This is a genomic window from Glaciimonas sp. OK215 (genome assembly GCF_057787885.1).
Genome location: NZ_CM173544.1, coordinates 4,710,765 through 5,172,137 on the forward strand (window position 1 = coordinate 4,710,765; position 461,373 = coordinate 5,172,137).

General features: G+C 55.9%; 388 protein-coding genes, 5 tRNA genes, 1 other RNA gene and 2 pseudogenes (2 of these 396 running past the window's edge). 153 read left to right on the plus strand and 243 right to left on the minus strand.

The features are described from left to right. The 8 genes from AC3CHX_RS21825 to dusA all read right to left on the minus strand — a co-directional run. On the minus strand, window positions 1-1,795 hold the 5' portion of the coding sequence (locus AC3CHX_RS21825) for an ABC transporter ATP-binding protein (protein ID WP_488630078.1). The gene continues 68 nt to the left of window position 1, outside the view; the window shows 1,795 of its 1,863 coding nt (coding positions 1-1,795); it begins with the start codon at window positions 1,793-1,795; the stop codon falls past the left edge of the window. A gap of 255 nt (window positions 1,796-2,050) precedes the next feature. Then, the gene (gene maiA / locus AC3CHX_RS21830; RefSeq protein WP_488630079.1) at window positions 2,051-2,713 is read right to left on the minus strand and encodes a maleylacetoacetate isomerase; all 663 of its coding nucleotides are present in this window, start codon (window positions 2,711-2,713) and stop codon (window positions 2,051-2,053) included. Between the two features lie 120 nt (window positions 2,714-2,833). Continuing rightward, window positions 2,834-3,526 carry a fumarylacetoacetate hydrolase family protein gene (locus AC3CHX_RS21835; protein ID WP_488630080.1) on the minus strand — a complete coding sequence of 231 codons (693 nt, stop codon included), beginning with the start codon at window positions 3,524-3,526 and terminating at the stop codon, window positions 2,834-2,836. Window positions 3,527-3,643: 117 nt separating this feature from the next. After that, window positions 3,644-4,810, minus strand: a complete 1,167-nt coding sequence (locus AC3CHX_RS21840; RefSeq protein ID WP_488630081.1) for a pyridoxal phosphate-dependent aminotransferase — start codon at window positions 4,808-4,810, stop codon at window positions 3,644-3,646. A 208-nt stretch (window positions 4,811-5,018) separates the two neighbouring features. Beyond that, a complete protein-coding gene (gene nusB / locus AC3CHX_RS21845; RefSeq protein WP_488630082.1) occupies window positions 5,019-5,501 on the minus strand; it encodes a transcription antitermination factor NusB in 483 nt (160 codons plus the stop codon). Window positions 5,502-5,625: 124 nt separating this feature from the next. Then, window positions 5,626-6,114 carry a 6,7-dimethyl-8-ribityllumazine synthase gene (gene ribH, locus AC3CHX_RS21850; protein WP_488630083.1) on the minus strand — a complete coding sequence of 163 codons (489 nt, stop codon included), beginning with the start codon at window positions 6,112-6,114 and terminating at the stop codon, window positions 5,626-5,628. Window positions 6,115-6,181: 67 nt separating this feature from the next. Then, on the minus strand, window positions 6,182-7,294 hold the full coding sequence (ribBA, locus tag AC3CHX_RS21855) for a bifunctional 3,4-dihydroxy-2-butanone-4-phosphate synthase/GTP cyclohydrolase II (protein ID WP_488630084.1): 1,113 nt from the start codon (window positions 7,292-7,294) through the stop codon (window positions 6,182-6,184). Window positions 7,295-7,548: 254 nt separating this feature from the next. Next, on the minus strand, window positions 7,549-8,574 hold the full coding sequence (gene dusA, locus AC3CHX_RS21860; RefSeq protein WP_488630085.1) for a tRNA dihydrouridine(20/20a) synthase DusA: 1,026 nt from the start codon (window positions 8,572-8,574) through the stop codon (window positions 7,549-7,551). A gap of 71 nt (window positions 8,575-8,645) precedes the next feature. On the opposite strand from dusA, the gene AC3CHX_RS21865 reads away from it, so the two are divergent. Continuing rightward, entirely contained in the window at window positions 8,646-8,945 is a 300-nt protein-coding gene (locus AC3CHX_RS21865) for a hypothetical protein (RefSeq protein WP_488630086.1), read from the plus strand. Window positions 8,946-9,064: 119 nt separating this feature from the next. Further along, window positions 9,065-9,490, plus strand: coding sequence for a tyrosine-type recombinase/integrase (locus AC3CHX_RS21870; RefSeq protein WP_488630087.1), 426 nt, complete (start codon window positions 9,065-9,067; stop codon window positions 9,488-9,490). Window positions 9,491-9,838: 348 nt separating this feature from the next. On the opposite strand, the gene AC3CHX_RS21875 is transcribed toward AC3CHX_RS21870, so the two are convergent. The 18 genes from AC3CHX_RS21875 to AC3CHX_RS21960 all read right to left on the minus strand — a co-directional run bounded on the left by AC3CHX_RS21875 (window position 9,839) and on the right by AC3CHX_RS21960 (window position 27,897). Next, window positions 9,839-11,089: an IS256 family transposase gene (locus AC3CHX_RS21875; RefSeq protein ID WP_488629134.1), complete on the minus strand. Its 1,251-nt coding sequence runs from the start codon at window positions 11,087-11,089 to the stop codon at window positions 9,839-9,841. A 140-nt stretch (window positions 11,090-11,229) separates the two neighbouring features. Next, window positions 11,230-11,559 (minus strand): DUF971 domain-containing protein, encoded by a 330-nt coding sequence (locus tag AC3CHX_RS21880; RefSeq protein WP_488630088.1) that lies wholly within the window; start codon window positions 11,557-11,559, stop codon window positions 11,230-11,232. After that, a complete protein-coding gene (locus tag AC3CHX_RS21885; RefSeq protein ID WP_488630089.1) occupies window positions 11,543-12,508 on the minus strand; it encodes a HEAT repeat domain-containing protein in 966 nt (321 codons plus the stop codon). The genes AC3CHX_RS21880 and AC3CHX_RS21885 overlap by 17 nt, the downstream gene beginning before the upstream one ends. 31 nt (window positions 12,509-12,539) lie before the next feature. Further along, window positions 12,540-13,403 (minus strand): ABC transporter ATP-binding protein, encoded by an 864-nt coding sequence (locus AC3CHX_RS21890; protein WP_488630090.1) that lies wholly within the window; start codon window positions 13,401-13,403, stop codon window positions 12,540-12,542. Next, the gene (locus AC3CHX_RS21895) at window positions 13,400-14,248 is read right to left on the minus strand and encodes an ABC transporter permease (protein ID WP_488630091.1); all 849 of its coding nucleotides are present in this window, start codon (window positions 14,246-14,248) and stop codon (window positions 13,400-13,402) included. Before AC3CHX_RS21895 ends, AC3CHX_RS21890 begins: the two co-directional genes overlap by 4 nt. Window positions 14,249-14,269: 21 nt before the next feature. Beyond that, window positions 14,270-15,670 carry an ABC transporter substrate-binding protein gene (locus tag AC3CHX_RS21900; protein ID WP_488630092.1) on the minus strand — a complete coding sequence of 467 codons (1,401 nt, stop codon included), beginning with the start codon at window positions 15,668-15,670 and terminating at the stop codon, window positions 14,270-14,272. Between the two features lie 36 nt (window positions 15,671-15,706). After that, a complete protein-coding gene (locus AC3CHX_RS21905; protein ID WP_488630093.1) occupies window positions 15,707-15,940 on the minus strand; it encodes a 4Fe-4S dicluster domain-containing protein in 234 nt (77 codons plus the stop codon). Window positions 15,941-15,949: 9 nt separating this feature from the next. Beyond that, window positions 15,950-17,707, minus strand: a complete 1,758-nt coding sequence (locus AC3CHX_RS21910) for a fumarate reductase/succinate dehydrogenase flavoprotein subunit (protein WP_488630094.1) — start codon at window positions 17,705-17,707, stop codon at window positions 15,950-15,952. Between the two features lie 36 nt (window positions 17,708-17,743). Then, complete coding sequence (locus AC3CHX_RS21915; protein WP_488630095.1) at window positions 17,744-18,523, minus strand: GntR family transcriptional regulator; 780 nt, start codon at window positions 18,521-18,523, stop codon at window positions 17,744-17,746. A 371-nt stretch (window positions 18,524-18,894) separates the two neighbouring features. Then, window positions 18,895-19,872, minus strand: a complete 978-nt coding sequence (cysK, locus tag AC3CHX_RS21920) for a cysteine synthase A (RefSeq protein ID WP_488630096.1) — start codon at window positions 19,870-19,872, stop codon at window positions 18,895-18,897. A 183-nt stretch (window positions 19,873-20,055) separates the two neighbouring features. Continuing rightward, a complete protein-coding gene (locus AC3CHX_RS21925; protein ID WP_488630097.1) occupies window positions 20,056-21,009 on the minus strand; it encodes an EAL domain-containing protein in 954 nt (317 codons plus the stop codon). A 24-nt stretch (window positions 21,010-21,033) separates the two neighbouring features. After that, window positions 21,034-21,249 carry a TOBE domain-containing protein gene (locus tag AC3CHX_RS21930; RefSeq protein ID WP_488630098.1) on the minus strand — a complete coding sequence of 72 codons (216 nt, stop codon included), beginning with the start codon at window positions 21,247-21,249 and terminating at the stop codon, window positions 21,034-21,036. A gap of 67 nt (window positions 21,250-21,316) precedes the next feature. Further along, window positions 21,317-21,532 (minus strand): TOBE domain-containing protein, encoded by a 216-nt coding sequence (locus AC3CHX_RS21935; protein ID WP_488630099.1) that lies wholly within the window; start codon window positions 21,530-21,532, stop codon window positions 21,317-21,319. Window positions 21,533-21,751: 219 nt separating this feature from the next. After that, complete coding sequence (locus AC3CHX_RS21940) at window positions 21,752-22,768, minus strand: sulfate ABC transporter substrate-binding protein (RefSeq protein WP_488630100.1); 1,017 nt, start codon at window positions 22,766-22,768, stop codon at window positions 21,752-21,754. Between the two features lie 95 nt (window positions 22,769-22,863). After that, a complete protein-coding gene (locus tag AC3CHX_RS21945) occupies window positions 22,864-23,277 on the minus strand; it encodes an ExbD/TolR family protein (RefSeq protein WP_488630101.1) in 414 nt (137 codons plus the stop codon). Continuing rightward, the gene (locus AC3CHX_RS21950; protein ID WP_488630102.1) at window positions 23,277-23,999 is read right to left on the minus strand and encodes a MotA/TolQ/ExbB proton channel family protein; all 723 of its coding nucleotides are present in this window, start codon (window positions 23,997-23,999) and stop codon (window positions 23,277-23,279) included. The genes AC3CHX_RS21945 and AC3CHX_RS21950 overlap by 1 nt, the downstream gene beginning before the upstream one ends. A 16-nt stretch (window positions 24,000-24,015) precedes the next feature. Beyond that, entirely contained in the window at window positions 24,016-24,792 is a 777-nt protein-coding gene (locus tag AC3CHX_RS21955) for an energy transducer TonB (protein WP_488630103.1), read from the minus strand. A 276-nt stretch (window positions 24,793-25,068) separates the two neighbouring features. After that, a complete protein-coding gene (locus tag AC3CHX_RS21960; RefSeq protein ID WP_488630104.1) occupies window positions 25,069-27,897 on the minus strand; it encodes a TonB-dependent receptor in 2,829 nt (942 codons plus the stop codon). Window positions 27,898-28,293: 396 nt separating this feature from the next. Between AC3CHX_RS21960 and AC3CHX_RS21965 the strand changes: the two genes are divergently transcribed. Both AC3CHX_RS21965 and AC3CHX_RS21970 read left to right on the plus strand, forming a co-directional pair. Further along, complete coding sequence (locus tag AC3CHX_RS21965) at window positions 28,294-28,551, plus strand: BrnT family toxin (RefSeq protein WP_488630105.1); 258 nt, start codon at window positions 28,294-28,296, stop codon at window positions 28,549-28,551. Then, window positions 28,511-28,795 (plus strand): BrnA antitoxin family protein, encoded by a 285-nt coding sequence (locus tag AC3CHX_RS21970; protein ID WP_488630106.1) that lies wholly within the window; start codon window positions 28,511-28,513, stop codon window positions 28,793-28,795. The genes AC3CHX_RS21965 and AC3CHX_RS21970 overlap by 41 nt, the downstream gene beginning before the upstream one ends. 915 nt (window positions 28,796-29,710) lie before the next feature. On the opposite strand, the gene AC3CHX_RS21975 is transcribed toward AC3CHX_RS21970, so the two are convergent. The 3 genes from AC3CHX_RS21975 to AC3CHX_RS21985 are packed head-to-tail and all read right to left on the minus strand — an operon-like array spanning window position 29,711 to window position 33,162. Then, complete coding sequence (locus tag AC3CHX_RS21975) at window positions 29,711-31,879, minus strand: protein-disulfide reductase DsbD family protein (protein ID WP_488630107.1); 2,169 nt, start codon at window positions 31,877-31,879, stop codon at window positions 29,711-29,713. Window positions 31,880-31,892: 13 nt separating this feature from the next. Continuing rightward, on the minus strand, window positions 31,893-32,651 hold the full coding sequence (locus AC3CHX_RS21980) for a cytochrome b/b6 domain-containing protein (RefSeq protein ID WP_488630108.1): 759 nt from the start codon (window positions 32,649-32,651) through the stop codon (window positions 31,893-31,895). Window positions 32,652-32,694: 43 nt separating this feature from the next. Further along, the gene (locus AC3CHX_RS21985; RefSeq protein ID WP_488630109.1) at window positions 32,695-33,162 is read right to left on the minus strand and encodes a rhodanese-like domain-containing protein; all 468 of its coding nucleotides are present in this window, start codon (window positions 33,160-33,162) and stop codon (window positions 32,695-32,697) included. A 632-nt stretch (window positions 33,163-33,794) separates the two neighbouring features. Between AC3CHX_RS21985 and AC3CHX_RS21990 the strand changes: the two genes are divergently transcribed. From AC3CHX_RS21990 to groL, 10 genes are all read left to right on the plus strand, one after another. Continuing rightward, a complete protein-coding gene (locus AC3CHX_RS21990; protein ID WP_488630110.1) occupies window positions 33,795-36,119 on the plus strand; it encodes a DUF1549 and DUF1553 domain-containing protein in 2,325 nt (774 codons plus the stop codon). Window positions 36,120-36,150: 31 nt separating this feature from the next. After that, complete coding sequence (locus AC3CHX_RS21995) at window positions 36,151-37,596, plus strand: DUF1501 domain-containing protein (RefSeq protein WP_488630111.1); 1,446 nt, start codon at window positions 36,151-36,153, stop codon at window positions 37,594-37,596. Between the two features lie 81 nt (window positions 37,597-37,677). Beyond that, a complete protein-coding gene (locus AC3CHX_RS22000; protein WP_488630112.1) occupies window positions 37,678-38,106 on the plus strand; it encodes a CHRD domain-containing protein in 429 nt (142 codons plus the stop codon). Window positions 38,107-38,180: 74 nt separating this feature from the next. Continuing rightward, window positions 38,181-38,561: a hypothetical protein gene (locus AC3CHX_RS22005; RefSeq protein WP_488630113.1), complete on the plus strand. Its 381-nt coding sequence runs from the start codon at window positions 38,181-38,183 to the stop codon at window positions 38,559-38,561. A gap of 5 nt (window positions 38,562-38,566) precedes the next feature. Next, window positions 38,567-39,301 carry a c-type cytochrome gene (locus tag AC3CHX_RS22010; protein ID WP_488630114.1) on the plus strand — a complete coding sequence of 245 codons (735 nt, stop codon included), beginning with the start codon at window positions 38,567-38,569 and terminating at the stop codon, window positions 39,299-39,301. Window positions 39,302-39,357: 56 nt separating this feature from the next. Beyond that, window positions 39,358-39,960, plus strand: a complete 603-nt coding sequence (locus tag AC3CHX_RS22015) for a peroxiredoxin (protein ID WP_488630115.1) — start codon at window positions 39,358-39,360, stop codon at window positions 39,958-39,960. Between the two features lie 48 nt (window positions 39,961-40,008). Then, window positions 40,009-40,899: a dienelactone hydrolase family protein gene (locus tag AC3CHX_RS22020; protein WP_488630116.1), complete on the plus strand. Its 891-nt coding sequence runs from the start codon at window positions 40,009-40,011 to the stop codon at window positions 40,897-40,899. A gap of 62 nt (window positions 40,900-40,961) precedes the next feature. Continuing rightward, window positions 40,962-41,438, plus strand: coding sequence for a c-type cytochrome (locus AC3CHX_RS22025; protein ID WP_488630117.1), 477 nt, complete (start codon window positions 40,962-40,964; stop codon window positions 41,436-41,438). 1,008 nt (window positions 41,439-42,446) lie between these two features. Then, a complete protein-coding gene (locus AC3CHX_RS22030) occupies window positions 42,447-43,931 on the plus strand; it encodes a DegQ family serine endoprotease (protein ID WP_488630118.1) in 1,485 nt (494 codons plus the stop codon). A gap of 35 nt (window positions 43,932-43,966) precedes the next feature. Continuing rightward, window positions 43,967-45,589 (plus strand): chaperonin GroEL, encoded by a 1,623-nt coding sequence (gene groL, locus AC3CHX_RS22035; RefSeq protein WP_488630119.1) that lies wholly within the window; start codon window positions 43,967-43,969, stop codon window positions 45,587-45,589. A 53-nt stretch (window positions 45,590-45,642) separates the two neighbouring features. Here groL and ccmI read toward each other — a convergent pair whose 3' ends face one another. Genes ccmI through ccmC form a run of 7 tightly spaced genes read right to left on the minus strand, consistent with a single transcriptional unit; the run spans window position 45,643 to window position 50,968 of the window. Then, window positions 45,643-46,506, minus strand: a complete 864-nt coding sequence (gene ccmI / locus AC3CHX_RS22040) for a c-type cytochrome biogenesis protein CcmI (RefSeq protein ID WP_488630120.1) — start codon at window positions 46,504-46,506, stop codon at window positions 45,643-45,645. Further along, on the minus strand, window positions 46,503-46,985 hold the full coding sequence (locus AC3CHX_RS22045; protein ID WP_488630121.1) for a cytochrome c-type biogenesis protein: 483 nt from the start codon (window positions 46,983-46,985) through the stop codon (window positions 46,503-46,505). The genes ccmI and AC3CHX_RS22045 overlap by 4 nt, the downstream gene beginning before the upstream one ends. Continuing rightward, complete coding sequence (locus AC3CHX_RS22050) at window positions 46,978-47,505, minus strand: DsbE family thiol:disulfide interchange protein (RefSeq protein WP_488630122.1); 528 nt, start codon at window positions 47,503-47,505, stop codon at window positions 46,978-46,980. Before AC3CHX_RS22050 ends, AC3CHX_RS22045 begins: the two co-directional genes overlap by 8 nt. A 7-nt stretch (window positions 47,506-47,512) precedes the next feature. Further along, the gene (locus AC3CHX_RS22055) at window positions 47,513-49,522 is read right to left on the minus strand and encodes a heme lyase CcmF/NrfE family subunit (RefSeq protein WP_488630123.1); all 2,010 of its coding nucleotides are present in this window, start codon (window positions 49,520-49,522) and stop codon (window positions 47,513-47,515) included. Beyond that, complete coding sequence (gene ccmE / locus AC3CHX_RS22060; protein ID WP_488630124.1) at window positions 49,519-49,989, minus strand: cytochrome c maturation protein CcmE; 471 nt, start codon at window positions 49,987-49,989, stop codon at window positions 49,519-49,521. Before ccmE ends, AC3CHX_RS22055 begins: the two co-directional genes overlap by 4 nt. Further along, window positions 49,986-50,189, minus strand: coding sequence for a heme exporter protein CcmD (gene ccmD / locus AC3CHX_RS22065; RefSeq protein WP_488630125.1), 204 nt, complete (start codon window positions 50,187-50,189; stop codon window positions 49,986-49,988). Before ccmD ends, ccmE begins: the two co-directional genes overlap by 4 nt. Next, window positions 50,186-50,968, minus strand: a complete 783-nt coding sequence (gene ccmC / locus AC3CHX_RS22070; protein ID WP_488644900.1) for a heme ABC transporter permease CcmC — start codon at window positions 50,966-50,968, stop codon at window positions 50,186-50,188. Before ccmC ends, ccmD begins: the two co-directional genes overlap by 4 nt. 200 nt (window positions 50,969-51,168) lie before the next feature. Between ccmC and AC3CHX_RS22075 the strand changes: the two genes are divergently transcribed. Next, window positions 51,169-51,630, plus strand: coding sequence for a hypothetical protein (locus AC3CHX_RS22075; protein ID WP_488630126.1), 462 nt, complete (start codon window positions 51,169-51,171; stop codon window positions 51,628-51,630). 182 nt (window positions 51,631-51,812) lie between these two features. Here the strand turns inward: AC3CHX_RS22075 and ccmB are convergent, their stop codons facing one another. The 21 genes and pseudogenes from ccmB to gspG all read right to left on the minus strand — a co-directional run bounded on the left by ccmB (window position 51,813) and on the right by gspG (window position 75,561). Further along, complete coding sequence (ccmB, locus tag AC3CHX_RS22080) at window positions 51,813-52,481, minus strand: heme exporter protein CcmB (protein ID WP_488630127.1); 669 nt, start codon at window positions 52,479-52,481, stop codon at window positions 51,813-51,815. After that, window positions 52,475-53,110: a cytochrome c biogenesis heme-transporting ATPase CcmA gene (gene ccmA / locus AC3CHX_RS22085; RefSeq protein WP_488630128.1), complete on the minus strand. Its 636-nt coding sequence runs from the start codon at window positions 53,108-53,110 to the stop codon at window positions 52,475-52,477. The genes ccmB and ccmA overlap by 7 nt, the downstream gene beginning before the upstream one ends. A 34-nt stretch (window positions 53,111-53,144) precedes the next feature. Next, entirely contained in the window at window positions 53,145-54,251 is a 1,107-nt protein-coding gene (locus AC3CHX_RS22090; RefSeq protein ID WP_488630129.1) for a sigma-54 interaction domain-containing protein, read from the minus strand. 326 nt (window positions 54,252-54,577) lie between these two features. Next, on the minus strand, window positions 54,578-55,066 hold the full coding sequence (locus AC3CHX_RS22095; RefSeq protein ID WP_488630130.1) for a TolC family protein: 489 nt from the start codon (window positions 55,064-55,066) through the stop codon (window positions 54,578-54,580). A gap of 184 nt (window positions 55,067-55,250) precedes the next feature. Next, window positions 55,251-55,505: pseudogene (locus AC3CHX_RS22100) on the minus strand (efflux RND transporter permease subunit); the annotation flags it as partial. 333 nt (window positions 55,506-55,838) lie between these two features. Next, entirely contained in the window at window positions 55,839-56,771 is a 933-nt protein-coding gene (locus AC3CHX_RS22105; protein ID WP_488630131.1) for a hypothetical protein, read from the minus strand. 1,066 nt (window positions 56,772-57,837) lie between these two features. After that, entirely contained in the window at window positions 57,838-58,764 is a 927-nt protein-coding gene (locus AC3CHX_RS22110) for an alpha-amylase family protein (protein ID WP_488630132.1), read from the minus strand. A gap of 47 nt (window positions 58,765-58,811) precedes the next feature. Further along, window positions 58,812-61,295 (minus strand): NfrA family protein, encoded by a 2,484-nt coding sequence (locus tag AC3CHX_RS22115; RefSeq protein ID WP_488630133.1) that lies wholly within the window; start codon window positions 61,293-61,295, stop codon window positions 58,812-58,814. Next, entirely contained in the window at window positions 61,292-63,418 is a 2,127-nt protein-coding gene (locus tag AC3CHX_RS22120; RefSeq protein WP_488630134.1) for a glycosyl transferase family protein, read from the minus strand. The genes AC3CHX_RS22115 and AC3CHX_RS22120 overlap by 4 nt, the downstream gene beginning before the upstream one ends. A gap of 48 nt (window positions 63,419-63,466) precedes the next feature. After that, complete coding sequence (gene wecB, locus AC3CHX_RS22125; RefSeq protein ID WP_488630135.1) at window positions 63,467-64,657, minus strand: non-hydrolyzing UDP-N-acetylglucosamine 2-epimerase; 1,191 nt, start codon at window positions 64,655-64,657, stop codon at window positions 63,467-63,469. A gap of 326 nt (window positions 64,658-64,983) precedes the next feature. Next, entirely contained in the window at window positions 64,984-65,580 is a 597-nt protein-coding gene (locus AC3CHX_RS22130) for a type II secretion system protein N (protein WP_488630136.1), read from the minus strand. Window positions 65,581-65,638: 58 nt separating this feature from the next. Next, entirely contained in the window at window positions 65,639-66,859 is a 1,221-nt protein-coding gene (gene gspF, locus AC3CHX_RS22135) for a type II secretion system inner membrane protein GspF (RefSeq protein WP_488630137.1), read from the minus strand. A 12-nt stretch (window positions 66,860-66,871) separates the two neighbouring features. Next, a complete protein-coding gene (gspE, locus tag AC3CHX_RS22140; RefSeq protein WP_488630138.1) occupies window positions 66,872-68,323 on the minus strand; it encodes a type II secretion system ATPase GspE in 1,452 nt (483 codons plus the stop codon). Then, a complete protein-coding gene (gspD, locus tag AC3CHX_RS22145) occupies window positions 68,320-70,605 on the minus strand; it encodes a type II secretion system secretin GspD (RefSeq protein WP_488630139.1) in 2,286 nt (761 codons plus the stop codon). Before gspD ends, gspE begins: the two co-directional genes overlap by 4 nt. A gap of 131 nt (window positions 70,606-70,736) precedes the next feature. Then, the gene (locus AC3CHX_RS22150) at window positions 70,737-71,267 is read right to left on the minus strand and encodes a type II secretion system protein M (RefSeq protein WP_488630140.1); all 531 of its coding nucleotides are present in this window, start codon (window positions 71,265-71,267) and stop codon (window positions 70,737-70,739) included. Continuing rightward, window positions 71,264-72,541 carry a type II secretion system protein GspL gene (gene gspL, locus AC3CHX_RS22155; protein WP_488630141.1) on the minus strand — a complete coding sequence of 426 codons (1,278 nt, stop codon included), beginning with the start codon at window positions 72,539-72,541 and terminating at the stop codon, window positions 71,264-71,266. Before gspL ends, AC3CHX_RS22150 begins: the two co-directional genes overlap by 4 nt. Before the next feature lie 18 nt (window positions 72,542-72,559). Next, entirely contained in the window at window positions 72,560-73,507 is a 948-nt protein-coding gene (gene gspK / locus AC3CHX_RS22160; RefSeq protein WP_488630142.1) for a type II secretion system minor pseudopilin GspK, read from the minus strand. Between the two features lie 35 nt (window positions 73,508-73,542). Then, a complete protein-coding gene (locus tag AC3CHX_RS22165; RefSeq protein WP_488630143.1) occupies window positions 73,543-74,214 on the minus strand; it encodes a PulJ/GspJ family protein in 672 nt (223 codons plus the stop codon). After that, entirely contained in the window at window positions 74,204-74,596 is a 393-nt protein-coding gene (gene gspI, locus AC3CHX_RS22170; protein WP_488630144.1) for a type II secretion system minor pseudopilin GspI, read from the minus strand. The genes AC3CHX_RS22165 and gspI overlap by 11 nt, the downstream gene beginning before the upstream one ends. After that, on the minus strand, window positions 74,597-75,097 hold the full coding sequence (locus AC3CHX_RS22175) for a GspH/FimT family pseudopilin (protein WP_488630145.1): 501 nt from the start codon (window positions 75,095-75,097) through the stop codon (window positions 74,597-74,599). Next, the gene (gene gspG / locus AC3CHX_RS22180; RefSeq protein ID WP_488630146.1) at window positions 75,097-75,561 is read right to left on the minus strand and encodes a type II secretion system major pseudopilin GspG; all 465 of its coding nucleotides are present in this window, start codon (window positions 75,559-75,561) and stop codon (window positions 75,097-75,099) included. Before gspG ends, AC3CHX_RS22175 begins: the two co-directional genes overlap by 1 nt. Window positions 75,562-76,234: 673 nt before the next feature. Here gspG and AC3CHX_RS22185 point away from each other — a divergent pair. Then, window positions 76,235-76,498, plus strand: coding sequence for a hypothetical protein (locus AC3CHX_RS22185; protein WP_488630147.1), 264 nt, complete (start codon window positions 76,235-76,237; stop codon window positions 76,496-76,498). Continuing rightward, entirely contained in the window at window positions 76,495-78,147 is a 1,653-nt protein-coding gene (locus tag AC3CHX_RS22190) for a DUF2334 domain-containing protein (RefSeq protein WP_488630148.1), read from the plus strand. Before AC3CHX_RS22185 ends, AC3CHX_RS22190 begins: the two co-directional genes overlap by 4 nt. Before the next feature lie 57 nt (window positions 78,148-78,204). Here AC3CHX_RS22190 and AC3CHX_RS22195 read toward each other — a convergent pair whose 3' ends face one another. Further along, the gene (locus AC3CHX_RS22195; RefSeq protein WP_488630149.1) at window positions 78,205-78,387 is read right to left on the minus strand and encodes a hypothetical protein; all 183 of its coding nucleotides are present in this window, start codon (window positions 78,385-78,387) and stop codon (window positions 78,205-78,207) included. Window positions 78,388-78,776: 389 nt separating this feature from the next. Here AC3CHX_RS22195 and AC3CHX_RS22200 point away from each other — a divergent pair, with 389 nt between their 5' ends. After that, window positions 78,777-80,000: a collagen-like triple helix repeat-containing protein gene (locus AC3CHX_RS22200; protein ID WP_488630150.1), complete on the plus strand. Its 1,224-nt coding sequence runs from the start codon at window positions 78,777-78,779 to the stop codon at window positions 79,998-80,000. Window positions 80,001-80,112: 112 nt separating this feature from the next. On the opposite strand, the gene AC3CHX_RS22205 is transcribed toward AC3CHX_RS22200, so the two are convergent. The 4 genes from AC3CHX_RS22205 to AC3CHX_RS22220 all read right to left on the minus strand — a co-directional run bounded on the left by AC3CHX_RS22205 (window position 80,113) and on the right by AC3CHX_RS22220 (window position 83,559). Beyond that, window positions 80,113-80,697, minus strand: coding sequence for a GNAT family N-acetyltransferase (locus tag AC3CHX_RS22205; RefSeq protein ID WP_488630151.1), 585 nt, complete (start codon window positions 80,695-80,697; stop codon window positions 80,113-80,115). A 185-nt stretch (window positions 80,698-80,882) separates the two neighbouring features. Continuing rightward, window positions 80,883-82,043 carry an FAD-dependent oxidoreductase gene (locus AC3CHX_RS22210; protein ID WP_488630152.1) on the minus strand — a complete coding sequence of 387 codons (1,161 nt, stop codon included), beginning with the start codon at window positions 82,041-82,043 and terminating at the stop codon, window positions 80,883-80,885. A 40-nt stretch (window positions 82,044-82,083) separates the two neighbouring features. Continuing rightward, window positions 82,084-82,254: a rubredoxin gene (locus AC3CHX_RS22215; protein ID WP_488630153.1), complete on the minus strand. Its 171-nt coding sequence runs from the start codon at window positions 82,252-82,254 to the stop codon at window positions 82,084-82,086. A gap of 237 nt (window positions 82,255-82,491) precedes the next feature. After that, on the minus strand, window positions 82,492-83,559 hold the full coding sequence (locus AC3CHX_RS22220; protein ID WP_488630154.1) for a Rieske 2Fe-2S domain-containing protein: 1,068 nt from the start codon (window positions 83,557-83,559) through the stop codon (window positions 82,492-82,494). Between the two features lie 486 nt (window positions 83,560-84,045). Between AC3CHX_RS22220 and AC3CHX_RS22225 the strand changes: the two genes are divergently transcribed. From AC3CHX_RS22225 to AC3CHX_RS22240, 4 genes are all read left to right on the plus strand, one after another. Then, on the plus strand, window positions 84,046-84,474 hold the full coding sequence (locus AC3CHX_RS22225; RefSeq protein WP_488630155.1) for a TOBE domain-containing protein: 429 nt from the start codon (window positions 84,046-84,048) through the stop codon (window positions 84,472-84,474). Between the two features lie 254 nt (window positions 84,475-84,728). Beyond that, window positions 84,729-86,375 (plus strand): PAS domain-containing sensor histidine kinase, encoded by a 1,647-nt coding sequence (locus tag AC3CHX_RS22230; RefSeq protein WP_488630156.1) that lies wholly within the window; start codon window positions 84,729-84,731, stop codon window positions 86,373-86,375. Next, the gene (locus AC3CHX_RS22235; RefSeq protein ID WP_488630157.1) at window positions 86,368-87,009 is read left to right on the plus strand and encodes a response regulator; all 642 of its coding nucleotides are present in this window, start codon (window positions 86,368-86,370) and stop codon (window positions 87,007-87,009) included. The genes AC3CHX_RS22230 and AC3CHX_RS22235 overlap by 8 nt, the downstream gene beginning before the upstream one ends. A 45-nt stretch (window positions 87,010-87,054) precedes the next feature. Further along, window positions 87,055-87,429 (plus strand): nucleotide pyrophosphohydrolase, encoded by a 375-nt coding sequence (locus AC3CHX_RS22240; protein ID WP_488630158.1) that lies wholly within the window; start codon window positions 87,055-87,057, stop codon window positions 87,427-87,429. 76 nt (window positions 87,430-87,505) lie between these two features. Here the strand turns inward: AC3CHX_RS22240 and AC3CHX_RS22245 are convergent, their stop codons facing one another. From AC3CHX_RS22245 to uraH, 10 genes are all read right to left on the minus strand, one after another. Next, complete coding sequence (locus AC3CHX_RS22245; RefSeq protein WP_488630159.1) at window positions 87,506-87,931, minus strand: hypothetical protein; 426 nt, start codon at window positions 87,929-87,931, stop codon at window positions 87,506-87,508. 442 nt (window positions 87,932-88,373) lie between these two features. Then, window positions 88,374-90,209, minus strand: coding sequence for a translational GTPase TypA (typA, locus tag AC3CHX_RS22250; protein WP_488630160.1), 1,836 nt, complete (start codon window positions 90,207-90,209; stop codon window positions 88,374-88,376). 254 nt (window positions 90,210-90,463) lie between these two features. Beyond that, a complete protein-coding gene (truB, locus tag AC3CHX_RS22255) occupies window positions 90,464-91,432 on the minus strand; it encodes a tRNA pseudouridine(55) synthase TruB (protein WP_488630161.1) in 969 nt (322 codons plus the stop codon). 141 nt (window positions 91,433-91,573) lie between these two features. Continuing rightward, window positions 91,574-91,963, minus strand: a complete 390-nt coding sequence (gene rbfA, locus AC3CHX_RS22260; protein ID WP_488630162.1) for a 30S ribosome-binding factor RbfA — start codon at window positions 91,961-91,963, stop codon at window positions 91,574-91,576. Between the two features lie 136 nt (window positions 91,964-92,099). Continuing rightward, window positions 92,100-94,967, minus strand: coding sequence for a translation initiation factor IF-2 (gene infB, locus AC3CHX_RS22265; RefSeq protein WP_488630163.1), 2,868 nt, complete (start codon window positions 94,965-94,967; stop codon window positions 92,100-92,102). A gap of 50 nt (window positions 94,968-95,017) precedes the next feature. After that, window positions 95,018-96,577: a transcription termination factor NusA gene (gene nusA, locus AC3CHX_RS22270; RefSeq protein WP_488630164.1), complete on the minus strand. Its 1,560-nt coding sequence runs from the start codon at window positions 96,575-96,577 to the stop codon at window positions 95,018-95,020. Further along, entirely contained in the window at window positions 96,574-97,062 is a 489-nt protein-coding gene (gene rimP, locus AC3CHX_RS22275) for a ribosome maturation factor RimP (protein WP_488630165.1), read from the minus strand. Before rimP ends, nusA begins: the two co-directional genes overlap by 4 nt. A 329-nt stretch (window positions 97,063-97,391) precedes the next feature. After that, the gene (gene rluB / locus AC3CHX_RS22280) at window positions 97,392-99,374 is read right to left on the minus strand and encodes a 23S rRNA pseudouridine(2605) synthase RluB (RefSeq protein ID WP_488630166.1); all 1,983 of its coding nucleotides are present in this window, start codon (window positions 99,372-99,374) and stop codon (window positions 97,392-97,394) included. Window positions 99,375-99,384: 10 nt separating this feature from the next. Next, window positions 99,385-100,338: an SMC-Scp complex subunit ScpB gene (gene scpB / locus AC3CHX_RS22285; protein WP_488630167.1), complete on the minus strand. Its 954-nt coding sequence runs from the start codon at window positions 100,336-100,338 to the stop codon at window positions 99,385-99,387. Between the two features lie 455 nt (window positions 100,339-100,793). Then, the gene (uraH, locus tag AC3CHX_RS22290; protein WP_488630168.1) at window positions 100,794-101,147 is read right to left on the minus strand and encodes a hydroxyisourate hydrolase; all 354 of its coding nucleotides are present in this window, start codon (window positions 101,145-101,147) and stop codon (window positions 100,794-100,796) included. Window positions 101,148-101,405: 258 nt separating this feature from the next. Between uraH and puuE the strand changes: the two genes are divergently transcribed. The 4 genes from puuE (at window position 101,406) to AC3CHX_RS22310 (ending at window position 104,379) form a co-directional block, all read left to right on the plus strand. Further along, window positions 101,406-102,359, plus strand: a complete 954-nt coding sequence (gene puuE, locus AC3CHX_RS22295) for an allantoinase PuuE (RefSeq protein WP_488630169.1) — start codon at window positions 101,406-101,408, stop codon at window positions 102,357-102,359. A gap of 195 nt (window positions 102,360-102,554) precedes the next feature. Then, a complete protein-coding gene (locus AC3CHX_RS22300) occupies window positions 102,555-103,316 on the plus strand; it encodes an outer envelope protein (RefSeq protein WP_488644901.1) in 762 nt (253 codons plus the stop codon). 89 nt (window positions 103,317-103,405) lie between these two features. Next, entirely contained in the window at window positions 103,406-104,167 is a 762-nt protein-coding gene (locus tag AC3CHX_RS22305; RefSeq protein WP_488630170.1) for a class II aldolase/adducin family protein, read from the plus strand. A 29-nt stretch (window positions 104,168-104,196) separates the two neighbouring features. Continuing rightward, entirely contained in the window at window positions 104,197-104,379 is a 183-nt protein-coding gene (locus tag AC3CHX_RS22310) for a 4-oxalocrotonate tautomerase (protein WP_488630171.1), read from the plus strand. A 90-nt stretch (window positions 104,380-104,469) separates the two neighbouring features. Here AC3CHX_RS22310 and AC3CHX_RS22315 read toward each other — a convergent pair whose 3' ends face one another. Beyond that, window positions 104,470-106,095: an HAL/PAL/TAL family ammonia-lyase gene (locus AC3CHX_RS22315; protein WP_488630172.1), complete on the minus strand. Its 1,626-nt coding sequence runs from the start codon at window positions 106,093-106,095 to the stop codon at window positions 104,470-104,472. 120 nt (window positions 106,096-106,215) lie between these two features. Next, a complete protein-coding gene (locus AC3CHX_RS22320; protein ID WP_488630173.1) occupies window positions 106,216-107,505 on the minus strand; it encodes a urate hydroxylase PuuD in 1,290 nt (429 codons plus the stop codon). Between the two features lie 478 nt (window positions 107,506-107,983). On the opposite strand from AC3CHX_RS22320, the gene AC3CHX_RS22325 reads away from it, so the two are divergent. The 4 genes from AC3CHX_RS22325 (at window position 107,984) to AC3CHX_RS22340 (ending at window position 113,892) form a co-directional block, all read left to right on the plus strand. Next, window positions 107,984-108,922 carry a LysR substrate-binding domain-containing protein gene (locus tag AC3CHX_RS22325; protein ID WP_488630174.1) on the plus strand — a complete coding sequence of 313 codons (939 nt, stop codon included), beginning with the start codon at window positions 107,984-107,986 and terminating at the stop codon, window positions 108,920-108,922. 299 nt (window positions 108,923-109,221) lie between these two features. Further along, window positions 109,222-110,622, plus strand: a complete 1,401-nt coding sequence (locus tag AC3CHX_RS22330; RefSeq protein WP_488630175.1) for a nucleobase:cation symporter-2 family protein — start codon at window positions 109,222-109,224, stop codon at window positions 110,620-110,622. A 73-nt stretch (window positions 110,623-110,695) separates the two neighbouring features. Beyond that, a complete protein-coding gene (locus tag AC3CHX_RS22335) occupies window positions 110,696-112,456 on the plus strand; it encodes an allantoate amidohydrolase (protein ID WP_488630176.1) in 1,761 nt (586 codons plus the stop codon). Between the two features lie 68 nt (window positions 112,457-112,524). Then, complete coding sequence (locus tag AC3CHX_RS22340; protein WP_488630177.1) at window positions 112,525-113,892, plus strand: 8-oxoguanine deaminase; 1,368 nt, start codon at window positions 112,525-112,527, stop codon at window positions 113,890-113,892. Here AC3CHX_RS22340 and AC3CHX_RS22345 read toward each other — a convergent pair. Together AC3CHX_RS22345 and AC3CHX_RS22350 are read right to left on the minus strand one after the other, a co-directional pair. Then, entirely contained in the window at window positions 113,882-114,304 is a 423-nt protein-coding gene (locus AC3CHX_RS22345; protein ID WP_488630178.1) for a type II toxin-antitoxin system VapC family toxin, read from the minus strand. The genes AC3CHX_RS22340 and AC3CHX_RS22345 overlap by 11 nt on opposite strands. Continuing rightward, window positions 114,304-114,552, minus strand: coding sequence for an AbrB/MazE/SpoVT family DNA-binding domain-containing protein (locus AC3CHX_RS22350; RefSeq protein ID WP_488630179.1), 249 nt, complete (start codon window positions 114,550-114,552; stop codon window positions 114,304-114,306). The genes AC3CHX_RS22345 and AC3CHX_RS22350 overlap by 1 nt, the downstream gene beginning before the upstream one ends. 189 nt (window positions 114,553-114,741) lie before the next feature. Between AC3CHX_RS22350 and AC3CHX_RS22355 the strand changes: the two genes are divergently transcribed. Genes AC3CHX_RS22355 through AC3CHX_RS22365 form a run of 3 tightly spaced genes read left to right on the plus strand, consistent with a single transcriptional unit; the run spans window position 114,742 to window position 120,511 of the window. Beyond that, the gene (locus tag AC3CHX_RS22355) at window positions 114,742-116,178 is read left to right on the plus strand and encodes a Wadjet anti-phage system protein JetA family protein (protein ID WP_488630180.1); all 1,437 of its coding nucleotides are present in this window, start codon (window positions 114,742-114,744) and stop codon (window positions 116,176-116,178) included. Further along, window positions 116,175-116,894 (plus strand): DUF4194 domain-containing protein, encoded by a 720-nt coding sequence (locus AC3CHX_RS22360; protein WP_488630181.1) that lies wholly within the window; start codon window positions 116,175-116,177, stop codon window positions 116,892-116,894. The genes AC3CHX_RS22355 and AC3CHX_RS22360 overlap by 4 nt, the downstream gene beginning before the upstream one ends. Continuing rightward, window positions 116,891-120,511: an ATP-binding protein gene (locus tag AC3CHX_RS22365; protein ID WP_488630182.1), complete on the plus strand. Its 3,621-nt coding sequence runs from the start codon at window positions 116,891-116,893 to the stop codon at window positions 120,509-120,511. Before AC3CHX_RS22360 ends, AC3CHX_RS22365 begins: the two co-directional genes overlap by 4 nt. A 159-nt stretch (window positions 120,512-120,670) precedes the next feature. Here the strand turns inward: AC3CHX_RS22365 and AC3CHX_RS22370 are convergent, their stop codons facing one another. The 6 genes from AC3CHX_RS22370 to gcl all read right to left on the minus strand — a co-directional run bounded on the left by AC3CHX_RS22370 (window position 120,671) and on the right by gcl (window position 127,997). After that, window positions 120,671-121,276 carry an amino acid synthesis family protein gene (locus AC3CHX_RS22370; protein ID WP_488630183.1) on the minus strand — a complete coding sequence of 202 codons (606 nt, stop codon included), beginning with the start codon at window positions 121,274-121,276 and terminating at the stop codon, window positions 120,671-120,673. Window positions 121,277-121,331: 55 nt separating this feature from the next. Beyond that, window positions 121,332-122,753 (minus strand): pyruvate kinase, encoded by a 1,422-nt coding sequence (gene pyk, locus AC3CHX_RS22375; protein WP_488630184.1) that lies wholly within the window; start codon window positions 122,751-122,753, stop codon window positions 121,332-121,334. A gap of 281 nt (window positions 122,754-123,034) precedes the next feature. After that, window positions 123,035-124,324, minus strand: coding sequence for a glycerate kinase type-2 family protein (locus AC3CHX_RS22380; RefSeq protein WP_488630185.1), 1,290 nt, complete (start codon window positions 124,322-124,324; stop codon window positions 123,035-123,037). A 128-nt stretch (window positions 124,325-124,452) separates the two neighbouring features. Continuing rightward, a complete protein-coding gene (gene glxR, locus AC3CHX_RS22385) occupies window positions 124,453-125,340 on the minus strand; it encodes a 2-hydroxy-3-oxopropionate reductase (RefSeq protein WP_488630186.1) in 888 nt (295 codons plus the stop codon). 74 nt (window positions 125,341-125,414) lie between these two features. Beyond that, window positions 125,415-126,194: a hydroxypyruvate isomerase gene (gene hyi, locus AC3CHX_RS22390; RefSeq protein WP_488630187.1), complete on the minus strand. Its 780-nt coding sequence runs from the start codon at window positions 126,192-126,194 to the stop codon at window positions 125,415-125,417. A 27-nt stretch (window positions 126,195-126,221) separates the two neighbouring features. Then, complete coding sequence (gene gcl, locus AC3CHX_RS22395) at window positions 126,222-127,997, minus strand: glyoxylate carboligase (RefSeq protein ID WP_488630188.1); 1,776 nt, start codon at window positions 127,995-127,997, stop codon at window positions 126,222-126,224. Between the two features lie 195 nt (window positions 127,998-128,192). Between gcl and AC3CHX_RS22400 the strand changes: the two genes are divergently transcribed. The 4 genes from AC3CHX_RS22400 (at window position 128,193) to AC3CHX_RS22415 (ending at window position 130,476) form a co-directional block, all read left to right on the plus strand. Continuing rightward, window positions 128,193-129,104 carry a LysR family transcriptional regulator gene (locus tag AC3CHX_RS22400; RefSeq protein WP_488630189.1) on the plus strand — a complete coding sequence of 304 codons (912 nt, stop codon included), beginning with the start codon at window positions 128,193-128,195 and terminating at the stop codon, window positions 129,102-129,104. A gap of 193 nt (window positions 129,105-129,297) precedes the next feature. After that, entirely contained in the window at window positions 129,298-129,816 is a 519-nt protein-coding gene (locus AC3CHX_RS22405) for a glycine zipper 2TM domain-containing protein (protein ID WP_488630190.1), read from the plus strand. A gap of 119 nt (window positions 129,817-129,935) precedes the next feature. Beyond that, window positions 129,936-130,088: a DUF3309 domain-containing protein gene (locus AC3CHX_RS22410; protein ID WP_488630191.1), complete on the plus strand. Its 153-nt coding sequence runs from the start codon at window positions 129,936-129,938 to the stop codon at window positions 130,086-130,088. Window positions 130,089-130,152: 64 nt separating this feature from the next. Beyond that, window positions 130,153-130,476: a hypothetical protein gene (locus AC3CHX_RS22415; protein ID WP_488630192.1), complete on the plus strand. Its 324-nt coding sequence runs from the start codon at window positions 130,153-130,155 to the stop codon at window positions 130,474-130,476. A gap of 730 nt (window positions 130,477-131,206) precedes the next feature. Here the strand turns inward: AC3CHX_RS22415 and AC3CHX_RS22420 are convergent. Beyond that, window positions 131,207-131,971, minus strand: coding sequence for a fimbrial biogenesis chaperone (locus AC3CHX_RS22420; protein ID WP_488630193.1), 765 nt, complete (start codon window positions 131,969-131,971; stop codon window positions 131,207-131,209). 337 nt (window positions 131,972-132,308) lie between these two features. Between AC3CHX_RS22420 and AC3CHX_RS22425 the strand changes: the two genes are divergently transcribed. Beyond that, window positions 132,309-133,343: a cyclic di-GMP-binding domain-containing protein, MshE-related gene (locus AC3CHX_RS22425; protein WP_488630194.1), complete on the plus strand. Its 1,035-nt coding sequence runs from the start codon at window positions 132,309-132,311 to the stop codon at window positions 133,341-133,343. Here the strand turns inward: AC3CHX_RS22425 and AC3CHX_RS22430 are convergent, their stop codons facing one another. The 10 genes from AC3CHX_RS22430 to apbC form a co-directional block, all read right to left on the minus strand. Next, window positions 133,344-133,898, minus strand: coding sequence for a Csu type fimbrial protein (locus AC3CHX_RS22430; protein ID WP_488630195.1), 555 nt, complete (start codon window positions 133,896-133,898; stop codon window positions 133,344-133,346). Beyond that, the gene (locus AC3CHX_RS22435; RefSeq protein ID WP_488630196.1) at window positions 133,898-136,261 is read right to left on the minus strand and encodes a fimbria/pilus outer membrane usher protein; all 2,364 of its coding nucleotides are present in this window, start codon (window positions 136,259-136,261) and stop codon (window positions 133,898-133,900) included. Before AC3CHX_RS22435 ends, AC3CHX_RS22430 begins: the two co-directional genes overlap by 1 nt. Further along, window positions 136,239-136,988, minus strand: a complete 750-nt coding sequence (locus tag AC3CHX_RS22440; RefSeq protein ID WP_488630197.1) for a fimbrial biogenesis chaperone — start codon at window positions 136,986-136,988, stop codon at window positions 136,239-136,241. Before AC3CHX_RS22440 ends, AC3CHX_RS22435 begins: the two co-directional genes overlap by 23 nt. Window positions 136,989-137,063: 75 nt before the next feature. After that, window positions 137,064-137,606 carry a Csu type fimbrial protein gene (locus tag AC3CHX_RS22445; RefSeq protein WP_488630198.1) on the minus strand — a complete coding sequence of 181 codons (543 nt, stop codon included), beginning with the start codon at window positions 137,604-137,606 and terminating at the stop codon, window positions 137,064-137,066. A 372-nt stretch (window positions 137,607-137,978) separates the two neighbouring features. Then, window positions 137,979-138,054: transfer RNA gene (locus tag AC3CHX_RS22450), tRNA-Glu, on the minus strand. Window positions 138,055-138,171: 117 nt separating this feature from the next. Continuing rightward, window positions 138,172-138,247: transfer RNA gene (locus AC3CHX_RS22455), tRNA-Glu, on the minus strand. Window positions 138,248-138,322: 75 nt separating this feature from the next. Next, window positions 138,323-138,398, minus strand: a tRNA-Ala gene (locus tag AC3CHX_RS22460). Between the two features lie 63 nt (window positions 138,399-138,461). Then, window positions 138,462-139,898 (minus strand): glutamate--tRNA ligase, encoded by a 1,437-nt coding sequence (gltX, locus tag AC3CHX_RS22465; protein ID WP_488630199.1) that lies wholly within the window; start codon window positions 139,896-139,898, stop codon window positions 138,462-138,464. A 136-nt stretch (window positions 139,899-140,034) separates the two neighbouring features. Next, window positions 140,035-140,442, minus strand: a complete 408-nt coding sequence (locus AC3CHX_RS22470; protein ID WP_488630200.1) for a DUF4399 domain-containing protein — start codon at window positions 140,440-140,442, stop codon at window positions 140,035-140,037. Window positions 140,443-140,495: 53 nt separating this feature from the next. Then, window positions 140,496-141,578, minus strand: a complete 1,083-nt coding sequence (gene apbC / locus AC3CHX_RS22475) for an iron-sulfur cluster carrier protein ApbC (RefSeq protein WP_488630201.1) — start codon at window positions 141,576-141,578, stop codon at window positions 140,496-140,498. A 209-nt stretch (window positions 141,579-141,787) separates the two neighbouring features. Between apbC and metG the strand changes: the two genes are divergently transcribed. The 6 genes from metG (at window position 141,788) to AC3CHX_RS22505 (ending at window position 149,950) form a co-directional block, all read left to right on the plus strand. After that, on the plus strand, window positions 141,788-143,887 hold the full coding sequence (gene metG / locus AC3CHX_RS22480; RefSeq protein ID WP_488630202.1) for a methionine--tRNA ligase: 2,100 nt from the start codon (window positions 141,788-141,790) through the stop codon (window positions 143,885-143,887). 149 nt (window positions 143,888-144,036) lie between these two features. Beyond that, on the plus strand, window positions 144,037-144,246 hold the full coding sequence (locus AC3CHX_RS22485) for a DUF3460 family protein (protein WP_488630203.1): 210 nt from the start codon (window positions 144,037-144,039) through the stop codon (window positions 144,244-144,246). A 49-nt stretch (window positions 144,247-144,295) separates the two neighbouring features. Next, complete coding sequence (locus AC3CHX_RS22490; RefSeq protein ID WP_488630204.1) at window positions 144,296-145,147, plus strand: segregation and condensation protein A; 852 nt, start codon at window positions 144,296-144,298, stop codon at window positions 145,145-145,147. A gap of 73 nt (window positions 145,148-145,220) precedes the next feature. Further along, on the plus strand, window positions 145,221-146,060 hold the full coding sequence (gene panC, locus AC3CHX_RS22495; protein WP_488630205.1) for a pantoate--beta-alanine ligase: 840 nt from the start codon (window positions 145,221-145,223) through the stop codon (window positions 146,058-146,060). A gap of 79 nt (window positions 146,061-146,139) precedes the next feature. Continuing rightward, on the plus strand, window positions 146,140-147,576 hold the full coding sequence (locus tag AC3CHX_RS22500) for a DUF945 family protein (RefSeq protein WP_488630206.1): 1,437 nt from the start codon (window positions 146,140-146,142) through the stop codon (window positions 147,574-147,576). A gap of 166 nt (window positions 147,577-147,742) precedes the next feature. Next, window positions 147,743-149,950 carry a mechanosensitive ion channel family protein gene (locus AC3CHX_RS22505; protein ID WP_488630207.1) on the plus strand — a complete coding sequence of 736 codons (2,208 nt, stop codon included), beginning with the start codon at window positions 147,743-147,745 and terminating at the stop codon, window positions 149,948-149,950. On the opposite strand, the gene AC3CHX_RS22510 is transcribed toward AC3CHX_RS22505, so the two are convergent. The 3 genes from AC3CHX_RS22510 to AC3CHX_RS22520 form a co-directional block, all read right to left on the minus strand. Next, window positions 149,940-150,155 (minus strand): hypothetical protein, encoded by a 216-nt coding sequence (locus AC3CHX_RS22510; RefSeq protein WP_488630208.1) that lies wholly within the window; start codon window positions 150,153-150,155, stop codon window positions 149,940-149,942. The two genes, AC3CHX_RS22505 and AC3CHX_RS22510, sit on opposite strands and share 11 nt — an antisense overlap. Window positions 150,156-150,326: 171 nt before the next feature. Then, window positions 150,327-150,983: a class I SAM-dependent methyltransferase gene (locus tag AC3CHX_RS22515; protein WP_488630209.1), complete on the minus strand. Its 657-nt coding sequence runs from the start codon at window positions 150,981-150,983 to the stop codon at window positions 150,327-150,329. Next, window positions 150,976-152,313 carry a chloride channel protein gene (locus AC3CHX_RS22520; RefSeq protein ID WP_488630210.1) on the minus strand — a complete coding sequence of 446 codons (1,338 nt, stop codon included), beginning with the start codon at window positions 152,311-152,313 and terminating at the stop codon, window positions 150,976-150,978. The genes AC3CHX_RS22515 and AC3CHX_RS22520 overlap by 8 nt, the downstream gene beginning before the upstream one ends. 293 nt (window positions 152,314-152,606) lie before the next feature. On the opposite strand from AC3CHX_RS22520, the gene AC3CHX_RS22525 reads away from it, so the two are divergent. The 3 genes from AC3CHX_RS22525 to AC3CHX_RS22535 all read left to right on the plus strand — a co-directional run bounded on the left by AC3CHX_RS22525 (window position 152,607) and on the right by AC3CHX_RS22535 (window position 155,156). Next, window positions 152,607-154,202, plus strand: coding sequence for an MFS transporter (locus AC3CHX_RS22525; RefSeq protein WP_488630211.1), 1,596 nt, complete (start codon window positions 152,607-152,609; stop codon window positions 154,200-154,202). Window positions 154,203-154,512: 310 nt separating this feature from the next. Next, window positions 154,513-154,635 carry a hypothetical protein gene (locus tag AC3CHX_RS22530; RefSeq protein WP_488630212.1) on the plus strand — a complete coding sequence of 41 codons (123 nt, stop codon included), beginning with the start codon at window positions 154,513-154,515 and terminating at the stop codon, window positions 154,633-154,635. 62 nt (window positions 154,636-154,697) lie between these two features. Next, entirely contained in the window at window positions 154,698-155,156 is a 459-nt protein-coding gene (locus tag AC3CHX_RS22535; protein ID WP_488630213.1) for a hypothetical protein, read from the plus strand. Between the two features lie 88 nt (window positions 155,157-155,244). Here AC3CHX_RS22535 and AC3CHX_RS22540 read toward each other — a convergent pair whose 3' ends face one another. Continuing rightward, window positions 155,245-156,186, minus strand: coding sequence for a CysB family HTH-type transcriptional regulator (locus tag AC3CHX_RS22540; RefSeq protein ID WP_488630214.1), 942 nt, complete (start codon window positions 156,184-156,186; stop codon window positions 155,245-155,247). Window positions 156,187-156,346: 160 nt separating this feature from the next. On the opposite strand from AC3CHX_RS22540, the gene AC3CHX_RS22545 reads away from it, so the two are divergent. From AC3CHX_RS22545 to cobA, 7 genes are all read left to right on the plus strand, one after another. Continuing rightward, the gene (locus AC3CHX_RS22545; RefSeq protein WP_488630215.1) at window positions 156,347-157,120 is read left to right on the plus strand and encodes a sulfite exporter TauE/SafE family protein; all 774 of its coding nucleotides are present in this window, start codon (window positions 156,347-156,349) and stop codon (window positions 157,118-157,120) included. 49 nt (window positions 157,121-157,169) lie between these two features. Beyond that, window positions 157,170-158,864 carry a nitrite/sulfite reductase gene (locus tag AC3CHX_RS22550; protein WP_488630216.1) on the plus strand — a complete coding sequence of 565 codons (1,695 nt, stop codon included), beginning with the start codon at window positions 157,170-157,172 and terminating at the stop codon, window positions 158,862-158,864. Then, window positions 158,857-159,381: a DUF934 domain-containing protein gene (locus AC3CHX_RS22555; RefSeq protein ID WP_488630217.1), complete on the plus strand. Its 525-nt coding sequence runs from the start codon at window positions 158,857-158,859 to the stop codon at window positions 159,379-159,381. The genes AC3CHX_RS22550 and AC3CHX_RS22555 overlap by 8 nt, the downstream gene beginning before the upstream one ends. Window positions 159,382-159,384: 3 nt before the next feature. Next, window positions 159,385-160,116, plus strand: a complete 732-nt coding sequence (locus AC3CHX_RS22560; protein ID WP_488630218.1) for a phosphoadenylyl-sulfate reductase — start codon at window positions 159,385-159,387, stop codon at window positions 160,114-160,116. Window positions 160,117-160,184: 68 nt separating this feature from the next. Beyond that, complete coding sequence (cysD, locus tag AC3CHX_RS22565; protein WP_488630219.1) at window positions 160,185-161,120, plus strand: sulfate adenylyltransferase subunit CysD; 936 nt, start codon at window positions 160,185-160,187, stop codon at window positions 161,118-161,120. Then, the gene (locus AC3CHX_RS22570) at window positions 161,120-162,442 is read left to right on the plus strand and encodes a sulfate adenylyltransferase subunit 1 (RefSeq protein WP_488630220.1); all 1,323 of its coding nucleotides are present in this window, start codon (window positions 161,120-161,122) and stop codon (window positions 162,440-162,442) included. The genes cysD and AC3CHX_RS22570 overlap by 1 nt, the downstream gene beginning before the upstream one ends. A 14-nt stretch (window positions 162,443-162,456) precedes the next feature. Then, window positions 162,457-163,239 (plus strand): uroporphyrinogen-III C-methyltransferase, encoded by a 783-nt coding sequence (cobA, locus tag AC3CHX_RS22575; protein ID WP_488630221.1) that lies wholly within the window; start codon window positions 162,457-162,459, stop codon window positions 163,237-163,239. Between the two features lie 50 nt (window positions 163,240-163,289). Here the strand turns inward: cobA and AC3CHX_RS22580 are convergent, their stop codons facing one another. The 3 genes from AC3CHX_RS22580 to lptF are packed head-to-tail and all read right to left on the minus strand — an operon-like array spanning window position 163,290 to window position 165,929. Beyond that, on the minus strand, window positions 163,290-163,658 hold the full coding sequence (locus AC3CHX_RS22580) for a sirohydrochlorin chelatase (protein WP_488630222.1): 369 nt from the start codon (window positions 163,656-163,658) through the stop codon (window positions 163,290-163,292). A 10-nt stretch (window positions 163,659-163,668) separates the two neighbouring features. Then, a complete protein-coding gene (gene lptG / locus AC3CHX_RS22585) occupies window positions 163,669-164,799 on the minus strand; it encodes an LPS export ABC transporter permease LptG (protein ID WP_488630223.1) in 1,131 nt (376 codons plus the stop codon). Then, window positions 164,796-165,929 (minus strand): LPS export ABC transporter permease LptF, encoded by a 1,134-nt coding sequence (gene lptF, locus AC3CHX_RS22590; protein ID WP_488630224.1) that lies wholly within the window; start codon window positions 165,927-165,929, stop codon window positions 164,796-164,798. Before lptF ends, lptG begins: the two co-directional genes overlap by 4 nt. 37 nt (window positions 165,930-165,966) lie before the next feature. On the opposite strand from lptF, the gene AC3CHX_RS22595 reads away from it, so the two are divergent. Beyond that, window positions 165,967-167,478, plus strand: coding sequence for a leucyl aminopeptidase (locus tag AC3CHX_RS22595; RefSeq protein WP_488630225.1), 1,512 nt, complete (start codon window positions 165,967-165,969; stop codon window positions 167,476-167,478). A 2-nt stretch (window positions 167,479-167,480) separates the two neighbouring features. Here AC3CHX_RS22595 and AC3CHX_RS22600 read toward each other — a convergent pair whose 3' ends face one another. Next, window positions 167,481-167,711 carry a hypothetical protein gene (locus AC3CHX_RS22600; RefSeq protein WP_488630226.1) on the minus strand — a complete coding sequence of 77 codons (231 nt, stop codon included), beginning with the start codon at window positions 167,709-167,711 and terminating at the stop codon, window positions 167,481-167,483. A gap of 100 nt (window positions 167,712-167,811) precedes the next feature. On the opposite strand from AC3CHX_RS22600, the gene AC3CHX_RS22605 reads away from it, so the two are divergent. Beyond that, complete coding sequence (locus AC3CHX_RS22605; protein ID WP_488630227.1) at window positions 167,812-176,724, plus strand: glycoside hydrolase family 94 protein; 8,913 nt, start codon at window positions 167,812-167,814, stop codon at window positions 176,722-176,724. Window positions 176,725-176,844: 120 nt separating this feature from the next. Here AC3CHX_RS22605 and AC3CHX_RS22610 read toward each other — a convergent pair whose 3' ends face one another. Continuing rightward, window positions 176,845-178,143, minus strand: coding sequence for a solute carrier family 23 protein (locus AC3CHX_RS22610; RefSeq protein WP_488630228.1), 1,299 nt, complete (start codon window positions 178,141-178,143; stop codon window positions 176,845-176,847). A 382-nt stretch (window positions 178,144-178,525) separates the two neighbouring features. Between AC3CHX_RS22610 and AC3CHX_RS22615 the strand changes: the two genes are divergently transcribed. Further along, a complete protein-coding gene (locus AC3CHX_RS22615; protein WP_488630229.1) occupies window positions 178,526-179,788 on the plus strand; it encodes a dicarboxylate/amino acid:cation symporter in 1,263 nt (420 codons plus the stop codon). A gap of 128 nt (window positions 179,789-179,916) precedes the next feature. On the opposite strand, the gene AC3CHX_RS22620 is transcribed toward AC3CHX_RS22615, so the two are convergent. Further along, window positions 179,917-180,378 carry a DUF1269 domain-containing protein gene (locus AC3CHX_RS22620; protein ID WP_488630230.1) on the minus strand — a complete coding sequence of 154 codons (462 nt, stop codon included), beginning with the start codon at window positions 180,376-180,378 and terminating at the stop codon, window positions 179,917-179,919. Between the two features lie 295 nt (window positions 180,379-180,673). Here AC3CHX_RS22620 and AC3CHX_RS22625 point away from each other — a divergent pair, with 295 nt between their 5' ends. Then, the gene (locus AC3CHX_RS22625) at window positions 180,674-180,976 is read left to right on the plus strand and encodes an antibiotic biosynthesis monooxygenase family protein (RefSeq protein ID WP_488630231.1); all 303 of its coding nucleotides are present in this window, start codon (window positions 180,674-180,676) and stop codon (window positions 180,974-180,976) included. 196 nt (window positions 180,977-181,172) lie between these two features. Here the strand turns inward: AC3CHX_RS22625 and AC3CHX_RS22630 are convergent, their stop codons facing one another. Then, on the minus strand, window positions 181,173-181,403 hold the full coding sequence (locus AC3CHX_RS22630) for a DUF3563 family protein (RefSeq protein WP_488630232.1): 231 nt from the start codon (window positions 181,401-181,403) through the stop codon (window positions 181,173-181,175). A gap of 254 nt (window positions 181,404-181,657) precedes the next feature. Between AC3CHX_RS22630 and sbcB the strand changes: the two genes are divergently transcribed. Beyond that, the gene (sbcB, locus tag AC3CHX_RS22635; RefSeq protein ID WP_488630233.1) at window positions 181,658-183,091 is read left to right on the plus strand and encodes an exodeoxyribonuclease I; all 1,434 of its coding nucleotides are present in this window, start codon (window positions 181,658-181,660) and stop codon (window positions 183,089-183,091) included. 10 nt (window positions 183,092-183,101) lie between these two features. Here sbcB and AC3CHX_RS22640 read toward each other — a convergent pair whose 3' ends face one another. Further along, complete coding sequence (locus tag AC3CHX_RS22640) at window positions 183,102-185,621, minus strand: acyl-CoA dehydrogenase (protein WP_488630234.1); 2,520 nt, start codon at window positions 185,619-185,621, stop codon at window positions 183,102-183,104. Window positions 185,622-186,134: 513 nt separating this feature from the next. On the opposite strand from AC3CHX_RS22640, the gene AC3CHX_RS22645 reads away from it, so the two are divergent. From AC3CHX_RS22645 to AC3CHX_RS22665, 5 genes are all read left to right on the plus strand, one after another. After that, a complete protein-coding gene (locus tag AC3CHX_RS22645) occupies window positions 186,135-187,253 on the plus strand; it encodes an SDR family oxidoreductase (protein WP_488630235.1) in 1,119 nt (372 codons plus the stop codon). 150 nt (window positions 187,254-187,403) lie between these two features. Next, on the plus strand, window positions 187,404-187,787 hold the full coding sequence (locus AC3CHX_RS22650) for an MAPEG family protein (RefSeq protein WP_488630236.1): 384 nt from the start codon (window positions 187,404-187,406) through the stop codon (window positions 187,785-187,787). 157 nt (window positions 187,788-187,944) lie between these two features. Then, window positions 187,945-188,163, plus strand: a complete 219-nt coding sequence (locus tag AC3CHX_RS22655) for a hypothetical protein (RefSeq protein WP_488630237.1) — start codon at window positions 187,945-187,947, stop codon at window positions 188,161-188,163. A 38-nt stretch (window positions 188,164-188,201) separates the two neighbouring features. Beyond that, window positions 188,202-188,432, plus strand: a complete 231-nt coding sequence (locus AC3CHX_RS22660; protein ID WP_488630238.1) for an RNA-binding S4 domain-containing protein — start codon at window positions 188,202-188,204, stop codon at window positions 188,430-188,432. A gap of 33 nt (window positions 188,433-188,465) precedes the next feature. Beyond that, window positions 188,466-189,083, plus strand: a complete 618-nt coding sequence (locus tag AC3CHX_RS22665) for a DUF924 family protein (RefSeq protein ID WP_488630239.1) — start codon at window positions 188,466-188,468, stop codon at window positions 189,081-189,083. A gap of 19 nt (window positions 189,084-189,102) precedes the next feature. Here AC3CHX_RS22665 and AC3CHX_RS22670 read toward each other — a convergent pair whose 3' ends face one another. Next, entirely contained in the window at window positions 189,103-191,367 is a 2,265-nt protein-coding gene (locus AC3CHX_RS22670; RefSeq protein WP_488630240.1) for a heavy metal translocating P-type ATPase, read from the minus strand. Window positions 191,368-191,489: 122 nt separating this feature from the next. Between AC3CHX_RS22670 and cadR the strand changes: the two genes are divergently transcribed. Further along, entirely contained in the window at window positions 191,490-191,945 is a 456-nt protein-coding gene (gene cadR / locus AC3CHX_RS22675) for a Cd(II)/Pb(II)-responsive transcriptional regulator (RefSeq protein ID WP_488630241.1), read from the plus strand. A 45-nt stretch (window positions 191,946-191,990) separates the two neighbouring features. On the opposite strand, the gene AC3CHX_RS22680 is transcribed toward cadR, so the two are convergent. The 4 genes from AC3CHX_RS22680 to AC3CHX_RS22695 all read right to left on the minus strand — a co-directional run bounded on the left by AC3CHX_RS22680 (window position 191,991) and on the right by AC3CHX_RS22695 (window position 194,776). Further along, window positions 191,991-192,893: a metal ABC transporter substrate-binding protein gene (locus tag AC3CHX_RS22680; RefSeq protein ID WP_488630242.1), complete on the minus strand. Its 903-nt coding sequence runs from the start codon at window positions 192,891-192,893 to the stop codon at window positions 191,991-191,993. A gap of 97 nt (window positions 192,894-192,990) precedes the next feature. Beyond that, complete coding sequence (locus AC3CHX_RS22685; protein WP_488630243.1) at window positions 192,991-193,896, minus strand: metal ABC transporter permease; 906 nt, start codon at window positions 193,894-193,896, stop codon at window positions 192,991-192,993. Beyond that, window positions 193,893-194,636, minus strand: a complete 744-nt coding sequence (locus AC3CHX_RS22690) for a metal ABC transporter ATP-binding protein (RefSeq protein WP_488630244.1) — start codon at window positions 194,634-194,636, stop codon at window positions 193,893-193,895. The genes AC3CHX_RS22685 and AC3CHX_RS22690 overlap by 4 nt, the downstream gene beginning before the upstream one ends. Beyond that, window positions 194,633-194,776 carry a hypothetical protein gene (locus AC3CHX_RS22695; RefSeq protein WP_488630245.1) on the minus strand — a complete coding sequence of 48 codons (144 nt, stop codon included), beginning with the start codon at window positions 194,774-194,776 and terminating at the stop codon, window positions 194,633-194,635. The genes AC3CHX_RS22690 and AC3CHX_RS22695 overlap by 4 nt, the downstream gene beginning before the upstream one ends. Before the next feature lie 544 nt (window positions 194,777-195,320). Here AC3CHX_RS22695 and adh point away from each other — a divergent pair. Further along, on the plus strand, window positions 195,321-196,841 hold the full coding sequence (gene adh, locus AC3CHX_RS22700) for an aldehyde dehydrogenase (RefSeq protein ID WP_488630246.1): 1,521 nt from the start codon (window positions 195,321-195,323) through the stop codon (window positions 196,839-196,841). Between the two features lie 105 nt (window positions 196,842-196,946). Beyond that, window positions 196,947-197,345, plus strand: coding sequence for a DUF779 domain-containing protein (locus AC3CHX_RS22705; RefSeq protein ID WP_488630247.1), 399 nt, complete (start codon window positions 196,947-196,949; stop codon window positions 197,343-197,345). A gap of 110 nt (window positions 197,346-197,455) precedes the next feature. Here AC3CHX_RS22705 and AC3CHX_RS22710 read toward each other — a convergent pair whose 3' ends face one another. Beyond that, a complete protein-coding gene (locus AC3CHX_RS22710) occupies window positions 197,456-199,474 on the minus strand; it encodes a sigma-54-dependent Fis family transcriptional regulator (protein ID WP_488630248.1) in 2,019 nt (672 codons plus the stop codon). 482 nt (window positions 199,475-199,956) lie between these two features. Between AC3CHX_RS22710 and AC3CHX_RS22715 the strand changes: the two genes are divergently transcribed. The 8 genes from AC3CHX_RS22715 (at window position 199,957) to AC3CHX_RS22750 (ending at window position 207,711) form a co-directional block, all read left to right on the plus strand. Beyond that, complete coding sequence (locus AC3CHX_RS22715) at window positions 199,957-202,047, plus strand: 3-hydroxyacyl-CoA dehydrogenase NAD-binding domain-containing protein (RefSeq protein WP_488630249.1); 2,091 nt, start codon at window positions 199,957-199,959, stop codon at window positions 202,045-202,047. A gap of 439 nt (window positions 202,048-202,486) precedes the next feature. Then, complete coding sequence (locus AC3CHX_RS22720) at window positions 202,487-202,687, plus strand: hypothetical protein (protein WP_488630250.1); 201 nt, start codon at window positions 202,487-202,489, stop codon at window positions 202,685-202,687. A 182-nt stretch (window positions 202,688-202,869) separates the two neighbouring features. Further along, the gene (locus tag AC3CHX_RS22725; protein WP_488630251.1) at window positions 202,870-203,121 is read left to right on the plus strand and encodes a GlsB/YeaQ/YmgE family stress response membrane protein; all 252 of its coding nucleotides are present in this window, start codon (window positions 202,870-202,872) and stop codon (window positions 203,119-203,121) included. A 221-nt stretch (window positions 203,122-203,342) separates the two neighbouring features. Then, window positions 203,343-203,549, plus strand: a complete 207-nt coding sequence (locus tag AC3CHX_RS22730) for a hypothetical protein (protein ID WP_488630252.1) — start codon at window positions 203,343-203,345, stop codon at window positions 203,547-203,549. A 683-nt stretch (window positions 203,550-204,232) separates the two neighbouring features. After that, on the plus strand, window positions 204,233-205,105 hold the full coding sequence (locus tag AC3CHX_RS22735) for a hypothetical protein (RefSeq protein ID WP_488630253.1): 873 nt from the start codon (window positions 204,233-204,235) through the stop codon (window positions 205,103-205,105). 84 nt (window positions 205,106-205,189) lie between these two features. Continuing rightward, window positions 205,190-205,999: a histidine kinase gene (locus AC3CHX_RS22740; protein ID WP_488630254.1), complete on the plus strand. Its 810-nt coding sequence runs from the start codon at window positions 205,190-205,192 to the stop codon at window positions 205,997-205,999. A 53-nt stretch (window positions 206,000-206,052) separates the two neighbouring features. Then, window positions 206,053-206,325, plus strand: coding sequence for a transposase (locus AC3CHX_RS22745; RefSeq protein ID WP_488630255.1), 273 nt, complete (start codon window positions 206,053-206,055; stop codon window positions 206,323-206,325). A gap of 348 nt (window positions 206,326-206,673) precedes the next feature. Continuing rightward, entirely contained in the window at window positions 206,674-207,711 is a 1,038-nt protein-coding gene (locus AC3CHX_RS22750) for a GlxA family transcriptional regulator (RefSeq protein ID WP_488630256.1), read from the plus strand. A gap of 111 nt (window positions 207,712-207,822) precedes the next feature. On the opposite strand, the gene AC3CHX_RS22755 is transcribed toward AC3CHX_RS22750, so the two are convergent. The 7 genes from AC3CHX_RS22755 to AC3CHX_RS22785 form a co-directional block, all read right to left on the minus strand. Then, the gene (locus tag AC3CHX_RS22755; protein ID WP_488630257.1) at window positions 207,823-208,566 is read right to left on the minus strand and encodes a transporter; all 744 of its coding nucleotides are present in this window, start codon (window positions 208,564-208,566) and stop codon (window positions 207,823-207,825) included. 574 nt (window positions 208,567-209,140) lie between these two features. Then, window positions 209,141-210,142 carry a class 1 fructose-bisphosphatase gene (locus AC3CHX_RS22760; protein WP_488630258.1) on the minus strand — a complete coding sequence of 334 codons (1,002 nt, stop codon included), beginning with the start codon at window positions 210,140-210,142 and terminating at the stop codon, window positions 209,141-209,143. A 19-nt stretch (window positions 210,143-210,161) separates the two neighbouring features. Beyond that, window positions 210,162-212,870, minus strand: coding sequence for an aminopeptidase N (pepN, locus tag AC3CHX_RS22765; RefSeq protein WP_488630259.1), 2,709 nt, complete (start codon window positions 212,868-212,870; stop codon window positions 210,162-210,164). Between the two features lie 201 nt (window positions 212,871-213,071). Next, complete coding sequence (locus tag AC3CHX_RS22770) at window positions 213,072-213,251, minus strand: hypothetical protein (RefSeq protein WP_488630260.1); 180 nt, start codon at window positions 213,249-213,251, stop codon at window positions 213,072-213,074. A 28-nt stretch (window positions 213,252-213,279) separates the two neighbouring features. Beyond that, window positions 213,280-214,254, minus strand: coding sequence for a quinone oxidoreductase family protein (locus tag AC3CHX_RS22775; protein WP_488644902.1), 975 nt, complete (start codon window positions 214,252-214,254; stop codon window positions 213,280-213,282). Between the two features lie 36 nt (window positions 214,255-214,290). Further along, window positions 214,291-215,070 carry an SDR family oxidoreductase gene (locus tag AC3CHX_RS22780; RefSeq protein WP_488630261.1) on the minus strand — a complete coding sequence of 260 codons (780 nt, stop codon included), beginning with the start codon at window positions 215,068-215,070 and terminating at the stop codon, window positions 214,291-214,293. A gap of 6 nt (window positions 215,071-215,076) precedes the next feature. After that, a complete protein-coding gene (locus AC3CHX_RS22785; protein WP_488630262.1) occupies window positions 215,077-215,988 on the minus strand; it encodes a DMT family transporter in 912 nt (303 codons plus the stop codon). Between the two features lie 316 nt (window positions 215,989-216,304). Between AC3CHX_RS22785 and AC3CHX_RS22790 the strand changes: the two genes are divergently transcribed. From AC3CHX_RS22790 to AC3CHX_RS22830, 9 genes are all read left to right on the plus strand, one after another. Continuing rightward, window positions 216,305-217,036, plus strand: coding sequence for a YebC/PmpR family DNA-binding transcriptional regulator (locus AC3CHX_RS22790; protein WP_488630263.1), 732 nt, complete (start codon window positions 216,305-216,307; stop codon window positions 217,034-217,036). Between the two features lie 38 nt (window positions 217,037-217,074). Next, entirely contained in the window at window positions 217,075-218,349 is a 1,275-nt protein-coding gene (gene purD, locus AC3CHX_RS22795; protein WP_488630264.1) for a phosphoribosylamine--glycine ligase, read from the plus strand. 314 nt (window positions 218,350-218,663) lie between these two features. Next, the gene (hemF, locus tag AC3CHX_RS22800; RefSeq protein WP_488630265.1) at window positions 218,664-219,599 is read left to right on the plus strand and encodes an oxygen-dependent coproporphyrinogen oxidase; all 936 of its coding nucleotides are present in this window, start codon (window positions 218,664-218,666) and stop codon (window positions 219,597-219,599) included. A 1-nt stretch (window position 219,600) separates the two neighbouring features. After that, the gene (locus tag AC3CHX_RS22805) at window positions 219,601-220,269 is read left to right on the plus strand and encodes a nicotinate-nucleotide adenylyltransferase (RefSeq protein ID WP_488630266.1); all 669 of its coding nucleotides are present in this window, start codon (window positions 219,601-219,603) and stop codon (window positions 220,267-220,269) included. After that, entirely contained in the window at window positions 220,270-220,926 is a 657-nt protein-coding gene (gene rsfS / locus AC3CHX_RS22810) for a ribosome silencing factor (RefSeq protein ID WP_488630267.1), read from the plus strand. 12 nt (window positions 220,927-220,938) lie between these two features. After that, entirely contained in the window at window positions 220,939-221,409 is a 471-nt protein-coding gene (gene rlmH / locus AC3CHX_RS22815) for a 23S rRNA (pseudouridine(1915)-N(3))-methyltransferase RlmH (RefSeq protein WP_488630268.1), read from the plus strand. 112 nt (window positions 221,410-221,521) lie between these two features. Continuing rightward, a complete protein-coding gene (locus AC3CHX_RS22820; RefSeq protein ID WP_488644903.1) occupies window positions 221,522-222,142 on the plus strand; it encodes a Maf family protein in 621 nt (206 codons plus the stop codon). Continuing rightward, window positions 222,139-223,617 (plus strand): ribonuclease G, encoded by a 1,479-nt coding sequence (gene rng, locus AC3CHX_RS22825; RefSeq protein ID WP_488630269.1) that lies wholly within the window; start codon window positions 222,139-222,141, stop codon window positions 223,615-223,617. Before AC3CHX_RS22820 ends, rng begins: the two co-directional genes overlap by 4 nt. 217 nt (window positions 223,618-223,834) lie before the next feature. Next, window positions 223,835-224,080, plus strand: a complete 246-nt coding sequence (locus AC3CHX_RS22830; protein WP_488630270.1) for a hypothetical protein — start codon at window positions 223,835-223,837, stop codon at window positions 224,078-224,080. Window positions 224,081-224,287: 207 nt separating this feature from the next. Here AC3CHX_RS22830 and AC3CHX_RS22835 read toward each other — a convergent pair whose 3' ends face one another. Then, on the minus strand, window positions 224,288-225,631 hold the full coding sequence (locus AC3CHX_RS22835) for an IS4 family transposase (protein WP_488630271.1): 1,344 nt from the start codon (window positions 225,629-225,631) through the stop codon (window positions 224,288-224,290). Window positions 225,632-225,840: 209 nt separating this feature from the next. On the opposite strand from AC3CHX_RS22835, the pseudogene AC3CHX_RS22840 reads away from it, so the two are divergent. Then, window positions 225,841-225,951 (plus strand): annotated as a pseudogene (locus AC3CHX_RS22840) (helix-turn-helix domain-containing protein); the annotation flags it as partial. 6 nt (window positions 225,952-225,957) lie between these two features. Here the strand turns inward: AC3CHX_RS22840 and AC3CHX_RS22845 are convergent. The 9 genes from AC3CHX_RS22845 to AC3CHX_RS22885 form a co-directional block, all read right to left on the minus strand. Further along, on the minus strand, window positions 225,958-227,307 hold the full coding sequence (locus AC3CHX_RS22845; RefSeq protein WP_488644904.1) for an IS4 family transposase: 1,350 nt from the start codon (window positions 227,305-227,307) through the stop codon (window positions 225,958-225,960). A 199-nt stretch (window positions 227,308-227,506) separates the two neighbouring features. Then, on the minus strand, window positions 227,507-228,451 hold the full coding sequence (locus AC3CHX_RS22850; protein WP_488630272.1) for a hypothetical protein: 945 nt from the start codon (window positions 228,449-228,451) through the stop codon (window positions 227,507-227,509). Window positions 228,452-228,938: 487 nt separating this feature from the next. Further along, window positions 228,939-232,532 (minus strand): NACHT domain-containing protein, encoded by a 3,594-nt coding sequence (locus AC3CHX_RS22855; protein ID WP_488630273.1) that lies wholly within the window; start codon window positions 232,530-232,532, stop codon window positions 228,939-228,941. Window positions 232,533-232,795: 263 nt separating this feature from the next. Beyond that, window positions 232,796-233,425 carry a hypothetical protein gene (locus AC3CHX_RS22860; protein ID WP_488630274.1) on the minus strand — a complete coding sequence of 210 codons (630 nt, stop codon included), beginning with the start codon at window positions 233,423-233,425 and terminating at the stop codon, window positions 232,796-232,798. Between the two features lie 172 nt (window positions 233,426-233,597). Next, window positions 233,598-233,906, minus strand: a complete 309-nt coding sequence (locus AC3CHX_RS22865; RefSeq protein ID WP_488630275.1) for a hypothetical protein — start codon at window positions 233,904-233,906, stop codon at window positions 233,598-233,600. A 285-nt stretch (window positions 233,907-234,191) separates the two neighbouring features. Further along, a complete protein-coding gene (locus AC3CHX_RS22870) occupies window positions 234,192-234,782 on the minus strand; it encodes a hypothetical protein (RefSeq protein WP_488630276.1) in 591 nt (196 codons plus the stop codon). A gap of 236 nt (window positions 234,783-235,018) precedes the next feature. Continuing rightward, window positions 235,019-235,996 (minus strand): site-specific integrase, encoded by a 978-nt coding sequence (locus AC3CHX_RS22875; protein WP_488630277.1) that lies wholly within the window; start codon window positions 235,994-235,996, stop codon window positions 235,019-235,021. Between the two features lie 319 nt (window positions 235,997-236,315). Further along, entirely contained in the window at window positions 236,316-237,341 is a 1,026-nt protein-coding gene (locus AC3CHX_RS22880) for an IS110 family RNA-guided transposase (RefSeq protein ID WP_488630278.1), read from the minus strand. Between the two features lie 526 nt (window positions 237,342-237,867). Further along, complete coding sequence (locus AC3CHX_RS22885) at window positions 237,868-239,145, minus strand: tyrosine-type recombinase/integrase (protein ID WP_488630279.1); 1,278 nt, start codon at window positions 239,143-239,145, stop codon at window positions 237,868-237,870. 199 nt (window positions 239,146-239,344) lie between these two features. On the opposite strand from AC3CHX_RS22885, the gene AC3CHX_RS22890 reads away from it, so the two are divergent. Further along, window positions 239,345-240,322 (plus strand): glycosyltransferase family 8 protein, encoded by a 978-nt coding sequence (locus AC3CHX_RS22890; RefSeq protein ID WP_488630280.1) that lies wholly within the window; start codon window positions 239,345-239,347, stop codon window positions 240,320-240,322. A gap of 74 nt (window positions 240,323-240,396) precedes the next feature. After that, window positions 240,397-241,443: a glycosyltransferase family 9 protein gene (locus AC3CHX_RS22895; RefSeq protein WP_488630281.1), complete on the plus strand. Its 1,047-nt coding sequence runs from the start codon at window positions 240,397-240,399 to the stop codon at window positions 241,441-241,443. A 24-nt stretch (window positions 241,444-241,467) separates the two neighbouring features. Here AC3CHX_RS22895 and AC3CHX_RS22900 read toward each other — a convergent pair whose 3' ends face one another. The 5 genes from AC3CHX_RS22900 to dnaE all read right to left on the minus strand — a co-directional run bounded on the left by AC3CHX_RS22900 (window position 241,468) and on the right by dnaE (window position 250,258). Then, complete coding sequence (locus AC3CHX_RS22900) at window positions 241,468-242,421, minus strand: glycosyltransferase family 8 protein (protein WP_488630282.1); 954 nt, start codon at window positions 242,419-242,421, stop codon at window positions 241,468-241,470. A gap of 13 nt (window positions 242,422-242,434) precedes the next feature. Then, window positions 242,435-243,556: a glycosyltransferase family 9 protein gene (locus tag AC3CHX_RS22905; RefSeq protein ID WP_488644905.1), complete on the minus strand. Its 1,122-nt coding sequence runs from the start codon at window positions 243,554-243,556 to the stop codon at window positions 242,435-242,437. 72 nt (window positions 243,557-243,628) lie between these two features. After that, window positions 243,629-245,386, minus strand: coding sequence for a lipid A export permease/ATP-binding protein MsbA (gene msbA, locus AC3CHX_RS22910; RefSeq protein WP_488630283.1), 1,758 nt, complete (start codon window positions 245,384-245,386; stop codon window positions 243,629-243,631). Next, entirely contained in the window at window positions 245,383-246,630 is a 1,248-nt protein-coding gene (locus tag AC3CHX_RS22915) for an O-antigen ligase family protein (protein WP_488630284.1), read from the minus strand. The genes msbA and AC3CHX_RS22915 overlap by 4 nt, the downstream gene beginning before the upstream one ends. A 160-nt stretch (window positions 246,631-246,790) precedes the next feature. Further along, complete coding sequence (gene dnaE, locus AC3CHX_RS22920; protein WP_488630285.1) at window positions 246,791-250,258, minus strand: DNA polymerase III subunit alpha; 3,468 nt, start codon at window positions 250,256-250,258, stop codon at window positions 246,791-246,793. 118 nt (window positions 250,259-250,376) lie between these two features. Between dnaE and AC3CHX_RS22925 the strand changes: the two genes are divergently transcribed. The 3 genes from AC3CHX_RS22925 to gluQRS are packed head-to-tail and all read left to right on the plus strand — an operon-like array spanning window position 250,377 to window position 253,155. After that, window positions 250,377-251,267 carry a sulfurtransferase gene (locus tag AC3CHX_RS22925; RefSeq protein ID WP_488630286.1) on the plus strand — a complete coding sequence of 297 codons (891 nt, stop codon included), beginning with the start codon at window positions 250,377-250,379 and terminating at the stop codon, window positions 251,265-251,267. 31 nt (window positions 251,268-251,298) lie between these two features. Beyond that, window positions 251,299-252,219, plus strand: a complete 921-nt coding sequence (locus tag AC3CHX_RS22930) for a LysR family transcriptional regulator (RefSeq protein ID WP_488630287.1) — start codon at window positions 251,299-251,301, stop codon at window positions 252,217-252,219. Window positions 252,220-252,264: 45 nt separating this feature from the next. Then, window positions 252,265-253,155 carry a tRNA glutamyl-Q(34) synthetase GluQRS gene (gene gluQRS / locus AC3CHX_RS22935; protein ID WP_488630288.1) on the plus strand — a complete coding sequence of 297 codons (891 nt, stop codon included), beginning with the start codon at window positions 252,265-252,267 and terminating at the stop codon, window positions 253,153-253,155. 123 nt (window positions 253,156-253,278) lie between these two features. Here the strand turns inward: gluQRS and AC3CHX_RS22940 are convergent, their stop codons facing one another. The 4 genes from AC3CHX_RS22940 to AC3CHX_RS22955 all read right to left on the minus strand — a co-directional run bounded on the left by AC3CHX_RS22940 (window position 253,279) and on the right by AC3CHX_RS22955 (window position 257,059). Further along, complete coding sequence (locus tag AC3CHX_RS22940) at window positions 253,279-254,781, minus strand: DEAD/DEAH box helicase (RefSeq protein ID WP_488630289.1); 1,503 nt, start codon at window positions 254,779-254,781, stop codon at window positions 253,279-253,281. 269 nt (window positions 254,782-255,050) lie between these two features. After that, a complete protein-coding gene (tsaD, locus tag AC3CHX_RS22945) occupies window positions 255,051-256,076 on the minus strand; it encodes a tRNA (adenosine(37)-N6)-threonylcarbamoyltransferase complex transferase subunit TsaD (RefSeq protein WP_488630290.1) in 1,026 nt (341 codons plus the stop codon). Window positions 256,077-256,186: 110 nt separating this feature from the next. After that, a complete protein-coding gene (locus AC3CHX_RS22950) occupies window positions 256,187-256,378 on the minus strand; it encodes a zf-HC2 domain-containing protein (RefSeq protein WP_488630291.1) in 192 nt (63 codons plus the stop codon). A 111-nt stretch (window positions 256,379-256,489) separates the two neighbouring features. Beyond that, complete coding sequence (locus tag AC3CHX_RS22955; protein ID WP_488630292.1) at window positions 256,490-257,059, minus strand: sigma-70 family RNA polymerase sigma factor; 570 nt, start codon at window positions 257,057-257,059, stop codon at window positions 256,490-256,492. A gap of 179 nt (window positions 257,060-257,238) precedes the next feature. On the opposite strand from AC3CHX_RS22955, the gene ybiB reads away from it, so the two are divergent. The 7 genes from ybiB to dnaG all read left to right on the plus strand — a co-directional run bounded on the left by ybiB (window position 257,239) and on the right by dnaG (window position 264,974). Next, window positions 257,239-258,255, plus strand: a complete 1,017-nt coding sequence (gene ybiB / locus AC3CHX_RS22960; protein WP_488630293.1) for a DNA-binding protein YbiB — start codon at window positions 257,239-257,241, stop codon at window positions 258,253-258,255. A 206-nt stretch (window positions 258,256-258,461) separates the two neighbouring features. After that, a complete protein-coding gene (locus tag AC3CHX_RS22965; protein ID WP_488630294.1) occupies window positions 258,462-259,673 on the plus strand; it encodes a cation:proton antiporter in 1,212 nt (403 codons plus the stop codon). A 40-nt stretch (window positions 259,674-259,713) separates the two neighbouring features. Continuing rightward, complete coding sequence (locus AC3CHX_RS22970; RefSeq protein ID WP_488630295.1) at window positions 259,714-260,901, plus strand: YbdK family carboxylate-amine ligase; 1,188 nt, start codon at window positions 259,714-259,716, stop codon at window positions 260,899-260,901. Between the two features lie 45 nt (window positions 260,902-260,946). Beyond that, on the plus strand, window positions 260,947-262,143 hold the full coding sequence (locus tag AC3CHX_RS22975; protein WP_488630296.1) for a BaiN/RdsA family NAD(P)/FAD-dependent oxidoreductase: 1,197 nt from the start codon (window positions 260,947-260,949) through the stop codon (window positions 262,141-262,143). Between the two features lie 222 nt (window positions 262,144-262,365). Then, window positions 262,366-262,578: a 30S ribosomal protein S21 gene (gene rpsU, locus AC3CHX_RS22980; protein ID WP_005665410.1), complete on the plus strand. Its 213-nt coding sequence runs from the start codon at window positions 262,366-262,368 to the stop codon at window positions 262,576-262,578. Window positions 262,579-262,682: 104 nt separating this feature from the next. Further along, window positions 262,683-263,138 (plus strand): GatB/YqeY domain-containing protein, encoded by a 456-nt coding sequence (locus AC3CHX_RS22985; protein ID WP_488630297.1) that lies wholly within the window; start codon window positions 262,683-262,685, stop codon window positions 263,136-263,138. A 39-nt stretch (window positions 263,139-263,177) separates the two neighbouring features. Next, window positions 263,178-264,974, plus strand: a complete 1,797-nt coding sequence (dnaG, locus tag AC3CHX_RS22990) for a DNA primase (protein WP_488630298.1) — start codon at window positions 263,178-263,180, stop codon at window positions 264,972-264,974. Window positions 264,975-265,234: 260 nt separating this feature from the next. Here dnaG and AC3CHX_RS22995 read toward each other — a convergent pair whose 3' ends face one another. Further along, the gene (locus AC3CHX_RS22995) at window positions 265,235-265,741 is read right to left on the minus strand and encodes a hypothetical protein (protein WP_488644973.1); all 507 of its coding nucleotides are present in this window, start codon (window positions 265,739-265,741) and stop codon (window positions 265,235-265,237) included. Between AC3CHX_RS22995 and rpoD the strand changes: the two genes are divergently transcribed. Next, a complete protein-coding gene (gene rpoD / locus AC3CHX_RS23000; protein ID WP_488630299.1) occupies window positions 265,662-267,905 on the plus strand; it encodes an RNA polymerase sigma factor RpoD in 2,244 nt (747 codons plus the stop codon). The two genes, AC3CHX_RS22995 and rpoD, sit on opposite strands and share 80 nt — an antisense overlap. Before the next feature lie 152 nt (window positions 267,906-268,057). Beyond that, window positions 268,058-268,136 (plus strand) — tRNA-Ile (locus AC3CHX_RS23005). A 379-nt stretch (window positions 268,137-268,515) separates the two neighbouring features. Here AC3CHX_RS23005 and AC3CHX_RS23010 read toward each other — a convergent pair. Continuing rightward, entirely contained in the window at window positions 268,516-268,764 is a 249-nt protein-coding gene (locus tag AC3CHX_RS23010; RefSeq protein ID WP_488630300.1) for a hypothetical protein, read from the minus strand. Between the two features lie 68 nt (window positions 268,765-268,832). After that, window positions 268,833-269,111, minus strand: coding sequence for a hypothetical protein (locus tag AC3CHX_RS23015; RefSeq protein WP_488630301.1), 279 nt, complete (start codon window positions 269,109-269,111; stop codon window positions 268,833-268,835). Window positions 269,112-269,850: 739 nt separating this feature from the next. Between AC3CHX_RS23015 and AC3CHX_RS23020 the strand changes: the two genes are divergently transcribed. Genes AC3CHX_RS23020 through AC3CHX_RS23030 form a run of 3 tightly spaced genes read left to right on the plus strand, consistent with a single transcriptional unit; the run spans window position 269,851 to window position 272,939 of the window. After that, on the plus strand, window positions 269,851-271,191 hold the full coding sequence (locus AC3CHX_RS23020) for a 3-dehydroquinate synthase II domain-containing protein (protein WP_488630302.1): 1,341 nt from the start codon (window positions 269,851-269,853) through the stop codon (window positions 271,189-271,191). Further along, entirely contained in the window at window positions 271,151-272,056 is a 906-nt protein-coding gene (locus AC3CHX_RS23025; RefSeq protein ID WP_488630303.1) for a class I fructose-bisphosphate aldolase, read from the plus strand. The genes AC3CHX_RS23020 and AC3CHX_RS23025 overlap by 41 nt, the downstream gene beginning before the upstream one ends. A 1-nt stretch (window position 272,057) precedes the next feature. Next, a complete protein-coding gene (locus AC3CHX_RS23030) occupies window positions 272,058-272,939 on the plus strand; it encodes an NAD-dependent epimerase/dehydratase family protein (RefSeq protein ID WP_488630304.1) in 882 nt (293 codons plus the stop codon). Here the strand turns inward: AC3CHX_RS23030 and AC3CHX_RS23035 are convergent. The 16 genes from AC3CHX_RS23035 to gshA form a co-directional block, all read right to left on the minus strand. Continuing rightward, window positions 272,914-274,695, minus strand: coding sequence for a cache domain-containing protein (locus AC3CHX_RS23035; protein WP_488630305.1), 1,782 nt, complete (start codon window positions 274,693-274,695; stop codon window positions 272,914-272,916). The genes AC3CHX_RS23030 and AC3CHX_RS23035 overlap by 26 nt on opposite strands. A gap of 165 nt (window positions 274,696-274,860) precedes the next feature. Next, window positions 274,861-275,523 carry a response regulator transcription factor gene (locus AC3CHX_RS23040; protein ID WP_488630306.1) on the minus strand — a complete coding sequence of 221 codons (663 nt, stop codon included), beginning with the start codon at window positions 275,521-275,523 and terminating at the stop codon, window positions 274,861-274,863. 173 nt (window positions 275,524-275,696) lie between these two features. Then, window positions 275,697-277,133 (minus strand): efflux transporter outer membrane subunit, encoded by a 1,437-nt coding sequence (locus AC3CHX_RS23045; RefSeq protein ID WP_488630307.1) that lies wholly within the window; start codon window positions 277,131-277,133, stop codon window positions 275,697-275,699. After that, window positions 277,130-280,318 carry an efflux RND transporter permease subunit gene (locus AC3CHX_RS23050; protein ID WP_488630308.1) on the minus strand — a complete coding sequence of 1,063 codons (3,189 nt, stop codon included), beginning with the start codon at window positions 280,316-280,318 and terminating at the stop codon, window positions 277,130-277,132. Before AC3CHX_RS23050 ends, AC3CHX_RS23045 begins: the two co-directional genes overlap by 4 nt. Next, the gene (locus tag AC3CHX_RS23055; RefSeq protein WP_488630309.1) at window positions 280,315-281,535 is read right to left on the minus strand and encodes an efflux RND transporter periplasmic adaptor subunit; all 1,221 of its coding nucleotides are present in this window, start codon (window positions 281,533-281,535) and stop codon (window positions 280,315-280,317) included. Before AC3CHX_RS23055 ends, AC3CHX_RS23050 begins: the two co-directional genes overlap by 4 nt. 102 nt (window positions 281,536-281,637) lie before the next feature. Then, on the minus strand, window positions 281,638-283,983 hold the full coding sequence (gene xdhB / locus AC3CHX_RS23060) for a xanthine dehydrogenase molybdopterin binding subunit (RefSeq protein ID WP_488630310.1): 2,346 nt from the start codon (window positions 283,981-283,983) through the stop codon (window positions 281,638-281,640). 278 nt (window positions 283,984-284,261) lie between these two features. Continuing rightward, window positions 284,262-285,053 carry an aldolase gene (locus tag AC3CHX_RS23065; protein WP_488630311.1) on the minus strand — a complete coding sequence of 264 codons (792 nt, stop codon included), beginning with the start codon at window positions 285,051-285,053 and terminating at the stop codon, window positions 284,262-284,264. Between the two features lie 11 nt (window positions 285,054-285,064). Next, entirely contained in the window at window positions 285,065-285,781 is a 717-nt protein-coding gene (locus AC3CHX_RS23070; RefSeq protein WP_488630312.1) for an iron-containing redox enzyme family protein, read from the minus strand. Beyond that, complete coding sequence (locus AC3CHX_RS23075; RefSeq protein ID WP_488630313.1) at window positions 285,765-286,625, minus strand: pyridoxal-phosphate dependent enzyme; 861 nt, start codon at window positions 286,623-286,625, stop codon at window positions 285,765-285,767. Before AC3CHX_RS23075 ends, AC3CHX_RS23070 begins: the two co-directional genes overlap by 17 nt. Continuing rightward, window positions 286,622-287,914 carry a phenylacetate--CoA ligase family protein gene (locus AC3CHX_RS23080; RefSeq protein WP_488630314.1) on the minus strand — a complete coding sequence of 431 codons (1,293 nt, stop codon included), beginning with the start codon at window positions 287,912-287,914 and terminating at the stop codon, window positions 286,622-286,624. The genes AC3CHX_RS23075 and AC3CHX_RS23080 overlap by 4 nt, the downstream gene beginning before the upstream one ends. A gap of 88 nt (window positions 287,915-288,002) precedes the next feature. After that, window positions 288,003-289,199 (minus strand): MFS transporter, encoded by a 1,197-nt coding sequence (locus AC3CHX_RS23085; RefSeq protein ID WP_488630315.1) that lies wholly within the window; start codon window positions 289,197-289,199, stop codon window positions 288,003-288,005. Between the two features lie 74 nt (window positions 289,200-289,273). Further along, complete coding sequence (locus AC3CHX_RS23090) at window positions 289,274-291,001, minus strand: class I adenylate-forming enzyme family protein (protein WP_488630316.1); 1,728 nt, start codon at window positions 290,999-291,001, stop codon at window positions 289,274-289,276. Further along, window positions 290,988-291,152, minus strand: a complete 165-nt coding sequence (locus tag AC3CHX_RS23095; RefSeq protein WP_488630317.1) for a hypothetical protein — start codon at window positions 291,150-291,152, stop codon at window positions 290,988-290,990. The genes AC3CHX_RS23090 and AC3CHX_RS23095 overlap by 14 nt, the downstream gene beginning before the upstream one ends. A gap of 186 nt (window positions 291,153-291,338) precedes the next feature. After that, window positions 291,339-291,764 (minus strand): organic hydroperoxide resistance protein, encoded by a 426-nt coding sequence (locus AC3CHX_RS23100; protein WP_488630318.1) that lies wholly within the window; start codon window positions 291,762-291,764, stop codon window positions 291,339-291,341. A 212-nt stretch (window positions 291,765-291,976) separates the two neighbouring features. Next, window positions 291,977-292,468 (minus strand): MarR family winged helix-turn-helix transcriptional regulator, encoded by a 492-nt coding sequence (locus AC3CHX_RS23105; RefSeq protein ID WP_488630319.1) that lies wholly within the window; start codon window positions 292,466-292,468, stop codon window positions 291,977-291,979. A gap of 127 nt (window positions 292,469-292,595) precedes the next feature. Continuing rightward, window positions 292,596-294,182 (minus strand): glutamate--cysteine ligase, encoded by a 1,587-nt coding sequence (gshA, locus tag AC3CHX_RS23110; protein ID WP_488630320.1) that lies wholly within the window; start codon window positions 294,180-294,182, stop codon window positions 292,596-292,598. Window positions 294,183-294,579: 397 nt separating this feature from the next. Here gshA and folD (AC3CHX_RS23115) point away from each other — a divergent pair, with 397 nt between their 5' ends. The 6 genes from folD (AC3CHX_RS23115) (at window position 294,580) to AC3CHX_RS23140 (ending at window position 300,588) form a co-directional block, all read left to right on the plus strand. After that, window positions 294,580-295,425 (plus strand): bifunctional methylenetetrahydrofolate dehydrogenase/methenyltetrahydrofolate cyclohydrolase FolD, encoded by an 846-nt coding sequence (folD, locus tag AC3CHX_RS23115; protein WP_488630321.1) that lies wholly within the window; start codon window positions 294,580-294,582, stop codon window positions 295,423-295,425. A 4-nt stretch (window positions 295,426-295,429) separates the two neighbouring features. Next, on the plus strand, window positions 295,430-297,517 hold the full coding sequence (locus AC3CHX_RS23120) for a M3 family metallopeptidase (RefSeq protein WP_488630322.1): 2,088 nt from the start codon (window positions 295,430-295,432) through the stop codon (window positions 297,515-297,517). An 87-nt stretch (window positions 297,518-297,604) separates the two neighbouring features. Next, window positions 297,605-298,237, plus strand: coding sequence for a glutaredoxin family protein (locus tag AC3CHX_RS23125; RefSeq protein ID WP_488630323.1), 633 nt, complete (start codon window positions 297,605-297,607; stop codon window positions 298,235-298,237). A gap of 10 nt (window positions 298,238-298,247) precedes the next feature. Further along, window positions 298,248-298,673 carry a DNA polymerase III subunit chi gene (locus AC3CHX_RS23130; RefSeq protein WP_488630324.1) on the plus strand — a complete coding sequence of 142 codons (426 nt, stop codon included), beginning with the start codon at window positions 298,248-298,250 and terminating at the stop codon, window positions 298,671-298,673. A 28-nt stretch (window positions 298,674-298,701) separates the two neighbouring features. Further along, on the plus strand, window positions 298,702-299,121 hold the full coding sequence (locus AC3CHX_RS23135) for a DUF2486 family protein (RefSeq protein WP_488630325.1): 420 nt from the start codon (window positions 298,702-298,704) through the stop codon (window positions 299,119-299,121). A gap of 150 nt (window positions 299,122-299,271) precedes the next feature. Next, window positions 299,272-300,588, plus strand: a complete 1,317-nt coding sequence (locus AC3CHX_RS23140) for a D-amino acid dehydrogenase (protein ID WP_488630326.1) — start codon at window positions 299,272-299,274, stop codon at window positions 300,586-300,588. A 198-nt stretch (window positions 300,589-300,786) separates the two neighbouring features. Here the strand turns inward: AC3CHX_RS23140 and AC3CHX_RS23145 are convergent, their stop codons facing one another. Then, a complete protein-coding gene (locus AC3CHX_RS23145; protein WP_488630327.1) occupies window positions 300,787-301,296 on the minus strand; it encodes an Lrp/AsnC family transcriptional regulator in 510 nt (169 codons plus the stop codon). Window positions 301,297-301,484: 188 nt separating this feature from the next. Here AC3CHX_RS23145 and AC3CHX_RS23150 point away from each other — a divergent pair, with 188 nt between their 5' ends. The 3 genes from AC3CHX_RS23150 to AC3CHX_RS23160 all read left to right on the plus strand — a co-directional run bounded on the left by AC3CHX_RS23150 (window position 301,485) and on the right by AC3CHX_RS23160 (window position 305,279). Further along, window positions 301,485-302,630 carry a branched-chain amino acid ABC transporter substrate-binding protein gene (locus AC3CHX_RS23150; protein ID WP_488630328.1) on the plus strand — a complete coding sequence of 382 codons (1,146 nt, stop codon included), beginning with the start codon at window positions 301,485-301,487 and terminating at the stop codon, window positions 302,628-302,630. A 93-nt stretch (window positions 302,631-302,723) separates the two neighbouring features. Continuing rightward, a complete protein-coding gene (locus AC3CHX_RS23155; RefSeq protein WP_488630329.1) occupies window positions 302,724-303,869 on the plus strand; it encodes a branched-chain amino acid ABC transporter substrate-binding protein in 1,146 nt (381 codons plus the stop codon). 264 nt (window positions 303,870-304,133) lie between these two features. Further along, window positions 304,134-305,279 (plus strand): branched-chain amino acid ABC transporter substrate-binding protein, encoded by a 1,146-nt coding sequence (locus AC3CHX_RS23160; protein ID WP_488630330.1) that lies wholly within the window; start codon window positions 304,134-304,136, stop codon window positions 305,277-305,279. 157 nt (window positions 305,280-305,436) lie between these two features. On the opposite strand, the gene AC3CHX_RS23165 is transcribed toward AC3CHX_RS23160, so the two are convergent. Further along, entirely contained in the window at window positions 305,437-305,745 is a 309-nt protein-coding gene (locus AC3CHX_RS23165) for a c-type cytochrome (RefSeq protein WP_488630331.1), read from the minus strand. 582 nt (window positions 305,746-306,327) lie between these two features. Here AC3CHX_RS23165 and AC3CHX_RS23170 point away from each other — a divergent pair. From AC3CHX_RS23170 to AC3CHX_RS23185, 4 genes are all read left to right on the plus strand, one after another. Next, complete coding sequence (locus AC3CHX_RS23170; RefSeq protein ID WP_488630332.1) at window positions 306,328-306,567, plus strand: TIGR04438 family Trp-rich protein; 240 nt, start codon at window positions 306,328-306,330, stop codon at window positions 306,565-306,567. 127 nt (window positions 306,568-306,694) lie between these two features. Then, window positions 306,695-307,591, plus strand: a complete 897-nt coding sequence (locus AC3CHX_RS23175; RefSeq protein ID WP_488630333.1) for a LysR family transcriptional regulator — start codon at window positions 306,695-306,697, stop codon at window positions 307,589-307,591. Continuing rightward, window positions 307,592-308,398 carry a prolipoprotein diacylglyceryl transferase gene (gene lgt / locus AC3CHX_RS23180; protein ID WP_488630334.1) on the plus strand — a complete coding sequence of 269 codons (807 nt, stop codon included), beginning with the start codon at window positions 307,592-307,594 and terminating at the stop codon, window positions 308,396-308,398. A 103-nt stretch (window positions 308,399-308,501) separates the two neighbouring features. Then, on the plus strand, window positions 308,502-308,933 hold the full coding sequence (locus tag AC3CHX_RS23185) for a DUF4019 domain-containing protein (protein ID WP_488630335.1): 432 nt from the start codon (window positions 308,502-308,504) through the stop codon (window positions 308,931-308,933). Between the two features lie 89 nt (window positions 308,934-309,022). Here the strand turns inward: AC3CHX_RS23185 and AC3CHX_RS23190 are convergent, their stop codons facing one another. The 10 genes from AC3CHX_RS23190 to AC3CHX_RS23235 form a co-directional block, all read right to left on the minus strand. After that, the gene (locus AC3CHX_RS23190; RefSeq protein WP_488630336.1) at window positions 309,023-309,484 is read right to left on the minus strand and encodes an EVE domain-containing protein; all 462 of its coding nucleotides are present in this window, start codon (window positions 309,482-309,484) and stop codon (window positions 309,023-309,025) included. Between the two features lie 156 nt (window positions 309,485-309,640). Next, window positions 309,641-309,820: non-coding RNA, 6S RNA (gene ssrS / locus AC3CHX_RS23195), on the minus strand. Between the two features lie 46 nt (window positions 309,821-309,866). Beyond that, window positions 309,867-310,178, minus strand: coding sequence for a cell division protein ZapA (locus AC3CHX_RS23200; protein ID WP_488630337.1), 312 nt, complete (start codon window positions 310,176-310,178; stop codon window positions 309,867-309,869). Then, the gene (locus tag AC3CHX_RS23205; RefSeq protein ID WP_488630338.1) at window positions 310,175-310,402 is read right to left on the minus strand and encodes a DUF904 domain-containing protein; all 228 of its coding nucleotides are present in this window, start codon (window positions 310,400-310,402) and stop codon (window positions 310,175-310,177) included. The genes AC3CHX_RS23200 and AC3CHX_RS23205 overlap by 4 nt, the downstream gene beginning before the upstream one ends. A gap of 90 nt (window positions 310,403-310,492) precedes the next feature. Then, complete coding sequence (locus tag AC3CHX_RS23210) at window positions 310,493-311,002, minus strand: FUSC family protein (protein WP_488630339.1); 510 nt, start codon at window positions 311,000-311,002, stop codon at window positions 310,493-310,495. Between the two features lie 185 nt (window positions 311,003-311,187). After that, window positions 311,188-311,412: a formate dehydrogenase subunit delta gene (locus AC3CHX_RS23215; protein ID WP_488630340.1), complete on the minus strand. Its 225-nt coding sequence runs from the start codon at window positions 311,410-311,412 to the stop codon at window positions 311,188-311,190. A 107-nt stretch (window positions 311,413-311,519) separates the two neighbouring features. Next, window positions 311,520-312,341, minus strand: coding sequence for a formate dehydrogenase accessory sulfurtransferase FdhD (fdhD, locus tag AC3CHX_RS23220; protein WP_488630341.1), 822 nt, complete (start codon window positions 312,339-312,341; stop codon window positions 311,520-311,522). 20 nt (window positions 312,342-312,361) lie between these two features. Further along, complete coding sequence (gene fdhF, locus AC3CHX_RS23225; protein ID WP_488630342.1) at window positions 312,362-315,214, minus strand: formate dehydrogenase subunit alpha; 2,853 nt, start codon at window positions 315,212-315,214, stop codon at window positions 312,362-312,364. Next, a complete protein-coding gene (locus tag AC3CHX_RS23230) occupies window positions 315,211-316,767 on the minus strand; it encodes a formate dehydrogenase beta subunit (protein WP_488630343.1) in 1,557 nt (518 codons plus the stop codon). The genes fdhF and AC3CHX_RS23230 overlap by 4 nt, the downstream gene beginning before the upstream one ends. A gap of 20 nt (window positions 316,768-316,787) precedes the next feature. Further along, window positions 316,788-317,243, minus strand: coding sequence for a formate dehydrogenase subunit gamma (locus tag AC3CHX_RS23235; protein WP_488644906.1), 456 nt, complete (start codon window positions 317,241-317,243; stop codon window positions 316,788-316,790). A 391-nt stretch (window positions 317,244-317,634) separates the two neighbouring features. Between AC3CHX_RS23235 and AC3CHX_RS23240 the strand changes: the two genes are divergently transcribed. Further along, window positions 317,635-318,711 (plus strand): substrate-binding domain-containing protein, encoded by a 1,077-nt coding sequence (locus tag AC3CHX_RS23240; RefSeq protein WP_488630344.1) that lies wholly within the window; start codon window positions 317,635-317,637, stop codon window positions 318,709-318,711. Window positions 318,712-318,729: 18 nt separating this feature from the next. Here AC3CHX_RS23240 and AC3CHX_RS23245 read toward each other — a convergent pair whose 3' ends face one another. Then, complete coding sequence (locus AC3CHX_RS23245) at window positions 318,730-320,085, minus strand: CynX/NimT family MFS transporter (protein ID WP_488630345.1); 1,356 nt, start codon at window positions 320,083-320,085, stop codon at window positions 318,730-318,732. 256 nt (window positions 320,086-320,341) lie between these two features. On the opposite strand from AC3CHX_RS23245, the gene AC3CHX_RS23250 reads away from it, so the two are divergent. The 4 genes from AC3CHX_RS23250 to AC3CHX_RS23265 all read left to right on the plus strand — a co-directional run bounded on the left by AC3CHX_RS23250 (window position 320,342) and on the right by AC3CHX_RS23265 (window position 323,461). Continuing rightward, window positions 320,342-321,142 carry a basic amino acid ABC transporter substrate-binding protein gene (locus AC3CHX_RS23250; RefSeq protein ID WP_488630346.1) on the plus strand — a complete coding sequence of 267 codons (801 nt, stop codon included), beginning with the start codon at window positions 320,342-320,344 and terminating at the stop codon, window positions 321,140-321,142. Window positions 321,143-321,277: 135 nt separating this feature from the next. Beyond that, window positions 321,278-321,712: a putative quinol monooxygenase gene (locus AC3CHX_RS23255; RefSeq protein ID WP_488630347.1), complete on the plus strand. Its 435-nt coding sequence runs from the start codon at window positions 321,278-321,280 to the stop codon at window positions 321,710-321,712. Between the two features lie 44 nt (window positions 321,713-321,756). Then, window positions 321,757-322,560 (plus strand): basic amino acid ABC transporter substrate-binding protein, encoded by an 804-nt coding sequence (locus AC3CHX_RS23260; RefSeq protein ID WP_488630348.1) that lies wholly within the window; start codon window positions 321,757-321,759, stop codon window positions 322,558-322,560. A gap of 157 nt (window positions 322,561-322,717) precedes the next feature. Next, window positions 322,718-323,461: an amino acid ABC transporter permease gene (locus AC3CHX_RS23265; protein ID WP_488630349.1), complete on the plus strand. Its 744-nt coding sequence runs from the start codon at window positions 322,718-322,720 to the stop codon at window positions 323,459-323,461. Window positions 323,462-323,528: 67 nt separating this feature from the next. Here the strand turns inward: AC3CHX_RS23265 and AC3CHX_RS23270 are convergent, their stop codons facing one another. Continuing rightward, the gene (locus AC3CHX_RS23270) at window positions 323,529-326,945 is read right to left on the minus strand and encodes a UvrD-helicase domain-containing protein (protein WP_488630350.1); all 3,417 of its coding nucleotides are present in this window, start codon (window positions 326,943-326,945) and stop codon (window positions 323,529-323,531) included. Next, complete coding sequence (locus AC3CHX_RS23275) at window positions 326,945-329,677, minus strand: PD-(D/E)XK nuclease family protein (protein WP_488630351.1); 2,733 nt, start codon at window positions 329,675-329,677, stop codon at window positions 326,945-326,947. The genes AC3CHX_RS23270 and AC3CHX_RS23275 overlap by 1 nt, the downstream gene beginning before the upstream one ends. Window positions 329,678-330,010: 333 nt before the next feature. Here AC3CHX_RS23275 and trxA point away from each other — a divergent pair, with 333 nt between their 5' ends. The 9 genes from trxA to AC3CHX_RS23320 all read left to right on the plus strand — a co-directional run bounded on the left by trxA (window position 330,011) and on the right by AC3CHX_RS23320 (window position 341,344). After that, a complete protein-coding gene (trxA, locus tag AC3CHX_RS23280) occupies window positions 330,011-330,337 on the plus strand; it encodes a thioredoxin TrxA (RefSeq protein WP_108440852.1) in 327 nt (108 codons plus the stop codon). A 149-nt stretch (window positions 330,338-330,486) separates the two neighbouring features. Next, window positions 330,487-331,749 carry a transcription termination factor Rho gene (rho, locus tag AC3CHX_RS23285; RefSeq protein ID WP_108440853.1) on the plus strand — a complete coding sequence of 421 codons (1,263 nt, stop codon included), beginning with the start codon at window positions 330,487-330,489 and terminating at the stop codon, window positions 331,747-331,749. 316 nt (window positions 331,750-332,065) lie between these two features. Next, entirely contained in the window at window positions 332,066-332,509 is a 444-nt protein-coding gene (locus tag AC3CHX_RS23290) for a response regulator (RefSeq protein ID WP_488630352.1), read from the plus strand. A gap of 35 nt (window positions 332,510-332,544) precedes the next feature. Continuing rightward, entirely contained in the window at window positions 332,545-335,649 is a 3,105-nt protein-coding gene (locus tag AC3CHX_RS23295) for an autotransporter family protein (RefSeq protein WP_488630353.1), read from the plus strand. Between the two features lie 350 nt (window positions 335,650-335,999). Beyond that, window positions 336,000-337,298, plus strand: coding sequence for a tricarballylate/proton symporter TcuC (gene tcuC / locus AC3CHX_RS23300; protein ID WP_488630354.1), 1,299 nt, complete (start codon window positions 336,000-336,002; stop codon window positions 337,296-337,298). 200 nt (window positions 337,299-337,498) lie between these two features. After that, window positions 337,499-337,768: a type B 50S ribosomal protein L31 gene (locus tag AC3CHX_RS23305; RefSeq protein WP_488630355.1), complete on the plus strand. Its 270-nt coding sequence runs from the start codon at window positions 337,499-337,501 to the stop codon at window positions 337,766-337,768. Between the two features lie 225 nt (window positions 337,769-337,993). Further along, the gene (locus AC3CHX_RS23310) at window positions 337,994-339,748 is read left to right on the plus strand and encodes an ArnT family glycosyltransferase (protein WP_488630356.1); all 1,755 of its coding nucleotides are present in this window, start codon (window positions 337,994-337,996) and stop codon (window positions 339,746-339,748) included. Window positions 339,749-339,777: 29 nt separating this feature from the next. Further along, a complete protein-coding gene (locus AC3CHX_RS23315; RefSeq protein ID WP_488644907.1) occupies window positions 339,778-341,205 on the plus strand; it encodes an MATE family efflux transporter in 1,428 nt (475 codons plus the stop codon). Window positions 341,206-341,259: 54 nt separating this feature from the next. Beyond that, window positions 341,260-341,344, plus strand: a tRNA-Leu gene (locus AC3CHX_RS23320). A gap of 88 nt (window positions 341,345-341,432) precedes the next feature. On the opposite strand, the gene AC3CHX_RS23325 is transcribed toward AC3CHX_RS23320, so the two are convergent. Next, window positions 341,433-342,299: a TorF family putative porin gene (locus tag AC3CHX_RS23325; protein ID WP_488630357.1), complete on the minus strand. Its 867-nt coding sequence runs from the start codon at window positions 342,297-342,299 to the stop codon at window positions 341,433-341,435. A gap of 59 nt (window positions 342,300-342,358) precedes the next feature. Beyond that, window positions 342,359-343,492 (minus strand): aminomethyl transferase family protein, encoded by a 1,134-nt coding sequence (locus AC3CHX_RS23330; RefSeq protein ID WP_488630358.1) that lies wholly within the window; start codon window positions 343,490-343,492, stop codon window positions 342,359-342,361. A gap of 379 nt (window positions 343,493-343,871) precedes the next feature. Between AC3CHX_RS23330 and AC3CHX_RS23335 the strand changes: the two genes are divergently transcribed. Next, window positions 343,872-345,545, plus strand: coding sequence for an APC family permease (locus AC3CHX_RS23335; protein ID WP_488644908.1), 1,674 nt, complete (start codon window positions 343,872-343,874; stop codon window positions 345,543-345,545). Window positions 345,546-345,570: 25 nt separating this feature from the next. Here AC3CHX_RS23335 and sugE read toward each other — a convergent pair whose 3' ends face one another. The 15 genes from sugE to AC3CHX_RS23410 all read right to left on the minus strand — a co-directional run bounded on the left by sugE (window position 345,571) and on the right by AC3CHX_RS23410 (window position 364,774). Continuing rightward, on the minus strand, window positions 345,571-345,888 hold the full coding sequence (gene sugE, locus AC3CHX_RS23340) for a quaternary ammonium compound efflux SMR transporter SugE (protein WP_488630359.1): 318 nt from the start codon (window positions 345,886-345,888) through the stop codon (window positions 345,571-345,573). Window positions 345,889-345,934: 46 nt separating this feature from the next. Beyond that, the gene (locus AC3CHX_RS23345; protein WP_488630360.1) at window positions 345,935-346,459 is read right to left on the minus strand and encodes a dihydroneopterin aldolase; all 525 of its coding nucleotides are present in this window, start codon (window positions 346,457-346,459) and stop codon (window positions 345,935-345,937) included. 10 nt (window positions 346,460-346,469) lie between these two features. Then, window positions 346,470-347,375: a formyltetrahydrofolate deformylase gene (gene purU / locus AC3CHX_RS23350; RefSeq protein WP_488630361.1), complete on the minus strand. Its 906-nt coding sequence runs from the start codon at window positions 347,373-347,375 to the stop codon at window positions 346,470-346,472. 62 nt (window positions 347,376-347,437) lie between these two features. After that, complete coding sequence (folD, locus tag AC3CHX_RS23355) at window positions 347,438-348,385, minus strand: bifunctional methylenetetrahydrofolate dehydrogenase/methenyltetrahydrofolate cyclohydrolase FolD (RefSeq protein WP_488630362.1); 948 nt, start codon at window positions 348,383-348,385, stop codon at window positions 347,438-347,440. A 102-nt stretch (window positions 348,386-348,487) separates the two neighbouring features. Further along, a complete protein-coding gene (locus AC3CHX_RS23360) occupies window positions 348,488-349,450 on the minus strand; it encodes an electron transfer flavoprotein subunit alpha/FixB family protein (RefSeq protein ID WP_488630363.1) in 963 nt (320 codons plus the stop codon). A 2-nt stretch (window positions 349,451-349,452) separates the two neighbouring features. After that, entirely contained in the window at window positions 349,453-350,247 is a 795-nt protein-coding gene (locus AC3CHX_RS23365) for an electron transfer flavoprotein subunit beta/FixA family protein (RefSeq protein WP_488630364.1), read from the minus strand. A 15-nt stretch (window positions 350,248-350,262) separates the two neighbouring features. Continuing rightward, the gene (locus tag AC3CHX_RS23370) at window positions 350,263-351,660 is read right to left on the minus strand and encodes a HEAT repeat domain-containing protein (protein WP_488630365.1); all 1,398 of its coding nucleotides are present in this window, start codon (window positions 351,658-351,660) and stop codon (window positions 350,263-350,265) included. A 1-nt stretch (window position 351,661) separates the two neighbouring features. Continuing rightward, window positions 351,662-353,788, minus strand: coding sequence for a (Fe-S)-binding protein (locus AC3CHX_RS23375; RefSeq protein ID WP_488630366.1), 2,127 nt, complete (start codon window positions 353,786-353,788; stop codon window positions 351,662-351,664). Window positions 353,789-354,035: 247 nt separating this feature from the next. Beyond that, window positions 354,036-356,228, minus strand: a complete 2,193-nt coding sequence (locus tag AC3CHX_RS23380) for an oxidoreductase (protein ID WP_488630367.1) — start codon at window positions 356,226-356,228, stop codon at window positions 354,036-354,038. A gap of 207 nt (window positions 356,229-356,435) precedes the next feature. Then, complete coding sequence (locus AC3CHX_RS23385) at window positions 356,436-358,631, minus strand: oxidoreductase (RefSeq protein WP_488630368.1); 2,196 nt, start codon at window positions 358,629-358,631, stop codon at window positions 356,436-356,438. 297 nt (window positions 358,632-358,928) lie between these two features. Then, the gene (locus tag AC3CHX_RS23390) at window positions 358,929-359,813 is read right to left on the minus strand and encodes a phosphoribulokinase (protein WP_488630369.1); all 885 of its coding nucleotides are present in this window, start codon (window positions 359,811-359,813) and stop codon (window positions 358,929-358,931) included. An 84-nt stretch (window positions 359,814-359,897) separates the two neighbouring features. Then, window positions 359,898-360,617, minus strand: a complete 720-nt coding sequence (locus tag AC3CHX_RS23395) for an FAD-binding oxidoreductase (RefSeq protein ID WP_488630370.1) — start codon at window positions 360,615-360,617, stop codon at window positions 359,898-359,900. A 41-nt stretch (window positions 360,618-360,658) separates the two neighbouring features. Next, window positions 360,659-361,351, minus strand: coding sequence for a M24 family metallopeptidase (locus tag AC3CHX_RS23400; RefSeq protein WP_488630371.1), 693 nt, complete (start codon window positions 361,349-361,351; stop codon window positions 360,659-360,661). Between the two features lie 87 nt (window positions 361,352-361,438). Continuing rightward, the gene (locus AC3CHX_RS23405; protein WP_488644909.1) at window positions 361,439-363,112 is read right to left on the minus strand and encodes an APC family permease; all 1,674 of its coding nucleotides are present in this window, start codon (window positions 363,110-363,112) and stop codon (window positions 361,439-361,441) included. Window positions 363,113-363,340: 228 nt separating this feature from the next. Next, window positions 363,341-364,774, minus strand: coding sequence for a PAS domain-containing protein (locus AC3CHX_RS23410; RefSeq protein ID WP_488630372.1), 1,434 nt, complete (start codon window positions 364,772-364,774; stop codon window positions 363,341-363,343). A gap of 24 nt (window positions 364,775-364,798) precedes the next feature. Between AC3CHX_RS23410 and AC3CHX_RS23415 the strand changes: the two genes are divergently transcribed. From AC3CHX_RS23415 to AC3CHX_RS23425, 3 genes are all read left to right on the plus strand, one after another. After that, complete coding sequence (locus AC3CHX_RS23415; protein ID WP_488630373.1) at window positions 364,799-366,682, plus strand: histidine kinase; 1,884 nt, start codon at window positions 364,799-364,801, stop codon at window positions 366,680-366,682. A gap of 23 nt (window positions 366,683-366,705) precedes the next feature. After that, the gene (gene narL / locus AC3CHX_RS23420) at window positions 366,706-367,356 is read left to right on the plus strand and encodes a two-component system response regulator NarL (protein WP_488630374.1); all 651 of its coding nucleotides are present in this window, start codon (window positions 366,706-366,708) and stop codon (window positions 367,354-367,356) included. Between the two features lie 723 nt (window positions 367,357-368,079). Next, window positions 368,080-369,033 carry a 5'-nucleotidase gene (locus AC3CHX_RS23425; RefSeq protein ID WP_488630375.1) on the plus strand — a complete coding sequence of 318 codons (954 nt, stop codon included), beginning with the start codon at window positions 368,080-368,082 and terminating at the stop codon, window positions 369,031-369,033. A 15-nt stretch (window positions 369,034-369,048) separates the two neighbouring features. Here AC3CHX_RS23425 and AC3CHX_RS23430 read toward each other — a convergent pair whose 3' ends face one another. Continuing rightward, complete coding sequence (locus AC3CHX_RS23430) at window positions 369,049-370,701, minus strand: 3-(methylthio)propionyl-CoA ligase (RefSeq protein WP_488630376.1); 1,653 nt, start codon at window positions 370,699-370,701, stop codon at window positions 369,049-369,051. Between the two features lie 195 nt (window positions 370,702-370,896). Then, window positions 370,897-373,209, minus strand: a complete 2,313-nt coding sequence (locus AC3CHX_RS23435; protein ID WP_488630377.1) for an NADP-dependent malic enzyme — start codon at window positions 373,207-373,209, stop codon at window positions 370,897-370,899. Between the two features lie 264 nt (window positions 373,210-373,473). Here AC3CHX_RS23435 and AC3CHX_RS23440 point away from each other — a divergent pair, with 264 nt between their 5' ends. From AC3CHX_RS23440 to AC3CHX_RS23450, 3 genes are all read left to right on the plus strand, one after another. Beyond that, window positions 373,474-373,962, plus strand: coding sequence for a rubrerythrin family protein (locus AC3CHX_RS23440; protein WP_488630378.1), 489 nt, complete (start codon window positions 373,474-373,476; stop codon window positions 373,960-373,962). 147 nt (window positions 373,963-374,109) lie between these two features. Next, on the plus strand, window positions 374,110-374,274 hold the full coding sequence (locus AC3CHX_RS23445) for a rubredoxin (protein ID WP_488630379.1): 165 nt from the start codon (window positions 374,110-374,112) through the stop codon (window positions 374,272-374,274). 165 nt (window positions 374,275-374,439) lie between these two features. Continuing rightward, entirely contained in the window at window positions 374,440-375,621 is a 1,182-nt protein-coding gene (locus AC3CHX_RS23450) for an FAD-dependent oxidoreductase (RefSeq protein WP_488630380.1), read from the plus strand. 793 nt (window positions 375,622-376,414) lie between these two features. Here AC3CHX_RS23450 and recQ read toward each other — a convergent pair. From recQ to AC3CHX_RS23485, 7 genes are all read right to left on the minus strand, one after another. Beyond that, window positions 376,415-378,235: a DNA helicase RecQ gene (gene recQ / locus AC3CHX_RS23455; protein WP_488630381.1), complete on the minus strand. Its 1,821-nt coding sequence runs from the start codon at window positions 378,233-378,235 to the stop codon at window positions 376,415-376,417. A 44-nt stretch (window positions 378,236-378,279) separates the two neighbouring features. Continuing rightward, complete coding sequence (locus AC3CHX_RS23460) at window positions 378,280-379,152, minus strand: undecaprenyl-diphosphate phosphatase (RefSeq protein WP_488630382.1); 873 nt, start codon at window positions 379,150-379,152, stop codon at window positions 378,280-378,282. Between the two features lie 114 nt (window positions 379,153-379,266). Then, window positions 379,267-380,112 carry an undecaprenyl-diphosphate phosphatase gene (locus AC3CHX_RS23465; protein WP_488630383.1) on the minus strand — a complete coding sequence of 282 codons (846 nt, stop codon included), beginning with the start codon at window positions 380,110-380,112 and terminating at the stop codon, window positions 379,267-379,269. Window positions 380,113-380,209: 97 nt separating this feature from the next. Then, complete coding sequence (locus tag AC3CHX_RS23470; RefSeq protein WP_488630384.1) at window positions 380,210-380,761, minus strand: DUF1439 domain-containing protein; 552 nt, start codon at window positions 380,759-380,761, stop codon at window positions 380,210-380,212. A gap of 34 nt (window positions 380,762-380,795) precedes the next feature. After that, the gene (locus AC3CHX_RS23475) at window positions 380,796-381,065 is read right to left on the minus strand and encodes a YkgJ family cysteine cluster protein (protein ID WP_488630385.1); all 270 of its coding nucleotides are present in this window, start codon (window positions 381,063-381,065) and stop codon (window positions 380,796-380,798) included. 150 nt (window positions 381,066-381,215) lie between these two features. Further along, window positions 381,216-382,304, minus strand: a complete 1,089-nt coding sequence (locus AC3CHX_RS23480) for a Gfo/Idh/MocA family protein (protein WP_488630386.1) — start codon at window positions 382,302-382,304, stop codon at window positions 381,216-381,218. Beyond that, window positions 382,301-383,110 carry a ThuA domain-containing protein gene (locus AC3CHX_RS23485; protein WP_488630387.1) on the minus strand — a complete coding sequence of 270 codons (810 nt, stop codon included), beginning with the start codon at window positions 383,108-383,110 and terminating at the stop codon, window positions 382,301-382,303. The genes AC3CHX_RS23480 and AC3CHX_RS23485 overlap by 4 nt, the downstream gene beginning before the upstream one ends. 154 nt (window positions 383,111-383,264) lie before the next feature. On the opposite strand from AC3CHX_RS23485, the gene AC3CHX_RS23490 reads away from it, so the two are divergent. From AC3CHX_RS23490 to AC3CHX_RS23500, 3 genes are all read left to right on the plus strand, one after another. Continuing rightward, window positions 383,265-384,254 (plus strand): helix-turn-helix transcriptional regulator, encoded by a 990-nt coding sequence (locus tag AC3CHX_RS23490; protein ID WP_488630388.1) that lies wholly within the window; start codon window positions 383,265-383,267, stop codon window positions 384,252-384,254. 194 nt (window positions 384,255-384,448) lie between these two features. Then, the gene (locus AC3CHX_RS23495) at window positions 384,449-385,465 is read left to right on the plus strand and encodes a substrate-binding domain-containing protein (RefSeq protein WP_488630389.1); all 1,017 of its coding nucleotides are present in this window, start codon (window positions 384,449-384,451) and stop codon (window positions 385,463-385,465) included. A 155-nt stretch (window positions 385,466-385,620) separates the two neighbouring features. Continuing rightward, entirely contained in the window at window positions 385,621-386,523 is a 903-nt protein-coding gene (locus tag AC3CHX_RS23500) for an aldo/keto reductase (protein ID WP_488630390.1), read from the plus strand. A 57-nt stretch (window positions 386,524-386,580) separates the two neighbouring features. Here the strand turns inward: AC3CHX_RS23500 and AC3CHX_RS23505 are convergent, their stop codons facing one another. The 7 genes from AC3CHX_RS23505 to AC3CHX_RS23535 form a co-directional block, all read right to left on the minus strand. Continuing rightward, entirely contained in the window at window positions 386,581-389,031 is a 2,451-nt protein-coding gene (locus AC3CHX_RS23505) for a glycogen/starch/alpha-glucan phosphorylase (protein WP_488630391.1), read from the minus strand. Between the two features lie 63 nt (window positions 389,032-389,094). Continuing rightward, the gene (gene glgA, locus AC3CHX_RS23510) at window positions 389,095-390,552 is read right to left on the minus strand and encodes a glycogen synthase GlgA (RefSeq protein WP_488644910.1); all 1,458 of its coding nucleotides are present in this window, start codon (window positions 390,550-390,552) and stop codon (window positions 389,095-389,097) included. Window positions 390,553-390,625: 73 nt separating this feature from the next. After that, window positions 390,626-391,897 (minus strand): glucose-1-phosphate adenylyltransferase, encoded by a 1,272-nt coding sequence (gene glgC / locus AC3CHX_RS23515; RefSeq protein WP_488630392.1) that lies wholly within the window; start codon window positions 391,895-391,897, stop codon window positions 390,626-390,628. 42 nt (window positions 391,898-391,939) lie between these two features. Next, complete coding sequence (locus tag AC3CHX_RS23520; protein ID WP_488630393.1) at window positions 391,940-393,571, minus strand: alpha-D-glucose phosphate-specific phosphoglucomutase; 1,632 nt, start codon at window positions 393,569-393,571, stop codon at window positions 391,940-391,942. A 24-nt stretch (window positions 393,572-393,595) separates the two neighbouring features. Next, on the minus strand, window positions 393,596-395,686 hold the full coding sequence (gene glgX, locus AC3CHX_RS23525; RefSeq protein WP_488630394.1) for a glycogen debranching protein GlgX: 2,091 nt from the start codon (window positions 395,684-395,686) through the stop codon (window positions 393,596-393,598). 4 nt (window positions 395,687-395,690) lie between these two features. Further along, window positions 395,691-397,862 (minus strand): 1,4-alpha-glucan branching protein GlgB, encoded by a 2,172-nt coding sequence (glgB, locus tag AC3CHX_RS23530; protein WP_488630395.1) that lies wholly within the window; start codon window positions 397,860-397,862, stop codon window positions 395,691-395,693. A 42-nt stretch (window positions 397,863-397,904) separates the two neighbouring features. Beyond that, window positions 397,905-399,533, minus strand: a complete 1,629-nt coding sequence (locus tag AC3CHX_RS23535) for an alpha-glucosidase (RefSeq protein WP_488630396.1) — start codon at window positions 399,531-399,533, stop codon at window positions 397,905-397,907. Between the two features lie 190 nt (window positions 399,534-399,723). Here AC3CHX_RS23535 and AC3CHX_RS23540 point away from each other — a divergent pair, with 190 nt between their 5' ends. Next, window positions 399,724-400,623: a helix-turn-helix domain-containing protein gene (locus AC3CHX_RS23540; protein WP_488630397.1), complete on the plus strand. Its 900-nt coding sequence runs from the start codon at window positions 399,724-399,726 to the stop codon at window positions 400,621-400,623. Window positions 400,624-400,634: 11 nt separating this feature from the next. Here AC3CHX_RS23540 and AC3CHX_RS23545 read toward each other — a convergent pair whose 3' ends face one another. The 9 genes from AC3CHX_RS23545 to AC3CHX_RS23585 all read right to left on the minus strand — a co-directional run bounded on the left by AC3CHX_RS23545 (window position 400,635) and on the right by AC3CHX_RS23585 (window position 410,342). Then, window positions 400,635-401,153: a DUF1993 domain-containing protein gene (locus AC3CHX_RS23545; protein WP_488630398.1), complete on the minus strand. Its 519-nt coding sequence runs from the start codon at window positions 401,151-401,153 to the stop codon at window positions 400,635-400,637. A gap of 9 nt (window positions 401,154-401,162) precedes the next feature. Next, window positions 401,163-402,200, minus strand: coding sequence for a glucokinase (locus AC3CHX_RS23550; RefSeq protein WP_488630399.1), 1,038 nt, complete (start codon window positions 402,198-402,200; stop codon window positions 401,163-401,165). 179 nt (window positions 402,201-402,379) lie between these two features. Next, window positions 402,380-403,624, minus strand: coding sequence for a carbohydrate porin (locus AC3CHX_RS23555; RefSeq protein ID WP_488630400.1), 1,245 nt, complete (start codon window positions 403,622-403,624; stop codon window positions 402,380-402,382). Window positions 403,625-403,711: 87 nt separating this feature from the next. Continuing rightward, on the minus strand, window positions 403,712-404,842 hold the full coding sequence (locus tag AC3CHX_RS23560; RefSeq protein ID WP_488630401.1) for an ABC transporter ATP-binding protein: 1,131 nt from the start codon (window positions 404,840-404,842) through the stop codon (window positions 403,712-403,714). Window positions 404,843-404,941: 99 nt separating this feature from the next. Further along, a complete protein-coding gene (locus AC3CHX_RS23565) occupies window positions 404,942-406,612 on the minus strand; it encodes an alpha-glucosidase (RefSeq protein ID WP_488644911.1) in 1,671 nt (556 codons plus the stop codon). Between the two features lie 87 nt (window positions 406,613-406,699). Next, window positions 406,700-407,539, minus strand: coding sequence for a carbohydrate ABC transporter permease (locus AC3CHX_RS23570; RefSeq protein WP_488630402.1), 840 nt, complete (start codon window positions 407,537-407,539; stop codon window positions 406,700-406,702). 39 nt (window positions 407,540-407,578) lie between these two features. Next, window positions 407,579-408,544 (minus strand): carbohydrate ABC transporter permease, encoded by a 966-nt coding sequence (locus AC3CHX_RS23575; protein WP_488630403.1) that lies wholly within the window; start codon window positions 408,542-408,544, stop codon window positions 407,579-407,581. 197 nt (window positions 408,545-408,741) lie between these two features. Beyond that, window positions 408,742-410,034, minus strand: a complete 1,293-nt coding sequence (locus AC3CHX_RS23580) for an ABC transporter substrate-binding protein (RefSeq protein WP_488630404.1) — start codon at window positions 410,032-410,034, stop codon at window positions 408,742-408,744. Beyond that, window positions 410,031-410,342 (minus strand): hypothetical protein, encoded by a 312-nt coding sequence (locus tag AC3CHX_RS23585; RefSeq protein WP_488630405.1) that lies wholly within the window; start codon window positions 410,340-410,342, stop codon window positions 410,031-410,033. Before AC3CHX_RS23585 ends, AC3CHX_RS23580 begins: the two co-directional genes overlap by 4 nt. Window positions 410,343-410,364: 22 nt before the next feature. Here AC3CHX_RS23585 and AC3CHX_RS23590 point away from each other — a divergent pair, with 22 nt between their 5' ends. The 9 genes from AC3CHX_RS23590 to AC3CHX_RS23630 all read left to right on the plus strand — a co-directional run bounded on the left by AC3CHX_RS23590 (window position 410,365) and on the right by AC3CHX_RS23630 (window position 422,214). Continuing rightward, a complete protein-coding gene (locus tag AC3CHX_RS23590; RefSeq protein WP_488630406.1) occupies window positions 410,365-411,378 on the plus strand; it encodes a substrate-binding domain-containing protein in 1,014 nt (337 codons plus the stop codon). 131 nt (window positions 411,379-411,509) lie between these two features. Then, a complete protein-coding gene (locus tag AC3CHX_RS23595; RefSeq protein ID WP_488630407.1) occupies window positions 411,510-411,773 on the plus strand; it encodes a hypothetical protein in 264 nt (87 codons plus the stop codon). Window positions 411,774-412,504: 731 nt separating this feature from the next. Further along, entirely contained in the window at window positions 412,505-414,559 is a 2,055-nt protein-coding gene (locus AC3CHX_RS23600; RefSeq protein ID WP_488630408.1) for a TonB-dependent copper receptor, read from the plus strand. Between the two features lie 119 nt (window positions 414,560-414,678). Then, window positions 414,679-415,341 carry a TetR/AcrR family transcriptional regulator gene (locus AC3CHX_RS23605; protein WP_488630409.1) on the plus strand — a complete coding sequence of 221 codons (663 nt, stop codon included), beginning with the start codon at window positions 414,679-414,681 and terminating at the stop codon, window positions 415,339-415,341. Further along, window positions 415,335-416,477 (plus strand): efflux RND transporter periplasmic adaptor subunit, encoded by a 1,143-nt coding sequence (locus AC3CHX_RS23610; protein ID WP_488630410.1) that lies wholly within the window; start codon window positions 415,335-415,337, stop codon window positions 416,475-416,477. Before AC3CHX_RS23605 ends, AC3CHX_RS23610 begins: the two co-directional genes overlap by 7 nt. An 11-nt stretch (window positions 416,478-416,488) precedes the next feature. Further along, window positions 416,489-419,692: an efflux RND transporter permease subunit gene (locus AC3CHX_RS23615; RefSeq protein ID WP_488630411.1), complete on the plus strand. Its 3,204-nt coding sequence runs from the start codon at window positions 416,489-416,491 to the stop codon at window positions 419,690-419,692. Between the two features lie 133 nt (window positions 419,693-419,825). Then, window positions 419,826-420,491: a protein-L-isoaspartate O-methyltransferase family protein gene (locus tag AC3CHX_RS23620; protein WP_488630412.1), complete on the plus strand. Its 666-nt coding sequence runs from the start codon at window positions 419,826-419,828 to the stop codon at window positions 420,489-420,491. 27 nt (window positions 420,492-420,518) lie between these two features. After that, complete coding sequence (locus AC3CHX_RS23625) at window positions 420,519-420,842, plus strand: rhodanese-like domain-containing protein (protein ID WP_488630413.1); 324 nt, start codon at window positions 420,519-420,521, stop codon at window positions 420,840-420,842. Between the two features lie 61 nt (window positions 420,843-420,903). Further along, a complete protein-coding gene (locus AC3CHX_RS23630) occupies window positions 420,904-422,214 on the plus strand; it encodes a TolC family outer membrane protein (protein ID WP_488630414.1) in 1,311 nt (436 codons plus the stop codon). Between the two features lie 5 nt (window positions 422,215-422,219). On the opposite strand, the gene AC3CHX_RS23635 is transcribed toward AC3CHX_RS23630, so the two are convergent. Continuing rightward, window positions 422,220-422,855 (minus strand): TetR family transcriptional regulator, encoded by a 636-nt coding sequence (locus tag AC3CHX_RS23635; RefSeq protein WP_488630415.1) that lies wholly within the window; start codon window positions 422,853-422,855, stop codon window positions 422,220-422,222. Window positions 422,856-423,125: 270 nt separating this feature from the next. On the opposite strand from AC3CHX_RS23635, the gene AC3CHX_RS23640 reads away from it, so the two are divergent. The 3 genes from AC3CHX_RS23640 to AC3CHX_RS23650 are packed head-to-tail and all read left to right on the plus strand — an operon-like array spanning window position 423,126 to window position 429,005. Continuing rightward, complete coding sequence (locus AC3CHX_RS23640) at window positions 423,126-424,388, plus strand: efflux RND transporter periplasmic adaptor subunit (protein WP_488630416.1); 1,263 nt, start codon at window positions 423,126-423,128, stop codon at window positions 424,386-424,388. An 11-nt stretch (window positions 424,389-424,399) separates the two neighbouring features. Further along, window positions 424,400-427,552, plus strand: a complete 3,153-nt coding sequence (locus AC3CHX_RS23645; protein WP_488630417.1) for an efflux RND transporter permease subunit — start codon at window positions 424,400-424,402, stop codon at window positions 427,550-427,552. Continuing rightward, window positions 427,545-429,005: an efflux transporter outer membrane subunit gene (locus AC3CHX_RS23650; RefSeq protein ID WP_488630418.1), complete on the plus strand. Its 1,461-nt coding sequence runs from the start codon at window positions 427,545-427,547 to the stop codon at window positions 429,003-429,005. The genes AC3CHX_RS23645 and AC3CHX_RS23650 overlap by 8 nt, the downstream gene beginning before the upstream one ends. Before the next feature lie 132 nt (window positions 429,006-429,137). Here the strand turns inward: AC3CHX_RS23650 and AC3CHX_RS23655 are convergent, their stop codons facing one another. From AC3CHX_RS23655 to rfbB, 27 genes are all read right to left on the minus strand, one after another. Then, window positions 429,138-429,899 carry a YdcF family protein gene (locus AC3CHX_RS23655; protein WP_488630419.1) on the minus strand — a complete coding sequence of 254 codons (762 nt, stop codon included), beginning with the start codon at window positions 429,897-429,899 and terminating at the stop codon, window positions 429,138-429,140. 2 nt (window positions 429,900-429,901) lie between these two features. Next, a complete protein-coding gene (gene waaA / locus AC3CHX_RS23660) occupies window positions 429,902-431,188 on the minus strand; it encodes a lipid IV(A) 3-deoxy-D-manno-octulosonic acid transferase (RefSeq protein WP_488630420.1) in 1,287 nt (428 codons plus the stop codon). Continuing rightward, window positions 431,188-432,057: a Kdo hydroxylase KdoO gene (gene kdoO, locus AC3CHX_RS23665; RefSeq protein WP_488630421.1), complete on the minus strand. Its 870-nt coding sequence runs from the start codon at window positions 432,055-432,057 to the stop codon at window positions 431,188-431,190. The genes waaA and kdoO overlap by 1 nt, the downstream gene beginning before the upstream one ends. Window positions 432,058-432,131: 74 nt before the next feature. Further along, window positions 432,132-433,118 (minus strand): lipopolysaccharide heptosyltransferase I, encoded by a 987-nt coding sequence (waaC, locus tag AC3CHX_RS23670; protein ID WP_488630422.1) that lies wholly within the window; start codon window positions 433,116-433,118, stop codon window positions 432,132-432,134. A 22-nt stretch (window positions 433,119-433,140) separates the two neighbouring features. Next, window positions 433,141-434,529, minus strand: coding sequence for a phosphomannomutase/phosphoglucomutase (locus AC3CHX_RS23675; protein ID WP_488630423.1), 1,389 nt, complete (start codon window positions 434,527-434,529; stop codon window positions 433,141-433,143). Window positions 434,530-434,764: 235 nt separating this feature from the next. Further along, the gene (locus AC3CHX_RS23680) at window positions 434,765-435,085 is read right to left on the minus strand and encodes an H-NS histone family protein (protein WP_488630424.1); all 321 of its coding nucleotides are present in this window, start codon (window positions 435,083-435,085) and stop codon (window positions 434,765-434,767) included. Between the two features lie 75 nt (window positions 435,086-435,160). Next, window positions 435,161-437,104 carry a polysaccharide biosynthesis protein gene (locus tag AC3CHX_RS23685; protein ID WP_488630425.1) on the minus strand — a complete coding sequence of 648 codons (1,944 nt, stop codon included), beginning with the start codon at window positions 437,102-437,104 and terminating at the stop codon, window positions 435,161-435,163. 79 nt (window positions 437,105-437,183) lie between these two features. Continuing rightward, entirely contained in the window at window positions 437,184-437,744 is a 561-nt protein-coding gene (locus AC3CHX_RS23690; protein ID WP_488644912.1) for a sugar transferase, read from the minus strand. 14 nt (window positions 437,745-437,758) lie between these two features. Next, window positions 437,759-438,703: a UDP-glucose 4-epimerase family protein gene (locus AC3CHX_RS23695; RefSeq protein WP_488630426.1), complete on the minus strand. Its 945-nt coding sequence runs from the start codon at window positions 438,701-438,703 to the stop codon at window positions 437,759-437,761. Window positions 438,704-438,707: 4 nt separating this feature from the next. After that, on the minus strand, window positions 438,708-439,496 hold the full coding sequence (locus tag AC3CHX_RS23700; RefSeq protein ID WP_488630427.1) for a glycosyltransferase: 789 nt from the start codon (window positions 439,494-439,496) through the stop codon (window positions 438,708-438,710). Between the two features lie 396 nt (window positions 439,497-439,892). Beyond that, entirely contained in the window at window positions 439,893-442,214 is a 2,322-nt protein-coding gene (locus AC3CHX_RS23705) for a glycosyltransferase (protein WP_488630428.1), read from the minus strand. A 24-nt stretch (window positions 442,215-442,238) separates the two neighbouring features. Further along, complete coding sequence (locus tag AC3CHX_RS23710; protein ID WP_488630429.1) at window positions 442,239-443,414, minus strand: acyltransferase family protein; 1,176 nt, start codon at window positions 443,412-443,414, stop codon at window positions 442,239-442,241. Beyond that, a complete protein-coding gene (locus tag AC3CHX_RS23715; RefSeq protein ID WP_488630430.1) occupies window positions 443,411-443,929 on the minus strand; it encodes a hypothetical protein in 519 nt (172 codons plus the stop codon). Before AC3CHX_RS23715 ends, AC3CHX_RS23710 begins: the two co-directional genes overlap by 4 nt. Window positions 443,930-444,135: 206 nt before the next feature. After that, window positions 444,136-446,064, minus strand: coding sequence for a glycosyltransferase family 2 protein (locus AC3CHX_RS23720; protein WP_488630431.1), 1,929 nt, complete (start codon window positions 446,062-446,064; stop codon window positions 444,136-444,138). 108 nt (window positions 446,065-446,172) lie between these two features. Further along, the gene (locus AC3CHX_RS23725) at window positions 446,173-447,102 is read right to left on the minus strand and encodes an NAD-dependent epimerase/dehydratase family protein (RefSeq protein ID WP_488630432.1); all 930 of its coding nucleotides are present in this window, start codon (window positions 447,100-447,102) and stop codon (window positions 446,173-446,175) included. 69 nt (window positions 447,103-447,171) lie between these two features. Beyond that, window positions 447,172-448,620 carry a glycosyltransferase family 4 protein gene (locus AC3CHX_RS23730; RefSeq protein ID WP_488630433.1) on the minus strand — a complete coding sequence of 483 codons (1,449 nt, stop codon included), beginning with the start codon at window positions 448,618-448,620 and terminating at the stop codon, window positions 447,172-447,174. Further along, on the minus strand, window positions 448,614-449,414 hold the full coding sequence (locus tag AC3CHX_RS23735) for a glycosyltransferase family 2 protein (protein ID WP_488630434.1): 801 nt from the start codon (window positions 449,412-449,414) through the stop codon (window positions 448,614-448,616). The genes AC3CHX_RS23730 and AC3CHX_RS23735 overlap by 7 nt, the downstream gene beginning before the upstream one ends. Beyond that, window positions 449,407-450,474, minus strand: coding sequence for a glycosyltransferase family 2 protein (locus AC3CHX_RS23740; RefSeq protein ID WP_488630435.1), 1,068 nt, complete (start codon window positions 450,472-450,474; stop codon window positions 449,407-449,409). The genes AC3CHX_RS23735 and AC3CHX_RS23740 overlap by 8 nt, the downstream gene beginning before the upstream one ends. Beyond that, on the minus strand, window positions 450,471-451,127 hold the full coding sequence (locus AC3CHX_RS23745; protein ID WP_488630436.1) for an LbetaH domain-containing protein: 657 nt from the start codon (window positions 451,125-451,127) through the stop codon (window positions 450,471-450,473). Before AC3CHX_RS23745 ends, AC3CHX_RS23740 begins: the two co-directional genes overlap by 4 nt. Window positions 451,128-451,135: 8 nt before the next feature. Next, window positions 451,136-452,254 (minus strand): DegT/DnrJ/EryC1/StrS family aminotransferase, encoded by a 1,119-nt coding sequence (locus AC3CHX_RS23750; RefSeq protein WP_488630437.1) that lies wholly within the window; start codon window positions 452,252-452,254, stop codon window positions 451,136-451,138. Between the two features lie 30 nt (window positions 452,255-452,284). After that, a complete protein-coding gene (locus AC3CHX_RS23755) occupies window positions 452,285-453,445 on the minus strand; it encodes a glycosyltransferase family 4 protein (RefSeq protein ID WP_488630438.1) in 1,161 nt (386 codons plus the stop codon). Next, window positions 453,408-454,817, minus strand: coding sequence for an ABC transporter ATP-binding protein (locus AC3CHX_RS23760; protein ID WP_488630439.1), 1,410 nt, complete (start codon window positions 454,815-454,817; stop codon window positions 453,408-453,410). The genes AC3CHX_RS23755 and AC3CHX_RS23760 overlap by 38 nt, the downstream gene beginning before the upstream one ends. After that, window positions 454,807-455,649, minus strand: coding sequence for an ABC transporter permease (locus tag AC3CHX_RS23765; protein WP_488644913.1), 843 nt, complete (start codon window positions 455,647-455,649; stop codon window positions 454,807-454,809). The genes AC3CHX_RS23760 and AC3CHX_RS23765 overlap by 11 nt, the downstream gene beginning before the upstream one ends. 45 nt (window positions 455,650-455,694) lie before the next feature. Continuing rightward, window positions 455,695-456,606: a dTDP-4-dehydrorhamnose reductase gene (rfbD, locus tag AC3CHX_RS23770; protein WP_488630440.1), complete on the minus strand. Its 912-nt coding sequence runs from the start codon at window positions 456,604-456,606 to the stop codon at window positions 455,695-455,697. Beyond that, window positions 456,603-457,148: a dTDP-4-dehydrorhamnose 3,5-epimerase gene (rfbC, locus tag AC3CHX_RS23775; protein ID WP_488630441.1), complete on the minus strand. Its 546-nt coding sequence runs from the start codon at window positions 457,146-457,148 to the stop codon at window positions 456,603-456,605. Before rfbC ends, rfbD begins: the two co-directional genes overlap by 4 nt. Window positions 457,149-457,150: 2 nt before the next feature. Further along, window positions 457,151-458,038 carry a glucose-1-phosphate thymidylyltransferase RfbA gene (gene rfbA, locus AC3CHX_RS23780; RefSeq protein ID WP_488630442.1) on the minus strand — a complete coding sequence of 296 codons (888 nt, stop codon included), beginning with the start codon at window positions 458,036-458,038 and terminating at the stop codon, window positions 457,151-457,153. Next, window positions 458,035-459,117 carry a dTDP-glucose 4,6-dehydratase gene (rfbB, locus tag AC3CHX_RS23785; RefSeq protein ID WP_488630443.1) on the minus strand — a complete coding sequence of 361 codons (1,083 nt, stop codon included), beginning with the start codon at window positions 459,115-459,117 and terminating at the stop codon, window positions 458,035-458,037. Before rfbB ends, rfbA begins: the two co-directional genes overlap by 4 nt. Window positions 459,118-459,510: 393 nt before the next feature. Here rfbB and AC3CHX_RS23790 point away from each other — a divergent pair, with 393 nt between their 5' ends. Then, on the plus strand, window positions 459,511-460,347 hold the full coding sequence (locus AC3CHX_RS23790; RefSeq protein WP_488630444.1) for a symmetrical bis(5'-nucleosyl)-tetraphosphatase: 837 nt from the start codon (window positions 459,511-459,513) through the stop codon (window positions 460,345-460,347). Here the strand turns inward: AC3CHX_RS23790 and AC3CHX_RS23795 are convergent. Next, window positions 460,344-461,141, minus strand: coding sequence for a lysophospholipid acyltransferase family protein (locus AC3CHX_RS23795; protein WP_488630445.1), 798 nt, complete (start codon window positions 461,139-461,141; stop codon window positions 460,344-460,346). The genes AC3CHX_RS23790 and AC3CHX_RS23795 overlap by 4 nt on opposite strands. Continuing rightward, on the minus strand, window positions 461,138-461,373 hold the end of the coding sequence (locus tag AC3CHX_RS23800) for a dihydroorotase (RefSeq protein WP_488630446.1). Its footprint extends 1,066 nt past the window's final position; only the last 236 of its 1,302 coding nucleotides appear in the window; its start codon lies beyond the right edge, outside the window; the stop codon is at window positions 461,138-461,140. Before AC3CHX_RS23800 ends, AC3CHX_RS23795 begins: the two co-directional genes overlap by 4 nt.

The following is a 461,373-nucleotide window of genomic DNA, read 5'->3' on the forward strand; positions in this document are numbered from 1 at the left end:
GCGCCCACAAGCGCGCATACAGTCCTCCGCCAGCCAGCAGTTCGCGATGGCTTCCCTCTTCCACGATGCGGCCCTTATCCAGCACAATCAGGCGATCCATCGCCGCGATGGTTGACAGACGGTGTGCAATCGCGACCACCGTCTTGCCTTCCATCAGTCGATACAGGCTGGCCTGGATCGCCGCCTCTACTTCCGAATCAAGCGCACTGGTGGCTTCGTCGAGCAACAAAATCGGCGCATCCTTCAACATCACCCGGGCAATCGCAATCCGCTGACGCTGACCACCTGACAGTTTGACGCCGCGCTCGCCGACATGAGCGTCGTAGCCGATACGGCCTTTGGCATCCTCCAAGGTCTGAATGAAGTCATGTGCCTCGGCCCGCTTGGCGGCAGCGATCATGTCCGCATCTGTTGCATCGGGACGGCCATACAGAATATTGTCGCGCACTGACCGGTGCAACAACGAAGTATCCTGGGTGACCATACCTACCTGCCCCCGCAAACTGTCTTGCGTAACGTGGTGAATATCGATACCGTCGATCAGCACCCGTCCCTGCTCGACATCATAAAAACGCAAGAGCAGATTGACGATGGTGGACTTGCCCGAACCAGAGCGTCCGACCAGACCGATCTTCTCGCCGGGACGAATATGCAGCGAGAGTTGTTCGATCACCGGTCGCGGTCCGCCGTACGAAAAGCAGACCTGCTCGAAGCGCACTTCACCATGCTGTACATGGAGCGTCGTAGCGTCGGGAAGATCGTTGACCGCATGCGCGCGCGACAAGGTATTGATCCCGTCCTGGACCGTCCCGACTTGCTCGAATAGCGACGCCATTTCCCACATCACCCAATGTGAAATGCCACTCAGGCGCAACGCCATTGCGGTGGCAGCGGCGACAGCTCCGATTCCAACCTGACCTTGCGTCCACAACCACAGGACCACGCCGGCTGTGCTCAGAATCAACAACATGCTAAGGATATGGTTGACGATCTCGAAACCGCTCACCAGGCGCATTTGCCGGTGCACCGTTTGCAAGAATTCCTGCATCGCTGAACGCGCATAGCCGGCCTCGCGACCAGCATGGGAAAACAATTTTACGGTCGCAATATTGGTGTAGGCATCCGTGATACGACCGGTCATCAGCGAACGTGCATCGGCTTGCGATTGGGCCACGCGACTCAGGCGCGGCACAAAATAGCGCAACGCAAATCCGTATAACACGACCCAGCCCAGAAACGGCAACAACATCCACAGATCAAAGCTGCCAACCACCGCCACCAGCGTGACGAAGTAGATCATGACGAATACCAGGATGTCGCCCAGAATCATGCAGATGTCGCGCACTGCCAGAGCAGTTTGCATGACCTTGGCGGCGACCCGTCCAGCAAATTCGTCCTGGTAAAAACCCATGCTCTGGTTCAGCATCAGGCGGTGGAAATTCCAGCGCAGCAGCATCGGGAAGTTACCCGCCAGCGCCTGCTGTTTGAACAGTGTCTGCAGGGCCACCACGATCGGACTGGCCAGCAGCACCGCCGCCAGCAGAAACAGATTACCGCGTTCCTGGGTCCACAACAGCGTTGGCTGGACGTGGCTCAGCCAGTCGACTATCTTTCCCATCATCGCAAACAATACCGCCTCGAATGCGCCGATAGTGGCGGTCAGCAAAGTCATGGCGATGATATAGCGGCGCAAGCCTTTGGTACAAGCCCAGACGAACGCCACAAAGCCGCGTGGCGGGGTCGCCACGACCGCATCGGGATAGGGATGCAACAGCTTTTCAAACAGGCCAAACATGCAGATGCTCCAGAAGACAATCTGTGGAAATAGCGCCTCTCAGACCAGACGGTATGTTGCGTTCAATGGAAAATCACAGCGAACAGAAATACCATCAGGACTTACGCAAAATTGTCCCAGCAACGAGTTTGTCAAAACCTGCCGACGAAGACAGTGCGAAGTACGGCTAGGAGGCGTAACGCTGCTGGGGCGGTTTTGCGTAAGTCCTGGCAAGCAAGCAGCGTCGTCGCACACCAACGTCAGAACTGGTAAAGATCAGGTCTCGGCATCCGGCTGGTTTTCTGGTGCTGCCGTGACGAAAGCATCAAGTTGCAGGCAATTGTCAACAATCCGCGTCAAGGTCGGCATCGCAGACAGATCGCACTTCTGCCGCTGCGCATTAAACCATTGCGGGACCAGACAGCAATCGGCCAGCGTCGGCGTATCGCCAAAGCAAAACTTGCCAACCCGCGGATCAGCGGCAAGTGTGGCTTCGAGCGCGGTCAGCCCCATCTCGCACCAGTGGCGATACCACTGGTTCTTGGCGTCTTCCCCAACCTTCAAATCTCGTACCAGATAACGCAGCACCCGCAGGTTGTTGATCGGATGAATATCACAGGCAATCGACAACGCAATACTGCGTACAAAAGCGCGATCCAGTGGGGTTTTGGGTAATAACGCCACATGCGGGTAGGCCTCGTCCAGATATTCGATAATCGCCAGGGACTGGCCGAGGATCGCCCGGCCTGTCGCCGTATCATCGTCCACCAGCGTCGGTACCAGACCATTCGCATTCAGCTGGCGATACATCGGGCTCAACTGTTCGCCACCGTGTTTCAACAGATGCACGGGAACGATATCGTAAGGCAGCTCTTTCAGGTTGAGCGCGATACGCACCCGATAGGCGGCAGAACTGCGAAAGTAGCTGTAGAGTTTCATCCATTTTCCTGTGGGCTGATGACCAAAGTCATAGCTCGGCCAAGTGCTGAATGTCTGGCCGGGCGAGTTACCGAATACACTTCACCGAATTGATTCGTGGAGCAGGTTTTTGGAGCTTGCCTAAACCAGTCGCACCCGCAAATCACCTACACCATCAACACTACCTTCGAGCAAGTCGCCGCGGACTACCGCCGCGACACCCGCCGGTGTACCGGTAAAAATCAGGTCGCCGGCGCGTAGTTCGTAATAACCCGACAATTGCTCTATGGTTTCCGCAATACTCCAGATCAACTGGTTGATGTCGCCTTGCTGACGGGTCTGGCCATTGACGTTGAGCCGGATCGCACCATGCGCAATCGGACCGGTAACGCTGAACGGACGAATAGCTGAAATAGGTGCGGAGTCATCAAAGCCCTTGCTGGTACACCACGGACGACCGAGCTTTTTAGCCTCTGCCTGCAAATCACGGCGCGTCATGTCAAGGCCAACGGCGTAACCATAAATATGTTTTACCGCTTCAGCAGCGGGGATATTTTTACCGCCACTCCCCAGTGCCACTACCAATTCGATTTCATGGTGCAGGTCTCTGGTGATCGATGGGTAAGGCATTTCGCCGATACTGCCATGCGCTACCGGCAATATCGCATCCGCTGGTTTCATGAAAAAGAATGGCGCCTCGCGGCCGCTGTTTCCCATCTCCTTTGCATGCTCCACATAATTCCGTCCGACACAATAAATGCGATGTACCGGAAACAATTGACTGCTGCCTTCAATCGGCACGACCGCTTGTTGCGGTGGAAAAACGAATTGCATGGCGTGCTCCTTTAATTTCGTTAGTGCTGCCGCCAACCTGTCGGAGGCGCGAATATTTGCAACAGAATATCAGCCCTTGTGCTCAAACCTTAAAGCCAAGCCGGCAAGATCAGGCTATTACTTACCGAAAAATTTTGCCAGGCGACGAATCGCTTCCTGCAAGTTTTCCATCGATGTTGCATACGATAGACGGATATAGTTTGGTGCGGTGTAAGGACCAAAGTCCAGTCCGGAGACCACGCTAACACCGGCCTCGTTGAGAATTTCTTTGGTCAGCCGATCTGCGTCATCGCTCAAATCACTACAATCGGCATACACATAAAATGCGCCGTCCGGAATCACTGGCACCTTGAACCCAAGCGCAATCAATGCCGGCACCAGGTAATCGCGACGCCGTCTGAACTCGGTCTTGCGCGCTTCATAAATCGCGATCGATTCCGGTGCAAAGCAGGCGAGGGCCGCATGCTGGGCTATCGAAGAGGCGCAGATAAACAGGTTCTGCGCCAGCTTCTCGACTTGCGGCACCAGTACTTCCGGCAACACCAGCCAGCCCAGACGCCAGCCGGTCATGTTGAAATATTTGGAAAAGCTGTTGATGACAATCACGTCGTCGCCGAGCGATAAAGCGGAAAACGGCGCAGCATCGTAGCTCAGGCCTTGATAGATTTCATCGACAATGGTAAAGCCATTGCGGGCGCGTACAGTGGCCACGATCTTCTCCAGCTCGGTTGCCAGAATCGAGGTGCCGGTCGGATTCGACGGCGATGCCAGCAATACCCCGCGCGTAGCTTCGCCCCAGTGTTCACGCACCGCGGCGTCGGATAGCTGAAAGCGTTCCTCCGGGCCGCTGGGAATCATTTTTGCCGAACCATCGAACGCCGCAACAAAATGACGATTGCACGGATACGACGGATCGGGCATCAATACTTCAGTTCCCGTCTCGACCAATGCTGCGCAGGCCAGCAGCAACGCTGCCGATGCACCGGCTGTCACGACTATCCGCGACGCTGGAATATCCAGTCCATACACTTGCCGGTAATGCGCGGAAATTGCCGCCCGCAACGCTGGCAGGCCGGTGGCCGAGGTATATTTCATTTTACCGGCCTGCATCGCTGCGGTAGCTGCTGCAACCACCAGCGGCGGCGCGGTAAAGTCGGGCTCACCGATTCCCATATGAATAATGTGGCGACCTTGGTGTTCCAGCGCGGCGGCCATTTTTGCCAATTCCATGACGTGGAAAGGCGCGATATTGTCGAGGCGGGAAGCCAGATTGGAGAGGTTCATTGAGACGTCTTTGAATACAAAAACCAGAATGGGGGTCAGCAGCCTGTCGGACTTACTTTATCAACCAAGCCTGCGATGCATTTATCATCCGTGCGCAGGTTAGGCTGCGCTGCCGAAATCCAATGCGATCCGGCGTGGATGCGGCTGACTGCCGGGCCTCGCTCGTCAACCCAAGCTGCCGGCCACGTATCGTCGGTCCTGAATAGAATTAAGAACGACGACCAGCGTTGACTTCGGTCGCGCGTACTTTCGCCGCGAACTTGTCGAGTACACCGTTGACGTATTTATGGCCATCGATACCGCCAAACGACTTGGTCAGTTCAACCGCTTCATTGATCACCACCTTGTACGGAATCTCCAGGTGATTTTGCAATTCAAACGCACCAATCAACAGCGCTGCGTGCTCGACTGGCGACAGTTCGGTAATTTTGCGATCGATCAACGGCGCCAAATCCGCACGCAAAGTTGCCACATCCTTGATCGCACCGTATAGCACCGCATTGAAATGCTCAGCGTCGGCTTTATCAAATCCGTGTGCTTCACGGATATTGGCGTGGATCGCATACACATCCTCGTTATTCAGCAACCATTGATACAGTCCCTGCAACGCGAATTCACGCGCCCGATGACGAGGCGTACGGCTCTTGCTTGGATTGGCGTGCTTAGGATGCTCTTGGGATTTGTTGGTCATAAATTTTCCGACTTGATTACCAGCCTCGTGGCTGGCGGTACACCATTTAAATACGAACGCGTTGCGTAACTTACTACTTATTTTTAATTCACTGCCGGTACTTCATTGATACTTGCCTCACACTTCACTCTTCATCGCTGGTCGATTCGGCCAACTCTTCCAGAGCAATCGTCAAATTCGCCATCTCGACCGCCACACGTGCGGCGTCAATACCCTTTTCAGCCATCCGTACTTCGGCTTGCTCGTCGTTTTCGGTGGTCAGTACGGCATTCGCGATCGGGATACCAAACTCAAGACCGACCCGGCTGATACCGGCGCCGGATTCGTTCGAGACCAATTCGAAGTGATACGTCTCGCCGCGAATCACTGCGCCGAGTGCGACCAAGGCATCGAACTGCAGGGTTTCAGCCATCTTTTGCAAGGCCAGCGGAATTTCCAGTGCACCCGGCACGCTGACGTGCAAGATGTCGTCGTCTAAGACGCCCAAATGTTTCAATTCCCCCAGACAAGCGGATAGCAATCCGTGGCAGACATCTTCATTAAAACGCGCTTGCACAATACCGATACGCAAACCGGCTCCATCCAGATTGGTTTCGTAGGTTCCGACTGTCATGGTTATCCCTTATGCGCACTGCGCTCAATTACATCAACTGAATACAACGATTGAATACCGGAAATCATCAGCTATTCGGCTTGTTTTGATAACCGGTCACCTCAAGCTCAAAACCCGCCATCGACGGCATTTTTCTAGGGCTGGCCAGCAACTTCATTTTGCCGACGCCAAGATCTTTCAGGATTTGCGCACCAATACCGTAAGTGCGCAAATCGAGTCGCGGTACCGGTGCTTTGCCATCGACAGCATTCGCATCAAGTGCCGCAAACTTGGAAAATATCTGTTCCGACGATTGCTCGCAATTCAGGAGCACCACAACACCGCATGGCGAGGCTGCAATCGCTTCCAGCGCTGACGCCATATTCCAGGAATGATTGGTGGCCTGGGTTTCCAGCAAATCCAGTATGGAGACCGGTTGATGCACCCGCACCAGCGTCTCCACGTCTGGAGTCGGCACGCCATGCAACAAGGCCAAATGCGCGCCACCGCTTGGGGTGTCGCGATAGGCGATGGTCTTGAATTTCCCCTGTACAGTATGCGTGGTGCGCTCAGCCAACCGTTCAATCACACTTTCATGCGCACTGCGATAGTGAATCAGATCAGCAATCGTACCGACTTTAAGGCCGTGCTCCTTGGCGAACTCCAGCAGGTCCGGCAAGCGCGCCATGGTGCCATCTTCCTTCAGAATTTCACAGATCACCGAGGCCGGCGTCAATCCCGCCATATGCGTCAGATCGCAACCCGCTTCGGTATGGCCGGCACGCATCAGCACGCCGCCCTTCTTGGCCTTGACCGGGAAAATATGCCCAGGCTGGACGATGTCGCTGGCTTTGGCATTTTTTGCCACGGCGGCCTGAATCGTGCGGGCGCGGTCAGCAGCGGAAATGCCTGTCGTCACGCCTTCTGCGGCTTCGATCGAGACGGTGAAGTTGGTGCCATAGGCCGTACCGTTGCGGCTGGTCATCATTCCCAGATCCAGCTGCGTGCAACGCTCTTCCGTCAAAGTCAGGCAAATCAGTCCACGCGCATATTTCGCCATGAAATTGATCGCTTCCGGCGTCACAAAATCCGCAGCGAGTACCAGGTCGCCTTCGTTTTCCCGATCTTCTTCATCCACCAGAATCACCATGCGGCCAGCGCGTAGTTCGGCAATAATTTCTTCTGTTGTTGCAATTGACATGTTTTCGCCCTGAAATAAGCCTGTGTTGAAACCGGATTTAATCTGCCTTAGCTCGCTATTTTAATGGATTTAACGCGCCTGGAATGTCCCATGAATACTGGCACAAACGCATCATTTTGTTGATTACCGGCTGTTTGAACGGTACCGCGAAGGCCGCACTGCCCGAATCAGCGATCCCTCCCATAGGTCTGCCGACTATACCTGTACGAACAGAACGGTTGCACGCTAACACTGGTGATCACGAATTCCGTGATTCAGGCCGCTAACGGCTGCATCCGTCTCATAGCCTCCAGCAACAATGCGGGGTCGCCAGAGGCCAGTTTTTTTGAATCGGATAACACCTGCCGGAAGCCCCGCGCACCCGGCAAGCCGGCCATCAGACCCAGCATATGGCGCGTGATGCTGTTCAAGCGCAAACCATTTCCATCGCGACCGTACAATTCCAGCTGCCGGCGAATGTACGGCATCATGATTTCCAGCACTTCAGCGCGCGACTTCGGCGCTGCTTGAGTATCCGCATAATAACGGGCGTCGAAATCGGCCATCAGATACGGATTGTGATATGCCTCGCGCCCAAGCATGACGCCATCCACGTGTTCCAGGTGGAGGTCGATTTCAGCAGTAGTTTTGATGGCACCGTTAATGATGATTTCCAGCGCAGGGAAATCACGTTTCAACTGGTACGCAAAATCATATTTCAATGGCGGAATCTCGCGGTTTTCCTTGGGGCTCAGGCCTTTCAGAATCGCATTCCGTGCGTGCACAATAAAAGTCTGGCAACCTGCTTCTGCTATCGTGCCAACAAAATCGCGAACGAAATCGTAGGACTCGACCTGATCGATCCCAATCCGGTGCTTGACCGTGACATCAATGCCAACTGCATCGCGCATCGCCTTGACGCCGTCGGCGACCAGGGTCGACTCAGCCATCAGACAAGCGCCGAAAGCACCCTTTTGTACCCGTTCGGATGGACAACCGCAATTCAAATTGATCTCGTCGTAACCCCATTGCTCCCCGAGCTTGGCACTTTTCGCCAGATCGGCAGGCTCACTTCCACCCAATTGCAAAGCCACCGGATGTTCTTCATCATTGAAATCCAGGTGACGCGGCACATCACCATGCAGCAACGCCCCGGTCGTCACCATTTCGGTGTAAAGCCAGGTATGACGAGTGATTTGGCGATGGAACACACGACAATGCCTGTCGGTCCAGTCCATCATGGGGGCAACGGATATTCTTCTGCTAGGCTTTATGGGGATTTTCCCTATGGTGGCACTCATTCTTGCAATCTCTAATCTTAATCAAAATTATGCTAGTTACGCGTTCATTACGGAAAAATTACGGAGAGCGCGTGGCATCTATCAGACAAAGAAATGGGTCGTGGGTTGCTGATATTCGTCGCAAAGGCCATAAGTCTATCAGTAAATCATTCCGAACAAAGGGGATGGCTCAAGAGTGGGCGCGGTCGGTAGAGGGTCAGATCGACACAATGCGGTTCAACGATACACGAGGACTAACTAATATAACGCTGACTGATTTGATAGGCCGCTATACGGACGAGATAGGTGGCATCAAGGCGTTCGGCAAGAACAAGGCCGATGTATTGCGTAAGTGGGGCTATCACATGGCAAATTGGCAATATCAGAGCTGACTGAAGACGTGCTGATTAAGCACGTCCGGGAGCGCGCCAAAACTATATCAGGCGTCACCATTGCGATAGAGCTTACCTATCTTGGCGGCATATTGCGAACGGCTAAAGAGTGATGGAGAATGCCGGTTGACGTTTCTATAACATCATCCGCACGATCCAGTTTGCGGTATCTAGGGCTGTCGGCAAAAAGTAAAGAACGTGACCGCAGGCCAACGCAAAAAGAGATTGATGAGATTTTCCTGTATTTTGCGATTAGACCACGGCAGCGGGTCCCGATGGGAGACTTGATCCTGTTTGCAGTTGAAACGGCAATGCGTCTGGGCGAGATTGTCCGGCTGAAATGGGCCGACATAAATCACCTAGACAGGACGATCATCATTCGGGACAGAAAGCACCCGACAGAAAAAGAGGGGAATGATCAAGAGGTGCCGCTCCTAGGTGCGGCATACGAAATCAAGCGGGCCGTGAGCGGCTGCTGGCATCGGACCACCGGCGCCGCGCTTGCAACCGTTCGACTCGTCGTCAGCAAGGGGGCAAAATCTTGAGTAAGTTTCAGGGGGTCTCATATCACCCCGAAAACCCCACCAAGCCGTTGATTTTGGGGAGGAGCTAGTCGCGTTGGCAGAGGCGATGCGACCCCTCGACATCCAAATCCCGTAGGTCTTCATGGATCTGTTTCAAGGTACGCCGCTCCTTGCGCGCCTTTGCCACCGCAGCATAGAGTCATCACGGGAATTCAATACGATGCTCCAGCGTCACCATCTACGCCAGTACACATACGCAATCCTATCAAGATTTTAGATAGCAGAGGATAGGCCCGACGAGAGCCCATCCCAGCCGGAATTTTATAAGCGGACGAGGGTGTGCGGGATTTTGTGTAAACGGAATTTCGTTTAATTCGGCGTCATCCGTTCTTCAAACTGAATTGTGAAGCGGTTGAGTGCTCCTTTCCAGTCCCGCAAGGGCATCGTCCACTTCTTGCTGATGTTGTTGAGTGCCAGATAAAACAGCTTGCTGACAGCCTCATCAGTTGGGAATGAACTGCGGGTTTTGATGACTTTCCGCAGGCTCATATTAATGGATTCAATGGCGTTGGTGGTGTAAATGACCTTGCGGATTTCCGGCGGGTAGTCGAAGAACGGCGTGATCCGAGCCCAATTTCGCCGCCAGGACAGGCTGATCGACTGGTAGTCCTTGTCCCACTTTGACTCAAATTCGGTGAGCATGAGTTCGGCTTCATCGACGGTCGCCGCACTGTAGATTCGCTTCAGATCGGTAGCCACTTCCTTCTGCACTTTCCAGGGAACGAAGTTCAGGCTGTTTCGCACCATGTGAACGATGCATAGCTGAACAGCGGCTTTCGGATAGACCGCCTCGATGGCGTCAGGGAAGCCTTTCAACCCATCGACGCAGGCAATGAAGATGTCTTGCACGCCACGGTTCTTCAGCTCGGTCACCACTTGCAACCAGAATTTGGCACCCTCGGTCTGAGCGATCCACAGGCCCAGCACTTCCTTGTGGCCCTCCATGTTCACGCCGATGGCCAGGTAGACGGCCTTGTTTCGGACAGCCCCTGTGTCGCGCACTTTGACGTGGATGCAGTCGAGATACAGAATCGGATACAAGGCATCGAGCGGCCGGGCCTGCCAGACCTTCACATCCTCGCTCACAGCGTCTGTGACGGACGATATCAGGCTTGGCGATACTTCGGCACCATAAATCTCTTCAAGGTGGCTCTGGATCTCCCTGACCGTCAGGCCACGGGCATACAGGGAGATGATCTTGTCGTCGAAGCCGGTCCAGCGGGTCTGATGCTTGCTGACGATTTGCGGTTCAAACGCGCCTTGACGATCGCGGGGAATATCGAGCGGGAGTGCGCCGAAATCGCCTTTGAGCGTCTTACTGCTGTGGCCGTTGCGAGTGTTGGCCGTGTCGTTGATCACCGCGTCGCTTTTGCCGTGACCGAGATGGTCCGTCATCTCGACCTCCAGCGCACGCTCGACCAACATCTTGGTCAATTGCTTGAGCAAGCCATTTTCGCCAATCAGGTCTTCAGGTTTTTTGTAGTTGGCAAGCAGGCTGTCCGCCAGCTTGACCAGTTCAGGATCGGGCTTGGCCCGTTTGCTGCGTTTTACGTAGGTCATTTTTTCCTCTATGGTGGCAGTGTCCTGCCAAATGACCGTTTACACAAAACTAAATACACCCTCAAGCGGACTGAAGGAGGCACGTAAAATCGGCCAGAAAACCTGCTTCGACAACGCTATCCACATCGAACTACCTGCTTTCACCTCCGTCGGAAAGCCTGGTGCAAGTCGCGCAGATACGGCCACGGGTAAATGCCCCGGTCATGCCCATCGCTAAAAATCAGTTGCACGCCGTATACACCTACCGGACGTATATCGGTAATCCGACATTGCACCGATAGCGCTTCCCTGCCCTCCCCTTGCCGATGCAAGGCCTTGCAATCGGCACACCGGCAGTTACCACGCAAAAATGCATGCGTGAACTGCTGTTGTTTACCATCGCTCCAGAGAATATCCAGGACGCCGGTACCGGCGTGATTGGAAAGCGTTTCGACGTGCATCGCGAGCCCGTCTTCAATCGTTTGCGGCATGGATCTGGGCGATAGCCAGTCGTGCCGACTTGCGCACATCAGGGTCAGGATCGTTCTGGATTTGCTCCAGCGCCGGCAAGGCTTCAGAAACACCGATGTCGCCGAGTGCCAGTGCAGCTTCCTTGCGCAAGTTGCTGATTTGATGCGCCAGCGCGGCAATCAGCACCGGCAGTGCAGCGGACTGGCGCAGGCGACCTAGCGCGCGCGCCGCACGCAGGCGCACCTGCCAGTAGCTGTCCTGCATGGCAGCGATCAGATTGCCCAGGGCATCGTGCAACTGCAATTTCCCGATGGTCGTTGCTGCCTCTTCGCGCACCTGCCAGGCGACGTCGGCCAGGCCGAGCAACAATGCCGGCAACACGGCATCATCCGCCGCAAAGCCGAGCGCGCCGATGGCCGCGCGGCGTACTTCCGAGTCAGGATCGCTGGTGGCCAATGCAGTCAATGCCGTTAATGCCCGTGGTTCTTTTAGATAGCCTAGTACGGTGACGGCCTCGCGGCGTACGGCCGCATCGAGATCGTTGAGTGCGGCCAGCGCCGGGGTGAGGCTCTCCGCTACGCGCAGTTCGCGCAGCGCGCGCAGCAACGCAACGCGCACAAACGGTTGCGGATGATTCAGGTGCGGCAGCAGAAGGCGTGCCGACTCTTTCCGTTTCAAATCATGCAGACTGTGGGCTGCAGCATCCCGAACCGATGCGTCTGGATCGTCCAGAACAGCGATCAGGCCGGTGATGCCGGCCTCGCTTTCGAACGCTTCCAGCGCCTTCGCCGCTTCCGCACGGACTGCGGCAACCGGGTCGCGCAAGGCGCCTATCATCAGTGGCACATGTTCATCACCTTCGCAATCGGCAAGATCGAGCAGCGCAATGCGGCGCACTTCGCCATCGTCTGCACGCAAGCGGATCCGGATTTCCTGTAGTTCCGGGTTTTCTTCAAAAATGCTTGTCACTGTTGTTCCTCACCGTCTTGATTGTATTTATTCAAATAGCGAATTGCATGCGGCTCGCCGGGATAGCACCCAGCGGGCTCAGGCGTTGCAGCGGCAAGCCCTTACCCTCTGAATGCAATAGCTGCAAGCAATGGCGCTTGAGTTGGGTAAAGCGATCGGAGGTAACCAGTTCCGCCTGGCGCGGACGGTCGAAGTCAAGCACGATTTCTTCGATAATGCGCCCAGGACGCGGGCTCATCACCAGAATCCGGTCCGCCAGGAACAGCGCCTCGTCGATGTCATGCGTGATAAATACGACGGTGGTCTTGATCCGTTCCCACACCTCCAGCAACAGCTGCTGCATCATCAGGCGCGTTTGTGCATCGAGGGCGCCAAACGGCTCGTCCATCAGCATCACGCGCGGATGGTTAATCAGTACCCGGGCGATTTCCACCCGCTGTTGCATGCCGCCGGACAACTGTGACGGATAATGTTGCGCAAAGTCGGCCAAACCTACCAGCTTCAGCAAATCGCGCGCCCGGGCGTGCCTTTCGGCGCGCGCTATCCCTTTCATCTTCAGGCCGAAGGAAACGTTGTCCAGCACCCGTTTCCACGGGAACAATGTGTGATGCTGGAATACCAGTCCACGCTCCGGGTGCGGGCCATGCACCGCCTGAGCGTCGACTTCGATACTGCCGCGACTGGCCTGCAAGTGACCGGCCAAGGCCCCAAGCAGCGTCGATTTTCCGCATCCGGATGGGCCCAGCAGGCAAACGAATTCCCCGGGCTCGACCGCCATCGATACATCCTGTAATGCGTCAAATGCCTGCTTGCCCTGCCCCAGGCGGATGGTCAAACGATCGATATCGATGCGCCCTTGCGTGGCTAAAACGGTGGCGGGATGCTGATTCATCATTTCTTCCTTTCGGAACCGTACCACGGCATCAGTGCATTGCCGAGCTTCTTGACCAGCATGCTGCTGCCCATGCCGAACACACCGATGAGCAGCATGCCAACCACGATGTCGGCGTAATTCTGGATCGTGTATGACATCCAGGTGTAATAACCGATGCCGAACTGCCCCGAAATCATTTCCGCCGTCACCAGGCAGAACCAGGCCGTTCCCATGCCGATTGACAAGCCGGTAAAGATACAGGGCGCAGCCGCCGGCAAAATCACTTCGGCAAACACAGCAAGCCTGCCGCTGCCGAGGCTGCGGGCCGAAGCGATCAGCCGGGCATCGACCGCTTCGACACCGTGGATCGTATTGAGCAGGATGGGAAACAACGCTCCGGTAAACGTAATGAAGATCATCGACATCTCAGACGATGGAAACATCAATATCGCCAATGGAATCCAGGCTACCGCCGGAATCGGACGCAAGACTTCCAGCGGCGGCAACAAGATGTCCTCTGCCACGCGCGATCGGCCGATGACCAGGCCAAGTGCGACGCCCACCAGCGCCGCCACCAGAAACCCGCTGAATACGCGTGTCACGCTCGCCGTCAGGTGTCCAAGTATTTTCGGCCCATGCATCAGCGACCAGCCCGCGCGCAGCACTTCGCTTGGCGCAGGCACGTTCTGAAACGTGACTAGGCCCAGATTCAGATGCGTCGAAGCAGCCCATTGCCAGGCCAGAATGCAGATTGCCAGCGATGCCACACGCAGTAGCACGCGACCGATATCAAGCCTGCCGGACGCGACCCGGTCTGGCGCAACCCGGTCGGAGGTGACAGGGAGAGTGGAAATAATGCTGGTCATGATTGCGCTCCATGCATGGCGTTAGCTGGAAAACGCGGCTTTGACCGCGGCAAAATCGCGCACCTTGCCGCCATTCGCGCGCGCCCACGCTTGTGCAGCGTCTTTCAGCAGGAATGCGCTGACGCTGCTCTTGTTGTCGACGAACCATGCGTCCGCAGCCAGCAGCTTGATGCCGCTGTTGCGGTCCTGTACATAGACCACGCGGATTTTCTTGCCGGCTTTTTCCAGCGCCGCCTGATCGGCAAATGCCGATTCCGGCGCGGCATAGTGACGCACCAGCGCTTCCCCCCCGACCCAGACCTGCGCCACCCGTTTTGCATCGGTGATCGGCTTGCCGGTATGGGCATCCTTGGCGACCAAAGGCAGTTGGGCGTAATTCTTCAAGTGGGCATCGTAATCGAGCCCGGCTTGCTTGAACGCAGTTCGGATATACCGGTCGTCGATGAAGCCGTTGACGTCGAGATCGGTTTCAGTGCGCTTCATCAGGCGCAAGGTGTCGATAGAGGTCTTCACTGCCTGCCGATACTCGGGCTTCCAGGTAAAATCGCGGGTCTGCAAACCCAGCGGGCCGTGGAACAGGTACACGACTTCGGCCTCGATGCCGGTGACCTTGGCGATGAGTTCGCTGTACTTCTCCGGCTCCGCTGCGATCAGGCGATTGGCTTCGATGGCAGCGCGCAGGTAAGCCGTCACGATTTCAGGGTATTTTTTTGCATAATCGGCATCCACCAAACTGCCGTGCAAAGTCGGCGCGTTAGCTTGCGAACCGTCATAAATCTTGCGCGCAAAACCGCGATACGGGAACAACTCGGCAAACGGCACAAAATCTGCATGGGCATCGATCTTGTTGGCCTGCAGCGCGGAACCTGCGATCTCCGGCGCCTGCGTGACGATGATCACATCCTTTTCCGGGTCCCAGCCCTGTTTCGCCACGGCACGCAGCAGCATGCCGTGTGAGGTCGACGCAAACGGCACGGAAATCGTCTTGCCTTTCAGCTCGGCCAGCGACTGCACGGTTGACGCCTTGGGTACCACTATGCCATTGCCGCTACCGGTGGTACTGCCGGACAACACGGTGATGAAAAGGCTACGCTTTCCCGCTTTTTGAAACGCTGCGCCGTTGAACGAACCGGGGAAATCAGCCATCGATCCGATATCGAGTTTGCCGGCGACCATTTCGTTGGTCAGCGGCGCGCCGGAGGTGAAATTCTTCCATTGGATATCGTATTGCGCGTCCTTGTACTTGCCATCATGCGGCAGGTACTTTTCCAGCAGTTTCAGTTCGCGGATCAACAAGCCGCCGGTGGCGCAGTTGATGGTGGTGTCCTGCGTGCCGATGGCAACGCGAATAGTCTCGGCATGCACGGCGCCGATGACAAGCGTGCTTAACAACAGGCCGCATAGTTTTCCTTGAAAATGCATTCTCGTTCCCAAAAAAGTTTTTAATTGAACCGGTATTCAACGCAAGAGATAAGGAATATCGACCGTCACCGCACCGGTCGGACAGTCCTTTTCGCACGGCATGCAATACCAGCATTCATCGAATTTCATGAAAGCCTTGCCCTTGATCATGTCGATCGCCAGCACGTCGAGCGGACAGACATCGACGCACACGGTGCAACCCTTGTGGGCGATACATAATTCTTCATCGACCCGCACGGGAACGCTGGTCGGGGTAAATGCGATAGGCATGATTTTTCCTTAGGCGGCCAAGACGGCCGCGTCCTGATTGATATCCTGATTACCATCCTTGCGGATGCGCATCCGCTCGTAGGCGGTTTTTTCCTGCTCGTCGAGGCTCACGATGTACGGCGCGATCGGACGCTTGAAACAGTGCATTTCGCCGTCGATTTTTTTCACCTGTACATGGACGAACCAGTCCTGATCGTTACGTTCCGGATAGTCGACCCGGTTGTGGTACAGACCCCAGCGGCTCTCGGTGCGATACAGCGACGCGCGGGCCGCCATCTCTGCGCAATCGCGGATAGCATGCACTTCCAGCGCCCGCATCAGTTCATGGGGATTGCGTGCCGACAACTGGTTCAGATCGGCGCGTATGGCTTCGAACCGGCTCAGGCCGATTTCCATCTTGCGTGTGACCTTCGGCGGTTGCAGATAATCGTTGACCATACGGCGCAATTTGTATTCGACCTGCGCCGGTGGCAAACCGTCTGCACGCGATAGCGGCGCCCAGACGCGTATCCGCTCCTGCTCGACCTGCGCTTGATCGACCTCGGCCAGTACCGTTTCGGCACAATGCCGCGCGGCGCTTTCCCCGGCGATCTTGCCGTAGACGAATGCACCCAGCATGTAGTTATGCGGCACGCAAGCCAGATCGCCGGCCGCGTACAAGCCGGGTACGGTCGTTTCCGCGTGCTCGTCGACCCAGACCCCGGACGCCGAGTGACCGCTACACAGGCCGATTTCCGAAATATGCATTTCCACCATTTGCTCACGGTAATCGGTGCCGCGCCCGGCGTGAAAGCGGCCACGGCTGGGGCGCTCGTTGGTATGCAGGATGGTCTCGATGGTGCTGATGGTTTCTCCGGCCAGATGATTCAGTTTCAGGAACACCGGGCCGTCGCCGCCTTCCAGTTCGCGGTAGAACTCCATCATCATCTGCCCGCTCCAGTAGTCGCATTCGATGAAGCGCTCGCCCTTGCCGTTGGTGGTATAGCCGCCGAACGGGCCGGTCACATACGCACAGGCCGGGCCGTTATAATCCTTGATCAGCGGATTGATCTGAAAACATTCGATGCCGCTCAGTTCCGCACCGGCGTGATACGCCATACTGTAGCCGTCGCCGGCATTGGTCGGGTTTTCATAGGTGCCGAACAAGTAGCCGGAAGACGGCAGGCCGAGCCGTCCAGCCGCACCCGTCGACAGGATTACCGTCTTGGCGCGAATCACATGAAAGTCGCCGCTGCGGCAATCGAATGCCATCGCGCCGGCGATGCTGCCATCGGCAGCGAGCAGCAAACGCGTGGCCACCAGCCGGTTGGTGATCTCGACCCGGGTGCGCTTGAGGCGTCGGTACAGCACCTTCTTGATATCGTGCCCCTCCGGCATCGGCAGGACATAAGTACCCATGTGATGCACCTTGCGCATCGCATAGTCGCCGGTTTCATCTTTCTCGAATTTGACGCCCCAGCGATCCAGCTCCTCGATCATGGGAAAGCTGTTGCGGGCATAGGCCATCACGGTTTTCTGGTTGACGATGCCGTCGTTGGCGATGGTGATTTCCTTGACGTACTGTTCCGGCGTCGCATGGCCCGGCACTACGGCATTGTTCAAGCCGTCCATGCCCATCGAAATTGCACCGCTGCGTTTGACGTTGGCTTTTTCCAGCAGCAGCACGCGCAGCTGCGGATTGGCCTCCTTGGCCTTGACGGCCGCCATCGGCCCGGCAGTACCGCCGCCGATCACCAGTACGTCAACAGTTTGAATATGCGTTTCCATGCACTTTCCTTTTAAATGGTTGACCCGTTGCCCGGATTATTTGTGCGTTTGCTGCAACGGCGCAGCGCCGTCCGCAGCGCGCCGCGCAATCTGCAATCGATACTGAAAGGCGTCGCCGCGGAAATACAAATATTCAAAATCCAGGGGTTCGCCGGTGGCGGTATGGGTCAGTCGTTCCATGCGCAGCAGCGCTGTGCCCTCCTCAATGCGCAACGGGCGCGCCAGTGTGGCGTCGGCCAGCATCGCGTCAATCTGCAAATCGGCATGCCCAAGCGCGATGCCGAAATCGTTTTCCAGCACCAGGAAAATGTCGCGCGTAGCAAGATCGACCTTACGCAGGCGTTCGCCGATCACCTCCGGCAGATAGGTCACTTCCAGCGACAGCGGTGCGCGATTCAGATGCCGCACCCGCTTGATTTCAGCTACCGGGGCGCCGACCGCCAGCTTCAGCTTCTGCGCCACTTTCGCCGCTGCCGCTACCGTCTTATGGCTGGTCACCTGGTTATAGATTTCATACCCCATGCGCGACATGGCTTCGGCAAAACCTTCCAGTTGCGTCAGCTCCTGAAATGCCTTGGTCTTGGCCACGAACGTGCCCTTACCGGGAATCTTGAAGATCATTCCCTCCTTTTGCAGATCGCTCAGTGCCTGACGCACCGTAATGCGACTGACACCGAACAGCGCGCTCATCTCGCTTTCGGACGGCAGCTGTGCGTGTGCCTGGTAGGTGCCATCCAGAATGCGCTCGCGCAATGTCTCTTTGACTTGCGTATATAGCGGTACCGGAGACAAGCTCAGCGCTCGGAAATTGTTCATCGATGCATCCTTTTCGCCAACCTGTCATAACAAGTATTGATAGATGTGCCAATCGTATCGGCGGCAGACGCAGCCGGGAACGAATAAATTCATGATTGCTTATGCGGAAAATGGAGAAGCCGCAACGCAGGCTTATCTGAACTGGGAATTTGATTTGGCTGAGGATGTGCGCGAAGAGCGGCACGCCCCGGTGGTACAACCGGGGCGCGATGCGATGGTGGATCATCGACAGAATGCGGGGATAGCATCGAAGCACTTCATCGGCGCCCCACGCGCGACGGCGGCTCGGGCCCGCCTGGTTCAGTGGAACGCTGCTGTGCTTCGCACCAGCGCCGGCGCACGCAGCTCAACTGAGCCGAGTGTGGTCTGGCTCATGCAGGCAACCCGGCAGCGTCGAACACGCCTTCGAACAGCACCGAACTCAAATAGCGCTCGCCGGAATCGGGCAGCACGACCACGATCGTCTTGCCCGCGTTCTCGGTGCGCTTGGCCCAGCGCACCGCGACAGCCACCGCCGCACCGGAAGAAATGCCTGACAGGATCCCCTCCTCGCGCGTCAGACGGCGTGCGTACTCGACCGCTTCCTCGTCGCTGACGGTATCTATCGCATCGACCAGACTCAAGTCCAGCACCTGTGGCACAAAGCCCGCGCCGATGCCTTGTATCTTGTGCGGCCCCGGCTTGATCGCCTGGCCGGCGCGGGTTTGCGTCAAGACAGGGCTGGAGACAGGCTCGACCGCCACCGACATCACGTTGGCGCCCTTGGTTTTCTTGAAAAAACGCGACACGCCAGTGATGGTGCCGCCGGTGCCAACGCCGGAGACGAAAATGTCTACCTGGCCGTCGGTGTCCTGCCAGATTTCCGGGCCGGTGGTCGCCTCGTGGATCGCCGGGTTCGCCGGATTCTTGAACTGCTGGAGCAAAACATATTTTTCGGGATCGGACGCGGCGATTTCTTCCGCCTTGGCGATCGCGCCACCCATGCCTTTTGGGCCTTCGGTCAGCACCAGTTTCGCGCCATAGGCGAGCAAGAGTTTGCGCCGCTCGATACTCATCGTCTCCGGCATGGTCAGCGTCAATGGAATGCCGCGCGCGGCGGCCACGAACGCCAATGCAATGCCGGTGTTGCCACTGGTCGGCTCGACCAGTTCCCTGCCCGGCCCGAGCAGCCCGCGCTTTTCCGCATCCCAGATGAGTGCCGCACCGATGCGGCACTTGACCGAATACGCCGGATTGCGACCTTCGATCTTGGCGTACACCGTGGCGGCCGCGCCGTCGGTGACGCGATTGAGCCGCACCAACGGCGTGCGTCCGATGGACAGCGAATTATCTGTAAACCAGCCAGACATGAGACCTCCCTATTTTTGTTTTCAATACGATACGGTTGCGCGACAATCATACCTGCACTCACGGCACGCCGCGATAGCGCCAGCCGTCGGTGCTGGCGCGCTGCTGCTTTTCGTTAAGTTCGGGTCGCAGTACAAATGGTGGCCCGCCCCGCACTTAGCCATTTCTTCTTCCAGTTCGCGAAGTCAGACGGCTCCATTATCCAGGGCGGGCGATGCTGGCACCGCGACCGATTGTGGGAAAGACGAAAATGCGTGCAATGACGCTTGCGGCAAATCCCAGAAGAAGCCTTGCGCATAAATCCTGGCGCCATTTGCGGCAAAGACCTGGTGCGCCAGCTTCTGCACATTCTCAACGTCGCGCGGCTTTTCCAGACGCTTGAAAATCACCTGGATAGCGCGCTCATGCGTGATATCCAGCAAGCGCCTGGTCTCGAGGTCATCGGTCAGACCCCGCGCATCGATCTTGAGTACGTCAGGCCGCACCCGCTCCAGCAGGCTGCGTGCTTCGACCACATCATTGGCATTAACCGCCAGACGAAAATGATTGCGTCGATAGTTATCCAGCACGTAATTCAACAACCAGCCCTGGGTTGCGCTGATGGTTGGCAACTGCAGCACGATGTGCTCATGCGGCAGCCCCAGTAATTTCAAAATGCGCCGAAACGCCATGCCGTGATTGCTATCCACTGCGGCCAGCAGGCGGGCATGCACGCTCAGATACAGATCCGTAGCCAGCGCCGCCGCCTGACGGTAAAAATTAATCGAATGCAACATCCGGCACAGGCGATCGAGTTCGATCGACTCGTCATCGCTGGCCGCATGGTCGAGCAGCTTCCACAAATACAGCCCATTGTCATGCGCCGAATAGCTATGCGCAAAACCTTCATAGCCGACGATTCTGCCGGCACGCTTGTCAGTGACTGCTGCGGCTGCATGGAAAGCAACATCGCTCTCCACCGCAAGCTGGCGTACCGGCTGAAAAACACTGGTCAGCGTAGTATTGAAATAGCGTCCCTGCGCGCGGCCGGCGGCGTCCAGCCAGACACGATTCTGATCGTTCGCCGTTGACGTCAGTTGCGTACCCGACGCTTTGTCATGCAAGCGCGCCAGATATTGCTCAAGAGCGGGGAATGACATGGGCTGCCTATACTCGAATGTAGATTAAATCTTGGCGATCGAGACTTCCGTCGCCTTGACCAGGGCCACCACTTCCGTGCCGATAATCAACCCCAGATCCTTGACCGAACGCGTAGTAATCACTGAAGTCACTATGCCCGCCGGCGTTTCGACATCGACTTCCGAGACCACGCTACCTTCGACAATGGCTTTGATACGACCCTTGAACTGGTTACGAACGTTGATGGCTTGAATCGACATGATGTTTCCTTTAGATGAAATAAAAATGATTGTTTCTGCACGCTTCTGCAGAAAGTGAAACCTGAAATTACAGCTTGCCTATCGAAACCTCGGTAGCCTTGATCAGCGCCACCACTTCCGAACCGATTTCCAGACCCAGGTCTTTCACCGAGCGGGTAGTGATGACGGACGATACGATGCCTATCGGCGTTTCGATATCGAGGCCGGACAGCACCTCATCTTCGACAATACCGATGACTTTTCCTCTGAACTGGTTACGGACATTGATTGCCTGAATACTCATTGCTTTTCCTTGACGGGTTTTGTTTTGGAGAAGTCAGATTAATCAGACTGAGAAGAAAAAAGAACGAATTCTTTCTTCTCTCGTTATGCGGAAAACAGATAATAATTGGCAAGCCCAATGAATAAAGGCCTGCGATTTCCTATCCAAAGTGGAATAAGAGATACAGAATCACGGCCCAGGAAGCGACCGGCACCCCGGTCAAGTCAAGAAAAGCGTGGATTATTTCTCGCCCGGCTTATAAATTTTGTCGAACACGCCGCCATCAGCAAAGTGTGTATTCTGCGCGTTTTTCCACCCGCCAAAAGTATCGTCTATCGTGAACAGGCTCAGCTTCGGAAACTTGGATGCGTACTTGGCCGCGACTTTCGGATCGGTAGGACGATAGTAATTACGCGCCGCGATTTCCTGGCCTTCCGGCGTGTACAGATACTCCAGATAGGCTTGCGCGATCTTGCGCGTCCCACGCTTGTCGACTACCTTATCGACCACCGCGACCGGCGGCTCGGCGAGAATACTGATCGATGGGAATACGGTATCGAACTTGTCCCGGCCGAACTCCGCTTCCACCAGATACGCCTCGTTTTCCCATGACAGCAGGACGTCGCCTACGCCGCGCTCGGCAAAGGTGACGGTCGCACCGCGCGCGCCGGAATCAAGCACCGGCACATTCTTGTAGAGACTCGTGATGAATGCCCGCGCCTTGGCATCGTCGTTGTTATTCTTTTTCAGCGCATAGCCGTACGCGGCCAGATAAGCCCAACGCGCACCCCCGGACGTTTTAGGGTTGGCGACCACCACGGAAACGCCTGGCTTGACCAGGTCATTCCAATCCTTGATGCCCTTGGGATTGCCCTTGCGCACCAGCAGGACGATGGTCGAGGTGTAAGGCGTGCTGTTATGCGGCAGACGCTTTTGCCAGTCGGCCGGCAGCAGCTTGGCTTTGTCGGCAATCGCATCGATGTCGTAAGCCAGCGCCAGTGTCACCACGTCGGCGTCCAGACCGTCGATCACTGCACGCCCCTGCGCGCCGGAACCACCGTGCGATGCCTTGATCGTCAGGTTATCGCCGGTCTTTGCTTTCCAGTATTTGGCGAAGGCGGCGTTGTAGTCCTGATAAAGCTCCCGGGTAGGATCGTAGGAGACATTGAGCAGCGAAAAATCTGCCGCGTGAACGATTTGCACACCCTGCGCGACCAGCGCAATGGCGATAACTGAACGAATGAGTTTCTTCAACATGTGCTATTTCCCTTTTTTATATAGTTTTGTTTTCAGGCTGGTCGAGGCCAGCTTGTTTCAATCAAATCAAATTTGCGCCAAAGGCAGCGCCGTACTCATCCCCCTCCCGGCTGGGTCAGCACCGATAACTTGCTGACGCCGGATCGTTGAATATTCGCGATGACCTTCGCAACGGCGCGGTAGGGAACCCCCTCATCGGCTTGCAAACTCAAGGCCAGATCCGGATTGCGGCCGACCAAACCTTTCAGCTCGGGTTCAAGCGTTGCCAAAGCGACTTCGCGTTTGTCAATGAACACCTTGCTGTTCGCGTCGACACTCACAGTCACTGTTTTTACTTCCGACGGCGGCGCAGTCGTTGCCGTCTTTGGCAGGTTGATGCGCACCGCATTGTTGAGTAAGGGCGCCGTAATGATGAAGGTCACCAGCAACACCAGCATCACGTCCACCAGCGGCGTGATGTTGATTTCACTTACCACGTCGCTGCTATCTTTACCGGTTGAGAAGGCCATTATGCAAATGCTCCCTGTGTGTTGGCAGTGTCGACTTCTTTTCTCTGCGCAATTTTCGGACTGTTTTTCGTCACCCGGAAGCCATTTTTCTGCGCCAGGTTGACGAAGTCGGTTGCATAGTTATCGAGCTCGGCGGCCTTGACCTTGAGGCGGCGCACATAGAAGTTGTATGCCAACACTGCGGGAACCGCGACGGCAATACCAACGCCGGTTGCAATCAGCGCTTCACCTATCGGGCCGGCGACAACATCGATACTTGCAGAAGCGCTTTTGCCAATCGCACTGAGCGCATGGATGATGCCAAACACCGTCCCGAACAGACCCACGAATGGCGCGGTGCTGCCGATCGATGCCAGTACGGCCAGGCCGCTTTCCAGTGACTGGTATTCCTTCTGGATTTGCTGACGCAGATGGCGCTCCAGCAGTTCTTGCCTATCCCAGCTGTGTTCAAGATCGCTGCTTGCGCCACTTCCGTCGCTGACATGCAAGGCATCGAATCCTACGTTAGCGAGTCGTGATTTCGGGCTGGCATCACTTGCCAGCGCGGCGGCCGCATCAAGACTGCTGGCACTCCAGAACTGCTTGGTGAAGCGCCGGTCGCGCTTCGCGAGCTTCCAATGCTGCACGCCTTTCCCAATGATAAGCACCCAGGTAATGATGGAGAACAGCACCAATGCATACAGTGCGCCTTGGACAATAAATTTCAAGTAGAAGTCAGTCATGGATATCGCTCATTAATTAAGAAAGTTTGAAATTGAGTGGCACTTTTACCCATCCGTCGATGGGTGTTTCTCCGCGCCTGGCCGGTTCAAATGCCCAGGCGGTTACCGCTTTGATGGCGGCTTCGTCGAGGATTTTATGGCCGCTCGATTTGGCGACGCTGACATCGTCCGGTTGCCCGCTCGCAAGGACATGTACCTTGAGCAAGACTTGCCCCTCCAGGCCTTTGTCCTGAGCCGACTGCGGATAGGCTGGTGCGGGATTGCGCAGATAGCCGGCGTAACCGCGCGGTTCGGTCACCCGTTCTACCGGAGCGGCAACCGGTGCCGGGGCCGGCGTGGGGGCCGTTGCGACCTGCACGGTATCTGCCGTTGGCGCTGTCGTGTCGACTGGCGTCGCACTCCGTACAATTGGCACCGGCGGCGCTGGTTTAACGGGCGCAGCAACCGGTTTCGCAATTTGCGGCAGAGGTTTGGGTTGAATCACCGGCGGCGGCGGGGGCGGAGGCGCCATGTCGATGGTGAGCGGCGGCGCCTTTGGCAGCGCCACCGGCTCGATCGGCGCGCGTCGGTTGACTGCAGCGATGATGGCTGCATGCAACACCACGGTGAGTCCGATCAAAGCGAATAATCCAATCCTGTTGCGCGAGCCGATGACATCGTTTCTTGTGCGAATCGAGGCAATGGCTACCGGCTGTTTTACAGGGGCAACAACATGAAGTGCAGGACGGGAGCTGCGGCGTACCGCCGCGCGCCGCGGGGAAATACTGATGCTCTCAAAAGTCATTGTGGTCATGATGACGCCTTTTCAAAATTGCCTACAGCGTTGTGTAGCAGAAAGCGTGCCTGTTGTTTCTCCAGCTGGTTTACCTAGGGAAAAGCGCCGATAGCAAAGTCAGCCCATCAACGCAAACCCGAAAACCCTTCAATAATCTGCTGCAAAATCACCAGAGCGCTAGCGCGTGCATGTTGGATATGGAACAGGGATAAAACCGTGGCAAGCGCCGGGAAACTGAAGCGTTGACTTTGGATGACGGACCCGGGCGTTCCCCGAGTCCGCTTTCGTAGGGTGTTACAGCTTTCCGGTCAACATGACACCAAACCAGCGCGGATTGGCTGGCGTATAGCTATTCCAGGTCTGGAGTAACGGTGTTTTATTGGCGAACAGGTTCTTCACCAAAAGGCTCAAGTCATAGGATTGCTTGTGGTTACCGAGTCCGATGGCAAAGTCGGTGATGCTATTGGCAGGAATCCAGGCGTATTGCGAAAGCGAGACGTCGGAGTTATACCTGCTCGTGAAGGCGGTATTAAAGCTGGTATGGAACACCTTGTCGTCCAACACAGGCACCCGGTAGTCGACACCGATATTAAACGTAATCTTCGCGGCGCCCGGCAGCGTCTGACCCGAAACATCCTGGTAGGGTGCCGCACCGGCGTAGCCGTTCTCCAAAGGCTGCGCCGAGTTGGAAAAGCGCTTGTAGCGCGCGTCGTTATACGCACCGGCAAAGCGGATTGTGGTGTTTCTGATGCCGGAGTAAGTCCCGTCGACTTCCAGCCCCTTTGCCTGCACCTTCGGCACATTGCCGGTGGCCGTAGTGTAATAGTTGGTGCCGTCATTGTTGAGGCCGGTGGTATACACATCGAGCACCCTGACGGCCTGCTGATAGTTCGAGATGTTCATCAGGAACAGATCGGCGTTCAGGATCAGCGTTTTGTCGAACAGCGCGGATTTGAAGCCCACTTCGTAGGCCATGGTCTTTTCTGATTTGACGGGATTCGACACGCCGTTGGTGAATTGCGAAATGCCTGCTTTCTCGCCATATTGGAATGACACGTAAGTGGTCAGATTGTCGTTGATTTTATACGACGGACTGAGGTTGAACGTAGGCAGGTTGGCGCTATACGGTTGGGAGCTGGCTGTATTGAACAATACACCGACTTGGGCTGCGCGAATCGACTTGGCATCTGCGACCTGCTGTCGCTGCGCAGCAGTGAGGCTGTTGTAGGCGGCGCCGGGCACGCCGGTAATCCCGGTCCCGAAGTACTGGTGCGCCACCGTATCGGCAAGGCGCAATTGCGCCGCAGAATTGCCGGCGACCAGCAAGCCGGCATTGTTCGAGGCGAAGCCGCCCAACTGCACGCCATTCACCGACACAGGATTCAGCGCAGCGCCATAACCGTTATCCGTGATGGAACTGCTGCCGCTGTTTTCCCTGTCCTCATGCGTGAGACGGGCGCCGGTAGTCAGCGTCAGCTTCTCCGATAAATGCCAGTTGGCCTGTCCGAAGATTGCGTCGCTACTATTCCTGATGTTTTGCACGCCCGCCGGCGAGTTGTACAACATCGACAATCGATCCAGTGAATTCAGCATCAGCGATTGCCCGGCAGCGTTCGCATTCAACCTGTTGTATTGCGCAGTACTGGCGAACCATGCACCGGCATCGCTTCCCCATACCTTTTGGTAATTGGCGTCGTTGCTGTTCTTCATGAAGTACAAGCCGGTCTGATAATCGACGATGCCCCCCGGTTCCGAAGTCAGCCGCAGCTCCTGGCTAAGCTGCTTGTAATTGATAAAGAAACCGCCGGAATTGGGGTTGATGTCGAACGGCGTGCCTTCGTCGTTAACCGCATTGAAATGATAAGTCCTGTACGCGGAAATCGAGGTAAGCGTATGGCTCCCGAGATTCCAGTTCAACTCCGCAGAGGCGCCGCGGCTGCCGGTGACTTGCGGAAGTCCGACGTTGTAATCGACGGCGTTCTGACCCGATCCATTGAGGTAATTGGCAAGATAGCTGTAATTCCCGTCCCGTGTGAACCAACTCCGGGCCAGCCGTGTGGAAGCGTCGGTGCCTAGGTTATTGACGCTACCGTTCGAAAAGACAGAAGGCGTTTGCGTGTAAATCGTCCGGCTATTTGCAGTCTCGCCGGCATTCGGTTGGACATCGACAGCAACGCGGGCGCTGAAATCCCGGGTCGGCGTCAGCAGGAACTGGACGCGTCCCGAGACGCGGTCGGTGTTCGTGAAGGTCTGGTCGTGGTTGTACAGGTTGGTCATGTCCCCGTAGCCCTTGTCCGCGGTGAATACGCCACGCCACGCAAGCAGGTCGTCGACGACCGGGCCGCCCGCTGCCAGGGTGCCGATCACGGTACTCCTTTGACCGAAGGTGAGGGAGTAGTCGGCGCTCGGTGTGAAAGAGGGACGATTGGTGGTGATGTTGACCACGCCCAGACTCGCGTTCTTCCCACCCAGGCTACCTTGCGGGCCGCGCGCGACCTGCACTGTATCCACGTCGGTGAAGTCGTAGCTGGACGTTAGCGCGTTGTAGGCAAAACTTACGCCATCGACGATAGTGCCAACGCTGGGATCTTGCGCTTCGGTCGTGCCTATTTTGCCAATGCCGCGAATCGAAAGACTGCTGCTGCGTTGATTGCCCTGATTCCACACAACATTCGCGGCACGCTTGGTAATTGCAGAGACGTCGGTCGCCCCCAGCCGGGCGAGCTCCGAGCCGGTGACTACCGAAACCGACGCCGGTACGTCCTTCAGGACTTCAAGGGCTGCGCGTTTGCGGCCCTTCACGGTCACCGCGCCTAGTGCTTGCGGTTCTTCCAGCTCGGAAGCTGCCTTCTGGGTAGTGTCCTTGGTGCCGGCGTCGCCGGTCTTTGCCTGCGCGCCATCGGTTGCGGCGCTGGCGGCATTTTGTGTCGCGATGACCTGCTTGAGTTGCGCGATTTCGGCCTGCAACTCGGCGATGGTCGGTTCGGCTGCATGTAATGAACCTGAAGCGACCATGGCCATGCCGGCGATGACTGAGGCTATTGGGTGCAGGCGGAACGGCGCCTTCCCGTATCGAAGTCGCTGGCTTGTATTCTGGCGCGCAGGTGCTGGCTTGATGGTCATTGCAAAACTCTCCTAAAGGTGCGGTATAAAACCCTTGTCCAACGCAAATTGCATACCACCTGAAAATAGAGAGGCGAATGACACGCTCACGCCAATCAGGAGTCGCCGCCGGGCCCTGCGTCAGAGCGGAACAGGCAAGAAAACGGAGAGCGCAACGAACTGCGATAGCGCGCAGTCCAGAGCGGTGACAGCTGTTGAGAACGCAACTTTTAAAAATTATCTTTTTTGCCGATGTGCTGCAGAACCAACAGCGTGGCCGCTACGGACGGGGATGCAAGGACGGAAAGGCATCTACTGCGGGCAAAACGATTTCCTGCGTCAGCCCTGTAGATACTGGGATGCAATCCCAGCTTCCAGCACTTGATCATATTATTAATCGTGCGTACAATAAATCGAATGGAGATCACATTCGACACAGTAAAGCGCAACAAAACGCTCAAGGAGCGCGGCCTTGATTTCGCTGACTGTGGCACTGTCTTTTCCGGTAGAACATTGCGCCAAGACTACAATGAGCCGCGATTCCAGACAGTTGGTTATCTGAATAACCGAATGATTGTAATCGCATGGACACCACGCGGCGAAGGTCGCCGCATCATTTCGATGAGGAAAGCAAATGACCGCGAAAAAGCAATCTTTGAAAAAACCCTGGGTTGATCCTGATGACGTACCGGAACTTGATGAAACATTTCTTCAAGAAGCTGACCTCTATCAAGGCGAGAAACTCGTGCGTCGTGGCCGTCCAGTGGCCGAAATTACCAAAGAGCGCGTGACGATCCGAATGACTCCGGCTACTGTCGATCGATTTCGTGCCACTGGCAAAGGCTGGCAAACGCGCATGGATGCGGCGCTTGCCGACTGGCTCAAAGAGCATTCGCCGGAAGAGCTGGTATCACATTAAGCCAGCCGTTACACGAAAAGTCGTTAAAGAGCAGTTCGGTCGTCGCGTATCTAAAACGGTAGCTACTCCGTGGAAGCTAGTCGGGGGTGGCCCGACAGCCAGTCACTTTTCTTGCTTCGCCGGAAGCAGTTCGGTCGTCGCGTATCTAATACGGGTGCTACTCCGTGGAAGCTAGTCGGGGGTGGCCCGACAGCCAGTCACTTTTCTTGCTTCGCCAAGAAAAGTAACCAAAAGAAGGCGACCGCAAAGCCGTTGCCTTCCCTTCGGTCAGGTTCCCAAATGGGTCGTCTGCCAGTCGGGTGGGGAAACAAACTCGCTGCGCTCAGACAAGTTTCCCCACAATTCCCGACTGACAGCCGCCCCATTTGGCAACGTCTCAATGCGGAATTCAAAAGCAACGTCAAAAGCCACAGCCTCTGCGGTGAATCAGGGATTGTGTTTGCAAGCAGCGCAGCGTGCCGAAGTACTGCACCCCACTTAACCCACCACGGAGCGCCGAGGGGTTGCTGTTGCTGTTGATGTTGCTGTTGATCTTCCGCATTGAGACGCTGCCAAATGAGACGACTGGCATTCGGATAAGAGGGGAAACTTGTCTGAGCGCAGCGAGTTTGTTTTCCCTCCCGAATGACAGTTGGCTCATTTGGGGACCCTCCCAACGGGAGGGCAGTGGCTTTGCGTCGTCTTTCTTTGCTTACTTTCTTTGGCGCAGCAAAGAAAGTGAGCGGCTGCCGGGCCGCCCCCGGCTTGTTTCCACGGAGTAGCTACCGTTTCAATTAACGACGGCCGAAAGGCGCTTAGAAAAAAAGTTTAAGCGATCTCATAACGAATAATCGCATGGAGAAAATGAATGTTTCTTCCGCGCGATTTGCTGCTTCCAACCGAGTACTTCGCCGGGATGCAATCCCAGCCCACTCATCAAGGATTAACCCGCCGCGAAGATGGCGAAGAATTCACTACGGCCAGAACAATTTCCGGCGTCAGCAACTGCGGCAACACGACCGGACTGGCATCGACGCCATGGGGATAGAACACATACAGGGGCACGCCGCTGCGCCCGAACTCGGCAAGTTGCCGGGTGATCTGTTGATCCTGATTGGTCCAGTCGCCTTTCAGATAGGTGATACCCGCTTTCCTGAATGCCTTGACCACGGAACTTTTGCTCAGGGCAACCCGTTCGTTCACCAGGCAGGTAATGCACCATGCGGCGGTCAGGTTCACGAATACCGGCTCGCCTCTGGTACGCAAAGCCTGCAGGCGTTCTGCCGTATAAGGCAGCGAGATTTTTTCTGCAGATGCCGCATCCGTCATCCGGGTGGTGCCTGCGGAGTCAGCCTTGACCCCGAGATAACCGCCCGCCAGCGCCCCCGCCACGGCCAGAACGGCGACACCGGCGCCGCTGCGGCTGGCCAGCGTGCTGCCGTTACGCGTAGTCTCAAACAGCCAGGCTGCAAAAGCGATGACTACCATGCCGCCCAGCGCAATCGCAATCGCGTTGGACCCGGCCTGTTGTGCCAGCACCCAGACCAGCCAGACGGCAGCGGCATACATCGGAAATGCCAGAACTTCCTTGACCCGCTCCATCCAGCGACCGGGCCGGGGCAGGCAACGCTGCAACAGCGGCCAGTTGCTCAGGAGCAGATAAGGCAAAGCCAGCCCGAAGCCCAGGCTCAGGAACACCGCCATCAGTTCAGCCGGCGGTTGCGTCAGCGCGTAGCCGAGAGCACCACCCATGAACGGCGCGGTACAGGGCGTGGCAACGATGGTGGCCAGCACGCCGGTAAAAAAACTGCCCGAATATCCGGAACGTGCGGCCAGCTGAGAGCCGATTCCTGCGACCGAGCCGCCGACTGAAAATACGCCGGACAAGCTGAGGCCGACGGCGAACATCAGATAAGCCGCCGCCAGCACAAACGGCGGCGACTGGAACTGAAAGCCCCAGCCTATCTGTGCGCCACCCGCCTTCAGCACGATCAGAACCGCGCCCAACAGCGCAAAACTGGCGAGCACGCCCAAGGTATACACCAGCCCATGCAAACGGGCCTGAAGCCGCGTTTGATGCGCATGATTGAGCAAGGACAGCGCCTTGATGGAGAGCACTGGAAACACGCAGGGCATCAGGTTCAGGATCAGCCCGCCCAGCAAAGCCAGCAGTAGCGCGGACGCAAGTCCCAGGTCCGGCGCATTGGCCGCCACGGTAGCGGCGTTGCCGACCGCAGCAGTGTCCAGCGCGGTATCGACGATATAGCCGCGTGCTACGGCGCCATCAGGGGTATGTTCCGTCACCGCAAGCACGCCGGTCAGACGCTCGCCGGGCACCGCCGGCGTCTCTCCGGGTTGAAGCCGGAGCACGACGGCATCGCCATCGATCTGGCGCGGCTGGGGCGCGCCATAAGAAATTTTTCCAGGCTGGTCAGCGTAGAACCAGACATCCGTGACATGCGTCGATTGCAGTTCGGCATCCGCAATCCTTAACGACAATCCGTTCTTTGCCGACTGGGCATGCACGGGCCATGGGCTCGCCAGCGGCAAGGCGGCAAGGGCCTTGTCGATCAGCGGATTGGCGTGCCCTGCTGCCCTGCCGCCGGCGACAATCGGCAATACCAGGCGCAATGCGACCTGCTGCGGGATGCAGAGGTCCTGGCAGACCAGCCAGTTGACCCTGGCCCTGACCGGAAACGTGTCGCCGGCCTTGGCGTCCTTGGGTACGGTAACCGGCGACAGCAGCGTGACTGCGTTTTCATACCCGTAATTGGTGACGGATCCCACCGAGAAGCGACTCGGCACGGGCCACTGGATATCACCCGCACTGGCGCCTTGCGGGAGATCCCACGCAATCCTGGTCCGCATTCCGGAATCGCCGGGGTTGATCCAGTAAGTATGCCAGTGAGGTGCAATGCGTTGCTGCAGCCCCAGCAAAATTTGCTCGCCGGGATGTACCGCGTCGACCGAAGCAATGAGCTGCGCCCGCACTTGTTCGGTGGCCGCCTGGTCCTGCTGCGCATGCGCAGCAGGACCAGGCAGGGATAAACACAGGGCAGCCAGGGTGCCGCAGGCGCCCCGGCTCGAAATCAACTTTAAATCCATATAAGGTACTTGGTCACCAGGCCGGCGCGGCGCTGGCAGGATGGGGAGCAGGAAGCTCCTTGCGGATGCTGGCGCCGCTGGCGACATACACCACGGCCAGTGCGATGAGTATCGATGCAATCAACGCCACCACGCCGCCCTTGGCTGCGGATTTGCCGGACGGGACGTCCTTCCAGCCGGTCACCATCGGTTTGACCAGGTTATCTTTCTTGAAGCGGACATAAAAAACAATCGCTACGATATGCAGCGCCATCAGACCCAGCAACACATTGGCGAGCAGTTGATGGTATCCGGTCAGGCGGTTGGACAGCGCTTTATCCACCAGCGTAAACAGCGGTCCGGTAAAGTCGATATCGTCATTCGAAAACACGCCGGTGCCGGCCTGCAGCGCCAGCAGGCCGAGCAGCGCAAAAACAGAAAGCGCCCCCAGGGGATTGTGGCCGACACCCTGCCACTGGCCCTTGAGGTAAGCCTGAATCCGCGCCGGCGAAGGCGCGAAATGCAGGAAACGCGCATGGGTCGAGCCGATCACGCCCCAGGCCAGACGGAAAGCCACCAGACCGATAATTGCGAGGCCTGCCTTGCCGTGCACACCCATCCAGCTGCCGCCGATCTCACCCGTCACGACGGCGGTCAGCACAGCTACGACCAGCGACCAGTGAAAAATGCGGAGTGGAAGATCCCACAGGCGGATGCGGATTAACGCCGGGCGTGCATGCGAACTTGCCGCACTTTGTTCGCTGGCTCTCTCAATGAGCAATTCGGATTGCATGACTTGTTCCTTCTGACTAAGACGGTGATCGCAGACAGGCTGATTATTTAGCGGCCGTCTTTGGCGCCGGCGCGCTGACTTTGATGATTTCCTTGCCGCCTTGCGCTTCATAGTCTTCCGAGCCCGCCGCACCGGCTACCTTGAAGCCTTTGCCGGCCAGCAAGTCACCTGCGTCGCCGGCGCGATGGGCGTGATTGGACACGGTAATAATGGCGCGATCCTTTGGAATGTAGGCCAGTCTGTTGACGAGATCCTTGTTCTGGATGTTCAGGTAGACCGGGAAACTGCCCTTCGCCGTCAGCTCATCGGGACGCCGCACGTCGATGACGAGCAATTTCTCGGGCTTGGCCAGCAAGGCATCGATTTCAGCGCTGGTAAGTCTTTTCGTCTTGTGCGTCCAGACATCCGCCGCGGGCGCGCCGGCGCCAGCTGCAGTTGCGCCCTGTTGGGCAAACGCCATTGAGGTTGCCAGACCAAACACGACTACCAACAGACTTTTCAGATTTTTCATAGCTAGCTTTCTTTCGTTTTGATGTATGCGATTCCAGGAAATACAAAGACACCGGCAGGCCGGCGCAATGCATGAACTCCGGTATGAGCAACCATCGTGCCAATCGAAACTGACTGGCCGCCGGCCCAGTACGCCAGGTTTTCTCCGGCGCGATTTGCTGCTGAAAATCAAACGACAATGTTGAAGTATCACCAGGCGACGCTCCTGAACTGTTGCGCCGCCAACAACCGGATGAAGTGCTGGCTTGCGGGTGCGCATTGTTTCGCATCTGTAGCGTTAGAAACACTTCTGACTGCAAGCTGCTACCAAATCAACAGATCGCGCCGGGGCCACGCTGCCTGCCGCGCGACGCAGCAAGCCCATCGTCTCGCGCAATAAAAAAATAACGCTTTTAATCAATAGGTTGAAGTTTGCATTCGCGCATTTTGATGCGCGTGTTGACGCTGGCGCGATAGTTGCTAACAAGTCGGAATATCAGCTTTGTCGTCCTGTTGACCCATGCAACTTGAATCGGACATTTGCTATGTCATGCACATAGAGAATGGCCCGCCATGCCGCGTTGGGGTGAACGCGTTTTGTTATTTTTGGAGGAAACCAGTGAAGAAGACTTTTTATGTTTCGGGGGTAAGACGATGAATAAGAAGGCATTGTATCTCGCCGTTTTGATGACCTTTTCGGTGACGGTCTCCGCTGTAGCAGAAGATGCAAAACCGGTCGCCGGCCAGGCTAAAGCGGCACCGTCCGCGCCGGCCAAGTCTTGGGCATATCAGCCGGTGCAACGCCCTGCCGAACCGTCGGTCAAACAGAAAAAATGGGTGCGCACACCGATTGACGCCTTCATCCTGGCGAAGCTGGAAGCCAAGGGACTGAAACCCTCGCCCGATGCCGACCGCGGCACCTATCTGCGCCGCGCCACGCTGGACGCCTGGGGTATTCTTCCCACGCCGGAGGAAGTCAAGGCCTTCGAGAGCGATCGTTCGGCGGATGCGTATGAAAAGGTGGTCGACCGCCTGCTGTCCTCGCCTCATTTCGGCGAACGGCAAGCGCGCCGCTGGCTCGACCTGGCCCGCTACGCGGACAGCGCCGGCTTCCAGGGCGATCAGACGCGCCCGAACAATTGGCGCTACCGCGATTACGTGATCAACGCGTTCAATCAGGATAAGCCCTTCAACCGTTTCGTCCAGGAGCAACTGGCAGGCGATGAATTATGGCCGGACAGCCAGGAGGCGAAGATCGCTACCGGCTTTTTGGCGGGCTATCCCGATAACAGCAATTCGCGCGACCTGGTTCAAAGAAAATATCAGATCGCGACCGACATGACAGATCTCGTCGGCGAGACCTTTCTGGCCGCCACGATCGGTTGCGCCAGATGCCACAACCACAAGGCTGACAAGGTCAGCCAGAACGAGTATTTCCAGCTCCAGGCCTTCTTTGCCAATACCAGCGTCGACGAAAAAGCGCCGCTGGCGAAGGGAACGGAGTCAGCGTGGGATCTTGAATACCAAAAGCAGCAGGCCGGCTACCGCGACGCCACCAAGGACATCCGGGCCAAGCAAAAGGCGATTCTCGACACTGTCAGGGAGGCGGGTATGAAATACCACAAAGAACGCTACCTGACGGACAGCAGGGAATCCATTTTCAAGCCGGAGAGCGAGTGGAATGCGCTGGATCGCTGGGTCAATTTCCGCCTCAAGACCGTCACCTCCGACGCCGATATCGCCGGCTACCTGAAGCTGACGGCAGAAGACAAGGACAGTGCCGATTACCAGCCGGACAATGTCCCGAAGTATAAGGAGTATCAAAAGCTGACTGCCGAACTGAAGAAGTTCGACAAGCTCAAGCCCGAAAAAGGTTCGAACACGATCACTGCCGCGACCGAACTGGGGCATGCCGATTCGCCGCCGACCCAGGTCCGTTTTGGCGGCGTCCACGAACGTCCTCTGGACGAAGTGCAGCCGGGGATCCCGGCGCTTTGGGCCGGCGACCAGAAGGTCAAGATCGTGCCGACCGCCACCTCATCCGGGCGGCGTACCGCCTTGGCAAACTGGATTACCAGCCCGGGCAACCCTCTGACGGCACGGGTTTTCGCGAACCGTGTATGGAGTCAATACTTCGCAACCGGCATCGTCAGCACGGTAGCCGATTTTGGACGGGCCGGACAAAAGCCGACCCATCCGGAACTGCTGGACTATCTGGCCGACAGTTTTGTCAAGGACGGCTGGAGCGTCAAGAAACTGCACCGCCAGATCCTGCTGTCGAGCGTCTATCGCCAGGCGTCGGAGGAACGTGCGGATGTGCTGAAAGCGGATCCGGACAACAAGCTGTTGGCGGTATTCCCGCGCAAGCGCCTGGAAGCCGAAGAAATTCGCGACTCGCTGCTGTATGCCTCCGGCCAGATCGAAGACAAGGTCGGCGGCCCAGCCGTGTTCCCGCCGGTGCCGTCGAATCTGGGCGCCGGCAATCTGTGGCAAGTGTCGAAGGATCCGCACGACTTTAACCGGCGCAGCATCTATACCTTCGTCCGGCGCAGCGTTCCCTACCCGCTGACGCAAACCTTCGATCCGGCCGACCCGTCGCACCCGCACCACAAACGCGACGTGACCACCACTCCGCTGCAGGCGCTCACGCTCTTCAACAGCGATGTCGTGTTCAGCTGGTCGCAGGCGCTGGCCGGCAGAGTCATTCGCGAAGCCGGTAAAGACGAAACGGCGCAACTCAACAAGCTCTACGAGGTGTTGTTTTCTCGCGAGCCAAACAAGGCCGAGAAAGTCGCACTGAAGGCGTTCCTGAACAGCGAGGAAAAGGTGATTCAACAAAACGTATCGACCGGCAAGTTCGCGGTTGCGGTGCCAACCGGTTTGAAAGATACATCGCAGGTCAATCCGGTACGGGCTGCGGCTTTTGTCGACCTGGTACACACGGTCGCCAATTCAAACGATTTTGCTTACCGCTTCTAACTAACAACATTTGAGAAAAGGAAACAGAATCATGAGTACTAAATCGCGTCGAGATTTTTTGGTCAAGTCAGGATTGGGCCTGGGCGGTGCGGCACTCTCCGGCCTGATCCCCGGAGTGGGTTTCTTCTCGGCTGCACGTGCGGCCGACCTGATTGACCCGCTGGCACCCAAGCAGCCGAATTTCCCGGCAAAAGTCAAATCGGTCATCTGGCTGCACATGAACGGCGCACCCAGCACACTGGACCTGTTCGATTACAAGCCCGAGCTGGTCAGACTGGCTGGCCAGGATGTGCCGGCATCTTTCCTCAAGGGAATCAAAACCAGTACCCAGGGCGGCGTCGGCAAGCTGTTCGCATCGAAGCGCACCTGGAAACAGTACGGAGAGAGCGGGGCCTGGTTCTCCGACCTGGTCCCGAATATTGCGCAGCATGCCGACAAGATCACCTTCATCAAGTCCAGCGTGACCATCGGCGCCACCCACGATATTTCGATCCTCAAGCTGAACACCGGCGACCTGAACCCCGGGCGTCCATCGCTCGGCGCGTGGGTGAGCTATGCGCTGGGTTCAGCCAACCAGGATCTGCCGCCCTACATCGTGCTGTATAACGGCAAGACCGAACCGAGCGCCGGTTCGGTGAACTGGAACTCCGGCTTCCTGCCGGCGGTGTACCAGGGCACCGCCTTCCGTCCGGGCCCTTCCCCGATCCTTTACCTGGACCGTCCGGAATTGACGGCGGCGACGCAGCAGCGCGCGTCGCTGGATCTGTTGAAGCGCCTCAATGCACAGGGTGCCGGGCGCTATCCGTCGGACACGGAACTCAAGGCGCGGGTCCGGTCCTACGAACTGGCGGACCGCATGCAGGTCGCTGCACCGGAAGCGGTTGACCTCTCCAAGGAAACCGATGCCACCAAGGAACTGTACGGCCTCAACGACGAGACCAGCGCAGGTTACGGTACAACGTTGCTGCGCGCCCGCCGTCTGGTAGAGCGCGGTGTGCGCTTTATTCAAGTCGTCTCCGGCGCCCCCGACGGCCAGACCGAAATCACCAGTTGGGATGCCCACAGCGATCTCGAAAAGAACCACGGTGTGAACGCCAAAATGGTTGACAAGCCGATCGCCGGCCTGCTGGCCGACCTGAAGTCGCGCGGACTGCTGGACTCGACCCTGGTGGTGTGGACCTCGGAATTCTCCCGTACCTCCTACGGCCAGAGCGGCAATGGACGCGACCACAATCCCTGGGGCTACACGCAATGGATGGCGGGTGGCGGCCTCAAGGCCGGCTTCACCTACGGCGCGACCGATGATATCGGCCTGCAAGTCGCTGACAAAGACACGGCGGTGGATACCTACGATATCCACGCGACCGTGCTCCAGCTGCTAGGCCTGGATCACCTGAAAACCACCTTCCTGAACAATGGCCGCTCGGAGCGTCCGACAGTGGTCTACGGCAAGGTCATCAAGGAGATTCTCGCCTAGTGGAACAGTCCGGAAGGTGCGCCTTCCGGGCTTTATTCAAGCACCCTGTTTTTTTACTTACGCCTTAAGGGAAACAATCCAATGAAATCAATATTTTTGAAGACACGTGCATCCCATCTCGCGATCGCCACTCTCCTCGTATTGAGCGCGGGACTCGCGACTGCCACCGAAACGAAAGTGCGCTTGAGCGGCGCGGAGGAAACGCCGGCCGTGACGACATCGGCCAGCGGCAATGGCACGATCACGGTGGGCGCAGACCGGACCGTCAGCGGCAGCGTCACCACCAAAGGCATCGCCGGCACGGCAGCGCACATTCATCTGGCCGCAGCCGGCCAGAAGGGTCCGCCGGTCATCGCTCTGGCGAAAGCATCCGATGATGTATGGTCCGTCCCGGCCGGCTCGACGCTGACGGAGGAGCAGTATGCGAGCTACCAGGCCGGCAACCTGTACATCAATGTCCACAGCGCCGAGAACAAGGGTGGAGAGATCCGCGGACAGCTAAAGCCATAAGCGCAACATTCCGCTATCGGAAAAAATGGGGCGGCAGCGCTGCCCCGTTTAACCCTGCAAAGAATCACATGTATATGCGCAAACTTTTCATTTTCTTTGGCTTTTTTTTGGTACTGACAGCCGGCGCCAACTCTGCCGAAACCGGCTTAAGTACCGATTTGATGCAATCAATAGAAGACACCAATAAAAGCCTGGCTTCCAACGTCGCTATCAAGAATGCCAAAGCCGCCACCGCCGACGCCAAAGAGCTTACGGAGATGTTCGCACAGGTCGAAACTTTCTTTGTTCAGAAAGGCGACGCCAAAGATGCCGTGGATCTTGCGAAAAAAAGCAAGGATTTAACGATAGCGATTGTCGATTCCGTTGCACAAAACAATTTTGATGCGGCCACCGATTCGGCCACCAACCTTGCGCGGACGTGCAGAACCTGCCACACGTTCTACAAGAAGGAATAAACCTGATGGCTGGTTTGTTTCGGTTCGATTTCCGTAGCGCGTTTTTTACATCGTCAAAGGCGTGTTTTCTTGCTTTCCTCATGTCGAGTCCGATCACGCTTCCCGTCCTTGCCGCCTCGGCCAAGACAGCGATCGATAACAAGAAGGCGGTTTTACCACCAATCATCAAGGGAGATGCGGCTGCGGGCAAATTCAAATCGGAGGATGGGCGATGCCTGGAGTGCCACAACAGCGATGGACAAGGACAAGGCCAGGGCTTCAGCAACGGCCCGGAGGGCAAGTTTGCCAAACTCGCCGGGCAATATCCTGAATACATCGTCAAACAGGTCAGGGATTTTCGAAGCGGCGGGCGCCGGCACGACTTTATGTCGATGATCGCAAAGAGCGTAGACGATGCCGATCTGGCGGATATCGCCGCTTATTTCGCCGGCCAAAAGAAAATGCAAGGTGACGGCACGGGAGATAACCCGGTTGGAAAACAACTGTTTGTCAACGGCGATGCGGCCAGAAATATTCTGCCCTGCATCAGTTGCCACGGTAAAGGCGGCAAGGGCATATCTTCCGGAAACGCCAGCTATCCGGTCATCGGTGGACAGGGGCGGCTCTACCTGGAGAAGCAGCTCCTTGATTGGAGGAACGGTGAGCGCCACAACGATGCCGGCGGTGTGATGAACATCACTACCAAATCACTGACCGATGCCGAAGTCCAGGCGTTAGCGAATTATATTTCCGGGCTTTAGCGGAACTCGCAGCACATATGCAAGATAAAACAAACCACCCATTTAGGAGTACGCGCATGAAACGTTTTCTACTCACCTGCCTCTTGTCGAGCGCAATCACCCTGCCCGCCATCGCCGCCCTGAAAGATGGCGAAACGGCGCCCGACTTCAAGGCACAAGCCTCGCTCGCCGGCAAGGCATTTACCTTTTCCCTGAAAGACACGCTGAAGAAGGGCCCGGTGGTTGTGTATTTCTATCCGTCGGCCTACACCGGCGGCTGCAATGCCCAAGCGCACACCTTCGCGGTCAACTATGAAAAATTCGCTGCCGCGGGCGCGTCGATTATCGGCGTTTCCCTCGACAGCATCGCCCGGCTCAACGACTTCTCGGCCGACCCGGCCTATTGCGCCGGAAAAATTGCGGTCGCCTCGGATGTCGGCGGCAAGATCGCCAGGTCCTTCGATCTGTCAGTGAAGGAGGCGGCAGCAGGCAGGAAAGATACGCGCGGCGTCGAAATCGATCACGGGTTTGCCGAGCGCACGACATACATTGTCACGCCCGACGGCAAAATCGCCGCCACCCTGGGTGGCCTGACACCGGTCGAGAATGTTGAAAAGGCGCTGGAAACAGTCCAAAAGCTCGCGGCCCTGACTCCCGGCTTTGCCGACCGGGCCAAATAAGTCGTCCGCTGAAACAGTAACCACCCCCAACGAGAGGAGATTTTCCCCATGACGCGCAAAACCGCCAAGGATTTCCATCCTGAAGTCCTGAAACTTTTCGACAAGTATGTGCACGGCCAGCTGACCCGGCGCGGCTTTCTGCAATCCGCCGGCAAGTTTGCCGTCGGTGTCGTCACTGCCGAAGGGTTGCTCGATGCACTCAGCCCGCGCTTCGCCGAAGCACAGCAGGTACCCGCCAATGACCCGCGCATCAAGACGCGTTACGTGGAGCACCCATCGCCCGAAGGCTATGGCAAGCTGAGGGGCTATCTCGCGCAACCTGCGGTGGTCAAAGGCAAGCTGCCCACGGTGCTGGTAGTCCATGAGAATCGCGGTCTCAACCCGCACATCGAAGACATCGCCCGCCGTCTGGCGCTCGATAATTTCATCGCCTTCGCGCCGGATGCCCTGTTCCCGCTGGGCGGCTATCCCGGTAATGAGGACCAGGCCAGGGAACTCTTCCCTAAGCTCGACCAGGCCAAGACCCGTGAGGATTTTGTGGTCGCCGCCTATGTGTTGAAGGATCTGCCTGACAGCAACGGTAAATTGGGGGTAGTAGGCTTTTGCTATGGCGGAGGAATCGCCAATTACCTCGCCACCCGGCTACCCGATCTGGCCGCGGCGGTACCCTTCTACGGCGCCAACCCGCCATTGGACGAGGTGGCGAAGATCAAAGCCTCCTTGCTGATTCACCACGCTGGAAAAGATGAACGTCTGCTGGCAGCCTGGCCGAAGTACGACGAGGCATTGAAGACAGCGGGCATCAGGCACACGGGCTACATCTACCCGGGCGCGGAACACGGTTTCAACAACGACACCACGCCGCGTTTCGACGAAGCGTCAGCGAAACTGGCCTGGCAGCGCACTGTCGATTTTTTCAACAAGAACCTGCGCGCCTGAGCCGCTATTTGCCATCCCGGGCCTTGCATTGCGCAAGGTCTCAATCAACCTAAGGAAAGCCGATGAACAAGCGTTTCAAAACCATCCTTGCTCCCGCCCTGGCGGTTGCCATCCTCGCCTCCTCCGGCGTCCTGGCCCAGCAGGCCGCAAAGCCGGAAGCACTGATCAAAGTGCGCCAGTCCAGCTTCCAGGTGGTGGCCTGGAATTCCGGCCGCATCAAAGCCGCGCTTGACGGTCAGTACAACAAGGATGAGGTGATCAAGGCCGCCAACACCATCGCCGCCGTCGCCAACTCCGGCCTGGGCGCGCTGTTCGCGCCGGGCACCGAGCAAGGCAAGGGCTGGCATGAGACCTCGGCCAAAGCGGAACTGTTCAAGGATCCCAAGCATTTCGCCGAACTCGGCGCCAACTTCGGCAAGGAAGCCACTGCGCTCGCGACGATCGCCGCCAACGGCGATGCCGCTGCGGTCAAGGAGCAGTACGGAAAGCTCACGCGTACCTGCAAGGCTTGCCATGACGATTTCAAGAGCAAGGATTAAACCATTTGTCCTCGAATAGGCAACTTATGTTTTTTCGGTGGGATTTGGGGGATTTGGTTCGGTCGTCGTTAATTGAAACAGTTGCTACTCCGTGGATACAAGCCGGGGGTGGCCCGGCAGCCAGTCACTTTTCTTGCTTCGCCAAGAAAAGTAACCAAAAGAAGGCGACCGCAAAGCCACTGCCCTCCCTTCGGTCGGGGCCCCAAATGAGCCGACTGGCATTCGGGAGGGGAAACAAACTCGCTGCGCTCAGACAAGTTTCCCCTCTTTATCCGAATGCCAGTCGTCTCATTTGGCAGCGTCTCAATGCGGAAGATCAAAAGCAACGTCAACAGCAACAGCAACCCCTCGGCGCTTCGTGGTGGGTTAAGCGGGGCGCAGTAATTCGGCACGCTGCGCTGCCTACAAACACAGTCCCCGATTCACTGCAGAGGCTGTGGCTTTTGACGTTGCTTTTGAATTCCGCATTGAGACGTTGCCAAATGGGGCGGCTGTCAGTCGGGAATTGTGGGGAAACTTGTCTGAGCGCAGCGAGTTTGTTTCCCCACCCGACTGACAGCCGCCCCATTTGGGAACCCGCCAACGGCGGGCAACGGCTTTGCGTCGCCTTTCTTTGCTTACTTTCTTTGGCGAAGCAAAGAAAGTGAGCGGCTGCCGGGCCGCCCCCGGCTTGCTTCCACGGAGTAGCAACCGTATTAGATACGCGACGACCGAACTGCTTCCGGCGAAGCAAGAAAAGTGACTGGCTGTCGGGCCACCCCCGACTAGCTTCCACGGAGTAGCTACCGTTTTAGATACGCGACGACCGAACTCTTAAGAAACACATGACAAGCTACTGATCTTCAACGACTTTTTAGGCGATATCAAATATGAACAACTTATGTTTCTTCGGCGCGATTTGCGCCAACCCGCCGGTTTTTTCATCCATTTCGTGGACCAAGCCGTTGCCTTTCATGTCGCGGGTTTGCTGTACTGCTTTGCGACTAACTAAGCAAAAGAGATGAAATCATGAGCAAAGCTGCTTTTCTTCCCGTCAAAACACTTCTATCCACTCTACTGATGAGCGCATGCGCCGGTATTGTTGCGCCTACGATATTCGATGCCAACCCGCATGCGTTGGCCGCGTCATTCACGCCAGTGGCCTTGCCTGATTTTGCCAATTTAGTGGAAAAAGTCGGTCCGGCAGTCGTCAATATTCGCACCACCGCGCTAACCGCTCAGTCTGAAAATGACGCGCAAGATGAGCAGATGCAAGAATTTTTCCGCCGGTTTTTCGGTGCGCCGGTTCCACGTCAAAAACCTGCCCCCGCTCCGAAAGGCAAAAAAGATCCTGACGCTGCGGAGGAAGAAGTCCCGCGTGGCGTCGGATCGGGCTTCATCGTTTCGCAAGACGGTTACGTGATCACGAATGCGCATGTGGTGGCCGATGCAGCGGAAGTCTATGTGAAGCTGACGGATGGCCGCGAATTCAAGGCAAAGGTCATTGGCCTCGATGCGCGAGTCGATGTCGCAGTGCTGAAAATCGACGGCAAGGGCCTCCCTGCCGTCACCATAGGCCAATCGGCCAAAGCCAGGGTAGGTGAATGGGTTATCGCGATCGGTTCGCCATTCGACCTGGACAATACGGTCACTTCAGGAATCATTTCGGCGAAGGCACGAGACACCGGCGATTTCCTGCCCTTGATTCAGACCGACGTGGCGGTGAATCCCGGCAACTCCGGCGGACCGCTGATCAATATGCGTGGCGAGGTGGTCGGTATCAACTCACAGATTTATAGCAAGTCAGGCGGCTTCATGGGCATATCGTTTGCGGTCCCGATTGATGAGGCAATGGCGATCGCCGATCAATTGAAGGCCACCGGCCATGTGACACGCGGGCGTCTTGGTGTGTATCTTGGCGACGTCAGCAAAGATATTGCCGAATCGCTGGGATTGCCGGCAACCAAGGGAGGCCTGGTTGGCCGCGTTGAAAAGGACAGCCCTGCCGACAAGGCCGGTCTGGTTGGCGGGGACATCATTCTCAAGTTCAATGGCGTCGTAGTCGACAAGAGCGCCGACCTGAGACGCCTTGCGGCATCCACCAAACCGGGGACCAAGGTCAATCTAAGCGTTTGGCGAAAAGGGGTAGTTCGGGAAATCGCCGTTACCCTGGCAGAAATGGAGCCAGAAAAAATTGCCGGCAATGCCGTTAAAAAAGAGGAGCCGGTTCAAAAAGAAAATGCATTCGGCATCGCTGCATACGACCTCACCGATGCGCAAAAAAAGGAACTTCGGATTTCCTCCGGTGTAGTGATTGAAAGCGTTGATGGCGTCTCTGCACGCTCCGGACTGCTCGCGGGGGATATTATTTTAACGGTCAACAACACAGACGTTAAAGACGCCGCGCAGTTGTCCGTACTGGCGGCAAAAAGCGATACAAAAAAACCAGTGGTCTTATTGGTTCGTCGTGGCGAAAATTCGCAGTTTGTTGCGCTACGCCCCAGGGCCAAGTGACCAGCGTCGAATCTCATTTTTAAGGAAATCAGGAAATGGCAGCTAAAAATGTCGTGCCCGGCGATATCGCCCGTATCAAGCTGGTTGAAGGCGTCAACATTCTTGCCAACGCGGTCAAAGTCACCCTTGGCCCCAAAGGCCGCAACGTGGTGCTGGAACGCAGTGTCGGTTCACCCACGGTCACCAAGGACGGCGTTTCGGTCGCGCAAGAAATCGAACTGCAGGACAAGCTGCAGAATATCGGCGCTCAGTTAATCAAGGAGGTCGCCTCCAGGACCAGCGACGATGCCGGCGACGGCACCACCACCGCAACGGTGCTGGCCCAGGCGATTGTGCGTGAGGGCTTCAAATTTGTCGCGGCAGGTTTTAACCCGACCGATCTGAAACGCGGCATCGATAAAGCAGTGATTGCGATCGTCGATGAAGTGAAGAAAATAGCGAAACCAACCACCACCAGCAAGGAAATCGCGCAAGTCGGTGCGATCTCGGCAAACGCCGACACCGATATCGGCGCCATTATTGCCGAAGCAATCGATAGAGTCGGAAAGGAAGGCGTGATTACGGTTGAAGACGGCAAGTCGCTGCACAACGAATTGGAAATCGTGGAAGGCTTGCAATTCGACCGAGGTTATCTATCGCCCTATTTCATCAATAATCCAGGCCGGCAGGTGGTCGAGCTGGGACAGCCGTTCATCCTCCTGTTCGACAAGAAAATCTCCAACATCCGCGATCTGCTGCCGGTGCTGGAACAGGTTGCCGAAGCCGGGCGTCCGCTGCTGATCATCGCCGAGGATGTCGAGGGTGAAGCACTGGCGATCCTGGTCGTCAACAAGCTTCGCGGTGTCCTGAATACGGCAGCCGTCAAGGCGCCCGGTTTTGGCGATCGGCGCCGTGCCATTCTGGAGGATATTGCGGTCCTGACCGGCGGCCAGGTCATTGCCGAAGAAATTGGGTTGACGCTGGACAAGGTCACGCTGCAGGACCTCGGTCAAGCCAAACGTGTCGAAATCGGCAAAGAAAACACGATAGTCATCGATGGCGCCGGCGATACTATAAAAATCGCGGCCCGGGTCAAGCAGATCCGGGGCCAGATTAACGAGGCAAGCAGCGATTACGACCGCGAGAAACTGCAAGAGCGGGTCGCCAAGCTGGCCGGCGGCGTGGCGGTGATCAAGGTTGGCGCAGCAACCGAAGTCGTGCTGAAAGAAAAGAAAGCCCGTGTCGAAGATGCCTTGCATGCGACGCGCGCGGCAGTCGAAGAAGGCATCGTCCCCGGCGGCGGTGTCGCGTTCTTGCGCGCGAAACAGGCAATCAAGGACCTCAAGGGTGATAACCCCGACCAGGATGCCGGCATCCGGATCGTGCTGCGTGCCGTGGAGGAACCGCTGCGCCAAATCGTGGTGAACGCGGGCGATGAGCCATCTGTCGTGATCAACCGAGTGCTCGAGGGAAGCGGCAATTTCGGCTACAACGCGGCCGACGGCACCTATGGCGACCTGGTTGAGCTAGGCGTACTGGACCCGGCGAAAGTGACTCGCACGGCATTGCAAAACGCCGCTTCGGTTGCGGGATTGTTGCTGACCACGGATGCCACGATCTATGAATTGCCTGTAGAAAAAGCAGCGGCCGACGATCACCAGCATCCGGACCACCACTAATCTTTGGCTGGCGCTGCGGTGTTGCACCGCAGCGCGTAACGCTGATGTTTTTTTCACTGCTGAGCAGCGGCAAGCGATTCCGCTTTGGAAATGCCGGCGGCTATGGAACGCGCCATATCGGATTCGTCAGGCACGAGAGCCAGGATCTGCTTCCATGGTTTGATTGCCTTGGCATACTCCTTCCGCTCGAAAGCAGCGCTTCCCGACAAGGCCAGCGCCTGGATATTTTTCGGATCGATTTCCAGCGCGCGATTGATCAGTTTTTCCGGCTCTCCCGACAAATTCTGATTCAAGCTCATCGCCAGGGTGACGGCATAATCGGCCAGCAAGTCGGCATTGTCAGGCGTGAGTTGAATCAAATGCCGGTAGGCATCCACCGCCAGGTCGAAGCGCCGCATTGTTTCGTAGGACCGCGCCAGCATTCGCCAGCCGTCGGTATCGTTCGGATTCGCCTTCAATTTCGCCGCCAGTCCGTTTACCATGCCTTCGATCTGTTGCGCGCTAACCGCATTTTGTGCCCCGGCTGCGGCGATCTGTGCGGGGGCCAGCGCGGCAGGTGTTCCGAGAAGGAAATACAAAGTCCCGGCGACGATCGGCACTGCAAGCCCCAATACGAGCACCGGCCAGCGTCGAAGAGGGATTGCCTGCGGCGATGGCTTCGACGCTGTCGAATTTACCTCCTGGGCGACCCTGCGCTCCAATTCCTGACGCGCGCTTCGGTGCCCGGTCGCATCAATTGTGCCGTCTTGCAAATCTGCGTCGAGTTCACGCATTTGATCCCGTAACACTTCCAGATTCAGCGCATCTCGTGCGCTTCGGTCGCTTTGCGCCGGCGGCTTGCTGTGCAGCAAACCGGACAGAACAAAAAACAGCGCCAGCGCCAGCATCACGGCGGCAATCATTAAAAAAGCGGTCATGGCAATTCTTTCGAGGCCAGCAACGCGGCGGCCCGCGCAATGACAGCCGCTGGCAAGGACGCGACTGGCGCGCGCGTCTGGCGCAGTTTTATAATCAGGAAAATCAAACCAAACACCAATAGCAGGAATGGACCGAACCAAAGGAGCCATGTCGTCTGTTTAAGCGGCGGGCGATACAGCACAAAATCACCGTAACGCTGCACCATGAATGCGATCACATCCTTATCGGACACTCCCTGCGCCAATTGTTCGCGCACCTGATTTTTCAGATCGATCGCCAATTGCGCCTGAGAATCCGCGATCGTCTGATTTTGACAGACCAGGCAACGCAGCTCTTGGGCCAAACGCGTCACGTGGTGTTCCAGCGCAGGGCCCGTCACCATCGGCGCCGCCTGCCCGGCATGCACGTTGCCCGCCAGCAGCAGCAAGACTGCAGTTAGCGAACACAGTAGCGAGGATGGAAAAGTCAATTTAGGCACGGTTCAATTCTTGTATCAAAGGGAGTAATTTATCCTTGATGACCCCTGGAGTAACCGGCCCGATATGCTTCATGCGGATCACCCCACGCTTATCGATCACAAAGGTTTCAGGCACGCCATACACGCCATAATCGATCCCTACCTTGCCATCGGCGTCGAAGGCGGACAGTCGATAGGGATTGCCAAACCGGCTCAGCCATTTATTCCCCTCCTCACGCGCATCGGTATAGTCCAGGCCGACTATCGGCACCACTGCCTTCCGGGAAAAATCCAGCAGGGCCGGAAGCTCGGCGCGGCACGGCGCGCACCAGGAAGCCCATACATTGAGTAACCAGACCTTGCCACGCATGTCTTGCGGGCTGAAGTTCTTTTGGCTGTCTTCCAACTGCGTCAAGGTAAATGCCGGCGCCGGCTTGCCGATAAACGGCGAAGGTATCTCTTGCGGTTTCAGGCGCAAGCCGATTCCCAAAAAAATCACCAGAACAAAGAAGATGCCGAGCGGAATAAGAAAACGTTTCATGTTGATCTCAGATAGCGTTATTAACAGGGGTATTGATCGATTGCCGTGCGCCGGCAGTGCCCGCTCGCGCCGCCACCCGCTTGTGTGAGCCCATGCGGTAACGCCGGTCGGACGCCGCCAGAAATCCACCCATGGCGATAATCAGACACCCGGCCCAGATCCAGCTCACAAACGGCTTGTGCTGCACACGCACCACCCATGCGCCATCCTTGGTGACTTCCCCCAGGGACACATACAAATCGCGGGTAAAGCCACGATCGATCGCGGCCTCGGTCATCGGCATTTGCTGCACGGTAAAGTAGCGCTTTTCGGGATGCATGGTCGCAACGGCGGTATTCTTGCTGCTCACTTCAAACGTGCCGCGGGCGGCAATATAGTTCGGCCCGTCAATCTTTATCAACTCGGTGAACGTGAACTGGTAAGCACCGGCACTTGTACTGTCGCCAACGTGCATGCTGACATCGTTCGAGGTCTCCCATCCTTTGACCAGCGTCACGCCGACCACGAAAATGCCGATCCCGGCATGCGCTACGATCATGCCCCAGTAGCTGCGCGGCTGGCTGGCAATGCGCTTGCGGATGGAGGTCCCGGCGGGTGCATGCAGCAGGCGTTGCACCAGATGGGAAATGGTCGCCAGCAAAATCCAGACGGATAAGGTCAATCCCAGCGCCACCATAGGCGTGAACTTCAGGATCAGCATGGCGGCGGCGCCAAATACCAGCGCCGCTACCGCAAGCCACTGCAGTTTGCGCGCGACGTCTTTGACGGCTGCCTGCTTCCAGGACACGAACGGTCCGATGGCGATCAACAGCAGCACGGGGATCATCAAAGGGATGAAGACCGCCTCGAAATACGGTGGACCAACCGATATTTTTCCAAGGTTCAGGGCGTCGAGCAACAAGGGATACAGCGTTCCCAGCAGGACGGTAGCGGCGGCGACCAATAGCAAAACATTGTTGATCAACAGCATGGACTCGCGCGAGAACAAGCTGAATGTTCCGCCGAGCCCGACCTTGGGCGCACGCCATGCATACAAGGTCAACGACCCGCCGATGACGATGGCGAGAAATATCAATATGAACAGACCGCGGCGCGGATCGGTGGCAAACGCATGCACCGAGGTCAGGACGCCGGAGCGCACCAGGAAAGTGCCCAGCAAGGAAAGCGAAAAGGCAACGATCGCCAGCAGCACCGTCCAGTTCTTGAAGCTGCCGCGCTTTTCCGTCACCGCCAGCGAGTGAATCAGGGCAGTGCCGACCAGCCACGGCATGAAGGACGCATTTTCCACCGCATCCCAAAACCACCATCCGCCCCAGCCCAGCTCATAGTAGGCCCAGAAGCTGCCGAGAAAAATCCCCAACGTCAAAAACGTCCACGCAACCAGCGTCCATGGACGTGACCAGCGCGCCCACGCAGCATCGAGCTGGCCACTCATCAACGCCGCGATCGCAAAGGAAAACGCCACGGAAAATCCGACGTACCCCATGTACAGCAGCGGCGGATGCACGATCATGCCGACATCCTGCAATAGCGGATTCAGATCGCGGCCGTCGGCTAATCCTGGAAGCGTGCGATCGAATGGATTCGAAGTGAATAGCATGAAACATAGGAAACCGACGCTGATCGATCCCATCACGCCTAACACGCGCGCCACCGTTTCATCCGGTAGTTGGCGGCTAAATAGCGCGACAGCAAAGGTCCAAAGCGCCAGCATCAAAGTCCATAGCAATAGCGATCCCTCGTGGCCGCCCCAGGTAGCGGCGATGCGGTAATACAGCGGCAACGCCGAATTTGAATTAGCGGCAACATACGACACCGAAAAATCGTTATTGATGAACGACGTGACCAATCCGGCGAATGCCAGGGCGATGAACAGGCATTGCCCGGCGGCGGCCGGACGCGCTACTGTCATCCAGCGCACATTATTTTTCCATGCCCCCGCCAGCGGCAGAATGCTTTGGACGCATGCCAGGCACAAGGCCAGCATGACCGCGAGATTACTTAGTTCAGGAATCACTCTTTATCCTTTGTCCTCACCGCATTGCCGATTTTCTGATTCATCTGTCGTCCTTTTTTTAACGCATACGCGGCATCGGGCGGCATGTAATTTTCATCGTGCTTGGCCAGCACTTGTTCCGCCGCAAACACATTGTCCGGACCTAACTTTCCCTGGGCGACAACACCTTTGCCCTCTTTGAACAAATCAGGCAGCATGCCGCGGTAATTGACGCGCACGCGCTGTACGGTGTCCGTCACAATAAAGCTGACCGTGACACCGTCCGCCTGGCGTTGCAAACTGCCGTCCTCCACCATGCCGCCTACGCGAAAGCTGCGATTGTGCGGCGCTTCACCTGACAGAATTTGTGTCGGCGTAAAAAAGAACACCAGATTCTTTTGAAACGCGGACAGCACGAGGAACGCTCCGACGCCTAACACAGCTAATCCCGTAGCGACCAGAATGAAGCGCTTATGGCGGGCTCTCATATGGAAGCCCCGTTGCCAACTCCGGTATTTTTTTTGCGTACGGTTTTTTCCAGGGAAAGCGCAGCCAACATGGACTTTCTACGCCAGGTCAATGCAAGCAGTTCACCCGCAATCAATCCCAGCACGACCGATACCGATCCCCATACATAGAGCGCATATCCACCCATCGAAAAAAAATCGTTCCAGCTATGCCAGATCATGACTTAATCTCCTGCAGACCCTTCACCCATGCGGTCTGACGCTCCCGTTCCAGCACGATACAACGCAGCCGGAGCAAGGCCGCTGCAATCGCATACGCCCACATGCCTAGCGTCGTGACCAGCATGCCGAGCAGCATGGCCATCGCCATGCTCGGGGCGCTGCTAAAACTAATGGAAGAACCCTGATGCAAGGTGTTCCACCACTGCACCGAAAAATAAATGACCGGCAGGTTCACGACGCCAACTATAGCCAGCACAGCCCCGGCCTTATCCGCACGACGCGGATCATCGATCGCGGATTGCAAGGCCATGAATCCGACGTAGAAAAAAAGCAGTATCAGTTCCGATGTCAGGCGCGCATCCCAGACCCACCACGCGCCCCAGGTTGGGCGCCCCCACAGCGCGCCGGTCCAGAGCGCCAAAAAGGTGAACAGCGCGCCGGTCGGCGCCAGCGCGCGTGCCATCATCGACGACAGGCGTGTGTTAAAAATCAATCCAAGCCCCGCCCAAAAAACCATTGCCAGGTAGATCAACATCGATAGCCAGGCCGCGGGAACATGGACAAACATAATCCGGTACGCATCGCCTTGCTGACTATCCGTAGGCGCAACAAAAAAGCCGATATATAAACCGATCGCCGACAAAATAAGCGCAACCGCGCCGAACCAGGGGATCAGCTTTCCAGCAATCGGGTAGACATGTTGCGGCGACGCATATTTAAACCAATTGATCTGCCCGATTGGACGCGGTTCAACAATGACTGGGGTTGTGTTCGTGATCGGCACAGCATGTTTCCTTCCGTAATGACGTCTCTCATGTGTTTCTTACTAGTTCGGTCGTCGTTAATTGAAACGGTTGCTACTCCGTGGAAGCAGGCCGGGGGCGGCCCGGCAGCCGCTCACTTTCTTTGCTTCGCCAAAGAAAGTAAGCAAAGAAAGGCGACGCAAAGCCACTGCCCTCCCGTTGGGAGGGTCCCCAAATGAGCCAACTGGCATTCGGGAGGGAAAACAAACTCGCTGCGCTCAGACAAGTTTTCCCTCTTTATCCGAATGCCAGTTGGCTCATTTGGCAGCGTCTCAATGCGGAAGATCAAAAGCAACGTCAACAACAACGTCAACAACAACGTCAACAACAACCCCTCGACGCTCCGTGGTGGATTAAGCGGGGCGCAGTAATTCGGCCCGCTGCGCTGCCTATAAACACAGTCTCCGATTCACCGCAGAGGCTGTGGGTTTTGACGTTGCTTTTGAATTCCGCATTGAGACGTTGCCAAATGGGGCGGCTGTCAGTCGGGAATTGTGGGGAAACTTGTTTGAGCGCAGCGAGTTTGTTTCCCCACCCGACTGACAGACGACACATTTGGGAACCTGACCGAAGGGAAGGCAACGGCTTTGCGGTCGCCTTCTTTTGGTTACTTTTCTTGGCGAAGCAAGAAAAGTGACTGGCTGTCGGGCCACCCCCGACCAGCATCCACGGAGTGGCAACCGTTTCAATTAACGACGACCGAACCGAATCCCACAAATTGCACCGAAAAAACATAAGTCGCCTATCGCTGATATCGCTTAAAAAATCCATTTAAAATCAGCCAATTAAAAGTGTTTCTCAAGAGCCCACTCGCGAACTCTATTCAATCGCTATGCGCAACGCCACCGCCGTCGCCCAAGGCGCGAGCGCTGCCACAGCAGCCAGCAATCCACCCAACAGCAAAAGATGCGCACCACCTCCCAATCCACTTGCCTGCGCCCCTACCGCACCGGCACCAAAAATCAACACCGGGATGTACAGCGGAAGAACCAATAGCGATACCAGTACACCGCCACCGCGCGCACCTAGTGTCAGGGCAGCACCGATGGCGCCGAACAGACTCAGGATCGGCGTACCGATCAGCAGACTCAGCAGCAGTACAACAATCGAGGCACCAGGCAAGGCAAATTGCACCGCCAGCAACGGCGCGAGAATCACCAATGGCAATCCGGACACCAGCCAGTGCGCGATCACCTTGCCAATCACCATCACCGTCAGCGGCTCCGGCGAGAGCAGCAATTGTTCTAACGTACCGTCGGCAAAGTCGAGCGCAAACAATCGCCCCAGCGACAGCATTGACGCCAACAATGCTGCAACCCATAAAATTCCCGGCGCCATGCTGCGTAGCAGCGTCTGCTCCGGCCCCACGCCCAAAGGAAATAACGTCGTGACGATGATAAAAAAAAACAGCGTCGTCAGCACATCGGAACGACGCCTGAATGCCAGCAACAGATCGCGCCGGATCACCTCCGCGAGTAGCTTCAGCATGGCACTGTCTGGCTCAATTCAAGCTGGTGCAAGCGCTGTGCTTTCAACGTCAGTGTCTGATGCGTCGTGTACACAACGATGCCACCTTGCGCCAGGTGCTGATTCAATATTTCGCACAAGGTGTGGATGGCGTGTTGGTCCAGCGCAGTAAACGGTTCGTCCAGGATCAAGAGTTTTGGTATCGCCGGTATCCAAAGACGGGCCAAAGCGACACGCTTGCGCTGACCTTGAGATAGCGCCCTGACAGGCAAGTGCGCTACGTTCGCCAATCCGACTTGATCCAATGCATGACAGGCATCTTCCCGGCTGCATTTTTTGCCAAATAGCCTGGTGCCGATTGACACGTTCTCCCATGCAGTCAAATCGTCTTTTACGCCGCTTGCATGGCCACAATAAATCAGATCCCGGTGAAAATCCTCGCGCAGAGCGCGAATGTTGCGGCCGTTCCAACGCACCTCTCCGGCCGATGGAGAGGCTAATCCACACAGTAACCGTAACAGGCTGGTTTTCCCGCTACCATTGGCGCCTGCCAGCCACATGGCTTCACCTTCTTTAATCTCAAAATCGATATCGCAAAATATTTGCCGATCGCCGCGCGCACATGCGAGCTGATAAGCCTGTAAAGTCATTTTTTCCCCTGGCCCAAATTTCGAGCAAATCCGATCAATGCGGCGCCCAGTTATTCCCCGATGCCTCGGCGGCGTCCACCGGCAAGGCACCCGGGTGTTCGCCAATCAGTCCGAATCGTTTCAGCTGCGTGCGCAGTATATTTCGGCTAATACCCAATATCTTGGCGCTATGCACCTGGTTGTGACTGCACCGTGCGAACACGGTGCGAACCAACGACTCCTCCACCGAATCGAACAGCCCCGGATCGTCCGCATCGATCAATTCACCGAACAGCCCTTCGAGACGCCGGTACAGGTTTTCCATTACCTGCTCCGTGGAGATAACGCGATTGCGGTGCAATGCGCCGACCAGTTTCAAATCGTCGGCGCGAATCTGTTTATCCCGGCAAACGATCAATGCGTAGTGAATGACGTTTTCCAGTTCGCGGATATTGCCGGGCCATTCGTAGCCAAGCAATGCGGATTGCGCATCCGCTGCCAAGCCGATGTTTTCCATATTCATCTTGGCGCTGTAGATGCCAATGAAGTGCTGCGCCAGAGGCAAAATATCACCCGGCCGATCGCACAGCGGCGGCAACTGGATGGTCGCGACACTCAGGCGATAGTAAAGATCCGAGCGGAAGCGGTCCGCTAGAATCGCCTTGGGTAAATCGACGTTGGTGGCGGCCACCAGCCGCACATCCAGTGCAATCGGCCGACGCGAACCCAGGCGCACGACTTGCCGCTCTTGCAGTACACGCAGCAACTTAACCTGCAAAGCCTGCGACAAATCGCCGATTTCATCGAGAAACAAGGTGCCGCCGTTGGCCGTTTCAAACCAGCCGGCGCGCGCTTGCGTCGCGCCGGTGAAGGCACCCGTTTCATGGCCGAACAATTCGGCATCGATCAGCGTCTCGCTGAATGCGCCGCAATTGACTGCGATAAAAGGCCCCGTGCGCCCGCTCTGTGCATGGACGTGGCGTGCGATCAATTCCTTGCCGGTACCGGTTTCTCCGACAATCAATGTAGTCGCATCGCTGCGCGCGATACGTTCGACTTGTTGCAGCAATTCGGAAGAACGCGGATCATGGAAAAGCAGCGCCTTGGCGCGTATCGACAACGCCATGTTGCCCAAATCCGGGAAAGTGAGAAGTTTGTTCATAGGGCAATCAAGTAAAAATTCAGCTTCCCTCCACAGTCAGGGAGGGTATTTTTGTCAGCCCTCAAAGGGCCGATATTTTGAAGCGTCTGAAGGCACTAGCCGCTACATCGCAAGCTTGAATTGGTTGTATTGCCCATCTGTTTTCCCCTGATTTCGGATGCATGGTGACCTGATTTATATTTATGTGAACTAATTTAACGTTTAGAGTAACCTTCCCAAATCGTGCTTGAAACGAATGTTTTCAGGCATTTATATGCAATTTCCGGATATGGGTTGAATGCAACACCGAATTTGCGACTCTGACTCTGCATGTTCCGCATAAACAATCACTGCTGGGGGATTTTCCAACCTCCGCCCAGCGCTTTGATTAACCCGGCGCTCGCAGTCAGCCGTCGTCCCAATACCGTCAGGGCATTGCGTTCAATGCTCAGGGCCGTGGTTTGAACTGTCACCACGCTGAGATAATCGACGGTGCCGGCTTGATAGCGATTGAAGACTTGTTGTTCGGATTCGCGCGCAGAGCGCACCGCCGCATCCAGTACTTCGGCCTCTTGCGCCAACCAGGTCAGGGTCGCCAGATTGTCTTCCACGTCCTGCAAGCTGGTGAGCACCGTTTGCCGGCAGCCTGCCACTGTCGCGTCATAGGCGGCAAGCGCGCTGTCCGTTTGGGCGCGTCGCAACCCGCCATCAAACAGCGATGCTGCAAGCGTTGGTCCCAGCGACCATACGCGATTTGGCGATGGCTGGTAGCGATATTGTCGGCACCGGTTCCGGTGCCGCGCTTGAGGGATGTATTCAGATTCAAGTCCGGCCACAAGCTGGTGCGCGCACTGTCGGTCAGCGCCAACGCCTGACGGTAGCGGGCTTCGCTGAGCTTGATATTTTGATTGGCTTGCGCGACCTCGCTCAGCCGTGCGCTCAGGCGCTCATCATCGTAGAGCCGCCACCATTGTCCCTGCTTGATCGGCGCAGCGGCATCCGCAAATTTCCATGCGGGAAAATGATGGAAAACTCACTGCCGCATACCAGTAGCGCCAGCAATGCGCCGACGCCGGCCGAAGGCAGGGTCGAGAGAATGGTCAATGGATGGATGGTGCTTTCGTACAGGATGCCCAGCACGATATACACGCTCAGCAAGGCCGCCAGGATCAGCCACGGTTGACTGGCCAGAGAATCCTTGAACGCCTGTGCCGAGCCGGCAAAACGGCCGGTGACCGAATCGGGCGGATTGAAGCCGGCGAAAGCCTTGTCGAGTTAGGGTTGTCGGCAAAAAGTAAAAAACGTGAATTCGCGATCGCGGAGAGATGCGGTAGGGTCCAGGATTGTGATTCCTGTTGTCGTGGGTTCGAGCCCCGTCAGCCACCCAAACGAATTCAAGGCTTTTGCTGATAGTAATTATTAATATTTGGAAGATAGATGAAAGGGACTCCGTGAAAACGGCGTCCCTTTTTTCATTCTACAAGCCTGCTGCCCGAAACAATCCAGAGCTGCGATGCCGCTCTGTCGAATGAAAGATTGCGCCGCCCGACCGGTCGTGGCGGCGCTCTCCAACTCCATAATCAATTGCTTAACGGAGCGAATTTGCTATCAACCGCCCAGGATTTTATTCAACGTTGACCACAGCGGTTGAGTAGATGGAATACCTTGCTCACGGAAATACCACCAGAAATAACCGCCAATGAAGTTGGGTACGGCTGGCTGGTAGCCGTAATAGCGTTGCATATAGGTGATATCCGCAAGCGTGGTTGTGCTGGAAGAATTGGCTGTGCCGGTTTCACCGAATCCGATCTTACTGTTTGGAAAAAGTTGATGCAATTTAGTGAATTGCGCGTTCCAGTCTTGCACGATGCCGTCGCAGTCGCTTTCGTAGTAGGACAAGAAGACGTAGTTCAAGCCGGTCAGCATACGGGCTGGAACATGTGCATTTACCCAATTCCATATATTTTCTTGTGGACTGGCTTCGCAGCCCACGTTCATGTAGAGGGTAAGAGCAGTTTGCTTGCCTTGGCTGACGGCGTAATCGTAAGCTTCGGTCACCTTAGTGGCTACATCGGTTGGGTTACCAGCCCATTCGCCGTTTACTTCGTTACCTATCTCCCAAATGTCCACTACATCGGACAAAGCAGCCATATATGTTTGGGTTCTGGCGAGATACGAAGCAGCGGTGTACTGAGTCATATCGCTGGAATCAACCAGTTCGCCCATCACATTCGCTACTCCGTGAATAGCTACCAACGCAGGCCGATAATAAGAGGCAGATTCGCCAGAATCGAAAACTACACGTGCCGTTGTCTTTTGATGCAGGCTCTTAAGCGCTGAGGTGATGTTGCTGAGGCCGGATATATCGTCAATCGTCACGCCCCACATTTGCCCTGGAGCAACCGGCGTCGAGGTGGTCGTCGTTGTGGTGGTGGTGGGTGCTGGTGCCGTTCTCCAGAAACTTCGTGCGCTAGCCTGACCCTGTAAAGCCACACAGAACATGGCTCCTAAAATTACGATGACAGCTTTCAATTTATACATTAAGATTCCATAAGTTTAAGAAAAAATTCATTATTTACAACCTTTTACCGCTGCGTCCAATGTAAGTCGTTCCCACTAAGCGTCCGGGCTCATATCCGCGGCGGTGCCATGTTGGAACGCCGGTAACTGCTGAAGCCTCGCGCAAGACGGAAACGGCCACGCGCGCGCAACCGAATATGCCGAATACAGGTTATCGTGAACCACCGCAGCTTCATTCAATTTCGAATGGACAGCATCGTTCATCCAGAGGCGACTGGCGTCCTGGCGAAGGGGAAAACGTGGGGAGCGGCTTACACGGCTGCGGGCGATAAATCAGAATTTATCGCCAAGCTCGAATCGACCTTTAATCTGGTCGACCCAGTAGCGTGTTTCCACCCTGCTTGATGCCTGGCCGACGACCAAGCTGAGCGCGGACGCGTACGATTTTGCCGCGCATGCAAACCCAAGCGCGACCCAGAAGTACTATGACCGGCGGAAACAGAAGCGCGCTAGCGCCACCCTCGTGGCAACAGCCAGACTATGGGCGGCATGGGCTTCAGGCTACACAGCGTAAATGTGGGATTATTTTATTCGTCGCCTCCTTTCCTCTGTTGTGGTATTTAGCTTGAATTGTTTTCACCGAAATTGCATCGTTTACCAAGGTAAAACAGCCCGCTATTCCCTGAAGTTTTCATGGAATAGCGGGCTGGTGCAGCTCGGATGGGTTTCCGTGGAAATCTTTGGCTTGAGATGCAGAAATGCGGCTAGGGCAAACGTACCGGAAGAAAACCTTACTCTTCGATGCAACCCTTCCGCCACCGCTTGCCTGGCTGGAATCAGTCCAGTAACCAGCGTCCGCGGATAGGCCTTGGGGACAATAGAGGGCTTCTTATTGCTTTCCATCGGCCAAGTATACAGAACAACGCCATCTTACGAATTTATTCTCCCTATCGTTCAGAATGGATCAATGTATCGATTCACCGGAAATTGCAAATAACTCTACGAATCCAGTTGAGAACGCGCACCAAGCTGCGTGGGGGCGGCACCGAAGGGAGGCCCTTTTGCTCAGACCGCTATGCGAGGCAGCCTACTTTTCTGCAGCCCTCTCTGAACCGACAAGCTGATTCACCAAGTCGCGGTTGACATAATGCGGGCCATCGAACAAGTAGACGAAAAAACCGGCATAAGCGGCAAGTTGTGGCCCGATTTCCTCTGCTGTTGCAGGGCGGAATCCACCCCCTTGCCGGGGACGAAACGCTTCGGCAATGATGCGTACCCGCTGCTGTCCAAAGCGAGCCGCCAACACGTCTGCATAATGCCGCGCTACGCTTGCCTCGCGCGCGTGGATTCCGACACCATCCTGAAAGAAGATGCCGACGTCTGACGGCAGCCACGAAGCAAGCCATTGCGCCAGCGTGTCTGCACCTACATTGGCGCTGTCGTACACGCTGATCCATAGTGGCCGAGGCAAAGCCGCCAGCAGCGGACCAAGGCGGGCGGCACCGGACCAGCTCGAATCGATTTCGACTGGAAAGAACCAACCTGTGACATGCAGCGGCGTGGGCAGCTTGGCGAGCTTGCGCGACTCTTCAATCAGCGCGACGGCATTTGCACGGGCGGTCGTTTCGTCGAATCGGCCTGCTAGCCCGACAATCACGTTTTTCGCCCAGGGCTCCGCCGCAATCCGTTGCCAATCAGGCAGTTGCGAAGCGGTGGGCTCGTCGGCGCCTGGCAGATAGCTGACACCATCCACGGCGGTCCATTGAATTAACAGTTCATGCGCCCCGAGCCTGTCCCAGTTCCCCTCGGGATGCAACGTTTGGGCATCGATCTGCCAGACGATTCCTTGCACCTGCCTCGTCGGATCGAAAGAATGCTTGAGGACGACGCTCTGCGACGGGCTCTGGCAGCCGCACAGCGATGCCAGGGTCAGCACGCTTAACATGCGGCGCAGATTGAACCGGCGCCAGGTGGCCCTCGAATATACTCTGCGAGCGGCGATGCGCCTCTTCATGGATCGGCTCCTCCTTCACTAAGACGGCAGGTCGTCGGCGCACCGTCTCAATACGAGGCGCTGAGCCGGATGAACCAGCCTTCGGCCCGCTTGTCGCCGGCAATGCGCCAGCGGTACTGCAGCGACAGGTCGGCATAGGAGCGCGGCGCGTTATAGTAATCCTGCCGGAACCAGTAACGCATATTGGTTCCGACGCCGCTTCCGAATGCCTGTTTGTCGTGGTTGATGAGGGTTGAATCATAGTCTGCGCCCAACACGGCGTGCGGGAACAGGACCAGGGTCGACTCGCTTGCGCCCAGTCGATAGGTCCGCCCCAATTGCCCTTCAAACGTTGCATAGCTTTGCGGATGCTGGAAGTAATGTCCGGCTTCGGCATACACGTGCCCGCTAAGCCAGCTGGTTTGCTCCGCGCGCAAATCCAGTCCGGCATCCGACGAGAAGCCGGCCCGGGCAAGCCAGTCGCCAGTGGCTGCGCTCCCAATTGCTACCAGGCGTTCGAGCGCAAGGATTGCGTTGACCTCGCTGAATGGTTTCACGCGTGCGCCGAGCGCCCCTTGGGTCGACGCAGATCCGGTCGGGACGCCTGATCCGCCGGATACGGTTTCATCAATCCGGCCATAGATTTCCAGCAACTTCCCATTCTGCAATCCATATGGACGCCAGTATGCTTCAGCATCTGCGACCGTGCCATTAATCGTGCCGCCATTCGGCACCCCGACCCCTGCTGCAGCGATACCTCTCTGACTCAGCGCTGCACGCACCCCCCAACTGCGCGAAAGTTCGGCGGCCTCCCGTCGCGTGTCATAGAGCTGCTGTGCATCAAGCGCTATGCGACCTGCCTGAGCCGCATCGACGGTCTGGTCGAAGTACCCTATTGCCTGTTCGTTACGGCCCTGGCGCGCTGCGGCGTAGGCAGCGTCGTGGCGGGCGGCATCGGTGAGCGCGCCCTGTGCATCCGCACGGACGAACAGATCAAGCGCAGCCTGGTTATCTCCGGCCTGAAGGGCGAGATAGGCCAGATCAAGCTCGGATCCGTTCTCTGGCGAGTGGGCCACCTCGGCAAGACGCTGGCGTGCCTCCTGTTTCCGGCCAAGCCCGACAAGTGCCGCAATCTCGATCCGAGGCGTCTTGTCCGGGGCGCTCAGCACGGCAGCATAGTCAGCCTTGGCAGCCGCCGGGTTTCCACGGCGTTTTCGTATGTCGGCGCGCGCCAGCAGCATGCCGGCATCATCTCCGAAGTCGGCCAAGGCGGCGCTTGCAGCCTGTTCTGCCTCGGGCAGCAATCCCTGTGCGCTCAGCGCCTGCACGTACAAACGACGATAACCGCGGTCGAGAGGGGATAATCGGACCGCTTCGCCGGCCTTGCTGCTCGCCAGCGCATAGTTCTTCTCGGAGAACGCGCGATACGCTTGATCTGCAAGCTGGAATCCGGGATCTGCGGACGCCGAGCCGGGCTTGATGTCGCACGCCGAGGCCAAGTCAGCTCCTGTTGTGCAGCTGACAAGCGGGAAACTGAACGCCAGGGCGGCACGGTTTGGGTCGGATCGGGAATGCATGCTTGTCGCAAGCGCATGCCGGGCTGCCGCTTCCTTGTCCATGCCGCCTTGCAGGGGTTCGAGCAAACGCAGTGCCCGCTGCGCATCGCCATTGGCCAGCGCAGCATCGGCAGCCACCAGCCGAATGCCACGCTGCGCAGCCGGGTTGGCAATCGACAGAGCGCGATCGAAATCTGCTTGCGCAGACTGGATTGCGCCACGTTGCTGGCGTATGGCGCCTCGCAGCAAAAGTGCTTCGCTCGATGGCGTTCCTGATTCGATCATGTCGGAGGCGGCCTGCTCTGCTTCCGCCAGCTTCCCGTCCGCGACCAGCGCATTGATCAGGGCGATACGAAATGCCGGCACGGTGGGCAGATAATCCGCAGCCTTACGCGCCTGTTCAACAGCCTGCGCAGCGTCGTGTCGGTCCAGGGCCCGGTAAGAAGCTGCAGAAGCGCTGAAGGCAAGCTGCGCCTGCACCGACTTTTGCGCCGCCAGCAGATCGCTTTGCCGGCCGAATTTGCGCTCGGCTTCGGCGCCCACTCGCTGCGCATCGTCGAGCTTGCCGTCGGCAACCAGGGTATTCATCTGCAGCAGCCAGTAAGCACGGTTGTCCGGAGCGAGGCCGGTCGCAAGCTGCGCCGCCTGCGTTGCAGCAGCATAGTCATGCTTTTCATAGGCCTTGTAAGCCTCGCTGGCTGCCGCATGGGCAGCCGTTTGGGCAGCTGTGCCGGATGACGAGCGACGCGCCAGCTCCGCCTTCTTCAGCAGGTCGCGAAGACGCGCGACATCCGGCCGCAAGCGGATCGCCTGGCGCGCCTTTGCTGCCGCGATATCATATTTTCCTTGTGCAAAAGCCTTGTAGGCCTCATCCGCAATCCGATATGCCGGGCCGCTAAGCGGCCGTTCTGCGGCACTGGCAACCGTGACCGCAAGCAAGCTAACGGCAACAAGACTGCTGCCCAGGAAATGCAGCGAAACCGGGTATTTTCTCATGTGACTCCCAATGATAATCTGAGCAGAACCAATTGCTGCTGAACCGTTTCTTCGATGACGTCGCGCGACACCAGCTCGCAACTGACGAGATAGTCGCCGATACGTCCATGTTGCTGAACGACATACTGCTGCATCGCCTGCTCCAGCGTTTCCCGCCTGATTGTTCCATTCTGGATCAGCAGCTCACCGAGAAGGGAAACACCTTTCCGTTCTTTTTTGATGGCTTTTGCATGCATTTCGGCATAGGCCAGGCGTAATCCGGACAATACTTCGCTGTCCCGCGCGATATGCTGCACAGGCCGTGCGCCAAAGGCTGACGCAAGCTCCCTGAGTGCATCTTCGGCAAGCGGCTTGCCGACTGCTACGATCGGCCTGCCATTGGCGTCCTGTCCGATCGGCAATGTGCTCAATCTTATGCACATATCAAGCGTTACCGCAGCGGGCAGGAAGGCCGCGATCCTGATTTCGGCGCGTGACAGATTGGACTGGAACGCGATTGCTTCTGCAAGCGTATCTTCGTCAATATAGCCGCGGGACACCAATATGTGCCCCAGGGGAAGGTGTCTCTCCATGTGTTCCTGCACCGCCTTTTCCATGTCAGCCGACGTTATCGCCTGCCAGGAGACCAGCAGTTCACCGAGGCGCAGGCGCGCGCGCTCGAGTTGGTCGTCGGAAGGGAAATCGTGCATGGTCTTGTCCCATACCAGGCGTTTCCCGAACAGCAGGTGCTCCAGGAACAACTTCCAGGCCCGAGCCACCGCCATGAAGTTAATAAAATTGCCAACCACCATGCGCGGCGCGGACAGCAATCCGTGTACCGGTCCGTATATGCGGCCGACAAAATAGGCCCGTTGCGAGGTACGCAAGGTCAGTGCGGTCAGGTTGGCGTAGAGCACGTAATGGAGCCATTTCTGCGACTCCAGCAGCGACCCGGAGCCGGGCTTCCAGAGTCCGAAATAGCCGGCGATCCAGAAAGCCAGGAACTGCAACAGCAGCAGATAGGCAGGAACGCTGATGAGGGCCGTGACAATGCCTTTGCGGTCCCGAAACAGTAGGTATTTGTTTGAAAACGAGCCACTCCAGCCGATTTGCGCCCATCCTTGCAGGCTGATGCCTAATACCCATCGCGCTTTTTGCCGGTAGGCTGTCTTGAAGCGGTCCGGAAAATACTCGCGCACACATAGCGGCATCTCGAGCGTGACCCGGCGTTCTTGTCCGAAACCGAACCATGTTTTACGATTGATTGAAAACTGGACAGGAAAGCGGGCAAATATGGATTTCATCCCGATGCTCGCCAGACGCGCGCCAATGTCATAGTCTTCCGTCAGGGTGTCGGTGTTGAAAGGCTGGTCCTGATTCTCGTTGGACAGCGCCTGCAGGGCGCGCCGCGAAAAACAGGTCCCGACTCCGGCCGACGGCACCATGCCGCTGATGCTCTCTCTGACAACGATGTCCTTGGCATGGGACTCCGCGAACTCATCCATATAGGTTCCTGCCACGAACTCGGACCATTTGCGTTCGAGCGACATGACGGGAAGCTGGATCATGTCCTTGCGCGGCAACAGATAATTGAAGAACTTGAGTTCAAGGGGATGCAGCACGTCTTCGCTGTCGTGCAGAATCACGCCGGCAAACAAATAAGCACGTTGCTTCTCATACAGGAAAATCGCCTTGATGATCCAGTTCAGGCAGTCCGCCTTGCAGGTAGGGCCCGCATGGGGCACTTCGACTCGGTGCAACTGCTTGTAGCGGCGACGCATCCGCTCGACTTCTGCTATCGTGCGCGCATCGTTGACATAGGTTCCGACGAAAATCACATAGTTGCGGTAGTTCAGAACCGTCACCATGTTCTCGATCATTTGGGCGATCACATCGAACTCGAGCCACGCAGGCACCATGATCGCAAGCGGCTGCTCGGCACGTTGCTCCAGCTGCAGCTGCGCGACCGGCCGGTAGGTCCGCTTTCTCGTCAGCCCGCGGTAGGCCTGACGGATCCAGTACCACGCGTCGACAAACAGATCGTCAGCCGCCGATACCAGAAACAATACCGCCACAACGCCGGTGGTCAATTCCAGCAGCGTATAGTAATCGGCAAGAAAATGTGGCCAGTAGTAGGTGGTCATGTTGGCGGGAAAATCCTCGTTAGGAAACTGCGAATATTTCCGGTAAAGCTAGATAACCACGGAATGTGCTTGGTCATCTACCGTGACCTGATGCGACGCTTCCGGCGTCCCGGTGAATTCCAATACGGTCCGGTTGAGCAAGGCCGCCACGATTCGCTCTGACGCATAGCCGTCTCCATAGGGATTGTGGCGTTGGGAAAATGAACTCCATGCAGCCTCGTCGTCATACAGCCGGTGGACAGCCGCAACGATGCGTCCCACGTCGGTGCCCACCAGTTCGACTGTACCTGCGAGAACCGCCTCCGGCCTTTCGGTGACGTCGCGCATCACCAGAACCGGCTTGCCCAGGGACGGGGCCTCTTCCTGGACGCCGCCGGAGTCAGTCAGAATGACATATGCGTGCTGCATCAAGCGCACGAACGAGAGGTAATCCAGCGGAGCGATCAGATGTACGTTGCGCAGGTGAGACAGCGCAGCCAATACCGGTTGTTGCACGTTGGGATTGAGATGCACCGGATAGACGATTTCGATGTCGGCACGCGCAGACAGCTCGGTCAGCGCCGCGCAGATATTCTGGAAGCCGGATCCAAAATTTTCCCTCCGGTGTCCGGTAACCAGCAGAATCTTGCGGCCCGATTGAAGGGCCGGGAATTGTGCATCGAGCTTGCTGCCCAATTGTTCGTCAAGCAAAATGCGCGAACTGGAAGCCATCAAGGCATCGATCACCGTGTTCCCGGTGACATACACCTTCCCTGCCAGATTTTCCTTGCACAGGTTTTGTTTCGATCCTTCAGTGGGCGCAAACAGCAAGTCGCTTACGACGTCGACCATCCTGCGGTTCATTTCTTCAGGCCAGGGCTGTTTCAAATTGCCGGTGCGTAATCCCGCCTCGACATGCGCAACCGGAATCCCGCGATGGAACGCGGCAACGGCGCCCACCATTGCCGTCGTCGTATCTCCATGTACCAGCACGCGATCCGGTCTTACATGCGCGAGCAAGGGATCGAGCGCTGCGAAAATACGGGAACTCAAGCCATTCAGCGTCTGGTCCGGCGCCATCAGGTCCAGATCGAAATCGGTTTCCAACTCGAAGATGTCCAATACCTGGCGCAGCATGCTGCGGTGTTGCCCGGTGGTACAGACGATGGATTCGATCCCTGCTTCCAATGCGAGGCTCTTGACTACCGGCGCCATCTTGATGGCTTCTGGGCGCGTGCCGAATATGGTGAGAACTTTCATAAGTTCCGTTACTACCTGAGTATGAATTCAGAGGTGCAATGACACCATTGCCGCGAAAATGACTGTAACGTTTTGTATCGAATTAGGTTGTAGTGTATAGGAAGGATTTAATTTTTACCAACGGAATTCTTGTCGAAAGCATTGCATATAAAAATGTGTCGCATGGTGTATTAAATAGGCCCAACGCTTTAGTCGTTTCCTTTACTAAGCGACAAGATTAGGGCGTGGTTCAAAGATGGCCTGTTTTGGGTAAAGCAAGCGATAGCGGCTTGCCGCCCGGCATCGGTGGCAGACACAAGATTGCTTTCAATGCGCTTAAGAAACGACTAGGGGTTGGCAGCACCATGACGTCTACCGGGTCGTGTCGCTGGCGCCGCAGGTTGAGTTGCAGGTGCAGTCGCTGGAGTCGCTGGAGTCGCTGCTGGAGTCGCTGGCGGAGTCGCTAGCGGAGCCGCTGGCGTCGCTGGTGGAGTCGCCGGAGTCGCAAGTGAGGCCACTGGCGCCATCTCCGGTTTGGTCGCCGCATGCTCGGGCAGGATTAGCCGTTTGACGATGCCTCCTTCCGACAACAGCACATAGGTCTTGTGCACTTCCTTGATGCTGGTCCCCGGCTGCACTTCTTTGCCAATCCGGACCGCTTGCGCCGGCTTGCCATCCGCGCTAAGAACAGCCACACTTTCCTCAGCATTTTGCGCCACCACCACGCCCGTCAGCTTGTAATTGCTGGCAGTGACCGTTCCATGACCGCCAAACAAGCTTGCCGCCTGGGAAATATCGATCTTTGGCGCATCTGCCTGCGGCGGCGCAACCGTACGCAATGGCGGTTTGACCAGTTCCATGACCCAGTAAGCGACACAGGCGCATAGCAGCATGAATAAAGCCAGGCTGGCGAGTCCGGGCAAACGCTCGGTAGGGAGACGCATAATTTTGCTGATATTTCTGTTGAAATAGCCGCCCATGCGGTGATTCTCCGTGATTGGATTAACGTATCAACTGATTGATTTCAATAATCGGCATCAGTACCGCCAGCACGATCAACAATACCACCACGCCCATCGCCAAAATCAGGGCGGGCTCCAGCAAGCCGGCGATGATCATTGCGCGCCGTTCCAGATCCTGCTCCTGCGCGCTGGCGGCACGATCGAGCATGGCCGGCAATTCTCCCGTCGCTTCGCCGGCACGGATCATGTGAATCAGCATCGGCGGAAAATGTTTGTGCGTCGCCAGGGCGCGTGCCAGACCGACCCCCTCGCGCACGCTGGCGGCAGCAGTATCGACCTGTTGCCGCAGCGCGACATTCGATAGCGTATCGCGGCTGGTTTGCAGCGCCTTCAGAATCGGCACGCCGGAGCCGGTCGTAATCGCCAGCGTACTGGCAAAGCGCGCGGTATTCAGGCTGCGCTCGAATTTTCCGTACAGCGGCGCGTTCAGCAGCCAGGTATGCCAGCGCATCCGGGTCGCGGGATTCTTCAGCGCGGTACGCCAGCCATAGGCCAGGGCGATCAGCGCAATCAGTACCATCCAGCCATAGTTGCGCACAAAGTCGGAAATAGCCAGCATCAGCACTGTCAGTATCGGCAATTTCTGCTTGGTATTGGCAAACACCGAGACGATCTGCGGCACCACATAGGTCAGCAGGAAGATCACGATCACGAAAGCCACCACCGTCACGATAGCCGGATAAGTGAATGCCAGTTTCACCTTCTGTACCAGCGCATTGCGCCGTTCGATGTAGTCCGCCAGCCGCGACAGGACGTGCGACAGCTGGCCGATTTGCTCGCCGGACGCCACCAGCGCCCGATAAATTTCGGCGAAATCGCGTGGATGCGCGGCCAGCGCGCTGGACAACGAGGCACCGCCCATCACATTCGAACGTATCGATGCGATCAGATCGCGCTGGTAGCTGCGCTCGGCCTGTTCCAGCAACGCCGTCAAAGCCTGTTCCAGCGGCAGGCTGGCTTCCAGCAAACTGGCCAGCTGGCGCGTAAACAAGGCGATCTCAATCGTCGACAGATGCTCGCCAAAGCCACGCCGTCGCAGGTTGCCGGCGCCATCCACCTGCTGCGCAATCAGTTCTACCTTCAGCGGCAGCAAACCCTGCGCACGCAGATCGGCACGCGCCATTTTTGCGCTGTCGGCATTGACCACGCCTTTGGTGCTGCGGCCGGCGGCATCCACCGCTTCGTATCGAAATGCTGGCACGCTGCTCCTCGCTTATTCTTTGGTCACGCGCAGCAACTCGGCTTGCGTGGTGACGCCCTCACGCAGCCAGCGCTCACCATCCTGGCGCATGGTGTACATGCCATCACGCTGGGCGGTTTTCTGAATCTCCGCTTCGGAAGCACGGTTGTGAATCAGCGACTGGATTTCATCGGTGGCCAGCAATAATTCATAGACCCCGACACGCCCCTGATAACCGGTCTGACCGCAGTGGTCGCAACCGACCGCATGCCACAGCTGGCCATCGTGACGGCGGCAATGGGTGCACAGTTTGCGCACCAGACGCTGCGCCACCACGCCCAGCAAGGACGACGACAACAGAAACGGTTCGATCCCCATATCCAGCAAGCGGGTCACGGCAGCAGCAGAGTCGTTGGTATGCAGGGTCGCCAGCACCAGGTGACCGGTCAGCGACGCCTGCACCGCAATCTGGGCGGTTTCCAGATCGCGGATTTCGCCGATCATGATGACGTCCGGATCCTGCCGCAAGATCGCCCGCAGGGCTTTGGCGAAGCTCATGTCGATGCGCGCGTTGACCTGGGTCTGACCCACCCCGGCCAACTCATATTCGATCGGATCTTCGACCGTCAAAATATTCGTGCTGCTGGTATTGAGTAGTGATAGTGCGGCATACAAGGTAGTGGTCTTGCCCGAACCGGTCGGTCCGGTGACCAGCACGATGCCGTGCGGTTGCGCGATCAGGCGGCCAAACTGCTGCTGCACTGCGGCACTCATGCCGAGATGCTGCAGATCGAGCCGACCGGCTTCCTTATCCAGCAAACGCAGCACTGCGCGTTCGCCATGACCGGTCGGCAAGGTCGACACCCGCACGTCGACCGGCTTGCCGCCGATCCGCAGCGTGATGCGGCCATCCTGCGGCAAGCGCTTTTCAGCGATATCCAGCTGCGCCATGATCTTGATGCGGGAAATCAGCGATGCATGGACCGCCTTCTTTGGCCGCACCACATCGCGCAAACTGCCATCGATACGAAAGCGCACCACCGAAATCTGCTCGAACGGCTCGATATGAATATCCGAAGCGCCCTCGCGCAAGGCCTGCGTCAGCAACACATTGATCATGCGGATCACCGGTGCGTCGTCGGAAGACTCCAGCAAATCTTCGATCGCCGGCATATCCAGCATCAGTTTGGCGAAGTCCAGGTCGGATTCGAACTCATCCACCACCTGGGCCGCATCGCCACCGGAACCGGCATACGCTTTGGCAATCGCCGCATCCAGCTCGGCGGGCGCCATCGCCCGCAACCTGACGCGGCCGAAGCGACGGCTGACTTCGGCGATCGCGGTCGGCCGGGTGGCCTCCGAAATCCACAACTCGACTGCGTTGTCAGCGCCATTCGGATCCTCGTTACGTTGCGCCAACAATGAATAATTGCGGGCGAACGCGTAAGGCAACAGCTGCGCGTCGGTCATTCCGGGGCCGCTCATGGCGTTCTGTCGTTCAACAATGCCGATGATGATGCCGGCGCAGGTTTAGGTATCAGCATGGACGGCTGCGGCTGTTCCGGCAACTGATTATCCGGCCCGCCCGGCTTCCTGGAGCGGAGATCGATGAACGGACCGCCATCTTCCAGCTTTGGCGTCACTGACGAGCCGAAATCGGTCAGAATGCTCTTGCCCGGTTGCACGCTGATTTGTGCCTGGCGCATGTAATCGTAACGGTCTGCCACGACCGCTCCGCTCTGCTCCTTGTTGCGGATAATGGTAGGGCGCAGGAAGATCATCAGATTGGTTTTGCTGCGCGAACCGGACTGATATTTGAAAAAATTGCCGATGAATGGCAGATCGCCCAGCAATGGTACTTTTTGGATAGTGTTCTCGTGGTCGTCGCCGATCAGGCCGCCCAATGCAATAATCTCGCCATCGTCGATCACGACATTGGTATCCAGGGAACGCTTGGTGGTGGTCGGCCCGTTTTGATTGGCAGCCGTACTGGCGATGACAGCCGACACCTCCTGCGAAATTTCCAGCCGTACGGTGCCGCCTTCCGAAATATGCGGCTTGATCCTCAACGCCGTGCCGACATCCTTGCGATCGACCGTGGTAAACGGATTGGTCGTGGTGCCGCCCGTGGTGGCATACGAACCTGTGACAAAAGGCACGTTCTGACCGACCACAATCCGCGCCTCTTCATTATCCAGTGTCAGCAAATTCGGCATCGACAGGACGTTGCTGCCGGTCGTGGCATTCAAGGCGCTAGCGAGTGCACCCAGGCCGATTTTTCCAGCAATCTGGCGAAACACGCCAAGCTGCAAACCGCTGCCGAGAGTGGGGGTTACAGCGGCCGTTCCCGAATTCAATGCCTGGCCAATCGCCGTGTTGAACAAATTACCGCTGGTGATACCGGTATTGGTCCCGGTAAATCCGGTACCGCCGCCTACGCGGTAAGCGCTATTCTTGTCCCCGGTCAGCGCCAGCCACTGCACGCCGATCTCGCTCGCCGCCGTGTCCGTTACCTCAACGATCAAGGCTTCGACATAGACCTGCGCACGCCGCGTATCGAGCTGATCGATGACGCCGCGCATGTTGCGGTAGACCGGCTCGCTCGCGGTAATGATCAGCGTATTGGTGGTTTCATCGGCCTGGATAAAACCTGCCGCACCGCTTTCGGCAGATTGCGAAGATGCGCCGGAATATGCCGATGATGACGTGGCGGCTGGTTTGGCTGGCGCTGCGCCGGTCGAGGTCGCGGTCGAACTTTGCAACATGCCGCCTGACGCAGTATTGGAAACAGGGCTGCTGGAAGCTTGGCTGGCCGTCGGCGCCGAGGTATCGAACGAGGCGATGGCACGCAAGGTTTTCGCCAGCTTGACGGCGTCGGCATTTTTCAGATAGACCACATGCACATTGCCGACCTCGGTAGTCGGTTGATCGAGCTTGGCGATCAGCGATTTGGCCAGGTTGGCACGCGCCTTCGACGGCGCGCGAATCACCACCGAATTGGTTCTGGAATCGGCCATAATCAGGATCCGTTCGTTGTCGCCGGCGCCCGGCACAGCGGCACCGACCTCCAGCAATTTGCTCGCCATGACGGCGATATCACTGGCCACTGCGTAACGTACCGGCACCACATCCAGATCGCTGACAGCCGGCACGTCGAGTGCCGCGATCATTTTTCCGAGGCGCCGCAGATTTTCGGCGTAGTCGGTGATCACCAGCGTATTGCTGCCCGGGTCGGCGTTGATGGTATTGTTGGGCGAAATCAGCGGCCGCAGCACCGGCAGGATATTGCTTGCCGATGCGTAGTTCAGCGTAAAGATCTGGGTCGCAATCTGGTCTCCCCTGAGACTCGACGTCCGTATCGGCCCCAGTTGCAACTTGGCGTCGGCTTCCGGCACCACTTTGACAAAGCCGTCGCCGCGCACCACCGCATAACCTTGCAGGCGCAGCGTCGACGCCAGCAAATCGAAGGCCTGGGATTTGCTGAGCGGTCGTTCCGATACCAGATTGATGGTCCCCTTGACGCGCGGATCGATGATGAACGTCGTATTGGTGTACTGGCCGACGGCCTTGATCACCGACTCGATGTCGGCGCCGACAAAATTCATCACTGCCTGGCCATTCGCAGTGCCAGCCGCTGTATCTCCCGGACCGGCTTGCGCCGCCGGCGCGCCGATACAAGCCAGCAAGAAGAGTGCGCCGGCGACGGTGCGGCGCCAGACGCGTGTTTCCAGAGCGGGCAGTCCTGTGAAATGTAATTTATTTTTCATAATATGTACTGGTAATATTATTTTCCGCCAAGCTGCTGCCATTGCCCCGGCAAGCTCAGTAAATTTTCCAGCCTATCTCCCGTCCCCATGCTATCCGGATCGGCTTAGCCGCGCCATGACAGTACAGGATGCTACTCATGCTTTTGCTGCATTAGCGTTAAACCTGCATTCACCATTCCAACTTCTTCCTGCGCACTGACATTCAAGTCAAGCAATTGCCAATGCTCAGTCTTCTGTATATCCGCGAGCCAGTCAAGCAAGTCGGCAAACGCGACACCGGACAACTGGATCTTGGCGATATCGCCGCTCAACGCCACGTTTTGCGCGTTCAAACCCTTGCGCTTTAACGTCGCTTCGATCGTGTCTTTTCCCAACTGCGGCGCCGGCTGCGACGCCAGCCCGCCATTTAACCCCGCAGCCTGTGCGAGCAACGAATGCAATTCTGATGCTTGTTGGCGCAATACCGGCAAACTTTTTTGCAAGCGAACGCGTCCGTTGACTGCCGGTTCAATCAATAGCAGGTAAACCAGCGCCAGCAGAATGAACACTGCCGCACAACCCAGCATTGAGCGTTCACGCTGATTGCGTTGCAGCCAGAAGGCTGTCAAGGGGGCAGCGAGTTTTCCGCCTGTCACATGCAGTGTTTTGAATAGCGGCATCATTGGCGGCTCCCGATTTGCCATACGCCGGTTTCCGGCCGGGTCAGGGTTAACTTGCTCGCCGCTAAAGCGATCTTGACCTGGGCGCTGAAGGCATCGGCATCTGTTGCATTTCTTAGGTGTACCAGTAGGTGATGGTCGCGATATTCCAGGGCCGCGATTGCCCCCTTTTCTGAGGTTTGCGACTTCGGCAGCGTCGCCCATGCCGCGCCAAAGCGCGCTGCGAGCGCGACAAAATCGTCGGCGGCGAACTGCCCGACCGACCGCTCGGCGAGCGCAATTTTTTGTTTGGTTTGTGCTATCGGATCGATAATCACGGTCTCGTTCGGATAAGCAGCGCGGTAGCTGTGCAGCATGCCGGCCCGGAGCTGGTCGTTCTCCCGGCGCATGCGCCACCAGTCGACATTGAGGCTCACGATATTCACAAGCAATATGGCAACTGCCAGTGCCAGCGGCCGGCGCCAAGCGCGCCAGTTGAATCCCGCACCGCCAGCGCCTCCGTTCAGCCCAGCCATCAGGTCGATCGCTCCGCTGCTGCCCGGATCCTGTGCCGCACTCACCCAATGCGACCAGTCGTCGGCCAGTACTGTCACGTCCCTGGCGTCGAGAGCGCAATAGGCTGCAAGACTGGCGGCTGGCACATATAGCGTGATGGGCTGTTGCGGCAACATGGCGCGCAGCCCTTCAATGACGTCCTGTGGCGCGGACTGTGCCGGCACCGGACATGTCGACCAGCCGATACCGTGATGCGCCGACAGCCGAACAGCAACATCGGTATCCATGCCATGCTCGGTAATTGCTGCGACCGCTGCATCGTCGCGCCACGGCAGGCAAAGCTGCGCCGGCAAAGCCTGCAGGTTGCGAGCACCTAGCGACGATAAAGTCTGCACCAGCAACTCCAGCCAGTCGCGCTGGACCACTGCAATCTGTCTCAGGTTATCGCTTGCATCATTTTTCCTGGCGCCGGCGACGATGACGCAATCGGCCGGATCGGCAAGTATGTGGTCTTCTACCAGATTAGGCAGCGCAGCTTTCAACTTGGCGGGCGACAACGGCGGCACCTGCATGCGCAGCAACGTCACATCAGCGGCAGCGAGTAACAGCACCACACGGTCGGCGCCGGCAATCAGTGCCGTCAGACTGGATACCGGCTCGCACCCGTGATGTCCAATCTTGCCCTGCGCGGAGACCAGTGCGAACAGGCATGCCGGCAGCGCCGCTGCGAGCGTGCTGTCGCGCGTCGCGCGGGAAGGCAGTCGGATAAATAAGGTACTCAAAACGTCTCGCCCCTTTTTCTATTGCTCTCTGGTCCACAATACCGTGCTACGGTTGGCCTCGCGCTTGATCAATGATACGGTATTGCTGGTCGCGCGACGCATGCGGACCTTGCCATTAAACAAAAAGAAACTGCTGGAAAATGCCACCGGTTCCGCATTACTTGTTGCCGAGATCGCCTTGTTGCCAGGCAATCGCGTCGAAAAATCAGCAGCATCCCGAAAATACGCAACCGCCCGGCTGGCAAGTAAGGATGCCGCGTCCGACCGCGACAACGACTCGAAGCATGCCGCCAATACCTCGATCGATGCAGTATTCAGGTTGACCGGGGTGGCGGTCGGCAGCACCACGACAAAGTCCTTCAAGCTACTGACTATTTCCGGCGTTACACCAGGCAACGTCAATAAATCGTCTACATGTAATAGCGGCAGCGTGCCAGTTGTGGAACTGGTGGCAGCGGTCGCCGTCAGCTGGTTTGGCTGCGGCTTTGCAGGCTGCGCGGCAGCGACGGCTGCCGCCACGGTTACCGCCAAATCGGGTGGCAACTGCAAGCTGCTCAACAAACGCTTGAAGGTCGCAATTTCCACTGGATTGACGACGCCCTTTGTGCTCAGATTGGTCAGATTGTAGCGCGATTGCGCATCGATAATATGGCCGGACAGGATGATATCTCCGGCCTCACCGTCGCTATCGCCATTAGCCTGATCGCCCTCCACATATCCGTCAAGTCTGGTGTCTTCCAGCGGCTCGGCCCACGGCTCGCCCAACTCATCGACGTTAGATGATCGCTTGGCATCGGCACGCAGCATAGCGCTGGCCCAATCCAATGCGCTACGCAAGATCCATTCCTTTTGCAATTGCAGCCGCTGATTCTCGATTGAACGCACTTGCACTTGCTGTTGCCAGAATAGGCTGGTGACCAGCGTCACCGCCAATGTCGTCAACAGCAACGCGGTGACTATTGCCACCCCGCGCCGCCGCGATGGACGGGATGCGTTCGTCCTCATGCAGCACCCAGAAAAAAGGTTTTTACCACGCGGCCATCACGTCCGCGCAACTGTAACGCCATTTCCATCCCCGTCCAATTGGCTGGGCCTGAAACAGAACCGGCGCTGCCTGCCGCGACGGCATCAGCGGACTTCCAATCCTGGGTACTGCCATCCCAGACGCGTATCTGCATCGCCGCGATATCGGTTTGCAATACCACCGGCAAAATGGCACTGGAGCCGCTGCCTGCATCGCTGACAGCGGCCTGCCACATGGTATCGAGCGCTGTCAGATCACGCGTTGATGAAGACTCCTGGCGTGTCAATACGCCATTTTGCAAGCGGTAGCCGACCACCTGCAGGCGCGTCGGCTGGTGCTCGGCAAACACCAGTCGAATCATTAGCAGACGATCTTGCGTCGCTGCCAGCGCCGGGCGTGTGCCGATCAGCGTGGCAGGCGCAAGCTGTGCGCAGTCGCTTTGCAACTGCGCAAAGGTTAGTTGCATGCCACGCGTTTGTTCCAGTTCGGCGGTAAGGGCGACACGGGCCCGCACGATGCCATCCAAGCCGCGCCACCCGAGTACGGCGACGAGCGCAAGTATGCTGATCGCAACGATCATTTCGACCAGCGTAAACCCGCGAACACGACGTTTGCGCTCACCGGAAAAATGGAAGAATTCAGCGCGCATTCGGCACCACTTGCGTCAGCTTGACGATCTGCCGTTGCGGATTGGCGGCGTCGAAGACACGCACTTCCACGCGCCTGAAATACGGATTCGGCGTGGGGAAAACGCGCTCCTCGCACACCAGTTGCAACTCGCCTTGCGCGCAGTTGAAGGAGCGATTGCCGATAGCCGGCCATTCGTGTGCGAGGCGACTTTGTGTCAGCAGGTTTTCAGCCGACCAGTTAGCCATCATTGTTGTGCGCAAGCCATTGCTGTTTTGCGTCAGACTGCCGATAGCGCGCAAGCTGGCGCCGAGCGCAGTGCCGACGATGACCAAGGCCACCAGCACTTCCAGCAGGGTGAAGGCGGCGCCATCAGGTCGGCGGCGAGTGCGCAGGATAATCATCTATTCGACCGAAAAATGACCGATACCATCGGCGCGAATCACGACACTGGCGTCACCGGAGTCCATGGTCAGGGCGAACGGCTTGTCGATCGGCTCACGACCGAAAGTGATGCGCAGGGAATCCGCCTGTCCGGAGTTGGCCTGCGCAGGATTGATCGACAAGCGTATTGGAGGTCGTTTGAATTCACGCTGACGCAGCATCTCGTCCTGCTCCAACAACTGCCAGCCGCTGTCTTCGCGTACCAGAAAACGATAGCGGCTGGAGTCGGCTTCGAAAGCCGTCGGCCGATTGCGCAGGATCGCTTCTTCACGCGTTAATTGCAGCAACAGGGCAATCCGTTGCGCGTCATTCTGCAGCGCCTGACGGGCACTGCCGAATGCATTGAACGACACGATTCCCAGCGTGATGCCGGCAATCGCGACGACAATCAGCATTTCCAGCAGTGTGAAGCCGCGCACTAGAACCACCCGGCGCAAATGGTGATGCGCCAACGCAGACATTACAGATCCCACGAGCCGATAGCGGCATCTTTACCTTCACCGCCCGGCTGACCGCTCGGGCCGAGCGAGAACACATCGATTTCACCTTTGATTCCAGGCGACAGATATTGATACGGATTTCCCCAAGGATCTTTGGGTAACTTGTCGATGTAACCGTCGGTTTTCCAGCCGTTGGCAGGCGGACCGGACGTCGGCTTTGCAACCAGCGCCTGCAAACCTTGTTCGGTGGTTGGATAGCGCTGGTTGTCGAGCTTGTATATCTTCAAAGCCTGCATCAATGTCGCAATATCCTGACGCGCTGCGACAATCCGCGCATCATCGGTTCGTCCCATCAGCTTAGGAACAATCAGCGCCGCCAGTATCCCCATGATCACCACGACAACCATGATTTCGATCAACGTAAAGCCGCGCTGCGTGACAGCCGCACAGCGATGTCGAATAGCGGGGAACATTGCGTTACGCATTTACTTCCCTGTAAAAAAAGGAGCAATACATTTTCCAGGCGGCATTCTATTTTATGCGGCAACAAACCTAGTTGCTGCGCATCAATTTGTTAAACCTGGATGTGCCGGTGTTGTCTTGACAATGAGCATACTCCAAATTTTATAGCATAAGGAAGTCCCACAATCCAGGCAAATCGGACGCCCATGTTGGGCGGCAACTGATGTGTTGCAGCAACCTTGTTGGAGACAAGCAAGCTTATTTCCCATAGGAAAGTACGCTTATTGTTCAGAGGAAAGTAACCATACCGACGACATTTTTTTCGCACTTATATATCACACGAAACCCTAGTCAAAATAATACTTTCGTCTATACTTTAAATTAACACTCTGGGAGTTGTGCACGACAATTCCGATAGGAAATAATTGGCGCGTTTTCTGTCTCATCCCGATATTGCATTGTAGGTAGACGGATCATGATTGCTGTCACGAAAGCCCTCGGATGCAGGTCAATTGAGACCCACTCCTGTTTTTTTCTCCTTGCTGTTCCGACGCGCGCAGTCAAACAGCGATGTTGTTCGAGACAGCCAGGCATACCCCCAATCCAGAGTTCGCATCAGTAGTATCAGGATGCAATATTCCAGTCCGATTTCAAGGAGAGGGCTGGCGTCGAAGTACTCATCCTCAAAGGGAGGAAATGATGAAATCTAAACGAAAAGTGCTGTCGTGCTTTGTCATGGCTTGCATGGGCGCGGCGATCGGTTTTGCTGCATCCGCCAATGCCGGCGATGTCAGAATTACGCCCCCTCCGAAGCCAGCTTTTGCCACTACGGTTACCCCGGGTGAGGTGCCTGGCAAAGACATAGAACACGGTCATCACAACAAGGGCGATATCAAGAAGAATAAATCCAACGATGATGAAGAGCTTCAAAAACCCGGAAAAGCAGGTGGTCAATCATGAAAAAGATTACAGCCGTACTTATACTGATCGCCGAGCTATTTTTGCTTAGTCCATCGCCGGCAACTGCGCAGACGACTACACCGATAAAAGTATTGATTGTGTACGATGCCCCTTCTCCCGATCAATACCAGAAGATGGGATTTGCCTACGCAATCATGCTGCGTAATCTGATTGGGCACTTCAACAGTAGCGTTGATCTGGTACCGATACAAAACTATACCGCCGGCGAAATTGAGTCATATCAGGCCACCTTCTATTTGGGCTCGTATTATAACAATCCGATCCCGGCTGTATTTCTGAACGATGTTTCTGCCACGCAGAAAACCATCGTCTGGTTCAAATACAACCTGTGGCAGATGGCATGGAACACGGCATACAACTTCAATACGCATTACGGGTTCAGCTTTAGCGGCTTACAAGGATTGAATGCGGCGCCCACAGCGACCAGCCCGACGCCAGGTTTCTTCGATACCGTCCTGTATAAGGGCATGTCGATGGTCAAGTACTATGCTTACGATGCTCCCAGCGGGACCGTGAACGCCGATCCCGACGTCGGCGTCACGCAAATAATCGATACCAGCAAGGCCAAGGCGCTGGTAAATATCAAGAACAGCGTGACTGCCGCGCAGGTACCGTATATTGTCCGCTCCGGCAATTTCTGGTATTTCGCTGACATGCCATTGTCATACATCGGCCCACGCGACCGCTATCTGGTGCTGTGCGATATATTGCACGACATATTCGCTGACAATCAGGCGGTAAGCCATCAAGCCCTGGTGCGGCTGGAAGATGTCGATGCATTGGTGGTGACCAGCACAATGAAAACGCTGTCTGACTATCTGGTGGGCAAGCACATTCCATTTTCGATTGCGACTATCCCGCATTATATGGACCCTCTAGGCGTATACAACGGCGGGACCCCGGAAGAAATCCCGTTGTCGCAAGCCGGGAATCTCAAGACGTCGTTAAATTACGCGCTGGCGCGAGGCGGAAAAATTTTGATGCATGGGTATACCCATCAATACGATTCGATGAGGAACAAGAATACAGGTGTGAGCGCCGATGATTTTGAATTCTGGAATGCCGTGGCAAATACCCCGGTGGCCGAAGATTCGACCGCATGGGCATCGGGACGTCTCCAGGCCGGGCTGGCAGAATTCAAGAATAACGGTTACGCCACGCCATTTGCCTGGGAAACCCCGCACTATCAGGCATCACCGCTGGCCACGAAGGCTGTGCCGCCGCTATTCAAAACAACCTATCAGCGCGCCGTTTATTACACCTCTGACACGCCTAATTTTACGGCGACCGTGGGCAAGGATTTTGCAGTTGGACAGTTTTTTCCCTACGTCATCAAGCAAGACTACTACGGCCAGCGGGTCCTGCCGGAAAACCTGGGGAATGTTGAATACAATATCAGCTCTATCGATCCGACTTCAAATGTTGTCTATACGTGGCAAGATATTTACCTGAATGCCCAATATGCCTTGGTGGTAAGAGATGGCTTCGCATCCTTCTTCTTTCATCCGTTCTGGCTGGAGTCGTCGCTGGCACCGCTGGTTACTACGGGGTTCAGCGACTTCAAAAGCATCATTCAGGGTATTACGGGATTGGGTTACACCTGGCCTGATCCCACCACACTTCCATAAGCCGTGCATCTGCACACCAAAGGAGTTTGATTCCTTTGGTGTGCAGCAGCATTTTAACTATCGCGATGTTGCCAGCTGAAAATAATCCACCGCGCTGGTCCGGAATGCATGCTCTTGCTGCCAGCCACGCACAAAATAGTATTGTTCCAGATCGCGTCCACGCCGCACATACGTTGCCAGCGCAAGCACCAGCGGCAAGGCCATCTTGCCTGCGCAGGTCGATGCCCGTTGCGGTACCACGTCCGTTGATAGGCGAACAGCGAATCCAGAAACGCATCGGGTAGCTGTGCAGACGTTCGGAGTCTGGTATCAGACATGCGAACCGACAATGCACGCTACAACTCTGGGGGGGACTCTGATATCAGGAAGGGGTTGTCCCCCTTGCGTTACGTTACGTGTAACGCGCGAATAGCCAAGTTAACGAAATTTAACACATTCAACTTTTCTCTATATGAATGCCGTTAGCGCTTGATTTTAAAGGAAATTAATTGATTTTCCAAAGTCATTAAAAAAAGTTGGCGCGACTTTTTTAGGGATATTTCCACCTGGCATGTTCTTTGCGGAATGAAGCCAGGCAGGTCGTTATTTGAGTTCCCTAAACTGAGTTACCCAAGAAAAGGAAAGTCATTATGAAAGCATCACAAAAAAGAAATTTGGCCACGGCATCATTGTTGTTGTCTGCATTGTTGACTAGTGGTGTCAGCAGCGCCAGCGGGTTGTTGGGCGACGTAATAGGTGGTGATGCTGTCGCCTTAAACGTCGGCCTAACTACCGTCCCAACTGGCGGCGTGGCAGGCAATGTCGGCGCAGCAGGCGATCTCGTTGGCGTAGTAGGCAATGTCGATGGCGCCGTAGGCAAGGTCGGCGATACAGTTCAGAGCGCGGGCCAGCTGGTAAGCGACTTGGGCAAGGGGCAGCTTGCTGCGCTAGAGCCTGTCACAACGCCGGTCGGCAATCTGGTGAAGACTGTCGGCGTCGACGTCACTCAATTGTCTGCGTCCTTGACCAACGCATTGACGGCTGGTGCGGCTGGTGCTGCCAACGGCGGGTTGCTGGCACCGGTGACTAATCTTGTCGGGTCCCTGACTGGCGCAGCCGGCGGTGCGGCTGGCGCTGCCAACGGTGGATTGCTGGCACCGGTGACTAATCTTGTCGGGTCCCTGACTGGCGCAGCCGGCGGTGCGGCTGGCGCTGCCAACGGTGGATTGCTGGCACCGGTGACTAATCTTGTCGGGTCCCTGACTGGCGCAGCCGGCGGTGCGGCTGGTGCTGCCAACGGTGGATTGCTGGCACCGGTGACTAATCTTGTCGGGTCCCTGACTGGCGCAGCCGGCGGTGCGGCTGGTGCTGCCAACGGTGGGTTGCTGGCACCGGTGACTAATCTTGTTGCTTCTCTGACTGGCGCAGCCGGTGGTGCGGCTGGTGCTGCCAACGGTGGGTTGCTGGCACCGGTGACTAATCTTGTTGCTTCTCTGACTGGCGCAGCCGGTGGTGCAACTGGCACTGCCAACGGCGGATTGCTCGCCCCGGTGACGAATCTTCTTGGCAGCCTGTTGGGTGGTGTACCAAGTGCTACTGCAGGTGCTTTGGCGCCTGTCACCAATCTGGCCAGCGGCGCGTTGGGTGCTACACCAGGCGCTGCTGCAGGTGCTGCAGCAGGTGCTTTGACACCAGTGACCAATCTGGCCAGCGGCGTGCTGGGTGGTACGCCAGGTGCTGCTGGGGGTGCTTTGGCGCCAATCACCAATCTGGTCGGCGGCCTGATTGGTGGACTCGGCGGTACAACTCATGGCGGCGCAGCACCGGCGACCAATGTGGCTGGCGGTTTGCTGAACACCGTCGCAGCAAAATAAACAACTGTTCTCCGGGCAAAAAAACCTTGGTTGTCACCAAGGTTTTTTTGCGTAACAACCAAATAATCACAACGGGAATCATCTTCCCCTTTTTCGTCGCCCTGACGAGTACTTATACGGACACACCTGTCCGGTGCTGCCCCCGCGCGTCCGCGTCCAAATCAGGGTTAAACCGTTCTTCCCATTCTTGCCGCAAGAGCGCATATACGTTCATATCGACGTACTTCCCCTGGACAAAATTAGCCGCCCTGGAGACGCCTTCCTTCCGATAGCCACATTTTATTGCGACCCTTTCGGAGGCAATATTCTTTGCATCCATCCTGATTTCCAGGCGGTTGATTAATTTCGTCTTAAACAGGTAGCTCGATATCAGCCGGATGGCTTCGGTGGTTATTCCGGAACCTCTGTGCTCTAACGAGAAAAGGCCGTATCCAATCTCAAGAGCGCTAAAGTATGGGACCGATCTGAAATAGTTAATTGAGCCCAGGATGTTGTCCTGCTTATCGACGATCAGCAGCGTTTCCCGATCTTCTGTCGACAGGCTGTTTTCGGCAAATTTTCTTTCCAGAACACCCGGCGACACCATGTTTTCCGGCAGGTAGGCTCCGCGTAACGTTGCGTTATTCAAGAGTGATACCAGCCTCCCGAGATCACTTTTGGAGACATGCCTGATATTGAAATTGCTGCCTTCAATCATTGTTATTTCCTGTAGGTTTAACTATGTGTTTAGCGCCTGCAGATCATACCATTATGTAAATATTGCCGAGAATCAACCTAGGCCTGCAAATCGCGGCCCGATTGATCTGACAATTGCCTGCTTCAACATCGGCGAAGGTCAGATCGAACCGGCATTTCTACTCCACCATTTTCAATAACCGGGCCTCAAGCCCGCCATGGCGCCATCGTCTTCAGCAAGGTGTTTTTCTCTTTGATATAGTCGCCCATCAGCGCAAAGCCGCACATTTCATTCAGGTCATTGCGGTACACCGCCCAAACACTGTTGGGGTTGGCTTCATCGGCAAATGCTTTGGCGGTTTCCCAGCGGCCAGTTGCTTCTAGCGGCGGCACCACTACGGTCGGCAGTGCCGGGGTTTTCACCACCACCGGCATGGCCGGATACACCACACGCGTCGATTCGCCATTCAGCGTTTTAGCCAGCGCACGTGCCGCCTGCATGATCGGCATCACGTAAGGCAGCACCAGTCCATCCACTTCTGCGCAGTCGCCCAGCGCATACACATCTTCGGCGCTGGTGTGCAGCCAGGCATTCGTCACGATGCCGCGGGCAACGAACAGTCCGGCCTTGCGCGCCAACGCCATCCGTGGCGCCAGGCCGATTGCAGCGACGACACGATCGACCTCCAGCGTTTCACCGCCAGCCATGTGTATGCAATAACCTCTGCCGCGACGCTCGATGGATTGCGGTGTTTTCCCGAGATGCAATTCCACGCCGATCTCTGTCAATGCCGCCGCCATCGCCTGTCCTGCCGGTTCTGGCAGTAAACGACTCAGCGGCCACATGGTCGGATCGACTAAAGCCACTTCAAACTGCGCCAACGCTAAATCGTTGGCGAACTCGCAGCCGATCAAGCCTGCGCCGAGAATTGCGATGCGGTAGCAACCATCCAGCGCTTGCCGAAACCGAGCGTAATCGGCCAAGTCGTTGACAGTCAATACATCGGCGGCACCGTCGCCGCTCAAATTGACTTGACGCTGGTCGGCACCCAATGCCAATACCAGAGAACTGTAAGGCAAGCGCTTGCCTGCCACAGTGATGGTTTGGGTATGCGGATCAATCGCTTCAACCTCGGCATACGTCAGAATGTTGGCGTCGAGCTGGGCCGCCATTTGATCGGCCGTGAAATTGGCCAGGCTGGCTGCATCCTTACCTTGTTGAAATGCATTCGACAACATCGGTTTCGCATAAAAACTGCCGCAATCACGGCTGATGATGGTGAGCGGTACTTCACGATTCAGTTTGCGGAATTCACGCGCCACGGTGTAACCCGCCAGCCCGCTTCCGATAATAATAATTGGTGCCATGATAAACGCCTCTTTAATGGTGATGATGGATGGTCTGCGTTTATGCCGCGACTAACACCATCTCGAATTCCGCTTTTCCTACGCCGCAATCAGGACAAAACCACGTCTCAGGCACGTCCTCCCAATGCGTACCCGGCGCGACGCCGTGCTCCGGCATGCCATTGGCTTCGTCATACTGGAAGCCACACACTACACATTCCCATTTGCGCATATTGTTCTCTTCGATAAATGGTTAATCCTTAACGCTGGCCGAATCATTACCCATCGCTTCGTCAAAGTTGGTCGGTTTTGTTCATCCAATATCTACATTTCATGGAGATGGCGCGGTATTCCTTCCCCCTGCAAGGGGAAGGAGGCTGGTCCGGAAGTTGTGCAGAATGAACAGCGCCACGCCTGGCGCTAAATGACTAAAGTGAATTGCTTAGGTAATAGATAGCGCGGACCCGTATCAGCCGGAATAAGCCTTACCCAGCCCCAGCAAACTCATCGAACGACGATAGGCGCCGGAAGAACGGTCGGCCAGGATATGTGCTTCGTCCCCTTTGTCGAGCGGTAAATCATCCGGGCGCTGGGTTTCTACAATCGCGCGATCTTCTTCGAAAATCTGGCGGTTGAAGTCATACACGTCCTGCAACGGCTGGTCTTTGTCGAAGTTGCGCGTGATCGGAACAAACAAGCGCGTCTCGCGTGCGGAAACCGGACTTGCCGCATTCAAAATCGACAGCATGCCGCCTTCGGGAAAATCCACCGTTAAACGGGCAGTGAAAGGAAGTTCGATATCGAATACGCGGCGCCATTGATAGTCAGGAGGCGCGCGATGCTGCATTTTCTTGGGGAAATTGCTGACGGTACTAACGTACTCGGCATGCATGCCCCTGTCAGTGCGCCCTGCAGTGTATTGCGGCACAAAGGGATTGCTGCGGTCAGCAAAGGTGGCTTCATGAATCCAGGCGAAATGCGCTACGTCGATAAAACCCTCGACTTGTCTGCCGGCCGATGCGGCAATGTCAATCGATGGCGGCAGGATCTGCTGAAAATCCGGATTGTCCCAGGTCGGGAATTCCGGGAAGGCTTCATGTCCGCCGCCGAGCGAGGTCCAGATCAAGCCGTAACGTTCCTGCGTGGGATAAACAAAAATTTTCAGTCGGTCGGAAATATGTCCGTCCGGTTGCGATGGAATGCGATTGCATTTGCCATCCGGTCCGTAGCGCAGTCCGTGATAAGGACAGACGATATTTTCTCCTTCCACCCAACCCAAGCTCAAGGGCACGCCGCGATGCGCGCACATATCCTTGGCGACTATCACGCGGCCAGCGGCACGATAGGCGACGAGCCGTTCATCCAATAAGCGTACAGCGAAGGGTTTGTCAGTCACGTCAGAAGAAAATGCGACGGGATACCAGAATTTGCTAAGAATTTTCCAGTCTTCCGGATGGAAGGTATTGTCGCGCGGAGGAGCGGGATGATGCGAATTTTGTTGCGAGTGAGTTGTTATAGAAATAGGCACATATGACATTAATTCTCCAAGTAATTTTATAGCCCGCCTATGAGGCGAGCTGCCAATTCCCCATAGGGGCCAGCGTTAGGTGTAACTATTCCAACTTTTCGGCTACAAGCGTCCCGTCACATTGATATGTCGGTACAACAGAAAGCCCGGAGAAAGAATAGTGGATTAGCCTGATTTTCGCTATATCCACAAAAACATTGCGCTCATCCAATGTTTGACATGCGCTATATGCACTACTGTGCGCAAAATTGGAGCGCGAGTTGGTCCGGCCAGGCGCATCGATAGGAAATGTCAGGGCAGCGTATAGATTCCGCCTGGCCCCTTTTATCTGGCGCTGGCAATCTACTGCGCGATTACTATAATCAGTATGCTGATCTGGACATTGACTGAAGCGGTCATTTTCTGGGAGGATGTCCGAGCCTTTCTCGAAAGAATGCGCATGCGCAATAACGTCGAGAATTCATGGTCTAACAACGTCTACCCGAGGGAATAATCATGCTTACCAGCGCACGTAATCAATTCAGTGGGAAAGTCACCGCCATCCAACGCGGTGCGGTGAATGACGAAGTCGAAATCGGCTTGCCGGACGGTCAAAAAATCGTTGCCACATTGACCCATAACAGCACCGAATCGCTCGGTCTCAAGGTCGGCTCCGAGGCGTTTGCCTTGATCAAGGCATCCTGGGTCATTCTATTGACGGATGATTCCGGCGTTCGGCTGTCGGCACGCAACCAATTGTCCGGCACCGTGCAAGAAGTCACCAAGGGCGCGGTCAATTCCGTAGTCGCTCTCAAGTTGGGCAGCGGTGCCGTGCTTACCGCTGTCATTACTAACGATAGCGTACAAAATCTTGGACTGGCTCCAGGTAAAACTGCGACCGCAGCATTCAAGGCATCCAGCGTAATCGTAGGCGTAAAAGCTTAATCAACACCGGTAGTACCGATAGACAGAAAAACGCCCTTGCTGCATTAGCAAGGGCGTTTTTTTTGTCTATCGGTATGACTGCTGCCCACCGGAATGACGCCATAGATCGCCATGGTTTGTTGCGCCTTCGGGCTCATCAGAAACAACGCAAATCGGTGGGATGCTAAATAGTTTAAAATTTTCAGATAGAAAATTATAAAATAAGTAACGAAACCACACCTCATCAAACCGAGGCTGCACGAAAGAGATAGATCATGGCAGAACGGGCAACATCAGAACTTACAGGAAAAGCAACAGTCGAGCCTGAGATGCAAAATTCCGCACTCATGGACCTGCAGGCGGCAAAGGCGGAAATTCAGGCCGGACTCGCACGCTACGCCGACCTTTACGATTTTGCCCCAATTGGCTACTTCACTCTGGATCGCAACGGCATCCTGCACGAAGTCAATCTCACCGGAGCCAGCCTCCTGGGTCTGGTGCGATCAAGGCTGGTTGGCCGGCGTCTGACAAGCTTCGTCACCGCTGCGGCCCTGCCCGACTTCCACGCTTTTCTGGCCAAGGTATTCGCCAGTGAAACCAGACAGAGCTGTGAACTTGCTCTCATCACGGCTGATCAACGTGCAATTTCTGTACGCATCGAGGCGAATGCCGACGTATCCGGGCAAACCTGCCGGGCCGTGCTCGAAGACATCAGCGCCCGCAAATTGACGGAGGAGGCACTGCGCCGGGCCCATGAGGAACTGGAAAGCAAGGTCCTGGAGCGTACGGCCGCGCTGGCGAAGGTCAACGAATTTCTGCGAATCGAGATCGCGGAGCGCAAGCAGGCGGAAGAAACATTGAGAAGCACGCAACATATCCTGACCATTGCACAGAGGGTGGCCCACGTCGGCAGTTGGGAAATGAATGCTGTCACAGGGGAGCTTCGATGCTCCGATGAATTCTTTCGGATATGCGGCCTGGAGCCGGAGTCTGTCAAGCCGAGTCTGGCGCTAGCCCTCGGGGTTGTACACCCGGACGAGAGGGAGGCTGTCAAGAAAGCCATTTCTGCCACCTATCAGGAAGGCAAGGAATTCAAGACCGAAAACCGTATCGTTCGCCCGGATGGATCGATCCGGTATGTAAGTAGCCAAGGTGAGGTGGTGCATAACGCAGCACACGAACTCGTACTGGTTGTCGGCTCATTTCTGGACATCACCGAGTACAAGAAAGTGGAAGCCGCGTTGAAGCAGTCCCGAAAATTGCTACGCGACCTCGCGGCGCACGAAGAGCGCATCAAGGAAGAGGAGCGCAAGCGGATTGCGCGCGAAGTCCATGACGAGCTGGGCGGGCTGCTCACCGGCATCAAGGCGTACCTCTCTGTCGCCATCGACCAGGCGGAGCGCGCCGGCGTCGTGGCAGATTCGGCTCTGATCGACGCATCCAATCTGGCCAACGGCGCGATTGAGACAGTACGCCGGGTGATCACCGACCTGCGGCCCAGCGTGTTGGATCAACTTGGCGTGTGGTCGGCGCTGGAATGGTATGCCGGCCAAATTCAGGAACGCACCGGGCTGCGCTGCGAATGGTCGATTGATGCAGCTACGACGGCCACCGCAATCGACCCGGAGCGCAGCATAGCGCTGTTTCGCATCGTTCAGGAGGCGCTTACCAATGTCGTGCGTCATGCCAACGCGTCGCTGGTGTCGATTCGGGCGACACGTCACGACGGCTCGGTGCTGGTCGAGGTGGAAGATAACGGCAAGGGAATAGAAACCGACCGCCTGCTCAATCGCGAATCCTGGGGCATCGTGGGCATGCATGAGCGCGCGCGCTACTTCGGCGGCCAACTGAAGATCACCGGCAACGCCGGGCATGGTACTGTCGTAGCCCTGCGTGTACCTATGAAAGAAACAGATGACTAAGCGCAATATCAGAGTTTTGCTGGTGGATGACCATAGCATCGCGCGCAATGGCGTGCGACTGATGCTGGGGACGGCGAGCGACATTGACGTTGCGGGTGAAGCGGAAACGGCGAAGGACGCCATGCAGCTGATCCGAAAGCATGATTTCGACGTGGCGCTGCTGGATATCGCGCTACCGGGAACGAATGGACTTGAACTCCTCAAGTCGCTGCGGACAGAGAAACCAAAACTCGCCATTCTGATGTTAAGCATGTATTCGGAAGATATCTATGCCTTGCGCGCGATCAAGCACGGTGCCGCCGGCTATCTCACCAAAACGGTGTCTGCAGCGACCCTGGTTGCGGCGGTTCGGAAAGCGGCGGCGGGCGGCCGGCATATTAGCCCCGAGCTGGCAGAAATATTTGTCGACGTGATCGGCGGCGGCAACATGGCCCGGCATGCAGCGCTATCCGACCGGGAGCTCGAGGTATTAAAGCTGCTCGCGGCTGGAGAAAAACTTGTCAATATTGCCCAGATGCTGCACTTGAGCCCGAGCACGGTTACGACTTACCGAGCCCGCATCATGAAAAAAACAGGTATGGGCAGCAACGCCAAACTAGCCCGTTATGCGCTCGAAAATGGCGTGCTTACTTAGGCCGTTTTGCAAGCCATCTTGAGAAATTTGAAGAGGAGTACTAGCATGGCCGAGCATTTGCATAACAGTGATTTTGTCAAACTTCGCACAGCAATTCGAATCTTCATTGCGGAGCGCGACTGGGATCAATTTCATACGCCAAAGAATCTATCCACTGCACTCTGTGTCGAAGCCGCCGAGCTTCTCGAACACTTTCAATGGCTCCAAACTGGCAACAAAGACGAACTCAATGAGACCAAGTTGGAACAGGTGCGGCACGAAATGGCCGATGTTTTAGTCTATTTAATTTGCCTCGCCGATAAGCTCGATGTCGACCTCAGCGCGGCGGTCATCGAAAAAATGGCAATTAATCGCGCCAAGTATCCAGCCGACAAGGTGCGTGGTGACGCGCGAAAATACTCGGAGTACAAGAAAGATTAGGGACATCAATATGCCGGACGGCATGCCAATTTTGCGGAAGTCCTAAATAGATGATTTGAATCCAGATTACGAGCGGTCAAGAGTTATTTGCATTCACCTCTCGCCGCGATTGCTGATCAGCTGCCGCCGTAGCAGCCCTGCTTTCGAAATACAATTTCAAGGCCATGATCTCCCGCGACACCTCCACAGGAAAACCTTTGCGCGTCCCTCTTTGATCGAGCAAGAGTTCGACAAACAACTCCTCGCAGACCGAAGGCCTCATCCAGACTTCAGCAAAATGGTTGGCGATACGCGGAAAAATTTTCACTAACCATAGGGGCCAGACCTCGGTAGGCAACGTCAGCAGCCAGTTATAGGTTGCCTCCTCCAATTTCAAATCAGAGGGACCTGCCAAGCGACGCAGGTGCTCCCAGTTTTTTTCTTGCCTGACACGCAGGTCATCTTCATCGAGTACAGCTCTTGCTTCCCATATCGCGACTTTTTCGAATGGAATTAAGTCCATAGCGCCTCCCCAAAAATTGTGGGCTGTCGAGCCGGATGCGGCGCACCTGACGCAGCAATAAGCCGCCAGGCATCCCATTCAGCACACTCGACCACGGTTGAGATTGTGCTGCCCTATGGAATGTATTTTACACCTTAGATGGTCACCCCCATTTTTACCTTAACGGTACACTCCATGGAGCAGTTGGAAGACTGGAACATGGCGATGGGATAGACAATCAGGCCGGATATGAGATGCCTGGCAGGAAGTTTTTCCGCGTCCGGGGAAACAGCGCAGCCGCATCGCTATTTGACCTCACCAAATAAAAACCCGTCAAATCTGCATGGCGGTTCGCCTCACAAATTTAACGGGTTGGTACTACCTGGGTGCCACTTAAGCCGCACACCGGCAGCAAAATCAGCTGGCGACTATGCTTCGCCGCCCGACTTAATGCGTCGCTGGATCAAGCGTCGCGCGATGCTTTTTTACGATCGTTTTCTTTCAAATAACGCTTACGCAGACGGATGCTCTTCGGTGTGATTTCGACCAGTTCGTCGTCCTCGATAAACTCAACCGCATACTCCAAAGACATCTGGATAGGCGGCACCAGACGCACCGCTTCATCGGTACCCGACGAACGCACGTTGGTCAGTTGCTTACCCTTGATCGGGTTAACCACCAGATCGTTATCGCGCGAGTGAATACCGATGATCATGCCTTCGTACACTGGATCATTGTGGCTGACGAACATGCGGCCGCGTTCTTGCAGTTTCCAAATAGCGTAAGCAACTGCAGCGCCATCGTCTTGAGAAACCAGCACACCATTGCGACGACCACCCAATTCGCTCTTACTGTTGTCGACCGGCGCGTATTCGTCGAACACGTGGCTCATCAAGCCGGTGCCGCGCGTCAGTGTCATGAATTCGCCCTGGAAGCCGATCAAGCCGCGCGCAGGAATACGATATTCCAGACGTACACGACCTTTGCCGTCCGGTTCCATGTTCTGCAAATCGCCACGACGGCGACCCAGCTCTTCCATGACACCGCCCTGGTTCGTTTCTTCGACATCGACTGTCAAGTTTTCGTACGGCTCTTGACGCACACCGTCTACCATCTTGTACACAACGCGAGGACGCGAAACAGCCAGTTCGAAACCTTCACGACGCATGTTTTCGATCAGAATGGTCAGATGCAATTCGCCGCGACCGGACACTTCGTATGTCGAATCGTCGTTCTCAGCCTGTACCACGCGCAAGGCCATGTTGCCCTTCAATTCGCGGTCCAGACGATCACGGATCTGGCGGGTGGTCACAAACTTCCCTTCACGGCCTGCCAGCGGCGAGTTGTTCACCATGAAGTTCATGGTCAGTGTCGGCTCATCCACTTTCAACATCGGCAAGCCATTTGGCGCGTCCGGTGCGCAAATCGTGGTACCGATACCGATCTCCTCGATACCATTGATCAGCACGATGTCGCCGGCCAATGCTTCGTCAACCAACACCCGCTCCAGACCCTTGAACGTCAGAACCTGATTAATCCGCGCCCTGGCCGGCTTGTCATCCGGACCATTCATGATCACGACGTCTTGCAAGGCTCTGACACGACCGCTCAGGATACGGCCAACGCCGATCTTGCCGACGTACGACGAGTACTCCAGCGATGTAATTTGCAATTGCAACGGACCGTCCGGATCATCTTCACGCGCAGGAACGTGTTCCAGCACTGCGTCGAACAGCGGGACCATCGTGCCTTCACGTGTTTCCGAATCCAGGCTGGCGTAACCGTTCAGCGCAGATGCGTAGACGATTGGGAAATCAAGTTGTTCTTCAGTCGCGCCCAGCTTGTCAAACAGCTCGAAAGTCGCGTTGATGACCCACTCAGGACGTGCACCCGGACGGTCAATCTTGTTGACCACAACGATAGGCTTCAGGCCCAGTTCCAGCGCTTTACGCGTCACGAAACGGGTTTGCGGCATCGGACCTTCGACCGCATCCACCAGCAGCAAGACGCTGTCGACCATCGACAACACGCGTTCAACTTCGCCACCGAAGTCTGCATGGCCCGGGGTATCAACGATGTTGATATGGGTACCGTTATATTCGACCGCGCAATTCTTTGACAGAATCGTAATGCCGCGTTCTTTTTCGATATCATTCGAATCCATCACGCGTGCATCGACGTGCTGGTTATCGCGGAAAGTACCGGATTGGCGCAAAAGCTGGTCGACCAGGGTCGTTTTGCCATGGTCGACGTGAGCAATAATGGCAATGTTGCGGATAGCGCGTTTTGAGTTTGACATATTGTTATGGAGATTGAGGAATTCAGTAAGGAATTCGGTAATTAACGCAGCAAGTGCGCGGTAAAAGCCCGCGCAGTACAAACCCTGAAAGGCCTGGTCAATGCAGCGGAATTCGGGAGGCCGGGCATTATAACATAATGCGGTGCATGAAACGCCAAAAGCCTTGTGATTTCAAAGGGTTGCCGACTGCAGTCCAGTCACATTATTGTAATAATGGCACCCGGACGCAGGCCTGATTGCAGCACTTGTCACAGCTACTTTTGCAAGGTGGTCGCAACCAGTCTTTCAGGCGCCAATACGCCATAGTCGTGCAACTGCGCAGTACCCAACAATTGCCGCGTTGCTGCAGTTGTCGACTGGCCCGCGTCAACGGCTTGGCGATACACCCGCACCCGACCTATCGTGGCGGGCAACGGGACACCCTCTTTGGCGAGCGTCAAGCGTTGACCGTGCAAGAAGCGCTGCGCCAATAATTCTGGCAGCATCACTTCCGGAAATGATAATAAAAGACTATCAACCGGAGCCAACAACGCAGCTCGCTCGGCTTCCGGTGTCGCCATCAACGTATCCAGCGTAACGCATCCCGCCAGCATTAAATGCCCGACCTGAATCCGACGCAATGCTTGCAAATGTGCGCCGCAACCCAATGCCGCACCAATGTCTTCGCCCAACACGCGAATGTACGTACCTTTGCTGCACATCACACGCACCGTCAAATACGGCGCCTGATAGTCGAGGAATTCAAGCAAGTGTATCGTCACATCGCGGGCCTCACGCTCCAAGGTGATTCCAGCGCGCGCGTATTCGTAGAGCGGCTTGCCATCGCGCTTGAGCGCCGAATACATCGGTGGGACTTGCTTGATAGCGCCGCGAAATTGCGCCAGCACGGCATCAATCTGCTCCTGCGTCACATCAACATCACGGGTCGCGAGCACATCGCCCTCGGTGTCACCTGTGGCCGTGGCGATACCCAGATGAATCACGGCTTGATAAGTCTTGTCGGCGTCGAGCAAATCCTGGGCGAACTTGGTTGCCTCGCCAAAACACAGTGGCAAAACGCCGGTCGCAAATGGATCAAGCGTGCCAGTGTGACCAGCTTTTGTTGCATTCAGCAAGCGCTTGGCTTTGATCAACGCATCGTTGCTCGACCAGCCTACCGACTTATCCAGCAACAAAACGCCATTCAGCGGGACGCGCATTCTTTTGGGCGAGGTTGGCACCATGAGTGAGAGTACTTTTGATGGTGGCGATGACAAACTTACTTGGCATGGCCGGATGAATTGAAACGCAGCCGATGAATCAATTTTTTAACCGATCCGTCAGCTGGTCATGTAGCGATTTGGGTCTTAACGAGCGTTTCCGACTCAATCCTCGCCGTCGTCTTTGGCACGCGTCGCGTTTGCCAGGTCTATCAATTGCGACATCTGGGCGCCACGGGCAGTCGAATTATCGTGATGAAAATGCAGTGCCGGCAATGTATGAATTGTCAAACGCCGCCCCAACTGATTGCGCAAAAAGCCAGCAGCCTGGGTCAAGCCGGCCACCGTATTACGAATCGCCTCTAGGTCATCATTGAGCATCGTGAAAAACACCTTGGCATGCGCATAATCAGGTGTCACTTGTACTTCAGTGATGGTGATCATGCCGACACGCGGGTCTTTCAACTCGAATACGATGATTTCCGACAGATCGCGCTGGATCTGATCCGCCACGCGCAATCCGCGTCCCGGGATGGATTTACTATGTTTAGCCATATCTCTACTTAGCCGTATCTTTCACTAATAAACTGCGCTGAACAACAGAATACTACAAAAGGAAAATCGGGCCTGAGGCCCGATTTTCCTGACTCATACACACTTGCATGCGCATGCTTGCATCAATGCCTGACGATTAAAGCGTCCGTGCGATTTCTTCGACTTCAAAGATTTCGAGTTGATCGCCTTCTTTGATATCGTTGAAGTTCTTCAGGGTCAGGCCGCACTCGAAGCCAAACTTGACTTCTTTTACGTCATCCTTGAAGCGCTTCAGCGAATCCAGCTCGCCGGTCCACAAGACCACGTTGTCGCGCAACAGTCGTACCGAAGCACCACGTTTGACCAAGCCTTCGAGCACATAACAACCGGCAATCGCGCCGACTTTGCTGACCAGCAGAACCTGGCGAATTTCGACCAGGCCCAGTGATTGCTCGCGTTTCTCTGGTGACAACATGCCCGACATCGCTGCCTTGATCTCATCCACTGCATCATAAATGATGTTGTAGTAACGGAGATCAACGCCGTTAGCTTCCGCCATTTTGCGCGCCTGCGCATCAGCACGTACATTAAAGCCGATGATGACCGCTTTCGAGGCCACCGCCAGATTGACGTCGGACTCGGTGATGCCACCAACAGCGGCGTGCACCACTTGAACCCGCACTTCGCTGGTCGACAGTTTTTGCAACGACTGAACCAATGCCTCTTGCGAACCCTGTACATCGGTCTTGATGATCATCGGCAGGTTCTTGACCTCGCCTTCGGCCATCTGGTCGAACATGTTTTCCAGCTTTGCCGCCTGCTGTCTGGCCAGCTTGACGTCGCGGAATTTACCTTGGCGGAACAGACCGATTTCACGCGCTTTGCGTTCGTCGACCATAACCATGACTTCTTCGCCGGCAACCGGTACTTCGGTCAAGCCTTGGATTTCGACAGGGATGGAAGGACCCGCTTCGCTGATCGACTTGCCATTTTCATCCAGCATTGCACGCACACGGCCATAGGCCGAGCCAGCCAACACCACATCACCGCGCTTCAACGTGCCGGACTGAACCAGTATGGTTGCCACCGGACCACGGCCCTTGTCGAGCCGCGCCTCAACCACCAGGCCACGTGCTGCCGTGGTAATCGGCGCTTTCAATTCCAGCACTTCGGCCTGCAGCAATACCTGCTCCAGCAAGGCGTCAACACCTTGACCGGTTTTTGCCGAGACCGCTACGAACGGCGAATCGCCGCCGTACTCTTCCGGCACAACTTGCTCGGCGATCAATTCCTGCTTGACCCGATCCATATTGGCACTAGGCTTATCGATCTTGGTAACCGCCACGACCAGCGGCACGCCCGCTGCCTTGGCATGGGCAATCGCCTCTTTCGTTTGCGGCATCACGCCATCATCGCCTGCTACTACCAGAATCACGATGTCGGTCGCTTTGGCACCACGCGCACGCATTGCCGTAAACGCTTCATGGCCCGGCGTATCGAGGAAGGTAATCATGCCTCCCGAAGTTTCGACGTGGTACGCACCGATATGCTGCGTAATCCCGCCAGCCTCACCGGACGCCACTTTGGAACGACGGATGTAATCCAGCAACGAAGTTTTACCATGGTCGACGTGCCCCATGACCGTCACTACCGGTGCGCGTGGCAGCAATTCCGCATCTGCCTGTTCTTCACCGTCGGCCAGCAGTGCTTCCGGATCGTCTTCCTTGGCAGCATGTGCAGTGTGGCCCATTTCTTCCACCAGGATCATCGAAGTTTCCTGATCCAGCACCTGGTTGATGGTGACCATTTGACCGAGCTTCATCAAATGCTTGATGACTTCCGATGCCTTCACTGCCATTTTGTGGGCGAGTTCGGCGACGGTAATGGTTTCCGGAACATAAATGTCCTTCACCACCGCTTCAGTCGGCACTTGGAAATTGGTCTCGTGATCGTCGCTATGCGAATTGCGACGTCCTTTGCCACCACTACGCCAGCCATCGCGACCGCCACCAGCGTTGCCACGGGTTTTGATACCGGCACCGCGCTTTTTGGCGTCGTCGGACCAGGTCGATGAAACATTCGCAGACTTGATCGATTTTTTGTCGACCACGACCTTCTTGTCGTCTTTTTTCTCGCCGGGCTTTTTATCAGCAGGCTTGTGCAGTGTTCCCGCTGGCGCTTTCACGACAACCGGAGGAGCAACAGGCTCAGGTGCTTTGATGACGCGGCGCGGCGCGTTCATCATGGCCTTGATCTGCGCCACTTCATCTTGCACGGCTTTACGAGCGCGCTCGGTGGCGGCAGCTTTTTCAGCAGCTTCCTTGGCGGCTTCCGCAACTTTTTTCTTGGTGTCTTCAGCAGCTACGCGCTTCTTCTCTTCCTGCTCGGCATCGCCAGCAGTTTTCACTGGCGCCGGAGTCGGAGTTGAAGAGGCCACAGGTGCTGCTGCAACAGCGGCTTTCTTGGCGTCGATTTCAGCTTTCTTGGCTTCGCTTTCGGCCTTTTTAGCATCGCTCTCAGCTTTTTGCGCCGCTTTTGCCTGCGCCTCTTTCTCAGCTTCGAGCTTTGCCAGATGTTCCTGCTTTTCGCGCAGTTCAGCTTCCTGACGCACCATCAACTCGGCTTGCCGACGCGCTTCTTCTGCACGACGCGCCAACTCTGCTTCGTCAACTATCGGTGCCACAGGCTCGACTGGCGCCGCAGGCGCCTCCACCACCGGCTCATCGCGCTGGACGAAAGTACGCTTCTTACGCACCTCAACCTGGATGGTGCGCGATTTACCGGTCGCATCAGCCTGCTTGATTTCGGTGGTTTCCTTGCGGGTCAGCGTGATCTTCTTTTTCTCGCCATCTGTCACTGCGCCATGCGAACGGCGCAGATGTTCCAGCAGACGATCCTTGTCTTCTTTTGACAGGGAATCATCAGTCGAATCTTTCGGGACGCCTGCTGAACGCAATTGCGTCAACAACAAATCTGCAGGCATCTTTAGCTCGGTGGCAAATTGGGCTACATTGTTACTCGCCATTCAGTCCTCTTTTCTATGTGGCGCGGTAGACGACATTGGAACCTCGCGGATCACTTGGCTTCCGCGGTATTCCATGCTTTAGCCTGTAAGGCTTTGGCACGATCATCGTACTTGGCATCGATGAGTTTCATCTCATCGTCGGTCACATCTTTAAATTCTTCTTTAATCAATTGACGGGCACGGTCAGCTGGCAAAGCCAGAATCGCGCCGAATTCGTCATACGCCAGACCAGTGAAAGCTGCCAGAGTCTTGACACCAGCCAAGCCTAACTTTCCAGCAACAACACGGTCCATGCCGTCGAAATTGACCAGTGCATCTTCCATGCCTTCCAGTCCTTCTTCCGAGGCAATCGCTTGCGTCACCAATGCATCGCGTGCACGGTTACGCAGCTCGCTGACAGTCTCTTCATCAAACGATTCGATTTCCAGCATTTCGGTAATCGGCACATAAGCGATTTCTTCGAGGCTGGCAAAACCCTCTTCCACCAGAATGTCGGCAACCTCTTGATCGACATCCAGCTTTTCCATGAACAGCGCACGGATCGCTGCAGTTTCGACCGCTGACTTGTCAGCCGACTCTTCCGCCGTCATGATATTGATTTGCCAACCAGTCAACTCTGCCGCCAGACGTACGTTCTGGCCACCGCGACCAATCGCGATTGCCAGATTTTCAGCGTCGACGACGACATCCATCGCGTGCTTTTCTTCATCGACCACGATAGACGAAACGTTGGCCGGAGCCAGTGCGCCAATAACGAACTGGGCAGGATCTTCCGACCACAGCACGATGTCGACGCGCTCCCCACCCAGTTCACCAGTAACTGCCTGCACGCGCGAACCGCGCATACCGACACATGTACCGATAGGATCGATACGCTTGTCGCTTGTATACACAGCAATCTTGGCGCGGACACCAGGGTCACGCGCGGCCGACTTGACTTCAAGCGAACCTTGCTCGATCTCGGGTACTTCGAGTTCGAACAACTTCTTGATGAAGTCCGGCGCGGTACGCGACAGAATCACTTGCGGGCCACGTGCATTGCGGTCTATCCGCAGAATAAAGGCACGCACCCGGTCACCGATGCGCAGGTTTTCCTTAGGGATCGTCTGGTCACGCGGCAAACGGGCTTCAATCTTGCCCGACTCGACAATCGCGTCGCCGCGCTCCATCCGCTTAATGGTGCCCGTTACCAACGAATCGCCGCGCTCCAGGAAGTCGGCCAGAATCTGTTCGCGCTCGGCGTCACGGATACGCTGCAGAACTACCTGCTTGGTGTCCTGCGCAAAACGACGACCGAATTCAACCGACTCAATCGGCTCTTCAATATGGTCATCCACTTCGACATCGTCGATTTGTTCTTTTGCTTCAAACAGCAAAATTTCCTGATCCGGCAATTGCAGACCGGCTTCGTCAGGCACCACATGCCAGCGACGGAACGATTCGAATTCACCAGTTTCACGATCGATAGACACGCGAATATCAACGTCACCCTCGTAACGCTTCTTGGTTGCCTGCCCAAGTGCATGCTCGAGCGCGCCGAACACTACGTCTCGGTCGACGTTTTTTTCATGCGCGAGCGCATCGACCAACAATAAAATTTCGCGACTCATGCTTTGCGACTCCTAAAATTCACCTGCGGCACCAAGCGTGCCTTGTCTACGTCAGCGAGCGTAAAATCCAGCAGCGCTGACGACCCATCGTTTGCTTCAAATTCGAGTTTCAGATTATCGCCATCCGGCGCCAGCAACACACCCTGGAACGTTTTCCGATGGGCAGCGCCAGGCATAGGCAAACGCAACTTGATAATCACTTCCTTGCCGGTAAAGCGCACATAGTCCGCGTATTTCTTCAACGGGCGATCCAGACCCGGCGACGACACTTCCAGCCGCTCGTAGACAACATTCTCAACGGTCAGCACGTGCAGCAACTGGTGCGTCACTTTTTCGCAGTCCTCTACCGTGATAGCCCCATGTTCGGCATTTTCGGCGGCAACATCGATGAACACGCGCAACAAGCCTCCTGCGGCTTTTTCGAATTCAACCAACTCATAGTCCATGCCAACCACGGTTTTTTCAATCAGTTCCAGCAACTGCAAGGCGACTCCCCATTAAAAACAACGCACGCACCATCAAGTCAAAACCCTGTCACAAATGTTTAGCAAAAAAAAAATGGGCATCAGCCCATCTTCTTATCGCTTGTTATTTGAAGCAGGCTTTCACAAGACCAGTTGCGAAATGACTTCTGTTAACTTATAGATTATAAGCGATTAACACGGCTGCCGCAATGTGGAAACCGTCTTTTGTTAACTACTGTAAATTTTAAATAGCAAATCAGCTATTGCCGGATGGCAAGTCTCCACCAATTCCATTCCGCAGCCGCACGCCTTACCGGGCAATGCCGCTCGCCACCAAATTTTACGCAAACTTACCCACGCGGACGTCGACGCGGCAAACCAGGGATGCCCTGATGACCAGCGACTGGCGTTCTGCCGTCCGGGCGCGCGGGACGCGTATTGTTGCGTCGTTGCCCGGCATCAGGGAAGCCAAGTGCGGTTTGCAATGGATCCGGCTGGCGGCTGCGCTGACCTTGCGGACGCCCACCCTGACCCTGCCCTTGACCCGGACCCCTCCCCTGGTTCTGACGTGGCTGCCCGTAACCCTGACCTTGCCCCCTGCCAAAACCCTGACCCGGATTTTGCGGATAGCTGCTGCTGGCACGATTCCCATTCGGCTCGCGATCTTTAAAATCACCGCGGGCCTTGTTGGCAGCGCCTGGCGCCACTGCTTTTTCCAGTCCATTGGCGGCCATCATTGCCCGCACAGCGTTCTCGTCCAACTCTTCCCAGCGACCACGCTTCAGGCCGCGTGGCAATGTCATTGCACCATAGCGTGTACGGATCAGGCGTGAAACAGTCAGGCCGATTGCCTCGAACATTCGACGCACTTCGCGATTACGACCTTCGCCGATCGTTACCCGATACCATTTGTTGATGCCCTCACCACCACCATCAGCAATCTTCGAAAACTGTGCGGTACCATCATCCAGCTCAACCCCTGCCAATAATTTCTGACGCATGCCCTGCTCCAACTCGCCGAGCGTACGTACCGCGTACTCACGATCAATGTTGTAGCGCGGATGCATCAGTTTGTTGGCCAAATCGCCGGAGGTCGTGAACAGCAACAATCCTTCGGTATTGAAATCGAGGCGACCAACAGCCAGCCATTTCGCCGCTTTCATATTTGGCAAACGGTCGAATACCGATGGACGGCCATCAGGATCGTTATGACTGACAATCTCGCCCGCCGGCTTGTGATACACCAGCACGCGCGGCGGACGTTTGGAAATTTTCCGTTGCAACAATTTGCCATTGATGCGCACCTGATCGGTAGGCAGGATGCGCTGACCGATATGGGCTGGCTCACCGTTGACCGACACGCGACCGGCAATAATCAACTCTTCCATGTCGCGACGTGAACCCAGGCCAACGTCTGCCAGCACTTTGTGCAATTTCGGCGCGTCATCTTCAGCGGTCAGATCGCGACGAACATTTTTTTGTGGCGCATGACGACCAGCGGCCCGACCACTGGTCTCGTCTTCTGTTACCAGATCATCGAATTCTTCAGATGTCACAAACGAAAATACCTCATCCGCATCGGCGACACGAGGAGCACCCTGCGGGCCTCTTTGACCTGGGCGACCTGGCTGGTTATGCGGTTTTTTGGCCTGCTGACGGTCGCGCGAGTTCGTATTATTCAGACTATTGCCGTTACGACCGTCACGCCCGGGGGTACGGCCTTCATTGCGACCGCCAGCACGCGCATTACGATCGCCACGCTCATTGCGTTCATGCCGTGGAACACTTGCCGGAGCGGACGCGTTATCGCGATTTCCATTTGCCTCGGACGGCTCAGACGACTCAGACGCATCAACTGCCACTACCGCATCCGACGACGCAACGACGGGGGCTTGAGCTGCCACTTCGTGCACACGTGCGGCACGATTACCGCGCAAGGCACGCGGGCCGCGGACGCCACGACGGACCGGCTTTTCGGCAGGACTGGCTTCGGCAGGTGAAACAGTCGCCGCTGGCGCCTCTACCACTGCATCAATCGCCGGCGCCGGCTTTGCTCTTGGCTTGCGGGCACTTTTCTTGGCAATGACAGCTTCCGGTGCAACGTCAATCAACACCTCTTTTGCGACAGGCTTCTTGCGCGGCGCACGTTTGACCGGCTCCTTGGCAACAGGTGACTCAGCAGATGTGCTGGGTTCTTTAGCACTTGCCTCCACCGCCAACGGCGCATCAACAGGCGCTACTTTGCGCGCTCTCGGCTTTTTGGCCGGCTTCGACTCGGGGGTGGTGACAGTAGCGTCGACTTTCGGCGCGTCATTGGAACTAGGTGGATTCATTATTCAGGTATTAGTTGTGCCGACCGGGCATGGCATCATCAGCTGACTCAAGCGCAGGGTCGTTGGTAAAAACTTCATTCGGTGCAACTGATAATTCAGCCGGCTGTGTGTGCGTGAGTTCAACCGACACTATTGCATCCATGTCGCCCACCTCCACCGCATGCTCAGGAGTTGCTTCTGGTGCTTCTTTAACTTCCACAAATTCTTCGGCAAGCGCTTCGATCGGGTCTTCGACTGGCAAGGAGATGCCATCCTGTTCGGTATCAGTATCGACCATTACATCCACAGAACCGGTGCCGCTCTCACACTGCGTCACGCCGGCATCAGCCACTCCTACGCTAACGACAGCATCTCGATTTGCCGCCAAATTCGCCTCAAGATCGGCTTCCAATGCTTGCAGTTCCAGCAATGTGCCTTCCTGCATATCATTTTTAGCGACCTGCTGTAAGGGCGGCAATTGATCCAGCGAGGTCAGGCCAAGATCGTCCAAAAACTGTTTGGTAGTTGCAAATAGTCCCGGTCGCCCCGGCACATCGCGGTAACCTATGGCTTCAATCCAGCCGCGCTCTTCGAGCATCTTGATTGTTTGTGAGTTGACTGTTACGCCACGAATTTCTTCAATATCGCCGCGTGTTACAGGCTGACGATAGGCAATAATGGCCAGAGTTTCAAGTGTCGCGCGTGAATATTTAGGCGGTTTTTCCGGATTCATGCGCTCCAGATAGACCTTCATCTCAGGCCGACTTTGAAAGCGCCAGCCAGTCGACAGGCAGACCACCTCAATACCTTTATCAGACCAATCGGTGCGCAATTCTTCCAGCATCAATTTGATTGTATTCGCATCGATTTCACTGTCAACGTCGTTATGGACCACATAGAGTTTCTTCAAGTCGTTAATCGACAATGGCTCATGGGCACAGAGTAGCGCTGTTTCGAGGACTTTCTTCGCCTCAACAATATTCATGTACGACGTATTTGTTAAAATTTTGTTAAAAAATGTGCAGAGGTTAGGTTCAACGACAGGCAATGCGCCGTCTACAACCTGGTCAAATTGAAACTCGTTGATACTGCCGTCCGGCGCCCGTTAGAGGAGGTACAAAGTTGGGCGGGGACTATAAGACTTGGCGGTGGGGCGAGGTTATCGCTTGCCATGCACCAATCTACTCTTTTCTTTTGGTGCAGTAGGCGATTTAAGAACCAGCCAGACTATTTTTCAAAAGATATTGCGCGGAGTTTAACACAAACCTTTGCAGGAAAGTGGGGGGAATTTTAGAAGATGCAGGTAACTTGCAGGGCCCTGGTGCGGGTTTCCTGGTTGGGGGGGGAATGTCTCTCGAACAAGCGCCGGCAAAAAATTGAGCAGTGCACCAAGCGCATGCGCGTCCAATCATGGGCGCGCATTTATATATCACCAGCTTGTCAGCTACCGCGATATGTTGAATACGACCACGGCGACACCACCAGCGGCACGTGATAATTCTGCTCCGGATTGGCAATCCCGAATGCCAGCGTAACGCGATCAACGAAACGTGGCGTCGGCACGCTCACACCTTCAGCAGCGAAATAGTCACCCGCCGAAAAAACCAGCTCATATTGCCCGGCCTGCATCTCCTCACCTTGCAGCAACGGCGCATCGCAACGGCCATCGGCGTTGGTCACCGCATTTTTCAACAGCGTTTTGCCATTGGCAGTCACCACATACAACGCAATTTTAACGCCAACGCCAGGTTTGCCCTGAGTGATATCCAATACGTGCGTACTTAACTTCCCCATTATTTTTTCCTTAGATCGACCAATTAAAAGCAATTTCCGATCAAATGATATACCTCAGGATGTAGGTCAATATACTAGCGCGCATATATTAATCATGGCATCAGACTACATAATCCGTATATCGTAAATCAGAATCGCCCAGCAAATCGAAGCTGCTCAGTATCTGTAGTGAACGACCGGGGTAGCAGGATTTTGAACAAGTTCTTACAAGCAACGAAAATAAGAGACATTTGATAATAGACATTTATATACTACGCCATGACTACCCCTAATTACTATCCGCGTGATCTGGTCGGCTACGGCCGCACTCCCCCACATCCGCAGTGGCCAGCGCAGGCCCGCGTAGCCCTGCAATTTGTCCTGAATTATGAAGAAGGCAGCGAGAATTGCGTGCTTGACGGCGACGCCGGCTCCGAAACTTTTCTATCTGAAATTATCGGCGCACAAAGCTTCCCGGCGCGCCACATGAGTATGGAGTCGCTGTACGAATACGGCTCACGCGCCGGTCTGTGGCGCTTGCTGCGTTTGTTTGAAGAACGCAAGTTGCCGCTGACGATCTTTGGCGTGGCGCGCGCGTTGCAGCGCAATCCTGAAGCCACCGCTGCTTTCCAGCAACTGGGCCACGAAATCGCCTGTCATGGCTTGCGCTGGATCAGTTACCAGAATATCGATGAAGCCACCGAACGCGCGCACATAGCCGAAGCGGTCAGCGTCATTCAACAATTGACAGGTAGCGCACCGCTCGGCTGGTACACCGGTCGCGACTCGCCCAATACCCGAAAGCTGGTGATGGAACATGGCGGCTTCAGTTATGACTCCGATAACTACAGCGATGATCTGCCGTTTTGGGAGCAGGTCGCCATCAGCGGCCCGAATGGCGAAACACGCACCAAACCGCAGCTGATCGTTCCTTACACACTGGATACCAACGACATGCGTTTCGCCGCAGCACAGGGATTCAACTCCGGCACGCAGTTTTTCGATTACCTGAAAGATGCATTCGACGTGCTGTATCACGAGGGCGACCCGCAAGGATTGGACCAGCCGAAGATGCTGTCGATCGGCTTGCATTGCCGCGTGGTGGGTCGTCCTGCGCGCGCTGCTGCATTGGCACGCTTCCTCGACTATGTGCAGTCGCATGAGCGGGTCTGGATCGCGCGCCGCATCGACATCGCCAATCACTGGCGCGCCACGCATCCATTCGCTGCATAAAACGATTTTCACCGCCGTGGCGGTTCCACGGATTAGCCATCCATCATATACAAAAGATGGAAGTATTCATAAAACACAGGAGACACCATGCAGCAAACCCGCCAGATAACCGGTAAATTACCAGCAACAGCAAACCGCGTCCGTAATAAGGCAATAGTCACAGGCAGCCTGATCGCGCTCTCGGCGCTGACCTGCATGCAGGCAGCTAAAGCCGCCGACTGGAGCGACACCTCCATCGGTTACCGGTACGGCACCAAGTTCGCCGAGCCGTACAACGACCAGGACATCACGAAAAACATCATCAACTTCACACATGCCAGCGGTTACAAATACGGCACCAATTTCTTCAACGCCGACTTGCTGATGTCTGACCACAAGGATGACAATGCGCAGGAAGCGTACATTACCTATCGCAACACGCTGGACATCGGCAAGATCAGCGGGAAGGACTTCAAGTTCGGTCCGGTGCGCGACCTCGGCTTTACGCTCGGTTTCGACTGGAATACCAAGAACGACAATAGCTACGCATCGAAAAAGCGCATGCTGGTAGCCGGTCCGACGCTGATGATGGATGTGCCGGGCTTCCTGAATATCAGCGTGTTCGCGCTGCGCGAAAGCAATGAGCCGATAGGCGTAACCAGCCGCTACACCTACAAAACGCATGCCATGCTCAATGCGGCCTGGGGCATCCCGATCGCTTCGACTGGCCTGGCATTCGAAGGTTATATGAACTACATTGCGTCCAAGGGAAAAAACGAATTCGGCGGCCCCACCAGTCCCGAATTCAACTTCGACGGTCAAGTGATGTATGATCTCGGAACCCAGTTGGGCATGGGCAAGAACACCTTCCGTGTGGGTCTGGAATACCAATATTGGAGAAACAAGTTCGGCAATCCATCGAATGTCCCCGGCTCTTTAGCCAAGACGCCGATGATCCGCGCCGAATATCATTTCTAAGCGACGGCAAACGCAGCGATTCAGGGGTACGCCAACGAAACGCCCCTGTATCGCGTATCATCTGCGACCGAAGTATTTATGCAGACATCATGAACTCATCCCCTCCCCCCCGCCCGGCCGCCATCAGCAAGGCCGAATGGCAAGTCCGTCAGGATCTCGCCGCATGCTACCGGCTGTGCGCACTCAATCGCTGGGACGATCTGATCTACACCCATATTTCAGCTTCGGTTCCGGATGAAGCCGGACACTTTTTACTGAATCCATTTGGCTATCGTTTCGACGAAGTCTGCGCATCCAATCTGGTCAAGATCGATTCTCAGGGACGTATCGTTGGCGATTCCCCATATCAGGTCAACGTTAGCGGCTTTGCGATTCACGCCGCAGTTCACGCGGCCCGCCCCGATGCCATTTGCGTCATGCACTTGCATAATACCAACGCCATTGCTGTCGGTACTCAGGCAGAAGGCCTGTTGCCCCTGTCGCAGCACGCATTGCGCTTTTATGAGCAGATTGCGTATCACGACTATGCAGGACTGGCGCTGATGCCGACTGAGCAAGGGCACCTGATTGAACAACTCGGCCAGCAACCTGCAATGCTGTTACGCAATCATGGCAGTCTGATTTGCGGTCGCACGGTCGCTGAAGCATTCGTGCTGATGGACACGCTCGACAAAGCCTGCGCAATCCAACTCAAGGCCCAGGCCAGCGCCGGACGCCTGACGTTGCCATCGCAAGCAGTCTGCCGCCAAACCCGCGATCAATTGCTCGGCGATGGCAGCCCGGAAGGCAGACTCGAATGGCCTGCGCTACTGCGCAAATTGAACGCGCTCGACCCTGGCTATCAAACTTAACCATTGCCGCCAAAACAGAAAGGAACACCATGCCGACATTTAACATCCAATTGTTTGAAGGCCGCAGCCTCGAACAAAAACGTGCGCTAGTCATAGCCATCACAGAGGCGACTTGCAAAACACTCGAGTGCAGCCCGGAGTCAGTCGACATCATTATTCAGGATGTCAAACGTGAGAACTGGGCTACCGCCGGCAAACTCTGGTCGGAGTAAGCTGCAGCACTTACAAAAACACCCCTTGAAAAAGGGGTGTCGATATGATCCGGACAAAAGCACCGCTCAGGGTGCTTTCAGCAACAACAATCAGACAAATTTGCCGATTTTCTCCACCACGGCATCCCGCACCGAGCCGCTGACCACAAACGACTGCGCCATCAGGATGTCGTCATGGAACCAGCGGTCGCCGTCCAGGCAAGCCGGAATCTGGCGCCGGATTTCCTGGTAAGCCGCTTGCGTGCCCTGACCCAGCACGAAGCCTGGCAGCAAGTCTTCGGTCATGGTCAGCGCCTGGGCCGCCAGCAACATTTCCACGCCGATGATGTATTGCGTGTTGGCCACCACGGTGGCGGCCTTGCGTGCGCACCAGGTCGAGTTGGACACGTGGTCTTCGCTGTTGCCCTTGGCCGGAATGCTGTCGACGCTGCCCGGCATGCACAGCGTGCGGTTTTCCATCACCAGCGAACTCAGCGAACATTGCACCACCGGATAGCCGGTATTCACCCCGCGCACACCGCTCATCAGGTTGCGCGGCAAGCCCCAGGACAAGGTCGGATCGATCAGGCGCGCGACGCGCCGTTCGCAGATGCTGCCCAGATCGGTGATCGCCATCGCCATCAGGTCCATGGCCTGGGCCAGGTATTGACCGTGGAAATTGCCGCCGGAGATGATTTCGAAGCCGCCGCCTTCCTTGTCGAAGATCAGCGGATTGTCGGTGGCCGAATTGATTTCCTTGTCGACGATGTTGTCGATGTAGTCCAGCGCATCGAATACCGGGCCATACACTTGCGGCGCGCAGCGCAGCGAGTAGACGTCCTGGATCCGTGCGCTGTAGGGAATATCGGTGCGGCGCGACTCTTCCGGGAACTGCACCGCGCGTGCGGCGTGCGTGGTGCGGGTCGAACCTTTGAGCAGGGTGCGCACCACTGCGGCGGTCTTGATTTGACCGGCGTGCGGGCGCGCTTGCTGGATGCGCGGATCGAAGGCGGCCATCTCGGCGCGCATCGCTTCCAGCGTCAGCCCCAGCGACAGGCAGGCGTCGGTCAGCAGATTGCGGGCATCGTGCGCCACCAGGACCGCGACCGCCAGCGAGGCGGTGCAGCCGTTGATCAGGGCCGACGCATCTTTGGCTTTCAGGTCGAACTTGACCGGGCCGATCCCGGCCTGGGTGATGGCTTGCGGCGCGCTCATGCGCTGACCTTGATACATCACTTCGGCTTCGTCGAAACCGGCAATCGCCGCGGCCAGGTAGGACAGCGGGGCCAGATCGCCGGAGGCGCCGACCGAGCCTTTTTGCGGCATGAGCGGATGGATCCCGGCGTTCAGGAAGGCCAGCAGGCGATCGACCACTTCGGCCCGCGGCGCCGAGTAATTACTGGCGAAAGCATTGGCGCGCAGCAACATGGTGGCGCGGCTGACTTCTTCCGAAAACGGTTCGCCGATCCCGGCGCAATGGGCCTTGATCAGCTGGGTCTGGAACAGTTCGATGTGTTCGACCTTGATGCGGGTGTCTTTCAGCAGGCCGACACCGGTGTTGAAGCTGTACATCATCGGCGCTGCGTCGTGCATCCAGGTCGATTCGATGTAATCGCGGCTTTCTTTCAACGCGGCGCGGGAAGACTGCGCCAGCGTCACCGGCAAATGGGGCGCGCGGGCCACGCTGACGACTTGGGCTGCGCTGAGGTTGAAGCCGTCGATGGTGATGGTTGTCATGGAAACTCTCAATAAATTGTTGTATGTCAGCGCAAGACTAAACGGCAGGAGGCCAGCGACGTGAGCGCCGCTGTGCTCCTGACTTGCTACGCTATTTAGCTGGAATGCGGCGCTTGCCGATTACTTGGCGCCCGCCTGATACCAGGAACCGATCACTGCACGTTCGTCCTCAGTGATATGGGTCAGATTCCCGAGCGGCATGGCTTTCAACTGCACCGCCTGCTGATAAATCTTGTCGGCGTGCTGACGGATCAGGTCCGGCGTTTGCAACATCACACCCGCAGGTGCTGTAGCAAAGCCCGGCTGGGTCGGCTGCGCCGAATGGCAAGTGGCGCAACGCTGGGTAATGATCGCCTGTACGTGGGCCATATCAGCGACCGGTGCTGCAGTTGCCGCTGGCGCAGCGGCTGCCGCAGCAGCATTCACCGTACCATCAGTTTGCGTAACGGCAGGAGCAACTGCAGCCACTGCAGTCGGAGCCGGGGCTGGACGTGGTGCAATCGCAACCGCCACCGCCAATAACAGCGCAACACCCGCGGCTGGATAACCCAGCGAAACGCGGCCGGCATGACGCAGATTGAAAAAGTGACGGATCAATGCACCAGCCGCAATAATCGCTGCCAATATCAGCCAGTTATAAGCGTGGTTGTAAGTCATTCCGTAGTGATTGCTGATCATGATGAACAGCACCGGCAACGTGAAATAGTTATTGTGCACGCTACGTTGTTTGGCCCTCTTGCCGTAAATCGGATCAGGCGATTTACCGTCACGCATGGCTTCCACCAGTTTGCGCTGCCCAGGAATAATCACCATCAGCACATTACCCACCATCATGGTGCCGATCATGGCGCCAACGTGGATGTAAGCTGCACGACCGCTCAACAAATGGCTCAGCACATAGGCTGCGGCAACGATGAACAGATACATGATGCAACCGAGCAGCCCGTCGCGCTTACCCAGCGGCGAACGGCACAGCAGGTCGTACACAGTCCAGCCGACCACCAGCGTGCCGAGGCCGACGCCGATTGCCTGCCACGAACTCAGGTCGGCAACCTCCTTGTTAATCATCATCGCCGAAGCATTGAAGTAATAGACGATGAACAGCATCGCAAAACCGCTCAACCAGGTCGCGTACGCTTCCCACTTGAACCAGTGCAATTCTTCCGGCAATTCGGCCGGCGCCACCAGGTATTTTTGCGGATTATAAAAACCACCGCCGTGAACCGCCCACAATTCACCCGAGACGCCTTTATTCGCCAGATCGGAACCCGGCTTCGGCGGACGTATCGAATTGTCCAGCCAGACAAAATAAAAGGACGCGCCGATCCACGCAATCCCGGTAATCAGGTGAAACCAGCGCACCAGCAAATTGAGCCATTCGACTCCATACGACACTAACATTGAATCCATGTCTTCCCCACGATTTACGCTCGTCCGCCACTGCGGGCACTGCAGACGAGAGAGGGCCACCCCCTCAAAACTAAGTCGCGAACTTGTTAATTACTAGCTCCGCTACGACCACTTTGACTTACTTTTGCACACTGTATTTTGCACTGTACGCTGAAGCAGTCAATTTTTTTGCCCGATGCGTTCTACAACTCAAGTGCTGCAAGCTCACAACACTACGACACAAAATACCTCGGATTCATGAAAGATAAACGCGTTGGGCTTTAAAAATATGGAATTTAAAGTATATTTGACATACGCGTATTCATATACAGAAATTAACCGCGAGAATACCGATAATAAATAAGCCATCTCTAAAAATCGCTCTCCCAGTGCCAGCCATAAAGCCGTACGGCGCTATGGCAAGCATGGCAGATCCGAAGCCGGTGCGTGCAGATGATTTTTTAGAGGCGACCATAAATTACCCGGAGACAACCCCATCATGTCCAAATTACCAGACCATCTCGACATTCACCTGATCCGCATACTTTATCTATTGTTATGTGAAAAAAACGTGTCGCGGGTGGCGCTCAAGCTGAATCAGCCGCAGCCATCGATTTCGGCGTCCTTGCGCAAACTGCGCGAACTCACCGGCGATCCATTGCTGGTGCGTGGAGCACGCGGCATGGTGCCGACCCAACACGGTGAAAGTCTGTTGAAGCCAGCCAAACGCATACTGGACGAGACCGAACGCCTGTTCGTCCACAAAACCGCATTTGTACCGCAAGAAGAAGCACGCACCTTTCACATCGCCGCGCCGGATTACATGAACACGCCGTTTTTTCTGGAAGTCGTGGCAAGGATGCGCCGGGAATCGCCGAAGAGCCGCATTGTGATTCATGCGCTCGGACCGGAAACCGATTACGTGCGCCTGCTATCGGATGGCGAACTGGATCTGGTCATTGCCAACTGGGATGAGCCGCCGCAACATTTGCATTTATCGAAATTGTTCGACGACCCTATCGTCTGCCTGATGCGCGCAGATAGCGCGTATGCCAAACGCACCGCGCCGGATGCGATGACGGTAGAGGATTATCTGAGCCTGCCGCACGTCGCGCCATGGCAGGTGTTGCCCGGCTATCACGGCATCATCGATACCTTTCTTGACCGCCAGAACATGCGCCGCAACGTTGTGGTGGAATCCGCCTATTTCGGCATGCTCCCGTATATGGCGGCGCAAACCGATCTGGTACTCACTACCGGCCGCCAATTCGCACAGTTTTATGAAAGAACCCTGGCGCTGAAAAGCTTTACGTTGCCAATCAAGTTTCCACCCATGCGGTTTTATCAACTGTGGCATGAACGCGTGCACCAGGCGACTGAACACAAATGGTTGCGCGAACAAGTCAGCCAGGTAGCCAAAGCAATGGCCATCAAGTAAACGGAAACGACTTGTAGAAAAACCATCCAGAATGAGAACGCTTGAATCCGGGACAAATAAGTCTATGATTTACCCTTGGAAACCAATTTTTCGCAGAACGGCAAGCAGCAACCATATATCCACATGCTGAAATCAACTATCAATTAGCGCGTATATCTACATCGACAGATCTCTATAGTATCGGGTCTCACAGTACACATCCCGCACGCGTTGAAAATAGTAAAGCCATTGACAACCAGCGGTATGACTTGTGCCTGAAAACATAAAATCTAAAAAATCCGACAACCTGGAGACTCACGATGACCGCCACTACCACCACCGATCCTGTAGACGAAAAGCTACCGATAACGCAACTCAGCGCGCTTGGCATGCAGCACGTGCTCGTCATGTACGCCGGCGCCATCGCGGTCCCGCTGATTGTTGGCGGCGCACTCCACCTGGCAAAAAGCGACACCGCATTTCTGATCAGTGCCGATCTGTTTTGTTGCGGCCTGGTAACACTGATCCAGAGCCTTGGCTTCTGGAAATTCGGCATCAAAATGCCGGTAATGATGGGCGTCACTTTCGCAGCGGTCGGACCGATGGTCGCGATGGCGGGCAATCCAGACCTGACTATTCTCCACATCTACGGCGCGGTAATCGTCTCCGGGCTTTTCTGCATGCTGGCAGCACCGTATATGAGCCGCATGATGCGGTTCTTTCCGCCGGTAGTCACCGGCACCGTGATTACCGTGATCGGTATTTCGCTGATGGGCATCGGCATCAACTGGGCGGCCGGCGGCCAGCCTGTGATTGGCAAGCTGGTTAACGGTGTGTTTACCAAAATCCCCAATCCGGACTACGGTTCGCCGACCAGCCTCGGCATTGCCTTGATCGTGCTAGTGTCGATTTTACTGATCACCAAATACGTCAAAGGCTTTATCGCCAATATTTCGGTACTGATCGGCATGATCATCGGTTTCTTAATCGCACTGTCGATGGGAAAAATCAGCTTTTTCGGTCTCGGCGATGCCGACTGGTTTGCCATCATCCGTCCGTTTCACTACGGCTGGCCAAAGTTCGACCTGGGCTCCATCATCAGCCTGTGCCTGGTCATGATCGTGACCATGATCGAATCCACCGGGATGTTTATTGCCCTGGGTGAAATCGTCGGCAAGAAAGTCGACGACAAAACGCTGGCGCGCGGTCTGCGTGTGGATGGCCTGGGTTCTATCATCGGCGGTATCTTCAATACCTTCCCTTACACCTCGTTCTCGCAAAATATCGGTCTGGTAGGCGTCACCGGGGTTCGCAGCCGTTATGTCTGCGCCACCGCCGGCGTGATTCTGATGGCCTTCGGCCTGTTCCCGAAAATGGCGCACGTCGCTGCTTCGATCCCGCAATTCGTGCTTGGCGGCGCCGGTCTGGTGATGTTCGGCATGGTGGCCGCAACCGGTATCAAGATCCTCGCAAAAGTCGATTTCGTCGGCAACCGCAACAACCTTTTCATCGTCGCAGTCAGTATTGGCGCCGGCATGATCCCAATCGTCGCGCCTAGTTTTTTCGACCACATGCCCGCCTTCCTGTCGACCATCCTGCACAGCGGCATCCTGCTGGCATCGGCTATGGCGGTATTGCTGAATCTGTTCTTTAATGGCAAAGGAAACGCAAACAGTGCGCACGAATATGCCGTGGCTGCCGCGCAAAGTTCGGATCATTAATCAACAAGCGGGTCCCACCCGTCTTTTGAATTAACCTTAAGGATCAGGCGGGTGGGACTCGCCGATAAAGCAGATGACTACTCTGGAACAACTCAATAGCTGCGACAGCGGCGCTTTCGTCGCCACCCTGCACGGCATTTATGAGCACTCGCCGTGGATTCCCGAGCGCGCAGCGCTGCAGCGCCCTTTTGCGAATATCACCGCACTCAAGCTGGCGATGCAGGATATCGTCCGCAATGCCAGCGACGACGAACAGCTCGGCCTGATCCGGGCTCACCCGGAGTTGGCCGGCAAAGCTGCCATCTCCGGCCAACTGACAGCCGAATCGACTGGCGAACAAGCCAAAGCCGGACTCAACAATTGCAGCCCGGAAGAATTCGCCACGCTGCAAAATCTGAACGCAGCCTACAACGCCAAATTCGGTTTCCCCTTCATCCTCGCGGTAAAGGGTGCGGATGGCCAGGGCTTGTCGCGCGCAGCGATCATCGCCGCCTTCAGCCGCCGCCTGAAAAACCAGGTCGCTGACGAGCAGGCGGAAGCGCTGCGCCAGATCAGCCGTATCGCCGAAATGCGCACCAACGATTTGCTCGGCTATACGCCGCAACTTGGCGCGACCATCATGGGCTGGGCCGAAGTGATCGGTGCCTGGAGCGATGATGAGCAAGGCCTGACCTGCGCCTACATGACCGACGCCCACCGCCGCACCGCTACGCAAATCGCCAGCTGGATGCGCGAAGCCGGCATGGTGGTCGATATCGATGCGGTCGGCAACGTGGTCGGCCGTTATCTGTCCGACCATCCGAATGCCAAAACACTGCTGACCGGCTCGCACTACGACACCGTGCGCAACGGCGGAAAATACGATGGCCGCGAAGGCATTCTGCTGCCGATCGCCATCATCAAACATCTGCATGAACGCGGCGAAAAGCTGCCTTTCCATTTTGAGGTGGTCGGCTTTTCGGAAGAAGAAGGCGTGCGTTTCAAAAGCACCTTCCTTGGCAGCAACGCCGTCATCGGCCAGTTCGACCTGAACTTGCTGGACAACGTCGACCGCGACGGCATCAGCATGCGCGCTGCGTTGCAAAATGCCGGTCATGATGTCAGCGCGATCCCGTCGCTGGCACGCAACCCGGATGACTTGCTGGGTTACGTCGAAGTCCATATCGAACAGGGGCCGGTGCTGCTGCAACACGACCTGCCAGTCGGCATCGTCACCTCCATCGCCGGCAGCTGCCGCTACATGGTGCAGTTGAAAGGCGTCGCCAGCCATTCCGGCACCACTCCGATGAGCATGCGCAAAGACGCCGCTACCGCCGCCGCCGAGATTCTGCTGTATGTGGAACAGCGCTGCGCACAGGATCAACACGCCTCGCTGGTCGGTACCGTCGGTCAGTTGCAGGTGCCGAACGGCTCCACCAACGTGATTCCCGGCGCTTGCGTATTTTCACTGGATATCCGCGCCGCCGATGACGCGATCCGCGATGCTGCCGTCAATGATGTGCTGAATTTTATCGAAACGGTGTGCCAACGCCGCTGCGTTGAAAGCAACGTTGAAAAGATGGTCTCGGCGCCTGCCGCACCGTGCGCACCGTGGCTGATGGAACAACTGGCAGCCGCCACCGAACGGGCCGGCGTGCGTCCGTTCAAACTCGCATCAGGCGCTGGTCACGATGCCATGGCGATTGCCAAGGTGACCGACGTCGCGATGTTGTTTACCCGTTGCGGCAATGGTGGCATCAGCCACAATCCATTGGAAACAATGACTGCCGACGACGCCGAAGTATCCGCGCAAATCTTGCTGGATTTCCTGCGCAACTTTACGCCAAAGTCCTGAACCAGAGCCGGGTAATTCGACCAGACTGACTTGAATAGTCTGACGAATTACCTTTTATTTCCACTACCATGCCTAAAACCTTACTCATCAAAAACGCCCGCGTTCTGGTCACCATGGATGACCAGCGTCGCGAAATCAGCGCCGGTGCCGTCTTCATTCGCGACAACGTCATCGAACAAGTCGGCAACAGCGCCGATCTGCCACAGACTGCCGATGAAGTCATCGATGCCAGCGACCATGTAGTGATTCCCGGTCTGGTGAATACCCATCACCACATGTATCAAAGTCTGACCCGGGTAATTCCCGCGGCGCAGAATGGCGAGCTGTTCAACTGGCTCACCAATCTGTATCCGATCTGGGCCAATCTGACGCCGGAAATGATACAGGTCTCGACGCTGACGGCGATGGCAGAACTGATCCTGTCCGGCTGTACCACCAGCAGCGACCATCTCTACATTTATCCCAACGGCTGCAAACTCGATGACAGCATAGAAGCAGCCAACCAAATCGGCATGCGCTTCCATGCGGCGCGTGGTTCGATGAGCGTCGGCCAGTCCAAAGGAGGCCTGCCGCCCGACTGCGTAGTCGAAGATGAAACAGCCATCCTGCAAGACACCCAGCGCCTGATCGAGACTTATCACGATCGACAACGGCATGCGATGCAACGCATCGTGGTGGCGCCCTGCTCGCCGTTCTCGGTGTCACGCGACCTGATGCGCGAGTCAGCCGTGTTAGCCCGCGCGCATGGCGTATCGCTGCATACCCATCTGGCCGAAAACGCCAACGACATTGCCTACAGTCGCGAAAAATTCAACATGACGCCAGCCGAATATGCTGAAGATTGCGGCTGGGTCGGGCACGACGTCTGGCACGCCCACTGCGTCCAGCTCGACGATGACGGCATCTATATGTTCGGCCGCACGGGTACCGGCATCGCGCATTGCCCTTGCTCCAACATGCGCCTCGCTTCCGGCATTGCACCTATCCGAAAAATGATAGCCGCCGGGGTTGCAGTCGGCCTTGGCGTGGACGGTTCGGCCTCGAATGACGGCGCACACATGCTGGGCGAAACCCGTCAGGCCATGCTGCTGCAACGGGTTGGCTTTGGCCCGGACGCGATGACCGCACGCCAGGCGCTCGAGATTGCCACACTCGGCGGCGCCAAAGTCTTGAATCGCGACGACATCGGCGCCCTGAAACCCGGTATGTCAGCCGATCTGGCGATGTTTGACCTGAATCAGGTCGGCTTTGCCGGCGCCTGGCACGATCCGGTCGCCGCGCTGGTGTTCTGCACGCCTTCGGATGTTGCCTACAGCATCATCAACGGCCGGGTTGTCGTGCGGAAAGGCCAGTTGACGACAGTGGATCTGGGAAATGTGCTGGAACGGCATAACAAGCTGGCACGGAGCCTGGCGGAAGCGGCGGTTAAAACGTAAGCGGCTTTATCTTCATTCGCTTGGCATTGCGGGCCAGCACATCATCCAGTGTCGCCATGCTCTTGACCTTGGCCTCCAGCGCAACGGCAAGGTGCAACGCATCACCCGCACGTAACCCGGTTGTAGCATCCAAGGTCAGCACGGCGGCACGGTGGAACGTGGAAGGGTCTACCGCCAATAGCTGCAAGTCGCCAGCACAAAGACGCTCGAAAGCCTGCCAAGCGGTAGCACCTTGTTCGCCGGTTATTTGCGCTGTCCTTTGCTTGATACCCAAGGCGCTGGCAAATTCGGTCACGCACCACACGGCGCAGGTTAATTCTTCACTGCAAGCGGCATACCACTGTGCGACGGCGGCGCTTTTAGGCTCATTCACACAAAGCGCCACCAGCACACTCGTATCGACATACACCATCAGAAACGCGCTCCACGTCGCAATTCCTCTATGACAGATTCGCCCATCGGCATGGTTTCGCGGGAATTTTTCAGTTCACACGCAAAGGCTTTGCGATCCCATTTGGCGGCGCGAATACTGATACCGCCATCTATGGTTATGTTGGCCTGTACGTGGTCGCCTTCTTTAATGCCAATGCTGCGCACATAGTCAGCAGGAATGCGCAGCGCAAGGCTATTGCCCCATTTTGCTATTTGCAGGTTCATCATATGCACCTATTGATATACGTTTGTGTATATCCATTATAGCGCTATTTAACGCCCTGAAAACCCGCTTAGCGCTCCGATTCGAAAATTCTTAATTGCGTGGTATTACCCCTATACCACCTTAAAAATTTGCCCGCCGAAACTACGGAGGCTATATATTCTTGTTTTCGCAAATTTCAGCAGGAAAAACTCTTGTTTTTTGAATCAGATCGACTTAATTTTTTCCGACCTCTTGCCGGCAAGCACCGCACTGTGGTGGTTGCCTGCGTGCGCGCGTTGTATGAGCGCCTGCACGGCCCCAGTGCCGATTATGGGCAAAACCTGACACGCGACAGCTTGCGTGACCTGTTGTTGCCGGTGGTCCAGGATGCGCGGCATGTATTGGCGCTGCAGGACGATGCCGCGACCGACGAGGATGGCGCGATGCCTGGTGTGATTCCCGATAACGCCGATGATCAGCAAAGCACCGCTGCGGTGGTCCGCGCCCTGCACAGCGACGGCTGGCTGGAAACCTTCGGCGACCGCGCCGGTCTGGTCACCGCCTACCGCTTTTCACGCGCCGGCAAGCTGTTCGCCGAGGCCTTTTGGGCGCTCGACCGGCGCAGCGCCCGCACCCGCCAGCGCAATGTCCGCAGTTGCCGGAACGCCCTCAACGCCACCCTGCGCAATGTCGATGCCTACGACCTGATCGATGCTTACGAGTACGCAGAAAAAATCATCAGCGACCTGTCTGAAGGCGTGGACTACTTTCAGGAGCTGGTACGCCGCCTGATGCTGGAAGCAGCGCAAACGCCGTGGGATAACTTCATGGAATTCCTCGATCGTTTCGAAAAGGAATTCAAGAAACAGCTCACCGCCGATAGCATCGAGCGCCATCGTCAGGCGATCCGCGATGTGATTGCGCACCTCCACGGTCTCGATGATGAGAAGTCACGCGCGCTGGAAGCGCAACTCAACGACATCGCGCGCTGGGCCACGCAGGAACGGGTCGGCCCCTCGACCGTCGACTGGATGCTGGAACGTATCGAAGAAATGGTCGAAGCCGCCTGCACCACCAAACACCCGGAGTTGATCAAGGCCATGAGCGTCTACATGCAGCGTGCGGCCAGCATCGTGCAACAAGCGCTGATGCTGCGGGGCGGCCAAACCCGCCAGGCGTATAGCCTTGCCATCGCCAAAACCGCCAGCCTGAGCGGCGCTCCGCAAAATGCTTTATTGGCACGCCTCGGGCAAGCCATTGCACCCGCCGAAATCCGCCTGCTGGATCCGGCCACATTCAAGTTGCGAACCGTCGCACAGAGGCGCCGTGCCCTGACCGTCACCGCACAACCGAAAGTTTCACGCGACGCCCGCCTGGCGGCCGCCCTGTATCGTGCCGAGGCGGATGCTTTTGCGTTGTCCAACGAAGACATCGTGCATCGCATCCGCGCCGAATTGCGCTCGCGTGACCGGCCGATTCGCCTGTCAACCTTGCCGGTCGCCAGCACCACCGATGTGCTCAACAACATGCAACTGGTGGAGGCCGTGCGCGGCGCCCGCGACGACACGCTCACAGTGACCAAGTTGCCCAACAAATTGTGGAATGATTTCTACGCCGGCGATGATTATCAGATTGAGATGAAACAATGAATTTGCACGAAGCATTAGACGCGCAACTGCGCCTGCACAACCTGCCGCCCGAACGCTTCCGCGACATCGTCGGACGGCTGTTTGCCGCCGGTATCGTGGTGCGCGAAGAAGATGGCGTCGAACAACGTCTTTACGATGATGCGCGCCGGATCGAGACCTGCCTGAGTGAGTACTTCCAACTCGGCGGCTTTCGTCTGGAACACAATCTGAAGGGGGAATTCTTCCGCCTGTACGCACCCGGCGCCGAGGTGCCGGGCTTGGCGGACGATGGCCTGGATCCGGTCCCGGCCTTGCGCGCGCGCTTGTCGCCCGACTTTGTCGCCGCCGCGCTGGCCTTGCGTTTCCAGTATCAACAGGGGTTGGCGGAAGCCGGCAGTCGCCTGACCGACACGGGCGAAGTATTGATACGCTTTGAAGAATTGTCGGCCACCTTGCAAACGCAGTTAAAGCGCGCATTACCGGCCAGCGCCATCGACAGGCAGCGCCTGTTGAGCGAACTCAAGCGCCATCGCCTGATCCGCGTCGCTACCGACTTCAGCATGGATGACGAAGATGCGCTGCTGGCGATCCGGCCGACGATACTCGGCATTATCAGCGATGACATGCTGGAGGCGGCGCTGGATGCCGAGCAGCCGCTGGCGCAACAAACCGAACCGGAAGAAGCGGATACGACAGCGCAACCAATGATCGAAGACGAACAAGGATTCACTGAATGAAGCTGGAAAAACTAATCCTGGTGAACTGGGGCGCATTGCGCTCGCAAGAATATCCGATGGGCAACATGACGCTGCTGACCGGCCCGACCGGCTCCGGCAAATCTACCATGCTGGATGCCCTGCAAACCGTGATGACGGCGGTCTATCAAAACATTTTCAGCTACAACCCGGGCCAGGACGAAACCAACCAGAGCGCGCGTAACGGCAAAACCAAACGCACGCTATGGTCCTACATCGTCGGCGCCGAAGACAATCTGTTCGCACGGCCCAGCGCGCACGGCTACATCGCCGCCGTCTTCAAACCAAGCGAAGGCGAAGAAGGCAAGACCTTCACCGCGCTGATCGCCGCCGCCGCCCGCGTCGACGGCACCGGCGAACGCCGTAGCGCAGTCGGCGAACGCATGGTGCTGCTCATCATCGACGATGCCGCACTCAAGCTGGAAGATCTGACCTCGCGCGAACTGGATGGCGGCATGAGCGTGGTCGCCGTCGAGAAAATCGAACATCATCTGGCTGCCAGATATCGCAACGTCATCAACTTCCGCGATAGCAAACGCGAATATCTGTGCCAGTTGTACGGACGCTTTCGCGGTCAGAAAACAGTCTCGTTCAATGAAGCCGAAGGCGCCGCCAAAGCCTGGAGCCAATCGATTGCGCACAAACCCATCGGCAGTGTGGACGATCTGGTCAAACATCAGATACTGGAGCTCGATACCACCCAGCTGGCGCAACGTATCGGCCAGATCAGCAAACTGATGCGGCAAGTCAACGCCTTGCGCAAAGAAGGCGAGCGCCTGACCGATAACGTTAAACGTCTCGACCATCTGGCCAAGACCGTCAGCGAGACGGCCAACGCACACGAGCTGGCCACCCAGTCGCAATTGTTGGTGTCGTCGCTGGCCTTGCGCGACGACCAGCGTCAACTGGAAGTGGCGAGCGCTGCGATAGACGGGCTGCAAACACTGATAGCGGAAGAAAACGCCACTGCGGAGAAACTCGAGCAGGATCGCCATGCAAAAAATCGCAGCCTGACGCAGATACACGCGCAAATGATGGGGATTCCCGCCGCCGAACAAAAACAGCGCCTGCAACATCAATGCACCGAAATCAGCAGCAAGATCAAAACCACCTTTACTACGCTGCAACAGAATGCGCAGGCGGCACAAAAGCTGGAAACCGCCGCACGCCACGTCGCCGGCATGCAGATCCCGCCAGAACAGGGCGACATCGCCCACGCCGCGCAGCAAGTGGTAGCGGCCTTGTCTGCGACCGGCACGCTGGATATCGCGACGCACCTGCAAAGCATTGGCGCCCTCGCAAAGATGGAAGAGGTCGATGTACTGAAGTCGCTGATGCTGGTCAACGATTTCGCCGGCGTCGATGCGGCGTTGACCGGCTTGCACGCCGCATTGGCGGGTACCGAACATAGCTTCGTCTCCGCCCTGCACACGCAGATCGCGCAACTCCGCGCCAGCGAAAGCGATGCATTGCGACGCGAGAAAGATGCGGCTTCACGCAAGGCCAATCTGGCCGAAGGCGGCGCCGACTACCCGTCGCATATCCGCCATGCACTAAAAGAATTCCGCTCCGAGCTTGGCGCAGCGCGGGTGCAGGTATTGTGCGATCTGGTCGAGCCGATGGCGGCCGAATGGCAGCCCGCCATTGAAGGCTATCTGGGCGGCGCCCGGTTTAATCTGGTGGTCGATCAGGAATGGGAAACCAGGGCCATCAACTTTGTACGTCAGCGCAAACTGCGCGCGCATGTGATTCAAGGCAGCTTATGCCTGAAGCATCTGAAGATAGAACGCACTCCCAGCGATTCCATCATTCACGCGCTCAGCACCGAACATCCGATTGCCCACGCCTATTTGCATGAGCAGTTTGGGCAAGTCGTCAAAGTCAATGATGCGGAGACGCTGCGGCATACCCCGCGCGGCTTGACGCAAGACGGCAAAGGCAGCGGCTCGCGCACCATGTTCAGCACCGACAGCGGCGACAACCTGGTGTTCGGTCAGGAAGCCAAACGCCTGGCCAAGCAACGCGCAGAACAGGATCACGCGGAGGCTGAACAGGAATTGATGCAAGTCCGTGCCCAGCTGCGCGACCTGCAGGGCGCACTGGGCTTGATGGGGCAACTGCAATGCCCATCGTTTGCCGCCATCGCCGATCTGGAACGCGCGGTACGCGAGATCGACGCGGCGCGTCAGGATCTGAGCCGCCTTGATTTAAGCCAGGTGAGCAAGCTGGAAGATGAAGCAGAAGTGCTGAGCCTTGAGATTGCGGGCCTGGAAGCACGTAAAAATGTCTGTATCAGAACCATCGGCGGACATGAAAAAACGATACAGGCACAGCAAAACACACTCGCGCGGTTGACTGCGGGCATGAGCGCCAAGCAAACCGCCGTCGATGCCGACAGCGCCCAATTACGCGACCTGTGCACAATCAACGCCAGCCTGTCATTCACCGCAATGAGCGACCAAGTCAGCGCATGGGTCAATGATAAAAAGTATTCTCCGCACCAGGCGTCGCAGCGTGTCGAGCAACAAAAATCGCGCACCTGGCAAGTGTATGGCGATGTCCGCAATGCGCTGGGCGAATATCACACGCACGCACGCATCGATGAACGTTTTGAATTGCAGCAAAGCGACACCGCCAGAGATGGCGATTTCGCACCGTTGTATGCGCTGATGGTGGCGCTGCAAACCAGCGCCCGTGCGCAGTTGGCGCGCCAGAAAGACATCGGCCTGATCAAGAATCTGGAACAGTTGCGCACCGCCGAATCCTCCTTCAACGATGTCTTCACCAAGCAGTTCTGCTACGAAATCCGGAATGCCGTCGATACCGGCGTGCGCACGCTGCGCACCCTGAATATCGAACTCGACAAGCTCAAATTCGGCACCGACAAATTCCGCATCGACTGGTCGGAATGGGTGCCGGAATTCAAGGCCTATTACGACTTCTTTTGCGCGACCTCGGAATTATCGGAAGCCCACGATTCCAGCAACCTGTTCGGCACGCCCGACTTAAGCCCGGAAAACTGTATCGTGCGCGACCGTCTGGTGCAATTGCTGCTGTCCGACGACGAAGATCGCGCCGTCAAGGAACTGCAACGGGTGGCGGATTATCGCAACTATCGGCGTTACGAAATTTACAAAGAGTCCGACACCGGCTCGCATGTACGCTTGTCTGAATGGGGCACCGGCTCCGGCGGTCAGCTGGAAACACCGGCCTACATTATCCACGCTGCGGTCGTCACCAACCGGCTCAAACGGTTTGAGAAGGGCACCAGTCTGCACCTGTTGGTCAACGATGAATCGTTCGCCAAAATGGATGAAGGACGCGCGCGCGATGTGTTGAAATTCCTGCGCGATCATCTCGGCATGCAGTTGATCTGCGCGATGCCGACCAAACACGCCGGCGCGATCAAGCCGGAGTTCTCGCGCGAATGGAGCTTTAGCCGCACCGAGGCCGAAGGCAACGGCGAAGTCGGTTTTGTCTCGGAGGCGGATGAACGCGAATTGCGCTCGGACAAGCTGCGTGAACTGTGGGAGTTGCGCCGCACACAGGTACGCGAGCAGGCGCAGATGGCCTTTGAAGCAGCGGAACAGGTGGCCTGAGGTACCGCTGTGCCAGCTTTGCAAGTGTTACTGCACAAGCCGGTCGATCGAAGATCGCGCGGGATCGGGAAATGCCGGGACTTGTTGTACATCAGGCTGCACTTTAGCGATGGGCGGAAAAGTGCAGCCTGGCAGCCTGCTTTTAGTAGCCAGGCGCTATCAATTCAAGCCGTTCTTGCCTTCAATCTCACTCGCCTTCAGTCCGCCCAGCCGTGCATGCAAACGACCGCGGGTAGCGACTGCGAACGCCACCACGATTTCATCGGCATTCGGCGCGTCCGTGAACTGCGTGGTCACGGTGTCGTAGTGCGATGGCACGTACAGCGCGTCTTTATGGGCCAGCGGAATATCCAGACTGGTGCCGGGCACGCCGCGTTTTCCCGAGGATGGAATCCACGCCTTGCCGCCGCCGATCGCTTCGCGGATAGGCATCACGAAGGCTGGCGTCAGGAACGCGTTGCCGTGTTCATATTCGCCGCCGATACCGACGATGCAGGCTTTGCCGTAGCTTTCGACTTTGTCGGTCCCCAGCGCGGCATTGATGCGGCGTCCGAATTCGTGTCCCAAGGCCGGTGAATTGACCAGAATCTGTTCCAGGTTTTGATTGAATTGCCCGGCGTAGGGATTGTGAATCGCGACCGCAATGACGATCTTGCGCAACGGCGCGCCGTCGGCCAGCACACCGGTTTCATTGGCCAGCGTGTCGTCGATCTGGGTATACCACTTGCGGATATGATAGTTTTCGAAATTTGCAGGTTTGGTCATTTGTATCTCGTGAATAGATTGCCGTTACATTTTCAGGACTTACAGTCCCTGGTTTTTATTGCGGCCAGATTTCCGCCAGGCGCAGCAAGTTGGTGCTGCCGGGCTCACCGAACGGCATGCCGGCGGTGATCGCTATCTGATCTCCGACTTGTGCAAAACCTTCCTTGAAAACGGTTTGACATGCGGCTTTTACCATTTCGCTTTCGTTGTGGACCTGATCGCTGATGGTTGAATGGACACCCCACACCATTGCCAGCCGACGCGCGGTTGCCAGACTCGGTGTGATGCTGACGATAGGTGCCATCGGCCGTTCGCGGGCGGCGCGCAGACTGGTATGACCGGAACTGGTATAGGTGACCGTGGCTTTGGCGCCCACGATGCGGGTGACGTCGCGCAGTGCCGAACAGATCGCGTCGCCGCGATTCGGCAATGGTGTTTCATGCTGGGCATCCAGCATGTTGCGGTACAGCGGATCCTGCTCGACTTCGGCGATGATGCGATTCATCATTTCCACCGCCTCCAGCGGATAAGCACCACTGGCCGACTCGGCGGATAACATCACCGCATCGGAGCCGTCGTAAATCGCGCTGGCGACGTCCGACGCTTCGGCCCGGGTCGGCACCGGCATGGTGATCATCGATTCCAGCATCTGGGTCGCGATCACGATCGGTTTTCCGTGCTGGCGGCACACCCGCAAAATGCGTTTCTGTACGCCGGGTACGCGTTCCGGCGGTAGCTCAACCCCCAGATCGCCACGCGCCACCATGATGGCGTCGGAGACCTGGACGATGGCATCGAGCTGATCCAGCGCCGCTGGTTTTTCCAGCTTGGACAAGACGGCGGCGCGACCGCCTATCAATTCTTTGGCTTCCAGCACGTCTTCCGGCCGCTGGACAAACGACAGCGCCACCCAGTCGACTCCCAATTCCAGTGCGAACGCCAGATCGCGCTTGTCCTTCTCGGTCAAGGCTGGAATCGGCAATACCGCGTCCGGCACATTCACGCCTTTGCGGTCCGATAGCGCGCCGCCGTTGACGACACGGGTGCGGATCCGCTGACCGTCGCTGTCCAGTACTTGCAGACGCAGCTTGCCATCGTCGAGCAGTAGCGATTGGCCGGCGGCAATCACTTCGAACAGTTCGGGATGCGGCAGACAGACGCGCTCACTGTTGCCCGGACTGGTATCGCGATCCAGGTTGAATTCCTGACCGGCGTTGAGTGTGACCTTGCCGCCGGCGAACTGGCCGATGCGCAGTTTGGGTCCTTGCAAATCGGCGAGAATCGCGATCGGACGACCGACCAGGCGCTCTACCTCGCGCACGATCCGATAGCGCTCCTGATGGTCGGCATGACTGCCATGACTGAAATTAAAACGGAATACGTCGGCACCGGCTTCGAACAAGGCCTGGATCATTTCCTGGCTGGAGCTGGCGGGACCTAGCGTGGCTACGATTTTTGCTTTACGTTGGCGTCGCATGACGTGCTTTCTTTAGAGGACTACAAATTGAACCTAGAAACGGCAGTTGACCGCTCCAAGTTACCTATAAGGTATTGATTAAATTGAAAATATCTTCAATGAATACAGTCACCTGTTGGGTGACCACGCTACCGTTTCTAGGTTGAACCGACACATGCCAGCCGGCAGGTCGAAAAAGCGCGGCGCATCCGACGTTGCCAGATACGCTCGCCATTTCTCTTTCCGGGGGTTCGGATGGCATCAGGTCGGAAGGCGTTGCGCTGTTCCGACTGCGAATTTCTTTACAGAATCACTATGGCCCGAAAATCATTGACGTTGGTGCGGGTGGGACCGCTCACAACAAGGTCTCCCAGCGCGTCAAAAAAGCCATAACCGTCGTTATTGTCCAGCATCGCTTTTGGGCGCAGGCCCAGTTCTGCCGCCCGGCGCATGGACTGTGGTTGATAGATGGCGCCGGCGTTATCTTCGGAACCGTCGATGCCGTCGGTATCGCAGGCGATTGCGTGGATATCGGGGTAGCCGTCGAGCGCGGTTGCCAGGCTGAGCAAAAACTCGGCATTGCGTCCGCCGCGCCCAGTGCCGCGCACCGTGACCGTGGTTTCGCCGCCGGAAATGACCACGCATGGTTTGCTGAAGGGCTGGCCGCGACGGGCGATCTGGCGTGCCAGCGCGGCATGGGCCAAGCCGATGTCGCGCGCTTCACCTTCCATTTCGTCAGACAGGATATACGGGGTAAGGCCGGCAGCGGTGGCCGTCGCTGCGGCTGCATCCAATGCATCTTGCGCGGTGGCGATGACGTAATGTTGATTGCGTGCCAGCCGTGGATCGCCGGGCTTGGCACTCTCGCCCGCACCTGATTCCAGATGCTGCAAGACCGCTGCGGGAATCTCGATCTGATATTTTTTCAGGACCGCCAGCGCCTCGGCGCAGGTGGTCGGATCGGCCAGGGTGGGACCGCTGGCGATAATCCCGGGATCGTCGCCGGGGATGTCCGAAATCATCAGCGTCACGACCCGTGCCGGCGCGCACGCCAGCGCCAGGCGACCGCCCTTGATGGCGGACAGATGCTTGCGCACACAATTCATTTCGAAAATATTCGCACCGCTTTTTAGCAATGCCTTGTTGATGGCCTGTTTTTGCTCCAGCGAGATACCGTCCGCCGGCAGCGCCAGCAAGGACGAGCCGCCTCCGGAAATCAGGCACAACACCAGATCGTCTTCAGTCAGGCCCTGCACCATGTCCAATATGCGGCCAGCGGCTTGACGCCCGGCTTCGTCCGGCACCGGATGAGAAGCCTCTACCACTTCGATGCGCTGGCAATCCGCGCCATGACCGTAGCGCGTCACTACCAGCCCTTCGACATCGCCTTGCCAGTGATCTTCTACTGCCTTGGCCATCGCCGCCGCACCTTTCCCGGCGCCGACCACCAGCGTACGGCCGTTACCGGTCGGTGCCGGAATATTTGCCAGATACGCTGGCAGACATTTTGCTGCACTGACGGCGTCGACTGCGCTTTGGTACATATCGAGTAACAGCTGGCGGGGATTGAATGCGGTGTTCGAGGAAGTCATGCTATTCGACCTTGATCGGTGAGGGTTGCTTGATGTTACCTGATGTTGCTTTGGTGTTGCGTAATGTTGCTTGATGTTGCCTAAGTCCGAAACGCAACGTGGGCACGCGTTGGTGCCCACTCTACTTTTTATGCTTTGGCGATTTCGTGGTTCGACATGATTTCAATCGCGCGGCAGAGTGCCGAATGATCCAGCCCACTCATACCGTTAGCCGCACACGAGTTCATCAATTCCTGCGCCATTGCGGTGTTCGGCAACGAGACGCCGAGCGCCTTGGCGCCTTGCAAAGCCAGATTCAAATCCTTCTGGTGCAACTCGATGCGGAAGCCCGGATTGAAAGTGCGTTTGACCATCCGCTCGCCGTGTACTTCCAGAATACGCGATGCGGCAAAACCACCCATCAGCGCTTGCCGTACCCGCGCCGGATCGGCACCTGCCTTGGAGGCAAACAACAGCGCTTCGGCGACTGCCTGAATGTTCAGGGCGACGATGATCTGATTCGCCACTTTGGTCGTCTGACCGTCACCGTTGCCGCCGACCAGCGTGATGTTCTTGCCCATCAGTTCGAACAATGGCTTGACATCGTTGAAGGCGTTTTCCGAACCGCCGACCATAATGGTCAGCGAGGCGGCTTTGGCGCCGACTTCACCGCCGGATACCGGCGCATCCAGATATTCGCAACCGAGTGCGTTGATTTTCTTGGCGAATCCCTTGGTGGCGATCGGTGAGATCGAGCTCATGTCGACCACAACCTTGCCTGCGGACAGGCCTTCTGCAACGCCCTTTTCGTCAAACAATACTGCTTCGACATGCGGGGTGTCCGGCACCATGATGATGATGATGTCAGCGCGCTTGGCGACTTCGGCGCCGGAAGTACATACCGTTGCGCCGCCGTCGATCAATGCTGCCGGCGGATTTTTCTGGTCATGCAGGTACAGCTTGTGGCCGCCGCGTTGCAGATTCTCCGCCATCGGCGCGCCCATGATACCTAATCCGATAAAGCCTACTTTTGCCATGATGAATCTCCTTAATGGTCTTACATTTTTACGTCATTCAGTGATTGCCGATACGACAGGACACTAGCCGGGAATCAAACGCCGTGCGCTGCACGCCAGCCCAAGCCTTCAACCGTGCCGGCCTTCGGCTTGTACTCGCAACCGATCCAGCCGTCGTACCCGATTTCTTCCAGCAGTGCGAACAGAAAGCGGTAGTTGATTTCGCCGGTACCCGGTTCAAAGCGGCCTGGGTTGTCGGCCAGTTGCACATGCTTGATGAGAGGCAGATTGGCTTTAATCGTGTTCGCCAGTTCGCCTTCCATCCGTTGCATGTGATAGATGTCGTATTGCACGAAAATATTGCTGGAGCCGGTCGCTTTGATCAGTTCCACGGCTTGCCTGGTTCCGCTTAAGTAGAAGCCGGGAATATCGAAGGTATTGATCGCCTCGATCAACAACCGGATACCCGCCGCCTGCAACTTTTCGGCCGCATATTTCAGATTGCCAACGACTGTCGCTTGCGCCTGTTCCGCGCTCACGCCGGACGGTACGATACCGACCAGGCAGTTCAGTTGTTTAACCCCGAGCACCTTGGCGTAACGCAACGCCTCATCCACGCCTTCCTTGAATTCACTGACCCGATCCGGATGGCAGGCAATACCGCGCTCGCCCGCCTCCCAGTTGCCGGCCGGCAAATTGTGCAAAACCAGTTCCAGGCCATTTGAACGCAGTTTGTCGCTAATCTCTTCAGCCCGGAACGCATACGGAAACAGAAATTCGACACCTTTGAATCCTGCTTTGGCCGCAGCGCCGAAGCGCTCGAGAAACGGCAACTCCGTAAACAGCATCGTCAGGTTGGCAGCTAATTTTGTCATGTTGTCTCCTCCTCACATCCACATTGATTAATCAAGCAAACTCACCGCGGTTGGCGCATCTGCGCGGGTCTTGGCCAAATCTTCGAACTCGTTGATATTGTCGATCTCGGTGCCCATCGCGACGTTAGTGACACGCTCCAGGATGATTTCGACCACTACCGGCACGCGGAACTCGGCCATCCAGCGTTTGGCTTGCGTGAAGGCGTCCTGGATTGCATTCGGATCGGTAACGCGGATCGCCTTGCAACCGAGGCCTTCAGCGACGGCGACGTGATCGACCCCGTAACCATTGAGCTCTGGTGAATTGATGTTCTCGAATCCAAGCTGCACACAGTAATCCATCTCAAAACCGCGCTGCGCCTGACGGATCAGACCGAGGTAGGAATTGTTAACCACCACGTGCAGGTACGGCAGATTGAACTGCGCGCCAACGGCCAACTCTTCGATCATGAACTGGAAGTCATAGTCACCGGAAATCGCGACCACATCGCGCTTCGGATCTGCGGCGCAGACGCCCAGTGCCGCCGGAATAGTCCAGCCCAACGGGCCAGCCTGACCGCAGTTGATCCAGTGACGCGCGTGGTACACATGCAGGAATTGCGCTGCCGCGATTTGCGACAAACCGATGGTACTGACGTAACAGGTATCGCGACCGAACGCACGGTTCATTTCTTCGTACACGCGTTGCGGTTTGACCGGGACATTGTCGAAGTGGGTACGGCGCTGCATGGTACGTTTGCGCTCCTGGCACTCACCCAGCCATGCCGAACGATCCGGCAACTTGCCCGCCGCTTTCAATTCTTTTGCAACTTCAATAAACAAGGTCAACGCGGCTTTGGCATCGGACACAATGCCGTAGTCGGGACCGAAGACGCGACCGATCTGGGTAGGTTCGATATCAACGTGAACAAACTTGCGGCCCTTGGTAAATACTTCGACTGAACCGGTATGACGATTCGCCCAGCGATTGCCAATACCGAGCACAAAGTCGGAGGCCAGCATGGTGGCGTTACCGTAGCGATGGCTGGTTTGCAAACCGACCATACCCGCCATTTGCGGATGATCGTCAGGAATCGCGCCCCATGCCATCAAGGTCGGGATCACCGGGACACCGGTCAATTCGGCGAACTCGACCGCCAGTTCAGAAGCATCGGCGTTGATGACACCGCCACCGATTGTCAGCAATGGCCGCTCTGACTCACCCAGCATGGTCAAGGCTTTTTCGATCTGCGCCCGCGAAGCTTTTGGCTTGTAGACCGACAACGGCTCATAAGTGTCGGGATCGAATTCAATCTCCGCCATCTGGACGTCAAACGGCAAGTCGATCAATACCGGACCAGGACGGCCCGAGCGCATGATATGGAAAGCTTGCTGGAACACGCGTGGCACCAGCGCCGGCTCGCGCACGGTGACTGCCCATTTCGTGACCGGCTTGGCGATCGATTCAATATCGACAGCCTGGAAATCTTCTTTGTACAAACGTGCACGCGGTGCCTGACCGGTAATGCACAAGATCGGAATCGAATCCGCCTGCGCCGAATACAAACCGGTAATCATGTCGGTACCGGCCGGGCCGGAAGTACCGATACAAACACCGATGTTGCCAGCCTTGGCACGGGTATAACCTTCGGCCATATGCGATGCGCCCTCGACGTGGCGTGCCAGTATGTGCTGGATGTTGCCATTCTTTTTCATCGCTGAATAGAGCGGGTTAATCGCAGCGCCTGGTATGCCGAACGCTTGCAGGCAGCCTTCTTTTTCCAATACATATACTGCTGCGTCAATTGCTCTCATCTTTGCCATATTGCCTCCGGATTGCTGATTGTTTAAACACCACTATCAACCTGCTGCTGGTGACTAGTGAGGTCTTTGGATAGGTTTACATTCGATGAAGCACATCCTATAACCAAACTTTATGTTTGATAAGAAGACAAACAGTCTGTTTATTCAATACCTTTTGTATGGAATAAGCGGTAAAGTATGCAATCGGAGGAAAACATGGACAAACTCAAACAAATTGAAGCATTCGTTAGTGTGGTCGAAAAAGGTAGCCTGGCGGGCGCCGCACTGGAGCAGAACATCACGCCCGTGATGCTCGGACGGCGCATAGATGCGCTGGAAAAACGGCTGGGGGCCAAACTGATGCACCGCACCACCCGGCACCTGACGCTGACCGAACAAGGTACGGTGTTTCTGGATCATTGCCGCAAGCTGCTGGTTGACCTGGATTTTGCCGAAAAGATAATTTCGGAAGGCCGTCACAAAGCCACCGGCCATCTGGTGGTATCGGCACCAGCGGCGTTTGGACGGAAACACGTCGCGCCGCATGCCCCAGCCTTCATCGCCACCAATCCGGAAGTCAAGATTTCTTTCAACCTGACCGACCGCGTGGTTGACCTGGTGCGCGAAGGCTACGACATCAGCATCCGCATCGGCGGCACGATTGAACCCAATTTCGTTGCGGTCAAACTGGCCGGCAACCGCCGCGTGGTGTGTGCCACGCCGGAATACCTGCACCGGAACGGCATCCCCAGGACGCTGGATGACATTGCCGATCACAACTGTCTGTCATTCAACTTGCAGGGCGGCCAGCAGCGCGGCTGGTATTTCCAGCAAGGCGGCAAACCAGTGATCATCAGAGCCGAGGGGAACCTGGATTGCAACGACGGTGAATTGCTGCACCGCTGGGTCAGCGAAGGTTTGGGACTGGCATGGCGCTCAACCTGGGAAATCCAGTCGCAGCTGGCGTCCGGCGAACTGATTACGGTGTTGGACGAGTTTGCATTGCCGCATTACGACATCATGGCGGTCTACCCGCAACAACGGCATTTACCCGCTAAAACCCGCTTCTTCATCGACCGCCTGAAAGAGACTTACGCGCAACCTGGATACTGGACGCAAAGTATCTGACTGGCCGCCACTTCGTGGATTCCTACAACAGTATCAGCCCCTGTCTGATAGAAGCGCGACAACGGTCCCGCTATATTTATCTTCATGTCGGGCCATCTGATTGCTGGTGCAGCACCGATTTATCTCTCAGACAACTGGAAGGCGCCAAACTGGATCGCCATATCATCGAAAGCTGACTTTTATAGGAGTTGCTATGAAAACCAAAGACAAATCTCAAAACATGCTAGCCGCCACCCTGATCGGCAGCATGCTTTTGCTGGGTGGTTGCGCCAGTCCCTATGGCGGTCAGGATTATCGCGGTGCATCCAATCCACCTAGTCAAAACTACCCAACGAATCAACAAGCTTATCAACAGAATCAACAACCTTCCTATAACAACGGTCGGGGCGTAGTCGAGGCCATCGATGTGATTCAGGGCGAAAGTCAGAGTCAAGGGATAGGCGGCGCACTCCTCGGCGGTGTCGTTGGTGGCGTACTAGGCCATCAAATTGGTCACGGCACCGGGAATACCGTCGCCACCATCGCTGGTGCGGCCGGCGGTGCGCTAGCCGGCAACCAACTGGAGAAGAGCGGCAGTCGCGGCCCGGCTTCGTACAACGTCCGCATTCGCATGAACAACAACGCCTACCAGACCATCAACGTCAGCAATCCAGGTGATCTGCGCGTAGGCGATCGGGTAAAAGTCGATAACGGCCAGATATCACGTTATTGATACGCCGGAAGTCACAGATGATGCATTCAAGTTCAAAGCGCGTTACAGCACATTTAATCGCTCTGGCAATACCTGCCCGGTATTTCGCCGGGCAGGCGACAACTATCGAGGAGTAAACCATGGGCACCATTCTTTTGATTATTTTGATCCTGTTATTAATTGGTGCCTTTCCAGCGTGGCCACACAGCCGCAGTTGGGGTTACGGGCCAAGCGGTATCACTGGCGTGATCGTCATTGTGCTCATCGTGCTGCTGCTAACCGGGCGGCTTTAAACGGTCATTGTTCTTTTTGAAATGCAACGCTGCGCATGAAACCAGACGCAGCAAGGAGCCCATCATGAACAACCGCATCAAAACCGCGCTTTTATGCGCTTTGGTCGCAACCAGCGGCTTCGCGATGCACGCCAACGCGGCAGAAGAAAATGTTCAGTTAAAAGACCCGCCACGCTGGCAGATGGAAGACGTTACGCCACGAGCACGCTTCAACAACATGAAAAAGGAAGCCAATGCGGCCTATCAGCAGGCGCTGATCGAATGCAAAACACTGCGCAACAGCGAAGCCGCCGCATGCCGTCACGATGCCAAAGTCAATTTCGATAATGATATGCAACGTGCGCACCGGATACTCGAACACCGCAATGCATCTCAAGACGACGCTTGAGTTTTTGTAGCAATTTAAACCCCGGCCCGGCGTAACGTTATTTTATTAACCTGACGCAGCGCGGCCGCAGTCATCCCTGGCGCCCACTATTTTTGACAAAAGCGGCGTATCTGCACCCTAAAGATATTGGCATTGCTGTCGTTAACTTCAATGAGAAGTCAGTATTGGCCGTATTTCCCCATCGTCTTAAGGGGCCGCAAACCTATCAGAAAAATACCCTACGGAAATGAATTTCTATTTCTATAATATAGAAAGCGATATGGTTCCTGTTCTTCTGAATGCATGTGCATGCTAATGCTTGGCTGGCTTTGCACGAAGAAAAGGCAATAGTCCCAAATAGCAAGGTGCAACATGACATCCTTTCAAGTACAGACCTGTCTCTTGAGCACGATATGCGCACTCACGGTGCTTCCTGCACGCGGTGCGGGAAATCAAATTCTATTCACAGGTGCCGTCGTCGAACCTACCTGCATTGTCAGCGATAGCGATCTTATCAATGTAGCATGGTCGAAGTCGCCTTCACCACGGAGCTCCCGCACACGGTTTGCATGCGGCGAGACCAACACAACGATAACAACGCAATATTCGGTCAACGTGGTAACGGTAGCCGCTGCGAGAAGCGGAATAAATCCGTTACTGGACTACTTCGCCAGCCGGCTGGATGCCATCGGTATTAGTCCGGCGCATGCCAAAGTAATCACCGCTACGTACGAATAGATCGCTGCGCAGTCTACTCAGGAATGGTCGTTCCGTTGTAGGAAGACGCCCCGCCGTAGTCGTTGATAGTGGTGTAGACGATATTCGCGGATCCAGCGGAACACTTTTTGAGTCCATTTAGCGGAAACGTCAACGGCCCTTGCGGATCAACCATACCGCCATCGCTAGTGAACTTTTGCGCGCCAACGCTGGCGACGATTTCCGTGAAGGTAATGTGGTACGGCGTGGGATTGCTGACCTGCAGCAGGCAGCCTTGATGCGATCCGCCCTTAACCAGTTTCCAGGTGACTTGCTCCGATGCCTTTAATGGATTTCCCGGCAAATTCCTGGGACGAAAAAATACCTTGAGCCGTGAGCGAAAAGCGAACTGCATCCCAAACTGCATCCCATTCTTGCTCTCGCCCTCGGCCATTTCAGGCAGCAGCGGGATATCCAGTACATTCAGCCAAAACACTGACTCCTTATCTTGCGGCAACGGATCCTGAGAATACATCATCCGTATCGTCTGGCCCCCGTGCGGCTCGATACGAAATATAGGCGGGGACAATATAAACGGGCTTTTCGCCTGGTCCGGCGCTGCTTCCGGATGACCGTTGTCGACCCAGGTCTGGACCAGCGCGGGCGCTGCACCTTCATTGCTCAACCGGATTGTGGCGTCACGATCCTGCTCCTGATATATGACGCGCGTCGCCCCCACCACTATGTTCGCATCGGCAGGGCTGATTGCGAGGCATAGGTTTAGCGCGCTGGCGGCAATCAGACAGAGAGTATTCTTCATGCAGTGAGGCCCTGAAAGCAAGCGAGAGCAACAATCATAACCCGACGACGAACAACGCCCAGATGGAAAAAGGCGCGATTTATAGTGCCAATTCAACTACTAACCAGTCATCAATGAAGTATGGCCTTGGGCCGATTTGACGGGCGAATCCGCTAAATACCTTGTGGATTTTCAAAAAGGTACTGGACTCTGCCGGGCGGCAACGCTACTCTCAATAGAATCGCTTCGATACCGGCTTGCCGTCGGTAAACAAGTTAGCTTAAGAAATGGCACCAGATCACTGTATCCAATGATCTGGCTAGAATATCAAGAACAACCAAGTGCTTGGAAATTTCTTATGTTGCCTCTTAGGACCGATCAAACGTCGCGCGTATCCGAGCCGTCGACGCCTGCCATAAAACCAATTAGTCCCGGCACTACCGCCCGCCCCGATGCGCTGGCGTTGCCCAGTATATTTGACTGGCTGCACCTCGACGATCTTGCCATCGATCGGGCGGCAAGAGAAAGCTGGAACAGCTTTGCAGCGGTGCCGGGTTCCGCTGCGGGCGGACGCAAACAGGCTGCTGAACGCCTGTTGCGGGCTCAACGAATCACGCGACGACAACGCGAATTCTCCCTGGTGGAACAAAAGAAAACCGGGGAAAAGCTGGGTGATCTGCTGGTTCGGCTCGGCTGGCTCAGTATCGCAGAGCTGGATGCGGCGTTCGCCCTGCAGCATAGCCGGGACGGCGCCGATGGACCGTTGCGCCTGGGCAACATTCTGATTGCGCTAGGGGTGATCTCGCAGGCGCAACTGGAGGACGCCATTCTGCGGCAGCGGCTTTCCCGCAAGCGCTTGGGTGAACTGCTGGTGGAAGCAGGCCACGCGCAACCGGGCGAAGTGCTGCGCGGGTTGAGCTTGCAGCGCAAGCTGCAAAAGGCCGCGCTCGTGACATTCCTATCGTTCGCCACCATGGCTGCCGCTCCGATGGCCCGTGCTGACAGCCACTCCGGCAGCATCAGCGTCAGCGCGACCGTAGTCCCGTCCGCCCAACTTCGCGTGATATACCAGAGCACCCAGTTGACCATCGCTGCGGCAGATATCGGACGCGGTTACAAGGATGTGCCGACGGACTCCCAGATCGAGGTGAAAAGCAATAGCCGAGAGGGATTTGCGCTGACCTTCAACACCATGCCTAATCTGTTCAAGGCCGTGCAGATTACCGGGCTGGGTGGAATGGTGGAGTTGGGAACGGAGGGAGGAACGGTAGTGCAAAGAAAGAGCGGCCGGCAGTCGGTATCGCTTCAACTCGGCTACCGCTTCATCTTTTCGGAGGGGGTTCAACCCGGCAACTATGCCTGGCCGATCATACTGTCGGCGCGTGCACTGTAATTAAAAGTTCAGTGTGTAAATCAGGGTGTCATTGTAGTTGCCGACCACCGGATCCTGAGCAGCCGGAACACGGCCGTAAATTGTCTCTGTGAAGGTGACGGGGCTGTTCTTGGAAATACTCGCGGAGCCGGTATCTGTAACGGTTCCTCCCGTTCCGTTCCCCATTATCTGCGTCCGCGCCGCATCTATATACAGATTGTAGTTGAGCGTATTGAGTGGGTTGCTGCCTTGCATTTGCCGGGGCGAGTAAGTCCCGGACAATCCGGTACTCAGAGAGATAGCAACATTCACCGTCTCGCTGTTTTTGGTCGAGGTGCAGGTAATCGTCGCCGTGGCAACCCCATCCAGAGGACTCGCCAAATTCGCTGCGATGGGGTCATAGCCTCCGAAAGCGGCGCCAGCCAGGGCGTCGATGCTGCAACTCGCAGCATGCACGGCCGATGCCGCCATCAGCATCAGCCCGACGATAAGTCGGCCAATGACGCGGCGGGCCTGGCCGACACTGCTTAGGCCAGGAATTCTGTCGTCGTCGGGTACTAACCAGCCAGCGCTCATTACAGCTCTCCTTTGCAGACGAATGTCCCCAGATTCGGCAGCGGATCCGCCGAATCCTTGAACGGCACGTCTATCGTGCAGTCGCGCCCTTGCCAGATGGCGCGCAAGCGGTTCGTCGTCGCCAATCCGGTCAGATAAACCTCGCCTTCCATCGCCACCGGAAACGGTGTTGCCTGGCCCTCCACCTCGACCACAGCCCCTGCCGGCAGCGCTTTGCCGTCGCCGGAGACCAGGCGTAGCAAAGCGCCATGCGAGCGCTTTATCGGAAATTGCACCACAACCCCGCTGCGGTAGTATGGCACCGGGTTCATGGTCAGACTGCTGATTTCAGCATCCATGCCCAAGTCCAACTGCTCAACCCGAACCGGGTTGTTGTCGTAAGCGCGCAAGTGCGGCAGCAGTGCATTGCCGTTGGCATCGGTGCGCCCGGCCAGTTGATTGTCGACATACACCCGAACGTTCTCCATGCCGGGCAGTTGCACCAGGCCGAAACTGTCGGTGATGCGGCGGCTGAAGAATGGGGCGCCGCCTAACAGCGCGACGCCACCCGAAACCCCGACCCGGGCACTCGATTGACCTTCGAAAGTTGCCGCTTCCATCGTGTAGGTACCGACGTTATTTTGCAGCAACAACGTAGCCTGCTGCGGCCCGTGGTCGGCAGCCTGCAGACGATAACCATAACCTTCTCCGCTTGGCAGGCTGCGCTGCACCTGTATTTCGGACTCGCCGGGGCCATTGCCGGAGCTAGTGTGACTCACGCTGGCGTTGATATTGGTCCCCAGCGGCATGGACCAATTGATGCTGACGGCAGGACCGGTTTGACCGCTCAGGGTTTTGGAGGCGCTGATTCCCAGATAGCCCGCGCGGTTCATCGACAGGCTATAGCTGAGGCTGGCCAATTCGACCCGGGCGCTAGCGCTGACGTCTTGCCGCACATAGGCCAGGCCGATGGACCCGGATTGCCCCATAGAGACACCGATATTCGCACTCGTCAAACGGCGCGTGGTAGGAAATCCCGGCGCGAAACCGAGCTGACGGAAATTATCGCTGGCGATCTGAGTGCGCGCGCCAAAGTTGAACCTGGAAGTCTGGCGGTCAAAACCGAGCGCCCACAAGTGCCCGTTGCCGGCATCGCTGCGACTGCCCGCAACGGCAGCATTCAGCGTTCCCAGCGAGGGTAGCAAGGCGGTGGCACCGAAACCGAGGGTTGACTGCCCGCCCGCCTGGACTTCCATATGCCCTTCGGCGGTCAGGTTGTCGGTCACACCGCGACGATAAGTGCCGGCGCCAAAGCGTCGGCCATAGTCGTTGCTGCTGATGCCGAAGTTGTCCCGGATAGCACCCAATTCGAAAGAGAAATCCTGCAAGCCCGGCCGCAGCAGACTGGTGCTGGCATAAAACGGTTGCGTAATCACCTGCTCCCGTCCAAGCGCATCGCGCACCACCATCTGCACATTGCCCTGCCCGCTGACGACCGGCAGATCGGAGATCGAGAACGGGCCCGGAGGTACATTCTTTTGCGTCGTCAGCATATTGTTGACGTACACGTCGACGGTAGATGGCAACACCGCCTGACCGGCGAAGTTTTGCATCGGCAGCGTAACCAGTCCAGGCTGGGTGGCAAAATTGGTCGCGTACTGCAGGCCGCCAAAGTGCACCGAACTCCCCCAGATGCCGGCTGCCCGGGACACCGCATCGCCGAATCTGAAACTGGCCACGCGATCCGGCCGATCCAGCGTGAAGGTGGTATCCAGCCGTACCGAACTGGCCTGTCCATTGCCGCTTTGCCGCGTGAAGTTGGTCACCGCCGTTCCCAGAGAATTGAATGCACCGACTTCAAACAAGCCGGATTGCGCTGTACCGCCAACGTTGGAGCGTTCAAGGAACACATCGTAATTAAAGAACATGCCCGGGCTGGGCCGGATCGGCGGGGAATAATTGCTTGCGTGCGCGTTTGCGGTCGTGCCGGCGAACGCCTCCGGTTTAACTGTGATGCTCAGCGTCTGGGTAGCCTCGTTGAGTTGTGCATCGATGCCTGGCAATGCCGCCAGCGGATAATATGATGTGCCGTGAAAGCTGACCGGCTGTACAGCCGGTACCTTTAAGCGCCAGCGCAGCAGATCCGGCGCCGACGCGTACAGCCCTCCTTGGCGATCTTTCAGCATGAGCGCAGTTTCATCCAGCTTTTGCCGATTGATGTCCAGCATCAGGAGCGCCTGTTCGAACTCTTCGCGGCTGGCCTCGGGCTGGGTTGCTGGTGGGGTGGTTCGAGCCAGCGCAACCAAAGGAAAGCAAGCAACAAGAACAAGGGTAAGGAACGCTGGAAGAACTGTACGGCTTTTACGGTTTTTCCAGCGTGGCATCTGTTTCCACTTTTCCGGTGTCGGTATTGACTATCACGTGCACTTTGTCGCCGCTCAACGGCTGGCCCGGATCGGTGGGCAACACCCAGTTATGGCTTTGGCCGGGCAGCAGATAAGCGGAAACCTGCTGGACTGCCAGCGTGTGCTGATCCGGCCGGGTCAGGCTGAAATCGGTGACTTGGACATGTGCGTTACCGTCATTCTTCAAAGTGACCTTGATCTGGTTCCCGGCTTGCCGCTCCAGTTTCCAGTTCAATACCGGTGCGACTTTGATCTTCGGCTGAATGAAGACGGGAATGCCAATGCGCAAAGCCACTTGCAATCCGCGAAAACCAGGCTTGGGCGGTGGCGGAACTTCCTGCAGGAATAGCCGGTAACTAAGCTCTTGATCAGCACTGCCATTACGTCGCAAAGCAACCCGGACGATCTGTGTGGCACCGGGTTGAATCGTGAAGATCGGCGGCGTCGCCAGGAAATCCTGGTTGGCCGGAGAATACTGGTCCTGCCCGTTTTCCTGCGACCAGGCCGTCGCTTGCAGCTGAATCACCACCGGTTCGTCGCCGCTGTTCTCCACGGTCAGCGCGGCGCTGGTCTGCTGCGTAGAAAGGTCCACCCGTACCGGGGCGACATGAAAGGCCCCGGCCCAAAGCAAGCCCGGGTGTAGCCCGACAACCAAGAAAAGAAGCGCAGCCGCTTGGACCGCCCGAACCTTATGCCAGGAACGCATTAATTGCACTCATCAAAATTGTAAAATTTGGCAATCGCCGCGCGGCGCGGCAGCACGCATGCCGCCGCGCAGACATCAGAAATTGACGCTGGCTACGACTGTGTCGGCGTAGCTGGTGCCCACCGGCACATCCTGGCCTGCAGCCACTTGGCCGCAAACGTTGTACGTACGTGAGGCCTTGCCCGGGGAAGCTGACGGCGTAAAGACGTTGGTACCGCTTGTGCCCCACACGGTTGGCGTAACGTAACTACAGGCCGTAGACGGAACAGTCGTGCTCGGCTGCTGGTACAGTTCGTAGGTCAGGAGGCCACCGCTAGTAGCGTCCAGCATCCGGCGGGTGGAGCCGGTCGCGTTGCTGCCGAGTCCAAGCGTGACGGCCGGGGCAGCACCCTTGGTACATGCGATCGTTACCGTGCCGCTGCCATTCAGCGGAACAGACGCGTTGGTCGTAACCGGGTCGTACGCACCGAACGCCACCGGTGTCGTGCCGATAGAACAAACCGCAGCCACGTTGGCGCTCACGGCCAGGTTGCTGGTTAGCGTTCCGGCGGACGCTACGCCTGCAACAGTCAGCAGAATCGTGGCACAGAATGCTTGGAAAATATTTTTGTTTTGCATGGCAGGCTTCTCCCTTGATGTAACGGTAAGTTAAGTTTCAATACGGTAATTCCGGTGGACATTATCCATAAACTTGCTGAATAAAGGATGTCAGACGAACAATTGCGTGACATTTTTTATTAACTAATGTTAATAGTTGTGCTAACACAACAAATGTCACATGACGTTAACTGGAATTAACAATTAACCCAAGGGAGCAAAAGCTGCGCCAAGGCTTCGTAAGCGCACGCGGCGCAGGAAAAATAGGAAATGAATGCGAGGAGACTCTAATCCACCTGAGGAAAATGGACATTTAAAAACAGTCAAAGCACGGAAATACAAAAGCAGCCGCACATGCAAAAAGCCCGCATCAAAAGATGCGGGCTTTTTATCTGGCGTCCCCAGGGGGATTCGAACCCCCGTACTCACCGTGAAAGGGTGATGTCCTAGGCCTCTAGACGATGGGGACAGTAACCTGTCCATGCTGCTTGACCTTAACTCTTGCTGCTCAAGTACATACTGCTGCACGCCTGACCTGAATGGTCTAAATAAAAAAGTCGCATCAGTCGGATGCGACTTTTTAATCTGGCGTCCCCAGGGGGATTCGAACCCCCGTACTCACCGTGAAAGGGTGATGTCCTAGGCCTCTAGACGATGGGGACAATAATCTGTCCGTACTGCTTGCGATGCCGCACTTGCTACTACTACTTACTACTAATAACCCCACCTGCTTACGCTGGTGGAGGTAAGCGGGATCGAACCGCTGACCTCTTGCATGCCATGCAAGCGCTCTCCCAGCTGAGCTATACCCCCTTGCGAAGAAGCGAAATTATAGCAAAGTTATTCCACCTCTGACAATCCCGTTTTGAAAATTTATCAAAGATATTTCTGCAGGCGTGCCAGCACCACCTCGCGACCGAACAGTTCCAGCACCATATCAATGGCTGGCGTCTGCAACTGACCGGTGATCATCAAACGCAATGGCATAGCGATTTGCGGCATTTTCAGCGCATGTGCGGCCAATACTTCCTTGATCATCGGCGCCAATGCGGCCTTGCTCCACTCCACCGTTTTACAGCGTTCGGCAAAGTCGGCCAGTGCTGGCTTGATGGTATCGGCAACAGCCGTGAAGTGCTGTTCCAGCAACGCAGCATCAGGTGCAGGCTGACGATAAAACAGCATTGCTGCGGCCGCCACTTCATGCGTGGTATTGGCGCGCTCTTTGAGCAGACCGATTACTTTCGCCAGATCCGGTGCCTTAGTTAATAAATTCGCGAAATCGGCACCGTCTTTTTCCATCAATGGGCGCACCAGTCCAGCCAGACGTTCGTTGTCTGCCAGCTTGATATAGTGGTTGTTCACCCAGGCCAGCTTTTCGGGATTGAACTGCGCCGGCGATTTCGACAAATGATCCAGGTCGAACCATTCGCAGAACTGCTGCATGGAGAACACTTCTTCGTTACCGTGGCTCCAGCCCAGGCGCGCCAGATAATTCAGCATCGCTTCCGGCAAATAACCCTGCGCCGGATAATCCATCACACTCACCGCACCGTGGCGCTTCGACAGCTTCTCGCCATCCGCGCCAAGTATCATCGGCACGTGGCCGTATAACGGCAAGGTCGCACCCAGTGCTTTCAGAATATTGATCTGGCGCGGCGTGTTATTCACGTGGTCATCGCCGCGGATTACGTGCGTGATCTTCATATCCCAGTCGTCCACCACCACGCAGAAATTGTAAGTCGGCGTACCGTCCGGCCGGGCTATGACCAGGTCATCCATTTCACGATTCGCGATCGTGATAGTGCCCTTGACGACATCGTCCCAGCTGACTTCGCCATCGAGCGGATTCTTGAAACGCACCACTGGCTGGCGATCGGCAGGAATTGCCGGCAAAGTCTTGCCCGGCTCCGGACGCCAGGTACCGTCGTAACGTGGCTTCTCGCCAGCTGCGCGCATTTTCTCACGCATCGCCTCGACTTCCGCTGGCGACGAATAGCAGTAATAAGCTGTGCCGTCGGCCAGCATCTGCGCAATCACTTCACGGTAGCGATCCATGCGCTGCATCTGAAAATACGGACCTTCGTCGTGTTGCAGACCCAGCCATTGCATACCTTCGAGGATGGCCTCTACCGCTGCCGGCGTCGAACGTTCAAGGTCGGTATCTTCGACACGCAACACGAAAGTGCCGCCGAAGTGACGGGCATAGGCCCAGGAAAACAGTGCGGTGCGCGCACCGCCCAAATGCAAAAAGCCGGTAGGGCTTGGCGCAAAGCGGGTACGCACAGAAGTCGATGCAGGAGTAGAAGCGGTCATGATAAATAAAAACGGCCTTGGGTCGCCAAAGCCGTTATCAATGAAAAACACATTTTACCGCGTTGCCTCGCCAGAGGGAACTACAGCGCCGATTGCACACTGCGGATGCTCTCTGGCTAACCACGCGGCGCGGGGGCTATTGGACGGTAACGTTAATCGTCTTGCTTAACTCAGGGCCATACGACTGATGCAGGCCGTTACCGAACTGCAGCGTCAAGCGATATTTACCGGGCGGCAGCGTCACACTGGCTTCGGTTTGACCTTTGCCAAAATGCAGATGCTGGGCATCGGCCGGAATCACCTCGCTGGCCTTGATCGGATCCTGATTGATCAGCAGGTGATGATGGCCGGTATTTGTTGTCATGTCGCCTGCCGGCTTGATCTCCATCCCGCTCACGCCAAACTTCACGGTAAAAGGGCTGCTAACCACCGCACCATCGGCTGGCGCAACAAAACTCACTGACGCCGCATGCGCCAATTGCGGCACAAAACCGGCAGTCAACATCGAAGCACTGAAAAGTACAGCAAGCAATCGTAATTTCATCGCAAAGTCCCTTCTGGTCTGATTAAAGTAAATGCAGCGTCATCCGGCAAGAATCAATCGTTCTTGATAACAATGGTCGGAAATTTGCTGGTCATATCCTTAGCCTTCTCCGCCACCTTGATCGCCACCTTGCGTGCAATCTCCTTATATATATGCGCTACCGGGCCATCCGGCTCGGCCACCACGGTCGGGGTACCGGAATCCGTTTGCTCGCGTATCGACAACGTCAGCGGCAACGCACCGAGGAACTCAACGCCATATTCGCCGCACATTTTTTCACCGCCGCCCGCACCGAAAATCGCCTCGGCGTGGCCGCAGCTGGAGCAAATATGCGTACTCATGTTTTCCACCACGCCGAGAATCGGGATACCGACTTTCTCGAACATTTTCAAGCCCTTGCGCGCATCCAGCAACGCGATGTCTTGTGGTGTCGTGACGATGATCGCGCCGGTGACCGGCACTTTTTGCGACAGCGTCAATTGAATGTCGCCGGTGCCCGGCGGCATATCGACGATCAGGTAATCGAGGTCGCGCCAGTTGGTCTGATCCAGCAACTGTTGCAGCGCCTGCGTCACAATCGGGCCGCGCCACACCATGGGTTCATCCGGATCGACCATAAAACCGATACTCGACACTTGCAAGCCGTGGTTTTCCAGCGGCTCCATGGTCTTGCCATCCTTGGTTTCGGGGCGACCGCTGATCCCCATCATCATCGGCTGCGACGGGCCGTAGATATCCGCATCCAGAATACCGACTTGCGCACCTTCCGCGGCCAGTGCCAGTGCCAGATTGACTGCCGTAGTCGATTTACCGACACCACCCTTGCCGGAAGCGACCGCGATAATGTTCTTGATGTTCGACATCAATTTGATACCGCGCTGCACCGCGTGGGTCTGGATTTTCGAATAGACATTGACGCTGGCATTGCCGGCAATACCCGCCAGCGCCGCAATTGCTGCCGCGCGAATCAAATCGAACTGGCTTTTCGCCGGATAACCCAACTCGATGTCAAACGCGACATCGGCGCCATCCAACTGAATATTTTTCACGCATTTGCTGGAAACCAGGTCTTTACCGGTATTCGGATCAATGACGCTGGACAATGCTGCCTTGACCTCTTCAATCGTGACGCTCATTACTTCTCCTCTGTTGGCTTGCGCCAAGTCTAAACCAAATCGCTTGGCCGGCGCTCGCCGGGCTCCAAAATGTAAGGCAAAACCGGGGTTTCCGGGATTTAATTTAATAGCAATAACGCCAACAGCAAAGTGACGACTGTGTCCAACTCTGTGCGAGATAAGCCTCGGCACTGCTAAAATCACTGTTTTATTCCAACCAGCATCGCTAAATGAGCACCAATTTGAGCACCTCACCTCTGGAAACGAAGCGCAAGCTGTTCGTCACTACCGCCCTGCCCTACGCCAACGGCGCATTTCACATCGGCCACATCATGGAATACATCCAGGCCGATATCTGGGTACGGTTTCAGCGAATGCTAGGGCATGAGGTCCATTTTGTCGGTGCCGATGACGCCCATGGCGCACCGATCATGATCGCGGCCGAAAAAGCCGGGGTCACGCCGCAGCAATTCGTCGCCGATATCGCGGCCGGACGCAAAGAGTATCTGGATGGCTTCCACATTGCCTTCGACAACTGGCACTCGACCGATGGCCCTGAAAACCATGCGCTGTCGCAGGAAATCTATCGCAATCTGCGCGATGACGCCGGGCTGATCACGACCAAGACCATCGAACAATTCTTCGATCCGGTCAAAAACATGTTCCTGCCGGACCGCTACATCAAGGGCGAGTGCCCGAAATGCGGGACTAAGGATCAATATGGCGACTCCTGCGAAAACTGCAGTGCCGTCTATGCGCCGACCGACCTGAAACATCCGTACTCGACCTTGTCGGGCGCAACACCGGTCATGAAGTCGTCGGAACATTTCTTCTTCAAGTTGTCCGATCCGCGCTGCGTCGACTTTCTGCGCCAGTGGGCGCTGGCAGACCATCGCCTGCAACCTGAAGTCGCCAACAAGGCCAAGGAATGGCTGGAAGGCGACGGCGGTCTGGGCGACTGGGATATCAGCCGCGATGCTCCCTATTTCGGGATTGAAATCCCTGATGCACCGGGCAAGTATTTTTATGTCTGGCTGGACGCGCCGATCGGCTATCTGGCGTCGCTGAAAAATTATTTCGACAAAACCGGGCGCGACTTTGACGCCTTCATGGCCGATCCGAGCACCGAGCAATATCATTTCATCGGCAAGGACATCACCTATTTCCACACCTTGTTCTGGCCGGCGATGCTGAAGTTTGCCGGACGCAAGGTGCCGAATAACGTTTTCGTGCACGGTTTCATTACCGTCAGCGGCGAAAAAATGTCAAAGTCGCGCGGCACCGGGATTTCGCCATTGCGCTATCTCGACATCGGCATGAATCCGGAATGGCTGCGCTATTACATCGCCGCAAAATTGAGCGCCAAGGTAGAAGACGTCGATTTCAATCCGGACGATTTTGTCGCCCGCGTGAATTCCGATTTGATCGGCAAATACATCAACATCGCCAGTCGTGCGGCAGGTTTCATCGCCAAGAAGTTCGATGGCAAGGTCAGCACCGCCTGGGCCACAGCCGACGATCCGTTCCTGGCGCATCTACGCGCGGTTTCCACCGACATCAAAAGCCTGTACGACGGGCGCGAATACGGCAAGGCATTGCGCGCCATCATGGATCAGGCCGATGTGATCAACGCCTACGTCGATGCCAACAAGCCATGGGAGCTAGCCAAGGATCCAGCCAAGTCCGCAGCATTGCACGAAGTGTGCAGCCGCTTGCTGGAGGCATTCCGGATGTTGACCATCTATTTGAAGCCGGTCCTGCCGCTGCTGGCGCAGCAAGTCGAAGCTTTCCTGCAAATCGCACCGCTGCAGTGGGCCGATATCAGCCAGCCGCTGGCTGACGGCCATCGGATCAATGCCTATACGCATTTGATGACACGGGTTGAGCCCAAGATGCTGGACGCATTGTTTGAAGCACCGGAGGCGACAGCCGATGCGCCCGCCGCCGGCACCGAAGCTGCGGACCATGCGGCAATCGAGGAACTGGCGCCGGAAATCAAGATCGACGACTTCACCAAAATCGATTTGCGCATCGCCAGAATCGTCAATTGCGAACACGTCGACGGTTCCGACAAACTGCTGCGCCTGACACTGGACGTCGGCGAAGGTCGCTTGCGGAATGTCTTTTCCGGCATCAAGGCTGCATATCAACCGGAAGAACTGGTCGGCAAGATGACCGTGATGGTCGCCAATCTGGCGCCACGCAAGATGAAATTCGGGATCTCGGAAGGTATGGTGTTAGCTGCTTCGGCTGCCGATGAAAAAGCCAATCCCGGCATCTACATTCTCAATCCGTGGCCCGGCGCAGAACCTGGCATGCGGATTCATTGACCTGGGCGTCAATTCGCAGCAACGCTACCGCTGATGAATAAAGTAACAACAATCGGCGGTAGCGACTACCCAACAAACAGTTCGGCACTATTGGAAATGACATAAAATAGCGCCTGACCCTGCAGCGTTACCAAATAGACAAATAAATCATGAAATTTTCCAAGCAGTTTTCCGCATATGAATCCGAGATCACCAAATTCATCAGCGCACTGAAAGAAAAAAACCCGCAGCTGGAACAACAACAGCTGGCCGGTCGGGCGCTGCTGTGGGACAAGGCGCCAATTGATCTCGATAGCCAGCAACGCACGAAAAAGTCAAATGTCGCGCAACAGCCTTACGTGTATCAAAACGAGCACTGAAACCGAAGGAGTTGCGCCGCCCCGACCTGACATCAAGTGACATCAGACCATGACGCAGAATTTGTCGGACGTTGCCGAAATTACCGTTGAGGGACAGCCGGATTCGACACCTAACGTAGTCGACGGTGTCGCTTTTGCACGTCTGTACGGCGAGCCGCTGTTTCGCATGCCGACCGATTTGTATATTCCGCCGGATGCGCTGGAAGTATTTCTCGAAGCCTTTGAGGGTCCGCTCGACCTGTTGCTGTATTTGATCCGCAAGCAAAACTTCAACATCCTGGATATCCCGATGGCGCAGGTGACACTGCAATATCTGGAATACGTCGACCAGATCCGCATCACCAATCTGGAGCTGGCGGCCGAATATTTGCTGATGGCGGCGATGCTGATCGAAATCAAGTCGCGGATGTTGCTGCCGTCCAGAAAAACCGACAGCGAAGAAGCGGAAGACCCGCGTGCGGAGCTGGTGCGCCGCTTGCTGGAATACGAGCAAATGAAACTGGCGGCGCGCGAAATCAATGAGCTGCCGCAACTCGGACGCGATTTTGTCCGCACCCAGATTTACATTGAACAAAGCATCGTCACGCGCTGGCCCGAAGTCGCTATCGGCGACCTGCAATCGGCCTGGGCTGATGTCATCAAACGCGCCAAGCTGACGCAACACCACATCATCAGCCGCGAAGAATTATCGGTGCGCGAACACATGACCGGTATTTTGCGGCGCTTGCAGTCGGCCAGATTTGTCGAGTTCGCCGAGCTGTTTGATCCTGCGCGCGGAGTACCGGTGCTGGTGGTCAATTTCATCGCACTACTGGAGCTGGCCAAGGAAACCCTGATCGAAATCACTCAGGCCGAGCCCTTTGCGCCGATCTATGTGCGGCTGGCTTATTCGCCGTCTTGAAAAGCCGACCTATCCTTAACTCTTAGGCGTCCCGACGCTGCTGTCACCTCACTTTTCCACTTCCGATCCCGCCATGAAAATCATTTCCTCCATCGAAGAATTACGCGACCAGTTGCGCGGTCAACTACGTACGGCATTTGTGCCGACCATGGGCAATTTGCATGCAGGCCATCTGTCCCTGATGCGCCTGGCCAAACGACATGGCGATCCCGTGGTCGCCTCGATTTTCGTCAACCGTCTGCAATTCGGACCGAATGAGGACTTCGAAAAATATCCGCGTACCTTTGCCGCCGACGTTGAGAAGCTGGAAAAAGAAGGCGTGTACGTGCTGTTTGCGCCGACTGAAAAAGATCTGTACCCGGAGCCGCAGGAATTCCGCATCCGCCCGCCTGACGATCTCGGCAACACCCTGGAAGGTGAATTCCGTCCTGGATTTTTTGCGGGCGTCACCACCGTGGTGATGAAGTTGTTTTCCTGCGTGCAACCACGCGTGGCGGTGTTCGGCAAGAAGGATTATCAACAGCTGATGATCGTTCGAAACATGGCAAAACAGTTTGCCCTGCCAACCGACATCATCGCCGCCGAAACGTTTCGCGCCGAGGATGGCCTGGCGCTATCTTCCCGCAACATGTACTTGTCAGCGGAGGAGCGCGCCGAAGCGCCGAACCTGTTCAAGACGCTGACCCAGGTGGCGACAGAGGTCCGTAATGGCCAACTGCAGATTGACGCACTCGAACAGCAAGCCATGGCGCAACTCCGTGGGCGCGGCTGGCAACCCGATTACATCTCCGTGCGCAAGCGCAGCAACCTGCAAACGCCATCGGCCACCGAACTGGCGCAAGGAGAAGAATGTGTGGTTCTGACCGCAGCCAAACTGGGTAACACACGCCTGATCGACAACCTGGAAATTTGAGCCGCTTGCATGTGTCATCTTGTACGGTTCAATCTTCAACAACAAACTTGCGCCGCATTCACTGCGGCAAACACGCCAAATGAAACGACGTAACATAGCCCTCGCCGCCTGCGGCACACTGGTCGCGGCTTGGGTGCTGGTGGTACCGGGTCTGGTCGGCATGCACGCCGCAGCCGAGATGGACCAGACCACGCTAGAACTGCAACAGTTGGCGAGTAAATACCCGTTGACCGTCAAGGTCGAGCAATTCCGGCGCGGCTGGTTCTCTTCGACGGTGACCAGCCGCTACACGGTGAACGGCTCGGCTGCCGGTGTGGTCGTCCGGCACGACATTAATCAGTTCGCGGTTCCGTTCTATCGTTGGGCCAAGGTGACGCATACCATCGGCACGGTGGATCAGGATGGCGTCGTCAAACCGCTGCCTTTCGTCATCGATGCGCATTCGCGCCGCTTATTCTTCGGCGGCATGGCGACCACAGTGCTGGTGCCCGACCTCAACTGGCACAGCGATGGCGGTTTTCGCATGAGCGGGAAAAATCTTGAACTGCGCTCCACAGGAAAATTGGGTGGTCTGCAACAAGTCGAATTCCAACTGCCTGCGCTCGAAATCGGCATCCAAAACGAAACCATCAAACTGACCAAGCTCAGCATTGACGGCAGCAGCCAGACCGGCGCTGCCGATACCACCTGGGTGCAGCAGGCACGCATCAAACTGGAGGGACTGGAGGCCACCGGCGCCAACGGAAAATCACTGCGTTTGACGAATACGCTGATGAACGTCGATATGAAAGATCACGGCGAAAAAGTCGACCTGATTTATCAAACCAAAAGCGAACAAGGCGTTTTCGGTACGACGAATCTGGCCGATGCAGCCGACTTCAACGACTTCCACCTTGATTTTTCCTATAACAATCTGAACAAGGCCGCACTGCTGAAGCTGAATGCGCTGGGCCGCGAATATTATGCGAATGCTGCCAAGGCCATGGTGAAGCGATCGGCGACCGACGATGTAAGCCCGGATACCGGGGACGACAACAGCGGCGAAAACCCCGCACTGCGCGCAGTGACGCAAAAAGCCCTATACGACGGCGCAACATTATTATTATCCGGGTCACCGGGCTTCAAAGTCGACCAATTGCGTTTGATGACGCGTAGCGGCCAGATCGGCGGCGCGATGGAAATTAATTTTGATGGCCGCGACCTGATGCCGGAGACATTCCGCAAGGACTTCGGGATGACTTTGCTGAAAACCAGGCTGTCCGGCAAACTGTCAGTCAACCTGCCGCGGGCGCTGGTGCTCGATGCTTTCGGCGGCACAGCGCCGGCAGTCGCCGCAACAACTGAAAGCCACGATCTGGAACAAGATCAAATGACCACCCTGAAACGGCAAATGATAGACAGCCAGATCAGCAACTATGTCGAACAGGGTTATTTGAAGGAAGATGGCAAGCAATTGATGCTGGAGTCCATATTCAGTCCTCAAGGGATACAGGTCGGCGGCAAAAAAATGATGTAATCGATTGCCTGTTTGCATAGCGATTATTCAGCATAAATGTATGCACGGGACGGTCAGATTGCTAGTGCACCCGCTGCCGGTTAGAGGAGCCTGTCGGCCCATCACGTCCGATGCACTGCAACGGCTGCGGTAAGATCACTTCTTTGATGACTTTTGCGATGCCACCATGAGCCCTACCCGATTTGGAGCGCTTGCTCATTTTTTTGCACAGCCGCTGCTCATCATCTGCTTGTTGCTTGGCGCCGCGCCGGCATGGTCTGCCGCCGATAGCAGCCCGGCATCGAACCCAGCAAGCAGCCCTTCGGCGTTCGGTGCGCTGGGCAAGACTTTGCAATTGAATCCTGCCGCCAACGCGTTGGTAACGGCGCTACAGAAGGCTGAGCAACAGAGCAAAGCACCGCCGTCAACGCCATCGCAAAAGGGCTTGATCGGATTAATTTCCGGCAGCATCGACGCAATTCAGTCGCATTACGGCGAAGTCGCGGCACCGCAGAAATACTGGTCGCAGCAATTCGCGCTCGCCTGGCAAGAATTCACGACGCTATTCTCACGTCACAGCAGCGAACCCGCACTTTCGGTACTGATGCATTTCGTCGCAATGCTGGCGCTGTTCGCCATCGTCGCCTTCACGTTGCAATACGTGGGAAAACGGGTGCGTCAGCATTTCAGCGTGCAGGAAGCACTGTCCACCGATCCGAGCCTGAAAGAATTATCGATCTATATCTTGCGCCATATCGTTCCGTGGGTACTGGCGCTGCTCGTCGAAATCGCTGTCGCGTTAAGTCTGCCGCCGTCGTTGGGCCGCGCCCTCGCTACGCTGTTGCTGTACACCATGATAGGTGCGAGCGTATTCAGGGCTGTTTGCGCCATCATTTTTTCGCTCTCGCGCAGCGGCCATCGCAGCATCGCGATACATATTTTGCATCGGCGCGCATGGAAGCTGTTGTATGTGATTGGCTTCGCCGGCTGGCTGGGGGATGCGATCAACAATCCGAAGCTGTATCCGATCATCGGCGGCGCATTGTCGGATGTGGTGGCGACGTCGGCCAACCTGACTGCCGCCATCTTGTGTGGCGTCTTCGCGTTGTGCTTTCGACGACCGGTCGCCCATTTGATACGCAACCGCTCGCTTGAAATCCGCCGTGGCCACCGCGCCCGCATGGAGACGCTGGAAATTGTGGCCTCGCTCTGGCATTTCCCGACATTGCTGCTGGCAGGCGGCGTCAGTCTCGTCACGCTGGTTGGCACATCCGGCAGCGGCGCAGCGCTTGATCATGCGCTGGGTAGCGCCGCGTTGCTGGTCGGCATGTTTTTTATCGGCTCGCTGTTACGCCGTATCGGCAACAGTAGACAGCGCGCTTCGCCGCGCCGCCAATCGCCCTATATCCGGCGCTTGAAAGCCGCCATTTTCAGTTTGCTGCAAGTCATGATGTGGGTCGGATTTTTTGAATTGCTGACGCGGATATGGGAGCACTCGCTACTCGATTTTGCCAACGCCACCCTGATCGGGCGTTTGATCCTCGCCGCCATCGGCAAGATCGGCCTGACGCTGGCGCTGGCCTGGCTAGCATGGATATTGCTGGACACCGCAATTCATGAAGCGATTACGCCTAGCCGCAGCGGCCGTTACGGGCGCAGCCCGAGTACCCGCATGCGCACCATCCTGCCGCTGTTGCGCAACGCCTCCATGCTGATCATTCTGACCGTCACAGTCATCACCACCCTGGCCAATATGGGAATTAACGTCACACCGCTGCTGGCATCTGCCGGCGTGGTCGGCCTGGCCATCGGGTTTGGCTCGCAATCGCTGGTCAAGGACGTGATCACCGGGATTTTCATCCTGATCGAAGACTCAATGTCGGTCGGTGACTGGGTCGACGTCGGCAACGGCCACATCGGCACGGTAGAACAAATGTCGATCCGCACGGTACGGTTACGCGACGGCAACGGCTCAGTCCACAGCGTCCCCTTTTCGCAAATCATCGCCATCAGGAATGACTCCCGAGAATACGTGTATGCGGCGCTGAAGCTGCATGTCACGCTGGAATCAAATGTCGACGATGCGTTGCGCCTGATGCGCGAAACGGGAAAAGAGATGATGAAAGACCAGCGCCTGCGCCAGATATTACTGCAACCGATCGACATTTATGGATTGAACGGCTTTGATCTGCACGGCGCCATCCTGACCGGCGCATTCCGCACCAAACCACAAACCCAGGCAGAGGTGGTGCGTGCCTTCAATCTGCGTATCAAGGGAAAAATTGACGCGGCAACGACTGTGAAATTCGCCAACGAATGGGCGAATTTCCCGGCACCGGTCGTCCCGGCACCGCTTGCCGTGCCTGAAAACCAGGAACAGCAAATCAGCCGATAGCGTTGCTGTTGCTGTTGCTGTTGCTGTTGCCGTTGCCGTTGCCGTTGCCGTTGCCGTTGCCGTTGCCGTTGCCGTTGCCGTTGCCGTTGCTTTTGAATTCCGCATTGAGACGTTGCCAAATGGGGCGGCTGTCAGTCGGGAATTGTGGGGAAACTTGTCTGAGCGCAGCGAGTTTGTTTCCCCACCCGACTGGCAGACGACACATTTGGGAACCTGACCGAAGGGAGGGCAACGGCTTTGCGGTCGCCTTTCTTTGCTTCCTTTCTTTGGCGAAGCAAAGAAAGGGAGCGGCTGCCGGGCCGCCCCCGGCTTGCTTCCACGGAGTAGCGACCGTGTTAGATACGCGACGACCGAAAACGACTAACTCAACCGCAACTTACTTCAACCGACAATTCAACAACCAATAATGCTCAAGCCGCAAAATCCGCAAATCCCGCGTATCCGGCGCCAGCTTCTTGCGCAAATTGCTGTCGGTAGGAAAATTCTTCAAGATTTCATAACGGTCGCCATCAGGATCCTCCGGCAGACGACGATGCTGGTACGTATTCCCCAACAGGTCGGTGCGCGCGATCGTGGTGCTACTACCTTCGACATAGCTGTTGTCAAGCATCACCATCAAGGTATTCGGTCCACATTTCTCACGCAAATGCGCCAAAAATCTGCTTTGATCCTGGCGCCCGATGTGCGACCACACAAAACCCATGAAAACCGCTGTGAACGGTCGGTCGAGTTGCAGATCAAAGGCATCGGCAATCGCAAATTGCACCTTGTCGGCAGGAAAACCTTTCGCTTGTGCCAGCTTCATCACTTCCGGATTGATATCGGTCGCCATGACCGATTTCGCCGTAGCGGCAAGCTGTTCGGTCCAGAAGCCCGTACCACAACCAAGTTCCAGCACATCGTGGCCTTCCAGCAACTCCTGCACGCGTACCTGCAGCGTCAGCACTTCATCCAGGCGCTCAGGCCGGGTGTAAATTTCTTCGTAAGTGGCAGCACGTTTGGCGTAATACTCCGCCATATCATTTTTAAGCATTTTCTGACTTTCTTAAATCCGGTAATTGTGGCGCACAAGCCAGTCGATAACGTTCCGACAGTGCGTCATATAGTGGCGGCGCAAAAAACCGTGAAACCCGACTGGCAATCAAAGCGGTTGCCATCAACGAAATCACCAGCGCGTGGCCGTTAATCATTTCCATCACAATCACGAAAGCGGTAATCGGCGATTGCGTCACCGCCGCCAGATACCCGACCATCGCCAACGCAATCAACATCTGCAACGAAGTGTGGTCGAACAGCAGATGCAACAGGTTACCAAAACCAGCGCCTATAGACAGCGACGGCGCAAAAATACCACCCGGAATACCCGGCAGATAGGAACCGACCAGCGACGCCATTTTCAGCAACGGATACGGCAGCGGCAGATGCCCGTCCGCCAGCAAACTCTGGGCCTCGGCATAACCGCTACCGAAGGTGGCGCCAGCCGCCGCCACACCAATCAGCGCCACCAGTAATCCGCACAAGGCGCCAAACAGCACCGGACGGTCACACCGCAGAGCCTGCACCTTGACGGGTATCCAGCGCTGGGTATTGAGCAGCAACCAGCAAAAAATCCCGCCGGCAATACCGCACACGACACCGGTTACAACTACCGCCAATGCCAGCATGTCGCTCAGCCCGCCGACAATCTGGATGGTGCCAAAGTAGGTATAGTTACCATTCAAGCCGAGCGCGACGACACCCGCAAAAATAATCACGGTAATGACCACGCCGCTGGCGCGATGTTCAAAACTGCGGGTCAGTTCTTCAATCGCAAACACGATCCCGGCCAGCGGCGTATTGAATGCCGCCGACAGGCCGGCCGCCGCGCCCGCCAGAATCAGCCGCCGTTCCAGCGCGGCACTGGCACGCGGATACAGGCGGCGCAAATTGAACATCAAGGCTGCCCCCACCTGTACCGTGGGGCCTTCGCGCCCTATCGTGAAACCGCCGAGGATCGCCATAAAAGAAATGCCGATCTTGCCGAACAGGATTTTCAGCGACAACAATGACCGACCGCGCACGGTCGTGTGTTGTTCCAGCGTGGCGATGACTTGCGGAATGCCACTACCTTCCGCGCCGGGAAAAAAGCGCCGCGTCAGCCACACACAAAGTGCCCCGGCTGCCGGCGTGATGATGAGAGGCAGCCAGAAATGGGTTTGCTGAATCGCGCGGAAAATCCCGAATCCGGCATCAATCAGGCGCGCATACAACACCGCAATCAGGCCAACCAATACCGCGCCCAGCCACAAAATGCCGAATTTACGCCAGACCCGCCGCAAATGCCGTCGCGTCTGAGCAGAAATATTGGATGGGAGCGGGTTCATTGAATCGGGCGCAAAGGCCGCATTATAAATTATTGTGGTGAGCGCATCGTCTTGTGACTGCTATTGAGTGCATATTGCCGCATCCTTGCACTGCTATCGCTCTTCCATCGAACACTTTAGCAACATCAGGAGCTCGCCGGCGAAGTCGCGAGAACCGGCGTATCATGCTCAATTTGCAAATAAATCTCGCTGTGGCCTCTCGCTAAGAGCAGTGTTGCACCCACTGCCCGCAGACGATCCGGACATGGCTTCTGCTGCAAATGTTCTTTGCTGGCCGCATCAACAACATACAAATGGCTCTTCATTCCGCAGCCGCTCATTCGAGCGACCAAGTACTTCCTTTTCGCGAATCGCTGATGGCCATGCTGGGCATTGCGTTTGTCGTCATGCTGGTAGCGCTGGACTCCACGGTAGTCGGCACCGCTTTGCCAACCATCGTCTCCGAGCTCAAGGGCTTCGATCTGTACGCCTGGGTCGCCACCTCGTATTTACTCACCTCTGTTATTACGGTGCCTATCTTTGGCCGGCTGGGTGATTATTACGGCCGCAAGCCGTTTGTGATCGTCTCGATTGTCCTGTTTACCGCCGCCTCGGTCCTGTGCGGCATGGCTGATAGCATGCTGTGGCTGGTGATCGGCCGTGGCGCCCAGGGGATAGGCGGCGGCATGCTGGTGGGCACTGCTTTTGCCTGTATTCCCGATTTATTTCCCGGCGCCCACGTACGGCTGCGCTGGCAAGTCCTGATGAGCACCGCGTTCGGCATTGCGACGGCCGTCGGCCCTTCATTAGGCGGGTTCCTGACGCAGTACTGGGGTTGGCGCTGGGTGTTTTTTGTGAATCTGCCGGTCGGCGTGCTGTCGCTATTTTTCGTCTGGAAATATCTGCCGCACCTGCGTCACACCGATCCCGGCGCCAAAATCCGACTCGACTGGCCTGGTGCTTTTTTAATCACAACTTCACTAGGTTGTTTGCAACTGTTCGTTGAAATGCTGCCAAAGCATGGACTGTCGCTGGGCATGCTGGCGTTATTGACGGCCAGCATTGCCTCGTTCTATGCCCTGTGGAAATGGGAGCATCATGCCCAGCAGCCGATATTGCCGTTTGACTTGTTGTTCCATCCCAAGTTGTCGGCGTTATTCCTGCTGTCGGTACTCAGCGGTTTTGCGATGTTTTCATTGATGTTTTATGCGCCGCTGCTGTATCAGGGCGGCTTCGGTTTGTCGCCGCAGGAAGCCGGCCTGCTGATTACGCCGCTGGTGGCCTGCATCATGATTGGCAGTATTGCCAACGGTCGTATCATCACCCGGATTAAAAATCCGACCGTCATGCTGTATATCGGCTTCAGCCTGCTTGCACTGTCGTGCATGGGCGTGATGATATCCAACCGCTGGACCGCACATGGCACGATCGCCGGCTTCATGCTGACAGGCGGACTCGGACTCGGCTTTATCCTGCCAAACCTGACTGTTTTTATTCAGCAGGAAGCGGGGCGTGAGCATCTTGGCATTGCTACCGCCCTGATGCAATCGCTGCGCATGATCGGCAGCATGCTGGGAACCGCCATCACCGGCACACTAATCAATCACATGTATGCGAGCAGCGTCCGGCAGGCACTCGACAATGATAAGGCCCAGCACTGGCTTTCGCGCTTTGCCGATCCGCAGATTCTGATCAGTCATGACACACAGACGACAGTGCTAAAGCAATTGGCAGATGCAGGTCATAACGGCCAGTTGTTGCTGGAAGCGGCACGCGACGCCCTGATCGGCGCCATCCACATGGGCGTGGGCCTGGCGGTCGTCGTCACCGTTATCGCGCTGTGGCTGGTGCGCCGGGTGCCGGTGATAACCTTACACGGAAATCCTGAGCCGGCTGTCGTCGGCGAGTGAGTCCAGGCCGGGTTTCAGAACCTGGATTCACGTACCAGCGCGCGTTACATGACATGGCGTTCGCTGGTTTTGACCCGCCCCATCCATAAATTATCAACAGCACAACGCCAAGACGAGCGCTGGCTGGACACTCGCGCGCGCACGCTTTTTTTCGCATGGGTTAGCCATTACGTATCCGCATCAAGGCACGCGCCGACGCATCGTGCGGGCCTTCTAACATGCGCTTACAACTAACACCAGTTGGTTGCACCTGGGCAGCATTCAGAGTGGCATCCTAGCCACCTGCAAAGCCAACTCAGAAGGAAGAACCATGAAAAAGATAATTCAACTGGTGGTATTAGGCGCAATCCTCAGCGCAATGTTGTCTGGCTGCATCATCGTCCCGGCGCATGGCGGCTATTACGAGCGCCCTTACCATTCTTACCGCTATTAATTAGTGTCCGGCGGCGCGTCAACCCGACGCGCCGTGTTACGTCAACTTATCCGTGAACGCACATGAAGCTCAGTCACAAACTCGTTCTATCCATGCTGGCGATGTCTGCCGTCATGGCGCCGCTGGCCCATGCCGATGAGCCTGGCCGGCACCCGTACTATGTCCATGCACTGGAAGACCTGGATACCGCCAACTGGCTGATCGCACATCGCGCTAGCGATAACTGGGAGATGAACCAAAACGAACAGTTGGCACTTACTGAAATCAATGCCGCCAAGGAGTTGGTCATGCAATCCGGTCTGAATGTCGGTAAGGATTTTCAGCGGCCGCAACGGCCTGACATCCATAGAGATCATAACGGCCGCCTCCATGACGCGCTCGCTGCGTTGAACAAAGCCCGTCAGGATGTGGCACAAAAGGAGGATGATCCGCGCATACGCGGCATGCAGCACGATGCCTTGCGCCATATTGATATGGCCTTGCATGCGACCAAAAATGCCATTAAGGACGCCGGGTATTAATGCCTGAATAGTTATTTACCACTGAAACGGGGGGGGGCGCACTAGTAGTCCCCCCGTTTGATTTTTCATCCCGTGTCCGACAGACCGGCTACAACTCGTACATTTCCTTTTCACCATTCATCACCTGCTCGATCAGCTTACGATTCATGGTTGGCGCCAGCAGTTCAATAAACGTGTAGACATAACTGCGCAGATACGCACCCTGCTTGACCGCCGCACGCGAGACGTTGGTGCCAAACAAGTGACCGACTTTGATCGCCCGCAGACCGGTATCGCGCTCGGCATCAAATGCCATTCCGGCAATAATACCAACGCCCATGCCGAGTTCGACATAGGTTTTGATGACGTCGGCGTCGATCGCTTCGAGCAACACGTCGGGCTTCAGGTTTCGTAATGAAAATGCATGATCGATCTTGCTGCGGCCGGCAAATGCGCTGTCATAGGTAATCAAGGGAAATGCCGCAATTTCTTCCAGCGTAATCGCTTTCGATTGCAGCAAAGGGTGATCCGGCGGGACCACCACCATATGTTCCCATTGATAACATGGCAAGGTGATTAAACCATCCGCGTTGGCAATCGCCTCGGTCGCCAATGCCAGATCAGCCTGATCGTTGCGCACCATGTCGGCCACTTGCCGCGGATTTCCTTGCAATAAAGATAATCTCACCTTGGGAAACTTCAGCGTGAAGGCCTGCACCACTTTCGGCAGTGAATAACGGGCTTGCGTGTGCGTGGTGGCAATCGTGAAACTGCCGCTGTCGTGGGCCGCGTATTCCTGGCCGATGCGCTTCAGGCCCTCGATCTCCTGCATGATGGCCTCAACCGACTTCAGCACCTGACGCCCAGGCTCGGTCAGGCCGCGTATCCGCTTGCCGTGGCGCGTAAAAATATCGACCCCAAGCTCTTCTTCCAGCTCGATGATGGCTTTCGAGACGCCGGGTTGCGATGTATACAACGCCTTGGCGGCTTCAGTCAGGTTGAAATTTTGTCGCACCGCCTCGCGCACAAAGCGAAACTGATGGAGATTCATGGCATATCCTTCACTTTTTTCACTTTTCTGGACCAGCGTATTGGTTGAACTCAGCTACCGTATTTGCATATATCAAATACGCATATAAGCAAATAAATACTCTGTAGTTGGGAATAAAGGTGAAGTTTATTACGATTCAGGCTGTTTCGTACGAGGCTTTATGACTCTATCTTATGTAGTGAGCGGCTTTGCCGTCGGAATTTTAGTGGGATTGACCGGTGTCGGTGGTGGTTCACTGATGACGCCGCTGCTCACGCTGCTATTCGGCATACACCCGAGCGTTGCGGTTGGTACCGATCTGGCGTTTGCCTCGGCCACCAAGGTCGCCGGGACATTTGCCCATCGCTACAGCGGCAACGTGCGCTGGGATATCGTCCGCCGCTTATGCCTGGGGGCATTGCCGGCGGCGATCATCACTGCACTGGGCCTGAAACACTTCGGCACGGTAAGTACCGAAATGGGCCAGGTTATTCGTTATTCGATTGCCATTTCGGTGTTTCTGACAGTGATTGCTTTGCTGTTTAAGGGTAAACTTCAGGGCTGGCTGAATGCCCATCCTGAAAGACAGCTGAGCGGCAAGAAGTTGACCGCCGCGACGATTTTTTCCGGTGTAATACTCGGTACGTTAGTCACCATTTCATCGATCGGCGCCGGTGCTGTCGGCGCCACCTTGCTGGTGCTGTTGTATCCGCGCCTGTCGCCGGCGGAAGTGGCTGGCACCGACATCGCCTACGCGGTGCCATTGACCGCGATTGCGGCGGCAGGTCACTGGTGGCTGGGATCGATCGACTGGGCATTATTGAGCGCGCTGCTGCTAGGCTCTGTCCCGGGGATTACATTAGGATCTTTGGCCGCGCGCAAAGTACCGGAGAACATTTTACGTGGCTTGCTGGCGATTACGCTGACCAGCGTTGCCGTCAAATTGGTTTTTTAGAGTACATATTAGAGACGTGGTTACGGCCACACCAGATTAGGAATAAAAGATGTATCGCTACGATCAATACGATCACCAGATCGTCAAAGAACGCATCGCCCAATATCGCGGTCAGGTGCAACGCCGCCTGTCGGATGAATTGGCCGAAGATGAATTCCGTATCTTGCGCCTGCAAAACGGCCTGTACATGCAACGTCACGCCTACATGCTGCGCGTGGCCGTACCTTATGGCCTGCTGGCATCGGCACAGGTGCGCAAGTTTGCCTACATCGCACGCAAATACGATCGCGGTTACGGTCATTTCACCACGCGTCAGAACATCCAGTACAACTGGATCAAGCTGGAAGATTCACCGGACATTCTGGCTGATCTGGCGACGGTCGAAATGCACGCGATCCAGACCTCCGGCAACTGCATCCGCAACATTACGTCCGACGAGCTGGCCGGTGTCGCCGCCGATGAAGTCATCGATCCGCGTCCGTACGCTGAAATTCTGCGCGAATGGAGCACCTTCCATCCGGAATTCGCTTACCTGCCGCGCAAATTCAAATTCGCCATCAACGGCGCCGAAGAAGACCGTGTTGCCACCGCAGTCCATGACATCGGTCTGACCATGGTCAGAAATGCCGCTGGCGAAGTCGGCTTCAAAGTAATGGTCGGCGGCGGCATGGGCCGTACCCCGATTATCGGCAGCGTGATCCGTGAATACCTGCCTTGGCAACACGCGTTGACCTACATGGAAGCGATCCTGCGCGTCTATAACCAGCATGGTCGTCGCGACAATATCTACAAAGCACGTATCAAAATCCTGGTGAAAGCCCTGGGTGCGGAAGAATTTGCGCGTCAGGTGGAAGCGGAGTGGCTGGACATCAAGGATGGCCCAGGCACGCTGACGGTTGAAGAACTGCAACGCGTCGCGCAATACTTCACGGCACCAGCCTACGCAACGCTGCCCGCCACCGATGCCGAATTCGAGGCCTTGAAAGCTTCCGACAAGGCCTTCGCCAACTGGCTCAAACGCAACGTCAAGGCGCACAAGGTAAGCGGCTACGCCGCGGTCATCCTGTCGTTGAAAAAAACCGGGGTCCCACCGGGCGATATCACCGCCGACCAGCTCGACTTCGTGGCCGATCTGGCCGACCGTTACAGTTTCGGCGAACTGCGTGTCACGCATGAACAGAACCTGGTGCTGGCCGACGTCAAGATCTCCGAATTGTTCGCAGTCTGGCAAGCCGTCAAGGCACAAGGTCTGGCGACGCCGAACATCGGCTTGCTGACCGACATCATCTGCTGCCCCGGCGGCGATTTCTGCTCGCTGGCGAATGCCAAGTCGATCCCGATCGCCCAGGCGATTGCCGAGAAATTCGACAACATCGACTTTCAGCATGACATTGGCGATATCGAGTTGAACATCTCCGGCTGCATCAACGCCTGCGGTCATCATCACGTCGGCAATATCGGGATTCTGGGTGTCGATAAGGACGGCGCCGAGTGGTATCAAGTCTCGATCGGCGGCGCGCAAGGCAATCGCACCAGCATCGGCAAGATCATCGGCCCATCGTTCTCGGCGCATCAAATGCCAACCGTGATCGAGCGTCTGCTTGAGGTCTACGTGCAACAACGCACCGAAGACGAGCGTTTCATTGATACGGTCTTGCGTCTCGGCGTCGCACCGTTCAAGGAATACATGTATGCCACACCGATCAAAGCCGCACAACCAGTTGGGGAGGACGCCTGTGTCTGACATTATCAAGAACCGCAGCGTCGTCGCCGATGACTGGACCGCGCTCCGTCTGGCTGAAGGCGAAACCGCCGACAGCGTTGCCATACCAGCCGGCAAGGTGATCATTCCGTTCACCGTCTGGCAAGCGCAGCGCGCAACCCTGGCAGGCCGCGCGCAACTGGGCGTCTGGCTCAGCAGCGATGCGCGCCCGGAAGCGCTGAAAGACGACCTCGCGCAGTTCGAACTGATCGCCGTCGACTTCCCGATCTTTACCGATGGCCGCGGCTATTCAATTGCTTTCAACCTGCGTACCCGTTACGGCTATCAAGGTGAACTGCGCGCCATCGGCGATGTGTTGCGCGATCAATTGTTTTACATGTCCCGCGTCGGCTTCGATGCCTATGCCGTACGTGCCGACAAGAACATCAACGACGCGTTGAAAGGTTTGACCGATTTCTCGGAAAAATATCAAACTTCCTGGGACGAAAAAACACCGTTGTTCCGTCGTGTCAATCGCCAGCCAGTAGTGCAGGGATAAATCATGAGCACAACCGATTCCGCCTTGTCTTTGCCCGATCTGATTGCCGCCACCAAAGCGACATTGGAAAAAATCGCCAGCGAATTTACGCCGGCGGTATTTGCCTCCAGCCTCGCGGCGGAAGACATGGTGCTGACCGATCTGATCCTGCGCAACAAGCTCGACATCGGCATCTTCACGCTTGAAACCGGACGTCTGCACGCAGAAACGCTGGGCATGCTGGACCGTATCAAGGAAACCTATGCCTACGACGTCACACCGTTTCGCCCACAGGCCGAAGCGGTCGCTGCCTATGTTGAACAGAACGGCTTGAATGCGTTTTACGACAGCATCGACATGCGCAAGGAATGCTGCCGGATACGCAAGATCGAACCGTTGAACCGGGCGCTCGCCGGGAACAAGGCCTGGGTCACCGGCCAACGTCGTGCGCAGTCGCAAACGCGCGCCGAACTGCACGTACAAGAGGCGGACGAAGCCCACGCAATGACCAAATTCAATCCGCTGGCCGACTGGTCCGAGGAAAATGTCTGGGAATACATCCGCACCAACAACGTGCCGTACAACCCGTTGCACGACAAGGGTTACCCATCGATCGGTTGCGAACCTTGCACCCGCGCCATCCAGCCAGGTGAAGATGTACGTGCCGGCCGCTGGTGGTGGGAAAATCCCGAATCCAAGGAATGTGGCTTGCACGTCGTGGATGGCAAGCTGATACGGATTAAATCTGTCGCCTGATGGCACCAGCGGCGCAACCCGCAAGATGCAAAGCGCCTAAATCAACACCTGAAAGATAAGACACCAACATGAACACTGCTGTAGAAAAACTTTTTCTCGATAACGCCAGTGACCGCCATCTCGACTGGCTGGAATCTGAAGCCATCCATATCATGCGCGAAGTTGCCGCCGAGTGCAGCAACCCGGCGCTGCTGTTCTCCGGCGGCAAGGACTCGGTGGTCATGCTGCGGATCGCGGAAAAAGCTTTTCGCCCGGGCAAATTCCCGTTCCCGTTAGTCCACATCGACACCGGCCATAACTTTCAGGAAGTGATCACCTTCCGCGACAAAAAAGTCGCCGAACTGGGTGAGCGCCTGATCGTCGGTTCAGTCGAAGATTCGATCAAACGCGGCACCGTGCGTCTGCGCAATCCGCAAACCGACTCGCGCAACGCCGCGCAAGCCGTGACCTTGCTGGAAACGATCGCCGAACACAAGTTCGACGCCTGTATCGGTGGCGCCCGCCGCGATGAAGAAAAAGCCCGTGCCAAGGAACGCATCTTTTCGTTCCGCGACGAATTCGGCCAATGGAACCCCAAAGCCCAGCGCCCCGAACTGTGGGACCTGTATAACACCCGCGTGCATCCCGGCGAGAACATGCGCGTGTTCCCGATTTCGAACTGGACCGAACTCGATGTCTGGCAATACATCCACCGCGAAAAACTGGAACTGCCACCGATTTATTTCGCCCATCAGCGCCAGGTGATTCCACGCAATGGCTTGCTGGTACCGCTGACCGATCTGACACCGGCCAAAGACGGCGAAGTGGTGGAAACCCGCGAAGTCCGATTCCGTACCGTCGGCGATATTTCATGCACCTGCCCGGTCGCCTCCGACGCGACCACGGTGGAAGCCATCATCGCTGAAACCGCGATCACGCAAATCACCGAACGCGGCGCTACCCGCATGGACGATCAGACCTCGGAAGCATCGATGGAAAAACGTAAAAAAGAAGGATATTTCTAATGAGTACCGCAGTGTCTGAAAAAAAATCCGTGAATCCTGTGCAAGAACGCGGCCTGTTGCGCTTCATTACCGCGGGTTCCGTCGATGACGGCAAGAGCACCTTGATCGGCCGCCTGCTGTTCGACAGCAAGGGCATTTTTGCCGATCAGCTGGATGCGATGTCGCGCGCCAAACACAAGCGCACCGTTGGCGACACGATCGATCTGTCGTTGCTGACCGATGGCCTGGAAGCCGAACGCGAACAAGGCATCACGATTGATGTCGCTTACCGCTATTTCGCCACGCCGAAGCGCAAGTTCATCATCGCCGATACCCCTGGGCACGAGCAATACACCCGCAACATGGTGACCGGCGCCTCGACTGCCGATGCAGTGATCATTCTGGTCGACGTCTCCAAAGTCAAATTCGGCGACGACGGCAGCGTTGAATTGCTGACCCAGACCAAGCGCCACTCGACCATCGCCCATCTGCTGCAAATCGAGCACGTGATTGTCGCCGTCAATAAAATGGATCTGGTCAACTACGATCAAACCGTGTACGACCGTATCGTTGGCGCTTATCAGGACTTTGCCCGACAACTCGGCCTGCGCGATGTCCGCGCAATCCCGTTGTCGGCGCTGGCCGGCGACAACGTCGTGGCTGCCGGCGACAAAATGCCTTGGCACAAAGGCCCGACACTGATCGAATTGCTGGAATCGCTGAGCGTCTACGATGAATCGCACGACGAGCCGTTCCGTTTTCCGGTACAACTGGTGGCGCGCCACAACGGCCATGAGGCGAATGACTTCCGTGGCTATATGGGCCGGATCGAAGCCGGCAAGGTCAGCAAAGGCGACAAGCTGACCATACAACCAAGCGGCCAAAGCGCTACCGTCAAAGATATTCTGGTATTGGAAGGCTCACTGGAGTCCGCGGTCGTCGGTCAATCGGTGACGCTGCTGCTGGAAGAGCACCTGGACATCTCGCGGGGCGACATGCTGGCCTCGGTCGAGCGTGCACCGACGCTGCTGAAAACCGTCAGCGCCGATCTCTGCTGGCTGTCGGAAGATGCGCTCGACCTGCGTCGCAAATACTGGATAAAGCACACGACCAAGCAGACTGGCGCGCGCATCACCAAGATTGATACCCTGCTCGATATCAATACGCAGGAACGCCGTCCGGCCGAATCGCTGAAACTGAACGACATCGCGCGTGTCTCTCTGAACGTACAGCAGCCGATTGCGGCCGATGCCTACGATGCAGTGCGCGCGACCGGTGCGTTTATCCTGATCGACGAAGTGACGCATCAAACCGTCGCGGCCGGCATGATACGTCTCGACTGAAACCAGGGCACATTATGCAATCCTCTTCCACTTCGCATGCCTCCGGCAGTTTCGGCAAGGTCTACCTGATCGGCGCCGGGCCTGGCGCGGCCGACCTGATCACGGTGCGCGGCGCCCGCATTCTGGCGCAAGCGGAAGTGGTATTGCATGATGCATTGGTGACCGATGAGATGCTGGCCTTGTGCCCACAGGCGATCAAAATTCCCGTTGGCAAACGTTGCGGCAAGCTATCGACGGCACAACAGTTCATCAACAAGCAGTTGGTCGACCATGCCAGAAAGCATTCCCTGGTGGTACGCCTGAAAGGCGGCGACCCGATGCTGTTCGGTCGCGCCGACGAAGAGCTGCGCGCACTGGAAAGTCACGGCATCGAAGTTGAGGTGGTGCCGGGTATCACCGCAGCATTGGCTGCCGCGGCATCGGCACAACAACCTTTGACCAAGCGCGGTGTGTCCCGCAGCGTTGCATTCTTCACCTCCAGCACCGCGCCGGAAGAATCGGATATGACCGTCATTCCGAACTGCGATACGCTGGTGCAATACATGGGCGGCCGCGAAGCCGCTGCGACCGCACAACGCTTGCTGGCGCAAGGACGCGCGCCGTCAACGCCGGTCGTTGTTGTGGAAAACTGCAGCCGCGACAATCAGCATATATTGCGGCTGCAACTGGATCAGCTGGAGAGTGGTCTGGCACAGTGCGAAGGGCCGGTATTGGTGATGATAGGCGAGGCGCTGGCGACACGTGCCGAGCAAGCTTTGGATACCAGGCAGGACGTCTGCAAACAAAACGTCGCTTAGTTTTTCACCTTCGATCCTGATAGGACGTATGGAGCGCGACGATACCGATCTTACAAACTTGCAATGCAATATTGCGCAATCGCCTGCAGCACCGCCGGCTGTTCCCCGGCGGCTTCCACCACTTTGATGGCCATTCCCGGATATTGCTGACGAGCTTGCTCGACCAATAGCGGCAGGTCGCGTTTGACATGTCCGCCCTGCCCTAAAAACACTGGAACGATGCTGACTTCCGCCACGCCGTCTGCCGCGCAATCGGCCAATAGCTGTGGCAATTGCGGCGCCATCAGTTCCAAAAAAGCCAGCGTAACCCGCACATCCGGCAATTCTTCCTGAATGATCTTTTGCAGACGCTCAAACGGTTCCACCCAACTGGCGGCACGCGCGCCGTGGGCGAACAGGATCAATGCGCGTTTGTTCATTTGCCGGCTCCTAGTCAATCAACCGCAACACACCTATCGCCGCCAGCAAGAACAATGCGCTCGGCACTACGGCAGTAACAAATGGCGGCCAGGTATTGAGCAATCCCAGATGCGAGAACAGGCTGTTGACCAACTGGAAACTGACACCGATCATGATGCCGGTAAAAATCTTCAGGCTGACGCCGCCGGCACGGAAATGCAGATACGCAAATGGCAGGGCCAATGCCATCATGACGAAGATCGATAGCGGATAAACCACTTTCTTCCAGAACGCAATTTCATAACGTTCAGTGTGTTGATTGTTTTCTGCCAGATGCTTGGTGTAGGTTCGCAGATCGTAGGCTGACATCCGGTCAGGATCGGCAAACAGGACCGACAGAATCTCTGGCGTGACTTCCGAAACCATGTCCATCGAAGGTATTTTCTTGGTCGCAATCGCCGTATTGATATCGTCGACCGACGCAGTGCCGTTGACGAAGTCGGTTTGCACGACATCCGTCAGGCGCCACACGTGCGAACCGACATAATTGCTATGGTTCGCCAGAATGATGGCGGTCAGGTGAAAATTATGATCGAATTCGTAGACCTTGACGCCCTGCAACTCGCCATCTGGACGGATCTCGCGAATGTTGATAAAGCGCGAACCGACAATCTCGCCAGTGGCGCCATGCTGCCTGATCACATCCTTGCTCCACAAACCGGAACGGAACTGCTGCGAAAGCGATGCACCCTTGGCTTGCAGCTTCAGTTTCTCGGCAAATTCAGCGCTTCTGGGCGCGACGAACTCGCCGATCAGCACGGTTGCCACCACAAACAGAATCCCGATTTTGAATAGCATCCAGGCCGTCATCCTGGTTGACATGCTGGAAACGCGCATGATGGTGAATTCGGAGTGTGCGGCAAATTGCGCGAGTGTATAGATCGTGCCGATCAGCGCGGCAATCGGCATCAATTCGTAGGCGTAACTCGGCAAGCCCAGTAAAACGAAACCGAACGCGTGCTGCAATTTATACCCGCCGCGACCTACCGATTGCAATTCCCCCATCAAATCGAAAAAAGCAAACAACGCCAGAAATGCGGCCAGGGCGAACGAAACCGAGCGCACGATCTCGGTGGTGAAATAACGTTGCAGGACCTTCATGTCGCCGCCGATTTTTTAATCAGGCGGGCATGCTTGAGCGCCGACCATACCACCAGGGGATGGTAGCGGCTATTCACTTTCAAGCGCCACGAGAACAGGAAGAAAATCATGCCCAATACCACCAGATGGACCGGCCACCAGGCCATCAGGAACGACAACCGGCCCTGCACCACCGTGGCCTGGAAAAAGCTGACCGTATTGCTATACGTCACAAACAACAGCAGCGCGATGAGCAAACTGGCCGAGCGGCCGACGCGCGGATTGACAAAACTCAGCGGAATCGCCAGCAGCATCAGACACAAGGCCATCATCGGCAACGACATCCGCCACAATAATTCGCCCATATTAAAGTTGTTAGGGGTTTCCAGCAGTTCTATCGTCGGCAGTGCCCGCGCCGACTTATCGCCACTCAGCGCTTGCGATTGACTGGCGACCAAAGTGCCGTAACGCTCGAATTCCATGATCCGGAAATCGCTCTGCGTACCGGTACTGTCATAACGGCGGCCTTTCGACAGAATCAGAAATTTATCGCCCTTTTTATCTTCCTCGACCATGCCTTCCTTGGCGATCACGATGCTGTTCTTGCCGTCTGCCTGGGTGTTGATAAAAACGTTCTTGACCTTGTTGCTATCGCCTGAAATGCCTTCGACGAAAAAAATCCGATTGGCTGCGGCAGACTCCTGAAACTTGCCCGGAGAGACTTTCGATAAATCCTCGCGCTTCTCAAAGCGCTCGCGATACTCCCCGCTCTTGGTATTCGCCCATGGGGTCGCGACGAAACTCAGGATGGCAGTCAACAGCACGATCGGCAAACCAAACAGCAGTACCGGCGGGATCCATTTGGTCAGGCTCAGACCGGAGGCAAACCAGACCACCATTTCGGAATCCTGATAGCTGCGAGTGACCACCAGCAGCACCGAAACGTAGCCGGTCAGAATCAGAATGATGGGTAAATAATTCAAGGCCTGAAAGCCGATCAGCGCGATGACATCAGCGGATGCAATCGTGCCCCCGGCCGCCTGGCCGAGAATCTTGATCAACATCACGGTGATGGTAATTGTGAAGAGCGTGGTGAACACGGCGCCTGCCGTACTCAACAATTCGCGTCGAAGTGCGCGCTGAAAAATCATGGGGGGACTATAATTGATGATCGATAAGGAGTAACTGATGGACTTTAGCATAAAAACACACGACGCAAAAACCTCAATTGCCACTCTCAAATCCGGCTGTATCGCAGTCGGAGTCTTCGAAAACAAGAAACTCTCCCCCCAAGCGCAAGCGCTCGACAAAAGCGGCGAAATTACTGCAGCACTGAAGTCCGGCGACATTTCGGGCAAGCCGGGCTCGACCTTGTTGTTGCGCAAAGTGACCGGCACCGCTGCCGAACGCGTACTGCTGATCGGTCTCGGCCCGGAAGGCGAACTCAACGACAAAGTTATTTCCATGGCGGCACTCTGCGTTGCACGCGTGGCCGCCACACTCGGCGCCAGCGATGCAGTGATCGCGCTGCCATTCACCGACATCAAGGAACGCGATCAGGCATGGGCCATCCGCACCACCGTTGGGGCGCTGCGTGACAACGACTATCGTTTCGACACGCTGAAAAGCAAAAAAGACACAGCACCGGCCGGCGTCAAGAAATTCGCTTTCCTGGCCACGGCGGCACAGGCGACTGCCGCCAAAGAAGCATTGGCGCAAGCTGTCGCGCTGGCCAACGGTACCGATCTGACCAAGGATCTGGGCAATTTGCCGGGTAACGTCTGCACGCCGACCTACCTTGCCAACGCCGCCAAGAAACTGGCAAAAGAATTCAAACTCGGCGTGGAAGTCCTCGACCGCAAGCAGCTCGAAGCGCTGAAAATGGGCAGCTTCCTGTCGGTCGCACGCGGCAGCGATCAGGCCCCCAAGTTCATCGTGCTGAAACACCTCGGGGGCAAAGTCAAAGACGCACCTGTGGTGCTGGTCGGAAAAGGCATTACCTTCGACTCCGGCGGTATTTCGCTGAAGCCCGGATCGGGCATGGACGAAATGAAATACGACATGTGCGGCGCCGCCTCGGTATTGGGCACTTTGCGCGCGATCGCCGAGATGAAACTCAAGTTGAACGTCATCGGCGTCATTCCCGCGGCTGAAAACATGCCGTCCGGCAGCTCTACCAAACCGGGCGACATCGTTACCTCGATGTCCGGTCAGACCATCGAAGTCTTGAATACCGATGCCGAAGGCCGTCTGGTGCTGTGCGATGCCCTGACCTACGTCGAGCGCTTCAAGCCGGCTGCGGTCGTCGATATCGCGACCCTGACCGGCGCCTGCATTACCGCGCTAGGCCACCACAACTCCGGCTTGTTCAGCCGTCACGACAGCGCCCATGACGTCTTGGCCAATGAATTGCTGAGTGCCGGCAAGGCGACGGGCGACACTGCCTGGCGCATGCCGATCGAAGACAGCTACCAGGAGCAATTGAAGTCGAACTTTGCCGACATGGCAAATATCGGCGGCGCCGCTGCCGGCAGCGTTACGGCCGCCTGCTTCCTTGAGCGCTACACCAGGAAATATACCTGGGCGCATCTGGATATCGCCGGTACCGCCTGGAAAAACGGCGCAGCCAAGGGAGCAACCGGACGCCCGGTGCCGCTATTGACCAACTTCCTGATTAATCGGGCAGCGTTGGCCAAGTGAAATCAGTCTGGTAAAAACAGGCGGTCGGCCCCAAAACCGACCGCCTGTTTTACAAATTGCCCGAAGCAAAGCAAGCGCAACAACCGCAGTACATCAGCAAGTTCCGCATTTCGTATAGCCCCCTCCCCTACGCTTCTCGCCATCGCAATAATTCCCGCGTAAGCCGGAATGATCGTTGCCTTGCGTAACTTTTTAATACCTGTAGCATTGCAGATATTCATCGCACTTTTCAAGTAGCGTCTCCCCCGCCGTTTTGGCCGCGCGCTGGGCTGCACGACAGTAAGGATATGACCCATCTGTAGCATCCACGATACACAGAAAGGGATACTGGAATTGAAAGCATATTTCAAGAACTTGCCAGGCGAACTCGATCAGCAGATTCGCCGTCTGGGTGAACGCTTCGGCACCACTACAACGTTCTCCAAATCAGCCTCCGACGAGCGGCCATTGCGCGCGGAATTATTCAGCGCCCTGCAAATGGAACAGCATGGCAAGCTGCTGGCCACCAACCACCAGATCAATCCGCAACGGACCCCGGATCAATTACTCCCGCGTCTGGCAGAGAATGAACGGGTGCTGATGCACGCCTGCAATCTGCTGATCGCGGCAGTCAAGGTCAAACGCCAGATCACGCCGGCGGCCGAATGGCTGCTGGACAATTTCTACCTGATCGAAGAACAGATACGCACCGCCAAGCGCCATTTGCCCAAGGGCTACAGCCTGGAATTGCCGCGTCTGCTGAAAGGGCCATCGGCCGGTTTTCCGCGGGTCTATGACATTGCGCTGGAAACGATCTCGCATGGCGACGCCCGGGTTGACCCGGAAAGCCTGAGCCGGTTTGTCGCCGCCTATCAGAAAGTCATGCCATTGAAGATGGGGGAATTGTGGGCGATTCCGATCATGCTGCGGCTGGCGCTCATCGAAAACCTGCGGCGCGTCGCGGCGCGCCTTGCGATTGGCAGCGAACACCGCAATCTGGCCGACTCCTGGGCCGACCAGATGACCAACATTCTCGAAAGCGATCCGAGCAATCTGATCCTGGTGATCGCCGACATGGCGCGTTCCGATCCTCCCATGGTGGGATCGTTCGTGGCGGAACTGGCGCGCCGCCTGCAGGGCCAGGGACCGGCACTGGCATTGCCATTGACCTGGATCGAACAACGGCTGTCGCAAGCCGGCGATACCATCGAACAACTGGTATTGACGGAAATTCAGCAACAGGCGGCTGATCAGGTGTCGATCAGCAACAGCATCGGCAGCCTGCGCTTTCTGGCCAGCATGAACTGGCGCGAGTTCGTCGAAACCATGAGCGTGGTCGAACAGACGCTCCAAGACGATCCCGGTTCGGTCTATGGAAAAATGGATTTCAATACACGCGATGAATATCGCCATAGCGTCGAAAGCATCGCCAGGCATTCCCATCTGACCGAACTGGAAGTCGCCCAGCAAGCGCTGGCACTGGCGCAACAGGCTGCCGCCAGGCTGACCGGCATCAATGGCAGCAACGCCGATCCACGCCAGGCGCACGTCGGCTACTACCTGATCGATGACGGCTTGCCGCAAATTGAAAAAATCGCAGCCGTACGCCGGACCGGTCTCGATGGCATTCGAAAATCCGTTCGTCGCATGCCGCTGCGGCTGTACCTCGGCGGCATCGCCTTGCTCACCGCACTGTTCACCGGCGGCTTGTTGTATCACGTGTATACCCATGCTTACCCCGCACACGCCAGCGATTGGCAATTGCCGCTCATCGCCTTGCTGGCGCTGATCGCCACCAGCCATCTGGCCGTGGCGCTGGCGAACTGGCTGGCAACCTTGCTGGCCAAGCCGCAGCGGCTGCCGCGCATGGATTTCTCCGAAGGCATACCGCCCGAAGCACGCACACTGGTGGTCGTGCCAAGCATGTTGATCCACGCCGACAACGTCGCTGACCTGTGCGAGGCGCTGGAAGTCCGTTTTCTGGCAAATCGCGGTCCGCATTTGCACTTTTGCCTGCTCACCGATTTCCGCGACGCCTCCAGCGAGAGCCAGCCGGAAGACGCCTTGCTGCTGCGGCTGGCGGAGCAACGCATTGATGAACTAAACCAGAAATACAACCCGGAGCGGCACAATACCTTTTTCCTGTTCCATCGGCCAAGACGCTGGAATCCGCAAGAAAACATCTGGATGGGTTTTGAACGCAAACGCGGCAAACTGGCGCAGTTGAATGCCTATCTGCGCGGCGGCGCGCGTGACGCCTTCATGCTGATTGTCGGCAGACCGGGAGTGCTGTCGAACATCAAGTATGTGGTGACGCTCGATACCGATACCCTGCTGCCGCGCGATGTCGGCTGGCAGTTGTCCGGCGCCATGGCGCATCCGCTCAACAGGCCGTACTACGACCCGGCGCTGCAACGGGTCACCGCCGGTTACGCAATTCTGCAACCGCGTGTCGCTACCAGCCTGCCCGGCAACAATACTTCTTATTACGCCCGCCTGTACGGCGGCGATTCCGGCATCGACCCGTACACCCGCGCGGTCTCGGACGTCTATCAGGATTTATTCAAGGAAGGCTCGTTCATCGGCAAAGGGATTTACGATGTCGATGCCTTTGAACACACGCTGGCGGACCGTCTTCCAGAGAATCAGATTCTCAGCCATGACTTGCTGGAAGGCTGTTATGCGCGCTCCTGCCTGCTCTCCGATGTCCAGCTCTATGAGGAATATCCGAACCGCTACGGCACCGACGTCAGCCGGCGCCATCGCTGGATCCGCGGCGACTGGCAAATCGCCGGCTGGTTGCGGTCACGGGTGCCGGGAGCCGATCCCGCAACCGCCCGCCAACCGAATCCGCTATCGACTTTGTCGCATTGGAAAATATTCGACAATCTGCGCCGCAGCCTGGTCCCCAGCGCACTGTTTCTATTGCTGACTCTGGGTTGGACCTTGCTCAATGCGCCGCTGTTCTGGAGTGCCACGGTAGCCGCCATTATCATCTTGCCGTACATGATCGGCTCGCTCCAGGAGCTGCTGCGCAAACCCAGCGACGTCTTGCTGCAACAGCATCTGACGGCGGTGCTGCGCACCAGCGGCGGTTACCTGGCACAGGCCTTGCTGACGCTGGCTTTTCTACCGTATGAAGCGTGCTTCAGTCTGGATGCCATTCTGCGTACCGGCTGGCGCATGCTGGTATCGCGGCGACGCTTGCTGGAATGGAATCCTTCCAGCGAAATCAATCGCCACAGCACATCCGACATACTGAGCAGCTTCCGCGCGATGTGGGTGTCGCCGGTACTGGCAATCGCGCTGACTATCCTGGTAACGTCGCGCACCGCATTGCTGATCGCGGCGCCACTGCTGGCGCTGTGGTTATATGCGCCGGCGATCGCCTGGTGGATCAGCCGTCCGCTGCAACCGCCACAGGCCCAACTGAGTGCCGAGCAGCACCGTTTTCTGCGTAAGTTATCGCGTAAAACCTGGGCATTTTTTGAAACCTATGTCGGCCCCGAAGACAACTGGCTACCGCCCGACAATGTGCAGGAACAACCGGTCGCGATAATTGCGCATCGGACCTCACCGACCAATATCGGGATGGCGTTGCTGGCCAACCTGGCCGCTCACGATTTCGGTTACATCCTGACCGAGCAACTGCTGGACCGTACCGATAACACCCTGCGCACGCTGGCAACGCTGGAACGCTATCGCGGCCATTTCTATAACTGGTACGACACGCAGTATCTGAAGCCGCTGCATCCGATGTATGTATCGACGGTCGACAGCGGCAATCTGGCCGGCCATCTGCTGACTTTGGAAGCGGGTCTGAGCGCCTTGAGCGAGCAACCGATCATTGGCAATCAGTGGCTGCGCGGACTCCAGGACACGCTGTCGATTTTGGCGGATGTGATCAAAGTTGCGGAAAATCCGACCGGGAATGCCACCAGCGAACGCGCCGACTTCAAGGAAGAATTGGCAGCGGCCTGCGCATCGCCGCCGATCAGCCTGAGCGCGTTACAACAACTGATCGAACGCTTGACCAGCGGTGCCCTGCAAATAGAACGCGAGGTGCGTGCCAGCCCAAGTTCCGAGGCCGCGTGGTGGACCCGGGCGCTGGTCCACCAATGCCGCGAAGCCAAGGATACGCTGGCATGGCTGGCGCCGTGGATGGTGTTGCCGCAACATGCTCTATGGATGACCGAGTTGCCGCGTCTGAATCACATTCCGACCATGCGCGATCTGATCGCCCTCGAAGTGCTGCAACAAACCCAGCCCGGCCCGGCCCCTGCCAACCCTGCCAACCCTGCCGATGATGTCGATGCAGCGGCGCCCCGCGTGTGGACTCCGGAACAAAGCACACAACTGGCGGAAATTTACAGCAAAGTGATCGAGGCCGCGCAACGCGCTGCCGAGTGCCTCAAAACCATTACCCGTCTGACGCTGCAACTGCGCGAATTGGCGCAGATGGAATACGAATTCCTATACGATCAAGCCAGTCACTTGCTGGCGATCGGTTACAACGTCAGCGAACGGCGGCGCGATGCCAGCTATTACGATCTACTGGCATCGGAAGCGCGACTGTGCAGTTTCGTCGCCATCGCCCAGGGTCAGCTGCCGCAAGAGAACTGGTTTTCGCTGGGACGGCAACTGACCACCGCCGGCGGTGCGCCGATTCTGCTGTCGTGGAGCGGTTCGATGTTCGAATACCTGATGCCGCTGCTGGTGATGCCGACCTTTGACAACACCCTGCTCGACCAGACCTATCGTGCCGCGGTCAAGCGCCAGATCGACTACGGTGGACAAACCGGTACCCCATGGGGAATTTCGGAATCGGGCTATCACGCCTTCGATGCCAGCCTGAATTATCAATACCGCGCCTTCGGCGTGCCCGGGCTCGGCCTGAAACGCGGACTGGCTGACGATCTGGTAATTGCACCGTATGCTTCGGTACTGGCATTGATGGTCGCACCGGAACAGGCTTGCCTGAATTTGCAACGGCTTTCGGCGGACGGATTCCAGGGTAAATTCGGTATGTACGAAGCCATCGATTACACCCCGGCGCGACTGCCGCGCGGCCAGTCGCAGGCGCTGATTCAGTCGTTTATGGCGCACCATCAGGGCATGAGCTTGCTGGCACTGACCTACTTGTTGCTGGATCAGCCGATGCAACGGCGCTTTGCCTCCGACCCTTTATTCCAGGCTACCATGCTGTTGCTGCACGAGCGCGTACCGAAGGCCAGCGCGTTCTATTCCAACACCAGCGAACTGGCGGAAATCCGCACCGTTGCCGCCAGCGTCCAGGAGATGCCGGTACGGATTCTGGGCAGTGCCCACACGCCGGTCCCGGAAGTCCAGCTGCTCTCCAATGGCCGCTATCACGTGATGGTCAGCAATGCCGGTGGCAGTGCCAGCCGCTGGCGCGATCTCGCCGTCACGCGCTGGCATGAGGACACGACCTGCGACAACTGGGGGACCTTCTGCTACGTGCGCGACCTTGGCAGCGGGGTGTTCTGGTCCAGTGCATTTCAACCGGCCCGCAAGCAAGCACAGGACTACGAAGTGATCTTCTCCGAAGGACGCGTCGAATTTCGCCGACGCGATGCCGGCGACGGTCATGACATCGAAATGCATACCGAAATCGTGGTCTCGCCGGAAGATGATATCGAACTGCGCCGCAGTCACATCACCAATCGCTCCCGCAGCCGCCGCACCATCGACATCACCAGCTATGCGGAAGTAGTGCTGGCGCCGGCCGCCGCCGATAGCGCGCATCCGGCTTTCAGCAATCTGTTCGTCCAGACCGAGATCCTGCCGGAGCAACGCGCGATCCTGTGTACGCGCAGGCCGCGCTCGATGGCCGACCAGATGCCATGGATGTTTCATCTGATGGCAGCGCATGGCGCCAAAATCGACGCCATTTCGTACGAAACCGATCGCATGCAATTCATCGGTCGTGGCCGTACCATCGCCGCCCCGCAAGCGATGCTGAGCCAGGATGCGCTGTCCGGCAGCCAAGGTTCGGTACTCGACCCGATCGTGGCGATCCGCTACCGCATCACGCTGGCGCCGGAACAAACGGTGACCATCGACATGGTGACCGGCGTCGGCGAAACGCGTGACGCCTGCCTGACGCTGGTCGAAAAATATCAGGACCGGCATCTGGCCGACCGGGTGTTCGATTTGTCGTGGACCCATAGTCAGGTCATATTGCGCCAGATCAACGCGTCCGAAGCCGATGCCCAACTGTATGGGCGGCTGGCGAACTCCATCATTTACGCGAATAATTTGCTGCGCGCCGAGGCCAGCGTGCTGATCAAGAATACGCGTGGCCAATCCGGCCTGTGGAGCTACGCCATCTCCGGCGATTTCCCGATAGTCCTGTTGCAAATCAAGGACATCGCCAATATCGAGCTGGTACGGCAACTGGTACAAGCCCACGCCTACTGGCGCCTGAAAGGTCTGGCGGTCGATCTGGTGATCTGGAATGAAGACCATGCCGGTTACCGGCAATTGCTGCAGGATCAGATCATGGGCTTGATTGCGGCCGGTATCGAAGCCCATGTGATTGATCGGCCGGGCGGGATTTTTGTACGGCCAGGCGATCAGATTGCCAACGAAGACCGGATTCTGCTGCTCTCGGTAGCGCGCATCGTGATTACCGATAGCGGCGGCACACTGGCCGAACAGGTGAATCGACGCGGCTCACCGGAAGTAAGGGTGCCGCGCCTGATCGCCAGCAGAAGTCCGGCGGGCTCGTTGAGCGTCGGCCCGGTACAGCTGACCCAATCCGACAGCCTGATGATCAAGCGCAGCGATCTGATTTTGTCGAATCAGTATGGTGGCTTCACGCCGGATGGCCGCGAATATGTGATCACCACCAGCGAACGGCAACAAACCCCGGCACCGTGGGTGAATGTCCTTGCCAATGCCGAATTCGGTACGGTCATCTCAGAAAACGGGATCGCTTATACCTGGGGTGAAAACGCCCATGAATTCCGGTTAACGCCGTGGCATAACGATCCGGTCAGCGCCGCCAGCGGCGAAGCATTCTATCTGCGCGATGAAGAAACGACCGAATACTGGTCTCCGACCCCGCTGCTTTCCGCGCGTGCCCCGGCACCGGTCTCGGGCGGCGCTGCGGCAGCGCCCTACGTGACCCGTCACGGCTTCGGCTACAGCGTGTTCGAGCACGTTGAAAACGGTATCGCCTCGGCACTCTGGGTGTATGTTGCAACCGATGCCTCGGTCAAATTCTCAGTACTCAAATTGCGCAACGATTCCGGCCGCACCCGCAAACTCTCGGCGACCGGTTATGTCGAATGGGTGCTCGGCGACCTGCGCCAGAAATCCGCCATGCATGTCATCACCGAGGTTGATCCCAACAGCGCTGCGATATTTGCGCACAATGCCTACAACACCGAGTTCAACCAGCGGATTGCCTTCTTCGATGTCGATGACCGCATCCGCACCCTGACCTGCGACCGCAGTGAGTTCATCGGCCGTAACGGTTCATTGCAGCAACCGCAGGCGCTGGAGCGTACGCACTTGTCGGGGAAAGTCGGTGCCGGGCTTGATCCGTGCGCCGCCCTGCAAGTCCCGTTTACACTGGCCGACGGCGAGGAACGGCAGATTGTCTTCATGCTGGGACTCGCCAAGAATGGCAGCGCCGACGCCAGCAGCCTGGTGCGACGCCTGCGCGGCACGGCGGCAGCGCAAAGCGCCCTCGACGCCGTGCATCGCTATTGGGATCAGACGCTGGGCGCGGTGCAGATCGATACGCCGGATGCCTCGCTGAATGTGCTCGCCAACGGCTGGCTGATGTATCAAACCATTGCTTGCCGCCTATGGGCGCGCAGCGGCTACTATCAGTCCGGCGGCGCCTTCGGTTTCCGCGATCAATTGCAGGATGTGATGGCGCTGGTGCATACCCAGCCGCACCTGTTGCGCGACCACCTGGTGCTGTGTGCCGCCCATCAATTTGTCGAAGGCGATGTGCTGCATTGGTGGCACCCGCCATCGGAGCGCGGGGTTCGCACCAAGTGTTCCGACGATTTTCTGTGGCTGCCGCTCGCCACCTGCCGCTACGTGATTGCCACCGGCGATCTTGGCGTGCTGGACGAAACTGCACATTTCCTGGAAGGCCGGCTGGTAGGCGAAGACGAGGATTCCTATTACGATCTTCCGGCGCGCTCTACCGAGTCAGCCAGTCTGTACCAGCATTGCATGCGCGCGATCACCCATGGCTTGCGCTTCGGCAGCCACGGCTTGCCCTTGATCGGCACCTGCGACTGGAACGATGGCATGGATAAAGTCGGTGAGCACGGTCGTGGTGAAAGCGTCTGGCTGGGCTGGTTCCTGTACGAAGTGTTAACCGGCTTCGCCGAGATCGCAAAACTGCATCACGACATCGAATTTGCCGATATCTGCAACAGCGAAGCAAAAAAACTGCAGGCCAACATCGAAAACAATGCCTGGGATGGCGAATGGTATCGCCGCGCCTACTTCGACGATGGTACGCCACTCGGTTCCGCCAGCAACCCCGAATGTCAGATTGATTCGATCTCGCAAAGCTGGGCCGTCCTGTCCGGCGCAGGCAATCCCGATCGCGCAAGGACGGCGATGAATTCAGTCGACCGCCGTCTGGTGCGGCGCGATGCCGGCCTGATCCAGTTGCTCGATCCACCGTTCGACCAGTCGGCGCTCAATCCGGGTTACATTCGCGGCTACGCGCCGGGCGTACGTGAAAACGGCGGCCAGTACACCCATGCAGCGATCTGGACCATCATGGCCTTCGCCCGCCTCGGCGACCGGCGGCGCGCGTGGGAGTTGCTGGGCCTGATTAACCCGGTCCATCACGGGCAGAGCGCGACCAGGATAGCGACCTATAAAGTTGAGCCGTATGTGATTTCGGCCGATGTATACGGCGTCAAGCCGCATGTCGGGCGCGGTGGCTGGAGTTGGTATACGGGTTCGGCGGGCTGGATGTATCGGCTGATTGTCGAGTCTCTGCTAGGCTTGACACTGGAATGCGACCGGCTCTCGTTCAAGCCATGCCTGCCCGCAGCATGGCAACGTTTTTCTTTACGCTATCGCTACCGCAGCACTACTTATCACATTGTGGTGACGCAACACGGCGAAGCGGAAAACAATATCAGCGTCGACGACGTATTGCATGCAGGTTCAGTGCTGACCTTGATCGACGACCAGCACGAGCATGTGGTGGAGATCAGGCTGGCCGCTAGCGCCGGCACTGAAAGCACGGCCGGCGAGTGATGACGTTGACACTCGCTAACGCGGATGCGCTGTCCTGAAATAATTCGGTGACGAATATTTGGCGCATACAAAACGGGAGCCTGAGGCTCCCGTTTTGACAAGATGATGGCCTTGTGAGAATTACGCCTTCTTCAAGCCCAATAGCGCATATAAAATAATCGCGCCGAAAGTAGCCGTCCCGATGCCGCCCAACGCAAACTGTCCCAGTTTCAGCGTGAAGTCGCCGGTTCCCAATACCAACGTCACCGCAGCGACGATCAGGTTACGGTTATCGGAAAAATCGACTTTATTGACTACCCAGATACGCGCGCCGGAAACCGCAATCAAACCAAACACAACGATCGACACGCCACCCAGCACAGCCCCCGGAATAGTCTGAATCAGCGCACCGAATTTCGGCGAGAACCCGAGCACCAGCGCGATCAGCGCAGCCACCACAAATACCAGTGTCGAATAGATTTTCGTCACCGCCATCACGCCGATGTTTTCTGCATAAGTGGTGACACCGGTGCCGCCAACGCTACCTGAGACTATCGTCGCCAGGCCATCGCCAACGAAAGCACGTCCCATGTACTTATCCAGATTCTGACCGGTCATGGCGCTGACCGCCTTGATATGGCCGAGATTTTCGGCCACCAGGATGATCGCAACCGGGGCCAGCAAGGCCATCGCATCGAGTTTGAATACGGGTGCCGCAAAATGCGGAATGCCAAACCAGGCGGCATGCGCGACGATGGCGAAATCAATCGGTTTTCCCATGCCGGCACCATTGGTCAGCAGCGCATACATCACATACGCCAGCATCAAGCCCACCAGGATCAGCAAACGCTGCAGCATGCCGCGCGCAAACACCGCGACCACGCCGACACACAGCACCGTGCCAAGCGCCATCCAGGCATCGAAACTATTGCCGATAACGCCTTTGACCGCGATCGGCGCCAGGTTCAGGCCGATGACAGCGACCACCGCGCCGGTAACCACCGGCGGCATCAGCTTTTCGATCCAGCGCGTGCCGATCAACATCACCAGAAAACCGATCAGCGTGTAGACCACGCCGCAGGCAATGATGCCGCCCAGGGCGACCCCGAGGTTGGCGTTGAGACCGCTGCCGCCATAGCCGCTGACGGCAATCACCAGACCGATGAAGGAAAAACTGGACCCCAGATAACTCGGGATGCGGCCGCCGACCAGCACAAAGAACAGCAAGGTGCCAATCCCCGACATAAAAATCGCCAGATTCGGATCGAAGCCCATCAACAACGGTGCCAGCACCGTCGCCCCGAACATCGCCACCACGTGCTGCACGCCCATCGCAAGGGTCTGCGGCCAGGGCAAGCGTTCGTCGGTGGCAATGATTTGCGCCTGCCCGTCAACCGCAGCGGCGCGCACTCGCCACTTCGGGAAATAAGAACCCGCCATGCATTTCCTCCCTGAAAGTCCGGCTTGTCCCATCACTGTTTTTTCGCCGGGTGGCGTAGAACAGCGGCTGAGAACCGGATGATTTATTTGAATTTGATTGGGGAGTAGTGTACGAAGACAACCCGGAAATAACAATCGACAATGCACATACTGGATTGCGGGCATCGATATCTCCCTGTGCTCCAAATATGAAGCAGCCGAAAACCTTGTTTTCCGGAAGAATTGTGTATCATCTCGTCCTGGAAAAATTTCTGCAAAAACTTGCAAAAATTACCACTCAGACAATGCACGTGCTGCTTATCCGGCAGTTTTCTGAATAATCATTCATGCAATTTGATTGCAAAGTGCTTTCATCAACCTTAATTACCCTTAGAGAAAACAGATGAAAAAGATAAAAATGACGACATGGATCATCGTCGCCATGGTGTTAGGCATAGTTGCCGGATACATCGGCCACACCCTTGCCCCCGACGCTGCCGCAGCGAAACAAATCGCCGGTTACTTTTCGATCGTCACCGATGTGTTTTTGCGGCTGATCAAGATGATCATTGCGCCGCTGGTGTTCGGCACCTTGGTGTCGGGTATCGCGGGCATGAAAGACAGCAGCTCGGTCGGCCGTATCGGCGTGCGGGCCTTAGGCTGGTTTGTGACCGCTTCCTTAATTTCCCTGGCCCTGGGCATGCTGTTTGTCAACGTCCTGCAGGTCGGCCATGCGCTCAACCTGCCTCTGCCGGAACTGGGAAGCGCCACCCAATTGAATACCAGCGGCTTTAATTTGAAAGACTTTGTCACACACGTCTTCCCGAGCAGTTTCGTCGACGCCATGGCGAAAAACGAAATCTTGCAGATTCTGGTGTTCTCGCTGTTCTTCGGCTTTGGCCTGGCATCCATCAAGGGCGAAGCCGCAAAAACGCTGACCACGGCCATCGACGGCCTGGTGCACGTCATGTTGAAGGTCACGGATTCCGTGATGCGCTTTGCGCCGATCGGCGTATTTGCCGCCATCGCCGCCGTCATTACGGTGCAGGGTTTCGGCGTACTCGCGACTTATGCCAAGTTCCTGGGCGGATTTTATGCGGGACTCGCCACGCTGTGGGCGGTGCTGATCGGCGTCGGCTATCTATTCCTGGGCGGCTCGGTCTTCACCTTGCTCAAGCTGCTCAAGGAGCCGATCATGCTGGCCTTTTCAACCGCCAGCAGCGAAGCCGCCTATCCGAAGACGATGGAGCAGCTGGAAAAATTCGGCGTGAATAATAAGATCACCGGCTTCGTGCTGCCGCTGGGCTACTCATTCAATCTCGACGGATCGATGATGTACCAGGCATTTGCCGCATTGTTCGTCGCCCAGGCCTACAACATCGACATGTCGTTTGCCCAGCAAATCACCATGCTGCTGGTATTGATGGTGAGCAGCAAAGGCATGGCCGGGGTCCCGCGCGGCTCCCTGGTGGTGGTCGCTGCCATCCTGCCGATGTTTCACCTGCCGGAAGCCGGCATCCTGCTGATCATCGGGATCGATCAATTCCTCGACATGGGGCGCACGGCCACCAACGTGATCGGGAACGGCATTGCAACCAGTGTGATCGCAAAGTGGGAAGGTGAACTTGAGGCGCAGCCTGACGCCGGTGCACTGGCAGAGGCCTGATGGCGGCCCGGAAAACCTGTCATCAGGATTCTCATTGCGTTCGTTGCGCATTTCAATAGTAAAAAAGCCCGCTGGTATCGCCAGCGGGCTTTTTCTTTCCCTACTCCCTTAGCAATCACATAACCGGATCAAGGAAATACCGGAATATGCGATTCCACTCCGCCAAATTTCGCTTCAGGATGCCGTTTTGCAATTAAGGCTTCGATTTCAGGCACCCTTCTGAAATTTACATCGACGATCAACAGCACTTTGCCCTTGGCGATATCGCCCAAAAAGCTTTCCAGCCGCGAATTAGGAAGCGCCGCCGCCGCCATTCCCGCCATCCAGCCGCCAAGCACGAGACCGACAGCCGTGGTGACCAATAACGCCAGCATGTTCAGATGGATCCATTCCGGCGGAAAATACACTAGCCAGATGCCGAACAGCAAACCCAGTATTGCACCAACAATCATGCCGTTCTGAGCACCATGGGTCAGATCTGTCTTATGCCAGAAACTCGCATCAGGCATATCGTCCGGCAAGGTATTATCTGCAGCCCAAAAACGCATATGCCGGATTTCGATACGGGCCAGCAACAATTCATCGAGCATGCCGCGTGCGCTAGGGATGTCAGGTAACATGAAATACAGTCGTTGTCGGGCTAACATAACAATCTCCTTCACCTATAACTGATGATCTTTTCAGCATAGACAATCAATCGCGAATAGACAAAGTCTAAATTGCCGATCGCCTTGACCAAAGTGCATGCCGCTTAGTCAAGCTTCTCTACCTCACACATCGGCGCTGGTTTGTAAAAAATGATATTCCAGTGTTTTTATTCACCTGAAACTTGCCGCCAAAAATGCGACAATTGCTGTCCAATTACAATCGACAAACGGAAACAAAATGATCCTCGAACTCGCCGACATCCGTATTCAGCCGGGCAAGCAAGCCGAATTTGACGCCGCGATTCAACGTGGCATCGAGCAGGTCATCAGCAAAGCCAAGGGCTTTTCTGGTTTTAAGATACACAAGGGGATAGAGTCGCCGGAGCGTTACGTGCTGACGATTTTCTGGCAGACACTGGAAAACCATACTGTCGATTTTCGTGAATCTGCAGCATTTGCCGAATGGCGCGGGATAGTCGGGCCGTTTTTTGCCGCACCGCCAACAGTCGAGCATTTCTCGCTGTTGGCAAAGTCAAACTAAATCCGTAGCGGAGGACGCTACGAGGTATTGCAACGACACTCAGCAGAAGCGTGCCCTGGTCTGACGCATGGGTACGCCGTGCGATCGGATGCAGGCAACAACTATTGCTGTCTACTGTTGCGGCTTATTTCCTACTTACTCGATACTTTCAGGCATATTGCCCGACAACACGATACATGACGCAACTAACGACGAATTAGATACCTTTCATCCACGCTGCCGTTTGCACTGTTTCGCGATCCATTTGGCGAATGCGATATTCCAGATCGTACAAGTCGACAGCTTCAGCCAGATACGCTTCCTTGCGAGCTGCTTCCGACATTTCGTAAGCATTGCCGATGTGTTTGAAGAAAGATGCAATGGCACTGACGAAACCAACTGGTTGAGCCAAAGCACGGGTAGAACTATTAACAGTCAAGGTAGACATGATATTTTCCTATTCAATGATTACCGCAATCGGCTTACAATTGTTGCGGCGCACCATCAGAATAACGTTTCCACCGAATAGTGCCAATTTCGAATCTCCATAGCAGTTATCAGTTTTGTGAATTCCGGGGGCTAAACCTGTTAATTCCGACTTTTTAGGCGAGCGCCTCAAGTGTTGTAAAACAGGACCGCTCACTATCAAAGATGGCTGTAGACTGCAACATCTTTGCTAAATCATCCATAACGACACCACCGATGTCCAATCACACCTTCCTCTGGCACGACTACGAAACCTTCGGCGCACAGCCGCGACGCGACCGCCCGGCCCAATTTGCCGCGGTCCGTACCGACGCTGAACTCAACGAAATCGGCGACCCGATCATGTTGTACTGCAAACCGGCACCCGATTTCCTGCCGGATCCGCAGTCTTGTCTGATTACCCACATCACGCCGCAGCAATGCCTGGAACGCGGCGTCCCCGAATATCAGTTTGCGGCCGAGATTGAGCGTGCCTTCTCCGAACCGGGCACCATTGGCGTCGGCTACAACACTATTCGCTTCGATGACGAAATCACGCGCTTCATGTTCTGGCGCAATCTGATCGATCCGTATGCCCGCGAATGGCAAAACAACTGCGGCCGCTGGGATATTCTGGATGTGGTGCGTACCGCCTACGCGCTGCGCCCGGAAGGCATGCAATGGCCGACAAACGATGAAGGCCGCCCCAGCTTCCGTCTGGAACATCTGACCGCAGCCAATGGCCTCAGTCACGCAGCAGCGCATGACGCTCTGTCCGACGTGCGCGCCACCATCGCCCTGGCCCGCCTGATCCGCCGGCATCAGCCTAAACTGTTCGACTTTTGCCTGGGATTACACAAAAAGGAAAGGGTTGCCGCCGAAATCGGTTTGCCTGCAACAAAACCGTTTCTGCATATTTCCGGCATGTTTCCGGCCGAGCAAGGCTGTATCGCGCTGATGTGGCCGCTGGGCGTGCATCCGACCAACAAGAACGAGATACTGGCCTGGAATCTGGCGTTTGACCCCAGCGAGTTATTTGATCTGGATCCGGAAATCGTCCGTACCCGCCTGTTTAGCAAAACGACCGATCTGCCGGAAGGCATGACGCGCTTGCCGTTGAAATCCATCCACACGAACAAGTCGCCGATGGTGATCGGCAATCTGAAAACCTTGGCGCCGGAGATGGCAGCGAAGTGGGGCATAGACCGCGAGCTGGCACTGAAACACGCCGACATCGCGGCCCGGGCACCGGACCTGAGCACGCTGTGGCGGCAGGTATTCCAGCGCCCGACCGAAGCCACCCCGGATGTGGACGAAGACCTGTACGGCGGCTTTGTCGGCAACGGCGACCGTCGCAAACTGGCTGACTTGCGCGCCATGTCACCGCAACAGCTGAGCAGCGCGCGCATCAGTTTCGACGACTTGCGACTGCAAGAACTGCTGTTCCGCTATCGCGCCCGGAACTTCCCGCAAACCCTGTCGGCAGAAGAAAACCAGCGATGGGAAGAGCATCGTGCGGCGCGCCTGTTTGATGGCGCAGGCGGGGCTCGCAACATCGATGACTTTTTTGCTGCAATAGACGCGTTGTCGGAAACGGCCGACGAACGTGGCGAGGAAATCCTGGGCGAGTTGTACGACTATGTGGAAATGATCGCGCCGCAACGCGATTAAGTTCGCGTTGCTACTGATGATATTGCTGCAGCTGGTTTAGCTGGTGCCGTTTCTGCAGCGCCTCCCGCTTGTTCAAATCCTGCGGAAAATCATCGACCTGGACACTGATGTCGCCGCAATGGGCGAAATCGCTCAGCACCTGTTGCTCATCTTCGGTGATAAACGCACCGGCCGCCGCCAGTGCTATCCAGTGCTGCATCTCGATCAGACTTTGCGGTATCGGTGCCAGACTACCGTCGTTGATCGCCGGCTTCAGTCGGGCTTCAATTGCATTCACCTGCGGGATCAGCCTGAACGCTAGTTCACCGTAAGCGGTCGGTGCTTGCTCAGGGCCGGGCATGTAGATATCGGCAATCAAGCGGTTGCGACTGGCACCATCGGTCTGCATTGCCCGTGCCAGCGTGCTGTCGAGCGCGTCAGACGGCTTGTGGTACGACAGCCCGTACGGGAAAGCCAGCAGGCGCAGCGCAAATGCCAAAGGCCGATTCGGATAATTAGCTAACACCCCAAGATAGGCTTCCTGGGCCTGGTGCAACGCATCTTGCGCGGCCCAATGCACATACGGCAAATCGTCCTGTTGACGGCCATCGTCCTCGTAGCGCTTCAGCACGCTCGATACCAGATACAACTGGGACAGCACATCGCCCAGCCTTGCCGAAATCCGTTCGCGGAATTTGAGCGAGCCGCCCAGCAACAACATCGAAACATCGCTGAGTAGCGCAAACGCTGTCGACAAGCGGTTCACAGCGCGGTAAAAATGACGCAGCTCGGCCGGTGCCGCCTTAGGTGCCGCCAACAAGGTCCCCGCCGAAATCCCGCCCAGCAAGGTGCGGGCAACATTGGCGAAGACAAAACCGACATGCGCGAAAAACGCCTGGTCGAAATCTTGCAACGCCTTGGCATCATCCTGTTCAGCAGCCGCCGTCATCTCTTTCAGGACATACGGATGACAGCGTATCGCGCCCTGGCCAAAAATAATCAGGCAACGCGTCAGGATATTTGCGCCTTCGACAGTGATGGCAATCGGTATCTGCTGGTAAGTGCGTGCCAGAAAATTATTTGGCCCCATGCAGATCCCTTTGCCGCCGAGGATATCCATGCCGGCGTTGACAATCACGCGACCACGTTCGGTCACGTGATATTTGGAAATGGCCGAAATCACCGATGGTTTCTCGCCGCTATCGACCGCCAGCGCCGACAGTCTGCGGGTGGCATCAATCAGATACAGATTGCCGCCCATGCGTGCCAGCATTTCATGGATGCCCTCAAACTTGCCTATCGGGATCTTGAATTGATGGCGCATCGCCGCGTAGGCGCTGGTGCCGCGCACCGCCATCTTGGAAAAGCCGACGGTCGACGACGGCAGTGAAATAGCGCGGCCGGCGGCCAGACATTCCATCAGCATGCGCCAGCCCTTGCCGATCTGCGCCCGTCCGCCGATCACCCAATCCAGCGGAATGAACACGTCCTTGCCGGAAGTCGGCCCGTTCTGAAATACTGCATCCAGCGGCCAGTGGCGCCGTCCTGCGACGACGCCGGGATGGTTGGTTGGAATCAATGCGCAAGTTATCCCGAGGTCGCCCTCGCCGTGCACAAGAAACGTGCCGTCGCTGGACAACAAACCCTCCGGGTCGTACACCCGAAACGCCAGTCCCAGCACCGTGGCAATCGGTCCCAATGTGATGTAGCGCTTGTCCCAGGTGATCCGAAAGCCCAGCATGTCCTGACCTTGATACACATCCCGGCACACCACGCCGACATCGGGTATCGCCGCCGCATCGGAACCCGCATAAGGACTGGTCAAGGCAAAACAGGGAATCTCTTCACCGGCCGCCAGACGCGGCAGGTAATAGTCTTTTTGCGCATCGGTACCGTATTCCAGCAATAATTCGGCAGGGCCCAATGAGTTCGGCACCATCACCGAGATCGCCGCCGCCGAGCAGTGCGACGACAGCTTCATGATCACTTGCGAATGCATGTAGGCAGAGAATTCCTTGCCCCCATACCGCTTCGGAATGATCATGCCGAGAAATCCCTTCTCCTTGATGAACTGCCACGCATGCGGCGGTAAATCCTGCCAGACTTCGGTGGTTTCCCAATCCGTGATCAAGCCGCACAACTGCGCGACTTCGTTGTCCAGAAACGACTGCTCGTCAACGCTTAACGCGGGTGGCGCCAATGCCAGCAATTTGTTCCAGTCCGGCTTGCCCGAGAACAGTTCGGCATCCCACCAGGTAGTTCCCGCTTCGATTGCGTCGCGTTCGGTCTGCGACATGCGCGGCAGGATATTTTTGAAAATCTTCAGGGTCGGCTTGCTCAGCAACCGTATCCGTAGCGGCTTGATGGCGACGATCAATGCCGGGGTCACCAGCAGCAAAACCAGCAAAGTAGCGGCTAGCGCGCCGATCCCGGCCAACCGGAAACCGGCCGCTATCCAGAGTGCAATCGCGACCAGCCAGATCCAGGCGTTGACACGCATGGTCATCAGCCCGATACCACCGATGATGAGCGCTGCGATCCAATAAAACATAGTTTCTCCTAGTTGATCTTCCAAGAACCTGCATGCTGTCTTACGGCTCAGCTAGCGCCAACCGCCATGATCGAAGCGCATGCCCAACGCGAAACTGGCCTCAAACAGGTTCCAACTTGCAGCGCATCTGCTGGACCCGCCACCGTACTCCCATCGCCATTGGTCACTTGCTAGCAGGCAAAAGTTTCAATACAAACAAACTATGTTTAACAATTAGGAACAGACGAGACGAATATCCCGCAAATTTCTTTAAAATAGTAAATGGCAAATAGATAACTTATATTTTTGTGTAACTTTTTGTATCCAAATGTCAACGTTTACCCTCGCTAGCCGTTAATAGCGCAAGCTAAGCGCCTAACCTGCCTTAAAATACTAACTATCCGCCTCTTCTTCGGGCCGCACCCTCTTATAATCTACCTACAATTATTCCTAACCGGTAATAAGAGTACGACAAGTGCTTTTAGAAGCTCAGCAGCATGTAACCAACAAGTAGCAAAATAATCAGTGGCTCTAATGAACAATTTAATTTTGATGACCGGTGCGACCGGTTTCTTGGGTGGCGCGAATGCGGTAGAAGCCATCCACCGGGGACTGGGCAAGCAATTGCTGTTTCTGGCACGCGCCGACACTCCTGCCGCTGCGCACGCGCGCGTTATCAAGAACCTGCAACTACTGGGTGCAAGCGCGGAAGAGACAGCATCGATCGATGTCTCGCAAATACTCTGTGCCGATCTGTGTGAACTCGACAGCATTGCCGATGAGCCGCGCCTGAATCAAGTCTCGACAGTGATCCATTCGGCGGCACTGGCGACCTTTTCCAACCACCCTTCGCTTGAAAAAATCAACGTTGACGGTACCTTGGCGCTGGGCAAACTGATGCACGGTCGGCCGGCGCTGAAGCGCTTCATGTATATCGGTACGGCGATGGCCTGCGGTGCCGGTGCCGGTGAAAATTCGATCGTCAGCGAACAAGTTACATTGCCGCTCGGCGACGAGCATCTGGTCGCCTATACCCGCTCGAAAGCCATGGGCGAAAAGAAATTGCGTGACACCTATCCGGATCTGCCGTTGATTCTGGTGCGGCCATCCATCATCGTTGGCCATACAAAGCTGGGCTGTGCGCCGTCACAAAGCATTTTCTGGGTGTTCATGGTGTGGCAAATGCTGGGTGCGCTGACCACTTCGCTGGATGAAAAAGTGGACGTGGTACCGGTCGACTGGTGCGCCCACGCCATCATCGATCTGGCGCTCAAGGAAAGCCTTTCCTACAAGGTCTACCATATCTCGGCAGGTGTCGGTTCCAGTGTAGCGTTCCGTGAAATAGACATTGCGCTGGCAGCTGCGCGCCATATCTCACCCATCGGCGCTGCATATGAACAAATTACGCCAGATGCGATCGCCGACCTGCTGCCAAAAATGCGAGAGTGCGTACCGGAATGCAACGATCGCCTGCTCTTGCGCGCACTCAAGCTGTACGGTGCCTTCGCCGGATTGAATTATGTGTTCCGCAACGATCACTTGCTGGCCGAAGGCATCCAGACGCCACCGCGCTTCTCGGATTACATCGGTTTGTGCGTCGAATCTGCACGCCATATCCCGATTGCCGAACAGATGAAGTGGGACTTCAAATAAGCGCCATCCGCGCAGAATTGTAATCACCTCCGCTGCCTTGTCGCTGGCGTATTCCGTTAAAATCGACGGCATATTCAACACAGGGAACACGCCATGCAATGGAAAGGCAATCGGGAAAGTGAGTACTTCCCTTTTCATTTTGGAGCATCCATGACCATTGCTTACTGGTGCGTACTGATTGCAGGCTTAATGGCGCCGATCACAGTTGCCGTCGCCAAATGGGGGAAGCGTGACTACGACAATAGCGAACCGCGCGCCTGGCTCGACCAGCAATCCGGAGTACGGCGTCGCGCCGACTATGCTCATCGGAATCACTTCGAAGCATTCCCCTTTTTCGCCGCCGGCGTCATCATCGCGCATCAGGTACATGCCGCCCAGAGTACGTTGAATACGCTGGCCATGCTGTTCATCGCCGCCCGCCTGGTCTACACTTTTTGCTATCTGACGAATAAATCATCGCTGCGCTCGGCCGCCTGGGTCGTCGGCTATCTGGCAGTAATCGCGCTGTTTGCACTGGCCGCCATTACGCCTTGAGTAACTGCGCTTAACCAATAACGCCAAGCAGTTCGAGAGTTGAAATTGCCGTTGAAGTCGCTTTTGTCCAAACAACCCATTCATGCCCTAAGCCATGTCCCCTATCGCCAGTATCCAAGCGCTCCGCGATGCTCTAAACTCGCTGCAACAGAATCAAATGCATATCACCGGTTTTTGTCAGATTTGGCGTAGCCAGCCGGCACTCCTGGCAAGCTTGCCGCCGCGCTACGCAGAGGTCGCCGAAGACCTGCTCGGCCGTCTGGAGGCAGGCAGCCTGTTCACCGAAGAAAGCTGCTCATTCAGCCAGCAGGATTTGCTCGACGGCCTGACGGTCTGGCTCGACAAGGCGCAACAAAAACTGGCATCTTCGGACTGATTCTTCGTCACGACTTCTTACTGTTATCGGAATCCTCAATGCAACAACTTGAATTTAATATCGACGGCGAGTACGTCGAACTGAACCAGCTCCTGAAACTAACCGGCGTATGTGACAGCGGCGGCGCAGGAAAAGCGATCGTCGCCAGCGGTGCGGTGTCGGTGGATGGCAAAGTAGAACTGCGCAAAACCTGCAAGATCCGCGCCGGTCAGTTGGTCACATTGGGCGACGTGAAAATTCGCGTTTTGGCTGCCGATACCGCAACCTGATCCGCACTATCAGCGTCACTAAAGGGCGCCGCCATGTATCCGCCAGATTCAAGCAGTGAAATCGAGGCCATATGCCGCTTCTGGTTCGGAGATGCGACCGACGACGCCGTCACGGAGCGCCAGCAAGCAAGGCTTTGGTGGGGTAAAAATTCGGCTATCGACACCGAAATAAAACAGCGCTTTGAAACCTTCACGCTCGCCGCCGAACGCGGCGAACTGGAGCACTGGGCCGCAACCGCAAAAGGATTGCTGGCGCTGATTTTGCTGACGGATCAGTTCCCACGCAATATGTACCGCGCAACACCACGCGCATTCGCTTTCGATGCGCAGGCGCGCGGCTATTCCCGGCTCGGACTGCAAAATGGCTTTACCGCGCAAATGCGACCGATCGAACAGGTCTTTTTACACATGCCGCTGGTCCATTCGGAAGTCCTGGCAGATCAGCAGCAAGCAGTGGCATTCTGCCGGGCACTGGTCGATCAGGTGCCGGCTGCGCAAAAAGCCAGCCTTGAAGGAACGCTGGACTCCACGATCCGGCACCATGACATCATCGCCCGCTTCGGCCGCTTTCCTCACCGCAACCACATACTGCAACGGCAATCGACTGCCGAAGAACTGGCATTTTTGCAGCAGCCGGGTACGTCTTTCTAAAGCCTGCTAATTGGGTTCGCTAACGAAACGCTCGCAACAAGCGCAATCCATTAAACACCACCAGCAAACTCGCCCCCATATCGGCAAATACGGCCATCCACAATGTCGCCTCGCCGGACAACGCCAACACCAGAAATACCGCCTTGATGCCGAGCGCCAGAGTGATGTTCTGCATCAGCACGTTATGGGTTTTCCGGCTCAGCCGGATGAAGTCGGGAATCTTGCGCAGGTCGTCGTCCATCAGCGCCACATCGGCGGTTTCAAGGGCGGTATCGGTACCCGCGGCGCCCATCGCAAAACCGACATTCGCCTTGGCCAGAGCCGGGGCATCGTTAATCCCATCGCCAACCATGCCGACGTAAGCGTAGCGCTGGATCAAGCCGTTGAGCGCATTTAACTTGTCGTCCGGCAGCAAATTGCCGCGCGCATCGGTAATCCCGACTTTGGCGGCGATTGCCTGCGCCGTGTGCGGGTTGTCGCCGGTCAGCATGACCGCTTCGATTCCCATCGCATGCAACTGCGCAATCGCGACAACGCTGGTATCGCGCACCGTGTCGGCGACCGCCAGAATCAGTAGCGGCGTGCTGGCGGAACACAGTACCACGGTGGTTTTCCCCTGCACTTCCAGGGCTTCCAGGCGTGTTTCAAGCGCCGCGCTGCAGATACCCATGTCGTGGACCATGCGGTGATTGCCCAGATAGAAGCGCTGGCCATCGATGCTGCCTTGTACGCCAAGTCCGGTCAATGCTTCAAATTCGCTGACCTCGATCAAATCGCCGAGACTATTTGTCGACTGCCAGTGAGCGACCACTGCGGTCGATACCGGATGGTCCGAGCGACGCGCCAGGCTGGCGGCCAGCCTCTGTAATTTGATTGAGGTGGCGTCTGCTGCCATGTCCCAGGGTTGTACCAACTGGGCATCGGTCACCAACGGTTTTCCCAATGTCAGCGTGCCGGTTTTGTCCAGCGCCAGCGCCTTGATCTTGCGGCCCATCTCAAGGTACACGCCACCCTTGATCAGCACCCCATGTCTGGCCGCTGCGGCCAGCCCGCTGACCACCGTCACCGGCGTCGAGATCACCAGCGCACAGGGGCAGGCAATCACCAGCAGTACCAATGCCTTGTACAGCCACGGATACAGCGCCGCACCCAGCAGCAGCGGTGGCAGCACCGCCACCAGCAAGGCCATCAGCACCACCGCCGGAATGTAATAGCGGGCAAACTGATCGACGAAACGCTGGGTCGGAGCACGTTGTCCCTGCGCCTGTTGCACGCTTTTGATGATGCGCGACAAGGTCGAATTCGCTTGCAGTGCGGTGACCTTATAGTCAAACGCACCGCGCTCGTTGATCGTCCCGGCGAACACCTGATCGCCAGGCTGCTTCTCTACCGGCATGCTTTCGCCGGTAATCGGGGCTTGATTGACGGTGCTCCGGCCTGCCATCACGATGCCGTCCAGCGGCACCCGTTCGCCCGGCTTGACGCGTACCAGCGCCGCCATGGCCACTTGCGTAGCGGCTACTGCGCGCCAGACGCCCGCGCCATCTTGCACCGTCGCCACATCCGGCGCCAGTGCCATCAGCCCCTTGATCGCATTGCGCGCACGATCCAACGATAGCGCTTCAATCATTTCGGCCAAAGCGAACAGGAAAATCACTACCGCGGCTTCGGGCCACTTGCCGATCAGCGCGGCGCCGATCACCGCCAACGACATCAGGAAGTTCATGTTGAGCGAAAAATTGCGGAGCGCGATCCAGCCCTTTTTAAGCGTGTCCAGCCCGCCGGCAAGAATCGCCAGCAACGCCAATCCGATCACCAGCCAGGAGGTTTCATTGGCGCTGGTCCACGCCACCACTTCCGAGCCGATGGCAGCGCTACCGGATACGGTCATCAACAGCCATTTGCTGCGCGCAATTTTGAACGCGCCGTCGCCGTGTTCGGCGGCCAGACCGACCGCTCCGGTCAGGGTGTCGGACTTCAACGCCGGATCAAGGTCGAGCGCCTTTAGGGAGCTGATGATGGTCGCCACCGAGTCCAGGCTATGCTGCACGGTCAATTCGCGCTGGATCAGATTGAACTGCATGCCCTCGATGCCGGCCATGTTTTTAAAGCGGTCACGAATCAGTTTTTCTTCGGTTGGACAATCCATCTTCTGAATCAGAAACACCGCTTCGGCACTGCCCTCAGGCACAGGCGGCGCATCGATAGATGCGGCGCTGGCGGCATGTGTGTGCTCGTGCTCATGTGCGTGATCGTGCGGATGATCGTGTTGACAACTTCCCATGCGGCTCTCCTTGAATCGATATTGATACACCTTGTGCATTTAAAACCCTGTAGCTACTATAGAGTCAAGGCCAAAATGTAAAAAATCGGAAATGCCGTCAATCCAAGCAGAAAGCAGGAACCATGACCGCGACCACACTCAAGATCGGCGAATTATCCAGCCACGCCGGTTGTCCAATCGAAACTATCCGTTATTACGAACGTGAAGGCTTGTTGCCGCCGGCGGCGCGTTCACAGGGCAATTACCGGCTGTATGGGCCGACCCATGTCGAGCGTCTGCAATTTATCCGCCATTGCCGCTCACTCGATATGACGCTCGATGAAGTCCGCAGCCTGTTGCAGTTTCGGGATCTGCCGGAGGAAAATTGTGAGCAAATCAACACGCTGCTGGATCACCATATCGATCACGTCGCCAACCGTATTGCCGAATTGAAGGTGCTGCAATCTCAGTTAAAGCAGTTACGCAAACAATGCCATAGCGTGCAGGCTGCCAAGGATTGCGGGATTTTGCAGGGGCTGGCGAATATGGAAGATGAAGCGCCGGCCAACTTGGGTAGTCATGGCGGCGGCTGTCATTGAACCCGGTGAGGCGGGGCATCCCACACGCCGCCTGTCCATATTTACTTAATTTTGTTTGAGACGGTCCATGATCTGCGCGACATTAAACCGCATCATGCGCAGATAAGTCGGTGCCGGACCGCCTGCCTGCGACAACGCATCTGCATATAACTTGCCGCCCGGTGCTACACCGACTTCGTTGCTGATTTGTTGTAACAGCTTCGGATTGCTCATGTTCTCGAAAAAGATCGCTTTGCTATGTTCCTGACGCATTTGGCGGATCAGCCTCGCGACATCTTTGGCACTCGGCTCGCTTTCACTCGACACCCCTTGCGGCGCCAGGAAACGCACCTTGAAATGTGCACCGAAATATTCAAACGCATCGTGCGAAGTAATCACACTACGGTGCGCATTGGGGATTTGCGCGAACTGCGCTTGCGCCCAGCTCTCCAGTTCGGCCAGCGAGCGCTGGTAAGCGTCGCCATTCCTCTTATATATCGCGGCGCCGGCAGGATCGGCCTTGCTCAGTGCGGCGACAATATTCCGGGTGTAGACCATCACATTGGTCGGATCCTGCCATGCGTGCGGATCAGGACGCTGTGCGGTATTGTCACCTTGCTCATTCTCTAAGCGCTGACGGACGGCAATCCCGTCGCTGGCAACCACCAATGCGCCTTTGTAATTGGCGGCCCCGGCAAGACGCTGAATCCAGCCTTCGAAGCCAAGACCATTTACCACCACCACTTTCGCTTGCGCCAGCATTCTGACGTCTTTTGGCGTCGGTGCAAACACATGCGCATCTTCGTCCGGCCCGACCAGCGTCGAAACTGCAACCCGGTCACCGCCAACATTGCTGACGATATCGCCAAGTATGCTGAAACTGGCGACCACCGGCATCCTGGTTGCTCCCATTGCGGTGCTGCCGGCAAGCACCAGGGCCATAAACAGCATGTATTTGAAACGCGTCATGCGGAGCTCCTTGTAGATAAAGTTCAGGACAAAAACAGCTTGGGCGAACCGGCGCGGGCGTCAGTGTGAAATGTCGGGCGAGCCCCGCCCGGCCGGATCAGCCCAGCCGGTGCGGCCGCTTCAATAATTTGGGCAACCAGCCGCGCGGCGCAATCAGTAACGAGATCAGATACAGTCCACCGGCGCAGACAATGATGGTCGGGCCCGACGGCGTTGATGTGTAATACGACAACAACAAGCCGATATAGCCGGCACCGGCAGCTTGCACCCCGCTGTTGAGCAATTGCGCCGGCAAGGTGTCATGCCAGAGTCGGGCCGAGACTGCCGGCAGCATCATCAAACCCACTGCCATCAGCGTCCCCAGTGTCTGAAAAGAAGCCACCAGGTTGAGCACCACCAGCATCAGAAACAGCTGCTGAAACAACGCCCCGCGTGCGCCTCTGGCACCGCATGCGGCCAGAAAAGACGAATCAAAACTTTCTAGCACCAGACCGCGATACATCAAGGCTCCCAGCACCAGGCTGGCAGTAGTCACCCCGGCCACCAGAAACAGGCCTTCACGATCCACCCCAAGGACGTTGCCAAACAGGATGTGCAGCAAATCCAGCTTGGAGCCATTCACCGATATCAGCATCACGCCCAGCGCCAGCGCCACCAGATACACCGAAGCCAGACTCGCGTCTTCCTTCAAATCCGTATGACGACTGATCAGGGCGGCAATCGCCACGACGATCACTCCCGCCAGGAAGCCGCCGATGCTCAATGCCGGCAGCGACAAGCCGAACAACATGAAACCGACCGCCACACCCGGCAGTACCGCATGACTGAGCGCATCGCCGAACAAACTCATGCGGCGCAAGGTCAGCAATACGCCCAGCGGCGCACTGCTGAGCGCCAGCGCCAGAATGCCGATCAGGGCCCGCCGCATGAATGCGAATTCCTGAAACGGTGCCAGTGCAACCTGATAAAACGTGGTGAGCCAATGCAGTGAAAAAACGCTCATGCTGCCACCCCAGGCTTGCAGATCGGCGCGTTCGGGTCCTGTGCTTCCGGCATGTTCTTGGCCAGGCGCAAATGATCGTCGGTCAATACCTTGGCAGTCTCGCCCCACGCCACCAGGCGGCGCGCCAACAGTACCGCTTGCGGAAAATGCCGGCGCACCTGTTCGTTGTCATGCAACACGGCAATCACGGTGCGCTGCTGCGCGTGCCACGACTGGACGATGGCCAGCAAATCTTCGGTCGTCTTGGCATCCACCGCATTGAACGGTTCGTCCAGCAAGATCAGCTCGGCATCCTGCAACAGAATGCGGGCAAACAATACCCGCTGAAACTGCCCGGCCGACAAGCTGCCTATCGAGCGCTCAGCAAAACCGTCCAGCCCAACAGCATGCAAAGCCGCGTCAGCCTTTGCCGCCATCGCCTTGTTGATGCCGCCAAACAATCCCGCCCGTTGCCAATAACCCAGCAACACACAATCCATTACCGAAATCGGAAAGCCCCGATCGATCTCGGCTTGCTGCGGCAAGTAGGCAATGCGCTTGCGAGCGACGCTGATATCGACATGCCCGCCATCGAGTCGCACCAAGCCCAGCAAACTCTTCAGCAAAGTACTTTTACCGGCGCCATTCGGCCCGATGACCGCCGTCAGCGAGCCGGATTCAAAGCAGCCGCTGATGTGATGCAAGGCCGGATGCTGGCGATACGCGACGGTCAGGTTTTGTAAGGTAACGGCAGGCTTCATCCCCCAACTCCCGCCAGCGCCCACCACACGCCAAGCCAGAACAGCAGGCAAACAGGCAGCACCAGCATCAGCCGGAACCACGCCGAGCGCGCCAGCATGCTGCTGCGATTTTTGTTAACAAGAGATAAATTGGTTGGCATCTTGGCTCTACTCACAACACGGTTTTGAAGACATGAATCGGCTAACGACTAGCTGCTAACGACCAGCGTCCGGCAGAAATCGCTATCAGCTGCAACGTCAAACGAATTGCAACAAAGTTGCAGACTGAGGATTATAGTGCAACCTAGTTGCATTTTTCTGCTTTTCTTTTATATCCACGCGCTAATGTTTTTTCAGTGCGGCAACCCAATTCAGCGCGCCACGGAGCGCTAACTTGAAAAGGCAATAGCCAACACCCAGTTCAAATTCGGCACACGTAACATTCGGAGTGTGTTCCAAAATGCAACAATCCTGACTTGTCTCTTGCCACAAACCAAGCGCCGCGCAGCCCGCCCGGGCACCGCTCCAATCCAGCGAAATCCAGCTGCCAGGCGGCTCTCCAGCGACTTCTGACCAAACTCCGCCGCCCACTTAAACCTACCGATCCGATTGGCACGCGCCTTGCGCATATACCCTCGTGTCTGTTGCACCTGTTCCACAGCCAACCTGGTAATTAATTAATCAAAACCCCTTTCGGAGGACGACATGAATCTGGCAGATATCAGCAAACTGGGAATTAAAAATCCATTCAAACAACGTTACGAGAATTTCATCGGCGGCAAGTTTGTGCCACCGGTAAAGGGCGAGTATTTTGAAAATATCAGCCCCGTGCTCGGCAAGACCTTCTGCGAAGTAGCCCGTTCCAGCGCAGAAGACGTCGAGCTGGCACTGGATGCCGCCCATGCCGCCAAGCGCGCCTGGGGCCGCACATCCCCCGCCGAGCGCGCCAACATCCTCAACAAAATTGCCGACCGGATGGAAGCCAATCTGGAACTGCTGGCGATCGCCGAAACCATCGACAACGGCAAGCCTCTGCGTGAAACCACGCTGGCGGACATTCCCCTGGCCATCGATCACTTCCGCTATTTTGCCGGTTGCATCCGAGCGCAGGAAGGCAGCGTCGCGACCATCGATGCCGAAACCTATGCGTATCATTTCCATGAACCGCTGGGCGTGGTCGGTCAGATCATTCCGTGGAATTTCCCGATCCTGATGGCGGTCTGGAAAATGGCGCCGGCGCTGGCTGCCGGCAACTGCATCGTGCTCAAGCCGGCCGAACAAACGCCGGCCTCGATCATGGTCTGGATCGAACTGGTGCAGGATCTGCTGCCGCCGGGCGTACTGAATATCGTACAGGGCTTCGGCCTCGAAGCCGGCAAACCGCTGGCGTCCAGCAAACGGATTGCCAAGATCGCCTTCACCGGTGAAACCACCACCGGCCGCCTGATCATGCAGTACGCGTCGCAAAACATCATTCCGGTAACGCTGGAACTGGGCGGGAAATCCCCGAATATCTTTTTTGCCGATGTCATGGATCAGGACGACGCGTTCTTCGACAAGTGCCTGGAAGGCTTTGCCATGTTCGCGTTGAACCAGGGCGAGGTCTGCACTTGTCCATCGCGGGCGCTGATTCAAGAGTCGATCTACGAACGCTTCATGGAACGCGCATTGCAACGCGTGAAAGCCATCAAGCAAGGCAATCCGCTGGATATGGGCACCATGATCGGTGCGCAGGCATCGCAGGAACAACTGGAAAAAATCCTGTCCTACATCGATATCGGCAAACAGGAAGGCGCGAAACTGCTTACCGGCGGCGCACGCACGCAACATGGCGGCGATCTGGATGCGGGTTATTACATCGAGCCGACCGTATTCGAAGGCAATAACAAGATGCGCATCTTCCAGGAAGAAATTTTTGGCCCGGTACTGTCCGTGACTACGTTCAAGGATGAAGAAGAAGCGCTGGAGATTGCCAACGACACCTTGTACGGTCTGGGCGCCGGATTGTGGACCCGCGACGGTTCGCGCGCGTTCCGCATGGGGCGGGAAATCCAGGCCGGCCGGGTCTGGACCAACTGCTATCACCTGTACCCGGCGCATGCTGCATTCGGTGGTTACAAACAGTCCGGTATCGGTCGCGAAAACCACAAGATGATGCTGGATCACTATCAACAAACCAAGAACCTGCTGGTGAGCTATAGCCCGAACGCCTTGGGGTTCTTCTAATCGGTAGTTCTATTTAATGTGCCGTTAATCTATCGCTAGTTCGCAATCGCACTCTGCTCCGCCACCCGGGGAGCAGAGTCGAACCAGCCAACCGAAAGCCTGACCATGTCCACCATCCCTGCCCGCGTCACCGTCACCGCAGCCGCACTGGAATTATTGCAAACGCTGCGCAAGAAACATGGGGCGCTGATGTTCTTTCAATCCGGCGGCTGCTGCGATGGCAGTTCGCCGATGTGTTACGCTCGTGGCGATTTTCAGATTGGCGATGCCGACGTGTATCTGGGCGACCTGGATGGTGAACCCTTTTATATCGGTGCCGATCAGTTCGAATACTGGAAACATACGCAGTTAATCATCGACGTCGTCAACGGCAACGGCGGCATGTTTTCTCTGGACAACGGATCAGGCCGTCGTTTTCTGACACGCTCACGTCTGTTCAGCGACGATGAATGCGATCAGTTGGCGCAGTTGCCGCAGCAAGTGGGGAAACAGGCCGGCACCTGAAGCAAGCAAGGCATGCATTTTTCCGCACCGATCAAACCGAGTAAGCAGCATGCGCTAAAGTAGTTGCGAATTCAACGACGCGCGCCCCGCAAAGGCAGCGGTTTTGACTATCAGTCATCACCGACACGCAACTTGCGATACACCGTATTGCGCGACACTCCCAACGCCTTGGCGGTAGCCGAAACATTGCCGCCATGCGCCTCCAGCGTCTGCCGTATCGTCGACAATTCCACATCCTCAAGACGCACCGACATCACCTCCGCTGCCGGCACAGCGGCGATGGCCGCCGTATCGCTGGCAACCACCGGCGCCCGCTCAACCGCATCAATGTCCTCCAGAAAATCATCCGGCAAATGTTCCCGCCGAATCTGTCCGTCACCATCCGCCATCACGACGGCGGTGCGCAACAGATTGGTCAGTTGCCGGAAATTTCCCGGCCACTTGTGACGCCGGAACAACGCCATAATCTCAGCCGCCACCGTATAACAAGCCTCGCCGTTGGCCTCCGCCAGCAACAATTTGTTGACGATGATGTCGAGGTCGGTCCGCTCGCGCAGCGCCGGCAGTTTCACCACCAGCCCGTTCAGGCGGTAATACAAGTCTTCTCGGAAGGTATTGCCGGCAATCATCTCGCGCAAATTACGATTGGTGGCACAGATCAGTGCAACATTGACCGGAATCGATTTGCTGCTACCGAGCGGCGTCACCATGCGCTCCTGCAACACCCGCAACAAGCGCGCTTGCAGACTCAATGGCATGTCGCCGATTTCATCCAGAAACAAGGTGCCGCCGTTAGCCTGCAAAATTTTCCCGATGGCGCCTTTTTTGCGCGCACCGGTAAACGCACCGTCTTCGTAGCCGAACAATTCCGACTCGATCAGCGTCTCGGGAATCGAGGCGCAATTGACGGCAATAAAAGGTCCCTGTGTCCGCGGCGAATCGTTATGGATAGCTTGCGCCAGCAACTCCTTGCCGGTGCCGGTTTCGCCGGTAATCAAAATCGGGATATCGCGTCCAATAACCTTATCGAGCTTGCCGATCAATGCTGCCATTTGCGGATCGCCGGTGTTCAGATAACGCAAGCTGGACAGGCGGCGTGGCGCTTTTGTCGATGCCGCGGAGTCGCCCGAAGTCGGCAGCGCATCCGTCTCGGAAGTATCGTCCGAGCTATCGCGCACATGCTGAAATACGCTTTTCGACAGCCGTAGCTCTGCCCGTGCGTACACCCGTACGCCGCTGTGCAGGCAAAGATTCAGCAAACCCGGCGCAGCTGTCCGGTAATGGTCGAATAACGTGGATACAGGCAAACCGAATAGCGAACTGAACGTGTGCGTTTGGAGCGCTGTCTTGGGTAAGCCGAGTTGGAACAAGGCACTCCGATTGGCCGACAGAAAGCGGCCGGCCGGCGTAAAACAGGCGATCCCTTCGACCAGCGTACCGATAAATTCCGGACGACTGTGAAAATGCAAGGTGATCGCATTTCCAAAGGCTGCTGTGAACACCTGATTCTCAATCATCTGTGCCGACATGCGCACCAGAGCCATCGTGTGCTTGTGATAACTGCCACGATCGCCACTGACATCCAGCACTCCAAGAATATTCCCCTGATGGTCATAAATCGGCGCCGCCGAACAGGTCAGAAAATCATTCGCCTCCAAATAGTGTGCATCCGCATGCACCGTGGTCGGCACTCCCTCGGCAATCGCGGTACCGATCGCATTCGTGCCTTTGCTTTGCTCCGACCAGGTAATGCCGGGATTCAATGCGACCCGATTGGCCTTGACCAGAAAATCATCATCGCCCAGCGTGCGCACTATCATGCCATTGGCATCGGTCAGGATCACCATGTTATGGGTATTCATGATCTGTTCGTAGAGCGTCTCCATCACCGGTAATGCGTAGGTATGCAGGATACGGTTCTGTTCCAGTAATAACGACAACTCACCTTTGGCAAGCGGATTGATTTCCAGCTTGTCGTTGCGCACCAGGCCGAAGGCCTGCGAACGTTGATGGGATTTCTGAATAATCTCGGCGGCGTCGCCGCTGCCGACACTGATCGCGCAATACGGCGGCTCCACGAGGATTGACGCCGGCGCGTGGCCAGCACCATCAAAAGGAATCCGATTCATACCATCTCCTTACAGCCCTTCAAGGGCGGATTGTATTTTTGGTGTTGCATTTTGTGACAATCAATGTAGCACCCCCGGATCGCGGATGCAAAAGCTGAACTGTTACGACGCTCGCTTGGCAATGTCGTTAGCACAACAATGGCGGAATAAAGGAAGCCCGATACTGGTTAGTCAGGCAATCAACCGATTTGATTCAACTACTTGCTGAAAAAGATGGAATGTACCGGTGTTGTATTTTCAGCGATTCATCAACCGCATCGTGCGGACGTTGCCGCAAAGACCAGAAAGCACTCCCCAAGGGCAAGCTCCCTATCAATTAGAGTCATGCGTCAACATAGGCATCATTCGTTTGATTAATTGTATGGACACGATTAAGCTCGATTACCGAAAAAACAGGATCGTAACCGCCAGGCTATCCGCTGCTGCATTGTTACTCCACCAATTTTTAACCAGATATACACACTCCAGGTAAAGGAACAGACATGACCGCTGAATACCAACTCCATGACACCGTCGCCGTCATCACGCTGAACAACCCGCCGGTCAATGGCCTGGGACTGGCCACGCGCACGGCCGTGGTGGATGGCATCAAAAAAGCACTCAGCGACGACGCGGTCAAAGCGATTGTTATCACGGGTGCCGGTAAAGCGTTTTCAGGCGGCGCCGACATCAAGGAATTCAATACACCGAAAGTAGGCGCAGAACCGTCGTTACACACGCTGATCAGCGTCGTCGAAAACGCCGGTAAGCCTGTGATCGCGGCGATCCATAGCGTCTGTATGGGCGGCGGTCTGGAGCTCGCGCTCGGCTGTCACTATCGGGTCGTCACGCCAACCGCGCAAATGGCGTTGCCGGAAGTCAAACTGGGGCTGTTGCCCGGTGCCGGCGGTACCCAGCGCTTACCGCGTGTCGTGGGCCTCGAATTAGCCCTGAACATGATCGTCTCCGGCCAGCCGGTGGCAGCGGAAACACTGGCCAAGACCAAGCTGTTCGATGCGCTGATCGATGGTGATTTGAGCGGCGACTGGATGCCGCAAGTCCTTGCTTTCGCCAACCAGGTAGCCGACCTGCGGCCACTGCCGAAAGTACGTGACCTGAAAGTCGACTATCCGAATTACGAAGCTTTCCTGCAGTTCTCACGCAATACAGTCCAGGCGATGGCCGGACAGTTTCCGGCACCATTGAAATGTGTCGATGCCATCGAGGCTTCGATCACCAGAAAATTTGACGATGGCCTCCAGTACGAGCGCAGCTTATTTATCGAACTGGCACAAACCACCGCATCCAAAGCGCTCCGCCACGCCTTTTTCGGCGAACGCGCTGCCGGCAAAATTGCCGACGTTCCAGCCGATACAGCCACCCGCAGTATCAAGACCGCAGCCGTGATCGGTGCCGGCACGATGGGTGGCGGCATTGCGATGAACTTTGCCAACGCCGGGATTCCGGTAACGATACTGGAAACCACAGCGGAAGCATTGGAAAAAGGCCTGGCGACGATTCGCAAGAATTATGAAAACACGCTAAAAAAAGGCAAGCTGACGCAGGAGAAATTTGACCAGCGCGTCGCGTTGATCACAGGCACGCTGGAGTATGCGGAGATTAGTCAGGCGGACATCGTGATCGAGGCGGTATTTGAAGACATGGCAGTCAAAAAAACCGTCTTTCAAACGCTCGATGACGTCATGAAGCCGGGTGCGATTCTGGCCTCAAACACCTCAACGCTGAATCTCAACCAGATCGCCGCGTTCACCAGGCGGCCACAAGATGTGATCGGCACGCACTTCTTCAGCCCTGCCAACATCATGAAATTGCTGGAAGTCGTGCGCGGTGAAAAGACCGCCGGCGACGTGCTGGCCACCACGATGGCATTGTCTAAAAAACTCCGTAAAACCGCTGTCGTCTCCGGCGTCTGCGACGGCTTCATCGGCAACCGCATGATCGAACAATACGTACGTCAGGCCGGCTTCCTGCTGGATGAAGGCTGCCTGCCGGAACAAGTCGACCAGGCGCTCGAGCAGTTCGGCTGCGCGATGGGCCCGTTCCGCATGAGCGACCTCGCGGGTAACGATATCGGCTGGTATATTCGCAAACGCCGCGCCATTGAAGCGCCCGACCTCACTTACTCTAAAACCGCCGACCTGTTGTGTGAAATGGGCCGCTTCGGTCAAAAAACCGGTGCCGGCTGGTACGACTACAAGGCAGGAGACCGCAAAGCGTATCCATCCGCAGTAGTCAATCAAATGATCGAGAAATATTCCGCAGATACCGGTGTCGAACGGCGCCAAATCAGCGATCAGGAAATCGTCGAACGACTGGTGTACGCGCTGGTCAACGAGGCCGCACACATCCTCGAAGAAGGCATCGCGCAACGAGCATCCGACATCGACATGGTGTACCTGACCGGTTACGGTTTCCCGCTATTTCGTGGCGGCCCGCTGTTCTATGCCGACACGGTGGGCTTGCCGAACGTGATCATGGCCATCGAAAAATATGCACAAGGCCTGCATGGAGAAGCGTGGAAGACCGCGCCGTTGCTGGCCAGGCTCGCGGCGGAAAACAAGACGTTTAACTAGACATAATGTATTGACCTGCCACACCTCAATGCGCAGTCAAGCGGTCGGACTGCGCATGACCTTCTGCGCACAATCCCAGCCCATTTCCGCCAACGGCCGCGTCGTCTTCCCGGTCTCGCGCCTCCGCGCTGGATGCCGTCCCGTCAATCTGGACCAGCGCTCGACCTGACGCGCAAAATAATTTTCCGATGCACCTCGTCCGGACCGTCGGCCAGGCGCAACGCCCGCGCCCAGGCATAGGCCGGCGCAAGAATCGTTGTAAAACTGTACGGCGGCCGTCCAGCGCGGTGCGGGGAACAATTGCCGATTTCACTTGAGCGCTGCATCCTCTGGAAAGGGCTTCCTGAAGTCCTACACAAGAAAGTGACAATGTCGGACATCCGGATTGCCGATTTCCGTCTATGCTGTTCCCCACCATAGAGACAGGTACAAGCAAATCATGAACACGACCATCGTTAAAGAATACAAGGGCCAGCAAATTTATATCTATCCACATCCCAATACCACCGGCTGGTCGATCACGGTAAACCTGGAAAGCGGCATCGAGTGGGCGGACCAGGACACCATCGTAGGCACACTTGAAGAAATCGTTCAGGAAGGCGCCAAGCGCGGCCAGCAGCTGATTGACAATCGCTTGTGATGGGTGTTTATCGGGCAGTGCGCCAATTGGTGAAGCATAGCGCTACCAATCCGCCGTTTTTCCGGTTTTAAAAAATGTTTTAGCAAAAACGTCGGCGCGTGGCATGATGCGCAAAGATGCGCTCGGCCTCGTCGTTGCTTGACGCTGAATGAATGGGCATCGCCACTATGAAAGGAAATACCATGCAACATGGAATTCTCGCCTGGCTGCTTATCGGTGCCATTGCAGGCTGGCTCGCCGGCGTATTGGTGAAAGGCGGCGGCTTTGGCGTTCTGGTCGATATCATCGTCGGTATCGTCGGCGCATTTATCGGTGGCTGGCTGGCCGGCATCCTCGGCATCGGTGTCAGTGGCGGCATGATCGCGTCGATAGTCACTGCGACCATAGGCGCTATAGTCCTGCTGGTCATCTTGCGACTTATCAAGCGCGCATAGCAAAGTTCCTGACCTGAAAAAGCGGCAGCGCATTCAGCAGCTTTTAATTTGACGACTCGGACGCCCATGCGTACGAGTCGTTTTTCATTCTGCAGTAACGTAAATGCAGCGTTTGCCGAGTATCGGATAACCCGAACGTCCGCCCTTGCCAGTCGGAAAGTCGCTACAATCGGGCGCTAACCGCGTGCACGCGCCGTTGCGACCGTGATCGATTGGAATCCATGCCCGCCCCCGCCTACTTGTTCGCGTCCATGTTGTTTGGCATCATCGGCCTGGCCGCCTTCATGTACGGCAAAAAGCAGGTGCTCTGGCGGCCGCTGGTCATCGGCGTCGCCTTAATGGCTTACCCGTATTTCGTGACGCAGCTCTGGTGGCTGTACCTGATCGGCGCCGGCTTGTGTGCCGCTTTGTATCTGTGGCGCGACTGATGCGCAGTGGAGCGGGACTTACGCGCTGTGAGATGCGCAGCATTAACATCAAATTCCAAGCGAAATAATATGCGCCTTACTGCGCCACCAACATCCGGCGGGTGAGATCCTGCCCCAACCGCACCAGTCCCAGCGCAAATAAACGCTCGCCTTCTGGCGCTGTTCGACAAACATAACAGCCTGCTTCGTACCCCAAAAAACCTATTCCACAGCGATCAAGAGACTGAACGTCCCTCCGATACCCGGATAACGTTCTGTGGATGTCAGCAGCTGGCGGCTCGCCACATCTCAATGCCGCATGGAAATTGATCCAAAGCCGCCATCTTGGCTGTCCGTATTCGACAAGGTTTTGTCGTAAACACTGTTGCCAACAATTCTATGATCAAGACATCGCAACGTAAATCTCTCTCATCGTCGCATGAACCGACTCGATTTGATCTGCCGGCATATTCGGCTCTGATGCGTCGGAACGCGACATACGTGTTTGCACTACCAAAAAAAATTAAGCAGACGGTTTTTGTGCGGTGAAGATTTGCTGCCAGAAAACGATGGTGATGTGGCTTGCTGTCGCGCATCCTTCGTATATCTGTACAGCTTTTTCTATCAAATCTTGTCTGTTAATCGGGGCGTATATAGACAAGACGTTCAGGTGAATGACGCCCACACACACAGGAGAAGCAAAAATGAAAAAGCAAATTATTGCCGCATCCATAGCGTCACTGTTTGTCGTCACGGCATACGCCTGGGGACCAATCAACACCAGCGCCGCCAGCAACAGCAACGCCACCAGCACCGTTACCAGCACCATTACCAGCATCCCCACTAGCGCCGCAAGTGCAATTGCAACTGCCGGGGCTGGTGGGGCTGGTGGATCTGCTGCCAGCGGTGCTGCAACCGGTGGCGCCGCAACCGGTGGGGCCGTGACTGCCGGTGCGGCAACTCAAGTCAATGCCAGCGGCATCGCTAACACTGGCGGCAACTGGACCGGCGGCGGCGCGACCACATCAACGGGTGGTTCAACCAGCGCTGGAGCTACCACCGGCGCTGGCGCTGTCGGTGGCGCTGCTGCTGTCGGCGCCACTAGTGCTACCGGCGGTACCGGCGGCTCCGCTGTCGGCAATACCTATACAGCTGCACTGACGGCAAGCACTGGCGCAGCGTCCGCCAGTGCCAACCTTGGCGCTGGTGCTTCTTTCTCATCACTTAGCGCAACGGCTGTCCCAACTGCAAGTTCCAGCGGCGCAAACGGGAATACCAGTGGCGGCTCAGGCGGTGGCGGCACTGCCGTTGGCGGCGTGGCCAGTGGCGGTAGCGCCAACTCCACTACCACCGGCGACAGCCAATCCCAAAATGGCAATTCATTTGCGATCGGCGGAACTGTGGTATCCAGCACTGGCAGTGCAGACAGCTCCGTTAGCGGGAACACCAATACGGGTGGTGCGGCACTGTCCATTGTGTATGGTGGAAGCCCCACTAGTGGCCCGGCATCTGGCGGTGCCGGTGGCAACGGCGGCAATGCAGCTGCAACTGCAACTTCCGGCGCAGGCAACCACTAACCGACACGGGACTGCTACGCAAAGGGAATGGGGGGAGAGGAAACTTTCCCTCTCCTTTGCAAAGCAAAAAATAACGGAGAAGCCATGAAACACAAACTTCTAGGTATCCTGGTAGCCTCGATATTTATAGTACCAGTGTTGGCCGCCGCCCAGACAACGCCAACATCCTCATCAGCAGCAACTGCAAATGGCGGCGCCGGCGGGAGTGGCGGATCTGCTTCAGGTGGCGCGGCTACCGGTGGAACTGCAACCAACTCAGTTTCAGGTACCAGCGCCAATGGCAACAATTCAACAGTGAGCGTTTCCGTATCCCTGCCTACCCCAGCAGCATCCGGAACATCTGGTACGGGTACGGCAGCGTCAGCTGCCGCAACGCCTGCAGCCGTTGGCGACCCTGGCAGCAGCGCGTACAACACCAAAGGGACCGTTGAATACAGCGGCAGTTATTCGGTAAAGACCGCACCGCCGGTTACCGCACCGTCACTGACCACCACCTTGTCCGACACTTGCATGGGCTCAGTATCATTTGGCTTGTCATTTACCGGCTTTGGTGCGACCGGCGCTTCAACTATGGTGGATCAGGCGTGCGTACGCAGACTCGACGCCCGCGAATTTCGCGCCATGGGCCTCAATGACGTCGCTCTGGCGCTACTTTGCCAAAGCGATGCAAATCGGAAAGCGGTTGAGGCTACAGGACACGATTGCCCAGGCATGGTCAGACCCGCAGTGGCAACCAATACGGTCGTGCAGAAGAGTGCCGGCAACACCGCAAGTGCTCCTGGTAACGTCAGAGTCAGTAGTGTAAGTGAGCCCGATAGCGCCGAGGTCCGCGATCCGTACGTGCGTCGTCGCCTTGGTCTGGCGCCACTATCGGAGGAAACTGCATCGAAATAATCGCAGTCTAACCATAGCTGTGACCAAAAATAACTAAAGCACGAGGACATGCCATGAAGCGGACGCCACTTTCCCGCGATCGGATTGCTGCAGCTCTGAAACAGGAGGAGCTTGGTATGCCGGTAGCTGACGTAATTCGACAAGCCGGGATTACCGAACGGACCTTCCAGAGCTGGAAAAAGCAGTACGGTGGCCTTCAGGAGAATCCACAACGTATGAAATGTTTACAGGAAGAAAATGCCAAGCTGAAACAAATTGTCGCCGAGTTGACGCTTGAAAACTCCCGTCTCGAAGAAGCCCTGGAGGACAAACACATCCATCACTAATCGATTGCGTGCCTGGTCGACGACGTACGCCCCAGGCCGGATCTCGAACGAGGAGCAAGAGAACAGCAACATGCGCAAGGTCATCACGGCTGATAACAATTTTCCAGCGTAAGTAATTCAAAGGAACATTAATTTCATGTGGAAACTTTTACTGAATTCGGGCTATGAATAAAAAAATCGCTGACAGATTCAGCGCGCATGGGGGAATTTTTTAGATTTTTTTTCGCCTATTTTTGATATAGGTCAATGAGTGACCGTAGATTAGTAGCAGCATGAAAGATGTTGATTTATTAATGATAAATTGCTATCAGGCAATGTCAAATAGAATACTTGTCTTAGGGGAGCTTCATGGATATCGGGTGCTCAGACAGACTTGATGCGACGGCCGACAGTTGCGCAATCAAGCATATCGGCATTATGGTTTTCGATGGTGTGATACTCGCCGATGTGGTTGGCGCAGCCGATGTATTTGGGGTAGGCGACAAACTCATCTCAACTGTTTTCCCGGGAACCACGCGTTATCAGGTGTCAATCATGTCGATTTCGGGCGGCGTGATCATGTCCTCCGCCGCGCTGCAGATTTTGACGGCACCGCTTACCCAATTTGATGACTATCAGTTTGATACGCTGCTCATTGCCAGCGGCACCGGCAACTTCGACGCGTATCGCGATCCCGTTCTTATCGAATGGCTGCAAAAGAAGCGCCGCGATGTCCGCCGCATCGGCGCTATCTGTACTGGCGTATTCGTCATCGGCGCCGCTGGCTTTCTGAATAATCGGCGCGCCACTACCCACTGGGCGCTGATCGACAAACTGTCACGTGAATTTCCGGAAATCAACATCGATAGAGAAGCGCAAATCGCCGAAGACGACGACATTTTTACGTCGTGCGATGCAGGCATGGCGACCGATCTGGCTTTGCGTCTGTTGGAAAATGACCTGGGTCCTGCAGTGGCGCAACGTGTCGCACAAAATCTGGTGGTCTGCCAGCGACGTCGCGACACCTCACCGGCAATCGGTCCTGCGTCTCCTGCCGAGTCCGTCATCACAAGTAAAATTCGCAAGGCGTCGCTCTGGTTCGCGGAACATTTCAGAGATCCGGTTTCAGTGACCGATGCGGCCAATTTCGTTTTCATGAGTGAGCGCAACTTTGTGCGCCAGTTCAAGCGCGAGACCGGGCAAACACCGCACGACTTCCTGCTGAACCTGCGACTGGAGGCGGTTCGCCGGCAGCTGTCCGAGACCGATTTGCCGGTCGACAAAATAGCGCGGCGCTGCGGCCTGTTCAGCGGCGCACATGTAGCCAAATTATTCCGCGAACAGATGTGGCCCTCGCCCACTGAATATCGTAAAGGCATACGGCCATCGCAGGGCAACTCTGCGTAATGCCATTGCAGTATTGCATTCGCGCCAGAAGCGATCTGCAAAAAAGCCCGCATTGATGCGGGCTTTTTATTCTCGATTGATGGTTAGGCTCCAACATATTTGTCACAAAACTCAAAAATGCCACGTCACTCCAACACCCGCCTGATGATCTACCTCGGCACTATTCAATCCAAACTTGACACCAGCATCCAGGTCGACATTTTTATTCGGCGAGTAGATGACGCCGGTCAATACATAGGCTGGATTGACGGTGCTGGCGACATCAGGGTTGCGGGCAATCCCGATGTCGGCAACCGCTCGCCATTGCTGATTCAGGTGATATGCAACGGCAGCAGATGCGCGCCACAGAGTGCCCCTGTTCTCTTCCCGGTCTTCTGCCAATGCATAGCGCTTGACGTCGACGCCGAGATTCCCGTAAAGCGCCCATGACTCAGCATCATAAGTCCCAATCAGGGTCAGTGCCATACTGCTGCGACCTGTGCCCAAACCCTCGTTTTGATTACCGGTAGGCAGCACCAGCACCGGTTTGATAGCGAAGCTGCTTGGACCACTTTCATAAAAGCGCCATTTGACACCAAGTGAGGCATCATTTACGCCGTGCGGCGACGATGCTGTGACCGGTAGCTCGCCAAAAACATCGACGTTCGCAAGCAGGCCATAAGTGTAAGCAAAATCCGCTACGTGGCTGGCAACGCCCTTTTGCCGGGACCAGTCGGTGTTTGCTTCCAACTGCTGATTGCCAACGTCCTGCGTACCGGTATCGTCGGTGACAAGGGGATGGGCCGCGAAAGCTGACTGCAATAGCAGCAGCAGCGCCAGCCCGGCCAATGCGTGAATCTTTCTGAATAAAATCATTGGTCCTCGCCGACTACCCGACGCTTGTTCAAAGGTTGCGGCAAAATTATTTTTTATCATTTATTGCGTATCCTTGCTGTTGTTCCGCCAGGGAACTTGTCTATCGGAGCGGCCCACCGAACCTCCAGGCGGTCCAAAATTTCAGAAATGAGCCAAGAACGCCAAACTATAATTCCAAATGAGAATGATTTGCAATCATAAATTTCTGTAAGAAAATTCTTGGCAGAATTAATTCTCCTATGGTCTTGGTAGGAAGAAATCCCATTCATCGTTACCTCCCGCCCTGCACAGGAAAGCGCTGTGAGACTTGTTGACTTTTGACGCCCACCGCGAGCATGTACCTAGGCTCGGCAAGATACACAAAGCATGATGACAAACAGCGGAATTTTATTTTGAGTAGCGGAGGAATATCGGCTGAGACACCGTGCCGGTTACGTCCGGCACAGGCAGCGGACAAAGCTGCGTTTCGTGAACCAGCTATGTAGTGATGCCGTTCACGTCCCGCCGCAGGATAGATGGAGAGCCGCGACACCCGGCAACGCATCGCTCAGAAAAGCTCTCCCACCACAAAACATCACTCCTGATGATAGGCAGTAACCCGTTCCACCTCAGTCTTCGATCCCAGGAACACAGGCACGCGCTGATGCAATTTCTGCGGCTCAATATCCAGAATCGCCTGCTTGCCATCGGTCGCTGCGCCACCCGCCTGTTCCACTATCATCGCCATCGGATTGGCTTCGTACATCAGGCGCAATTTTCCCGGCATGCTGGTATCGCGTGAATCGGCTGGATACATGAAGATGCCGCCACGGTTGAGAATTCGGTGGACATCCGCGACCATGGACGCGATCCAGCGCATGTTGAAATCTTTTTTCAACGGGCCGCTGGTGCCTGCCAGCATTTCATTGACGTAGCGCGTCACCGGTGGATACCAGTGGCGCGTGTTGGACGCATTGATGGCGAACTCCTTGGTCTCGGCCGGGATCTGGATGTCGCGTTGGGTCAATACCCATGCACCCATTTCCCGATCCAGCGTGAAGCAGTGCACGCCATTGCCAGTGGTCAGCACCAGCATGGTTTGCGGGCCGTACACCGCATAGCCGGCGGCGACTTGCTGGCGGCCGGATTGCATGAAATCCTGTTCGGACGGTGTGATCATGCCGTCCGGTGCTTTCAGGACCGAGAAGATAGTACCGATGGAGACATTGACGTCGATGTTGCTGGAGCCGTCGAGTGGATCAAACAGCAACAGGTATTCGCCCTGCGGGTAGCGATTCGGAATCGGGTGGATGGTTTCCATTTCTTCGGATGCCATCGCTGCCAGATGGCCGCCCCACTCGTTCGCTTCGAGCAGGATTTCATTGGAAATGATATCCAGTTTCTTTTGCACTTCGCCTTGAACGTTTTCGCTATCGGCACTGCCCAGTACTTCGCCGAGCGCACCTTTGGCAACTGCGTGACTAATGGTTTTACAGGCACGGCCAACGACTTCGATCAGCAGACGCAGTTCGGAAGGAATGCTGTTGTTCAGACGTTGTTGTTCGATCAGATGTTGGGTGAGACTGACGCGTTTCATGATGTTCTTTCCTTGAAATTCAATTAGCGAGTGCTTTGGAAATGACTTCCAGCACATCTTTGGACAAATTCGGGGCGGCCACTACGCGCTGCAACGCACTGCGCATTTTTTCCTGCAATGCGGGAGCGTATTTACGCCAGCGATCCAGGTTACGCGCCAGGCGTGCAGCGACTTGTGGATTGACGCCGTCGAGCGCGATCACTTGATCGGCCCAGAAGGCATAGCCACTGCCGTCTGTGGCGTGGAAATTGGCTGGATTGCCACTGCAGAAACTGAAAATCAGGCTGCGTGCACGGTTTGGATTTTTTAGCGTGAAGGCGGGATGTTCCAGCAAGGCACGGACCGCGTTGACATCGGTAGTGCGCGCCATCGCCTGCAACGCGAACCACTTGTCGATGACCAATGCTTCCTGCTCAAAATCCTGGTAAAACTGCGCCAGCGCGGCGGCTGTTCCCGGTGCGCTGCTATTCGTCAGCGCGACCAATGCGGCGAAGCGATCCGTCATGTTATTGGCGTCGTCGTACTGCTGCTGCGCCAACCCGTGCGCCGCCGCATCGTCGCCTTCGATCAGATACGACAGCGCGACATTTTTCAGCGCACGCTTGCCAGCGGAAATAGCGTCGGGACTATAGACGTCGGGAGTTTGATTGGCGTGATAAGCGGCTAACAAATCGGTCTTCAGGGCCTGCGCCAGATTGCTACGCAAGAACTGACGCGCGGCGTGAATGGCTTGCGGATCGATGACTTCGGTTTGTTCGGCCAGCACGGTTTCCGATGGCAAGGTGATGGCCAGCTCCCGGAAAGCCGCGTCCAGCGTAGTGTCGTTCAAGGTTACACGGAAGGCCTGACCCAGTGCATCACTGTTGGATGCGGCGTTGCTCAGTACGTATTCCATCGGCGTGACATTACCGGCCTCGTTGGCGCTGTTTACCGCAGCGGTCAATGCCAGCAAGCTGCGGGTAGCAAGACGTTGACCGGCTTCCCAGCGGTTGAAGGGATCACTGTCGTGCGCCAGCAAGAATGCCAGCTCGGCGTCGGTGTAGTCGATATCGACGACAACCGGTGCGGAAAAATTGCGCAGGATCGATGGCACCGGCCGTTCTGCAACATCGACGAAGCGGAAAGTCTGCTGTGCTTTGGTCAGTTCCAGCACTCGGGTGGTAGCGCCCGCCTGGTCTTTGGTATCACCTTTCAAACGCAATGAAAGATCGCGGCCGCTGCTGTCGAGCAGGCCAACTGCAACCGGAATATGGAATGGCAGTTTCTTGGTCTGACCAGGTGTTGGCGGGCACGATTGCGACAAGCTGACTTCATAGGTTTTTTTAGTCGCGTCGTATGCCGTGTTGACCTGCACCCTTGGCGTTCCTGCCTGGCTGTACCAGCGTTCGAACTGGGTCAGATCGCGGCCATTGGCATCTACCATTGCCGCACGAAAATCATCGCAGGCAACGGCTTGTCCATCGTGCCGCTTGAAGTACAGATCCATACCTTTGCGAAACCCGTCGCGACCTACCAGGGTCTGGTACATGCGGACCACCTCAGCACCTTTTTCATAGATGGTGACGGTGTAGAAATTATTGATTTCCACATAGGCATCCGGGCGCACCGAATGCGCCATCGGGCCGGCATCTTCCGGAAATTGCGCCTGACGCAACACCCGCACATCGTCGATACGCTTGACCGCACGGCCGCTGTCGGTACCGACCATGTCAGCCGAGAACTCCTGATCGCGGAAAACGGTCAGGCCTTCCTTCAGCGACAACTGGAACCAGTCGCGGCAGGTCACCCGGTTCCCGGTCCAGTTGTGGAAATATTCGTGGCCAACTACCGCCTCGATATTCGCGTAATCAACATCGGTCGCCAGACGCGCGTTGGCCAGTACAAATTTGGTATTGAAGATGTTCAGGCCTTTGTTCTCCATCGCGCCCATGTTGAAATCGCCTACGGCAACGATCATGAAACGGTCCAGATCAAGCTCCAGGCCAAAACGCTCTTCATCCCAGCGGATACTGTTTTTCAGCGAGTCCATCGCGTGCTGGGTTTTGTCCAGATTGCCTTTTTCGACCCATACCTGCAGCAGCACTTCGCGACCGGATTGGAGTGTGTATTTTTCTTCCTGGCAAACCAGCTTGCCGGCTACCAGAGCGAACAAATAGGACGGCTTCTTGAACGGATCCTCCCATTTTGCATAGTGACGACCGTCGCCCAGATCGCCCTCTTCGATCAGATTGCCGTTCGACAGCAGTACCGGATATGCCTTCTTGTCGGCGCGCAGCATGACAGTGTACTTCGCCATCACATCCGGGCGATCCGGGAAATAAGTGATTTTGCGGAAACCTTCAGCCTCGCATTGGGTGAAAAAATTGCCATTGGAGACGTACAAGCCCATCAGCGAAGTATTTTTCTCCGGCTGCGTCAGCGTTTCGATTTCCAGCACAACTTTGGCCGGCGCGCTGGCAATCCGCAAAGACCCTGCATCCAGTTTGTATTGGCCAGGTTTGAGCTGCTTACCGTTCAAACGCAGCTGCACCAGTTCCAGCTCCTCGCCGAACAGCACGATCTCCTTGCCGGCGCCGGCCGGATTGCGGCGCATGACGATGCGGGTGGCAACCCGGGTCGCAGCCGGATCGAGATCGAACCCCAGATCAACCGTGTCGACCCAGTACGCGGGCGCGGTGTAATCCTTGCGATAAATGGTGGTCGGCGTGGAAGCTGTATCTTTGCGCATAGGAAGTAGTGGATTTAAGGAAAATCGTGGAAAGCACGATTCTACCAATCAACGGCGCATGCTTCATGGAATTTGGCGGAAAATTGCGGAACAGCGTATTTGCCGTCCGGCAAACAAAAAGGCTAATCGCACTCGTCACAACGGACGCGATTAACCTTTTTGCATGTACTGGAATCTAGCTGCAGATTTCGTATCGGCTCTTCAGGTATACAGCCACTCGCTGGCCATGGTAATGAAACCGATCAGAATCACCATCAGCACCAGCACGATCAGCAGTCGACCAAATTTTGGCGTGCCGTCGGTGCCGGTCGGCTGTTCTTCCGGATGATTCATCGGATTATCTTCGTTGACTATCTCTTGGCGGTTATTTTGGTCGCTCATGGCTTTTGCTTCAGTCTTAAACAGTTAATTAGGGGATCAGGATAGTGGAGCCGGTAGTTTTGCGCGCCTCCAGATCGATATGCGCCTGCGCCACATCTTTCAGCGCATAACGCTGATTGATTTCAATCTTGATTTTCTTGCTCTCGACCATCTGGAACAAGTCGGCGGCAGCGGCATCCAGATCCGCTCTTTTGGCGATGTAATTAGGCAGCGACGGGCGTGTAATGAACAGCGATCCGCGCGAGCCCAGTTCGTTCAGGCTGAACGGCGGTACCGGTCCGGAAGCATTGCCGAAGCTGACCATGGTGCCAAGAGGCGACAGACAATCCAGCGAGCCGATGAATGTGTCCTTGCCGACCGAATCAAACACCACCGGCACACCTGCACCATCAGTAATTTCCTTGACACGCTCAACAAAATTTTCAGTTTTCGAATTGATCACATGGCTACAGCCCGCAGCCAGGGCCAATGCGGCTTTTTCGTCGGAGCTGACGGTGCCGATCATCTTCACCCCAAGCGCGCGCGCCCACTGCGCGGCGATCAGACCGACACCACCGGCCGCTGCATGAAACAAGATGGTCTCGCCACCCTGTAGCGCAAAGGTCCGCCGGAACAAATACTGCACCGTCAAGCCTTGCAGCGTCATCGCGGCAGCAGTGTCAAAGGAAATAGTATCCGGCAACCTGACCAGCATCGCCGCCGGCATCACGCGCGCTTCTGAATAGGCGCCATTCGGACGACCGGCATAGGCGACGCGATCACCCGGCTTAAAGTCCTGAACATCCGGGCCGACTGCCTCGATCACACCGGCAGCCTCCTGTCCCAAACCCGCAGGTAACGCTTGCGGATACAAACCGCTGCGGAAATACACGTCGATAAAATTCAATCCGCACGCAGCGTGCCGGATCCTTACTTCACCCGGTCCCGGATCGCCGGGGTCGACGTCGACGTACTCCATCACCTCGGGGCCACCGGTCTTGTACATCCTGATCGCTTTTACCATCATTTTTCTCGCTTCGAAATAATGAGAATTCCTCTTTTAAAAGGTGCCAGGATAGGCGCCACCATCGAGCAAAATATTTTGTCCGGTCAGGTAACCGGCATGCGCACTGCACATGAATGCGCACACCGCACCAAATTCGGCGGCAGTTCCAAAACGCTTGGCCGGTATTTGCGCACTCCGCGCCTGCTGCACCTGTTCAATGCTGGTACCGGCGGCGGTGGCGGAAGCCGCTTGCATCGAACGCAAACGGTCGGTATCAAACGCCCCCGGCAACAGATTGTTAATCGTCACGTTATGCGCTACGGTCTTGCGCGCCAGTCCCGCAACGAATCCCGTAAGACCTGAGCGCGCGCCATTCGACAAACCGAGCACATCAATCGGTGCTTTGACGGCACTCGATGTGATATTCACGATGCGGCCAAAGCGACGCGAGATCATGCCATCGACGGTGGCCTTGATCAATTCAATCGGGGTCAGCATGTTGGCATCCAGCGCCTTGATCCAGTCGTCCCGCTGCCAGTCGCGAAAATCGCCCATCGGCGGACCGCCGGCATTGGTCACCAGAATATCCGGTTGCGGACAAGCGGCCAGTGCCTGGACACGCCCCTCCGGCGTAGTGATATCGCAGGCCACCGCGATCACGTTAACGCCATAGGCATCGCGCAGTTGTTGCGCGGTTTGTTCAAGTACGTCAGCAGTACGCGCCACCAATGTCAGGTTGACGCCGTCTGCCGCCAACGCTTCAGCACAGCCACGTCCCAACCCCTTGCTGGCGCCGCATACCAGCGCTTGCTTGCCACGAATTCCCAGATCCATATTTTCCTAAGCCTTCTTTTTCGAAATCAAATAAATGCCGGTCAACACCAGGGCAGTCCCGGCCAGTTGAATTCCAGTGACCGGCTCATGCAAAATTACCGCCGCCAGAAACAAGGTGGAAACCGGCCCCACCATGCCAGCCTGCGCAGAACTGGCCGGACCTATCCGCGCCACCGCGATCATTGTCAGAAAAACCGGCAACACCGTACACAGCACCGCATTCACGATCGACAACCCATACACTGCTGTCGGCTGGACCAGCACCGCCGCTGGCCGCAGCAGAAAAAATTGCACGATGCAGGCCACGCAAGAAACGCACATCGCATACGCCACCAGCCGCATCGCCCCAACCCGGCTCACCAGCTCACCCGACAACAATAAATACGACGAATAGCTGATCGCCGCACCCAACACCAGCGCGCTGCCCAGACCGATGTTGGCGCCACCCAGCCGGACATCATGCAAAAACACCAGCACGGTACCCAAATAAGAAAGCCCCAGCGCGCCCCACTCCAGCCAAGTCACGCGACGCCGATAAAAGAAAAACGACAGTAGCAAGACAAACGACGGCGTCAAAAACAAAATCAAGCGCTCCAGACCCGCAGATATGTATTGCAAGCCGAGAAAATCCAGAAAGCTGGACAGGTAATAACCAATCAACCCAAGCACCACGATCCGGATCCGATCGACATTCGACAAACGCAGCTCGGTCCGCGCCTTCCACAACGCCACCGCTGCAAACAACGGAAACGAAAACAGCATGCGAAACATGATCAGCGTCACCGCATCAACGTCATACCGATAAATCAGCTTGGCAACAATCGCCTTGGCGGAAAACAGCACCGCACCGACAATCCCGATTGCCAAGCCAGTGAGGAAAATCTTGCGGTCGACTGACTGCAGCGTAGTTGATGTCATGGTGGAATTGTAAATGGTATGAACGGATTGCGTTTTGGCTGGGTAAATTAACAAAATAGTCAGGCGCGCGCCGACATACTGACGGCAGCCAATCTAAGAGGTCGTTGAAGTTACCGCCGGATGAAAAGGGCCGCACTGAAATTGCCGAATAGGGCGGCTTGTCATGCGAAAAAAGCGGGAATACCTGTCCGAGCGCAACGCGTTGGCCTCCCCTTGCGCGAGTTTACAGTCTCAGCAAGGGATTCGTTTGGCAGGGGCAAGGTCAATGGTAAAATTGCGCTTTGATTATAGCTAACTACAGCAAGAAAGAACCATCATGGCTGGACACAGTAAATGGGCCAACATCAAGCATAAAAAGGCTGCCACAGATGCCAAACGCGGCAAAATCTGGACCCGCTTGATCAAAGAAATCACCGTCGCAGCCCGTATGGGCGGCAGTGACCCGGACACCAATCCACGGCTGCGACTGGCGATCGACAAAGCCGGCGATGCCAATATGCCGAAGGACAACGTGGTCCGCGCGACCCAGCGTGGTGCGGGCGAACTGGACGGCGTCAATTACGAAGAAGTCCGCTATGAAGGCTACGGCATCAACGGCGCCGCCATCATTGTGGATTGCATGACTGACAACAGAATCCGCACCGTGGCTGAAGTCCGCCATGCGTTTTCCAAGTTCGGCGGCAACATGGGCACCGAAGGTTCGGTCGCCTTCATGTTCAAACACTGCGGTCAGTTGTTGTTTGCCCCGGGGACCAACGAAGATGCGTTGATGGAAGCCGCGCTGGAAGCCGGTGCCGACGACGTCATTACCGACGAAGAAGGCGGCATCGAAGTACTCTGCGCACCATTCGATTTTCCGGCAGTCAAACAAACCCTTGAAAAAGCCGGCTTCAAGGCTGAAATGGCAGAAATCATCATGAAGCCTGCAACCGAAACGGTATTTTCCGGCGACGATGCGATCAAGATGCAAAAGCTGCTGGATGCGCTGGAAAATCTGGACGACGTCCAGGAAGTTTTCAGCAATGCCATTATCGAAGATCAGCAATAAATCATCAGCAACAATTAATGAGTATCAGCGGACATCCTATGAAAATTCTGGTAGTTGGCTCTGGTGGCCGTGAACATGCGCTGGCGTGGAAAATCGCCCAGTCGCCCCGTATCCAAACCGTCTTTCTTGCCCCTGGCAATGGCGGCACTGCGCTCGATTCGCGGCTACAAAATATTGACATCACCGACTACTCGGCACTGGCCGATTTTGTCGAGCAAGAGCATATTGCGTTAACCGTGGTCGGCCCGGAAACCCCGCTGGCGGGCGGCATCGTCAACGTATTCCGTGATCGCGGCCTGAAAATTTTCGGCCCGACCAAGGAAGCGGCGCAACTCGAAAGTTCGAAGGATTTTGCCAAAGCCTTCATGCAACGTCACCGTATTCCAACCGCTGACTACCAAACCTTCACCGATGTCGACGCCGCCCACCAGTACCTGGACCGCAAGGGTGCGCCGATTGTTATCAAGGCCGATGGCCTGGCGGCAGGTAAAGGCGTAGTCGTCGCCATGACGCCGGAAGAAGCGCATGCGGCGGTCGACATGATGCTGGCAGACAACAAATTCGGCGCGGCTGGCGCACGTGTGGTCATCGAAGACTTCCTGAACGGCGAAGAAGCCAGTTTCATCGTCATGGTCGACGGCAAAAATATTCTGCCACTCGCCACCAGCCAGGATCACAAACGCCTGAAGGACGATGACCAGGGACCGAATACCGGCGGCATGGGCGCTTATTCACCGGCGCCTATCGTGACGCCGGCAGTCCATGCGCGCGTCATGCGCGACATCATCACGCCGACCGTACAAGGCATGGCCAAGGACGGCATCCCGTTCACCGGCTTCCTGTATGCCGGCCTGATGATTGACGACAAGGGTATGCCGAAGACCATCGAGTTCAATTGCCGCATGGGCGATCCGGAAACACAGCCGATCATGGCGCGCCTGAAAACCGATCTGCTGATGGTAATGGAACATGCTGTCAGCAATTCTCTCGACACCGTCGAACTGGAATGGGATCGCCGCACCGCCTTGGGCGTCGTGATGGCTGCGGCGGGTTATCCGGATGCGCCGCGCAAGGACGATCTGATTACCGGCATCCCACCGGAAACGGCGGATACCGTAACCTTTCATGCCGGCACCACCCTGAGCGGGGATAAACTGACTACTTCCGGCGGTCGCGTGTTATGCGTGGTCGGCCTGGGCGACAGCGTCAAAGTCGCGCAAAAGCATGCATACAGCGTGGTCGACACAATACATTTCGGCGGCGCGCAATACCGCCGCGATATCGGCTGGCGCGCAATAAAGCGTCACAGTTAGCCATTGTCATTTCGAACGTAGCGAAAATCCTGTGTCACAAAGCCTTTTTGGTTGCTTCGGCGTGACATTGGTTCTATCAATTTTGAACAGATGCTTTTCCGTTTGAAAAAATGTCTTTTTGTAAATCAAAAGTACCGTATTGGCCATTTAGACCCGGCCGGCGTCGATATGGCTAGCGAATCAACTGCCCGATGCCATTCCGCTATCGTCGACCGCCCCGGCAAGGTACAATCCGTCCTACCCCGTGATTTCTGCGATGCGCACACCGATGCGCATTTTTTTTGCAATTTGTACGCCCTTTGTACGCTAACGTAATGACATCAAATACCCCATCCGCGATTGCGGTCAAATCCTACCTGCTTGATCTGCAGGCACGCATCGTCGCGGCGCTGGAACAGATCGACGGAAAATCGTTCGGCACCGATAGCTGGGAGCGCGCGGAAGGCGGCGGCGGCATCTCGCGCATCATCGAAGAAGGCAATGTGCTGGAACGTGGCGGCGTCGGTTTTTCGCACGTCATGGGGAAAACCCTGCCGCCGTCAGCTGCTGCCAATCGACCTGAAATCGCCGGACGCGAGTGGGAAGCGATGGGCGTGTCGCTAGTCATGCATCCGCGCAACCCGCATGCGCCCACGGTGCACATGAATGTACGCTTTTTTAGCGCGACGGCTGAGGGTCAGGAACCGATCTGGTGGTTTGGCGGCGGAATGGATCTGACTCCTTATTACGGCTCGGAAGAAGACACCCGGCATTTTCATCGCATTTGCCGGGATGCCCTGACACCGTTCGATACCGATGCGGATAAAAATACCGATCAGGCCTTGTACCCACGCTTCAAAAAATGGTGCGATGAATATTTTTACCTCAAGCATCGCCAGGAGCCGCGCGGTGTCGGCGGAATATTCTTTGACGATTTCAATCAATCCGGTTTCGATCAAAGCTTCGCCATGCTGCAAAGCGTCGGCAACGCTTTCATCCCTGCCTACATCCCGATTTTGGCGAGCCGCAAAGACACGCCGTTCACCGAACAGCAACGTGATTTTCAAGCTTATCGCCGTGGCCGCTATGTCGAATTCAATCTAGTGTATGATCGCGGCACTTTGTTCGGCTTGCAATCCGGGGGGCGCACGGAGTCGATCCTGATGTCAATGCCACCGCTAGTCAAGTGGCGCTACGACTGGCACCCCGCAGCCGGAAGTGCGGAAGCCAGGCTGTATTCGGACTTCCTGATTCATCGGGATTGGGTCTGACATGCGGCCCGCTCAGAGTCTACCTCGCTGCATCGCGGTACTTGGCGGCAGCTTTGACCCGGTTCACAACGGTCATGTGGCACTGGCAAAATACTTTGTGACATTGCTGGCACCCGACCTGTTACGTGTCATACCGACAGGTAATCCGTGGCAAAAGCACGGTCTGGAAGCCTGCGCAATGGATCGGGTCGAAATGGTTCGCCGTGCTTTCAGCGAACAAACCGTTGAGGTCACAATAGACCAGCAGGAAATCCAGCGACAAACAGCGACTTATACAATTGATACGCTGCAATCGTTACGGGCTGAACTGGGTCCGCTCGCATCCATCGTCTTTTTGATGGGCGCTGATCAGTTACAACATCTGAATACTTGGCAGGGTTGGGACAAACTGTTCAATTATGCGCATCTGGGAGTTGCCTCCCGGCCCGGCTTTGCGCTGGATGCATCACAGGTACCGCCCGAGGTCACGCGCGAATTTACGCGCCGCGCAGCGACCCCGGAGCAGATTCGCCAGAGTCCGCACGGTTTGACCTATCTGGCGGAAAATCTATTTGTAGACATATCAGCAACAGAAATTCGCGCCGCATTGCATGCCGGCAATAGACCAGATTCGCTGGTCCCGGCGGCAGTACTGGACTATATTGAACAACACCATCTTTATAAGAACTAAATGGAAATCAAAAAACTGCAAGGCCTCGTCATCGATGCCCTCGAAGACGTCAAAGCGCAAGAAATCCGCGTCTTCGATACCTCCCATCTGACCAGCCTGTTTGATCGCATCGTGGTCGCCTCGGGCACCTCCAATCGCCAGACCAAAGCGCTCGCCTCATCGGTACGCGACAAGGTCAAGGAAAGCGGCGGCAATATTCTCAGTGTCGAAGGCGAAGGTACTGGCGAATGGGTGCTGGTCGATCTGGGCGACATGGTGGTTCACATCATGCAACCTGCGATTCGTGCTTATTACCGTCTGGAAGAAATCTGGGGCGAAAAAGAAGTCAAGTTCGGCGCCGCCAAACGTGTTTCCCAACGCACTGCATCGGAAGCCGACGAAGCTGCCGCACCGAAAAAGGTTTCGCGCCACCTGGCAGCATCGCAAGCACTGGCTGCCGACGACGAAGCACCGAAAAAAGCACCTGCGCGCAAGAAACCGGTAAAAACGGATGGCGCCAAAAAAGCCGTCGGCAAGACCATCAAGGTCGCGGCATCGAAAAGCGTCACCACCAAAAATGCTGCGCACAAAGCCGCAACTGCGCCGAAGAAAGCGCCCGTAAGAAAAGCCCCAACCACTGCCAAGCGCGCGCCGGCCAAACCTAAAGACGCTGCGTAAGTCTGGCGTACCGTGCAGCTCATTATCGCTGCGGTCGGCCATAAAATGCCGACCTGGATCGAGACGGGATTCGGCGAGTATGCGAAGCGCATGCCGCCGGATTGCCGCATCGTCCTGAAAGAAATCAAACCGGTCGAACGCTCCGGCAGCAAGACCGCAGAAACGGCAATGGCGCTCGAACGCAGCCGGATCGAAGCAGTGTTGCCGAAAGGCGTACGTATCGTCGCCCTGGATGAGCGCGGCAAAGACCTCACTTCAGTGCAGCTATCGCAGCAACTAACGCAGTGGCAGCTCGACGGCCGCGACGTCGCCTTCATCATCGGCGGTGCCGATGGTCTTGATCCAGCCTTCAAGGCGAAGGCGGATACCTTGCTACGTATTTCCAGTTTGACACTGCCGCATGGCATGGTGCGGGTGTTACTGGCCGAGCAGCTTTATCGGGCCTGGTCAATTACTCAGAATCACCCTTATCATCGGGTATGAGTTCGGCAAAAAATGATGTAGATTAGGCTACCTGAATTCGCAGGCCAACTTGGAAAAACAACCAATAGTCAGTCCTGTTAACTGAGTAGAACTGACTATGACTACCCAAGCAATGAAAAACTCGAGTCAGAAAATCTATCTTGCATCGAAAAGTCCCCGCAGACGCGAATTGCTGCGGCAGATCGGCGTCGATTTTGAACTGCTGTTATTGCGCGAGAAGGCGCCACGCGGGCCAGACGTCAGCGAAGAAGTACTGGAACATGAGCTCCCGGCCGCTTATGTCGCGCGCGTCACCCTGGAAAAGGCTGTCTACGCGTTCCAGACCATGCATTGGCGCAGGCTGCCGGTGCGACCTATCCTGGCGGCCGATACCACCGTCACCATTGACGACGAGATACTCGGCAAACCGGCAGATATGGCCGAAGCAACTGCCATGCTCCAAAAACTGTCGGGACGTACCCATCAAGTGCTGACCAGTATCGTCGTCATGCACCAGGAACAGTCCTGGCAAGTCACGCAAACCTCGGAAGTCGTCTTTCAAACCCTGAGCGACCAAATGATCCGCGCTTATTGCGCCACTTCCGAGCCTTATGACAAAGCAGGCGCGTATGGCATTCAAGGCGGCGCAGCAGTCTTCATCGAACGCATCAACGGCAGTCATTCCGGCATCATGGGCTTACCCCTATTTGAGACTGCTCAACTACTACAACAGGCAGGCATCCGCATTCTATGAGCGAAGACATACTCGTCAACATCACCCCTCAGGAAACCCGCGTCGCCCTGATTTTCCAGGGCGCCGTGCAAGAACTGCATATCGAACGGACCTTGTCGCGCGGCCTTGCCGGCAATATCTATCTGGGTAAAGTGGTACGCGTACTACCCGGCATGCAATCCGCATTCATCGATATCGGACTGGAACGCGCCGCTTTTCTGCACGTCGCGGATATCTGGGAAGCCCGAGCGCGCGGGTCGGTGCCGACCGAGAGCCAGCCACCTATACAGACGCCGATTGAAAAACTGTTATTCGACGGCCAGTCGCTGATGGTGCAGGTGGTGAAAGATCCGATCGGCACCAAAGGCGCCCGTCTCTCCACCCAGATTTCAATCGCCGGTCGTATGCTGGTGTATCTGCCGCAAGATCGCCACATTGGCATTTCTCAGCGAATCGAGAATGAAGCCGAGCGAGAACTGTTGCGTACCAAGGTACAACAGCTGTTGCCCGCCGATGAAAAAGGCGGCTTCATCATCCGCACCATGGCCGAAGATGCGTCTGATACCGATCTGCAAATGGACATCGAATACCTGCGTAAAACCTGGTCCTCGATCACGCAACTGGCCAAGAGCCGCCCGGCGCCGCACTTGCTGCATCAGGATTTGAGCCTGGCGCAACGCGTATTGCGTGACTTTGTTGACGACCAAACCGCCAGTATCCAGGTCGATTCGCGCGAAAACTTTCTGAAACTGCAAGAGTTTGCCGCAGCCTACACGCCATCCGTGAATGCGCGCTTGATACATTACACCGGTGAAAGACCGTTATTTGACCTGTATGGCGTTGAAGAAGAAATTCTGAATGCATTGAGCCGTCGCGTACCGCTCAAATCCGGCGGCTATCTGATCGTCGATCAGACCGAAGCAATGACCACGATCGACGTGAATACCGGCAGCTTCGTGAATGGCCGCAATTTTGACGACACCATCTTCAAAACCAATCTGGAAGCCGCGCACGCTATCGCCCGCCAACTCCGATTGCGCAACCTGGGCGGCATCATCATTCTCGACTTCATCGATATGGAAAATGTCGAGCATAAGACAGCGGTATTGTCCGAGTTGAACAAAGCCCTGTTGCGCGACCGCACCAAGAAATCGGTGTCTGATTTTTCGGCGCTAGGCCTGGTCGAGATGACCCGCAAGCGAACGCGCGAATCGTTGGCACATATCCTGTGTGAGCCATGCCCTGTCTGCGACGGCAAGGGACAAGTCAAAACCGCCCGCACCATTTGCTACGAAATTCTGCGCGAAGTACTGCGCGAAGCCAAACAATTCAATCCCCGCGAATTCCGGATTCTGGCATCGCAGGTGGTCGTCGACATGTTTCTTGAGGAAGAGTCGCAACATCTGGCAATGCTGGGCGATTTCATCCGCAAACCGATTTCATTGCAGGTCGAAACGGTGTATCCGCAGGAGCAATACGACATTATTTTGATGTAATTTAATTTACCATTTAAATTCAATAACTTAACATTAAAAATACTAGATATATACTATTAGCTACAAAGCTAGCTACACAAATATTTTAGACGATCTTAGACAAATTAGCGTTCGCTCGATGGTCAATATCAAATGCGAGCCAAGATCGCCAATGGAACCGAAATAAGCCGAGAAAAATCTGTGTACTTCAGTTGTTTGGAAAACGAGAGGACAGCTTATGAAAAAAAATCGTGAATCGTGTTGGGACTGGACTGATGAAGAATGGCATCAAGTATTAGAGGAAGAGCGGGTAGCGTTAGAATCATCTCCAGAATACCAACGCACGATAGAGAACACAAAGATAATGTCCAGAATCTTTGTTGAAATGGTATATCCAACCATTCCAAAGCCAGCATTTGAACCTAGACCTTGGGATAGGGATTTCCAAGTTTACACAGCCCTAAATTTCTATAGTTCTTTTTGAGGGTGTATTTAGTTTTGTGTAAACGGTCATTTGGCAGGACACTGCCACCATAGAGGAAAAAATGACCTACGTAAAACGCAGCAAACGGGCCAAGCCCGATCCCGATTTGGTCAAGCTGGCGGACAGCCTGCTTGCCAACTACAAAAAACCTGAATGTTGATTTGCGTTTAAAACTGACCCAGTTTGGCCCATACCTTTATACACAACTCAGCCGCCTTCTTCGCGTAACGCCTGCAACGTCTGAGCTGCGGTCATCACCTGGTCCAATCCACGCCAGATTGTCTTGACGCCAGGCTCACCATCGCTCTTGCGTCCAAGGAAGCCGCCAATTTTGGCAATCAAGCGGATGACGTCATTTAGGCGTGGCGGCTGCGCTGGCCTAGGTTGCTTTGCGAGCAGATAAGTCCCGCGGATTTCGTCTGCCGAGAAGAACAGTGCGGCGTCTAAGTCGGGGCAATTGCGGCCCAGACGCATCAGGTAGGTGATCCGCCAAGCCACCACCATGAACAACGCCAGCGCGCGCTCGACCCGATCGATTGCGCCCAGTTGCAGGGTTTCCACTTCACAACCATTCTTCAAGACATGGAAATAGATCTCGATTTCCCAGCGTGCGCGATACCAATCGATCAGCTCGACGACATGATCGGAGGTGGTCGCTGCGCGGTTGGTCAGCAGGCGCCATTCGAGCGGCTTGACGCCCTCGGGCTCACCGACTTCGCGGGCCACGATGCAGGTAGCGCTGATGCGCCCGCGTTTGCCGTCAGCGATCTCGACCACGCGCGCCCACAGTTGCTGGCGCACCGGGCGCGACTTTTGGGTGCCCCGTGCCGGCATCGTGAAGGCGATCTCGCCGAGCGCCGCGCCGTTGGTCGTGTAGGCCCACAGCTTCTCACCGTCCTCATCGGGCAGGCAACGATTGTGCTTGGCGCGCACCAGCCAGTCCGCTGGCGTTCCCAGCTCGCTGGCGCGTCGCATCATCGCGACCATGTCGGCCTCGCGGTCAGCCAGATATACCAGTCGCGTTTGCGGCATCTGCGCCGCCATCTCGGCGATCCGTTCATAACCCTCGACCCAGCGCGTGCTTTCCTTCTGCCCAGGGCGCGCGCCGTCGGCGTTGCGCTTCTCGCGTGCCCACATCCACGCATCGAGCACGCCCAACGGTTCGCGCCCGGGCGTGACCGCGTAGGTCGGATGCACATACATCCCGCGCCGCGCCTCATAGTTCAGTAGCCCGAGCCCCGCCGTTTCCTGTCCATTGAAGTCCAGCTCTGTCGTGTCCTGGATGCACAGCATCACCGGATGGGCCTGCATGCGCTCCTGCGTGCGCGCCCAGTGCGGCGCCAAGATGTCACGCCAGTCCACGTCCGTGTTGCGCAGAAAGCGGTAAGCCGCCACCGTCTCGCTCCAGCCATCGCATGCCGCCGGAATGCTCGCTTCAGGATTCGCCGCAAATCGTTCCATGAGTATCTTTGCCCTTTTGTTGAGACGACCGTCGCCAAGGTCGAGTCCGGCAAACTCATGATCGGTCCACCGCAGTGCAGCCTTGGCCATTTCGTCGTCCAAAGTGCAAGAGTAAACGCGATTTCGTCGAAGTTTACAAGTGGTGCGCGTAACTCATTGAATGTTAACGAATTTTCTCGTCATGCCGGCTGCGCAGTCAGAGTTGTGTATAACGAGATGAGTTTGGCCGTATATTTGCATTGAGTCTTGACCCACATTTACGACACAATTCTACTTAAGCAATTAAGTAGGAGTTTGGAGTGATCGACGTGGCTTTAATCGGAATTATTCGACGCTGGCACATTCGTGACCAGATTTCACTGAGAGAGATTTCTAGACGCTTAGGCATCTCTCGCAACACCGTTAGACGCACCTCGTTATACACAAGTCTGTTGAGCGCCTGATCTGCGTAGGGCGCGCATCGTTTTTACCGCCACGTGAACATCCTTCAAGCCCAGCCAGATCGTCTTAACGCCAGGTTCGCCGTCGCTCTTGCGAGCGAGGAAGCCACCCAGGCACGCGATTTGGCGCAGCACTTCGTTCAGCCTTGGCTTCGCCGGCGGCACCTTGTCTCGCAACAGGTAGGCAGCTTGAATTTCGTCCGGATCGAAGAACAGATCAGCATCCAGGTCGGGGCAGGTTCTGCCCAGCCGCATCAGATGCGCGATGCGCCACGCCACCACCATGAACAGCGCCAAGGCACGTTCCAGCTGCGCAATCGAACCAAGTTGCAGTGCTTCGACCCGGCAGGCATTCTTCAGGACGTTAAACAGGATCTCTATTTCCCAGCGCGCGCGATACCAGTCGATCAGCTCGATTACAGCCTCCGGCGTGCCGGCCTCGCGGTTGGTCAGCAAACGCCATTCGATCGGCTTGACGCCGGGTGGTACGTCGATCTCGCGCGCGATGATGCAGGTGGCGCTGACGGTCTTGCCTTTGCCTGCCGGCAGCTCCACCTTGCGCGCCCACAATTGCTGGCGCACGGCGCGTGCTTTGACGCCGTGCCGCGCTGCCATCGCGAACGATATTTCGCCAACGGGCTCCCCAGCGCCCGTGTGCTGCCAGAGCTTCTCGCCTTCGGGCAGGCAGCGATTGTGCTGGGCGCGCACCAGCCAGTCGGCCGGCGTGCCCAACTCCTGCGCCCGCAGCATCAAGGGCACCAAGTCCGCTTCGCGGTCGGCCACATACACCAGGCGCGTGTCCGGCAAGTGCGCCGCCATCTCGGCGATGCGCTCGTAACCCTCGATCCAGCGCAGGCTTTCCTTCGGCCCGCCACGAATGCCGAACTTGTCCTTCTTTTCGCGCGCCCACATCCACGCGTCGACGATGCCCAGCGGTTCGCGCCCGGGCGTGACCGCATAGGTCGGGTGCAGGTACATGCCGCGCTGGGCCTCGTAGCTCAATGGCCCGAGACCGAATGCGCCTTGGCCGTTGAAGTCCAGTTCAGTGGTGTCCTGCAAGCACAGCACCACCGGTTGCACGGCCATGCGCTGCTGCGTTTGCTGCCAGTGCGGCGCCATGATCGCGCGCCAGTCGATGCTGTCGTTGTCGAAGAAGCGGTACGCTGCCATCGTTTCGCCCCAGCCTCGGCACGCCTTCGGTACGCTGGCCGTCGGGTCGGCCGTAAATCGATCCATCAAGATCCTCGCTCGCTTGTTCAGGCGCGCATCGCCCAGGTCGAGTTGCTCAAATTCTGTCTCTGTCCAAGGTGCCGGTGCGGTAGCCAATTCGTTCACGCAAAAGACGAGAGTAAACCTGAAACGCCCCTAGTTTACAAGGGCTGCGGCAAGCCATTGAATGTAAACGAGTTTTTAGAGGGGCGGCGGCGACCGGTCAGACTTGTGTATAACGAGGTGCTTTCAACCCTATGCTGCCGGTCAGCCTTGTAGAAAACAGTCGTTCAACACCCAGTGAAATAACGCCAGCCTATTGAATATGCTTCAGCCACTCAAAATCTGTATTCCCGACGCATTTCATGAAATCGGAAACTTGTTGAGAAATTGAAGTTGTTGGGATCTTGTACTTCAAATTTAAGTCCGAAAAATCAAAGTTGTAATCGACCGAAAATGGTGAGCTCGTCAGTGCATGCACAACCCGACTGGCACTGCCGTCCAAGAACACGCCTCTTATCGCCAAGTGATCAGCCCCTGTTGGCAATGTCCCATCTCCATTGGCTCCGCTAACGTCTGCCGATGTCAAAATATGGCGGCTTGATCCACCAATCTCCCGACCTACCCAAAAGTGAGACTCCATGGCGCCGCAACTGTTTCCCTTGAGTTTTGGATTGGTGCAAGGAGCTGTTTGTGCATTGATATCAATGCCGATTTTCTCAAATTCATGTGCATCGTTCGCTATAATTTTTATCGTGCACGTTTTCCCATTTGACAAATAATGTGGATCGGCATTGCTTGAATACGTTGCAGAAAGATCTCTTTCATCTAGAGTACGTATCTTGCTCTGTCTTGCCTGAGCACTAGCAGCGGATGCTGTCAAATACGGATATGTGCTGTAAAAGACGTGGATTCCTGCCAATTCTCTTGGCGCCTCAGGAGGCGCTTTCGATACGCTATTGTAGAGAATCAAAAGATTGGTGCCGTCAATCCAGCGAAAAAATATGTCCGGCACGGGCTCAGAATAATCTATCTGACCAGATTGTTTGCTGTTTGTGTTATGGATAATGATGCGCCCGGTTGAGCATTCACCAAGACAGCCATCCACCATGAAATTTTCTGCAGCAAACGACCCGTCTGGTGAAGTGTTAGAGCTAAAAAGAGTTAGGTCAGATTCCTTTGTTGCAAGTAGACGAACGATTAAGAGTAATGCTGCAATTATTATTAGCGCGTATTTGACGGAACGGGGGAGTTTGGACATTGTTGTTCACAGTATCAAATCGAGAAATACGGGGACATCTTGATTATGGCTTTGCTGATTGGTATGCACTCAATCAGCAATCTCTTACCGGGAGCCTCGACGTGCTCCCGAACTTCCGTCCATGCGCGGCGCTTTATCGCTGGATACCCGAGGCGCGCCTGCAGCCCGTAGCATACGACGACGTCCAGAGGTCCGCTTTGGGCTGAATTCGTCAGTGACTACTTGGCCGGGTGCAGCCGGTCACGACAGGCCGCCATCGACCCAAGCAGAAATTCGGCCCACGAAGCCTATGACTGCTTTGCAGCGAAACCGGTCAGATGATTTGCTGTCGCTACTGGCGGCAGTCGCCCCTAAGCGGTTGCTCGATGCGCGCTGTTTTTGCAGCGCTAGCGATGATGCGGATTAGTTCCATACAAAATTGCAGTGCAGAATCATAGATCGAATGTTATTAAAACCTGCAGAAATTATACGAAACTAGTTGAATCTGCTACTTAATTCTAACGATAAATTTTTTCATCGTAGAGTCGATATAATTATTATCAATAAATTTCCTTGCGCTAGAAGAAAACGCGGGAACTAATGCATAATATATTTCGTCTGATTTCTCTCTTTTTATCAATAAAAACTCAGGTATGAGTTTTTCAAAGCTCTTCGATTGCAAACCACGTACTTTATTAGAAAAAGGAAGCCAGCTCCTTTTCGGGTCATAAGAAACTCCAGATTTAAAGAAGGCGCGTAAAAATGCGAGACATTCAGCTTCAACGACATTTTCTTCTAACGAATTTTTCATTTTTGCTGCTGAGACTAATGTCGAGACGTCCCCTAAAGTACAACTTGGGTCAAATTCCGCCTGATGAATGGATGAATTAGCACCATCCTCTTGCGCACAATTTTCAAAAATACAAGAAATAAATTTAGCATTTGAGAATTTCGATTTAGAGAAATTTTTATAATCCAAAAACTTAGAGTTATAAATAGTTTTTTCACTAAAATCTAACGGAGGAAACTCTCCATAAATGCATAGTCCATCGATTGACTGACTGTTAAATTGCCCAGATAGTAATTCGACGATTTTGTCACTCATTTTTGCAGTGTTAAAATTTCGTGCCTCTAAATAGATCTTTAAAACACCTGAAATGGCGCGGCGACCTAACTCAATACGTTTTTGATCAGAACCATTTTTTACGCACGTTCGGAGTTTTGGAAGTAAACTATGAATTTGCTCATCCAAAACATCAAGGCATCCTTGATAATATTTTCTCAAATAAGATACTTCTTGACTATCCGACGAGTTGGACTTCGCATAAGCGTTTAATGCCTCTGGCGAATGCAGATTTTGCTTTAAGCAATCAATGAGGAAAAGAGCGCGAAAATATGATTGCAAGAAATCATATCGGAGCCGGATTTGACTTTTGGAAACTTGAAAAAACGGATTCAGGCTAATTTTCTGCGCAAGTGCTACAGCACGAGTTTCGTAGTAGAGGGCCAATAAATGTTTTAACTCATCAAAACTAAAACTATCTCCTTGCTCGGATACTAGTTCGGACACAACCGACATAAGTTGAATTGCATCCAAATCGATCGTTTGCCGACGTATTTCACGACGAAATACCGAATGGACTACATGGTCGATTATTTCATTATTTGATGAATAAGGCGTTAGTTCCTCTGTAAACTGGAACGAGTCTTTGGAATTTATTTGCACCTCATCTTCAAACATCGTACATAGCACATCAACGAAAAAAGGTACAACTCGCCCACCTTCGTCTTTTAACCGATCAGAAGACAGAGTTGAATTAAGTCGGTTAACAATTTCTTCATTATTTGGATGATTTGCAAAGCGACGTCGCGCATACCTTGTCCAATCTTTGCTATTAAATCCGAGCAACTCATAGTGAGCAATACCAAGTTCGATAGAAGTATCGCTATCGATTAAGAGGCTATCCCGAGTGGTAATGAGAATATGGCTGCTAGATAAGCTTGAGCTCAAAGTAACAATAGATTCCAAAAATCTATTCAAGTCGAAGCGCTCTTGCAGCACAGTCGAAAGTTCGTCCAGTCCATCAATGATCAAAATAATATTCCCAGCGATAACTGCGAGCTCGAAGGTCTCTTTGTCATAAAGTCGCTCAATTTTTTGAGAATGTGCGTGCAGTTGGTACAAGTCGAAAACTGAAGATACTAGAACGTGTGCCGCGCCCATCTCTCCAATATAACTTCTGAGATTTTCAGCTTGTATCAATACCACCAAGTTCCTTTTTGATGTATCTGATATAATTTCAGACGCCACACTTCTACATAACCAAGTTTTCCCCATCCCGCCAGCAGCGCGTACTAAATGTGCGTTAAACTCCGGTTTGCCACGTAGCTTTTCAAGAATGAGTTCGCGTGCTGTAGGAGTATTGCCCAGATGATTCGTTGCAATTGCCTGATCGACATAATGTAGCGGCTTTTCCGCTCCTAGCGGAGTTTTAAACGCTTCATCGATACCAAATTCCCACAAATATTCTTTAAGTGTGTAGTCGTGAATAAATGAGGCAATGCCTTCTTCCGCAAAAATCTTTTGTATATATTGCGAAGCACTGGGATCTCTCCGCAGCACGAATAGGGTTCTTGGCACCTCAAGCTTGTGTGATTTGAGTAGTCGACCAAAGCGTTTTATCGCTTCTTTGATTCCACTAGCATGATGTATATATAAAAAATATGATGGCTGAGGAGAATATGTCGCCCAGTACTCAAATTTAATTTTTTGACCTCGCGACGAGTCCTTACATTCAGACTTTTCAATTAAAAGTTTACGTCGCCGAGCAGTTAAGGTAAGCAGGTCTTCAAACCTTTCAAATCCCCCGGAAAGAATGTACTTATCCAAATACAAGGTACGTTCCTTCCCTCCTCGAGAAGGATTCTCCGAGGGCGTTGTGGGAAGAGACGTCGGCTCGAATAAGGAACGTTCCACAGCGCCTTCTAAGAGTGACATGAAGCGTTCTGCTGTTGATTTCCAAGTATAGCGGGCTAATAATGCGGCAAGTTTTAATGCTTTAGCCTTGCCCGATTCGTGATTAACGAAATATGATTTTAATTGTTCAGAAATTTTCGGCTCATCGAATGTTGGCATTCCTAAAATTTCTACTGTTGACACCAAGCTTACCAGATCCTTCTCTTTTAAAAATTCATAGATTCCGCTAGATTTACTGATGAGAACAGGAATTCCTAAACATGCAGCTTCCCAAGCTACTAGGCCAAATCCTTCTTTTACAGAAGGCATTAAAACAATATCGGAATCCAAAAGTTCGTTAAAGTATTCAACACGGGAATTAATGAAGGGAATCGGGTTAATCGCAACTGAAGCGAGCTGTCCGAGTTTTTTGAGATCTACGTCTGTTGGCGGTGAACCTATCAGCGTGATGCTTCCCCGACCGGTCTCTAACTGTGACAGGCAACTATGAGCAGACTTAACTGCAACGGTTAGGTTTTTTACCCTATCTTCAGACGGATCCAGCCTTCCGCAGATCGCGACCCTGTGATCAAATTGGTGAGACTGTAATCTAACCGGCATTTCAGGAACGCCTGGTATGATCTCGTACGTTTCTAAATGGCTCGCACGCAAATGCCTTGCGTTTTGAAAAAGACGAGTTCCAACAGCGAAAACAATATCTGCATTCTTTATTAAATTTTTTTGTGTCTGTATTTTGGAATTTACGTCTTGTTGCTTCAAATAATAATAATTTGAATAATCCATATGATGGAATACTGCTGCGCGCCCCCCAAGACTATTCTTAGCGTATATCGCCGCCCCACCTGAAATTGCGTCATGCCCAACCCATGTCGTATGGTCGAAGTTAGAGATGACTGAAGTGATAGATTTTATTGATCGTTGGTCAAAATTTGTAAATTTTGTAGGAAGTTTATGCAGTGTCACATTTGTAGGGACAGTTTGGTCTTCACTAGATCCAGACTCAAGAAAAATGTCAATTGATTGTCCAACTGATGCAATAGCCGAGCAAAGATCGAAATTGAAAGAATTCACTCCACCGTTTACGGCTGACCAAGCAGTTGCGAAAAATACATATCTAGTCGCCATGAGTATTCCTTGTTATTTATAATTATTCAAAATGGTTTTTAAGTTACGTTTATTTAGAAAATATTGCACGCTTATGTTTTGGATAATATTATTAATTTCGCTCTTAACTTCCAGAAAACTGGCGAACGTCCGCTTGTGGCCGTTTTGAGCCGGTCGCGACAGCCTGATTTCGACCCTGAGCCGCCAGTCGTGATTAGGAAAAGCGGACGTTGCGCGGAGATGACCGGCGCAGAGCGCCAGTGTCGATTGCCGAGTTAGGCCGCTTACTTGGTGAATACCGCATGAATTAGCTTTCCGCTCCCGAGATCAATTTCGCAGTCAAATCCATTCCATGAGGCGCATTTTATGCGATCATCGCTCGACGTACGTATTGAGTTGGCATACGCGTCGCCACCCATCGCGCGCTCGGCGAACCAAAGCGGCTTACCGTGCGGGTCGACCATATAGAGATTCGACTCAGAGGCCGGGTATCCGTAGTAATCTTCGCGGACCAATGTACCAAACGGCGTATCAATTGTTTCGATAATCTTCGTGTGCCGTGCTTCCAGATTCATGGTGCTCGAACGAATGAATTGAGCCACGCGTTTTAGTGCGTCTGGACTGAATGAAGTGTTGGCGATAATGTTTGGCTCAGAAACCTGTTCCCACTCCATAGTTTCCCCGTTTACTTCACGCACAATATACTGCTGCGGTCCTAGCCACGATATTTCGGTATAGCCTCCGTCTAACTCACCGGACGCAATTAGCATTGCGACTTCATCAGCAGGACTTGGGCAGTGACCGCCGCAAGATAAGGGCACCGACTCAACCATGAGCGTACGAAGCATTGATAAGAACTCCGTATGCGATGTGAAAGGTATCTGCTGTTCGATGCCAGTTGGTCCAACAAACACGAATGCTCCACAGTTAAGTCTTTGTTTGCTTATAGACGAAACATGTATCGGAGGCCGACCTGTGCCCATTGCATAACGTGGCTTCATTATCGCCAACTTTGGAAATCCCCGGCGATGCCGCGTAGCGGCAGCGTCCGAGTGCATTGATGGTTAGGGAGCATAGTACGGGATCTCAAGAATTCTCCGCCACGCGGTATGACTTTATCGCGGAAAGAACCTGCTCTCCGTACTGGGCCTGGACATTGCGTGACTTGAAAGGAGAGGTGTTTCCAACTACTCCAGGCGCTGAATATTGTATGGCCTCTGCCAACTGCTGAACATATGATCGGCCCTGTGATTTGAAGGCCAACACCTCCTGTTCATTGAGTCGAAGGAGGAAACCATAGGAAACAAAGCTGTTGGTGTAATTCACATCAAGAAGCAAGCTCTGGCCATCTTGAAGCAAGAACCAGAAACTTTCCTGTTGATCTAGGACTTCCATCCGAATGTTCCCCTACTTTGTTATAGGTCGCAATTTTGCTGTGTATCGGCACCGGCTGCGCCCTAACACCGAGGCATAAATTCTCTCAAGAGCGGCTTGCCGTCTAGGTTTGCGGCTCACGTATTGTACATTTATACAGCATTAAATTTTCGTGAAAAGCAGCAGTACAGGATTTGCTGCAGAACCATACATCCAAGATCGTATCTCTCACTTGACTAACCGCTTCCGAGTAAATTCACGGCTGACCGCAACTGGCCTGACCGGGACGACTCCGACCGGCAATCGTCACATTTGCAACTCTGGTTTCGAGAAGGCCGAGGCCTGCTCCTGTTCACTCGTTTCGGCGTGCAATGCCAAAAATGCATCTCTCAGTTCCGGGCCATGTTCGTCATATAACGGCTTTGCATCCGGTGATTGATAGCTGGTCTTTGGTTTCCTGTGCACGCCCGCCCAGACAAACAGCACATCCTTCGCGAACCAATACTTCGTATCATGCTGCTCAGGGCCAAGGTACCTATCGTTTTTTATATAAAGCTTATTGTTACCCCGAAGACGCGCCAGCTCTGCAAACTTGGACACGTCGTGCTTATATTGAGGAAGCGCCCTGGGCTGGTACTTCAGTTCGATCACGCCGATTACTTCGCGGGAGTTGCATATGATGATGTCGGGTATGTAGACAGTCGGCTTGCCATCAATTTCAACGATCAGGCGCGGCTGAACAAATAGTCTGTGCGTTGCCGTCGGCAGTCTCAGTCGAGAAATGAGACCGGCTTGCAAGCCTGCCTCGGAATTAATATGCTGCGCCCGATAGTCCTCAAAGATAGTCTCTTCCCATGCAGAAAATAGCGCTCGTTTTAGCGTTGTCCGGTGCGTCATCAGATTGGGTTAGGTTGTTGTTAATGGCAGACGATAGCATAATCGAAGCGCTTGAGACGCATCCAACATGCACCGCATTTTTAGGTGAAAAACGGCTGTCGCGCTCCTATTGAGTAACCGTTCGGAGTCGAAAGCCCCGACGACCGGCCGCTTCCTGATACCATTGCAGACAGGCCGGTCCTGGCCGATGTGAAACGTTCCCAACTAAGCACCTATGATTTCGTATTCCAAGATTGTCACAACAAACTAGGGATTTTCCTTTTTGCAACCGGCCGAATGTAACGGGCAAGCGTCACATCTGACTTGTGCCCTGTCTGCTCGCGGATTTGATATGGCTGCAATCCGACCGTGGCGGCTTCAGTGCAATAGCCAGCCCGCAGGCTATGACCCGCAACCGCCATCGCCGCGTCGTCGCCGGCCATTTTGCGCACAGACGACTTCACTATCAGCGCCACAGACTGCGGCGTGAGTGCTTTACCGCCGACCACCTTGTCATGGCGGCTGACCGGTCTGAATAAAGGACCTTCAGCAATCTCGGCCAGCACAAGCCAGTTTTTCAACGCCTTCACAGGACAACGAGTGCCTCTCGCGTAGGGAATGAAAACAGTCCTCCCGGCACCTTCCTGGTCGGTCTTTGATCGCCGAAGCAACAACTCCACGCCGCTGTCGTACTGGGTCATATCGTCGTAGTTCAAAGCCACCAATTCGGAGCGCCGGAATGCGCCGGCAAAACCAATCAGCAACAACGCTTTGTCTCGTGCCGCCTTCATGGGTTTCTGCTGATCGACGTGCACCATCATTTCAAGCAGGTCATCCTTCACGAGCGCCGTCACGCGGCGCTGTTTCGTTCCGACGGTGCGGCGAATGCCTTGCATCGTTCGCTTGACGATGCGGTCCATCACCGGCGATGCCAGGCCGATGTCGGTATGCGCGCGATGGATCGCGATTAGTCGATGTTGGAGGGTCGCGACTGCCAAGGTTCCAGCAAAGCTCGCCAGGTATTCCGCAACTACTGCGGGCGACGCTGGTATGGTGCCGCCGTGTTGCTTGAAGTGCCGCACATCAGCGCTGTATGTGTGCTGGGTAGCTTTCGACTGCGCGGCAGCCGAATAACTGTCGACCAACTTTGACGGCGGCACTGGAACCGATGGCAGTGGCTTGGCAAGCGGAGCGATTTTAGCCCTGCTCGGTGCTGAATTTTTCAATGTTTTCATGGTCATTTTGAGTATCGACAATAGTGCGTTTTCGATAGCTGACAGGACATAAAAAATCTATGGTCACCCCGATTTTTGCAAGGCTAATTTCTGATGTAGTAGTTGGCTTGCTTAAATCTATCCGGAGTCTTGGTAGAGAGAAATTCCTGCTCCACGATGAGAGTCGCGCCTGGCGATCCTAATAAAGCGCTCAGCTTTGGAAACGAGCTTATTTTTTATACAGGTTCTTCGCCAGGCCTCTGTGCCGTTACGTCATCAAATTTCAGCGTTCGCAAAACCAGTTGGGTGAGCTTTGGTAAATTGACAAATAAAACAGGGCTTAGCCAGGCATGGCAAGCGCGCTTTCTTCAAACACTTTGTTGCGAGCTACAATTGCCCACGCGATTCTTGCCAGCTTGTTGGCGAGTGCACAGGCAACGACATTCGAGTGTCGCCGTGTCAGCATCGCTCGTATCCAGAGGCCAAGCTGGTCGGTACGCTTATCGACTCTTAGCATGATGGAGCGAGCGCATTGCACCAGCAGCCGGCGGATATTTTTGTCACCTCGTTTGCTGATGCCCAGCAGATTGGCCTTGCCGCCCGTACTGTACTGGCGTGGGACTAGCCCGATGGATGCGGCGAAATCACGACTACAGCCATATTGCTTGCCATCGCCCATATCTGCGGCCAACACACTTGCAGTGATCGGGCCAATACCTGGAATCGTCAGCAGTCGTTGACCGATGTCATCATCGGCTAATTGCTGGCGCAACTCCTTCTCGATTTCATCGACTTGCTCATCAAGATACTTGTAGTGGGCATGCAAGCGCTCCAGTACCGCTACCAGCCTGGGCGGCAATGTATGTTCGGCTAAGGTCGCCGGCAAACGCTTGATGAGCGTCTGTCCAACCGGAAGGCTGATGCCAAACTCAAGTAAAAACCCGTGGATTTGATTGGTCGTGCCGGTACGATCTCTGATCAACGCTTCGCGTACTCGGTGCAAGGCCGACAGCGTTTGCTGTGATTCTGTTTTTGGTGTTACAAACCGCATTGATGGCCGTGAGGCGGCTTCGCAGATCGCTTCGGCATCCACGAAATCGTTCTTGTTGCTCTTGACGAAAGGGCGCACAAACTGCGGCGAAATGAGCTTCACTACATGCCCAAACGCGGCGAGCTGGCGCGCCATTTGGTGCGCCCCGGCACACGCTTCCATGGCCACCGTACATACCGCGAAATTGCTGAAAAACTCGACCAGTTGCTTCCGATTACATTTTTTGCGAAACACCACACCTCCCCGTTTATCCTGCCCATGAAGGGGAAATATATGCTTGCCTAGATCAATCCCTACCAATGTCACGTGGTTCATGATGGCCTCCGAAAGTAAGAAACCCTGCCAGCGTAACCGCTGGCAGGGCCGGGGTGACCATCTCATTAAGCGCGCAGCAACGCCCGCCTAGATGGCGATGCATTCAGAAAAAAGTAGACGGGATGATTGAGGCATTCTTGAACAAGTTGATCACCCCGAAGTGAATCCGAGGCATCTTGTCCAAGCAAGCGCTGCTGCGCAGTGAGTCAGGCTCGGTGTGGTCGCGCCGGTAAAATCATCGGTGCGACGTGAACTTGACCGTCATATTTTATCGGAGTTTGGCAATTAGATGTTAAATGAATAACTTCGCAGATTTCGCTATAAAATCGGGCCAATAAATCGACAAGAACAGCCGTTTTTTGGCGTCACCAGTGATTTTGGCGATGCTGGCTGGTCACGCGATGCCAGGCAAGCGCATTAAACGGCCGGGCAAGCTGCCGAACGCACATTACTGGTGGTTGTGTATGCCGCAACGCATTTAAACGCTGCAAAACGCGGGAAGTGTTAATCAGTTAGCACTGCCGGATTACTTAACAAGAGAATCATTCTCAATACGTACCAAATACTCACCCCACGTGCTCAGAGCTTCTTTTCGTTCTTCAAAATAAGTGTGAACATCATATATTCCTTCAACTCCGGCAAGTTTGTGGTTGAGGCACATTTCCGTTATGTCACGTGGCACACCGAGCGCGCGCATATGACTTTTTGCGGTTGACCTCAGGTCGTGCGGCGTAAAACGCCTGACTTCCGGTTTATGTTCCGTGAACCAAAACTCAATCGCGGCTCCAATCGTATTCGGGTTTATCGGCGCATCGCCTCCAAATCGGACCTTACGGCTCTCCGCTCTCGCAGGTAAAATGAAATCAGACCCGTTACCTAGTGACTTCAACTCAACTAGCCAATCTATCACTGGTACTGTTAGCGGAATTTGCATCCCTGGCCCTGTTTTGGTACTAGGAACGCTCCACACACCGCTACTAAAATCGAACTGGCCCCACTTTGCATTTCTCAGCTCATCGGATCGTACTGCTGTACCGAGCAGCAATCTAATGGCTAGCGCATTTTCACGCCGCATTTCTGCCTTCAGGAGCTGCCGTAGCTCCGCCTCGGATAGCATCAACCTGCGCCTGATCGGCGGGCGTTTTCCCATCAAGGCATTCAATTCGATTCCTGCACATGGATTTGCGGCTACCAGTTTTTTCCCAGCCGCATGTCTGAACAACATCTTAGTCGAGGACAAAAGCAAACTTGACTCAGTCCATGTAGCGCCCGTATCTTCAATAAACGCGACAATATCCAACGGAGTGATTTTTGACACAGTCAATGAGCCGATTTTAGATTCGATCCGAATTAGGCTTCGACCGTAACTCCTTTGAGTGCTCGTGCTGAGGCCAATCAATACCTTTTCTCGATAATCTGCGATCAACTGACGGACAGTCCAATCTTGCAGTGCCAACGCCTTAGTTTTACGTTTGTCAGAAACCGGGTCATTGCCGCGATCAATTTCCGCTCGCTGTTCTCTAGCACGCTTCCTCGCTTCTGATAAGCCGATGTCTGGATAGTTGCCAATCGTCAACTCCCTTGAGCGCCCGCCATGTCGGTAGCGAAGAATCCATGAAGCCGTTCCAGATTTGGAAAGCGTGAAAGTAAGACCATCACCATCAGTTCTCGCGAGCGGCATCGGAAGCTGTACAATTTCGTGTGTTTCCGGATCCTTGATTGTTGGCGTTTCACCATTCTCAACCGCTCGCACCCAATGTTTTAGCTGGAGTGGCTCAAGAGCGTCTTTCGTTCGATGCCGCATATTTCATCCTATGTATTATTGTGTAGCTACACAGCTAGCTACAAACTATATTGGCGATAGTATAATACGTCAATAGACTGCAATGGATAAAATATCACAATAAATCAATGGCTTACGATTTACTCTAGACGAATTTAGACGACAATATAACAATAAAAAATAATACGACATTATTTTGATGTAAGTTCAGGACAGATAAATGCACACTTCTTTAAATGCTTCTTCTCAAACACCTGAGAAAAAAGAACACAACTCTTTTCATATTGCATTTTGTGTCGATGATCATTATTGCCGCAGCATGGGGGCGACAATCACGTCCATCATTGACAACAATCCAGGCGTTGAATTTACGTTTCACGTATTTGCATTTTCACTTTCCGAGGATAACCGCCAACGCTTCAGTCAGCTGGGAAGCAAGTACGACGTCGCTACGCATATCCACATTATCGATCCCGCGATCTTTCAACCATTCGCGCATATCTCGCAGTTTTCGTACTATTCGCCAACCATATTCACGCGCCTGCTAATCCCGTCCACCTTGCGCGGAATAACCGACAAGGTTCTCTACCTGGATGCGGATATCCTGTGCGTGGGAAGCCTGGCCGAGTTGATTCAAATGGATTTCGGCGATAGCGCGGCGATTGTTGTTCCAGACGCCGATGAAACCACCCGCAGACGCTGTGCAGCCTTGCAATTGTCATCGCAAAAATATTTCAACTCCGGCGTGATGTATATGAACGTCGATCTCTGGGCGTCCAGAGAGATTACCGAGAAGACTATCCATGCCATTCTGGAAAACGGCAAGGATTACAGATTCCCGGATCAGGATGCTCTCAATGTCGTACTGGAGGGACAAGTCCGATTTATCGACAGAAAATGGAATTTCCTGTATGACCTGATCCATGATCTGGAAAAAAACAAAAGACAGATGCGCGCTATCGGCGCTGTCGTCTTCATTCACTTTGCCGGCGCGGTAAAACCCTGGAACAACTGGTGCTTACACGAATCGAGAGACTTGTTCGTCAAGTACCACGCCCTGTCTCCGTGGGCAAATTTGCCGCTGGATGCGGCTCCACGAAACTATAAAGAGATGAGAATGCATTCTCGTTTCCTGATGAAACGAGGGCAAGTGTTTGCCAGCTTCAAGTGGTATATGAAATATCTGGCGGCACGATAACTTCTTTAACTCGTTAAGGGCAATATCCGTGGCGCTATTTTTTGCTTCCACCTCAACTCATTACTCGATGCAAAATGGTATTAAAAAGCTCTCATATATTGATATGTCGTACGGACAACATCGGTGACGTAATACTGACACTACCCATTACGGCTTATCTGAAGCAACGCTTTCCTTCAGTAAAAATAAGTTTCCTATGCCGTGCGTATGCCGCTCCGGTAGTCGAATATTGTCGCACCGTAGATGAAATCATCGCGTTTGAAAGCCTAACTGATCCAGTCGCTTTTTTTGCCAACTCCGATATCGATACTGTCATCTTTGCGCAACCAGACAAGACCCTTGCGATTGCTGCGCACAAGGCTGGGATACCAAATCGGATAGGCAACGTCCACCGAGGCTTGTTCAACTGGCTGCATTGCAACCGCCGGCTACACTTCACAAAAGGTCGTTCGGAAAATCATGAGGCGCAATTCAATTTCAAATACCTGCGCCCACTGGGTATCAATTACCTGCCGGATCGCCATGCGATTCCAGCGCTATACGAATTTGATATCCCGCTCGACCCGTCAATAGACCGTTTGTTGCGCCCGGATCGATTCAATCTGATCATTCATCCGAAATCAAATGGCCATGGCCGGGAATGGCCAATTTCTCACTATGTCGCGCTCGCTCAACTCTTGGGCAAGCATCCGTATATCGCGTTATGGGTAACAGGGAGTGCCCCTGAGGGAAAATGGATCGCAGAACAGGTGCCAGAACTATTGCAGTTGCCTAACGTAACCGACGTCTGCGGAAAATTCACGCTGCGGCAATTGGCATCATTTATCCAGGCCGCCGATGGCTTGATTGCCAGTGGCACCGGGCCATTACATATGTCTGCCGCTTTCGGACAACGAACGATAGGCCTGTTCCCGGGTGCTCGCTCAATGAATCCGGATCGCTGGGGGGCATTAGGTGTTCGGGCTCAGTCGCTGTCTCAGCCAAGAGAATGTCCAGGTTGCAAAACAAAAAATGCGCTGACCTGCGACTGCATGAAAAATATCTCCCCGGACGCCGTGGGAAAAATCGTCTTGACCTGGGTCAACGAAAAATATGTGTCACTCCAGCATGCGAATTTGTAGTGAAGAAATGGCGGGCTTCGACCGCTACGGATAGAATTTATTCACAAGATATTTGAAGTACCAAATCATTCCTTGTCTACGCTGTCCGGTGCGCGTCAGACCTTGCGCATACATTCTCATTTCCTTGTAATTTTTCGGCCCGTACAAAGCCACATTTGCCCAAGGTGACAGCGCCTGATATTTCAAGAAAAGTGCATTCGAAGGGTTACAGCACCAATTGTGCCAAGGCTTTAGCCGTCCGACGAAGTGAATGAATACCGCTTCCTTTGCAATTTTCTTATTGGTCGTGGTTTCACCAAACAGGTCATATATCCAGTTGAATCTTGGGTCGATAAACTTTACCCTGCCGTCCAGGACGATGTTGAGCGCATCCTGGTCAGGAAATGAGAAGCTCTTGTCACTGGCAAGAATTGCCTTTACAGCCTTGTGCCAAATATCATCAGCGGCCCATTTATCGACGTTGATGTAGAGCACGCCTGAATTGAAATATTTTCCGCCTGCAAGATGCAATGCCTCTACCTGCTTTTCAGCGATGCTGCCGACATCGCCCACCACTGCCGCGACACAATCATCCATTTCAACCGCCATCAGCGCCGCCACGTCACCTTGACAGACGATGTCAGCATCCAGATAGAGGACTTTGTCGGTGACGCCCTTTAATGCGCCGGCGATCAGAAGTCGGGTAAATATGGCGGCCGAATATTGGCCGAAATTCGAAAAGTCGGCAAACTCGTCGAAAATCGACTGATCAATTATCTTTACCTGAATAACCGTCAGATATTTGGCTTCAATTTCACGCAATTTACCGGCGTGATCGTCAGATATCGACGGCGTAAAAACATGAAAAACAAACGGCTGATGACGATTATTTTCCAGTACGGAAACAATCGCGACTCCCATCCCCAGAAAATAATTGGCATCTACGCCAAAGGCTACGTGCAACGGCGGACAAATATCGTCCACAACGGATGTACTCATGAAAATTCGCCTATCAGTTTGTGAGTACAGCGGTCACTTGGGCAACAGTGATCGCCTTCACCCAATCACGCCGATTGGATGTGGTAATGACTATGCTGTGTTCCTTGTCGATCGGCGCCCACTCAGGATTTTTCTGACGCATCAAGGCAACAACGGGGACATGCACTGCATTCGCTAAATGCATCACCGCTGTCTCGACTGAAACAATCAGATCGCACTCGTGCAGAATTGCCGGCAACTGGAAGAAATTTTCTTCAGCGCTAAACAGGCGCACCTGTTCCATCGAATACTTGGCGAAAAACTGTTTGGCCCGTACCATTTCTTCCGGCACTACATTGACAATAAAGCGCATTCCGCGCCAGGCTTCGTTCTCATTTATCGCCGCCACCAATTCCACCACGCGTTCCAGCGGCCAGCAGCGCTTTTTGGTCTTGGCATACGGATTGATAAACAGTAGCTTGCCGGATGACGCCGATTTCTGCTGGTCCCGGTCGAAGCCCCATATCCGCAACTGATCTTTAGCCTTGCGTCCCCACTGCTCCGGAATCTCGACAAATGGCAAGCGTGATGACGGCTCGCTGACAATCCCGAACAATTGCTGGAACCACCCGGCGTAGACGTCGCTGATGTGCAATCCCGGTTGCATGCCGCCATCCGGATTCAGCGCAGCGTCCAGCTTACGATACGCCTGGCGCTGTTTGAATGCCAACAAGCCAACCGGCTTTTTCATGCCGGCCACAAAACCGTTCGGCGTAATATCCCGTGCCAGCGTTGCATACATCGGCGGTCTTAACGTCGACAGCGATACGACTAACGGATAATTCTGCTGCTGCGCTTCACTGATCGACTGCTGAAACAGTACCGGGCTATAGGTCTGGTTATAGACTTTTTCGATGAAAGGACATTCAGCCAACCAGTCGTACAGTGCATATTTCTTTAGATGTACCCATTCAGCCGCGTTATTGGTACGACGCACCTCATCCACCCAGATGTGGATTTTGATCTGCGGATAAGCCTCGGAAAATGCTTTAAAACAGTTTTGCAGGTAGGTAAAATCGCCCAAAGCGAGATGAGCAATAAATAATATTTTATCGGCTTTTTCTAATATCTTGCCTGGAACCAGTTGTGTAGCCATCATGCATTCTGAGTTAAGTAGGTGATCGAAGTTGAATAAAGATATTCAACGAACGGGCCAAAACAATCGGCGCTACATGTCGACATTCACTTCATCTTTGGAAAACTGGAGGCGATATAAATTGGCATACGCTCCCTGTTTTTCCAGTAACTCATGGTGTGTGCCAATTTCAACTATCTTGCCAGCGGACAGTACCACGATGCGATTCGCGCGTTCGATGGTCGACAGCCTATGCGCAATGACGAAGGTGGTACGGTCTTGCATCAGCATGTCCAGCGCAGCCTGCACCGCACGTTCCGACTCGCTGTCCAGCGCTGAGGTCGCCTCATCCAAAATCAAGACAGGTGCATCTTTATAGATTGCACGTGCCATTGCCAGGCGCTGACGCTGACCGCCGGACAGACGCGAACCATTGTCACCAATCGGCGTATCCAGACCATCCGGCAAACTCGCGATCATATCCGCAAGATAAGCGGCCTTGGCTGCAGCCTCGATCCGTTCTCGATTCGGGGCACTGTCGCCATAGGCAATGTTTGCAGCGATCGTATCGTTGAACAGGACAACATGCTGACTCACCATCGCGATCTGCTGGCGCAAACTGCTCAGGGCGATATCCTCAATCGGCTCGCCGTCCAACAGGATGCGACCGCCGGTAACCGCATAAAAACCGGGTATCAAATTAACCAATGTAGATTTACCGCCGCCCGACATACCCACAAATGCAATGGTTTCACCGGGCGCTACATGGAGGTTGATATCCTTCAATGCAGGCTTGTCTTGACCTGGATAAGAAAAATTAACGCCGTCAAACGCGATTTTTCCCCGTGCACGCTGATTGAGTTGCTTGCCGGTAGTACGCTCAACCGGACTATCGATTAGCGTGAAAACCGCTTCGGCTGCAGCCATCCCGCGCTGCAAAGGCCCGTTTACCTCCGCTAACTGCTTCAGCGGTGCGAGCAATGCAATCATCGCAGTAAAAAAAGAGATGAAGCCACCCACCGTGATTTGATTATGGCTGGATTGAATCAAGGCCATCATGATCATTACCGACATCGCGCAGGCGGTCATGATTTGGGTCACAGGGACAGTCGCGGCAAAGGTGCTGGTCAGGCGCATGCTGTAGCTTCGCAGATGGTCAGCGCGCGCTTCAAAACGAAGCCGTTCGTAATCCTGTCCACCGAAAATCTTGACGACCTGCTGCGCCCGTGTCGTTTCTTCGATCACCTGCGTCAATTCAGCATTCACGGTAAGCGCGTCTTTATTCAACTTCTTCAAGCGTTTGCCGGTAAGGCGTACCACCAGCATCATCAGCGGCATCAACACAAAAGCCACCAGCGTCAGCGTCCAGCTGATATACAGCATATAGGCCAGTAACCCAAGCACCGTCAGCGTACAGCGCACGATAGACGTAAATAGCTTGGTAATCATTTCGATGATTTGCTGTACTTCGAACATAATTGAATTGATTACGCGCCCGACGGTGTGGGTTGCGTGGAAGTCAATCGGTACGTGCAACATCCGGCTGAACATTTGTCGCCGCAGTGTGTTGAGCACTCTCGTGGAGACCCAATTCATCATGTAAGTGGTTAAAAATGTCGACGCTCCGCGTGCAACAAATGCACCAACCACAGCCACCGGCACCAGCCATAACGGGAAGGAGGGCTTTTCGACAAAACCATGATCCAGCAATACCTTAAAAATATAGGCTACCAATGGCTCCGTCGCTGCCGTCACAGCCATCCCGAAAAAAGCTAACGCCAACCGTTTCTTATACGGTCGATGAAGTATGGCAAGTCGCTTGAAATACGTTGAATACGATGAAACAGTCATGAAGCAATCCGTTGAAGTTCTTCTTTTCGTTTTATGACACACGCAAAAAACGTCGCCACGCTCATACTATAAATCCCACCGGTCGCGTTCCAAAAAAACATCATGTCGGTAAGGCCAAAAATGAAAAATCCGAGACACACCGTCAGCCCCATGGCGGCAGCGGTTCTTAGCTCACGGTCCGGATGGCCAAGTTCTCGGACAAAGTAATATGCCGGGACGAAATAAATCGAAAGTATGCCTAACAATCCAAACGTCCCGAGAATCGCCATATTGAACAATATCTCATTATGCGAGTGTGAAAATGAGGTTGCTGTCGGGCTGATAATCGTGCGAGCAGAGAGAGCCTCCAGGCCGTCACTAAAGTTTTCTCTGCCAACCCCAAAAACCGGATTCGCTTTAAATAATTCCCACGACGCACGCCATAGTTGCAACCTGACTCCCAGCGACGTATCTGCATTTTCACGGTCGACATAAAGCGCAATATCAGATTCCGCATCTGCAAATCTGTTTTGAACGACACTACTAAATGTACCGGCTGCTACCAAGAAAATAAGCACAAGAACCAATACAGTTACGCGATACCGCAAACGAACATTCTTCGCAAAAACAAAGATAGCGGTTATAAAAACCGGGATTGCAATCCAGCTACCTCTGGTTTGCGACAAAATGGTGACATACACCCCCGCCAAGCCAGCCAGAATTTTAAGTCCAACCACCAACTTGGCGCGATGTTCCGTCCAGCCTATCGAAACGATTGCAATTGCCCCGAATAGTAGCGCCATACCGGAAAACGGGACAGTCGCTAGAAACCCCATGTTCGATGGGCGATCCATGCCACCGTCGGTAAGCAGGTAAGCTTTTGCCAGCGCAGCGAATACCCCCACAATAAAGGCCCACTGTATTTTTTTTAAGTAGTTCAGAGGCACTGCCAGAATAATCCACAGAACAGGTGTAAATAGCGCAATACGGAATGCCGTATCGTAATATTTGACCGCAAATTGCCCGCTTGAGAATTGATTCAAGAACACCGCGATGACCAGCGAAACCATCGCCAGATGGAGTAGCCAATAATCTTTCAGCAATTGTCTGAAGCTTATCTGCATAGGCTTATAACGAAACGCAGCGGCGATGATGCTAAACATCAGCAACAGGAAAAGACAGACATTCCCGGCGTTATGCAACGCCAGTGATAGTGCCGGAAAAAGCAGAATGGCAATAAACACGGGCCATTTGTAATAAGACAAATTCGTACTCCAAAATGCGCGCAAAAATATACTGCGCATGTGTTCATGCTGATCTTGATCAGCGACACGTACAATCAATTACCGGGATTAGAAGCGAGCCCTCGCGTTACGCAAACAATTTCGCGAAGGCCGGTGATTATGGGCTATGTACCAATGCACTTTAGTACTCGACAACGACTGCCTCCCTGCCGAATCTCGCCACCAGAGACAACTGCAGCCCGTCGTTAGGTGAAACCCGCCACGCATCGCCAAACAATATCTCGCATCCGATCTCGTCACCGGTATAGCGCACCGTCAACGGCAGGCCGGTTTCAGAACGATGCGATGACAACATTTCTTTAAGTTCCGCGGCAGCAATCTGATGTTTAGATGCGGTGAGCGACAACACAAACTGCCGCCCATAATGAATCCGCGCGGTAGCGATATCCATCACTTTTTCTGCAGACACGCGTAACCCGCCGTTAAAGCGATCCTCCGACACTTTGCCCTGCACTACCAGAAACTCGTCTTCCTTGAAGAAGGCTTTATTCGGTTCGAATTGCTCGTTGTAGACAGTTACATCTACCGTGGCGCTGCCATCATCCAACGTGACAATGATCATTTTTCCACGCTGTGTCATCTGAGTGCGCAAGCCCGAGATGATCCCCGCCAAAGTGCGTGGTTCGCGCGATGGCTCCAGATTGCCTAGCGGCGTCCGGGCAAAACGGCGCGCTTCGGGAGCGTAGGCGTGAAATAAATGGCCCGACAGATAAAATCCAAGCGCAGATTTTTCTTCAGTGAGTTTCTGCTTATCGGTCCATGGTGCCGCCTTCACGTATTCCGGTGCCTGTTCCAGGTCGCTGTCGTCGCCGCCGAACAAGCTGACCTGGTTAGCCGCTGCCAGTTTTTGATCGGCGGCTTCCATCGCCAGTGGAACTGATGCCAGCAAGATGCCGCGATCGACTTTGAAGCAATCGAATGCACCAGCCCGTATCAAGGATTCGATGGTGCGGCGGTTAATCTGGCGTTTGTCGACGCGGACACAAAAATCGAACAAATCAACGAAAGGCTTTTCTTTGCGTGCGGCGACGATGGCCTCGATGGCGTTTTGGCCGGACCCCTTGACCGCGCCCAGGCCATAACGGATAAAGGCCGCCTTTTTGCCGGGTTCGGCCTCTGGCGTAAAGCGATATTCCGACAGGTTGATGTCCGGCGGCAGCAAAGTCAGTTTGCAGACGTCCAACGCATCTTCGACCAGAATCTTGACCTTTTCGGTGTCATCCATCGCCAGCGACAAGTTGGCGGCCATGAAAGCGGCCGGATGATGCGCTTTTAAATAGGCGGTGTGATACGACAACAAGGCGTAGGCCGCAGCGTGAGATTTGTTGAAGCCGTAGCCAGCGAATTTTTCCATCAAATCGAAAATTTCGTCGGCTTTGGCCTCGCTCAACCCATCCTTGGCCGCACCGTCGCGGAAAATCTGACGGTGTTCCGCCATCTCTTCCGCTTTTTTCTTACCCATTGCACGTCGCAGCAAATCCGCGCCGCCGAGCGAGTAACCGCCGACCACCTGCGCCATCTGCATCACCTGCTCCTGATACACCATGATGCCGTATGTTTCGGACAAAATTCCTTCGGTACGCGGATCGGGATAATCGAAACGTTCGCCGTGTTTACGTTTGCAGAAATCAGGAATCAGGTCCATCGGACCCGGACGATACAGCGCAACCAGCGCGATAATATCTTCGAAGCGATCGGGACGCGCATCTTTCAACATGCCTTGCATGCCGCGGCTTTCCAGCTGAAATACGGCGACCGTTTTGGCCGCGGTCAGCAACTGATACGACGCCCTGTCATTCAGAGGCAATTTTTCCAGGCTGAAATCCGCCAGCGCCGGATCGAGTTGCTTGATGTAACGCACGGCGCGATCAAGAATGGTCAGTGTGGTCAAACCCAAAAAGTCGAACTTGACCAGGCCGACCGCTTCGACGTCGTCCTTATCGTATTGCGATACCACCCCGGCATCGCCGCCTTGTGTATACAGCGGGCAAAAATCGGTCAACTTTCCCGGGGCGATCAACACGCCACCGGCATGCATGCCAATGTTGCGGGCGATTCCTTCGACTTGCTGCGCCAGATTCAATAATTGCTTGACCTCTTCTTCGTTCTCCAGTCGCTCAGCCAGCATCGGCTCTTCCTGGATCGCATCGGCAATCGTCACATGCTTGCCCGGCTTGAACGGAATCAGCTTGGAAATGCCGTCACAGAAGTTATAGCCAAAATCGAGCACCCGGCCGACGTCGCGAATCGCGCCTTTGGCCGCCATGGTGCCGAACGTGGCAATCTGCGACACCGCTTCCTTGCCGTACAAATCCTTGACGTGTTGAATCACACGGTCGCGGCCTTCCTGGCAAAAGTCGATATCGAAGTCGGGCATCGAGACCCGCTCAGGATTCAGGAAACGTTCGAACAGCAGGTTGTAACGCAGCGGATCAAGATCGGTAATTTGAAGCGAATACGCCACCAGCGAACCCGCACCGGATCCCCGCCCCGGTCCGACCGGCACGCCATTCTCCTTGGCCCAGCGAATAAATTCCGCAACGATCAGAAAGTAACCGGGGAAACCCATCTTGATGATCGTGTCGGTTTCAAACTTCAACCGATCCTGATACCGCTGACGATTCTGTTCGCGCTTGTCCGCATCGGGGAACAGATGCAGCAGGCGCAGCTCCAGCCCGTCTTTCGACTGTTGCACCAGGAAATCACCAATGGTCATGCCCTCCGGCGTCGGGAAATCCGGCAGCTGTGGCTTACCAAGTTGCAGCGACAAATTACAACGCTTGGCGATTTCGACCGAATTTTGTAATGCCGCCGGCATGTCGGCAAACAACTCGGCCATTTCGGCCTGGGTTTTGAAGCATTGCTGATCATTGAAGCGGCGCACGCGCCGTGCATTCGCCAGCATTTCGCCTTCGGAAATACAAGTGCGGGCCTCGTGCGCGATAAATTCGCCTTTGTCGAGAAACTGCACCGGATGGGTTGCCACTACCGGCAATTGCAACTCTGCGGCCAGCGCCACCGCGTGGCGTACGTGCGGCTCCATATTCGGCTGGTCGGCACGCTGCACTTCGATATAAAAATTATCGGGAAAAATTTCCATCCAGCGCTCGGCACAACGTTTAGCCGCTGCCAGATTCCCGTTATCAATGGCGCTGCCAACGTCACCAAAATGCGCGCCGGACAACGCAATCAGGCCGTTGCCGCTGCTTTGCTGCTGCAGATCAGCTAACCACTCGGCGCGAATTTCCGCGCGGCCGCGATGCAGGTTTTCCAGCCATGCCTTGGACAACAATTCACATAGCTGCAAATAGCCGGCACGACTCTTGACCAGCAACAGCAAACGCGACGGTTTGTCGCGCTCGTCATTATTGGTGATCCAGACGTCGCAGCCAACGATCGGCTTGATCCCTTTGCTGCGCGCAGCCTTATAAAACTTGACCATACCGAACAGGTTGGCGAGATCGGAGATACCGAGTGCCGCCTGCTGATCCTTGGCAGCGGCTTTGACTACGTCATCGATGCGGACCAAGCCATCAACAATCGAATATTCGGAATGCAGGCGGAGATGTGTAAATTGCGGTGTCGTCATGGGCCGTATTTTACCTCGGCACCCGGTCCTGAACCGGCATTCCTGCCGCAAATCTCGTGGAAAACCCCGCTCGAGTTTATAATACTGTCAAATCAATGACTTACAGAGAAACCAGCTTATGTCGTCCGCGCCTACCTACGTCAACATTGCCGCTTATAAATTTATCACTTTCAACGATACTGCAGAGAAACGCGCAGAATTTCTTGCAACGTGTAACCAACACCAACTAAAAGGGACGATTTTACTCAGCCCGGAAGGCATCAACCTGTTTCTGGCAGGCTTCCGTGAGAACATCGACCAGTTTTTGGCCTGGTTGCGCGCTGATGAGCGCTTTTCCGATCTGGAAGTAAAGGAAAGCTACTCCGAAAAGCAGCCGTTTACGCGCATGCTGGTGAAACTGAAGGCGGAAATCATCACGATGAAGCACCCGCTGATCAAACCTGAACTGGGTCGCGCTCCTTCGGTCGCACCTAAAACCCTGAAGCGCTGGCTGGACCAGGGTCATGACGACAACGGACGTCCGGTGGTCATGATGGATACGCGCAATGGTTTTGAGGTCGATGTCGGCAGCTTCGACAACACCATTGATTACCGTATCGACAAGTTTAGCGAGTTCCCGAAAGTGATTGCCGCCCACAAGGATGCGTTGGCAGACAAAACAGTCGTCACCTTCTGTACCGGAGGCATACGCTGCGAAAAAGCCGCAATTCATATGCAGGAGATCGGCTTTGACAGCGTCTATCAACTGGACGGCGGCATTCTCAAGTATTTTGAAGAGTGCGGCGGCGCGCACTATAACGGCGATTGCTTTGTATTCGACTATCGGACTGCACTCAATCCACAGTTGCAGGAAACGGCAACGGTGCAATGCTTTGCCTGCCGCGCCGTGGTGACGCCGCGTGAACAATTATCGACGGAATATGTTGCCGGAAAATCCTGCCCACACTGTCTGCCCGAGCAAGTATCGAAGGAAAATACTTCCACGCAACAAGCAACCGCTACGCACTAATTCGACCGGCGCGGCGCGCGCAAATCAATCTATGAATTTGACGCTGGAAGCATTGCAAATCCTCGATACCATCGATCGCAAAGGCAGCTTTGCCGCTGCCGCCATCGAGCTGGACCGGGTGCCGTCGGCGCTCACTTACAGCGTCCGCAAACTGGAAGAAGACCTCGATGTGCTGCTGTTTGATCGTCGCGGTCACCGCGCCAAGCTGACCAGCGCCGGCGTCGAATTGCTGACCGAGGGCCGTCATTTGCTGCAAGCGGCGCAAGAACTTGAGCGCCGGGTCAAACGTACCGCGACCGGCTGGGAAGTTGAGCTACGCATCGTTGTCGACAGCATCGTTCCATTTGAAGCACTGCTGCCGCTGGTTGCCGCCTTTGACCGCGAAAATGCCGGCACACGCTTGCGCATTTCGCATGAAGCCCTGTCCGGCGTATGGGAAGCCTTGATGAGCGATCGCGCCGACCTGGTAATTGGCGCGCCGCACGACGGCCCCGACCGCATCCGCATGAGCGGCGGCTTCCAGACGCGCCAGTTGGGCACCATCGATTGGGTCTTTGCGGTAGCGCCGCAACATCCCCTGGCATCGGTAGAAGAGCCGTTGAGCGCCGCCATGATTCAGCAATATCGGGCGATTGCGGTCGGCGATACAGGCCGCGTCCTGCCCAGCATCACTTCCGGCTTGCTAACCGGACAAGATACCTTGACGGTGCCGTCGATGCCCGCCAAGTTGCAAGCCCAACTGAACGGACTCGGCTGCGGTCACTTGCCAAGGCGCCTGGCCGCACCCTATTTTGCATCCGGCGCATTGATCGAAAAAGAAACGCTGGAAGCCAAACCCGGCGTCAAATCGCAAATCGCATGGCGCACCCCGGTCCTGGGTAAATCCCTTAAATGGTTTATCAACCAATTGAATGACCCTGCTACTCTTCACAGCTTGCTTGGATCGCCTTAGTTGAGGTCAAATAACGGTTGCTACCTTTTACGCAGTTACCCAACAATGTCTAGCCCAACGCATTACATCGGACGTTTCGCCCCATCCCCAACCGGACCACTGCATGACGGCTCGCTGGTCGCGGCGATGGCAAGTTATCTGGATGCCAAAGTACATCAAGGTGATTGGCTGGTGCGGATGGAAGACGTCGATGAGGCGCGCACGGCGCCAGGCGCGGCCGAGGCGATCTTAAACGCGCTGACGACTCTGCAGATGCATTGGGATGGCAAGGTGGAATTTCAAAGTCAGCGCGGCAATCTGTATCAGGCCGCGTTCGATAAACTCGGGCGACTAGCCTATCCTTGCGGCTGTACGCGGCGCGAAATCGTCGACTCACAAATCGGTGTGGCCGCAGATGGCGCAGCAGTGTACCCCGGCACTTGCCGCGATGGACTGGCGGTCGGCAAACCGACTCGCTCCTATCGATTGCGCGTACCGGATGTCGGGCAGCCCGATGAACTCATACGCTTTGAGGATAGATGGCAAGGACCGGTGCAGCAGCATCTGGCGACAGAAGCCGGCGATTTTGTGTTGAAACGAGCGGATGGATTTTGGGCGTATCAGCTGGCGGTGGTGGTCGACGATGCGGATCAGGGTGTCACGCATGTGGTGCGAGGAGCCGACCTTCTGGACTCCACCGCAAGACAGATTTATCTGCAACGGCGACTCCAGCTGACGACACCTGCTTACTTGCATGTTCCCGTCATCACCAACGCCGATGGCGACAAACTATCCAAGCAAAATGGCGCGCAAGCGCTGGATTTGACGCAAGCACATCAAGCCCTGATTAAAGCAGCGTGGTTCCTGGGATTGGACATTGGCCAGGTGGCTTCGGTCGCCGGATTCTGGCCGCTCGCCATTGCCGCATGGGCCAGTCAGAGAATGGCGCCGCATTGAATTATAAGCATGCCGGGCAGTGCCGATATGCGCTGCAACAGCGCCTCGCATACACCGACGCTGAACCGCAGCCAATGGCCGGTTGGCCAGTGAGTTGACCAAACCGGGCCGGCAAGCACTTCCTTAGCGCTTTGGCATGCCGCCCAATAAAGCGGCAACCTTCACTTTGGACTTGGGCGCGACAGCGGCAGATTGCAGTTTCTGCGTGCTCTCGACAGGCGACATTGCCGGCTCGTAAGGTTTCAGAAACCACGGATCTATTTTTTCCTTGCGCAGCGGCATTGAAGTGTAAGCGCTGCGAGTATGATGGCTGCTGCGATCGTACGACCCCGAACGCGTGTCAGTGCGGGCATTGCCGCGCGGCTCAGCGTCATCACGACGCGGCGAACGCTCACGCTCCGACGCCCGTGGCTTCGGTACAAAGCCCACCAGCTCGGCACGTACGAACTTGTGCTTGATCATTTTTTCGATATCGACCAACAGCCGTTCATCTTTTTCGGTGTACAGCGAAATTGCATCGCCAGAGGCGCCAGCGCGGCCGGTACGGCCAATACGATGGACGTAATCCTCCGCGTTGTAAGGCAAATCGAAGTTAATCACGCATGGCAACTCGGCGATATCCAGACCGCGGGCGGCGACATCGGTCGCTACCAGGACTTCAATCTCGCCTTGCTTGAAGGCTTCGAGCGCGGCCATCCGTTCGTTCTGGGTCTTGTCGCCATGAATCGCAGAGGCATTCACGCCTTCATTCTCCAAATGCCGCGCCAAACGTGAGGCGCCGATCTTGGTGTTCGAAAAAACGATTACCTGTTTCAGATTGCGCTCGCGAATGATATGCGACACCGCGTCCGGCTTGGTCTGGTCATCGACCCGGTACATGATTTGCGTGACATTGTCAGCCGTCGCGTTACTGCGCGCGACTTCGATCGTGACCGGATTTTTGAGGAAGCTGGCTGCGAGCTTTTTGATCTCGGGAGAGAACGTTGCCGAGAACATCAGGCTTTGACGCTCTTTCGGCAGCAAGTTGATAATGCGCTGCAAATCAGGCAGAAAGCCCATGTCAAGCATGCGGTCAGCCTCGTCCATCACCAGAATCTGGGTCTGCGACAGGCTGACGGTTTTCTGCTGCACATGATCCAGCAGGCGCCCTGGCGTGGCGATCACAATTTCGATGCCGGAACGCAATGCCGCGGTCTGCGGTGCCATATCGATACCGCCAAAGACCACAGTAGCGCGCAGCGCAGTATGACGCGAATAAGCTTTGACGTTTTCAGCGACCTGATCGGCCAACTCACGCGTCGGCGTCAAAATCAGGGCGCGTACCGGATGGCGCGCGGGTGACGCGCTGGTGTTTGCCTGTGCCAGTAGCAACTGAATAATCGGCAACGCAAAACCAGCCGTTTTACCGGTACCGGTTTGCGCCGCACCCATGACGTCGCGACCTTGCAAAACGATAGGGATTGCTTGCGCCTGAATCGGCGTCGGATTGACGTAACCCTGATCGTTGAGTGCTCGCAAGATGTCTGGAGACAACCCGAAATCTGCAAAACGAATGGATGGCGCCGCTGCTTGTGCATCGGACGCGGGGATTTTCTCTTGTTGCTGTTCAGACTGAATGTCAGGCATGGTAATTGGCGGCCTTCCGCGCTATATCGTTAAAGATATATAAATACAGACGCGGCATTAACGAATTTACATTCGTCTAAAGGCACTATTGCTTTCAATGAATTCGTGAATTTCGTGTCAACTCTTGCATCGTGCAACGGTTCTTCGAACAACCGTTTGACCGTATCCGAGTTGCTTCGACATGGGTAGCATGACTGTCGTTAGAACAGCACACTTTTGCATTACAGTCCAGCATTATACGCCTTGCCGGAACTTTTCCTCATGCCAGTTCAGATACCTAGCTGATCCAGCGGCCAGCGCGGTCGCACATTGAACGCATAGTTTCGCTGCGCCGCCTCCGGCCTGAGCTGCAAACGCAAGGCGCCGGCAAACGCAATCATTGCGCCATTGTCGGTACAAAACTCCAGTTCGGGGTAATACACCTTAAAGCGACGCTTCGCGGCGGCGGCATTCAACGCGCTTCGCAATTGCTGGTTGGCACCGACGCCACCCGCGATCACCAAGCGTTTCAGGCCGGTCTGTTTTAATGCAGCCAGACATTTGGCGACCAAAACCTCCACCAACGCATCAACAAAAGCACGCGCGATGTTGGCTTTATCCTGTTCGCAAATATTTACCGTTTGTTTCTTTACCAAGGTTAGCACCGCTGTTTTGAGGCCGGAAAAACTGAAATCCAGATTCTTGGAATGCAACATCGGCCTCGGCAATTGATAAACCGCTGGATCGCCAAACTCCGCCAGGCGCGAAATTGCCGGTCCACCGGGATAGCCTAGACCGAGCAATTTGGCCGATTTGTCAAACGCCTCGCCAGCGGCATCATCCAACGTTTCACCCAGCAACATATATTGGCCAACACCATCCACCCGCATCAATTGCGTATGACCGCCGGACACCAACAGAGCCACAAACGGAAAAGTCGGCGGGTCGCTCGCCAGCAGCGGTGACAAAAGATGACCTTCCAGATGGTGTACGCCCAGCATGGGTTTATCTAACGCCAGGCCCAGACCGCAGGCAACCGATGCCCCGACCAGCAGAGCACCGGCCAGTCCCGGCCCCTGTGTGTAGGCGATGGCGTCGATAGCGCCAGGATCAACGTTTCCTTCCGCCAATACTTGTTGCAATAACGGAATCGCACGGCGGATGTGATCGCGCGATGCGAGCTCCGGTACTACGCCGCCGTATTGTTCGTGCATCGCGACTTGCGAGTGCAGTGCGTGAGATAGCAAACCACGCTGCGTGTCGTATAACGCAATGCCGGTTTCATCACAGGAAGATTCAACGCCGAGAACAATCATGATAAGAATGAATTTTTACAATGCCGCATTGTAATTGAAAGCGTCCGCAGACTTTGCGGGCGCAAATTCGGCAGGCATGGAATTACTGGGCCGGTTTACCGGAACCGTACTTAATCCTTACCTAAGCGCCGCATGGCATCGCGCAAGAAATGGATTTGGCTCGAAAAGCGGGTGCACGCCGTGCATGTCCACAGATGTACCCGCACGCGCACACGATGCAGCGGCGAAAGCGTGCGGTCCTGCGCTTCAGACAGCAGGCTCTGGGTTTCCCTGCAGGTAGGAAATAAACGGTTGCGTGGCATGGATAAATTGTAGGGCTAAGAGATGATGGGTAGTAGTCGTGGGAATGCCGGAAAAATTACACTGGAGTTATATTTAATGTATTTTTAACCAATACATTCATTACTCCACATTTAGCCGGGCCGTGTACCAAACCAGTTCATTTGCAGACATTCACGCAAACGCGTACGTGCCCGATAAAGCAGCACCCAGGCGTTGGCGCTGGTGATATCAAGTTCCTTGCATATCGCGTCAGTGTCCAGTTCCAGCCACTCTCGCATCATAAAAATGCGACCGGTCTTGGCTGGCAACTTATCGATGCATAGTTGCAAAATATCAAAAAACTCCTTGCGCTCAAGCGTCTGATGCGGATTACCCCAGTCGGGCATCGTCTCAACCGCATGACCTTGACTGGTGAATAATGTGTCAATCATCTCGGCATCGCCACGATCGTCATAGGCATCCTCTGTCAGTTGCACTTCGCGTTTGCCGCGACGCAACTGGTCGATCAGCTTATGTTTGAGTATGCCAATAACATAAGTTTTAAAGGAGGATTGCTGCTGAAATCGTTCTGGATGCTCCATTACAGCAACGATGGTTTCCGATACAGCATCTTCTGCCAGGCTGGTATTGCGCAACTGCAACTGCGCGAATCGCAGCAATTGCGGACGCAGCACCTCAAGATCGCGAGGGTCAAATGCCATATTTAATCCAGAAAGATAACGCTATGATGCGCGCTATGATGCGCAGAAAGCTCGCCAACAGCGATTGCTTGTCGGGGGATTCTACCTGACTGCGATCGACCGAATCCATCAGTGCAGTAAAATTCGAACAAGTCCGCCACTAACCTTCGCCCAATTCTACTATTGCCATAAATGTAACCATGCAAAATATATCATCCGCAGCCCCGTTCGCAGCAGCCCGCTTCATCAAGGTAATTGGTCGCGGGAAAGACGGCGCACGCGCTCTTTCCCGCTCGGATGCGCAAGATTTGTATGCCGCGATGCTGGATGGACGGGTGTCCGATCTGGAGATGGGTGGAATTCTGCTGGCCATGCGGATCAAGGGAGAATCGGTCGATGAGATCGCTGGATTTCTCGACGCCGCCGAAGCTTCTTTCACGCCATTGCTGACATCAGTCGATGCGAACCACCCAGTCGGATCGTCGATTTACGCCCCGGTGGTTATTCCCAGTTACAACGGCTCACGCCACATGCCCAATCTGACGCCACTGCTGGCATTGCTGCTGGCACGCGAGGGCGTACCGATATTAGTGCATGGCGTACTCACCGACCCTGGCCGGGTCACCAGCGCAGAAATCTTTGCAGCGCTTGGTCATACCCACTCCACCAGCGTCGAGCAGGCTACGCAGCGCTTCGAACAGCGCCAACCTGCTTTCATGCCGATCGCAGCGCTGGCACCAAAGATGTCGCGTTTGCTGGAAATGCGCCGGATTTTGGGGGTGCGCAATTCAACCCACACTCTGGTCAAAATTATGCAACCGTTCAGCGTTCCGGCGCTACGCCTGACCTCCTACACGCACCCGGAATATCTGACCATGCTGAGCACGTATTTCACGACCACGGCGGCAGCCGAACGTGGCGACGTGTTCCTGATGCGCGGCACAGAAGGCGAAGCCGTAGCGAATGCGAAAAGAGCGCAGCAGATAGACTGGTTCCATGCAGGCGCACAGACCACGCTGGTGACCAAACAAAACATCGCCGAAGAAATCCCGGCGCTGCCTGAGGAGCGTGATGCGAGCGTGACCGCGCGCTGGATAGCACAAGTTTTAAAGGGTCACATCGCGATACCCAAACCGATTTCAGAACAGGTCGCGCACTGCATGGAGGTTTGCAAAATGCTTAAGCTGCGGCAAAATCCAGCCCATCTTCGCAATTAAAAATAATACTTACGTGGAACTAAATCAGCCGCAAGCTGACAAATCACCAACATGCAATTTAGCGCTTGCGTGTACTATCAACGAGATGGTGCTATCAACACTCGGTATCAATCCGGAATAAATCTGCGTTAACTTTTTATTCGGTTTTTATTCTCAACCAGCTTCTTGCACCGCAAGATCAGTAAAACCAACCTCCAGGAGAATCCATGGATTGGGCTCTTCCGTCCTTTGCCCTAGCCGAGCCGATACAGTGGAATGCGCTGTTATTGTTTGGCAGCTTGCTGCTATTCGGGTTGGTGGGCGGCTATATCGTTACCAAAACTGCTTGGATTCCGCGCATCACTGGCTATTTGCTCGTGGGTTTCATACTCGGCGTCGGCGGCCTCGATCTGCTATCCGGCGACGTTCTCAAGCTGGCAAATATTTTTGCTGATATTGCGGTCGCCCTGGTCGTGTATCAACTCGGGCGCTATGTCGACATCGGCTGGCTGCGGCGCGAGAAATGGTTGCTGGCTACGGTGCTGTTGAGCTCTGCACTATGCTTTGCGTTTGTGAGCGGCGCACTGATCTGGACAGGCGCGTCAAAGGTATTGGCATTGTTAGGCGGCGTCCTTGCCATCGCCACCGCTCCGGCAGTCATCATGGTGGTGGTGCGTGACCTTAAGGCGGAAGGTCAGGTGACGCGGCGCCTGGCAGCAATGACCGCGCTGAACAATTTTGTTGCAATACTGGTTGCCTATGCACTATTGCCTGTGATTGCACACGAAGGCACGACGCCATTCACTACACTGTTGGCGCATACCTTGTACTCACTGGCGGGATCGCTGCTGCTGGCCTATGTGACCTATCGCTTGATGATACCGCTGGCGCGCTTGCTAGGTCGCCAACCAAGCAGCCAGTTCGTACTGGTCATTGCGGTCATCACACTGGCCATCGGTGCCGCACATGCCCTGCAGTTGCCGGTGTTGCTGACAATGTTGATCTTCGCAATCATGTCGAAGAACCTTGATCATCAATACGACTTGATGGAATTGGAATTCGGCGTCGCCAATGAGTTGTTCATCGTCATACTATTCGTCACTGTCGGCGCCTCCATCCGCTTCGCGGACCTGTCTATGGTCGGCGCCTCGGTCATAGTGTTGATCGGTGCGCGCTTCCTGGCGATGACCTGCGGGGTATTTAGCTTTGCCCGCTTTGCCAGAATGAAATGGAAGCAGGCCGCATTGATCGCCTTAGGCACATTACCGATGACGGAAGCAGGACTGGGCTTGATGCAGACCATCTCCTATCTTTATCCGCACACCACTGCAGACGTCCTGCCGTTGCTGGCCGGCTGTCTGATCGTGTTGGAATTATTCGGTCCGATAGCGACGCAATTTGCGTTGATTAAATCGGGCGAGAGTGGACGCGAAGGTTAAACAATTGTTGGCCAGCATACAGGCCAACGGAGGAAATCACATGACTGAAAGCGACTCTCCAGGCACGCAGGAAAGCGTGGAAATCTTGCCGTTTACCTCTTCGACACCTTTTACAATGGGAATCGAACTGGAGCTACAACTGGTCAATCGGCGCAATTACAATCTGGCCAGCGATGCCGTCGATCTGCTGACCTGGATCGAGCCGCGCGACCTGCAAAAACAAATCAAGCTGGAAATGACGCAGGGCATGATCGAGCTCAATTCCGACATCCATACTCGCGTCGACACCCTGATTGAAGAACTGAAAGGCTTGCGTGCTGCACTCAACAAGGGTGCGCAATATTTAAACATCGACGTTTCCGGTGGTGGGGCCCATCCGTTCCAGCACTGGAACGAGCAGCGCATTACGCCAAGTGAACGCTTTAACCACTTGCATGAAAAATATGGTTATCTGGCCAAGACTTTCACGGTATTCGGCCAGCATATTCACATAGGCGTGCCGAATGGCGACGATGCGTTGTACCTGACCCATGCCTTTTCACGCTTTGTCCCGCATTTCATTGCGCTGTCGGCCGCATCACCGTTTTATCAAGGTGCGGACACCCAGTTTGAATCATCACGTAGCAATGTGGTGCGTGCGTTTCCACTATCGGGCACAGCGCCAGTCATGCACCGCTGGCCCGATTTTGAAACTTATTACAACGATTTGCTCCAAATGGGCATCATCGGCAGCATGAAAGATTTCTATTGGGATATTCGACCGAAACCGGAATATGGCACCGTCGAAATTCGCGTTTGCGATACCCCGCTAACCATAGAGCATGCGGCCCATTTGGGCTGCTACGCACAATTGCTGGCACGCTGGATATTGACTGAACGACCATTCGTGGTCGGCGATGATTTTTATCTGTTGTATCAATTCAATCGCTTTGAAGCCAGTCGCTACGGCTTGAACGGTTCTTACGCAATCCATGGCGATACCCTGGCGACCTCATCCAAGCAACCGATTTTTGAGCATTTGCTGACACGCTTGCACGATCTGGAGCGCTACACGCAAAACGACGCCGAGCGATTAACACTCAAACGTCTGCGTAACATGGCACACGAACGTCTGAGCGACGCCAAGTGGCTGCGGAAAACTTTTACGCAGCGTGGCTCATTAAATGACATGATGCGGCTGTCCTCGGAATTATGGATGGGGCAAGAGCCTCCGCCCTACTTTCAATAATTTTCAAAATCTGAATATACGTAACGTATAAGTAACGGCTAAGTAATGGCAAAACAATTCGATGTCGCCGTAATCGGCGCTGGTGCCGCTGGCATGATGTGTGCCGCAGTCGCCGGTCAACGTGGCAAAAAAGTAGTCCTGATAGATCACGCCACCAAGCTGGCAGAAAAGATTCGCATTTCCGGCGGCGGTCGCTGCAACTTCACGAATGCCACTGCCGGCCCGCAACATTATCTTTCGCAGAATCCGCATTTTTGCAAAAGCGCGCTATCACGGTACAGCCCACAAGATTTTATTGGCTTGGTAAAACGTTACCGGATCGGCTATCACGAGAAGCACAAAGGACAACTATTTTGCGACGACTCCGCCGAGCAGATTATCGCCATGCTGAAAGCCGAGTGCGATCTCGGCAACGTTAGCTGGCGCATGCCGTGCAATGTGGCGGGTATCGGTAAAGAAGGCGATTTGTTCCGGATTGATACTGGTGCCGGAGAAATATTGGCAAGTAACGTCGTGATAGCCACCGGCGGGTTATCCATCCCGAAGATCGGTGCCACCGACTTCGCCTATCGCATCGCGCGCCAATTTGATTTAAAACTGATTGAGCCACGCCCCGGTTTAGTCCCGTTAACGTTCGATGCTGCCGGCTGGCAACCATTTTTACCGCTGGCTGGAATTGCCTTACCTGTCGAAGTCGAGGCTGGGGAGAAAAAATCGCGCGGCTATTTCAAAGAAGATTTGCTGTTCACCCATCGCGGCTTGTCCGGGCCGGCCATTCTACAAATTTCCAGCTTTTGGCAATCCAGCGCGCCACTTAGCCTGAATCTATTGCCGGAAATTGATGTCACCGAAACCCTGATCGAGGGTAAAGCCTCCATCAAGAAGAATTTCGGCAATTTATTTTCGCAATGGTTACCCAGTCGACTGGCACTGGGCTTGCTTGAAGCGAATGGGATTGATCCGGCCACACGCGTCGCCGACACCCCGGATCGGCTGCTGCGAAAACTGGGTGACGCCATCAACCGCTGGGCCATCGTTCCCAACGGCTCCGAAGGCTACCGCAAAGCCGAGGTCACCCTGGGAGGCGTCGACACACGCGAATTGTCGCAACAAAGCATGATGGTCAACAAAGTCCCTGGCCTGCACTTTATTGGCGAGGCAGTCGACGTCACCGGCTGGCTGGGAGGATATAACTTCCAATGGGCATGGGCCTCGGCGACCGCAGCAGGTCTGTCTTTTTAATTTTGTACAGATCTATTGGCCAAACAGGATGAACAAAGACGCATTCTGACAGCAGAACGCACCGCGCGGCTCGGCGATCGCAGACGCAAAATGACATTAACCCGCCGTGAAATGTGGCTTATTTGCACCAAGTTTTCGTCCAGAGCAATTACAGCACTTCCATTTGTGGTTTCCGCCTGCTATAATCGCCCTCTTCCCAATTTAACAATGGTTTGAATTTACATGACCACAATTCGTCTTAAAGAAAACGAGCCGTTCGAAGTCGCAATGCGTCGCTTCAAGCGCACCATCGAAAAAACAGGTCTGCTGACCGAGTTGCGCGCGCGCGAGTTTTACGAGAAGCCGACAGCTGAACGTAAGCGTAAGCTAGCAGCTGCAGTGAAGCGTCATTACAAACGCATCCGCAGCCAGCAATTGCCGAAAAAGCTGTACTGATTCTTCACCGCACTGGTTGCGGTGGACAGACAAGAATTACAAACCCGCTCCGGTGTTGCTCCGCAGCGGGTTTTGCCATTTATTGATTTCATCTGGAGAGTCACATGGGTCTTAAAGAGCAAATTACCGAAGACATGAAGGCCGCAATGCGTGCCAAAGAGACAGCGAAACTTAACACGATTCGCCTGATCACCGCCGCAATGAAGCAAAAGGAAGTCGATGAACGCATTGAGTTAACCGATACACTGGTCCTTGCCATCATTGAAAAAATGATCAAGCAACGCAAGGATTCGATAACGCAGTTTGAAGCAGGGAACCGCCAGGACCTGGCCGATATCGAAAAAGCTGAACTGGTAATTCTTGCCGCCTACATGCCAGCCGGATTATCCGAAACAGAAATCCGGGCAGAAGTTGCCGCCGCCGTGAGCGCCAGTGGGGCCACTGGCCCGCAAGACATGGGCAAGGTAATGGCCATACTAAAACCGCAATTGGCAGGAAGAGCTGACATGACAGCGGTATCGGCACTTGTCAAAGTTGCCTTAACCGCAAGCGCGAACTAATAGCGCAAGTACTCTCTTTGATAGACTGATCAAGCCGCAGTGATCCCACAATCCTTTATTCAGGATCTGCTTAACCGCGTTGACATTGTCGACGTGGTGGGTCGCTACGTGCAGCTCAAAAAAGGCGGCGCAAACTTCATGGGTTTGTGTCCGTTTCACAACGAAAAATCTCCCAGCTTTACCGTCAGTCCGACCAAACAGTTCTATCACTGCTTTGGGTGCGGCGCGCACGGCACGGCGATTGGTTTTTTGATTGAGTATTCCGGTCTCGGCTTTGTCGAGGCAGTCAAGGATCTGGCACAGAACGTCGGCATGGTCGTACCAGAAAACGATGACAAAATTCCCCCGGCCCAGCGCGCCGAGTATCAAGCCCAAAGCCTGGCCCTGTCTGAAGCGATGACCATCGCATGCAACTTCTATCGACAGAATTTGCGTAGCGCCCCACATGCGGTCGCTTATTTAAAGGGCCGCGGACTGACCGGCGAGATTGCCGCCAAATTTGGCCTGGGTTATTCAACAGACAACTGGGACAGTCTTCGTACCGTCTTCCCTGATTACGAAGTCAGCGCGCTGGTTGAATCCGGCCTGGTCATTGACCGCACGGATGAGGAAGGCAACAACCGCAAGCGTTACGACCGCTTCCGCGATCGCATCATGTTTCCGATCCGCAATACCAAAGGCCAGGTCATCGGCTTTGGCGGTCGGGTGATGGATGGTGGCGAACCAAAATACTTGAATTCTCCGGAAACACCCTTATTTCAAAAGGGCAGCGAGTTATACGGTTTGTTTGAGGCACGCCAGGCAATTCGCGACGCTGGTTATGTGTTGGTGACAGAAGGCTATATGGACGTGGTGGCATTGGCGCAATTGGGTTTTCCGCAAGCGGTCGCAACGCTGGGCACCGCCTGCACGCCAACCCATGTGCACAAGTTATTGCGGCAAACGGACCAAGTCATATTCAGCTTCGATGGCGATGGCGCCGGGCGACGCGCAGCACGGCGTGCGCTAGATGCCTGTTTGCCACATGCCAGCGACAATAAGGTGATCAAGTTTTTATTTCTGCCAAAAGAGCACGATCCGGACAGTTATGTTCGCGAATTGGGTACGGAGGCATTCGAACGGCAAATCCATGATGCCATGCCGTTGTCGCAATTTTTGCTCAACGAGGTCACTGCAGAAGTGGACTTGAGCACATCGGAGGGTCGCGCGCGCGCGCAGTTCGATGCCAAACCCTTGTTGCAAACCATGCCGCCATCATCGCTGCGATTGCAGATAGTACGTGGTCTGGCGCAATTAACCCAATCGACGGCTGCTGAAATTGAGTCACTGTTTGAATTAACCAAACCGATTGCCCGTTCCCGCCAAGCACCGCCGCGCAGCAGTCGCCCTGCCCCGGTCGGGTTGGAGCGGCAGATCATCCGCTTAATGGTGGCCCATCCGGCGCTGACATCGGAGTTGGACGAATCCGCTTTGGCGGCAGTAGCCAACTTTGCGCCCGACCGCGCAGAAATGTTGGCGCAACTGATCGAAGCCAGTCGGACCATGGGCGCCCAGGCTAATTTTGCGTCCCTGGCAGAGCATTTACGGGAAGGTGGCGCCGAGTTTGAATCTCTGATTGCCGAAATTGCGGCCGAAGCAGAATCCGAAATCGAAACTGCACGCATGGAATTGGCCGGTGCAATCCGCCAGACCAAAATGAAAACATTGAAAGGAGAGCTGGACCAGTTGGCAGCAACCGGGCTGGGAACCGAAGATGCACGCAATCGCTACCGTGAGCTGATGTTGCAGCAAGACCACCTGCGACGTCAGGCTGAGGCAGAAATGGCGCAACGTTAAACGCTACTGCAGGATCAGGCTATCTGTGAACTTGCCAATATGGAACGCTAAAGCACATAAGTTGTCAAAACCCTCAGCAGAGGAAATTGCCTCTTGAATTGGAGAAATACCCCTCCATATGCTATAATTAAAGGCTTTAGATTCAACGCCTTAGCCTATTTAGTTTAGATGCAGAATTGTAGACTTTGAATTGTTTTGAGGTGTTAATAACAAAATTGAGGAATGGCGCGCAGGTTGTTTCATCGGCAACTCGTTGGCAACTAAGGCTCGAGCAAAAATGTGAGCGTAAGTTGAGAGTTTGACCGGGGCACAAGCAAAGCATCATAAAGCATCGCGCAAATCAGTGTAACCAGTACCAGTTTGGTAAATGATTCCATGGCGAACGCAATGAAGAAACCCGCGAAACCCCTGATAATTTCCGCCAGAAAAGCGAAGCCGACAGCAGCAAAATCAGCCGCGTCCTCTTCAGCCGTAAAGTCCATCAAAACGACCGTTATCAAGTCATCCAGTAAAACGGCAGGAAAATCGCCGGGCCAGAAAATTATTGGGCCTGGTACTAAAAAACTAGCGCCTGAAGTAGCCGCCAAAGCTGCTCCCAAGGCAGTTTCCAAGGCGGCTGCAACGCCCACGAAAAAAAGTGCATCAAGAACTGTTGCGAAGCCAGTATCTGTGAAATCGAAAGCCCCTGTGACAAACAAGAAACCCGTACTCAAAGTCGTCAAGTCGCCTAAAAACATCGCTGCTGGAGCAGTTGTCCAAAAGGACATGAGCGTGATGATCGGATCAGGCGTTAGTCAGACTACCGATGCCGCTACACTCGCAGCGATTGACACCTCCAGCTACATTTTGCCGTCGGTCAAGGTACCTGGCCGCCGTGGTCGCAAGCCGAAAGAATTTCAGCCGGAGAACGACGAAATCGCCGCATTGAATGCGGTCGAGCGCGCCGAACTGAAGGCGGTCGACAAAGCCAAGGCCAAGGATCGGAAAGCCAAGGAAAAAGCGCTGCTGAAAGACGCATTCTCCTCAGATACAGAAGCATCTGAAGAAGAACTTGAAGCGCGCCGTCAAAAGCTCAAGACGCTGATCAAGATGGGTAAGGAGCGTGGCTTCCTGACTTATTCTGAAATCAACGATCACCTGCCTGAAAACATCATCGATCCGGAAGCCATCGAAGGCATCATCGGTACCTTCAGCGACATGGGTATTTCGGTTTCCGAACATGCTCCTGATGCAGAAACGCTGCTCTTGTCCGATAACGTGGCAACCGTTACCAGCGACGATGAAGCGGAAGCTGCAGCCGAAGCCGCGCTGTCCACCGTTGACTCCGACTTTGGCCGGACTACCGATCCGGTCCGCATGTACATGCGCGAAATGGGTTCGGTTGAACTGCTCACACGCGAAGGTGAAATCGAAATCGCCAAGCGTATCGAAGATGGCCTGAAAGACATGATCCAGGCTATTTCGGCATGCCCAACGACCATTGCCGAAATTATTCTGGCCGCGGACAAAATCGCCAAAGACGAAATCAAGATTGATGAAATCGTTGACGGTCTGGTTGATTTGAATGCTACTGACGAAGCGCTAAACACCAGCAGCGCTGCGGCTACCTCTGACGAAGATAGCGAAGACGAGGACGAAGAAGAAGACGAAGAAGAGGAAGAAGAGGAAGAAGCCAACAGTAACTCCGGTGCAGCTGGCTTCTCGGCAGAACAACTTGAGCAACTGAAGCGCGATGCGCTGGCCAAGTTCGAAACCATCTCGACTCAATTCGACAAGATGCGTAAAGCGTTCGAAAGAGAAGGTTACAACTCGAAGCCGTACGTCAAGGCGCAAGAAATTATTTCGAACGAATTGCTCGGTATTCGCTTTACCGCCAAAGTCGTTGAAAAATTGTGTGACACATTGCGCGGTCAAGTGGATGAAGTGCGCAAGATTGAGCGTCAGATTCTCGACGTTGCAGTCAACAAATGCGACATGCCGCGCCTGCATTTCATCAAAGTCTTCCCAGGCAACGAAACCAATCTGGACTGGGTTGACGGTGAGGTCAACGGCAATCATCCGTACAGTATTGTGCTGAGCCGAAATGTGCCGGCAGTCAAGGAATTGCAGCAACGCCTGATTGATCTGCAAGCGCGCGTTGTATTGCCGTTGCCGGATCTGCGTGGCATCAACAAGAAGATGGGCGCAGGCGAGAAAAAAGCGCGTATGGCGAAGCGTGAAATGACCGAGGCCAACTTGCGTCTGGTGATTTCGATTGCAAAGAAATATACCAACCGCGGTCTGCAATTCCTGGATCTGATCCAGGAAGGCAACATCGGTCTGATGAAGGCAGTCGACAAGTTTGAATACCGTCGCGGCTACAAATTCTCGACTTATGCAACATGGTGGATACGTCAGGCCATCACCCGCTCGATCGCCGACCAGGCACGTACCATCCGGATTCCGGTTCACATGATCGAAACGATCAACAAGATGAATCGCATTTCCCGTCAAATTTTGCAGGAAACCGGTGCAGAGCCGGATCCAGCTACATTGGCAATCAAGATGGAAATGCCGGAAGACAAGATCCGCAAGATCATGAAGATCGCCAAAGAGCCGATTTCGATGGAAACACCGATCGGTGACGACGACGACTCACATCTGGGCGATTTCATCGAAGATAACAATACCCTGGCACCAGCTGACGCTGCATTGCATGCGTCGATGCGCGGCGTGGTCAAGGACATTCTTGATTCACTGACACCACGCGAAGCCAAAGTGCTGCGCATGCGTTTCGGTATCGAAATGTCGACTGATCACACGCTGGAAGAAGTCGGCAAGCAGTTTGACGTAACGCGTGAGCGGATCCGCCAAATAGAAGCCAAGGCATTACGTAAACTGCGTCATCCTTCGCGCTCCGACAAGCTGAAGAGCTTCCTCGAAGGTAACTAAAGTCCTCAGCCAGCTCAGCGATCAAGTTTTTTGCTGAGCTGGTTGCAACTGTAGTTGCTTTCAGAGCGAAAATTCTTCTACAATGCTGATCCGCTCAAGAACCGCGATGCGGATAAATACCGGTAGCAAACAAACGACTTAAGTAGCAAATCGGCCCCCTAGCTCATGCTTGGTTAGAGCAGCGGACTCATAATCCGTTGGTGCGCAGTTCGACTCTGCGGGGGGCCACCAATAATAGGCAGTAATATCAAAGGGTTACAGACTTCGGTCTGTAACCCTTTTTTATTTCCAGCTTCGATCGTCGCTCCATGTACGCGCTGTGTAACCGATTTGAGGAATAATCGGTTCAGCATTGTCCGCACAGCGCGGCGCTTGTCCTTGTTCCGCCCCCCCTCTCATGCGTGCGCGCACCTTTGCGCAATGTCATAAGGATGTAATGTGCCCGGGCTATCATGAAACCTTGCCTGGGTTTGACACGCACTACCGGCGCTGGCGGTCGGGAAACATACCAGCACCAGTTCTAAGGGCCCGCAGCCGAAAGGTTAGCGGGCTTTTAACGCCCCGCCGCGCCAGGCAGCTTACGCCATCCCTTGGTCGCTACGACGATGGTCTAGTGGTTGGAGCCACCACGCCCTCCTCCGCTATCAAAGTCGCCGCCGTGACCATCGCCTCGCCCTTCATGACCGTCCCCACCCCTGCCGTCATGATGACCTTCTCCGCCTCTGTCGTGGTCGTGGTCGCGGTGTCCAAACCCGTCTCCGCCGTCATAGCCCCCTTCGCCGCCTGGGACATACGGCCCCGCTACGCACCCGCCGAGTGACACGATCAACAAGGCAAGCAAAATACTGAGACGTTTCATGATGGGCTCCGCAATGTATGTCGACAGATGTTCGACACCAACGCCGGGTTACCGTTCATCTCAGCAGACTAGTGAGCCAAGCCCGCTCGCCGGGTACGCTTGCGCGCTAGCGCCTCCCTGAGCGTTTTCATCAGCAGATCCGCTGTCACGCCTCCCTCGAGCTCCCGGTTGCCCCGCTGGTAGACCATGGCAGCAAGCGCAATCAATGGGTAGAGATCATCCTCGGTCAGCTTTGCTGATAGTGTTGCCAGCCTGCGCGCCCATAGGATTGCCAGATCCTCATTACTCGGCAGCGTCATCTGCTTACTTGCCTGAACCATCAATTCAAGAATTTGCTCAGCGTCCATAGCACCTCCCCGTTCCCTGTAGCATTCCAGTATAGGAAGCGTGGCGCTATTCGACAACCGCTTCGGCGATTTTTTATACGCCGCCCTCCTACACCACTGGCCGCTCTCTCTACCTGGCTTTTGCGCCAGTCTGTGGCATTACTTTTTCGATTTCATGCGGCACCAACTGAGGTCGACACGCACCTTGACTGCTTCGTCGGTGAGGACTGATGTATGGAAAGCGGGTTACCGCTACACTCGGGCTTCGACAGGGAAGCTAGGACTCCGTCGCTGCGCTGGTGGCGCCGGAGGACGTCCTACATTGGAGTGTCCAGTAAAAACAACCAACGGCTGCATCCCCATCGGCTATGAGACGTTGCCCAATCGCGGCGACAGTGCGTATCTCCTCAAATTGTGAACGTACAAGTGGAAAACCGACTTTTAACATGAGGGCCGCGGCGCACCGGGTGGGCGGTTTTTTAGCATGCCGGCAAGCTTAGCTTATACACACGCAATTAGCATTCAACTAAAACGCAAACCATGAGGAAGTCCATATATCGATAGATATTCGTGGGTGCTACCATGCATGCGGCTGATTCAAACAATACAATAAAAGCAACATATCGCCTCACCGGAAAACAGATCATCTACGAGATCATGAGCCCTTTGAAAAGACCGTCCGGCGCTGTTCGTATCGGTTAAGCGCCGTTTTCCAACTTACCACCCAACGTGCTTCCGCACGTCGCACAGGAACATTTCAATGAATAAAACAGCGACAGTTGCTGCCACCAAAGACACCCAAAGCCGGTCCGCCGTAATTGAGGGTATTCCACCATCCACACTGGCAATCCCGTTTGAAACCATAGAAGTGATTGCTGCCCGTTCATCCGTGCAACTCAAAAATATCCAGAGCGCAACTGAGTCCAAGCGCGCCAATATGGATAGCCCGCTGATTTGGTTTGACAGCGCACGTTTGAAAGACAAAACGCCGGAAGACGACATCTTTGCACGTGTCATCAATTCTGAATATAGCGGGGTGGTTCTCTATCTGGACAATATTGATGCCCTGCTACCCGCAGTACCGGAAAGAATGCAAATCATTCTAAAACTGCGCGACACCAAAGATGTTGCCAAATTTCGCGAAGCGAAATACTTTAGAAGCTTCAAACGGTCAGAAAAAAGTCGTCGCGCGGTGGCATTAAATGATGTGGTAGCTTTGCGGCAATTGCAAAAAGACGGTTTTTCCACATGTTATGAGTGCTATGTCGACGACAATGCCAGTCTGCTCAGCGCAATACATGACGGCTTGAAATGCGATTTTCTGTGGATTCTGTTCCGTGATCCCACCAACATTCCTCTTGAACTCGTGATCGCATCGCTGCAATCGACCGGTACGATCCTCATGAAGGAAATTCGCAATCCAAACGACGTTGATGACGCCATCGTTTCCTATGGCGTGATGGAATATGGCGCAGAGGGCGCAATATTCTCTCCGAGTACGCATGACAAAATGAGCGAATTCCTCACAAGATTGAAGAACAAGAATCATAGTTCCCTCTCTTTGCAAGTCGGCACCATTCTGTCAAGCAAACCGGCAGGAATGGGATATCGCGCTTGCATCGACACCGCCACTCTGTTCAAGGAAGACGAAGGCATGCTCATCGGCAGCACGTCGCAAGGCGGTCTCTTGTGTTGCCCGGAAGTTTTTTTCCTTCCATACATGGAACTGCGCCCCTTCCGCATCAATGCGGGCGCCATGCATTCCTACGTATTCAACGTCAATGATCGCACCGACTACATGAGCGAACTCAAGGCCGGCTCGCCGATCATGATCGTGAATGCAAAGGGCCAGGTGCGCACTGCACCGGTAGGTCGCATGAAAATCGAACAGCGTCCGTTACGCCTGATCGAAGTTGCCTTTCCAAATGGCGAACAGGTCAACGTATTGATGCAAGACGACTGGCATGTACGTATTTTCTCCGAATTTGCGAAGCCGTTGAATATCTCCGAACTGAAGCCCGGTGACAAGGTACTTGGATATGTGACTGAATCGGGTCGCCATGTCGGTATCAAAATCAACGAAACCATTATCGAAAAATAGTACCCACCGAAAGACGAGCATGGGATACATAGGTAGAAAATTGCGCGAACGACGGATACTCTTTCCGAATTCCAACGTTGGCCTGATTGTTCCGATCGACCATGGTCTGACGGTCGGTCCGATATCCGGACTACGGAAACTCAGTGAAATACGCGGCTGGATCAAAAACGATGACATTAGCGCCATCCTGGTACACAAGGGAATGCTGGAACGGCTCGCGATTGGGAACCTGCTTGATTCTGCAACCGGAGTCATCTTGCATCTGAACGGGATGCCCAGCATCGCCAACGAAGCTGACACAAAGCAGATGGTGACCAATGTCAATGTCGCACTGCGCCTCGGCGCAGACGCGGTATCGCTGCAGATCAACTTCACCGCTGACAACTACTCACACAACATGTCATTGCTTGGCGCGGTGACGGATGCCGCCCATGCCTCCGGCCTGCCGGTATTGACCATGTTGTATGACAAGGTTGAAGCGCAATCATCGAACGAAAAACTTGATCGCATGCACAAATTGATTCGGGTCGCGAGTGAACTTGGTTCTGATTCCGTGAAAATTGGTTTCCCGGACACCGTGGAAACCTTATCCGAGCTCATTTCATCGCATTGCGACGAGACGAAGATATTCTTCGCAGGCGGCGCCAAGATGGATGACGATGATATGTGTGAGTGGACACACTACGCGATGCAAAGCGGAGCAAGCGGTTTGTGTGCCGGCAGAAACGTGTTCCAGCACGCAAAGCCAAAAACAATATTGCGCCAGCTATCCGACTGTATACGCGCTGAAACAGCGCGCACCCGCATCGGTGCTCCATTGAAAATGGTTTCAGACGGTAACAACTTTAGTGCGGGGGATCAATAACATGCATCAACGTCACCATAAAAATATGCGAATCGGTGTACTGGGCGCGACAGGCGTCGTCGGCCGCTATCTGGTGCCTCGTCTAATTGAAAATGGTCATACAGTCCGCTGCATTGTGCGTGATCGACATCGCGCGCTGACCTTCGAACGATACGGCTGTCAAGTCGTGCAAGCCGATATTCTGAAGCCTGAATCTCTCCCGGCAATGGTCGATGGTTGCGACGCAGTCATCAATATCGCAACCAGCATTCCCGGGGCGTCAGGGCGCGGCAACTGGGCAATCAATGACCAGATACGCATTGAAGGCACGAAAAATCTGGTTGATACGTTGGCGCATTACAACCCGGGCTGTCATCTCATTTTGCAAAGCGTCGCCATGTTGCACCACTCGCAGGCCATCCCTGTAGATGAATCGGCGCAAACATCCGGTGAAGGAATATTGGCCTCCGCAATAACAATGGAAGAGATTATCGTCGCATCGAAACTAGCCTGGACCCTTGCACGAGGCGGTGCCCTGTACGGCCCCGGCACTTCACGCAACCTAAGCTGGGCGCATGCCATCGGCGCGGGAATGCTCAAAGCGCCGGAGGACGCGGAACGCTGGATTTCACTTTTGCACGTGTCCGACTTTGCATCGGCTCTGGCGCATCTCCTGACCGTCGAGCGCAACCAAGCCTACCTCGTGGCCGACGACGAACCTGTCAGAGTAGGCGACTTGTTTGATCACATTGCGAGAGTACAGGGCAGCCCAGCTCCCGAACGCGGCGAGAAAAATGGTTTGCGTTCGTTCTGCGTTTCTAATCGAAAAGTCCGCGCGACCGGATGGCAACCGGCTTATCCGACTTTCAGATCAGGGATCAATGAATTACTTGAAGAGGGGTAATGTGGTTATGTCGGGCAGGCGACCATCTCTTGTTTCTCGGCCTGCATCTCTCGCTTGTATTAACGTAAAGAGAAGGAATGAGAATTTTAACGACGTTATTTTTCCCTTCGACCGAATGAATTTGTATTTCATATCCTAAACATGTCGCAAGCCGTTTGACAATCGCCAACCCTAGTCCGACACCTTCCTGGAAACCATATTGGATGTGCGTCCTATAGAATGCGTCAAAAACCAACTCTCTGCTGGCAAGCGGGATGCCTGGACCATCGTCCCAAACTTCGATCGACAGGCCTTCTCCCGACTTGCGTATACCGATCAACACTTTGCTACGCGCAAATTTTATGGCGTTAGAAAGCAGATTTTCTATAATTCTCAATAACATTTTTTCGTCCGTGAACACGGACAACGGTGTCACGCGGATTTTTAAAAAAACTTTTTTCTGGAGCGCGACATCTTCAAATTCGACTTCCAGTTTCTGAAATAGGTCTTGCAGATGAATCGTGCTTAGAACGGGTTGATATGTCGATGTTTCCAATTGCGTAAATTCGAGAAAATTCGCCACATAATTCTTCATGCCGGAGACCGTGCTGGCAATGTTATACAACAGTATCGGCGCTTCTGACTGCTCGCTTTTTATCGTTGTATACACAAGCAGCTGCATCGCATGCAGACGCTGTTTGAAATCGTGACTTGCCTCTTGAAAAAATTGCGATCTTGTTTGCAATTTACTGGTGGCTTCTGTTTGCAGTTTCTCTAATTTCTTATTGATAGTCTCCAGTTTCCCGACCATTTCACGTGTAAAGAACCAAACGGATATCAGCGCAACCGCACAGGAGACAACCAGCAGGAAAAAAAACCGATGAAGGAGCTCTTTATAGGCACCAAATGCTTCGTCTTCTGGATAAACCGCAGCAATAATCCAGGCAGTCGATGGTATTTTTTTATAGGAAACCAACGATCTTCTTCCATTTGGATCAATCGTAATCCCGGTGTGTACGTCACCTTTTAACGCCGCCTCGAAAAGTGGATTCTGATTCGGTGGATACAGACGTTTCAGAAGACGTTTTTTATCTGGATACATGATGATCTTGCCGTCTTTTGCAACAAGAAATAAATAACCTGAACGACCGATAACTGTCGTATAAATATTGGACAGTATCCCCGGTTTTGTGAGCCCTATGCTTCCCGCCTGTATGGCCATTAATTTTCCGTCTGGCGCGAACACCGGCACGCTTATTACGACAACCGAGTTACGGTCTTTTTTTGTCGTGACAAACGGCATTGACATCACTGGCTTGCGCGTTTTTATCGCGTTGTAAATGTAATCTCGAAAAGACAACTGTTCGCCACGCCTGTTGGGAAGCCACGGATGTTCCGCGATGATTTGGCCGCTAATGGAAAACAAAAAAATTGAGCGGTCGAATAATGTCGTCAATCCTGTATTTGCATCCAGAAATCGTTGTGCTGAATCACCGGATGCTATGTCCGCTTGCGTGACAGTTTTAGCGCTGTCGACAAGGCCGTTCGTTAGTCGCAAAACCGTATTATCGAGATCTTCCGCAACCCTGCTCAGCAAAGTGTTTTGATCGGATGCCAGTACCTCGTACAGGTTATTCTTGAACGAACGGAGAGCGATAGCACTGAAGATCACAATAACCAGAACGAACAAGAACGTCGTACCTGTGGCTATCCGAATTGTGAGCGTTAAATGTGACAATCGCGAAAAAAATGGAACGCGTGTTTTTTCCGGTGGCATAAGCGCGACTAAAGAATCTCTGATTAAGTAGGAAGTTCTGAGTAAGCGTAGCCTCAGCTATAGCTGACCTGGTTCAATGTCAGGAGGAGAAGCGCAGTCGTACGCTAGTACGATGAGCATCGCAGTCCTGAGATTGGGCCGCGCAGTAGCTTAATCAGATCTTCCCTAAGTACTCCCTAGCTGAACAGTGCTCCGGGGAATATTTGAAAAATTGATGTAACCCAACTCAATCCCTTTTGATATGGCTTGAGCACGACTTCTGGCACCCAGCGCATTTAAAAGTGCGAAGGCATGGTTATCGACGGTTCCCACAGTAAGTCCAAGCTGGCCGGCAATGGTTTTGGATGTGTAGCCTCGATACAATAGACACAGCACATCTTGCTGACGGCGCGTCAACCGTACTGCGATTTGTTCATCCGACGCGGGTTTCGGAAATGCCGATCGTCCCTGCATGACTTCTTCAAGCGCAAAAGCGAAGTCTTCCATGCGCGTTGCTTTAACGATATAACCAAGCATACCCATCGATATCGTCTCTGCTCGCCATTGGCGGTTATCGGACGCAGTAATGACAGCGCATTTTTTTGCCGCATCCAGCCGCAAGAATTGTCTCGCTAGTGAAAGACCGTGCGCCCCTGGTATGTCAATGTCCAGGAATATGCGAAACCAATTACCGGACTTGCTATATTCCGTAAGTGCTGTTTGCGCGGTATTGCATATCGTGATTTTCAAGGTCCTGTCCATATTCGACAGTACGCTTCGCGTAGCGTCCGCGACCAAGGGGTGATCTTCAATAATCAGAATCGATTTTCCTTCCGCTTTGTCATCCATACCTGTTTCCTTGCGCCGAGGTCAATCAAAGCTATGGTTTAAAGACGCGAAAATCTGCGGACGGATATATTTGATACCCGCACTTTCATGTCACAAAATCATTATGTCATCATGCAATCTTGTCATCATGCATCACCGGGCATAATCAACATTCCTAGCGGCATATCGAGCGATCACCAGTCGCCGCCGATCGACCGTATCAACGCCACCGTGGCGGTCGCCCGATCCGCACGCAACTGCACGGCGTTACGCTCTATCGTCGTCAAATTACGCTTTGCATCGATCACATCCAGATAACTGCTGGAGCCTTCCTGGTAGAGTTTGCCCGCCAGTTCGGCGGAGCGTCGGGCGTACGCCATCGCCTCATCGATCGACTGAGCCTGACCCTCCAGAATCCGCAAGCCGGCCAGGTTATCTTCCACCTCGGCAAAGGCGGCTATCACGTTGTGATGGTAATTCGCCACCGACTCCTCCAGCATTGCTTCATTGCGCGTGATGTTGGCACGATTGCGACCACCGTCAAACAACGGCATGGACAACAACGCGCCAATCAGCCAGTTCTGATTACTTAACAACAGCAAGTCAGAAAAATGATGCGACAACTGGCCGCCTGCGCTGGTAAGCATCAACGCCGGAAACATCGCTGAGCGCGCCACGCCTATCCGCGCATTGGCGGCTACTACCGCCTGCTGGGCGGCAGAAATATCCGGACGACGTTGCAACAAAGAGGACGGCAACCCGGCGGGAATACGCGGCAGATGGTCGACTTCGACCAGCGGTTGAATCGAAGCAAAAGAGGCTTGCGGCTGCCCGATCAACACCGCCAAGGCATGCTCCAACCGGACAGTTTGACGTTGCACGCCAAGGACTTCACTGCGCGTGGTCGACAATTCGGTTTTCGCGCGCGCCAAATCCAACTCGCCCAAGTCACCCAGATCAAAGCGGTGCTGATTAATATCCACATTCTCCTGCCACAAGCGCAGCGTCTCGTTCAACAAATCCTGCTCCGCTTTACTGGCGCGCAAGCGCAAATAGGTTTGCGCTACATCCGCCTGCAGCAACAACAACACAGAGCGGTAACTCGCTTCGCTGGCCCCCGCGTCTGCCTGTGCTGCATCCACAGTGGCGGCAACACGTCCGAACAAATCAACCTCATAGCTGGCCGTAAGACCCGCTTGCCAGCTGGTCGATGGCGGGATTGGCGTTCCCTCCGGCAGACCCAGCGGAAGTGGTGATGGATGACCGCGTTGCACGCCACCGGCAATGCCTGCACCGGGAAGCAATGCGGCATCTGCGATACCCGCCAAAGCACGTGCCTGTCTGACACGCGCCCTGGCAGCAGCGAGCGACGGATTGGCGTCGCTTGCTTTGATAATCAATTGCGTTAGCTCGGCATCATTAAACGCCTTCCACCATTCACCGCGCGGCTGGGCCGCGGCAGGTTGTGCCGGCTTCCAATCTACAGTGGATAACCCGGTCGAATGCGGTGGCGTTTCCCGATAGGCCAGTGGCAAAGCAACGGGAGCTACTTTCAACTCCGGCGCACTGGAACAAGCAACCAATAACAACGCACTAACCAGCGGAGATAACGATTTTTTAATGGAGATCATTGATCTACCCCTTGTACGGTCGCGCTGGGTAAATGCGGAATAACGGCGCGGCGTTCTTCAATGTGCTGCGCCAGCAAGCGCAATAATACGTAGAACAGCGGCGTCAAAAACAAGCCAAAGAAAGTCACTCCCAACATCCCCGAAAACACTGCCATACCAATCGCATGCCGCATTTCCGCGCCAGCGCCGGAGGTAAATACCAGAGGCAATACACCCATGATGAAGGCAATCGACGTCATCAGGATCGGCCGCAACCGCAAACGACAGGCTTGTAGTGCCGCCTGCACTACAGTCTGGCCCTGATGTTCCAGGGCGCGCGCGAATTCAACGATCAGAATCGCGTTTTTGCACGCCAGGCCAATTAATACAAACAGGGCAATCTGGGTAAAGATGGTGTTTTCTCCGTGGCTCAATTTCACCCCGAGCATGGCGCACAGAATCGACATTGGCACGATCAAGATCACCGCTAACGGCAAGGTCCAGCTTTCATATTGCGCCGCCAGCACCAGGAACACCAACAACACGCAAATCGGGAAAATCCACGAAATAGTATTGCCGGACAAAATTTCCTGATAGGTTAATTCGGTCCATTCGTAAGTGATCCCTTTGGGTAAAACTTCCGCTGCGATTTTCTCCATGGCAGCGCGCGCCCGCCCGCTGGATACACCTGCAGCCGGGCTGCCGTTCAAGTCGGCCGATATATAAGAGTTATAGCGCTGCACCCGATCCGGGCCATAGGTATCTGACACCCGCATCAGTGACGAAAGCGGAATCATCAGACCTTTGTCATTCCGCACTTTTAACTGCGCCAGGTCACTGACCCTGGAACGAAATTGTGCGTCAGCCTGCACCACCACCTTATACGTGCGGCCGAACTGATTAAAGTCATTGACATATAACGAGCCCATATTGATTTGCAAGGTTTGGTAAATCACCGCCAGCGGCACGCCTAATTGTTTGGCTTTGGCGCGGTCCACATCGGCAAACAACTGCGGCGCATTAATTTTATAGCTGGAAAACACCCCAGCCAGTTCCGGCGTTTGCATGGCTTTGGCTTGTAACGCCTGCGTTGCTTTGTAGAGCGCGTCATAACCGAGATTGTTGCGGTCTTCGACCATCAGTTTAAAACCGCCAATAGTGCCGAGTCCATTCACCGGGGGCGGTGGATAAACCATGATGAAACCTTCTTTAATGGCCGCAAATTTCTTATTCAGCAGGCGGGTAATTTCGGGGCCGGATTGTTCCTTGCTGCTGCGTTTATCAAACGGATCCAGGACGAAAAACACAAGTCCGGCATTCGGTGTATTCATCCGGCCATTGATCGACAAGCCGGAAAACTGCACGACTGCATGCACGCCCGGAACTGCCATGGCAAGGTCTGACATACGACGGATCACCGCATCGGTTCTATCCAGAGAAGCGGCATCAGGCAATTGCACCACACCGACTAAATATTGCTTATCCTGACCCGGCACAAAACCGACCGGGACCGCCTTAAACACAAACACCCCGGCCATCACCAACACGGCATACGTCAGCAGCACCGTTGACTTACGCCCCAGCACGCCGGAAACTCCGCGTTCGTAATGATGCGAGGCACGCGCGAAGACCCGATTAAACCAGTTGAAAAATCCACCAAACAGCTTATCAATGACTTTAGTGAGTGGATCCTTTGGTGCGCCATGCGGTTGCAGCAATACAGCGGCTAATGCAGGCGACAAGGTTAAGGAATTGAAGGCGGAAATTACGGTGGAAATAGCAATGGTCAAGGCAAACTGGCGATAGAACTGCCCAGTTAAACCGGGCACCATGGCAATCGGTACAAACACGGCGCACAACACCAGGGCAATGGCAATAATCGGTCCGCTGACTTCCTTCATCGCCTGTACGGTAGCTGCACGCGGGTGTAAGCCGGCGGAAATATTTCGTTCGACATTTTCCACCACCACAATCGCATCATCGACCACAATCCCGATGGCCAGCACCATACCGAAGAGCGACAAGGTATTAATCGAAAAACCGAATCCCAACATCACCGCAAAAGTACCCACGATCGATACCGGCACGGCCAGAAGAGGTATCAGTGAAGCGCGCCAGCTTTGCAAAAAAATGATCACTACCAGCGCCACCAACGCAATCGCTTCCAATAGGGTATGCACCACCGCTTGAATCGATGCGCGCACGAATTCGGTCGGGTCATACACCACTTGATAATCCAGGCCTTCCGGAAAATCTTTTTTCAACTCTTCCATCTTGGCGCGTACATCGGTGGAGAGCTGCAAGGCATTACTCAGTGGTGCTTCAAAAATACCAATCGATGACGATGATTTATTGTTCAGGCGGGAACGCACCGAATAACTGCTGGCACCCATTTCAATCCGCGCCACGTCCCGTAAGTGGGTGAGTGAACCATCCGCGCCGGTACGCACAATAATGTCGCCAAACTCCTGTTCGCTACGCAAACGCCCCTGGGTATTCACAGTGAGTTGAAACTCAGCGTTGCTGGATGGTGCAGCACCGATCACCCCGGCGGCTACCTGAACATTTTGCTCACGAATCGCGCTGATGATGTCGCTAGCCGTCATATTCCGTGCCGCCACTTTTTGTGGGTCAAGCCAGATACGCATCGCATAATCGCCCGCACCGATCAACACCGTTTCCCCCATGCCGGGAATGCGTGACAACTGATCCTTCACATTGAGCAGCGCATAGTTGCGCAGGTACACATCGTCATAGCGGCCATTGGGCGATACCAAATGCACCACCATGGTCAGATTCGGCGAGGTTTTAATTGTGCTCACCCCGAGCTGACGCACTTCTTCGGGCAAACGCGGCAAACCGCGCTGAACCCGATTCGACACCTGCGTTTCCGCCTGTTCAATATTGGTGCCGATTTTAAATGTGGCAGTTAGCGCCATCGACCCATCGGTCGTGATCTGGGTCGACATATACAGCAGATTTTCTACGCCGGTGATTTGCTCTTCCAGAGGAGCTGCCACTGTTTCAGAAATCACTTTTGGATCGGCGCCAGGATATTGCGCACGCACCACAACCGAAGGCGGAACCACTTCGGGATATTCCGAAACAGGCAATCTGAAAATCGCCAGAGCACCCGCGATAAAAACAAGGATCGATAACACCCCGGAAAAAATCGGGCGATCGATAAAGAAGCGTGAGATATTCATCGCACTTTCAATCCCGTTGCGCCGGATGCCAGTGGCTGTGTACTGCTGGTGGAAGCGCTTTGAATCGGCGTCAAATCCTGCGCCATCTGAACCATTTCAACCTTGACCGGCTTGCCGGGACGCACCCGCTGCAAGCCATTGACTACGATCTTTTCCCCCGGCTTAAGGCCAGCGCGCACCACCCGCATACCTTCAACTAAAGGGCCTAACGTTATCGGTCGGTAAATGGCCTTGTTTTCCGCATCCAGAACATACACAAATTTACGGTTTTGATCGGTACCTACGGCACTGTCGACAATCATCGCTGCCGGCAGCGTCTTGCCGCCATCGGATAACTGGACACGCACAAACAAGCCGGGAGCCAGGATATTGCCGGCATTGTCCAGCGTCGCGCGCATTCGCACGCTACCGGCGGCTGGATCAACCTGGTTATCGATAAAATCCAATTTACCTTCATGGGGAAATCCGCTTTCATTCGCCAGACCGATTTTTACCAGCGCGGACTGACCTTCCCGTGCCAGCTTGGTCACGCGTAAATAGGTATCTTCATCGCCTTCAAAACTGGCATAGATCGGGTCGCTCGACACCACGGAAGTCAGCGTTGCACTGGCGTCCACCAAATTCCCCAGTGTGATGTCGGCCTTGCCGACACGTCCGGTAATGGGGGACTTTACCTGCGTAAATCCCACATTCAACTGCGCCAGTTGTGAACTGGCATGCGCCTGTTGAAGCTGGGCAGACAACTCTTTCACGGTCGAACTTTTGTTATCGACTTCGCGTTGTGGAATGGCTTTTTCTGCCAGCAGTTTTTCAGCGCGCGCCAATTCCAGTTTAGCCAGATCCAGTTTGGTATCAATCGATAGTTCGGCCGCTTCGGCACGGTTGGCTTCGGCCTGATAAGGGCGCGGATCCACTACAAATAAGGTGTCGCCCTTTTTGACACGACTTCCTGGCTTAAAGTTGATGGAAGTAATAAATCCAGCTACCCGTGGCCGGATTTCCACCCGATCGACTGCCTCCAGGCGACCAGAGAATTCATGCGTTTCAGAAACCGCTTTAGCCACCACATTCGCAGCGGACACCGGTGCCGGTCCGGGTGGCCCTGATGGCGCATTGCTTTGTTTATCTGAACTGGCTAACACTACCGTTCCAACCGCAGCCACCCCTAATGCAATGCATACGGCACGGGTGAGCTTGGTCAATTTAAATGCGTTCATTGTAGATTCTTCATTCAGATCCATATTGATGAGAAGACCCGATAAATACGCCCGCCGGCTGGGCCCGGACGCGCCACGACAGCGCGCACCCGGGCCGGCCAATCAAGACTGCTCGGAGACGGCGCAGAGCGCGTTGAGAATCGACTCATAGGTCGCTGGCGCCTGCAACGGCGGGTTGAACCGATAATTTCCAACGCTGGCGACGGCGTCGCGGATCGCGAAAAAGACCGAGAACGGCAACAGCAGCGGCGGCTCGCCGACTGCTTTCGAGCGGTGGATGCTGTCGGTGACGTTACTGTTCTTGAACAGGCCCACACGGAAATCCGATGGACAGTCCGACACCGCCGGAATCTTGTAGGTCGATGGCGCGTGCGTCATCAACTTGCCGTCCTTGTTCCACCACAGTTCCTCGGTGGTCAGCCATCCCATGCCCTGGATGAAGCCGCCCTCGACCTGGCCCACATCGATCGCGGGGTTGAGCGACTCGCCAGCGTCGTACAGTGCATCGGCACGCAAGAGTTTCCATTCACCGGTGAGGCTATCAACCACCACCTCGGAAACGGCCGCACCGTAGGCATAGTACGAAAACGGGCTGCCGGTCATGCTCTTGTTGTCCCAATGCAGATTCGGCGTTGCGTAGAAACCGTCGGACCACAGCTGCACCCGTGCCAAATAGGCTTTGGCGACAACGTCCTGGAACGGAATCGATTGCGCGCCGACGTGGACGTGGTTGTTCGAGAACGTGACGTCGGCCGGGCTTGCGCCGTGCTCCTTGGCGACAAACACTGCGAGGCGTTCGCAAATCTGGCGCGCTGCGTCCTGGGCTGCCTTGCCGTTCAAATCGGCGCCGGTGGAAGCGGCGGTCGGCGAGGTGTTGGCGACCTTGCTGGTATCGGTGGCGGTGACGCGCACCAGGGACAGATCGATCCCGAGTTGTTGCGCCACCACTTGCGAGACCTTGGTGTTGATGCCCTGGCCCATTTCGGTGCCGCCATGATTGACCAGCACCGAGCCGTCCGTGTAGATATGCACCAGTGCGCCGGCCTGGTTCTGGTGCACCGTGTTAAACGCAATGCCAAACTTTACCGGCGTCAGCGCGATCCCTTTTTTCAGGACCGGGCTGCTTTCGTTGAACGCACGCGTGGCCTCGCGCCGCTGGCGATACTCGCTGCTCGCTTCCAGTTGGGCCACCAGTTCGTGGATGACGTTATCCTTGACCAGCTGGCCGTAAGGCGTGACGTTGCGCCCGTCCTGGTCGCCGCGGCTGTAGAAATTCAGGGTACGCACGTCCAGCGCGTCCCGGCCCAGGTTGCGCGCGATTTCGTCGACGATATACTCGATCGCGATCGCACCCTGCGGGCCGCCGAAGCCGCGGAAGGCGGTATTCGATTGCGTGTTGGTGCGGCCGCACAGCGCGACGATATCGACATCCGACAAGTAGTAGGCGTTGTCGAAGTGGCACACCGCGCGCGTAGCTACCGGTGCCGAGAGATCGGCCGAAAAACCGGCGCGCGTGAGCATTTCCACCTTGGCGGCCAGGATCCGGCCCTCATCGTCGTAGCCGACTTCATACGCGTACCAGAAACAATGACGTTTGCCGGTGACCATCATGTCATCGTCGCGGTCGGCGCGCAGCTTTACCGGACAGTTGAGGTGCCTGGCGGCGATCGCCGCCGCGCCTGCCCACAGCGCCGACTGGGTTTCCTTGCCGCCGAAGCCGCCGCCCATGCGCCGGCATTCGACCTGCACCTTGTGCGAATGCACGCCGAGGGCATGCGCGACCGTGTGCTGCATCTCTGTTGGGTGCTGGGTCGAACAGAGTACCAGCATGCCGTCGTCTTCCTTCGGAATCGCGTAGGAAATCTGGCCTTCCAGGTAAAACTGTTCCTGGCCGCCGACCGACAACTCGCCCTTGAGCTGGTGGGCCGCCTGCGCGAACGCCTTTTCAAATTCACCGCGCCGCAACTGCATCGGCGCCACCACGAACGACTTGGCCTGCTTTGCTTGCTGCGGCGTCAGGATGGCCGGCAATTCCTCGTAGTCGATCACGGCCTTGCGCGCGGCGCGGCGCGCGTTGTCGTGCGTATCCGCGACGACCACGAACACCGGCTGTCCGACATACTGCACCACGCCATCGGCCAGGATAGGATCGTCATGGATGATAGGACCGCAATCGTTGGTGCCGGGGATGTCGGCGGCGGTGCAGACGGCCACCACGCCGGGTGAGCTCCTGACGGCCGCAAAATCGATCGACCTGATCCTGGCGTGCGCCTTTTGCGACAGGCCCAGCGCCGCATGCAGCGTGCCCTGCACTTCGCGCACATCGTCGACGTAGGTCGCTTCGCCAAGCACATGCAGTTGCGCCGATTCATGGGAACGCGATTTGCCGACCTCGGCCCAGACGCCGGCGACGCCAGGTTGCAGAAACGATTCGTTGGGTTTGTTCATTTTCTATCTCCATCTGTCATAAGTATGTTCATGATTGAATCCTCCTGCGCGCAGGCAATGGCGTTGACTGCGTCGCATTGCAGCGCAGCAAGGTTAGCAGTCGTCCCTTCACACTCAATGTCAAATAATTAATACTGCACATCGCATAATCGGCATAGGCCAGCCCGCATATTTCACGTAGGTGCGCAGACGCGATCTACAGTTCCGTTGATGACCGTATCGGCATTCAAGGGCTCCGTACATTTTTCATTGCGCGCCTGCGTGCCGCGTGGGCTGGCCTAGACGTCCAGCGGCGCCGCGTCGCAGCCGCGCAAGACGCGCCGCGCGTAGTAGGCAAACGTGGCCCTGGAGCGGCGCTCCGTCAAGATCCAGTCATGCGCCTCGCGCGCCAGTTCCGGCGCAATCGGCTCGATCTTCCCTGCGCCGGCAGCCAGCAAATGAAGGCGCGCCGCGCGTTCGAACTGGAGCGCGACCACGCAGGCTTCTTCGATCGACGCGCAGGCGACGACCAGTCCATGATGGGCCAACAGGAGCGCGCGCTTGTTGCCGAGGGCCGCGGAGATGATCGCGCCCTCGTCATTGCCCACCGGGACACCTGGCCAGCTCGGCAGGAAGGCCACATCGTCGAACAACAGTGCCGTATCCATGTGCGAGACGGCCAGTGGCTGTTCCAGCATCGACAGCGCCGATGTGTGCAGCGGATGGGTATGAATGATGCAGCGCACATCGGGACGGGCCCGGTAGATCCAGCTGTGGAAGCGGTTGGCAGGATTCGGCATGCCGCGCCCGGACAACAGGTTCAGGTCCAAGTCGACCGTGAGCAGATTCGATGCGGTGATTTCATCGAATCCCAGACCCAGTTGCTGGGTCAGGAAAGCGCCGTCGCTGCCGCTGCGCGCCGTGATCTGTCCCGCCAGGCCTGAGTCGTGTCCCTGCGCGAAAAGAATGCGGCAAGTGAGCGCGACTTTCTCGGGTTCGGTCCAGGTTTCCTGGCCGAGGTGGCGTTCCATCTGCGCCTGCGCCTCTTGCATGAGCTGCACCTTTGAAAAAAGCAGGGTGTCCGCGTTCATTGGTGCCCCGTTCACGCGACGCAGACCGGCGCGGCTGCCGCCAGCTTGTGCGCGCGGCGCGCCATGCTCTCGATGTCGGAAAAAAAGCGCAGGCGCGCAGCCACCAGTGCCTGCCCGGCATTGAGCATGATGTCGATCTGCGCGGCGTCTTCCTCGGCCAGCGCGGCCATGATGTCGCGTATCGTCTCGGCGTGGCCATCGTCGCATTCGACATGGATGCGGAAGAACGCGATCTCGTCCGGCGTCACCCCTTGCGCCAGGAATCCCTGGATGATGTCGCTGTACATGCCTGGCACCAGCGCCTCGGCGCCCAGGCACAGCGCGCCAAGGCCGTAGGCAGGGTTCGAACGCTTGCAATGGTCGAGCATTTCGCGGATCAGCAAGGCGGTGCCTTCTTCCGGTACGGCGTGCTCCAGCGTGAGACCGAATTGATCGAGCATTTCCCGGTACAAGATATGGTGCGGCACAGATGCCTTGTCTTCCAGGCCGAGTTCCTCGAACAGGTTTTCGGCCAGTCCCATGACCTCGCGATTGCTCGGCAGGCTGGCCATCAGCGCACAGAGATAGCGGGTGAAGTAGGCGCTGTACAGACCCTGTTGAACCAGAAAATGCTTCAGCTCGTCGATGCGTACCTCGCCCGCACGGCAGCGCTGCAAAAAGCTGTGGGAGCGAATCTGGGCGATCAGTTCTTCCTTCTTCGCCTCCAGCTTGTCAATGTAGAGATTCATGTTTTCTGCTTTCCTTTGTTTTACCCAGGGCGGTCGTCATCGGAGACGAACAGACCGCAATGACTTCTCCACGGAGTCCTTGATCACGCAGTTGCCGGGCCGCGTGGATGCAGGCGCCCGAGGACGGCCCGACCGGTTCGCCGGTCAGGCGCATGACATCGCGCGCGGTCTGCCAGGCCAGCTCGGACGGCACGCTGATCACGCCATCGACCGCTGTGCGATCGAACAATTCACTCCTGATCGGCGGCGCCAGCCCAGGGATGCGGTGCGGCTGCCAGGGCTGTCCCTGGAGCACCGACGCTTCCGCAGGTTCCACCGCATATACCTTCACGCCACGCTGGCGCAGCGCCGCGGCAATGCCCATGACCGAGGCAGCAGTTCCCGCACCGACGGTCACCGCCGCAATCGATTCCGACTGGGCCAGCAGTTCCAGTCCGACCACTTCGTAGTGCGCACACAGCGCGCGGTTCGAAAGCTGTTCGATCACTTTCCAGCCGGGGTCGCCGAGCAGTTGTGCCTGCATTGCATGCGCTTGCGCCGCCGGTGTCTCCACCACCTCGCCGCCCAGCCACTCGATATAGCTGGTGATCAGCTCCGGCACGCCGGGCGGCACGAAGACGCTTGCCCTGCAGCCGATCTGGTTGGCAGCCCAGGCGACGCTGATCCCGGCGCTGCCGGCAGAGAGAATCGCGAGCCGGGTCGCGCTCGTTATCTCTCCGCGACGCGCCATCGCAAACAGATGCGGCGGCAGGCAGCGGTGTTTCATCGACAGCGAGGGATTGAGGTATTCGACCTTCAGCCGCAAGCCAGGCATGACCGCAGCAGCATCGATCAGGGGCGTCATGCGGGCACGCTCTGCCCGAGGTAAGCATGCACGTCATCGAGGTCGACATAGCGCGGCAGTTTGACGCCATTGCTGCGCGCCATGCGATCCTGCTTGACGCGCCAGATGATTTCCGGCGACACGCTGCGCAGCAAGGGCGCCACGGCCAGGTGCCGGTGTAGCAGCGCCGTGCCTTTGCTGGCGGTATGCGCAAAATTGCCGCGCGCCGCGAGCCACAGTTCGACCTGGTCGGCGCCCAGGCTGTCGCGGTATTTCACCAGCACCGAATCGACGATCTCGTCGAGCTGGTCGACGACGTTGAAGATCAGGTCCGGGTACACGGTCTGGCCCAGCACTTTCAACTGGTGATCGACCCGTCCGATGATGGTGCCCAGGCGCGGCGAGCGGCGCCCGCATTCGCACGGCGCCGTATCGAGCCAGGCCGCGATGTCGCCGGTGCCGTAACGTACGGCGACGAAGCCACGCGGCAGCGACAGCGCCGTGACCACGACCTCGCCCGACGTCCCCGGCGCGGATGGCCGCCCGCTCAGCGGATCGACCAGTTCCACGAACACGGCGTCGTCATTGATGTGGAAGCCGCGGTGGGCCAGGCACTCGTGGCCAATGGAGCCGAGCTCGCTGCAACCGTATTCGTTCAATACGTCGGTAAAGCCCCACACGTCCTTGGCCTTTTGCGCCATCGGCGTGAGCACATTGTGCTGGTCAAACGCGGCACAGGCCGCGAAGTAAGCGTATTTCGGCCGCTTGTCCGGCGCCGGGAAGTCACGCCCCAATTCGGCGGCGATGTTCAGCATCACCATCGGATTGCCGACCACGAATTCGGGCCGGTGATAGTTGATCACGTCGGCCACGCGCTGGATCCGCTGCCCCGAGCAGCGAAACGGTCCGACGCCAATCTTTTTCGCCGCCAGCCACACCAGCGGCCCCAGCGAAAACATATCGTTGTTGCTCAGTAGTTGCAGCAGCTTGGTGCCAGGCTTGGCCCCCAGTTCGGTCAGCACGCGGGCGACGCAGTCGACCCAGACCTGCTCCTGCTGCCGGTGCACCGGCAACTCCACCGGCCGGCCGGTGGTGCCCGACGAACTGACGACATCGACAAAATCGCCGTACTCGACCAAGTCGTCCCAATGCTGGGACAGGTCTTTCTTGCGAATGATGGGCAACTGGTCGAACTGGCCCCGCTCCAGCAGCGCCAGCACGGCGCCCAGATCCATCTCCCAGCGCTGGCGGTAAAACGGACGCTGCCACGCCGCCTGCACGCTTGCCTTCAGCCTTCTATTTGCTTGCATATTCACTCATTGGATAAAGTTGATAGTTGCGCCAGGGCCGCCAGCGGCTGCGCTCAGGCGTAGTCGCAGGATGCTGACGATGTAATGGCTACTTCTGCTGCAAAGTGAATGCGCGGTTGCCGCCGCCAAGGGAGGCGCGGAGCGCCGGAATGGAGACGAAAAAGCCGAGGCAGGCGACCAGGCTCGACACCGCGGCCACCCATTGGAAACCGGCTGCGGCGAATACACGCCCCCCGACGAAAGCGCCCAGCGTGATGCCGACGTACAAGCTGCTGCCCATCAGGGCGAGCACGCTGGCGCGGCGCGCTGGAAACGCCTTGACGGCGCAAGCCTGCAAGGCGGGGAACAACCCAAACGACACCAGCGCCACCAGGAACAAGGCCGGCCCCAGCAATGGCAAGAGACGCAGCGCGGGGTTGGCATAGACGGCCGCCAGCGTGCCGAATGCAAGTGTCATGAGGATGAACGAGCATTGCACCACGCGGTGCGCGCCGTAGCGGTCGGCCAGTTTGCCGCCGGACAGGCCGCCAAGGGTGGCGCCCACGCCGTAGCAAGCGATCAAGGCTGCGATCGTGCTTGGGGCGCCCTCGAACTGCACGGCCAGGGCGCTGCCCAGATAGGTGTAGCTGCAATACACGCCGGTCGACCACACCACCATGGTGACGAGGAATACCCATGCGTCGCGCAGACGCCTGTTGGCAGCGCCGCCAGCCGCTGCGGCGCCGGCGGCCGTCGCTGGCCAGCACAGCAAGTTCAGCGGCACCATTACCGCAAGCAAGGCGGCGATCAGCAGGAACACGTCGCGCCAGCCGATCTGGGTGGCGATCAGCAGACCGAGCGGGGCGCCCGCCACCAGCGACAGCACCAGGCCGGAATTGACGATCGACAGGCAAAAACCGCGCCGCTCCGGGGCCGAGCTGCCCGCCGTCAGGGCGTAGATCATCGGCGAAATGGAGGCCGCCGCCAGGCCGGCAAAGCAACGGCTGGCGATCAGCATCGACAGGCTGTCGGACATGCCGGTGGCGAGGTTGGCCAGCACGAGCGAGCTCACGCCAAACAGCAGCACTTTGCGCGTGCCGACGCGCTCGGCGATATAGCCCTGGATCGGGCAGATCGCGGCATACGCGAGGCTGAACCCGCCGACGAGGATGCCCAGCGCGGCCGGCGTTGTCATCAAGTCGCTCGCGATCGATGGCAGGAAGGGGGAAATGATGAACAGGTCGGTCCCCACCAGGAACATGGTGAGCCAACCAATCAATAATTTGTAGCGTGTAAAAACCTGCATAAGAGTTCTCCCTGGCGTGAGCCGGCGCGGCTCACCCCTGTGTAATGGATGCAATGGATGGGGTGTGGACCGGATCAGGCCTGGCCGGCGCCCTGCGGGGTGCCCGGGCCATTCCAGAGCAGCGCCGAAAACACCGACCGGTCGCCGCCGCGGAAACCGCGGTAGCTGTCCCAGAAGGATTCGCGCAGGCTGCGCTTGAGCACCTTGCCGGTCGCCCCGAGCGGAATCCGGTAGCCGTCGTTGAGCATGCCGACGCTGACTGCAAAATCGGGCAGCGCCGCATCCTGCAAGGGCTTGTGTTCCAGTATCTGCTGCAAGACGGCGTTCAGGTCCAGGCCACCGTCGCCCGACGGGACGATCAAGGCGACCACACTCTGCTCCCTGGTCGGGATACGGCTCACGCCAATCACGTGCGCGTCGTGCACACCGGGCAGCTGTTGCAGCAATTCCTCCAGTGCGAGCGAATACACCGGTCCGCCGGCGCTGACGATGACGTCCACGGCGCGGTCAAGGTGGTAGAAACTGCCGCTGTCGTCGAGGTAACCGACGTCGCCCGTCAGCCAGTACCCTTCCCGGTTGCGGCAGAGCTCGGTCAAATGCGGCGCCCTGAAATAGCCGGGCGTGACTGTCGGCGACTTGACAGACAGATAGCCGGGCTGCCCGAGCGGCAATTCGACCCCCAGGGCATCGACGATTTTCGCGGTGGCGTACGGCGCGGCCTGGCCGACACAACGGCGCGACGTGATCGAATCGTGCGACGAGACTTTCCAGAAGCACGACATGCCAAGCTCGGACGCGCCGAAGCCGTCGAAGAACCTGGCGCCGGGCGCAAGCGCGATCAGGCGCTTGATGTGCACCTCGTGCGCGGAGTCGCCGGTGTTATAGAAGCGCCGGATCGCATCGAAAGCGTCGGGTGCCAGGTTCATCTCCACCAGCGACACATAGGTCTGGGGAAAGGCCACCATGACTGTCGGGCGGAACTGCCGGATGTGAGCGGCCACGGTGGCGCCGGTCAATTCGGTGAGCACCTTGGTCGGGAGACCCAGCATGGTGGCCGTCATCAGATAGCTGATGCCGGCCGAATGCGAATGCGGAAAGGCGGTCAGCATGCGCTCGCCGCGCGTTTCGATGAAGCTGCGCAGGCGCTCGCGTTTGCCGTTGAAGAACTGCGCATGCGCGAAGATCACCGCTTTGGGAACGCCGGTGGTGCCGGAACTGTGGCAAATCATCACGGTATCGTCGGGCGCTTTGTCGACCGGCCAGTCGGCCAGCGCTTGCCGCTCGCGCGGGAAGCCGGCGACCGAGGCATCGAGCAGGCGGATGTCCGACACCAAGCGCGAAATCGCGGTGCGCGCATTGGTGTCGGCATCGAACACGAAGAAGTCGAAGCTATTCACCTTGGCATACACGGCCGCGAGTTGCGGCGCCATCTTGCCATTGATGGGAACGGGAACCGCACCGATGCTGTTGAGTGCCAGGAAATGCAGGAAGGGGGAAATGCCCTCCTCGGTGTAGGTGCAGACATGCGATCCGGCGCGCACCTCATTGGCGCGATACCAGTACGCCAGGTCGGCAACGGTCTGGTACAGTTGGTTCAGGCTGAACTGGTCGAAGGTGTCGCCAAACGGGGTGGTAAAGGTTTTTTCCAGGAACAGGAAGGGGACGTCTCTGGTGGTGCTCAGCGCATACGCCTTGAACAGGAAATTTCCTGCGCCAAGATGGTCATCTTCATACAGTGCATCGCGGACGGACTGGGGCAATATGGGGCAAATCACTGCGGGCTCCTGATTAGTAGCGCTCAACCGTTTTGCGGATCGCTTCGGCGATGCAATTTACGGCGCACGCAATAGTCGCCCGCTCGCCGGAATCAGTAAATATGTACTTCCTCATGGTTTTCATTTTGAGATCGGCAGCGGCCCCTGGGGCAGGAATCCGCTGCACGATGTCGTCCAATCAGCCCTGCATTTTCCGCCTTGCGCTGTGACCTGAACGCAACGCGCCAGTTGGCTATGCGGGGCCGCCAATAACAAAAAGGGAGTTACGTTGCACGTAACTCCCTTTCTGTTTCGCGGCTGCCTTCCCTTCGCACCAAACGCGGGCTACTTCAGGGACCCGTCAGCCATCGGTGTCGCTGTGCGATTAGACCAAGGTCAGCGTCACGTCAACGTTACCGCGGGTGGCGTTCGAGTATGGGCACACGTGGTGGGCCTTGTCGACCAATGCTTGCGCTGCGGCTTTATCCATACCTGGCAGTGAAATCTGCAATTCCACTTCGATCCCGAAGCCGCCAGGGATTTGGCCGATACCAACCACGCCGGTAATTGCAGTATCGGCTGGCAGTGTGATCTTGTCTTGTGATGCGACAAACTTCATTGCACCGATAAAACAAGCTGAATAGCCTGCAGCGAACAATTGCTCAGGGTTAGTACCGGCGCCTCCAGCGCCACCGAGTTCTTTTGGCGTCGTCAGCTTGACATCCAGAATGCCATCGGATGAAACAGCACGGCCGTCACGACCACCGGTTGCGGTGGCTTTTGCTTGATATAGAATTTTTTCGACTGACATAATGACTTCCTCTTGATGAATTGATGGCCGTTTAAGAAATCCGTTGGACCTGCTCAGTCGGCCTTACTGACGGTCCGGATAAAAAATACAACACTTACATTACACAACGATGAAGCAGATATTTAGAATTACACAATACTATTGCACACAACTTAATTCAGCTATTTGAGCCAATTCCACGCTCAAGACCACTCCAGTTGAGTCGCACCCCACTAGACGATATTACTCACCATCGCTGCCCGCAGCCGCTGCAATTGCCCGGTCAGCGCTTTTAATTCATCCAGCGAACATTGCGCGGCACAGCTCACTTGCTGCGGAATAGTCTGGGCCTGCTGCCGCAAATTTTTACCCATGTCGGTCAAACTGACAATGACCTGGCGTTCATCCTTGACAGCGCGTTGGCGACGTACCAAGCCACTTAGCTCCAGCCGTTTTAACAACGGCGTCAGCGTGCCCGAGTCCAGATACAAACGCTCGCCCACTTCCGAAACAGTGACATCGTCACGCTCCCACAATGTCAGCATCACCAGGTACTGCGGATAAGTAACTCCCAGCTTCTGCAGCAATGGCTTATACAGCTTGGTCATGGTCAACGACGCCGAATATAGCGCGAAGCACAATTGATTCTCCAACAACAAACTGCCTGGGCCAAATGCCTCGTCGGTCAGATCGTTGCTGATGTCATGTGCGTTGGTCGTTTCCATGGCTCGAATAATAGATCATACAAAATTCAATTGCAAGCAATTTAAATGGCGATTTTTGAGAGACAGCTAAATCGGCAGCCGTTACTCCCTGCGTTCGGAACGGCAGCTTCATTACCTGACGTCAAACTCAGACGCTCATATTTCCCAACGTACTCGCGCGATAAGCCGCAACAAACGTATCGAAATCACCGGTTTGGGTACGCTCAATCTGCTCTTGCTCAAGCAATGACTTCGCGGCCATCTCGGTAAAGAAGGCATGTTCTTCCGCGCTCGGCGGCTGCGCCCGGAACGCTGCGGCATGGCGCTTGCTTTGACGCAGCGTAAAAGCGGCAAATGTTTCCTCGTGTTCCGCCAGCGCCGCCAACACGCGCGCCGATGGGGTCAGTTCTGGGGCAAGCAATTTACGACGCTGCTGTTCCAGCGCATCCGCATGCTGGTGATCGTCGCGCTGGGCGTCGAGCAAGGTTGCGGCTGCGGCAATTTGTTCCAACAGGTTCAATCCCCACGCCTGCAAAGTGACTGGCACGCCGTTGTGCTGCAATTCCAGGCCGGGACGACGCCCTTCCTTGACTGCCCGGGCGAAATTTTCGACGTTTTCGAGACTTTCTTCTGCACTGGTGCATGGACTATCGTCGAGTGCACAGAATAGCAAAAATGCATCCAGGAAACGGCCGGTCTCCAGGCTGATGCCGGTCGGCTCGAACGGGTCGGTATCCATACAACGTACTTCGATGTACTGAACGCCGCGTGCCGACAAGGCCTGGATAGGCCGTTCGCCGCTATTAATGACGCGCTTGGGCCGGATGGTCGAGTAGTACTCGTTCTCGATCTGCAAAATATTGGTGTTGATCTGAATCCATTCGCCATCGCGGTGGGTACCGATTGCGGCATACGGCGGATACGGCTGACTGACGGCCTGCGCCAGACTTTTGATGTAGGTGTCGAGATTATTGTAATGCGGCGTCAAATTTGCCTGGGCTTTGCTCTGATATCCCAGATCGCTCATGCGCAAGCTGGTGGCGTACGGCAGATACAGCGTGTCGGCATCCAGTGTCTCAAGGCTGTGTTCGCGCCCCGCCAGGAAGTTTTTGGAAAGCGCGGGCGAAGCGCCGAACAAATACATCAACAACCAGCTATAGCGGCGGAAATTGCGGATCAATGCAATATAACCGTTGGACTGAAAATCCTTGGCCGTGCCGGTGCCGCACGCATCCACCTGCAGCAATGACCAGACACCTTCGGCCAGCGAGAAGTTGTAGTGGATGCCGGCGATACATTGCATGCGCTTGCCATAGCGCAGCGCCAGACCGCGCCGGTACACGTGCTTCAGCATGCCGATGTGCGAAGTGCCGTACCAGCCGATCGGAATCAGTTCCTCTGCCGGCAATTCGCACGGCATCGAATCGTTCCACAGCATTTCATCGCCCAGTTGGGAATAGACAAAACGATGCACTGCATCAAGTTCGTTCAAGGCGGTGGCGATGTCATTCTCGGCCGGGGTGATGAACTCCAGCAGCGATTCCGAATAATCGGTCGTAATCTGCGGATGGGTCAATGCCGAGCCCAGGATCCGTGGATGCGGCGTCAGTGCCAATTTACCATCTGGATTGACCCGCAACGTTTCGCGCTCAATGCCGCGCAAGCCCTTGCCGAGCAAGGCACGATGCTGCTCTTCACCGAGTAAGGCCAGACGGCGGGTGTAAAAATCGGTCAATTCGGTATCCCTTTCAATTGTGTCTTGCCTGACTGTTGTTTTTATTCGAGTCGATAGGCATCAGGTGGTGCTGTAGTACGCGAGAATAGCTGAAAATACAAAAGCGCGTCGGCTGACAGGGGCGATGCTATCTGACGTCGGCGAATGGGCGGCAGAGCCGCTCCGGATCTAGTCAATTCGCTGTGTAAAGATATGGGCAAGGCGCACGTCGCACACCCTGCTGCTTTATCTATTTTTCCAAAAAACTGTCCAGATTTCGCTTGCGTGATGAATTTTGTCCGTTTTGGACATGCACCTATTCAAAACTATATGACAGCAAAGTAGCAGTACAACCCCTACCTCGGGCAGGCGACCCTTTATAATCTCGTTTTAATTCGCTTTTGCACTCTGCCCCACTATGCCAGCTCAACTCATTGACGGAAATCTCCTTTCACAACAATTGCGCGCCGATGTCGCCAAACGCGCCGCCGCGCTCAGTGCCCGGGGTAAACAACCTGGCCTGGCAGTGATTCTGGTCGGCGACAGCCAGGCTTCACAGGTGTATGTCCGTAACAAGGTCAAGGCTTGTGAAGACAATGGCCTGCATTCGGTACTCGAAAAATACGATGCCGATCTGACCGAGGCCGACTTGCTGGCGCGCATCGACGCCCTCAATCACGATCCGAAAATCAACGGCATACTGGTGCAATTGCCTTTACCTGCGCATATTGACGCCAACAAGGTCATTGAAGCGATTGCCGCAGAGAAAGATGTCGACGGCTTTCATATCAGCAACGCCGGTCTGTTGATGACAGGACAACCATTGTTTCGCCCGTGTACACCATATGGCGTGATGAAAATGCTGGAATCGATCAATTACCCGGTGCGCGGCGCGAATGCGGTCGTCGTTGGTGCTTCGAATATCGTCGGCAAGCCGCAATCGATGTTGCTCTTGCAAGCCGGCGCCACAGTCACCATCTGCAATTCCAAGACCCGCGATCTCGGCCAGCACACGCGCCAGGCCGACATTCTGGTGGTTGCCACCGGCAAACGGAATATCGTCACCGCGGACATGGTCAAGCCAGGCGCCGTCGTCATCGACGTTGGCATGAATCGCGATGACCATGGCAAACTGTGCGGCGACGTCGATTTCGCCAACGTCAGGGAAGTCGCGGGTTATATCACCCCGGTGCCAGGCGGCGTCGGGCCGATGACCATCACCATGCTGCTGGTCAATACGATTGAAGCTGCAGAAAGAAACTAAGTCCATGACATCCACTTCCGCAACACTGACATCACAAGACAATCCGCTATTGGATTTTTCAGGTCTGGCGCGCTTTGACCAGATCAAGCCGGAACACGTCACGCCAGCCATCGCACATTTACTGGAACAGGCAAGTATCGTCGTGGCGCAACTGGAAGCGCCACAGACGTCCGTGACTTGGGAAACCTTTGTCGAGCCACTGGAAGACGCGACCGAAAAACTCGGTCGGGCCTGGGGCGTCGTCAGTCATTTGAATGCGGTGATGGATACGCCGGAACTGCGTGCGACCTACAACGAAAACCATCCGAAGCTGATCGAATTCTGGACTGCACTGGCACAAAACCTGGCGCTGTTCGACAAGTACAAGGCGCTTCACGCCAGCGCCGATTTCGCCGCCCAGTCACCTGCGCGTCAGAAAATCATTCAAAACGCGGTGCGCGATTTCCGTCTCGGCGGCGCTGAACTGGCAGACGCCGACAAAGTGCGTTTCGCCGACATTCAGGAAAAACACGGTGCGCTGACCACCAGGTTTTCAGAAAACATTCTGGATGCCACCAACGACTACGCGTTATTCATTACCGACGAAGCCGAACTGGCTGGCTTGCCGGACGACGTCAAACAGGCAGCCCACGCAGCGGCACAGCAAGACGCCAGGGAAGGCTACAAATTTACGCTGCACTTCCCTTCGTACTTCCCGATACTGCAATACGCCGACAACCGTGCCTTGCGCGAAAACGTGTATCGCGCCAATGCGACCAAGGCATCGGAACTAGGCAGCAAACCCGAATGGGATAACACCCAAAACATCGTCGACATTCTGAAGTTGCGCAATGAAGAAGCCAAGTTGCTGGGCTTGAAGAATTACGCCGAATTGTCGCTAGTGCCGAAGATGGCACAAAACCCGCAAGAAGTGATCAGCTTCCTGGAAGACCTGGGGCAGCGGGCGCGCCCATTCGCCGAAAAAGACTTGGCCGAATTGCGCGCCTTCGCCAAAGAACAGCTAGGCATCGCGCCATTGGAAGCCTGGGACACCACTTACGCTTCAGAAAAATTGCGCGAACAACGCTATGCATTTTCTGAGCAGGAAGTGAAACAGTACTTCCCGGAACCAACAGTCGTGCAAGGTTTGTTCGCACTGGTCCAGAAGTTGTTTTCAGTCGACATCAGCGCTGACCAGGCACCGGTCTGGCATCCGGATGTGAAGTTTTTCAAGATCCGGAAAGATGGCAAACTGCTCGGTCAATTCTATCTGGACCTGTACGCACGCAGCGGCAAACGTGGCGGTGCATGGATGGATGACGCGCGCGCCCGGCGCCTCCTGGACGACGGCATTCAGACCCCGATCGCTTACCTGACCTGTAATTTTTCCGCGCCGGCAGTCATTGATGGCAAAGCCAAACCCGCGCTGTTTACCCACGAAGAAGTCATCACCCTATTCCACGAATTCGGCCACGGCCTGCACCACATGCTGACCCAGGTCGACGAAATCGGCGTATCAGGCATCTCGGGCGTGGAATGGGATGCGGTCGAACTGCCATCCCAATTCATGGAAAACTTCTGCTGGGAATGGGATGTGCTGCAGCACATGACCGCCGAAGCCGAATCCGGCCAGCCATTGCCGCGCGCGCTGTTCGACAAGATGACCGCTGCCAAAAACTTCCAGTCGGGACTACAAACCCTGCGCCAGGTGGAGTTCTCGCTATTCGATATGCATCTGCACGACGAATACGATCCGTATGGCACGCAAACGGTGCAAGCGCTGATCGATCAAGTCCGCGCACAGGTTGCCGTTCTGACGCCGCCGGCTTTCAACCGCTTCCAGCATTCCTTCGCCCACATTTTCGCCGGCGGCTATGCGGCTGGCTATTACAGCTACAAATGGGCCGAAGTATTATCGGCCGATGCATATAGTGCGTTCGAAGAAGCCGCCAATGGCGGCAACGTGATATCCGCCGAAACCGGCAAAAAATTCCAGCGTGAAATCCTGGCAGTCGGCGGCTCGCGTCCGGCACTGGCATCATTCAAGGCTTTCCGCGGCCGCGAGCCAAATATCGATGCATTGTTGCGTCATAGCGGGATGGCAACGCAATGAATAGGTATTGATTTACGTAAAATGGCAGGTGCGCATGGCGCGCCCTGCAACGTTGCAGATATACCGACTTCAGACAAGGGAAATCAGATGAAACTGGCTGCGTCTTTGTTTTCAATAGCAGGCCTGACGACCTGCCTGCTGGTAACCTCCAGCGCACAAGCCGAACTCTACAAATCCATCGGCCCAAACGGCCAGGTCACCTACAGTGACACCCCGCCAACCTCAGGCACCGTCATCGACAAAAAATCGCTCGCCACCAACAGCGGCGGTGATGCCGGCGAACTGCCGTACGAACTGGCACAGGCCCACAAAAACAGCCCGGTCACCTTGTATACCTCAAGCAAATGCATCCCCTGCGACGACGGACGTAAATTGCTGAATAGCCGCGGCATCCCGTTCAACGAAAAAACGGTCAACAGCAACAACGATATTGCACGACTGAAAGAAGTCGACAGCGAAGCTCAGCTGCCGCTGCTGCTGATCGGGCGCAGTAAAGAAAGCGGCTTTGAAGCAGGAGCCTGGAACGCGGCACTGAGCGCAGCCGGTTATCCGCAAAACAATCAGTTACCAAAAACCTATCGTAACGGGCAAACTGCAGCAGCAGCGCCCGCCGCCACGGAACAAAAGGCCAACGCTGCCAAGGCTAGCGCTCCGAATAATGTAAATAGCGGCGCGCCATTGCCGGCAGCCGGGAATGCGCCGCCCGGATTCAGATTTTAAGCAGCAGACCATGACCCGCATCGATTTTCATACCAACATTCCTGACAAGTTTTTGTACACCTGCCGACTAGTGCGTAAAGCGTGGGCGGCACAATGCCGGATTGTGATACTGACCAGGAGTGCCGACGATTTAGCCATGCTGGATCAGGCGCTGTGGACGTTCTCCGAACACGACTTTTTGCCACATGTCAAAGCGGACGATCCGCTGGCGCCACAAACGCCTATCATTTTGACCGACAATGAAGCCGCGGCGTTGCCACATCATCAGGTGTTGATCAATTTGTCCGGCAACACCCCCACCCACTTTGCCCGTTTCGAACGCATGTTTGAGATCGTCTCACTCGATGAGACCGATAAAAACAATGGTCGCGAACGCTATCGCTTTTACCAGCAACGCGGTTATCCACTGAGCCACACTGTGGCTGCCAATGCTTAGCATGCGCGGAACGGCATGAGGAAAGTTTATGAACCACAGCACGCTTGATGCCAGCATTCCACTGCTTACCGAAATCATTACACCAGCGGAGCTTGCCCCGGTCGACGCGGCGAGCGCCGCAGCCGTTACACTGCCCGCCGGCGCTCCTGACGAAATTGTTATCGACGATGACACCGCTCCGTCAAGACCGCCATCGGAACTGACATTAAGTCGTCACGACTGGGAAAGGCTGGAACACCAGGTCCACGAAAAAGTGTTGCATCAACTGCAAGAACGCATTGATTTTGTCATCGAACAGCGCGTGCGGGACAGTCTCGCTGACGTCTTGCAAACAGCCGTCCAGGGACTGGCCGAGCAAATCAAAACCGGTCTGCATCAGACCTTGGACGAGGTCATTTCCCGTGCGGTAACGCTGGAATTAAGCAAATTGCGAAAAACAACAAATTAGTTATGAAACTTTGCTTATAAATCAAAATATATTCAAACATGACTGAACGAAAAAAATTTAGCGCTCAGATTGAATGCATAAACAATCCAGAACTTCATACAATATCAGCACTAAGTTAAGACAATTCGTAAGACAATTCGGAGATTCAGCATGAAAGTGATTGTATTGGGAGCCGGCGTTATCGGCACTGCCTCAGCATGGTTCCTGAACAAGGAAGGCAACGACGTCACCGTCATCGACCGTCAACCTGGTGCAGCACAAGAAACCAGTTTTGCCAACGGTTGCCAAATTTCGGTATCGCATGCTGAACCGTGGGCCAACCCACAGGCGCCATTCAAGGTGCTGAAATGGTTGGGCCAGGAAGATGCCCCGCTGCTATATCGCTTTCGTCCGGAATGGCTGCAATGGAAATGGGCATTGAATTTTTTACGCGAATGCACACCATCACGCACCGCCGACAACATTCGCCAGATCGTTGCCATCTGCGAATACAGCCGCCAGACTTTGCAGTCCGTACGCGCCGAAACGGGCGTCGAATACGACCACCTGGTGCGCGGCATTCTGCACTTTTACACAGAACAAAAAGAATTCGACGACTCGCTGCCGGCGGCCAAGCTGATGCGCGATCTGGGTTGCCCGCGCAACTCGATCAGCGCCGATGAAGTCGTCAGAATCGAACCGTCGCTGGCGCGCATCCGCGACAAAATCGTCGGCGGCGACTTTACCGACAATGACGAATCCGGCGACGTCTATAAATTCACCACCGGGCTGGCCCGCAAAGCGGAGGAAGCCGGCGTCAAGTTCCGCTTCAACACCACGATTACCCGCCTGATCACTGAGGGCAGCGGCGCCAGCGCGAAAATTACCGGCGTCGAAATCATCACACCAGACGGTCGTCATCAGGTCTTGCATGCTGACGCCTTCGTGGTCGCGATGGGCAGTTTTTCGGAGCAATTGCTAAAACCGCTCGGCATCAATCTGATGATTTATCCGGGCAAAGGCTATTCGGCCACCTATCGCATCACCAATCCTGACGCAGCGCCTACCGTGTCATTGACCGATGATGGTTACAAATTGGTGGTATCGCGCCTGGGCGATCGTTTGCGCGTGGCAGGCACCTGCGAACTGAATGGCTACACACGCGATCTGAACACGACCCGTTGCGAAGCGATCACGCGCCGCACCCGTGAGTTGTTCCCGGATGCCTGCGACTATGACAATCCGACTTACTGGACCGGCCTGCGGCCACTGACGCCCTCGAATGTGCCGTATATCGGCAAGACCAGGATCAGCAACCTGTTCCTCAATACCGGTCACGGCACGCTCGGCTGGACCATGGGTTGCGGCTCTGGTCGGGCGATTGCGGAAATCATGTCCGGCCGCCGGCCGGAAATAGATTTCTCTTTTACCGGCCTGCCGCGTCGTGGCCCGGCACCCGCCTTTCAGCCACGTGAAGCACAGGCCTGAGCCAGGCCAAAGCCGGGTTTCCGGCCTGACAGTTCTGACTTGACGTATGTTCAGCCCCATAAAAAAGATCGCATCTGATTTCAGCGGCGGTCTTTTTTGCGCAATGTATTACCATGGTCCAAATATTGCTTTGAAAAAACAATACAGCGTAGCGCGTACCGGCTCTGACGGGCTAACGCACTATTCAAGGGCATCGGCTTACTTGGCCGCCCGCACCTGAATAGTGGCGGCCTTCTCATCGAAGGCCACCCGGGTGACAAACTTGGCGCGCTTCATGGGAAAACGAGATTGAAAGTGACGAACATTGCCAGAACCTGAAATAACCCTTCTCACGAACTGATAATACGCATCCATATCGATGACATGCACCACCAGGAAATAGTCGTAATCCCCGGACACGAAATAGCACTGCATGACCTCGACCTCCTTGTTCATGCGCAATTCGAATTCCTGCATGTGCTCATCGGACTGGTTGGTCAGGGAAATTTCGAGGAATGCCAGCATGCCGTAACCCAGCGCAAACGGATCGACCAGGGCGACATCGGCGTTGATCACGCCGGCCTCGCGCAAATCCCGGATGCGGCGCAGGCAGGTTGGTTGGGAAATATGCGCTTTATCGGCCAGGGTCCGGGTCGGCATTTGATTGTCGCGTTGCAGCAAGTTAAGTAACTTGCGATCAACCTTATCGAGGTTGTGTTGTTTGGTCATATCGGGAGAGTGAGTGAATGGGTGATGCAAAAAAACGCATAAAACCTCTTTGCTAACTGTTTTTTATGATGTACCGTTTGCATGTTCGCAGCAACTTAATAAGCTGCAAACGGAGGGACAAGGTTTAAAAGCAGGCGTGTATTACTAGTTTTACTTAGTTTTATTTTAAATCCTCAGGAGAGAAATTCATGCAGATCAAGACCAAAATGATTCCGTTGGTTGGCGCTGTCGCACTTGCGCTTGCTGGCTCGGTTTTCGCACAAGAAGAAGTCGTCAAGATCGGCCACGTTGGCCCACTCACCGGCCCTAACGCCCACATTGGCAAAGACAATGAAAACGGCGCTAAGATGGCGATCGATGAATTGAATGCCAAAGGCACCATGATCGGCGGCAAAAAAGTCAAATTCGAATTGCTCGGCGAAGACGATGCCTCCGATCCTAAGATAGGCACTACGGTTGCCCAGAAACTGGTTGATGCCCACGTCAATGGCGTCATCGGTCACATGAATTCCGGCACCACGATCCCCGCATCGAAGATCTACTACGATGCCGGCATCCCGCAAATCTCACCATCGGCAACCAACCCGAAATACACTCAGCAAGGCTTTAACACCGCGTTCCGCGTGGTCGCCAACGATGGACAACTGGGTGGCACATTGGGTCGTTACGCAGTCGAAAAACTGGGAGCCAAAAAAATCGCGGTGATCGATGACCGTACTGCGTACGGTCAAGGGGTTGCGGAAGAGTTCACCAAGGGTGCAAAAAAAGATAAAGCCGAGATCGTTGCGACACAGTTCACCAACGACAAGGCGACCGACTTCAACGCCATTCTGACCTCGATCAAAGCCAAGAAACCAGACCTGATATTCTTCGGCGGCATGGATGCGGTTGGCGGCCCAATGCTGAAGCAAATGAAACAGCTCGGGATCAAAGCCAAGTTCATGGGCGGTGATGGCCTGTGTACTACGGAACTGGCCAAACTGGCTGGTGAAGGCCTGGAAGACGACCAGGTAGTCTGTGCGGAAGCTGGCGGGGTGCCTGACGCTGGCAAAAAAGCCCTGGAAGAGTTCAAGGTCGAGTATAAGAAGAAATTCAATCAGGACGTCGTGATCTACGCACCATACGTCTACGATGCACTGATGACCATGGTCGAGGCAATGCAAAAAGCGAAATCAGCCGATCCGAAAAAATACCTGCCTGAACTGGCCAAGATTCATCACAAAGGTGTTACCGGCCCTATCGCTTTCGATGCCAAAGGCGATATCAAGGACGGTTCGTTGACGTTGTACACATACAAAGGCGGCCAACGTACTTTGCTGACAGTGACTAAATAATTAGTCTCGGGTCGCAAGTGAAAGCGCTCCGGCTTTAACGCCGGGGCGCTTTTTTCTTTTTGAAGAGGTTGGTTTGGAAGCAGGAGGAAATACATGCAGTTCAAGACCAAAATGATTCCATTGGCCGGTGCAGTCGCATGCGCCGTTGCCGGCGCCGCGTACGCACAAGAACAGGTGGTAAAAATCGGCCACGTCGGCCCACTCACAGGCCCGGTCGCGCATATGGGCAAAGACAATGAAAATGGCGCCCGCATGGCAATCGAAGAGTTGAATGCCAAAGGCATCACGCTCGCCGGCCGGAAAGTTAAATTTGTCCTGCAGCCGGAAGATGACGGCAGCGACCCCAAATTGGCCACCAGCGTAGCGCAAAAGCTGGTCGATGCCAAAGTCCAGGCCGTCATCGGTCACCTGCAATCCGGCACCTCGATCCCGGCATCGAAGATTTACTACGACGCCGGCATTCCACAGATTTCACCATCGGCCACCAGTCGCAAATACACGCAACAAGGCTTCAATACCACCTTCCGCGTCGTCGCCAACGACGGCCAGCTGGGCGGAACGCTGGGGCGCTATGCCGCCAAAACCCTGCACGCAAAAAATGTCGCCGTGATTGATGACCGCACCGCCTACGGACAAGGTCTGGCTGAGGAATTCATCAAGAGCGCCAAAGCCGCTGGAATGAATATCGTCAGCACGCAATACACCAGCGACAGGGCGACCGACTTCAATGCGATCCTGACCGCTGTCAAAGGCAAGAACCCCGACCTGATTTTCTTTGGCGGCATCGACGCCAGTGCCGGTCCTATGCTGCATCAGATGAAGCTGCTCGGCATCAAGGTGAAATTGATGGGCGGCGACGCCATCTGCACCAACGAGCTGCCGCAACTGGCCAGCGACGGCCTGCTCGACGATCAGGTGGTGTGCGCGGAAGCCGGTGGCGTGGAAAAGTCCGGCCAGAAGAAACTGGATGCCTTCAAAGCGGCGTACAAGAAACGCTATAACGGCGAGATCAAGCAATACGCGCCATACACCTACGATGCGGTGATGACGATTGCGGATGCGATGCAAAAAGCCGACTCCGCCGATCCGAAGAAATATCTGCCGCAGCTCGCAAACATCCATCACAAAGGCGTGACCGGCGCTATCGCTTTTGATGCCAATGGCGATATTAAAGATGGTGCATTGACCATCTACACTTTCAGAAATGGTCAGCGCACGGCGTTGACGGTGACCAAATAATTTGCCGCCAAAAGGTGACGCCAACTCGCAACCTCAGCTAAAGCCGACGTTGGCCAAGGTCGAGGTGTGCCGTGGATGGCGCGTTCCCCGCCGCGTCGTGATCGGTTCGTAAGCAGGTTCTTAGAAGAGGCCTGAAGCAAATGCAGGATTTAGGTGCAAGGTCATCTACAATGATGGGCGCGTATGCAGTTTAGTTTTCAACAGACTGTTTTGATTACGTTGTTTTTTGATTCCCTTAAATTTGGCATCCTCAGGAGGAAACACATGCAATTTAAAACAAACATAATTCCTTTGTCTGCCGTCATCGCACTGGCATTTTCCGGCGCGGCTTCCGCCCAGGAACAAGTCGTCAAGCTGGCGCACGTCGGTCCAATGACCGGCCCAATCGCCCACATCGGCAAAGACACTGAAAACGGCACCAGAATGGCTGTCGAAGAACTGAATGCCAAAGGCATCACCATTGGCGGCAAGAAAATCAAATTCGAACTGCTCACCGAAGATGATGCCGGCGATCCGAAGCAAGGCACTGCGGTCGCGCAAAAACTGGTCGATGCAAAAGTACAGGGTGTGGTTGGCCATCTGCAATCCGGCACCACTATCCCCGCGTCGAAGATTTATTACGATGCAGGCGTCCCGCAAATCTCGCCGGGAGCCACCAACCCGAAATACACGCAACAAGGCTTTAACACCGCCTTCCGCGTAGTTGCCAACGATGGTCAATTGGGTGGCACATTGGGTCGTTACGCCGTCAAGACACTGCATGCCAAAAACATCGCAGTGATCGATGACCGTACCGCTTATGGCCAGGGCCTGGCACAAGAGTTCGCCAAGAGCGCCAAGGCCGCGGGCGCGAATATCGTCGCTACCCAATTTACCAACGACAAGGCCACCGACTTCAACGCGATCCTGACCGCGATCAAATCAAAGAAGCCTGATGTGGTTTTCTTCGGTGGTCTGGATGCCGGTGCCGGCCCTATGCTGCGTCAAATGAAGCAACTGGGAATCAACGCCAAACTGATGGGCGGCGATGCGATCTGTACCACGGAACTGCCGAAGCTGGCTGGCGATGGCTTGCTTGACGATCAGGTCATTTGTGCTGAAGCAGGCGGGGTTCAGGAATCCGGCAAGGCGGCGCTGGATGCGTACAAAGCCGCATACAAGAAGCGCTTTGGCAGTGAAGTCATCATTTACGCGCCGTATGCTTATGATGCGTTGATGACATTGGCAGACGCAATGCAAAAAGCGAACTCCACCGATCCTAAAAAATACCTGCCGGCACTCGCCAAAATCAACCACAAGGGTGTCACCGGCACCATTGCATTCGACGCCAAAGGCGACATGAAAAATGCGACGTTGACTTTGTACACTTACCGAGGTGGACAACGCACTATCCTGGCAGTGACCAAGTAAATTTGAAGTAAGTTGGAAACCGGCTTATTTAACATCGCCCCGACTTGAATATCGGGGTGATTTTTTTGTCGACGGTCCACTCGTTTCCATCTTCGATCAAAAAAAAAGCACTCGCGCGAGTGCCCTTCCTTGAAATCTCATGTTCTCTGCCGCTGGTTTACTTCAGCGACAATATCCACTTAACCAGTGTGTGCGCTTCAGCATCGCTCACTTGCGCATTGGCAGGCATCGGAACCGGACCCCAAACGCCGGAACCGCCCTTCATTACCTTTTGTGCCAATTTATCTTCGGCATCGCCTTGACCGGCATACTTTTTTGCCACGTCTTTAAACGCTGGACCAACCACCTTGTTACCAACCGAGTGGCAGGCCATGCAATTCCTGGCCCTGGCAAGATCAGCGTTGGCCAGCGCACTACCCGATACCAACGCCGCGCATACCGCACAGATCAACACACTACGTTTCATAACATCTCCTCCGAATAAATTACATGCGCGCTACCAACCGGGCCGTATTGTCTCATGTTCACGTATCTCCACCGACTATCCGGCATCGACCATGTAGCTTCATAAACGCCTGACAGACCGATATCGTTGACCGTTGTCACATTTCAACATATCCTGCACCGACATCGGCCTTAACCTAGAAACGGTAGTTGGACCGGCGCGAGTGTGCGTTTTTCCGGCTTTCTGGCTAGGGTGTAGCAGGGGTTTCGAGCAGCATGCTGCTCGCCTGCGGAACGATCTGCGCTTACCAGCGCAGATGCGCCCTGCAAGGGCGACGACATGCTGCAAGGAGCAACGCCCGTGGCCCTGTAGGGCAGGAGTGTTCCCTTGCAAGGGAACACCGTTGCACGGGCAGGCGACATGTCGCCTGAATTTCCCGCGCAACCGCCAGGGAGCCGGAAAAATGTGCAATCGTGCCGGTAGCGTGGTCACCCAACAGGTGACTGTATTCAACGAAGAAATTTTTTAATTTAATCAATACCTTATAGGCACCTTGAAGCGGTCAACTGCCGTTTCTAGGTTTAATCGGGTTAAGGGAATACCATGCCACTCATCATCGCCATCGTTTTGCTGGTCGGCTTGAAATATTTTGCGATAGGCCCGTTCGCCGACATCTCCTGGTGGTGGATAGCCGGCTTGATGGCGGTTGGGTTCATATGGTTTGAATTTCTGGAACGCGCGCTAGGCCTCGATAAACGGCGCGCACACGAACAAATGGAAAAAGCGCGCCAGGAACGCGTGAAAAAAGCCTTTGAGGCGCAGAACCGCTCCGATCGTAAGTAAACGAACGCCCCGCATCCGCTCGACAGCTGCCGTAATGGCAGCGTTTTTATATCCCCCAGACATCGCTCGACTTGCCTCTATTCATTCAATGCAGATATGATGCCCTCAGGATTAATATGGATGTCATATGAACATAGAGCTGCGGCAACTCCGTTACTTCGTCGCGGTTGCCGAGGAAAAACACTTCGGCCGGGCCGCAATCCGGCTGCATATGACGCAGCCGCCGCTTTCGCAGACGATACAGGCGCTGGAAGCCGGCATCGGTGCTGCGCTGTTTGCCCGCACCAAACGCAGCGTGGCACTGACACCGGCAGGTCTGGCCTTGCTGCCGGAAGCGCGTCGTATTCTGCAACAGGCCAGCACCCTGCCCGATCTGGTGCGACGCGCCGCCTCCGGCGAATCAGGCTTGTTGACGCTGGCCTTTGTATCGACCGCCGATTACAGTATTTTGCCGCCGTTGCTACGTGAGTTTCGCGAGGCCTATCCCCATGTCCAGATAGATTTAAGAGAAGCCACCAGCGACCTTCAGCTTGAACAATTAGCGCAAGGCCAGATTGACGCGGGGTTGTTGATTCCACCTCTGTCGGACAAAGCAAAACAGGTGCTGGACTATTTTCCGGTATTGTCGGAACCACTGATTCTGGCTGCGCCGACTGGACACAAGGCATTACGTGCGAAAGGAAAAATCAGTTTGAACTCCTTGAGCGATTTACCACTCATCATCTTCCCCCGACGTATTTCGCCCGGCTTTCACGACACGATACTGGCCTGCTTCCGCAACGCCGGCCAGACGCCACATATTGGCCAGGAAGCAATCCAGATGCAAACCATCGTCGGCCTGGTGTCGGCTGGCATGGGATGCGCGCTTGTGCCACAATCGGTGTCGAATTTAAAACGTCCCGGGGTCGACTACCGGGAGCTGGAAGATGCCACGCCGCTGGTCGAAACCGGCCTGGCCTGGCGCAAGGACAATACCTCGCCGGTGTTGCAAGCTTTTTTAGAATTACTACGAAAGAAACCATAAATGCTGATTCATCCCATGCCCGACCCGATCGCCTTTTCTCTGGGCCCGCTTCATGTCCGCTGGTACGGCCTGATGTATCTGCTGGCATTCGTACAGTTCATCTGGGTCGGTAGAATTCGGATTAAGCAGCCGCATATCGCGGCGGCCGGCTGGAAAAAAGAAGACCTGGACGACATGCTGTTTTACGGCGTACTCGGGGTCGTCATCGGCGGCCGTCTGGGTCAGGTGTTTTTTTACGATCCCGTCTATTACTTCACCCACCCATCGCAAATTATCGCGGTCTGGAACGGCGGCATGTCGTTCCATGGCGGCTTCCTTGGTGTCCTCGTCGCGATGGCGTGGTGGGGCCGCAAAAGGGGTCGCAAGCTGATGGATATCATGGATTTCATCGCGCCTATGGTGCCGCTCGGCTATGCCGCAGGCCGTCTGGGCAATTTCATCAACGCAGAACTACCGGGCCGGGTCGCCGATGCAGCGTTACCGTGGGCCATGATCTGGCCGAACGTCGATAATCTGCCGCGCCATCCATCACCGATTTACCAGATGCTGGTGGATGGTATTTTGCTGTTTGTCATACTCTGGCTGTTTTCCCGCAAACCGCGACCACGGATGGCGGTCGCCGGCATGTTCAGCTTGCTGTATGGCTGCGCCCGTTTTTTCACCGAATATTTCCGCGTGCCGGACTATAACGTGACATTTGCTGGAGTGACAATTTCTGCCGGCCAGATGCTATCGGTGCCGATGGTGGTGATTGGGATAGTGCTGCTGGTGCTGGCGTACCGAACGCCGCGTCAAACTGCCGGCTAAGAATGCAGGGCGGATGCGGATAGCTTTATCCGCCCTGCGACATACATGGCGACGCATACCGTCCTGCAAAAATTTTTGTGAACCTGGCAAGCGAGAATGACAAATGAAAACTCTTCTGGCACTACTCACCGTTACGCAATTAGCGTTCATCCCCCCATCCTTTGCTGCCGACCCCGCACAGGAAACCGCAGCAAAGCGTCAAGCCGAAGCTGCAGCTGTTTCCTGGCTCGCTCTTACCGATGCAGGAAAGTATGCGGAAAGCTGGGACAAGGCTGGCACATTATTTAAAAGCAACGTGACAAAAGCAGTCTATGAAAAGGCGATCCAGGCAACACGTACATCTATGGGATCGCTCAGATCCCGTTCAGTAAAATCCGCCCAATACACCACCACTTTACCCGGCGCGCCCGATGGCGAATATGTCGTCATCCAGTTTCAAAGCGAATACGAAAACAAAAAGTCTGCGGTCGAAATCATCACGCCCATGCATGAAAAGGATGGCTCATGGAAAGTGACGGGTTATTTTATCCAGTAACTATTCGCCCGCTCAACGCTTAGCGCCGGTGCCAGCAGCTTGATTGAAGCGTTCGGATAGCGATCAGGAATTGCGCTGCACCTGAACCATCACGCTTTCAATTCCGACATCAGGCACTTCCATTCGGCGCCAGTGACAGGCGTAATCGACAAGCGATTCCCACGTCGCAAGATGTGCATCTCGGCCAGTTCCGGCTGCGCCCGCAATTCCGCCAACCCAAGCAGCCGCGTCTTTTCAAGTGCACGCACATCGACCAGCATCCAGCGCGGATTTTCGCGACTGGCTTTGGGGTCGAAGTATTTGCTGCCCGGATCGAACTGGGTGTCGTCCGGATAGGCAATGCTGGCAACCTGTGCGATTCCGGCAATGCCCGGCTCGGCACAACTGGAATGATAAAACAGTACGCCGTCGCCAACCTGCATGACGTCGCGCATAAAATTGCGGGCCTGATAATTCCGCACACCGTACCAGGCAATCGTTTGCTCCGGCATGGCCAGCACATCATCGATGCTGGCATCTGCCGGTTCGGATTTCATTAGCCAATATTGCATTTTTGCTCTACCGGAAACAGTCAAAAGATAAGAAGGATGCGTGTAGCGCTTCAGTTTTTTGCGCGACAATCGGCGCAAGGCGCTGCGCTGTTCCGCCCCCATACTTTGGAATATCCATAAAAAAAGCGGCTGCATCTACATGCAACCGCTTTTGAATTAATTCCCGCCAGTGCCGCTTTGCCGGCATCCTGAACCAAGAAGGTTCAAGTTGGCTACAGTTAGTTCAACTTCGGGTTCATCGAACTAGCGACGCTCACTCCCATCGAACAATATCCCGTAACCGCTGCGTAAAGATGGTTCAAGGAATTATGGCAATGGCGAACACGGCAGGAGCGCTAAGTTTACTCCAAACTTACTTCATGTCAAACACTTTGGAGAAAATTTAAAACAGCACTTCCTGCGGCCCCAGTGCTTGATCCAGCACCGTATGCATCGCGGCTATTTTTTGTTTTACTTCCGCCATTGTGAGGTCGGACAACGGGCCGTCCGGCGCCTTCGCCGACAGCATTTCCGCTGCCATGCCAAGCGCCGCGATCACCGCGATACGATCGTTGCCACGAATTTTTCCGGCATCGCGTATCGCACACATCTTGCCATCCAGATAAGCCACGGCCTGCTGCAATACCGCCTCTTCGCCTTCTTTGCACGCCAGGGTATAGGCCTGGCCCATGATATTGACGCTTAACTGGGTCATGCATTCTCCTGAACTTGAGTCTCGTCTTGCGGCAATGCCGGGATTTTTTCGAGTAACGCGGCAACCCGCTGATGCGCCTCGTTGATACGCTGCGTCAGATCGGCATTTTCACTGACTAACGTGGCGGCATTCAAGCGCAAGTCAGCATTTTCATGCCGCAATGTCTGGGTCAGTTCGGCCAGTTGCCGGATTTTTTCGGATAGTTGATGGAATTCTGAAATCATGTCGCCACTATAGGGTTGTCGATGAATCTACGTCAATAGATTCAATCGATGAATCATTCATTTTCGCCGGTCTGCGGCAAACTGACGCAATCACTTGGCGCCATTTGTCACCTGCTTGATGAGATAAGCGTAAACCAGCGCCTGCAATAATGCCACGCTGCTGCCGGCCAGCACTTCCCCCACCCGGAGCAAAGCCAGATGAAGCTCCTGATGAAGGCCGGTTCCCTCAATCGCGGCGGACATCAGGATCACCACCGTCGCCGGGCCCAAACGCCAGTTGGACGGATAGTTGTGCAACAACATCGCCACCAGTACCGACAGCGCCAACGCGATCAGCATCGGAAAGAATCCCGGCCCCAGCAGCACCAGTGTCAGGCAGGCGACCACACAGCCGTTGACGGTATTGATCAGGCGGACTTTGAAATTCGCCTTGGCCAGCGTGATATCGGGTTCGGTCACAATAATCAGGGAAATCATCGCCCAATACGGCTCGGCGATCCCCAGCGCGCGCAAGCCATACCAGGTGATTAGCGAACCGCTGAGAATCTTGATGAGATATAAAAATGCATTCTTTCTGGGGCTGATGAATTGAAATTCCATTGAATCCGGACGATAAAAGCGATGCGTAACAAATAAATGCGCGAGTAGTGCATTGCGCCGGCCGCAAGTGTGGTGATAGCGAGAAGCTGTTGTCCCGGTTATTCTAGCCGACAATGGCAAACGGCCACCACTTCAGGGATGCTGAGGTGGTGACCGGATCGGTCGATCGCGTCTTTTCGGAAAATTTACCGCATTGTGTCAGCATGCGCGCGTATGCTCTCGCGTACGATCTCCTTCAATTCCGTCCCATCTTGGCGCTCGGCGTATTCCAGTAACGCGGAGCGCATGCGTGGTTCCCAGGAGCGCTTGATGTGCATGGCAAAATCGTGCATGGCCTGCGGTCGGTCGGGCATGGTTTCAAAAAAGGAACCAATCTGATTGGCCATTTTGATCAGGTTGTCTACGTTCATTGCTTTCTTTCGTTTCTGAATGTCGCAAAGGGGGACAGCGGCAGACTGGCTGGAGTCCGGGTAATTTTTAATCCGGCACAACAGTTTTAAATGATTCAGCGCGCTATTTATTTCATCAACAAGCGCTGCCCATGCGCATACACCACATGCGAATGCTGGCGCATGAAGCCGAGTAACGTCACATCGGCTTGCTGCGCCAACCTGATGGCCAGCGCAGTCGGTGCCGAAATCGCTGCGATCAGACCGATTCCCATCGTGGCGGCTTTTTGTACCATTTCATAGCTGGCGCGACTGGTGATGATGAGCGCCCCGCTAGAAAAGTCCTGCTTGCCCGCCGCCAATGCACCGATCAGCTTGTCCAGCGCATTGTGGCGCCCGACGTCTTCGCGTACCAGCAGAATTTCGCCGTTCTTTTGCAACCATGCGGCCGCATGCGTCGCACCGGTGGCTTGTTGCAATTGTTGTTGCTGTTGCATGCTGTCGACGGCTGCATGCAGGGCCGACACCGCAAAGCGGACGCTGGAAACGACCGGCGGCGGCTTGCGTATTGCCTGCGCCAGCGTTTCGGCACCGCACAGACCGCAACCGGTACGACCGGTCAGGTTGCGGCGCTTTTCCTTTAACGCCATGAAGCGTTGCGAGGCAATCTGCATCTGGACCTGAATGCCGTCGGTGGCAGTGACGATCTCGCAATCGAACAACTCGCTGGGGTCGGCCAGAATGCCTTCGCTTAATGAAAAGCCCAGCGCAAAATCTTCCAGGTCGGCCGGCGACGCCATCATCACCGCATGCGAAATACCGTTGTACTCGAGTGCAATCGGGATTTCTTCCGCGACCACGTCGCGCGCCGCCGTGCCTTGGCCAGCGCGCCATTTTTCAATATCGACCGTGGCGATGGTCGCGTAATCGGCGGGGACTGTGCTGCTCATGTGATGCCAACTCCTGCTCTTTATTTGGAGACCACCGGATCAGCCCCCTGCAACAATCGCAACTGCTGCTCAGTGACGCGACTGTAATCTTTCTGCCATTCCGACGGTTGCGTGACCGGCATGACCTGCACCGCTGTGACCTTGTATTCCGGACAATTGGTGGCCCAGTCCGAGTTGTCTGTGGTGATCACGTTAGCGCCCGACTCCGGGAAATGGAAGGTCGTGTAGACTACGCCGGGCTGCACCCTATCCGTCACCGTCGCCCGCAATACGGTCTGGCCCGCACGTGATTCTATACCCACCCAGTCATCTTCGCGAATGCCACGGTCTTCGGCATCATGCGGATGGATTTCCAATCTGTCTTCGCTATGCCATTCAACATTCTCGGTACGCCGCGTTTGTGCGCCGACATTGTATTGCGACAGTATCCGGCCGGTGGTCAGGATCAGCGGGAATTTCAATGTGACTTTCTCATCCGTCGCAATATATTGCGTGTTGATGAACTTGCCCTTGCCGCGCACGAATTCACCGATATGCATGATCGGCGTACCGTCCGGTGCGGCATCATTACATGGCCATTGCAGGCTGCCGGCTGTATCGAGCTTGGCATAACTGACGCCATGGAAGGTCGGTGTCAGCGCGGCGATCTCGTCCATGATTTCGGACGGATGGCTGTAGTGCATCGGATAACCCAGCGCATTCGCCAGCGCCACCGTGACTTCCCAGTCCGATTTACCGGCCTTGGCCGGCATCACTTTGCGCACGCGGGAGATGCGCCGTTCGGCGTTGGTGAAGGTGCCGTCTTTTTCCAGGAACGACGAACCCGGCAGGAACACATGCGCGTATTTGGCCGTTTCGTTGAGGAACAGGTCCTGCACCACAATGCACTCCATCGCCGTCATCGCCGCAATCACATGCTGCGTATCGGGGTCGGACTGCACGATGTCTTCGCCTTCGCAGTACAGGCCCATGAAGCTGCCATCCAGCGCGGCGTCGAACATATTCGGAATCCGCAAGCCCGGCTCCGGACTCAGCGTCACACCCCAGGCCTGTTCAAACTCTGCCCTTACCGTGGTGTCGGAGACATGGCGATAACCGGGCAGCTCATGGGGGAACGAACCCATGTCGCAGGAACCTTGCACATTGTTCTGACCACGCAGTGGATTAACGCCCACACCATCACGGCCGACGTTACCGGTCGCCATGGCCAGATTGGCAATCCCGATCACCATGGTCGAACCTTGTGCATGCTCGGTGACACCCAGACCGTAGTAAATCGCGCCGTTGCCATTGGTGGCAAACAGGCGTGCGGCGCCACGAATTTCTTCGACAGATACACCCGTCACTATCGCCATTTCTTCCGGCGAATTCTCCGGACGCAGCACGAATTCTTTCCATTCTGCGAACGACTTGGTATCGCAGCGTGCGGCCACGAAAGCCTCGTCCTGCAAGCCTTCGGACAAAATGACATGGGCCAGCGCGGTAATCAGCGCGACATTGGTGCCGGGCCGCAATTTCAAATGGTAATCGGCCTCGACGTGCGGCGATTTGACCATCTCGGTGGTGCGCGGATCGATCACGATCAGCTTGGCTCCCTGGCGCAGACGGCGTTTCATTTGCGACGCAAATACCGGATGGGCCGCGGCCGGATTGGCGCCGATAATCATGATGACGTCCGACTTCATGACCGAATCGAAAGTTTGGGTACCGGCGGATTCCCCTAAGGTTTGCTTCAAACCATAACCGGTCGGCGAATGGCAGACGCGGGCGCAGGTATCCACATTATTGTTGCCGAAGGCGGCGCGCACCAGCTTTTGCACCAGATAGGTTTCTTCATTGGTGCAGCGCGACGAGGTGATACCGCCGATCGCATCCTTGCCATGCTTGGCCTGGATCCGGCGGAATTCTCCGGCGGCATAGCTGAGCGCTTCATCCCATGACACTTCGCGCCACGGATCGGTAATCTTGCTGCGGATCATGGGCGTGGTGATGCGGTCTTTATGGGTCGCGTAACCCCAGGCAAAGCGTCCCTTGACGCAGGAGTGTCCATGGTTGGCCTGGCCATCCTTATGCGGCACCATGCGCACCACTTCATTGCCCTTCATCTCGGCCTTGAACGAACAGCCGACGCCGCAATACGCACAAGTGGTGATTTTGCTGTGCTCGGCCTGGCCCAGCATGATCACGGTTTTTTCGGTCAGGGTCGCGGTCGGGCAGGCTTGCACGCAGGCGCCGCAGGAGACGCATTCGGATTCCATGAAGCTGTCCATCTGACCAGCCGACACGCGCGATTCAAAACCGCGGCCATCGATGGTCAGGGCAAAGGTGCCCTGGGTTTCTTCGCAGGCGCGCACGCAACGATTGCAGACGATGCACTTGGAGGGATCGTAGGTGAAGTACGGATTCGATTCATCTTTCTTCAGCTTCAGATGATTCTCGCCTTCATAGCCGTAACGCACGTCGCGCAGCCCGACCACACCGGCCATGTCCTGCAGCTCGCAATTACCGTTGGTGGGACAGGTCAGACAGTCGAGCGGGTGGTCCGAGATGTACAGTTCCATCACGCCGCGGCGGATATCGGCCAGCTTCGGCGTCTGGGTCCTGACCTTCATGCCCGGCTCGCAGGGCGTGGTGCACGAGGCCGGATAACCTTTCTTGCCATCGATTTCCACCAGACACAAGCGACAGGAGCCGAACGGCTCCAGACTGTCGGTCGCGCAAAGTTTGGGGACATTCACGCCGGCTTCGACCGCCGCCCGCATGACCGAGGTGCCGGCCGCGACTTCGACGCTGACGCCGTCGATTTCCAGCGTCACAAGTTGCTCGGAAACTTTTGCTGGTGTGCCGTAATCAAGTTCATTCATCTGGTTCATTGCTTTGCTCCTTGCGTACCGAAATCTTCAGGAAAATGATCTAACGCCGACAACACCGGCAACGGCGTCATATTCCCCATCGCGCACAACGATCCGTTGACCATGGTGTCGCACAAATCACGTAACAAATGTATCTGCTGCTGTTTCTCATCGACCGGTCCCGCAACGATCTTGTCGATAACTTCCACGCCACGGGTCGAACCGATGCGGCATGGCGTGCATTTTCCGCAGGATTCGACGGCGCAGAATTCCATCGCATAGCGCGCCTGCCTGGCCATGTCGACGCTGTCATCGAACACCACGATCCCGCCATGCCCCACCGTGCCGCCGACTGCGCTGAAGCTTTCATAGTCGATCCTGGTATCGAATAACGATTCCGGCAAATACGGCCCCAATGGCCCACCGACCTGGACCGCGCGCACGGCGCGGCCGCTGGCAGTACCGCCGCCGAAGTCAAACAGCAATTCGCGCAACGTGACGCCGAACGCTTTCTCGACCAGTCCGCCGTATTTGATATTTCCCGCCAATTGCATCGGCAAGGTGCCAAACGAACGGCCCATGCCGTAGTTCTTGTAGAACGCGGCACCGCGCGCCAGAATGATCGGCACCGAAGCAAGCGAAATCACATTGTTGATGACGGTCGGCTTGCCGAACAGGCCTTCCAGCGCCGGCAGCGGCGGCTTGGCGCGGACGATGCCGCGTTTGCCTTCGAGGCTTTCCAGCAGCGCGGTTTCTTCACCGCAGACGTAAGAACCGGCGCCCTTGCGGACTTCAAGGTGGAAGGTCTGGCCGGAATCGAGGATGTTTTGGCCGAGATAGCGACGCGCATTGGCCACCGCAATCGCTTCATTCAATGCGGCGATCGCATGCGGATATTCGGAGCGCACATAGATGTAGCCCTGCGTGGCGCCGACCGCCAACCCGGCGATCGTCATGCCTTCGATCAGCACGAACGGATCATCCTCCATCACCATGCGATCCGAGAACGTGCCGGAGTCGCCTTCATCAGCATTGCAGACAATGTATTTTTGTCCGGCCTTGGCGTTGGCCACGGTCTTCCATTTGATACCGGTCGGGAAAGCAGCACCGCCGCGTCCACGCAAGCCGGAATCCAGCACTTCCTGCACCACGGCAGCAGCGTCCATGCCGAGCGCCCGCTGCAGACCGGCATAGCCTTCATGCGCCAGATAATCGTCCAGCGAGACCGGGTCGGTAATGCCGACGCGGGCAAACGTCAGGCGCTCCTGCTTCTGCAAGTAGGGGATCTGATCAACCAGGCCCAACGCCAGCGCATGGCCGCCGCCGTTGAGAAAATCGGCGTCGAACAACGCGCCGACGTCTTCCGGTTCTACCGGACCGAAACCGATGCGGCCTGCAGAGGTGGCGACTTCAACCAGCGGTTCGAGCCAGAACATGCCGCGTGAACCGTTACGGATCAATTTCACTGCAATGCCGCGTTGCGCAGCCTGTTTGACAATGGCGTCGGCAACCTGATCGGCGCCGAGCGCAAGCGCGGTCGAGTCGCGCGGTACATACACGGTGATGGCGTTCATAGTAGTGTCCTGAGTGCCCATTACGCACCTCGCCTGGCTTGCACCAATCGGTTGAACTTGTCGGCGCTGACGCGCGCATACAAGTCATCGTCAATCATGATATTCGGGCCGCAGGCACATTGCCCGAGGCAATACACCGGTTCCAGCGTAAATTCGCGATCACTGGTGGTGCCATGAAAATCGCAACCCAGCGCCAGTTTGGCGTGCGCTTCGAGTTGCTCGGAACCACGCGCCTGGCAGGCTTCGGCGCGGCAGATCTGCACCACGTGCTTGCCGGCCGGCTGTTGCCGAAAATGATGATAGAAGCTGATCACGCCATGGACTTCGGCACGCGATAGATTGAGCTGGTCGGCGATCAGCGGGACCACATCGGCGGGGATATAGCCGACCGTATCCTGGATCGCGTGCAAAATCGGCAGCATCGCGCCGGGCAGCCCTTTTAACTCACCAATGACGGCAGCAAGCTGTGCCTTGATTTCCGCCGAGGTTTCGGTCCCGGTCTTCGGTTTCACCTGATGTAGAGTGAATGATTTTCCCACAATACTTTGCGTACTCACAGCGGTCTCCTACCAATACTTCGAATCGCGCGCCGGGCGGCTACAACACAACGCCCTCGCCTTTGAACTTGCCCCAATATTTCCATTCACTTCTTTAAAAGAACTCAACCATATGCAATCAGTTACATATCTTGCCATATGAAAATCAATCTATTTATCCGCATTACTTGCCGTAATCTACCATTGAGAGTAGCCTTCTTCAATAGGCAATACTTTGCATAAAGTTTCTTCAACAAATCGCCCTGCAATGAATTTATTTATTTAGCAACACCCATTGCGCGGCCTGAAGCAGTCATCAATAGGAAGGCCGATGTACAAAGTCATTATCAAACCCCACTGGGAAATTGCGCAGGACGCTGACGCCTCGCTGGACACGGCGGCGCTGCTGGCGTTGTTGACCTCAATCAGGGAAACCGGCTCAATCTCGAACGCCGCGAAAGAAATAAAGCAGTCATATCGGCATGTCTGGGGATTGTTGCGCGCTGCCGAACAGCTGTTCGGTCACCCGCTCGTCATCACCGAGCGCGGCCGCGGCAGCATCCTGACAGCGCTGGCAGAAAAGTTGATCTGGGCTGACCGCCGCATCGCCGCCCGTCTGTCGCCAACCCTGGAAAGCCTGGCATCCGAACTGGAAGGCGAGCTGAGTAAAGTCGTTGCCGGCGCTGCCAAAGCCATCCGCCTGAGCGCCAGTCACGGCTTCGCGGTGGCGGCGCTGCTGAATCAGTTGAATGCAATTCATCTGCCACTTGAACTACGCTATCGAAACAGCACCGATGCCGTCGCCGCGCTGTCGCGAGGCGAATGCGATCTGGCCGGTTTTCATGTTCCATTCGGCGAGTTTGAAGAGGCAACCATGGCTCTCTATGCACGCTGGCTGAACAAGAAGAGCCACTCCCTGATTCATCTGGCAGTGCGCAATCAGGGATTGATGGTGGCGCCGGACAATCCGAAAAACATTCATGCGCTAGCGGATCTGGCCAGGAGCGGCGTGTTATTCGTCAATCGCCAGGCCGGCTCCGGCACCCGCATGCTGCTGGAGTTGCTGCTGGCCAAAGCCGCCGTTGCGCAGCACACGATCGAGGGATTTGAAAGTGCCGAATTTACGCATTCGGCGATTGCGGCGTTTATCGCCAGCGGCATGGCCGATGTCGGATTCGGGGTACAAACTGCAGCAGAGCGCTTCGGGCTGGAATTCATCCCGCTGATTCGAGAACGCTATTTCTTCGCTCTCTCGACCGCCGCGATGCAGGATCCGTTAATGCAGCAATGCATTGCGACGATACAATCGGACATTTTCCGCGACGTGGTGAATCAGCTAGCCGGCTACGACGGCAGCGCTACCGGAGAAATTCTGTCCCTATCGGATGCATTTGCGCATTTTCGTTAATACGAGCAGGCATGCGACCTATAGCGGCGCTGCCTGCCGTTCCACCCTCGCCTCAACGACACCATGCCGACCTGCGCCCAGCCCCGCAATCAGCGCCGCTAGCGCGACCAATACAAACAGAATCGCAGTACTGGTCCAGCCGCCGCTGATGTCGTGCAGAATGCCGACCGCGAGCGGCCCCAGCGCCGCGATGCTGTAACCGACACCTTGCGCCATACCCGACAAGGAAGCGGCGACATGGGGATCGGAGGCGCGCAACACGATCAGCATCAGGGCAATGCTAAATGTCGCACCCTGCCCCAACCCAAGTATCGCGGCCCACACCCAGACCGCGCCTAACTCACCACTCGCGAGCGTGCCGCCAAGGCTGCCGAACAGGCACCCCATCATGCCAGCCAAGGTAAACGCGAGCGCCAGCACAATCAAGAAGCGTTGGTCGCGCGTCCGGGTCGCCAGCCACGGCCCGCCGAAGGCCGTGACCAGTTGCACCGTAATGGACAGCGACATGAGCAGACCGGCATCCAGTGGCGTCATGCCGCGCGCAATTAAAATCGTCGGCAACCAGCCGAATACGCAGTACGCCAGCGATGACTGCAAGCCCAGGTACAGCGTCACTTGCCACGCCAGCCTGCTGCGCCAGACACCGCTCACGCGGTAGCGCTGCTGGCGCCGGGGTGCGCCGCCGACATGCGAAAGTTGCGGCCACCAAAACGCGGCGGCAAGCAAGGTCGGCAGCAGCCAGAACGCCAATGCCGGACGCCAGTCACCGCCCGCCAGTTCTTTGATCGGCACCGTAATACCGGACGCCACTGCCGCCCCGAGGCATAAGGCCATGGTATACAGTCCCGTCATCAAACCCGCCTGGCGCGGAAAATCGCGCTTGATAATCCCCGGCAACAGCACCATCACCACACCGATGCTGGCGCCAGCCAACAAGGTCCCGGCGAACAATCCCGGCACGCCGAAAAACACGCGCAAAGTTATCCCGGCCGCCAGCAATAACAAACCCAATAAAATTGCCCGCTCTGCCGACCACAACCGCGCCAGGCCGGGAGCCAGCGGCGCAAACACGCCAAAACACAAGACCGGCAAGGTAGTCAGCACCCCGGCTGCGGCCGATGACATGCCGGTACTCGCGCGCACGGTGTCAAGTATTGGCGCCAGGCTCGACAATGCCGGCCGCAAATTGACGCCGACCAGAAATATGCCCAGCACCAATAACAACCGTGATTGCGCAGAGCCGACCGCAGTGCCAGTTGCAGCGCCGGTGATCTGGTCGTTATCGTTAACCTCGGCATCGACCAGCAATAATTTCGCTGCTGGCGACTCGGCCTGTGTTGCCATGCGCAATGGCCCACCATCGTTTTGATTCATTACAGCGTCTCCAGCCGGGGTGGCTCTTGTTTTACGGTAAACCGAACATGTGTAAAAGCAGCTTCGAAGTTGATTCTAGCCGATGCAATCTGTCCTGCATAAGCCGAACGCTGCTATAAAAACAGCTGTCAAGGCGCGTCCCTGCATATAATGCTGCGTGGCAATCCGGATAAGAAAGCAATACTATCCAAAAATTGGACGCTTAATTTGATTATTTATCGGTCCGCACTGATGGCGGACCTACAGGAGAAGTTTAATGAAAAGATTATCGAAAGCCTTGGTATGCGTAGTATCGAGTGCTGTTCTATTGGCTGCATGCGGCAAACACGACACTAAAGAAGCTAATACCGCCGCAGCATCCGCAGCCGCGCAAACCGAATACGTAGTCGGCGCAGAGGCAACCTTTGCACCGTTTGAATTCCAGAACGAACAAAAAGAAATCGTTGGCTTCGATGTCGACCTGATGAATGCGATCGCAGACAAAGCCGGCTTCAAGGTCAAATTCGTCAACACGCCATTCGAAGGCATTTTCAATTTCCTCGCGCAAGGCGATCGTGACCTGCTGGCTTCCGCCATTACGATTACCGACGAACGCAAACAAACGGTCGACTTTTCCGAGCCGTATTACGAATCGACCCAATTGATCGTGATACCCAAAGACTCTAAAGTCACCAAATTCACTGATTTGAAAACGCTGACCGTCGGCGTGCAAAGCGCCACCACCGGTGATGAAACGGTACAAAAACTGCTGGGAAAAAGCAATCCAAAAATCAAACGCCTGGAATCGGCAACGCTGGCACTGAAAGAACTGGAAGGCGGTGGTGTTGATGCGGTGGTCCTGGATACCGGCCCGGTAAAAAATTACGTCAAAAATAACGCAGCGCTGGGATTCCACTTCATTTCCGATCCGGATTTTCCAAAAGAGTACTACGGCATCGCCGTCAAAAAAGGCAATGCAGCCTTGCTAGCCAAGGTGAATCAAGGCCTGGCCGCGGTCAAGGCTGATGGTACTTACCAGAAAATCTACAGCAAGTACTTTGCCGACGAAGCGAAGTAACGAAGACCGATTGCATAGCAATATGGGATCCTGTTGGCCGCTCAAGTGGATGCACATGGCGGCCTTCACACAGAGATAATTCCGGGCAATGAATGTGTGTACAACGCGCGTTCCAGGAAAAACAAAAGGAGCATCATGAATAACGTGAATGCAGCTGCTGTCAGCCTTACTTCCACCTGGTTCATAAAACCGGGCTGCGAAGAAGCCGCCGACCAGGCGCTGAACCAACTGGCAATCGATGTGTGCCGGAACGAACCAGACACCCTGACCTACCTGATCCATAAGCCATTCTTACGGGATCGTCGTTTACAGTCTTTACCGCCGGTTGATCCTCTGTCGATATTGTTTTACGAAACGTACCGCACCCCCGACGCCTTTTTTGAGCATGTTCACGGCCCGGTGTTCACCAATTTTGTGCGTACTTATGGTGAACTGTTTGTCGCTGCCAATGGTAATCCGTTTACCTTCGTTGATTTCCTGGAGACAAGCGCCGGCTTTGTCCGCGCTGAAACGAAGGGCTTGGTGAACCAGGCCGTGCATAAGGCAGACATCGTCAATCCATTGGGTTGAATCAAACCGTTCCGAACATCAGAATTCTTTTCAGGAAAGATCACATGAAAAAAAACATCCTGTCCATGCTGGCGCTGACCTGCGTGTGCGCCGCCTTGGTCGCTTGCGGCAAGAGCGCTCCTAAGCCGGCCGAACCGGCATCCTCCTCTGCATCTGCCATTCACGCTGAATATGTCGTTGGCACCGACGCCGCTTACGCACCATTCTCGTCGATGAACGAACAGAAACAAGCGGTCGGTTTTGAGATCGATATCATCAACGCAGTGGCTGAGCGTGCCGGCATCAAAATCAAAGTGGAGAATACCCCGTTCGACGGCATTTTCAACGCGCTGGCACAAGGCGATCGCGACATTCTGATTTCCAGCATCACCATCACCGACCAACGCAAACAAACGGTCGACTTTACCGATCCGTACTTTGAAGCGAATCAGTTGATCGCCGTACCGCTGAACTCCAAGGTTGCTAAATTCGCCGACCTGAAGGCCCTGAAAATCGGCGTCCAAAGCGCGACTACCGGCGATGAAGCGTCGCAACAACTGGTTGGAAAAAACAACCCCAACGTCAAGCGCTTCGAATCCATGCCATTGGCATTTCAGGAACTTGAAGGCGGCGGTGTCGATGCGGTGGTCGGGGATAATGGCGTGGTCGTCAATTACGTCAAAAACAACGCCGCCAAGAGTTTCAAGATCATCACCGATCCATCTTTCCCGAAAGAGTATTACGGCATTGCCGTGAGAAAAGGCAATACGGAATTGCTGGAAAAACTCAACAAGGCATTGGCCGCTATCAAGACCGATGGCACTGCGGACAAGATTTACGCGAAATATTTTGCGGCCGCAAAAACATAGTCGAAGAGCATCAAAAGCCCACGCGGATCTGGGTCCCGGCCCATGAGTACGGTATAATTTTCGCCTAATTTTTACGCGCCAAAATGCGTAACCCACAGGCTACCAAGGGTTACGCATTTTTTATTCATCCCGTCGTACCGTTTCTTCTTAACAAAATATGGATTTCCGCTGGAGCATCATCCAAGGCTACGCGCCACTGTTCGTCAAAGGCTTCTTCATGACGCTGCAGGTTGCTGTGATCAGCATCATCATCGGCACCATACTCGGCCTCTTTCTGGGCATGTTGCGGGTTGCCGATGTCAAGCACGGGCCATGGAAATGGCCATTCCGTGCAGTCAAGGCGCTGGCAAGTTTCTACGTTGCCTTTTTCCGGGGTACCCCGCTGTTCGTGCAAATTCTGCTGATTCACTTCGCCGTCATGCCGCTCCTGATTCATCAGGACAATGGCCTGCTGATTTCCGGCGATCTGGCACGCCACATCAAGCAGGACTACGGCGCGTTCATTTCCGGCGTGGTCGCGCTGTCGCTGAATGCAGGCGCTTACATTTCGGAAATTTTCCGTGCCGGTATCCAGTCGATAGACCGCGGTCAAACCTACGCCGCATCCAGCCTGGGAATGGGTTACCGGGCAACCATGCGGTATGTGGTGCTGCCACAGGCATTTCGCCGCATGCTGCCGCCGCTGGGTAACGAAGCCATCACCTTGCTCAAGGATTCGTCGCTGGTCTCCGCCATCGGCCTGGCCGAACTGGCATATGCGGCACGCACGGTAGCTGGCGCTTACTCGCGCTATTGGGAGCCGTACATTACGATCTCGGCGGTGTATTTCACCATGACGATTTGCCTGGCAACACTGGTGTCGCGTCTGGAACGCAAATACGCTGCACCCGGCCGCCACTAAACGGTGCGGCAAGGCTGGAGCCTGTCTCTCACCTTGCCGACCTGACGCAGGTCGGCAAGGTCCTCCATCATCCCATTTCCCACAATCCGCCATCGGTGGTGATCACGGCTGTCTTCAGCGTCTTGCCGACAAAGACTTGTTCGGCGGCGGCCCGATAGCCGGTCAACTGCGCCTGGTATCCGGCGCGCTCGCTATCCAGCAACTGCCGCTTGTAATCCAGTATCCAGACTTCATGCTCGAACATCACGACCCGATCAAAGCGCAACAGAACGTCTGCCATCACTTCCATTTCATTGCGGGCGGCAACATGCAACGCCGGATTGAAGAAGGGCGCGAGCGACGGTTGCGCCAGTATGGTCTGCGCCTGTTGTCGCACGATTTGCGCCAACTCAGGCGTACACGGCAACCAGCGTGCAATGGTGGCGGCATCCGGCACGTGGATAGGCCAGTGCCCATGTTGGGTTAATCTTTCCAGCAAGGCGTGCAAGGCGATGCCCTCGTCGATTGCGTCATTGCTGAACGGTATCGGCAACGCCGCGTCTTCATCCTCTATTGCAGCCTGCTGCAACATGGCGAGCGCCGGCGGCAACGGTGCCGGATCAAATACCGGCAAAACAAAGCTCGGATCAAGCGCTGCATCAGCGCCGGCGACAGCGGCCTCCGCTACACTCGCGTCCGGCAACATTTCCGGCACAGATTCCAGGCGTGCATACCAGCTTCCCTCTGTCACGCCGCCAGCCGAACTGCTACGCGCAGCGGCAACACCGCTAATGATCAGCAACTGCTTGGCGCGGGTGGTAGCGACATACAGCAAGTTCCAGTCTTCCTGCGCCTTGAACCCTTCCTCCGCAGCAAACAAGGGATCGCGCGCCGCGCCACGTTCGGCGGCACGGCCAAATGCTGAAAAATGCACCGGCGCTTCGGCGTCTTGCGGCCAGTCGCACAAGATCCCGATGTCATCGCGTGCCGGGTCGCTATGATTCGCGTCCAGCAGCACGACCACCGGCGCCTCCAACCCTTTGGCGCTATGCACCGTCAGTATCCGCACGGCATCGGCCGAGGCATCGATACTGGCCTCATCCGGGGCATCGCTTTCGGCCGTATTTTGCAGCACGCGCAACGCATCAATAAACTTCGGCAAGCTCGGATAACGCCCGGCGTCCATATTCAGCGCCAGCTCGACAAAGGCCTCGATGTTGCCTATCGTCTGGCTGCGCGTCAGCGGCGTCGCCGCCTGCGCATAGCGCGCCACCAACTGACCCTGATGCAGAATCACATCCAGCAAATCGTGCACCGACAAGCGCGGCGACACCTCCAGCCAATGCGCCAGCAACTGCGCAGCGCGCTGCAATGCGGCGGAAGCCGGCGCCATCCGGTCCTGCAGCGCGGCCTGCAAACGCGGCCACCAGCCACGCTCGCTACGCTGCGCCAGTGCGATCAGATCGGCATCGGTGGCGGCAAAAATCGGCGACTTCAACACATGCGCCAGGGCGCGCCCATCGTCCGGCGTAATCAGAAATGTCAGCAAGGCGATCAGGTCGGAAATCTCCAGCGATTCCAGCAAACCGCCGCGCCGATCCGACATGAACGGAATGCCGGCGTGGCGTAAGGCGTTCTCGTAAGCCCCCAGATGGGTGCGCTTCTTGACCAGCAGCATGACGTCCGACCAGCGCAGGTTGCGGCTGCCGCCGCCATGCTTGATCTGCACTTGCCGGCGTGCCGCGATTAACGCCCGCGCCACGCTCAGTCCTTCATCACGCCGCCTCGCATCCTCGGATTCTTCACGTGGCGTGATCAGCGGATTGCGCAAACCTTGCTGCGCTTCGGCTTGCTCCGGCGATTCGGCGGAGGATGGTTGAATCAGTGGCAAACGCCACACCGCACCGCCGACTTCGCCCAGCGTGGTTTGTGCCGAAAATAGTGGGTTGGCATAAAAACTGGTATTCAGCACATCGATGATCGCCGTCGCATTGCGCCGGGTCTGATTCGCTTGCAACACCGTCGCACCCCGCCGTTGCAACATGTCGCGCGCGGCCACGAACACGCGCGGTTCGGCGCGTCTGAAACGGTAAATCGATTGCTTGGGATCTCCCACCACGAACACGCTGGGCTGACCGGCATCATCGCCATAGGCATTCAACCAGGCGCGCACGATACTCCATTGCAGCGGATTGGTATCCTGAAATTCGTCCAGCAAGATGTGCTTGTAGCGCGTGTCCAGCCGACTTTGCACATAGGCCGCGCTGTCGGGATTGGTCAACAGCCGATAGGCTTGCCATTCCAGATCGGCAAAATCGAAGACGCGCTGCTCAGCCTTGATCGCCTGATAGATTTCCACATACGCATTCCCGGCCACGAACAATGCCCGGTTCAGCGCCAGTACGTCACGCTCGCAACTCCGGCGGCGCAACAGTTTGAGCGCTGCGCCGACCTCGGAAAATGCATCATCGAAAGCGCTGACGCCATCCGCACCGAGGCTGTTTTCCAGCGCTTTTTTCAAATCGTTGGTTTTAGTATTCCCGCGCGGTTTACCGTTATCGTCGAAAAACTGATGACATAGTGCGTCAAAGTTTTCCAATCCGGGACCTGCGCTCAAACCGGTCTCAATCGCCGTGGCGCGCTTTTGATTGGTCGCCGTACCCTGGCCCAGCAACCACGCAATATTCTGTATCCTGGCTACCAGTTGCGCATCGTCCCACAGCGACAAGCGGGCATCGCTCTCGGCGTCGGCCCCGCACAGCTCGCTCAGCCAGTGCAGCGGCGTTTCCACATCCTGCGGCGGGCTGCTGCTGGCCCACCATTCGGCACGCTTGTTGACGAAGGCACTCAGCAACTTGCGCGCATTGGCATCGCCGACCAGTTGATACAAGGTGAGCAGCGTTTGCTTGAGCTCGGCATTCTCCTTGTCGTTCAAGGACTGCATGAAGCGCCGGTACGCATCCGCCAGCAATTCGCCGGTTTTGTCGGTCAACGCGTAGCCGTGCGGCACGCCGGAGTTCAACGGCGCAATTTGCAACAGCCGCGCGAACCAGCTATGGAAAGTGTCGATAGACAGGCTTTGCGGACTGGATAAAACCCGCTCATACAAGCCACGTGCGAGCGGCATCACCTGCGCCAGCTCCTGCGGCGGGATGCCGCGCTCCAGCAGCAAGTTGCGTATCTCCCCGTCTGGCTGCAATGCCAGATCGTGCAGCAATTCCAGCAAGCGCTCGCGCATTTCCTGCGCCGCCTTGCGGGTGAAAGTAATCGCCAGCAATTCCGACGGTGCGGCACCTGCCAGCAACAGGCGCAACATGCGCGCCACCAGCAGCCAGGTCTTGCCGCTACCGGCGCAGGCCTCGACCACCACCGAATGCCGCGGATCGCAGGCGGCGTTGGTGAAGCGCTGCGCTTCGACCGCTGCACCGTTCATCTGGTAGGGATGCGGCGCGATTGCTGCCACCGGCGCACCGGTTTGTACTTGCGCATTGTTTGCTTCACTCATCACCACGCTCCCTTGCGGCACAGGCCGCGTACATCGCAGTACTGGCAGACCGACTCGATGCCATTCGCCGGCAATGGCGCACCGTCTGAAATCGCCTGCATATTGTTCCTGATCTGTTCTTCCAGTATGGTCTGCGCCTGCGCATAGTCCGGGGCGCTAACGTCGCCGATTTTGTCCTTGATGGTTTCGAGCGCGACGTAATGGGCGGCATCGACCGGCAGGTCCGATAACAGACCGTAAAAGGCCAGTTGATGATCTTCGTGATCTTTCAGTTTCTTGTTCAACGCCAGCAGGCTGCTCGACTTGTAATCCAGCACTGCGCGTTCACCGGCATCGTTTTCGTCAATCCGGTCGACCCGGCCGTGCAGCGTGATTGCGCCGCCTGGCAGCGCCAGCTGTTTTTCGTAGGCCTGTTCGCCGAACACGAAATGCCAGCCTTGCGCTTCGCGCTCGTTGGCCCATGCCACATACGCAGAAATCACTTTCTGCCAGCGCGCGTAGTAGCCGAGCGCTGCCGCATTTTTGGCAATGATCTTGTCGAATAACTGTTTCGAAATATCGGCCAGCAGCGCGACCCGCTGCTCCTGCGTATTGCCGAGACCTTGATCGCGGATGGCTTCGTGATAGGTCTCCAGAATCTGATGCAGCCAACCGCCGTAATCGCGCTTTTCCGGCAAATCGGAAAGCTCGTCGAGGGACGCCAGACCCAGCATGCGCCTGGCAAAAAATTGATAGGGGCAGGCAACGAAGCTGTTGTAAGCGCTAGCCGAAAGGCGCAGTGGCCGCAGCTCACCGGCAATCGGCGCCGGCATCGCTGCCGGCAGCGGCTGCAAACGCCGTTCCGCAATGACGGCGCGATGCCGTGGCAACGCGGCTGCGCCGGCGCGCGCCAGCGTCAGTTGCAGGCGTTCAATCCATGGGCTGACCGGATTCGGCTCGCCATCCTGGTGCGCCTGCCATGACAACACCACGGCGGGATTCATCGCCAGCAACTCCGCCAGATCGCGCATCTGCTGACGCTGGCGACTCTCTCGGGTGGCCAGACCGAGCTCACGCCGCACGGTATTCGCAAAGAACAGTGTCTCTTGTGGCTGCGAAGGTAAATGACTGGCATCGGCGCCTACCAGCAGGACTGCGTCGAAGCTGCGCAAGCGAGCACCGTTCAGCGGCAGCATCACCACCCGGCGGTCGCTGGCGGAACTGATGCAGCTGGTGTCATCCAGTTGCAGGTTCACCAGCGCACGCCATTCCGGGAACGAGAAGAGGGCCGCGGCTTCGGCACTCTCGCTGCCTTCGCTGGCAATATTTTGCAGCATCTGCAAAATCTGCTGGCCGGCAGGATCGGCGCTCAAGGCACTTGCGACACCTAGTGTCTCCAGCGCGCTGCCGGTATCGATCCATGCGCGCAGGGTTTTGCGGCCAGCGTATACGCCGGCCTGTTGCGCCAGCATGGACACGGTTTTTTGCTCCAGCGGCGCATCGGCCAGCGCATTGATGACGCTGCCCCATTCACCCAGCACATTGGCACGGCGCAGGGCGATTTCAATCGCCATCACCTGCGCTGATTTATGCGGCAGGTCAGCCAGCATAAAAGGCGATTTCAGCAAATCGAGCAAGGCCGTCGTTTCGCCGCGCTGCGTGACTACGTCAAACCAGGCGGCAATCGCAGAAGCGGCCCGCGTGGTCGACAATTTCCAGCCGGTCTCGTCGGCCACGTGTACTTGCGCGCGCTCCAGCAAGGCGCGTATCCGGCGCGCCACGACCCGATCCTGGGCCACAATCGCCAGCCGGGTTTTACCGGCCTGCAGCCAGTCCAGTATGGTCTGCGCACCCTGCACCGCTTCATCTTCGACGCTGTGCGCCGGACACAGGGCGATGCCCGGCGGCAGCGCGACGTTGAACTCGGCTGCGGCGAACAAATCGTCGAGCGGCGCCGGACGGGCGGCCTCTGCACCATCGGCGATAGCGTCGAGCAACTCCGGCCATGCCGTCGCATACGCCGATCCGATGGTTGCAGCGCGCCAGTCCAGCGTGATCTGCAATACCGGTTGGCGCCTGGCGTAGGCTTGCAGGAAAGCATGCTCCATCGGCTCCGGCTCGACCGAACTGATCCATGCCAGCGGCGAATCGGCCTGCTCGGCAAACTGCAGCATTTGATCGAAACGCAGAGCCATCGCGTCGTCGCCGTCCAGCTGACTTTTCCAGATCGACCAGACCAGTTGCGTCTCGTCGGAAAGTAACTGACGGGCGCTCGGTGTCAGTTGTTCGAGCGCCGTTTCCCAGCGCTGATCGACGTCGCTGGCAGCGCGTATCGAGGGCAGCAAGGCCTGCGTCAACTCATCCGATAAGGCCAACAGGGTTTGCGCCAGCGGCAGCAAATCGGTATTCCGGCGCGCGCTGAATATTTTTTTCAGCCACGCATGCTGGCGTAATTCGGAATACAGGCGCATCAGACGTTCGCTGCCGGCGGCAGGCGCATTCGGCGCCGGCGGCAAGGTTTGCAGCAATGCCGACAAGGTGTTGATCCGTGGCGGTATCAACACACCGGGCAACTCGGTCGCCAACGCCGCTTTCAGCAAATGCGCATGCACAAACGCCGGCACCACCACCCGCCAGCCGGAGAGATCGCGCTGGCTGGCGCCGCCGCTTTCATGGCTGGCGCTCAACAAAGCACGTGCCGCTTCCGGCCAAAACGCGCTGGAAGGGGAAATCAATAGGGGCTTACGCAGCATGGGACTCACAAAGTAGGGGGTGCGGATGAAGATGGCTGTCAGTCCAAGCTAGACAGCTCAACTCCTTTTTGCAACAGTTACTCCGCATTTTATGCGAGCATCCATAGGAAATAAGTAAAAAATAAGAACGCAATCTCCACATTTAATTAAAATCGGTTATGATTTAGCGAACATCCCGCCGCAATACCTCTTATAACACCCACAAAACTTGAAGTCTCGTACGGCATCCCCACTTATTTATTAGAATAGGGACCCGCCGCAGACGGCCACCAAGGTGAATGGATAAGTTGTCTTGGCACACATTAATTCTTTTTCCCTCAATTCGAGGAAACCATGAGCGAAAACATTAAACATATTACCGACGCATCTTTCGAAGCAGATGTACTTAAATCAGACAAACCGGTATTGGTCGATTTCTGGGCCGAATGGTGTGGTCCCTGCAAAATGATTGCACCGATTCTGGAAGAAGTCGCCAAAGAATACGATGGCAAGATCCTGATCGCCAAGATGGACGTCGATGCCAACCAGGCAGTGCCTGCCAAGTTCGGTATCCGCGGCATCCCGACGCTGATCCTGTTCAAAAACGGCGTTGCCGCCGCACAAAAAGTCGGCGCTCTGGCCAAAGGCCAGCTGACCTCGTTCATCGATAGCAATATTTGATCGCAGTTTGATGTAAACTGCGAGCAATCGCGGCGGTGCGCCCCGCACCGCTGCTTGTAATTTATAGATGACACCTTACAAGTAAGATACTCACACCACGCAGTCCCCTCCCCCACCAGACAATTCCCACCCCGGGACACTCACATACTATGCATTTATCTGAATTAAAGGCGCTACACGTCTCCGCCCTGCTAGAAATGGCAATCGGCCTCGACATCGACAACGCCGCGCGCTTGCGCAAACAGGAACTGATGTTCGCGATCCTGAAAAAACGCGCGAAATCAGGAGAACAGATTTTTGGCGATGGCGCTCTTGAAGTCCTGCCGGATGGCTTTGGCTTCCTGCGCTCGCCCGACGCCAGTTACATGGCGTCCACCGACGACATTTATATCTCACCTTCGCAAATCCGCCGTTTCAATCTGCATACCGGCGACTCGATTGAAGGTGAAGTCCGCACCCCGAAAGACGGCGAACGCTATTTCGCACTGGTCAAAGTCGACAAGGTCAACGGTGAATCACCGGAAGCGTCGAAACACCGCATTCTGTTTGAAAATCTGACGCCGCTGCACCCGAACAAACCGCTGCCGCTGGAACGCGACATGCGCGGCGAAGAAAACATCACCGGCCGCATCATCGATATGATCGCGCCTATCGGCAAAGGCCAGCGCGGTCTGCTGGTAGCATCGCCGAAATCGGGTAAATCGGTCATGCTGCAACACATTGCGCATGCGATTACAACCAACCACCCTGACACCGTGATGATCGTCCTGCTGATTGACGAACGTCCTGAAGAAGTGACCGAAATGCAGCGCTCGGTGCGCGGTGAAGTGGTTGCATCGACCTTCGATGAACCAGCCACCCGCCACGTCCAGGTCGCCGAAATGGTGCTGGAAAAAGCCAAGCGCCTGGTCGAAATGAAAAAGGACGTCGTGATCCTGCTGGACTCGATCACCCGTCTGGCGCGCGCCTACAACACCGTGATCCCGGCCTCCGGCAAGGTCTTGACCGGTGGTGTCGATGCGAATGCACTGCAACGTCCTAAACGCTTCTTCGGCGCGGCCCGTAACATCGAAGAAGGCGGTTCGCTGACCATCATCGCCACCGCGCTGATCGAAACCGGCAGCCGCATGGATGACGTGATCTATGAAGAATTCAAGGGGACCGGCAACATGGAAGTCCACCTGGAACGCCGCCTTGCAGAAAAGCGCGTCTATCCGGCGATCAACCTGAACAAATCCGGCACCCGTCGCGAAGAGTTGCTGATCAAGCCAGACCAGCTGCAAAAAATCTGGGTCTTGCGCAAGCTGCTCTACAGCATGGACGAAATCGAAGCGATGGAGTTCATCCTCGACAAGATCAAGTCGACCAAGACCAATCTCGAATTCTTCGACATGATGCGGCGCGGCAACTGATCAAATCCGACTATTCCGGCTGAAGATCATCTCGGCCGGAAAATCCTGAACGAGTCTGACATGCGTAAGCATCTCAGACTTTTTTTCCGCGCCATGAAGTTAGCGCAGTACACCCGGCGCCGTATTGCGTCATGGAAAATACCTGACCATTCCCACCAAGCATTACCCTCCGCAAGGCTAAACGCTTATCCATGTCATTACGGCCATCTGTCGGACGGCTTTCACCAGCAGCATCGTCATGGGCGATCAGCATCCAAATTCAGAGATTTCCTACATACATCCTCAGTTCCCCGCTGCAAAGTAACAAGCATTGAAAATGCCGGGGCAAATGATGAAAGACGTCGCCGATCTGCCTATTCTGGTTGTCGAAGATCATCCACTGCAAAGAAAACTTCTCTCCGGGCTGCTGCATCGATTGGGATGTCGTTCGGTCGTCGGTGCGAATGACGGCCTCGAGGCGATGGCGGTGCTGGCACGCCAGCCGGTTGACGTGATTTTTTGCGACATCAACATGCCGAATATGGGTGGCGCTCAGTTCGTCGTTGCCCAGGGTGCGTTGGCACACAGAACCCGGCAAACCCTACCCATACTCATCTGGGTGAGTTCGCAAGACAAGCCTGTACTGGACAGGCATGTATTGCTGGCACGTGCCGCAGGATTCCCGCGTGTGCATGCGCACGCTAAAACGCTGACTACGGATGAAATTTCACAGCTATTGGAAGATGCCCTTGCGGTCGTCAACGGCAGCATTTGTGAATGAGAGCCGCGATGCAGTTTACAAAAGAAAGAAGGTCTATGAAGCAGATGCCAACGAAACCCAGCGCTTTGATGATAAGTATTGCGTTGATCTGTGCCACCTATGAAAGCGCTTCCGCTGCACCGGCGGGACCGCCGGACCAGGAGGTGATTCTTGAAGATGTCACGATCGAGGTGGAAGGGAAGAATAAGCCCGGGGTGTTGGTGGATGGGGATGGTGATACTTTGCAAATCCGTAGAAGCAGCATTTCCAGCAATGGCCAGGGGAGCAGTGGCGTGGAAGTACGCGGTCCGAATATCAATGTTCGGATTAGCGACAGTCGGATACACGCTAAGGGAGAAATGTACAGTTCCGGCATCGAACTGCGAGGCATTGGGTCTACAGCCCACATCAGCAGGAGCACCATTGTCAGCGATGGCATTGGTAGCGGTGGCATGCAAGTACGCGCCGCGAATGCCAGCATTCAGATCAACGACAGTCAGATACGCACTGCGGGGAAATACAACAACCCTGGCATAGAGCTGAGCGGTGCTGGGGTTACCGGCCGGATTAGCGCCAGTACTATTACTACGTATGGTCAGTCCTCTAATGGCCTGAATATCCATTGGGGCGCGAATGTGCAGGCGGATACGCTGACAATTCAAACCGGTGATAATTTTTCCAACGGTGTGGATCTGCGCGGCCCCAGCACCTTGGAACTAAAAAATAGCTATATTTCCGCCCCATGGGCTTATGGCATCTTCCTGATGGGCGGTCCCGGCGCTACAGAAATTGCGCATGCAAATATCAGCGATAGCCGTATTGCCACTACGGGCCCCGGTGCCATCGGGATGTTCGCAGATCGACACGCATCCGCTGCGCTAAAAAATACCTCGATTTCGACTAAAGGCGAATACGCGCACGGTATCTACGCAACCGGTGAAAAAAGCACTTTGAGTGCGCATGACGCGGAGATTGAAACCAGAGGGGATCGCGCGGTCGGCGCGGTTGCCCAGTCCAGTGCCGCCATCAGTCTGACTGGCGGCGGCATCACTACGGGAGGGGAACATGCATACGGCCTGTACACCAGCGATGGCGCCAGAATCAGCGCCGAAAATCTGGGCATCCATTTCAGTGGCGACAGCGTTGGCGCCGTTGCAGTAAGGAATTCACAAATAAGTCTTCAGAACGTGCGCATTCAGGGCAGTAATGGCGGTGTCGGACTTGTCTCCAACTCGGGCGCGACCATCAGCGCCGAGAATACCCGGATCGAAGTCGGCGGGAGTAATGCTCAAGGGATGCAGGTCGCCAACGGTGGAGCGATCGCGCTGCGTCACTCCGAGGTCGCAGCACACGGGATGAATAGCCAAGGATTGCAATCGCTGGCGTCTGCCGGCGTGACCAATCATGCTGCGTTCACAGATACCGCCCTGATCTCTGATCAAGGCAGCGCACTGAGTGTGCAAGGAGGCAGTCTGCAACTTGATGTCAGCAATAGCGTCATCAGCGGACCAAGGCTGCTCATCGTAGAGCAACGACAACTCGGCGACGGCTCGACGATCGCCAGTGAGAACGTAGCGATCAATGCCAGCCGTTCGCAGCTTTCTGGCGACATACACGTGGATGCGCTGAATGCCCAATTGACGCTCGACCGGAAATCGCGCCTGGATGGCGCGATTTCCGGCCTGGACGTTCTGACACTCGACGACAGCCACTGGGCGATGGCCGGCAATTCCGATGTCAGCGATCTGCGTCTGCATCACGGCAAGGTCCGCTTCGCGCATGGTGCTGCTGGTTTCAGTACATTGAAAGTCAATCGGTTGGCGGGTGTCAACGGCACTCTGGTCATGAATACCCATCTGGGCGGCGACGACTCGGCATCCGACCGGCTGGTGATTGACGGTGGCCGCGCCTCTGGCGCCACCGGCCTCATCATTCGCAACGTCGGCGGTGCCGGTGCGCAGACCCGGAATGGCATTTTATTGGTCGAAGCGGTCAACGGCGGCGCTACTGATGCCGACGCGTTCAAACTGCCTCAGGCAGTGCGTGCAGGCGCTTATGACTATCGTCTGTTTCGTAGTGGCCTGGCCGCCGGCGAAGCGGAGAACTGGTATCTGCGCAGCACATTCGATGATGCGGACGCCAGCGGCGATATCGATGCGGGCGGGCGCGCCAACATCTATGGTCCGGAGTTGTCCACCTATGGCAGCGTACTGCCAACGGCCGCTCGCCTTGGGCAGGCCACCTTGAGCACCCTGCATGAACGTGCTGGTGAAACAGAAAACCTGCGTGCCGGCGCTGCCACCGATGGCAAGGCAATCAACGGCGCATGGGGCAGGATGTTGCTTCAAACTTATAAGGATCAATATGCCAGTATCGTTGCGCCATCGGCGTCTGCAAAAATCGCCGGGTTCCAGATTGGCGCGGATATATACCGCCATCAACAAGCCGATGGCCAGCGCGATCAGGCCGGCGTATATCTGGCGATAGCCAATGCCAACGCCGACGTCACCGGCATGCTGACGAATGCGGCAGCAACCGGCTATGAACGTCGACGCACCGGCAATATTCAACTGGATGCCGTCAGCGGCGGCGGGTACTGGTCCCATTTTGGGCATACCGGTTGGTACACCGACGCGATAGTGCAAGGCACATCGTATCGCGGCAAGGCGTTAACCGATCGCGCCTCCATCGGCATCCACGGCACCGGTGCGATGGCTTCGCTGGAGGGCGGCTATCCGTTCCAGCTCAGTCACGCTTTCAGTCTCGAACCCCAGGCGCAGGTGCTGTATCAACGTGTAGCCTTGAGCAATAGCGCCGATCGATATTCGACCATTGGCCTGGGCGCCGGTAACAGTGTGTTGGGCCGTGTCGGCTTTCGATTGCAGCACACCAGCAAAACTGGCGACAAATTCATGCAACCGTATTTGCGTGTGAATCTGTGGTCAACCCTGGCAGGCGCCGGGAATACCGTGGACTACGCCGGCGCTGATTCCATCGCGACCAGGACCGGTGGTAATTGGACTCAGGTTGGGGTTGGCGTGACAGCCAAGACCGATAAGAATGCGTACTTATTTGCGAATCTCGATGGCATGTTCAATGTTAATACCAGGCAGAGACGCACCGGCATCCAGGCCGCCGCCGGTATGCGGGTGAACTGGTAGCCGCATGTCAATCGGCGGGTAAATGCCGCCAGTTGATCGACACGAAAAGGGTGTTCGAATATTCGAGCACCCTTTCTCTATCGAAGTTGCCAATTTCAAACCGCCGTCTGAGCCGGTGCCCGACAATGTCCAATTGGCTATGGACACAAGCTGTCAAGGCGTACAAAATTACGAGACATTTCCCCGCGTCGGCTGCCTGCAATTTGTCCGCGAATCCACTCCACTACCTGTCAACCGGACAAAGTCCATACCGGCTGGAGACGGGAATAAGGCATGAATCCCAGCGCCGGAACAAGCTCTCCGGATAAGTGCTATTCTTGCAAACCTCAATTTCTGCTCGAGACAAATCCATGACTATCACCCAGCCCAGCCCATCGAAAATCGGCACCGTCCTGCGCGTTACGAGCGGTAATTTCATGGAGATGTTTGATTTCTTCCTGTTCGGGTTTTACGCAACCCACATCGCCAAGACATTCTTTCCGGCGAGCAATGAATTTGCTTCGCTGATGCTGACTTTCATGACCTTTGGCGCAGGCTTTCTGATGCGCCCATTGGGCGCGATCATTCTAGGTGCTTATGTCGACCGCATCGGTCGCCGCAAAGGCCTGATCGTGACATTGGCATTAATGGCGCTCGGTACCATGCTGATCGCCTTTGTCCCTGGCTTCGCCACCATTGGCTACCTGGCACCGTTTCTGGTATTGATTGGCCGCCTGCTGCAGGGTTTTTCGGCGGGCGTCGAGCTGGGCGGCGTCTCCGTGTATCTATCTGAAATGGCGACACCGGGCCGCAAGGGATTTTATGTCAGCTGGCAATCGGCAAGCCAGCAAGTCGCGATCATCGTCGCGGCAGCATTGGGTTATGCGCTCCAGGTATGGCTGGAGCCGGCGCAAATCGCTGACTGGGGCTGGCGCATCCCGTTCTTTATCGGCTGCATGATCGTGCCGGTGCTGTTCATGATTCGCCGTTCGTTACAGGAAACAGAAGAGTTTCTGGCGCGTAAGCACAAACCGGATATGCGTCAGATTTTGCGCTCGATGGTTGAAAACTGGGGCCTGGTGGCCGCAGGCATGATGCTGGTGTCGATGACCACAGTCTGTTTCTATTTGATCACCGTATACACCCCGACGTTCGGCAAGGCCGTATTGAAACTGAGTACCACCGATGCGTTGGTTGTGACCTTCTGCGTCGGTATCTCGAACTTTATCTGGTTGCCAGTGATGGGCGCCTTGTCGGACCGCATTGGTCGCCGCCCGCTGTTGCTGGTGTTCACTACGCTGACCATCCTGACCGCCTATCCAACCTTATCCTGGTTGGTAGCGGCGCCAAGCTTCGAGCGTATGCTGATGGTTGAGTTATGGTTGTCATTTTTATATGCCAGCTATAACGGTGCGATGGTGGTTGCCCTGACCGAAGTCATGCCGGTCGAGGTCCGTACTGTTGGCTTTTCTTTGGCTTACAGTCTGGCAACCGCGATTTTTGGCGGCTTTACGCCGGCGATCGCCACCGGCTTAATCCAAATGACCGGAAACAAAGCTGCGCCGGGCCTGTGGATGAGCTTTGCCGCAGTGTGTGGCTTGATTGCCACACTGGTGTTGTATCGAAAAAGCGGCGATCAGCAAACGACGACGCTGAAAGCCCCGGCCTGATGCTACAGGCCCGGCGCTGACCGGCACGATTGTTGCCGGTCAGCCGCCCCCGCCGGGGCGACTGGTTCAAACCACTGATTCCATTACAGTTTTACTGTATAATCGCGTGTTTTCCACCTTGGCAAGTGATCGACAATCGGGTCAAGAAGCAAGGCGACCGACGAAGTGGCGATTGGCTACCGAAATTTATTGAGGCAATTATGAAAGACGGCATTCACCCAAATTACCGTGAAGTTTTGTTCCAAGACATGTCTTGCGATTTCAAATTCGTCACACGTTCGACTATCCAAACCCGTGAAACAGCGACTCACGAAGGTAAAGAGTACCCACTGGTAAAGATTGAAGTTTCTTCGGAATCGCACCCGTTCTACACTGGTCAACATAAAATCGTTGACACAGCTGGTCGCGTTGATAAATTCCGTAAGAAATTTGGTAGTGTTGGTTCGAAAACAGCAATTGCTGCAGGCTGATTCAAACCAGCCCGGCGGTTGTTTCAAAAAGGCAGCTATGGCTGCCTTTTTTATTTTCCAGATTGATGTGCCGCGATGCAGCACTATGCGAACACTATGGAATCAAGTAGTGAACGCGCTATCGGCCCGCTTTACGGGTCTATATATGTGCCCGATGCGTGTGCCCGATGCGTTTTTTGCGGCACAATACCCTCCAACTAAACCTTCTAATAAAACCACATCGTGATGAAGCCAGTCCGCCTTCCCGCTTCCGCCACCAGCGCACTGCCACGCTGGGGTTTGTGGGCGCTTGGTTTGCTCTATATATTGCCCGGCCTGTTCGGTCGCGACCCCTGGAAAAATGACGATGCCTCCAGTTTCGGCATCATGTGGAGCATGGCGCACGGCGGCCTCGGCACCTGGCTGGCGCCCCAAATCGCCGGTTTGCCGATGCCCGGCGAAAGCCCGCTCACTTTCTGGATCGGCGCAATCTGCATCAAGCTGTTCGGCTGGCTGCTGGGCGACCCGCTGGCGGCACGACTATCGACCATCATTTTCTTTCTGGTCGGCTCGCTTTCGGTTTGGTACGCCACTTTTTTACTCGGCCGCCGCAACGAGGCGCAACCGCTGCGACTGGCGTTTGGCGGCCAACCCGAGCCCAAAGATTTTGGCCGGACATTGGCCGATGGCGCCTTCCTGATTTACCTGGGCTGCCTGGGCCTGCTGTTGCACAGCCACGAAACCACCGCAAAAAGCTTGCAGATGTCACTGGTCGCGTACGCGATCTATCTCGCTGTGCGTTTGTTCGACGCATCCAGCGCTGCGCCAAGCACACCGCATAACCCATCCTCCACAATCCGCAGCGCCGCGCTACTCGGCATGGCGCTGGGTCTGCTGACCCTGACACGCGGCTGGGCAGTGCCCCTGACCGTCTTCATCGGCTTGATCAGCTTAGCCATGTTGCGCGAAAAAATCATCGCGACGCATCTGTTGCTGGTGACTTTACCGGTCGCCATCATCATCAGCGGCGCATGGTTTCTGGCAAGTTATTCCGTGCAGCCGAACGGGAATAATTTCGCCTTCTGGGAAAGTCAAAATCTGCGGCAATTCGGTTGGCCTTCCTGGGCGGCATTCGCGTATTACTTCAAATACGGCATCTGGTTTGCGTGGCCGGCATGGCCGTTCGCCGGCTGGGCCGTATATGCATGGCGACAACAACGCAAGGCACTCCACATCGCCCTGCCATTGGCATTCTTCGTCAGTCTTACCATCATGATCCTGCTCATGCCGCGACCGGAAGAAGGCATTTTGTTGCCGCTATTACCGGCCCTGGTCATTCTGGCGGCATTTGGTCTGCCGACCATGAAACGTGGTGCGATCAACGCGGTCGACTGGTTCTCGGTGATGACGCTGACCACCTGTGCAGCGTTCATCTGGATCGGCTGGATCGCCAAGGAAACCGGCTGGCCCGCGCAAATTGCCAGGAATGCCTATAAGCTGGCACCCGGCTTCAAACCCGGCTTTAATTTGACCGCGGTGATCATTGCCATCCTCGGCTCAATTTTCTGGATCGTACTAGTGAACTGGCGCTTGTCGCGCCGGCCGGCGGTCCTGTGGCGCGCAGTGGTGTTGTCAACCGGCGGCGTAGTGTTGTGCTGGCTGCTGCTCATGACGCTGTGGCTGCCATGGATTAATTACGGTAAGAGTTACGCCGGCGTGGCGCTGCAAATCGATGAGCATTTACCGACCGTCAAGCAATGCGTCGACACCAATGTCGGGCCCGCGCAACGCGCCTCTTTCGCGTATTTCGGCGACATACCTTTTTCCGAATTCAGCCAGGAGCGCTGCGATTTCCTGCTGTACCAGGACAGTAACAACACTAAATCCGATGACGCGGCCATCTGGCGCCAGTTTAATGGCCGCTGGAAACTGCTATGGAGCGGCCGCCGCCCTGCCGATCGCGACGAGCGTTTCCGTTTATATCAACGCGTTGGCAACTAAAACCCGAGCTGAACATTACACCGCCATTCATTCATAAACCACCCGTCGCCCAGTCCAGTACGGCGCATATCGTCAAGCTTGCGTGGCCCATCCTGATTGGGCAACTGGCATTGGTGCTGAACGGTGTCATCGACACCGCCATGACCTCGCGCTATTCGGCTACAGATCTGGCCGCACTGGCGCTGGGCGGCGCCATCTATATCAGCGTGTTCGTCGGCCTCAGCGGCGTTTTGCAGGCGTTGTCACCGATCATCGGCCAACTGTATGGCGCTCAACGGATGACGGAAATCGGCTATCAGTTTAAACAAGGCAGCTGGCTGGCACTGTTTTTAGCGCTGCTCGGTTGCATCGTGCTGCTGTTTCCGCAGCCGTTTCTGGCGCTCGCCCACGCGTCGCCGGTGCTCAGCGCCAAAGCCGCCTTATATTTGCGAATTCTTGCGTTAGCGCTACCAGCGACACTCGGCTTTAACGTGTACTCGGCGTTAAACACCGCAGTCTCGCGACCCAAGATGGTGATGGCAATCCGGATCATCGGCCTGCTGCTGAAATTCCCTCTGAATGCCCTGTTCATTTTCGGCGGCTTCGGCATCCCGGCACTTGGCGGCCCCGGCTGTGCCGTCGCCACCACCCTCATTTCCTGGCTGATGCTATTGATAGGCTGGCTGATCCTGCGCCACAATTCCTTTTACAAACAATTCGCCTTATTCCGCAGCGGTTTCGTCAAGCCGCACTGGCAGGCGCAACGAGCGTTGCTGAAATTGGGCATCCCCACCGGCTTAAGTTATTTCATCGAAGTCACGGCCTTCACCGTCATGGCGCTTTTTATTGCACGGCTGGGCGAAACCGCCGTCTCCGGACATCAGATCACCGCCAATTTCGCCACCGTCCTGTACATGCTGCCGTTGTCCATCGCGATTGCCACCGGCATCCTGGTGGCGCAAGCGATCGGCGCCGAGGACCTTGATCAGGCGCGCCGCGTTGGCTATTCCGGCATCCGGCTGGCAGCGCTCTGCTCAGCGACGCTAGGCTTGGTCATCTGGTTGGCGCGCGACACCATCATTCGCGCCTACACCCCAAACGATGCAATCGTAGCCGCTGCCATGCCGCTGTTTCTGTTCATCGGCTTTTATCAATTATTCGACGCGATACAGTGCAGCACCGCTTTCGTCTTGCGCGCGTATAAGGTGGCAATCATTCCGACGATTATTTATGCGATATCGCTGTGGGGAGTCGGTTTGGTGACGGGCTATATTCTGGGCCTGGATCCCTTTGGCATCAGTCCGCCTGCACTGCATGGCGCCAGAGGTTTTTGGATGGGCAACAGCGTCAGCATTGCACTGGTTGCCTTCAGCCTGCTGTTTTATTTGCACCTGGTGCAGCGCCGCGCCCAATATCAACGGCTGCAACGACCGATGAACATGCCCATGCTTGATTTATCCAATAAAATTGATATTTGAGTGGCGCAAGCTATTGATCAGGCCAGTCAAATAAGTCATAATAGCGGACGCGTTGCCGAGATGGCGGAATAGGTAGACGCACGGGACTCAAAATCCCGCGCCGCAAGGCGTGCCGGTTCGATTCCGGCTCTCGGCACCAGGAACATGTTTTAAGAAGTCCAAGCAAGTCCAATGACCCGTGTTTCTCCTCTAGAGAACGCGGGTTTTTTGTTTGTAGAGTGATTGAATCAGAACGTTTTGGTGACAGATACCAAAAACGTACTCGCCAATGGATTCGACACGTCCGGCACCCCGGCTGAATTCAGCGCGCCGGTGGTGTAGTGCGCATAGATGCCATTTTTGGCCCAGCCTTTGGTATAGGCGCCGGTCAGCGTCCAGCCGCCGTCCAGGACTTTCGAAACTGCAACCCTGGTGTCCTGGAAGTTGTAGGTGGAGAAGTTCTGGACGCGTTCGGCACCGTAATGCAGCAGCAGGTTGTAGCCATTGCTCAGGTCGAAGTTGCCGTTGATGTCGAGATAGCCGGAGCCTTGGCTGTTTTTGTTGTTGCCGACGCCGAGCGTGTTGCTGTTGTAGCCAAAATAAGTTGGCGTGTAGGTTAGCCAGTATTTGACGTTGAGCCATTTGTAGGTGGCGGAGGCGACCGCTTCACCGTAGTTGTATTTGGTTTTGGCGAAAGACATTTCTGCGCCGGGATAGACGTAGTAATAAATCAGGCCGCTATACGCTATATCGCCGGCGGTGCCGGAATAGCCGCCATATAAATCCCATTCCACCGTGCCGTTTTCAATGAAGTGATCACTGACGCTTGACATCCAGGTACCGGCCGACCAGCCGCTGGGATGGGCGTAATCAACACCGCCTTGAATCGCCGGCTTGCCCCAGGTCTGGCGGAAGCCGCGCGATACATATTGCGAGGTCAGTGTGAGGTTGGCGCTCCATGGCGATGCCGGCGGCGCCGCTGCCGCAGGTACTGCGACGGGCGTGGCTGCAGCGATGCTGTCGGTGGTTTGTGCCGATGCAGTGAGTTGGTAGCCGCAGGCGACGGCGGCGACGGCGTAACAGACGACGACTGACTCGCTCAATTTATAGATCATATTTGAGGCTCCTCTACGGATTAACCCGATAGCTGCTTGGAAAAATTTTCCGGAAGAGATTAGCCTTTCGCCATCCGCTTGATTTTTTCCGGATCGTCGAACGGTAATGTGTGACTGATAGCTTGCAATGCTCCGGCCTTTCCACGCACTTCGACCTTCTGACCGTGAACGGCATACGATACGTCGAATCGGACAATCGCCATGGATTTCCTGGTCAGGCGCGAATACATCCCGCAGGTAATCACCCCGACCTGTTTTCCGTCCGCCCAGACCGTGTCGCCAGCCTCGGTTGCCGTATCACTATTGACCAGCAAACCGAAGATTTTGACGCGTTCCTTGCCTTGCAAACGATAATGCTCATTTGCACCACGGAAATCGCGTTTTCCAGGCGATACCGTGAAATCGAGCCCCAACTCCCAGAGCGTGTCCCCCGCCGGTTCGTCCTTGAATGGATACATCTCGGAATTATCGTAGGGATAGAAGATCAAGGAACTCTCGACCCGCACCCAATCGAGCGAAGTGAACGCGCAGGGAACGATTCCCAGCGCGCTACCTTTTTCCAGGATCGTATCCCAGACATGTGGTGCGTCCGCCGCCTTGCAGAATATCTCGTAGCCGCGCTCTCCCGTATATCCAGTGCGGGAGATCGTCACGGGGCGACCGAATAAGCTTGTATGCATGTGGTGGAAATAGTTTAATTGCCGAATCCCTGGAACATGCTCAGACAAGAACTCGACTGCAGACGGACCTTGCAAAGACAGGTCGTGCAGATCGTCGTCGAACAACACCGACACGTTGCGTCCCGCTGCGGCACTGCTCAAGGCTTCGCTTCCTCGGCCTGCGCCGTGCACGACCATGAACGCGTTTGGACCATTTCTGAAAACTACGCAGTCATCAATGAAGTGCCCTTTTTCATTGAGCATGGACGCATAGACTGACTTACCGGAGTAAAGCTTCGATATGTCGCGCGTGGTCGCGAAATCGATCACGCTCTCGGCATGCGGCCCGACGACATGCACCTTCTTTAGTCCGGAGACGTCCATCAGGCCGGCTTTGGTCCGGATCGCTTCATGATCGTCCGCCAGACTTTTGCTATATGTCCAAGCGGCCCCTATTCCGTTCCAATCCTCCAGTTTGGAACCGAGCGCAATATGCCGCTCGGACAGCACTGAACGTCTCCATGAATTTGCCATTGATCGCACTCCTTTGATTAAATGCGTTAGTAAGAAGAGTTTCGGGATATTTCGTTCGCATAATTCGCTCGCCTGGCGAGAGACTGGCTATATGATTATCAAAATCCGGCAGGCATTCAACACCTCTTTAGGAGTAATCCATATAGGGAATTGTTTGTCGGTGCCGAAGCTATGGAAAATGGAACTCGATGCGTAGTCAGCGGGCGCCCTGCCGCAAGGTTCTAATGCCATTCTTCTAATCGTAGAAATATATCGAGCAAACAGAAGTGCCGGTCTTGCAGATTTTTTGCTTTTGGCAAAAACTGCAACTACCGGCATTAAGTTCGTCTCGTTATTAAGGGGACTCAAATTGAAGGATATTTCGGTAGGAAAAGGCGCTATTGGTGCGGATCTGTCCGACAATGTCGTCGAGCAAAACGCTACCTTGCTTCGCCAAATTGATTGGAAGGGGGCATTTTGGGTTGCAAGCGGGGTGCCTGCACTGGTTCTGTTTTCAATTGGCGCGATTGCCGCTACTGTCGGGAAACCATCATGGCTGGTCTGGATGCTTTCGATCAGTTTTGGCTTTATCCAGGCGTTTACCTACGCCGAAATCGCTGGATTGTTTCCGCACAAGGCGGGAGGAGCTGCGGTTTACGGTGCCATTGCATGGGTAAAATATAGCAAGTTCATCGCCCCTATTTCCGTTTGGTGTAACTGGTTCGCCTGGTCGCCGGTACTTGCGATCGGATCCGGTCTGGCTGCCGGGTATATGTTGAGCGCCCTGTTTCCGCCCGATGCCGCGATCAATATCTGGCAGATTACCTTGCTGGACCTGGGAGCGATCAAGACTGGGCTGGTATTGCGCATCAACGCGACCTTCATCCTTGGGTCGGTAGTATTGCTGACGGTATTTGCGATTCAGCATGGCGGCATCATGCGTTCGGCCAAGGCAACCATGATTCTGGGGATAACGGCGCTGATTCCGCTGATGTTGATCGGTCTGGTACCCATCCTTACCGGTGACCTTCCTCACGCCAATTTTTTCCCGTTTGCACCGCTGGCGCATGATGTTGCCGGGAAAGTCATCGATGGCGTGTGGGGAGGAGTCGAGGGTTGGAAACTGATGGCCGGCGGGCTATTTATCGCCGGCTGGTCGACCTATGGTTTTGAAACCGCAGTTTGCTACACGCGCGAATTCAAGAACCCCAAGACTGATACATTCAAGGCGATATTCTATTCCGGCCTGCTGTGCATTGCGGTTTTCAGTTTGGTGCCGATTGCTTTCCAGGGCCACCTTGGCCTGGGACAACTGGTCACTCCAGCGGTCGTCGATGCGGCGGGCGTTTCCACATCAGCCGCCGTCTATGACGGGATGCTGGCACCTGACATCTATAGCGGGATGGGCGTTGCTGCAGCCTTGTCTGGCATGGTCGGCGGCGGAGCGTTCATCGCCAGACTACTCGTTATCATGCTGGTGCTTGCACTGCTGCTGGCGATCATGACCTCGATGGCGGGATCGTCACGCACAATTTACCAGGCATCGGTAGACGGCTGGCTGCCGAAGTATCTGTCGCACGTCAACGAGAACGGTGCACCTACCAACGCGATGTGGACGGACCTTTGCTTTAACCTGGTTCTGCTTCTGATGTCTGATTACGTCTTCATCCTGGCCGCGTCAAACGTGGGCTACATCATTTTCAATTTCCTTAATCTGAATTCGGGCTGGATCCATCGCATCGACCGTCCGCATTGGGACCGTCCCTACAAGGCGCCGACCATACTGCTGATAATGGGTGCCCTGCTCGGTTATGTGAATCTGGCATTGATGGGGTTGGGTGCCGATATTTGGGGTGCAGGTACTTTGAAAACCGGCCTGTTGTTCGCCACCTTGATCATTCCCGTGTTCATGTACCGACATTTTTTCCAGGACAAGGGCGTCTTTCCAAAGGCGATGCTGGACGATATACAACTCGGCACGAACGAGAGCGGCACATCCAGCAATGCAGGCATACTTCCCTATCTGGCGTTGGTTGCAGGCGTGCTGATTGTCTATTTCTTTCACAGGCTATAGCTGAAAAGTCGGAGGAATCGCATACCTATTGATGCGTGAGTTTCAGACCGACAATGCCGCATACAATCAAGCCTACGCACAACAACCTGGCAACGGTGGCCGGTTCGTTGAACAGGACGATGCCCAGCACGACAGTGCCGGTTGCCCCAATACCTGTCCAAATGGCATAGGCAGTCCCGACTGGCAAGCTTCGCATGGAAAATCCCAACAGGGCGACGCTGACTACCATCGACAAGAGGGTACCCAACGACGGCCAGAACCTGGCAAAACCCTCAGTGTATTTCAGCCCGATAGCCCAGCCTACCTCAAACAGCCCGGCAACAACGAGTACCGTCCAAACCATGACATCTCCCCTGATACATTTCGCCAAAGTGCTGCTTCAATCTGAACTAGAGCAGACTGCGGACATCAGCGATCTGCTTGATTGCCCAACGGTCCTCCTCGGCCAACCTGTACCGGAGGCTGCGCTCTTCCGCGTCCGGTAGAGTCGACATATTCCGGTCATTTTTATTGCGGGAAACTGGCAATATCGGCCTAAAGGCCATTTCATATTCAGCGCGTGAAAGTGCCATCCTGATTCCCACTCCATATGCGGCCAGGATTGCGGTCGGTTTTGAAATGGCAAGATCGAGCCATTCAACCCGCGAATCGAAATCGAAAACAAAAGACATTAATTCACGCAATTTTGTCTCCAGCAACGGTGTGTGAGGTTGTTTGGGCCATTCATCAGTTATCCACCGACAAATCGGCTGGTAGTTCAGGCAATCCTCGATCGTGTCCGGAAATATGGGTGCTATCGCGCGCAACGAAAGGTTAATGCGTATCGGTTGGAACTCACGTTCATGGTCCCAGATTCCGACACGCAGCTGCGTATTGATATCGGTAATTTCGATGGTCCAGGGAATTAGATGCATAGCCATTCCGCTATTTGAATACGACGGTCTTTTTGCCGTGCACCAGCACCCGATCTTCCAGGTGGCAGCGCAAGCCGCGTGCGAGTACGGCCTTTTCAATATCCTTCCCATAGCGGACCAGGTCGTTCACTTGATCCGAGTGGTCGATACGAATCACGTCCTGCTCGATGATTTGCCCCTGATCAAGTTCCTCAGTGACGTAATGACAGGTAGCTCCGATCAGCTTGACGCCGTGTTCGAACGCCTGGTGATAGGGTTTTGCGCCAATAAAACTCGGCAAAAATGAGTGATGAATATTGATGATCTGCCCGTGATAACGGGCGCACAACTCGGGAGTCAGCACTTGCATGTAGCGTGCCAACACCATGACCTCGCCTTGCGCAGCATCATACAAGCGCCCAATCTCTGCATAGGCCTCCGCCTTGTTGCCAGCATTCACAGGTACATGGTGAAAAGGAATGCCATGCCATTCGACCAACCCTCTGAACGTTTCGTGATTCGAAATCACGCAAGGGATCTCAATGTCCAGTTCCTTCGATTGCCAGCGGCTCAGTAAATCGTAAAGACAGTGCTCCTGCTTGGAAACAAGGATCACGACCCGTCTCTTTTTAGAAGAATCGGCAATCCGCCAATCCATTGAAAAATCGCGTGCGATCGGTGCAAAACCGGCGCGAAATGCGTCAATCCCGCAGCAGATTGAATCGGCGATGATTTCCTGACGCATAAAAAAATGGTTGGAGGCCTCGTCGGTATGGTTATTCGCCTCGATGATCCAACCACCCGCGCCGGCAATGAAGGCGCTAACCGCGGCGACAATCCCAATACGGTCGGGACACGATAGAGATAAAGTGTAACGGCGGGATGTCTTTGGGCCAATCTGGATTTGTTGCGTGTCGAGCTTTAGATCGCGCGTCATTTTTTTCTCCGTTCAATTTGAATGAGTTGCTTGCGCTCTTATTCTCAATGCAGCATGGGTGGCTAACAATTCTCCTTACGACTTACTACCAAGGTATTAAGGGTATCAATGGCGCTTTCGGCAGGTCGAATCCGAGGAGCCCCGCTCCTGCTCCGACGCGCTGCCAGCACACGCTCCGCCGACTCCAGCGTGTTCACGATCAACATGGTCACTGTCATCGGCCCGACGCCACCGGGCACCGGCGTAATGTACGAGGCTTTCTGCATCACTCCCTCGAAATCCACGTCGCCGACAATACTGCCATCGGGCATCCGGTTGATGCCAACGTCGATCACTACCGCACCAGCTTTGACCATCTGCGGCACGATCAATCCGGGCTTGCCTGCCGCTACCACGAGAATGTCCGCCAAGATGGTGAACTGTGCCAGGTCACGCGTGCGGGCGTGGCAAATCGAGACGGTGGCTTCTTGCTGCATGAGCATCAGTGCCATAGGCTTGCCGACAATATTGCTGGCGCCAACCACAACGACATTCTGTCCACGCACATCAATGCCTTCGGCCTCCAGCAATTTTTGCACGCCGTAGGGCGTGCACGGAGGAAAGATGGAATTGCCTATCACCAGACTGCCGACGTTGTATAGATGGAAGCCGTCCACGTCCTTCTCGTGAGAGATGGTTTCCAGTACCTTGCGCACTGAAATATGCGGTGGCAGCGGTAGCTGGACCAGGATGCCGTGTACGGAAGGATCATTGTTGAGGGCCATGATCTTTTTCAGCACCTCCTGTTCCGCCACCTCGGCCGGGAACGCCAGCAGCGTGGACTTCACACCCACTTCAGTGCAGGCGCGCACCTTGTTGTTGACGTAGACGCGCGAAGCAGGATCGCTACCGACCACCAGCACGGCCAGCCCAGGACGGCATCCGCCAGCTATCAACTGCGCCGCACGTAGCTTGCACTCCTCCCGGACAAGACGCGCAAGCGCCTTGCCGTCGATAATTTTCGCAACCATTTCAAATCCTTTCTTTCGGTCAAAAATACGCCGACTGGCATCGAACCCATGCACCTGGTTCAGAACGCTCAAACGATCGTTGCAGAAGAAAATCCGATGTAGCTAGGCTAACTGGTTGCGCAATTCTTCCCCGATTTCGAAAATATCGCCCACGATGCCATATTTTGCGATGGTGAAGATCGATGCATTGGGATCGGTGTTCACGCCGACTATCGTGGGCACGTGCTTCATGCCGGCCATATGCTGGATGGAGCCGGAAATGCCCATCGCCACATACAGTTTGCAGGACCCTACCACCTTGCCGGATTGACCGACCTGCCGAGATTTCGGCAACCAGCCGGCATCCGCGATCGGCCTGGAACAACACAGCGTGGCGCCAGCCATTTCTGTCAGTTCCCGGAACTGTTCCACGTTATTTTCTTCCGCGATGCCACGCCCGATCGACATGATGAACTCGGCCGTCGTAATATCGATGTCATTACCTCCACCCTGTTCAACGAACGCCAGATTCTTGCTGCGAGAATGCGTGGCAGCCACATCGAAGCTGCTAAGCGCCGGAGATCCCGTTTCTTCCACGGGCTTGAATATGCTCGCACGCAACGCCAGTACCACGCACTCCTTGCCGGGAAAGTCAATTTCCACGTTCACTTTCTGGTTATACCCGCCACGGGTGGCCACCAGTTCGGCGCCCTCGTAGTCGATGTTGAACACGTCGGTAGCAAAACCGAACAGGCCCTTTGCCGCCAGGGTGGCGGCATAGCCCAATGCGTCGACCGAATGTGCAAGCAGCACCACCGATGGCTTTCTGGTGTCGATCAGAGCGGTGACAGCTGCTGCATAAAAGTCGGGGTCAAACTCGACGGCTGGCACCTTCGCCATCACCACTTCATCGACGCCCTTGACTGAAACGCCCTTGACGTAGCCATCGATCTGACTTCCGATCAATGCCACCACCACCTTGTCGTCAGCGGACTGCCTCAGCAGCTGGGCCGCGGCGATCAATTCAAGCGATACCGGGGACAATTCGCTACGGCGATGTTCCGCAACTACCAAAATCGTTTTCATGATTACTCTCCTTTGAATGCGCGGATAATTTCGATCAACCTGGCCGCCTGCTGTGCCGGAGTGCCTTCAATCATCGCGGCACGCCCTTTTTCCGGAACATACATGCGGCGCACACGGGACAGCGCACTGGCGGCCCCGACTTCCTCGGCAGTCAGGCCGATGTTCGCTAGTGCGACCACTTCAATTGGCTTGGCAGCGGCCTGTTTGATACCGCGCAATGAAGCGTAGCGAGGTTTGTTGATCCCCAGTTGTATCGTCAGCACGGCAGGACAGGCGATTTCGACCTCATGCGAAGTGCCGCCTTCCAGCTCGCGGCGAATGATGGCCGTGGCGCTACCTGGCGAATATTTCAGGTCGGATACCACTGCGGCATGCGGCCAGTCAAGATAGGCTGCGGTAGAAATCCCGGTGGAACCATATGAGTGGTCCGATGATTGCACGCCGGCAAACACCATGTCCGGGGCTTCCTTTTTGATAACGGCGGCAAGGATGCGGCCGATAGCGACAGAATCAGAACCTTCCATGGCATCGTCCCAAACCCTGATGGCGCGGTCTGCGCCTTTGGCCAGGCACTTGCGCAGGCTTTCATCGACCCGCTCCGGGCCTACCGACACCACCACCACTTCGACATCGACGTCGCTGGACTCCTTGATTTTCATCGCCTCCTCGACCGAATAGTCATCCCACTCGTTCAGGTCATAAGTCAGGAAATCATCATCCACATCCTTTTCGTCCGCGCGGAACTCGAAATCCTCATCCAGCGCCGCAACCTGCTTCACAGTCACCAATATCTTCATGGTCTTTCTCCTAAGTTATTCCATTGAAAACTGCATCTTGCTGTTGGCTTCCTGTGCAAACCGGTCGGAAAACCATTTGAAAACCGTAAATCTCACCGACTGATCGGGATCATCGTGCAGCCCCCACCTGTCCTTTTCATTGAATACCGGATTACCAATCAGCAGCAATCGATGCAGGTAATACGGATCCTGTAACAACGGCCGCAAGATGCTGCGTTTCGCGCTGCGATTCAATATCACCCCGCGTCGCACATCCGGTTCCGGGGACAGTGCAAGCCGTCGCAAAATTGACTGTGCAGTGCGGGGATTGGATGCAACCCCACTCAGGACATCGACTCCCGTGTCCTCGGCAAGCCGCTTCAACAAAGCCCTGGTTGCGTTCGCCTGGTAAGCCACGGCAGCACGCACCCAAGGATTCCCATCCCCGGCCAGTTTTTTCAGCAAGGCCGGGGGACAGCCCGGATTGCGCGCTACCGCACGCCTGACCTCCGTTTCGCTATCCTGCGCCAGCTGTTGCAGCAGGACTTTCGGCAGCAGCGGGTTACGCCCCAGCCATTGCCGCACCCAATGGTCCTGGTCCTGCGCCAGGCACTGCATACTGGCCGACGTCAGATCGTCCCTGGCCGCCACGGCGCGCCGGACAGAGGAAGCGTGATCCTTGACCAGCGGTCTGATCGATGCGCCGGGCGCGGCTGGGTTGGCGGCAACGGCGCGCCTTACCGCCGCATCCGCGTGCCGGGACAGCCCGGTCAATCGCCTGGCGCCTACCCGCCTGTCGCGCGCCAGATGCCTGAGCACGACCACTTCGTGCTCGTTGAGCGCCTGGTCTATCACGCTTTGCGGGCAGCCGGGGTGCGCGATCACCGCAGCGCGGACAAAGGCATTGCTTCTCCGGTAGACCTGTTCCAGCACATCCGCCGGCGTGGATGGATTGGTCGCCACATCGCTATCGAACTGTCCCGGCATGCGAGCCGCCAGCATCCTTATCGCTCGCCCGCTCGCAGCAGGATTAGCGCTCACCGCCGCCAGGCTTTTCAGGTCGGTGTCAAACTCGGCAATCACTTCCAGTACGCTGGCCGGCGCATGGGAATGCTGCGCGATCAAGCCTATCAGCGCCGCCTGTTTTTCCCCGCTATACAGGCTGAGCAAGGCCCGTGCAGGGGTGCCCGGATTCTGGTCCAGCCGCACCTTCACGGCGCAGTCCCGCGTCCCGGCCAGAGCCTGCAGAACCGCGCCCGGGGTGTGTTCCCAACGCGCAAACATCAGAGCGTTCTTGCGCTCGCCAGAGATCACCTGTTCCAGTTGCCCACGCTGTTGCGCTGTCGCCACGGCATATACGGCAGCTGCGGCGAACGGATCCCTGGTTTTCAGGACAAATGCCACGAGCGCTTCAGCCTGTGCCGGGGCTGCCAAGTCAGGCTTCCTCCGCGACTGCTTCCAATTCCTCGTATTCCACGCACGCATCGATCAGTTCGATCAGCTCGCGCACCACGAACTTTCCCTCATAGCCCGAGGTTTTCAGTGCATCTTCGAACATGGTGAGGTCCTTGGGACAGGACACGACGAACACCTCGAGCCCTTCGATGACTGCCGCTTCCTTCATGCGGTTGGTCGAGGGCTTTTCCAGGCCTACCGGGTCGGGGATCCAGATGCGGCCGCCGCCAGCGCCACAGCAGAAGGAATTGTCTTTATTGCGCCCCATCTCCACCAGTTCACAACCCAGCATTTTTAGAATGTCGCGCGGAGCGTCGTAACCTTTGTTGAAACGGCCCAAATGGCATGGGTCATGAAAAGTCACCTTGTAATTCAGTTTTTTGGCTAAAGGCAACCTGCCTTCTTCAATCAGGCGTTTAACTACGGTGCTGTAGTGTTGAATCTCGTAGGTGCCGCCAAAATCCGGATACTCATTACGGATCGTGTTGTAGGAGTGCGGATCTGTCGTCACAATGGATTTGAAGTCGCAGTCGCCCAATGACTTGATATTCGCGGTGGCCAGAAACTCATAGAGACCTTCTTCACCCACACGCCGTACATCATTACCTGCGTTTAACTCGCCTTCGAATAGCAGGCCGAAATCCACACCCGCTTTATGCATCAGCCGAGCAAATCCTTGCGTTACTTTTTGATTGCGTGGATCGAATGAAGCATAGTCGCCGACAAACCACAGCATATCGACCGCCTCTTTTCGCGCATCCTTGATGGCGAACGGCAGCGCCTTCACCCATGAAGCCCTTTTACGCTTGGACTCGCCGAACGAGTTGCCGGTCTTGTGGATGGTGTGCAGCGTTTTTTCCAGCAGCGGATCCATTTCTCCCGCCTCGACAAGACTGCGCCGCATTTGCACGATGATAGGCACATGCTCCACGGCTACCGGGCAAATTTCCACGCACGCCAGGCAAGTGCGGCACGACCACAACGTTTCCATGAACACCTGGCCAATATCTTTGCCATGAATATCGAGCTCGGCTTCTTTTGGCAGTTCTTTGGCGCTCAACGCCTTGTTGGCAAACTCGCGCAGTGAAAGAATCACATCCCTGGGCGACAAAGGCGCGCCCACTGCGTTTGCCGGACATGCCTCCTGGCAGCGTCCGCACTTGGTGCAAGCGTCCAGGTGCAGCAAGTTCTTCCACGTCAAATCGGTGATGAGCTTGTAACCGGCATTCTTCTGCTCATCGGGCACCTTGGGCAACCGTCGGCCGGCCAGCGGATCCTTGAACATTAGCGAGGCTGAAGCTGTAAAGATATGTTTGATCTTGGAATAAGGAATGAACGCGATGAAGGTCAGCGCCAACAACCCATGAAACCACCACAAGCCAAAACGTAAAGCACCTGCGCCCTCGGGAGTAAAGCCCACGAACTGCATGATATGAGCCAGCACCGCGCCAACTGGCGACCACATGCGGTAATCCCACACCTCTGGACGATCGTGAAGCCATGCCAGGCGGGCAGCTTCAAGGATAAAACCAGTAATGCCAATCAGATTGAATGACCACAGAAAAGCCCAGTCTTCGCGGCGATAAGCGCTCCGGTCATAGTCTGCGTCGCCAGGTTTTCTATCTACCCTTGCATAATCAAGCTTGGGCAGATTCAGCCACTTGCGGCGGTACATCATGTAGATGAGGCCAACGAGCAGACCCAGGCCTGCAAGGTCAAGTATCAGCGAGAACCATAAATATAAATTGCCGTACCAGAATTGCACGCCGAACAGCGGTTCGAGGATGTCATATTGCAACGTGATGACGGCCGTGCCGATGAACAACAACACGAAGCTGAAAAAGATCAGGGCATGTGCATAACCGGCCTTCTTGTCACGCCGCACCAATGTCCTGTGTGTAGCCATCGTTTTGGTCATATCGATAAAGCGATGCAGTAACCCGCCCCAGGAGCCATCCGGCTGGCCGCGTCGATATTTTCTGATTTGCACGTAGGTGCCGTAAATAAAAACGACAATAGCCGCATAACCAATTGCATAGAACGCGTGTATCGCCTGCGGCTGGAAGTTCTCAAACAGCACTCTGGTGATTTCTCTTGGATTGTTCATTGGCATCGCTCATTGATTATGTGCATTGGCTTTTAATCTGTTGGTTAGGATCGCCGCAAAGCCCTGCGGCGATCCTGCTCAGACCAATCTAAAGGAATCTCTGATTGAATAGAGGAAGTTCTGAGTAAGCGTAGCCTCAGCTAAAGCTGACCGGGTTCAAGTTCAGGGGGAGAAGCGCAGTCGTACGAAAGTACGATGAGCATCGCAGCCCTGAAATTGGATCGCGCAGTAGCTTAATCAGAGCTTCCTAAACCTTGTATTCGATTTTGAATTGTCCCTCCGGCATGTGTGGAACACCCCATACAGCTACTTCACGCTTGTAAGGCAGAGCGATTTGCGGATTCGCCTCTTCAATCTCACGGGCCACACGGTGACCGGTGAAGGTCGCATCGGCAATCAGGCGAGGTGCTTCAGCGTCCCCAATCAGGTAAATACCCTTGATGTCGTTTTTGGCCCATTCCGCTTCACGACCTTTCAGCGCGTTATACAGACTGCATTCCGAATGACGGCCAGTGACCAGAATCAGCGAATCAAACTCAAGCCAGCGATGGCTTGTGTTGGCATCGCGCGGGGAAACGCCGGGGCCGCGATAGGTACGTTTCGAACCATCACCCCAGATGTTGTAGATTTCAAGGCGGCCGCGTTCTATTTTCGAACAGAAATGGTCGCCTAGCTCCTCCACGTGCAACTCGTGCAAACGACGCATCATGTTCGGATACTCAAGTGTGAAGTGCATGTAGTTGGCGAGATGCACGCCCGACACCACAGTCACCTGGTGGCCATCTGCTGCCAGTTTTTCGGCAAGGCTTGGCGCCATGAAGTAGGTATCGGCATTCAGAATCACCACGCGCTTGCCGATTTTCTTCTTACCTCCAAACACTTGCTCCGGAGTGAGCTGATCCGGCAGTGAAGCATCGGCACCCGGAATGGCTTCATGCGTCAGGCAGTTGTTGCCATCGGTATTCCATGAAGAGCCTGTTGCAATAACCACCTTGTTCGCGCCATATTGCAATACATCCTCGGCGCTCAAGCGCTTCTGGCCGAGAGCGATCTGACTTTCTTTATTCTTCTTGACCAGCTTGTTGAGCTGGACTTCGCGATAGTCGCGGTGATAGCCCCACTCTCCCAGGCCCGGCAGCGTCATCAAGCTGTTGAGGTGGCCGCCGACCTTTTCCGCGCTGTCGTACAAATGCACGGTATAGCCCTCTTCCATCAGCACGCGCGCGCATTCCGAACCGGACGGGCCGGCGCCGACCACCAGCACCGAGTCCTTGGAGCTGCTCTTGCGGAACTTCTCCGGGTGCCAGCCGCGCCGATACTCTTCGCCGGCGGTCGCGTTCTGCGTGCAGATCATCGGCGGCCCGCCGATTTCCCAGCGTGAAATGCATACATTACAACCGATACAAACGCGGATATCGTCATACCGGCCTTCTTCAATTTTCTTGGGCAGGAATGGATCGGCGATGGAGGGCCGCGCGCAACCGATAATATCGGCGTAGCCCTTGGTGACGATTTCGACCATTTTCTCCGGGTCGGTGTAACGGCCTACACCCAGTACCGGCTTCTTGGATACCTGTTTGACGAACTTGGTCCAAGGCACCTGGTGGCCTTGTTGGTAAAAGCGTGACGGGCCTGCATCTTCGCCCCATTCGGCGATATCGCCTACGTCCACATCCCACAAATCGAGCAGTGGGTCAGCCAGCTCGATGAACTTCATGCCGTCCACTTCCACTTCGATCTGGCCCGGACCATACACGGTATCGACTGCAAAGCGGGTTGCGATGGCACATTCGCCGCCCACTGCGTGCTTCACTTTTTCCAGTGTTTCCAGCCAGAATCGTGCGCGGTTCTCCAGTGAGCCGCCATATTTGTCAGTGCGCTTGTTGTAGTACGGGTTGAGGAACTGCAACGGCAGGTAGGAGTGCGCGCCGTAGACATAGACAATATCGAAGCCTGCGTCGCGTGATCGCTTGGCGGCATCGACATAGTATTGTTGTACCTGAGCGATGTCGCTCAGATCCATCTCTTTACAGTAACTTAGCGTTTCGAATTCCGATGCGTACTGACTGGGGCCGCGGGGGGTTGCGCGAGATTCCATATTCGGCGCATGGGCACCGCCGTACCAAAGCTCAACGCCAGCCAAGGCGCCATACTTGTGCACTTCGTCAGTCATTGCGCGCAGATTACGCACATCGCCTTCATCCCAGATACGAGCAGAGAGACGATGCGTGTCGTCGGATTCAGGATGGATGGAACAATATTCGGTGTTCATCGCGGCCCAGCCGCCCTCGGCCTTCATGGAGCGATGCGCTGCCTGGAATCCGGGTTTGTCGGAACCTGCGCCGATACAATGCGGCACCTGGTAAAAACGATTGCGCAACGTCTTGGGGCCAATCTGGATTGGTTCAAATAGAATATCGTGCTTTGGATCGCGTGCCATGTTTTTCCTCCGTTCGATTTGAATGAGTTGCGTGCGGTCTTATTCTCAATCCAGCGGGGGCGGCTAACAATTCTCCTTACGACTTACTACTAAGGTATTAACTGTGCCTGGCACGCTGCTCCAGTCAACGGCATGGATGCATCACAAAAAGGCCGGTGTAGACAATGCCACCGGCCTTGTTGAATGCCAAATTACCGCCCTGCGCTGCTACACCTTGTACTCGATTTCGAAGTTACCGCCGGGCATGTGCGATTTGCCCCAGACCGCCACTTCACGCTTGTATGGCAGCGGGTACTGGGCCTCGGCTTCCTCGATTTCGCGCGCCAGGCGATGACCGGTGAAGGTGGCGTCGGCGATCAGGCGCGGCGCTTCCGCATCGCCGATGACATACACTGCCTTGATGCCGTTCTTCTCCCACTCGGACTTGCGTTGCTTGAGTTCGCGGTACAGCTTGTCTTCGGAATGACGGCCTGTCACCAGCACGACGGAGTCGAACTCAAGCCATTCTTGCGAGGTGTTCGGGTTACGCGGATGCACTCCTTTGCCGCGATAGGTGGCCTTGTATCCTTCGCCCCATTTGTTCTCGATCTGCATGCGGCCTTTTTCAATGCTCAGGCAGTAGTGATCGGGATACTCGACGATACCGAGCTCATGGTTGCGCCGCATGACGTTGGGGTATTCCAACGTGAAGTGCATGTAGCCCGCTACGTGCACGCCGGATACGAGTGTCACGTCGTGGCCAAGCATCGCCAGTTTCTCGACCAGGCTGATTGCCATGAAGTAGGTGTCGTAGTTCAGCACCACGACACGCTTGCCAATCGGCTTCTTGCCGCCGAAAACCTGCTCAGGCGTGAGTTGGTCCGGCTGCGATGCGTCTGCGCCTGGAATCGGTGCATGCGAGATGCAGTTGGTGCCATCGGTGTTCCAGACTCCGCCGGTGGCGATGACTACCTTGTCCGCGCCGTAATTGAGCACATCGTCCGCCGTCATGCGCTTCTGGCCCAGCGCCAGGACCGAGTCTTTGCTCTTCTTGAGCAGCTTGTTGATCTGAATTTCGCGGTAGTCGCGGTGATATGCCCACTCGCCCAGACCCGGAAGTCCGGTGGCGATGTCATTGAGGTGGCCGCCGATTTTTTCGGCAGCGTCAACCAAGTGCGTGGTATAGCCGCGTTCCAGCAGTACACGGGCGCACTCGGAACCGGAGGGGCCTGCACCGACGACGAGAACGGTATCTTCGGAGGTCTTCCTGGCGAACTTCTCCGGATGCCAGCCGCGGCGATATTCTTCGCCAGCGGTCGCATTCTGGGTGCAGATCATTGGCGGTCCACCAATTTCCCAGCGCGAGATACAGACATTGCAGCCCATGCATACGCGTATATCTTCGATCCGGCCTTCTTCAATCTTTTTCGGCAGGAACGGGTCGGCAATCGAAGGTCGTGCCATGCCGATGATGTCGGCGTAGCCTTTGGTCACCACTTCGCACATTTTTTCCGGATCGGTGTAGCGCCCTACGCCCAGTACCGGTTTCTTGGCGACTTGTTTGATGAATCGGGTCCAGTGCAGATGGTGTCCTTGTTGATAGTAACGTGACGGTGTGGCGTTCTCGCCCCATTCCGCGATACCGCACAAATTCACGTCCCACAGGTCGACGAGGTCGTCAGCGAACTCTATGAACTTCAGCCCATCATCCTGAACTTCCACACCATCCTTGCCCAGCAAGGTATCGACGGCAAAGCGTACGACCACGGCCATGTCGTTGGGCACGGCACGGCGCACCTTCTCGATGGTTTCAACCCAGAAGCGGGCACGGTTTTCGAAAGAACCGCCATACCGGTCGGTGCGTTTGTTGTAGTAGCTCGACAGGAACTGCAGCGGAATGTAGGAGTCGGCACCGTATACATAGACAAGATCGAAGCCGGCATCGCGCGCGCGCAGAGCCGCATCGACGTACATTTGCTGTACCCGGGCGATTTCATCTATATCCATTTCCTGGCAGTAGGTCAGCGTCTCGAACTCGGATGCGTACTGTGTAGCGCCACGCGGCGTACATCGGGACTCCATGTTGGGCGCGTGTGCGCTTCCGTACCAAAGTTCGGCACCGGCATATGCGCCGAATTTATGGATATTGTCTGTCATCGCACGTAGATTGTGCACGTCGCCTGCATCCCACAGGCGGGCAGACAAGCGATGGGTATCGTCGGACTCAGGATGCACCGAGCAGTATTCGGTGTTGATGGCGGCAAAGCCGCCGTCCGCCTTCATCGAGCGATGCGCTGCCTGGAAGCCTGGCTTATCGGAACCGGCGCCGATGCAGTGCGGCACCTGGTAAAACCGGTTGCGGAAAGTTAATGGGCCTACCTTGATGGGTTCGAATAGGATGTCATGTTTCGGATCTCTTGCCATTGCCGTGTCCTCCGGTAAGGCCACCTAAAAAAACCTCAGTTTTTAAAAAATGCACCCTTTTAAAATCAATGGGTTGCAAACGCGAAAACGCGGCAATAAGAGGTTATTAAAAGTACCCATAGGTTAAAAAACTTTCAAAATAGGATGTGGATATCCTGAGTTGAAGGATAGCTATGTGGGCAACTAAGTATATTGCCCATAGTAGTTACTACTAACTGGGTAGAGTGAAAGCCAAGTCCTTATCCGGCTACAGCCCGTGTAGCGTGGTTTCCGGAGGGACTCTGAATACTGCCTTTGTCAAAGAACGCTGCTGGCACGTTTTTTACGTTCCATCATGCGCAGGATGAAGGGTGTGAAGATCAGTTGCATCGCCAATTCCATCTTCCCGCCGGGAACGACAATGGTGTTGGCGCGCGACATGAAGGAGTCATGCACCATATTGCGTAAATACTGAAAATCAATGCCTTTCGGATTGGCGAACCGAATCACCACAAAACTCTCGTCCGGTGCCGGTATCTCACGGGCAATGAACGGGTTGGAGGTATCCACGCAGGGCACGCGCTGAAAATTCACATGGGTGTGCGAGAACTGCGGACAGATGGTGTTCACATAATCCGGCATGCGGCGCAGGATGGTATCGGTGACCGCCTCGGTCGAATAGCCGCGTTTGGACTTGTCGCGCCACAGCTTTTGAATCCACTCCAGATTGATCACCGGCACCACCCCGATCAGCAGATCCGGATGCTGGGCGATATTGACCGTATCGTTGACCACGCCGCCGTGCAATCCTTCATAAAACAGCAGATCGGTATCCGCCGGTAAATTCTCCCAGGGGGTAAAGGTTCCTGGTTCTTGTTTGTAAGGTGCTGCTTCTTCGGGGTCGTGCAGATATTTGCGACGCTTGGCCGTGCCGGTCTCTCCATAGGTGCGGAACAGCGCTTCGAGTTCAGCAAACAGATTGGTATCCGGACCGAAATGACTGAAATTCATATCGCCGGTCTCTTCAGCCGCGGCAAGCCTGACCTTCATTTCCTTGCGGTCGTAGCGATGAAAACTGTCTCCTTCAACGATGACCGACTGGATTTTTTCGCGCCGAAAAATGTTTTCAAAGGTACGGGTAACGGAGGTGGTACCCGCGCCGGACGAGCCGGTAATGGCAATGATGGGATAGCGCTCAGACATGATGTGCTCTCGAAAAAAATAAACAGGTACCCGGGACAGGCCATAAGTCGGAACCAAGGCGGCACATGCGTATGCCGACACCCATTAGCTGGCAAGTTGATCCGATAATATCGCCCCAGCTACGACGCCGGCCGCAGTAGCCGCCTCGAACGCATCGTTCACCATATTCGGATTGCCGCTCAAATAAACGCACCATTCAGCGGACAGGCATGTGTCTCTCATCGCGATATCCAGCGCACGGCCGGAGCGGCAACCATGCGCAGCATCGCCCCGGGAAACGCAGGGCACATAGCGAAAATTGGGATTTAGCCGGGCGAGCGCCTGAAGCTGATCGACCAGGTACAACTCGTCTCTATGCCTGACCCCATGATAAAAATGAATATCGCCTCTATGCCCATGCCGCAACGCGTCACGGGCCATGCCGTAAAGCGGGGCCAGCCCCGAGCCGGTGCCGATCATCAGCATGGGCTGATCAAGGTTCGCAGGCAAGTAGTAACAGAATCCCTGCGGCCGGCTGACATGAATCGCATCGCCAACTTCGAGTTCTTCATGAAACCAGCGGCTGACAACGCTGCCGGCACTGCGGCGGACATGCAAATGCAATTCTTTGTCGACATATGGCGTGCTGGCGAGAGAATAGCTCCTTGCCGTATGCTCATCGATAAATATCCGCAGATACTGGCCGGCCTTGTAGTGCTTGATTTCCGGACAGGACAACTGGACGCACACGGTTTCCGAATTCAGTTTTTCGATCCGTTCGATTGTCGCTATGAACTGATCATTGCCTGGAAAAGAATATGGCATATCCGACTCCTCATAGACGCTGAAACGATGGAAATCCGTGCCTATAACTCCTGTAAGCGACAATCCTTGAAGTAATAGATATTTTCATGCTTGAACCCCAAAAAACCACCTTTCAGGCGGATTTGCGGTTCGAGGGTAAATAGTCCAGCCGCTCCCAGAGTGAGCTTCACATCTGGAGCAATAAACGCCAGGTGTTGCATATTTTTCTGAACGCCGTGACCGAGATAGTCCAGTTGTTCAACGCCAAGGCGATCGATTTCTTCGCGCATGATTTGATACAAATCGTTAAAGGTCATTTCCGCATGGGCGACCTGCATTAATTTTGCATGCAGATGCTCTTGTGCATGCGCACCGGCAAGAAAATCCTCATCAAACTGTGGTGAGCGTCGCGCCACCCCTCCTTCTATATAGTAGGTGCGTGCACAATCACCGCAATAGCCGGCTATGGACGGATTCAAGTCGATAGTCACCAGATCATATTCTTGAATTGGCGTATCGCCGGGAACATATGGCGTACGCGAGATGGCCAAGGTGGTGCGGTTACCGCTCAGAACCAGAGCTGGAAGAGACCTATACCAATAACCGTCAACGCCGGCATTGCGCTGCAATTCGTCACACTTGCTGACGAGATCGGCCTCGCTGCCGCCGGGTTTGATGAATTCAGTGATACTGTCCAACGTATGGCGGGCGGCATCCTGCACTTTCCGATAGTGCTTTAATTCCTCGAAATCCATACAGGCATCCATTCATATCGAATTTGGTAATCCCTGAGCATTCGCCAATGCAACGGCCAATACCCGGGAACCGGCATCCCTTACATGTCAGGGCAACACCGCAATGCTGTGGGCCACCCAAACCACGATAACTCCCAGCGCCAGGGCCGCATAGGGCAGCCAGCCTCCGTGCGTCGTGACCCCGTCATCCAAATGCATGTCCTTGGCGAAGGCCTGCGGGAATTTGCCCTTATCCTGTACATAGTGGCGATACAGGAAAACCGGCACGATGAGCGCAGCAAAGATCAGCCCGTTGCGTAGCGTGCCAGGCCCCCAGATATCAGCTCCCATGCCCATGAAGGCCAAATTCACGAACCCGAACACTGCGCCCAAACCAAGCAGCCAGTTTTTAGCCTTGTAAGGACGGGTCCAACTGCCACGGTCAAGACGATGGATCCAACCGGATTGCAGATTGAGGAAGTTGAAGATGAGGTATCCGACGTTACCGATTGCCAGCAGCATGATGTTGTTGGACATCAGCAGCAGCACCAGATTGAAAATCAGATCGGTCCACATCGCATGGGTAGGTGCGCCATGCGCATTGACGTGCGACAGATACTTCGGTAGCCAACCGTCAATGGAACCTTGGTAGAGCGTACGCGATGAACCCATCATCGAGGTCATGACAGATAGCATCAGCGACAATACCAACATGGCGACGATGACATTGGTGATGACAGCGCCGCCGCCGACCATTTTTGCCAGAACGACGCCAACTCCGGTACCGTCATACAAACTCGGATCCAGCATGCCGCCATACACCGCCGGAGTCGTCACAGCACCAGAAGCATCGACTACGGCTGGAGTGACAAGTTGGCCAAGACCCAAATGTCCCTGAAATGCCAATGGCACCAGTGTGAATACCGCGATACAAAGCAAGCCTGAATAAAAAATCGCCTTAAATGTATCTTTTTTCGGATCCTTGAATTCACTGGTGTAACACACCGCCGTCTCAAAGCCATAAGTTGACCATGCAGCAATAAACATACCGCCGGCAATCAGCGTTATGCCAGGCAAATTGTAGCTGCCAAATACCACATGACCGATAGCATCGTGCGCCAAAGGCAAAAGCGGAAAGAAATGCGTACTGGGCATATCGCCTGTTACGAGTGGAACGATACCGATGAGTATCAGTGGCAGCAACGAAGTCACGCCGAGAATCATCTGGGTTTTGGCCGCCTTGGAAATGCCGTGATGCTGAATGGCAAATGAAATCAGTAGCAGAACGGTACCTAAGATAGCGATGGAGTTAACTCTTAATGCCAGTCCCGGCTGGACGAAGTCAAGGTGCAGCAAGGTCAACGACCAGGTATTGATTGCCGCATCCGCCGGGAACAGCGAGGTCAGAATATAGCCACCCGCCAGCGATGTTCCCAGCGCCAGAACCGGTGACCAGGCAAACCAGTTGCACCATACTGAAATTGGCGCGATAAACTTGCTATAACGCACCCAGGCAATTGCACCGTAGACAGAAGCCCCGCCTGACTTATGTGGAAAAAGTCCAGCAATTTCCGCATAGGTAAAACATTGCGCAAACCCCATTAGTATCGACAGTATCCAAAGTATCCAGGCTGGCTGACCGACGGTGGATGACAAGGCGCCGATATTGAAAAGCACCAAAGCAGGAACGCCACTGGCCGCCCAGAACGCCCCCTTCCAACTTATTGTTCGGTGCAACCCGCCATCCTGGACCGCATCTCCTGCGGCTCCTTTGGTCAACATACCTACAATATCTACATCTGGATTGATCGTGCTCATATTGCGTCTCCTGAAATGGCACCGGCGTATGCGCCGAATTTATGGATGTTGTCTGTCATCACGCGTAGATTGTGCACGTCGCCTGCGTGGATGTGGATATCCTGAGTTGAAGGATAGCTATGTGGGCAACTAAGTATATTGCCCATAGTAGTTACTACTAACTGGGTAGAGGGAGAAGCAGGTCTGCTGAAGTCATGGATGGGTGCCCTGCCGGTCCGCGCCTTCCTCAACCACCTGGAAGCCGACCTCGGTCTTTGGCAGTAACTGCTGAAACAGCTTGTCGTCATCATCGCCTTGGGAGATATCGGTGATGAATCCTTCCAGCGCGAGCAATTCTCCTGCGCTGGAATAGACCCCTTTACCTTGCTCCCACACCCACTTGACGTTCCCGGAACGGCTGATGATGCGGTAAATCAACTGGAATTTTTCCTGTTTGGCAATCTGCTGCTGGACACAGCCCCACGTGCGTAGCCTATCGTCTGGATGAATTGTCGTAGCGTAGGAAAAGTCGGGGTTTTCGACCATTTCGTAGGGTTCGTAGCCAGTGACTTCCAGGCATCCATCGCTGACGAATTCGAAAGTCCAATTTTTGTCGTTCTTGCAGCGATAGATCATGCCAGGTGTGTTGCTGATGAGGGTGCTGAGGGAGCGGCGGTTTGCGCGAAGGCTGCTTTCTATCATTTTCATGCGACCAATGTCAGTCAGTGTGCCGATGACGCTCGATCGTTCGCCCTTGCAGGTCGAGGTGTTTTTTGCGCGCAGGTCGACCCAATGGGAATCACCATTTCTGGCGATCAGGCGAGTCTCGAACTGGCATCTTGTACGTTTGCCTTGCGTCACCGAGTTGAGTTGCGCTTCTACAAGAGGCTTGTCTTCGGGATGGATGAAGGCGAGCAACGGCTTGCGTAGGCTGTCTTCAACCTTATGGTCCAGTAAATGTTCCCAGGAGGGATTGAGGAATATGATTTCCGTTGCTGTGTTCACCTGGAACACGATTTGTTCGATCTGGTCGATCAGCAGGTGATAATCGGCCCGGTCATCGAAATTGCTACTGCTTAGTTCTAGCGAAAACGCCGGCGAGAGTTGCAGGAGATTGAGATCCGGGTTTCCCTCTTCCCGCAAAGGAGACAGGGAAGCCTGTACAGGCAATATCGTTCCATCCGAATGGAGGAAGCGTAATATGGTCATCCCGTTTGCTTCACCGTCCTGCGAGGTTCCGGCAACGAGGCTGGCGAGGCGTCGGTGATCGGCTGGATGCACAAGGTTGGTGAACGGCATGCCTATGATCTGGTCGCTCATTCCCATCATGCCGAGTTCGTCGAGGAACGCCTTATTGGCGAAGGTGACGATATAGCCATTCAGCACAGCCGCAGGCGTGGAAAGGCCGCTGGAAACATTCCGGCCCCATGTAAGATTGTCGAAACCGGGCTCTTTTCGGCTGCGCCCCGAGCGGACGCCCAGGATGGGATAAATGGCGATCAGCAGGGTGGCGGACAGCATGGTGGCCAAGATCACAGCAAGCGCAGCGAGATATATTTTGAAAGGGGCGTTTCCGTCCCACCATGTGCCGAGCACGAGCATGAAAATAACGCTTAACACAAGCGTGCTGAAAACATATAGGCTCATTTGCTTGTACCTTGAACACTTGCCATGATGCTTATGAACCGGAATCGTATTCTGAATCCCCGACTATTCAAAGTCTGCCATGTGCTGACTGATATCAACAGCCTGCTTCGGCGACACACGCTCTATATCCGGCTCGTGGCACTGTTGCTATGCGTTGCATTCCTGGTCGTATTGATGCAGGCGGGTTCACTGTATCTGATGGATTATATTCCACATAATCAATCCTCTATCCAGAACATCTACCAACATAAGCTTCTCTGGAGACATGGGGTCGACACGGCGGACGGGATGCGGCCTGCCGAAGCTCAGGAGGTGATCGAGTCGCTGAGAAACGACTATTTCAGTACCGACGATCCCATGTTTGTCTGGTTGATGGAAAAGGATGACAAGACAGGTGCTCAAGCGCTGAAGCACCTGAAGAGCGCCCAGGCTGATTTCGAATACGCCTGCGCGAATCGCTTACCCATGAAGGAAAGATTGCGTCTGGCGAAATTGGTGGTGCTAGCTTATGAGCCTCTTGCCAACGCCTTGCAAAGTGATATAGAGATCAAGCAATCGGTCATTTCGCTGCTGCAACTGGTCAGCATGGTGCTGATACTGAGTTGCCTGGCGACGATCGCACTGGGTGCCAGGCGGATTCTGGTGGATCGTCTCGACCGCCTGATGTCGCTCGATTCAGAGGGGGGCGCGCCCACGAGGGGTCATGCCGATGCGGATGAATTTACCCGCCTGGAGCATATGGCATACGAAATCTCGGCACGTCTGGAAGGTATCAAGGCGGAAACGGAGTGGATCAACCAGACCAGCAGCGAAAGGATCAGGCGCATGATCCGCTCGCAGGATTTTCTCTTCAAATTTATCGGATTGATCAACCACTCGACCCTGAACGAGATGACCTTGCGCAAGGCGCTGTACTCGCTCGAGAAAGCGCTGAATGTCAATAACGTCGCCTTGATTTTTACCGAAAACGACTCACCCATTTTTTACGGCCGAGCGCTTTTTTCTCACCACTTGCCCGCGGCATTTCAGGAGGAGCTATTTGATGGACTGATTGGTTCGACCTCGGCCGTCAACTTTTTTTCACTGAGTACCGAAGGTGTACCAATACGATGCCTGGCGGTGGCTTTCTCCAGTCCCTCCGGAGAGTTAGGGGTACTCAAGATCGAGGCGGATGAAGCTCGCCTGTTCGAGGATGCGGAGATACAGCTCGTTGAAGTGACTGCACAACTGTTATCGATGGCCATGGGGTCGCATAGCCGCGAGCAGGAAGGGCGGCGTGTCGCTTTGCTCGAAGAACGATCGGCGATTGCCCGAGAATTGCATGACTCCCTGGCGCAGTCGCTGTCGTTCATGAAAATACAGATCGCCCGACTCCAGTCGAATTTTGGTATGGAAGGCGTGCCTGAGGCCGCGATCCATGACATTGTGAATGATCTGCGGGAAGGCCTGGACAATGCTTATCGGGAACTGCGGGAGTTGCTTGCGACTTTCCGGGTTAACATGGATATAAGAGGACTTCGCTTCTCGATCCAGTCGGCTATCGATGAATTCACGCAGCGATCGGGTTTATCGATTACGCTCGATAATCGGTTACTGAATTGCCGGCTGATGGTGAATGAGGAGCTTCATGTCCTCCACGTGGTGCGAGAAGCATTATCGAATATCGTGAGACATTCCGGCGCGAAAAATGTGACAATCGCGATGGCATTCCAGGTCAATGGAATGATCATGGTGACGATCGATGATGATGGAGTGGGATACGCTTTCACAAGTGAAGAGCCCCATCACTACGGCCAGACCATCATGAAAGAACGTGCGAGCAGCCTTGGAGGAAAGATCGAGGTGCTACGTAAGCCGAAGGGCGGTACACGAGTAAGGCTGGTGTTTAATCCCAAGATGGATCAATAAGTGGCTTTGGATGGTGGAAATTCATGAAAGAGAAAATTAAAGTTTTATTGATCGATGATCATGCCCTTTTTCGCAAAGGGGTGAGACAGATCATTTCCATTGATCCGAATTTCGAGATCGTGGGCGAAGCTGCATCCGGTCAGGAGGGGTTGGATCTGGCGCAGGAAATATTGCCCGACATGGTACTGATCGACCTCCACATGAAGGGCATGAACGGACTGGAGACATTGCGCAGATTCAAGGCGACGACGATCAAGGCGCGTTATATCGTGCTTACGGTATCCGATGCCGAGGACGACTTGCTGGAGGCATTGCGTGCCGGTGCCGACGGCTATCTGCTGAAGGATATGGAACCCGAGGATCTGTGCACCAATCTTCTCAAGGCGTCAACCGGCTTCACGGTATTACAGGACAGCTTGACGGAGGTGCTGAAAAATGCATTGCTGGAACCTGTCGTGAAAAAAATTACCAGCGATGCGGCGCTTACCGAGCGCGAGCATGAAATCCTGGAATGCCTCGCCAATGGCATGAACAACAAAACCATCGGACGTTATCTTGGCATCAGCGATATGACCGTGAAGGTCCACATCAAGAACCTGCTGCGGAAACTGAACCTGACGAGCAGGCTGGAGGCCGCAGTTTGGAAACATCAAAACATGCCTAAGAGAACGTGAGATTACTAGGAGCCTCTGTTGAAATTTGATTGCTACCGCCTGATACGCCCACGCACAATGCATCGGAACCAAATACATAGGTCGAATCCATGAAAACAGCATTCGTCATCTTTGCATTGTGTTCCCTGCTGACCGGATGCGCGAATCCAAACAATTTCCGCTGCGATAGAGACGATATCCGGCCCATATGGTGCAACGGCCGCGCCCCTTCCGGGTGACAGTACGCATTCCGAATGAGGGTGACGCAGGCGATCCGGCAAGTCGGATAATGTCGCTGAAAGTTCGACATTCTTTTAAAGAGAGCAATCCGCTTCAATGAGATTGAAATGTATGTCCAGTGTCGATAATCCCGTACGTTTCCACCACCGGCCCCCTGCCGGGTTCAGGCGCGTACCCTGCGCAGCCGGCGAGAATCGACACGCTCAATAGCGCAATAAAAAGGTGTTTCATTGCCGGTTTGTGCATCATGCTGATTGGCTTTCGTCATTTGTTGTGTTGATTGGATTGAAGAACATGCTAACAGTTCTTGAATTTCATGATCGCTTCGACATTTTCAGCGTCGGCATCAATGATGAATCTGCGTTACCAATTCAGGTTCAAGGAATAATGAAGATCTGCGGCGCTGGCCTCCAACATGAGACGCCAACGCTTGTCATCCTTGGCGCCCCGGATAGCCGTCTATAATGAGCATCGTACTTCACTCTCGCTGCCCGCCCGCCCACCATGCCCGTTTCCCTCGACAAGCTGCTCGTCATCGGTATTTCGTCCCGCGCACTATTTGACCTGGAAGCGGAAGAAGCGATTTTCCGCACGCAAGGGCTGGAGGCCTATCAACAGCATCAACTGCGCAACGAAAACCAGATCCTCAAACCGGGCGCCGCGTATGCCCTGGTGCGGGCGCTGCTTAAGCTGAACCGACTGACGCCCGCATCGGGGCAAATGCAGCGCCTGGTTGAAGTGGTCATCATGTCGCGCAATTCGACCGAGACCTCGATGCGCATCTTTAACTCGATCAAGCACTATGAACTCGATATCACGCGGGCAGTGCTGTCGGGCGGCGCATCGTTAGCGCCGTACCTGCATGCCTTCAATGTCAGTCTGTTTTTGTCGTTGCATGAAGACGACGTGCAGGCGGCAATCAATTCTGATACCGCGGCGGCGTTGCTGTATCAAATGCCGACCCATCAGAATGCCAACCGCGCCATCGAAGAACTGGATCAAATCCGTATCGCCTTCGACGGTGATGCGGTGATTTTTTCAGACGAATCAGAGCAGATTTTTCAGGCCGAAGGTATCGAGGCTTTTGAACATCACGAGCGTGAAAATGCATTGAAGCCGCTGCCTGAAGGCCCGTTCGCACGGCTGCTGATGGCCTTGTCGTATATTCAGGGCAATTTCAAGAATGCCGATGGACGCGCCGCGCCGATCCGTACCGCGCTGGTGACCGCCCGCTCGTCACCCGCACACGAACGCGTGATCCGCACCTTGCGCGCCTGGAATGTCACCATCGACGAAACCTTTTTCATGGGCGGCGTCGCCAAGTCGGACGTGCTGGCTGCGTTCAAGCCGCATATGTTCTTCGACGATCAACCCGGCCACTGCGACCGCGCTTCAAGCCGCGTGCAAACCGGACGGGTGCCGCTCAAGCGGCAAGAAAACAAGGACGACCATAGTTGATGCAGCGCTACAGGGTCAGACAGTCGGCAACTGGTAATCCTTGAATTGCTCACGCAATTTATTCTTCAACATCTTGCCGGTGGCGCCGAGCGGCAACGCATCGACAAAGACCGCATCATCCGGCGTCCACCACTTGGCGATCTTGCCTTCGTAAAACGCGAGCAACGCTTCCTTCGTCACCTCCGCTCCCGGTTTCCTGACCACCAGCAGCAACGGTCGCTCGTCCCATTTCGGATGCCTGACGCCGATGCAGGCGGCGATTTGCACGGCAGGATGCGCCATCGCGATATTCTCCAGATCGATGCTGCCGATCCACTCGCCACCGGATTTGATCACGTCCTTGCTGCGGTCGGTGATCTGCATGTAGCCATCGCGGTCTATCGTCGCCACGTCCCCGGTCGGGAACCAGCCATCCTGCAATACATCGCCGCCTTCGTTTTTATAATACGCATCGATGACCCACGGCCCTTTGACCAGCAGGTTGCCGTAGGTCGACCCGTCCCAGGGCAAGGTTTTGCCATCATCATCGACGATCTTCATGTCGACGCCATAGATCACGTGCCCCTGCTTTTGCAGGATCGCATCCTGCTGCGCCACCGGCAGCGACAAATGTTTGGTTTGCAGCGTGCAGCTGGTCCCCAGCGGCGACATTTCGGTCATGCCCCAGGCATGCACGACTTCTATCCCATATTCACTGCGCAGCGTTTTCATCAGCGCCGGTGGACATGCTGCGCCGCCGATGACGGTGCGTTTCAAGGTCGAAAACTTGCGCTTGTTCTGTCCCATGTACGTCAGCAATCCAAGCCAGACGGTCGGCACACCGGCGGAAAAAGTCACCCTCTCCTGCTCGAACAATTCAAACAGCGACTGCCCATCCAGCCCCGGACCGGGAAATACCATCTTTGCGCCGGTCAGCGCAACCGCGTAGGGCAAACCCCAGGCATTCACATGGAACATCGGCACCACCGGCAACACCGTATCGCGGCCGGACACGTTCAGGCTATCCGGCATGGTCGACGCGTACGAATGCAGCAAGGTCGAGCGATGCGAATACAGCGCTCCTTTCGGATTGCCGGTGGTGCCGGAGGTATAGCACAGACTGGAGGCCGAATTTTCATCGAACAACGGCCATAGGTAGTCGTCGGAACCGGCTTCCAGCAGCTCCTCGTAGCACCGCAGATTGGGGAGTTTGTGTTGTTGCGGCATGTGCTCGCGATCGCACAGGACGACGTAGCCTTTGATGGTCCTGGCCAGCGGCGCCAGCGCTTCGACGATCGTCAGGAAGCAGGCGTCAAACAGCAGATATTGATCTTCGGCGTGATTGGCGATGTAAGCGATCAACTCAGGATGCAGACGCGGATTGATCGTATGCAATACGGCGCCCGAGCCGGATATGCCGTAATACGCCTCCATATGGCGATAGCCGTTCCACGCCAGCGTGGCGACACGCTCCCCCATCTTCACGCCGAGCAAGGTCAGCGCTTGCGCCAGCCGCCGCGCCCGTCGATGACAATCGCGGTAGGTATAACGGTGGATATCGCCCTCGACGCGGCGCGAGACGATCTGGTTGTCGCCAAAATGCCGGTCTGCATGCTGGATAATGCTGGAGATGAGTAGCGGCTGACTCATCATCTGGCCCATTAACGGACTCTTCGGATACTCTGACATCGCATCATCTCCTGATGTTGTAAATTATGTGGCTGTTTTGAGAAACTGCACATTTACATTCGGCCAGTAACGATATTACCTTCGATATTCCATTCAGAAACAAACGGGCCCGGTTTTCCGCAGAGCAATTCGCGAAAAGACCGGGCCCGTCCAAGACTACTTTTAACGCTTACTGCACGCAGAGCGTGGCTGCTATCAACGCTCCGAAATCGCGTCCACTACACACAACGCCGTCATGTTCACGATACGGCGCACCGTTGCCGATGGCGTCAGGATGTGGACCGGCTTGGCGCAACCCAGCAGGATCGGGCCAACCGCAACGCCGTGACCGGAAGTCGTCTTGAGCAGGTTGTAGGCAATGTTGGCGGCGTCGATATTCGGCATCACCACCAGATTCGCTTCGGCTTTCAATGGCGAGTCCGGCATCACTTTCTTCAGCAAACTGGAAGTCAGGGCGGTATCGCCATGCATTTCACCGTCGATTTCCAGGTCCGGCGCACGCTGCTGCACAATTGCCAGCGCCTTGCGCATTTTTTGCGCCGACTCGCTGTTGCTGGAGCCGAAGTTGGAGTGCGACAGCAACGCTGCGTGCGGCTTCAAACCGAAGCGCTGCATTTCCTCCGCCGCCAGAATGGTGATCTCCGCCAGTTGTTCGGCTGTCGGATTTTCATTGACGTGGGTATCGACGATCACCAATTGACGATCCGACAGAATCAATGCATTCATCGCCGCATACACGTTGACGCCTTCACGCCGACCCAGCACTTTGTCGATGTAAGTCAAATGCAGGTCGTGGGTACCGTAAGTGCCGCAAATCATGCCGTCGGCATGGCCTTTATGGATCGCCATCGAACCGATCAGCGTGTGGCGGCGACGCATTTCGAGTTTCGCGTATTGCTCGGTCACACCATGACGCTTGGTCATTGCCAGGAAAGTCTGCCAGTAATCGCGATAGCGCTCGTCAAAGTCGGGATTGATCACTTCAAAGTCGACATCGACTTTCAGGCGCAAACCAAACCGTTCGATGCGTTGCTGCAGAACCGCCGGACGACCGACGAGAATCGGCCGCGCCAGATTTTCATCGACGACGATTTGGACGGCACGCAGGACGCGCTCTTCTTCGCCTTCGGCAAAGACAATCCGCTTGCTCTCAATCGGTGCTTTCTTGGCAATCTGAAACAGCGGACGCATGAAGGTACCGCTGTGATACACGAACTGCTGCAGGCGGCCGGTATAGGCTTCCATATCCTTGATCGGACGCGAAGCGACGCCGGACGCTTCAGCGGCTTTTGCCACCGCCGGCGCAATCTTGATCATCAGACGCGGATCGAACGGCTTGGGAATAATGTAGTCCGGACCGAAGCACATATTCGGGATGCCATAGGTCGCGGCCACCACGTCCGACTGCTCGGCTTGCGCCAGGTCTGCAATGGCATGCACCACGGCGATTTCCATTTCGCGGGTGATGGTGGTCGCGCCGCAATCGAGTGCGCCGCGGAAAATGTATGGAAAGCACAACACGTTGTTAACCTGGTTCGGATAATCCGAGCGGCCGGTTGCCATGATGACGTCATCGCGCACTTCCTTGACGTCTTCCGGCAGGATTTCGGGATTCGGATTAGCCAATGCCAAGACTAACGGCTTTGGTCCCATTGCCTTGACCATGTCTTGCTTGAGCACGCCACCGGCGGACAGGCCAAGGAAAATGTCGGCGCCCGGCATCAGGTCGGCCAGTTTGCGTGCCTCGGTTTTACGCGCGAAGCGCAGCTTGTCCGGATCCATCAGCTCGACCCGGCCTTCGTAGACCACGCCCGCCAGATCGGTGACGAAAATATTTTCAATCGGGAAGCCGAGATCGACGATCAGGTCGAGACAGGCCAGCGCCGCAGCGCCTGCGCCGGACACCACCATCTTGCAACGCTTGATGTCTTTGCCGACCACTTTCAGGCCATTCAGAATTGCTGCGCCGACGATGATCGCGGTGCCGTGCTGGTCGTCGTGAAAGACCGGAATCTTCATGCGGTCACGCAATTTGCGTTCGATTTCAAAACACTCGGGGGCCTTGATGTCTTCCAGGTTGATACCGCCGAAAGTCGGTTCCAGCGAGGCGATGATGTCGCACAGTTTGTCTGGATCGGTTTCGTTGATTTCGATATCGAACACATCGATACCGGCGAATTTCTTGAACAGAACGCCCTTGCCTTCCATCACCGGCTTGGATGCCAGCGGACCGATGTTGCCCAGGCCCAGCACAGCAGTGCCGTTGGTGATGACGGCGACCAGATTGCCGCGCGCTGTGTAGCGGAAGGCGTTGGCAGGGTCGGCGACGATTTCTTCGCAGGCTGCGGCAACACCGGGCGAATACGCGAGCGCCAGATCGCGCTGCGTGGTCAAGGACTTGGTAGCGGTAACACTGATCTTGCCCGGCGTCGGGAACTCGTGATATTCGAGCGCAGCCTGGCGCAATTGCTGACGGAGTTCTTCTTTTTTATCGATCATCGAATCCATACGCTGCTGTCCCCAAATTTATCAAGTGAAAGACGGCAATTTTAGCAGACTGGATGCCTTCACTTATGCGTTTTTGGTATGAGGACTAACACGTAGAAGTACCTTCTGAGCAGAAATCTATCGACATCGCCGCCTCAAAAGCAAACGCCTATCAACTTGATAAAGTTAATCAATTTGTCGCATCAATAAATAATATCTATCATTACACCTATCGCAATTGCAAAATTAAATCCCTTCCCGCATTGATCCAACCGGAGAAACACCATGGCAACCCAAGATACTGCAAACAAATCCGTCACCATCGCCAACCTCGAAGCCGCGTTCGCGGGCGAATCGATGGCGCATATCAAATACCGCTATTTCGCCAAGCTGGCACGTGAAGCCGGTGCTGACGACGTCGCCAGGATTTTTGAAGACACTGCCGACCAGGAAGTGATGCACGCCTTCGGTCACCTCGACCTGCTGTATCCAAAGGCGCAAATGACCCCGGCCAAAGCGCTGGAAATCGCGATCGAAGGTGAAACCTACGAATACACCGAGATGTATCCGACCTTCCGCCATCTGGCAGTGGAAGAAGGCAACCAGGCCGCCGTTGCCGAATTTGATGAACAAATCGCCGAATCCAGGGAGCATGCGGAAAACTTCAAACGCACGCTGGAAAAAGCCGCCAAGCGTTTCGCCGCATTGGCCAAGGTCGAAGAGCGTCACGCCAATCATTACCGCGACGCGCTGGATGCACTCAACGCCGCATAACGCAGGCGGCTGCCGTCAATGGGCGCGAACGCCACTGTAAGGTTCAAGCTCGCCCTGCGACTGAGTCTCGCGCGGCATCAGCGAACAACACGTTCACATCGGCTGTAAAAGCAGTCTTGTTTAACAACACAGAATTGAAAGATACAAATGAAAACTTACCAATGCATCGTATGCGGCCTGATTTATGACGAAACCGCAGGCTGGCCGGAAGACGGCATCGCTCCCGGTACCAAATGGGCAGACGTTCCGGCAAGCTGGGAATGCCCCGATTGCGGCGTCGCTAAAGCCGACTTTGAAATGGTGGAAATATAAGAATCCGCTTGCGCGTTGTCGAACAGACATCAGCTAGCCTGGGTGGCGCTTGCGATGCCCAACGCATGAAGTTGACAACGACGCAAAATGTTGACCGGGCGAATTGGATTTTGCAGCCCGATCCGCATTATCATCACGCCTAATCGAAACGTTCAGGAACGCCACATGAAACCCATCATCATCATCGGCGCAGGCATGGCCGCTTACACTCTGGCGCGCGAGGTGCGCAAACTGGACAAGGCCATTCCGCTGTCAATCATCACTGCGGACGAGGGCGGCTACTATTCAAAACCGATGTTGTCGAATGCTTTCGCGCAAAAGAAATTGGCTGCGCAGCTGATTACGCAGAATTCGGCGCAAATGGCAGAGCAACTGCAGGCCAACATTCTGACTGGCGTCCGCGTCAATAACATCGATACCGCAGCCAGGACTCTCGACACCAGCGCCGGTGCGTTCGAATACGAAAAACTGGTGCTGGCCGTCGGCGCCCAGCCAATTCGGCTCGACATCGACGGCGATGCCAGCGCTACCGTGCTGTCGGTCAATCACATCGCCGACTATGCCTCATTCCGTGCCAGGCTACTGCCGGAACAACGCGCATCGGCACGCGTCGCGATTCTCGGCGCGGGTCTGATTGGCTGCGAATTCGCCGACGATCTGGCGGCACACGGCCACGCTGTCACGCTGATCGATCCGAATTCATTGCCGTTGGCGGCCCTCGCCGCACCGGCACTCTCGCAAGGCCTGCAGCAGGCATTGATCTCGCGCGGCATCAGCCTGCATTTGGGCACTACCGCCAGCCGGATCGAGCATGCCGGCGATGCGCTGAAAATCACGCTGGCAAATGGTGCGACACTCACCGTCGATCTGGTCCTGTCGGCGGTTGGCTTACGCCCCGACTTGCGCCTGGCACAAGCTGCGCAGCTGAAAACCGAACGCGGCATTCTGGTCGATGCACACGGCCGCACCAGCGTCGAAGATGTCTACGCGCTAGGCGATTGCGCCGAATACCGGCTGGACGACCAAGGCCGCACCGGGCCCCTGCCGTATATCGCACCAATCATGAGCGCCGCCCGCGCCATCGCCAAAACACTCACCGGCGAACATACCCGGATTGACTTGAAAGACGCTCCGGTGATCGTCAAGACGCCAAGCTACCCGCTGGCACTGGTCCCGCCGCCGCGCCACGCCATCGAAGGCGGGCGCTGGGAAACCGAGCAAGATGGCGCACGCACCATTTGCCGGTTCCTGGACGCGCAAGGCGTGATGGTTGGTTTTGGGGTGGCGCCGCAGGAGGCGAAGGTGCGGCAGGCGCTGTTGGCAGAGTTAGGAACTGTATTGACGTAATTCGAAGGCCCCCTCGGCGCTCCGTGGTAGTTATGCGCTCTCAGCAGTTCGGTCGTTGCGTATCTAATACGGTTGATACTCCGTGGAAGCAAGCCGGGGGCGGCCCGGCAGCCAGTCACTTTTCTTGCTTCGCCAAGAGCAGTTCGGTCGTCGCGTAACTAAAACGGTAGCTGCTCCGTGGAAGCAAGCCGGGGGTGGCCCGGCAGCCAGTCACTTTTCTTGCTTCGCCAAGAAAAGTAACCAAAAGAAGGCGACCGCAAAGCCACTGCCCTCCCGTTGGGAGGGTCCCCAAATGAGCCAACTGGCAGCGTCTCAATGCGGAAGATCAACAGCAACTTCAACAGCAACCCCTCGGCGCTCCGTGGTGGGTTAAGCGGGTCGCAGTAATTCGGTACGCTGCGCTGCTTGCAAACACAATCCCCGATTCACTGTAGAGGCTGTGGGTTTTGACGTTGTTTTTGACGTTGTTTTTGAATTCCGCATTGAGACGTTGCCAAATGGGTCGTCTGCCAGTCGGGAATTGTGGGGAAACTTGTCTGAGCGCAGCGAGTTTGTTTCCCCACCCGACTGGCAGACGACCCATTTGGGAACCCGCCAACGGCGGGCAACGGCTTTGCGTCGCCTTTCTTTGCTTACTTTCTTTGGCGAAGCAAAGAAAGTGAGCGGCTGCCGGGCCGCCCCCGGCTTGCTTCCACGGAGTAGCTACCGTTTCAATTTACGACGACCGAACTGCTGTCGGACCACCCGACTAGCCTCCCGGTGTAGCAACCGTGTTAGATAACGACAACCGACCTTACGAAAACGCCGCAATCAACTCAACAATTTCAGCCCCATAAGTCTCCAGTTTTTTCGCCCCCACCCCACTCACCCCCCGCAAATCATCCAGCGACCCCGGCTGCGCCTTGGCAATCTCACGCATCGTTGCATCATGAAAAATCACATATGCCGGAACGTTATGTTTGCGCGCAGTCTCCACCCGCCACCAACGTAATTTTTCAAAAATCGCCTGCTCTGTCGTCGACAAATCCGACTCGACGTAACCCTTAGGCTTGCTGCCGCTGCGCTTCTGCTTGACCGGCTTTTGATACTCACGCAACTGCACCGGCAGTTCGCCGCGCAACACCGGCCTGGCGGCATCCGTCAACTTCAATGCGCTATACGCCTCATGATCGACACTGACCAGGCCAAGCGCAATCGATTGCCGCAAAATCGCACGCCACTCGTGCTCGCTGCGGTCGCTGCCGATACCGAAGGTCGATAGCTGATCGTGGCGCCACTGCTTGACCTTGTCGGAGTCGATCCCGCGCAACACATCCAGCACGTGCATCGCACCAAAGCGCTGATCGACCCGATAAATCGCGGAGAGTAATTTTTGCACGACGACCGTCGCATCAAACGACACCGGCGGCGTCATGCAGGTATCGCAATTACCGCAACGGGTCGAATCCTGGCCGAAATATTCCAGCAGCCGCACCCGGCGGCAATGCAGCGTTTCGCAAAAACCGAGCATCGCGTCCAGCTTGACGCCCTGTACCCGTTTGAAGGCTTCCCCGGCCTCGGATTCATCGATCATGCGGCGCTGCTGCACCACGTCCTGCAAACCATACGCCATCCAGGCATTGGCGGGACCGCCATCGCGTCCGGCACGACCGGTTTCCTGGTAATAACCCTCGATACTCTTCGGCAAATCGAGATGCGCGACAAAGCGCACGTCGGGCTTGTCGATGCCCATGCCAAAGGCAATCGTCGCCACCATGACGATGCCTTCTTCGCGCAGAAACCGTCCCTGATTCTTGGTACGCGTGGCGTATTCCATGCCCGCATGATAGGGCAAGGCGGAGATGCCTTGCTGATTCAAGAACTCGGCAGTCTCTTCCACCTTCTTGCGCGACAAACAGTAGACGATGCCGGCGTCGCCGACATGTTCGGCCTGAATGAAATCAAGCAACTGCTTACGGCCATTGGCCTTTTCGACAATCTGATAGCGAATGTTGGGACGATCGAATGACGAAACGAATTTCGCGCCGTCCTGCAATTGCAGGCGCAGTGCGATTTCTTCGCGGGTCTGCTGATCGGCGGTCGCGGTCAGCGCGATCCGCGGCACATTCGGGAAACGCTCGTGCAGGATCGAGAGCTTGATGTATTCGGGGCGGAAATCATGGCCCCATTGCGACACGCAATGGGCTTCATCAATCGCAAACAACGCAATTTTCGACGACTCCAGCAGGTCCAGGCAACGCGGCGTCAGCAAGCGCTCCGGCGCGACATACACCAGATCGAGGTCGCCGCTGCGGACCCGGCGCTCGATCTGCGCAGCTTCTTCATAGGTTTGCGTGGAATTCAGAAACGCCGCACGCACACCGACTTCGGCCAGCGCATCGACCTGATCCTGCATCAGCGCGATCAGCGGCGACACCACCACGCCGACACCGTCACGTAACAGGGCCGGGATCTGATAGCACAACGACTTGCCGCCGCCGGTCGGCATCAGCACCAGCGCATCGCCGCCGCCGGCGACGTGACCGACAATTTCGGCCTGCTGACCACGGAACGACGGATAGCCGAAGATGGTCTGCAGGATGTTCAGCGCTTGCGAATTATTTTGGTCAGGCATTAATAAGAACTTGGTTAAGGCAAACGTTCATCACTGCGCGTTGGTTAGTGAAGAAAACCCTTGCTCACGGCAACCAGCAAAAAGATGCCGAGCGCCGCACGGTAAACAATAAACGGCCAGGTAGAGAATTTTTCGAGGAATTTCATCAAGCCCCAGATCGCGAAAAACGCCGAGATACTGGAAACCACCAGACCAAACAATAGCAGCAACCAGGCATCCATCGGCATATGCGCATGCAGCAAAACCCATAACTCTTTCAAACCGGCCAGTGCAATGGCCGGCAAGCCGAGCAGGAAAGAAAAGCGTGCCGCTTCCGCGCGCTTGAAATTCAGGAACAACGCTGCGGTCAAGGTCGAGCCTGAACGCGAAACGCCGGGAATCAGGGCGCCGACTTGCGCCAGGCCGACAATCACCGCGTCGCGCAAGCGCATCTCACCGACGGTGCGACGATGGCGCGCAGTCAGTTCCGCCAACGCCAGCAAGATTGCCATGCCGATACAGGCGTAACCGATCACGCTCAGGCTGCGCAGCGGCGAGTTACAGGCATTCAGCAATGGCGCTAACGCCAATCCGGCGATACCAATCGGGATAGTGGCAATCACGATGGCCAGCCCCAGGCGGAACGATGGGTTGTGATAATCACGCTGGCGCAATGCAGTGATGCTGCCGAGTGTGACCTGACGCACATCGCTCCAGAAATAACTTAGCACCGCGACCAGCGCCGCCAGTTGCATCGCCGCTGAAAATGCCGAACCCGGATCATGCCATCCCAATACCGCCGGGACGATACGCATATGCGCGGTCGACGAAATCGGCAATAACTCGGAAATTCCCTGGATCACGCCGAGAATACCGATTTGTACATAATCCAGTGAAGCGAAGCCGATATCCAGACCGGCGGAACAGATATTTGCCAAACGAACCTCCAATAGCGTGTTATACGCTCAACAATTAATAATTAAAAATCAGAAAGGCTATTTTTAAGGCTTAAGCATAAGAAACAAGTAAATTGCGCGGCGCAGCGGAAGCGATCAATCCTCCCAAGCCACCACGCCGCTATAGCCGGAAAGCAAGATGATCAGACCGAACACAATGCGATACCAGGCAAATACCGTGAAATCGTGGGTGCTGATATAACGCAGCAGCCAGCGCACGCAGAAGAATGCCGAAATGAATGCAGCGACGGTGCCAAGCGAAAACAGCGGCACATCGGCTGCGCTCAGCAATGCACGATCTTTGTAGAGCGAATAAACGGTGGCGGCAAACAGGGTCGGAATCGCCAGGAAGAATGAAAATTCGGTGGCTGCTTTACGCGACAGGCCAAACATCATGCCGCCGATGATCGTTGCGCCGGAACGACTGGTGCCGGGAATCAACGCAAAGGCTTGCGCGCAGCCGACTTTCAGCGCATCGAGCGCGGTCATGTCATCGACGGCTTCCACTCTGGCCGTCTGGATCAGGCTTTTATTCCGGCGCTCGACCCATAAAATAATCAGGCCGCCGACGATAAGCGCAATCGCCACCGGGACCGGCGCAAACAATTTTTCTTTAATCATTTTACTCAGCAGCAAACCCGATACCGCCGCAGGCATAAAAGCAATGCTCAGATTCAGCACTAATTTTTGCGCGTTACGCTGACTGGCCAAGCCACTGAGTACAGCGGCAATCCGCAGCCGGTATTCCCAACAGACCGCAAGAATCGCACCGGCCTGAATCGCGATGTCGAATACTTCCGCTTTGCCACGGCCAATCGCGGCAGAAAATTTCAGCAAGCTGCCGGCCAGAATCAGATGACCGGTCGATGACACCGGGAGAAATTCGGTCAAACCTTCGACCACACCCATGACGATGACTTTTAACGCGAGAAGAATATCCATGCTTATGCTGAAATAACGGGGTAAGTCGGAGCGGCTGCAATAAAAAAACCCGCGCTCCGGACACCATGGCGGGTTTCACGAAAAACTACGGCACAACTCATTTTTGCGGCTCAAAGGTTACCACGAGGCGGTCGGGCCTGGTCGCGATCCTGGTCGGCACAAACGTCACACCGAGATAATGAAAATCTTCCGGCTTGAAGCTGTACAGCGGCACGCTCTGCAACAACTCGCGCGCCAGCAAACCGCCGATTTGCGTGGCCTGGCCGCTGTACGCGCTGTCCATACCATTCAGCGCAACCTTATCCAGGCGTGTGTCATTCAAGACCACCGCGTTGTGTGCCGCATCCAGCGCCATCACGCCGGACATCGACAATATTCCGCTCCAGGACTTGCCGGTCAAAGGCAGCCCCATTGTCACATCCATATCAACCAGCAAACGCCCGTGATCTGCCTCCAGACCCAGCTGCGCATGGCTGGCGGTGACTTCAATCAGTCCCAGATAGCGTTTGGTGAACGGCAAACGTTTATTCAGCGATTGTTGCAATTTTGGCAGGGGAAAATCGACATCGCGCGAACCGATCAGCAGCGCGCAGGAAGTCAACAGAAACATGCCTGTCAGGGCGATTACGGCCAGCCATTTTGATTTCATCTAGATCCTTGGTTTTATGTCGTGCATGGACTGGTCAGACGTGCACAGCCGTCAAACGTTCAAGTTCCATCAGATACTGCAGCGCATCGGCTTGCGAAGCACCGCACATTTCCGCCGAGGGTTGCAGACTGCCGCACACCGCAGGACGTTCCGGCCGGCCGAAAATCCGGCACATATTTGCATCATCGAGCTGGATGCAGCGGACACCGGCCGGTTTGCCGTCCGGCATCCCGGGAATCGCTGAAGAAATGGACGGCGCAATACAACAGGCGCCACAACCCTGACGACAAGATGGCAGCCTCACGCCCGTCCCATACGGTTCAACGCCAGCACCTTCAGAGTCAAGGCTTCTTTGGCACGCAATCCTTTGATCATCTACGCCGCCGCTCAAATTATCGAAGGGGGCATTTTACCTGCAAACGGTCACACCCCCGTTCCGGATGTGCCGGCCGGCTCAGATCTTGACCGGCTCTCCCGTGCGGGCGCTGGCGTAGATCGCGTCCAGGATTTCCATCACGATCAAGCCCTCCTCGCCGGTGGCGGAGTGCGCACGCTCGCTCAGGATGGCCTCGGCATAATCGTGCATGGCCGAGCGCGCCTGGGTGGCCGGCGGCTGCAGGTGCATGTTGAACTGGGCGCCGTCCTTCTCCGTGAAGATGTGCGCATCGAAGGTGTAGCCCTCGTTCAGGTTCTTCTGCAGCAAGCCGGCCTTGCTGCCCAGCAGGCGTGTTTCCATCAACTCGGCTTCCTGGATGTTGGCCGCCCAGGAGGCTTCGAGCGCCAGCGTCGCGCCGTTGTCGAAGCGAATCAGGGCCGCGGCCAGGTCCTCGACGTCAAAGGTCTTGCCCGACGCCGACGCCAACGCGCGCGCGATCGGGTCGTAGGTGCTGCCCATCACCCAGGTCGGCTTCGGGTAGCCCATCAGCCACAACGCCAGATCCAGCCGGTGCACACCCAGGTCGATCAGCGGGCCGCCGCCAGCCAGATCCTTGCTGCCGAACCAGCCGCCAAAGCCCGGCATGCCGCGCCGCCGGTGCCATACCGTGCGGCCGAAATAAAAGTCGCCGAACAGGCCCGCGTCGACCTGTGCCTTGAGTGCCCGCGACTGCGCGCTGAAGCGGTACGAAAAGTTGATCATCAGCCGTTTGCCCGCGTGCCTTGCAGCGGCCAGCATAGCGCGGCCTTCTGCGGCGTTCAGCGCCATCGGTTTCTCGCACAGCACGTGGCAGCCGGCTGCGAACGCCGCCAGCGTCAGATCCTTGTGGAACTTGTTGGGCGTGCAGACGCTCACCGCATCCAGCATCTCGGCCGCCAGCAGGGCCTCGGCGCCGGGATAGCGCGCCGCGATACCGTACTGCTCGCCCACCCGGTCGAGCCGCTCAAGGTCGGGGTCGGCGATCGCCACCACGTCCACGTTCGGGTGCTGCCGCCAGCCTTCGATGTGCTTGCTCCCGATGCCGAGGCCGATCACGCCGACCCGCAAGCGCCTGGCGTCCGGTTGCAGCGGGGCTTGCTTGACTTCCACTTTGTAATCATCGTTCATCCGATGTCTCCCTTGCCCTGCAGCACGCCGACCTTCGAAAACGTCACGTTCTTTTCGCTGAGCTGTTCCAGCGGCGGCGACTGCGGGCAGCGGTCGACGATGTTCACGCGCGGCGCGGCCCATTGCACGGCGTTGGCCAGCACGCGTTGCACATTGGCGTCGTGATAGGTCGGGTAGGCCTCGTGGCCGGGACGGAAGTAGAAGATGCGGCCGTGACCGCGCTCCCAGCAGCAGCCCGAGCGGAACACCTCGCCGCCCTCGAACCACGAAATGAACACCGTGCTGTCCGGCTGCGGAATGTCGAAGCGCTCGCCGTACATCTCTTCGTTCGGCAGCTCGAAGTACTCGCCCAGCCCGGCCGCGATCGGGTGCGACGGCTCGACCACCCACAGGCGTTCCTTTTCGTGCGCCTCGCGCCATTTCAACGAGCAGTTGGTGCCCAGCATGCGGCGGAAGATCTTCGAGAAGTGGCCCGAGTGCAGCACGATCAGGCCCATGCCTTCGAGCACACGGCGCTGCACGCGCTCGACCACGGCATCCGCCACCTGGTCGTGCGCCTTGTGACCCCACCACACCAGCACGTCGCAGCCGGCTAGCCGTTCTTCGCTGAGGCCATGCTCGGGCTGGTCCAGCATGGCAGTGCCGATCTCGAGCGGCAGCGCACCGGGGTTCAGCGCCGGCGTCTCGCGCAGCGCAGCGGCAATCGTCGTATGCAACCCATCGGGATAGATGGCCCGGACGGCCGGATTCTCGCGTTCATGCTTGTATTCGTTCCAGACAATGACAGAAATCTTGGTTTTAGGCACAATGGTTCTCCAGTGAAGTTTAAGCGCCAGGTGTGCAGGCCCAGCCCGGCGAAACAAGCCCAGGGCAATGGATCCGGCTAGCTAGCGTGAAACAAATATTAGCCGCCGGGCCAATCTCCCCTCAATCTGAATCATTGCTACAAAACCGCAAAGAATGCTAAAAAACCTGGATACCAACCTGCAGCCCGCCGGCCCCACCCGTCGACTGGCCAGCCCGCGCCCGGCTGCGCCCGATCAGGCGCAGCGCATGCGCCGCCATCTGGCGGATTTTCTGGCACGCCTGGCGGCCGGCACGCTGCCGCTGCACCTGCCCAGCCCGGCCGGCGAGTGGGTGGCGCGCGGCGACGGGCACTTCCATCTGGCGCCCGAACTGTTCCTGCAAGTCGCGGGCTGGACCCGCTTCCGCTTTCCCCATGACGAACTGCTGCTCGGCCCCGGCGAGGCGCTGCTGCTGCCGCCCAGGCTGCTGCACGCGGAGCGTGTCGGTGCCGGCGCGGACGGCGCGGCGTTCTGCAACATCGTGGTGTATGCCGAGGACAGCGCGCTGATGTGCCATCTGGCCCATGAGGTGGCGCCGGGCACACCGGGCATCCTGCACCTGGAAGCACACCCTCACCCGCAGGCGCAACGCATTCACGACTGGCTGGCCGATGCCGCCCGACTGGGCCGCAGCGCCGGTGCTGCTCCCAGGCCGCAGGAGCCGGCCCTGGCAGCGGCCCAGACCCGCGCCCTGGTAGTGGCCGCCACTGCCGGCGTGCTGCGCGCGCTCGACGACGCAGCCACCGACACCCGACCGGAACCGCCACTGGTGGCGCACGTGCGCGTGTTCATCCAGAACCAATTGGGCGACGACCAACTGAGCGTGCGCCGCCTGGCCGAGCAAGCGGGCTGCACCGCCGATTACCTGTCGCATGTGTTCCGCCAGACCAGCGGCGAGCACCTGACCGCGTACATCAACCGCCAGCGCATGGCGCGCGCGGCAAGGCTGTTGCGCGAAAGCACGCTGGCCGGCAAGGAAGTGGCCTGGGCTTGCGGCTTTGCCACGCAGAGCTACTTCATCCGAACCTTCCGGGAGCATTTCGGCATGACGCCCAAAGCCTGGCGCGCCGGGCGCGCGGACGGTGAATTGCCAGCCGGTCCGTGAACCTGGTGTCCTGCTTTACCAAATCGTTGAATCCGATCTTTTCCAGACCGCGGAAGCGCTTACACTAGCCACTTGAGATCATGTTGGCGAAGCGCAATAATATTCACCATTATTTGAAGAGATTTTTTAAACTACCGCCCTGCGCGTTGCTTGCCCAATAGCGCTTCCCAATACGCTTCAACCACAATTGCGCCATGTCATTAAAACAAATTGCAACTGATCTGGGTATTTCCCTCACCACCGTGAGCCGTGCGCTGAATGGTTATCCCGAGGTGTCGGAACAGACCCGCAAGCTGGTGGTCGCCGCCGCGGCGGCCCGCGGCTATCAGCCCAATCCCATGGCGCGCAGCCTGGCGACCGGCAGGATGAATGCGATTGGCATCGTTTATCCGCTCAACCCGAACGACCTTGGCGACCCGGTGTTTCTGGAGGTCGTGGCCGGCCTGGTCGATAGCCTGGATGCGGCCGGGATGGAGCTGATCATCTCTTCTGCCAGGCCCGGAGATGAACTGCGTTCCTACAAACGGCTGGTGGAAGGCAAGCGCGTTGACGGACTGATTGTGGCGCGGACCCAGGTGCACGACCCGCGCCTGGTTTACCTCGCCGAGCAAAAATTTCCGTTTGTGGCCTACGGCCGCAGCACTCTGGCGACGCCTTACGCGTGGCTGGACTTCGATAATCAGGCCGGCCTGAAACTGGCCGTGGAGCGACTGGTGGCGCTGGGCCATCGGCGCATCAGCCTGATCGGGGCGTCGAAAGCATTCAATTTTGCAGCGCAAAGGCTTGCCGGCTATCTGGAAGGACTGGCGGCGGCCGGCATCGACGTCAATCCGGACTACATCATCACAGGCGCACTGGACCGGCGCGCCGGCTACAGCGCCATGCAGCAATTGCTGGCCATGGAGTCACCGCCGACGGCGGTCATCGCCGACAACCACCTGAGCGGTATCGGCGTCATGCGCGCATTGCTCGATGCCAACATCAGCGTCGGCAAGGACATATCGTTTATCGTCTACGACGGTTTTCCTGCCGATAGCCTGGTCGGCAGCACCGTTACCTCAGTCATCCAGCCGACTGCGAACAAGGTGGGACACAAGTTGGCGGAGATGATCCTGGCACGCCTGAACGGCGCACATCCGAAGACACTGCAAGTGCTGTGGCAACCGACTATCGAGATCGGGACATCGGACGGCCCCTGCCTGCAGAAATAAGGTCATCAGATAGCGTTAATTCTTCTTCCAAAGCGCTTTGAGTCCCAATATAATCGTTCCTGTTATGTTGAGATAATTTTGAAAAGCGACAATTAGCCGATCCGAGCTCCGGTGCCGGATCAGGTCGCGCTCCCTCCCCCCAATGGAATTTACCCATGCAAACACCCCGCATCCGGATCGCACAAGACGGTCCTGAATTTTCCCGTGTCGTACTCGGGCTGTGGCGCATCTCCGAGTGGCAGTTGACGCCGAAGGAACGCCTGGCATTGCTTGAAGAGTGCCTCGCGCTCGGCGTCACAACCATCGATCAGGCCGATATCTATGGCGACTACACGGCTGAACAGATGTTCGGCGAAGCCCTCGCCCTGGCCCCCGGCCTGCGCGAGCGGATTGAAATCGTCGGCAAATGCGGCATCAAGCTGGTGTCGTCGAAACGGCCCGATCATGCGATTCAGCATTACGACACCAGCCGCGCCCACATTCTCGCCTCGGTGGAGCGCTCGTTGTCCGATATGCACACCGATTATCTGGATCTGTTGCTGATTCACCGGCCCGATCCACTGATGAACGCCGACGAGGTTGCCGAGACCTTCCGTCTGCTGCAGCAAAGCGGCAAGGTACGTCATTTCGGCGTATCCAATTTCACACCGGCACAGTTTGATTTGCTGGCGTCACGCTTTCCGCTGGTGACGAATCAGGTTGAATTGTCGACCATGCATCTTGACCCGCTGCATGATGGCACGCTCGACCAGTGCCAGCGCCTTTCCATCTCGCCGATGATCTGGTCGGCGCTGGGTGGCGGGCGCGTTTTCAGTGAACAAAGTCCGCGAGCTGAAAGGATACGGGCCTGCCTGACGGCAATTGGCGCGGAATATAACGTTTCGCAGACCGTGATTGCCTATGCCTGGATTCTGCAGCACCCGTCCAGGCCGCTGGTGCTGACCGGTTCGCGCCGCATTGATGCCGTCCGCGAAGCGGTCACCGCCACCCGGATCACGCTGACGCGGGCACAGTGGTTCGCCATCTGGAGCGCATCGACAGGCACCGCAGTGCCTTGAAACAGCCAAAGTAATCGAGAACAGACCATTCCCCGAATGGTCTGTTTTTTTTTGCGCTTACAGTTTGATCGGCTGCGCATGCCAAATCTGCCCGGCATACTCGGCAATCGTCCGGTCGGATGAGAAAACGCCCATGCCGGCCACGTTCAGAATGGCTTTCCGGGTCCATTCATCCGGTTGCCGATACAGCATATCGACCTGGTCCTGCGTGGCGATATAGCTGGCGTAATCGGCCAGCAGCAGGTAATGATCGCCCCAGTTCACCAGCGTGTCGTAGATCGCCTGGAAGCGTCCCTTGTCGTCCGGCGAGAAAACCCCGTCGCGGAGCTGGTCGAGGACCAGTTTGAGTTCGGCATTTTGCTCGTAGATCAGGCGCGGCTGATAACCATGCGCGCGTAGTGTGTCGACTTCTTCGGTGGTATTCCCGAAGATGAAGAAATTCTCTGCGCCGACGCTTTCGCGCATTTCGACATTCGCGCCATCGAGCGTACCGATCGTCAGCGCGCCGTTCAGCGCGAACTTCATGTTGCCGGTGCCGGAAGCTTCGGTGCCGGCAGTCGAAATCTGTTCCGACAGGTCGGCCGCCGGCATGATGATTTCCGCCAGGCTGACGCTGTAGTTCGGGATGAACACCACTTTCAGCTTGTCGCCCACGCGTGGATCGTGGTTGATCGTGGCGGCGACGTCATTGATCAGCTTGATGATCTGCTTGGCCATGTGATAGGCCGACGCCGCCTTGCCGGCAAACACCACCGTGCGTGGCACCCAGTCGGCATCGGGATTGGCGATGATGCGGTTGTAGCGGGTGATCACATGCAGCACATTGAGCAGCTGGCGCTTGTATTCATGGATGCGCTTGACCTGCACATCGAACAGCGCAGCCGGATTCAGTGCGATGCCGAGATTGACCGCGACCCATGCGGCCAGGCGCTGCTTGTTGGCCAGTTTGGCGGCACGGAACTGCGCGCCGAAAACGGGATCTCCGGCAAATTCGCGCAGACCCGAGAGTTGCTCGAGGTGGCGCCGCCAGTCGCGCCCTATGCGGTCGTCGATCAGCCTGGACAATGACGGGTTCGCCTGCGCCAGCCAGCGCCGCGGCGTGACGCCGTTGGTTTTGTTATTGAAACGATCCGGAAACACTTTGGCAAAATCGGCGAAGATCGATTGTTTCATCAGCTCGGAATGCAAGGCCGATACGCCGTTGATCTTGTGGCTGGCGACCACCGCCAGATAGGCCATGCGCACCCGCCGTTCGCCTTGTTCGTCGATCAGCGACACGCGCCGCATCAGCTCGACATCCGCGCCGAACTCGGCCGTGATGTCGGCGATGAAACCGGCATTGATGTCGAAGATGATCTGCAGATGGCGCGGCAGCACCCGGCCCAGCAGATCGACCGGCCAGGTTTCCAGCGCTTCCTGCATCAAGGTGTGGTTAGTGTAGGAAAACACTTTTTGGGTCAGCGCCCAGGCCTGCGGCCACTTGACCTGATGCTCGTCGACCAGGATCCGCATCAGCTCCGGGATTGCCAGCACCGGATGCGTATCGTTGAGGTGGATCGCGACATGCTCGGGCAACTGGTCGAAACCGCTGTGACTGGACAGATAGCGGCGGATCAGGTCCTGCAGGCTGGCGGCACAGAAAAAGTATTCCTGACGCAGCCGCAACTCGCGGCCGGACAGCGTGGAGTCGTCCGGATACAGCACCCGCGACACGTTTTCGGAATAGTTCTTGTCTTCGACTGCCGCGAAGTAATTGCCCTGGTTGAAGGCCGACAGGTTGATTTCACTGCTGGCCTTGGCCGACCACAGCCGCAGCGTGTTGGTGGCTTCGGTTGCATAGCCGGGGATAATGGTGTCATACGCCATGGCCAGCACATCCTGGGTATCGGTCCAGAGCACCTTATCGCCGACCTGTTCAAGGCGGCCGCCGAAGCGCACCCGGTATTGCACTTCCGGGCGCGGAAATTCCCAGGGATTGCCGCCCGCCAGCCAGTAATCGGGGCTTTCCACCTGATTGCCTTCGATGATCTGCTGTTTGAACATGCCGTAGTCGTAGCGTATGCCATAACCGAAACCCGAGATGCCGAGCGTGGCCATTGAATCGAGGAAGCAGGCGGCAAGCCGGCCCAGGCCGCCATTGCCGAGCGCGGCATCATGTTCGAGATCGGCAATTTTGTCGAAATCGACGTCCATCTCGGCCAGCGCCTGCCGTACGTCCTGGTAGATATCCAGCGCCAGCAACGCATTCGTGAAAGTGCGACCGATCAGGAATTCCATCGACAGGTAATACACGCGCTTGACGTCCTGCTTGTACTGCGCGCGGGTGGTTTTCATCCAGCGTTCGACCAGACGGTCACGCACCGCCAGCGCGGTCGCCTGCAGCCAGTCCTGCGGCTGGGCGGCAACCGGGTCTTTGCCCACCGTATAGATGAGTTTGTTGGCAATCGAGAGCTTGAGGTTGGCGACATCGTTCGCCAGATGTTCGTAGTGAAAGTCGGTAAGGTTCATTGCGTGTTTATGTCCAGGTGTTGAGTAAGTGTCGTGCTATAAATTGCGGCCCGGCTGAGATATTCACATCCCGATCTGCTGATACAGCGCCATGAACTGCGCAGCTGCCGCATCCCAGCCGAACTGTTGCTGCATGCCGCGTTTCTGCACTTGCTTCCAGTCGGCCTTGCGTTTGTACAGCGCGAACGCCCGGCGCAGGGCCGCGCCGATGCCTGCGTCATCGAAGCTGTCGAAGACGAAACCGGTCGCCAGTCCGTCGGCCATATTCTCCAGCGAGCAATCGACCACCGTATCGGCCAGCCCCCCGACCTTGCGCACCAGCGGCAAGGTGCCGTATTTGAGGCCGTAAAGCTGGGTCAGCCCACACGGCTCGAAGCGCGATGGCACCAGGATCACGTCGGCGGCGGCGATGATGCGGTGCGACAGCTTTTCGTCGTAACCGATCCGCACCGCGACCGCTTGCGGATGCGCTGCTGCGGCGGCGCTAAATGCCGTTTCCAGCGCCGCATCGCCGCTGCCCAGCAGCACGATCTGGCCGCCGCGTTGCAGAATCTCGGGCAAGGCCGCCAATACCAGATGCAAGCCCTTTTGCTCGGTCAGGCGGCTGACCACACAAAACAACGGCGCATCGTTCTGGATGGCCAGCCCGGTTTCTTGCTGCAGCGCCGTCTTGCACTTGAGTTTGCCGGCCACGGAGCGGGCATCGTAAGGCGTCGGGATCAGCGCATCGGTGGCCGGATTCCAGACCGCAGCGTCGACCCCGTTCAGTATCCCGGAAAGATCGCGCACGCGGGCATGCAGCAAGCCATCCAGGCCGCAGCCCTGTTCGCTGCCCTGAATTTCTTGCGCGTAGGTGGGACTCACCGTGGTGAGCTTGTCGGCGTAAAACAGACCGGCTTTCAGGAACGAACACTGGCCATGAAACTCGATGCCGTTGACATCGAAAAAATGCGCAGGCAAGCCCAGATCGCCAAACACCTGGCGCGGGAAGTTGCCCTGATACGCCAGGTTGTGGACCGTCAACACGCTGCCAGCCAGTTTATAGCCGGCCGCTTGTTCGGCCGCCTTCAGATACGCCGGGGCCAGACCGGCGTGCCAGTCGTGCCCATGCACCACCTGCGGCCGCCAGCCTGTATCGAGCCCTTCCGCCAGCCGCGCGGCGATCCAGCCCAGCAAGGCGAAACGGCGATAATTGTCCGGATAGGCGTGATTGTCCGCGTCCGAATACGGATTGCCCGGCCGGTCATACAATTCCGGCGCGTCGATCACATACGCAGCCACGCCGCTGTCGGGCAGAACACCGCAATACAGCCGGATCGCGTGCGTGCCGAAAGCGGGCGCCAGCTCCGCCACCAGCTTTTGATCGAGGATGCCGGCACGCAGGGCCGGGAAGCCCGGCACCAGCACGCGTGCATCGCATCCCGAGCCGGCCTGCGCCGCCGGCAAAGCGCCGGCGACGTCCGCCAGGCCGCCGGTTTTCAGCAGCGGATAAATTTCAGTACAAACATGTAATACGCGCATCATCGTTCCTATTCTTTGACGACTCAACAAGAAAAGCAGCGTGGACAGTATCCTGTCCACATCACCTTTTCCTTCAGAGTTTTTCCAGCATCTCGCCAGTCACCAGCACCACGCCCGTCTCGCTGCGGAAGAAACGTTGCGCATCCAGCTCGGCATCTTCGCCGATGACCATCCCGGCCGGAATCTTGCAGCCGCGGTCGATGACCACCTTGGTCAGGCGGCAGTTTTCGCCGATCTCGCAATACGGCAGGATCACCGCCTGGTCGATGTGGCAGAACGAGTGCACCCGCACGTTCGAGAACAGGACCGAGAGCGCCACATGCGAGCCCGATACAATGCAGCCGCCGGATACCAGCACGTTGACCGCCATCCCGTGCTCGCCCTTGCTGTCATGCACGAATTTGGCCGGCGGCAATTGTTCCTGGTGGGTCCAGATCGGCCACTCGTGGTCGTAGATGTTGAGTTCAGGCGAAATCGATGCCAGGTCGAGGTTGGCCGACCAGAAGGCATCGACGGTGCCGACATCGCGCCAGTAGGCATCGGCACCGTCGGCCGACGGTATGCAGGACATGCTGAACGGGTGCGCCACCGCACGACCTGCGGAAACGACGTGTGGAATGATGTCCTTGCCGAAATCATGGCTCGATGCCGGATTGGCGATATCTTCCTGCAGCAGTTGGTACAGGTATTCGGCATTGAAGATATAAATCCCCATGCTGGCCAGCGTCACATCCGGTCTGCCCGGCATGGTAGGCGGATCGGCGGGTTTTTCGACCCATGCGGTGACCTTGCGTCCGGCATCGACCGCCATCACGCCAAACGCCGACGCTTCCGCTTTCGGCACTTCAATGCAGCCCACGGTACAGGCCGCACCGGTGGCGACGTGATCGCGCAGCATCAGCGAATAATCCATTTTGTAAATATGATCGCCGGCCAGCACCACCACATATTCCGGAGCGTAGGAACGCAGGATGTCGATGTTCTGGAACACCGCATCGGCGGTGCCGCGATACCAGTGTTCTTCGTTGACGCGCTGCTGGGCCGGCAGCAAGTCGACGAATTCATTCTTGTCGCCGCGCAGGAAGCTCCAGCCGCGCTGCAGGTGGCGCAGCAGGGAATGCGATTTGTACTGGGTCACGACGCCAATCCGCCGGAAGCCGGAATTGATGCAATTGGATAATACGAAATCGATGATGCGGAACTTGCCGCCGAAGTAGACCGCCGGCTTGGCGCGTTTGTCGGTCAGTTGCTGCAGGCGCGAACCGCGGCCGCCGGCCAGTACCAGGGCGATGGCCCGTTCCGGCAGCCGGTGGGAGAGTAGGGTCTTGTCGTTTTCCAGTTGCATGATGTTGCCTCCTTTTTTTATGATCGATGACACGCTTAATAGTTAAGTTGCTACTGTCGGTTGACTCCGTCCTGTGCGCGCCGCAATTTCCGCCACCTGGTCGGCGATGGCAATCAGATCCGCCAGGGCGGTCTGGGTGGGAATGGCGTGTCTGGCCGGATCGGCTTCGAATTTTTCCAGATAGACGCGCAGCGTCGCGCCCTCGGTGCCGGTGCCGGACAGACGGAACACCACGCGCGAGCCATCGGTGAATACCAGCCGCACGCCCTGCCGCTGCGACACCGAACCGTCGACCGGATCGGTATACGCAAAATCGTCGGCAACATCGACCGTATAGCCATGCACGGCCTGGCCCGCCAGGCCGGCCAGCTTGGCGCGCAGATTGCCCATCAATGCATCGGCCACGGCGCTGTCGATGGCTTCATAATCGTGGCGCGAATAATAGTTGCGGCCGAAGCGCGCCCAGTGTTCGCGCAGCAGCGTTTCGACCGGCTTGCCGGTGACGGCCAGCAGATTCAACCAGAACAGTACCGCCCACACACCGTCCTTTTCGCGCATATGGTCCGAACCGGTGCCGTAACTTTCTTCGCCGCACAGCGTCACCATGCCGGCATCCATCAGGTTGCCGAAAAATTTCCAGCCGGTCGGCGTCTCGAAGCAAGGCACGCCGAGCGCCTTGGCGACCCGGTCGGCTGCGCTGGACGTCGGCATCGACCGCGCAATGCCCTTGATGCCGTTGCGGTAGCCCGGCACCAGCGTCGCATGCGCCGCCAGGAGCGCCAGGCTGTCCGACGGCGTGACGTCGAGATCGCGGCCGACGATCATGTTGCGGTCGGCATCGCCGTCGGACGCCGCGCCGAAATCGGGCGCATCTGCGCTACGCATGTGGGCGATCAGTGCGGCCGCATTCACCGGATTCGGATCGGGATGATGGCCGCCGAAATCTTCCAGCGGCTCGCCATGCATCACCGTGCCTGGCGGCGCGCCCAGCAGATCTTCGAGGATGGCTTTCGCATACGGGCCGGATACCGCGCTCATGGCGTCGAAACGCATCGTGAACCCGCTTTCGAACAAGGCCCTGATCGCGTCGAAATCGAACAGGCTTTGCATCAGGTCGGCATACTCGGCGACCGGGTCGATCACTTCAATGTGCATGCTGTCGAGTTGATAGTGGCCAATGCTGTCGAGATCGAAATACGCTGCGTCGCTGATCCGGTACTGCTGGATGATTTCGGTACGGGCAAAGATCGCATCGGTGATTTTTTCGGGCGCCGGGCCGCCGTTGCCGACGTTGTACTTGATGCCGAAATCGCCATCCGGCCCGCCCGGGTTGTGGCTGGCCGACAGCACGATACCGCCGAAGGCGGCGCGCTTGCGGATCACGCAACTGACCGCCGGCGTCGACAGGATGCCGCCGCGCCCGACCAGCACCCGGCCGAAACCGTGCGCCGCGGCCATGCGCAGAATGGTATGAATCGCGGTGCGGTTATAAAACCGGCCATCGCCGCCGAGTACCAGCGTCTGCCCGGCGCTGCCTTCCAGTGAATCGAAAATGGCCTGCACAAAATTTTCGAGATAGCCTGGCTGCTGAAAAACCGCCACCTTCTTGCGCAAGCCCGAGGTGCCTGGCCGTTGGCCGGCGAAAGGTTGCGTGTCTACAGTCCTGATCGTCATCTTGTCTCCTGCTTTTATTTTGCGTTACAGTAAAAAATCGAAGCGCCCTGGTTTTCCAGGTACCGCTACCAGCAGCAATACAGCGCGTGCCGGCACTACCGCACTGGCGCTGATGTCATGCGCCAGCAAAGCGGGGCTGGCGCTGTTCATTAACACCCGCCAGGTCCCTGCGGGCAGCATGAAATCGACTGCCTGCGCTTCGGCATTCACCAGCAGCAGACAGCTTTCTCCCCCCGCATGACCGCCTAGCCGGATGCCGATGCAATAGCGGCTCCTGCTGCTCCACGCCGCCTCGTCCAACGCCGTGCCATCGGGTTTCAGCCAGGCAATGTCGGGTTGTCCATCGGCCCGCGTTGCACCGCTGTACCAGCGGGGATGGCGCAAGGCTGGATAGCGTCGCCGCAGTGCAATCAGGCGGCCGGTAAATGCGGCCAACTCATGATCGGCATGCTGCCAGTCCAGCCAGCACAAGGGGTTGTCCTGGCAATACGCATTATTGTTGCCGTGCTGGGAATGGCCGATGTCATCGCCGGCCAGCAGCATCGGCGTACCCTGCGAAAAAAACAGCGTCGCCAGCAGCGCCCGTTGCAGGCAGGCCCGCAGCTGCAGCACTTCAGGGTTGTCGGTGGCGCCTTCCACGCCGCAATTCCAGCTGAGGTTGTGCTCATGCCCGTCGCGGTTGTGTTCGCCGTTGGCTTGATTGTGCTTGTGGTTGTAGCTGACCAGATCGCGCAAGGTGAAGCCGTCATGCGCGGTAATGAAATTGACGCTGGCCGCGGGCATGCGGGCATGATGCTGGAACAGATCGCTGGAAGCGGCGAAGCGCCGTGCAAACTCGCCCAGCGACGGTCCCTGCTGCAGCCAGAAAGCGCGCATCGTGTCGCGGTATTTATCGTTCCATTCGAGCCAGCCCGGCGGAAAATTGCCGAGCTGATAGCCGCCCGGACCGATGTCCCACGGTTCGGCGATCAGTTTGACCTGCGCCAGCACCGGGTCTTGCCGCACGGCGGCCAGAAATGCGGCGGCGCTGGAAAAGCCCTGGGCATTGCGTGCCAGTTCGGGCGCGAGGTCGAAGCGGAAACCGTCGACATGCATTTCCTCGACCCAGTAGCGCAAGGAATCCATCACCAGTTGCAGCACGCGCGGCTCGGCCAGATTCAGGCAATTGCCGCAGCCGGTCCAGTTTTCGTACAAGGCCGGATTGGCGGCCTGCAGATGGTAGTAGAGCGCATTGTCGATCCCGCGAAAACTCAGCGTCGGGCCGAATTCGTCGGTTTCGGCGGTATGGTTGTAGACCACGTCGAGCACCACTTCGATGCCGCGTCCATGCAAGGCCTTGACCATGTCGCGGAACTCGGCAATCGGCGTGCTGCCGGGCCGCCCTGACCAGTAGCGCGTCTCGGGTGCAAAGAAGCCGATGCTGGAATAACCCCAGTAATTCGACAAGTCCATTTGCTGCAAGCGCATCTCGTCGGCACGGTGATGCACCGGCAGCAGGCTGAGCGTGGTGATGCCGAGCTGTTGCAGGTAATCCAGCACCGCCGGTTGCGCGATGCCGGCATAGCTGCCGCGCAGCGACGGCGGCACCTCGGGATGCAATTGGGTAAAGCCCTTGACATGCAATTCGTACAGTATGGTATCGTCCGGCGCTACTCGCGGCGGCGCATCGTCGCCCCAGTCGTACGCTTCATGCACGACCCGCGCCTTGAGCGCAATCGCCGCATTGTCGAACGGGTCCGGCTGCGTTGCATCGCTTTCCAGCTGGCCCCGAAAGCCCGGCTGACCCCGATACTCGCCGACCACCAGCCGCGCATACGGATCGAGCAGCAGCTTGTTGGGATTGAAGCGCTGGCCGTGCTGCGGCGCGTACGGCCCGGCGACCCGATAGCCATATACCTGTCCCGGCGCGGCAGCGGCGAGATAACCATACCAGACGCCGTCCTGACAAGCGGGCATGCGCAGACGCATCAGCTCCTGCCGGCCATCGGCATCGAACAGGCACAACTCCACAACTTCCGCATGCGGCGCCACCAGCGCGAAATTCACGCCGCGCCCATCCCAGTGCGCTCCCAGCGGATACGCCGCGCCTGCGGTCAGTTTTATTTCGGCCGCCATCCCGTCAATGCTCCAGTTTCAGCATGAGCGTCGCCAGTGGCGGCACGGTCAGGCTGAGCGAACAGGCGCGGCCATGCGCTGCGATCGACTCGGTCTGCAAGTCGCCGTTGTGGACCCCGCTGCCGCCATAAATCGTGGCATCGGTATTCAGGATTTCACGATAACGCCCGGGCTGCGCTACGCCGATCCGATAGCCATGCCGTGGCACCGGCGTGAAATTGCATAGCACCAGCACCGCATCGCCGTTGTCGGCCTTGCGGATGAACGAGAACACGGAATTCTCGCGGTCCTCGTGCGTGATCCATTCAAAACCGCGCTGCTCGAAATCGAGTTGGTGCAATGCCGGATAGGCGCGATTGACGGCGTTCAGATCGCGCACCAGCCGCTGTACGCCCTGGTGCAGCGGGTTGTCCAGCAGATGCCAGTCGAGGCTGCGCTCGGCATTCCATTCGCTGCCTTGTCCGAACTCGCATCCCATGAACAGCAGCTTCTTGCCCGGATGCCCCCACATGAAGCCGTAATACGCCCGCAGGTTGGCGAAGCGTTGCCATTCGTCACCCGGCATGCGCCCCAGGATCGACCCCTTGCCGTGCACCACTTCGTCGTGCGACAGCGGCAGCACGAAATTTTCGCTGAAGGCATAGGCCAGCCCGAAGGTCATCTTGTCGTGATGATATTTGCGGTTGATCGGGTCTTCCTGCATGTATTTCAGCGTGTCGTTCATCCAGCCCAGATTCCACTTGTAGTGGAACCCCAGGCCGCCCATTTCCAGCGGGCGCGACACATTCGGAAAGCTGGTCGATTCTTCCGCCATCGTGATCGCTTCGGGACGTTCGGCGCAGACGATTTCATTGACCCGGCGCAAAAATGCCATCGCTTCCAGATTTTCGCGGCCGCCGAACTGGTTCGGGATCCATTCCCCTTCCTTGCGGCTGTAGTCGCGATACAGCATCGACGCCACCGCATCGACCCGCAAACCGTCGATGCCGAAGCGCTCGATCCAGTACAAGGCATTCCCGGCCAGGTAGTTGAGCACTTCCTTGCGGCCATAGTTGAAAATCAGCGTGTTCCAGTCCTGATGGAAACCCTCGCGCGGATCGGCATGCTCGTACAGGCAGCTGCCATCGAAATTGGCGAGGCCATGCGCATCGCTCGGGAAGTGGCCCGGCACCCAGTCCAGCAGCACGCCGATGCCGCTGGCATGCGCGGTGTCGACGAAGTGCAGGAAATCCTCCGGGCTGCCGAAGCGCGCCGTCGGCGCATACAGCCCGACCGGCTGGTAACCCCACGAGCCATCGAACGGATGTTCGCTGACCGGCAGCAATTCGATGTGCGTAAAGCCGAGTTCCTTCACATACGGAATCAGCTGCGCCGCCAGTTCGCGATAGGTCAGCCAGCGATCGCCCTCTTCCGGCACCCGGCGCCACGAGCCGAGATGGACTTCGTAGACGCTGACGGGTGCGCTCAGGCTGTTGGCAAGCCGGCGCGCGGGATCGGACGGCTGGACCGGCATCAATCCCTGCACCACCGACGCGGTATCCGGCCGCAGTTCGGCACGGAATGCGAAAGGATCGGACTTCAGCAGCAGGTCGCCGCCCCGGGTCTTGATTTCAAGCTTGTACAGATCGCCGGCGCCAAGCTGCGGGATGAAAATTTCCCACACGCCGGATGCGCTGCGCGAGCGCATCATGTGGCGCCGCCCATCCCAGTTGTTGAAACTGCCGACCACCGACACGCGCCGCGCATTCGGCGCCCATACCGCGAAACTGACGCCTGCCACGCCGTCGATTTCAACCAGATGCGCACCGAGTTTTTCGTAGGGCCGGTAATGCGTTCCTTCCGCCAGCAGCCAGACATCCGTTTCGCCCAGGATAGTCGCAAAGCGATACGGATCGTCCATCTCTTGCCGGTGACTGCCCCAGTCGACCCGCAGCCGGTAGGCAAACGGCTGCTTGCGCTGCGGGATGGCCGCGGCAAACACGTCGCTGCCATCGACCCGGTCGAGGCTGGCCAGCCTGCGCCCGTCCTTGCCATCGATCACGTCGACCGTTGCCGCGCCCGGCAACAAGGCGCGCACTACCAGTTCGCCGTCGTGCCGGTGCATGCCGAGAACGGCAAAGGGATCGCTATGGTCGCCCAGCATCAGCGCAGCGACGGTTGTTTGATCGAATATCATCCTAGATTCCTTGAAAATGGTTTCCGGCCTGCGCTCAATGGTTCAATCCCATATGCGTCCCAGCCAGCCGCCGTAGGGCGACAGCGCGATCCGCCGCGCATCGTTGAGGACGCCGCCGGCCAGGCCATGGCCGCCCAGCGTTTCGACTGCCAGGCCGGCAGGTATTTGCCAGCTTTGTGCGCTTGCGCCAAGGTTGAAAACCAGCAAGCGGCGTTCCCGGCCCAGACTGCGCTCGAACGCCAGGATCGGCTCCGGTGCATCGAAAAACCGGATATCGCCTTGCTGCAAAATCGGCTGTTGCTGGCGCCATGCCAAAAATGTCCTGAAAAACGCCAGCACCGACGCGCTATCCCGATTCTGCTCATCGACCGCCAGCGGCAAGTGCAGCGGCGCCATCGGCAGCCATGGCTCCACCGGCGAAAAGCCGCCGAACGGCGCTGCGGCCTGCCACGGCATCGGGGTGCGGCAGCCGTCGCGCCCCTTGAATTCGGGCCAGAAGGTGATGCCATACGGATCTTGCAGGCGCTCGAATGGAATCTCCGCTTCGGTCAGCGCCAGTTCCTCGCCCTGATAAATGCAGACGCTGCCGCGCAAGGTCGTCATCATCGCCAGCACCAGTTTGGCGAAAGCCGGACCGGCCTGCCCCTTGCCCCAGCGGCTCATCACGCGCATCACGTCATGATTGCTGGCGGACCAGCAGGCCCAGCCCTTGCCGCCGTGTTCGGCCAGCTTGGCTTCCATTTGTTCGACCGTGCTGCGCACATGGGCCGCGCTAAACTCCGGCGTCAGCAGGTTGAAGCTATACGCCATATTCAATTTATCGCCGTCTGCGGTGTATTGCGCCATGGTCGTCAGCGCATCGTCGTCGCCCACTTCGCCTACGCTGGCGGCACCGTACTCATCCAGCATGGCGCGCAAGCGCTGCAAGAACGCCAGGTTTTCCGGCTGCGACTTGTCGTAGCGATGCTGCTGCATGCCATACGGGTTATCCGGCGCGGCCATGAAGTTGGCGGCTGCCGTGGCGGGCGGGTTGTCGCGCAGTTGCTGATCGTGGAAATGAAAATTGCACGCATCGAAGCGGAAGCCGTCCACACCGCGCTCCAGCCAAAACAGGATTTCCTCCAGCATCTGGGTCTGCACGGCCGGGTTGTGGAAATTCAGATCCGGCTGGCTGGACAGGAAGTTATGCAGGTAATACTGGCGGCGGCGCGGCTCCCAGTGCCAGGCGGCGCCGCCAAATACCGATTGCCAGTTGCAGGGCGGCGTGCCGTCCGCGCGGGCATCGGCCCATACATACCAGTCGGCACGCGGATTGTCGCGGCTGCTGCGGCTTTCGGCAAACCAGGCGTGCTGGTCCGAGGAATGGCTCAACACCTGATCGATCATCACTTTCAGGCCGAGCGCATGGGCCTGTTCGACCAGCCGATCAAAATCTTCCAGCGTGCCGAATGAAGCATCGACATCGCGATAGTTTGATACGTCGTACCCGAAATCCTTCATCGGCGACGTGAAAAAAGGCGAAATCCAGATGGCGTCCACGCCCAGCGACGCGATGTAGCCGAGCTTTTCCGTCAGGCCCGGCAAATCGCCCAGACCATCGCCATTGCCATCCGCAAAGCTGCGTGGGTAGACCTGATAAATCACAGCGCCCCGCCACCAGTTGTTACGCATCTGTCATCTCCCTTTTATTCATGCCGATCTTCGTCGGCCATCGATTGCTGCACCTGGATTGTTTCCCTCTGCACATCATGCGGACATGGCGCGGGGAATTGAGCTTGTCTAATACTGCCTGCTGATACAGAATATTAATCCCCTCGACACGCAATTACTTCCACGCCCGTATTGAGATACAAAATCAAACATGCGCCACAAATCAGATCGCCAGCGGCTTGAATACAGCGGCACCAGCCTGTCCGTTGCGGGCGTGCGCTCGCTGGGGCATTACCGCTATCTGACGGCACAGCCGGCATTGCCGCCGCATATCCATGCCGATACGATGGAAATCTCGCTGCTGGTGCGCGGGCAACAGACTTACCGGGTGGTTGAAGACAAATACACGGTCGAAAGCGGCGAGGTTTTCATTACCTATCCTGAAGAGCGGCACGATACTTGCGGTGAGCCGGAAGAAAAAGGGGAATGTTATTGGCTGCAGCTGCATCTGCTTGAACCCGATAATTTCCTCGGCTTGTCCACCCGCAGCGCAGTCGCGCTGCAGTCCTCACTGCATGCGCTTCCGATGCGCCACTTCAGGATTTCGCCAGCGGCCCAGAGCGATCTGGAGCAATGTTTTATTTTTTTACAGCAAACGCGTACTCCTCAGGTCCAATTGTTTATAGAGCATCACCTGCGCAATTACGTCATGCATGTCTTGCGGGCGGCCAGCGCTGCCCCGGTGCTGGCCACCAGCGCAGGCATCCAGAAATGCATCGACTATATCCAGCAGAGCGGGCAGGCCGATATCGCGCTGGAAGAACTGGCCGCGCTGGTCGGACTCTCCCTGCCCCAGTTCAAATGCCGCTTCCGCCGGGAGGCGGGCCTGCCGCCGGCCGAGTTCATGATTCGCCACAAAGTACAGCAGGCCTGTCAACTGCTGGAACAAAAGCGGATGCCGGTCACCGACCTGGCTTTTTTGCTCGGCTTTTCAAGCTCGCAATATTTTTCCACTGTTTTCAAGCGCTACACCGGATGCACGCCCAGCGGCTATCTGGAGATGAAACTGCGCGAGGAAAACGATCCTGAAACAAGCGTGCGGACTTTCTGACGACACTCACATCAGCTTGCTTCGTAATAGTGAAAGCCATCAAAATCTGCCTTTCCTATCGGGCAGCCCAGGGATCTCAGAATTGCATAGGCCATACAGATATGAAAAAAGAAATTCGGCATGGCGTACTGAGTAATAAAAACCCGTGCCTGGCTCTCAAAAGTTGCGTCGCCAGCCTTCTCTTGAATTTTCAAATACGGTGCCTCAAGCACATCATTCCGAGATATTGCCTTGAGGATGCTTAAACGATCTTTTATTCTCGACTGCATCTGTTCCATGCTATCGAATGGCAAATCTTTAACGATAATTTCCCTGTGCAATAGCGGTTTTATTGCACGCATTGCAAAGTCGGTTCCGATGCTGATTTGCATATTCAGAGGGAACATATCTTGCGTGAGCTTTGCGTTTAAAAGAGCAGACTCATCCATCCCATTTTCGATAGCGTAATGCTTTGCTTTCTCAAGGATTAAGCTCAACCTCTCCAGATATTTGATAAACACAACGACTGATACGTCATATAAATTCAGCATGGCGGAAACTCACGGATAAACGGTGGTTCTCAACTTTTCTTCCAATATGGCTGCTACGCCCAGGAAAGCCGGGTATTCGGCGGTAATGACATACGTCGGTATCTGCGCCAGATAATCGGAAAAACGTCCTTTCCGCTCGAAGCGCTGGCGGAAGTTCGACTTGATAAATCTGTCGCCCAGGCGCGGCACGATACCACCGCCAATATACAAGCCGCCCAGCGCGCCGAGAGTGACGGCGACATTGCCGGCAATCGTGCCGAGCATCGCGCAGAAAGACGCGATGGTCTGGTCGCAGATGGCGCATTCTCCCGCCATCCCGCGCCGCAGGATCTCCGGCGCGAACAGCGCCTCCGCCGGCTGGCCCGCGCGCTCGGCCAAGGCACGATACATCAGTTCCAGGCCAAAGCCGGACAGCAGGCGCTCGGCGGAGACATGCTCATTCTCACGCCAGGCAAAACGCAAAATATCGCATTCTCTTTCATCCGACGGTGCGAATGTCACGTGCCCGCCCTCACCCTCCAGCGCGACCCAGCGATCGCCCGCGGGGAGAATGCCCGATACGCCGAGACCGGTGCCTGCGCCGATCAGCCCGATCGCGCTGTCAGGGCGCGCCACGCCACCGCCCACCTGCCGCTTTTGCCGTGGCGTCAAATACGGCAAGGCCATCGCCAGGGCTTTGAAATCATTGATCAGCAAGAGCGTGTCGAACCCCAATTCACTGCGCACCGCCTCGATGGAAAATGCCCAGTCGTGGTTGGTCATCCGCACCTGATCGCCTTGAATCGGGTTGGCAATGGCAAACGCTGCGTGCTGCACCCTGCCCACGCTGATCTGCAACCCGGACAGGTAGGCGCGGATCGCGTCGAGCATGGTCGGATAGTCTTTACAGGGTAAAACCGAAATTGCTTCAATCCGGCCCGGTGCAGTCTCCAATGCAAAGCGCGCATTGGTGCCGCCAATGTCGGCCAGTAGTCGTGGACCGTCCCTGAACATCTTGCAGTCGGGATCGGGATGAATCGACGCGGTCGATTGCGGCTGGATTGTCATGATTTAAGCTAATTACATAAAAAGTCAGGTTTACCGGCCAACTGCATTGCTTAGAAAGCCTGCCTTGTACGACGGCAGACCTTCATCAACACAACATCCCTGCAGCAACACCTGCAAACAATTGGCCTCTTCATCAGATCGCGTTCTCTATCAATCAGAGACCGGCGATCACGTCAGGATTACCACCATGTTTCCAATTGCACCCCGACCGTGGAACCGTTGCGTGACGAGCCAAAGACGCCGGTGGTGGAGAGTGGATCGTTGGGAGCGGCCGCTAACTGCGCTGCCTGATTCCAATGCGCATAGGTGTAAAACAAGCGCAACTCCGGCCGGCTCCAGAACGAACGCTCCAACGCCAGCGTCGGGGCAATCGTGAACTTGGTCAGGGTGCGGGTCGCTGCGCCGCTTGGCGTGACGCGGTCATGGCCCGCTTCAGTCACGAGTTTGAAATGATCGGTGAAGGCATACACAGGCCGCACGCCGAACGACACCCAGTTCTGCGAACCGGTAGGCGTAATGTCGCGCTGATAGATCGCCGCCACCTGCCCGCCGAAGTTCTTGGTGGCTTGCCAGTCAAAGGCATCCAGCACGCGCCAGCGCTTGGTGCTGGCATCCGAGGTCAGGTCGCCGGTTTCGCCGAGGCCGGTGCCGGGTCCGCTACCGTATTGGATGGCCATCTTGTTCTTGCCACCCAGCACATCGCTCTGGGTATGCTGGGCCGTCAACGACCAGCCGTTATGGCTATCGGGAATATCGGCCTTTTGAATATACGACAGGTCGAACTTCAGCTGACCGCCCGGATTGGTTTGAATGCCGGAGAGTTGGAAATCATGCCGGCTGGCATAGGCTGGCTGGCTGATCCCATCTTCACGAAACAGCGCGTAGCTGGCTTTCAAGCCGTTGCCGATCGACACATCCTGCACGCCGGCACCCAGGCCGCTCGGCGCCGAGTAATAGAAATCGTTGATGTGGATATCGTTGCGTTCATAGTAAATACGTCCGGCCCAGACCCGTGCGCCGTCCCATCCCGGGATGTGGGTCAGTTGCAGATAAGACTCCGGCAAACGGATGTTGCCACGGGGGGCATCGAAGGTTGGCGAGTGATTGAGTTGGTTATACAGGCTGGCCATGGCGACGCCGCTGAGGATGGTGCCGTTGTCGAATTTCATCAGTCGCACATCGGTTTCCAGTTCCGAGTATTGCTCGCACTCGTTACCCAGGCGGTATTTGCTCTGGGCGCCGGGCAGGTGGTAGCAAACTTGCGACTGCCCGTCGCTGGTACCTACCCCGGCGCGCAGATAGCCGTGAAAGGCAAACGCCTCCGTGCCGTCGTAACTATAGTCTGCATGGGCGTTTGTCGCCGCGCCGATGGTACCGATCAGGATCCCTGCCGTCACCAACGTGTTTTTTGTAATTTTTCGCATTTCAATATCTCGTCTCGTTTATATTTTTAAGATAACCACTTCCGAACTACTACCTGACAACTACTAAATTCATGGCGCATCCCGGCCTCATCCCAATGCTGCGGACGGCAGTCGCCTGCGGGCACGGCCGTTGGCGTCGAACAGGTGGGCGTTGGCTGCCGGCGCAGCCAGGCTGACCGGGCTGCCGGCCTGGCCGTTGAAGGTGCCGGCGTGCTTGACCACGAGCGGCGCGGCCAGTCCCGGCAAGTCGACATACAGGTAGCTGAGCTCGCCCATGTGTTCGACGTGGCGGACCTTGCCCTTGAGCTGACCCGCATCGTCGACCGACAAGTGCTCCGGGCGGATGCCGAAACTGACCGGTGCGCCGTGCGGCAAATCGTTGCCGGCGACCTCCGCTGCAAGCCGGGTGCCGCCGGGCAGCGCCAGCGTCACGCCGTGCGCCCCGATCTCGTGCACCGTGGCAGGCAGGAAGTTCATTGCCGGCGAACCGATGAAGCCGGCGACAAAGCGGTTGACCGGATGGTGGTACAACTCCAGCGGCGTGCCGACCTGGGCGATGCTGCCATCTTCGGCCACTGCGCGGCCGGCATTGAGCAGCACGATCTTGTCGGCCAGCGTCATTGCCTCGACCTGGTCGTGGGTGACGTAAATCATGCTGGAGGTGCCGATGTCGGTGTGGAGCTTGGCAATTTCCAGCCGGGTTTGCACGCGCAGCGCCGCATCCAGGTTCGACAGCGGTTCGTCGAACAGGAAAATCTGCGGCTGGCGCACGATGGCGCGGCCAATCGCCACCCGCTGGCGCTGGCCGCCCGACAATTCTTTCGGCAGACGCTTGAGCAATGGTTCCAGCTGCAAGATACGCGCCGCTTCGCGGACTTTCTTGTCGACCGTATCGGCACTGGTTTTGAGGATTTTCAAACCGAACGCCATGTTGTCGTAGACGGTCATGTGCGGATACAGCGCGTAGCTCTGGAAGACCATCGCCACCCCGCGTTCCGTGGGCGCCTTTTCATTCATGCGCTTGCCGCCCAGCGTCAATTCGCCGCTGGAAATATCTTCCAGTCCCGCCACCATGCGCAACAGCGTCGATTTGCCGCAGCCCGAAGGCCCGACAAAAACGCAAAATTCGCTTTGCTTGATGGTCAAATTGACATCACGAATGACATCGGGACTGGCGCCGTAACGCTTATGAATACCTTTAAAGATTAAATCAGCCATTGCATTCTTTCTTCTGAAGTGAAAGTACGACAACTAAAACAGGCGTCCTGCAGCATCGACTTGTGGAGACAAGCGCTGGCTTAATGACTTAAGGTCGCCTCAATTAACCCAGGCAAAGTAAGCACCCCAGGCGCCTAACTCAAGCTGCTTGCCGGTGACGCCGGCGGCGCTGAAACCATGGCCCTCACAGGCGGTGAGTGCCTCTATCCCAGCCGGCAGCGCATAGCTGGCAGCCGCAGCCGACAGGTTGAATGCGCACAACAACTGCTTGCCGTCCTGCTTGCGGACAAACGCCAGGACCCGCTCATCGACCGGCAACAAGACGATTTCGCCATGCATCAGGGCTGGCAGCGTCTTGCGCCATTTCAAAAAGGTTTGGTAATGCGCCAGCACGCTGTCGGATTGCTGTTGCTGCAGATCGGCCGCCAAACCGAGATGCGCTGCCGCCAGCGGCAACCAGGTCTTGTCGGCGCTGCTGAAACCCGCTTGCGGCGCAGCGGCCGACCACGGCATCGGCGTGCGGCAACCGTCGCGCCCTTTGAAGGCGGGCCACATGGTGATGCCGTATGGATCTTGCAATTCCTCGAAGCGCAACTCGGCTTCCGGCAAGCCCAGCTCGTCGCCCTGATAAATACACGGACTGCCGCGCAATGACAGTTGCATCGCCGCGAACAGTTTCAATGCTTGCGGTGCGGCGGCCTGGCTGCCGCCCCAGCGGGTGGCCACACGCGCCACATCGTGATTGGAAATGGCCCAGCAGGCCCAGCCATCGGTCACCCGTTGCTCGAAATTGGTCAAGGTCTGATGAAAATACGGTGCCGAACAAAGTTCGCTGAGTAAGTCGAAGCTGTAGGCAGTGTGGAGCTTGTCGCCGCCGTTGGTGTACTCGGCCATCACGCCCAGCGAGTCGTCGGCGCCCACTTCACCGACCGTGGTAATGCCGGGATATTCATCCAGCATGGCACGGACTTTTTTCAGGAAGGCGAGATTTTCCGGCTGCGTCTTGTCGTACTGATGCCATTGCCATGCATACGGATTGACGCTGTTGACCGCGCCGTCGACGCCTTGCGGACGCCCTTTCGGCGGATTGTCGCGCAACAAGGGGTCATGCATGTAAAAGTTGACCGTATCGAAGCGGAAGCCGTCGACGCCCAGTTCCAGCCAGAAGCGCATCGCATCCAGCAAGGCTTGCTGCACCTGCGGATTGTGGACGTTCAGGTCGGGCTGGCTGGTCAGGAAATTATGCAGGTAATACTGCTCGCGCGCGGTATCCCACTGCCAGCCGGAGCCGCCGAAAATCGACAGCCAGTTGTTCGGCGGCGTGCCGTCGCCCTTGGCGTCGGCCCATACATACCAATCGGCTTTCGCGTTGGTTTTGCTGGCGCGGCTCTCGGTAAACCACAGGTGATTGTCCGCAGTGTGGCTCAGCACCTGGTCGATAATCACGCGCAGCCCCAATTGGTGGGCTTGTTCCAGCATGCCGGTGAAATCTTCCAGCGTGCCGAACATCGGATCGACCGAACAGTAGTCGCTGACGTCATAGCCGAAATCCTTCATCGGCGACTTGAAAAAAGGCGATAGCCAGATCGCATCGACGCCAAGCGCGGCAATATACGGCAGCCGCTGCGTAATCCCTTTCAGGTCGCCGACGCCATTGCCGTTGCTGTCCTGGTAGCTGCGCGGATAAATCTGGTACACCACGCCGCCACGCCACCAATCGGGCTGGGTCAGGTTGCCGGAAAACTGCTTGAAGGGTTGCACCGCACTCATCACTACTTGCTCCAAAATTAAATTCAGTGTTAAAAATTCAGCGCCCGTTGCCGGGTTGGCCGAGATCATTTGGTTCTCTTGCAGGACTTAGCCTTTGACTGCGCCGGCCGTTAATCCCGATACGATTTTTCGCTGCAGGACCAGCACCATCAGGATCAGCGGCAGCGTGACCAGTACCGAGGCCGCCATCAGCTTGCCCCAGGGGAGTTCCTGCGAACTGGCGCCGCCGCCGATCAGGGAAATCGCCACCGGCACGGTACGCCCGCTATCCTTGGTCACAAAGGTGAGCGCAAACAGGAATTCATTCCAGGCGGCGACAAAGGCGAGCAATCCGGTCGAGACCAGCGCCGGCCACATCAGCGGCATGAAGACATCCTTGATGATGCGCCAGGAGGTGCAGCCGTCCATGATGGCCGCTTCTTCCAGTTCCTTCGGCAGATCGCGCATGAAAGTGGTCAACACCCAGACCGTGAACGGCAGGGTGAACAGCATGTAGGGCAGCACCAGTCCTATCGTTTTGTTATACAAGCCGAGCGTCTGCATCATTTCGTACATGCCTGCCAGCACCGCCACCTGCGGAAACATCGACACCGCCAGAATCGCCATGAGCAACATGCCGCGCCCCCTGAATTTGACGCGCCCCAATGCAAACGCTGCGGTCACTCCCAGAAACAGCGACACCACGACGACCGATACCGCTACCATGATCGAGTTAATGATGCTTTCGCCAAAATGCTGGCTGCTGTCGAACAGCGCGGCGTAGTTTTTCACGCTCAAGCCGCTCTGCAGCACTTCGGTCACGTCGTAGAGCGCGCTGCCGCTCAAAAACGACGTCAGAATTGCGTAAAACAATGGGAACAGTGAAAACACCACGATCACCACCACCAGCATCCAGAATGCGATGCGCCACCCGATATTTCTTATCACTATGGTTCTCCTGCAGATTGGATATGCTGCGCGCTTGGCTTAACCTTCGGCATTGGTTCTACTGAATTTCATGTAAATCAGCGTGCACAGGGCAATGATCAAAAACAGCACGGTAGAGGCGGCCGAGCCCTGGCCGACATAGCCGTTCGCAATCATGCTTTCGCGCACAAAGCCGGACATGCTGATGGTGTTTTCATTGGTGCCGGTCAGGATGTAAATCACGTCGAACACCCGCAAGGCATCGAGCAGGCGGAAGATGACCGCGACCATCAGCGCCGGCTTGATCAGCGGCAGGGTGACCTTGAAAAACACCCGGACCGGATGGATGCCGTCGACCTGAGCCGCTTCATAACAATCCTTGGGCAGCATTTGCAGCGCCGCCAGAATCAGCAAAGCCATGAAGGGCGTGGTTTTCCAGACGTCCACCAACAGCACGGAAAACATCGGCAAATCGGTGGTGAAGGCAATTTTGTCGAAGTGCAAGGCCGACAGCATGATGTTGAAAATCCCGTATTGCTCCTGCAGCATCCAGTCCCACATCTTGGCCGAGACGATCGTCGGAATCGCCCAGGGCACCAGCACTGCGGTACGCACCAGCCCGCGGCCTTTGAACTGGGCATTCAGCACCAGGGCGACGATCAGGCCAAACACGGTTTCCAGGGTCACCGAACAGACCGCGAAAAACAGCGTGTTCTTGACTGCCCCGGCCCACGCCGAATCGATAAAATTTCCCCTGCTGAAAAACAGGCCGTAATCGCCGAAATAATTTTCCCAGCCGACGAACTTGACGCCCGCTCCGCCCAGACGATCCAGACTGGCATCGGTAAAACTCAGCCAGATGCTGCGTCCCAGGGGCTCCAGCGCAACCAGCGCCAGAATAATCAGCATCGGCGCCAGAAAAATCCAGGCACTGCGAATCCGTTGTTTGGTGAGTGCGCTTTGCGGTACTTTTTCCGGTATAGCACTGGTGGCGCTCTGGGGGCTGCTTATTGGTACGGAATTCATGGGACGTCTCCTCCCGTTCGGGTTGATGCAACCAGGCCGGTCAAGCCGCCTGCTCTGGTTGCGAATGTCGCGGCTTTTGGAATGCCGATGGACAGGATTTCCGCCCACAGCTGCCGCAGTGCCTTACTGCGCGGGAGCGATCAAGCTGCGCCCGCGATTCAGTCTGAAAAACCGCCCCCTGTCACGGGCAGGCTTTTCTACCATTTATCGCCGCGGCGGGTATGGGTCAGGTCCTGCCCCAGTTTCTTGACGCTGTCCGCACCTTTGGTTTTACCGGACAAGGTAGCGTAAGCGGCGTTCCAGAAAGCGGCGGACACCTGGTTATATTTTTCTCCGGTAACGGTCGCCGGACGTGCCACCGCATGAGGAAAGACCTCATACAGGGAACCCATGAACGGCGCCGCCTTCAGCACATCTGCGTCCTTGTACAATTCAGGAATGGTCGGATTGTAAGAGCCGTCGATAGCACGCCGTTTCTGCACATCCTTGCTGGTCAGGTACAGCACCAGATCGGCCGCTTCGGCCGGATGTTTGGAATACTTCGATACCGCCAGTTGCCAGCCGCCCAGCGTTGCCGCGCTTTGGCCGTCGGCGCCGCCTTTCGGCAATGCGGCCACACCGACTTTATCTTTCACCTTGCTGTCGCTTTTCTGCGCTAAAGACCAGGCATAAGGCCAGTTGCGCATGAACACCGAGTTACCGTTCTGGAATACGCCGCGCGCCTCTTCTTCACCAAAGCTCAACACGCCTTTTGGCGCGATCTTGCCTATCCAGCCGGCGGCCATATCCAGCGCTTTCGCGGCCTGCGGATTGTCGATGCTGATTTTGCCGTCGGCTTCAATGATGCTGCCGCCTTTGTAGCTCGACACCCATTCCAGCGCGTTGCAGGTCAAGCCTTCATAGGCTTTGCCCTGGAATACATAACCGTACATTCCCGCGTTGCCCGCCTTGCGCTCGCCATCCTGGATTTTTTGCGCCGTCGCGGTCATTTCTTCCCAGGTGGCCGGGACTTTTTCCTTGTATTTTTCGAGCAAATCCTTGCGGTAATACAACAAGCCTGCATCGGTGAACCAGGGCATCGCAAGCAATTTTCCGTCGACCGTGTTGTTGGCGACGATGGCAGGGAAATGGGTTTTTTCGATGCCCTTGGCATACGGCGTCAGGTTCAGCAAGTGCTGCTTGATCACGCCGGGCCATACTATGTCAACCATGAGGACGTCGATTTCGCTCGATTTCGCGCCGAATTGCTGGCGGAACAAGGCCAGAATATCGGTGGTGGAATTGGGGGAAGTGAACAGCTTTACTTTGTTACCGGTCTTGGCCGACCATTCGTCGGTCATTTTTTTGCACATTTCAAAATCTTGCCCTACCGAGCCGCAAGAAATGGTGATCTCGGCAGCCGCAGCCGTGTTTGCGCCAATCGCAACCAGCATCACAGCGGCGGCAGCGCCGCATGCATAGCGCTTCATCAATTGCTGTAAAACAATCATTCTCTGTCTCCTGTGGCTTCTGCCAAATGGTATTTTTGTATGTCCGGACCGTATCTCAAGCATTCAGGTATCTCAGCGCGGATAGGAAGCGAACTCTTTATCAAAACGCTTTGAGCTTTATTCAAACCGTTATGAATAATAACCAAAACGTTTTGGATAGTAAATATTTTTTTCAATTTATTGATTTTCCATGGCGGCGCACCCAAATACAGGCTTATTCTGAGTATCATCGTGTCCGGTATGGCACAAGCATAAAATGCTTGCGTCTCGATGGTCAGCAATGCATGCGATCCGGCACCATCCCACATTCAATGTCAGATAAAGAACGACATGTCACTCAAAGAAATTGCAAAGACTCTGGGCCTTTCCGTTACCACGGTCAGCCGCGCCCTGAACGGCTATCCCGAAGTCTCGGAGAAGACCAGAATCCTGGTGGCGGCGGCAGCCAAAGCCGGCGGTTACAGTCCAAACCCGCAAGCGCGCAGCCTGGTGACCGGGAAAATGGATGCGGTCGGCATCATCTATCCGATCAGCTGCAGCGATCTCGGCGATCCGGCATTTCTGGAGACGATTGCCAGTCTTGCGGTGCGCCTGGATCAGCAGGATATGGATCTGGTGATTGCGTCCGCGGTCGCGGGTGATGAATTGCGCGCCTATCGGCGCATGATCAGCCGGCGCCGGGTCGATGGCCTGATCGTTGCCCAGACCCAGCTGCACGACCCGCGCCTGGATTTCTTGCAGGAACAAAAATTTCCTTTCGTGGCCTATGGCCGCAGCGCTAATTGCGAACAGTACCCATGGTTCGATATCGACAATCGGGCCGGCCTGAAAATGGCCGTCGATCGGCTCTTGTCTTTCCAGCATCGAAGAATTGCCTTGGTCAGCGCATCGACCACGCTGAATTTTGCAGTGCAGCGGCGGGCCGGCTATCTGGAGAGCCTGGCCGGGGCCGCGATTGCGGCCGATCCGGCGTATATCGTGGACAATGTGTTCGATCGCCGCAGCGGCTACAGCGCAATGACGCAATTGCTGGCACTGGCAGAGCCGCCAACGGCGGTCATCGTCGACAACAATCTGGGCGGCGTCGGCGTGATGCGTGCCTTGCTCGATGCCGGCCTGGTGGCCGGACGCGATCTGTCGGTCATCGTCTACGACGATCTGCCGCCCGACACGCTGGTCGGCACAACGGTCACCTCGATCATCCAGCCCGAACCCGGCAAGGTCGGGCAGCAACTGGCGGAAATGATGCTGGCACTGCTGGCGGGAGAAGGCCCGGCCCGCTTGCAAGTGTTATGGCAACCGAAAATCCAGGTCGGCACTTCTGACGGCCCTTGTTCGCGCTAGCAGTCTGTCAGGCAGAATGGCCTCCGCTATTCATATTCGTGATAACACACATGCGTAAATTTGATTAGAAATATCTCTGATCGCAAGTTATATTGCACTGCAACAATCGATCATTTGATGAGGACCACAGCATGACAACGTTATCAAAAAACTTTCCTATCCTGGTTGGCACAGAGACGAGTTACGTCAAAAATGTTTTGCAAGCAGTGCAAGCGTTATTGATTGCCCTACTGTCAATTAACAGCCGGCAACCCGCACAACGGGAAACCCCGCTCCGCCACCTGAAAACGGCAGCGATGCTGAATCGCAAGGCGGATGAATATCAGGCAACCAGCCCGGCGTATGCAGCAGAATTGCGCTGCTTTGCTCACAGAGCCGAATTTACGCTTGACTAACCGTCCCCGTGCGCCTCTGGGCGTAACGGGCGGCGCCGCGTAACGCTGTCGTACACGGGTTATACCAAGTTCAACTGCTGCCAATCGCATTACCACGCGACGCTCAGAAAAACGCCAAGGACCAAAACAACAAAACATCGCCCCGGAATGTGCTGCGCCGTAGCAGCGCCATGCCGGTCGCGATCGTTCTCATTCTTCTCGCGACCCACGCGCCGGCTGCCAAGGCTGGTTCCATGAACCAGGATAGCTGCTTTACCAGGACAGTCCCAACGACTGGAAAATGCGCGCCGCTTGTTCCGCATATACCCCGCCGTCCGCTTCGGACACCTGCTCTGGCAAGTGCAAAATCGTGGCGGGGCCCCTCAATTGTCAAGGCTGATGCATGGCAATCGGATGTGCCGACTGACCAAAGATCAGAATTTTCCGACGAAACTTAAGTATTTATCCAATTTAATTATTCGGTCTAAGCGCCGAAAATATACCTCGCCAACTCGTTGTTCGAATTAGCAGAAAAAATTACCTGCCGACGGACGCGTCACTTACGCATGGCTTGAACCCGGAACAGCCCGAGTCCGGCGCATCCAGCGCCTGAAGTTCAAGACAGCATCATCAATACGCATTTTCTGTAATTCGCCGCCTTTAACCTTAAGTCAACCATGCCCAGTGCCTGACCGGTCAGGGTGCCGGCTGCGGGCATGGTCGCGACTTTCTTATTGAGCATCCACCCCATCATGATGAATCAACTCGCATTGACACCGCTTGCCTTGTCCCTCAGCTTTCTCTTTATCTATCGCGCTGCGGCGCAGACTGCGGAAGTGCCGCCGATCGCCGTGCAAAGCACCCCTCTTCCGCAAGTCGTGGTGACGGCGTCGCACATGTCGGCACCGCTGAAGGTGGTGACCGACCCCAAGGCGCCGCGCCAGCCGGTTCCCGCACAGGATGGCGCCGATTACCTGAAAACCATCCCCGGGTTCTCCGTGATACGCAAGGGCGGCAGCAGCGGCGATCCGGTCTTGCGCGGCATGGCCGGATCGCGCTTGTCGATTGCAATGGATGGCCAACAAATTCTGGGCGGCTGCGGCGGCCGCATGGACCCGCCGACCGCTTATATCTTTCCGGCCGAATACGACAAAATCACGGTCATCAAGGGCCCGCAGACCGTACTTTACGGCCCCGGCGGCTCTGCCGGGACGGTATTGTTCGAACGCAGCACACGCCGCGCGGCACCCGGGTTGAAGTTCGACGGCAGCGCGATGGCGGGTAGTTTCGGGCGTCACGATGAGGTCGCCGGCGCGCGCTACAGCCTGTCCGAAATGTATGCAGAAGCCGGCGTCACACGATCAAGCTCGGATGACTATCGCGACGGCAACGGCGCTGCCGTACATTCGCGCTACAGCCGCTGGAGCAAGCGCGCGGCATTCGGCTGGACGCCCGACGACACCACGTTGCTCGAACTGTCCGTGGCGCAAAGCGACGGACAGGCTGCCTATGCGGATCGCGGGATGGATGGCGCCCGCTTCGCGCGATCGAATCTGGGGATCAAGTTTGAAAAACGCGATATTTCACCGTTGATCAAAAAACTGGAAGCACAGCTGTATCGCAACTATATCGATCACGTTATGGACAATTACAGTTTGCGTACCCCTGCGCCAAACCGGATGCTCAGGGCAATGAACCCTGACCGCACCACCAAGGGCGGGCGCGTCGCCGTCACGTGGAGCCTGACCGACGCGCTGGAACTGGCGACGGGTGTCGACATGCAAAGCAATGCGCACACGGCGCGCATTGGCATGGGGATGAGTCCGCAATCGGTTTCTTATCAAAATAGTCCGCGCATCGCCGATGCAAACTTCCGCAATGTCGGTCTGTTCGGCGAGTTGACCCAACACGTTGGCGAGAAAGAAAACGGACGCATCATATCCGGCCTGCGGACCGATTTCTGGCATGCGCAAGATACGCGCAAACCCAGCCCGGCATCCACCGCCGTGACTAGCCGGAATGCCACGTTGGGCAGCGGTTTTGCGCGCTACGAACACGATCTTGAAAAGGTCCCGATGACCGCCTACGCCGGTCTTGGCATCGCGCAACGCTTCCCCGATTACTGGGAACTGATTTCAAAACAAAGCGCCAGCTCCGCCAGTGCCTTTGGCACCAAACCGGAAAAAACCAGGCAACTCGATGTCGGTATCCTGCATCAATCCGGTGCCCTGAACCTGACGGCATCGGCTTTTTACAACCACATCGATGATTTCATCCTGATCCAATCCAACGTCACCAAAGGAGCCACTTCCGGCATCTCGATCGCACGCAATATAGCCGCGACAACCTGGGGCGGCGAAATCGGCGCGACCTATGTCTTGCATCCGTACTGGACACTGGACGGCTCCATCAATTATGTGCGCGGCTATAACCGTACCGATAGCACAGCGCTGGCGCAAATGCCGCCGCTGGAAAGCAAAATCGGCCTGACTTTCGACAACCGGACCTGGTCGCTGGCAGCCATGGTGCGCGCGGTCGCCGCGCAGAATCGCTTCGATCTCAACAAGGGCAATATCGCGGGTCAGGATTTGGGGGCCAGTTCCGGATTTACGACATTCTCGATCAATGCCGGCTGGAAGCCGCGCAAAGGTACATTGATTTCAGCGGGCGTCGACAACCTGACCAACAAAGTCTATGCGGAACATCTGAGCCGTCGCGGCACGCCGTTGCCCGGTTATACGCAAACCATGCGCATTAACGAGCCCGGTCGCACGTTCTGGCTAAAAGCGCAATTTGCCCTGAACTGAAACCATTAGCAGAATCTTTCATAGCCCGCTGCACAGTAGCCTTGACGCTCCCGGGATTGCCGCTTATATTACTGACTCTTCGGTAAGTTAGTCGGGTTTCCACTCGGCATTCCGCATCCATGACCAGTTCGATCAAGACCAAAACGCGGTGGGAACGCCGCAAGGGCGCTCGTCCGCAGGAGCTGCTCGCGGCCGCGCTCGACCTGTTCGTGGAACGCGGTTTCGCGGCGACCAGGCTGGATGACGTAGCGACGCGGGCCGGGGTCTCGAAAGGCACACTGTATTTATATTTTGAAAACAAGGAAGAGTTATTCAAAGCCGTGGTCAGGGGAAATATGGTGCCGCTGCTGGACGAGGCCGAAACCATCATCGACAGCTATACCGGTCACAGTGCGGCGTTGTTCCGCGACATCGCCGTGGGATGGTGGGAGCGCATCGGCGCCACCAAACTGGGAGGCATCACCAAATTGATGATGGCGGAAGCAGGCAACTTCCCTGAGCTGGTGCCGTTTTATTACGAAGAAGTGATTTCGCGCAGCGATGCCATGATCGGGCGCGTGCTGCAACGCGGCATTGATCGCGGTGAATTTCGCGCCGTTGACGTCAAGGAAACCACCCATGTCATCATCGCGCCGGTGTTGATGCTGATGATGTGGCAATACGCTTTCAACAGTTACCGGATCGTCCCGATTTCTCCTGCCGTTTATTTGGATAATTTTATCGACCTCTGCCTGCACGGATTGCTGGCTCAGCCAGCAGCTCTCCCAAACAAGACATGCTAAAACGCCACAAAATCCGGGCCGCCATGATTGTTCTGGCAATACTGGCGGGCACCGCCCTGGCACTGCAAAAGCCGGCCAGGACGGTCGCCGCAAAAACAGCGGTGCCAGCCATCCCGACGCTGGAATTTTTGCGTTCCGACATTATCCGGGTGAAACCGCAGCAGCTCCGTCAGGTACTCCCGCTGTCGGGGTCGCTGCGCGCGGTGAATCAGGCTGCGGTCAAGGCCAGGGTGAGTGGCGAAGTAAGCGAAGTGCTGGTGCGCGAAGGCGCTTCCGTCAGCGCCGGCCAGGTGCTCCTCAGAATGGATGCCAGCGAATATCAGGCGCGCCTGAATCAGTCGCAAGGTGCACTGGTGGCGGCCCAGGGACAACTGGACATCGCCACCAAAGCGCGCGACAACAACAAGGTACTGGTCGCCAGGGGCTTCATCTCCAAAAACGCCTTCGACAATGCCGCCAGTCAATACGACATCGCCCGTGCCAATGTCGATTCAGCACGCGGTGCGCTGGATGTCGCGCGCAAGGCACTTTCCGACACCGTCATCAAAGCGCCGATCAGCGGCTTGATCAGCGGCCGTTCGGTGCAGCCCGGCGAAAAAGTCTCGCCCGACAACAATCTGCTGCAAATCGTCGATTTGAAGCGCATGGAATTGGTCGCAGCGGTACCGACCGCCGACATTCTGCATGTCGCGCCCGGTCAGGACGTCCAGCTGACGCTGGAAGGATTGCCGGCGCCGGTGAACGGCAAAGTGGTGCGCATCAATCCATCGATTGAAACCGGCTCGCGCTCCATCCTGGTCTTTATCCAGGTTGACAATCCTGACGGCGCACTCCGGGTCGGCATGTTTGGCGAGGCCCAGCTCACCCTGTCGAAAAAAACCAGTGTCCTGACGCTGCCGCTATCGGCGATCCAGACCGATGCCGGCAATACCACCGTCTACGCGATTGACGGCGGCAAGCTGCAACAACGCGCCGTCAAACTGGGACTGCGCGGCAACGACGACAGCAGCACCGGCGCGAACAATAGCGCGGTCGAAGTCCTCAGCGGCCTCGACAACGGCGCACAAATCGTCAAGGTGAATCTTGGCAACCTGCCTGACGGTGCGGTTGTGAAGTTTGCCAAAGAAAAGAGCTAAGGGACGCCGTCATGTGGTTTACACGCATCAGTATCGGCAATCCGGTGTTAGCCACCATGATGATGCTGGCCTTCGTCGTGCTTGGCCTGTTTTCTTACGACCGCCTGCGGGTCGATCAATTTCCCGACATCAATTTCCCGGTGGTGGTGGTACAGACCGCTTACCCCGGCGCCTCGCCGGAAACGGTCGAGTCCGATGTCACGCGGCCGATTGAAGAAGCGGTCAACACCATCAATGGCATCAAGAACCTGACCTCGCGCTCTTACGAGGGTACCTCGGTGGTGATCATCGATTTCGACCTGACCGTCGATCCTTTGCAAGGCGCGCAGGATGTCCGTGAAAAGGTGGCGCTGGTGAAATCGGCGTTCCGCAGCGCGGTCAAGGAACCACGCATCACCCGCTACGATCCGGCCGACGCGCCGATCTTTTCGATATCGGTCGCCAACGCGCCGGGTGCCCGTCCGCGCAATCTGCGTGAGCTGACCACGATTGCCGATCAGATCGTCAAGAAGCGCCTGGAAAATGTGCGCGGGGTCGGCTCGATCGCAATGGTCGGCGGCGTCAAACGCGAGATCAACATTTACGTCAAGCCGACCGAGATGGAGGCACTCGGCATCGGCATTGACGACGTGCTGAATGCGGTGCGCAACGAGAATCAGGAACTGCCGACCGGGGCGATTCGTGCCTCCGACACCGAAAAAGTGGTGCAGGTGCAGGGCAAGATCAAGAACCCGGAAGAATTCAATAACATTATTGTCGCCAGACGCGGCGGCCAGCCGGTCAGGCTGTCGCAAGTCGCAACAGTCGTCGATGGCCAGGAAGAGCAGGAAACCCTGGCGCTGTATAACGGTCAGCGCACGCTGGCGTTGGATATCCTGAAGGCACAAGGCGAAAACACCATCGCTGTCGCCGATGGCTTGATGGCGGCAATGAAGGAACTGCAAACCCAGATGCAGTCGCAGTATCCCAGTGTCAAAATTCAGGCGATCAAAGACAGTTCGCGGCAAATCCGGGTCAGCGTTCAAAACGTCCGCGCAACCCTGATCGAGGGTGCCGCCCTGACGATCCTGATTGTCTTCCTGTTCCTGAATTCATGGCGCTCGACCATCATCACCGGTCTGACCTTGCCGGTGGCGCTGATCGGCACATTCCTGTTCATGTACATCTTCGGCTTCACCATCAACATGATCACGCTGATGGCGCTGTCGCTGTGCGTCGGGCTGTTGATTGACGACGCCATCGTGGTGCGCGAAAACATCGTGCGGCATGCCGGCATGAAGGTCAACGGCGTGTATAAAAGCCACCGCACGGCAGCGCTGGAAGGGACCGCTGAAATCGGCCTGGCAGTGCTGGCGACGACGTTTTCGATCGTCGCAGTGTTCTTGCCGGTCGGCTTCATGGGCGGCATCATCGGCCGTTTTTTTCACCAGTTCGGTATCACGGTGACGGCTGCGGTGCTGATTTCGATGTTCGTGTCTTTCACGCTGGATCCGATGCTCTCATCGATCTGGCCTGACCCCTCTTTGCATGGCGACGACAAGCAAGACCCCCATGCACGCAAAAGTTTGTACGCCAAGACCATAGGCCGGGTACTGGAACAGTTTGAACGGCTGGTGCAATGGCTGTCGGACAGCTATCAGGTGCTATTGAAATGGTCGCTCAGGCATCGTGTGACGACAGTGGTGATCGCCGTCATGACGTTTGCCGGCGGTCTGGCCTTGCCTGCAATGGGACTGATCGGCAGCGAATTTATTCCGCAAGCCGATTATTCGGAAACCGGCGTCACGTTCAACACCCCGGTCGGCTCATCGCTCGAGCTGACCGAGAGCAAAGTCCATCAGGTCGAACGGATCCTGCGCGAATTCCCTGAAGTGCAGGATACCTACAGCACGGTAAATACCGGCACTGCGCAGGGTAAAAATTACGCCAGCATCTTTGTGCGCCTGACGCCACGCAAGGAACGCCGGCGCAGCACCGCCGCAATGACCCCGTTACTGCGCAATCGCCTGACCCAGGTGGCCGGCATTACCGTCACGCAAGTCGGTCCGCTGGAAGGCGCTGGCGGCGATACCAAACAAGTACGGCTGAGCTTGCTGGGCCCGGACCTAAAGGAATTGCAACGCTTGTCCGAGGAAGCACAGCGCAAGATGCGGGCGATTCCCGGCGTCGTCGATATCGATTCGAGCCTGAAGGCCAACAAGCCGACTATTTCCATTACGCCGAAACGCGATATCGGTGCCGATCTGGGGATTGGCGTGGCACAGGTCGGGAATACCTTGAGGCCATTGCTGGCCGGGGAAGTGGTCAGCAGCTGGCGCGGCACGGACGACCAGAATTACGACGTGAATGTGCGCCTGGCGCCGAGCAATCGGAATGCAAGCGAAGATCTGTCGCGTTTGATGTTGGCCAGCACGCAACTGAACACGGACGGCTCACCGAAAATGGTCCCGCTCCGTCAGGTCGCCAACATTAGCAATGCGTTCGGCGCCAATCAGATCAATCGGCGCAGTCTGAACCGTGAAGTCGAATTGTCTGCCGGCGCTGTCGGACGCTCGGCCGGCGAAGTCAACACGGATGTCAAAGCGGCGCTCGACAACATGCATTGGCCGGCCGGTTATCACTATCAGGTCGGCGGCTCGAGCCAGAGCATGCAAGAGTCGATAGGCTATGCGCTGGCAGCGCTCGGCCTGGCAATCATCTTCATTTACATGATTCTGGCCTCGCAGTTCGGCAGCTTCCTGCAACCGGTCGCGATCATGACGGCGCTGCCGCTGACCCTGATCGGCGTGTTTCTGGTGCTGATGATGTTCCGCTCTACCCTGAATATGTTTTCGATTATCGGTTTCATCATGCTGATGGGGCTGGTCACCAAGAATGCGATCCTGCTGGTCGACTTCGCCAATCAGGCCCGCAAGGCCGGTGCCGAGCGCAATGCGGCGCTGCTGGAAGCGGCCCATGTGCGCCTGCGACCGATCCTGATGACGACGCTGGCCATGGTGTTCGGCATGGTGCCGCTGGCATTCAGCGTGGCCGAAGGCGCCGAACAGCGGGCGCCGATGGGTCAGGCCGTGATCGGTGGAATAATTACGTCGTCGCTGCTAACCTTGGTAGTGGTGCCGGTGGTGTATACGTATTTGGATGATTTTGCCAACTGGATGCGACGTCGATGGCAAGGGAAAACCCCTGCCGTTGGTGTTCCTCTCGAACAGGCGTAGCGCACGGACCAATATCGAAACGACAAGCTGCGCCGTACCCTCGGCGTCGCGGCTGCGAGATTGGTCCGTGCAGTAGGTTTTTAGGGGTGACCTTGTTAAAATGTCCCTTTCCTTCAGTGATTGAGCCTTAGCCATGAATATCGAACAAGCCCGTTTCAATATGATCGAACAGCAAATCCGTCCCTGGAATGTGCTGGACCTGGATATTCTCGACCTGCTGACGGTCGTCCGCCGCGAAGAATTCGTACCGGCCGCGTACAAGAGCCTGGCCTTCAGCGACACCGAAATCCCGTTGCCGGGCGATGGCGGCGAGAGCATGCTGTCACCGAAAGTCGAAGCACGCCTGCTACAGGAAGCCGCCGTCAAGAAGCATGAGCACGTACTGGAAATCGGTGCGGGTTCCGGCTACATGGCGGCATTGCTGGCCCACAAGGCGCGGCACGTGGTGACGGTTGAAATCGATGCCGGGCTGAAAGCGTTTGCAGAGAAAAACCTGAACGCGTATGGCGTGGGCAACGTCGAGGTCGTGGAAGGCAACGGCGCCCAAGGCTGGACTAAAGGTAAAGAAGCTGCGTATGACGTGATCGTCATCTCGGGTTCGCTGGCTTCGCTGCCGCAAGCCTTCCTGGATCAACTCAAGGTCGGCGGCCGTATCATCGCGATTATTGGCGAAGCGCCGGTGATGACAGCGCAAGTCATTACCCGCAGCTCCGAGACCGCTTACGACACCCGCAATCTGTTTGAGACCAGCGCCAAACCGCTGCGTGACGCCGCGCCGCATTCTCATTTCAAATTCTGAACCAGCAAACTCACGGACGACCATACGATGCAACATCTTACCTCTCCTGAACTAGCCGCCTGGCTCGCCGATCCGGATCGCCCGACGCCGCTGCTGCTGGACGTGCGCGAGCCTTGGGAATATGAAATTTGCCATATCGCCGGCGCCCAGTTGATCCCGATGCAGACCATTCCCGCTCGCTTGGGTGAGCTGGAAGAAGATCAGCAGATCGTCTGTATCTGCCATCACGGCGCCCGCAGCATGTCGGTAGCAGCGTTTCTGGAACGCAACCATTTCCCCCACGTCATCAATCTCACCGGCGGCATCCATGCATGGGCGCAACAGGTGGACGTCGGCATGCCAATCTACTGAGAGCGTCGCAAGACCGCTTTGCTCAGATGCCGCCCTGCTACCGCATGCTCCGGAGAGTTTGATGCGCAACACCCGCAACACGCTGAGCGCGATGCTGATCGCAGGCGCTTTTTTGTCTGTCGACGCACAGGCGCTGGATTTGGTCCAGACCTATCAGCAAGCGCTCGCCAACGACGCCGCCTACACCAGCGCTCGCTATGCGCTTAGCGCCGGCCGCGAAGCCAGCATTCAGGGGCGCGCAGGATTGTTGCCGCAAGTCGGTTTGGCCGGCACCTACAGTCGCTCGGGCGACAACTGGAACGGCGTCACCAACAATTATGGTTTGCAACTGACCCAGCCGCTATTTCGTCCGGCGAATTGGGAGCAATACGAACAGTCGAAACTGTCGGTAGCCGGTAGCGAAGTGCAATTTTCGCAAGTCCAGCAAGATCTGATCTTGCGTGTCGGCCAGGCTTACTTTGATGTACTGGCGGCACAGGATGTGCTGACTTTCCTGAAGGCGCAGGAAAGCGCGATTGCCGAGCAACTGGCCTCTGCCAAGCGGAATTTTGACGTCGGCACCGCAACCATCACCGATACCAACGAAGCGCAAGCCAGCTTTGATCTGGTGCTGGCACAGGAAATTGCCGCCACCAACAATCTCGAGGTCGCGCGCAGCATGCTGCAACAAATTATCGGCCAGGCACCGGCACCGCTGGCGACCTTGCGCCCCGGCGTCAAACTGAACACGCCCGAACCGGCGCAAATCGACCCGTGGGTCAGCAGTGCCGAGCAGCAGAACTACAGCGTCGTCAGTCAGCAAATTGCGCTTGAAAGCGCGCAACGCGAAATCAGGAAAGAGCGCGCCGGCCATTTGCCAACGGTCGATCTGGTTGCCGCCCGCAGCCACGCCAGCATCAGCGGTAACAGCAACCCGTTCACGAACGGCTCCGGCACCTCCAATTCGATCGGTGTGCAATGGACGATTCCGCTGTATGCCGGCGGCGCCGTCAACAGTCAGGTGCGGCAGGCGGTGGCGCTGGAAGACAAGGCGCGCTCGGATCTCGATACCGCCCGCAGAACAGCGGCATTAAACGCCCGTCAGGCATATTTGGGCGTCAGTAACGGCCTGGCTCAGGTCAAGGCCCTGGAAGCGGCGGAAATATCCAGCCAGTCTTCGCTGGACTCGAATAAGCTCGGCTATCAGGTCGGTGTGCGGATCAATATCGACGTGCTGAACGCCGAGCAACAATTATTTTCAACCCGCCGCGATTTAGCCAAGGCACGCTACGACACCTTGATGAATGGCCTGAAATTGAAAGCGGCAGCCGGCGCGTTGAAGGAAAACGACCTGCAGCAGGTCAATGCGCTGTTGGTACCGGCTTATTATTGACCGGCCTAGCTTTTTTGCAAGGATGGCGCGGTCTTCAACGTATGAATACAAAGATCGACCATGTTGACAGCCTGTTCGCCCAGATCAAAACTGTCCGGACTGAACAGCCAGTTGTCGATGATGCCGGACAAAAGAGCCTGAACCGTTATCGCCGCCAGCATCGGGTCCAGATTGCGTGGCAATTGTCCTTTTCCGATCGCGTACCGAAGAATGCGCTGAATATTGATGCGCCCTTGCAAAAAGCATTCTTGCTGGCGCGCATAAATCGGATCTTGCGGATCGACAAATTCGCATTTGTGGAAAATGATGCCAAAAATCTTGCGCGTCTGCGGGTTGTGGACCCCTTCCTCGAGCGCGTACAGACACCAGTTGCGGAACTGACCTAAAGGATCGACCGCACTCTCCTCGGCACCATTCAGAATCAACGCCTCCATCGGCAGCCGAACCCGCTCGCACATGGCATTGAACAAATCGCTTTTGTTTTTGAAATGCCAATAAATTGCACCCCGTGTAACACCCGCTGCGTTTGCAACATCGGCCAACGAGGTCTGTGAAACGCCACGCGCATGAAATACCTCCACCGCCGCATCCAAGATACGGCTGCGGGTTTCCAGCGCCTCTTCCTTTGTACATCTTGCCATGTAAACCATCTCCGGACTACTGCAGTGCTAATGTGCAGGTGCAACAACTTTTATTTAACGCCACAACATACATTCATGGATGTATGTATAATAGCACCAATCACAGCGTTTTACCTATTAGAAACGACAGGACTGCAGAAACCACATGGCGGTTAGTTAGTCTATACCTCGTGTTTCAGCGCCAGTCCCGCATCAGCCGCTGGTGTTCTGAGTTGTTAACTCAGGACACCAGCATGGCAGGTCCTTATTCAATCAACGTGCGAGAACTTTATGAATTCAGTAGGCTCCCTTCATCGTCTTACGCGCATCGCGCTAGCCGTAGCCGTGCTTTCAGCAGTTGCCGCCTGCGGCAAAAAGTCCGACGCTGCCATCAACAGCGCGCCGCCGCCGGCCGAAGTATCCATTATCAGTATCGCCCCTGAGCGCCTGGCCCTGACGACAGAATTGCCAGGCCGCCTGGAAGCGACCCGTATCGCCGAAGTGCGCGCACGTGCCGCCGGTATTGTCCTCAAGCGCAACTTCCGCGAAGGCAGCGATGTCAAGGCCGGCGACGTGCTGTTCCGGATCGATCCGGCACCGCTGCAGGCAACCTACGAAAGCACCCAGGCGTCACTCGCCAAGGCGGAAGCCAATCTGACCCAGGCCACCCTGAAAGCGCAGCGCTACAAGCCGCTGGTGGAAGCCAACGCGGTCAGCAAGCAGGATTATGATGACGCCGTCGCCTTGCAAAAACAAGCCGCTGCCGACGTTGCTTCGGCCAAAGCCGCACGCCAGACTGCCAACCTGAATCTTGGCTATGCCACCGTGACCGCCCCTATTTCCGGCCGCATTGGCCGCGCATTGGTAACCGAGGGGGCATTGGTCGGGCAAGGCGAAGCAACCCAGCTGGCAGTCGTACAGCAAGTCGACCCGATCTACGTCAACCTGACGCAATCCAGCACCGATGTCCTGAAGTTGCAACAAGCGATGAAAAGCGGCCAACTGCAAAGCGTCGGCCAGGGCCAGGCCAAAGTCACGCTGGTGAGCGAAGATGGTCAGGCCTACCCGCAAAGCGGGAAGTTGCTGTTTTCGGATCTGACCGTTGACGCCACCACTGGTACCGTTACCATGCGCGCCGAATTCCCGAACCCGGACCACAACCTGTTACCGGGCATGTACGTACGCGCCAGACTGGAACAGGCCGTCAACGCGCAGGCCATCACGGTGCCGCAACAGGCCGTCACGCGCGACATGACCGGCGCCACCGTATTCGTGGTTGGTGCCGACAACAAGGTGGCGGCACGCAGCGTCAAGGCGGACAACGCGCAAGGCGATAAATGGGTAGTCACCGATGGCTTGAAAACCGGCGACAAAGTCATCGTCGAAGGCTTCCAGAAAATCAAGCCCGGTGCGGTGGTCAAGCCAGTGCCGTGGACCGGAATTGCTGCGGCAGCGGTAGCAGCACCGGATAAAACCAAAACGACAGCGGCAGCAAGCCCGGCCTCCGCCACATCTGATGCTCTGCAAGCAGATTCAACACCTAAAGCCAAATAAGGAGCACCCAGATGGGAAAGTTTTTCATTGATCGCCCGGTATTTGCGTGGGTGCTCGCCATTTTCATCCTGCTCGGGGGTGTTTTGGCCATCACGCAATTGCCGGTGGCGCAATATCCGTCCATCGCACCACCCACCATCGTCATCAGCGCCAACTACCCGGGTGCCACAGCGCAAACCCTGGACGACAGCGTGACCAGCCTGATCGAACAGGAGATGAACGGTGCCGATGGTTTGCAATATATCGAATCGCAGAGCCAGGCCAACGGTGCCGTGCAAATCACGGTCACCTTTGTACCCGGCACCAATGCGGATCTGGCAGCGGTGGATGTGCAAAACCGCCTGAAGCGGGTTGAAGCGCGCCTGCCGGCTGCGGTCACGCAACAAGGTGTGCAGGTCACCAAATCACGCAGCAACTTTTTGATGTTTATCGGCTTGTCGTCGACCGACGGCAAACTCGATCCAGTCGCACTGGGCGACTATTTGTCGCGCAACGTGCTCAATGAAGTCAAGCGGGTTCCGGGCGTCGGCCAGGCGCAGCTGTTCGGTACCGAACGGGCGATGCGCATCTGGATCGACCCGGCCAAACTGGTCGGCCTGAGCCTGACGCCCGCCGATGTCACCGCTGCAATCCAGGCCCAGAATGCCTTGGTCGCAGGCGGCACCATCGGCGATTTGCCGAGTCCCGGTACGCAGCAAATTTCCGCTACCGTGGTCGTCACCGGTCAACTGAATACCGTCGCCCAATTCGGCAACATTCAACTGCGCGCCAACAAGGATGGTTCAGTGGTGCGCCTGCGTGATGTCGCCCGTATCGAGATCGGTGGTCAGTCATATGCCACGGCCGGCCGTCTCGACGGCAAACCGACATCGTTCGTCGGCGTCCAGTTATCGCCGACCGCGAATGCACTCGGCACCGCGAAAGCGGTCCACGCGAAAATGGCGGAGTTGTCCAAATACTTCCCGGCCGGGGTCACATACACCGTACCGTACGACACCTCGACCTTTGTCAAGATCTCGATCGAAGAAGTGGTGAAAACGCTGGTCGAAGCGATCATCCTGGTGTTCCTGGTGATGTATCTGTTTCTGCAGAATATTCGCTACACGCTGATTCCAACCGTCGTGGTGCCGGTTGCGTTGATGGGGACCTTTGCCACACTGCTGTTGTTCGGCTTCTCGATCAACGTCCTGACCATGTTCGGGATGGTGCTGGCCATCGGCATTCTGGTCGATGATGCAATTGTGGTGGTCGAAAACGTCGAACGCATCATGAGCGAAGAGGGCTTGTCGCCGCGCGATGCGACCCGCAAGGCGATGGGACAGATTACCGGCGCCCTGATCGGGATCACGCTGGTGCTGATCGCGGTGTTTATCCCGATGGCTTTCTTCAGCGGCGCAGTTGGCGCGATTTATCGCCAGTTCTCGCTGTCGATGGTCGCGTCGATGTTCTTCTCCGTACTGATGGCATTTACGCTGACGCCGGCGCTGTGCGCGACCATCCTGAAACCGGTGGAAGCCGGACACCATCACGAGAAAAAAGGCTTCTTTGGCTGGTTCAACCGCAGATTTAGTGCGACCACCGCCAGCTATCAGGGTTTTATCGCAAGGATGCTCACCAAAACCGGCCGCTACCTGCTGCTGTATGGCGCCATCATTGTCTGCGTCGGCTTGCTGTATGCACGGCTGCCGGCATCGTTCCTGCCGAGCGAAGACCAGGGCTATATCGTGACCAACGTGCAGTTGCCGGCAGGCGCCAGCACGAACCGCACATTGGAAGTGGTCAAAAAGATTGAAGACTATTACAAGAAGCTGCCGGCCGTTGCACACGTCGTTGCGATCACCGGTTTCAGCTTCTCGGGTAACGGTCAAAATGCCGGCCTGGTCTTCGTTCCGCTCAAGGACTGGAGCACAAGAGGCCCGGCGGAATCCGCCGATGCGATTGCGGGTAAGGCGTTTGGTGTGTTTTCGCAAATCAAGGATGCCATCATCTATCCGCTGAACCCGCCGCCAATTCCGGAACTGGGGAATGCGACCGGCTTCACGTTCCGCCTGCAGGATCGTGCCGGCCTGGGACATGAAGCATTGACCGCCGCACGCAATCAATTGCTCGGCATGGCTGGACAAAGCAAGGTGCTGGCAGGCGTTCGCCCCGAAGGCCTGGAAGATGCGCCGCAGTTGCAACTCGACATCGATCGCGACAAGGCGAATGCGCTTGGCGTCTCGTTCAGTGCGATCAACGCTACGCTGTCGACCGCACTCGGTTCGGCCTATGTGAACGACTTCCCGAATCAGGGACGGCAACAGCGCGTGATCGTGCAAGCCGATGCACCGCAACGTCTGCAACCGCAAGATCTGGCCAGGCTGTATGTGAAAAATACCGACGGAACCATGGTGCCGATGTCGTCCTTTACGACTTCGCACTGGATTAGCGGCCCGGTCCAGCTGACCCGCTACAACGGCTATCCGGCGATGAAAATTTCGGGCGGCGCAGCACCCGGCCATAGTACCGGTGAAGCGATGGCCGAAATGGAAGCGCTGACCGCCAAACTGCCGGCAGGTCTCGGCTTCGAATGGACCGGTCAATCGCTGGAAGAAAAAACCTCCGGCTCGCAAGCGCCAATGCTGTATCTGTTGTCGCTGATCGCCGTGTTCCTGGTCTTGGCCGCACTGTATGAAAGCACTTCGATTCCATTGGCTGTGATGCTGGTGGTGCCGCTGGGTATTCTCGGCGCGTTGCTGGGCGTGACCTTGCGCGGCATGCCGAACGATGTGTACTTTAAAGTCGGGATGATTACCGTGATCGGTTTGTCGGCGAAAAATGCGATTCTGATTATCGAATTCGCAAAAGACCTGCAGGCGCAAGGAAAAGGCCTGATCGAAGCCACCCTGGAAGCAGTCCATCTGCGCTTCCGTCCGATTCTGATGACATCGATGGCGTTTATCCTCGGCGTCTTGCCGTTGGCCATCAAGACCGGCGCAGGTTCAGGCAGTCAACGTGCGATCGGTACCGGCGTGATGGGCGGGATGATCACCGCGACCGTTCTGGCGGTATTCCTGGTGCCAGTCTTCTTCGTGGTGGTGCGCAAGCTGTTCAAGGGCAGCGCACGCCAGAACAAGCTGGCTGCCGCCAACAAAAAAATCGATGTGGAGGCAACGCATGTTTAATTCCTTACCGAAACACCTGACCGGCGCCCTGCTGCTGGCAGGCGTTCTATCGGCTTGCAGCATGGCGCCAACCTATGTGCGGCCGCAAGCACCGGTGGCCGGCAGCTACCCGGCTGAAGCAACCCCCTCAGCCGGCCAGTCGCAAGTTGATGCGGTCGCCCTCGGCTGGCGCCAGTTCTTCCCGGACCAGCGCCTGCAGACACTGATCGCGGCAGCACTTGAAAACAATCGCGATCTGCGTACCGCAGTCCTGAACATCGAAGCCGCCCGTGCGCAGTACAACATCACCGCTGCCGATGCGCTGCCTAATCTGGACGGCAATTTTTCTCGATCACGTGGTCGCACCGCTGCCAGCCAGACCCTCAACAACACATCGTTCGTTGGCACCAGCTACGCAGTGGGTCTCAACATGACCGCGTTCGAGCTGGACTTCTTTGGCCGCGTGCGCAGCTTGAAAGACGCTGCGCTGGCGTCCTACCTGGCGACCGACGAAGCGCGGCTGTCGGCGCACATCACGCTGGTTGCGCAAGTGGCCCAAGCCTACCTGGCCGAGCAGTCGTTCGCCGAACAGCAGCAGCTGGCGCAACAAACGCTGGACAGCCGGCTGCAGAACTACAAACTGGCAAAGATGCGCTTTGATGTCGGCGCATCGTCGGCACTGGACTTGCGCGTGTCCGAAACACTGGTCCAGTCGGCCCGTGTTGCGTTTGCTGCACTGGCACGCCAGCGCGCTCAGGCCACCAATGCGCTGACCCTGCTGGTCGGCAAGCCGCTGACGGATTTGCCGGCAGGACAAGCGCTGGAATCACAGCAAATCGTCACCGACATCCCGGCCGGCGTACCGTCCGACCTGATGACCCGACGCCCGGATATCCGCGCCGCCGAACAACTGCTGCGTGCCGCCAACGCCGACATCGGCGCCGCCCGGGCAGCGTTCTTCCCGCAGATTTCCCTGACGGCCGGCATCGGCAATGCCAGTTCGTCGCTGGGAAGTCTGTTTGCAGCCGGTAGCCGCACCTGGTCATTCATCCCGCAACTGACGCTGCCGATTTTCGAAGGTGGACGGAATCGCGCCAATCTGACATTGTCGGAAGTCCGCAAAAACATCGCGATCGCCAGCTACGAGAAAACCATCCAGACCGCCTTCCGTGAAGTCGCTGATGCACTGGTGGCCCGCGGGGCGCTGAATGATCAGCTGGACGCGCAACAAGCCTTCCTGGTCGCCCAGCAAGATCTCGTCAAGCTGACCGACCTGCGCGTCAAGAACGGCATCGCCAGTTCGATCGAGATGCTGGACGCAGAACGCGACCTGTTCTCGGCCCAGCAAGCATTGATCCAGACCCGTCAGTTGCGCCTGAACAATGCGATTGATCTGTATCGGTCGTTGGGTGGCGGTTTGAATGAGACGACGCAGACGCCGGTGGCGCTGGCATCGCAGCCGGCGGCGAACTAAATCGTTGGCTTGAGGAGGAAATTCCCGGTAAGACTGGAACCCGCAACGGATGAATCAATCGTTGCGGGTTTTTTTATCGATTGACCGCAGGACGTAGTCCTGAGTAGATGCTTAGGCTCAGGGCGAACTACATCAGTAGCGCAACTTATACCAGGCAATGCCCAGCCACTCATGCATAGCGTAGTCGCTGCGCCGCAACCCTTCTCCCATCGGAAAAAAATCAAGCACCGAAAGCCGGTCACGGCTAAAAAACACCGTCGGTGCCGATACCACTTCCAGGCCGCTCTGTCTGAAGATCATTTGCGCGCGCGGCATGTGGATAGCGTCCGTCACCAGAAGGATGCGCCGCACCTTTGCCTGCTTGAGAATTTGCGCGGAGAATGCGGCGTTTTGCGCGGTATTGTCCGACGCTTGCTCCAGCCATTTGACTGGCGTGGCAAAATCGTCCGTTAACGTGCGGGCCATCACCGCCGCCTCTGATTCGATACCGCCATCAGGTGTACCGCCGCTAACCAACAACGGCAAACCGGTTTCACGGTGCAATTTGGCCGCATAACGCAGACGCGCCAGCGTCAGGTAACTTGGACTATCCACGCCGCCATATTCCGGCGCATTGCCTAACCGGCCACCGCCGAGAACGACGATAGCCTGCACTTTCGCAATCGATGTCGCATCGAGCACGGATGCCTGTTTTTCCAGCGGAGCGACGAATAATAACGCACCTGCCTTAGTACTGATTATCAGCAAGATGATCAGCGCAACGGCACTCACCGAAACGCCACAGCGCGGCCAGCGCCGGCGTAGGACGAGGCCAAGAAAACACATCAGAATCAGGCTTGTGGGTGGAAGCAACAACGTACTGACGAGGTTCGTGACGATTAGCGCGAGCTGCATTTTTACACCAACGCCGCCAGCAGCGCCATGGTCCGAACCGTCGCGCCGCGATGCAATTGCGCGAAGTCGCCGGCGCTCCGGCCCATCGCCGCGCGCTCCCGGTCGTCCGTTAACAAGCGACTCGCCACTCCCAGCATCGCAGCCGCATCCGTCACCCGCAAGGCCGCTCCTGCGGCGATGGCTTGCTCCGTCACCGCCGCAAAGTTGAAGGTATGGGGACCAATCAACACCGGCTTCGCCACTGCGCAGGCTTCGATCAGATTTTGCCCGCCCAGCGGCAACAGACTCCCGCCGATAAATGCCAGATCCGACGCAGCATAATAGGCAAACATTTCGCCCATCGAGTCGCCCAGCAGCACCTTGATCTCCGCCCCCAGCTGCGCGTCGCCCAACGCCGAGCGCCGCACCAGCGGCAGCTTATTCGCCGCAATCAGACTGGCCACTTCAGCGAAACGTTGCGGATGACGGGGCACGATAATCAATAGCAGGTTTTCAAGCGGAGGCGATTTACTCAGCGCCGCCAGAATCAGCGCCTCCTCGCCCTCCCGGGTACTGGCGCACAACAACACTGGCCGCGCACCGATCTGCCGGCGGAGGGCGGCGCCGATGCGTAATAAAACCTCTGACGGCGCGACATCGAACTTGAGGTTGCCGGTCACGGTAACATTGCTGGCGCCAAGTTGTCGCAAACGCGCGGCATCCTCACTGGTTTGCGCCCCGATGCAAGCCACGCCGGTCGCCGCTTCCGTCATCAGCGTCGCAAATTTTTTCCCACGTCGCAATGAGCGCTCGGATAAGCGCGCGTTCACCAATGTCACAGGCACCTGATAACGGACACATTGCGCGATCAGATTGGGCCAGACTTCGGTTTCCATCAACACGCATAGACGCGGCGAAAAATGGCGTAAAAAACGACCGACCGTCCAACCGGTGTCATATGGAAGAAAACTCTGTACCACGCGCGGCGATTGGCCGAACAGCGCCTGCCCGGCGGCACGGCCGGTAGCGGTCATATGCGTCAACAGGATCGTGTGCTGCGGGTAGCTGGCGAGCAGCATGCTGATCAATGGTTCGGCAGCGCGCGTTTCTCCGACGGATACCGCGTGCACCCATAGGAACGAGCGCGCCGGCTGGTCCCGATCAGGCTGCCGATAAAACCCCAGACGCTCCGGGATATGTTGCCGATATCCCGGCTCCTTGCGGCCGCGCCACCATAAGCGCAACAGTGCCAGCGGCATGATCAGCCACCATACCGACGAATAGATCAGACGAAACAAGGGCGCCCGCATCAAATCAGACTGCGTCCGGTGAGCCGCGTCAGAATGGCTAGCGGGCTGGCGTTCGGATCATATTGTTTGGCTGCCGGCAAGTGCAAGGTCTGCTCCATCATGTATTGTCCCGACATCACTGCATGCGGTGTCTGGTCGGAAAAACAAACCCACACCGAACCGGCAGCAAATGGCATCGTCACTTGCGGACCATTGCGCTGATACTCCAGGTCCGACTTCATGCCGTCATGCAGTTGCAACATCAGGTGATCGTATTCGCTGCGGAAAGATTTCGTCACGTGCAAGGCATTCAGCCATTGCGCCTGCCAGCGCGAGTAGGCTTTTGCCCTCGGCAAGAACCGCTTGGCAACCTCTTCGAACGGCTCGCCGACCCGCCACACCCGCGGCACGCCGTCCGGATTCAGATTGGCAAATACACGCAAAATACGTTCGCCGTAATTGGGACGGGAAGGAAATGCATCGACATGCATGCGCTTGTCATCGGCACGCCACGATTGGGTGCGCGTCTCGACCTGCATCGGTCGGTAACTGGTCGGCGCCAAACGCAAATGATCGCTATACGCCGGCAGCAGCGAGTCGATCAATTGCCGCGCCTGCAGGCGGAAACGCCCCACCATCGCCGCCAATGCAGCCTGTTCGGCAGCATCGCCGAGCGCGCCCTTCAAGCGGGCATTGGCATCCAGGCTGATATTCCGACTTTTGGGATCGCGAACGGCAGGCGTCAGAAAACGCTGCTCGTCCTGCGCCAGCTTAAAAGCGAGTTGCGGAAAATACAGTACTTTTCCTGCTTCGAGCGCAGAAATCCAGCTTGGATTGGGCGTACTGATGTGCCAGTCGGCAGCGTCGATTTCCAGAATTTGTTGTTTCATCGCAGTATTATCCTAGAAACGGCAGTTGACCGCTATCTGACGCACGGCTCAATGCATTCTTGACATTGTCCGACCTAACTCAGCAGCACATCAACCGCAGCCGCAACCTGTCCGGCCGTCGGCGAACTCCCCTCATCACCCAAATTGATAATATTGTCCGACCAGTCCCCTTCCGTTTTCCAGCGTGGCGAATCGCAGTACAACTCGATGGTCGGCCGATTGAAGGCGGCAGCGATATGGGTCAGTCCGGTATCAACGCCGACCACCAGCGCTGCCCGCTGCGCCAGCATGACCGCCTCCATCAAAGCCAATTTAGGCAGTACCTGGGCATTGCTCATCTGTGCGGCCAGCTTTTCAGCAGTCTGTTTTTCAGCGTCACTGCCCCATGGCAACAACACCGGCATACCGTACGCCGCCAACTGTTGCGCAATTCTGATCCAGTCGGCAAATGGCCACTGTTTTTCTGCGCGGGCGGTGCCATGGAAAAAAACCGCATACGGTTGACCGGGCAACCATGACGGCGACTGCTGCGGCGCCACCTCTGGCATCTGTAAATTGAAATCAGCTGGGCCGTCAACGCTGTAACCGAAAGCCTTCGCGGCAACCTGACGGGCGCGCAAGACCGCATGCGTACGCAAGCCAACCGCGACGCTCATCGTATGAAAAAGCCGCGATAGCGGCTCGTAACCGGAGCCTTCGGTAGCGTTTCCCAATCCGACCCGCCTGCCATTCGGCGCAAGGCGTGCCATACGCATGACGACACTGGTTTTCAACAAGCCCTGGGTATCAAAAACAATGTCATAAGCATCCTGCTTAAGCTGCCGGCGAAAATCGGCAATTTCATGCCGGGTCGCAACCGAGAACAAGCTTTTGCGCCAGCGCCGCAGTGCAATCGGAATGATCCTGCGCACCTCCGGATTGAGTCGCACCAGGCTGGTGTAACCTTCCTCGACCACCCAGTCGATATGCGCGTCGGGATAATGACGCCGAATATCGGACACCATCGGCATGTTATGCACCACGTCGCCAAGGGACGAAACGCGGACGATTAGGATATTCAAGCGGATTTCACTTCAAGAGAATTTAGAAAGGCAAGCTTGCATCCGGCTTCACCGCCAGAATCACGCGCTTGAATGCTGCCTGTATGCGCAGCAACGCCGCTTCCGATTCCGCCTCGAAACGCATCACCACCACCGGCGTGGTGTTCGATGCGCGCGCCAATCCGAATCCATCCGGATATTCGACGCGCAGGCCATCGATCTTGATCATCTCATCGGCGCCGGGAAATTCCGCTTCCTGCTGCAATTTCGCTATCAGCGTGAAGTTCTCGCCTTCGGCCAGTTGCAGTTGCAACTCCGGCGTGCTGATCGACTGCGGCAACGCATTCAGCAGCGCCGACGGATCGCTTGCACGGCTCAACAACTCCAGCAAACGGACGCCTGCATACAAGCCATCGTCAAAGCCGTACCAGCGATCCTTGAAGAACACATGTCCGCTCATCTCGCCACCGAGCGGCGCCCCGGTCTCACGCATCTTGGCCTTGACCAGCGAATGCCCGGTCTTCCACATCAGCGGCTTGCCGCCGTGCCGGGTGATCCACGATGCCAGATGGCGCGTGCATTTCACGTCGTACAAGATTTCCTGGCCCGGATGGCGGGTCAGCACATCGGCGGCGAACAGCATCAGCTGACGGTCCGGATAAATGATCTGGCCGTCTTTGGTGACCACACCCAGACGGTCGCCATCGCCATCGAACGCCAGGCCGAGTTCGGCATCGGATGTCCGCAGGGCGCGAATCACGTCCTGCAGGTTTTCCGGATGGGCGGGGTCGGGATGGTGGTTCGGGAACGTCCCATCCACCTCGCAAAACAACTCTTGCACCTCGCATCCAAGCGCGCGATACAGTTCACCGGCAAACGCCCCGGCGACGCCATTGCCGCAATCGACCACGATCTTCATCGGTTTCGCCAATGTGACGTCGCTGAGGATGCGTTGCAAATAAGCGTCCTTGATGTCGTGGGTGCGGTAACTGCCCGCGGCCGCTACGAGCGCCTGTTCGGCAGTACCGCTGACGATCGCCTGATACAGCGCCTGGATCGTCTCGCCATGAATCGCTTCGCCAGCCAGCACCATTTTGAAGCCGTTGTAATCGGGAGGATTGTGACTGCCGGTGACCATCACACCGGATTGCGTACCCAGGACATGGGTGGCGAAATACACCATCGGGGTGACGACGATTCCCAAATCAATCACATCCACGCCGGCTTCCTGCAATCCGGCTGCCAGCGCCGCCGTCAATTCAGGGCCGGACAAGCGGCCGTCGCGACCGACGACAACGGCTTTTTCACCTTTGGCGCGGGCGGCAACACCGAAGGCCTGGCCGATTTGACGCGCAATACCGGCATCCAGCGTTTTGCCGACGATGCCGCGGATGTCATACGCCTTGAATATCGAATTTTGAAGTGGGAGCATAGTTTTAATGTGAGTGAAGCATGAACGTGTTGCGGCGCCGGCAGATGCCAACGCAAGAACCGTTCACATGTAAATGCAGCGTACCGATAAATGCAGCGTACCGATTTAACGTAGATCAAAAAAAACGCGCATGTATAACCATCAACATGCGCTTCCGGCCCGGATGCCCAATTATTAAGCCGCCGTTATTACTTCAAAAACATGCAAAAAATAAATAACGCGACCAAATCAAGGGCTATACGTGCAATGCATCCAGCGATTTACCCGACGCGACCCATTCCTGTATCCATTTCGGCTGACGACCACGGCCAGTCCATTGCAGCGATGCGTCGGAAGGATGGCGATAGCGTACCGCCACTTTGGCTTTTGTCGCGCTGCTCTTGCCACGTGATTGCCCACCCAGCAAATCTTTCAACGAGATGCCGGCGCTTTGTGCAATTGCCAGAATCTGTTCACGTGCTTTCGCCAATTCTTCGTGTTCCCTATCCTTTAAAGCCTGCTTGACCTGCTCTTGTAGTTCGCGCAACTGGGCGACTGTCAGACCTGATAAATCCATACTTCCTCCATTAAGTGAAATTTCATTGAAAACGCACTTGCAATCAACTTACAAATCTACATTAAGCGATGCACACTAATGCAATCTCGCATCGCGTGGCTCAATCACCTGATCCTGAGCGCGCCAAATCAAATCCTCGATCCCGCACTGCGGCGTATATCCAGCCACCGTACGCAACAACATGGCACGCACTTCTTCATAATCAAATCTGTCACAGGCAGCTTCCAGCTTAACCAGCAGATCCTGCAATACGGCCCACGGAATCTCCACCTCCTGTGCGCGCATGATGAGAGGATGCTCAGTCCCCTCGACATTCTCGCCAATCAACAATTCTTCATACAACTTTTCGCCGGGGCGCAAACCGACATGATTAATTTCGATGGTTCCATCAGGCGTCGATTCAGATAACACTTCAAGCCCGCTCAAATGCACCATCCGTTTAGCCAGATCCACAATCTTTACCGGATCACCCATATCCAGCACAAAGACGTCACCGCCTTCACCCATTGCGCCAGCCTGCAACACCAATTGTGCAGCCTCAGGCGTCGTCATGAAATAGCGCGTGATCTCAGGATGCGTCAATGTGATAGGCCCCCCTGCCATGATCTGCTTGCGAAACAGGGGCACCACCGATCCCGACGACCCAAGCACGTTACCAAAGCGCACCATGCAGAAGCGCGTCCGTGATGGCGTTCTGGCTTGCAGACGTGAAAATGCCTGCAATATCAACTCGGCGAAACGTTTGGTGGAACCCATGACATTGGTGGGCCGCACTGCCTTGTCGGTAGAAATCAAGACAAACGATTTGACTCCCGCCGTCATCGCCGCCTTGGCCAGACTTAAGGTGCCAAACACATTATTTCGAATGCCCTCAATCGGATTATGCTCAACCAACGGTACGTGCTTATAAGCGGCAGCGTGATACACGGTTTCAACCGAAAAAGTCCGCATGATCCGTTCGCATTTCTCCCTTTCCAGCACCGAACCGAGAAACGGCAACAACTCCAGTTTGATGTCCAGGCTCTGTTGCAACTCGCTCAGCTCCTGCTCAATCGAATACAAGCCGAACTCGGACATCTCAAGCAAAATCAAACGCGACGGACGCTGACGGATAATCTGGCGACACAATTCGGAACCAATCGATCCGCCCGCGCCGGTCACCATGACCGACTTGTCAACGATACATGCGGAAATCAACCTTGGATCAGGATCCACCTGGTCGCGCCCAAGCAAATCCTCAATTTCAACTTCCCGAATATCCTGTACCCGCAACTCGCCATTGATCAAACTCTTGATCGGCGGCGTCACCTTGATTTTGACCTTCAGCGGCTCAAGCTGATCAAGAATGCGCTTTTGCTGCGCCTTGGTCTGCGAAGGCATCGCCAGCAATACTTCCTTTATGCTGTAACGCGTAATCAGGTCATGCAATTCATCTGCCGGAAACACCTTGATGCCAGCGATAGTCGCCCTGTGAAGCTCCTGCTTGTCATCGATAAACGCCACCGGCAAATATTCGTTGCCGGTGCGCAATGCGATTGCCAGCTGCGACCCGGCCTGACCCGCGCCATAGATGGCCACACGCACCGCCCCCGTAGTCCCGAGCGCACCGCTGACACGCAACAGATAAGCACGCGCCAAAAAACGACTTGCGGCCATATACAAAATCGTACTGATCCAATAAATACCAAACACCGCACGCGAATAACCACCGGTTTGCGTAAAAGTGGCAAGCGCTGCCAAAGTCACCACAGAGAGCGTCACACCCAGCACAACCACATAGACGATCTTGTGATCGATGAAACGTATGACTGCGCGATATAAGCCCAGTCTAATGAAAACAGGGATGGAAATCAGCGGTGCCGCAATCATCAATAGTCCATATTGATGGAGCAGGCCGATATTCAGCCCGTCGTAACGCAACCAGATTGCCAGGCAAAATGTCAGTGGCAAAAACAACAGATCCAATGTTGCCGCGACCGCCTGCTTATGAAGTCGCGACAAATTAAGAATTGAAATCATATGAATAATTCAATCAATGTGCGATACACCAAAAGCAATAAATAATAATCAGGACGATCAATCATTGTCAAATCAACTCTCAATGCGTCACCCCGTCTCTGCGCACAACCTTGAAAAAAGTGAGGAAAATTATCCTGATATCCAGAAAAATCGACCTGTTCTGCATGTACTCGACATCCAGCTTCACCTTTTCCGGAATCGGCAACTCATCTCGGCCATTAACCTGAGCCCAGCCAGTTAAACCGGGTCTCATCTTATCAACATCATATTGTGTGCGCAATGCAATCAGATCTTCTTGATTAAACAAGGCGGGACGTGGCCCTACAAAGCTCATGTCACCGCGGAAAATACTCCACAACTGAGGTAATTCATCCAGGCTTGATTTACGTAAAAAAGAACCGATCGGCGTCAGATATTTCTTAGCGTCAGTTAATAAATGCGTCGCCACTGCCGGTGTATTTACCTGCATCGTACGAAATTTCGGCATACGGAAAACCTTATTATTACGTCCGATACGATCAGACCAATAAATAACAGGCCCCTCCGAAGTTGCGCGGACCCACAATGCTACGAGAGCTATCGGAACGAATAGCAAAATTGATGCAAAAATTGCCAAAAACAAATCAAAAATACGTTTCATCATGTTGCCTATGTTCAAAACATGTTCTTTATTGTTGCCTTTAATCCATTCTCTACTGAGATTGGCGGCACCCAACCTAACAATTCCTTTGACTTGCCAATATCAACTTGTAACGAGCCCAACAGACGTTGCGCGACTGCGCGCTTGCCCAGCGTAGTCGCAATGGCCATTAAAATACCGGGCGGGACTGGCAATAAAAATGCTCGTTTGCCTAAGGCTTTTGCACAGGCAGTCAGCCATTCGGAAATGGACAGATCATTCCCATCCGACACCAGAAAAATCTCGTTGATTGCATTCGGATGTTTAATACAGCAAACAATCAAACTAATCAGATTTCCGACATACACAAAACTTCTTTTATTTCCAACCGCCCCAAGTGGCAAAGGTATCCCCCGGTATACCCACCGCAACATACTTGCGAAATTTGCCTTTACGCCAGGCCCATAAATCAAGGGAGGTCGAATGATGGTAACTTCCAATCCGGTTTTCCCGGCCAATTCAAGCAGACCCAGTTCAGCCTCATATTTGGAGATCCCATAAGCGTCCATCGGGTCTGGAGGGTCCTTCTCAGAGAATGCGGTCCCGCCTATCGTTTCTTCACCGTTAACTTTAATCGAACTGAGGAATATAAATCGCTTTGCACCCGCAGAGATGGCCTGCTTAGCAAGATTTAATGTGCCGGCAACATTGACCCGCCGAAACTCAGCAAGCGGATCGCCGGCAAGTTCATTCATGACATGCACCCGGGCTGCGGTATGTATGACAGTATCGACTCCGATCAGACATCGTGACCAATCCGTTTTTTCATCAATACCCGGAATTGTCTCCATACGGGCGCCATCCAGCAAAAAAGGTACCCTGACAGCACACGTCAACTCGGCGCCGTTCTCAATAAGAACGGCAGATAATGTTCGCCCGACAAACCCGCTTGCACCAGTGAGCAGAATGGAATTATTCATTTTGTCAATATCTTGGCGAAATACCCAGCATACGGTTCAGGCTAATCTTCACATAAGCACGAGATGTAAAGAATTTCAGTGCACTACCCATATGCCAAAACAAGTAGCGCAATTTACGATGACTATCGCGCTGCGCTTCATGAATCACCTTGGCGGTTTTACTGACCAGGATTTTATATCCCGCCACACGCGCCCGCGCGCACAAATCGACATCTTCGTAATACATATGATATCGCTCACTTAAACCGTGCAAATCTGCATAAATCCTGCGCGGAACCAGGATAAACATTCCGGCAGCCCAATCCGGCATGATGACATCATTACTGGAAATCAAGACTTCTGGCGCCAACGAAAAGCCACAAATTCTGCTCACTACCTTTTTGCATAAGAAAAAGGGGCTTGGGAAGTTCCGCGCGCTATCCTCAATTTCATATTTCTCATTGAGAATCAATGGCGCACAAATACTGTCAGGCGCCTCTTCAAGGAGCGACAGCAAGATGCCAAACGGATCATCAAGCAATTTGATATCCGGATTCAATACCACGAAGTTATCGCCCTGGCTAACCGCAAAGGCAGAATTGTGGTTGGCTGCAAAACCCTTAGGGACACTATTTTCTATCAGCTTCAGGTGAAATGGCAGTTGAGCGAAATCAATCTGCAGGTTTTCAGGGATATTCAACGTCAGAATAACTTCGATATCCGACCTATCAAGACGCACCAGATCTTCAATCAGTTTGCCGATATATTTTTTATGTCCGTGACTTACGATTGAAATTGAAAACGTCATGCTCATGGGTGATGCGATCTCGAATATTGGAACAACAATAGTATGCGATATCAGGGCGTAAAAAAATGCCCCGAAACTGCCGTTTTAACTGGGCAGCCCGGAATGCGTACCCCTATGACAGCCCTGAGTGGATGCTCGGCGTGATGTTGAAGGAATACGGTGGCACCTAACCAAGGCAATCTGTTTTTAGGTGTCGTCAGTGGACGTTGGTTGCGAGGATCCTTGCAACCCGGCACAACCTCCGAGTGTTCTGCATGTAACGCCGAACTGAACGGCCATGGCCAAAAACTACCCAGGCTCGACCTGCCAACAAACTACGAGGTGCGCGCCAAGTGCCGGCATTCGTCCCAGCACGATGGGTGCGATCATCACATGTAAATTCGGCAAGAAAAACACTGTGATTCACCCCCTTTTTTGTGGGAGGTCTGGATCGGAAAGCACTGCGTGTTGATTGTAATCACGCCGTTTCAGAATGTTCAAAATCCTACGTCCCACAACTTTCACCAACCTGTTCTGAATAACGATACGTCCAAGTCGAGTTTGGTCCAAAAGGACAACTAACCGCATAATCGCAATCGACCCTGAGACAAGGGGTTGTCCTTCGCTTGGTGACTTCAGACTTCCTTGGAGCCAATCTACTGCATCTCCAAGACGTTTGTATTCGAGCGATAAGGATGCTAACTCTCGTCCCAGCCCGGGACTGATCGGCAGTCTCGGATTGTTAACTCTTAACTGATGCGCCTGGTCTAGAATCGTCTGAAAATTGTCGATCGTTCTTTCCCATGAGAATTTAGATGCAGTGAGGGATTTGCACTCCGACGACATCGAAAGCCGCTGCGCCGGATCAGAAATGAGACGCTCCAGTGCGTCCACATAGTGCTGAAGCTCCTTGTCCCCGTGTGGAATTAACACTCCTGCATTTTGACTCACTATTTCTTCCTGTCCACCAACCTTGGCCACCACCGGTACGACGCCAGCCGCCATTGCTTCCAGTAGTGCAATCGAAATACCCTCATATTTTGAGGGTATCAACAGAATATCCGAGGCCAGCAGAACATCGAGCCATCTTTGATGGGGCACGGATCCTAGCATTTGGACATTATCTGCCAGGTTAAACTGGCGCAATAGCGCAGCCAATTGATCTCGTTGATCGCCGTCGCCAATGATCAAGGCCCTGAAAACCAGACCGCGATCTCGCGCTGCCTTTAAAATCTGAGCCAGCATGACTGGCCGTTTCTGTTCACAGATACGACCGGCAAAAACAATCACCGGCATGTCTGTGGAAATATTCAGTTCCTCTCGCAACAAGCGCCTGACTTGGTCAGATTCAGACTTTTCAGGACCCCTAATTCCCGTATACAGCACTCTGATTCGCTCACCATCCGCGCCACGGTCACGCATCCATTTCGCCAGGTGTCCTGTCGTGACGACATTCAAGTCCAGTGCATCCTGATACCCAACTCCGAATCGTGGATGGCCGCCATTCAACCAATCGGGTTCCTCGACATGACACATATCAATAAATGCGACTCCGGGTGAAACCGCTCTCAGATAGGGAAGAAGCTGGTAACCGATTGTGCTGCCAGTCGTCACCACTGTATCGATTTTTCTGGATTGGATCAGGTAAGCCAGGAATCTGGGATAGTCAGATGCATGAAGTATGTTGGGCAACACAAATACGTCCGGTGTCAGGCGGCTGAATTCATGCTCCCAACGATGGTCAGCTGACAACGTAGCGCATACGGTAATGTCATGGCCCTTGCTCGTCAAACCTTCTATCAGATCAAGATTTACTCGATCGGCTCCGCCGGTTACCATCCATGGGAGGATGAACATGATCCGGCGTCCGCTCTCGTTCTCCGCCAACGGATTCATCACATGCGAATGCGTTTCGATGGTTTCATATGGCTGAAGATGACGGCGCGCAGGCTCAGGAAATTTTTTATCCAAGCCGTCATATTTGCGGTGCATCGTCTTTTCGAATTCGTCGTTGACATTGCCAGACCGCATGATTTCTTCAAAACGGCCGTTGCCACGCTTGCGATACCACTGCAGAAATTCTCGGATCGTGTAGCCCCAATGGCCTGTTTTTGCCATGGCAAGCCAAAAGTCCCAATCCTCATGACCGAATCGAATCGATGCATCAAAACCACCACAGTCCACATATGCGGAGCGTCGGATTACTGAAATTGGTGGACCGCTATTGATCAGGAGGTGCGCTTTGCCACTTTCAAATCCGTTAGTCCAAAGATATTCCTGCTCGCCAAAGACAACGCTATAAGAGTTACAAAAAGCAAACTCGGGATTTGATTCCAGAAACCAAACACATTTTTCCAGGTATGTCGGTTCAATCATGTCATCGCTGTCGAGCAGGCAAAGGTAGCGCCCGGTCGCTACGTTGCATGCAGCATTGCGGGCTGCACCCGGCCCCGCATTTATTTGCCTGGATACTTTTATGCGTGAATCTTTTTCCGCGACCCTGGCGAGCCGCTCCACAGATGCTGTGTCCGTAGAACCGTCGTCAACGATGATCCATTCCCAGTTTTGTAACGATTGTGCCTGCAATGACACGAATGTTTCAACGAAGAACTCCTCCGTATTGTAGTAAGGAGTAATGATCGAAACGTCAATGTGCTCAAGAGCAGCAACGTCCCTTGTGTAATTACGGGCGATGGTTCTCCGGCCTGGAAGATCAGTAAAGTCTGGTGCTAAATAATTGACCATATATCGTAAGAAAAAGGTTCGGAATCAGGTGCTGATTTGCGTCCGTGGAAGCGAGGACGAAGCAACTTTGGCTCGTCTGTCTCTTAGGGCAAGAACAGGCTTCTCGATTGCAAAATAGGTTAGGGACGACAGTGAGTAGACCAGGATGTAGAAACTCGGGTAGGCTAGCCACGGGTTTGCATAAACAGATTCAAAGATACCAAACCGGTGAAAAAGTGAAATGCCTATCATGAAACCGAAAATATGCCCCAGATACATCGAGTATGAGATCTGACTCGTATATTTCACAAAGCTGTTCGCCAGCGTAAATTTGCTGGGACGCATATGCGCGAAAAACGGGATCAGGCCGGCAAATGCAAACGCCGAGAGTGAAAAATATAATGGCGCGGTAAATCTCGATTCGGCGAAACCGAAATGCCCTAACTTAGTGCTCGCCATACAACCAATCGCCAGCGCCAGGAATAGCCACCAATATTTGGCCAATCGCCGAAATAATTCAGCATGGAAATGGCTGATATACGCGATCAATACGCCAAAGCCGATGCCGTCCAATCTAAAGGCCACCACCTGTCTTATGCCAGTATCCAGTGCGCCAAAGTCATATGGATGCCCGGGTAAAAGAAATCGCATTAATGGCGGTGCCAATACGAAGCCGAGGATAGTAATGGCAACTGCGCGACGAGCACTTTGCCCGAAACCGATCAATAGCAGAAGTATGAGTGGAAATAAGAAGTAGAACCACTCTTCGACGGCCAGGCTCCAGGACAGGCGGAAGAAATCAGTCATCGGCCATGCCAGATTTTGAGCAAATATCAGATACGACAATTGTGATGAAAGCGTTGTGGCGCCTTTCCAATCGTATTTGAGCGAGACAACAAAGTAAAAAAAGAAGAGCGGTAGTGTTCGCATCCAGCGACGATACCAAAATCGTAACAGACCCTTTTCCTTTTCGACCGGCCATTGCGCCGATTCAATAAGCAGGATTCGTCCAATTAAAAATCCGCTCAGGCAAAAGAACAGATCAACGCCGAACAAACCGGCAAATCCAAATGAAACGAGCAGCGGGTGAGGCGACGAGTGCTGCAGCATATGTCCGGTCACAACCGATAGAACCGCAATAGTTCTACAAACGTCGAGACCAAACATGCGATCAGCATGTTGAGTAGCAGCAGGAAAACCTGAGTTGATATTCGTCATCATTGTTTTTTTCTGAGGCTGGAATCAAATACGAAGGATCTGGACCAGGTAATGTTGCAGCATTGACCATTCGGAGTCGTAAACTGCCCAACAATGACCTCTTTTACTGTTGCATCGTCAAAACTCCTGTTAAAAACGCACTTTTTTATTCCGTTGGAGTCGATTTCCTGCCATTTTTCCTTGCTCAAGTCAAAGTCCCTGTTGACGAATTTGCTGTCGGGCGAGCTTGACTCTGCATCCGTATACAAGTGGAGAAAAAATTTGTCATGAGATTCCTTTGTATCGCAACTTGGCAAGACCAATAACATCCCCTTGGAATTGACTTGAAATTGCAACCCTGCCAAACCACGTTCAGCTGTGGGCACTTTCATGGCGGGTATTTTTTCGAACATGGAGGAAAGGTCGTCTTTTGCGGGATGCCGCACCAAAATGACAGCGGAAGCGGCAATAACCATGAAGCACGAAACAATGCCTAGTATCCTTAAATCAACTCTCATATATCGTTCTATCTTCAGCATTAATAATCAATAAATTCGCCATTCGTCGGCAAAGCTCCAGCACTCCCTGACTTTTAAGTTGACGCCGCCAAGTATAAAGTATCTATTCGGTGGTACCGCTTTCCCGTGCCACCTTCAATTTCAAAAATCCCAATGATGGCAACGGGTTACAAGGCTTGCGCTTGGGTCAACGAAAAGTCGGCATCTGGGTAAAAATGGCGTCGGCGTCAATGATGCCCTTCCAATTGCTCCAGGCTCCTGGCAGCCCTCCCCTTGGCAGCGTCGTAATCATTGTGCAGCAACGCGTGGCGCGCAGATCGTGTTTGATGATCCGCTGGCGTGCGAAACAATGAAGTTGTTTTTGGAACGTAGACGAAGCGCTTGCCATAGCCGTATCGCAGCCACAGGTTCCAGTCTTCAAGCTGATCGAGCCCTGTATCAAAACCGCCGCGCTGTTCATACAGCTCTCTCTTGAACAAAATAGCCTGTATCGGAATGAAGTTGTGATCTTGCAACACGTCATACTCCCATTCCTGTCGGAACACAGCGGGCGTATGAAACGCATCCTCAACGTACCTTGACATGGCAGGGTCGACCTGGGTGTGCACCTCAATCGACAGTGCATAGGCAGCAGACAGCGTGGCATCCCGCGACAGCGCCGAAACCATAATCTCGACGTGATCAGAAAACAGCAGATCGTCGTCATCCAGGAACATCAGGAAACGTCCCTCCGCCGCCGCCAGGCCGGCATTTCCCGCTGCTGACCTGCCGAGCTTTTCATTGGCGAGGAAGCGAACGCGACAGCCAGAGGGCGCTCTTTCAGCCAGGGAGGTGACAAGCGCCTGCTGGCTGTCACCGCCATCCTCAACCACCAACAACTCGATTGCCGGGTAGGTTTGGTTGAATACACTTTGCATGGCCTGTTCCAGGAACATGCTTCTTCCCTTATATGTTCGCGTAATGACCGTGACCATAGGTGTCGCCTCGGTCGCGGCGCAAGGCTGCACTTCATAGAAGGCACCATCCCTCGCCACTTCATAATCAAACCCACGCAACGGAAAATAAGCCGGCACATCCCCTTTCCCGCGGAGAAAATGGGGTATCCGGGGAAGCAACTTGAATGCATTTTTCAGCAGCAATGACCTTGCGCCGTCAAATGGCGAGGGCAAAATAATGCGGGCGACATAGAGCAAGAGCCCGGCAAACCGGTCTGCGGTGCTGCCGTAGCGCAAACGGATATACATGTTTCCGATAGTGCTGCCTGAAAACTGTAACGGCTTTATCTGACCGGCACCGTCATAGGTAAAGTGAGATACAACCGCAGCGGGTACATATTTCAGAACATACCCATAAGAGCGGAAACGATAGGAAAGCTCCACATCTTCCGCGTACATAAAGATATAGGGATCATAGCCCCCAACCTTGTTATAGGCGCTGCGCCTGATCAGGATACATGCGTGGGAAGACCAATGGGTTTCCAGCGTAACGGGGTCGTAATACTTGGGGTGTTCATAGGGAATCTGCCTCAATTCCCAACTCGCCACCGCACCATCTGTATCGCTTAAGGCGACCCGCAGCACATCGCAGAGCGAATTCGGCGCAAACTCCAGATCCAGATTGGTAACCAGGCAATATTCAGAATTGCCATCTCTTATTGCACGGTCATGGCCTGCACCAAAACCCAAGTTTTCTTGCTGAATAATCTGGACGCTTGCAAAACGCGGACCAGTTTCGGCCAGCAAATTCTCGAGCTGCAAGACCGTATCGTCCTGCGATCCATGATCAACAACCCGAAGATGAATTTTTGACAGTGGGTAATGCTGAGAAACCAGTGAGGCAATAAACGCCTCCACCCAACGGGAACTATTATAAGAAACAACAGAAACATCAATCTCCGGCAACTCGACAGAGCGGTCCACACGCACTGCATTCAATATTGCATGTTTATCAAAACGACGATTCGATAATGCCTGCAGTGCCAGAAAATTGCGGGAGGAGTGCCAAAGTGTGTGCAATTTCGAGACCGGTTGGATCCTCCAGTGGACATATTGACGTATTGCACGCAGTGCACCAGAGCGCATATATATAGGCCGCAATAACGCACGTAAATTTCTTTTTCCTAACCAACTCATCGCAACCTTATATTCTAATGCCAATAAAACAACCAAAATCGAAATTCAAGAAAGCGGATCAGGTACCCGGGGCCTGATGCTGCGCGCGTTTTCATCATGCTCCAAGAGCGCACCCAGCCAATCAAACCATCCTTACGCCAACTCCTGTTTCATCCAATGCACGGTACGTTGGATACCTTCACGCATCGATATCTTGGGTGTCCATTGCAATTCTTCGCGGGCCAAGTTATTGCTTAGTATGCTGACCGGGACATCAAATGGACGGCCGGGCAAATAATGACGTTCTACAGGCTTACCTAGCACTTCTTCCAGCATCACAATCAACTCGTTCAAGCTCGTACCGGTACCGGAGCTGATGTTAAAAACCCTTTTCGATCCGCCATACTCAAGCGCCTGAACAAAAGCCTGCGCGACGTCACTGACGTGAATGTAATCCCGCGTCACGCTGCCGTCACCCCAGATAGCGAGAGGAATGCCTTTGATCGCATTGCTAAGAAAAACGCCAACTGCACCCTGCGCAGTTTCAACGCGCTGGCGCTCTCCGTAAGGATTTGCAACCCGCAGGGTAATCGCTTTGATGCCGTGCATCCTCTCGAAAATGTGCAAGTACTTCTCGATAGCAAGCTTCGTGATTCCATAAGAAACCAGCGGGTCCGTCGGATGCTTTTCATCAATCGGCAAATACACCGGATTGCCGTACACCGTGCCACCGGAAGAGATGAAAACTATCTTGGGAACGTTGCGGGCCACCATGGCATTAAGTAATTGCAATGTCGCCACTACATTCGTCTCCACGTCGAAAATCGGGTCGTCGTTGGAACTCTTTGGCAAGGTGGTAGAAACAAGGTGTAGCACCACATCTGCCCCATCGACGGCAGCACTCACATCGTGAGTACTCGACAAATCGCCGGTAATCCACTCCACCTGTTCCCCAGGCTTGAACTCCCGATAGGGAGTCACCCGGGGCCGTTCAAAGATCCGGAGTTCGTGACCGTCTTTCAATAGACGGTCAGCGATCGTCGAACCAATGAACCCTCCTCCGCCGAAAATGACACACTTCATTTATTCAAACTCCTAATATTCAGCGTTCTGCTCCAACCCGCACAACTGGTTTTGAAGCCGCGATAATACCTACTCGTCACCAAGGTACCCGGAGACGCCTTTGAGTTGCCCCGAGAAATGCTCGGCTGTGTGCCTGGACAAAATCAGTGCAACAGCCGCCTCCCATTTACGACGCCTCGCGAAATCGTCCGCCATCGCCTCGTTGATGCGCGCTGCATAGGCGGAAGGGCTGTCATGGTCCCACACCGGGTACCCTGTTTCTTCACTAATGAACTCGGGGACACCACCCACGGCTGAGGCCACCACGGGCAGACCGGCAATCGTCGCGTCCAACAGCGTAATTGGCAAGCCATCCCATCCGGAGGTGTACAAGAGCAACGAATAAGAATTCTTCGTAACAACAGACTCCAATGAGTCGAATGCGCCATGGACCCTGATATTCGGCAATGCGCGCATTTTGTCTTCCATTTCACGCTCGTAATCGTGCACAGCGTAGCCGTAAACATCGAAAACCACCTCGGGCAACAACCGGGCAATTTCGATGAGGAGATCGACACGTTTCTGCTTGGTAAAACGGCCCGCCCAGAGAATTCTTGGCGCCGAAACCGCCCTGTAAATGGGTGCATCTCCGACATGCACAGGAAAATAAACCGTGCTGACTTTATCTAATGACACCCCGTATTGGCGCTTGAGATCCTGAGGATACCAACTTGTATCGCACATTACGCCCCGCAGGAATTTCCAGCAATCGACAAAATACATCTGTGCGTAACTGCGCAGCGCACCGTGATAGTCATAATCATCACAAAAGACACTCGCAAAAACGCGCTTGTCGACCGCGATGAGCGACCGGCCATATTGCTTGAGCATCTCCCATCCGAGAGGCGAGTTGATAATGTGAATCACTTTGGCGGGAGATTGCAGTACGATTCTCGTCAAAACGCTCAGCCTTTGTGCTTCTGACAAACCACGGCCAAGCTCGCCCAATTCAATCAATTTTGCCTGCTGGGGCAAGCGGCTCTTCCACGGCGACTCCCTGTCGATGGTTGAGATTACGAGCACGTTCTTGCCAGCCGCCAAAGCGGCATTCACATGATGCAAAACCCCTTGATCGGCGCCACCTGGCACAAGCCATGGAATCAGGAAAATGATGTCCGGACGCAGATCAGCAATAACCGAACAGCACGCCGTATAAACTTCACCGGGGCCCAATTCCATCGGCGGCACATAGGAAGTGAAGCGTTCAAGAAGATCGGGGGTTGGACAAAGATCTGGATCAATTTCTGAAATTGATCGCAGCTCGTCAACTATCCACACCGGAACCAGCGGCGACGGTGCAGCCTCCGTGCCGGTTGACAGACCAAAATCAATTATCTGGCCATGCACCAAGGTCATTTTGGCGTGATGCGCGAGCGTGCGTAATTGCATCTGCCGGCGAGTCGGCAAAAGACATGCAATCGGAAGAACCAGCTGGCGCCAGAAAAATTGCAACATGGCGAAAAGAAGATTTCTCACCATGCGGCCTCGCCAAGCAATCTGGCACGTTCAGCACGGTAGCTTTCAGGGGCAAGCCATTTCTCCGGCGCATCAAAAAACCGGCTAGGCCTGACGAGCACTCTTTGCTCGTGGTGACCTGCCAATGAAGACCAGCTCTTGCGGCGATAAAAAAGCGCAGTATACGGCGCTGAAACATGACGTATTCCTTCCGCAAGCAGCTCCAGGTTCCAATGCCAGTCTTCGAAACCAAAACCCGTCTGCTTCGAGTCTGAACGCAGATAGGGATGACGTAGATAGATATCACGCTTGGCAAATGAACTGGATACCCAAGGATGCACCGAGAACAAATTGGCCAAAGGATAATCGGGAATCCTGTCGATATCCAGAATCTGTCCGATGGAGTGAACCGCGCCAAAGCACACAACATAGTCCGGATGAACCACCACCGCTCCCTGTTTGGCGTGCACCGTGTTCAGCGCTTCCACGAACCAATTTTCGGAGTAATAATCATCGCCATCAAGCACGCACACATACTCACCGCGAGCGGCAGCAACACCGCTATTTCGAGATGCTCCCTGGTCATGGTTGGCAAGTTCGACAATCTGGTCGCCGTCACGTAGCACTGGGCTGGACCGAACGATACGAGTGGTTTCACTGTCCGCGCTGTCGAGCACCAGAACAAACTCGACAGCGATATTCCTTTGGTTTGCAAAACGTCGAAGCCGCTCCAATCCCAGCAGGGTCTTGTGCGCTAACAGTTCTTCGTCATGAAAAGTGACAACCGCGCTGATGAGCGGGGGCGTTGACTCAGACATTCGAAAGGACTCCTATTTTTTTCAGCAATCTAACAGGCAAGGCACGTTGCAAATGTTCAAGCCGTGCCGACTGATCCCGCAGTTGCGCCTCTGCCGACTCCTTGCTCGCTTGTATTTTTACCAGCTCGGCCTGGAGTTGCGCCTGCTTGGCAAGCAACTCGGACTCCCGCCGAATTGCCAGATGCATTATCGCAGTCCCTGTCTCAATCGCTGCACTCCCAGACAGAAGGCATTCTGCGACACGAGTCTGCAGATCGCTTGCTGAAACAAGAGCCGGATTGCCCATAAAACCTTGCACAGCCGTTTCAATCAAATCCGGACGTCCTTGCTGCCGAAGCCAGGGAAACAAAATATCAGCGGAGGTTTTTGCATGCTCGAGCAAAGCACCTTGCGGATTCTTGTGCGTAATATTGCTGCCATGGTTCCGGTAGCCAACGAGTGGCTCATCGATGACGGTAAAGCGAGCGCCAGCCGCCAGCGCCCTGAGCCAGAACTGCCAATCCGGCGTGTAAACCAGTCTGTTATCAAAGTCGCCCAACCGGCTATGCAACGCTGCACGCACGACCGCACCGGAATGACATAAGCGGTTCTCCCAAAGCCACGTTGCAGGGTCATTCAGATCGACTGACGCGTTGAACCAGTCAGCGTAGGGTGTTGCTCCCGAGGCAACCGCGCCGTTGCGATCAATCTCTGTTACCACCGTCCCGCAGATATCTACCTCCGGATGCTCGGCAAGGAACGCGGCTTGGCGCTCAAGCTTGGTGGGCATGAACAGATCGTCGGAGTCAAGGCTTGCGATGTAGCGTCCATGGGCCATTGATAGCGCGTGGTTGTATGCTGCGCATGCCCCCGAGTTGAGCGCTTGCCTGTGCGTCTTGATGCGCGGATCGTCAAAGCTTTGAATGATGCCCCATGAGTCATCCGTCGAACAATCATCAACAATCAACAACTCCCAGTCCTGGAATGTCTGCGCCAGGACCGATTCAATTGCCGCACCGATGTAAGGCCCGTAATTGAAGGAAGTCATGATGATTGAAAAGGTCGGATTCATATCAATCATCGTTGCCGAACCATTTCCCTTGCAGGATTCCCTATAACCGTGACGCCATCGGGTACATCCTTGGTAACTACAGCCCCCATCCCAACCACTGCACCGACCCCGATTCTGAGCGGCTTGTCTGGCGTGCCTTGTTTGATAACCGCATTCGAGCCAATATAGGCATAGTCATGGATGTGCACCCGGCCATTGCATCGCACACCAGGTGCAAAGGTAACAAAATCACCAATGACGCAATCGTGCGCTACGTAAGAATAGACCCCGGCTTGAAAAAAGCGGCCGATCGTGGCGTTGGAAGTCACCATGGTATTCGGACAAAAAACCGACCCGGGGCCAATCACGTTGTTATCGAGAAAAATTGTTTGCGTTGCTTGAATCGACAGGACCTCTGCTGAAGACCCCACTTTGTTTGCAATGGCTTCACGCACGCGGCCATCTCCAACCGCAACGTTGAAGTAGCGGGAACCCTCAAGCTGGAGGAATTTGTCCATTGAAATCAATGGATAGCCGTTCACCTCGGAGTCGGCCGGCTCCCATGTTTCCACAAAGAACGCCTCAACAACATCGGGCGACACGCCGAGCGTTCGAGCGACGCTGCTCCTGACGTAGGGCATGACCTCTCTCGCACAGCCGCCCGCACCGAAAAGACCAAACATGACTTTACTCACTGCGCATCCCCCCGAATAATGGCAACGACCCGCTGCTGCTCCTGTGGCTGCAGGGCCGGATAGATTGGCAGGCACATAACCTGGTCTGCCGCGCTGGCCGCCACCGGCAGGTTGCTGCGCTGCGCCGAAGGAAGATCCCGGTACATTGGAAAGTCGGAGATCAACGGATAGAAGTAGCGGCGCGCGTAGATGCCATGGTCCTTGAGGCGCTGATATAGCGCATCGCGACTGAGCGGGTAATCCACCTCTACCAAAATGGGGAAATAGGCATGGTTGGCGACCGTCTCCCCTGCATCGTCCAGACAGCGGATACCTTTGACGCCGCTCAGTTGCCGGCGGTAGCTCGCTTCGACTTCCTTGCGGCGAGCCAGTGCCGCGTCGACGTGCTTGAGTTGCAGCAAACCGAAAGCCGCGTTGACTTCGCTCATCTTGCCGTTGATGCCTGGAGCCACCACAGTCACTTCGTCCACAAAACCAAAGTTTTTCAATTGATCGATGTGTTGCTTGGTCTCGGCGTCCGGGCAGATGATGGCGCCGCCCTCAAAGGTATTGAAGACCTTGGTGGCGTGAAAGCTCAACACTGACAGATCGCCATGATTGAGCACGCTGCCGGCGCCGGATTGCACCCCGAAGGCATGGGCGGCATCGTAGATCACCTTCAGGTTGTGGCGCTCGGCGATTTTCCGGATGGCATCGACATCGCACGGGTGGCCGTACACATGCACGGGCATGATGGCCGTGGTGTGCGGAGTGATCGCGGCCTCTATCTTTGCCGGGTCGAGGTTCAGCGTGTTCGGATCGATGTCGACAAACACGGGCTTGATACCGTTCCACAACAGCGAATGGGCCGTGGCCACAAACGAATACGGCGTGGTGATCACCTCGCCCGTGATGCGCAGCGCCTGCAGTGCCGTCACCAGGGCGATGGTGCCGTTGGTGAACAGGGCCAGGTGTTTGACGCCCAGATAGTTGCAAAGGGCTTGCTCCAGCTGCTGGTGGAACGGACCGGCGTTGGTGAGGATTTTGTTGTCCCAGATTTGCTGCAGATAGGGGATGAACTCCTCCAGTGGCGGCAAGTTGGGCTGGGTAACATAAATAGGGGGTTGGCTGTTCATATCTTTTGCTGTAGCTTGAGAGTCAGGGCTCTAGGCGCGAATGTCTACACCGTTCGCAATCGTATATTGTTCTAGCAATGCGGCGCGCGGGCCAAGCTGCCTTGTTGGATCAAACACCTTCTGGCTCACGCTTTGCCCACGGACGCCTATTCTCCTAAGCAAGTCTGGATTATGAATCAACTCCCCGACTGCCTTGACAATAGCCTCTGGCACAGGGTCGCAAATAACCATATCTTCGCCGTCGGTGTAGTAGCGGTTAAGTTTTAGCTCGTCACTGCAAACCACCACAACACCACACAGTGACGCCTCCACACAGCAACTCGTTGGAAAACCATCAAAGTTCCCTGGATGCAGCAAAAAGGGACGGTTGGGAGAAACAATAACGTCCTGCGTCAGAAAGAATTCTTTCAAGTCGTTCGTAGTCAGCAATCCTTTAAAGGATAAGGCCGCCCTGATTTGATCATCCAGCGGAAAATCGTCTGCACCAAAACTGCCGACCACGGAAAATCGCAAGTTTGGAAATTCTCGAATAAGCTGTTTTGCGGCCTCGATAAACTGCGGATAGCCTTTGTTCGCCCCTTGCGGCATATAACGCTCGGCAACAAAACAAATACGTAAAGCACCAGAATCCAGCAACGTGCGCTTATTTTTGGTCACGCCTTCCTGATAAATAGTATGTATTGCTACGCCATAGATATCATGCACAGGCACCGGGCAGCCCCTGGCTTTGAGATAGTCGATAGTGACGCTTTGCGTCGCAATGATTCCACGAAGCAAGGGGGAGCCAAGAACCTTATCCAGCTTCTCATCGCTCTCTGGTTCCCCCAGCCCGAACCCGCCTCCTGGGTAGAGCGTCACCAGAAAAGGGATCCGATGGGAACTCAGTGCAGGCAAAAAATGATGCGCATTATTGAGAAAATTCATATACACAAAAGCGCAATCATCCAACGATGACTCATCGTAGGCCTTAACCCGATCAGCGTACTGTGGGTAGCGTTGTGCATACGCAGCATGCACATTTTCAAAATCCGGGTTAGTCGAATAAATAGTCAAGCGTGGAAAGCGTTCCAAGTACCAGTTGTACTCGGCAACACGAAAAGCAGTTAGAAGATTGGGGAAAAAATCGTCTAGTACTGCCACCGAGCGGCGTGACTTAAACAACCGCTTGAGATACTGAAAACTTGACTTCATGCTCAATTTCTACCCAATCGCTAAGAGGAAATGGATTGCGAGGCGCAACCTCAAAGACACCCACATCCTCCAGCCAGTCAACAAATTTAACGTCGGAGTATTGGGTAACATCCGTCAGACTGGAAATCAACCCAGTGATGGCGTACCGGCCCGCTTGCAGACGGAGTGGCAATTTAAATTCAACCTGAAATCGCTCACCTGGCTGCCATGTGCGATCGTAAAGGCCGACAGTCGCGCCGCTATTGGCGCCGACCAAATGCTGATTGTTGCGATCTTTAATGTGAAAAGAGACTATCAGCCGCTCACATTTTTGCTTGATTTCAACCAGACACACCAGCCTCAACGAAGCACCGAACTCAAGAGGAGACAGGCCAATAGGCTCGCGCCCGGAAAAGCCCTGAAAGGCAAGGTATTGCGCATGACCTGTGCCGGATCGTGCAGAGTACCGAAGTTCTGTCGACATGTTCAAGTTGTCGGCCTGAGAATCAGCCACCGTCAGTGCAACACTTTCCTCATCGTCCCCACCTGTTAGCAGGTGCTGCGCATTGGCCTGCCTGATCCAGTCTTGAGCGTACGCCTTGGCGACATCGCCGGTTTCGCCAAACGCGCGCGCGACGCCACGATCAAGCCAAAGTGTGCGCTTGCACAGCGCTTTAACCGAATTGATGTCGTGGCTCACAAACAGGATCGTGGTGCCGCTGTCCACAATCTGCTTCATCCGTGACATGCATTTGGCCTGAAAAAATGCATCGCCAACTGATAGCGCTTCATCAACAATAAGGATATCTGCGTCGACATGCACAACCACCGCAAACGCGAGTCGAACATACATACCCGAAGAATAGGTTTTGACCGGCTGATCAAGGAACTCACCGATATCAGCGAAGGCGACGATCTCGTCAAAACGCGCATCGATCTCGTCTTTCCTCAACCCCAGGATGCCACCATTTATATAAACATTTTCGCGCCCTGTGAATTCAGGATTGAAACCCGAACCCAATTCGAGCAGGGCCGCCACTCGCCCATTAATCAGGACCGAGCCGCTGGTGGGCGTCAAGGTGCTGCAGATGATTTGCAATAGCGTTGATTTACCGGCGCCATTGCGTCCGATAATGCCGACGGTTTCGCCCTTTTTAACGTCAAAGGAAACATCTTTAAGGGCCGAGAACTCGCGGAAATATTGTCGCGGGGCTTTTCCGGCAAGGCGATGTATGGAAGGCATGACAAATTGCTTCAGCCGGTCGCGCGGGGCATCGTATATCTGATAGCCCTTCCCAAGGTGACTGATATGGATGGCCAGGTTACTTGTGTCATCTCTCACACCGAGCACCTCGTCCAAAGGGAGCGTGACATTGTTCTGGTTAGAGGACATCAGCAAACCCCTTTCTGGTTTTCTGGAACCAGGCGTAGCCTGCCCAGGCAATGACTACGGCAGCCAGAGTGTAAGCTCCCAATCCCAGCCAGTTCGGCATATGGCCCCAGATCAGCACGTCGCGTGCCTGTTCGATGATGAAGGTCAGCGGGTTAGCCATGATGAACGGACGGAATCTTTCCGGCACTGCAGTCACCGGGTAGAAAACAGGGGAAAGAAACATCAACACGGTGGTAATGATGGCGATGGTTTGCCCGACGTCGCGCAAAAATACGCCTAAGGATGCCAGCATCCAGGAAAGACCCGTGGCGAGGATCACCAGCGGAAGCAGTACCAAGGGGGTGAAAACCGCCGTCCAGTGCAAATAGCCGTTAAAGATTCCAAAGGCGACCAGCAGCACGCCCAGGCTGATGAGACTGTGAAAGAGTGCTGCACCCATGGAAATGACGGGCAATATTTCAAGTGGGAACACCACTTTCTTGACGTAATTGACGTTGGAAAGTATCAATCCGGGCGCGCGGTTGATGACCTCGCTAAACAGGTTAAGCACGATAATGCCCACAAAAAGAAGCACGGCGAATTGCGTTTTGCTGTCGTTGGCCCCCACCCCGCCCCAACGAGATTTGAAAATTTCGGAGAAAACGAAGGTGTACACGACGAGCATGAACACGGGGTTGAAGAACGACCATGCCAGTCCGAAGGCCGAGCCTCTGTAACGGCCCACCACTTCGCGCGTGGTCATTTGCACGATGAGCTGGCGGTTGCGCAACAGACTTTTGGCCAGTGCCACGAGGGATGTGGGTTGGGCGGAGTGGGGGTTGATCGCTGTCAGGGCGTCGGTCATACGAACTGCTCCGCTTCTGCCAGTGGCAAGATGCTATGGTTTCTCATTTGTTCCTTGTATCAATTCACTCAGGCAAAGATCCAGATCCGCACGCCAATCCGGCAATGCAAGCTGAAACGTTTGCTGCAGTTTGTTCCCATCCAGACGAGAGTTACGCGGTCTTGGAGCGGGAAGAGGATAGGCTTCAGTGGGGATAGGTTCGATAGCTTCAGGCCAGAGCTTAAGTGCTAAGCCTTGAAGTCGAGCCTGTGTGACAACATGCCTGGCGTAACCGTGCCAGGTGGTTTCACCGTTGGCGCATAAATTGTAAATGCCGGTAGTGGCGAGAATACGATCCAGGGCAGGACCTTGCGACTGCAATGCGGCGCTAGTGGTGCGTGCAATGGCACGCGCCCAGGTTGGCGCACCGGTCTGATCCGCCACAATGCGGATGTGTTCTCGCTCCTGGGCCAAACGCAATACTGTCTTGAGAAAGTTGCCGCCATGGACCCCGTAGACCCAGCTGGTACGGAAAATCCAGTGCGCCTGACATGCTTGTGCTACTGCTTTTTCACCTTCGCGCTTGGTGCGGCCGTACACACTTTGAGGATTAGGCCTGTCTTCTTCAGTGTAAGCGCTACTCTTGCTGCCATCAAACACATAATCGGTCGAATAGTGAATCATCGCTGCGCCAAGTTTTTGCGCTTCCTCTGCCATCACGCCCGGCGCTTCAGCGTTGATGCGCATGGCGAGTTCCGGCTCGCTTTCGGCCTTGTCTACCGCCGTATAGGCGGCAGGATTGATGATCAGATTAGGCTTGACGGTACGAATGACATCACGCACCTGATCCAGATCAGATAAGTCCATTTGACTGCGGTCAACCGCGACAATCTCGCCCAAGCCTTGCAGGCTGCGTTCCAGTTCGTAACCGACCTGGCCGTTCTTTCCGGTAAGAAGAATCTTCATGGAAAGACCTCGGCGTCGGCCAGCAACGTTGCAACCTGATCTTTACCCGACAGCAGTGGGGTGCCGTCGACCGGCCAGTCGACGCCGATGGCAGGATCGTTCCACAGGATCGAACGCTCGAATTCCGGCGCCCAATAATCGGTCGTCTTGTACAGGAACTCGGCGGATTCGCTGGTCACGACAAAGCCGTGCGCGAAGCCTGGCGGCACCCACATTTGACGCTTGTTGGCAGCCGACAAAGTCGCGCCGATCCAACGACCGAACGTGGCGGAGCTTTTGCGGATATCGACGGCGACGTCAAACACTTCACCGGCAACCACGCGCACCAGCTTGCCTTGCGGCTGCTGGATTTGGTAGTGCAAGCCGCGCAAGACGTTTTTGGCGGATTTGGAATGGTTGTCCTGGACGAAATTGGCCGTAATACCGGTCAGCTCTTTGAAGCGGCGCTCGTTAAAGCTTTCGTAAAAGAAACCGCGATCGTCACCGAACACTTTGGGTTCAATGATAAGAACGTCAGGGATATCGGTTGTTTGAACTTGCATCGTTAAAACACCTTGTCTGTCAGTAGGCGCAGCAAATACTGGCCGTAACCATTTTTCTTAAATGGTTGCGCCAGGGTGTCGAGTTGCGCTGCGGTGATATAACCTTTGCGATAGGCAATCTCTTCCGGGCATGCCACTTTCAGGCCTTGACGGTTTTCGATGGTGGCGATGAATTGACCCGCTTCCAGCAATGACTCGTGCGTGCCGGTATCAAGCCATGCCATGCCGCGCCCCATCAATTCAACAGTCAACTGATTGTTGTCGAGGTAGGCGCGGTTGACGTCGGTGATCTCCAGTTCGCCACGCGCTGACGGCTTGATGCCTGCTGCGATATCGCATACCTGGCTGTCGTAAAAGTACAGGCCGGTGACGGCATAGCTGGACTTTGGCTGTTGCGGCTTTTCTTCAATGCTGACGGCGCGGCGCTGGCCGTCAAATTCAACTACGCCATAACGCTCTGGATCATTGACGTGATAGGCAAACACGGTAGAGCCTGTAGTACGGGCCGAAGCTGTCCGCAACTGACTTTCGAAATCGTGACCGTAATAAATGTTGTCGCCCAGGATCAGTGCTGACGGCGCGTCGCCGACAAAGTCGCGCCCGATGACAAAGGCCTGCGCCAGTCCGTCCGGTGTCGGCTGTACCGCGTAAGTTAACCGGATACCCCACTGACTGCCGTCACCCAGCAACTCCTGGAAGCGCGGCGTGTCCTGTGGTGTCGATATGATCAGGATTTCGCGGATACCGGCCAGCATCAAGGTCGTCAACGGATAATAAATCATCGGCTTGTCGTACACCGGCAGCAACTGCTTGGATACGGCCATGGTGACCGGATATAAGCGCGTGCCTGAACCGCCGGCGAGAATAATCCCTTTGCGTGCTGCCGTCATTGCTTGCGCTCCTCGCCGGCTTTACGCTGGCTGTAGTTCTGCTCCACCCATTTCAGGTAATCGCCCGACTGGACATTGCTGACCCACGGCTGATTCTCCAGATACCACTGCACCGTCTTGCGAATACCTGTTTCAAAAGTCTCTGCCGGTTTCCAGCCCAGCTCTCGCTCTATTTTGCGGGCATCGATGGCGTAGCGGCGGTCATGTCCGGGGCGGTCGGTCACGTAGGTGATTTGATCGCGATAGCTGCCATCGCGCTTGGGGTCGAGCTGGTCCAGAATGTCGCATAAGACATGCACCACATCCAGATTGGCCTTCTCATTCCAGCCGCCGATGTTATAGACCTCGCCCGGCGTCCCGGCGTCGAGCACACGGCGAATTGCAGCGCAGTGGTCGCTGACATACAGCCAGTCGCGCACTTGCTGGCCGTCGCCATAAATTGGCAACGGCTTGCCTGCGCGGGCATTGGTGATGATCAGCGGGATCAGTTTTTCCGGGAAGTGATACGGGCCGTAATTATTGGAGCAATTGGTGGTCAGGGTCGGCAAGCCGTAGGTATGGTGATACGAGCGTACCAGGTGGTCGGAGGCTGCCTTGGATGCTGAATACGGGCTATTCGGGGCGTATTGGCTGGTTTCCGTGAACGGCGCGTCGTCGGGGGCGAGCGTGCCGTAAACCTCGTCGGTGGAGACGTGCAGAAAACGGAAAGCGGCTTTATCGGCATCCGGCAAACCCGTCCAGTGCGTACGCACCGCTTCGAGCAGGCCAAAGGTGCCGTTCACGTTGGTTTCGATGAAGGCGGCAGGGCCGTGGATCGAGCGATCGACATGGCTTTCGGCGGCGAAGTGGACGACGGCACGCGGCTTGTGTTGCGCCAGCAGTGCTGCAACCTGAGCCGTATCGCCGATATCGCCTTGCACAAAAATATGGCGCGGGTCCTGATTTACGCTGACCAGGTTATTGATATTGCCCGCATAGGTCAATTTGTCGAAATTGATTACCGGCTCATCGTTTTGTGCGAGCCAGTCGAGTACAAAATTGGAGCCGATAAAACCGGCCCCGCCAGTAATAAAAATCATGTGATTGTCCTGAATGCGTTTAAATAGAAATGGCGAGCTACTGACTCTAAAGAGATATCAATTACGCAAACGCACCAAATTTGTGAGGAACCCTGAATTATCCACTATTTACGGCTGGGATTAAATTATCGAAATGACATTGGATGTCATTCCCCCTGCGGAAGGGCGCTCAATGTAACACTTTGTTGCAAAGTAGCAACCAATTATTCCGATTGGAAGTGAGACTGTCATATGCAAAGAAAGTGCCGCAACGCAGTCCGAACGAAAAATGTTGATTTCCATCAACCCGCTTCAAAATATATCCGTACCGTTGGTCCCGAGACATAACTCTGAACGCAAAAGCTTATGCCATCTACAATAGCGAATTCGAATGGCACAATCCAACAACAATTCATGACAACCGCTAGTTCCAACATATACGCCATCGGCGACCTGCAAGGCTGCCATCAAAGCCTGGTCTCATTGTTAGCGCGCATTGACGCCGCAACGCCGCATGCCAAATTGATTTTTGTTGGCGATCTGGTCAATAGAGGGCCGGACTCGCTGGCTACGCTGCGACTGATACGCTCTCTCGGGGAGCGTGCGCAGACGGTGCTCGGCAATCACGATCTGCATTTGTTGGCGGCAGCCCATGGCATCCGCAAATTGCATCGGCATGACACGCTGGCACAAGTGCTGGAGGCACCCGATCGTGAGGAATTGCTGGACTGGCTGCGACGACGACCTTTGGCGTTGTTTGAAGACGGTCATTTGCTGGTGCATGCGGGTGTCTTGCCGCAATGGTCGACGACCAAGGCCTTGGAACTGGCGCGGGAAGTCGAGGCCGTATTGCAGGGACCGGATTGGCTTGCGTTCTTACGCGAAATGTATGGCGACCAGCCGGCACGCTGGGACGATGCACTGCAAGGTAACGACCGCTTGCGTTGCATCGTCAATGCGCTGACCCGGCTGCGTTTTTGTACCGAGGATGGCACGATGGAAATTGCTGCAAAAGGAAGTACCGGCATTTCTCTCCCTGGTTATCTGCCTTGGTTCGATGTACCCGGACGGCAAACGGCCGACGTTACCGTTGTGTGCGGCCATTGGTCCACCTTGGGGCTGAAACTGCGGCCAAATCTGATTGGCCTGGATACCGGCTGTGTGTGGGGCGGGGAATTGACCGCCGTGCGGCTGCGGGACCGGGCGTTGTTTCAGGTGGCCTGTCCGCAGGCGCAAAAACCGGGGGTTTAATTATTTACGATACTCGCAGACGTTAACACAGCAGCCGTCAGGTTGCTGCTCCCCTCATCTGCCTGCCCCTGCTCCAAGGCCTCTGCAATCGCTGCGCGCGCAATCGTCGCCAGTTCGCGCCTGTGCATTCCTGTCGTTTCAATCGATGCGAGCTGAATCAGCTCAGCCTTCATCGGTGGCGCTTTCATGATCGCGATCATGCTCTGTGCAAAGGTCATGTCGCCGACAAAATCCGCGGCTGGATGCAAGCGCCCATCGGCGTCCAGGTAGCGCAATGCGTAAGGCTGGATCGGCACCTGCGCATCGATCGCCGCCTCGAACAAATTGGCATGAAAAGGCAATACTGTTCCTTGTGCCGCGGTAGTGCCCTCGGGAAAGAAGGCGACGCGCTCTCCGGCGTGAATACTGCTCACCAGTCCCTGAAAAATCCGGCGTACATCACGTTGCTTGCCGCGCGCGATAAAAATGGTGCCGGCCTGGTCGCACAACCAGCCGATTAATGGCCAGTCGCGGATATCCGACTTGGCGACAAAACGGCAAGGCTGTAGCGAATTGATCACAAAGATATCCAGCCACGACACATGATTGGCGATGATCAATGCGCGTGCCGCGGCTTCACCTTGCCGGGGATTGCGCAACGCCACTGTCACCCGGCAAATTGCCAATAGGTTGATCGACCAGTGACGAATACGCCATTGACGGCCAGCGGCATCGGTGTACGGAAACACGAAAGCGCAAGTCCACAGACCAACGAACAGGTGGACGATTATCCGCAGCAAACGATAGGCGATCATGCGAGGTCAGTCGCCCGTTCATAAGCGACATGCCCAGCGACGATGGTGGCCTTGACTTGTCCGCTCAGTTCGTAACCAAGAAATGGCGTGTGCTTGCCCTGACTCGCCAGTGCCTTGGCTTCCACGGTCCAGCGCACGGCCGGATCGAACAGGCAGATGTCGGCAACGCTGCCCAGCGCCAATTGACCGGCCGGCAAACCGGCGACGCGCGCGGCATCGTTGGTGATTTTTG

Bases quoted from the DNA above. Each gene is read 5' to 3' on its own strand.
- nusA (WP_488630164.1), bottom strand. From the start codon at position 96,577: ATGAGTCGCGAAATTTTATTGTTGGTCGATGCGCTCGCGCATGAAAAA.
- nusB (WP_488630082.1), bottom strand. From the start codon at position 5,501: ATGACCAACAAATCCCAAGAGCATCCTAAGCACGCCAATCCAAGCAAG.
- AC3CHX_RS23650 (WP_488630418.1), top strand. From the start codon at position 427,545: ATGTTTAATTCCTTACCGAAACACCTGACCGGCGCCCTGCTGCTGGCA.
- AC3CHX_RS21995 (WP_488630111.1), top strand. From the start codon at position 36,151: ATGAGTACTAAATCGCGTCGAGATTTTTTGGTCAAGTCAGGATTGGGC.
- AC3CHX_RS23185 (WP_488630335.1), top strand. From the start codon at position 308,502: ATGAAAACTCTTCTGGCACTACTCACCGTTACGCAATTAGCGTTCATC.
- AC3CHX_RS23450 (WP_488630380.1), top strand. From the start codon at position 374,440: ATGAAACCCATCATCATCATCGGCGCAGGCATGGCCGCTTACACTCTG.
- AC3CHX_RS23740 (WP_488630435.1), bottom strand. From the start codon at position 450,474: ATGATTGATATGAATCCGACCTTTTCAATCATCATGACTTCCTTCAAT.
- AC3CHX_RS23550 (WP_488630399.1), bottom strand. From the start codon at position 402,200: ATGACAATCCAGCCGCAATCGACCGCGTCGATTCATCCCGATCCCGAC.
- AC3CHX_RS23055 (WP_488630309.1), bottom strand. From the start codon at position 281,535: ATGAACGCATTTAAATTGACCAAGCTCACCCGTGCCGTATGCATTGCA.
- truB (WP_488630161.1), bottom strand. From the start codon at position 91,432: ATGGTGCCAACCTCGCCCAAAAGAATGCGCGTCCCGCTGAATGGCGTT.
- AC3CHX_RS22345 (WP_488630178.1), bottom strand. From the start codon at position 114,304: ATGGTGTATGTCGATACGAGTGTGCTGGTGGCGCTTTGTGTGAATGAG.
- AC3CHX_RS22710 (WP_488630248.1), bottom strand. From the start codon at position 199,474: ATGAATCGGATTCCTTTTGATGGTGCTGGCCACGCGCCGGCGTCAATC.
- AC3CHX_RS23025 (WP_488630303.1), top strand. From the start codon at position 271,151: ATGTCGGTATCAAAATCAACGAAACCATTATCGAAAAATAGTACCCAC.
- AC3CHX_RS23750 (WP_488630437.1), bottom strand. From the start codon at position 452,254: ATGAACAGCCAACCCCCTATTTATGTTACCCAGCCCAACTTGCCGCCA.
- sugE (WP_488630359.1), bottom strand. From the start codon at position 345,888: ATGGTTTGGACGGTACTCGTTGTTGCCGGGCTGTTTGAGGTAGGCTGG.
- AC3CHX_RS22830 (WP_488630270.1), top strand. From the start codon at position 223,835: ATGAAAAAAAATCGTGAATCGTGTTGGGACTGGACTGATGAAGAATGG.
- AC3CHX_RS23375 (WP_488630366.1), bottom strand. From the start codon at position 353,788: ATGAACAATCCAAGAGAAATCACCAGAGTGCTGTTTGAGAACTTCCAG.
- recQ (WP_488630381.1), bottom strand. From the start codon at position 378,235: ATGCCTGACCAAAATAATTCGCAAGCGCTGAACATCCTGCAGACCATC.
- hemF (WP_488630265.1), top strand. From the start codon at position 218,664: ATGACATCAAATACCCCATCCGCGATTGCGGTCAAATCCTACCTGCTT.
- AC3CHX_RS23600 (WP_488630408.1), top strand. From the start codon at position 412,505: ATGATGAATCAACTCGCATTGACACCGCTTGCCTTGTCCCTCAGCTTT.
- AC3CHX_RS23010 (WP_488630300.1), bottom strand. From the start codon at position 268,764: ATGAAACGTCTCAGTATTTTGCTTGCCTTGTTGATCGTGTCACTCGGC.
- AC3CHX_RS23675 (WP_488630423.1), bottom strand. From the start codon at position 434,529: ATGCTCCCACTTCAAAATTCGATATTCAAGGCGTATGACATCCGCGGC.
- AC3CHX_RS22030 (WP_488630118.1), top strand. From the start codon at position 42,447: ATGAGCAAAGCTGCTTTTCTTCCCGTCAAAACACTTCTATCCACTCTA.
- glgX (WP_488630394.1), bottom strand. From the start codon at position 395,686: ATGGCGGCCGAAATAAAACTGACCGCAGGCGCGGCGTATCCGCTGGGA.
- rpsU (WP_005665410.1), top strand. From the start codon at position 262,366: ATGACCACAATTCGTCTTAAAGAAAACGAGCCGTTCGAAGTCGCAATG.
- AC3CHX_RS22620 (WP_488630230.1), bottom strand. From the start codon at position 180,378: ATGCTCGATGAATTGTTGCTGGCCCGTATCGAAATCCGGCATATGCGT.
- purD (WP_488630264.1), top strand. From the start codon at position 217,075: ATGAAAATTCTGGTAGTTGGCTCTGGTGGCCGTGAACATGCGCTGGCG.
- AC3CHX_RS23325 (WP_488630357.1), bottom strand. From the start codon at position 342,299: ATGATCTATAAATTGAGCGAGTCAGTCGTCGTCTGTTACGCCGTCGCC.
- AC3CHX_RS22215 (WP_488630153.1), bottom strand. From the start codon at position 82,254: ATGCGCAAATGGGAATGTGTAGTGTGTGGCTTCCAGTATGACGAAGCC.
- AC3CHX_RS21990 (WP_488630110.1), top strand. From the start codon at position 33,795: ATGAATAAGAAGGCATTGTATCTCGCCGTTTTGATGACCTTTTCGGTG.
- AC3CHX_RS23410 (WP_488630372.1), bottom strand. From the start codon at position 364,774: ATGAGCCTATATGTTTTCAGCACGCTTGTGTTAAGCGTTATTTTCATG.
- kdoO (WP_488630421.1), bottom strand. From the start codon at position 432,057: ATGAAACAACAAATTCTGGAAATCGACGCTGCCGACTGGCACATCAGT.
- AC3CHX_RS23430 (WP_488630376.1), bottom strand. From the start codon at position 370,701: ATGTCAGAGTATCCGAAGAGTCCGTTAATGGGCCAGATGATGAGTCAG.
- gspE (WP_488630138.1), bottom strand. From the start codon at position 68,323: ATGAGCGGCCCCGGAATGACCGACGCGCAGCTGTTGCCTTACGCGTTC.
- AC3CHX_RS22695 (WP_488630245.1), bottom strand. From the start codon at position 194,776: ATGCCAACCAATTTATCTCTTGTTAACAAAAATCGCAGCAGCATGCTG.
- AC3CHX_RS22880 (WP_488630278.1), bottom strand. From the start codon at position 237,341: ATGAACCACGTGACATTGGTAGGGATTGATCTAGGCAAGCATATATTT.
- AC3CHX_RS22230 (WP_488630156.1), top strand. From the start codon at position 84,729: ATGGCAGAACGGGCAACATCAGAACTTACAGGAAAAGCAACAGTCGAG.
- ribH (WP_488630083.1), bottom strand. From the start codon at position 6,114: ATGACAGTCGGAACCTACGAAACCAATCTGGATGGAGCCGGTTTGCGT.
- gltX (WP_488630199.1), bottom strand. From the start codon at position 139,898: ATGACCGCTTCTACTCCTGCATCGACTTCTGTGCGTACCCGCTTTGCG.
- AC3CHX_RS22875 (WP_488630277.1), bottom strand. From the start codon at position 235,996: ATGAAAACATTGAAAAATTCAGCACCGAGCAGGGCTAAAATCGCTCCG.
- AC3CHX_RS23205 (WP_488630338.1), bottom strand. From the start codon at position 310,402: ATGATTTCAGAATTCCATCAACTATCCGAAAAAATCCGGCAACTGGCC.
- AC3CHX_RS21890 (WP_488630090.1), bottom strand. From the start codon at position 13,403: ATGATGAATCAGCATCCCGCCACCGTTTTAGCCACGCAAGGGCGCATC.
- lptF (WP_488630224.1), bottom strand. From the start codon at position 165,929: ATGATTTTTCAGCGCGCACTTCGACGCGAATTGTTGAGTACGGCAGGC.
- AC3CHX_RS23275 (WP_488630351.1), bottom strand. From the start codon at position 329,677: ATGCTGCGTAAGCCCCTATTGATTTCCCCTTCCAGCGCGTTTTGGCCG.
- AC3CHX_RS23595 (WP_488630407.1), top strand. From the start codon at position 411,510: ATGACAACGTTATCAAAAAACTTTCCTATCCTGGTTGGCACAGAGACG.
- AC3CHX_RS22715 (WP_488630249.1), top strand. From the start codon at position 199,957: ATGACCGCTGAATACCAACTCCATGACACCGTCGCCGTCATCACGCTG.
- AC3CHX_RS22760 (WP_488630258.1), bottom strand. From the start codon at position 210,142: ATGAAACGCGTCAGTCTCACCCAACATCTGATCGAACAACAACGTCTG.
- rfbD (WP_488630440.1), bottom strand. From the start codon at position 456,606: ATGAAGATTCTTCTTACCGGAAAGAACGGCCAGGTCGGTTACGAACTG.
- AC3CHX_RS23050 (WP_488630308.1), bottom strand. From the start codon at position 280,318: ATGAATATCTCACGCTTCTTTATCGATCGCCCGATTTTTTCCGGGGTG.
- scpB (WP_488630167.1), bottom strand. From the start codon at position 100,338: ATGAATATTGTTGAGGCGAAGAAAGTCCTCGAAACAGCGCTACTCTGT.
- AC3CHX_RS23565 (WP_488644911.1), bottom strand. From the start codon at position 406,612: ATGAGTGCGGTGCAACCCTTCAAGCAGTTTTCCGGCAACCTGACCCAG.
- AC3CHX_RS22965 (WP_488630294.1), top strand. From the start codon at position 258,462: ATGGATTGGGCTCTTCCGTCCTTTGCCCTAGCCGAGCCGATACAGTGG.
- rfbC (WP_488630441.1), bottom strand. From the start codon at position 457,148: ATGCAAGTTCAAACAACCGATATCCCTGACGTTCTTATCATTGAACCC.
- AC3CHX_RS22790 (WP_488630263.1), top strand. From the start codon at position 216,305: ATGGCTGGACACAGTAAATGGGCCAACATCAAGCATAAAAAGGCTGCC.
- AC3CHX_RS22890 (WP_488630280.1), top strand. From the start codon at position 239,345: ATGCACACTTCTTTAAATGCTTCTTCTCAAACACCTGAGAAAAAAGAA.
- AC3CHX_RS23730 (WP_488630433.1), bottom strand. From the start codon at position 448,620: ATGGTGAGAAATCTTCTTTTCGCCATGTTGCAATTTTTCTGGCGCCAG.
- AC3CHX_RS22350 (WP_488630179.1), bottom strand. From the start codon at position 114,552: ATGATGAACCTGCAAATAGCAAAATGGGGCAATAGCCTTGCGCTGCGC.
- tsaD (WP_488630290.1), bottom strand. From the start codon at position 256,076: ATGATTGTTCTCGGCGTTGAATCTTCCTGTGATGAAACCGGCATTGCG.
- ribBA (WP_488630084.1), bottom strand. From the start codon at position 7,294: ATGTCAATTGCAACAACAGAAGAAATTATTGCCGAACTACGCGCTGGC.
- lptG (WP_488630223.1), bottom strand. From the start codon at position 164,799: ATGAAGGTCCTGCAACGTTATTTCACCACCGAGATCGTGCGCTCGGTT.
- AC3CHX_RS21955 (WP_488630103.1), bottom strand. From the start codon at position 24,792: ATGACCACAATGACTTTTGAGAGCATCAGTATTTCCCCGCGGCGCGCG.
- AC3CHX_RS23255 (WP_488630347.1), top strand. From the start codon at position 321,278: ATGAATAACGTGAATGCAGCTGCTGTCAGCCTTACTTCCACCTGGTTC.
- AC3CHX_RS22330 (WP_488630175.1), top strand. From the start codon at position 109,222: ATGACCGCCACTACCACCACCGATCCTGTAGACGAAAAGCTACCGATA.
- AC3CHX_RS21905 (WP_488630093.1), bottom strand. From the start codon at position 15,940: ATGCCTATCGCATTTACCCCGACCAGCGTTCCCGTGCGGGTCGATGAA.
- ccmE (WP_488630124.1), bottom strand. From the start codon at position 49,989: ATGAGAGCCCGCCATAAGCGCTTCATTCTGGTCGCTACGGGATTAGCT.
- AC3CHX_RS21900 (WP_488630092.1), bottom strand. From the start codon at position 15,670: ATGCATTTTCAAGGAAAACTATGCGGCCTGTTGTTAAGCACGCTTGTC.
- AC3CHX_RS23270 (WP_488630350.1), bottom strand. From the start codon at position 326,945: ATGAGTGAAGCAAACAATGCGCAAGTACAAACCGGTGCGCCGGTGGCA.
- AC3CHX_RS23500 (WP_488630390.1), top strand. From the start codon at position 385,621: ATGCAAACACCCCGCATCCGGATCGCACAAGACGGTCCTGAATTTTCC.
- AC3CHX_RS23295 (WP_488630353.1), top strand. From the start codon at position 332,545: ATGAAGCAGATGCCAACGAAACCCAGCGCTTTGATGATAAGTATTGCG.
- AC3CHX_RS23045 (WP_488630307.1), bottom strand. From the start codon at position 277,133: ATGATCTCCATTAAAAAATCGTTATCTCCGCTGGTTAGTGCGTTGTTA.
- AC3CHX_RS22645 (WP_488630235.1), top strand. From the start codon at position 186,135: ATGAACAATTTAATTTTGATGACCGGTGCGACCGGTTTCTTGGGTGGC.
- AC3CHX_RS22110 (WP_488630132.1), bottom strand. From the start codon at position 58,764: ATGAAGAGGCGCATCGCCGCTCGCAGAGTATATTCGAGGGCCACCTGG.
- AC3CHX_RS21975 (WP_488630107.1), bottom strand. From the start codon at position 31,879: ATGGATTTAAAGTTGATTTCGAGCCGGGGCGCCTGCGGCACCCTGGCT.
- AC3CHX_RS21935 (WP_488630099.1), bottom strand. From the start codon at position 21,532: ATGAGTATTCAGGCAATCAATGTCCGTAACCAGTTCAGAGGAAAAGTC.
- AC3CHX_RS22440 (WP_488630197.1), bottom strand. From the start codon at position 136,988: ATGCGTTCCTGGCATAAGGTTCGGGCGGTCCAAGCGGCTGCGCTTCTT.
- typA (WP_488630160.1), bottom strand. From the start codon at position 90,209: ATGTCAAACTCAAAACGCGCTATCCGCAACATTGCCATTATTGCTCAC.
- AC3CHX_RS23685 (WP_488630425.1), bottom strand. From the start codon at position 437,104: ATGATTTCAATTCTTAATTTGTCGCGACTTCATAAGCAGGCGGTCGCG.
- AC3CHX_RS23385 (WP_488630368.1), bottom strand. From the start codon at position 358,631: ATGGCAAGAGATCCGAAACATGACATCCTATTCGAACCCATCAAGGTA.
- AC3CHX_RS22025 (WP_488630117.1), top strand. From the start codon at position 40,962: ATGAACAAGCGTTTCAAAACCATCCTTGCTCCCGCCCTGGCGGTTGCC.
- AC3CHX_RS22820 (WP_488644903.1), top strand. From the start codon at position 221,522: ATGAAAAACTCGAGTCAGAAAATCTATCTTGCATCGAAAAGTCCCCGC.
- AC3CHX_RS23390 (WP_488630369.1), bottom strand. From the start codon at position 359,813: ATGTCTGAGCGCTATCCCATCATTGCCATTACCGGCTCGTCCGGCGCG.
- groL (WP_488630119.1), top strand. From the start codon at position 43,967: ATGGCAGCTAAAAATGTCGTGCCCGGCGATATCGCCCGTATCAAGCTG.
- dnaE (WP_488630285.1), bottom strand. From the start codon at position 250,258: ATGACGACACCGCAATTTACACATCTCCGCCTGCATTCCGAATATTCG.
- AC3CHX_RS23230 (WP_488630343.1), bottom strand. From the start codon at position 316,767: ATGAACGCCATCACCGTGTATGTACCGCGCGACTCGACCGCGCTTGCG.
- metG (WP_488630202.1), top strand. From the start codon at position 141,788: ATGAGCACCAATTTGAGCACCTCACCTCTGGAAACGAAGCGCAAGCTG.
- AC3CHX_RS22510 (WP_488630208.1), bottom strand. From the start codon at position 150,155: ATGTGTCGTCTGCCAGTCGGGTGGGGAAACAAACTCGCTGCGCTCAGA.
- AC3CHX_RS23540 (WP_488630397.1), top strand. From the start codon at position 399,724: ATGCGCCACAAATCAGATCGCCAGCGGCTTGAATACAGCGGCACCAGC.
- AC3CHX_RS23725 (WP_488630432.1), bottom strand. From the start codon at position 447,102: ATGAAGTGTGTCATTTTCGGCGGAGGAGGGTTCATTGGTTCGACGATC.
- AC3CHX_RS22015 (WP_488630115.1), top strand. From the start codon at position 39,358: ATGAAACGTTTTCTACTCACCTGCCTCTTGTCGAGCGCAATCACCCTG.
- AC3CHX_RS21965 (WP_488630105.1), top strand. From the start codon at position 28,294: ATGGAGATCACATTCGACACAGTAAAGCGCAACAAAACGCTCAAGGAG.
- AC3CHX_RS22515 (WP_488630209.1), bottom strand. From the start codon at position 150,983: ATGCTTAAAAATGATATGGCGGAGTATTACGCCAAACGTGCTGCCACT.
- AC3CHX_RS23175 (WP_488630333.1), top strand. From the start codon at position 306,695: ATGAACATAGAGCTGCGGCAACTCCGTTACTTCGTCGCGGTTGCCGAG.
- AC3CHX_RS21985 (WP_488630109.1), bottom strand. From the start codon at position 33,162: ATGAAAAATCTGAAAAGTCTGTTGGTAGTCGTGTTTGGTCTGGCAACC.
- AC3CHX_RS22755 (WP_488630257.1), bottom strand. From the start codon at position 208,566: ATGATTTTATTCAGAAAGATTCACGCATTGGCCGGGCTGGCGCTGCTG.
- AC3CHX_RS22415 (WP_488630192.1), top strand. From the start codon at position 130,153: ATGAACAACCGCATCAAAACCGCGCTTTTATGCGCTTTGGTCGCAACC.
- AC3CHX_RS23290 (WP_488630352.1), top strand. From the start codon at position 332,066: ATGCCGGGGCAAATGATGAAAGACGTCGCCGATCTGCCTATTCTGGTT.
- ccmB (WP_488630127.1), bottom strand. From the start codon at position 52,481: ATGCTGAAGCTACTCGCGGAGGTGATCCGGCGCGATCTGTTGCTGGCA.
- fdhD (WP_488630341.1), bottom strand. From the start codon at position 312,341: ATGAGCAGCACAGTCCCCGCCGATTACGCGACCATCGCCACGGTCGAT.
- puuE (WP_488630169.1), top strand. From the start codon at position 101,406: ATGACTACCCCTAATTACTATCCGCGTGATCTGGTCGGCTACGGCCGC.
- AC3CHX_RS22770 (WP_488630260.1), bottom strand. From the start codon at position 213,251: ATGAGCGACCAAAATAACCGCCAAGAGATAGTCAACGAAGATAATCCG.
- AC3CHX_RS21895 (WP_488630091.1), bottom strand. From the start codon at position 14,248: ATGACCAGCATTATTTCCACTCTCCCTGTCACCTCCGACCGGGTTGCG.
- AC3CHX_RS23170 (WP_488630332.1), top strand. From the start codon at position 306,328: ATGCCACTCATCATCGCCATCGTTTTGCTGGTCGGCTTGAAATATTTT.
- AC3CHX_RS22900 (WP_488630282.1), bottom strand. From the start codon at position 242,421: ATGAGTACATCCGTTGTGGACGATATTTGTCCGCCGTTGCACGTAGCC.
- AC3CHX_RS23635 (WP_488630415.1), bottom strand. From the start codon at position 422,855: ATGGCAAGATGTACAAAGGAAGAGGCGCTGGAAACCCGCAGCCGTATC.
- lgt (WP_488630334.1), top strand. From the start codon at position 307,592: ATGCTGATTCATCCCATGCCCGACCCGATCGCCTTTTCTCTGGGCCCG.
- AC3CHX_RS22470 (WP_488630200.1), bottom strand. From the start codon at position 140,442: ATGAAATTACGATTGCTTGCTGTACTTTTCAGTGCTTCGATGTTGACT.
- AC3CHX_RS23790 (WP_488630444.1), top strand. From the start codon at position 459,511: ATGACAACCGCTAGTTCCAACATATACGCCATCGGCGACCTGCAAGGC.
- AC3CHX_RS23260 (WP_488630348.1), top strand. From the start codon at position 321,757: ATGAAAAAAAACATCCTGTCCATGCTGGCGCTGACCTGCGTGTGCGCC.
- AC3CHX_RS23445 (WP_488630379.1), top strand. From the start codon at position 374,110: ATGAAAACTTACCAATGCATCGTATGCGGCCTGATTTATGACGAAACC.
- AC3CHX_RS22370 (WP_488630183.1), bottom strand. From the start codon at position 121,276: ATGACCAAACCTGCAAATTTCGAAAACTATCATATCCGCAAGTGGTAT.
- AC3CHX_RS23590 (WP_488630406.1), top strand. From the start codon at position 410,365: ATGTCACTCAAAGAAATTGCAAAGACTCTGGGCCTTTCCGTTACCACG.
- glgB (WP_488630395.1), bottom strand. From the start codon at position 397,862: ATGATATTCGATCAAACAACCGTCGCTGCGCTGATGCTGGGCGACCAT.
- pepN (WP_488630259.1), bottom strand. From the start codon at position 212,870: ATGCGCAAAGATACAGCTTCCACGCCGACCACCATTTATCGCAAGGAT.
- AC3CHX_RS22545 (WP_488630215.1), top strand. From the start codon at position 156,347: ATGACTCTATCTTATGTAGTGAGCGGCTTTGCCGTCGGAATTTTAGTG.
- AC3CHX_RS23380 (WP_488630367.1), bottom strand. From the start codon at position 356,228: ATGGCACGCGATCCAAAGCACGATATTCTATTTGAACCAATCCAGATT.
- AC3CHX_RS22410 (WP_488630191.1), top strand. From the start codon at position 129,936: ATGGGCACCATTCTTTTGATTATTTTGATCCTGTTATTAATTGGTGCC.
- AC3CHX_RS22205 (WP_488630151.1), bottom strand. From the start codon at position 80,697: ATGATTGAAGGCAGCAATTTCAATATCAGGCATGTCTCCAAAAGTGAT.
- AC3CHX_RS22705 (WP_488630247.1), top strand. From the start codon at position 196,947: ATGTCCACCATCCCTGCCCGCGTCACCGTCACCGCAGCCGCACTGGAA.
- AC3CHX_RS23365 (WP_488630364.1), bottom strand. From the start codon at position 350,247: ATGAAGATATTGGTGACTGTGAAGCAGGTTGCGGCGCTGGATGAGGAT.
- AC3CHX_RS23200 (WP_488630337.1), bottom strand. From the start codon at position 310,178: ATGACCCAGTTAAGCGTCAATATCATGGGCCAGGCCTATACCCTGGCG.
- cysD (WP_488630219.1), top strand. From the start codon at position 160,185: ATGAACACTGCTGTAGAAAAACTTTTTCTCGATAACGCCAGTGACCGC.
- AC3CHX_RS23465 (WP_488630383.1), bottom strand. From the start codon at position 380,112: ATGGATATTCTTCTCGCGTTAAAAGTCATCGTCATGGGTGTGGTCGAA.
- AC3CHX_RS22165 (WP_488630143.1), bottom strand. From the start codon at position 74,214: ATGCGCGCTGAATTCTTCCATTTTTCCGGTGAGCGCAAACGTCGTGTT.
- msbA (WP_488630283.1), bottom strand. From the start codon at position 245,386: ATGACTGTTTCATCGTATTCAACGTATTTCAAGCGACTTGCCATACTT.
- AC3CHX_RS22670 (WP_488630240.1), bottom strand. From the start codon at position 191,367: ATGGGAAGTTGTCAACACGATCATCCGCACGATCACGCACATGAGCAC.
- AC3CHX_RS22625 (WP_488630231.1), top strand. From the start codon at position 180,674: ATGATCCTCGAACTCGCCGACATCCGTATTCAGCCGGGCAAGCAAGCC.
- ccmD (WP_488630125.1), bottom strand. From the start codon at position 50,189: ATGATCTGGCATAGCTGGAACGATTTTTTTTCGATGGGTGGATATGCG.
- AC3CHX_RS23545 (WP_488630398.1), bottom strand. From the start codon at position 401,153: ATGCTGAATTTATATGACGTATCAGTCGTTGTGTTTATCAAATATCTG.
- AC3CHX_RS22745 (WP_488630255.1), top strand. From the start codon at position 206,053: ATGAAGCGGACGCCACTTTCCCGCGATCGGATTGCTGCAGCTCTGAAA.
- AC3CHX_RS22595 (WP_488630225.1), top strand. From the start codon at position 165,967: ATGGACTTTAGCATAAAAACACACGACGCAAAAACCTCAATTGCCACT.
- rfbB (WP_488630443.1), bottom strand. From the start codon at position 459,117: ATGATTTTTATTACTGGCGGGGCCGGTTTTATCGGCTCCAATTTTGTA.
- AC3CHX_RS23210 (WP_488630339.1), bottom strand. From the start codon at position 311,002: ATGGAATTTCAATTCATCAGCCCCAGAAAGAATGCATTTTTATATCTC.
- AC3CHX_RS23080 (WP_488630314.1), bottom strand. From the start codon at position 287,914: ATGCAAGCAAATAGAAGGCTGAAGGCAAGCGTGCAGGCGGCGTGGCAG.
- AC3CHX_RS22855 (WP_488630273.1), bottom strand. From the start codon at position 232,532: ATGGCGACTAGATATGTATTTTTCGCAACTGCTTGGTCAGCCGTAAAC.
- AC3CHX_RS22300 (WP_488644901.1), top strand. From the start codon at position 102,555: ATGCAGGCAGCTAAAGCCGCCGACTGGAGCGACACCTCCATCGGTTAC.
- AC3CHX_RS23155 (WP_488630329.1), top strand. From the start codon at position 302,724: ATGCAGTTCAAGACCAAAATGATTCCATTGGCCGGTGCAGTCGCATGC.
- AC3CHX_RS23100 (WP_488630318.1), bottom strand. From the start codon at position 291,764: ATGTCAGTCGAAAAAATTCTATATCAAGCAAAAGCCACCGCAACCGGT.
- AC3CHX_RS23560 (WP_488630401.1), bottom strand. From the start codon at position 404,842: ATGGCTGATTTAATCTTTAAAGGTATTCATAAGCGTTACGGCGCCAGT.
- AC3CHX_RS23130 (WP_488630324.1), top strand. From the start codon at position 298,248: ATGACCCGCATCGATTTTCATACCAACATTCCTGACAAGTTTTTGTAC.
- AC3CHX_RS23075 (WP_488630313.1), bottom strand. From the start codon at position 286,625: ATGACGCCCCTGATCGATGCTGCTGCGGTCATGCCTGGCTTGCGGCTG.
- AC3CHX_RS21960 (WP_488630104.1), bottom strand. From the start codon at position 27,897: ATGACCATCAAGCCAGCACCTGCGCGCCAGAATACAAGCCAGCGACTT.
- AC3CHX_RS23605 (WP_488630409.1), top strand. From the start codon at position 414,679: ATGACCAGTTCGATCAAGACCAAAACGCGGTGGGAACGCCGCAAGGGC.
- AC3CHX_RS23580 (WP_488630404.1), bottom strand. From the start codon at position 410,034: ATGATTGTTTTACAGCAATTGATGAAGCGCTATGCATGCGGCGCTGCC.
- AC3CHX_RS22420 (WP_488630193.1), bottom strand. From the start codon at position 131,971: ATGAAGAATACTCTCTGTCTGATTGCCGCCAGCGCGCTAAACCTATGC.
- AC3CHX_RS22430 (WP_488630195.1), bottom strand. From the start codon at position 133,898: ATGAGCGCTGGCTGGTTAGTACCCGACGACGACAGAATTCCTGGCCTA.
- AC3CHX_RS22500 (WP_488630206.1), top strand. From the start codon at position 146,140: ATGAAACGACGTAACATAGCCCTCGCCGCCTGCGGCACACTGGTCGCG.
- ccmA (WP_488630128.1), bottom strand. From the start codon at position 53,110: ATGACTTTACAGGCTTATCAGCTCGCATGTGCGCGCGGCGATCGGCAA.
- panC (WP_488630205.1), top strand. From the start codon at position 145,221: ATGAAAATCATTTCCTCCATCGAAGAATTACGCGACCAGTTGCGCGGT.
- AC3CHX_RS22850 (WP_488630272.1), bottom strand. From the start codon at position 228,451: ATGTCCAAACTCCCCCGTTCCGTCAAATACGCGCTAATAATAATTGCA.
- AC3CHX_RS23160 (WP_488630330.1), top strand. From the start codon at position 304,134: ATGCAATTTAAAACAAACATAATTCCTTTGTCTGCCGTCATCGCACTG.
- AC3CHX_RS23405 (WP_488644909.1), bottom strand. From the start codon at position 363,112: ATGTTGACCAAAGGAGCCGCAGGAGATGCGGTCCAGGATGGCGGGTTG.
- AC3CHX_RS22610 (WP_488630228.1), bottom strand. From the start codon at position 178,143: ATGGCGGGTTCTTATTTCCCGAAGTGGCGAGTGCGCGCCGCTGCGGTT.
- hyi (WP_488630187.1), bottom strand. From the start codon at position 126,194: ATGACAAAATTAGCTGCCAACCTGACGATGCTGTTTACGGAGTTGCCG.
- AC3CHX_RS22805 (WP_488630266.1), top strand. From the start codon at position 219,601: ATGCGGCCCGCTCAGAGTCTACCTCGCTGCATCGCGGTACTTGGCGGC.
- AC3CHX_RS23040 (WP_488630306.1), bottom strand. From the start codon at position 275,523: ATGGATGACAAAGCGGAAGGAAAATCGATTCTGATTATTGAAGATCAC.
- AC3CHX_RS22530 (WP_488630212.1), top strand. From the start codon at position 154,513: ATGAAAAAGATAATTCAACTGGTGGTATTAGGCGCAATCCTCAGCGCA.
- glxR (WP_488630186.1), bottom strand. From the start codon at position 125,340: ATGGCAAAAGTAGGCTTTATCGGATTAGGTATCATGGGCGCGCCGATG.
- AC3CHX_RS22150 (WP_488630140.1), bottom strand. From the start codon at position 71,267: ATGATGCCGCTATTCAAAACACTGCATGTGACAGGCGGAAAACTCGCT.
- rluB (WP_488630166.1), bottom strand. From the start codon at position 99,374: ATGAATCCACCTAGTTCCAATGACGCGCCGAAAGTCGACGCTACTGTC.
- AC3CHX_RS22105 (WP_488630131.1), bottom strand. From the start codon at position 56,771: ATGTATAAATTGAAAGCTGTCATCGTAATTTTAGGAGCCATGTTCTGT.
- gspG (WP_488630146.1), bottom strand. From the start codon at position 75,561: ATGCGTAACGCAATGTTCCCCGCTATTCGACATCGCTGTGCGGCTGTC.
- folD (WP_488630362.1), bottom strand. From the start codon at position 348,385: ATGGTTGCGAAAATTATCGACGGCAAGGCGCTTGCGCGTCTTGTCCGG.
- AC3CHX_RS21950 (WP_488630102.1), bottom strand. From the start codon at position 23,999: ATGACTGACTTCTACTTGAAATTTATTGTCCAAGGCGCACTGTATGCA.
- AC3CHX_RS23655 (WP_488630419.1), bottom strand. From the start codon at position 429,899: ATGCAGCTCGCGCTAATCGTCACGAACCTCGTCAGTACGTTGTTGCTT.
- AC3CHX_RS22865 (WP_488630275.1), bottom strand. From the start codon at position 233,906: ATGGAAGTCCTAGATCAACAGGAAAGTTTCTGGTTCTTGCTTCAAGAT.
- AC3CHX_RS23625 (WP_488630413.1), top strand. From the start codon at position 420,519: ATGCAACATCTTACCTCTCCTGAACTAGCCGCCTGGCTCGCCGATCCG.
- AC3CHX_RS22775 (WP_488644902.1), bottom strand. From the start codon at position 214,254: ATGGTAAAAGCGATCAGGATGTACAAGACCGGTGGCCCCGAGGTGATG.
- AC3CHX_RS22050 (WP_488630122.1), bottom strand. From the start codon at position 47,505: ATGAAACGTTTTCTTATTCCGCTCGGCATCTTCTTTGTTCTGGTGATT.
- AC3CHX_RS22115 (WP_488630133.1), bottom strand. From the start codon at position 61,295: ATGAGAAAATACCCGGTTTCGCTGCATTTCCTGGGCAGCAGTCTTGTT.
- AC3CHX_RS22020 (WP_488630116.1), top strand. From the start codon at position 40,009: ATGACGCGCAAAACCGCCAAGGATTTCCATCCTGAAGTCCTGAAACTT.
- gspI (WP_488630144.1), bottom strand. From the start codon at position 74,596: ATGATTATCCTGCGCACTCGCCGCCGACCTGATGGCGCCGCCTTCACC.
- AC3CHX_RS22120 (WP_488630134.1), bottom strand. From the start codon at position 63,418: ATGACCACCTACTACTGGCCACATTTTCTTGCCGATTACTATACGCTG.
- AC3CHX_RS22310 (WP_488630171.1), top strand. From the start codon at position 104,197: ATGCCGACATTTAACATCCAATTGTTTGAAGGCCGCAGCCTCGAACAA.
- AC3CHX_RS22630 (WP_488630232.1), bottom strand. From the start codon at position 181,403: ATGTCTACCTTGACTGTTAATAGTTCTACCCGTGCTTTGGCTCAACCA.
- AC3CHX_RS23680 (WP_488630424.1), bottom strand. From the start codon at position 435,085: ATGGATTTATCAGGTCTGACAGTCGCCCAGTTGCGCGAACTACAAGAG.
- AC3CHX_RS23245 (WP_488630345.1), bottom strand. From the start codon at position 320,085: ATGAATCAAAACGATGGTGGGCCATTGCGCATGGCAACACAGGCCGAG.
- AC3CHX_RS23480 (WP_488630386.1), bottom strand. From the start codon at position 382,304: ATGAACGATGATTACAAAGTGGAAGTCAAGCAAGCCCCGCTGCAACCG.
- AC3CHX_RS22925 (WP_488630286.1), top strand. From the start codon at position 250,377: ATGTCGTCCGCGCCTACCTACGTCAACATTGCCGCTTATAAATTTATC.
- AC3CHX_RS23345 (WP_488630360.1), bottom strand. From the start codon at position 346,459: ATGCATCTAATTCCCTGGACCATCGAAATTACCGATATCAATACGCAG.
- cobA (WP_488630221.1), top strand. From the start codon at position 162,457: ATGCAATCCTCTTCCACTTCGCATGCCTCCGGCAGTTTCGGCAAGGTC.
- AC3CHX_RS23330 (WP_488630358.1), bottom strand. From the start codon at position 343,492: ATGGCAAATTCATGGAGACGTTCAGTGCTGTCCGAGCGGCATATTGCG.
- AC3CHX_RS23360 (WP_488630363.1), bottom strand. From the start codon at position 349,450: ATGAAAACGATTTTGGTAGTTGCGGAACATCGCCGTAGCGAATTGTCC.
- AC3CHX_RS22340 (WP_488630177.1), top strand. From the start codon at position 112,525: ATGCCTAAAACCTTACTCATCAAAAACGCCCGCGTTCTGGTCACCATG.
- AC3CHX_RS23715 (WP_488630430.1), bottom strand. From the start codon at position 443,929: ATGCTGAAGATAGAACGATATATGAGAGTTGATTTAAGGATACTAGGC.
- AC3CHX_RS21870 (WP_488630087.1), top strand. From the start codon at position 9,065: ATGCCGGTTGACGTTTCTATAACATCATCCGCACGATCCAGTTTGCGG.
- AC3CHX_RS21970 (WP_488630106.1), top strand. From the start codon at position 28,511: ATGACCGCGAAAAAGCAATCTTTGAAAAAACCCTGGGTTGATCCTGAT.
- AC3CHX_RS22785 (WP_488630262.1), bottom strand. From the start codon at position 215,988: ATGACATCAACTACGCTGCAGTCAGTCGACCGCAAGATTTTCCTCACT.
- uraH (WP_488630168.1), bottom strand. From the start codon at position 101,147: ATGGGGAAGTTAAGTACGCACGTATTGGATATCACTCAGGGCAAACCT.
- AC3CHX_RS22185 (WP_488630147.1), top strand. From the start codon at position 76,235: ATGATGAAATCTAAACGAAAAGTGCTGTCGTGCTTTGTCATGGCTTGC.
- AC3CHX_RS22550 (WP_488630216.1), top strand. From the start codon at position 157,170: ATGTATCGCTACGATCAATACGATCACCAGATCGTCAAAGAACGCATC.
- AC3CHX_RS23070 (WP_488630312.1), bottom strand. From the start codon at position 285,781: ATGAATCTCTACATTGACAAGCTGGAGGCGAAGAAGGAAGAACTGATC.
- AC3CHX_RS23495 (WP_488630389.1), top strand. From the start codon at position 384,449: ATGTCATTAAAACAAATTGCAACTGATCTGGGTATTTCCCTCACCACC.
- AC3CHX_RS23395 (WP_488630370.1), bottom strand. From the start codon at position 360,617: ATGCCATATTCTTTTCCAGGCAATGATCAGTTCATAGCGACAATCGAA.
- AC3CHX_RS23265 (WP_488630349.1), top strand. From the start codon at position 322,718: ATGGATTTCCGCTGGAGCATCATCCAAGGCTACGCGCCACTGTTCGTC.
- fdhF (WP_488630342.1), bottom strand. From the start codon at position 315,214: ATGAACCAGATGAATGAACTTGATTACGGCACACCAGCAAAAGTTTCC.
- AC3CHX_RS22780 (WP_488630261.1), bottom strand. From the start codon at position 215,070: ATGGATCTGGGAATTCGTGGCAAGCAAGCGCTGGTATGCGGCGCCAGC.
- AC3CHX_RS22320 (WP_488630173.1), bottom strand. From the start codon at position 107,505: ATGGATTCAATGTTAGTGTCGTATGGAGTCGAATGGCTCAATTTGCTG.
- AC3CHX_RS22435 (WP_488630196.1), bottom strand. From the start codon at position 136,261: ATGCCACGCTGGAAAAACCGTAAAAGCCGTACAGTTCTTCCAGCGTTC.
- AC3CHX_RS23695 (WP_488630426.1), bottom strand. From the start codon at position 438,703: ATGAATAATTCCATTCTGCTCACTGGTGCAAGCGGGTTTGTCGGGCGA.
- AC3CHX_RS23250 (WP_488630346.1), top strand. From the start codon at position 320,342: ATGAAAAGATTATCGAAAGCCTTGGTATGCGTAGTATCGAGTGCTGTT.
- AC3CHX_RS23425 (WP_488630375.1), top strand. From the start codon at position 368,080: ATGCCCGTTTCCCTCGACAAGCTGCTCGTCATCGGTATTTCGTCCCGC.
- AC3CHX_RS21875 (WP_488629134.1), bottom strand. From the start codon at position 11,089: ATGACCTACGTAAAACGCAGCAAACGGGCCAAGCCCGATCCTGAACTG.
- AC3CHX_RS23630 (WP_488630414.1), top strand. From the start codon at position 420,904: ATGCGCAACACCCGCAACACGCTGAGCGCGATGCTGATCGCAGGCGCT.
- AC3CHX_RS23555 (WP_488630400.1), bottom strand. From the start codon at position 403,624: ATGCGAAAAATTACAAAAAACACGTTGGTGACGGCAGGGATCCTGATC.
- AC3CHX_RS23310 (WP_488630356.1), top strand. From the start codon at position 337,994: ATGAAGCCAGTCCGCCTTCCCGCTTCCGCCACCAGCGCACTGCCACGC.
- AC3CHX_RS22685 (WP_488630243.1), bottom strand. From the start codon at position 193,896: ATGAGCGTTTTTTCACTGCATTGGCTCACCACGTTTTATCAGGTTGCA.
- AC3CHX_RS22175 (WP_488630145.1), bottom strand. From the start codon at position 75,097: ATGTCTGCGTTGGCGCATCACCATTTGCGCCGGGTGGTTCTAGTGCGC.
- AC3CHX_RS22540 (WP_488630214.1), bottom strand. From the start codon at position 156,186: ATGAATCTCCATCAGTTTCGCTTTGTGCGCGAGGCGGTGCGACAAAAT.
- AC3CHX_RS22720 (WP_488630250.1), top strand. From the start codon at position 202,487: ATGAACACGACCATCGTTAAAGAATACAAGGGCCAGCAAATTTATATC.
- AC3CHX_RS22725 (WP_488630251.1), top strand. From the start codon at position 202,870: ATGCAACATGGAATTCTCGCCTGGCTGCTTATCGGTGCCATTGCAGGC.
- AC3CHX_RS22955 (WP_488630292.1), bottom strand. From the start codon at position 257,059: ATGGCATTTGACCCTCGCGATCTTGAGGTGCTGCGTCCGCAATTGCTG.
- AC3CHX_RS22870 (WP_488630276.1), bottom strand. From the start codon at position 234,782: ATGACGCACCGGACAACGCTAAAACGAGCGCTATTTTCTGCATGGGAA.
- AC3CHX_RS22730 (WP_488630252.1), top strand. From the start codon at position 203,343: ATGCCCGCCCCCGCCTACTTGTTCGCGTCCATGTTGTTTGGCATCATC.
- AC3CHX_RS23585 (WP_488630405.1), bottom strand. From the start codon at position 410,342: ATGTGGGATGGTGCCGGATCGCATGCATTGCTGACCATCGAGACGCAA.
- AC3CHX_RS23035 (WP_488630305.1), bottom strand. From the start codon at position 274,695: ATGCCACCGGAAAAAACACGCGTTCCATTTTTTTCGCGATTGTCACAT.
- AC3CHX_RS22200 (WP_488630150.1), top strand. From the start codon at position 78,777: ATGAAAGCATCACAAAAAAGAAATTTGGCCACGGCATCATTGTTGTTG.
- AC3CHX_RS23030 (WP_488630304.1), top strand. From the start codon at position 272,058: ATGCATCAACGTCACCATAAAAATATGCGAATCGGTGTACTGGGCGCG.
- AC3CHX_RS22740 (WP_488630254.1), top strand. From the start codon at position 205,190: ATGAAACACAAACTTCTAGGTATCCTGGTAGCCTCGATATTTATAGTA.
- AC3CHX_RS23085 (WP_488630315.1), bottom strand. From the start codon at position 289,199: ATGCAGGTTTTTACACGCTACAAATTATTGATTGGTTGGCTCACCATG.
- AC3CHX_RS21910 (WP_488630094.1), bottom strand. From the start codon at position 17,707: ATGGAAACGCATATTCAAACTGTTGACGTACTGGTGATCGGCGGCGGT.
- rho (WP_108440853.1), top strand. From the start codon at position 330,487: ATGCATTTATCTGAATTAAAGGCGCTACACGTCTCCGCCCTGCTAGAA.
- AC3CHX_RS22905 (WP_488644905.1), bottom strand. From the start codon at position 243,556: ATGGCTACACAACTGGTTCCAGGCAAGATATTAGAAAAAGCCGATAAA.
- AC3CHX_RS23470 (WP_488630384.1), bottom strand. From the start codon at position 380,761: ATGAAATCAAAATGGCTGGCCGTAATCGCCCTGACAGGCATGTTTCTG.
- AC3CHX_RS22490 (WP_488630204.1), top strand. From the start codon at position 144,296: ATGACGCAGAATTTGTCGGACGTTGCCGAAATTACCGTTGAGGGACAG.
- AC3CHX_RS22240 (WP_488630158.1), top strand. From the start codon at position 87,055: ATGGCCGAGCATTTGCATAACAGTGATTTTGTCAAACTTCGCACAGCA.
- purU (WP_488630361.1), bottom strand. From the start codon at position 347,375: ATGACGCGCGATCTAAAGCTCGACACGCAACAAATCCAGATTGGCCCA.
- AC3CHX_RS22995 (WP_488644973.1), bottom strand. From the start codon at position 265,741: ATGTCCTTTTGGACAACTGCTCCAGCAGCGATGTTTTTAGGCGACTTG.
- AC3CHX_RS23535 (WP_488630396.1), bottom strand. From the start codon at position 399,533: ATGCGTAACAACTGGTGGCGGGGCGCTGTGATTTATCAGGTCTACCCA.
- AC3CHX_RS22210 (WP_488630152.1), bottom strand. From the start codon at position 82,043: ATGGCACCAATTATTATTATCGGAAGCGGGCTGGCGGGTTACACCGTG.
- AC3CHX_RS23215 (WP_488630340.1), bottom strand. From the start codon at position 311,412: ATGAACGTAGACAACCTGATCAAAATGGCCAATCAGATTGGTTCCTTT.
- AC3CHX_RS21945 (WP_488630101.1), bottom strand. From the start codon at position 23,277: ATGGCCTTCTCAACCGGTAAAGATAGCAGCGACGTGGTAAGTGAAATC.
- adh (WP_488630246.1), top strand. From the start codon at position 195,321: ATGAATCTGGCAGATATCAGCAAACTGGGAATTAAAAATCCATTCAAA.
- AC3CHX_RS23190 (WP_488630336.1), bottom strand. From the start codon at position 309,484: ATGCAATATTGGCTAATGAAATCCGAACCGGCAGATGCCAGCATCGAT.
- AC3CHX_RS22000 (WP_488630112.1), top strand. From the start codon at position 37,678: ATGAAATCAATATTTTTGAAGACACGTGCATCCCATCTCGCGATCGCC.
- AC3CHX_RS21925 (WP_488630097.1), bottom strand. From the start codon at position 21,009: ATGTCATTCCCCGCTCTTGAGCAATATCTGGCGCGCTTGCATGACAAA.
- AC3CHX_RS21930 (WP_488630098.1), bottom strand. From the start codon at position 21,249: ATGTCGATTCAAGCCATCAACGTTCGTAACCAGTTCAAGGGTCGTATC.
- AC3CHX_RS22560 (WP_488630218.1), top strand. From the start codon at position 159,385: ATGAGCACAACCGATTCCGCCTTGTCTTTGCCCGATCTGATTGCCGCC.
- AC3CHX_RS22885 (WP_488630279.1), bottom strand. From the start codon at position 239,145: ATGCGGCATCGAACGAAAGACGCTCTTGAGCCACTCCAGCTAAAACAT.
- AC3CHX_RS22930 (WP_488630287.1), top strand. From the start codon at position 251,299: ATGAATTTGACGCTGGAAGCATTGCAAATCCTCGATACCATCGATCGC.
- AC3CHX_RS22010 (WP_488630114.1), top strand. From the start codon at position 38,567: ATGGCTGGTTTGTTTCGGTTCGATTTCCGTAGCGCGTTTTTTACATCG.
- AC3CHX_RS23520 (WP_488630393.1), bottom strand. From the start codon at position 393,571: ATGACGATCAGGACTGTAGACACGCAACCTTTCGCCGGCCAACGGCCA.
- pyk (WP_488630184.1), bottom strand. From the start codon at position 122,753: ATGCGACGCCAACGTAAAGCAAAAATCGTAGCCACGCTAGGTCCCGCC.
- AC3CHX_RS21915 (WP_488630095.1), bottom strand. From the start codon at position 18,523: ATGAACAATTTCCGAGCGCTGAGCTTGTCTCCGGTACCGCTATATACG.
- AC3CHX_RS23065 (WP_488630311.1), bottom strand. From the start codon at position 285,053: ATGAACGCGGACACCCTGCTTTTTTCAAAGGTGCAGCTCATGCAAGAG.
- AC3CHX_RS22315 (WP_488630172.1), bottom strand. From the start codon at position 106,095: ATGACAACCATCACCATCGACGGCTTCAACCTCAGCGCAGCCCAAGTC.
- AC3CHX_RS23620 (WP_488630412.1), top strand. From the start codon at position 419,826: ATGAATATCGAACAAGCCCGTTTCAATATGATCGAACAGCAAATCCGT.
- AC3CHX_RS23745 (WP_488630436.1), bottom strand. From the start codon at position 451,127: ATGTTTGGTCTTTTCGGTGCGGGCGGCTGTGCGAGAGAGGTCATGCCC.
- AC3CHX_RS22335 (WP_488630176.1), top strand. From the start codon at position 110,696: ATGACTACTCTGGAACAACTCAATAGCTGCGACAGCGGCGCTTTCGTC.
- AC3CHX_RS22975 (WP_488630296.1), top strand. From the start codon at position 260,947: ATGGCAAAACAATTCGATGTCGCCGTAATCGGCGCTGGTGCCGCTGGC.
- AC3CHX_RS23400 (WP_488630371.1), bottom strand. From the start codon at position 361,351: ATGGATTTCGAGGAATTAAAGCACTATCGGAAAGTGCAGGATGCCGCC.
- AC3CHX_RS22615 (WP_488630229.1), top strand. From the start codon at position 178,526: ATGAAAAAGATAAAAATGACGACATGGATCATCGTCGCCATGGTGTTA.
- AC3CHX_RS22650 (WP_488630236.1), top strand. From the start codon at position 187,404: ATGACCATTGCTTACTGGTGCGTACTGATTGCAGGCTTAATGGCGCCG.
- AC3CHX_RS22985 (WP_488630297.1), top strand. From the start codon at position 262,683: ATGGGTCTTAAAGAGCAAATTACCGAAGACATGAAGGCCGCAATGCGT.
- AC3CHX_RS23150 (WP_488630328.1), top strand. From the start codon at position 301,485: ATGCAGATCAAGACCAAAATGATTCCGTTGGTTGGCGCTGTCGCACTT.
- AC3CHX_RS23165 (WP_488630331.1), bottom strand. From the start codon at position 305,745: ATGAAACGTAGTGTGTTGATCTGTGCGGTATGCGCGGCGTTGGTATCG.
- AC3CHX_RS23105 (WP_488630319.1), bottom strand. From the start codon at position 292,468: ATGGAAACGACCAACGCACATGACATCAGCAACGATCTGACCGACGAG.
- AC3CHX_RS22405 (WP_488630190.1), top strand. From the start codon at position 129,298: ATGAAAACCAAAGACAAATCTCAAAACATGCTAGCCGCCACCCTGATC.
- AC3CHX_RS22690 (WP_488630244.1), bottom strand. From the start codon at position 194,636: ATGAAGCCTGCCGTTACCTTACAAAACCTGACCGTCGCGTATCGCCAG.
- AC3CHX_RS22895 (WP_488630281.1), top strand. From the start codon at position 240,397: ATGGTATTAAAAAGCTCTCATATATTGATATGTCGTACGGACAACATC.
- rbfA (WP_488630162.1), bottom strand. From the start codon at position 91,963: ATGGCTAAACATAGTAAATCCATCCCGGGACGCGGATTGCGCGTGGCG.
- AC3CHX_RS22640 (WP_488630234.1), bottom strand. From the start codon at position 185,621: ATGTTTTATTGGATCGCAGCGCTCATCATCGGTGGTATCGGGCTGATG.
- AC3CHX_RS23575 (WP_488630403.1), bottom strand. From the start codon at position 408,544: ATGAATTCCGTACCAATAAGCAGCCCCCAGAGCGCCACCAGTGCTATA.
- AC3CHX_RS22425 (WP_488630194.1), top strand. From the start codon at position 132,309: ATGTTGCCTCTTAGGACCGATCAAACGTCGCGCGTATCCGAGCCGTCG.
- AC3CHX_RS23015 (WP_488630301.1), bottom strand. From the start codon at position 269,111: ATGGACGCTGAGCAAATTCTTGAATTGATGGTTCAGGCAAGTAAGCAG.
- AC3CHX_RS21840 (WP_488630081.1), bottom strand. From the start codon at position 4,810: ATGAACCTCTCCAATCTGGCTTCCCGCCTCGACAATATCGCGCCTTTC.
- AC3CHX_RS22090 (WP_488630129.1), bottom strand. From the start codon at position 54,251: ATGAACAAACTTCTCACTTTCCCGGATTTGGGCAACATGGCGTTGTCG.
- AC3CHX_RS23760 (WP_488630439.1), bottom strand. From the start codon at position 454,817: ATGTCCTCTAACCAGAACAATGTCACGCTCCCTTTGGACGAGGTGCTC.
- AC3CHX_RS22190 (WP_488630148.1), top strand. From the start codon at position 76,495: ATGAAAAAGATTACAGCCGTACTTATACTGATCGCCGAGCTATTTTTG.
- AC3CHX_RS22525 (WP_488630211.1), top strand. From the start codon at position 152,607: ATGGCTCTTCATTCCGCAGCCGCTCATTCGAGCGACCAAGTACTTCCT.
- waaA (WP_488630420.1), bottom strand. From the start codon at position 431,188: ATGCGGGCGCCCTTGTTTCGTCTGATCTATTCGTCGGTATGGTGGCTG.
- AC3CHX_RS22245 (WP_488630159.1), bottom strand. From the start codon at position 87,931: ATGGACTTAATTCCATTCGAAAAAGTCGCGATATGGGAAGCAAGAGCT.
- AC3CHX_RS22365 (WP_488630182.1), top strand. From the start codon at position 116,891: ATGAAGCTGGAAAAACTAATCCTGGTGAACTGGGGCGCATTGCGCTCG.
- AC3CHX_RS23240 (WP_488630344.1), top strand. From the start codon at position 317,635: ATGTACAAAGTCATTATCAAACCCCACTGGGAAATTGCGCAGGACGCT.
- AC3CHX_RS22970 (WP_488630295.1), top strand. From the start codon at position 259,714: ATGACTGAAAGCGACTCTCCAGGCACGCAGGAAAGCGTGGAAATCTTG.
- gluQRS (WP_488630288.1), top strand. From the start codon at position 252,265: ATGTCTAGCCCAACGCATTACATCGGACGTTTCGCCCCATCCCCAACC.
- AC3CHX_RS23505 (WP_488630391.1), bottom strand. From the start codon at position 389,031: ATGAACCTTACCGACTTTCACTACGAACATCTGGCGAACGATGTCGCC.
- AC3CHX_RS22380 (WP_488630185.1), bottom strand. From the start codon at position 124,324: ATGACTTCCTCGAACACCGCATTCAATCCCCGCCAGCTGTTACTCGAT.
- AC3CHX_RS23490 (WP_488630388.1), top strand. From the start codon at position 383,265: ATGCTAAAAAACCTGGATACCAACCTGCAGCCCGCCGGCCCCACCCGT.
- gcl (WP_488630188.1), bottom strand. From the start codon at position 127,997: ATGGCAAAGATGAGAGCAATTGACGCAGCAGTATATGTATTGGAAAAA.
- AC3CHX_RS23125 (WP_488630323.1), top strand. From the start codon at position 297,605: ATGAAACTGGCTGCGTCTTTGTTTTCAATAGCAGGCCTGACGACCTGC.
- AC3CHX_RS22305 (WP_488630170.1), top strand. From the start codon at position 103,406: ATGAACTCATCCCCTCCCCCCCGCCCGGCCGCCATCAGCAAGGCCGAA.
- AC3CHX_RS22680 (WP_488630242.1), bottom strand. From the start codon at position 192,893: ATGACGCGTTTCAAATACATGCTGTTTATGGCCCTGGTGCTTGCCGGC.
- gspD (WP_488630139.1), bottom strand. From the start codon at position 70,605: ATGAAAAATAAATTACATTTCACAGGACTGCCCGCTCTGGAAACACGC.
- AC3CHX_RS21940 (WP_488630100.1), bottom strand. From the start codon at position 22,768: ATGTTGAAGAAACTCATTCGTTCAGTTATCGCCATTGCGCTGGTCGCG.
- glgA (WP_488644910.1), bottom strand. From the start codon at position 390,552: ATGCGCGTATTACATGTTTGTACTGAAATTTATCCGCTGCTGAAAACC.
- xdhB (WP_488630310.1), bottom strand. From the start codon at position 283,983: ATGAACAAACCCAACGAATCGTTTCTGCAACCTGGCGTCGCCGGCGTC.
- ybiB (WP_488630293.1), top strand. From the start codon at position 257,239: ATGCAAAATATATCATCCGCAGCCCCGTTCGCAGCAGCCCGCTTCATC.
- AC3CHX_RS22485 (WP_488630203.1), top strand. From the start codon at position 144,037: ATGAAATTTTCCAAGCAGTTTTCCGCATATGAATCCGAGATCACCAAA.
- infB (WP_488630163.1), bottom strand. From the start codon at position 94,967: ATGGCGAGTAACAATGTAGCCCAATTTGCCACCGAGCTAAAGATGCCT.
- AC3CHX_RS23735 (WP_488630434.1), bottom strand. From the start codon at position 449,414: ATGTCTGAGTCAACGCCCCCGCTCATCAGCGCGGTTGTCACTTTTCAT.
- AC3CHX_RS23710 (WP_488630429.1), bottom strand. From the start codon at position 443,414: ATGATGACGAATATCAACTCAGGTTTTCCTGCTGCTACTCAACATGCT.
- AC3CHX_RS22950 (WP_488630291.1), bottom strand. From the start codon at position 256,378: ATGCCACGCAACCGTTTATTTCCTACCTGCAGGGAAACCCAGAGCCTG.
- AC3CHX_RS22735 (WP_488630253.1), top strand. From the start codon at position 204,233: ATGAAAAAGCAAATTATTGCCGCATCCATAGCGTCACTGTTTGTCGTC.
- AC3CHX_RS23120 (WP_488630322.1), top strand. From the start codon at position 295,430: ATGACATCCACTTCCGCAACACTGACATCACAAGACAATCCGCTATTG.
- AC3CHX_RS22235 (WP_488630157.1), top strand. From the start codon at position 86,368: ATGACTAAGCGCAATATCAGAGTTTTGCTGGTGGATGACCATAGCATC.
- folD (WP_488630321.1), top strand. From the start codon at position 294,580: ATGCCAGCTCAACTCATTGACGGAAATCTCCTTTCACAACAATTGCGC.
- AC3CHX_RS22835 (WP_488630271.1), bottom strand. From the start codon at position 225,631: ATGGCCAAGGCTGCACTGCGGTGGACCGATCATGAGTTTGCCGGACTC.
- AC3CHX_RS22445 (WP_488630198.1), bottom strand. From the start codon at position 137,606: ATGCAAAACAAAAATATTTTCCAAGCATTCTGTGCCACGATTCTGCTG.
- AC3CHX_RS21835 (WP_488630080.1), bottom strand. From the start codon at position 3,526: ATGCAATTCGTTTTTCCACCGCAACAAGCGGTCGTGCCGATTGAAGGC.
- dusA (WP_488630085.1), bottom strand. From the start codon at position 8,574: ATGAGTGCCACCATAGGGAAAATCCCCATAAAGCCTAGCAGAAGAATA.
- AC3CHX_RS23135 (WP_488630325.1), top strand. From the start codon at position 298,702: ATGAACCACAGCACGCTTGATGCCAGCATTCCACTGCTTACCGAAATC.
- AC3CHX_RS22660 (WP_488630238.1), top strand. From the start codon at position 188,202: ATGCAACAACTTGAATTTAATATCGACGGCGAGTACGTCGAACTGAAC.
- AC3CHX_RS23615 (WP_488630411.1), top strand. From the start codon at position 416,489: ATGTGGTTTACACGCATCAGTATCGGCAATCCGGTGTTAGCCACCATG.
- apbC (WP_488630201.1), bottom strand. From the start codon at position 141,578: ATGAGCGTCACGATTGAAGAGGTCAAGGCAGCATTGTCCAGCGTCATT.
- AC3CHX_RS21980 (WP_488630108.1), bottom strand. From the start codon at position 32,651: ATGCAATCCGAATTGCTCATTGAGAGAGCCAGCGAACAAAGTGCGGCA.
- trxA (WP_108440852.1), top strand. From the start codon at position 330,011: ATGAGCGAAAACATTAAACATATTACCGACGCATCTTTCGAAGCAGAT.
- AC3CHX_RS22220 (WP_488630154.1), bottom strand. From the start codon at position 83,559: ATGTCATATGTGCCTATTTCTATAACAACTCACTCGCAACAAAATTCG.
- AC3CHX_RS23640 (WP_488630416.1), top strand. From the start codon at position 423,126: ATGAATTCAGTAGGCTCCCTTCATCGTCTTACGCGCATCGCGCTAGCC.
- AC3CHX_RS22360 (WP_488630181.1), top strand. From the start codon at position 116,175: ATGAATTTGCACGAAGCATTAGACGCGCAACTGCGCCTGCACAACCTG.
- AC3CHX_RS22325 (WP_488630174.1), top strand. From the start codon at position 107,984: ATGTCCAAATTACCAGACCATCTCGACATTCACCTGATCCGCATACTT.
- narL (WP_488630374.1), top strand. From the start codon at position 366,706: ATGAAAGAGAAAATTAAAGTTTTATTGATCGATGATCATGCCCTTTTT.
- glgC (WP_488630392.1), bottom strand. From the start codon at position 391,897: ATGCAACTGGAAAACGACAAGACCCTACTCTCCCACCGGCTGCCGGAA.
- AC3CHX_RS21880 (WP_488630088.1), bottom strand. From the start codon at position 11,559: ATGCCGCAAACGATTGAAGACGGGCTCGCGATGCACGTCGAAACGCTT.
- AC3CHX_RS22225 (WP_488630155.1), top strand. From the start codon at position 84,046: ATGCTTACCAGCGCACGTAATCAATTCAGTGGGAAAGTCACCGCCATC.
- sbcB (WP_488630233.1), top strand. From the start codon at position 181,658: ATGTCCAATCACACCTTCCTCTGGCACGACTACGAAACCTTCGGCGCA.
- AC3CHX_RS22505 (WP_488630207.1), top strand. From the start codon at position 147,743: ATGAGCCCTACCCGATTTGGAGCGCTTGCTCATTTTTTTGCACAGCCG.
- wecB (WP_488630135.1), bottom strand. From the start codon at position 64,657: ATGAAAGTTCTCACCATATTCGGCACGCGCCCAGAAGCCATCAAGATG.
- AC3CHX_RS22075 (WP_488630126.1), top strand. From the start codon at position 51,169: ATGAGCCAACTGGCATTCGGGAGGGAAAACAAACTCGCTGCGCTCAGA.
- AC3CHX_RS23755 (WP_488630438.1), bottom strand. From the start codon at position 453,445: ATGAAGTCAAGTTTTCAGTATCTCAAGCGGTTGTTTAAGTCACGCCGC.
- AC3CHX_RS22535 (WP_488630213.1), top strand. From the start codon at position 154,698: ATGAAGCTCAGTCACAAACTCGTTCTATCCATGCTGGCGATGTCTGCC.
- AC3CHX_RS23415 (WP_488630373.1), top strand. From the start codon at position 364,799: ATGATGCTTATGAACCGGAATCGTATTCTGAATCCCCGACTATTCAAA.
- ccmI (WP_488630120.1), bottom strand. From the start codon at position 46,506: ATGACCGCTTTTTTAATGATTGCCGCCGTGATGCTGGCGCTGGCGCTG.
- AC3CHX_RS22570 (WP_488630220.1), top strand. From the start codon at position 161,120: ATGAGTACCGCAGTGTCTGAAAAAAAATCCGTGAATCCTGTGCAAGAA.
- AC3CHX_RS23795 (WP_488630445.1), bottom strand. From the start codon at position 461,141: ATGATCGCCTATCGTTTGCTGCGGATAATCGTCCACCTGTTCGTTGGT.
- AC3CHX_RS22750 (WP_488630256.1), top strand. From the start codon at position 206,674: ATGGATATCGGGTGCTCAGACAGACTTGATGCGACGGCCGACAGTTGC.
- rng (WP_488630269.1), top strand. From the start codon at position 222,139: ATGAGCGAAGACATACTCGTCAACATCACCCCTCAGGAAACCCGCGTC.
- AC3CHX_RS23435 (WP_488630377.1), bottom strand. From the start codon at position 373,209: ATGGATTCGATGATCGATAAAAAAGAAGAACTCCGTCAGCAATTGCGC.
- AC3CHX_RS22940 (WP_488630289.1), bottom strand. From the start codon at position 254,781: ATGCCTGACATTCAGTCTGAACAGCAACAAGAGAAAATCCCCGCGTCC.
- cadR (WP_488630241.1), top strand. From the start codon at position 191,490: ATGACCGCGACCACACTCAAGATCGGCGAATTATCCAGCCACGCCGGT.
- AC3CHX_RS22520 (WP_488630210.1), bottom strand. From the start codon at position 152,313: ATGAACCCGCTCCCATCCAATATTTCTGCTCAGACGCGACGGCATTTG.
- AC3CHX_RS23705 (WP_488630428.1), bottom strand. From the start codon at position 442,214: ATGGTCAATTATTTAGCACCAGACTTTACTGATCTTCCAGGCCGGAGA.
- AC3CHX_RS23700 (WP_488630427.1), bottom strand. From the start codon at position 439,496: ATGAGCATGACGTTTTCAATTTCAATCGTAAGTCACGGACATAAAAAA.
- AC3CHX_RS22400 (WP_488630189.1), top strand. From the start codon at position 128,193: ATGGACAAACTCAAACAAATTGAAGCATTCGTTAGTGTGGTCGAAAAA.
- AC3CHX_RS22005 (WP_488630113.1), top strand. From the start codon at position 38,181: ATGCGCAAACTTTTCATTTTCTTTGGCTTTTTTTTGGTACTGACAGCC.
- maiA (WP_488630079.1), bottom strand. From the start codon at position 2,713: ATGAAACTCTACAGCTACTTTCGCAGTTCTGCCGCCTATCGGGTGCGT.
- rfbA (WP_488630442.1), bottom strand. From the start codon at position 458,038: ATGACGGCAGCACGCAAAGGGATTATTCTCGCCGGCGGTTCAGGCACG.
- rsfS (WP_488630267.1), top strand. From the start codon at position 220,270: ATGGAAATCAAAAAACTGCAAGGCCTCGTCATCGATGCCCTCGAAGAC.
- AC3CHX_RS23645 (WP_488630417.1), top strand. From the start codon at position 424,400: ATGGGAAAGTTTTTCATTGATCGCCCGGTATTTGCGTGGGTGCTCGCC.
- AC3CHX_RS23305 (WP_488630355.1), top strand. From the start codon at position 337,499: ATGAAAGACGGCATTCACCCAAATTACCGTGAAGTTTTGTTCCAAGAC.
- AC3CHX_RS22130 (WP_488630136.1), bottom strand. From the start codon at position 65,580: ATGCGTCTCCCTACCGAGCGTTTGCCCGGACTCGCCAGCCTGGCTTTA.
- AC3CHX_RS23140 (WP_488630326.1), top strand. From the start codon at position 299,272: ATGAAAGTGATTGTATTGGGAGCCGGCGTTATCGGCACTGCCTCAGCA.
- AC3CHX_RS22665 (WP_488630239.1), top strand. From the start codon at position 188,466: ATGTATCCGCCAGATTCAAGCAGTGAAATCGAGGCCATATGCCGCTTC.
- tcuC (WP_488630354.1), top strand. From the start codon at position 336,000: ATGACTATCACCCAGCCCAGCCCATCGAAAATCGGCACCGTCCTGCGC.
- AC3CHX_RS23020 (WP_488630302.1), top strand. From the start codon at position 269,851: ATGAATAAAACAGCGACAGTTGCTGCCACCAAAGACACCCAAAGCCGG.
- AC3CHX_RS23610 (WP_488630410.1), top strand. From the start codon at position 415,335: ATGCTAAAACGCCACAAAATCCGGGCCGCCATGATTGTTCTGGCAATA.
- AC3CHX_RS22580 (WP_488630222.1), bottom strand. From the start codon at position 163,658: ATGAACAAACGCGCATTGATCCTGTTCGCCCACGGCGCGCGTGCCGCC.
- cysK (WP_488630096.1), bottom strand. From the start codon at position 19,872: ATGTCTGGCTGGTTTACAGATAATTCGCTGTCCATCGGACGCACGCCG.
- AC3CHX_RS23145 (WP_488630327.1), bottom strand. From the start codon at position 301,296: ATGACCAAACAACACAACCTCGATAAGGTTGATCGCAAGTTACTTAAC.
- AC3CHX_RS23690 (WP_488644912.1), bottom strand. From the start codon at position 437,744: ATGAAACGTATTTTTGATTTGTTTTTGGCAATTTTTGCATCAATTTTG.
- AC3CHX_RS22655 (WP_488630237.1), top strand. From the start codon at position 187,945: ATGCATATCACCGGTTTTTGTCAGATTTGGCGTAGCCAGCCGGCACTC.
- AC3CHX_RS23440 (WP_488630378.1), top strand. From the start codon at position 373,474: ATGGCAACCCAAGATACTGCAAACAAATCCGTCACCATCGCCAACCTC.